Source organism: Marinobacter sp. MIT930201 (genome assembly GCF_047122665.1).
Lineage (GTDB): Bacteria > Pseudomonadota > Gammaproteobacteria > Pseudomonadales > Oleiphilaceae > Marinobacter > Marinobacter salarius.
Map to the genome: position 1 here is coordinate 2586010 of NZ_CP138916.1, position 461373 is coordinate 3047382.

General features: G+C 58.0%; 409 protein-coding genes, 1 tRNA gene and 2 other RNA genes (2 of these 412 cut by a window edge). 209 read left to right on the forward strand and 203 right to left on the reverse strand.

Annotated elements, in window-relative coordinates; all coding sequences use genetic code 11:
- Nucleotides 1-995, reverse strand: the 5' portion of a protein-coding gene (locus SIC19_RS11810) for a hypothetical protein (RefSeq protein WP_036211148.1). The gene continues 460 nt to the left of window position 1, outside the view; only the first 995 of its 1455 coding nucleotides appear in the window; its start codon is at nt 993-995; its stop codon lies beyond the left edge, outside the window.
- A gap of 118 nt (nt 996-1113) precedes the next feature.
- On the opposite strand from SIC19_RS11810, the gene SIC19_RS11815 reads away from it, so the two are divergent.
- On the forward strand, nt 1114-2943 hold the full coding sequence (locus tag SIC19_RS11815; RefSeq protein WP_075195625.1) for an ABC transporter ATP-binding protein: 1830 nt from the start codon (nt 1114-1116) through the stop codon (nt 2941-2943).
- A gap of 201 nt (nt 2944-3144) precedes the next feature.
- The gene (gene acnA / locus SIC19_RS11820; protein WP_075195626.1) at nt 3145-5904 is read left to right on the forward strand and encodes an aconitate hydratase AcnA; all 2760 of its coding nucleotides are present in this window, start codon (nt 3145-3147) and stop codon (nt 5902-5904) included.
- Between the two features lie 63 nt (nt 5905-5967).
- On the opposite strand, the gene SIC19_RS11825 is transcribed toward acnA, so the two are convergent.
- From SIC19_RS11825 to SIC19_RS11835, 3 genes are read right to left on the reverse strand one after another with little or no spacing between them, the layout of a single operon-like run.
- Nucleotides 5968-7887: an ATP-binding protein gene (locus tag SIC19_RS11825; RefSeq protein ID WP_075195627.1), complete on the reverse strand. Its 1920-nt coding sequence runs from the start codon at nt 7885-7887 to the stop codon at nt 5968-5970.
- A gap of 6 nt (nt 7888-7893) precedes the next feature.
- Nucleotides 7894-10356 (reverse strand): PAS domain S-box protein, encoded by a 2463-nt coding sequence (locus tag SIC19_RS11830; RefSeq protein WP_075195628.1) that lies wholly within the window; start codon nt 10354-10356, stop codon nt 7894-7896.
- Complete coding sequence (locus tag SIC19_RS11835; RefSeq protein ID WP_075195629.1) at nt 10353-12167, reverse strand: ATP-binding protein; 1815 nt, start codon at nt 12165-12167, stop codon at nt 10353-10355. The genes SIC19_RS11830 and SIC19_RS11835 overlap by 4 nt, the downstream gene beginning before the upstream one ends.
- A 106-nt stretch (nt 12168-12273) precedes the next feature.
- Here SIC19_RS11835 and SIC19_RS11840 point away from each other — a divergent pair, with 106 nt between their 5' ends.
- The 6 genes from SIC19_RS11840 to SIC19_RS11865 are packed head-to-tail and all read left to right on the forward strand — an operon-like array spanning nt 12274 to nt 17177.
- Nucleotides 12274-13971: a diguanylate cyclase gene (locus tag SIC19_RS11840; RefSeq protein ID WP_075195630.1), complete on the forward strand. Its 1698-nt coding sequence runs from the start codon at nt 12274-12276 to the stop codon at nt 13969-13971.
- A gap of 11 nt (nt 13972-13982) precedes the next feature.
- Nucleotides 13983-15128: a response regulator gene (locus SIC19_RS11845; protein ID WP_075195648.1), complete on the forward strand. Its 1146-nt coding sequence runs from the start codon at nt 13983-13985 to the stop codon at nt 15126-15128.
- Nucleotides 15121-15516: a response regulator gene (locus SIC19_RS11850; RefSeq protein WP_075195631.1), complete on the forward strand. Its 396-nt coding sequence runs from the start codon at nt 15121-15123 to the stop codon at nt 15514-15516. Before SIC19_RS11845 ends, SIC19_RS11850 begins: the two co-directional genes overlap by 8 nt.
- Nucleotides 15517-15518: 2 nt before the next feature.
- Entirely contained in the window at nt 15519-15839 is a 321-nt protein-coding gene (locus tag SIC19_RS11855) for a DUF2288 domain-containing protein (protein ID WP_036211125.1), read from the forward strand.
- 18 nt (nt 15840-15857) lie between these two features.
- Nucleotides 15858-16229, forward strand: coding sequence for a hypothetical protein (locus SIC19_RS11860; protein WP_036211122.1), 372 nt, complete (start codon nt 15858-15860; stop codon nt 16227-16229).
- Between the two features lie 36 nt (nt 16230-16265).
- A complete protein-coding gene (locus tag SIC19_RS11865) occupies nt 16266-17177 on the forward strand; it encodes a lysine exporter LysO family protein (protein ID WP_041332476.1) in 912 nt (303 codons plus the stop codon).
- A 4-nt stretch (nt 17178-17181) separates the two neighbouring features.
- Here SIC19_RS11865 and SIC19_RS11870 read toward each other — a convergent pair whose 3' ends face one another.
- Together SIC19_RS11870 and SIC19_RS11875 are read right to left on the reverse strand one after the other, a co-directional pair.
- Nucleotides 17182-18390, reverse strand: coding sequence for an HD-GYP domain-containing protein (locus SIC19_RS11870; protein ID WP_127401931.1), 1209 nt, complete (start codon nt 18388-18390; stop codon nt 17182-17184).
- Nucleotides 18387-19196 (reverse strand): TatD family hydrolase, encoded by an 810-nt coding sequence (locus SIC19_RS11875; RefSeq protein WP_036211116.1) that lies wholly within the window; start codon nt 19194-19196, stop codon nt 18387-18389. Before SIC19_RS11875 ends, SIC19_RS11870 begins: the two co-directional genes overlap by 4 nt.
- A 118-nt stretch (nt 19197-19314) precedes the next feature.
- Between SIC19_RS11875 and SIC19_RS11880 the strand changes: the two genes are divergently transcribed.
- Both SIC19_RS11880 and SIC19_RS11885 read left to right on the forward strand, forming a co-directional pair.
- Nucleotides 19315-20586 carry a D-amino acid dehydrogenase gene (locus SIC19_RS11880; RefSeq protein ID WP_075195632.1) on the forward strand — a complete coding sequence of 424 codons (1272 nt, stop codon included), beginning with the start codon at nt 19315-19317 and terminating at the stop codon, nt 20584-20586.
- 62 nt (nt 20587-20648) lie between these two features.
- Nucleotides 20649-21830, forward strand: a complete 1182-nt coding sequence (locus tag SIC19_RS11885) for a methyltransferase (protein WP_323808213.1) — start codon at nt 20649-20651, stop codon at nt 21828-21830.
- A gap of 5 nt (nt 21831-21835) precedes the next feature.
- On the opposite strand, the gene SIC19_RS11890 is transcribed toward SIC19_RS11885, so the two are convergent.
- The 3 genes from SIC19_RS11890 to SIC19_RS11900 form a co-directional block, all read right to left on the reverse strand.
- Nucleotides 21836-22312: a DUF4124 domain-containing protein gene (locus tag SIC19_RS11890; RefSeq protein ID WP_075195634.1), complete on the reverse strand. Its 477-nt coding sequence runs from the start codon at nt 22310-22312 to the stop codon at nt 21836-21838.
- Nucleotides 22313-22440: 128 nt separating this feature from the next.
- The gene (locus tag SIC19_RS11895; protein ID WP_041332481.1) at nt 22441-23649 is read right to left on the reverse strand and encodes an OmpA family protein; all 1209 of its coding nucleotides are present in this window, start codon (nt 23647-23649) and stop codon (nt 22441-22443) included.
- 87 nt (nt 23650-23736) lie between these two features.
- Nucleotides 23737-23949, reverse strand: coding sequence for a hypothetical protein (locus SIC19_RS11900; protein WP_185906501.1), 213 nt, complete (start codon nt 23947-23949; stop codon nt 23737-23739).
- Here SIC19_RS11900 and SIC19_RS11905 point away from each other — a divergent pair.
- The gene (locus tag SIC19_RS11905; RefSeq protein ID WP_127400823.1) at nt 23884-25047 is read left to right on the forward strand and encodes an ISL3 family transposase; all 1164 of its coding nucleotides are present in this window, start codon (nt 23884-23886) and stop codon (nt 25045-25047) included. The genes SIC19_RS11900 and SIC19_RS11905 overlap by 66 nt on opposite strands.
- 67 nt (nt 25048-25114) lie before the next feature.
- On the opposite strand, the gene SIC19_RS11910 is transcribed toward SIC19_RS11905, so the two are convergent.
- Complete coding sequence (locus tag SIC19_RS11910; RefSeq protein ID WP_075195635.1) at nt 25115-27445, reverse strand: ATP-dependent helicase; 2331 nt, start codon at nt 27443-27445, stop codon at nt 25115-25117.
- A gap of 185 nt (nt 27446-27630) precedes the next feature.
- Here SIC19_RS11910 and SIC19_RS11915 point away from each other — a divergent pair, with 185 nt between their 5' ends.
- From SIC19_RS11915 to SIC19_RS11925, 3 genes are all read left to right on the forward strand, one after another.
- Nucleotides 27631-28011, forward strand: a complete 381-nt coding sequence (locus SIC19_RS11915) for a DUF2237 family protein (RefSeq protein ID WP_075195649.1) — start codon at nt 27631-27633, stop codon at nt 28009-28011.
- Between the two features lie 4 nt (nt 28012-28015).
- The gene (locus SIC19_RS11920) at nt 28016-30157 is read left to right on the forward strand and encodes a tRNA(Met) cytidine acetyltransferase TmcA (protein WP_075195636.1); all 2142 of its coding nucleotides are present in this window, start codon (nt 28016-28018) and stop codon (nt 30155-30157) included.
- Between the two features lie 73 nt (nt 30158-30230).
- Nucleotides 30231-30926, forward strand: coding sequence for an ankyrin repeat domain-containing protein (locus SIC19_RS11925; RefSeq protein WP_036211096.1), 696 nt, complete (start codon nt 30231-30233; stop codon nt 30924-30926).
- 41 nt (nt 30927-30967) lie between these two features.
- On the opposite strand, the gene SIC19_RS11930 is transcribed toward SIC19_RS11925, so the two are convergent.
- Entirely contained in the window at nt 30968-32071 is a 1104-nt protein-coding gene (locus SIC19_RS11930) for an enoyl-CoA hydratase/isomerase family protein (protein ID WP_075195637.1), read from the reverse strand.
- Nucleotides 32072-32207: 136 nt separating this feature from the next.
- Between SIC19_RS11930 and SIC19_RS11935 the strand changes: the two genes are divergently transcribed.
- Nucleotides 32208-32549, forward strand: a complete 342-nt coding sequence (locus SIC19_RS11935) for a c-type cytochrome (RefSeq protein ID WP_075195638.1) — start codon at nt 32208-32210, stop codon at nt 32547-32549.
- Between the two features lie 12 nt (nt 32550-32561).
- On the opposite strand, the gene ppnN is transcribed toward SIC19_RS11935, so the two are convergent.
- Complete coding sequence (gene ppnN, locus SIC19_RS11940) at nt 32562-33956, reverse strand: nucleotide 5'-monophosphate nucleosidase PpnN (RefSeq protein ID WP_075195639.1); 1395 nt, start codon at nt 33954-33956, stop codon at nt 32562-32564.
- Nucleotides 33957-34118: 162 nt separating this feature from the next.
- On the opposite strand from ppnN, the gene thiI reads away from it, so the two are divergent.
- Nucleotides 34119-35573, forward strand: a complete 1455-nt coding sequence (thiI, locus tag SIC19_RS11945; RefSeq protein WP_075195640.1) for a tRNA uracil 4-sulfurtransferase ThiI — start codon at nt 34119-34121, stop codon at nt 35571-35573.
- 5 nt (nt 35574-35578) lie between these two features.
- Here the strand turns inward: thiI and SIC19_RS11950 are convergent, their stop codons facing one another.
- A complete protein-coding gene (locus SIC19_RS11950) occupies nt 35579-36592 on the reverse strand; it encodes a histone deacetylase family protein (protein ID WP_036211081.1) in 1014 nt (337 codons plus the stop codon).
- A gap of 171 nt (nt 36593-36763) precedes the next feature.
- Here SIC19_RS11950 and SIC19_RS11955 point away from each other — a divergent pair, with 171 nt between their 5' ends.
- A complete protein-coding gene (locus SIC19_RS11955) occupies nt 36764-38218 on the forward strand; it encodes an NAD-dependent succinate-semialdehyde dehydrogenase (RefSeq protein ID WP_036211077.1) in 1455 nt (484 codons plus the stop codon).
- Here the strand turns inward: SIC19_RS11955 and SIC19_RS11960 are convergent.
- Entirely contained in the window at nt 38215-38646 is a 432-nt protein-coding gene (locus SIC19_RS11960; protein ID WP_081899327.1) for a phosphate ABC transporter substrate-binding protein, read from the reverse strand. The genes SIC19_RS11955 and SIC19_RS11960 overlap by 4 nt on opposite strands.
- Before the next feature lie 14 nt (nt 38647-38660).
- On the reverse strand, nt 38661-39857 hold the full coding sequence (locus SIC19_RS11965; RefSeq protein WP_075195641.1) for a hypothetical protein: 1197 nt from the start codon (nt 39855-39857) through the stop codon (nt 38661-38663).
- 313 nt (nt 39858-40170) lie between these two features.
- Between SIC19_RS11965 and uvrD the strand changes: the two genes are divergently transcribed.
- A complete protein-coding gene (uvrD, locus tag SIC19_RS11970; protein WP_075195642.1) occupies nt 40171-42336 on the forward strand; it encodes a DNA helicase II in 2166 nt (721 codons plus the stop codon).
- A 184-nt stretch (nt 42337-42520) separates the two neighbouring features.
- Here uvrD and SIC19_RS11975 read toward each other — a convergent pair whose 3' ends face one another.
- From SIC19_RS11975 to arsH, 8 genes are all read right to left on the reverse strand, one after another.
- Nucleotides 42521-42808 (reverse strand): hypothetical protein, encoded by a 288-nt coding sequence (locus tag SIC19_RS11975; RefSeq protein WP_075195643.1) that lies wholly within the window; start codon nt 42806-42808, stop codon nt 42521-42523.
- The gene (locus SIC19_RS11980; protein ID WP_075195644.1) at nt 42801-43430 is read right to left on the reverse strand and encodes a nucleotidyltransferase domain-containing protein; all 630 of its coding nucleotides are present in this window, start codon (nt 43428-43430) and stop codon (nt 42801-42803) included. The genes SIC19_RS11975 and SIC19_RS11980 overlap by 8 nt, the downstream gene beginning before the upstream one ends.
- Nucleotides 43430-44248, reverse strand: coding sequence for a pentapeptide repeat-containing protein (locus tag SIC19_RS11985; protein WP_075195645.1), 819 nt, complete (start codon nt 44246-44248; stop codon nt 43430-43432). Before SIC19_RS11985 ends, SIC19_RS11980 begins: the two co-directional genes overlap by 1 nt.
- 90 nt (nt 44249-44338) lie before the next feature.
- Nucleotides 44339-45583 (reverse strand): hypothetical protein, encoded by a 1245-nt coding sequence (locus tag SIC19_RS11990; protein ID WP_127401929.1) that lies wholly within the window; start codon nt 45581-45583, stop codon nt 44339-44341.
- Between the two features lie 515 nt (nt 45584-46098).
- A complete protein-coding gene (locus SIC19_RS11995; RefSeq protein WP_127401928.1) occupies nt 46099-46830 on the reverse strand; it encodes a hypothetical protein in 732 nt (243 codons plus the stop codon).
- 436 nt (nt 46831-47266) lie between these two features.
- Nucleotides 47267-48424 carry an EAL domain-containing protein gene (locus SIC19_RS12000; RefSeq protein WP_127401927.1) on the reverse strand — a complete coding sequence of 386 codons (1158 nt, stop codon included), beginning with the start codon at nt 48422-48424 and terminating at the stop codon, nt 47267-47269.
- A 293-nt stretch (nt 48425-48717) separates the two neighbouring features.
- Nucleotides 48718-49785 (reverse strand): ACR3 family arsenite efflux transporter, encoded by a 1068-nt coding sequence (arsB, locus tag SIC19_RS12005; RefSeq protein ID WP_075194174.1) that lies wholly within the window; start codon nt 49783-49785, stop codon nt 48718-48720.
- 10 nt (nt 49786-49795) lie between these two features.
- Nucleotides 49796-50512 carry an arsenical resistance protein ArsH gene (gene arsH / locus SIC19_RS12010; protein WP_075194175.1) on the reverse strand — a complete coding sequence of 239 codons (717 nt, stop codon included), beginning with the start codon at nt 50510-50512 and terminating at the stop codon, nt 49796-49798.
- Between the two features lie 91 nt (nt 50513-50603).
- Between arsH and SIC19_RS12015 the strand changes: the two genes are divergently transcribed.
- From SIC19_RS12015 to arsJ, 3 genes are read left to right on the forward strand one after another with little or no spacing between them, the layout of a single operon-like run.
- On the forward strand, nt 50604-51368 hold the full coding sequence (locus SIC19_RS12015) for a metalloregulator ArsR/SmtB family transcription factor (protein WP_075194176.1): 765 nt from the start codon (nt 50604-50606) through the stop codon (nt 51366-51368).
- 25 nt (nt 51369-51393) lie between these two features.
- Complete coding sequence (locus SIC19_RS12020) at nt 51394-52398, forward strand: ArsJ-associated glyceraldehyde-3-phosphate dehydrogenase (RefSeq protein WP_036210688.1); 1005 nt, start codon at nt 51394-51396, stop codon at nt 52396-52398.
- A 1-nt stretch (nt 52399) separates the two neighbouring features.
- On the forward strand, nt 52400-53596 hold the full coding sequence (gene arsJ, locus SIC19_RS12025; RefSeq protein ID WP_075194177.1) for an organoarsenical effux MFS transporter ArsJ: 1197 nt from the start codon (nt 52400-52402) through the stop codon (nt 53594-53596).
- On the opposite strand, the gene SIC19_RS12030 is transcribed toward arsJ, so the two are convergent.
- Nucleotides 53597-54001, reverse strand: a complete 405-nt coding sequence (locus SIC19_RS12030) for an acyl-CoA thioesterase (RefSeq protein WP_036210694.1) — start codon at nt 53999-54001, stop codon at nt 53597-53599.
- Nucleotides 54002-54196: 195 nt separating this feature from the next.
- Between SIC19_RS12030 and SIC19_RS12035 the strand changes: the two genes are divergently transcribed.
- From SIC19_RS12035 to phoU, 5 genes are all read left to right on the forward strand, one after another.
- A complete protein-coding gene (locus SIC19_RS12035; protein WP_036210697.1) occupies nt 54197-55249 on the forward strand; it encodes a substrate-binding domain-containing protein in 1053 nt (350 codons plus the stop codon).
- A gap of 142 nt (nt 55250-55391) precedes the next feature.
- Entirely contained in the window at nt 55392-56780 is a 1389-nt protein-coding gene (gene pstC / locus SIC19_RS12040) for a phosphate ABC transporter permease subunit PstC (RefSeq protein WP_036210700.1), read from the forward strand.
- Nucleotides 56773-58047: a phosphate ABC transporter permease PstA gene (gene pstA, locus SIC19_RS12045; RefSeq protein ID WP_036210703.1), complete on the forward strand. Its 1275-nt coding sequence runs from the start codon at nt 56773-56775 to the stop codon at nt 58045-58047. The genes pstC and pstA overlap by 8 nt, the downstream gene beginning before the upstream one ends.
- 11 nt (nt 58048-58058) lie before the next feature.
- Nucleotides 58059-58946 carry a phosphate ABC transporter ATP-binding protein PstB gene (pstB, locus tag SIC19_RS12050; RefSeq protein ID WP_036210707.1) on the forward strand — a complete coding sequence of 296 codons (888 nt, stop codon included), beginning with the start codon at nt 58059-58061 and terminating at the stop codon, nt 58944-58946.
- Between the two features lie 33 nt (nt 58947-58979).
- On the forward strand, nt 58980-59702 hold the full coding sequence (gene phoU / locus SIC19_RS12055) for a phosphate signaling complex protein PhoU (RefSeq protein ID WP_075194180.1): 723 nt from the start codon (nt 58980-58982) through the stop codon (nt 59700-59702).
- A gap of 173 nt (nt 59703-59875) precedes the next feature.
- Here the strand turns inward: phoU and SIC19_RS12060 are convergent, their stop codons facing one another.
- From SIC19_RS12060 to mnmH, 5 genes are all read right to left on the reverse strand, one after another.
- Nucleotides 59876-60241: a histidine triad nucleotide-binding protein gene (locus SIC19_RS12060; RefSeq protein ID WP_412535519.1), complete on the reverse strand. Its 366-nt coding sequence runs from the start codon at nt 60239-60241 to the stop codon at nt 59876-59878.
- Nucleotides 60242-60280: 39 nt separating this feature from the next.
- A complete protein-coding gene (locus SIC19_RS12065; protein WP_127401926.1) occupies nt 60281-61567 on the reverse strand; it encodes an FAD-dependent monooxygenase in 1287 nt (428 codons plus the stop codon).
- A gap of 86 nt (nt 61568-61653) precedes the next feature.
- Nucleotides 61654-62211, reverse strand: coding sequence for an aminoacyl-tRNA deacylase (locus SIC19_RS12070; protein WP_075194182.1), 558 nt, complete (start codon nt 62209-62211; stop codon nt 61654-61656).
- A gap of 169 nt (nt 62212-62380) precedes the next feature.
- On the reverse strand, nt 62381-63214 hold the full coding sequence (locus tag SIC19_RS12075; protein WP_036210722.1) for a mechanosensitive ion channel family protein: 834 nt from the start codon (nt 63212-63214) through the stop codon (nt 62381-62383).
- Nucleotides 63215-63373: 159 nt separating this feature from the next.
- Entirely contained in the window at nt 63374-64465 is a 1092-nt protein-coding gene (gene mnmH, locus SIC19_RS12080) for a tRNA 2-selenouridine(34) synthase MnmH (protein ID WP_127402428.1), read from the reverse strand.
- 134 nt (nt 64466-64599) lie between these two features.
- Between mnmH and SIC19_RS12085 the strand changes: the two genes are divergently transcribed.
- Nucleotides 64600-65265, forward strand: coding sequence for a class I SAM-dependent methyltransferase (locus SIC19_RS12085; protein WP_036210725.1), 666 nt, complete (start codon nt 64600-64602; stop codon nt 65263-65265).
- A gap of 464 nt (nt 65266-65729) precedes the next feature.
- On the opposite strand, the gene SIC19_RS12090 is transcribed toward SIC19_RS12085, so the two are convergent.
- The gene (locus SIC19_RS12090) at nt 65730-66143 is read right to left on the reverse strand and encodes a VanZ family protein (RefSeq protein ID WP_036210728.1); all 414 of its coding nucleotides are present in this window, start codon (nt 66141-66143) and stop codon (nt 65730-65732) included.
- Nucleotides 66144-66227: 84 nt separating this feature from the next.
- On the opposite strand from SIC19_RS12090, the gene cysZ reads away from it, so the two are divergent.
- The 6 genes from cysZ to SIC19_RS12120 all read left to right on the forward strand — a co-directional run bounded on the left by cysZ (nt 66228) and on the right by SIC19_RS12120 (nt 74179).
- Nucleotides 66228-66983 (forward strand): sulfate transporter CysZ, encoded by a 756-nt coding sequence (gene cysZ, locus SIC19_RS12095; RefSeq protein ID WP_036211891.1) that lies wholly within the window; start codon nt 66228-66230, stop codon nt 66981-66983.
- Between the two features lie 35 nt (nt 66984-67018).
- Entirely contained in the window at nt 67019-69883 is a 2865-nt protein-coding gene (gene rapA / locus SIC19_RS12100) for an RNA polymerase-associated protein RapA (RefSeq protein WP_127401925.1), read from the forward strand.
- 103 nt (nt 69884-69986) lie between these two features.
- Complete coding sequence (locus SIC19_RS12105; RefSeq protein WP_221886083.1) at nt 69987-72440, forward strand: acyl-CoA dehydrogenase; 2454 nt, start codon at nt 69987-69989, stop codon at nt 72438-72440.
- Between the two features lie 77 nt (nt 72441-72517).
- Complete coding sequence (crcB, locus tag SIC19_RS12110; RefSeq protein ID WP_036210736.1) at nt 72518-72898, forward strand: fluoride efflux transporter CrcB; 381 nt, start codon at nt 72518-72520, stop codon at nt 72896-72898.
- A gap of 239 nt (nt 72899-73137) precedes the next feature.
- Nucleotides 73138-73344, forward strand: a complete 207-nt coding sequence (locus SIC19_RS12115) for a cold-shock protein (RefSeq protein ID WP_007154967.1) — start codon at nt 73138-73140, stop codon at nt 73342-73344.
- Nucleotides 73345-73483: 139 nt separating this feature from the next.
- Nucleotides 73484-74179, forward strand: coding sequence for a lysophospholipid acyltransferase family protein (locus tag SIC19_RS12120; protein WP_127401923.1), 696 nt, complete (start codon nt 73484-73486; stop codon nt 74177-74179).
- A gap of 10 nt (nt 74180-74189) precedes the next feature.
- Here SIC19_RS12120 and SIC19_RS12125 read toward each other — a convergent pair whose 3' ends face one another.
- Nucleotides 74190-75005, reverse strand: a complete 816-nt coding sequence (locus SIC19_RS12125) for a dienelactone hydrolase family protein (protein WP_085678667.1) — start codon at nt 75003-75005, stop codon at nt 74190-74192.
- A gap of 159 nt (nt 75006-75164) precedes the next feature.
- Between SIC19_RS12125 and ald the strand changes: the two genes are divergently transcribed.
- The 4 genes from ald (at nt 75165) to SIC19_RS12145 (ending at nt 79497) form a co-directional block, all read left to right on the forward strand.
- A complete protein-coding gene (gene ald, locus SIC19_RS12130; protein ID WP_041332494.1) occupies nt 75165-76277 on the forward strand; it encodes an alanine dehydrogenase in 1113 nt (370 codons plus the stop codon).
- Nucleotides 76278-76306: 29 nt separating this feature from the next.
- Nucleotides 76307-76879, forward strand: coding sequence for a glutathione S-transferase family protein (locus SIC19_RS12135; protein ID WP_036210748.1), 573 nt, complete (start codon nt 76307-76309; stop codon nt 76877-76879).
- Nucleotides 76880-77032: 153 nt separating this feature from the next.
- Complete coding sequence (locus tag SIC19_RS12140) at nt 77033-77644, forward strand: Yip1 family protein (RefSeq protein WP_036210751.1); 612 nt, start codon at nt 77033-77035, stop codon at nt 77642-77644.
- A gap of 113 nt (nt 77645-77757) precedes the next feature.
- On the forward strand, nt 77758-79497 hold the full coding sequence (locus tag SIC19_RS12145) for an alkaline phosphatase D family protein (RefSeq protein WP_127401922.1): 1740 nt from the start codon (nt 77758-77760) through the stop codon (nt 79495-79497).
- A gap of 29 nt (nt 79498-79526) precedes the next feature.
- On the opposite strand, the gene SIC19_RS12150 is transcribed toward SIC19_RS12145, so the two are convergent.
- Nucleotides 79527-79922, reverse strand: a complete 396-nt coding sequence (locus tag SIC19_RS12150) for a glutaredoxin family protein (protein WP_127401921.1) — start codon at nt 79920-79922, stop codon at nt 79527-79529.
- Nucleotides 79919-80545, reverse strand: a complete 627-nt coding sequence (locus SIC19_RS12155) for an HPP family protein (protein ID WP_007154975.1) — start codon at nt 80543-80545, stop codon at nt 79919-79921. The genes SIC19_RS12150 and SIC19_RS12155 overlap by 4 nt, the downstream gene beginning before the upstream one ends.
- A gap of 246 nt (nt 80546-80791) precedes the next feature.
- On the opposite strand from SIC19_RS12155, the gene ilvD reads away from it, so the two are divergent.
- On the forward strand, nt 80792-82468 hold the full coding sequence (ilvD, locus tag SIC19_RS12160) for a dihydroxy-acid dehydratase (RefSeq protein WP_041332496.1): 1677 nt from the start codon (nt 80792-80794) through the stop codon (nt 82466-82468).
- A gap of 5 nt (nt 82469-82473) precedes the next feature.
- Here the strand turns inward: ilvD and SIC19_RS12165 are convergent, their stop codons facing one another.
- A complete protein-coding gene (locus SIC19_RS12165; RefSeq protein ID WP_085678673.1) occupies nt 82474-84108 on the reverse strand; it encodes an EAL domain-containing protein in 1635 nt (544 codons plus the stop codon).
- Between the two features lie 255 nt (nt 84109-84363).
- Between SIC19_RS12165 and pbpG the strand changes: the two genes are divergently transcribed.
- Both pbpG and SIC19_RS12175 read left to right on the forward strand, forming a co-directional pair.
- On the forward strand, nt 84364-85278 hold the full coding sequence (gene pbpG / locus SIC19_RS12170) for a D-alanyl-D-alanine endopeptidase (protein ID WP_091642531.1): 915 nt from the start codon (nt 84364-84366) through the stop codon (nt 85276-85278).
- A gap of 26 nt (nt 85279-85304) precedes the next feature.
- Nucleotides 85305-85784, forward strand: a complete 480-nt coding sequence (locus tag SIC19_RS12175) for an asparaginase domain-containing protein (protein WP_036210766.1) — start codon at nt 85305-85307, stop codon at nt 85782-85784.
- On the opposite strand, the gene SIC19_RS12180 is transcribed toward SIC19_RS12175, so the two are convergent.
- The 3 genes from SIC19_RS12180 to SIC19_RS12190 form a co-directional block, all read right to left on the reverse strand.
- Complete coding sequence (locus SIC19_RS12180; protein ID WP_127401920.1) at nt 85785-86477, reverse strand: pseudouridine synthase; 693 nt, start codon at nt 86475-86477, stop codon at nt 85785-85787. It lies immediately after the preceding gene.
- A gap of 2 nt (nt 86478-86479) precedes the next feature.
- A complete protein-coding gene (locus tag SIC19_RS12185; protein WP_127401919.1) occupies nt 86480-87511 on the reverse strand; it encodes a metal-dependent hydrolase in 1032 nt (343 codons plus the stop codon).
- Nucleotides 87512-87599: 88 nt separating this feature from the next.
- On the reverse strand, nt 87600-88802 hold the full coding sequence (locus SIC19_RS12190; RefSeq protein WP_406565020.1) for a lytic murein transglycosylase: 1203 nt from the start codon (nt 88800-88802) through the stop codon (nt 87600-87602).
- Nucleotides 88803-89089: 287 nt separating this feature from the next.
- On the opposite strand from SIC19_RS12190, the gene SIC19_RS12195 reads away from it, so the two are divergent.
- Nucleotides 89090-89947: a response regulator gene (locus SIC19_RS12195; RefSeq protein ID WP_036210776.1), complete on the forward strand. Its 858-nt coding sequence runs from the start codon at nt 89090-89092 to the stop codon at nt 89945-89947.
- A gap of 18 nt (nt 89948-89965) precedes the next feature.
- On the opposite strand, the gene phoR is transcribed toward SIC19_RS12195, so the two are convergent.
- The 5 genes from phoR to SIC19_RS12220 all read right to left on the reverse strand — a co-directional run bounded on the left by phoR (nt 89966) and on the right by SIC19_RS12220 (nt 94220).
- Complete coding sequence (phoR, locus tag SIC19_RS12200) at nt 89966-91282, reverse strand: phosphate regulon sensor histidine kinase PhoR (protein WP_041332498.1); 1317 nt, start codon at nt 91280-91282, stop codon at nt 89966-89968.
- Between the two features lie 58 nt (nt 91283-91340).
- Nucleotides 91341-92033: a phosphate regulon transcriptional regulator PhoB gene (gene phoB / locus SIC19_RS12205; RefSeq protein WP_007154985.1), complete on the reverse strand. Its 693-nt coding sequence runs from the start codon at nt 92031-92033 to the stop codon at nt 91341-91343.
- A gap of 101 nt (nt 92034-92134) precedes the next feature.
- Nucleotides 92135-93022, reverse strand: a complete 888-nt coding sequence (gene ubiA / locus SIC19_RS12210; protein ID WP_085678688.1) for a 4-hydroxybenzoate octaprenyltransferase — start codon at nt 93020-93022, stop codon at nt 92135-92137.
- Nucleotides 93023-93106: 84 nt separating this feature from the next.
- Nucleotides 93107-93646, reverse strand: a complete 540-nt coding sequence (locus tag SIC19_RS12215) for a chorismate--pyruvate lyase family protein (RefSeq protein ID WP_036210785.1) — start codon at nt 93644-93646, stop codon at nt 93107-93109.
- Nucleotides 93647-93662: 16 nt separating this feature from the next.
- Nucleotides 93663-94220, reverse strand: a complete 558-nt coding sequence (locus tag SIC19_RS12220) for a hypoxanthine-guanine phosphoribosyltransferase (RefSeq protein ID WP_036210787.1) — start codon at nt 94218-94220, stop codon at nt 93663-93665.
- 264 nt (nt 94221-94484) lie between these two features.
- On the opposite strand from SIC19_RS12220, the gene SIC19_RS12225 reads away from it, so the two are divergent.
- The 3 genes from SIC19_RS12225 to tesB all read left to right on the forward strand — a co-directional run bounded on the left by SIC19_RS12225 (nt 94485) and on the right by tesB (nt 96780).
- Nucleotides 94485-94652 (forward strand): rubredoxin, encoded by a 168-nt coding sequence (locus tag SIC19_RS12225; protein WP_007154989.1) that lies wholly within the window; start codon nt 94485-94487, stop codon nt 94650-94652.
- Nucleotides 94653-94688: 36 nt separating this feature from the next.
- Complete coding sequence (locus SIC19_RS12230; protein WP_085678691.1) at nt 94689-95843, forward strand: NAD(P)/FAD-dependent oxidoreductase; 1155 nt, start codon at nt 94689-94691, stop codon at nt 95841-95843.
- A 79-nt stretch (nt 95844-95922) separates the two neighbouring features.
- Nucleotides 95923-96780: an acyl-CoA thioesterase II gene (gene tesB / locus SIC19_RS12235; RefSeq protein ID WP_085678694.1), complete on the forward strand. Its 858-nt coding sequence runs from the start codon at nt 95923-95925 to the stop codon at nt 96778-96780.
- A gap of 14 nt (nt 96781-96794) precedes the next feature.
- On the opposite strand, the gene SIC19_RS12240 is transcribed toward tesB, so the two are convergent.
- From SIC19_RS12240 to SIC19_RS12250, 3 genes are all read right to left on the reverse strand, one after another.
- Nucleotides 96795-99359: an EAL domain-containing protein gene (locus tag SIC19_RS12240; RefSeq protein ID WP_085678697.1), complete on the reverse strand. Its 2565-nt coding sequence runs from the start codon at nt 99357-99359 to the stop codon at nt 96795-96797.
- Between the two features lie 102 nt (nt 99360-99461).
- Complete coding sequence (locus tag SIC19_RS12245) at nt 99462-99908, reverse strand: flavodoxin (protein ID WP_075194199.1); 447 nt, start codon at nt 99906-99908, stop codon at nt 99462-99464.
- 86 nt (nt 99909-99994) lie between these two features.
- Nucleotides 99995-101101, reverse strand: a complete 1107-nt coding sequence (locus SIC19_RS12250; protein WP_075194200.1) for a GGDEF domain-containing protein — start codon at nt 101099-101101, stop codon at nt 99995-99997.
- Nucleotides 101102-101330: 229 nt separating this feature from the next.
- On the opposite strand from SIC19_RS12250, the gene SIC19_RS12255 reads away from it, so the two are divergent.
- Both SIC19_RS12255 and SIC19_RS12260 read left to right on the forward strand, forming a co-directional pair.
- A complete protein-coding gene (locus SIC19_RS12255) occupies nt 101331-102890 on the forward strand; it encodes an inorganic phosphate transporter (RefSeq protein ID WP_075194201.1) in 1560 nt (519 codons plus the stop codon).
- 105 nt (nt 102891-102995) lie between these two features.
- A complete protein-coding gene (locus SIC19_RS12260; RefSeq protein WP_007154996.1) occupies nt 102996-103262 on the forward strand; it encodes a hypothetical protein in 267 nt (88 codons plus the stop codon).
- Nucleotides 103263-103268: 6 nt separating this feature from the next.
- Here the strand turns inward: SIC19_RS12260 and panP are convergent, their stop codons facing one another.
- The 4 genes from panP to SIC19_RS12280 all read right to left on the reverse strand — a co-directional run bounded on the left by panP (nt 103269) and on the right by SIC19_RS12280 (nt 107951).
- The gene (gene panP / locus SIC19_RS12265; RefSeq protein ID WP_036210812.1) at nt 103269-104945 is read right to left on the reverse strand and encodes a pyridoxal-dependent aspartate 1-decarboxylase PanP; all 1677 of its coding nucleotides are present in this window, start codon (nt 104943-104945) and stop codon (nt 103269-103271) included.
- A gap of 126 nt (nt 104946-105071) precedes the next feature.
- On the reverse strand, nt 105072-105416 hold the full coding sequence (locus SIC19_RS12270) for a DUF503 domain-containing protein (protein WP_040474714.1): 345 nt from the start codon (nt 105414-105416) through the stop codon (nt 105072-105074).
- A 196-nt stretch (nt 105417-105612) separates the two neighbouring features.
- Complete coding sequence (locus SIC19_RS12275) at nt 105613-107316, reverse strand: acyl-CoA dehydrogenase family protein (RefSeq protein ID WP_075194202.1); 1704 nt, start codon at nt 107314-107316, stop codon at nt 105613-105615.
- Between the two features lie 2 nt (nt 107317-107318).
- The gene (locus SIC19_RS12280; protein WP_041332505.1) at nt 107319-107951 is read right to left on the reverse strand and encodes a TetR/AcrR family transcriptional regulator; all 633 of its coding nucleotides are present in this window, start codon (nt 107949-107951) and stop codon (nt 107319-107321) included.
- 270 nt (nt 107952-108221) lie between these two features.
- On the opposite strand from SIC19_RS12280, the gene SIC19_RS12285 reads away from it, so the two are divergent.
- From SIC19_RS12285 to SIC19_RS12305, 5 genes are all read left to right on the forward strand, one after another.
- Nucleotides 108222-108443, forward strand: coding sequence for a hypothetical protein (locus tag SIC19_RS12285; RefSeq protein WP_075194203.1), 222 nt, complete (start codon nt 108222-108224; stop codon nt 108441-108443).
- 179 nt (nt 108444-108622) lie between these two features.
- Nucleotides 108623-109654 (forward strand): lipase secretion chaperone, encoded by a 1032-nt coding sequence (locus SIC19_RS12290; protein ID WP_075194204.1) that lies wholly within the window; start codon nt 108623-108625, stop codon nt 109652-109654.
- Between the two features lie 138 nt (nt 109655-109792).
- Nucleotides 109793-110788 (forward strand): porphobilinogen synthase, encoded by a 996-nt coding sequence (gene hemB / locus SIC19_RS12295; protein ID WP_036211905.1) that lies wholly within the window; start codon nt 109793-109795, stop codon nt 110786-110788.
- Between the two features lie 58 nt (nt 110789-110846).
- Complete coding sequence (ppk1, locus tag SIC19_RS12300; RefSeq protein WP_036210827.1) at nt 110847-112985, forward strand: polyphosphate kinase 1; 2139 nt, start codon at nt 110847-110849, stop codon at nt 112983-112985.
- Nucleotides 112986-113048: 63 nt separating this feature from the next.
- Complete coding sequence (locus SIC19_RS12305) at nt 113049-114341, forward strand: DUF945 family protein (RefSeq protein WP_226909981.1); 1293 nt, start codon at nt 113049-113051, stop codon at nt 114339-114341.
- A 45-nt stretch (nt 114342-114386) separates the two neighbouring features.
- On the opposite strand, the gene coaD is transcribed toward SIC19_RS12305, so the two are convergent.
- The 4 genes from coaD to SIC19_RS12325 form a co-directional block, all read right to left on the reverse strand.
- Nucleotides 114387-114869: a pantetheine-phosphate adenylyltransferase gene (gene coaD / locus SIC19_RS12310; protein ID WP_075194207.1), complete on the reverse strand. Its 483-nt coding sequence runs from the start codon at nt 114867-114869 to the stop codon at nt 114387-114389.
- Nucleotides 114870-115231: 362 nt separating this feature from the next.
- A complete protein-coding gene (locus SIC19_RS12315) occupies nt 115232-116824 on the reverse strand; it encodes a GMC family oxidoreductase N-terminal domain-containing protein (RefSeq protein WP_412535520.1) in 1593 nt (530 codons plus the stop codon).
- An 18-nt stretch (nt 116825-116842) separates the two neighbouring features.
- Nucleotides 116843-117487: a hypothetical protein gene (locus SIC19_RS12320; protein WP_051947069.1), complete on the reverse strand. Its 645-nt coding sequence runs from the start codon at nt 117485-117487 to the stop codon at nt 116843-116845.
- A 52-nt stretch (nt 117488-117539) separates the two neighbouring features.
- The gene (locus tag SIC19_RS12325; protein WP_036210839.1) at nt 117540-118985 is read right to left on the reverse strand and encodes a coniferyl aldehyde dehydrogenase; all 1446 of its coding nucleotides are present in this window, start codon (nt 118983-118985) and stop codon (nt 117540-117542) included.
- A 228-nt stretch (nt 118986-119213) separates the two neighbouring features.
- On the opposite strand from SIC19_RS12325, the gene SIC19_RS12330 reads away from it, so the two are divergent.
- The 6 genes from SIC19_RS12330 (at nt 119214) to SIC19_RS12355 (ending at nt 124643) form a co-directional block, all read left to right on the forward strand.
- Complete coding sequence (locus SIC19_RS12330; protein ID WP_075194209.1) at nt 119214-119912, forward strand: TetR/AcrR family transcriptional regulator; 699 nt, start codon at nt 119214-119216, stop codon at nt 119910-119912.
- A gap of 273 nt (nt 119913-120185) precedes the next feature.
- Complete coding sequence (locus tag SIC19_RS12335; protein ID WP_127401918.1) at nt 120186-121196, forward strand: TRAP transporter substrate-binding protein; 1011 nt, start codon at nt 120186-120188, stop codon at nt 121194-121196.
- Nucleotides 121197-121256: 60 nt separating this feature from the next.
- Nucleotides 121257-121778, forward strand: coding sequence for a TRAP transporter small permease subunit (locus SIC19_RS12340; protein ID WP_127401917.1), 522 nt, complete (start codon nt 121257-121259; stop codon nt 121776-121778).
- Complete coding sequence (locus SIC19_RS12345; RefSeq protein ID WP_228712265.1) at nt 121775-123094, forward strand: TRAP transporter large permease; 1320 nt, start codon at nt 121775-121777, stop codon at nt 123092-123094. The genes SIC19_RS12340 and SIC19_RS12345 overlap by 4 nt, the downstream gene beginning before the upstream one ends.
- Nucleotide 123095: 1 nt before the next feature.
- The gene (locus tag SIC19_RS12350; RefSeq protein ID WP_228712264.1) at nt 123096-123623 is read left to right on the forward strand and encodes a gluconokinase; all 528 of its coding nucleotides are present in this window, start codon (nt 123096-123098) and stop codon (nt 123621-123623) included.
- A gap of 21 nt (nt 123624-123644) precedes the next feature.
- A complete protein-coding gene (locus SIC19_RS12355) occupies nt 123645-124643 on the forward strand; it encodes a substrate-binding domain-containing protein (protein ID WP_127401916.1) in 999 nt (332 codons plus the stop codon).
- Here the strand turns inward: SIC19_RS12355 and yihA are convergent, their stop codons facing one another.
- Nucleotides 124644-125270, reverse strand: a complete 627-nt coding sequence (yihA, locus tag SIC19_RS12360; RefSeq protein ID WP_036210853.1) for a ribosome biogenesis GTP-binding protein YihA/YsxC — start codon at nt 125268-125270, stop codon at nt 124644-124646.
- Nucleotides 125271-125444: 174 nt separating this feature from the next.
- On the opposite strand from yihA, the gene SIC19_RS12365 reads away from it, so the two are divergent.
- The 3 genes from SIC19_RS12365 (at nt 125445) to SIC19_RS12375 (ending at nt 127760) form a co-directional block, all read left to right on the forward strand.
- On the forward strand, nt 125445-126053 hold the full coding sequence (locus SIC19_RS12365) for a c-type cytochrome (RefSeq protein ID WP_036210856.1): 609 nt from the start codon (nt 125445-125447) through the stop codon (nt 126051-126053).
- A 148-nt stretch (nt 126054-126201) separates the two neighbouring features.
- The gene (locus tag SIC19_RS12370; protein WP_036210859.1) at nt 126202-126840 is read left to right on the forward strand and encodes a thiol:disulfide interchange protein DsbA/DsbL; all 639 of its coding nucleotides are present in this window, start codon (nt 126202-126204) and stop codon (nt 126838-126840) included.
- Nucleotides 126841-126899: 59 nt separating this feature from the next.
- Entirely contained in the window at nt 126900-127760 is an 861-nt protein-coding gene (locus tag SIC19_RS12375) for an endonuclease/exonuclease/phosphatase family protein (RefSeq protein ID WP_036210862.1), read from the forward strand.
- Nucleotides 127761-127813: 53 nt separating this feature from the next.
- Here the strand turns inward: SIC19_RS12375 and rpmG are convergent, their stop codons facing one another.
- The 3 genes from rpmG to radC all read right to left on the reverse strand — a co-directional run bounded on the left by rpmG (nt 127814) and on the right by radC (nt 129107).
- The gene (gene rpmG / locus SIC19_RS12380) at nt 127814-127969 is read right to left on the reverse strand and encodes a 50S ribosomal protein L33 (protein WP_008173465.1); all 156 of its coding nucleotides are present in this window, start codon (nt 127967-127969) and stop codon (nt 127814-127816) included.
- Nucleotides 127970-127980: 11 nt separating this feature from the next.
- Nucleotides 127981-128217 (reverse strand): 50S ribosomal protein L28, encoded by a 237-nt coding sequence (rpmB, locus tag SIC19_RS12385; protein WP_027829915.1) that lies wholly within the window; start codon nt 128215-128217, stop codon nt 127981-127983.
- 215 nt (nt 128218-128432) lie between these two features.
- On the reverse strand, nt 128433-129107 hold the full coding sequence (gene radC, locus SIC19_RS12390; protein WP_127401915.1) for a RadC family protein: 675 nt from the start codon (nt 129105-129107) through the stop codon (nt 128433-128435).
- Nucleotides 129108-129272: 165 nt separating this feature from the next.
- Between radC and coaBC the strand changes: the two genes are divergently transcribed.
- The 7 genes from coaBC (at nt 129273) to argA (ending at nt 138602) form a co-directional block, all read left to right on the forward strand.
- Nucleotides 129273-130487, forward strand: a complete 1215-nt coding sequence (coaBC, locus tag SIC19_RS12395) for a bifunctional phosphopantothenoylcysteine decarboxylase/phosphopantothenate--cysteine ligase CoaBC (RefSeq protein ID WP_036210869.1) — start codon at nt 129273-129275, stop codon at nt 130485-130487.
- Between the two features lie 12 nt (nt 130488-130499).
- A complete protein-coding gene (gene dut, locus SIC19_RS12400) occupies nt 130500-130961 on the forward strand; it encodes a dUTP diphosphatase (RefSeq protein ID WP_007153743.1) in 462 nt (153 codons plus the stop codon).
- 84 nt (nt 130962-131045) lie between these two features.
- Nucleotides 131046-133673 (forward strand): phosphomannomutase/phosphoglucomutase, encoded by a 2628-nt coding sequence (locus SIC19_RS12405; RefSeq protein ID WP_127401914.1) that lies wholly within the window; start codon nt 131046-131048, stop codon nt 133671-133673.
- Between the two features lie 48 nt (nt 133674-133721).
- Nucleotides 133722-134618: an acetylglutamate kinase gene (argB, locus tag SIC19_RS12410; protein WP_007153745.1), complete on the forward strand. Its 897-nt coding sequence runs from the start codon at nt 133722-133724 to the stop codon at nt 134616-134618.
- A 67-nt stretch (nt 134619-134685) separates the two neighbouring features.
- Nucleotides 134686-135924: an acetylornithine deacetylase gene (locus SIC19_RS12415; RefSeq protein WP_036210872.1), complete on the forward strand. Its 1239-nt coding sequence runs from the start codon at nt 134686-134688 to the stop codon at nt 135922-135924.
- A 26-nt stretch (nt 135925-135950) separates the two neighbouring features.
- A complete protein-coding gene (argE, locus tag SIC19_RS12420) occupies nt 135951-137111 on the forward strand; it encodes an acetylornithine deacetylase (protein WP_036210875.1) in 1161 nt (386 codons plus the stop codon).
- 180 nt (nt 137112-137291) lie between these two features.
- Nucleotides 137292-138602 carry an amino-acid N-acetyltransferase gene (gene argA, locus SIC19_RS12425; protein ID WP_036210878.1) on the forward strand — a complete coding sequence of 437 codons (1311 nt, stop codon included), beginning with the start codon at nt 137292-137294 and terminating at the stop codon, nt 138600-138602.
- On the opposite strand, the gene SIC19_RS12430 is transcribed toward argA, so the two are convergent.
- Nucleotides 138573-139643, reverse strand: a complete 1071-nt coding sequence (locus tag SIC19_RS12430) for an aminopeptidase (protein WP_036210881.1) — start codon at nt 139641-139643, stop codon at nt 138573-138575. The genes argA and SIC19_RS12430 overlap by 30 nt on opposite strands.
- A 168-nt stretch (nt 139644-139811) precedes the next feature.
- Between SIC19_RS12430 and SIC19_RS12435 the strand changes: the two genes are divergently transcribed.
- Together SIC19_RS12435 and SIC19_RS12440 are read left to right on the forward strand one after the other, a co-directional pair.
- Nucleotides 139812-143561, forward strand: a complete 3750-nt coding sequence (locus tag SIC19_RS12435; RefSeq protein ID WP_036210884.1) for a DUF1631 family protein — start codon at nt 139812-139814, stop codon at nt 143559-143561.
- A 19-nt stretch (nt 143562-143580) separates the two neighbouring features.
- Nucleotides 143581-144447, forward strand: a complete 867-nt coding sequence (locus SIC19_RS12440) for a phosphoribulokinase (RefSeq protein ID WP_075194216.1) — start codon at nt 143581-143583, stop codon at nt 144445-144447.
- Between the two features lie 6 nt (nt 144448-144453).
- Here the strand turns inward: SIC19_RS12440 and SIC19_RS12445 are convergent, their stop codons facing one another.
- The 4 genes from SIC19_RS12445 to SIC19_RS12460 all read right to left on the reverse strand — a co-directional run bounded on the left by SIC19_RS12445 (nt 144454) and on the right by SIC19_RS12460 (nt 147577).
- Entirely contained in the window at nt 144454-145311 is an 858-nt protein-coding gene (locus tag SIC19_RS12445; RefSeq protein ID WP_127401913.1) for a pirin family protein, read from the reverse strand.
- A gap of 35 nt (nt 145312-145346) precedes the next feature.
- The gene (locus tag SIC19_RS12450; protein WP_036210893.1) at nt 145347-145949 is read right to left on the reverse strand and encodes an FMN-dependent NADH-azoreductase; all 603 of its coding nucleotides are present in this window, start codon (nt 145947-145949) and stop codon (nt 145347-145349) included.
- 157 nt (nt 145950-146106) lie between these two features.
- On the reverse strand, nt 146107-146898 hold the full coding sequence (gene speD, locus SIC19_RS12455; protein WP_036210896.1) for an adenosylmethionine decarboxylase: 792 nt from the start codon (nt 146896-146898) through the stop codon (nt 146107-146109).
- A 256-nt stretch (nt 146899-147154) separates the two neighbouring features.
- Entirely contained in the window at nt 147155-147577 is a 423-nt protein-coding gene (locus SIC19_RS12460) for an OsmC family protein (protein WP_036210899.1), read from the reverse strand.
- Nucleotides 147578-147813: 236 nt separating this feature from the next.
- Here SIC19_RS12460 and crp point away from each other — a divergent pair, with 236 nt between their 5' ends.
- From crp to ltrA (SIC19_RS12475), 3 genes are all read left to right on the forward strand, one after another.
- Nucleotides 147814-148455, forward strand: coding sequence for a cAMP-activated global transcriptional regulator CRP (gene crp, locus SIC19_RS12465; RefSeq protein WP_007153756.1), 642 nt, complete (start codon nt 147814-147816; stop codon nt 148453-148455).
- Nucleotides 148456-148974: 519 nt separating this feature from the next.
- Nucleotides 148975-150366, forward strand: coding sequence for a group II intron reverse transcriptase/maturase (ltrA, locus tag SIC19_RS12470; protein ID WP_127401912.1), 1392 nt, complete (start codon nt 148975-148977; stop codon nt 150364-150366).
- A gap of 537 nt (nt 150367-150903) precedes the next feature.
- Nucleotides 150904-152295: a group II intron reverse transcriptase/maturase gene (gene ltrA / locus SIC19_RS12475; RefSeq protein WP_127401912.1), complete on the forward strand. Its 1392-nt coding sequence runs from the start codon at nt 150904-150906 to the stop codon at nt 152293-152295.
- 84 nt (nt 152296-152379) lie between these two features.
- Here ltrA (SIC19_RS12475) and SIC19_RS12480 read toward each other — a convergent pair whose 3' ends face one another.
- The 7 genes from SIC19_RS12480 to SIC19_RS12510 all read right to left on the reverse strand — a co-directional run bounded on the left by SIC19_RS12480 (nt 152380) and on the right by SIC19_RS12510 (nt 158736).
- Nucleotides 152380-153261, reverse strand: a complete 882-nt coding sequence (locus SIC19_RS12480; protein ID WP_075194218.1) for an alpha/beta fold hydrolase — start codon at nt 153259-153261, stop codon at nt 152380-152382.
- Between the two features lie 96 nt (nt 153262-153357).
- Nucleotides 153358-154434 carry a molybdenum ABC transporter ATP-binding protein gene (modC, locus tag SIC19_RS12485; RefSeq protein WP_127401911.1) on the reverse strand — a complete coding sequence of 359 codons (1077 nt, stop codon included), beginning with the start codon at nt 154432-154434 and terminating at the stop codon, nt 153358-153360.
- A complete protein-coding gene (gene modB / locus SIC19_RS12490; protein ID WP_127401910.1) occupies nt 154431-155111 on the reverse strand; it encodes a molybdate ABC transporter permease subunit in 681 nt (226 codons plus the stop codon). Before modB ends, modC begins: the two co-directional genes overlap by 4 nt.
- Entirely contained in the window at nt 155111-155911 is an 801-nt protein-coding gene (gene modA / locus SIC19_RS12495) for a molybdate ABC transporter substrate-binding protein (protein ID WP_127401909.1), read from the reverse strand. The genes modB and modA overlap by 1 nt, the downstream gene beginning before the upstream one ends.
- Before the next feature lie 23 nt (nt 155912-155934).
- On the reverse strand, nt 155935-156732 hold the full coding sequence (locus tag SIC19_RS12500; RefSeq protein WP_127401908.1) for an SDR family oxidoreductase: 798 nt from the start codon (nt 156730-156732) through the stop codon (nt 155935-155937).
- A 64-nt stretch (nt 156733-156796) separates the two neighbouring features.
- Nucleotides 156797-157714, reverse strand: coding sequence for an alpha/beta fold hydrolase (locus SIC19_RS12505; protein WP_127401907.1), 918 nt, complete (start codon nt 157712-157714; stop codon nt 156797-156799).
- Nucleotides 157715-157812: 98 nt separating this feature from the next.
- Nucleotides 157813-158736, reverse strand: a complete 924-nt coding sequence (locus SIC19_RS12510; protein ID WP_127401906.1) for a sterol desaturase family protein — start codon at nt 158734-158736, stop codon at nt 157813-157815.
- Between the two features lie 134 nt (nt 158737-158870).
- Here SIC19_RS12510 and SIC19_RS12515 point away from each other — a divergent pair, with 134 nt between their 5' ends.
- A complete protein-coding gene (locus SIC19_RS12515; RefSeq protein ID WP_127401905.1) occupies nt 158871-159890 on the forward strand; it encodes a helix-turn-helix domain-containing protein in 1020 nt (339 codons plus the stop codon).
- Here the strand turns inward: SIC19_RS12515 and SIC19_RS12520 are convergent.
- On the reverse strand, nt 159880-160617 hold the full coding sequence (locus SIC19_RS12520; protein WP_127401904.1) for a glutathione S-transferase family protein: 738 nt from the start codon (nt 160615-160617) through the stop codon (nt 159880-159882). The two genes, SIC19_RS12515 and SIC19_RS12520, sit on opposite strands and share 11 nt — an antisense overlap.
- Nucleotides 160618-160756: 139 nt before the next feature.
- On the opposite strand from SIC19_RS12520, the gene SIC19_RS12525 reads away from it, so the two are divergent.
- Nucleotides 160757-161719 (forward strand): META domain-containing protein, encoded by a 963-nt coding sequence (locus SIC19_RS12525; protein WP_127401903.1) that lies wholly within the window; start codon nt 160757-160759, stop codon nt 161717-161719.
- On the opposite strand, the gene SIC19_RS12530 is transcribed toward SIC19_RS12525, so the two are convergent.
- The 4 genes from SIC19_RS12530 to SIC19_RS12545 all read right to left on the reverse strand — a co-directional run bounded on the left by SIC19_RS12530 (nt 161694) and on the right by SIC19_RS12545 (nt 165842).
- Entirely contained in the window at nt 161694-162560 is an 867-nt protein-coding gene (locus SIC19_RS12530) for a substrate-binding periplasmic protein (RefSeq protein ID WP_036210927.1), read from the reverse strand. The genes SIC19_RS12525 and SIC19_RS12530 overlap by 26 nt on opposite strands.
- Nucleotides 162561-162664: 104 nt before the next feature.
- Nucleotides 162665-163723 (reverse strand): betaine/proline/choline family ABC transporter ATP-binding protein, encoded by a 1059-nt coding sequence (locus SIC19_RS12535; RefSeq protein ID WP_036210930.1) that lies wholly within the window; start codon nt 163721-163723, stop codon nt 162665-162667.
- A gap of 11 nt (nt 163724-163734) precedes the next feature.
- Nucleotides 163735-164769, reverse strand: a complete 1035-nt coding sequence (locus SIC19_RS12540) for an ABC transporter permease (protein WP_091642485.1) — start codon at nt 164767-164769, stop codon at nt 163735-163737.
- Between the two features lie 104 nt (nt 164770-164873).
- The gene (locus tag SIC19_RS12545; protein ID WP_127401902.1) at nt 164874-165842 is read right to left on the reverse strand and encodes an ABC transporter substrate-binding protein; all 969 of its coding nucleotides are present in this window, start codon (nt 165840-165842) and stop codon (nt 164874-164876) included.
- A gap of 297 nt (nt 165843-166139) precedes the next feature.
- Between SIC19_RS12545 and SIC19_RS12550 the strand changes: the two genes are divergently transcribed.
- The 4 genes from SIC19_RS12550 (at nt 166140) to SIC19_RS12565 (ending at nt 169304) form a co-directional block, all read left to right on the forward strand.
- Nucleotides 166140-167240: a M14 family zinc carboxypeptidase gene (locus SIC19_RS12550; RefSeq protein WP_085678757.1), complete on the forward strand. Its 1101-nt coding sequence runs from the start codon at nt 166140-166142 to the stop codon at nt 167238-167240.
- Between the two features lie 2 nt (nt 167241-167242).
- Nucleotides 167243-167977 (forward strand): alpha/beta fold hydrolase, encoded by a 735-nt coding sequence (locus SIC19_RS12555; protein ID WP_127401901.1) that lies wholly within the window; start codon nt 167243-167245, stop codon nt 167975-167977.
- Nucleotides 167978-168073: 96 nt separating this feature from the next.
- Entirely contained in the window at nt 168074-168691 is a 618-nt protein-coding gene (locus SIC19_RS12560; protein WP_036210943.1) for a glutathione S-transferase family protein, read from the forward strand.
- A 4-nt stretch (nt 168692-168695) separates the two neighbouring features.
- Nucleotides 168696-169304 (forward strand): DUF4202 domain-containing protein, encoded by a 609-nt coding sequence (locus SIC19_RS12565; RefSeq protein ID WP_127401900.1) that lies wholly within the window; start codon nt 168696-168698, stop codon nt 169302-169304.
- A gap of 51 nt (nt 169305-169355) precedes the next feature.
- Here the strand turns inward: SIC19_RS12565 and trpC are convergent, their stop codons facing one another.
- From trpC to rpe, 6 genes are all read right to left on the reverse strand, one after another.
- Nucleotides 169356-170168 (reverse strand): indole-3-glycerol phosphate synthase TrpC, encoded by an 813-nt coding sequence (gene trpC, locus SIC19_RS12570; protein WP_075194227.1) that lies wholly within the window; start codon nt 170166-170168, stop codon nt 169356-169358.
- A 13-nt stretch (nt 170169-170181) separates the two neighbouring features.
- Entirely contained in the window at nt 170182-171210 is a 1029-nt protein-coding gene (trpD, locus tag SIC19_RS12575; RefSeq protein WP_127401899.1) for an anthranilate phosphoribosyltransferase, read from the reverse strand.
- Between the two features lie 11 nt (nt 171211-171221).
- Entirely contained in the window at nt 171222-171803 is a 582-nt protein-coding gene (locus SIC19_RS12580; protein ID WP_036210957.1) for an aminodeoxychorismate/anthranilate synthase component II, read from the reverse strand.
- 16 nt (nt 171804-171819) lie between these two features.
- A complete protein-coding gene (gene trpE / locus SIC19_RS12585) occupies nt 171820-173307 on the reverse strand; it encodes an anthranilate synthase component I (RefSeq protein ID WP_127401898.1) in 1488 nt (495 codons plus the stop codon).
- Nucleotides 173308-173483: 176 nt separating this feature from the next.
- Nucleotides 173484-174173 (reverse strand): phosphoglycolate phosphatase, encoded by a 690-nt coding sequence (locus tag SIC19_RS12590; RefSeq protein ID WP_127401897.1) that lies wholly within the window; start codon nt 174171-174173, stop codon nt 173484-173486.
- Nucleotides 174170-174856: a ribulose-phosphate 3-epimerase gene (rpe, locus tag SIC19_RS12595; RefSeq protein ID WP_127401896.1), complete on the reverse strand. Its 687-nt coding sequence runs from the start codon at nt 174854-174856 to the stop codon at nt 174170-174172. Before rpe ends, SIC19_RS12590 begins: the two co-directional genes overlap by 4 nt.
- A 148-nt stretch (nt 174857-175004) precedes the next feature.
- On the opposite strand from rpe, the gene SIC19_RS12600 reads away from it, so the two are divergent.
- Entirely contained in the window at nt 175005-176030 is a 1026-nt protein-coding gene (locus SIC19_RS12600) for a DUF3530 family protein (protein WP_127401895.1), read from the forward strand.
- A gap of 7 nt (nt 176031-176037) precedes the next feature.
- Here the strand turns inward: SIC19_RS12600 and SIC19_RS12605 are convergent, their stop codons facing one another.
- From SIC19_RS12605 to SIC19_RS12620, 4 genes are all read right to left on the reverse strand, one after another.
- Nucleotides 176038-176325, reverse strand: coding sequence for a type VI secretion system PAAR protein (locus tag SIC19_RS12605; RefSeq protein WP_127401894.1), 288 nt, complete (start codon nt 176323-176325; stop codon nt 176038-176040).
- A gap of 114 nt (nt 176326-176439) precedes the next feature.
- Complete coding sequence (locus SIC19_RS12610) at nt 176440-177195, reverse strand: DnaJ domain-containing protein (RefSeq protein ID WP_127401893.1); 756 nt, start codon at nt 177193-177195, stop codon at nt 176440-176442.
- 3 nt (nt 177196-177198) lie between these two features.
- On the reverse strand, nt 177199-177879 hold the full coding sequence (murU, locus tag SIC19_RS12615) for an N-acetylmuramate alpha-1-phosphate uridylyltransferase MurU (protein WP_127401892.1): 681 nt from the start codon (nt 177877-177879) through the stop codon (nt 177199-177201).
- Nucleotides 177876-178913 (reverse strand): aminoglycoside phosphotransferase family protein, encoded by a 1038-nt coding sequence (locus SIC19_RS12620; protein WP_127401891.1) that lies wholly within the window; start codon nt 178911-178913, stop codon nt 177876-177878. The genes murU and SIC19_RS12620 overlap by 4 nt, the downstream gene beginning before the upstream one ends.
- A 329-nt stretch (nt 178914-179242) precedes the next feature.
- Between SIC19_RS12620 and SIC19_RS12625 the strand changes: the two genes are divergently transcribed.
- From SIC19_RS12625 to slmA, 9 genes are all read left to right on the forward strand, one after another.
- Complete coding sequence (locus tag SIC19_RS12625) at nt 179243-181555, forward strand: LPS-assembly protein LptD (RefSeq protein WP_127402425.1); 2313 nt, start codon at nt 179243-179245, stop codon at nt 181553-181555.
- Nucleotides 181556-181619: 64 nt separating this feature from the next.
- Nucleotides 181620-182942: a peptidylprolyl isomerase gene (locus tag SIC19_RS12630; protein ID WP_036210979.1), complete on the forward strand. Its 1323-nt coding sequence runs from the start codon at nt 181620-181622 to the stop codon at nt 182940-182942.
- On the forward strand, nt 182939-183943 hold the full coding sequence (gene pdxA / locus SIC19_RS12635) for a 4-hydroxythreonine-4-phosphate dehydrogenase PdxA (protein ID WP_075194232.1): 1005 nt from the start codon (nt 182939-182941) through the stop codon (nt 183941-183943). Before SIC19_RS12630 ends, pdxA begins: the two co-directional genes overlap by 4 nt.
- On the forward strand, nt 183936-184766 hold the full coding sequence (rsmA, locus tag SIC19_RS12640; protein ID WP_036210985.1) for a 16S rRNA (adenine(1518)-N(6)/adenine(1519)-N(6))-dimethyltransferase RsmA: 831 nt from the start codon (nt 183936-183938) through the stop codon (nt 184764-184766). The genes pdxA and rsmA overlap by 8 nt, the downstream gene beginning before the upstream one ends.
- A complete protein-coding gene (locus SIC19_RS12645) occupies nt 184759-185559 on the forward strand; it encodes a symmetrical bis(5'-nucleosyl)-tetraphosphatase (protein WP_036210987.1) in 801 nt (266 codons plus the stop codon). The genes rsmA and SIC19_RS12645 overlap by 8 nt, the downstream gene beginning before the upstream one ends.
- A gap of 61 nt (nt 185560-185620) precedes the next feature.
- Nucleotides 185621-185941, forward strand: a complete 321-nt coding sequence (locus tag SIC19_RS12650) for a DUF423 domain-containing protein (protein WP_226910030.1) — start codon at nt 185621-185623, stop codon at nt 185939-185941.
- A gap of 27 nt (nt 185942-185968) precedes the next feature.
- The gene (thiS, locus tag SIC19_RS12655; protein ID WP_075194233.1) at nt 185969-186169 is read left to right on the forward strand and encodes a sulfur carrier protein ThiS; all 201 of its coding nucleotides are present in this window, start codon (nt 185969-185971) and stop codon (nt 186167-186169) included.
- 55 nt (nt 186170-186224) lie between these two features.
- On the forward strand, nt 186225-187034 hold the full coding sequence (locus tag SIC19_RS12660) for a thiazole synthase (RefSeq protein WP_036210990.1): 810 nt from the start codon (nt 186225-186227) through the stop codon (nt 187032-187034).
- A gap of 174 nt (nt 187035-187208) precedes the next feature.
- A complete protein-coding gene (gene slmA, locus SIC19_RS12665; protein ID WP_075194234.1) occupies nt 187209-187805 on the forward strand; it encodes a nucleoid occlusion factor SlmA in 597 nt (198 codons plus the stop codon).
- Here slmA and SIC19_RS12670 read toward each other — a convergent pair.
- The 3 genes from SIC19_RS12670 to SIC19_RS12680 form a co-directional block, all read right to left on the reverse strand.
- Entirely contained in the window at nt 187796-188620 is an 825-nt protein-coding gene (locus SIC19_RS12670) for an inositol monophosphatase family protein (RefSeq protein ID WP_041336399.1), read from the reverse strand. The two genes, slmA and SIC19_RS12670, sit on opposite strands and share 10 nt — an antisense overlap.
- A gap of 49 nt (nt 188621-188669) precedes the next feature.
- Nucleotides 188670-189965, reverse strand: a complete 1296-nt coding sequence (locus tag SIC19_RS12675) for a pyridoxal phosphate-dependent aminotransferase (protein WP_036210999.1) — start codon at nt 189963-189965, stop codon at nt 188670-188672.
- 92 nt (nt 189966-190057) lie between these two features.
- Complete coding sequence (locus SIC19_RS12680) at nt 190058-190798, reverse strand: substrate-binding periplasmic protein (protein ID WP_075194235.1); 741 nt, start codon at nt 190796-190798, stop codon at nt 190058-190060.
- A 186-nt stretch (nt 190799-190984) separates the two neighbouring features.
- Here SIC19_RS12680 and SIC19_RS12685 point away from each other — a divergent pair, with 186 nt between their 5' ends.
- On the forward strand, nt 190985-191647 hold the full coding sequence (locus tag SIC19_RS12685; RefSeq protein ID WP_083637116.1) for a response regulator: 663 nt from the start codon (nt 190985-190987) through the stop codon (nt 191645-191647).
- Between the two features lie 5 nt (nt 191648-191652).
- Here the strand turns inward: SIC19_RS12685 and SIC19_RS12690 are convergent, their stop codons facing one another.
- The 6 genes from SIC19_RS12690 to SIC19_RS12715 all read right to left on the reverse strand — a co-directional run bounded on the left by SIC19_RS12690 (nt 191653) and on the right by SIC19_RS12715 (nt 200237).
- Nucleotides 191653-193395 carry a hybrid sensor histidine kinase/response regulator gene (locus tag SIC19_RS12690; protein ID WP_075194236.1) on the reverse strand — a complete coding sequence of 581 codons (1743 nt, stop codon included), beginning with the start codon at nt 193393-193395 and terminating at the stop codon, nt 191653-191655.
- A gap of 76 nt (nt 193396-193471) precedes the next feature.
- A complete protein-coding gene (locus tag SIC19_RS12695; protein ID WP_075194237.1) occupies nt 193472-194566 on the reverse strand; it encodes a lipase secretion chaperone in 1095 nt (364 codons plus the stop codon).
- Nucleotides 194567-194652: 86 nt separating this feature from the next.
- The gene (locus SIC19_RS12700) at nt 194653-195579 is read right to left on the reverse strand and encodes an esterase/lipase family protein (protein WP_036211008.1); all 927 of its coding nucleotides are present in this window, start codon (nt 195577-195579) and stop codon (nt 194653-194655) included.
- 154 nt (nt 195580-195733) lie between these two features.
- Nucleotides 195734-196057, reverse strand: coding sequence for a DUF3301 domain-containing protein (locus tag SIC19_RS12705; RefSeq protein ID WP_007155520.1), 324 nt, complete (start codon nt 196055-196057; stop codon nt 195734-195736).
- A complete protein-coding gene (locus SIC19_RS12710; protein WP_075194238.1) occupies nt 196054-199137 on the reverse strand; it encodes an efflux RND transporter permease subunit in 3084 nt (1027 codons plus the stop codon). Before SIC19_RS12710 ends, SIC19_RS12705 begins: the two co-directional genes overlap by 4 nt.
- Nucleotides 199137-200237, reverse strand: coding sequence for an efflux RND transporter periplasmic adaptor subunit (locus SIC19_RS12715; RefSeq protein ID WP_036211014.1), 1101 nt, complete (start codon nt 200235-200237; stop codon nt 199137-199139). The genes SIC19_RS12710 and SIC19_RS12715 overlap by 1 nt, the downstream gene beginning before the upstream one ends.
- A gap of 314 nt (nt 200238-200551) precedes the next feature.
- On the opposite strand from SIC19_RS12715, the gene SIC19_RS12720 reads away from it, so the two are divergent.
- On the forward strand, nt 200552-201064 hold the full coding sequence (locus SIC19_RS12720) for a DnaJ domain-containing protein (protein ID WP_075194239.1): 513 nt from the start codon (nt 200552-200554) through the stop codon (nt 201062-201064).
- 6 nt (nt 201065-201070) lie between these two features.
- Here SIC19_RS12720 and SIC19_RS12725 read toward each other — a convergent pair whose 3' ends face one another.
- Nucleotides 201071-201856 carry a secretin N-terminal domain-containing protein gene (locus tag SIC19_RS12725; RefSeq protein WP_036211020.1) on the reverse strand — a complete coding sequence of 262 codons (786 nt, stop codon included), beginning with the start codon at nt 201854-201856 and terminating at the stop codon, nt 201071-201073.
- Nucleotides 201857-202217: 361 nt separating this feature from the next.
- Here SIC19_RS12725 and SIC19_RS12730 point away from each other — a divergent pair, with 361 nt between their 5' ends.
- Entirely contained in the window at nt 202218-203276 is a 1059-nt protein-coding gene (locus SIC19_RS12730) for a 3-deoxy-7-phosphoheptulonate synthase (protein WP_036211023.1), read from the forward strand.
- Between the two features lie 148 nt (nt 203277-203424).
- Here SIC19_RS12730 and SIC19_RS12735 read toward each other — a convergent pair whose 3' ends face one another.
- On the reverse strand, nt 203425-204090 hold the full coding sequence (locus tag SIC19_RS12735) for a LysE family translocator (RefSeq protein ID WP_036211026.1): 666 nt from the start codon (nt 204088-204090) through the stop codon (nt 203425-203427).
- A gap of 174 nt (nt 204091-204264) precedes the next feature.
- On the opposite strand from SIC19_RS12735, the gene SIC19_RS12740 reads away from it, so the two are divergent.
- Entirely contained in the window at nt 204265-205707 is a 1443-nt protein-coding gene (locus SIC19_RS12740; RefSeq protein WP_036211029.1) for a dihydrolipoyl dehydrogenase, read from the forward strand.
- Nucleotides 205708-205727: 20 nt separating this feature from the next.
- On the opposite strand, the gene SIC19_RS12745 is transcribed toward SIC19_RS12740, so the two are convergent.
- Complete coding sequence (locus SIC19_RS12745; protein ID WP_051947074.1) at nt 205728-206003, reverse strand: DUF2061 domain-containing protein; 276 nt, start codon at nt 206001-206003, stop codon at nt 205728-205730.
- Nucleotides 206004-206230: 227 nt separating this feature from the next.
- Between SIC19_RS12745 and SIC19_RS12750 the strand changes: the two genes are divergently transcribed.
- Together SIC19_RS12750 and SIC19_RS12755 are read left to right on the forward strand one after the other, a co-directional pair.
- The gene (locus SIC19_RS12750; RefSeq protein WP_036211032.1) at nt 206231-206704 is read left to right on the forward strand and encodes a Dps family protein; all 474 of its coding nucleotides are present in this window, start codon (nt 206231-206233) and stop codon (nt 206702-206704) included.
- 181 nt (nt 206705-206885) lie between these two features.
- A complete protein-coding gene (locus SIC19_RS12755; RefSeq protein WP_075194240.1) occupies nt 206886-208589 on the forward strand; it encodes a choice-of-anchor I family protein in 1704 nt (567 codons plus the stop codon).
- Nucleotides 208590-208649: 60 nt separating this feature from the next.
- On the opposite strand, the gene SIC19_RS12760 is transcribed toward SIC19_RS12755, so the two are convergent.
- The 7 genes from SIC19_RS12760 to SIC19_RS12790 all read right to left on the reverse strand — a co-directional run bounded on the left by SIC19_RS12760 (nt 208650) and on the right by SIC19_RS12790 (nt 216195).
- On the reverse strand, nt 208650-209780 hold the full coding sequence (locus SIC19_RS12760; RefSeq protein WP_036211038.1) for an NAD(P)/FAD-dependent oxidoreductase: 1131 nt from the start codon (nt 209778-209780) through the stop codon (nt 208650-208652).
- A gap of 2 nt (nt 209781-209782) precedes the next feature.
- Nucleotides 209783-211102, reverse strand: a complete 1320-nt coding sequence (locus SIC19_RS12765; protein WP_075194241.1) for an SAM-dependent methyltransferase — start codon at nt 211100-211102, stop codon at nt 209783-209785.
- 284 nt (nt 211103-211386) lie between these two features.
- Nucleotides 211387-212682, reverse strand: coding sequence for a TRAP transporter large permease (locus tag SIC19_RS12770; RefSeq protein WP_075194242.1), 1296 nt, complete (start codon nt 212680-212682; stop codon nt 211387-211389).
- Nucleotides 212679-213224, reverse strand: coding sequence for a TRAP transporter small permease subunit (locus SIC19_RS12775; RefSeq protein WP_036211047.1), 546 nt, complete (start codon nt 213222-213224; stop codon nt 212679-212681). Before SIC19_RS12775 ends, SIC19_RS12770 begins: the two co-directional genes overlap by 4 nt.
- 100 nt (nt 213225-213324) lie before the next feature.
- Entirely contained in the window at nt 213325-214401 is a 1077-nt protein-coding gene (locus SIC19_RS12780) for a TRAP transporter substrate-binding protein (RefSeq protein ID WP_075194243.1), read from the reverse strand.
- Between the two features lie 182 nt (nt 214402-214583).
- On the reverse strand, nt 214584-215645 hold the full coding sequence (locus SIC19_RS12785; protein WP_075194244.1) for a PA0069 family radical SAM protein: 1062 nt from the start codon (nt 215643-215645) through the stop codon (nt 214584-214586).
- An 85-nt stretch (nt 215646-215730) separates the two neighbouring features.
- Entirely contained in the window at nt 215731-216195 is a 465-nt protein-coding gene (locus SIC19_RS12790; protein WP_075194245.1) for an ATPase, read from the reverse strand.
- Between the two features lie 192 nt (nt 216196-216387).
- Between SIC19_RS12790 and SIC19_RS12795 the strand changes: the two genes are divergently transcribed.
- Nucleotides 216388-217461 (forward strand): beta-N-acetylglucosaminidase domain-containing protein, encoded by a 1074-nt coding sequence (locus tag SIC19_RS12795; RefSeq protein WP_075194246.1) that lies wholly within the window; start codon nt 216388-216390, stop codon nt 217459-217461.
- A gap of 14 nt (nt 217462-217475) precedes the next feature.
- Here the strand turns inward: SIC19_RS12795 and SIC19_RS12800 are convergent, their stop codons facing one another.
- The 4 genes from SIC19_RS12800 to ptsP all read right to left on the reverse strand — a co-directional run bounded on the left by SIC19_RS12800 (nt 217476) and on the right by ptsP (nt 223804).
- Entirely contained in the window at nt 217476-218183 is a 708-nt protein-coding gene (locus SIC19_RS12800; RefSeq protein ID WP_075194247.1) for an SIMPL domain-containing protein, read from the reverse strand.
- Between the two features lie 82 nt (nt 218184-218265).
- Entirely contained in the window at nt 218266-220005 is a 1740-nt protein-coding gene (locus SIC19_RS12805; RefSeq protein ID WP_075194248.1) for a PTS fructose-like transporter subunit IIB, read from the reverse strand.
- Nucleotides 220002-220976, reverse strand: a complete 975-nt coding sequence (gene pfkB / locus SIC19_RS12810; RefSeq protein ID WP_075194249.1) for a 1-phosphofructokinase — start codon at nt 220974-220976, stop codon at nt 220002-220004. The genes SIC19_RS12805 and pfkB overlap by 4 nt, the downstream gene beginning before the upstream one ends.
- A complete protein-coding gene (ptsP, locus tag SIC19_RS12815; protein WP_075194250.1) occupies nt 220976-223804 on the reverse strand; it encodes a phosphoenolpyruvate--protein phosphotransferase in 2829 nt (942 codons plus the stop codon). Before ptsP ends, pfkB begins: the two co-directional genes overlap by 1 nt.
- 134 nt (nt 223805-223938) lie before the next feature.
- Here ptsP and cra point away from each other — a divergent pair, with 134 nt between their 5' ends.
- Together cra and SIC19_RS12825 are read left to right on the forward strand one after the other, a co-directional pair.
- Nucleotides 223939-224922, forward strand: a complete 984-nt coding sequence (cra, locus tag SIC19_RS12820; protein WP_075194251.1) for a catabolite repressor/activator — start codon at nt 223939-223941, stop codon at nt 224920-224922.
- 21 nt (nt 224923-224943) lie between these two features.
- Entirely contained in the window at nt 224944-225495 is a 552-nt protein-coding gene (locus SIC19_RS12825; RefSeq protein ID WP_075194252.1) for a macro domain-containing protein, read from the forward strand.
- On the opposite strand, the gene SIC19_RS12830 is transcribed toward SIC19_RS12825, so the two are convergent.
- Entirely contained in the window at nt 225492-226544 is a 1053-nt protein-coding gene (locus SIC19_RS12830) for a ChaN family lipoprotein (RefSeq protein ID WP_226909979.1), read from the reverse strand. The two genes, SIC19_RS12825 and SIC19_RS12830, sit on opposite strands and share 4 nt — an antisense overlap.
- Nucleotides 226545-226676: 132 nt before the next feature.
- On the opposite strand from SIC19_RS12830, the gene SIC19_RS12835 reads away from it, so the two are divergent.
- Nucleotides 226677-228623 carry a CASTOR/POLLUX-related putative ion channel gene (locus SIC19_RS12835; protein WP_075194253.1) on the forward strand — a complete coding sequence of 649 codons (1947 nt, stop codon included), beginning with the start codon at nt 226677-226679 and terminating at the stop codon, nt 228621-228623.
- 190 nt (nt 228624-228813) lie between these two features.
- Nucleotides 228814-230403: an isocitrate lyase gene (locus tag SIC19_RS12840; RefSeq protein WP_007154178.1), complete on the forward strand. Its 1590-nt coding sequence runs from the start codon at nt 228814-228816 to the stop codon at nt 230401-230403.
- Nucleotides 230404-230528: 125 nt separating this feature from the next.
- On the opposite strand, the gene SIC19_RS12845 is transcribed toward SIC19_RS12840, so the two are convergent.
- Genes SIC19_RS12845 through SIC19_RS12855 form a run of 3 tightly spaced genes read right to left on the reverse strand, consistent with a single transcriptional unit; the run spans nt 230529 to nt 233432 of the window.
- Entirely contained in the window at nt 230529-231023 is a 495-nt protein-coding gene (locus tag SIC19_RS12845) for an acyl-CoA thioesterase (RefSeq protein WP_036210582.1), read from the reverse strand.
- Between the two features lie 41 nt (nt 231024-231064).
- Nucleotides 231065-232135, reverse strand: a complete 1071-nt coding sequence (locus SIC19_RS12850; protein WP_226909978.1) for a M48 family metallopeptidase — start codon at nt 232133-232135, stop codon at nt 231065-231067.
- Nucleotides 232113-233432: a YjgN family protein gene (locus tag SIC19_RS12855; RefSeq protein ID WP_041332546.1), complete on the reverse strand. Its 1320-nt coding sequence runs from the start codon at nt 233430-233432 to the stop codon at nt 232113-232115. Before SIC19_RS12855 ends, SIC19_RS12850 begins: the two co-directional genes overlap by 23 nt.
- A 194-nt stretch (nt 233433-233626) precedes the next feature.
- On the opposite strand from SIC19_RS12855, the gene SIC19_RS12860 reads away from it, so the two are divergent.
- From SIC19_RS12860 to SIC19_RS12870, 3 genes are read left to right on the forward strand one after another with little or no spacing between them, the layout of a single operon-like run.
- Nucleotides 233627-235435: an SLC13 family permease gene (locus SIC19_RS12860; RefSeq protein ID WP_036210577.1), complete on the forward strand. Its 1809-nt coding sequence runs from the start codon at nt 233627-233629 to the stop codon at nt 235433-235435.
- 9 nt (nt 235436-235444) lie between these two features.
- A complete protein-coding gene (senA, locus tag SIC19_RS12865; RefSeq protein WP_226910029.1) occupies nt 235445-236914 on the forward strand; it encodes a selenoneine synthase SenA in 1470 nt (489 codons plus the stop codon).
- A gap of 10 nt (nt 236915-236924) precedes the next feature.
- Complete coding sequence (locus SIC19_RS12870) at nt 236925-237668, forward strand: putative 4-mercaptohistidine N1-methyltransferase (protein ID WP_041332547.1); 744 nt, start codon at nt 236925-236927, stop codon at nt 237666-237668.
- Here SIC19_RS12870 and SIC19_RS12875 read toward each other — a convergent pair whose 3' ends face one another.
- The 13 genes from SIC19_RS12875 to SIC19_RS12935 all read right to left on the reverse strand — a co-directional run bounded on the left by SIC19_RS12875 (nt 237669) and on the right by SIC19_RS12935 (nt 251938).
- A complete protein-coding gene (locus SIC19_RS12875; RefSeq protein WP_075194255.1) occupies nt 237669-238310 on the reverse strand; it encodes a methyltransferase domain-containing protein in 642 nt (213 codons plus the stop codon).
- Nucleotides 238310-239884, reverse strand: a complete 1575-nt coding sequence (locus SIC19_RS12880; protein WP_036210567.1) for a cation:proton antiporter family protein — start codon at nt 239882-239884, stop codon at nt 238310-238312. Before SIC19_RS12880 ends, SIC19_RS12875 begins: the two co-directional genes overlap by 1 nt.
- A gap of 105 nt (nt 239885-239989) precedes the next feature.
- Nucleotides 239990-240937 carry an alpha/beta fold hydrolase gene (locus SIC19_RS12885; RefSeq protein ID WP_127401889.1) on the reverse strand — a complete coding sequence of 316 codons (948 nt, stop codon included), beginning with the start codon at nt 240935-240937 and terminating at the stop codon, nt 239990-239992.
- Between the two features lie 44 nt (nt 240938-240981).
- Nucleotides 240982-242268: a phosphoribosylamine--glycine ligase gene (gene purD / locus SIC19_RS12890; RefSeq protein WP_075194257.1), complete on the reverse strand. Its 1287-nt coding sequence runs from the start codon at nt 242266-242268 to the stop codon at nt 240982-240984.
- Nucleotides 242269-242289: 21 nt separating this feature from the next.
- The gene (purH, locus tag SIC19_RS12895) at nt 242290-243870 is read right to left on the reverse strand and encodes a bifunctional phosphoribosylaminoimidazolecarboxamide formyltransferase/IMP cyclohydrolase (protein ID WP_041332548.1); all 1581 of its coding nucleotides are present in this window, start codon (nt 243868-243870) and stop codon (nt 242290-242292) included.
- Nucleotides 243871-243955: 85 nt separating this feature from the next.
- Complete coding sequence (gene fis, locus SIC19_RS12900; RefSeq protein WP_007154166.1) at nt 243956-244273, reverse strand: DNA-binding transcriptional regulator Fis; 318 nt, start codon at nt 244271-244273, stop codon at nt 243956-243958.
- On the reverse strand, nt 244270-245265 hold the full coding sequence (gene dusB / locus SIC19_RS12905; protein ID WP_174447645.1) for a tRNA dihydrouridine synthase DusB: 996 nt from the start codon (nt 245263-245265) through the stop codon (nt 244270-244272). Before dusB ends, fis begins: the two co-directional genes overlap by 4 nt.
- Before the next feature lie 219 nt (nt 245266-245484).
- A complete protein-coding gene (locus tag SIC19_RS12910) occupies nt 245485-246741 on the reverse strand; it encodes a DUF3426 domain-containing protein (protein WP_075194258.1) in 1257 nt (418 codons plus the stop codon).
- A gap of 62 nt (nt 246742-246803) precedes the next feature.
- Nucleotides 246804-247700 carry a 50S ribosomal protein L11 methyltransferase gene (prmA, locus tag SIC19_RS12915; protein ID WP_075194259.1) on the reverse strand — a complete coding sequence of 299 codons (897 nt, stop codon included), beginning with the start codon at nt 247698-247700 and terminating at the stop codon, nt 246804-246806.
- 38 nt (nt 247701-247738) lie between these two features.
- Entirely contained in the window at nt 247739-249085 is a 1347-nt protein-coding gene (gene accC / locus SIC19_RS12920; RefSeq protein ID WP_036210545.1) for an acetyl-CoA carboxylase biotin carboxylase subunit, read from the reverse strand.
- A 16-nt stretch (nt 249086-249101) separates the two neighbouring features.
- Entirely contained in the window at nt 249102-249560 is a 459-nt protein-coding gene (gene accB, locus SIC19_RS12925; protein ID WP_007154161.1) for an acetyl-CoA carboxylase biotin carboxyl carrier protein, read from the reverse strand.
- A gap of 28 nt (nt 249561-249588) precedes the next feature.
- A complete protein-coding gene (aroQ, locus tag SIC19_RS12930; RefSeq protein ID WP_036210542.1) occupies nt 249589-250029 on the reverse strand; it encodes a type II 3-dehydroquinate dehydratase in 441 nt (146 codons plus the stop codon).
- 295 nt (nt 250030-250324) lie between these two features.
- A complete protein-coding gene (locus SIC19_RS12935) occupies nt 250325-251938 on the reverse strand; it encodes a diguanylate cyclase (protein ID WP_036210539.1) in 1614 nt (537 codons plus the stop codon).
- Between the two features lie 200 nt (nt 251939-252138).
- Here SIC19_RS12935 and SIC19_RS12940 point away from each other — a divergent pair, with 200 nt between their 5' ends.
- On the forward strand, nt 252139-254127 hold the full coding sequence (locus SIC19_RS12940) for an EAL domain-containing protein (RefSeq protein WP_075194260.1): 1989 nt from the start codon (nt 252139-252141) through the stop codon (nt 254125-254127).
- Between the two features lie 129 nt (nt 254128-254256).
- Nucleotides 254257-255306, forward strand: a complete 1050-nt coding sequence (locus SIC19_RS12945; protein ID WP_036210533.1) for a DUF2333 family protein — start codon at nt 254257-254259, stop codon at nt 255304-255306.
- 79 nt (nt 255307-255385) lie between these two features.
- Here the strand turns inward: SIC19_RS12945 and ppa are convergent, their stop codons facing one another.
- From ppa to rpiA, 3 genes are all read right to left on the reverse strand, one after another.
- Entirely contained in the window at nt 255386-255913 is a 528-nt protein-coding gene (ppa, locus tag SIC19_RS12950; protein WP_036210530.1) for an inorganic diphosphatase, read from the reverse strand.
- 102 nt (nt 255914-256015) lie between these two features.
- Complete coding sequence (locus SIC19_RS12955) at nt 256016-257155, reverse strand: acyl-CoA dehydrogenase family protein (RefSeq protein WP_041332550.1); 1140 nt, start codon at nt 257153-257155, stop codon at nt 256016-256018.
- Between the two features lie 217 nt (nt 257156-257372).
- Entirely contained in the window at nt 257373-258053 is a 681-nt protein-coding gene (gene rpiA / locus SIC19_RS12960; RefSeq protein ID WP_075194261.1) for a ribose-5-phosphate isomerase RpiA, read from the reverse strand.
- Nucleotides 258054-258192: 139 nt separating this feature from the next.
- Between rpiA and ilvA the strand changes: the two genes are divergently transcribed.
- Nucleotides 258193-259728, forward strand: a complete 1536-nt coding sequence (gene ilvA / locus SIC19_RS12965) for a threonine ammonia-lyase, biosynthetic (protein ID WP_075194262.1) — start codon at nt 258193-258195, stop codon at nt 259726-259728.
- Nucleotides 259729-260006: 278 nt separating this feature from the next.
- Nucleotides 260007-260156: a hypothetical protein gene (locus SIC19_RS12970; RefSeq protein WP_164732102.1), complete on the forward strand. Its 150-nt coding sequence runs from the start codon at nt 260007-260009 to the stop codon at nt 260154-260156.
- A 3-nt stretch (nt 260157-260159) separates the two neighbouring features.
- Here SIC19_RS12970 and SIC19_RS12975 read toward each other — a convergent pair whose 3' ends face one another.
- Nucleotides 260160-260810, reverse strand: coding sequence for a 5-formyltetrahydrofolate cyclo-ligase (locus SIC19_RS12975; RefSeq protein ID WP_041332551.1), 651 nt, complete (start codon nt 260808-260810; stop codon nt 260160-260162).
- A gap of 137 nt (nt 260811-260947) precedes the next feature.
- On the opposite strand from SIC19_RS12975, the gene SIC19_RS12980 reads away from it, so the two are divergent.
- Complete coding sequence (locus SIC19_RS12980) at nt 260948-261331, forward strand: DUF2750 domain-containing protein (RefSeq protein WP_075194263.1); 384 nt, start codon at nt 260948-260950, stop codon at nt 261329-261331.
- Nucleotides 261332-261349: 18 nt separating this feature from the next.
- Here the strand turns inward: SIC19_RS12980 and ssrS are convergent.
- From ssrS to SIC19_RS13005, 5 genes are all read right to left on the reverse strand, one after another.
- Nucleotides 261350-261529, reverse strand: a non-coding RNA gene (gene ssrS, locus SIC19_RS12985) — 6S RNA.
- Nucleotides 261530-261593: 64 nt separating this feature from the next.
- The gene (locus SIC19_RS12990) at nt 261594-261890 is read right to left on the reverse strand and encodes a cell division protein ZapA (RefSeq protein ID WP_007153201.1); all 297 of its coding nucleotides are present in this window, start codon (nt 261888-261890) and stop codon (nt 261594-261596) included.
- Nucleotides 261890-262096 (reverse strand): TIGR02449 family protein, encoded by a 207-nt coding sequence (locus SIC19_RS12995; RefSeq protein ID WP_007153200.1) that lies wholly within the window; start codon nt 262094-262096, stop codon nt 261890-261892. Before SIC19_RS12995 ends, SIC19_RS12990 begins: the two co-directional genes overlap by 1 nt.
- A 102-nt stretch (nt 262097-262198) precedes the next feature.
- Nucleotides 262199-263473 (reverse strand): ABC transporter permease, encoded by a 1275-nt coding sequence (locus SIC19_RS13000; RefSeq protein WP_075194264.1) that lies wholly within the window; start codon nt 263471-263473, stop codon nt 262199-262201.
- On the reverse strand, nt 263470-264210 hold the full coding sequence (locus tag SIC19_RS13005) for an ABC transporter ATP-binding protein (protein WP_081899319.1): 741 nt from the start codon (nt 264208-264210) through the stop codon (nt 263470-263472). Before SIC19_RS13005 ends, SIC19_RS13000 begins: the two co-directional genes overlap by 4 nt.
- 49 nt (nt 264211-264259) lie before the next feature.
- Between SIC19_RS13005 and SIC19_RS13010 the strand changes: the two genes are divergently transcribed.
- Nucleotides 264260-264802, forward strand: coding sequence for a DUF3299 domain-containing protein (locus SIC19_RS13010; RefSeq protein WP_126811468.1), 543 nt, complete (start codon nt 264260-264262; stop codon nt 264800-264802).
- Nucleotides 264803-264825: 23 nt separating this feature from the next.
- On the opposite strand, the gene SIC19_RS13015 is transcribed toward SIC19_RS13010, so the two are convergent.
- Entirely contained in the window at nt 264826-265464 is a 639-nt protein-coding gene (locus SIC19_RS13015; RefSeq protein ID WP_226909977.1) for a ZrgA family zinc uptake protein, read from the reverse strand.
- Between the two features lie 140 nt (nt 265465-265604).
- Between SIC19_RS13015 and SIC19_RS13020 the strand changes: the two genes are divergently transcribed.
- Genes SIC19_RS13020 through SIC19_RS13040 form a run of 5 tightly spaced genes read left to right on the forward strand, consistent with a single transcriptional unit; the run spans nt 265605 to nt 271017 of the window.
- Nucleotides 265605-266201, forward strand: coding sequence for a UPF0149 family protein (locus SIC19_RS13020; RefSeq protein ID WP_036210508.1), 597 nt, complete (start codon nt 265605-265607; stop codon nt 266199-266201).
- 27 nt (nt 266202-266228) lie between these two features.
- A complete protein-coding gene (pepP, locus tag SIC19_RS13025; RefSeq protein WP_036210505.1) occupies nt 266229-267551 on the forward strand; it encodes a Xaa-Pro aminopeptidase in 1323 nt (440 codons plus the stop codon).
- 2 nt (nt 267552-267553) lie between these two features.
- Nucleotides 267554-268834: a 2-octaprenyl-6-methoxyphenyl hydroxylase gene (gene ubiH / locus SIC19_RS13030; RefSeq protein ID WP_075194266.1), complete on the forward strand. Its 1281-nt coding sequence runs from the start codon at nt 267554-267556 to the stop codon at nt 268832-268834.
- Entirely contained in the window at nt 268827-270050 is a 1224-nt protein-coding gene (locus SIC19_RS13035; RefSeq protein ID WP_075194475.1) for a UbiH/UbiF/VisC/COQ6 family ubiquinone biosynthesis hydroxylase, read from the forward strand. Before ubiH ends, SIC19_RS13035 begins: the two co-directional genes overlap by 8 nt.
- Before the next feature lie 52 nt (nt 270051-270102).
- Complete coding sequence (locus SIC19_RS13040) at nt 270103-271017, forward strand: DUF808 domain-containing protein (protein WP_036210499.1); 915 nt, start codon at nt 270103-270105, stop codon at nt 271015-271017.
- Nucleotide 271018: 1 nt separating this feature from the next.
- Here the strand turns inward: SIC19_RS13040 and SIC19_RS13045 are convergent, their stop codons facing one another.
- The 9 genes from SIC19_RS13045 to ubiE form a co-directional block, all read right to left on the reverse strand.
- On the reverse strand, nt 271019-271738 hold the full coding sequence (locus SIC19_RS13045; RefSeq protein ID WP_036210496.1) for a 16S rRNA (uracil(1498)-N(3))-methyltransferase: 720 nt from the start codon (nt 271736-271738) through the stop codon (nt 271019-271021).
- Nucleotides 271735-272529, reverse strand: coding sequence for a twin-arginine translocase subunit TatC (gene tatC / locus SIC19_RS13050; RefSeq protein ID WP_036210493.1), 795 nt, complete (start codon nt 272527-272529; stop codon nt 271735-271737). Before tatC ends, SIC19_RS13045 begins: the two co-directional genes overlap by 4 nt.
- Nucleotides 272526-273029, reverse strand: coding sequence for a Sec-independent protein translocase protein TatB (gene tatB, locus SIC19_RS13055; RefSeq protein WP_041332557.1), 504 nt, complete (start codon nt 273027-273029; stop codon nt 272526-272528). Before tatB ends, tatC begins: the two co-directional genes overlap by 4 nt.
- Nucleotides 273030-273039: 10 nt before the next feature.
- Complete coding sequence (gene tatA / locus SIC19_RS13060; protein ID WP_007153187.1) at nt 273040-273276, reverse strand: twin-arginine translocase TatA/TatE family subunit; 237 nt, start codon at nt 273274-273276, stop codon at nt 273040-273042.
- Nucleotides 273277-273364: 88 nt separating this feature from the next.
- Complete coding sequence (locus SIC19_RS13065; RefSeq protein ID WP_036210485.1) at nt 273365-273694, reverse strand: phosphoribosyl-ATP diphosphatase; 330 nt, start codon at nt 273692-273694, stop codon at nt 273365-273367.
- The gene (gene hisI / locus SIC19_RS13070; protein WP_041332559.1) at nt 273687-274124 is read right to left on the reverse strand and encodes a phosphoribosyl-AMP cyclohydrolase; all 438 of its coding nucleotides are present in this window, start codon (nt 274122-274124) and stop codon (nt 273687-273689) included. The genes SIC19_RS13065 and hisI overlap by 8 nt, the downstream gene beginning before the upstream one ends.
- A 14-nt stretch (nt 274125-274138) precedes the next feature.
- Nucleotides 274139-275788, reverse strand: coding sequence for a ubiquinone biosynthesis regulatory protein kinase UbiB (gene ubiB, locus SIC19_RS13075; protein WP_075194268.1), 1650 nt, complete (start codon nt 275786-275788; stop codon nt 274139-274141).
- The gene (locus SIC19_RS13080; protein ID WP_041335193.1) at nt 275785-276423 is read right to left on the reverse strand and encodes an SCP2 domain-containing protein; all 639 of its coding nucleotides are present in this window, start codon (nt 276421-276423) and stop codon (nt 275785-275787) included. The genes ubiB and SIC19_RS13080 overlap by 4 nt, the downstream gene beginning before the upstream one ends.
- Nucleotides 276423-277214 carry a bifunctional demethylmenaquinone methyltransferase/2-methoxy-6-polyprenyl-1,4-benzoquinol methylase UbiE gene (ubiE, locus tag SIC19_RS13085; protein WP_041335196.1) on the reverse strand — a complete coding sequence of 264 codons (792 nt, stop codon included), beginning with the start codon at nt 277212-277214 and terminating at the stop codon, nt 276423-276425. Before ubiE ends, SIC19_RS13080 begins: the two co-directional genes overlap by 1 nt.
- Nucleotides 277215-277328: 114 nt before the next feature.
- Between ubiE and SIC19_RS13090 the strand changes: the two genes are divergently transcribed.
- Nucleotides 277329-277607 carry a polyhydroxyalkanoic acid system family protein gene (locus tag SIC19_RS13090; protein WP_075194269.1) on the forward strand — a complete coding sequence of 93 codons (279 nt, stop codon included), beginning with the start codon at nt 277329-277331 and terminating at the stop codon, nt 277605-277607.
- 15 nt (nt 277608-277622) lie between these two features.
- Here the strand turns inward: SIC19_RS13090 and SIC19_RS13095 are convergent, their stop codons facing one another.
- A complete protein-coding gene (locus SIC19_RS13095; RefSeq protein ID WP_075194270.1) occupies nt 277623-278372 on the reverse strand; it encodes an FFLEELY motif protein in 750 nt (249 codons plus the stop codon).
- 73 nt (nt 278373-278445) lie between these two features.
- On the reverse strand, nt 278446-279369 hold the full coding sequence (locus SIC19_RS13100) for an alpha/beta hydrolase (protein ID WP_075194271.1): 924 nt from the start codon (nt 279367-279369) through the stop codon (nt 278446-278448).
- A 343-nt stretch (nt 279370-279712) separates the two neighbouring features.
- Here SIC19_RS13100 and SIC19_RS13105 point away from each other — a divergent pair, with 343 nt between their 5' ends.
- The 4 genes from SIC19_RS13105 to SIC19_RS13120 all read left to right on the forward strand — a co-directional run bounded on the left by SIC19_RS13105 (nt 279713) and on the right by SIC19_RS13120 (nt 286045).
- Nucleotides 279713-281107, forward strand: a complete 1395-nt coding sequence (locus SIC19_RS13105) for a WS/DGAT domain-containing protein (protein ID WP_075194272.1) — start codon at nt 279713-279715, stop codon at nt 281105-281107.
- Nucleotides 281108-281289: 182 nt separating this feature from the next.
- A complete protein-coding gene (locus SIC19_RS13110) occupies nt 281290-282393 on the forward strand; it encodes a porin (RefSeq protein WP_075194273.1) in 1104 nt (367 codons plus the stop codon).
- A 243-nt stretch (nt 282394-282636) separates the two neighbouring features.
- The gene (gene nosP, locus SIC19_RS13115) at nt 282637-283806 is read left to right on the forward strand and encodes a nitric oxide-sensing protein NosP (protein WP_075194476.1); all 1170 of its coding nucleotides are present in this window, start codon (nt 282637-282639) and stop codon (nt 283804-283806) included.
- Nucleotides 283784-286045, forward strand: coding sequence for a NahK/ErcS family hybrid sensor histidine kinase/response regulator (locus SIC19_RS13120; RefSeq protein ID WP_412535521.1), 2262 nt, complete (start codon nt 283784-283786; stop codon nt 286043-286045). Before nosP ends, SIC19_RS13120 begins: the two co-directional genes overlap by 23 nt.
- Nucleotides 286046-286049: 4 nt before the next feature.
- Here the strand turns inward: SIC19_RS13120 and SIC19_RS13125 are convergent, their stop codons facing one another.
- Nucleotides 286050-286727, reverse strand: a complete 678-nt coding sequence (locus SIC19_RS13125) for a response regulator transcription factor (protein ID WP_075194477.1) — start codon at nt 286725-286727, stop codon at nt 286050-286052.
- A 287-nt stretch (nt 286728-287014) separates the two neighbouring features.
- On the opposite strand from SIC19_RS13125, the gene SIC19_RS13130 reads away from it, so the two are divergent.
- The 5 genes from SIC19_RS13130 (at nt 287015) to SIC19_RS13150 (ending at nt 292240) form a co-directional block, all read left to right on the forward strand.
- Nucleotides 287015-288013 carry an ABC transporter substrate-binding protein gene (locus SIC19_RS13130; protein ID WP_075194275.1) on the forward strand — a complete coding sequence of 333 codons (999 nt, stop codon included), beginning with the start codon at nt 287015-287017 and terminating at the stop codon, nt 288011-288013.
- On the forward strand, nt 288010-288786 hold the full coding sequence (locus SIC19_RS13135) for an ABC transporter permease (RefSeq protein WP_075194276.1): 777 nt from the start codon (nt 288010-288012) through the stop codon (nt 288784-288786). Before SIC19_RS13130 ends, SIC19_RS13135 begins: the two co-directional genes overlap by 4 nt.
- On the forward strand, nt 288779-289453 hold the full coding sequence (locus SIC19_RS13140) for an ATP-binding cassette domain-containing protein (protein ID WP_075194277.1): 675 nt from the start codon (nt 288779-288781) through the stop codon (nt 289451-289453). Before SIC19_RS13135 ends, SIC19_RS13140 begins: the two co-directional genes overlap by 8 nt.
- A gap of 91 nt (nt 289454-289544) precedes the next feature.
- Nucleotides 289545-291641 (forward strand): T6SS phospholipase effector Tle1-like catalytic domain-containing protein, encoded by a 2097-nt coding sequence (locus SIC19_RS13145; protein ID WP_075194278.1) that lies wholly within the window; start codon nt 289545-289547, stop codon nt 291639-291641.
- Nucleotides 291641-292240, forward strand: coding sequence for a DUF2931 family protein (locus SIC19_RS13150; protein ID WP_075194279.1), 600 nt, complete (start codon nt 291641-291643; stop codon nt 292238-292240). The genes SIC19_RS13145 and SIC19_RS13150 overlap by 1 nt, the downstream gene beginning before the upstream one ends.
- A gap of 31 nt (nt 292241-292271) precedes the next feature.
- On the opposite strand, the gene SIC19_RS13155 is transcribed toward SIC19_RS13150, so the two are convergent.
- From SIC19_RS13155 to SIC19_RS13170, 4 genes are read right to left on the reverse strand one after another with little or no spacing between them, the layout of a single operon-like run.
- Nucleotides 292272-293075: an ABC transporter permease gene (locus tag SIC19_RS13155; RefSeq protein ID WP_075194280.1), complete on the reverse strand. Its 804-nt coding sequence runs from the start codon at nt 293073-293075 to the stop codon at nt 292272-292274.
- A 2-nt stretch (nt 293076-293077) separates the two neighbouring features.
- A complete protein-coding gene (locus SIC19_RS13160) occupies nt 293078-293800 on the reverse strand; it encodes an ABC transporter ATP-binding protein (RefSeq protein WP_075194281.1) in 723 nt (240 codons plus the stop codon).
- Between the two features lie 7 nt (nt 293801-293807).
- The gene (locus SIC19_RS13165; protein WP_075194282.1) at nt 293808-294782 is read right to left on the reverse strand and encodes a YVTN family beta-propeller repeat protein; all 975 of its coding nucleotides are present in this window, start codon (nt 294780-294782) and stop codon (nt 293808-293810) included.
- 42 nt (nt 294783-294824) lie between these two features.
- A complete protein-coding gene (locus SIC19_RS13170; protein WP_087148963.1) occupies nt 294825-295997 on the reverse strand; it encodes an ABC transporter substrate-binding protein in 1173 nt (390 codons plus the stop codon).
- A 122-nt stretch (nt 295998-296119) separates the two neighbouring features.
- Here SIC19_RS13170 and SIC19_RS13175 point away from each other — a divergent pair, with 122 nt between their 5' ends.
- Both SIC19_RS13175 and SIC19_RS13180 read left to right on the forward strand, forming a co-directional pair.
- Nucleotides 296120-297391 carry a sensor histidine kinase gene (locus SIC19_RS13175; RefSeq protein WP_226909975.1) on the forward strand — a complete coding sequence of 424 codons (1272 nt, stop codon included), beginning with the start codon at nt 296120-296122 and terminating at the stop codon, nt 297389-297391.
- Nucleotides 297388-298044, forward strand: coding sequence for a response regulator transcription factor (locus SIC19_RS13180; RefSeq protein ID WP_036210434.1), 657 nt, complete (start codon nt 297388-297390; stop codon nt 298042-298044). The genes SIC19_RS13175 and SIC19_RS13180 overlap by 4 nt, the downstream gene beginning before the upstream one ends.
- Before the next feature lie 12 nt (nt 298045-298056).
- On the opposite strand, the gene SIC19_RS13185 is transcribed toward SIC19_RS13180, so the two are convergent.
- Together SIC19_RS13185 and SIC19_RS13190 are read right to left on the reverse strand one after the other, a co-directional pair.
- On the reverse strand, nt 298057-298710 hold the full coding sequence (locus tag SIC19_RS13185; RefSeq protein ID WP_075194283.1) for a pentapeptide repeat-containing protein: 654 nt from the start codon (nt 298708-298710) through the stop codon (nt 298057-298059).
- Between the two features lie 66 nt (nt 298711-298776).
- A complete protein-coding gene (locus SIC19_RS13190; RefSeq protein WP_075194284.1) occupies nt 298777-300630 on the reverse strand; it encodes a methanol/ethanol family PQQ-dependent dehydrogenase in 1854 nt (617 codons plus the stop codon).
- A 366-nt stretch (nt 300631-300996) separates the two neighbouring features.
- Here SIC19_RS13190 and pedF point away from each other — a divergent pair, with 366 nt between their 5' ends.
- The 17 genes from pedF to SIC19_RS13275 all read left to right on the forward strand — a co-directional run bounded on the left by pedF (nt 300997) and on the right by SIC19_RS13275 (nt 320944).
- A complete protein-coding gene (gene pedF / locus SIC19_RS13195) occupies nt 300997-301425 on the forward strand; it encodes a cytochrome c-550 PedF (protein WP_036205991.1) in 429 nt (142 codons plus the stop codon).
- A 76-nt stretch (nt 301426-301501) separates the two neighbouring features.
- The gene (locus SIC19_RS13200) at nt 301502-302458 is read left to right on the forward strand and encodes a substrate-binding periplasmic protein (RefSeq protein ID WP_075194285.1); all 957 of its coding nucleotides are present in this window, start codon (nt 301502-301504) and stop codon (nt 302456-302458) included.
- A gap of 221 nt (nt 302459-302679) precedes the next feature.
- Nucleotides 302680-304455, forward strand: coding sequence for a PQQ-dependent methanol/ethanol family dehydrogenase (locus SIC19_RS13205; protein WP_075194286.1), 1776 nt, complete (start codon nt 302680-302682; stop codon nt 304453-304455).
- Between the two features lie 114 nt (nt 304456-304569).
- A complete protein-coding gene (locus tag SIC19_RS13210; RefSeq protein ID WP_075194287.1) occupies nt 304570-305691 on the forward strand; it encodes an efflux RND transporter periplasmic adaptor subunit in 1122 nt (373 codons plus the stop codon).
- Nucleotides 305692-305698: 7 nt separating this feature from the next.
- Nucleotides 305699-308812 carry an efflux RND transporter permease subunit gene (locus SIC19_RS13215; protein WP_185906455.1) on the forward strand — a complete coding sequence of 1038 codons (3114 nt, stop codon included), beginning with the start codon at nt 305699-305701 and terminating at the stop codon, nt 308810-308812.
- Nucleotides 308813-308831: 19 nt separating this feature from the next.
- On the forward strand, nt 308832-309488 hold the full coding sequence (locus tag SIC19_RS13220; protein WP_226909974.1) for a CerR family C-terminal domain-containing protein: 657 nt from the start codon (nt 308832-308834) through the stop codon (nt 309486-309488).
- Nucleotides 309489-309599: 111 nt separating this feature from the next.
- The gene (locus SIC19_RS13225; protein WP_075194290.1) at nt 309600-311120 is read left to right on the forward strand and encodes an aldehyde dehydrogenase family protein; all 1521 of its coding nucleotides are present in this window, start codon (nt 309600-309602) and stop codon (nt 311118-311120) included.
- A gap of 364 nt (nt 311121-311484) precedes the next feature.
- Nucleotides 311485-311556, forward strand: a complete 72-nt coding sequence (gene pqqA, locus SIC19_RS13230; protein WP_007153157.1) for a pyrroloquinoline quinone precursor peptide PqqA — start codon at nt 311485-311487, stop codon at nt 311554-311556.
- Nucleotides 311557-311608: 52 nt separating this feature from the next.
- Nucleotides 311609-312538, forward strand: a complete 930-nt coding sequence (pqqB, locus tag SIC19_RS13235; protein ID WP_075194291.1) for a pyrroloquinoline quinone biosynthesis protein PqqB — start codon at nt 311609-311611, stop codon at nt 312536-312538.
- 20 nt (nt 312539-312558) lie between these two features.
- Nucleotides 312559-313290 (forward strand): pyrroloquinoline-quinone synthase PqqC, encoded by a 732-nt coding sequence (gene pqqC / locus SIC19_RS13240; RefSeq protein ID WP_178380755.1) that lies wholly within the window; start codon nt 312559-312561, stop codon nt 313288-313290.
- A gap of 11 nt (nt 313291-313301) precedes the next feature.
- Complete coding sequence (gene pqqD / locus SIC19_RS13245) at nt 313302-313565, forward strand: pyrroloquinoline quinone biosynthesis peptide chaperone PqqD (RefSeq protein WP_075194481.1); 264 nt, start codon at nt 313302-313304, stop codon at nt 313563-313565.
- Nucleotides 313562-314716 carry a pyrroloquinoline quinone biosynthesis protein PqqE gene (gene pqqE, locus SIC19_RS13250; RefSeq protein WP_178380751.1) on the forward strand — a complete coding sequence of 385 codons (1155 nt, stop codon included), beginning with the start codon at nt 313562-313564 and terminating at the stop codon, nt 314714-314716. Before pqqD ends, pqqE begins: the two co-directional genes overlap by 4 nt.
- A 142-nt stretch (nt 314717-314858) precedes the next feature.
- Nucleotides 314859-316568 carry a prolyl oligopeptidase family serine peptidase gene (locus SIC19_RS13255; protein ID WP_083637119.1) on the forward strand — a complete coding sequence of 570 codons (1710 nt, stop codon included), beginning with the start codon at nt 314859-314861 and terminating at the stop codon, nt 316566-316568.
- Nucleotides 316569-316693: 125 nt separating this feature from the next.
- Nucleotides 316694-318466: a CotH kinase family protein gene (locus SIC19_RS13260; RefSeq protein WP_226909973.1), complete on the forward strand. Its 1773-nt coding sequence runs from the start codon at nt 316694-316696 to the stop codon at nt 318464-318466.
- Nucleotides 318466-319287, forward strand: a complete 822-nt coding sequence (locus SIC19_RS13265) for a polyphosphate polymerase domain-containing protein (protein WP_075194294.1) — start codon at nt 318466-318468, stop codon at nt 319285-319287. Before SIC19_RS13260 ends, SIC19_RS13265 begins: the two co-directional genes overlap by 1 nt.
- Entirely contained in the window at nt 319248-319826 is a 579-nt protein-coding gene (locus SIC19_RS13270; protein ID WP_075194295.1) for a DUF4956 domain-containing protein, read from the forward strand. Before SIC19_RS13265 ends, SIC19_RS13270 begins: the two co-directional genes overlap by 40 nt.
- Entirely contained in the window at nt 319823-320944 is a 1122-nt protein-coding gene (locus tag SIC19_RS13275) for an OprO/OprP family phosphate-selective porin (protein ID WP_075194296.1), read from the forward strand. The genes SIC19_RS13270 and SIC19_RS13275 overlap by 4 nt, the downstream gene beginning before the upstream one ends.
- Here the strand turns inward: SIC19_RS13275 and SIC19_RS13280 are convergent.
- From SIC19_RS13280 to SIC19_RS13290, 3 genes are read right to left on the reverse strand one after another with little or no spacing between them, the layout of a single operon-like run.
- Nucleotides 320934-322310: a sensor histidine kinase gene (locus SIC19_RS13280; RefSeq protein WP_075194297.1), complete on the reverse strand. Its 1377-nt coding sequence runs from the start codon at nt 322308-322310 to the stop codon at nt 320934-320936. The two genes, SIC19_RS13275 and SIC19_RS13280, sit on opposite strands and share 11 nt — an antisense overlap.
- On the reverse strand, nt 322307-322954 hold the full coding sequence (locus SIC19_RS13285; protein WP_041336799.1) for a response regulator transcription factor: 648 nt from the start codon (nt 322952-322954) through the stop codon (nt 322307-322309). Before SIC19_RS13285 ends, SIC19_RS13280 begins: the two co-directional genes overlap by 4 nt.
- Nucleotides 322951-324384 carry a response regulator gene (locus SIC19_RS13290; RefSeq protein ID WP_075194298.1) on the reverse strand — a complete coding sequence of 478 codons (1434 nt, stop codon included), beginning with the start codon at nt 324382-324384 and terminating at the stop codon, nt 322951-322953. Before SIC19_RS13290 ends, SIC19_RS13285 begins: the two co-directional genes overlap by 4 nt.
- Before the next feature lie 200 nt (nt 324385-324584).
- Here SIC19_RS13290 and ercA point away from each other — a divergent pair, with 200 nt between their 5' ends.
- Genes ercA through SIC19_RS13315 form a run of 5 tightly spaced genes read left to right on the forward strand, consistent with a single transcriptional unit; the run spans nt 324585 to nt 329754 of the window.
- Nucleotides 324585-325748, forward strand: a complete 1164-nt coding sequence (gene ercA / locus SIC19_RS13295; protein WP_041335242.1) for an alcohol dehydrogenase-like regulatory protein ErcA — start codon at nt 324585-324587, stop codon at nt 325746-325748.
- Entirely contained in the window at nt 325732-327483 is a 1752-nt protein-coding gene (locus SIC19_RS13300; protein ID WP_075194299.1) for an ATP-binding protein, read from the forward strand. Before ercA ends, SIC19_RS13300 begins: the two co-directional genes overlap by 17 nt.
- Before the next feature lie 49 nt (nt 327484-327532).
- Entirely contained in the window at nt 327533-327817 is a 285-nt protein-coding gene (locus SIC19_RS13305; protein WP_041335245.1) for a hypothetical protein, read from the forward strand.
- Between the two features lie 31 nt (nt 327818-327848).
- Nucleotides 327849-329225: a class II fumarate hydratase gene (locus SIC19_RS13310; RefSeq protein ID WP_075194300.1), complete on the forward strand. Its 1377-nt coding sequence runs from the start codon at nt 327849-327851 to the stop codon at nt 329223-329225.
- 46 nt (nt 329226-329271) lie between these two features.
- Entirely contained in the window at nt 329272-329754 is a 483-nt protein-coding gene (locus SIC19_RS13315; RefSeq protein ID WP_075194301.1) for a CDP-archaeol synthase, read from the forward strand.
- A gap of 9 nt (nt 329755-329763) precedes the next feature.
- Here SIC19_RS13315 and SIC19_RS13320 read toward each other — a convergent pair whose 3' ends face one another.
- Nucleotides 329764-330738 carry a metallophosphoesterase gene (locus SIC19_RS13320; protein ID WP_075194302.1) on the reverse strand — a complete coding sequence of 325 codons (975 nt, stop codon included), beginning with the start codon at nt 330736-330738 and terminating at the stop codon, nt 329764-329766.
- A gap of 145 nt (nt 330739-330883) precedes the next feature.
- On the opposite strand from SIC19_RS13320, the gene chrA reads away from it, so the two are divergent.
- The 3 genes from chrA to msrB all read left to right on the forward strand — a co-directional run bounded on the left by chrA (nt 330884) and on the right by msrB (nt 333262).
- On the forward strand, nt 330884-332077 hold the full coding sequence (chrA, locus tag SIC19_RS13325) for a chromate efflux transporter (RefSeq protein WP_075194303.1): 1194 nt from the start codon (nt 330884-330886) through the stop codon (nt 332075-332077).
- 98 nt (nt 332078-332175) lie between these two features.
- Complete coding sequence (gene msrA, locus SIC19_RS13330) at nt 332176-332823, forward strand: peptide-methionine (S)-S-oxide reductase MsrA (protein WP_075194304.1); 648 nt, start codon at nt 332176-332178, stop codon at nt 332821-332823.
- Between the two features lie 10 nt (nt 332824-332833).
- On the forward strand, nt 332834-333262 hold the full coding sequence (msrB, locus tag SIC19_RS13335) for a peptide-methionine (R)-S-oxide reductase MsrB (RefSeq protein WP_041335269.1): 429 nt from the start codon (nt 332834-332836) through the stop codon (nt 333260-333262).
- A gap of 9 nt (nt 333263-333271) precedes the next feature.
- Here the strand turns inward: msrB and SIC19_RS13340 are convergent, their stop codons facing one another.
- Nucleotides 333272-334243 (reverse strand): calcium/sodium antiporter, encoded by a 972-nt coding sequence (locus tag SIC19_RS13340; RefSeq protein ID WP_177190622.1) that lies wholly within the window; start codon nt 334241-334243, stop codon nt 333272-333274.
- 330 nt (nt 334244-334573) lie between these two features.
- Between SIC19_RS13340 and mqo the strand changes: the two genes are divergently transcribed.
- The 5 genes from mqo to SIC19_RS13365 all read left to right on the forward strand — a co-directional run bounded on the left by mqo (nt 334574) and on the right by SIC19_RS13365 (nt 342138).
- Complete coding sequence (gene mqo, locus SIC19_RS13345) at nt 334574-336055, forward strand: malate dehydrogenase (quinone) (RefSeq protein ID WP_075194305.1); 1482 nt, start codon at nt 334574-334576, stop codon at nt 336053-336055.
- Between the two features lie 153 nt (nt 336056-336208).
- Nucleotides 336209-337441 carry an ATP-grasp domain-containing protein gene (locus tag SIC19_RS13350; protein ID WP_007153140.1) on the forward strand — a complete coding sequence of 411 codons (1233 nt, stop codon included), beginning with the start codon at nt 336209-336211 and terminating at the stop codon, nt 337439-337441.
- Nucleotides 337442-337494: 53 nt separating this feature from the next.
- Complete coding sequence (locus tag SIC19_RS13355) at nt 337495-339519, forward strand: hypothetical protein (RefSeq protein WP_075194306.1); 2025 nt, start codon at nt 337495-337497, stop codon at nt 339517-339519.
- Nucleotides 339520-339547: 28 nt separating this feature from the next.
- Complete coding sequence (locus SIC19_RS13360) at nt 339548-341218, forward strand: acetolactate synthase large subunit (RefSeq protein ID WP_075194484.1); 1671 nt, start codon at nt 339548-339550, stop codon at nt 341216-341218.
- 50 nt (nt 341219-341268) lie between these two features.
- Nucleotides 341269-342138, forward strand: a complete 870-nt coding sequence (locus tag SIC19_RS13365; protein ID WP_075194307.1) for a hypothetical protein — start codon at nt 341269-341271, stop codon at nt 342136-342138.
- Between the two features lie 132 nt (nt 342139-342270).
- Here SIC19_RS13365 and SIC19_RS13370 read toward each other — a convergent pair whose 3' ends face one another.
- Complete coding sequence (locus SIC19_RS13370; RefSeq protein ID WP_075194308.1) at nt 342271-342867, reverse strand: exopolysaccharide biosynthesis protein; 597 nt, start codon at nt 342865-342867, stop codon at nt 342271-342273.
- 181 nt (nt 342868-343048) lie between these two features.
- Between SIC19_RS13370 and SIC19_RS13375 the strand changes: the two genes are divergently transcribed.
- Complete coding sequence (locus SIC19_RS13375) at nt 343049-343558, forward strand: MgtC/SapB family protein (RefSeq protein ID WP_036212145.1); 510 nt, start codon at nt 343049-343051, stop codon at nt 343556-343558.
- 24 nt (nt 343559-343582) lie between these two features.
- Here the strand turns inward: SIC19_RS13375 and ssrA are convergent.
- From ssrA to smpB, 3 genes are all read right to left on the reverse strand, one after another.
- Nucleotides 343583-343947, reverse strand: a transfer-messenger RNA (tmRNA) gene (gene ssrA / locus SIC19_RS13380).
- 85 nt (nt 343948-344032) lie between these two features.
- Nucleotides 344033-345451 carry a wax ester/triacylglycerol synthase family O-acyltransferase gene (locus SIC19_RS13385; protein ID WP_075194309.1) on the reverse strand — a complete coding sequence of 473 codons (1419 nt, stop codon included), beginning with the start codon at nt 345449-345451 and terminating at the stop codon, nt 344033-344035.
- Nucleotides 345452-345614: 163 nt separating this feature from the next.
- Nucleotides 345615-346094: an SsrA-binding protein SmpB gene (gene smpB, locus SIC19_RS13390; protein WP_007153125.1), complete on the reverse strand. Its 480-nt coding sequence runs from the start codon at nt 346092-346094 to the stop codon at nt 345615-345617.
- A 179-nt stretch (nt 346095-346273) separates the two neighbouring features.
- On the opposite strand from smpB, the gene SIC19_RS13395 reads away from it, so the two are divergent.
- From SIC19_RS13395 to SIC19_RS13405, 3 genes are all read left to right on the forward strand, one after another.
- Entirely contained in the window at nt 346274-347890 is a 1617-nt protein-coding gene (locus SIC19_RS13395) for a sodium-dependent transporter (protein WP_075194310.1), read from the forward strand.
- Between the two features lie 81 nt (nt 347891-347971).
- Complete coding sequence (locus SIC19_RS13400) at nt 347972-348412, forward strand: type II toxin-antitoxin system RatA family toxin (protein WP_036212167.1); 441 nt, start codon at nt 347972-347974, stop codon at nt 348410-348412.
- 2 nt (nt 348413-348414) lie between these two features.
- Nucleotides 348415-348696: an RnfH family protein gene (locus SIC19_RS13405; protein WP_036212170.1), complete on the forward strand. Its 282-nt coding sequence runs from the start codon at nt 348415-348417 to the stop codon at nt 348694-348696.
- A 14-nt stretch (nt 348697-348710) separates the two neighbouring features.
- On the opposite strand, the gene SIC19_RS13410 is transcribed toward SIC19_RS13405, so the two are convergent.
- Complete coding sequence (locus tag SIC19_RS13410) at nt 348711-349037, reverse strand: outer membrane protein assembly factor BamE (RefSeq protein ID WP_007153121.1); 327 nt, start codon at nt 349035-349037, stop codon at nt 348711-348713.
- A gap of 122 nt (nt 349038-349159) precedes the next feature.
- On the opposite strand from SIC19_RS13410, the gene fur reads away from it, so the two are divergent.
- Nucleotides 349160-349570, forward strand: coding sequence for a ferric iron uptake transcriptional regulator (gene fur, locus SIC19_RS13415; protein WP_007153120.1), 411 nt, complete (start codon nt 349160-349162; stop codon nt 349568-349570).
- 105 nt (nt 349571-349675) lie between these two features.
- On the opposite strand, the gene recN is transcribed toward fur, so the two are convergent.
- The gene (gene recN, locus SIC19_RS13420; RefSeq protein ID WP_041333796.1) at nt 349676-351355 is read right to left on the reverse strand and encodes a DNA repair protein RecN; all 1680 of its coding nucleotides are present in this window, start codon (nt 351353-351355) and stop codon (nt 349676-349678) included.
- Between the two features lie 246 nt (nt 351356-351601).
- Here recN and grpE point away from each other — a divergent pair, with 246 nt between their 5' ends.
- The 7 genes from grpE (at nt 351602) to greA (ending at nt 361289) form a co-directional block, all read left to right on the forward strand.
- Entirely contained in the window at nt 351602-352207 is a 606-nt protein-coding gene (grpE, locus tag SIC19_RS13425; RefSeq protein WP_036212177.1) for a nucleotide exchange factor GrpE, read from the forward strand.
- Nucleotides 352208-352317: 110 nt separating this feature from the next.
- A complete protein-coding gene (dnaK, locus tag SIC19_RS13430) occupies nt 352318-354243 on the forward strand; it encodes a molecular chaperone DnaK (RefSeq protein WP_036212180.1) in 1926 nt (641 codons plus the stop codon).
- 78 nt (nt 354244-354321) lie between these two features.
- A complete protein-coding gene (gene dnaJ / locus SIC19_RS13435; RefSeq protein ID WP_041333797.1) occupies nt 354322-355452 on the forward strand; it encodes a molecular chaperone DnaJ in 1131 nt (376 codons plus the stop codon).
- 11 nt (nt 355453-355463) lie between these two features.
- Nucleotides 355464-356264 carry a 4-hydroxy-tetrahydrodipicolinate reductase gene (gene dapB, locus SIC19_RS13440; protein WP_075194311.1) on the forward strand — a complete coding sequence of 267 codons (801 nt, stop codon included), beginning with the start codon at nt 355464-355466 and terminating at the stop codon, nt 356262-356264.
- Between the two features lie 201 nt (nt 356265-356465).
- Entirely contained in the window at nt 356466-357590 is a 1125-nt protein-coding gene (carA, locus tag SIC19_RS13445) for a glutamine-hydrolyzing carbamoyl-phosphate synthase small subunit (RefSeq protein ID WP_083637121.1), read from the forward strand.
- Complete coding sequence (carB, locus tag SIC19_RS13450) at nt 357590-360805, forward strand: carbamoyl-phosphate synthase large subunit (protein ID WP_075194313.1); 3216 nt, start codon at nt 357590-357592, stop codon at nt 360803-360805. The genes carA and carB overlap by 1 nt, the downstream gene beginning before the upstream one ends.
- A gap of 22 nt (nt 360806-360827) precedes the next feature.
- Entirely contained in the window at nt 360828-361289 is a 462-nt protein-coding gene (greA, locus tag SIC19_RS13455; protein ID WP_036212229.1) for a transcription elongation factor GreA, read from the forward strand.
- 90 nt (nt 361290-361379) lie between these two features.
- On the opposite strand, the gene yhbY is transcribed toward greA, so the two are convergent.
- Entirely contained in the window at nt 361380-361691 is a 312-nt protein-coding gene (gene yhbY, locus SIC19_RS13460; RefSeq protein WP_007153111.1) for a ribosome assembly RNA-binding protein YhbY, read from the reverse strand.
- A 164-nt stretch (nt 361692-361855) separates the two neighbouring features.
- Between yhbY and rlmE the strand changes: the two genes are divergently transcribed.
- The 14 genes from rlmE (at nt 361856) to pnp (ending at nt 377276) form a co-directional block, all read left to right on the forward strand.
- Nucleotides 361856-362476, forward strand: coding sequence for a 23S rRNA (uridine(2552)-2'-O)-methyltransferase RlmE (gene rlmE / locus SIC19_RS13465; RefSeq protein WP_075194315.1), 621 nt, complete (start codon nt 361856-361858; stop codon nt 362474-362476).
- A gap of 153 nt (nt 362477-362629) precedes the next feature.
- Nucleotides 362630-364573: an ATP-dependent zinc metalloprotease FtsH gene (gene ftsH / locus SIC19_RS13470; RefSeq protein ID WP_218618561.1), complete on the forward strand. Its 1944-nt coding sequence runs from the start codon at nt 362630-362632 to the stop codon at nt 364571-364573.
- 93 nt (nt 364574-364666) lie between these two features.
- Nucleotides 364667-365500: a dihydropteroate synthase gene (gene folP, locus SIC19_RS13475; RefSeq protein WP_036212198.1), complete on the forward strand. Its 834-nt coding sequence runs from the start codon at nt 364667-364669 to the stop codon at nt 365498-365500.
- The gene (gene glmM, locus SIC19_RS13480; RefSeq protein WP_075194316.1) at nt 365497-366840 is read left to right on the forward strand and encodes a phosphoglucosamine mutase; all 1344 of its coding nucleotides are present in this window, start codon (nt 365497-365499) and stop codon (nt 366838-366840) included. Before folP ends, glmM begins: the two co-directional genes overlap by 4 nt.
- Nucleotides 366841-366915: 75 nt before the next feature.
- Nucleotides 366916-367674 (forward strand): triose-phosphate isomerase, encoded by a 759-nt coding sequence (gene tpiA / locus SIC19_RS13485; protein ID WP_075194317.1) that lies wholly within the window; start codon nt 366916-366918, stop codon nt 367672-367674.
- A gap of 49 nt (nt 367675-367723) precedes the next feature.
- On the forward strand, nt 367724-368104 hold the full coding sequence (secG, locus tag SIC19_RS13490; protein WP_036212204.1) for a preprotein translocase subunit SecG: 381 nt from the start codon (nt 367724-367726) through the stop codon (nt 368102-368104).
- A gap of 7 nt (nt 368105-368111) precedes the next feature.
- Nucleotides 368112-368196 (forward strand) — tRNA-Leu (locus tag SIC19_RS13495).
- A gap of 330 nt (nt 368197-368526) precedes the next feature.
- Nucleotides 368527-368988: a ribosome maturation factor RimP gene (rimP, locus tag SIC19_RS13500; protein WP_036212208.1), complete on the forward strand. Its 462-nt coding sequence runs from the start codon at nt 368527-368529 to the stop codon at nt 368986-368988.
- 42 nt (nt 368989-369030) lie between these two features.
- Nucleotides 369031-370524 (forward strand): transcription termination factor NusA, encoded by a 1494-nt coding sequence (gene nusA, locus SIC19_RS13505; protein ID WP_036212210.1) that lies wholly within the window; start codon nt 369031-369033, stop codon nt 370522-370524.
- A 17-nt stretch (nt 370525-370541) separates the two neighbouring features.
- On the forward strand, nt 370542-373103 hold the full coding sequence (infB, locus tag SIC19_RS13510) for a translation initiation factor IF-2 (RefSeq protein ID WP_075194318.1): 2562 nt from the start codon (nt 370542-370544) through the stop codon (nt 373101-373103).
- A 25-nt stretch (nt 373104-373128) separates the two neighbouring features.
- Nucleotides 373129-373566: a 30S ribosome-binding factor RbfA gene (rbfA, locus tag SIC19_RS13515; RefSeq protein WP_036207858.1), complete on the forward strand. Its 438-nt coding sequence runs from the start codon at nt 373129-373131 to the stop codon at nt 373564-373566.
- Complete coding sequence (gene truB / locus SIC19_RS13520) at nt 373563-374483, forward strand: tRNA pseudouridine(55) synthase TruB (RefSeq protein ID WP_075194319.1); 921 nt, start codon at nt 373563-373565, stop codon at nt 374481-374483. Before rbfA ends, truB begins: the two co-directional genes overlap by 4 nt.
- 91 nt (nt 374484-374574) lie before the next feature.
- Nucleotides 374575-374844 (forward strand): 30S ribosomal protein S15, encoded by a 270-nt coding sequence (rpsO, locus tag SIC19_RS13525; RefSeq protein ID WP_007153099.1) that lies wholly within the window; start codon nt 374575-374577, stop codon nt 374842-374844.
- Nucleotides 374845-375152: 308 nt separating this feature from the next.
- Nucleotides 375153-377276 carry a polyribonucleotide nucleotidyltransferase gene (pnp, locus tag SIC19_RS13530; protein WP_075194320.1) on the forward strand — a complete coding sequence of 708 codons (2124 nt, stop codon included), beginning with the start codon at nt 375153-375155 and terminating at the stop codon, nt 377274-377276.
- 199 nt (nt 377277-377475) lie between these two features.
- Here pnp and SIC19_RS13535 read toward each other — a convergent pair whose 3' ends face one another.
- From SIC19_RS13535 to SIC19_RS13545, 3 genes are all read right to left on the reverse strand, one after another.
- Complete coding sequence (locus SIC19_RS13535; protein WP_075194321.1) at nt 377476-378345, reverse strand: alpha/beta hydrolase; 870 nt, start codon at nt 378343-378345, stop codon at nt 377476-377478.
- Nucleotides 378315-380180, reverse strand: a complete 1866-nt coding sequence (locus SIC19_RS13540) for a DUF4105 domain-containing protein (RefSeq protein WP_075194322.1) — start codon at nt 380178-380180, stop codon at nt 378315-378317. The genes SIC19_RS13535 and SIC19_RS13540 overlap by 31 nt, the downstream gene beginning before the upstream one ends.
- 98 nt (nt 380181-380278) lie before the next feature.
- Nucleotides 380279-380743, reverse strand: a complete 465-nt coding sequence (locus tag SIC19_RS13545) for a DUF3015 domain-containing protein (protein WP_007153094.1) — start codon at nt 380741-380743, stop codon at nt 380279-380281.
- Nucleotides 380744-381070: 327 nt separating this feature from the next.
- Here SIC19_RS13545 and SIC19_RS13550 point away from each other — a divergent pair, with 327 nt between their 5' ends.
- Nucleotides 381071-381511 carry a hypothetical protein gene (locus SIC19_RS13550; protein WP_036208584.1) on the forward strand — a complete coding sequence of 147 codons (441 nt, stop codon included), beginning with the start codon at nt 381071-381073 and terminating at the stop codon, nt 381509-381511.
- A gap of 103 nt (nt 381512-381614) precedes the next feature.
- Here the strand turns inward: SIC19_RS13550 and SIC19_RS13555 are convergent, their stop codons facing one another.
- From SIC19_RS13555 to SIC19_RS13580, 6 genes are all read right to left on the reverse strand, one after another.
- Nucleotides 381615-382316: an ABC transporter ATP-binding protein gene (locus SIC19_RS13555; RefSeq protein ID WP_007153092.1), complete on the reverse strand. Its 702-nt coding sequence runs from the start codon at nt 382314-382316 to the stop codon at nt 381615-381617.
- 9 nt (nt 382317-382325) lie between these two features.
- Nucleotides 382326-383081: a high-affinity branched-chain amino acid ABC transporter ATP-binding protein LivG gene (gene livG / locus SIC19_RS13560; RefSeq protein ID WP_036208587.1), complete on the reverse strand. Its 756-nt coding sequence runs from the start codon at nt 383079-383081 to the stop codon at nt 382326-382328.
- A gap of 6 nt (nt 383082-383087) precedes the next feature.
- Complete coding sequence (locus SIC19_RS13565; protein ID WP_036208590.1) at nt 383088-384359, reverse strand: high-affinity branched-chain amino acid ABC transporter permease LivM; 1272 nt, start codon at nt 384357-384359, stop codon at nt 383088-383090.
- Nucleotides 384359-385282, reverse strand: a complete 924-nt coding sequence (livH, locus tag SIC19_RS13570; protein ID WP_127401887.1) for a high-affinity branched-chain amino acid ABC transporter permease LivH — start codon at nt 385280-385282, stop codon at nt 384359-384361. The genes SIC19_RS13565 and livH overlap by 1 nt, the downstream gene beginning before the upstream one ends.
- A 161-nt stretch (nt 385283-385443) precedes the next feature.
- A complete protein-coding gene (locus SIC19_RS13575) occupies nt 385444-386502 on the reverse strand; it encodes a branched-chain amino acid ABC transporter substrate-binding protein (RefSeq protein WP_252971437.1) in 1059 nt (352 codons plus the stop codon).
- Nucleotides 386503-386720: 218 nt separating this feature from the next.
- Nucleotides 386721-387671, reverse strand: coding sequence for a TPR end-of-group domain-containing protein (locus SIC19_RS13580; RefSeq protein WP_091642844.1), 951 nt, complete (start codon nt 387669-387671; stop codon nt 386721-386723).
- Nucleotides 387672-387877: 206 nt separating this feature from the next.
- Between SIC19_RS13580 and SIC19_RS13585 the strand changes: the two genes are divergently transcribed.
- Entirely contained in the window at nt 387878-388378 is a 501-nt protein-coding gene (locus tag SIC19_RS13585) for a MarR family winged helix-turn-helix transcriptional regulator (protein ID WP_036208599.1), read from the forward strand.
- A gap of 23 nt (nt 388379-388401) precedes the next feature.
- On the opposite strand, the gene SIC19_RS13590 is transcribed toward SIC19_RS13585, so the two are convergent.
- From SIC19_RS13590 to lon, 3 genes are all read right to left on the reverse strand, one after another.
- A complete protein-coding gene (locus tag SIC19_RS13590) occupies nt 388402-388683 on the reverse strand; it encodes a c-type cytochrome (RefSeq protein WP_052479669.1) in 282 nt (93 codons plus the stop codon).
- A gap of 104 nt (nt 388684-388787) precedes the next feature.
- Complete coding sequence (locus tag SIC19_RS13595; protein ID WP_036208602.1) at nt 388788-390053, reverse strand: PQQ-dependent sugar dehydrogenase; 1266 nt, start codon at nt 390051-390053, stop codon at nt 388788-388790.
- 142 nt (nt 390054-390195) lie between these two features.
- Complete coding sequence (lon, locus tag SIC19_RS13600; RefSeq protein ID WP_127401886.1) at nt 390196-392646, reverse strand: endopeptidase La; 2451 nt, start codon at nt 392644-392646, stop codon at nt 390196-390198.
- A 212-nt stretch (nt 392647-392858) separates the two neighbouring features.
- Here lon and trxA point away from each other — a divergent pair, with 212 nt between their 5' ends.
- Nucleotides 392859-393728 (forward strand): thioredoxin, encoded by an 870-nt coding sequence (gene trxA, locus SIC19_RS13605; RefSeq protein ID WP_041333808.1) that lies wholly within the window; start codon nt 392859-392861, stop codon nt 393726-393728.
- 65 nt (nt 393729-393793) lie between these two features.
- Here trxA and SIC19_RS13610 read toward each other — a convergent pair whose 3' ends face one another.
- Nucleotides 393794-395158 (reverse strand): KamA family radical SAM protein, encoded by a 1365-nt coding sequence (locus SIC19_RS13610; RefSeq protein ID WP_041333809.1) that lies wholly within the window; start codon nt 395156-395158, stop codon nt 393794-393796.
- Between the two features lie 519 nt (nt 395159-395677).
- Between SIC19_RS13610 and aceE the strand changes: the two genes are divergently transcribed.
- Both aceE and aceF read left to right on the forward strand, forming a co-directional pair.
- Nucleotides 395678-398356, forward strand: a complete 2679-nt coding sequence (aceE, locus tag SIC19_RS13615; protein ID WP_127401885.1) for a pyruvate dehydrogenase (acetyl-transferring), homodimeric type — start codon at nt 395678-395680, stop codon at nt 398354-398356.
- A 10-nt stretch (nt 398357-398366) separates the two neighbouring features.
- Complete coding sequence (aceF, locus tag SIC19_RS13620; RefSeq protein WP_041333811.1) at nt 398367-400052, forward strand: dihydrolipoyllysine-residue acetyltransferase; 1686 nt, start codon at nt 398367-398369, stop codon at nt 400050-400052.
- A gap of 345 nt (nt 400053-400397) precedes the next feature.
- On the opposite strand, the gene SIC19_RS13625 is transcribed toward aceF, so the two are convergent.
- The 12 genes from SIC19_RS13625 to SIC19_RS13680 form a co-directional block, all read right to left on the reverse strand.
- On the reverse strand, nt 400398-401342 hold the full coding sequence (locus tag SIC19_RS13625) for a biotin-dependent carboxyltransferase family protein (RefSeq protein WP_041333813.1): 945 nt from the start codon (nt 401340-401342) through the stop codon (nt 400398-400400).
- Nucleotides 401332-402024: a 5-oxoprolinase subunit PxpB gene (pxpB, locus tag SIC19_RS13630; protein WP_041333816.1), complete on the reverse strand. Its 693-nt coding sequence runs from the start codon at nt 402022-402024 to the stop codon at nt 401332-401334. Before pxpB ends, SIC19_RS13625 begins: the two co-directional genes overlap by 11 nt.
- Entirely contained in the window at nt 402021-402755 is a 735-nt protein-coding gene (locus SIC19_RS13635) for a 5-oxoprolinase subunit PxpA (RefSeq protein WP_269399757.1), read from the reverse strand. The genes pxpB and SIC19_RS13635 overlap by 4 nt, the downstream gene beginning before the upstream one ends.
- A 30-nt stretch (nt 402756-402785) precedes the next feature.
- Nucleotides 402786-404093: a TRAP transporter large permease gene (locus SIC19_RS13640; protein ID WP_127401883.1), complete on the reverse strand. Its 1308-nt coding sequence runs from the start codon at nt 404091-404093 to the stop codon at nt 402786-402788.
- On the reverse strand, nt 404093-404611 hold the full coding sequence (locus tag SIC19_RS13645; RefSeq protein WP_127401882.1) for a TRAP transporter small permease: 519 nt from the start codon (nt 404609-404611) through the stop codon (nt 404093-404095). The genes SIC19_RS13640 and SIC19_RS13645 overlap by 1 nt, the downstream gene beginning before the upstream one ends.
- A gap of 66 nt (nt 404612-404677) precedes the next feature.
- A complete protein-coding gene (locus SIC19_RS13650; RefSeq protein ID WP_127401881.1) occupies nt 404678-405643 on the reverse strand; it encodes a TRAP transporter substrate-binding protein in 966 nt (321 codons plus the stop codon).
- A gap of 50 nt (nt 405644-405693) precedes the next feature.
- Nucleotides 405694-406509, reverse strand: a complete 816-nt coding sequence (locus SIC19_RS13655; RefSeq protein WP_127401880.1) for a putative hydro-lyase — start codon at nt 406507-406509, stop codon at nt 405694-405696.
- 80 nt (nt 406510-406589) lie between these two features.
- The gene (locus SIC19_RS13660) at nt 406590-407507 is read right to left on the reverse strand and encodes a LysR family transcriptional regulator (protein WP_127401879.1); all 918 of its coding nucleotides are present in this window, start codon (nt 407505-407507) and stop codon (nt 406590-406592) included.
- 313 nt (nt 407508-407820) lie between these two features.
- On the reverse strand, nt 407821-409176 hold the full coding sequence (locus tag SIC19_RS13665; protein WP_075194342.1) for a hypothetical protein: 1356 nt from the start codon (nt 409174-409176) through the stop codon (nt 407821-407823).
- A 314-nt stretch (nt 409177-409490) separates the two neighbouring features.
- Entirely contained in the window at nt 409491-410846 is a 1356-nt protein-coding gene (locus SIC19_RS13670) for a hypothetical protein (RefSeq protein WP_075194343.1), read from the reverse strand.
- An 83-nt stretch (nt 410847-410929) separates the two neighbouring features.
- Complete coding sequence (locus tag SIC19_RS13675) at nt 410930-412348, reverse strand: hypothetical protein (RefSeq protein ID WP_075194344.1); 1419 nt, start codon at nt 412346-412348, stop codon at nt 410930-410932.
- Between the two features lie 393 nt (nt 412349-412741).
- A complete protein-coding gene (locus tag SIC19_RS13680; RefSeq protein ID WP_053113984.1) occupies nt 412742-413827 on the reverse strand; it encodes an OprO/OprP family phosphate-selective porin in 1086 nt (361 codons plus the stop codon).
- 280 nt (nt 413828-414107) lie between these two features.
- Between SIC19_RS13680 and SIC19_RS13685 the strand changes: the two genes are divergently transcribed.
- The 5 genes from SIC19_RS13685 to SIC19_RS13705 all read left to right on the forward strand — a co-directional run bounded on the left by SIC19_RS13685 (nt 414108) and on the right by SIC19_RS13705 (nt 421156).
- Nucleotides 414108-414836: a TorF family putative porin gene (locus SIC19_RS13685; protein WP_062363658.1), complete on the forward strand. Its 729-nt coding sequence runs from the start codon at nt 414108-414110 to the stop codon at nt 414834-414836.
- Nucleotides 414837-415122: 286 nt separating this feature from the next.
- Complete coding sequence (locus tag SIC19_RS13690) at nt 415123-416424, forward strand: TolC family protein (RefSeq protein ID WP_036208654.1); 1302 nt, start codon at nt 415123-415125, stop codon at nt 416422-416424.
- Between the two features lie 63 nt (nt 416425-416487).
- The gene (locus tag SIC19_RS13695) at nt 416488-417672 is read left to right on the forward strand and encodes an efflux RND transporter periplasmic adaptor subunit (protein WP_036208657.1); all 1185 of its coding nucleotides are present in this window, start codon (nt 416488-416490) and stop codon (nt 417670-417672) included.
- Between the two features lie 14 nt (nt 417673-417686).
- Nucleotides 417687-420794: an efflux RND transporter permease subunit gene (locus SIC19_RS13700; protein ID WP_127401878.1), complete on the forward strand. Its 3108-nt coding sequence runs from the start codon at nt 417687-417689 to the stop codon at nt 420792-420794.
- Between the two features lie 17 nt (nt 420795-420811).
- Nucleotides 420812-421156 carry a P-II family nitrogen regulator gene (locus SIC19_RS13705; protein ID WP_036208664.1) on the forward strand — a complete coding sequence of 115 codons (345 nt, stop codon included), beginning with the start codon at nt 420812-420814 and terminating at the stop codon, nt 421154-421156.
- A gap of 50 nt (nt 421157-421206) precedes the next feature.
- Here the strand turns inward: SIC19_RS13705 and SIC19_RS13710 are convergent, their stop codons facing one another.
- The gene (locus tag SIC19_RS13710; RefSeq protein ID WP_041333833.1) at nt 421207-421938 is read right to left on the reverse strand and encodes a hypothetical protein; all 732 of its coding nucleotides are present in this window, start codon (nt 421936-421938) and stop codon (nt 421207-421209) included.
- Between the two features lie 356 nt (nt 421939-422294).
- Here SIC19_RS13710 and SIC19_RS13715 point away from each other — a divergent pair, with 356 nt between their 5' ends.
- From SIC19_RS13715 to SIC19_RS13725, 3 genes are read left to right on the forward strand one after another with little or no spacing between them, the layout of a single operon-like run.
- The gene (locus SIC19_RS13715) at nt 422295-423434 is read left to right on the forward strand and encodes a TolC family protein (RefSeq protein WP_412535522.1); all 1140 of its coding nucleotides are present in this window, start codon (nt 422295-422297) and stop codon (nt 423432-423434) included.
- A 21-nt stretch (nt 423435-423455) separates the two neighbouring features.
- Entirely contained in the window at nt 423456-424703 is a 1248-nt protein-coding gene (locus SIC19_RS13720; RefSeq protein WP_075194348.1) for an efflux RND transporter periplasmic adaptor subunit, read from the forward strand.
- 14 nt (nt 424704-424717) lie between these two features.
- Nucleotides 424718-427915: an efflux RND transporter permease subunit gene (locus SIC19_RS13725; protein ID WP_075194349.1), complete on the forward strand. Its 3198-nt coding sequence runs from the start codon at nt 424718-424720 to the stop codon at nt 427913-427915.
- A gap of 128 nt (nt 427916-428043) precedes the next feature.
- Here the strand turns inward: SIC19_RS13725 and SIC19_RS13730 are convergent, their stop codons facing one another.
- From SIC19_RS13730 to SIC19_RS13750, 5 genes are all read right to left on the reverse strand, one after another.
- Nucleotides 428044-429366 (reverse strand): sensor histidine kinase, encoded by a 1323-nt coding sequence (locus SIC19_RS13730; RefSeq protein ID WP_127401876.1) that lies wholly within the window; start codon nt 429364-429366, stop codon nt 428044-428046.
- A 29-nt stretch (nt 429367-429395) separates the two neighbouring features.
- Nucleotides 429396-430067 (reverse strand): response regulator transcription factor, encoded by a 672-nt coding sequence (locus tag SIC19_RS13735; protein WP_036208683.1) that lies wholly within the window; start codon nt 430065-430067, stop codon nt 429396-429398.
- A 268-nt stretch (nt 430068-430335) separates the two neighbouring features.
- On the reverse strand, nt 430336-432477 hold the full coding sequence (locus tag SIC19_RS13740) for a TonB-dependent receptor family protein (protein WP_075194351.1): 2142 nt from the start codon (nt 432475-432477) through the stop codon (nt 430336-430338).
- 243 nt (nt 432478-432720) lie between these two features.
- Nucleotides 432721-433494, reverse strand: a complete 774-nt coding sequence (locus tag SIC19_RS13745; RefSeq protein WP_221886055.1) for a copper resistance protein B — start codon at nt 433492-433494, stop codon at nt 432721-432723.
- A gap of 11 nt (nt 433495-433505) precedes the next feature.
- Complete coding sequence (locus SIC19_RS13750; RefSeq protein ID WP_127401875.1) at nt 433506-435371, reverse strand: copper resistance system multicopper oxidase; 1866 nt, start codon at nt 435369-435371, stop codon at nt 433506-433508.
- Between the two features lie 378 nt (nt 435372-435749).
- Here SIC19_RS13750 and SIC19_RS13755 point away from each other — a divergent pair, with 378 nt between their 5' ends.
- Genes SIC19_RS13755 through astB form a run of 5 tightly spaced genes read left to right on the forward strand, consistent with a single transcriptional unit; the run spans nt 435750 to nt 441953 of the window.
- A complete protein-coding gene (locus SIC19_RS13755; protein ID WP_127401874.1) occupies nt 435750-436967 on the forward strand; it encodes an aspartate aminotransferase family protein in 1218 nt (405 codons plus the stop codon).
- Nucleotides 436968-437017: 50 nt separating this feature from the next.
- Nucleotides 437018-438034, forward strand: a complete 1017-nt coding sequence (locus SIC19_RS13760) for an arginine N-succinyltransferase (RefSeq protein ID WP_127401873.1) — start codon at nt 437018-437020, stop codon at nt 438032-438034.
- Nucleotides 438035-438071: 37 nt separating this feature from the next.
- Nucleotides 438072-439118: an arginine N-succinyltransferase gene (astA, locus tag SIC19_RS13765; protein ID WP_127401872.1), complete on the forward strand. Its 1047-nt coding sequence runs from the start codon at nt 438072-438074 to the stop codon at nt 439116-439118.
- Between the two features lie 5 nt (nt 439119-439123).
- Nucleotides 439124-440599, forward strand: a complete 1476-nt coding sequence (gene astD / locus SIC19_RS13770; RefSeq protein WP_127401871.1) for a succinylglutamate-semialdehyde dehydrogenase — start codon at nt 439124-439126, stop codon at nt 440597-440599.
- 13 nt (nt 440600-440612) lie between these two features.
- Entirely contained in the window at nt 440613-441953 is a 1341-nt protein-coding gene (gene astB / locus SIC19_RS13775) for an N-succinylarginine dihydrolase (RefSeq protein ID WP_127401870.1), read from the forward strand.
- A 21-nt stretch (nt 441954-441974) separates the two neighbouring features.
- On the opposite strand, the gene SIC19_RS13780 is transcribed toward astB, so the two are convergent.
- Nucleotides 441975-442616, reverse strand: a complete 642-nt coding sequence (locus tag SIC19_RS13780) for a TetR/AcrR family transcriptional regulator (protein WP_036208701.1) — start codon at nt 442614-442616, stop codon at nt 441975-441977.
- Nucleotides 442617-442779: 163 nt separating this feature from the next.
- On the opposite strand from SIC19_RS13780, the gene SIC19_RS13785 reads away from it, so the two are divergent.
- The gene (locus SIC19_RS13785; RefSeq protein ID WP_127401869.1) at nt 442780-443859 is read left to right on the forward strand and encodes an efflux RND transporter periplasmic adaptor subunit; all 1080 of its coding nucleotides are present in this window, start codon (nt 442780-442782) and stop codon (nt 443857-443859) included.
- Nucleotides 443859-446888, forward strand: a complete 3030-nt coding sequence (locus SIC19_RS13790) for an efflux RND transporter permease subunit (RefSeq protein WP_127401868.1) — start codon at nt 443859-443861, stop codon at nt 446886-446888. Before SIC19_RS13785 ends, SIC19_RS13790 begins: the two co-directional genes overlap by 1 nt.
- 2 nt (nt 446889-446890) lie before the next feature.
- Here SIC19_RS13790 and astE read toward each other — a convergent pair whose 3' ends face one another.
- The 6 genes from astE to SIC19_RS13820 form a co-directional block, all read right to left on the reverse strand.
- The gene (astE, locus tag SIC19_RS13795; protein ID WP_075194358.1) at nt 446891-447910 is read right to left on the reverse strand and encodes a succinylglutamate desuccinylase; all 1020 of its coding nucleotides are present in this window, start codon (nt 447908-447910) and stop codon (nt 446891-446893) included.
- Nucleotides 447911-447948: 38 nt separating this feature from the next.
- On the reverse strand, nt 447949-448671 hold the full coding sequence (locus SIC19_RS13800) for an ABC transporter permease (RefSeq protein ID WP_075194359.1): 723 nt from the start codon (nt 448669-448671) through the stop codon (nt 447949-447951).
- Between the two features lie 3 nt (nt 448672-448674).
- On the reverse strand, nt 448675-449379 hold the full coding sequence (locus SIC19_RS13805; protein WP_036208713.1) for an ABC transporter permease: 705 nt from the start codon (nt 449377-449379) through the stop codon (nt 448675-448677).
- Between the two features lie 51 nt (nt 449380-449430).
- Nucleotides 449431-450183, reverse strand: coding sequence for a transporter substrate-binding domain-containing protein (locus tag SIC19_RS13810; RefSeq protein ID WP_091644244.1), 753 nt, complete (start codon nt 450181-450183; stop codon nt 449431-449433).
- 135 nt (nt 450184-450318) lie between these two features.
- On the reverse strand, nt 450319-451089 hold the full coding sequence (locus tag SIC19_RS13815; protein ID WP_091644241.1) for an ABC transporter ATP-binding protein: 771 nt from the start codon (nt 451087-451089) through the stop codon (nt 450319-450321).
- Between the two features lie 153 nt (nt 451090-451242).
- Complete coding sequence (locus SIC19_RS13820; protein ID WP_091644238.1) at nt 451243-452001, reverse strand: FCD domain-containing protein; 759 nt, start codon at nt 451999-452001, stop codon at nt 451243-451245.
- Nucleotides 452002-452250: 249 nt separating this feature from the next.
- Between SIC19_RS13820 and dctP the strand changes: the two genes are divergently transcribed.
- The 8 genes from dctP to SIC19_RS13860 all read left to right on the forward strand — a co-directional run bounded on the left by dctP (nt 452251) and on the right by SIC19_RS13860 (nt 460700).
- Nucleotides 452251-453390, forward strand: a complete 1140-nt coding sequence (gene dctP, locus SIC19_RS13825; protein WP_127401867.1) for a TRAP transporter substrate-binding protein DctP — start codon at nt 452251-452253, stop codon at nt 453388-453390.
- A 98-nt stretch (nt 453391-453488) separates the two neighbouring features.
- Nucleotides 453489-454202 carry a TRAP transporter small permease subunit gene (locus tag SIC19_RS13830; protein ID WP_036208727.1) on the forward strand — a complete coding sequence of 238 codons (714 nt, stop codon included), beginning with the start codon at nt 453489-453491 and terminating at the stop codon, nt 454200-454202.
- The gene (locus tag SIC19_RS13835; protein ID WP_075194363.1) at nt 454199-455737 is read left to right on the forward strand and encodes a TRAP transporter large permease; all 1539 of its coding nucleotides are present in this window, start codon (nt 454199-454201) and stop codon (nt 455735-455737) included. The genes SIC19_RS13830 and SIC19_RS13835 overlap by 4 nt, the downstream gene beginning before the upstream one ends.
- A 19-nt stretch (nt 455738-455756) precedes the next feature.
- Nucleotides 455757-456182 carry a GlcG/HbpS family heme-binding protein gene (locus tag SIC19_RS13840; protein ID WP_412535523.1) on the forward strand — a complete coding sequence of 142 codons (426 nt, stop codon included), beginning with the start codon at nt 455757-455759 and terminating at the stop codon, nt 456180-456182.
- 39 nt (nt 456183-456221) lie between these two features.
- Entirely contained in the window at nt 456222-457694 is a 1473-nt protein-coding gene (locus SIC19_RS13845; protein ID WP_075194364.1) for an FAD-linked oxidase C-terminal domain-containing protein, read from the forward strand.
- Nucleotides 457687-458751: a glycolate oxidase subunit GlcE gene (gene glcE, locus SIC19_RS13850; RefSeq protein WP_127401866.1), complete on the forward strand. Its 1065-nt coding sequence runs from the start codon at nt 457687-457689 to the stop codon at nt 458749-458751. Before SIC19_RS13845 ends, glcE begins: the two co-directional genes overlap by 8 nt.
- Nucleotides 458752-458947: 196 nt before the next feature.
- Nucleotides 458948-460156, forward strand: a complete 1209-nt coding sequence (gene glcF, locus SIC19_RS13855) for a glycolate oxidase subunit GlcF (protein WP_127401865.1) — start codon at nt 458948-458950, stop codon at nt 460154-460156.
- 94 nt (nt 460157-460250) lie between these two features.
- The gene (locus SIC19_RS13860) at nt 460251-460700 is read left to right on the forward strand and encodes a DUF4124 domain-containing protein (protein ID WP_127401864.1); all 450 of its coding nucleotides are present in this window, start codon (nt 460251-460253) and stop codon (nt 460698-460700) included.
- A gap of 6 nt (nt 460701-460706) precedes the next feature.
- On the opposite strand, the gene SIC19_RS13865 is transcribed toward SIC19_RS13860, so the two are convergent.
- Nucleotides 460707-461373: the 3' portion of a calcium/sodium antiporter gene (locus tag SIC19_RS13865; RefSeq protein WP_127401863.1), read on the reverse strand. It continues 305 nt past the right edge of the window; only the last 667 of its 972 coding nucleotides appear in the window; its start codon lies beyond the right edge, outside the window — the gene reads right to left on this strand; it ends in the stop codon at nt 460707-460709.

A 461373-nucleotide genomic window follows, 5' to 3' on the forward strand; every position in this document is an offset into this window, starting at 1 on the left:
TGCAACTGCCCTAACCGAAAGGCGTTCTGGGAATCCCGTTTCAGGGCTTCCTTGAGCATCGACTGGACCCGGTCGTAGTTGCCGTCCTTCAGATTCATGTCAATGTCGGCGTCAAACCGATGGGTGCGGTCGCGGTTCTGCATTTCGCCGGCGTTTTCGTCATCCTGCAGATCGCTGGCAAAGCCCAGCTCCTCCTGGTACTGGAACAGCAGGTAACCCAGCATGTGGAACAGGATCAGCGTAAAGGTGCTGTTGAGAAAACCCGCCAGTGTACGGGCAACACCCGGAGCGAAGTGGGTGAGGGCGAAATCCTGGGCTGCCCCGGACGCCAGGGTCAGCAGGATCAGGTAGCCATACAGCAGGAAATAGGGCGTGCCGATGCGCGAGATCAGCACCGCCAGGTTCATGGGGTTCACCGCGGCCATGACCGAGCGCTCCATGGCCAGCACCATGATGCTGGCGGGCAGGGCCAGTATCACGAAGGCCACGGCCAGGAACATCAACAGCGGCCCGCCAACCATGGCAGCGGCCGCTACCATGCCGCCCATAAGCGCAAACACCAGTAGCTGCAGGATCACAATGTCAAACCCGCTGCCGGTAAATGCCACTGCTACCGGAGGCGGTTTCATATGACCCTCGGCGGTGTGGCTGATAACGGCATAGGTATACTTCAGCAGTGCCAGGGCCAGCACCAGCGTGATGATCAGGCCGATGAGATTGCCGCTGACGACCAAGGGCACCAGCGTACAAATGGCAATAACCATCAGCGGATCGGTGTGGAACGGGTAGCGGAAGAAAGCACCGATCCGGTTCCAGAATGGCACGGCCTCCGTGGCGGCACCGAGATAGCGCATGGCACGGCTGCAGTGGGGGCACAAGGCGTGTTGTTTTCGGGTGTCCGCATCCGGCATGCAACGGGTGCAGTAGTGTATCTGGCAGTCACCGCAATGCCATTTTGCGGGTTCGCCGGGGTGGTAATGGCAGTCGTGTTTCACAATGGGCCCGGTTCTGGTACATCGAGGGTTTGAGGGGCAATGATGGCAGAAGGTCGGGTAGACTGTCACCGAATTTGCAGCGTACCAGTGTGGGTGGCATCGCATTAACGGAGGTTTCTTGGAGCAGGCGGCGGATCTGAACGCAGTCGGGCCGGACAGCAGGGGTCGCAACGACAACCGGTACACCTGGCGGGGTATTCTGTCCCTTGCCCTCAAACACAAGCCGCGGCTGGTGAGAGCGAACATGCTCGCCATACTGGCCACGGTGGTCAGCGTGCCTATTCCCCTGCTGTTGCCGGTACTGGTGGACGAAGTGCTGCTTGATGAGGCCGGCCCGGTGCTGCCCGTAATGCAGACGATGCTACCCGAAACATGGCACCTGCCGGTGGTTTACATCGGCCTGATGGTGGTAGCAGCGTTTCTGCTAAGGTCGTTGTCGCTCACCTTCAACGTGCTTCAGTCCCGTGAGTTCTCCAAGATTTCCAAGGATGTGGTGTTCCGTATCCGTTCCCGACTGCTGGGCCGGCTGCAGCGGGTGGCCATGTCGGAGTACGAAACCCGTGGCTCGGGCGGCATCACCAGTCATTTCATCACCGACCTGGACACCATCGATCAGTTCCTGGGTACCACCATCAGCCGTTTCCTGGTGGCGAGCCTGACCGTCACCGGAACCGCCATCGTGCTGATGTGGGTTCACTGGCAACTTGGGCTGCTGATCCTGCTGTTCAATCCTCTGGTGATCTTCGCCACCATGCTCATTGGCAAACGGGTCAAGGAACTCAAACGCCAGGAGAATAGCGCCTACGAGGATTTTCAGGGCGACCTGACGGAAACCCTGGACGCGATCCACCAGCTCAGGGCGGCCAACCGGGAACAGCACTACCTGCGCCAGCTGATCAGCCGCGCCCGCACGGTTCGCGACCACGCCATACAATTTGAATGGCGCAGCGACGCCGCCACCCGCGCCAGCTTTGCGCTGTTCCAGTTTGGTGTCGACACCTTCCGCGCGGCGGCGATGGTGACGGTCCTGTTCAGCGACCTGAGCATCGGCATGATGTTCGCCATCTTTGGCTACCTGTGGTTTATGCTCACGCCGGTACAGGAAATGCTGAATATGCAGTACGCCTGGTTCGCCGCCAATGCGGCGTTGGGGCGAATCAACCGCTTGCTGGAGCTGGAGGAGGAGCCCCGTTACCCGGCGCTGGAAAACCCCTTCAGGGATCGTCACACCGTTGGCCTGACTCTGAAGGACATCCACTTCAGCTACGGTGAGGAATCCGTGCTCAAGGGCATTGACCTCCATCTTGAACCGGGGGAGAAAGTCGCGGTTGTGGGCGCCAGTGGCGGCGGAAAATCCACTCTTGTGCAGGTCATTCTGGGTATGTACACACCGCAGCAGGGGCAGGTGCTGCTGGGTGGTGTGCCGGTCCAGCGCATCGGGCTCCCCTGTCTGCGGGAGAACGTGGCCACCGTGCTGCAGCACCCGGCCCTGTTCAACGACACCGTGCGACAGAACCTCACCCTGGGCCGGGACAAGACCGACGCCGAACTGTGGCAGGCCCTGGCCATCGCGCAACTGGACGGGACCGTGGCGGACATGCCTCAGCAACTGGATACCATGATTGGCCGCCAGGGGGTGCGTTTGTCCGGTGGCCAGCGCCAGCGGCTGGCCATTGCCCGTATGGTGTTGTCGGATCCCTCCGTGGTGATCCTGGATGAGGCCACCTCCGCCCTGGACGCCGAAACCGAGTTTCAGCTGCATCAGGATCTAGAGGCTTTTCTGCGTCAACGCACCACCCTGATCATTGCCCATCGTCTGAGTGCCGTGAAACAGGCCGACCGTGTTTACGTTTTCGAGGACGGCTTCATCACCGAGGAAGGGCATCATGATGAGCTGATCGCCCGCCAGGGGCTCTATGCCCAGCTTTATGGGGATCGACAGGCCTGAGGAGGGTAGGGGTATTCACCGCCGCAATACTGAACATTCACGGAACCGCAGTTGAAGTCTGGTCAATCGGTGCAATAGTTATAGGAGACTTTCAAAATCAGGGTCTTTGCATCAGTCTATTGCCATCCGCGGTCAGTACGCTGATGCAAAGGCTACTGCTAAGCCTTCCGAAATCTTCGGATCATCAAAAGGAGGCACCTCATGTCGAAACAAAGCCTGAGTAAAGACAGTCTCAATACCCTTTCCAGCCTGGAGGCTGGCGGCAAGACCTATCACTATTACAGCCTGCCCAAGGCTGCCGACACCCTTGGCAACATCGACAAGTTGCCGTTTTCCCTGAAGGTGTTGCTGGAAAATCTGCTGCGCAACGAAGATGACGCCACCGTGGACCGGGGCCATATCGATGCGATGATTCAGTGGATGAAAGACCGGAAATCCGATACCGAAATCCAGTTTCGTCCCGCCCGTGTACTGATGCAGGACTTCACCGGTGTGCCCGGTGTGGTGGATCTGGCGGCCATGCGGGAAGCGGTCAAGTCAGCCGGCAAGGACCCGGCAATGATCAATCCGCTGTCGCCGGTGGATCTGGTGATCGACCACTCGGTGATGGTGGACAAGTACGGTGACCCATCAGCCTTCAAGGACAACGTTACCATCGAGATGGAACGCAATCAGGAACGCTATGAATTCCTGCGTTGGGGCCAGCAGGCGTTCGACAATTTCCGCGTGGTGCCGCCTGGGACCGGTATCTGTCACCAGGTGAACCTGGAGTATCTGGGTAAGACCGTGTGGAGCAAGGACCAGGACGGAAAAACCATCGCCTACCCGGACACCCTGGTGGGAACAGACTCACACACCACCATGATCAACGGCCTTGGCATCCTCGGCTGGGGTGTGGGTGGTATCGAAGCGGAAGCGGCCATGCTGGGCCAGCCTGTGTCCATGCTGATTCCGGAAGTGGTCGGCTTCAAGATTACCGGCAAGCTGCGCGAAGGCATTACCGCAACGGATCTGGTACTGACCGTCACCGAAATGCTGCGCAAGAAAGGTGTCGTGGGTAAGTTCGTGGAATTCTACGGTGACGGCCTGAAAGACATGCCCGTCGCGGACCGTGCCACCATTGCCAACATGGCGCCGGAATACGGGGCTACCTGTGGTTTCTTCCCGGTGGACGAGCAAACCATCAAATACATGCAGCTAACCGGCCGCGAAGACGACCAGCTTGAGCTGGTGGAGGCCTATGCGAAGGCCCAGGGCCTCTGGCGCCAGCCCGGCCAGGAGCCGGTGTACACCGACACCCTGGAGCTTGATATGGGTGACGTCGAGGCCAGCCTCGCCGGCCCCAAGCGCCCGCAGGACCGGGTTGCCCTGAAGAACATGAAGGCCTCGTTTGAACTGCTGATGGAAACCGCCGAAGGCCCGTCAGAGTCCCGCGAAGGCAAACTGGAATCGGAAGGCGGGCAGACCGCCGTTGGTGTCCAGGACAGCTACGAACACGCCGCCAGTCAGCCGCTGGAAATGAACGGTGAAAAGACACGGCTGGACCCCGGCGCGGTGGTCATCGCAGCAATCACCTCCTGCACCAATACGTCCAACCCGAGCGTGATGATGGCTGCGGGCCTGATTGCCCAGAAAGCGGTCGCAAGGGGGCTGGATACCAAACCCTGGGTGAAAACCTCCCTGGCACCGGGCTCTAAGGTGGTGACCGATTACCTGAAGGTGGGTGGTTTCCAGGACGACCTCAACAAGCTTGGTTTCAACCTGGTGGGTTATGGTTGCACCACCTGTATCGGTAACTCCGGCCCGTTGCCGGATGCCGTTGAGAAGGCCATTGCCGATGGTGATCTTACCGTGGCCTCGGTGCTCTCCGGTAACCGTAACTTCGAGGGTCGGGTGCACCCACTGGTGAAAACCAACTGGTTGGCCTCACCACCGCTGGTAGTGGCCTATGCCTTGGCGGGCAACGTGCGCCTGGACCTTTCCAAGGATCCTCTGGGCGAAGACAAAAACGGGAAGCCTGTGTACCTGAAGGACCTGTGGCCGAGCCAGCAGGAAATCGCCGAAGCGGTCGAGAAGGTGAAAACCGACATGTTCCATAAGGAGTATGCGGAAGTCTTCGACGGCGATGCCACCTGGAAGGCGATCAAGGTCCCCGAGAGCAAGGTGTACGAGTGGTCCGACAAGTCCACCTACATCCAGCACCCGCCGTTCTTCCAGGGCCTGAAGGAAGAGCCGGACGCCATCGATGATATCAAGGACGCGAACATTCTGGCGCTGTTGGGTGACTCCGTCACCACCGACCATATTTCGCCGGCCGGGTCGTTCAAAGCCGACAGCCCGGCGGGTAAATACCTGCAGGAGCGGGGTGTGGAGCCGAAGGATTTCAACTCTTATGGTTCGCGCCGGGGCAATCACGAGGTGATGATGCGTGGCACCTTCGCCAACGTGCGCATCCGGAACGAGATGCTGGACGGCGTTGAGGGTGGATTCACCAAACACATCCCCACTGGCGAGCAGATGCCGATCTACGATGCGGCCATGAAGTATCAGGAAGAGGACACCCCCCTGGTGGTTATTGCCGGCAAGGAATACGGCACCGGCTCCAGCCGTGACTGGGCTGCGAAAGGTACCCGCTTGCTGGGCGTGAAGGCCGTGGTTGCCGAGTCCTACGAGCGTATCCACCGCTCCAACCTGATCGGTATGGGCGTGATGCCGCTGCAGTTCAAGGACGGGGTCGACCGCAAGAGCCTGAAGCTGACGGGCGAGGAAACCATCAGCATCAAGGGCCTGTCCGGTGACATCAAGCCGGGTCAGACACTCGAAATGACGGTGACCTATCCGGACGGCAAGACCGAGACCTGTGAACTACTGTCCCGGATCGACACCGCCAACGAAGCGGTTTATTACCGCCACGGCGGTATCCTGCACTACGTCGTGCGGGAGATGCTCAAGTCGGCGTGACTGTTTGGTCTGGCGTTGGTCTGGCAGGGCAACCTGCCGGGCCTCTCAATACTCAGTTACCCATTACCCCGCCACTGGCAGTTCCAGCCAGAACGTAGCCCCCTCGCCCGGAACGGATTCATAGTCCACCGTGCCCTTCATGCGCGCCATCAGCTCCCGTGTGATGGCCAGACCGAGCCCGGTTCCGCCACTGGCTCTTCGGTCCGACGAATCAGCTTGTGAGAACTTCTTAAAAATATGCTCCCGAAAATGCGGGGCGACGCCCTCACCATGGTCTCTGATACACAGCCGAACCGACTCTCCGCGCTGGCTGGCGAAAATGTCGACGGAGGACCCTGCCGGAGAAAACTTGATGGCGTTGGACAACAGGTTGGTGATGGCCTGGTTCAGGCGCTGACGATCCACATGAACTGTCACGGCTGGCAGTTCAGCCACCTGAAGATGAATGTCTCGCTGTTGGGCAAAGGTTGCGATGTTTTCAACACTCTCGTGAACAAGATTTTGCAGAACATGGTGTTCGCTACGGAAGGGCATTTTGCCGGCCACAAGCTTTTCTATATCGAGTAAGTCGTTGATCAGGAACGTAAGCTGTTGGCTGTTCCGATAGGCGATGTGCGCCAGTTTCGAGGCCTTCTCCGGCAGCTCGCCGACGGCATTGTTGGCCAGTAGCCCGAGGGAGCCGGAAATCGAGGTCAGTGGGGTGCGAAGCTCGTGGCTGACAGTGGAAATGAACTCGTTCTTCAGGTGGTCGACTTTCTTCCGCTCTGAAATGTCCTCGGTGATCAGCCAGACAACGGGTTCGTTGCCGTAATCGTCCAGTTGCAGCCCGTGGAGCATGACGGGGGCCAGTTCCTGCCCTGGCGTCATGAAGTAGCCTTCGAGGCCGCTGAGTCTGGCATGTTCCCGAAGGGTTTCCTGAACCCCGGGCCTGTTGGCCAGCGGCTCTCCATGGACATCAAGCGGTTGGTCGAAGAAATCCAGTGACTGGACGGATCTGCCAAACTGGTTTTCGAACGTTGGGTTTGCCCGGAGCAGTCGATTGGAGGTGACACTGAACAGCCCGATGCCCATGGGGGCCAGTTCGAAGAGTCCCCAGAGCCGCCGCTGCATTTCGCGATCCCGTGACATCAGGCTGGTGAGCCAGAAAACAGCACCGCTGACAATGACCAGCATCGCGAACAGGCTGCCACGAAATATCCAGGGCTGACTGGGGTGGTTTGGCCAGCCCCCGACTGGTTCGGCAAACACCACCCAGGTAGCGCCTCTCATGCGAATCGTGCTGGTGACTGGATCTTCCCATTGAAAGGGGCGTGTGGAGAAAAAAACCGACTGAGTGTCATTAACGTCGGCCGACGACGAGATCGCTACATTGAAGTCGTCTTGCAACGTATCCAGCCCTATCGACGAGTACAGTTTCTGAAGGTCCAGTATCACTGAAATAACCCCCCAGAAATCGCCCGAGGCCTGTTCGAATATGGGAACACGCCCCGCCAGCCCCTGCCCGCCCTGAACCAGATCAATAGGGCCGGTGAACACCACGCGACGGGTGTTGAGCAGCATCTCGATCTGATCTTGCGACAAGCTCTGTGCGGTCAGGTCGAGACCGATCGCAGCCTCATTGCCGGCCAGTGGGTAGACATGGCGAATCACGAAATCCGGAGCCAGTCCGATGTTTCGGAGTTCCGGTGCCAGGCTGAAGATGACCGAGGCCAGTTCCCGGAAGCGTTGGCCGTCGATATCGGGTTGTATCGCGACGTTGGCGGCCAGTCCCCACACGGTCTGGATGTTCTGCAGTATGGCACTTTGCAGCTTGAGGCTTATCTCATCCGTTTTTTCCTGCCACTGCTGACGGACATCGTTGCGGTGGCTGGAAGAGCTGGATGCATCAAGGGAAACCGCGACTACAATGACCAACAGCAGAACGCCCAGCCTTGAAGCCCAGATCAAACGATGAAACACGTTAGCCCGCGTTTGTGCCGCCACTATCGATTACTCGTCACTCTCATCGGGTTTGTCACTCTCATCGGGTTTGATGTCCAGCCAGAACGTCGAGCCGTATCCCTCGGTGGATTTGAACCCCACGCCGCCGCCCATTTGCGACATGATCTCCCGGGTAATGGCCAGCCCGAGGCCCGTACCGCCACGGCCTCGGGTATCGGAGCTGTCAGCCTGGGCGAACTTTTCGAATATCCTGGCTCGGAAGGCTTCCGGTATGCCTGTGCCATAGTCCGTGACTTCGATGCGAAAAAGGCCGTCATGAAGGTGTGTCAGTATGACAACCTCGGCCTCCGGCGGAGAAAACTTGATGGCGTTGGACAGCAGGTTGTCGAGTGCCTGGCCCAGGCGCCGGGCATCGATAGCGGCTTTGACCCAGGGATGGTGATTTTCGAACCGAAGTGAGATTTGCCGATCAACCGCGTAGGTTGATGTTCGATCCAGGCTGTCCTGAATGATCGCGCTGATGTTCTCGCTGTGCATCCGCAGTTCCATTTTTCCGGAGACCAGCTTTTCCATATCCAGCAGATCATCAATCAGATGCTTTAGTTGGTCGCTGTTGCGGGCTGCGATAGCCACCATGGCTTTGACTTTTTCAGGTAGATGGCCAAAAACCCCGCCCGCGATCAACCCAAGGGAGCCTGATATGGACGTCAGGGGGGTTCGTAGTTCATGGCTCACGGTGGAGATGAACTCGTTTTTCATTCGGTCAACCTTGCGGCGCTCTGATATATCCTCAACCAGCGACCACACCAGTGGTTCGTTGTCGGCACGCTCCACCAGAACGCCCTGGAAGAGCATCGGGAACCGGGTGCCATCCTTGCGGATAAACTCCTGCTCCACGGGGCCGAACCGCCCGTGTTCTTTCAAATCAGTGATGGCCTGCTGCGTTTGCTCGGCGTAGTCCTCGGGAGTGACGTCCCAGTAGTTCAGTGCCAGGAACTCGGCGTGTGAGTAACCGCTGTACTCCAACAGTGCCGCGTTAACATCAAAGTTCTGTCCGCTTCTGAAACTGGTCAGAAGAATGCCAATCGGTGACAGTTCGAATAAGGTACGCAGCAGTTGCTCTCGTTCCGCGAGTGCAAGCTGCGAGCGCTTCTTTTCATCGACGTTGGCGAGAAACCCATGCCAGATGACGCTACCGTCCGGGCGCCGTTCCGGCGTGGCCCGGCCCTCGACCCAAATCCAGTTCCCATCCGGAGCTCTGACCCGAAACTCGGACTCCCAAACCGCCAGTGCCTCCTGGGAACGGTCGATGGAAGCGGCTACATATTCAATGTCGTCGGGGTGTATGGCATCAAAGGCAATGCTGGCATCCTCTATAACAGTCTCCGGAGAAACGCCGTAAATATCACGTATGCCGTCGCTGCTGTAGAGGAACCTCGACTCACCATCCTGGAGTACCTGATACTGATAAAGCATTCCAGGCACGTTTTCGGACAGCTTTCGCAGCGTATCCTCATGGGAATGTTGCTGGAGAAGGGCTGCCATCCACTGTGCCAGCCACACGATAAACAGGCGATCCAGATCCGTGAACGGTCTGGATCTTGGCGATACCGAGGAAAAATTAAGCGTGCCGAAGAGCTTGCCATCAAACTCTATGGGTGCCGCAATATAGCTCTCGAGGCCCATTTGGGCATAGCACGACTGATGGCGATAGCGCGAGTCGCCCATATGGCTGATCGCCAGATGGTCGCCTTTTGCGAGCATCAGTGCACAATAGGTTTGTTCCACCGGTAGTGACAGGCCGGCTTCCAGTGGAGAGTCATCCGGCGCTCTGAACCAGCGAATCGTATAGACATCGGTGGTGATTTCGCTGACGATGCCGGTTTCCAGTTCAAGGTGTTGGCGCCCCAGATCCAGGGCCATGTCTATTTTTTGTTCCAGGGGCGCGGAGGCGTCCACCGTCAGGTTGTTCAGTGCACTCAGAATCCGGGTCTTCTCGAGTTGTTCCTGGCGGGATTTACTCGCTTCGAAGTCATTGATCTCTTCATCGACACATCGGGCCAGCTCTTCCAAAAGCATGCGTTGATCGCCGTCGAGCGATCGTGGCCGGGTGTCTATGATGCAGAGAGTGCCCAGGCGATAACCTTCATGGCTGCGGAGTTGAGCACCGGCGTAGAAGCGAATGTTTGGCGGGCCGGTAACGAGCGGGTTATCGGCAAATCTCGAATCCTCGTGGGTGTCCTCGACAATGAACAGACGATCACTGAGGATGGCGTGGCCGCAGAAAGAGATGTCCCTGGGGGTCTCCCTGGCCTCCAGCCCCTGACAGGATTTGAACCATTGCCGTTTTTCGTCGACCAGTGACACCAGGGCAATGGGGACGTCGAAGGCCAGTTTGGCCATGCGAGTAAAGCGATCAAATCGCTCCTCTGGTGACGTATCGAGCAGGTGAGTTCGCTTCAGCGCGAGAAGCCGTACCGCCTCATTCAATGGGCTTTCGGGTGCTATCACGAGTCTGTTTCCTCATCAGCGACGGTCGACAATGCCTCACCGGATCCGGATGTGGGCATATCGACCCAGAAATGCGCGCCCTGATCATTGTAGTAGCCAACCTCTGCATGCATCAGCGTTGCCAGTTCGGCACAAATGGCAAGCCCCAGCCCCGTACCCTTTACCGAACGGGTGGTGCCGGTTTCGGCCTGTGCGAATCGTTTGAACACGCTGTCGGCAAAAGAATCCGGTACTCCAGAGCCCTGATCACTAACGGTGACTCTCACGTATTCCGGTGAGTGGAGCCGGGCTTTTATCCTGACCACTCCGTTTTTGGGCGAGAACTTGATGGCGTTGCTGACGTAGTTGTCCAGAATCTGCCTCAGCCGGTGCTTGTCACAGAGTATATGTGGTAGCTCACCGCTGTCTGACATCAACCGGACATGATGTTCAGTAGCCATAGTGTTGTTGTCCTCAACGGTGCCGTAAAGTATCGGTTGGATCGCTTCGCTTTGAATTCGCACTTTGAGACTGCCATCGGACAGTTTGTTGAAGTCGAGCAAATCCGACACCAGCAGTTGCAGGCGCTCGCCATTTCTCAGGGCGAGGTTTGCCATGCTCTGGCTTTTTTCGCTGAGTGGTCCGGTGGTGCCGGAAGAGAGCAGCTTCAGAGCGCCAGTCAGTGACGTCAGGGGCGTACGAAGTTCGTGGCTGACCGAGGACATGAAATGATCTTTGAGCCTGTCCAGGCCGTCACGTTCCTCCAGAAGTCGATTGAAGGCCACGGCCAGGTTGCTGACCTCCGGAATGCCGGACTCGCCCAACCGCATGGCAGAATCCGGTTGTTCAGCCATGTGCTTTATACTCGTCGTCATTCGGTCCAGTGGCGACATGGTGCTCTTGACCAGCAGGTAGCTTAACGCGGCGATCACCAGTGTGATCAGCAGGCTGATGCTGAAGAACTGGAGAAAGGATTGTCGGGCGGGTGTTGTTGCCTGATCATAGGGAACAGCACGGACGAAGACCCACCCCAGCCGTTGCAGGTGATTGGTGGCGTATATCAGGGGCTGACCATCCTGGCCGTTGACCTGTCCGAACGTGATGCCGGATAGCGCTGCGTCTGTCAGCGCATCTGCGCCAGGAGGCGGCAGGGGTTCGATGTTCTGGGAGCCCTTGCCGGAATCCACGTACAGAAAGTTTTCCGTGTCGATGATTTTCTCGATACCCTGGGATCCATACAAACCCATGTTGCGTTTTTCGGGTAATAGAGTGGTCTTGCCCAGATCCAGGGTGCCGCCTGCGAATCCAAGCAAGTCCCCTTCATCCGTTTCGATGGGTGCCAGAAAGGAGAGCAGGGGCCTGCCAGTGGTTCGCCCGATAATAGGCTTGCTGACAATAGGCCTTCGTTTCTTCAAGGCTTCCTGGAAGTGAGGGCGATCCAGATAGCAGGTGCCAATACGATTTGGGACGTAGACATTTTCTGCCACGGCACATCCGTTCTCATCGAAAATGAGAAGCGCCGCCGGAAACAGATCCTGGATTGCCGTTTGGCGATTCAGTGCTATCTCCAAGGCAGACTGGTCCGGAAGGTCGTCGTCGGCAAATTGTGAGGCGAACGCTGACAGAGAATTTAGTCGAAGCTGAAGCTTCTGGTCGACCTGCTCCGATGTTCTTGCAGCTTCGAGAATCTGGCGATGGGTGAGCAGGTCTTCAAAGTCCTGTACCAGGGCCTGATAGGCGATCGCAATAATGGCCAGGACGGTTACTAGACTGCCTCCGCCAATAATGATCGCTACGCGACTACTAAGGGAGAGCGATTTGCCTGATCGCAATGAAGTGCCTCTCTGTTGCGTTTTTCCGGATAATGTTCTGTGATGAAAGAAGATTAGCCTAGTTGAACCGGTTATATTAGTAAAAAATCGAGGCCTCAGACCTTTTATGGGAAAAGATCCAAAAGCGGATATCGCGGATAAACTCGCACAATTGCGACTCAGCTTCCGTGGTAAGGCGGAGGGGGAACTCGATCAGTTGAGCGAAGTCGCTGCGAGGGTAACCGGGGGGGCTCAGGGGCAGCGACTGCGGCGTGAAGATGTGATGTCGGCCTACCAACTGCTTCATCGTCTGGCCGGTTCTGCCGGAACCTTCGGGTATGCGGTATTGGGGGCGGAGGCACGAAGGCTGGAACAACGCCTTAAGCCATTGGTGGAAAAATACCCGGTGCAAGCCGACGGTGACCCAGAGGTTCCCGGCGAGGAAACTCCACAGGTTATCGATACCCTGACGCAGGCAGGGCACTTGCGTTCTTTGTTGGATGAAACGTCGGTGTCGACAACCCGCAGTACCAACGATCCTGAGCACTTAAATGATCATTACAGTCTGACGGCCGCAGATATTCAGGTTGTCCTGTGTGGATTATCGGAAGGTTCGCAGGTTTTTCTGGAGTACGCACTCTCAAATTACGGTTTTTCGATATCGCGACAGGCGGTCTCCACCCTCTCCCTTAGCGGAATGTCGGGAGTGACCCTTGTGGTGACCGGTGAGGACGCGCTTTCTGAGGTGTCCGCGGCGCTCGATAAGAAGACAGGGAGCGCCAGCTTACTGAAACCACCGCTCATTTGTATCGGACGCAGGGATGATTTCCGAAACCGGTATGCCCTGGCGGATGCCGGGGCAGATGCACTTATTACGGAACCGGTTGATGCAACCGTACTGACGGAAAGCATCGAGCGTTTGGTCAGTGAGCAGAGCCGGACGGTTTCCGGGAAAATCCTGATTCTGGATGACGATGAAGATCTTGCTGGGCACTACCGGGCGGTGCTGGAAGGAGCGGGCTTTAATGTCCGCGCCATCAGTAATCCCGAGACGGTGTTGTCGGAACTCTCGGAATTCTCACCTGACATAATGCTGCTGGACGTTCGCATGGGAGATTACTCCGGGCCGACGGTGGCAAAGCTGGTTCGTTTTGATCCCGAATGGGTAAGCCTGCCGATCATCTACCTGTCGTCCGAGCAGGATAAGCAGGTTCAGCTCGAAGCCATGGCAAAAGGGGCGGATGAGTTCCTGACCAAGCCCGTGTCCGACAGCTATCTTGTACGCGCCGCCCAGATCCGCTGCTATCGCGCCCGCCAACTGAACGAGCTGCTGATACGGGACAGCCTTACGGGCCTGTTGAAACATTCGTATATAAAGCAGGAAATTGATAAGGAACAGGCCCGCTGCAAGCGACTGTCGCAGTCCTCGGTTGTCGCCATGCTGGACCTGGATCATTTCAAGAAAGTGAATGATCAGTACGGGCACAGAATGGGCGATATTGTCATTAAGGCACTTGCCAGCCTCCTCAGGCAACGATTGCGTTCCACCGACATGATCGGCCGGTATGGCGGGGAGGAGTTTGTGGTGGTTTTGCCGGAGTGCTCGATACAGGAAGGGCGGTCGGTGATGACTCAGATCTGCGAGGCATTCTCTGACCTGTCGTTCAACAATGATGGTGCTAGCCTGTCGGTTACCCTCAGCGTGGGTATTGCCGCGCTGGATGCTTTTGAGTCCGGTAGCGATGCGCTCAACGCAGCGGATCAGGCCCTTTATGAGCGAAAGAAAGGGGGCCGTAACGGCGTGACGATTTTCCATCAGGGATGAAGCATAACGTTATGAAGGCACTTATTCTGGAAGATGACACATTGCTGGCGGATCTGCTGGAAACGGTGGTCGGCGGGCTTTACCCGGGTATTGATATTTTCGTAACGGCGTCGGTCAGGGGGGCTCTGGCACATTGGTCCCAACACGGCTCTGACCTGATGATCATCGACTGGAATCTGCCGGATGGCTCGGGCCTTGAGGTTATTCGCGCTGCCCGTGAGAAGAGCAGCAAGACCGCCATTGTCATGATCTCCGGCCGGGCTGACAGGGATTCGGTTCTGAAAGCCGCACGCTACGGCATCAATGGCTATATCAGCAAACCGTTCAGTGTGGAGATGGTGCACGAAAGGCTGACAGCACTGGTGGACCCGGCAGACTTTGATCGGGAGTCTCAACCTGATCTGGAGCACCTGCTGCAGACGTCGGTGGAGTCCGTTATTCAGCTGCCCTCCGCCATTGATACGGCTCGGGTTCTCGAATTGATGGCGCGAAAACAGGATATCTCCCCATCGCAGCTCGCGGAGCGGTGGCATGGCGAGGTTGCGTTGACAACCCGTCTGCTTGACGTGGCCAACAGCGCCTCGTTCCAGAAAACCGGTGAGCCGGTCCGCAGTCTGCGTGACGGGATTGCCACCATGGGTGTGGATATGGCCTTGCGGCACGCGATGGCCATGTCGCTGGATATATGCGGCCAGTTGCGCGATACCCGTTTGGCGGAAAGAGCGACTGTCTTTCTCGAAACCGCCGAGAAGGTAGCCCAGGAAGCCGTACGAATTGCGTTACGTATCGGAATCGATCAATCCGATGTGCACACGGCGGCCCTGCTCAGCCGGGTCGGCGAACTGGCGGTGCTCAAGGTGATGCAGCAATGCCTGGATCGCAAAGGCCAGGTTTCTGATGAACAGATTGAAAGCGGGTTAACGGCCTGGGCTCAGAGTTATGGGAATCGTCTCAAAGTGCAGTGGCATCTGCCTTTGCAGTTGAGAGAGCTGATTGGCGCAGTTCATTTTCTGCCGCGTGATGCCACGAGCGATTCAAAACTGGTTATGCGTGCCTCCGCCTTGATAGCGGATGGGCAGAATCAGGGCGAGGAATGTTTGCGCTTGCTGCGCAGACTGGGGGTGGATAACCATGAGAGAGGTACAGACGATGGCTAGCCCGGTCGGAGAGCTTCAGCGAATTCTTTATGTGGAGGACGATGCCGACATCAGGGCCGTGGCGGAGCTGGCACTGGAAACCGTTGGGGGGTTTTCAGTAAAGAGCTGCAGCTCCGGTCAGGAGGCGCTTGTTGAGGGTCCGGATTTTGACCCCGAACTGATCCTGCTGGATGTTATGATGCCGGGTATGGATGGCCCGACTACGTTTCAGGCGTTACGGGAAATTCCGGCATTGAGCGCGACACCTGTGGTGTTCATGACCGCTAAGGTGCAAACTGAAGAGGTGGCGTTCTACAGGGAATTGGGAGCGGTTGACGTGATACCCAAACCGTTCGACCCCATGACTCTTGCCGATCAGATACGTGAAATATGGACGTCCAAGGTGTGAACATGGTTGCGAAAGAATCGCCAGAGGAACTGAAACACAAGCTGAATCTGGAAACGTCCCGGATTAATTGGCATGACCTGCAGGTGTATTATGCCCGTGGTCATGTCGTGAAAGTGGTCCCGGAACTGGACCTGCTGGATGTGGCGGCAGAACTGTCAGCGGACAACAAGGCCCAGTTTGAGCGTTGGTTGGCCGATAACAAAGTGGGCGATGTCGCTCCGGATCTTGCCCGCCACTGGTATGACGAGAACACGGAACTCTGGGCAGTGGTGATTGCGCCCTGGGTGCTGGTGCAGGACAGGTCCGGGCATGTACTTCACTGAAACTCCTGGAATAAGGCCGTGAAACTGCATTACTTTCATGGGCGTGGCCCGCTACGGGCATTGGTTATGGTCCGGGAACAGCGCCGGGTTGAATTGTTCATCAAACCCGTCGGTGAGGACATCTGGGCGTTGGTGGCACTCAGTGGTTCGGTGGACGGCCAACCAGAAAAACATCGCTGCCAGGGCCCCTATCGTTCCATTTCCCAGGCGGAAGCGGTGTTGCGCAGTGTTGCGGGCGCGCTGATGGGGCAGGATTACCAGCCCCAACCCAACGACTATGTGGTCTGGTCGGTGATGGCCCAGCGCCTAGCGCGCACCATTCGAACCGATCGCGATGCCAGTGCAGGCAAGTTTCATTTTGATCCCGATCAGTACGAACCTATCGGCTGATCTTCTCCTCCCCAATACACTTTTTTCGAGGACTTCATGCTGACCGGCGCACTGCTGATCCTGGCACCGCTTTTCCTGGGTTTTGCCCTGGCACTTGAGAACCGCCATCTGATGACGGCCATTCACTACGGCGTTGAAGGGCTGGTGTACTTTATCCTGGCACTCTTGGGGCTGAGCCTCGGGCAGATGGAAGGCGTTGGTGGCCAGTTGGCCAATATGGCGTCCCAGGTTGCCGTGCTCGTGGTGGTACTGTTTGTGGCCAACATGGCGGGGCTGTGGCTGTTTCACCGTTGGCAGCCGATGGCAGCGCGGGAGGATCATGTGGACCAGCCTCGTGGCTATCGTCGCCTTTTCCTGGCGGGGTTGAAGCCACTGTTGGCGGTTGTGGTGGGTGGTTTGGCCGGTTTCTACTGGCTGCCGGATATGCCCATGGCCGAAGACGTGGCGACCTGGTCGCTAATGTTGCTGCTGTTTCTGATTGGCCTGCAACTGCGCAATGCCGGCCTGTCCCTTCGTCGGCTGCTGCTCAACCGACAGGGGTTGGGCATTGCGTTAGCGCTGGCCGGGAGCTCTCTGCTCGCTGGTTTCGCAATGGTGCCTTTGCTGGACGCCGCCTGGCATGAGTCGTTGGCACTGGCGTCCGGGTTTGGCTGGTATTCCCTGTCCGGTATTGTGATTGGCGATGCCCTGGGGCCGTCCTGGGGCGGTGTCGCCTTTCTCAATGATGTGATCCGGGAGATTATTGCGCTTGCGATTATTCCGCTGTTAATTGGCCAGCGACCGGCCATGGCCATCGGCTATGGGGGGGCGACTGCCATGGACTTCACCCTGCCTGTGATTCGCAGCAGTGGCGGCCTGGACTGCGTGCCCGTGGCGATTGCGTCGGGGTTTATCCTGTCGTTCCTGTCTCCCATCCTGATGGCCGTGTTCCTGTCCATGGGAGGGTGATGTTTCAGAGCAGGAACTTTCTGACGTCGATCTTGTAGTCTTCCGGGTCCACGGAACGCAGAATCCGGTCCTGGGTACCCGGTTTCGCCAGGTTCAGGGTGTCAACGGTGATGGGCATGCGAAAACGGGTGTCATACATCACGCGCAGCACGGGCAATCGCTGGTCCTCGTCGTTGGTCTCGATGACGACACCGAGCCGGCCGCTTTCCAGAAGCACTAGTGAGCCAATGGGGTAGAGCCTCACACAACGAATAAACTCTTTCACCAGGGCGGCGTCCAGATGGCTGCCGCTCCACTCCAGCAGTTTCTTCAGGCCCTGGGTCGGGGTCATGCCCTTGTGATAGACGCGGTCTGAGGTAATGGCGTCGTACACATCGGTAATGGCCACCATACGACCGTACACGGAGATTTCCTCGCCTTTCAGACCCTCGGGGTAGCCACTGCCGTCCAGGCGCTCATGGTGCTCTGCGGCAGTAACGATGGCCAGTTCGCCAATACCCTCTGTTGCCTTGAGAATATCCCGCGAATGCCTCGCATGGGCTTTCATGACCTCAAACTCTTCTGGCGTTAGCCGTCCCGGCTTGTGGAGAATGTCGTCCGGCGTCAGGATTTTGCCGATGTCATGGAGCAGTGCACCAACAATGGTTTGGTGTAGCGCCTCCGAAGGCAGCTTGCGGTAGTTGCCAAACAGGGACATCAGCACGCTGAGATTGACCGAATGCTCCAGCAGATAGTTATCCTTCTCACGGATACGGCCCAGGCAACTGAGGGCATTGGCGTTGCGCAAGATAGAGCTCTGGAGCTCGTCAGCCAGTTGGTGAATGGGGGCTATGTCGATGGCCCCTTCAAGCTTCACGCTGTTCATCAGGTTGCCGACCAGCCCCTGAGCCTGGTTGTGCACCTGCTGGGCGAACACCATTTCCTCGGCCACTGCTACCCGTTTGAAAACGCCGGGAGTCTGTTCGCCGGCGCGCTGCAGCGCGGACTCGTTGCGGCGATCGACTTCGTGGGCTGGTTCCGAATCCTGGGAATCCAGGCCCTTGGAGACATCGATGTAGACGTAGTCCACCCCCATCCGGCGGATTTTTTCAACGGTGTCCTCTTTTTTGATCACGCCGCGACGGCGCTGGGTGTTGTGAGGAATCCAGTCGTTGTTCAGGTCGGTGATGTACATGCCGACCTTGAGCGCGGAGACGGGGATGCGTTTGATCATCGCGGCTGGAAGAACGTTCTCAGGCTGTTGTCATAGGTTGTAGCCAGTACGTTCTCCAGCGGTAGTTGTTTCACCTCGGCGATTTTCTCGGCAACAAATGGTATGTAGAAAGGTGCATTTTCCTTGCCGCGATAGGGAACCGGGGTCAGGAACGGTGAATCCGTCTCCAGCAGGATCTGCTCGATGGGTGCCATACGCACAATGTCACGCACGTTTTCGGCTTTGTTGAAGGTGGTGATGCCGTTAAAGCCCAGGCACCAGCCTTCGTCCAATGCGTATTGCGCCAGCCCCGGGCCTGACGTGAAACTGTGGATGACGCCGCGGCGCTTAAGAGTACCTTCGAACTCCTTCAGGATGTCGATGGTGTCGTCATCGGCCTCGCGGCTGTGGATGACCACGGGCCGGTCGGTGTCACAGGCGATCTGCAACTGGCGGCGGAACACGTCACGCTGAACGTCCCGGTCTGCGTTGTCGTAAAAGTAGTCCAGGCCAATTTCGCCCACTGCCACGATCTTGTCGTCGCCAGCGTGCGCGCGGATTTCCGCCTCGGCGGCATCGGAATACTGTTCGGCATCGTGGGGGTGTACCCCTTGCGTGCCATACACCCAGGGGGCTGTTTGGCTCAGTTCACGCACGGTAGCCAGATTGTCCGGTGACACAGCGATGGTGATCACACGTTCGATATTGACCCGCTGCGCTTCGGCCAGGGTTTCCGCCAGGGGGCGATCCTTGAGGTAATCCAGATGGCAGTGGGTTTCGATAATCGGTTGATCGAAAACGGGAATGTCGCGACGTTTCTTGCTCATTGGCGGTTACTTCACTCCATCGCAACCAAAGCGTTGGCTGCTATCCTGAGAACTTTGTCACAGTAGTTTATCAGCTTGTTCGATTGTTGACCTACATTGCTGTCATAGGGAGAAGTGCATGCACATCATTGTTGTTGGTGCCGGCGTGGTTGGCGTAACCACGGCGTATGAGCTGCAAAGCCGGGGCCATCAGGTAACCGTGCTGGAACGTCACAGCGCGGCTGGGAATGAAACCAGCAAAGGCAACGCCGCCCAGCGCTCCTACGGGGTGGTCTATCCATGGGCAGACCCATCCATGGTGTTGAAGGCCATCCCCTGGTTATTCAAGAAGGACGGCCCGCTGAAAATGTCGGTGCCGCCATCCATGGAAACCTTGCGGTTTATGTTCGCAACGCTGCGCTACGCCTGGTCGCCTGGCCTGTTTGGCCTGAACAAGCGCGCCATGATACGCCTTGGTATTCATAGCCGTGAACGCTTCCTGGCCCTTGAAAAGGAGCTTGATCTGCCGTTCGACGGCGGCCACCAGGGCCTGCTTCACCTTGCCAGCACCCCGGAAACCCTGGAAAACTACCGCGAAACCCAGCGGTTGCTCGACGAACTGGGTATCCCCTCCCGATTGCTCACTCCTGAACAGGTTCGCGAAGCAGAGCCCGGCATGATCGGGGATGGCCCACTCTACGGCGCCCTGAGCTATGACACGGATGGCACCGGTGATTGTCATCTGTTCTCCCGTGAACTGGCCAAGGCCTGCGAAACGAAGGGGGTGCAGTTCCGCTACAACACGGAAACCGAACATTTGGTGGCTGATGATCGGCGGGTAACGGGGGTGACCATCCGCAAGGACGATGGCACATCGGAAACCCTTGAGGCAGACGCTGTGGTTGTCAGTGCCGGTTGCTGGTCGGGGCATCTTACCCGTCCCCTGGGGCTTGAGTTGCCGATCTACCCGGTGAAGGGCTACAGCTTTACGGTGCCCTTGAAAGACCCTGGCCGCGCGCCGGTGTCGACCATCCACGATGACAACTACAAAGTGGTCTCGACCCGTCTGGGAGAGAGACTACGCGCCTCCGGCTTTGTGGAATTGGACGACTTCAACCGCGACATTCCGGAAGCCCGGCTGGCGACCATTCGAAAGTCCGTGGAATCCCGTTTTCCCGGTTGCGCCGATCTGGAGGCCGCCGAGACCTGGACCGGTTTTCGCCCCATGACTCCGGACGGTCCTGCCATCATCGGTCGAGGCCCCCGGGAGAACCTGTTCCTCAACACCGGGCACGGCACCTTTGGCTGGACCCTGTCGGCGGGCAGCGCTTCGGTGATTTCCCAGTTGATTGATGGGGAGGCGCCGTCGGTGTGCCTGGATGCTTTTCGGCCTGGGCGATTTTCCGAGTGACGTTACCTTCGGCGGCGAGTTCACATCACCGCGCTGACGCTTTTTATCGGCGCTGGCAGCGCTTGAACGATTGGCTGGCGCAGCATCGTGAGTTCTGGCAACCGGCGCCATTCGCTGACCCGAGCCCGGCCTGGACGAAGAACTGGCCGGCATTGGCGGACCGGGTTGCCCGGCTCTCTGACAGCGACTGTGTGCAATGGGACGATGATCCTGTCGCGCTGGCTGAATGGGTGGCCGTGGAGCTGCCTTCTTTCCGGGAGTTCGGTGAGCTGACCGACATTCAGCCACTTGCCATCGAATCCGCCGATCAGAACACCTTGCCTGAGGTCCGGGCAACGGATATGCCCGGGCGTAAGCGGCTTCAGGCCGGTGCCTTTGCAAGCGCTATCCAACCCTTGAAGCACAGCGTACTGGACTGGTGTTGCGGCAAGGGCCACCTGGCCAGAACCCTGGCACCCCTGTGCGGGGGTGACGTAACCGGGTTTGAATGGAACGCGACCCTGGTGGACGATGGCAACCTCCTGGCCGGAAAGTTCGGGGATGCGGTTACCCTGCAGTGCCAGGATGTCATGGCCGAGAACCTGACGATGCCGCCCGACGCTCACGGTGTTGCCCTTCACGCTTGTGGTGACCTTCATCGCAGGCTGATGCGTAAGGTGGCTGGCGAGGGCCTGCCAAGGGTGAGCGTTTCACCTTGCTGCTACCACCTGACGGAAGCGTTGGACTACCAGCCTCTTTCCAGGCGCGTCCGGGCTTCAAAAAATGGCTTGGAGCTGACCCGCAACGAGCTGCGACTGGCCGTCAGGGAAACCGTGACCGCACCGAAGCGTGTGCGTGAGCAAACCCGCAGGATCAGTCGTTGGCGTCTCGGGTTCGATGGTCTTCAACGGCAGCTTCGCGGCGTGGATGCCTACCTGCCGGTGCCGTCGCACCCGACGCGGCTGACGAACGGCGATTTTGCCACCTTCTGTCGCTGGGCAGCCGGCAATAGGGGGCTGGAACTACCCGGGGACACAGACTTTGGTGTCTGGGAACGTTATGGCGAGCGGCGACGGCAGGAAGTGCGCCGCCACGAGCTGGTGCGCCACCTGTTTCGGCGGCCACTGGAGCTTTGGGTGGTGCTGGATTATTCAATGTTTCTTGAGGAACAGGGGTATGACGTTCGGCTGGGGACCTTCTGCGAGCGCCAGCTGACGCCCCGCAATCTGCTGATCGACGCCGAAAAAAGGTCTGTGGACTGCTAAATGGCTCAGGGCTTTCGGTACACTACATCTTCCACGCAGCCGTCCCGAAAATACACGTAGGTCAGTTCATAAAGGGCGCCATAGTATTTCGTCTGGTATACCCAGGTTTCCTGGGGTGTGGGGTAGGTTTCCGGAGGTCGGCCAAAGGCTTCTAGAACATGCTCTTTGGTCATGCCTTTCACCACCTGTTCCCGCACCAGATAGCGCCGCAGGTCGGTGGAGTTAATAAAGCGGCAGGTGTCTTCACTGATCGCCTCCTGTGTGCTTTTTTCCGGTTCTTCCACTGTTTCATCACGCTTGGGTGACGGCGGGAGGTTCTGGCCAAAATTGCCGCCAATCCGGTTGTCACGGATGGTGATTTCCTCGGAGTCTTCCCCGCAGGGCTGGTCCGAAAAGCGAGTATCACCACCGGCATCGCACCGGTAAACCTGGGGCCACGCAGCAGCGGGTATACCCCATGTGAGAATAAAGACGAACAACATTCGCTTCACGGCATTCTCTCGCGAGCATGAAATTAAGGGCGCCTGCCCGCCAATAAAAAAGGCGCCCGAAGGCGCCTTTTCGTTGAGCTGATCTGCACAGGATGTCTGTACAGGATCAACGTCGACGCTTAACGGCGAACCTGAATGCGAGCCTCAACCCGACGGTTCTCCGCGCGGCCAGCAGCGGTCTCGTTACTGGCAACCGGCTCGGACTCACCGTAACCAACGGCATTCACACGGTCCTCACTGATGCCCAGGGCATCGGTCAGCCGGGTGGCAACTGCCTCGGCACGGCGCTGGGACAGGAAGCGGTTGTATTCCGCCTCGCCAATGCTGTCACTGTGACCGGCGATTTCCACGTTGGTTTCCGGATACTCGAGCATGAAATTGGCGACGCGGCGAATTTCATTGTCGAAGGCATTGCCGATCACCGAACTGTTGGTCGGGAACTGTACGTTCAGCTCGATGGTTTCGACGGTTTCTGTCACGCCTTCACAACCCATGGCATCCACGTCTGCGCCTGCAGTCGTGCCGGGGCACTGGTCCGCGCTGTTCACCACGCCATCGTTGTCGCTGTCCAGTTCACAACCACGGCTGTTGACGCTGGCGCCCGCCGGTGTGTTGGGGCACTGGTCCATGCTGTTGGCGACGCCGTCACCGTCGTTGTCACGCTCACAACCATTGCTGTCAACGTTCACACCTGCAGGTGTTCCGGCGCACTGATCGCGGTTATCCGGCACGCCATCGTTGTCGCTGTCTGCGGCTTTGCGTGGTGAGGGCTTTGAGTCCGCGACGGTGCGAGAGAAGGCAAAGCTCAGGCCAAGGGTTGCCTGGGTATCGAAGGTGCTTTCGTCAATGCCATGGAACTCGCGCAGGTCCGCGCGAATGGAAACGCTGTCACTGACGTTGTAACGGAAGCCCGCCCCGACGTTGACGCGGGTTTCGTCATGATTGGAACCGGCTGTCTGGTAGCTCAGCACATCGTCGCCGAAGTCCGCGTGGCCGGCACCAGCCGAGACATACGGATTCCAGGCTTCATCCTGGCCGGCAAAGTAATAGAGGCCGTCCAGTCGATATTCTTCAAAGTCGCTACTGCCATTGACGTACTTACGATCGGCATCCGCCTTGGAATAGACGCCTTCCACGGCCCAGTTGGGGTGGAAGCGAAATTCCGCGCCAATGCCCAGGGTGCCGGTTTCACTGAGGTCGCGCTTGTCGTCAAACAGCTGGAAGCCGGCAAACGGGTTCAGGTAAATGGTTTGCTCGCGTTCGGCGAGTGCGGGGGTCGCAAGGGATGTCGTCAGGGCCGCAATGGCCAGTGGGCGCATGATATTCATGCAGAACCTCCTGTTCAATTATCGTTGTAAAAAGTACTCATGTCGTACTTTCGCATAAAGCATTGCTGCAGCGTACTTACGTGAAATTTAAGGTTCATCGCGGGTTAGCGTGAAAAAGTAGGAGACGGCGGTAAAACCGGTTAGTTTTGAGTTCGCCAAAACAACAAAATTAGCCAATCCACCGCCGCCTCTATGAATGCTAATCTTCTTGATCTGTTCTGGGAAGGATTCACGATGGAATCCTACGTCCAGATTGACGCCCACTCCGTGCTCATCCGACTGCAACCTGCCGCTGATCATCTACCCTGCTGCAGTGGTTGTAACCAGCACACGCTTGCCATCCACGACACTAGTACCCGACGAGTTCGAGAGCGCGACCTGTTTCATTATCGAGTTTGGCTGGATGTGCCTGTCCGTCGAGTTCGCTGTGTATCCTGTGGTCCCAGACTTGAACAGATTCGCTGGTTACCAGGGCGACAGCGCCTGACAGCGGGCATGATCAATTGGATTGAGTCCTTGGTGCGCCTGATGCCAGTTCAGCATGTAGCAACCCTGTTGGGGTTGCACTGGCATACGGTCAAAGCCGTCGACCATCAACGTCTCAAGCGGGAAGTGACTGAGCCTGACAGGCATCGAATTCGCCGATTGATCATGGATGAGTTCGCCTTGTTCAAGGGGCACCGGTACGCCACCGTGGCGATTGATGCAGACACGCAGCAAGTGCTCTGGGTTGGAGAGGGGCGTAGCCGAGCCGCTGTGCGTCCCTTCTTTGAATGGTTAGGAGCTGAGGCGTGCACGCGGATCGAAGCTGTGGCGATGGACATGAATACCGCCATGGATCTGGAAGTTCAGCATCATTGCCCTAACGCTCGCGTGGTTTACGACCTGTTCCATGTTGTCGCCAAGTTCGGACGGGAAGTGATTGATCGGGTTCGGGTCGACCAGGCCAATCAGCTTCGACACGACAAGCCCGCTCGAAAGGTAGTGAAGCGAAGTCGCTGGCTATTGCTCAGAAATCGGACCAACCTCAAAGATGATCAAGCTCTGAAGCTCGAAGAGTTGCTGCAGGCTAACCAGCCTCTGATGACAGTGTATGTGCTGAAAGACCAGCTCAAAGAGCTCTGGTACGCCCCTTCAGAGGACGAAGCCAAGCAACGCTGGCAGGACTGGTTGAATCTGGCAATGAGCAGTGGGCTGGCACCAGTTCAGCAATTTGCCAGACGCCTCAAAGGCTATGTCGAAGGTATTATCGCCAGTGCTGTCTACCGGATGAATACCAGCGTCCTGGAAGGGATGAACAACAAGATTAAGGTCATCAAACGGATGGCCTATGGCTACCGGGACAACGACTACTTCTTCCTTAAGATAAAAGCAGCGTTTCCCGGTAAAGTGCGATGAACCAAATTTAAGTCAGGGGATTCAAAAAAACAAAAAAAGAGGGCCAGTGTTACGTCCGCAATTGTACTCAGGCCCTTGATGACATGGCGGTAAAATACAGGTGGGCACTTTTTTTGCTGAAATTCAGGGTGTCACCGTTGTCGAAAGCGACTTCGAAGGACCGTTCGTCCTCCCCCGTCACTGAGCCCGGCCCGAAGATGGCATGGCTGAGACGGTTTCTTGCCCAGAGCGGTGTCGTCTCCTCGGCCGTTGCTTCCGTACTTGTCTGCAATGTGACGCCTTGAAGGTGCGCATAGCGAAGACCGGTCGACGTCAGTGGTACGGTGGCTGTCAGTGCGTCAGCGCTGTCGCAGGAACGCCCGCCCAGCCACTGGCCAAACTCTTGGGACAGTGGAAAGCACAACTCATCGACAAACCGGCTTGGGCCCTGGTCGCCGTCAAGGTGTCTTTTTTCTCCGAATGGCCGGGTGATCAGGTGTAGCTGCTCCCGGGTTCGGGTCATGGCCACATAGAGCAGGCGGCGTTCACTTTCCAGGAAGGCCTTGGGGTCGTCCTGGGCTCGGGGGCTGTAGGGCAGGTACTTCTCCTGCAGTCCCGGCAGTATAACGGTCGACCATTCCAGGCCCTTGGTTCGGTGGATGGTGGAGAGCAAGGCGCCGCCATGGCGATTTTCACCCGCCTGTTTCTTCAGAGCCTTGAGGTGTTCCAGCGCGCCGTCAATGCTGACATCGAGTCCCGAGAGGTACAGCCGGAAGCCCCGGATGGTCTCGATGCGTTCGTCCGCGGTTTCATGGGTCAGTGCCAGGCTGCGAATGCCCTCGTAGAGTTCGGTTTCCTCCGCATAGCGGGATATCAGATCTGCCACTGAGCCTTTGAAGCGCTCCAGCTGTGCCAGTGTTTCCCCCAGCTTGCGGAGCTTTTTGGCCGCCATGGGGGCCAGTGCGTCAAAGTCCATGGCCAGCAGCCGCTCGTGCCAGCCCTCGCCGAACCCAGCCAGAAAGCGTGCCAGCTGTTCGAGCTCGGGCTCCTTGAGGCCCACATGGGGGAAACGCAGCAATTGCCGGGCAATATCAAGCCGGTCTTCATCAGGCAGATTGCGAATCCGGCCCGACACCACCATCAACAGGCTGGTGATGGCCTGAACCTCGCGACTGAACAGGGCTCCCTTTCCGGCGTCGATACGGTAGGGCACTTGTCGCGCGAGCAATTTCAATTCGATAGGAACACTCTGGCTCCACACCCTGAACAGGATCGCCGTGTTGGCAAGTGCTTCGTCGTCCATGGGTTGCAGTAGTTTCAGGACGAGATCACTGTCGTTTTCCTGCTGGTGCAGGGTGATGCCGGTCTCAGGTGTGGTTGGATGGGAATGGCAGAGCACATCCTTGCGACCGGTGTTGTGACAGATCAGGTGATTGGCCAGCAGAGCCACCTGATGGCCATACCGGAAGGTATAGCTCAGGGTCTGCTCCAGTGGGCTTTCAAACTCTTCGCTGAAACGCCTGAGTATAAAATCGGGTCTGGCGCCCCGGAATTCGTAAATCGTCTGATCCGGATCGCCCACGACAGTCACCCGTGCCCGGTCACCGGCCACGTATCTGAGCAGTAGATGCTGGATTTCGTTGGTGTCCTGATACTCATCCACCAGTACCAGGTCCATTTTGTTGCCGACCAGGCGCTGTAAGGGCGGGTTCTGGTGAATGGCCATCACCGGTTCGTACAGCATGTCGGCGTAGCTGATGCGGCTCTGGGATTTGCGCCACTGTTCAAAGCTGTGGAACAGGTCGATCAGGTAGCGGTGTTTGTCGGAATAGCCGAGTTCCTCAAAGACGATGTCCACCGGGGACAGGGTGGTTTTCACCAGGTCGATGAAGTTAACGGCGGTTTCGACAAAGTCTTTCTTGTTGCGGCGGATCTCGTCGGCCAGGTCTTCTGGCGCCAATCGCCGTGTAAGCTGCCAGGCCTGATAGCTGATTTCCTGGTCGGTGAGGATCTTGTCGGAAAACCCGGGCAGGAAACCCTCCCGCACGAACCGTTTGTAAAGTCGTAACCCCATGGCGTGGTAGGTGCGAATTTCAGGTGTCGCCAGGCCCAAATTACGTGTTACGTCCTGAAGTTTGTGTTCAAAGTCCACCCGCGCAGCGCGGTTGAACATCAACACCAGCATACGGTTCGGATCATGCCCCTGTTCCAGCAGATAGCGGATGCGCCAGGCCAGAGTGGACGTTTTTCCACTGCCCGCCACGGCGGTGATTACCGCATGTTCAAAACCTGCGGTGATGATGGCCCTTTGCTCATCAGTGAGGTAATCGGGCAGATTGGAGGTTTCAGGTATTTGGGGTGGGGGCGACATGCTGTGTATTGTACCCGGCGACTGGTAGTGCTGATACTGGTGCCGCATAATCCTGTTACTTTTGTGCGTGGCATCTGGAGTAAGTCGCTCATTGGGTGCAGGAGGATTTGGATAGCCGCTTCCAAAACACGCTCAAGCACATCCCTGTGGCGCTTGAGCTCCGCCATCCATGGCTCCGCACAGTTTTGGAAGCGGCTATCCAAACCCTCCCCCTAATTTTGGAGAATGATGTTATGGCTGCAACGGCTGAACCGGTGAACGTGCTGGGTGAAAAGTTGGAAGTGTGTGGTACAGATCCGGAAACCGGGTTTTATCGGGATGGGTGTTGCAACACTGGCCCGGATGACCTGGGGGCCCACGTTGTCTGTGCAGTCGTCACAGATGATTTTCTGGAATATTCAAGTGCTCAGGGTAACGATCTGAGTACACCAAGACCTGAATTTGGTTTCCCCGGTTTGAAAGAAGGGGATTCCTGGTGCCTGTGTGCATCCCGCTGGCAGGAGGCGTTTGAGGCCGATAGTGCGCCGCGTGTGAAGTTGCGTGCGACGCATCGTTCAGCGTTGAAGTATTCAAAGCTGGAAGATCTTAAACGTCACTCCGTGGATTTGAGCTGAGTGGATGGCGGATCAAATCGGGCCTGATCTGGCCGGGTGGCAGGAGCTGCAAGCCGGGTTGCGGGCTGCCGGACATCGGCGGTTGGTGGTTCTGGAAGGTGAGCGGGCAGCTGCTCTTACGTGGCTGCGTGAACTTCTTCCAGTATTGTCGATAGCGCCAGGCGTCTGGACCGGGCCGGTTGAGGATCAGCCGGAATCCTCGCTGACCTCGATCAAACCGGTCGAGGGACGTCGCTGGCTGGGACAGGAACTGGCTTGCGTGGTCTGGGATGGCTGGCAGGGGAATCCGCCGGACGGTTTTGCGGCGTTGTCGGGAACCCTCGCGGCCGGTGGTCTGTTTTTCTGGCTGATGCCGAAGCTGGAAAACTGGGACGGTTTCGACGATCCGGATTATCGGCGCACCGGATTGGACGGAGCCGGTCAGCATTCGTTTGCGGCTCGTCTGGCCGGAGTTGTGGCCGGTGATCCCGATAGTATTCGTATCAACCCGTCTGTTGACCCTCAGCCGCCACTGCCAACGGCTGAACCACCCCGCGATGCCTTCCGGGTAGGCGCCACCGATGACCAGCGTGCGCTTGTGGAAGAGGTTGTTCGAACGGGGCTGGGGCGGCGCCGGCGACCGCTGGTGGTGACGGCGGACCGGGGGCGGGGTAAGTCTGCGGCACTGGGCCTGTCGGCGGTTCGTCTTCTGAATGAAGGGCGGCGGCGCGTGGTTGTGACGGCGCCCGGGCCGGATGCGGTGAAAACATTGTTTCACCACGCCCGCCTGGCCAGCGGGCAGGCCTCTGATCCTGACATGGGCACGGGCGATGTTGCGGTGGGCGATCAGGGGCGGCTGGAGTTCTGGCCCCTGGACCGGCTGCTTGCTGAAAAGCCGGAGGCGGAAGTGATCATGGTGGATGAAGCCGCCGCCGTACCGGCAGACCTGCTCAAGCGGATACTGCTGGGTTGGCCCAGGGTGATTTACGCTTCCACGGTGCACGGTTATGAAGGTTCCGGTAGAGGCTTTGCCATCCGTTTTCGCTCGGTGCTGGATGCCGAAACGCCTCACTGGCGCAACACATCGCTTACGGCGCCCATACGATGGTCTGCCTCTGACCCCCTGGAGCCGTTGACGCGTCGGATGTTTTTGCTGGATGCCCAGGCACCACCCGTCAGTGATGACGAAGTGAATATCGCCGTTGAACGCTGGAACCCGGGTACCGCAGAAGACAATGAATTGGAGGAGGCCTTCGGTTTGCTGGTGGATGCCCACTACCGGACCTCACCCGGTGACTTGCGCCAGTGGATGGACGATCCGGCCGCGGTGAGTTGGCGTCTGACCCGGGGTGGTGTTCTGGTCGGCGTGCTATGGGCGACGGTGGAAGGGGGGCTGGACAGCGAGCTTGCAGAGCAGGTCATGTTGGGCAAGCGCCGCTTGCGGGGGCATCTCTTGCCCCAGTCCCTGGCGACCCACAGTGGATTTGCCAAAGCAGCCTGCCAGAGTCTGTTGCGCATCGTGCGGATTGCCGTGAGTGCCGAGGTTCGCGGTGAGGGGCTGGGGCAGACACTGGTGGCGGCTGCAAATGATTATGCGTGCAAGCAGGGGCTGGACGGTATCGGTACCAGTTTCGGCGGTAACGCCGGGTTGTTGTCGTTCTGGCAGCGGTGCGGGTTGGAGCCGGTTCGGCTCGGGCTGAAGCGCGAAGCCAGCAGCGGCGAGTATCCCCTGCAGTTGCTTGCCGGGGTGTCTGCGCAAGGTAAGGCGCTGACAGACCATTTGCGTGGCAGGTTGACGGAGCACTGGCTCACCCTCGTGCCGCGCAACTGGATAGACGCAGAGCCGGAGTTGATTCTGCGGATAACCTGCGGCCTTCCCGCTGACAGACCGCTCAATGAGGATGATTTCAGGGACCTGCACAGTTTTGCCCATGGCTATCGGGGCTTCGATCTGGCCTTGCCGGTACTGAGACGGCTGTCATTGCAAGCAGGCGTCGTCAACGGGATGGCTGACGAACGTTCGCGCTCCCTCTGGGCCAGGGCGGTGCTACAGGGTTGGTCGTGGCTCGAGTTGCAGGCGAACGGTGAATGCGTGGGCCGGGAGGCAGGCGAAGCGGAATTGCGCTCTCTGGTGGGCGATATTTTGCAGAACCGGCCGGACTTGTGAACCGCTCGCTTTCATTGCCGCCGACGACTGACCAGAATATCCGCAAAAATAAATCAACAGAGACTGAATCACCATGGCCCAGGGAACCGGCACCATCCTCGTGAGATTTCTGGCCGTCCTGGTCGCAAGCGCGCTGATGACAGCGTGTGCGACGAGCACAGATCCATCCAACCTTGAGCAGCGTCGTGCGTCGGTGGCGGATACGCCCTTGATGGCGGCGGTCAGCAACGGAAACCTTGAACAAACCAAGTCGCTTGCAGCCTCTGGCATGTCTTTGAACACACTGACTGAGGCCGGCACGCCGCTCTCGGCGGCGGTCAGGGCAGGCGAGGACCGAATTGTCTGGTTCCTGCTCAGCGAAGGTGCAGCGCCGGACCTGGCCACGGCAAGTGGTGTCACGCCACTGATGATCGCCTCAGGGGATGGCCATCGGCGGATCGTGCAACTGTTGTTGTCGGCCGGCGCCAGCGTAAATGCATCTGACGGCGAGGGTACAACGCCGGTGATCCGCGCAGCCCGTAACGGTCATCTTTCCGTGGTGAAAGTACTGTTGGCCGCCGGGGCGAACGTCAATGTGAATCAGGGTGGCCACTCGCTGCTGATGCACATTGTCGAAGGCGGGGATTTACTGACCGCCGAGATGCTGCTGGCGGCGGGTGCAGACGTCAACTATCGCGGTAGCGATGGGCGAACGGCTCTGGATCTGGCGCGTGCCAGCAACAACCGGGATATCGAGATGTTGCTGATCCAGGCCGGCGCCGAGCTATGATCCAGGCCGGCGCCGAGCTATGATGCGGGCTTGCGGCCCGTTCAGCTCAGTGCCATGGGGTCGTTGCTGTCGTCCAGTTCCGGCTCGAAGTGTTCTTCAACCACTGTGTCGGGCACGTCGCTGACGCTCGGGAATGACCAGGTGGGCTTGTGATCCTTGTCGATCAGCCTGGCTCTGATACCCTCCCGCAAATCTGGCCGCTGGGTGCAGCGGGCGGCCATGGTGTATTCCATCCGGAAGACGTCCTTCAGTGACATTTGCTGTGCCTTCTTTAGCTGGGTCCAGACCAGCCAGGCGGTAACCGGGCAGCCGCCGCGCAGGTTTTTCACACAGCCTTGCCACCAGTCGCTGTCGATCTCCGCCGCCAGGAGATTTTCAACAATGGCCGGGAGTTCATCGCCTGCGCTCAGCCTGGCGATGTCCTGTTCATGGCGCGCCAGTTCACTGGTTGGCAGCGCCCTGTAGTCCGGATGCTCAAGTTGCTTGACGAGCCGGAACAGGCGGTTGTCATCAGCCGCTGATTCACCGGTCCAGCGCTCCTCCTTCAACCGCTCTATCAATGATTCCACCTGATCTGGCAGGATGGCCATATCGGCCAGGCCAACCCTCAACGCGTCAGAGACGTTCAGCCGCGCTCCGGTCAGCCCCATGAACAGACCGATGCGGCCTGGCAGCCGATTGAGGAACCAGCTTGCACCAACATCGGGAAACAGGCCGATGGTGATCTCCGGCATGGCCAATGTGACATCGGGCGTTACCAGGCGGTAGCGGCAAGCGGAGAAAATGCCAAGCCCCCCGCCCATCACCACGCCGTGGCCAATGGCGATCACCGGTTTGGGGAAGCAGTGAATGGTATAGTCCAGGCGATACTCGCTGGCAAAGAACTCGGCCGGTGCGTCCGGATCTTCGTCGCCGGACAGGGCGCCATAAAGTTCGCGGATATTACCGCCTGCGCAGAAGGCACGTTCACCGGCGCCGCGGAATATAACCAGGCTGATGTGGTCAGCTTCGGCCCACTGATCCAGTACGGCCTGGGTTTCGTGGATCATCGACGCGGACAGGGCGTTCAGAGTGGCCGGTGAATCCAGGGTGATCAGGCCGATGTTGCCTTCCCTGCACGCGATTTCCTGAACCTGAATGGGCATGTCGACTTCTCCGCATCGAATGGGGTGATTATTGATCCATCACATTTGAGCTTTGTTCTTGCTGTGCTATAAATTCGTGCAACTTGCGCACCGGCAGAATCCTGTCGGGCTATAAAACGATGAGAGGGTAAAACCAATGAGACTGAAATACCACACCCTGGCTGCTGCCGTGTTCGTGTTGGGGGCTGCCGCTCCCGCCGTTACCATAGCCGCTGGTGATGCTGAGGCCGGTAAAGCCAAGGCCGCCGTGTGCGCAGCCTGCCATGGCAAGAATGGCATCGCGGCCATTCCGGGTTACCCCAACCTGGCAGGACAGAACGAACAATACCTCGTGTCTTCGCTCAAGGCGTACAAGAACAAGCAGCGCAACGGTGGCCAGGCCGCCATCATGCAGGGCCAGGCGGCGGGCCTCAGCGATGAGGACATTGCCAACCTGGCCGCTTATTACGCCAGCCTTCCGGCGGATGGTGGGGAATAATCCCCATCATCGTCAGGGTGTGGCGGGCGTTGCTTCGCTGATAATCCGGTAACTGGGTTCGTAAGCACCGGAACCGGGCAGTTTCATCCGGTCCTGGGCGACGAACTCTTTCAGCATCGCTTCCAGGGGTGCCAGTAGCTCCGGATCGCCGGAAATTTCAAATGGCCCCTTGGCTTGCACGTGGCGTATGCCGCTTTCCTTGACGTTGCCGGCAACGATGCCACTGAACGCCTTGCGCAGATTCGCGGCAATCAGGTGAACCGGCTGGTGACGGTGTAGCGCCAGTGCCCGCATGCTTTTATGGGTGGGCTCGAACGGCATCTGGAACACCGGGTCGATCTTCAGCATCCAGTTGAAATAGTAGGCGTCCTGCATGGCCCGGCGGAAGGTTTCCACGTCCTTCATGCCCTGTTTCATCGTGCGGGCGACTTTGTCCGGGTCGTCGATGATGATTTCGTACTTGCTGGCGGCTTCATCGCCCAGCGCGTTGCGAATGAACTGGTCGATCATCTCGAAGTATTCCGCGTTTTCCTGCTGGCCGGTAAAGACGACCGGGAAGGGCAGGTCGGCGTTGTCCGGGTGCAGCAGGATGCCGAGCAGATAGAGTATTTCCTCGGCGGTACCCACACCACCGGGGAACACAATCACGCCGTGGCCCGTCCGAACGAAGGCTTCGAGGCGTTTCTCGATATCCGGCATGATCACCAGCTCGTTGACGATCGGGTTTGGCGCTTCGGCACCGATGATGCCCGGTTCCGTCAGGCCAATGTAACGGCCGTTCTTCACCCGCTGTTTGGCATGGCCAATGGTGGCGCCTTTCATCGGGCCTTTCATGGCGCCGGGGCCGCAACCGGTGCAAATGCTCAATCCTCGCAAACCAAGCTGGTGGCCCACTTCCTTGCTGTACTGATATTCGCGCTCGTTGATGGAGTGGCCACCCCAGCACACCACCAGGTCCGGATGACGCCCTGCCTGTAATACACGGGCGTTACGGAGGATGTGAAAAATCAGGTTGGTGATGCCTTCCGGGTCGTCCCGGCGAAGACCGACCGCGGACTGGGGGATTGAGTAGGAATAGATAATATCCCGCAATACCGAAAACAGGTGTTCGCGGATGGCGCGCAGCATTTGCCCGTCCACGAAGGCGTGGGCGGGTGCATTGACCAGCTCCAGTTTCAGACCCCGTGGCTGTGGCACCAGGCGAACGTCAAAATCCGCATGGGCTTCCATCAGGGTTTTACAGTCGTCGGTTTCAACACCGGTATTGAGCACGGCCAGGGCGCATTGCCGGAAAAGCCGATACAGCCCTCCTTCGCTTCGGTCCTTGAGCCGGTTGACTTCAAAGTTGGAGAGGATTTCCAGGCTGCCTTCTGGAGATACCAGGGCATTGATGGTGGATTCGGTCATGAACGCAAAAGCTCCTGAATGTTCTGCGGGCCCCTGGCGTCAGGGCGATGCCTTTTTATATGAGTATAGCGAGTATCGGGAATGCCTGATTTTGAGGCAAACGGCGAAACCGTTACACTAAGCGCTTTACTGTAATTACGCTACCCGACAGACGTCCGATTTATGAAACTCCTTATACGCCCCGCCGCCGAAGTGGCCATCAAGAGCAAACCCGTTCGCCGGCAACAGATGCGGCACCTGCGGCAGAATATTCGCAAACTGCTGGCACGCCTGGACGACGATATCCACGTTGAGGGTTCCTGGGACAGGGTTGATGTGGCCATCCCGGATGGGCGCGGCCTTGCGGGCCCGGTGATTGATGAGTTGGGCCGTATTCCGGGCATTTCGACCATCCAGGAGATAGGTGTATTTCCCTGGATAAGTATGGACGACGTGGCGGAGCAGGCAGTAGCAGCCTACGCAGACCGTATCCGCGGAAAAACCTTTGCGGTTCGGGTTCGCCGCCACGGTAATCACGGGTTTCGCTCGATTGATTTGGAGCGCTTTGTCGGCTCCGCCCTGTTTGAGGCTTCCGAGCCCGAGGGCGTAAACCTTCGCAACCCGGATATTGAAGTGCGTATTGAGGTCCATGAGGATCACTATCACATTGCGCATCGCAAACATCGTGGTGCCGGCGGCTACCCATTGGGCGCGGTGGAAACGGTGATGACATTGGTGTCCGGTGGTTATGACTCCTCGGTGGCGGCCTACCTGATGATGCGTCGGGGGCTTCGCTCCCACTTCCTGTTTTTCAGCCTGGGCGGTCCCGCCCATGAAATTGGCGTGCGCCAGGTGGTGCATTACCTGTGGGATCGTTACGGCGCTTCCCATGGTGCCAAGTTCATTTCCGTACCCTTTGAAGGCGTGGTCGCTGAAATCATGCGTTCAGTCAACCAGCGACATTGGGGGGTGGTGCTCAAGCGCCAGATGCTGAAAGCTGCCTCAGACATTGCAGCCGCCAATAACGCCGCGGGGCTGGTGACCGGTGATGCCGTGGCGCAGGTGTCCAGCCAGACCCTGTCAAACCTCAACGTGGTGGACCGGGCCAGTAACGAGGTGGTACTGCGGCCGCTGATTTCCATGGACAAGGAAACCATTATCAACATCGCCCGGGACATCGGTACTGAGCCATTTGCTCGTACCATGCCGGAGTACTGCGGTGTGATTTCCCGTAAGCCGGCCACCCGCGCCAAGCTGCATCGGGTGGAGGAAGATGAAGCCGCTATGGACACCCGGGTTTTGGAGCAGGCCATCGCCAGCCGTCAGGACACGCCGGTCAACCGCCTTCTGGAAACCACCCGGACGCCAGAAGAGGTTGAGCTTGTACATACACCGGCTGTGAACGATGTGATTATTGACGTGCGCCACCCGTCAGAAGGGGAGCAGTCACCCCTGCAGCTCACCAGCAATCAGGTGGTGGAGATACCGTTCTACGAACTGAATGAGCGAATCCAATCGATGCCGGACGACAAGCAGTACCTGCTGTACTGTGACCGCGGCACCATGAGCCGCATGCATGCCTGCCACCTGAAAGCCGAGGGCCACACCAATATCAAGGTGTATGCCCCGGCGAACTGAGGTGGTTACCCTTCCAGCCCCTTGAAGAACTGCTGCACGTTGGCACTCAGGGCTTCCAGGTCATAGCCGCCTTCCTGCACAACCAGTGTGGGAAGACCGGTGCGACGGATGTCGGAACCGAGGCGACAGAAGCCTTCCGAAGACACTGATACCTTGGCCTGGGGGTCGTTGTGGTAGATGTCGAATCCCAGGGTAAGTATCAGCACGTCTGGCTGGAACAGTCGAATGGCGGCCAGTGCCTCATCCAGTTTGGCGAAGAAATCTTCCTCCGAGGAGCCGTGGGGCATCGGTAGGTTGATGTTGTAGCCAAGTCCCTCGCCTTCACCGCGCTCGTCCTCATAGCCACTGACCACCGGGTAGAAATTGGTGGGGTCGCCATGAATCGAGACATAGAGAACATCGCTGCGGTCATAGAAGATTTCCTGGATGCCCTGGCCGTGGTGCATGTCGGTGTCCAGTATGGCGATCCTGGGATAACGGGGTTTCAAATGTTCTGCGGCAATCGCGGCATTGTTGAGGTAGCAGAAGCCGCCGGCGGCGTCCTTTCGGGCGTGGTGGCCCGGTGGGCGACACACCGCATAGGCATGGCGCTCGCCGGCAACCAGGGCGTCAGCGGCGCCGAGCGCTGTCTGGGCCGACCAGTAGGCGGCATCCCAGGTGTTGGCTCCGATGGGGCAGCTGCCATCGGCCTGGTAGCGTGCAGCTTCCGCCAGGATGCCTTTGAGGGCGTTTGGTGATCGGACGAAGATGTTGGAAATCACTTCGTCACCCCAGTCTTCCATCTTTGCCCAGCGCCGGTGGGCAGACTCCAAAAAGCGCAGATAGCCCAGATCGTGGACCTTTGAAATTGCACCGGCACCCTGGTCTGCCGGCTGCAACACCGGAATGCCCATGGCCTTCAGGCCTTCCAGCATTTGAGCGGTGCGATCAGGAACTTCCTGGGGCTGACGCATCTGGCCGCGGGTGAAGTAGGTCTTGGGAAGATGTTGGTCCTGCGCGGGATGAAAAAACGCCTTCATGTTCCTGCCTCCTGATAATGACATGGTTCGAGTATAGGCCCCCGCCGGCGCTGGTCAAAACACCATGGTCTGACTTTACAGTGGCGGTTTCTGCATCCACTATGAGAGACATATCACACTGACGCAAACCCCAATTTATACAATCCGAGAACATTGTGAAAAGGAGCCGAGATGATCGAGTCACCACTGCTTCCCAAGCTGACTGGCTACATCGGCGGTCGCTGGTCTGAATCGCCGGACGGTAACACCTTCGATGTCTATAACCCGGCCACGGGTGAGGTGGTTGCCAGTGTGGCATCGATGTCCGAAAGTGAAGTGTACAAGGCCGTTGAAGCGGGCAAGTCTGCGCTTCGTTTAACCAGTCCCTATTCCATCGAAACCCGTCGCAAGTGGCTGGAAGATATTCGTGATGCACTCAGGGCCAATAAAGAGGAAGTGGGCCGCATTCTGTGCATGGAGCACGGCAAGCCGTTGAAGGAAGCTCAGGGTGAGGTCGATTACGCCGCCGGGTTCTTCGATTACTGCTCCAAACACATTCAGGCGCTGGACGCCCATACCATTCCCGAAAAGCCGAAAGACTGTACCTGGACAGTGCACTACCGCCCGGTTGGTGTTACCGGCCTGATCACGCCCTGGAACTTTCCCATTGGCATGATCGCCAAGAAGTTGTCTGCCGCCCTGGCGGCCGGGTGCCCGTCGGTGATCAAGCCGGCCAGTGAGACGCCGCTGACGATGATTGCGCTGTTCGCGCTGATGGACAAACACGTCGACCTGCCAGACGGCATGGTCAACCTGGTTATGGGCAAGGCCAGTGTGATCGGCAAGGTGCTTTGCGAAAGCCCCGACGTGCCCATGCTCAGCTTCACCGGCTCTACCGAAGTGGGCCGCAAGCTGATACTGGATACGGCAGATCAGGTGAAGAAACTGGCCCTGGAATTGGGTGGCAACGCACCGTTTATTGTCTTTGACGATGCGGACCTGGATGCCGCTGCTGATAACCTGATCGCCAACAAGTTCCGGGGCGGCGGCCAGACCTGTGTCTGCGCCAACCGGATTTTCGTTCACGAGAAAGTGGTGGATGAATTCGGTCAGAAACTTGCCGACCGGGTCAATCGCATGACCGTGGGTAATGGTTTGACGGAAGACGTTGACCTCGGCCCGCTGATCAACAAAGCCGGGTTTGATAAGGTGAAGCGCCACGTGGAAGACGCCCTTGAGCGGGGTGGTGAACTGGTGGCAGGCAAAATGCCGGCAGACCTTGGGGATGGCCACCTGTTCTTCCCGCCGACGGTCATTTCCGGGGTGACCCGGGACATGTGCTGCTCCCGCGAGGAAACCTTCGGGCCGCTGGTGCCCATGGCCACTTTCCGCACTGAGGACGAGGTTATCGATGCCGGTAACGACACCGAATTTGGCCTGGCGTCATACGTGTTCACGGCCGACGCGGAGCGCGCCCAGCGGGTGGCCGCCGGGCTGCGTTTTGGTCATTGCGGCTGGAACACCGGTACCGGACCCACGCCGGAAGCGCCGTTCGGGGGCATGAAGGCGTCCGGCACTGGTCGCGAAGGCGGCCTGGAAGGCCTGTTCGAATTCGTCGAGGCCCAGACCGTTCCGCGCGGGTTTTAAGGTTCCGGCGTCAACAGGACCTTAACGGAATCATCCACCAGGGTGGAATCGAGATAACCGATACTGCCCAGGGTGGATGACACCACACTCTTCATGCTGTTCGCCGAGGATACCTCCCTTGGCGGATGGCCCTTTCCGGTCAGAACCTGCCGCGACCAGAACGACTTCAGCCAGGCGTCATTGCGCTCGGTGATCAGGTCATTGAACTCATCCCGCATGCTGTTGCCCGCTGGAAGCTGGAACGCGACCACGCGCTGGCCGTCAGGCATTCGTGAGCTGCGGTTCAGGTAGATGTCCTTCACCTGTTGCACGGTGATGGAATCCGGGCCACCGTGGTGGCCGATGATCACCAATTCCGCCCGCGAGACACTGCTCAACAGGCACAACGCAATGAGCAATGCAGGCACGGATACGCGTCGAATCGCCATGGTGTCCCTCCTGATCAAAATGCGGCATCAAGCCGGACAGTGTATACGTCAGTGCTGTCGAATCGACCGCCGGGATTGCCGGCCAGGGCATCCAGTTGGTTGCCAATCAGGCCCCCAGTGGTTTTGCCAAAGCCCCGGGCGTGGGTCCAGTCCACCTTCATGGCAACCGAGGTGGTCATGTCCCAGCGGAAGCCCAGGCTATAGGCCTGGCGGCGCACGTCCAGTACCTCCAGTGGCGTGCCGTCACGCTCGTAGTTGTCCTGGCTTTCGACCCAGGAAGCCGTTACATAGGGCGTGACTTCCTTTACCCGGTAGCCAAGCGTGATGTAGGCGGAGTCGGTGTCCTGGTAAAATCCGTCCACCTCAACCCGTGTCAGTTCCGACATCAGCAGCCAGCTGCCATCGTCGTAGGACAGGCCCAATCCCATGAACTCGGTTTTTTCTTCGTCACCAAGCGGTGGTGTTCCGCCGATGGTGGCTTCTGCATGGGCGTACACGCCACGGAAGGTCCAGAGGTAATTGGTCCAGTTGGCGGTCAGGCCGGTTATGTTGCGTAGTTCCACATTGACGGTCTGGCCAAGGGAGGCGGCATCATCGTCAAGGTGTCCTGCAAAGGCGCGTGTCTGAATGGATGAGCCAGAGAGGTTGATGGTATAGGCCGCATCGGCGCCCAGATAGCTGCGAACCGGCACCGGGTCGTAGACTGCTTCGGGTGGTCGCGCCCAGGGCTGACCATAGCCAATCTCCAGGGTCTCGGATTCCATAAACAGCGGCAGGCGCATTTTACCGGCCCGCAGTTCAGAGCCATTGCTGAATTGTTGTCGCAGGTAGCCCCATTCCAGTTCCGTGTCCCAGTCTTCGCTACCACGGGACACCAGTTGCAATACCGCGTCGGTGTTGCGGCTCAGTGAAAAGGTGCTCTGCAGGCCGAACAGGCTGAGGGTTTCAAGGTCGGATTGTTCCGTTGCCTCGTCGTAGCCGGCGTCATTATTGGCGCGGGTATAGCCGGTGCTGAAAAAACCGTTAAGGCGAACCTTTTCCAGGCTCGATTCGGTCATCTGCTTCTGCATGGAATCCAGCCGTTGTTCCAGCTGGTCAATTCGCTGGCTGTCATCGGCCATAGTGGGAAACGACAGGGTGGCGGTCAGTGCAAGGGCGGAAAAGGCAAAACGGGGGGTAAAACGGGCAGTGCTTCGGTATACGGAGTACATCGTACATCATCTCCTTTGATGTCTGGTCGCAAGATGCGGGCGCCTTCCTGGCTTCAGGGGACTTATGTCTTGCCCCTGCAATTTGTCTGGTGCGGGAAAACGGTGACCAGCAGAGGAACAGGAAGTTCTTCCGGGCAACCCGCGGTGGCGAGTATACCCAAGTTGACGCCAGTTTCATAAAAAGTGTTCACATTTTCTGTATCGGTACCTTACATGTGTGCGGATAATCCCAGCTCACCCGCATCCGGCAAACCCTCCTTTCTCCTGTTATAATTCCGCACCTGTTCATTTAACCAGTAGCGACCGGATCTCTATGGATGTCTCCCACATTATCGACGCCCTGAACGACGCCCAGCGCGAGGCTGTAACGGCCCAGAATGATCATTTGCTGGTGCTGGCAGGTGCGGGCAGTGGCAAAACCCGGGTGCTCGTGCACCGGATTGCCTGGCTCATGCAGGTGGACAAAGTACCGCCGACGGGCATCCTGGCGGTGACCTTCACCAACAAAGCGGCGAAGGAAATGCGCTACCGCATTGAGCAGATGATGAATATTCCGGCTCGGGGCCTCTGGTTTGGCACCTTTCACGGCATTGCCCACCGGTTGCTCCGGGCCCATTACCAGGACGCCGGCCTGCCAGAGAACTTCCAGGTGCTGGACAGCGACGACCAGCTGCGGCTGATCAAGCGCGTGATGCGTGAGCTGCAGATTGATGAAAGCCGCTGGCCGCCGAAGCAGGCCCAGTGGTTTATCAACGGCCAGAAAGACGAAGGGTTACGGGCGGAACACATCCAGGAAAATCCGGGCGATCATTTCACGGCCACAATGCTGACGGTTTACCGCCAGTACGAAAAGCTCTGCAACCTAAGCGGCTTGGTGGATTTTGGCGAGCTGTTGCTACGCTCCCACGAACTCTGGCTGTACCGTCCGGAACTACTGAGCCATTATCAGAGCCGTTTCCAGCAGATTCTGGTGGACGAATTTCAGGACACCAATACCATCCAGTACGCCTGGCTGCAGATCCTGGCCGGGAACCGGGTGCCGCTAACGGTGGTGGGCGACGACGACCAGTCCATCTACGGCTGGCGAGGCGCGAAAATCGAAAACATCCAGCAGTACCAGCGGGACTTTCCCAACGCCCGGATGGTGCGATTGGAACAGAATTACCGCTCCACTCAACTGATCCTGAAAGCCGCCAACGCGGTGATTGCCAACAACCAGGGCCGGTTGGGCAAGGAACTCTGGACCGACGGCCCGGATGGCGAGCCCATCAGTTTGTATGCGGCCTTCAACGAGCAGGACGAAGCCAACTACATCGCCGACACCATTGGTAGCTGGGTCAACGAGGGCAACCTGCGCAGCGAGTCGGCCATTCTTTACCGATCCAATGCCCAGTCCCGGGTGCTGGAAGAATCCCTGATCCGTCAGGGCATTCCCTACCGGGTCTACGGCGGTCTGCGATTCTACGACCGCCAGGAAATCCGCAACGCCATCGCCTACCTGCGACTGGTGCATTATCGTCGGGATGATGCAGCCTTCGAGCGCGTGGTGAACATTCCCGCTCGCGGTATCGGCGCCAAGAGCCTGGCGGACATGCGCGCGTTCGCCACTGAACGCAGTGTCTCCTTGTGGGAGTCTGCCGAGCGTTTGCTGGAAGCCGGCCAGGTCAAGGGCCGCGCCAAAACCGGTCTGCAATCCTTCATGGGCATCATCGAACGCCTGACGGAGATGGTGGACGATGCATCATTGCATGGTCTGATGAAGACAACCCTGGAGCTAAGTGGTCTCAAGGATTACCACGCCAGCGAAAAGGGTGAGAAGGGGCAGGCGCGGGTGGAGAACCTGGAAGAACTGGTGAATGCCCTGTCGGATTATGAGGTGGAAGAGGGCGTTGATCCGCTGTCGGAATTCATCGCCCAGGCAGCGCTGGACGCCGGCGAGGCTCAGGCGGAAGCGAATGAGGACTGCGTGCAGCTTATGACCCTTCATTCCGCCAAGGGCCTGGAGTTTCCGCTGGTATTCCTGGCCGGTGTGGAGGAAGGCCTGTTTCCCCACAGTATGTCGTTGGAAGAACCGGGGCGGATGGAAGAAGAGCGGCGCCTGGCCTATGTGGGCATTACCCGGGCCATGCAAAAGCTGGTGCTCACTTACGCGGAGTCCCGCCGCTTGTACGGCCAGGAAAAATTCCACGCGTTGTCGCGGTTTGTTCGTGAGATTCCCGGTGACTGCATCCAGGAAGTGCGGCTGCGGAATACGGTCAGCCGCCCGGCCATGATGGCCCGGCCCAATGAGGGCCTGTTCAGCCAGGAACCTGACGTTGGCACGGGTTTCAGCCTGGGCCAGCGGGTACGCCATCCCAAGTTTGGTGAAGGTATCGTGATGAACTCCGAGGGTTCTGGTCACCATACCCGGGTGCAGGTGAACTTTGATGAGGGGGCCAAGTGGTTGGTTTTGGCCTATGCGCCGTTGGAGGCCTGCTGAGATCGGGAGTCGGCGTTGTTTGACAAAGCTGATAGTTCGGGAGTTGGCCCAGGCATGGGGCGGCCTTTTCAGAAAAGCGCTCGAGCCATTTTTGGTCGCAAAGCGAACATTCAGATGATGCGATGACGGCTGGAATTGCGGCTTACCGAAGCGCAACGTAGGTGCGTCCGACAACAGCCACTGGTTATACCGCATCCGCAAGTGCGGCAACGGCTGCAATAATTTTATCCCTTCTCAGCTCGTATTCACTACTCACTGGCTCTTGGCTACGAGTAGCCATAAAAAAAAGCTCCGATGAGATATTCTTCAGTAAGTTAACCACGCTAGAAGATGGCCCAAGTCGGTTATTCACCGCCCAACGGTCAATCGCACTGGAGGACAGTCCGAAGAGCTTTTCATCAAGATCCAGTCTTGAGTTGACCATGTCCAGAACATGTCTTTGAGTCGCCATTCGGCTAACAAACTCATCCATTTAAATTTACCTCATGGCATAGTTCTTCGATCCAAGATCGGCAGCGCTTCAACTCCGGCAATAGAATCGCCAGATCGATATCACCAATACTGTCCCCGGCACCTCTCGTGGAAAGCAGTCGGGCCTGCATTAGCAAAGAGTAAACATTCTCATCAATATCCAGACTTCTTGGGCCAAGCCTTCTCGCCGAATCCCTTCCGAAGGTTGGGCTGTCCGTCCTCGAAAGCGAATAACAGGTTGCGATATTTCGCAAAGCTAGAAAAATCGTTGAAAGTTCAAACACGAGACTCGGCGTGCCTTTCTGGACAGACTGGAATGAGGACTCAAATACATCTCGAAATTTCAAGCAATCGGCTACCGCTCCCGAGTATCTAGACGGCGACCCCAAGCTTCTAAGAAAGTCAGTCCCGTCAGCGGCGTAAATCAGGCGGCTCTCAAGAGACAGATGCCAGGCGAATGCATTACCCGCTTCCCAGAGTTCAAGCATTCTCGCATACGAATAAATCGAAAACTTCTCAGGATCAAGGCGAGAATCCCGGCCTTCCACAAGCGCCAGCAGGTCGACATCTGAGTCAACAGAAATATCACCGCGACAGATTGAGCCAAAAGCGTAGATATGCATTATCGACGACTAAAACGTTTAACTAGAATCGACACCAAGCAGGCAAGCATTACATACCTCAAAGCCGCGATACCTGCTAATAGCAGGCCTGAAAACCCATCTGGCCTAGCGACGCCAAGGAATACTTGCGGAGCATTTTTTACTGCCTCAACGTAACTGTTCAGTGAGGCTGGATCCTTTAAGAAATAAACCTCGCCTAGTGCAATAGCTAATATTACCAAAAGCAATGTTCTAAGCAGCTTTATGAAGCTTTCACCATTCCCCCAAAACGCATCAAGCAATACAAAATCAAACCATTCTAAGAAAGCCTTAATTCGCGTTACACCTGGATAATGCTTTCGGTAATAGGCCTCACGAGACCGCCAAGCTTTATACAAATGAACACGGCCGGCCTCGAGCTCAATTCTAATTGCCTTGTTTGCAGCAACTGAATTTCCAATTTGATGAAAATTCACCCTAAGCATTCTGGCAAATTTCTGCTGAAGGTTTTCCTGTCCGGGGCATCCTGTATCAAGAATCTCGGGCTCTACTTGCGTTTGGGAAAACTCTGCGTAATCAAACACGCAGCCCTCAAATTTGCTACCTCTTAGGTTTGAATTAGTGAACTTGCACCCAACAAATTTGCAAGAATCAAAAATACACTTATGCAAGTATGCTGAGTCAAACTGCGAGTAGCTAAAATCACAATCTGTGAAGCGTTTCTTCTTGGCAACCAAACGTTCAAATTGTTTATTTTTCAGGTTTACGCCTTTAAGGTCATGGGCGATAGCTTGGTCTGAGATAATTTCCCTGCCCGTTGGGCGAAAGTGATCATTCATGCCGTAAGACTCATCCTTCATACGGTGTAACGTTGGAACTGTGCAGCGCAGACGAAGCGCAGCGTAGTTTGCGTCCTAACCAGCGACTTGTTACGCATCGGCTGGCCAGCCTTCATTTAGCTGAAAGGCTTCCCTCATGGAGAGCCCCTCGTACCATTTAATTTGGTCTTCCTCGACGCAGGCATGAGGGAAGCATTTCAAAGAAGCAGGTGCGCAATGAACTGCCCATGGATTGAAATACAATGTACTGCTCCTGTTTGCCAAAGCAGAGGCATGTAAGTCATTGAATATCCAAACCGCGCTTACACGCGTGTAGATGGGACCACTTTTACCCAGCCAGACACCGTTGGGCGCTCTCCTCATCTCAGGCTCTGCTTTTGATCCGGGTTTGACTATGTATTGCTCTTGTCCAAAAAGAGCCTGGAGCTCGTCGATACGGTCCAAGTCAAAAGAATCCAGATTGATTGCAACGACCAATGGCTTTTCTAGCTGACCGTATTTGCTTCCTTTGGCCCTCACGGCATCTCTAATTGGACTCCACGCATCAACCCAACCTCCCCCAATTCCACTACAGCCAACCAAATTACCGCTCATGCCCCGACGCTCAGGAGAGATTGGATTGGGCCGAACTTGTAGGTCCCACCCATCATGACTCCAAGTAAAGGGCTCTAGCGAATCGAATCCGCTCTCTGAAATTTCTTGCGCGACTACATCCGGATCAAGCCTATCGAGCCAGTTGTGAATTGCCTTTACTAGCTTCTTTCCACTAGGTGGACTTTTAGGACTCCCATCGTCAGTAATTACGATCATGAAATTTTGATGAGGACAAGCTGATAACGTGTCTAGGACAGCTCCTCTACGGGCTTCACCACCTCTATCCAGCTCATTATTCTCTGATGCCAATCTGGCCTCTAAGTAAAATTCGCGACCTGTTTTGTCTTTCACCAAAAAATCAGGTCTAAAAGAGCTACCATTCGGTAGTTTAGGGTGGGGAGTAAGCTCAAAGCCCTGACTTATTAGTGCTTCATGCAAAAAAAGCTCAAATGATGCTGATCTAAAGTGAACATCGTCACCTGACCGCAGTCGACTAGCCAAGTCATTCAGTTCTTTAGCAGGATATCTTGAAGCGAAACATTCCAATAAGCCTCTGACTTGTTCCATTGCAGGCCGAGAGGATCGATTGTAAAAAGCAAAATCAGTTTCAAGATTTTTTTTCGGGGAGCTATCAGTTCGCTGAATATTGTCGAAAATCGGAACACGACGACTTCTTCCAATAGCGAGCGCTAGAATTTCCCGCAGCGCTTTTGTCCTTCTTTTCTTTTTTACTATTCCCATATCGACCCGATACAAGTATGTGCGTAACAGCGACTAGGCCAAGTACTTTATCATTGCAGAATTTTGACTACGTCATTATCACTGACTTTGAACCATCAATCGCGCTGAGCACGAATGATAAAACAATAGCTTAGCCGAGCGTGACCATCTTCGCCATGCAATCATTCGGCGTTTGCAATATGCTCCGCCAATCATACTGGATGAAATGGATCAGATTAGCTTCTAGGCTCCGGAGAAGAGCCCTGGCTCGAATGTTCGCTTTTGTTTGGAGCTTGGGAAGCTCGGCTTGGTCCAAAAGCAGACATTCGATAATTGGCCAGAGGCAGTCTCTTTTGATGCATAAGAACTGGTCGTGAAGCCATAAAATTGCAGCCTCATTGGAGCGAACCTTTTTAACGGGCTGAGATGGGTTACTTAGGGTGGCCTCGATAGTGCTGCAAAGATCACAGTGTTCGCTTTACCTGTCGATTAAGCCGCCGCCTGGAAAGGAGCCCATAGGAACACTAACGGTGCGCTCATGGAGTTCGATGGATTTCACGAGTCGATATGTCAAGATGCAACGGTGCTTCTGGGGGATCTAGATCTCTCATTGGTGGTTCTAAGTCTTCGATATCTATAATGTGAGGAAACTCTGGATCGCAACTGCTACCTTTGTTTTCGCATGCCTCGATTCGTGACTTAGCTTCTTCGAGTTGGCTTTTGTACCTGACCAGACGCTCAATGTTCCGCTGAACACGCTCCTGGTCCTGACGTGACAGATCAGTCAGCCTCAGAACCTCATGGCACGTCGGGTTACTGCACCCTGAAAGTCTGCGCAATAAGGATTCACCGCCTTGATCGCTAAAGGCGATGCTTGCAGTTCCAAAGTAGAATGACGCCTGTCGAAAGTGGTTTATTGCGGTGTCGATATAATCAACTGCGATCTTGCATTTTTCGATGGTGCCCTGAATCCTGGCAATCTGGACAAAACACGACAACAAGCCTGAAGAGCACGAAGTGATCAGCCGACTTCCTCTAGCGGCACATGAGCCGCCTTCAACGATCCCTTTTTTACTTGCCTCCCAACCTCGTTCTTCAGCTTGGCTACCATTTTGTCGAGTGCCTCTGATGTCCTGTAAGCTTTGTTGGCATGCTTCGCGGAGTTGTTGAGCTTCATCAGCGGAGCACTCAGCCGCAATTACGTGCGTCGTGGCGACGAGAATCACTAACGCTAGAAGAATTTGCCTAGTGAGGTCCATGTCGTTCACCGATTTCCTAGGAGCTATATTTGAATATATTCAGAGTTGAGATAGTTCAGCTCACCCCGCCTCATAGTGTAAACATCCGTGTTCTAGTTGCACCACTGATTTGATCTTTCTTCCCGTTTGGATTTCGCCGTATTCCCATGGTGTTGGGTTTTCTAGTGAAATTTCGGAGGAGGGTAATGGGCTCACGCGGCCCAGAAAAAGGTCCACTTTTGTTTAGCTGGACCTGGTCGCAAAGCGCACTTTCGGATTATGGTCAATGTCCGAGTAAGCCTTCGCCCAGGCAATACTGAATAGAAGCAAAAGCATTACGGTTTAGGCACACGGTTCACCGCCTTTTTAGATGTTTATTAGATAGTATCGGTCAAGCTCTCAATCCTTAGTTATCCGAACGTGTCTATTTAGGCGAGGGGAATCCAAGGCCGACAACAGTCACTTATTAGCTATCAACTGGCGATGCCATTAGTTGACAGCCAACGCTTTTTAATAGATCAATTTCAGTTTTATGCTCTGCACAATCAATACCCGAAACTATATTTAGACTATCGGTAAGACTGCATATTGCACGCAAGATTGTATATTCGTCGCTTTCATAACCTGCACCTTTCGAAAAAGACCTATCTATGAACAAATAGCTAAAATTTAAACGCTGTATATATGAAAGGCTACTATAGCCAGTGCCAAATTGAGAAACACCTATACTAAACCCTAAATCTCGAAGGGAAGCAGCCGTACGATAAATACCTTCATGATTATATGTGATAACTGTTTCAGGAAGTAAAATAACTAAATTACCGGGTGATATTTCGACATCTCTAGTCAGCGCCGTGAGAAATTGCGGAACAAAGAGCGTCTTGTGATATAAATAAGGTATTTCGATGAATAACTTTTGACCACTATCATTTGGCATTCCTATTTTCTTCCACACTGCTTTGTCTAGGTATTTTACTAGCAGAGTTTCCCCTTTATCATTCTCTATAAGGGAATTTAGAACGGAAGAAAAAGGAATTCCATTCACAGCATTAGGAGTAATGAATAGTCCTTCATCGTTTCCAGACAAGCAGCTTACTTTTTGTACGTTAACGCTTACGTTAGAGCGGCAAAGTACATCTTGATCGCTAAAATTTTTTTGATTGATTTTTTTAGCATCTGTTTCAAAGTTTCTTTTACTTTTTTCTGGAAATATTTTGTATAGCTCTTCTACGATTTCAGTTTGATTGTTTGACCACTTCAAATATCTCTTATCGTTAATTAGTGGATAAGCCTCTATTATTTTTCTCTCTATAACACCATCACCAACGACCAACGGCAGCACTTTGACAACGCCACTTGATGATTCCGTATTAACAACAGAGTTGAACTCTCTGTTAGGCCACCGTTTTTCCAGAAAGCTCTCACTTAAAACAACCACAACGTATTTTGAGTGAATTAGGCCCCAATTCACACGCTCAGTGATGCTATCACCCCATTTAATTTCTGCTTCGTCATACCATATGTTAAAGCCTTCTGACTCCAGCTTCTCGTAGAGAGGTCGGACAACATCGGGCTTGTCTTCACTAGCATGACAAATAAAAATGTCTTTCTGTTGAATACTCACGATATCCTTTCTTTGATAGCTCAATAGCAGTTAGGCCGCGCGCTTTATCATTGCAGAAACTGGACAGCGTCATTATTCCCGACTTTGGACCATCAATCGCGCTGCACAAAGATTGATAAAACAAAAGCTTAGTCGAGCATGGCCACCTTCGCCATAAAATCATTGACCGTCTGCAATGGCTCCGTCAATGATGCTCGATGACATCGCTTTTTCTTAGCTTGGAGCCTCTGGAGGGAAGCCCTGACTCAAATGTTCGCTTTTGTTTAAAAGTGGACCTATTGAGCGGCCCAAAACTAGGCCGGAAACCGCCCCCGGGTTTGATTGGCAATTCGAACGAGAACTAGCATCAACGGAACCTCAACCAGAACGCCAACCACAGTCGCTAGTGCCGCGCCCGATTGCAGGCCGAACAGCGCAATGGCCGCCGCGACTGCCAGCTCAAAGAAATTACTGGCACCAATCATGGCCCCGGGCGCAGCGATGCAGTGACGGACCTTCCATAAGCGGGCCCAGCCGTAGGCCAGGAAGAAAATCAGGAAAGTCTGCACAATCAGCGGCACGGCAATCAGCACGATATGCAGCGGGTTGTTCAGGATAACTTCGCCCTGGAACGCAAACAGCAGTACCAGGGTAACGATCAGCGCTGCCGGGGTGACCGGCCCCAGGCGTTTCATGAACACCTCGTCGTACCAGCCTTGCCCGCGCTTTGCGATCAGGGCGCGGCGAGTAAGGTAGCCGGCGGTCAGGGGAATGACAATGTACAGCACCACGGAGAGGATAACCGTGTTCCAGGGTACCTGAATGTCGGAAATGCCCAGCAGGAACACCACAACGGGCGCGAAGGCGAAGAGCATGATGATGTCGTTCAGGGACACCTGCACCAGGGTATAGGCGGCATCGCCTTTGGTGAGATAACTCCATACAAACACCATGGCGGTGCAGGGCGCCGCCCCCAGCAGGATGGCGCCGGCGAGATATTCGCTGGCCAGCTCTGGCGCAATCAGTGGCTCAAACACCACCATCAGGAAAGACCAGGCGATGGCGAACATGGTGAAGGGCTTGATCAGCCAGTTCACGATGGTGGTGATGGCCAGGCCTTTTGGCTCCTTGCGCACGCCCACCACTGCGCTGAAATCGATCTGGGCCATCATTGGGAAGATCATGGCCCAGATCAGAATGGCAATAGGGATCGACACCTGAGCGTATTCGAATCGGGACAGGGTTTCGGGAACCGTAGGTGCCAGTTGCCCAAGGGTCACGCCAGCGATGATCGCCAGCGCCACCCAGACCGACAGGTACTTCCCGAACAGATCCATGCCTCCGCCGGAGTCTTCGGTTGTGGTTTCTGCGTTGCTACTCATGACTTCTCTCTTACATGGACCGTTGATTGACGCGTTTTGAGACTTCAGCGGCGCTTTCCACCCGTTCGGAATAGCGGTCCGTCAGGTAGTCGCTGCGGTCCCGTATCAGCAGGGTGAATTTCACCAGCTCTTCCATGACATCCACGATGCGGTTGTAAAACGGGGACGGTTTCATCCGGTCATGAGCATCGAACTCCAGGTACGCCTTGGGTACCGACGACTGGTTGGGAATTGTCACCATCCGCATCCAGCGCCCCAACACGCGCAACTGATTCACCGCATTGAACGACTGGGAACCACCACACACCTGCATCACCGCCAGGGTCTTGCCCTGGGTAGGGCGTACGCCGCCGATGGATAGGGGAATCCAGTCGATCTGGGTTTTCATAATGCCAGTCATAGCGCCGTGGCGTTCCGGCGAGCACCACACCATGCCTTCCGACCACTGGGCCAGTTCCCGCAATTCCTGAACTTTTGGGTGCGAGGCGTCTTCAGCATCGGCAAGGGGTAGACCGCGGGGGTCGAATACGCGGGTTTCCGAACCCATGGCCTCCAGCAGCCGGGCAGCTTCCTCAACAGCTAACCGGCTGAATGACCGCTCCCGCAGTGAGCCGTACAGCAACAGTATCCTTGGACGATGTGAAGAAGGCGGAGTTGCAAAAACCTGTTCCTCAGTTGGTTTGCGGAACTGGTCAGGGTCGATATTGGGGAGGTCACGGGTGCTCATTGTAATGAAAGGGTCCTTTACTCGTTAAAATCTTCCGGATATTATGCAATAAAATAGATATGCATGAAAACGAATATATGGGAATTTGCATATGAAGCGCCGCGTTTTGTTCGTCTGTACCGCCAATAGTGCCCGGTCATTGATGGCGGAAGCCTTGCTAAGGGAACTGGCCGGTGACCAGTTTGAAGTGGCGAGTGCCGGAACCGAGCCTGACAAACCCCACCCAATGGCGTTGCAGGTGCTCTCAGAGTCGGGCTTTTCCGTCGATGGTTTGCAGAGTAAATCGCTGGCAGGCGTTGAAAGTGAGCATTGGGATTATGTGATTACCCTTTGTGAAAAAGCTGCCAACGAGTGTGGCAACGTCTGTCAGCCCGCCCAGCAAATCGCCTGGGACTTCCCGGACCCGGTGCCAAGCGGGCGCCATGCCACCTTCGCACTGACCCTCAAGGAAATCCGCGAGCGCATTGGCCTGTTTACTCTGGTGCACAGGAAAGAAACCGGTATGAAGCCGGTGAACTTTGACCCGGTGAAGGTATTCAAAGCGTTGGGTGACGAGCTTCGCCTGGCTGCGCTGATGCTGGTTCGGCAGGAAACGAAACTGTGTGTGTGTGAACTCACCGCCGCCCTTGATATTTCCCAGCCCAAGGCCAGCCGGCACCTGGCCACCCTGCGGGAGGCGGGCCTACTGGATGCAGAGCGTCAGGGGCAATGGATGTACTATTCCCTGAATCCCCGGATGCCCCAGTGGCTGTCGCGGGTTCTGGATGAAACTGCCGATAGCAATCCCGCCCTGATCACTGAGGAACTTGAGCGCCTTTCTGTCATGCCAGACAGGCCGGTTGTGCGGTGTATTTAATGGATAACGCTTTCTGGAGCACATCATGAGCAAGATCAAAGTCGGAATAAATGGATTCGGTCGAATCGGTCGCCTGGCCCTGCGGGCAGCGTGGCAGTGGCCGGAGATGGAATTCGTAGCGATCAACGATCCGGGCGCCGATGCCGAGACGCTGGCACATCTGCTGAACTTCGACAGTATTCATGGCCGCTGGGACCACGAAGTGGGTGTGGACGGCGACAGTATCGTTATCGAGGGTAAATCGGTTCGCGTCACCCGCAATAAAACCATTGGGGAGACCGACTGGTCCGGCTGCGATCTGGTGATTGAAGCCAGCGGCAAAATGAAAAAGGTGGACGTGCTCCAGGCGTATCTCGATCAGGGCGTCAAGCGCGTGGTGGTGACCGCTCCTGTGAAAGAGGCTGGGGCCAAAAACATTGTGGTGGGCGTGAACGACGGCATTTTTGATCCGGCCAATGACCGCATTGTCACTGCTGCTTCCTGCACCACCAACTGCCTGGCGCCGGTGGTGAAGGTCATCCACGAGAAGCTGGGTATCAAGCATGGTTCCATCACGACGATCCATAGCCTGACCAACACTCAAACCATCATCGATGCGCCCCATAAGGACCTGCGGCGGGCCCGCGCCTGCGGCAGTTCACTGATTCCGACCAGCACCGGTTCCGCCACCGCGATTATCGAAATTTTTCCGGAGCTGAAGGGCCGTCTGGATGGCCATGCCGTGCGGGTGCCATTGACGAATGCCTCGCTGACCGACTGCGTATTCGAGGTGGAAACACCCACGGATCGCGATACCGTAAATCAGTTGTTAAAAGAGGCTGCTGAGGGCGATCTGAAAAACATTCTGGGCTACGAAGAGCGCCCGCTGGTGTCCATCGATTACCAAACCGACCCTCGTTCCTCCATTATTGATGCCCTCTCCACCATGGTGGTGAATGGTACCCAGGTGAAAATCTACGCCTGGTACGACAACGAATGGGGCTACGCCAACCGCACCGCAGAACTGGCGCGCCGGGTAGGTTCCGTCTGATATGACTGCTGCCATCCGACAGTACCTGGTCATCACCGGTAATTACTGGGCCTTCACCCTGACGGACGGGGCCTTGCGGATGCTGGTGGTGTTGCATTTCCATCAGCTCGGCTATTCACCGCTGGAAATTGCCCTGCTGTTCATTTTCTATGAGTTCTTCGGGGTGGTGACCAACCTGGTGGGTGGCTATTTGGGCGCTCGCATGGGGCTGAACCGCACCATGAATATCGGGCTGTTCCTTCAGATTGCCGCTCTTGCCATGCTGGCGGTGCCGGCGGCCATGCTGACGGTGCCTTGGGTGATGGCGGCTCAGGCCATCTCCGGTATCGCCAAAGACCTGAATAAGATGTCCGCCAAGAGCGGCATTAAGCTTCTGGTGCCAGATGAGCAGCAGGGCACTCTGTACAAATGGGTGGCCATCCTTACCGGATCGAAGAACACTCTGAAGGGCGTGGGCTTTTTCCTCGGCGGTGTGTTGCTGATGGCTGCTGGGTTCCAGGGCGCGGTCGTTATCATGGCGGTGGTTCTGGGACTGGTCTGGCTGGCCAGCCTGTTTCTGCTGGGACAGGATCTGGGCAAGAGCAAGGCAAAGCCGAAGTTTCGCGAAATTCTGTCCAAGAGCCGGGCCATCAACGTGCTGTCTGCTGCTCGAATGTTTCTGTTTGGCGCCCGGGATGTGTGGTTTGTAGTGGCTCTGCCGGTTTATCTGCACACCGTGTTTGGCTGGGATTTCTGGAAAGTGGGTGGCTTCATGGCCACCTGGGTGATTGGCTACGGCTTTATCCAGACCCTTGCGCCGCGTATTACCGGGAATATGGAAGGCCGGCAGCCCGCCATGATTTGGGCGGCGGCATTAGCGTTAATTCCAGCCGGTATTGCGGTTGGTCTTATGGTGGGCTGGTCGCCCCAGTTCGTGGTGATCGGCGGCCTGCTGCTATTCGGGGTACTGTTTGCCATCAACTCGTCGCTGCACAGTTACCTGATTGTCAGCTATGCGCGAGGGGATGGTGTCTCGCTGGATGTGGGTTTCTATTATATGTCGAATGCCGCCGGCCGCTTGCTGGGAACGATCCTGTCCGGCTGGGTTTATCAGGCCTACGGGCTGCAAGCCTGTTTGTGGATATCCGCGGGTCTGGTGGCAGCAGCGGCGATACTCTCGATGTTCTTACCGGAGAAGCGGCCAGTTCCTGCCACCTGATCAGGTGGCCTGGTCGGGAACTTCCCGGATGCGGCCATGCTCGTCGATGGCCACATAAATGAAGAGACCTTCGGTTACCTTGCGCGGGGCCTTGGCGGTGCGGTCCAGGGTCCAGACTTCAATGTTGATTTTCATGGAGCTGCGCCCCACTTCCACCAACTCACCGTAACAGCCAACCTGGGATCCCACCCGCAACGGCGAAAGAAACTCCATCCTGTCCATGGCCACAGTGGCGTTGCGGCCCTGTGAAATTCGCCCCGCGAGCGTTGCCGCAGCAATATCCATCTGTTTAACCAGCCAGCCGGCGAACACATCGCCGTTGGGGTTGGTGTCTGAGGGAAGAGGGATTACCTGGATTACCAGTTCGCCCCGGGGCGTGGGTTTGTCGTCATCAAGCGCCGTCATGGATTCAACCTTATCAGTTCGGAATTGTTTTAGTACCCCGCATGTTAGCGGCCTGCGCCGCGTCTGCAAGAAAAATTGAACGTCCTGTTCTATATTTCAATGGCTGTAACAAAGTTGTCATAGAGTGCCTTTATTGTTCACACATCGGTGAAGCAAACCCGTAAATAAAGTCAACGTGACAAATGGAGACTCAACGTGATCAAACTTAGAACAGCCCTTTCAACTGTGGCACTGGCCGGTAGCATTGCCGCCGTGTCGACTCCTGCCATGGCGCGCGACACCATCAGCATCGTCGGTTCCTCTACTGTTTATCCGTTCGCGACGGTTGTGGCTGAGCGCTTTGGTTCTTCAACTGACTTCCCGACTCCGAAGCTTGAGTCAACCGGTTCTGGTGGCGGCCTGAAGTTGTTCTGCGCCGGTATCGGCACCCAGCATCCGGACATCACCAATGCGTCACGTCGCATGAAGACGTCTGAGTACGATCTTTGCCAGAAAAACGGTGTAAAAGACATCACCGAATTCCGCATCGGTTCTGACGGCATCGTGATTGCCAGCTCGCAGAAAGCCGATAACCTGGACATCACCCTTGAGCAGCTTTTCCTGGCCCTGGGCAAGCAGGTTCCTTCACCGGACGATGAGACCAAGCTGGTTGATAACCCCTACGAAAAGTGGAGCGACATTGACTCCAGCCTGCCAAACGTTGCCATTCGTGTGATGGGACCGCCTCCCACCTCCGGTACCCGTGATTCTTTCAACGAGCTGGCCCTGCAGGGAGGCTGTGAAGATCTGCCAGCGGTTGCCGACATGAGCGAAGACGACATGGAAGGCGTGTGTCAGAGCGTTCGTGAAGATGGCGCGTTCATCGAAGCCGGCGAGAACGATAACCTGATCGTTCAGAAGTTGATCGACGACAAAGGCCTTTACGGTGTGTTCGGTTACAGCTTCCTGGAAGAGAACGCTGACCGTCTGCAGGCTGCAACGCTGAACGGCAAGGTACCGACGGCTGAAGCCATTGCGGCAGACGAATACCCGGTTGCCCGTTCACTGTTCTTCTACGTCAAGAAAGCCCACGTTGGTGTGGTTCCGGGTATCGCGGAATACGCCGAGTTCTTTGCGAGCCCGAGCGCCATGGGCAAGAATGGCTACCTGAAGGACGTTGGCCTGATCGTTCCTCCGCGCGACGCGCTGATGAAGCTGCAGGACAAGGCATCTGACATGCCTAACCTGGCCAAGGAAGAACTGATGTAAGCCAGTCGACAAGGTGTTGACTGACAAGGGTGCGGGTCTTTGAAAGGCTCGCGCCCTTTTGCACGTCTGGAAAGCGGCATGTGCGTCCTGTTTTCCGAATGATTACACTTGTGGTCCTTTTTAGCTTGTTACGGGAATTTTCATGCAACCGGCCAATCTGCTTTTACTGACCATCGTGCTGTCGATGGTTGCCTACGGCTTGGGCTATGCCCGATCGCGGTCACTGGCGATGCCGATGGGGGGCATTCGTCATCTCAAGTCCCTGCCCTTTTATTACGGGGCACGAGCGGCTTTGTGGTGCGGCATTCCCGCGCTGCTGGTGCTTGGGCTCTGGGCAGCGTTCCAGGGAAAAGTTATCCAGACCCTGGTTATTGGCTCCCTGCCACAGGAAATGTTGCCGGCGTCCGAGGGCGAGGCGAGTCTTCTGTTGAGCAAGATCAGCAACGTGGCCAGTGGTAGCCTGCCTCCGGGGTTTGCGGAAGCACCCATTGTTGAAGCTGCAGAGCGACTGAAGGCGCTGAGGGAACAGAGCCGGATGTTCATGACCACCCTGGTGGTGTCCGTCTCTGTGCTGGCGGGATTTTTGGGCTGGCTCCGGGTTCGCCCGGCACTGAACGCCCGGACACAAGTGGAGTCGATCCTGAAGTGGCTGTTTTTCGCCTGTGCCGCGCTGGCGATTCTGACCACCATCGGAATCATTTTCTCCGTGGCGTTTGAAACCTTCCGGTTCTTTCAGAAGATTCCGTTCACCGAGTTTATCTTCGGCTCCCAGTGGAGCCCGCAAACCGCATTACGAGCAGATCAGGTGGCAGCCCAGGGCGCCTTTGGCATGATCCCGCTGTTCACCGGCACGCTGCTGATTTCGGCGATTGCGATGCTGGTTGCGGTGCCGGTGGGATTGCTGTCGGCAATTTACCTCTCGGAGTACGCCAACAAGAAAGTGCGCGGTGTGGTCAAGCCGTTGCTTGAGATGCTGGCGGGTATCCCGACGGTGGTCTACGGCTTCTTTGCAGCACTTACCGTCGCGCCGTTCATCAGTAACTTCGCGGCCTCTCTGGGTATCGATGCGTCGTCCCAGAGTGCGCTCGCCGCTGGCGGGGTCATGGGCATCATGATCATTCCGTTTGTGTCTTCACTGTCGGACGACGTCATCAACGCGGTACCGCAAACCCTGCGTGACGGCTCCCTGGCTCTGGGCGCTACCCAGTCGGAAACCATGAAGAAGGTGATTTTCCCGGCGGCACTGCCGGGCATTATGGGCGGGGTGCTGCTGGCGGTCTCCCGGGCCATTGGTGAAACCATGATCGTAGTCATGGCCGCGGGCCTCGCGGCGAATCTGACGGCCAATCCACTGGAAACCGTCACCACGGTTACCGTACAGATTGTCACCCTGCTGACCGGCGACCAGGAATTCGACAGCGCCAAGACCCTGGCGGCCTTCGCCCTCGGCGCGATGCTCTTCCTCGCTACCCTGTTGCTGAATGTGGTGGCCCTGAAAATCGTTCGCAAATATCGGGAACAGTATGACTGATCAACGTTCACAGGCGGAGCTCGTCCGCCAGTCACTCAAACGGCGTTACCGCAAGGAGCGCCGGTTCCGGGCCTACGGCATACTGGCGATTGCGATTGCGCTTTCCGCCCTGGTGGTGCTGTTCGTCGACATTATTGGTAAAGGCTACACCGGCTTCACCAAAACCACGATCACCATGGAAGTCGAGCTCGATGGTGAAATGATGTACCTGGACGACGCCACGGACAAAAAGCAGATAAAGATGGCTGATTTTGTGGAGCCATTGGTGCAGGCGATGATCAAACAGGTGCCGGGTGCAACGGAAGAGAACAGGGATGCCGTCCGTGATCTGCTTAACCCCTACGCGTCCAATGAGCTACGTGACATGCTCGAGCAGAACCCCGAGTGGCTTGGAACCACTCAAACACTGACTGTTCTGGCTCATACCGACGTGGATGTCTACGTGAAGCATGCAGGTGACGACGCCTATTCCATCAAGCTCAGTGACCGGCAACAGCGCTGGGTGGATCAGCTGGTGGAAAATGAGGTTGTGCAGACGTCCTTCAACGATGTGTTCTTCAGCAGCGGCGATTCCCGTGATCCGTCCCGCGCCGGTATTCTTGGGGCGATCGTCGGGTCCTTGCTGACCATGCTGGTGACACTGGTGCTCTCGTTCCCCATCGGGGTTGCGGCTGCCATTTACCTGGAAGAGTTTGCACCCCAGAACAGGCTCACGGATTTCATTGAAGTGAACATCAATAACCTGGCTGCGGTGCCGTCGATTATCTTCGGTTTGCTGGGCCTGGCGGTGTTCATCAACCTGTTCGGCATGCCTAGATCGGTGCCGGTGGTGGGCGGTCTCGTACTGACGCTGATGACCCTGCCAACCATCATCATTTCCAGCCGGGCGGCCATTAAAAGCGTACCGCCGTCAATCCGGGAGGCTGCCGAAGGTATTGGTGCCTCCAAAATGCAGGTGGTGTTACACCATGTATTGCCGCTGGCCATGCCGGGAATGCTGACCGGTTCCATTATCGGCATGGCGCAGGCACTGGGCGAGACCGCCCCCCTGTTGCTGATCGGGATGGTGGCGTTCATCGTTGATGTTCCGGACGGCTTTTTCGATTCGGCGACGGTACTCCCGGTCCAGGTCTTCCTGTGGGCGGGCAGCCCGGAGCTCGCCTTTATAGAACGTGCGTCAGCAGCCATCATGGTATTGCTGGCATTCCTGGTTAGCATGAACGCACTGGCCATTTGGCTTCGCAAGCGCCTTGAGCGTCGGTGGTAAGGAGATAAGCGATGAATACGATGAACCCAACGATTACCAAAGAAGCCGATCATCAAGAGGTTGAGGCGGTTGCTCCGGTGCGGGAGCAGCCCGAAGAAACGATCATTGAGGAAGGCAAAACGGTGGGAGAGCCTTTTGCCGACAATGCCAAATTCAAGCTTCGCGATGTCAATGTTTCCTACGGTGATACCCGGGCGATCAAGAACATCAGCCTGGATGTGGCGAAGAACGAGGTCATTGCCTTTATTGGACCTTCAGGGTGCGGCAAGTCCACGTTCCTGAGGTGTCTCAACCGGATGAATGACAGCATCGAAATCTGCAAGGTGACGGGGTCACTTCAGTTGGACGATCAGGACATCTATGACCGTCGCCGCGACGTAGTCGAATTGCGTGCGCGGGTGGGCATGGTTTTCCAGAAGCCAAACCCGTTCCCCAAGTCCATTTATGACAATGTGGCCTATGGCCCCCGGATTCATGGCCTGGCCAATCGAAAATCCGATCTTGATGACATCGTCGAGAACAGCCTGCGCAAGGCGGGGCTGTGGGGCGAGGTCAAGGACCGTCTGGATGCGACAGCCACCGGAATGTCGGGCGGCCAGCAGCAGCGCCTGTGCATTGCGCGCGCTATTGCGGTGAGCCCGGAGGTTATTCTGATGGACGAGCCTTGCTCCGCACTGGACCCCATTGCAACCGCGAGGGTGGAAGAGCTGATGGCGGAAATGTCGGAGAGCTACACCATCGTAATCGTGACCCACTCGATGCAACAGGCAGCCCGTGTATCGAATCGAACGGCGTATTTCCACCTGGGGCATCTGGTGGAAGTAAACGAAACCAACAAGGTGTTTACGTCGCCCGAGCACGAACTCACCGAATCCTATATCACCGGCCGTTTCGGTTAACGCCGGTATTGTTGAACACTGGAGAACACAGTCATGCCAGATAAAAAGGACGATGTTTACGGCGATCACATTTCGCACAAGTTCAATGACGAACTGATGGCCCTGAAGAGCGAGTTTCTTGAGATGGGCGGCCTGGTGGAGTCCCAGGTCGACCGTGCGATTACCTCACTGGTGGAAAATGATGGCCACCTGGCGGACGAGGTCCGTGCCACGGACAAGAAAGTCGATCAGATGGAAATCGACCTCGACGAGGAAGCAACCCTGATTATCGCCCGTCGCCAGCCCACCGCGCGTGATCTGCGGTTGGTGATTTCGGTGATCAAGATGGTGGCGGACCTGGAGCGGGTTGGTGACGAGGCCAAGAAAATCGCCAAGTTTGCCATCAAGCTGTCAGAGGAAGGTCAGGCGCCTCGTGGGTACGTGGAAGTGCGCCACATTGGCAATCATGTTCTTAGTATGTTGCACGATGCCCTGGACGCCTTTGCCCGTCTCGATTCTGAGCAGGCGCTGCGGATCATGAAGGAAGACAAGCGGGTAGACGAGGAATACCAGGCGGCCACGCGGACGTTGCTGACGTTCATGATGGAAGATACCCGTAACATTTCCCGCTGTATGTCGGTGATGTGGATTCTTCGCGCCTTGGAGCGGGTGGGGGATCACGCCTGTAACATTGCCGAGAATGTGATCTTCATGGTCAAGGGTGAGGATGTTCGGCATACGCCGGTGGAAGAGGCTGAGAAGGTCGTCGGGCGCTGAGTTCGTAGCCTTCTGGTTTGGGAGTATCCGCCGGACCGGGGTACTGTTCAGAACACGCCCGTAAATACGTCCTTGTAGGGCTCGGTCGCGCCATCCCTGGCGCTCCACGGTTCTGAACAGTACCCCGGTCCTGCTCGGCAATTCTCACAGATAAAGCCTGGGGGCCAAGGCGGTCAGGCTTGCTTCATCCGATCAGTATAAGGCGGCCAACCGAGCGGTTTGCCGGCCAGCAGGTGCAGGTGGATGTGGAACACCGTCTGCCCTGAGTTTTCGCCGCAGTTCATGACTGCCCGATAGCCATCGTCGGCAAAGCCCATCTCTTTCGCCAGCTTGGCGGCAACCCAGTACAAGTGGCCCACCAACTCCCGGTCTCCTTCCTCGATATCGTTGATCGTTGCGATTTCCTTTTTCGGGATAATCAGCAGGTGCACCGGTGCCTGTGGGTTAATGTCCTTGAACGCCAGGCTGATGTCGTCTTCGTAAACGATGTCCGCCGGGATTTCCCGGTTCATGATCTTGGTGAAAATGGTTTCCGCCATGATGATTCCCTGTTGATGAGTTGAGGCTTGTGAAACGCTTTACAGTTGCTTCATCCCCGGCAGCCGATCCGCCAGTTGTCGGATCAGCGGGGGTAGTTCGTCGTCGATGCCCATAGCGTATTTGGCCACCCGGTTTCTGGCAAATGGCATTGCTTTCGCGGCGCCCAGGCCCAGATTGCGCAACAAATGCAGAGGCGGCGTGCGGTTGCTGAACAGGTGGTAGAACACGTCCATCGCCATCATCATACGGCGGTTGGCCGGGCGGCGTTGTTGCTCGTACTTGGCCAGCCACGCCGGATCGGCCAGGTCGCAGCCTGCGCGTTTGGCCTCGCGGATGACGGTCTGCAGGCAGAGGGCGTCCTGGAAGCCCAGGTTGACGCCCTGGCCTGCCAGTGGGTTGATTGTGTGGGCAGCATCGCCCGCCAGCACGACACGATTGTTCACATAGGTTTTGGCGTGCTGGCGGGCAATCGGGAAGCTGGCTTTGGCTTCAATGTGCGTCAGCAGAGGTAATTCCGGCGGGAAGGCGTTCTGTATTTCTGCCATCAACGCACGGTCGTCCAGCGATTTCAGGCGCGCTAGTTGCTCCGGCGAGTCATACCAAACCAGAGAGGCCCAGCTTTCGCCATTGCCCGCGGAATGCAGCGGCAGGAAAGCTCGTGGGCCGGACGGGTAGAAGCCCTGCCAGGTGATGTCCTCAACCGCGCCCTGGTAGCGAACCGAAATGACCATTGCCTGTTGCTGGTACTGGTCCCGGGTTACGCCGATGCCCGCCAGTTCCCGGACGCCGGATGCCGCGCCATCGGCGCCCACCACCAATTGGCACTCGAGTTCGGTGCCGTCCTCCAGGGTCACAGCAGCGTGGTTGTTGCCGTTTTCGAGGTGACTGACGGCGTTGTCGGGAAACAGGGAAACCGAGTGCAGAGCCGCGGCGCTGTTCCACAACGCCTGCTGGGTAATGCGATTCTCCACGATATGCCCCAGGTGTCGGGCGGACAGATTGCTGGCGTCAAACACCACATCGGCGACCTTGCGGGGCAGCAGGTTGCTGAGTGGGTGGCGGGTCTCGTCCCATACCGCCAGGCGGGCGTAGGGTGTGGCACGCATGGCGAGCATGCTGGGCCAGACGTCAAGATCGTTGAGGTAGCGCTCACTGCCGGCGCTGAGGGCTGACACGCGGATGTCTGGAGGCAGCGAGGGATCGAATTCGGGGGCGGAGCCACGGTCAACCAGGGCCACGCGGAAGCCACTGCGGCCAAGTCCGGTCGCGAGGGCAGCACCGACCATGCCGGCACCGACAATCACAATATCAAAGGCTTGAGTCATAACGGGTTCCTGTCTGGTACGCCCAGTTTACGCGATGGGCGCATCCAGACAAGCCGTCCGGATCAAGCCTGGGCCGGTTTTTGGTGTCAGTAACCGGCCAGGTTGGCGGTGGGGCTGCCGGTCAGGGACTCAGCCCTGCGGGCGCGGCCCTTGAGCCAGGCTGGCTTTTGCGCGCCTGGTTTTACAAATCCCTGCTCCAGCACCATCGGATGCACGAGTTCCAGGAAATCTGACGTTTTCATGTGGATGGATTCGGTGTGGCTGCCAGCGGCAAAGGCGAGTTCCGGTTGCCGGGTCAGAGCCTCTGCGCAATACACGGACATATCAAACAGGTTGCCGAATGGCGGCATGGCGCCCACTTCGCACTCGGGGAAGCGGTCCTGAAATTCCTGTTCGTCCGCAAGATCGACAAAATCGGTATCCAGGATGTGGGTCAGTCGGTCCCAACGGATACGCCAGGTAGCGGGCATGACCAGCATGGCCATTTTGCCATCCAGTTCAATAATGACGGTTTTCACCACCCGGTCGCCGGCGATTTTGACGTGATGGGCGAGTTGCTGGGCGGAAAACGCAGGGGGGTGAGACAGGCACATGTATTCCACGCCTGCCTGATCAAGGTATTCCTTCAACTGCTGTACCGGCATAGTGACAACCTCCTACCAGCAATGACAGCGGTACTGGAACCGGTGATATTCCTGAACCGGTTCCGGTGACTGGCGGTGACGCCGCTAATGCGACTGCACCGCCATTACTGGTCAGCTTAGTTGAGGCTGTACAGAATGCGAGTAACAGTGTGTGTTAATGAGATACCAATCACTCGGATTTGTAGACATGCACATCCCGCTGTGGGAACGGAATGGTAATGCCCTCGGCGTCGAACGCCTTCTTCACTTTCTCGTGCATGTCCCAGTAGTACGGCCAGAGGTCATCGGTGGCGACCCAGGCCCGGAACATCAGGTTAACGGAGTTGTCGCCAAGACTGCCCACGCAGATACGGGGTTCCGGATCCTTCAGTGAACGTTCGTCCTCGTCGAACAGGCGCTTCAGAATGGCCTTGGCCTTGTCGATGTCGTCGTCGTAGTGAATACCGAAAGTCATGTCACAGCGGCGCTTGTCGTAGATGCTGACGTTCACCAGGGTGGCGTTGGACAGGCTGCCGTTGGGAATGACGATGCGGCGGTTATCGAAGGTATTTACCACCGTGTAAAGAATCTGAATCTCCGCGACGGCACCCAGGTAGCCCTGAGCTTCGATGGTGTCACCGACTTTGAATGGCTTGAAGATCAGAATCAGTACGCCGCCGGCAAAGTTGGCCAGGCTACCCTGCAGCGCAAGGCCGATGGCAAGGCCAGCAGCACCAATAACAGCGATAAAGGACGTCGTAGCGATGCCGATCATCGACGCGACGGAGATCAGCAGCATCACCTTGAGGATGGCGCTTATCAGCCCACACAGAAATTTGTTGAGTGTCGGGTCTTTTGCACCCAGCTTTTTATCGAGAACCCCGATGCAACGATTGATCAGCCAGAGGCCGAGTACCAGCGTGATGATGGCCAGGACGACCTTTGGGGCGTAGGTCATGATCAACGAGAGTGCCTGGTCCCATAGCTCCGAGGCATTAATGTCGGTTCCCAGAAGATCTTCCATTCAGTGACTCCTTGTTCGGTAGTAGTGGCTTATTACTTTAAATATGACAGGGACAACGGCTGTTCAATTGATATTTGCCTGCGTTTTGTTATAGCAGAGGTTTGTGGCAAACGTACAACATGCGCGTCCAGTTTGGGTGGGAGCGTTGTACGTTGTAAATCAACGACTGGCCCACCCGATGATGGTTTCCGGCCCGCCCTTCACAATAATGCGGCCTTCCTTCTGGCTGAGCTGGTAGTCATACATGGGGTCGTAGTAGTCCTGCAACAGTGCCTCGATCCATTCATGGTGCGCACCGGTCTCCCCGGTTCGGTGCTGGCGGTCGAGGGCATCCTCCATCATCTGCCGTAGTCGGCTATGGCGCTCACCGCCGAGGCGTTTCCGGATTCTGTCGAGGGCGCTGAGAAGGTAGTCGCGAAAGTTGAGCCAGCCTGCTTCTGTGCCGTCGCGTTCCACGTAGTCGGCCGTCATCTGGTCAACATAGTCTTCGCGGATGATTCGTACTCGCTCCTCGATCGGTTGATCCAGCACCATCAGGGGTGCTGCTGCCATTCGGTTTCTGAGGCTTTCCGGCAGGGCGCATCGGCCCACCAGTCTGCTTTCATCTTCCAAATACACCGTCCCGCCGACGTGATGATGGGCCTTGAGCATGGCCACGGCCAGGCGGTTTTCGAAATCAATCTGTGACGGTTGGGACGTTACCTGACGACCGAAGCTGGAGCCACGATGGTTTGCCAACCTTTCAAGGTCAACAGGATTGGGCAATTGATTCAGCACGCGGGTTTTGCCGGTGCCGGTGCGGCCGCTGAGAATAACGAACTCGGACGATGCCGTGAGGGCTTCCAGGCTGTCGATCAGGAAGCGGCGCATGGCCTTGTAGCCACCCTGGATGAGCGGAAACTCGATGCCAGAGTCTTTGATCCACTGCTGGGTCAGCCGCGAACGCAGGCCGCCGCGGAAGCAGAACAGGTAGCCGTTCGGGTTTGTGGCGGTAAATCGCTTCCAGGCTTCGATGCGTTGCGCCTTGAGATCCCCGGAAACCAGTTGGTGGCCCAGTTCAATGGCCTTGTCCTGACCTTTTTCCTTGTAGCAGATACCGACCCTGTGGCGTTCCTCGTCGTTCATCAGGGGCGCATTGATAGCATTCGGGAAACTGCCCTTGCTGAACTCGATCGGGGCCCTTACGTCCATGAGCGGAACGTCGTTCAGGAACAGGGAGAGATAGTCGCTGGTATCAGGTCTGGACGGCATGGCAGGTTTGGGTTCGTACGGGAAATGAGGCAGCAGTATAACGAACATGCTGGTTTTTTGCTCGCCTGCGGGTGTGCCGCCGCGCCGCTGCCGCTACAATGCGTGCCTTGCCATGCCTGTGTTCCGGAGTAACCATGACCCCCGACATTCTAGATCAGCATCTTGGGAAAACCCTCAGCCGGGGGCAGGTTGCCGTTACAGCCCCGGCGGGTTGCCCCGACATCGTTCTCTACCTGTTCGACCCAGGAGTACTGGAAGGCCCACTAAGCCATGAAGAGGCGCAGGCGGTGGTTGCTGAGCCGGCGTACTGGTCGTTTTGCTGGGCCAGTGGACAGGTATTGGCGGCCTATATCCTCGCACATCCACATCTGGTGAAAGGCAAAAAGGTGTTGGATTTTGGATCCGGTTCCGGGGTGGTGGCTATTGCTGCCGCAATGGCCGGGGCGAGGGAGGCCATCGCCTGTGATATTGACCAGGCTGCACTGGATGCGGCAGCGGCGAACGCCAGGTTAAATGGCGTGTCGGTGACCCTGAGCGCCGATTGGGCAACGCGGCCGAGCGATGTGGACGTTGTGACCGCGGCGGACGTGTTGTATGACCCGGAAAATCGCCCGCTGCTGTCCGAGTTCAGGCGAGCCGCGCCTTTGGTGATACTGGCGGATTCTCGCTTGCGGAATCTGGGTGACGACCACTACCGGCAACAGGACGTAATCGAAGGCCGCACCTGGCCAGACCTGAATGAGTTTGAGGAGTTTAATCGGGTGCGGGTGTACCTGGCAGGCCAGAGCTCGATGACCTGAGAGCGGGCGAAAAAAAAGGGCAACCTTTCGGTTACCCTTTTTCGGAACAGGTGTCGCGTCCCTGCGCTGTTGGCAACTACCTTGTTGCCGATTTCCCTTGCCAGTCCCTGGTGCCGGCGTCCGAGCCGGCGATCCGAAGAGGTCTCCCTTAAGCGAGCCATCCCTGTGTCCCTGCTTCTCCCTGCATCCAATTGCCGGGGTGCATCCAGTGCGTCGTCCATTTCCCTGTCATCCTTGATGTAAACACTATACCAACCGCAGTTTTACAAACATGTGAACTGTGCACGCCAGAGCAGCTGTGCTGGTAGTGGTTTTGTTATAAGTTCTTTAATATCAGTTAATTGAGATATCGGCGGGTATTCCTGTCGGGGAAACCTACGCTATGTCGCAGCAAGATCTTACGAGTTTGTAGGATATATCTCACACAAGTCCGGGTTGATGTCTCAAGTCCGGTGGGTGGTGCTTTATTGACGGCTGTTGGCGTGAACGATGGGCCGGTCGTTTTGCGTGTGTGGCCTTATAAATCCGGGACACGGTAGTAACCCGATAGCAATGCCTGCAGCGTCGGCGAGAATATCGGCAATGGCAAAGGTGCGGTAGGGTAGCTGGGCCTGGACAAGCTCAATGCCCAGCCCGAACGCCAGCAGGCCGATGACAATCCACAGTTTCCCCAAGCCCGGCCAGGCCAGCCGGGTAACCACCGCCAACTGCAAGAATGCCAGCAGGTGATTGACTTTGTCGCTGGCTGCCGAGGGAATCGGGTAGGGTTGGCTGGTGGTTGCAAGGTAAATGATGGCGGCGGCCGAAAGAGCCAGTATTGCCCGCCAAAAAGGCTGATACTCGAGCAGAATCAGAATGCGCTGCCTCAGGAATGCCATGGTCACCGTCGGGCTGTGGTGGAGTTTGCAACATGATATGCTTTGCGCCCCGTCACTGTCATCGAAGCTGAGGTGCTGCGAGGTATGTTGAAAGGTAATTTTTTCCGCGGCCTGGGTTACCTTGGAGAAGGGTTCCGGCTGATACGGCAGCCTGGACTGAGATTGTTCGTTGTTATCCCCCTGGTTATTAATATTCTGTTATTCGGCCTGCTGTTCTACTTTCTGGCTGAACTCTTTGCAGCGATGATTGCCACAGCCATGAGCTGGTTACCGGATTGGGCGTGGCTACAAAGCCTCGACTGGTTGTTCTGGATTCTCTACGGCGCCGTCATCCTGTTGATGTTGGCTTACGGGTTCGTGATCCTGGCGAACCTCATCGGCTCGCCCTTCTACGGTTACCTCGCGGAACTGACGGAAAAGCACCTGACCGGTCAGGAGGTCAGCACCGATGATGGCTGGAGCCAGATCATACGGGATATTCCCCGCTCTCTCTGGCGGGAGGTGCAGAAAATCCTCTACTACCTGCCCAGGGCCATTGGCCTTTTCATTATCGGTGTTATCCCGGTGGTCAATTTGGTGGCGGCCGTGCTGTGGTTCGTCTTCAATTGCTGGATGATGTCGCTGCAGTACGTGGACTACCCGGCGGACAACCATCGGGTCAGTTTCCCGGCCTTGCGGCGGCTACTGGGTGACACTCGCCTGTCGGCTCTCGGGTTTGGCCTGCCGGTGGCATTGGCGGCCATGGTGCCGGTGCTGAACCTGGTGGTGGTGCCTGCCGCGGTTTGTGGTGCCACCGCCTATTGGGTGCGTGAGAACGGTCCCTCGAACACAGACGTATAAAGCAGTTACGGTGATTTAAATCTGTCGGAGGTTTCTTGGATACATCGGAATTTGTAATTGGTCAGCGCTGGGTCAGCCACAGCGATACCGCGCTCGGCCTTGGTATTGTCACGGACATCTCAGGCCGCCGTGTAACGCTGGGTTTCCCGGCGGCGGATGAGGAGCGCACCTACGCCATCGACAATGCTCCGCTGTCGAGGATCATCTACCAGATTGGCGAGGCTATCGAAACCTTCGATGGCGAACGTTACATCGTGAGGGCCGTGGAGGATATCGGCGGTGTGCTGATGTACCACGCCGATGACGGCGGAGAGAACCTGATCCATGTTTCCGAGGTAAAACTCAGCAGTTCCGTGGACTTTTCCGCCCCCCACCAACGGCTGTTTGCCGGCCAGTTTGATCGCAATGGTGCGTTTCGCCTGCGGATGGCCACCGCGCAACACCTTGACCGGTTACGTGCATCCTCGGCTCAGGGCCTGATCGGTGCGCGCACGCAGCACTTGCCACACCAGATTTACATTGCCCACGAAGTGGCAACACGTTACGCCCCCCGGGTTCTGCTGGCGGACGAAGTGGGGTTGGGCAAAACCATTGAGGCCGGCCTGATCCTTCACTATCAGCTGCACACCAGTCGTGCCCGTCGGGTGCTTATCGTGGTGCCGGATTCATTGATGCATCAGTGGTTGGTGGAAATGCTGCGGCGGTTCAACCTGCGATTCTCGATCATTGATCGCAGCCGGTATGAGGCCATGGAGGATCTGGAGGGGTTGTCGGAAGAGGATGACGACCTGACCGATGCCGATGAAAACCCGTTTGAGAGTGAACAGCTTGCACTGTGCAGCCTGGATTTCCTGATGACCAGCGAACAGGCCCAGGCGGATGCCATTGCCGCCGGTTGGGACCTGATGGTGGTGGATGAGGCCCATCACCTGGCCTGGAGCCCGGAGGTGGCGAGCCCTGAATATCGGCTGATTGAGCAGCTTTCAGAAGCCAGCAATGGCTTGTTGCTGTTGACCGCAACCCCGGAGCAGGTGGGGGTGGCCAGCCACTTCGCTCGCTTGCGGTTACTGGACCCGGCACGCTTTCACGATCTGGAGACTTTCCGGGAAGAGGAAAAGCAGTACGAAGTGATCAATGGGGTGGTTTCCCATATCCGAGAGCAAGGCATAACCGCTGTCTCCGACACGGATCGGAAAGCCCTCGAGGGCTGGCTGGGTGATGAGCTGGAAGGTTTGATGGCGTCCCAGGAGCCGGCACAGGCCGTGGTTGATGCATTGCTGGACCGTCACGGTACCGGTCGCGTGCTGTTCCGGAACACCCGCGCCGCCATCAAGGGGTTCCCGGAGCGCCATCCGCTACCGGTTGCGTTACCCTGCCCGGAACTCTACCAGCAGGGAGATGTTTGTCAGGGGGTAGCCGGGTTAACGCCCGAAACGGCCGTGGACGAAGAACAATGGCTGGCGGAAGATCCCCGTGTCGCCTGGCTGGAGAAGACTCTGACCGGCCTGAAGCCGGCCAAGGTGGTGGTGATCTGTGCCCACGCCTCGACCGCCATGGCTCTGGAGCACTACCTGCAACTGCGTGCCGGTATCCGCAGCGCTGCCTTCCATGAACATCTGAGCCTGATCGAGCGGGATCGCGCCGCAGCTTACTTCGCTGATACTGAACAGGGCGCCCAGGCACTGATCTGCTCGGAAATCGGCAGTGAGGGGCGCAATTTCCAGTTCGCCCATCACCTGATCCTGTTCGATCTGCCCGCCAACCCCGACTTGCTGGAACAGCGCATCGGCCGGCTCGACCGGATTGGCCAGACCGACACCATCGACATCCATATCCCCTACCTGCAGGGAACGGCCCAGGAGGTCCAGTACCGTTGGTTTGAGGACGGCGTGAACGCGTTCAATGAAAGTTGCTCTGTGGGTGTCGCTGTCCACGATCATGTGGCCGTGCAGTGGCAGGCCGTCATTGATGGTGCGACGGACGACCTGCCGGCGCTGGTGGATGCTTCGCGGGCCGAGGCCGAGCGCCTGCGTACGTTGCTGCGCAACGGCCGCGACGCGCTCATCGAGCTTAACTCCTGCCGTCCGGACGTGGCGGAGGCGTTGATCAGCCAGATCGAATCCGAGGAAGAATCCGCCCAGGTACGTGACTATATGATCGAGGCCTGCGATATCCTCGGCGTTGATGTCGAGGATCATTCCGAGCATGCCGACGTGCTGAGGCCGGGCGAGCAATACCAGGCCGGACACGTGACCGAGCTGCCGGAAGACGGCCTGACCGTTACCTGGAGTCGTCAGCAGGCTCTTGAGCGCGAAGACATGGCCTTCATGAGTTGGGAGCATCCGCTGGTGACCGGCATCATGGAATCGGTCACCAGTTCCGGGCTGGGTAAGGCGGCTTTGGCCAGTATGACGGTCAAGGCGCTGCCACCCGGCACCCTGTTGCTGGAGGCCCTGTATACCGTGCATTGCCCGGCGCCTGAATCGCTGCAGTTGTCCCGGTACCTGCCGGTCTCGCCGTTGAGGCTGCTGGTGGATGTGAACGGGCGTGACTTGTCGGCAACTCTGCCTCATGACCGGCTCAACGACATGTGCTCGAACATCCGCAGGCGCACCGCTCAGGCCATCGTGCCGCAGATTCGCCCGCAGGTGGAAACCATGGTCGATCATGCCGAACGCCTTTCCGAGCCGCACCTGGAGCCCCTGAGAGCGTCGGCCCTGGCCCAGGTCAGAGACGTGTTCGGCCCGGAAATCCAGCGTCTTGAGGCGATGAAGAAGGTCAATCCGACCATTCGTGACGACGAAATCGATTTCTTCCGTAAACAGTTGCACGCCGCGGAGACGTTACTGGGGCAGGCCAGCCTGTCCCTGGAAGGCATTCGCGTGATTGTAACTGCCTGATGGTGAACCAGTTGCTGGTCAGGATTCATCTGATCAGGTAGGTTGAACGTAACAGAATGTAGTTTTTGACATTCAAAACCACGGACGACAGAGAGTATCCATGATGACTTTCATACTGTTTCTTGCTGCTGTTACCGGCCTTCTTGTTGTGATGCGCAAGGAATCCGGTGCCAAACCCGCTATCGGGGTGATGGTGGTAACAGGCGTGCTTTCGCTTTTCCTGGCGTCAGGATTGCTCGCGCTCATACTGTTTATCGGCGCCGCCGTTACCGCCGCTGCAGGTCTGCCGGGATTTCGCCGGAGCTGGCTGACCCCGCGGGTATTCGCCATGTTCAAGAAAGTGGCTCCCAAGGTGTCCGATACCGAAAAGGTGGCCCTGGAAGCGGGGACCGTCAGTTGGGATGGCGAGCTGTTTACCGGGCGCCCGGACTGGCACAGCCTGCTGATCAACCGCAACACGGGCCTGTCTGAGAAAGAGCAGGCTTTTGTGGACAACCAGTGCACCCAGGCCATTTCCATGTGTAACGCCTGGGACTTGGCCGTTGAATGTGCTGATCTGCCGGCGGATTTGTGGGAGTTCCTCAAGAAAGAGAAATTCTTCGGCATGATCATTCCCGAGGAATACGGCGGCCTGCACTTCTCCGCCAAGGCCCAGACAGCGGTGTTGCAGAAGCTGGCGGCCAACGAAATGCTGATGGTCACCGTGGGCGTGCCCAACTCCCTCGGCCCTGGTGAGCTACTGGTCAAGTACGGCACCGACGAACAGAAGAATCACTATCTGCCCCGGTTGGCGGATGGTCGCGAAATTCCCTGCTTCGGCCTGACTGGCCCCCGCGCCGGTTCCGACGCCACCTCGCTGCCGGACACCGGTGTGGTCTGCAAGGGCGAGTTCGAGGGCAAGGAAGTGCTGGGCCTGCGTCTCAACTTCGAGAAACGCTGGATTACCCTGGCGCCGGTTGCGACTGTGGTTGGTCTCGCCTTCCGCATGTTCGACCCCGACGGGCTGCTCGGTGACACCAAGGACTATGGGATTACCTGTGCGCTGATTCCCCGCAATACCAAGGGCATGGAAATCGGCCGCCGGCATTGTCCCATCGGCACACCATTCATGAACGGCCCCATCAAGGGCACCGACGTGTTCATTCCGCTGGATTACATCATCGGTGGCCAGGAAATGGCCGGGCAGGGCTGGCGCATGCTGGTTGAGTGTCTGTCCGTCGGACGCTGCATCACCTTGCCATCCGGCGCGGCCGGAGCGGCTGCCTACTCAGTGGGCACCGCTGGCGGCTTCACCCGCATCCGTCGCCAGTTCAATACCCCGGTGGCAGACATGGAAGGCGTGCAGGAGCCTCTGGCCCGCATTGCTGCCAAGACCTACATCGCCCAGTCGGCAGTGAACCACACCGCGAACATGATCGACAAAGGCGAAAAACCGGCGGTACCGTCGGCGATTCTCAAGTACCACCTGACCGAATTCCAGCGCGGTGTCCTGACCGACGCTATGGATGTGCATGGTGGTAAGACGGTCACCCTTGGCCCCCGCAACTACCTGGGTATCGGCTTCAGTGGTGCGGCGGTTTCCATCACTGTGGAAGGCGCCAACATCATGACCCGCAGCCTGATGATCTTCGGTCAGGGTGCAATACGCTGTCATCCCTATGTACTGAAGGAACTGGCGGCCAAAGACAACGATGACATCGACGCGTTCGACGATGCCTTTTTCGGCCACGCTGGCCTGATCTTCGGCAACGCTGCTCGTGCGTTCACCCAGGCTCTGGGTATCGGCAAACCCGACGTGCCGTTTGACCACAATGCACGCAAATACGCTCAGGGTGTGGCCCGCTTTAGCGCCGCCTTCGGCCTGTGTGCCGACGCCGCGATGACCACGCTGGGGTCGGAACTGAAAATGCGTGAGCTGATTTCCGCCCGCCTTGGTGATGTGCTGGCCAATCTTTACCTGGCCTCCATGGTGCTCAAGAACTGGCATGAAACCCAGCCGGTTGACGGTGAGCGCGACCTGATGGAGTACAGCATGGCGCTGTTGCTGAACCGAGCGGAAACCGCCATGGAAGAATTCCTCCAGAACCTTCCTAACCGCCCGGTCGCTATGGCCTTGCGTGCCATCACCATGCCCCTCGGCCGTCGTTGGGACCAGCCCCGTGATGATCTGGCCCGCAAACTGGCAAAAGCCATCTCCACCGACAGCCCCGTGCGGGAGAAGCTGTTGGCCGGCGCCTGGACGACGGCTGGCGAAGGCAAGGGTGCGGTTGAGAATCCCATTGCTCAGTACAACTATTTGCTGAAGGATTACGACAAGGCCGAACAGCTGTATCGCAAAGTCACCAAGGCGTATGCCAAGGGCCAGTTGCCGATGGACGCGCTGCATCCGGAAGAACGCTTCGAAGCCGCACTGGAAGCGGACATCTTCACCAAGGAAGAGGCCGAGTTCATGCGCGAGTACGAAGCCGTGGTCCTGGAAATGCTGACCGTCGACGACTTCCCGTTCGACGAGTTTGCCCGTAACAAGGACACGCTGATCGACCACAACCCGGCCTGACAGAGGGTATAGGGGTTTGGATTGAGGATGCCGGATGGCAACATCCGGCAGACACCAAATCATGAGGTAATTTGGGAATGTGGCTATCAATCCTGGCCGTAAGCGCCGGAGCCGTCATCGGTGCTAACCTGAGATGGGCACTGGGCCTTTGGCTCAACAGCAGCTACCACGCCATTCCCTACGGCACCCTCGCCGCCAACCTCTCCGGCGGCTGGCTTGTTGGCCTGCTTATTGGCTATTTCGTTCATGGCACTTCGTTGGCACCGGAGTGGCGCCTGTTTGCCATTACCGGCCTTTGCGGCGCCCTGACCACCTTCTCCACCTTCTCCCTGGAAATGCTTTCCGCTATCCAGGAAGGCAAATGGAGCATGGCCCTGGCTGGAATTCTGGCCCATGTTGTTGGCTCTATCCTCATGACAGCACTGGGAATTTACACCTTCGGGCTGGTCCGGGGATGATGGGTAACACTACGTACGGAATAAATTAAAAATACGCTTGGCAATCCCAAAAACAAAGAGTAGAGTTATTTGCGTAGGAAAGATTCAGTAAAGCTTTCATGAATAAGACGTACCTCCGCAGTTAGTAGTGACCGTCCTGTTTTTGATTCCGCGAATTCTGTATTTCCGTAAACGCTGATCAGGCATCACGACGATGGCCTGGCGGCAAGATAAAATGATTGATTTCAGGAAGTTTAAGTATGTCTACTACTACCGGCACTGTTAAGTTCTTCAACGAAGCAAAAGGCTTTGGCTTTATCACTCGTGAAGGCGGCCCGGACGTATTCGTTCACTACAGCGCAATTCAGGGCAGCGGCTTCAAGACCCTGGCAGAAGGCCAGCAGGTTGAGTTCACCGTTACCCAGGGCCAGAAAGGTCCTCAGGCGGAAAACGTTACTGCTATCTAACGGATAGTAGGGCACCGCCAGAAAGGCAGCCTCGGCTGCCTTTTTTTGTGGGTGGATTTTGTGATTCCCACCCGAATGTGACATCTTTTATCCCCTGCCGTCGGGCGATCGCCCAACCTTAGTTTGCTCAGGGCCTGCTATGTTGAACACCCTCAAAGCTGTCTGGATCCTGTTTTGGGCTGCACTGCTCACGCTGGTCCTGTTCCTGCCTATTGTTATCGCCGCACTTGCCGGCCGCAATGGCAACGCCGCCTTTCACGGCACCCAGGTATACGCCTGGTGCATGCTTAGACTCACCGGAATCCGCCTTGAAGTCAGCGGACGCGAGCACATCGACCCGGCCCAGCGCTACGTTATCCTCAGCAACCATGCGTCCTATTTTGATCCCCCGGCCCTGGTGTTGGCATTGGGGCTGCAATACCGCTGGGTGATCAAGAAAGAGCTGCGTAAGGTGCCACTGTTTGGCCTGGCGCTGGAGACCTCGCGTAACCTTTTCATTGACCGATCAAAAGGCAGTGATGCGCTGGAAAGTATCAAGCGCGGCGTCGCCCAGTTGCCCGAAGGCACCAGCATCCTGATGTTTCCCGAAGGCACCCGATCCTGGGATGGCAAACTGCTGCCCTTCAAGAAAGGCGGGTTCGTCATTGCCCGCGACGGCGAACTACCCGTTCTACCGGTGACGATCCGAGGCTCCCATGACCGACTCCCCAAGGGAACCGCGGTATTCTCGCCAGGTTTGATCGAGATTATTGTTCATCCGCCGGTAGCCACCGCCGGACGTGAGGTGAGGGAAGTTCAGGAAGAAGTGAAGGGCACCATAGAAGGTGCCCTCTGAAGGGCAACGATCAGTCGCCGAAAACGTCTTCGTAGAGCCGCAGGGTGCCCTCCCAGGAACGTTTTGCAGCCTGCTCGTCGTAGGCGATGGGCATATTGAATTCCTCGGCGACCTTATCCGCTCCCGGATTGGTGAACGAGTGCATGACACCGGGAAAACTGACCAGCGTTAGATCGGCCCCGGCATCCTGCATTTCTTTCACCAGACCGGACACCTGATCCGAGGGCACCATCTTGTCCGCACCACCGGTGTAGACGTGAATCCTGGGCTGAACCTTGCCGGCTTCGGCTTTGATGGGGCTGCCCAGCGCGCCGTGATAGCTGACTACGGCATCCAGATCCACACCCAGGCGTGCCATGTTCAGTACCACGGCACCGCCAAAGCAATAACCCTGGGCGGCAATCCTGCTGCCGTCGACACTGTCGTGCTTCGCGAGCAACTCCTTGGCGGCCATGAAGCGAGCCTTGACCTGATCAATATCCTTGGTCGCCTCCTTCATAAAGGCCTGCGCATCTTCGGGATGTTCGGCGAGTTTGCCGGAGCCATACATATCCAGCGCAAACGCCGTGTAGCCGGCGGCTGCCAGCTTTTCCGCCTGCTCACGGGCAAACTCATTGTGCCCCCACCATTCGTGAACCACCAGAACGCCTGGGCGCTTGCCTTCGGCTTCGTCGTCGTAGGCCATGTAGCCGGTAAACGTTTTGCCGTTTACGGTGTACTCCACGGTTTCTGTCTGCATGTCGGCTGTCACCTGTCCACTTGCCAGGGTAAGGGCTACTGCGAGTGAGAGCGGCGCTGCCGCCAGGGCATGCCTGTATCTGTTCATTGGTTCCTGCTCCGTTTGGGTCGATTGCGTGGATTGCTTCGGGTTTTACGCCGAGGCCCATTAAACCGATGCATTCAATTGCTACTGCCGGTGTCAGACCTTTTTACTACACTTTACCCGATGAGACATCGTTTACCCGACGGATTCAAGGGGTCAGGCATGAAGATAGGCGTACCGAAGGAGATCAAGAATCACGAGTACCGGGTGGGAATGACACCGGCGGCGGTCCATGAGCTGTGTGGCCACGGCCACAGTGTTTGCGTTGAGACGAATGCTGGTGCTGCCATCGGCTTCACGGACGATGATTATGTGAAGGCCGGGGCCGAGATTCTGGAAAACGGAACGGCGGTGTTCGAGGCAGCCGACATGGTCGTCAAGGTCAAGGAACCCCAGGCGGAAGAGCGAGCCTTGTTGAAGTCCGGCCAGACCCTCTTTACCTACCTGCACCTTGCGCCGGATCAGGCCCAGACCGATGACCTGGTAGCGTCAGGGGCAACCTGTATTGCCTATGAAACAGTCACCGACAGCCACGGGCGGCTGCCGCTACTGGCCCCTATGTCGGAAGTGGCGGGGCGGATGTCGATTCAGGCTGGTGCCCACTGCCTGGAAAAATCCCTCGGCGGTCGAGGTGTGCTGCTGGGCGGTGTGCCGGGTGTGAGCCCTGCGCGGGTAACTGTGATTGGCGGTGGTGTGGTGGGTCAGAACGCTGTCGCTATGGCCATTGGCCTGGGGGCCCATGTAACGGTCCTCGACCGCAATATGGACGTACTGAGAAATCTTGACCATCTCTATGGCAACCGCATCAGCACGTTGTTCTCAACCGCCGCGACCCTGGAGGAAGCGGTGATCGAGTCGGATCTGGTCATTGGCGGCGTGCTGATTCCCGGAGCGTCCGCACCCAAGCTGGTCACCCGTGATATGGTCAGCCGTATGCCCGAAGGCAGTGTTATCGTGGATGTAGCCATTGATCAGGGCGGTTGTACTGAAACTTCGAAACCCACCACGCACGATGCGCCTACCTACGTTGTGGATGGGGTGGTGCACTACTGTGTCGCCAATATGCCGGGCGCGGTGGCAAGAACCTCCACTCTGGCGCTGAATAATGTAACACTGCCGTTTATCGTCGCCCTGGCCAACAAGGGACCGGAAAGGGCGATGAAGGACGACCCCCATCTGCGCAACGGCCTCAACGTGTTCCAGGGCAAGGTCACTTTCCGCGAGGTGGCGGAATCCACCGGCTATGAATTTGCAGATCCTGACAACCTGCTCTGATAGCAACGTCATTCAAACAAGGAGATTTCATGAAACTGATCGGTTCCACCACTTCCCCCTATGTTCGCCGTATCAGGCTGCTACTGGATGATAGTGACTATGAATTCGTGAACCTCGACATCTATGGTCAGGGCAGGGATGAGCTCCGGCGCAACAACCCGGCGCTGAAGATTCCCATGCTGATCGACGACAATCAGGAGGTGTACGATTCCCGGGTAATTGCCCGCTACCTCAGCGAAAAGCAGGGCATGGTGCCGTTGACCTGGGACCAGGAAAACCAGCTGACGCTGATTGACGCTGCCAACGATTCTGCGGTGATCCTGCTGCTGTCGGCCCGTTCGGGCATCGATACCAACGAAGACCTGATGTTTTTCAACCTCCAGCGTGAACGCATCATGATGACGTTCAGAACCCTGGCGGCCATGGTGGACGATGGCCAATTCGCCCAATGGAACTACCCCGCCATCTGCCTCTATTGTCTGGTGGACTGGATCGAGTTCCGGGACCTGGTGGATTTTGCCGGCATTGAGAGTCTGCTCGGGTTCAGGGATCAGCATCGTGATCAGCCGCTTGTCGCCGCTACTGACCCGAGAAAAGCGTAAGGTTTTGTCGGGAAGTGATTGGCAATAAAAGACAAGGTGGCTTTAACACTTGCGTTTCTAGGCTATAGTTGAGGGTAGCGTGGCCTGATCTTTCCAGGCCCGTGAGGCGTATCCATTCAACCAATAATAAAATTACCTCAAGGGGGTAAAGCCATGCTCCTGAATCACGCATTTGGTCTGTTCACCCATCCCGATGCCGAGTGGGCCGAGATCCGCAAGGAACACGCACCTCCCCGGCGGCTCTATGTTGCCTATGTGCTGTTGCTTGGCGCGATAGCGCCGATCTGTGCCTACATTTCCACGGCTCACATCGGTTGGACGGTGAGCGGTGAGCGCGTCATAAAGCTCACGGAAGTCAGTGCGATACAGCTAAGCGTTCTGACCTATCTGGCCATGCTGGTGGGGGTGTTTGCCCTGGGGTTCGCCATCAACTGGATGGCTCGGACATATGGCGCCCATGAAGAAACCGTTCCTTCCAATGGCATTGCGTTGGCGGCTTATTCCTGTACGCCGCTGTTCCTCGCCGGTTTTGCGTTGCTCTATCCGGTGCCCTGGTTCAATGCCCTGGTCTTCCTGGCGGCGGCCTGTTATGGCGCCTGGCTGATGTACGATGGCCTGCCGATTGTCATGGGCATTCCCAAGGACCAGGCGGTGATGTACGCCGGTGCCCTGTTGACCGTGGCGCTGGTCATTCTGGTGTCAACCCGCGTGGGTTCCGTCATCCTCTGGAACTATGGCCTGGGGCCGGTCTTCGTCGAAGGGTAGCGGCTTTGCCCGGCCTGTCGTGATTTGCTATTCAGGATGTCGCCATCCGTCATCCTGTCGTTACACTTTGGCGCTACCTTTTACCTGACCACTAAACTAGGGCAGGGAAAGGTATGAAACGATTGAGCCGCAGGGACTTCCTGAAAGCATCCGCTATGGGCATGGGCGCTGTTGCCATATCCACAGGGCTGGCCGGATGCATACTCGACAGCAGCGACAAACGTGATATCCGCTTCTCCCAGGGTGTTGCCAGTGGCGACCCCCTGCAGGATGGCGTGATCCTCTGGACTCGTGCCGTACCGGACGACGATTCCGGGCGGGACGTGGACATCGCCTGGGAAGTTTCTACCGACGCTGACTTCCGGAGCATGACTCATTCCGGCCGCTCGCGCGCCTCGGCTCAGCACGATTACACATTCAAGGTGGATGTTCGGGGTCTGATGCCCGGCCAGCGCTATTACTACCGTTTCCGCACCGCCAGAAGCACCTCCCCGACCGGCATGACGCAGACCCTTCCAGAGGGTGCGGTGAGCCAGGTGAGGTTTGCCGTGGTGTCCTGCTCCAATTACCCCGCCGGCTACTTCAACGTGTATCGGGAAATCGCGGGCCTGGATAACCTGGATGCCGTGCTGCATCTGGGGGATTATCTCTATGAGTACGACAGCGACCCGGATAGCTATGGCGCCGCGCAGGCAGAAGCCATGGGCCGTACGTTCCCTGCGTCGAATAACCGTGAGCTCATCACCCTGGAGGATTACCGCCATCGCTACGCGATTTACCGGGGCGATGATCATTTGAGGGAGTTGCACCGCAAGGTGCCGTTCATCACTGTCTGGGATGACCACGAAGTAGCCAACGACACCTGGAGGAACGGTGCTGAGAACCACAACGCCGATGAGGGTGATTTCAGTGACCGTAAACTCGATGCACTGCGTGCCTACTTTGAATGGATGCCGATCCGGCCGGTCACGGACGGAGACCAGGAAACCATCTCCCGCAGCTTCCGCTTTGGCGACCTGGTGGACCTGCACATGCTGGATACACGGATCATCGGCCGCGACGAACAACTGGCCTACGCTGATTACCTGACCCAGGATGGCATTGACGCGGCCCGGTTTGCCGCAGATGTAGGCGACCCGAACCGCACCATGCTGGGTGCGGAACAGCGGCTTTGGCTTGAGAACGCGCTGGCAACCTCGACTGCCACCTGGCAGGTGCTGGGGCAGCAGGTGTTGATGGGACGGATGACGCTGCCTGCGGAGCTGCTGGCGGGCATCATCAATCCTGACCCGTCTGTGTTGTTGCCCCTGTTCGCGGAACTGGCCGGCCTCAAGGGCCGCTACCTGGCTGGAGATCCCTCGTTGACCGCCGAGGAAATCGCCCGGATCGAAACCGTGCTGCCCTACAACCTGGACGCCTGGGACGGCTACTACGTGGAACGGGAAGTGATCCTGGAAACGGCGAGGCAACTACAAAAGAATCTCGTGGTACTGGCCGGGGATACTCACAACGCCTGGGCCAGCAACCTGAAAACCGGCAATGGTGACCAGGTGGGTGTGGAGTTCGCCACGCCGGGGGTTTCTTCCCCCGGTCTTGAAGACTATCTCCAGTTGCCCGAAGCGACCATACCCGATGCCGAGGCGGCTATAGAGCTTCTGGTGGACGATCTCGACTACCTGAACGTGAACCAGCGGGGCTATATGCTGGTGACATTTACGCCCGATGAGGCGAGGGCGGACTGGCGCTTCGTCAGCACCGTCAAAGACCGTAACTACGAGATTGTCAGTGGTCGCAATGCTGCCCGGCAGACCTTGCCGGGGCCGGGCAACCGTTCACTGGTAACGCTTGGTTGACGGGATCTGTAAACCCGCTGCCGAACGATTCAGGCAGCGGGTTCGAATTGCCGCTGCAGCCATAGCTTGATGTCGTCGGATTCGTACAGCCACTGATCCTTGCCGTCATCCTGCCGGATCCGCAGGCAAGGCACCTTGACGTGACCGCCGCCAGCTTCCAGCTCGGAGCGGCGTTCGCTGTCATGCTGTGCGTCACGGGTTTCGATATTGAGGCCCAGGCGCGCAATTTCCTTACGGACCTTGATGCAGAACGGGCAAGCCGTAAACTGGTAAAGCGCGAGGTCTTCGCAGGCACTGTCCACCTTTGCCTGTGCGTCAGGCGTGCGCGTGATGCCCTTGGGTGTGCTCAACTTCTCGCTGATCAGCATGAAGGGGGTCAGGATCAGCCGAAGGGTACGGAAAAAATAGCGGATGATGATTCTCATGGACTCGATACTGCTCCAGTCGATGGGGTGGATTTCGTTGCAGACCAAACCGGATAGGGAATGCCCGACAGCCTGTTCATGCAATAAGCGTGTGCCAGAAGCAGGCAAACGCCAGCCATCAGGACGGGCAGTTGTGCCGGATCAGGCATCAGGCCGAGTGATACGATAAGCGCAGTGGCTCCGGCCGGCGGATGCACGACACGGAATAGTACCATCAGGCAGCCGGTCAGGCCGAGGGATAAAGCCGAAGCGCCGACCCTTGGCAGATCGACTCCGTGTAAAAATGCGGAGGCCTGGTCCTGTAGACCAAAAATATGAAGACTGAACAGCCCCATCAACGCACCGATGAGGTGGCCGCAAAAGGTATTGCGCGGAGAGGCCGGTTCCGCGAGCGGAACGTGGAACAGTATAAACGCCGTGGCGCCCAGCGACGGGAATATGAAGGCTTCCTGAGTAACCAGTGCGATAAAGGAAACAAGCGCGATACTCAGTGTGCCGTTGATCAGGCTAAACCCCGCCATTACAGTTCGGCGGCTGTATCGGTTCGTCAGCTGTTCAAGATGAAACACCTTTAGCAGACCACTGGCTAACTGCCAGCGCAGTCGTTCGTTTCTGCGTCCCATTGCTCTCTCGTTAACCTGAATCATTTGCACCAAAAAGGTGCGTGATAGTAAGCCCTGACCCTGCACAAGGCAAATCGCTATTTCCGATAACCGTGAGCGACTGGCAAAGGTTCACTGATGCTTCTGAGCAGAAGGGCGTAAGGTATTGCCTGGGGCGTTGTATTGCTGTCGCCGGGCGTTTCTGACAGTCTTTTGTTAATGACAGAAACAAGGCCGGGCTAACCGGACATTCAGGAGAGCACAGTAATGACAGAAGACAAACGCCGCCGTTATTCCGCGCCCGTGGTCGACGGCCTGGGCAAGTCGGCAAGCCGCGCCATGTTGCGGGCCGTGGGGTTTACCGATGAAGATTTTCGCAAACCCCAGATCGGTATTGCCTCGACCTGGAGCAACCTGACGCCCTGCAATATGCACATCAACCAACTGGCGGAGGAATCCGCTGCTGGTGCCGACGAGGCCGGGGGCAAGAGCCTGACGTTCAACACCATCACGGTATCGGACGGCATCGCCAACGGCACCGAGGGTATGAAGTACTCTCTGGTGTCGCGGGAAGTCATTGCCGACTCCATTGAAACCGTGGCTGGTTGTGAAGGTTTTGATGGCCTGGTTGCCATCGGCGGCTGCGACAAGAACATGCCCGGCTGCATGATGGGTCTGGCGCGGCTGAACCGGCCGTCGGTATTTGTCTATGGCGGCACCATCATGCCCGGCGAGAATCACACCGACATCATCTCTGTGTTCGAGGCGGTGGGTGCCCATGCCCGAGGTGATCTGGACCTGATTGAGGTCAAACAGATCGAGGAAACCGCGATTCCGGGCCCAGGCTCCTGCGGCGGGATGTACACCGCCAACACCATGGCCTCGGCGATCGAAGCCATGGGCATGAGCCTGCCGGGCAGTTCTGCCCAGAACGCTATTTCCGAGACCAAGGCGGCAGACTGCAGGGCGGCGGGCGCGGCGGTGCTCAACCTGCTGGAGAAAGACCTGAAGCCATCGGACATCATGACCCGTGAGGCGTTCGAGAATGCCATCACCGTGGTGATTGCCCTGGGTGGCTCCACCAACGCGGTGCTGCACCTTATTGCCATGGCCAGTACCGTTGGCGTTGACTTGTCGCTGGATGACTTCGTGGAAATCGGCAAGCGGGTTCCTGTGCTGGCGGACCTGCGCCCCAGCGGTCACTACATGATGTCAGAACTGGTGGCCATTGGCGGTATCCAGCCATTGATGAAGATGTTGCTCGACCGTGGCATGCTCCATGGCGACTGCATGACGGTCACCGGCCAGACACTGGCGGACAACCTGAAAGACGTGGCTCCGTACCCGGCAAGCCAGGACATCATTCATGCCTTTGATGATCCCATCAAGGCGGATAGTCATCTGCGTATCCTTTACGGCAACCTGGCGCCCACTGGTGCGGTGGCCAAGATCACCGGCAAGGAGGGCACTCATTTCACTGGTCGTGCACGGGTGTTCCAGTCTGAGGAAGAGGCCCAGGAGCGGATCATGGACGGCACTGTTGTGGCCGGGGATGTGTTGGTGATCCGGTTTGAGGGGCCCAAAGGCGGCCCGGGCATGCGGGAAATGCTGACGCCTACCTCGGCCATCATGGGCAAGGGCCTGGGCAGCGATGTGGCGTTGATTACCGATGGGCGTTTTTCCGGTGGCAGCCACGGTTTCGTGGTTGGTCATATTACACCGGAAGCCGCCGAAGGGGGCCCGATTGCGCTGGTGGAAAATGGTGACACCATCACCATTGATGCGGTGGCTAACCGTATTGAGCTGGATGTTTCGGAGCAGGAAATGGAACGCCGCCGACAGGCATGGACGGCACCGGCTCCCAGGTTTACCCGCGGGGTGCTGGCCAAGTACGCGCGTACCGTAAGCTCCGCCTCGGAAGGCGCAGTGACGGACAAGCCCTGAGTGCGTCAGGGGCAGGCCGGTTCAGGCTTGCCCCAAAAAAAGCCCTGCCCGTAGAGGTCCGGGAATTGCTGTAACCAGCGCACCACGGCCTCATCTTCAACACCTTCAACCACCACATCCAGGTCCAGTGCTTCACCCAGCTCGAGGGTCGCACGGAAGATTCGCTGGCGCGTAGGGTGGTCGAGAATGTCTTTCAGGAAACTGCGATCTATCTTGAGCTCATCCAGTTCAAAGCTTGCCAGTGTGCCCAGTGATGAATGGCCGGTCCCGAAATCGTCCATGGCAATTCGGAACCCTTTTCGGTTCAGGGTGTGAATCATACGGCGGGAAGCCTCTGGATCGGTCATCATCGCGGTTTCCGTAATCTCCAGTATCAGGTCTTTCGCCTGAATGTTGTGACGGGTGATGATGTTGGTTACCTTCTCCTCGAAGCCAGCATGAGTCAGGTCCGTGGCGGAAATGTTGACGGCGATGGCCAGCTCGTCGCCGTAGCGGGCTGTCAGGTGGGGGTATTCGCTGCAGGCCCGTTCAATGACCCAAAGCGTCACAGGATAGATCACCCCCACCTGTTCGGCCTGGGGAATCCACTGGTCTGGTGGTACATACCCGAACTCCGGGTGATGCCAGCGTATCAGGGCTTCCACCGAACGAACTTTGGCGTCTCGAATGCGCACTTTGGGCTGGTATTCCAGCCACATACTGTTGCGGGCGAGTCCGTTTTCCACCTCCAGCATTAACCGTTGTTGCTGGTCTTGCCGCTCGGTTAGGGCCGGGTCGTACCCAGGGAGTCCCCGGCTGTCGTTCGCTGATGCGGCCCCCGCGGAAGAGAGCAGGCTGGCGGCTCCGGTTGTCAGGATGACCGAGCCTGCGGCAGCGCCAAGGAAGAACGCGGACTCCGCAAAGCTGGTGCTCGGCGCCCAACCCGTTGTATGTAAAAAAGAGATCACGGCCCCGACCAGTATGGCGAGGAAGGCAAGCCCATAATAGCGTGCAAGGACGTGCTGACGAATCTGGCTCAGAACCACCAGCAGGATAAACGCGCCACCAGCGAGGGCCAGGCCGAGGAAAGACGCTTCGCCAACACCCGGAATGTTCACCGGCGTCGCCAGTAGATGCAGGAAAGCCAGCAGACTGATGACGTGAATGATTCGCCGGGAACGACGGCCCAGCGGCAGGAAGTGCGGCGTGAATTCACACAGTGCGATCAGGCACAGCGGCAGACTGATGTGCAGCAATGCGTTGTACTGCGGCTGGTCGGGCCAGATAAACCAAAGGCCAAACTGTTCCAGAACCAATTGGCAGTGCAGGACACCGGCCATGAACACACTGAGCCACGCGAGGCCGGGCCGCTGTAGCATAAACACAACTGCCAGGTTGAACAGCAGTGCAAACGCCAGAATCCCGCCGATAAATACTTGCCGTACCAACGCCATCAGGTCCTGAGGCAAACCCGTTTCCAGGCTCGATAACCAGTGGACGCTGCCCAGTGCCTGGGGAGTCAGCGACGCAAGCAGCCATCCGTAGGCAATGGCAAAGATCAACACGATCAGGGGTAGCCAGCGGTAGAAGCCATTGCTCGCATCAAAGGGCAGGGGCGTACTGGCGATTTTCTGCGTCGTTTCGGGTCCGGTTGAATCCATTCGCTTGGTTGTCCTGCTCGTTTCCCGGAGGGCTTGTTACACTATGGTTACCTTGTGAAATATTGTGTAACAATATGATTTCAATGTAATTTTACGCGATTTTATACGGTTTTGCATTTGATGTTTTAAACGCCTGAATGAATTCTGTGTCCGATCCCGTTAATACTTTTACCCTGGCCTACCCGGAGCCAGCCGCCAATTTGGCTGGTATAGTGAAAGGCTGACACCGTAATGACACATAACAAGGTTTGACCAATGATCCGAACGGCCATTGTCCTGGCGCTGACAGTCCTGTGTTTGCTCAACGTTTCCCGGGCGATGGCGATCGAGAGGTCCGAGTTGCAATTGGCATCCGTTAACGCAGCTGTGGCCTATGCCGACGATGAGGGGCTGGTTTACGGCAAGAATGCGGATCGGCGGGTGCCCATCGCGTCCATCACCAAATTGATGACTGCGCTGGTGGTGATGGAGTCCGGCGAGCCCCTGACCGAATGGCTGGACTTCCGGGAGCGCCATGTTCCCGCTCCGGCGAATGCCTATACCCGTATTCGTGTGAGCTCCGAGCTCAGACGCTCTGACGTACTGCGTATTGCACTGATGTCGTCAGAGAATTTTGCGGCCCATACCCTGGCAAGACACCATCCCGGTGGGTATGACGCCTTTATCGAAGCGATGAATGCCAAGGCCGTTGAGTTGGGAATGCTGAAAACAACCTTCGTGGATCCCACTGGATTGTCGGTTGACAATCGTTCCACCGCGGCGGATCTGGTTCGCCTGGTCAGGGCGGCCAGCCAATACCCACAGATACGGGAGTATTCCACCACCCGCTATTTCACCGCCCAGTTCCGCCAACCCAGATATCGACTGGCGTTCGGGAATACCAATGTCCTGGTTCATCGTGACAGTTGGGGCGTGGGGATCAGTAAAACGGGCTATCTGTCCGAAGCTGGCCGTTGCCTCGTTATGCTGTTTGAACTGGATGGCAAGCCGTTGGTAACGGTGCTGCTTGATTCTCTGGGCACCCGTTCACCGATGGGGGATGCGGGCCGGATCAAACGATGGCTGACCACCGGCGCCGGTGGCAGTGTTGCTGCGGCCGCGCGTGCGTATGAGCGGAAAAAGAACGCAGCTTATGCCGCTTCGGATGGCGCATCCGTGAGCGTGAACTGACCTCTGGCGAATCGGGAACGCAGCGTATGATTGAGATATTCACCACCGGTGGCACCATCGACAAGGTGTATTTCGATGCCAACAGCGAGTTTGAGATTGGCGATAGTCTGATTGCGGAGCTGTTGGCGGAGTCCAACATCCATGACGGCTATACCCTGCACGGGTTACTGCGCAAGGACAGTCTGGAAATCACGGACGGCGACCGGGAGGTCATCAGAACCGCCGTCAGTCAGTGTAACGCCGAGCGCATACTGATCACCCACGGTACCGATACCATGCCGGAAACCGCCAGAGAGCTGCTGTCGGTGAAAGGGAAAACCATTGTGTTGTTTGGCGCCATGCAGCCGGCACGTATGCGCCGGAGTGACGCGGTTTTCAATATCGGCTATGCATGGGCGGCGGTCCAGCTATTGCCTCACGGGGTTTATATCGCCATGAACGGCGAGGTGTTCGAGGCAGGTTCCGTGCGCAAAAACCTGAAGGCCCAGCGCTTCGAACGCACCTGATCAGCCCAGGCTGTTCACTTCCTCCGTGGTTAGTTCCCGGTATTCTCCCGGCGCCAGTGAGTTGTCGAGTACGAGGGGGCCGACACGCCATCGGTGCAATCCCGTCACATGGTTACCCACCGCCGCCAGCATTCGTTTGACCTGGTGGTAACGCCCTTCCGACAACGTCAGGTCAATTTCCCCGGCATTGAGTAAATGGACATCGGCAGGTCTGGTTGGCCGCGACTCACCGTGCAGTAATACACCCTGTTGCAGTTGCGTGATGGCGAGGTCATCAATGGGTTCGGCGAGCGTCACCCGGTAGGTCTTGGGGCATTTCACCCGGGGCGATGTGATGCGGTGTGACCATTGGCCATCGGTGGTCAGCAGCAGGAGCCCGGTGGTGTCGGCGTCCAGCCGCCCGGCGATGTGGAGCCCGTGGCGGACATCTGCGGGCAGCAGGTCCAGCGCCGTGGGCTGCTGACTGTCGGTGGTGGCACTGATGACACCGGCAGGCTTGTGCAGCATCAGGTACCGCTCTCCTGGCAGTGACAGCGGCTGGTCATCGAGGGAAACCCGGGTGTCTGCGGCCACCGGAGAAGAGGATTTGCGACAGATCTGCCCGTCCACCCGGATTCGGCCTGAACTGATGGTTTTTTTCGCATCGCGGCGCGACAGGGTGGTCGCGTTGGCAACGAAATAATCCAGGCGCATGCTCAGGTACACCCTTCTCCTGGCGGCGGCAGCGTTAGGCTGGCAAGGCACAGTACCTCCGCAGAACCCGTCATTCGCGACCAGAGCACGCCGAGGAGCTCCCCGCCAATCGCCGGACGCTCCAGCTGTGAACTGGGCTCTGGCTCAAGACGGTCGCCATGGTACTTGGCGAGTATGAAGGTGAAGGGATGCGCCCCGGGGATGCCCAGGCGGATATCGGTGGCCGTGAGCTGGTCGCCGTCCATGTCGTAGTGCAGGAAACCACGCGTAAACCAGTCCAGTCGCTGGCCTTCTGGTAATGACGTGGCGGCCTTTGCCAGGCTGGGTTCGCGGGGAAAGTGTTCCACCGTAACGGGGCCGTCGCCATCGAAGAATCCGGTCACGATTTCCACTCGTTTTTCCTCACCCACAACGGTCACTCGCCACAGTACGGTATTGAAAGGCATTGGCTGAACCAGCCGTGGGGCCTCTTCCAGGCCTTCCTTGGCCAGCGTGGGGCCAACCCGTTCCTGGATGATTTGTTGCGCCGTTGCGCTCCACCCCAGATAAAGCGTTGAAAGGAGCAGGCCGGCCATGATGGCGCTGGTTTGTGGCCCGCGGATGAGGAACGCCGTGATGCCGATCAGTAACGGCAGGGTATAAAGCGGGTCGATGATGAAAATGCTGCTGATGGCCACCGGTGGGCCGATAGGCCAGAACAACTGGGTTCCGTAGGTGGTAAAGGCATCAAGCAGGGGGTGCGTCATAAGCACAAGCGCGGTGAGGGCAAACCAACGCCCGTAGCCGAGATGGGGGCGCCACCGATGGAGTGCAAAGGCCAGCAATACGGACAGCGGCAGCAGGACAAACAGCGAGTGGCTGAATCCGCGGTGCTGGGTGAAGTTGGCGACCGCCGTGCCGTAATCAATGATGACGTCCAGATCGGGAAGGGTGCCGAGAACGGCACCGACCAGCAGGGCTGAACGGCCAAGGGTTTTTCCGGCAACGGCACCGGCCAGCGAGGCGCCCAGTGCCGCCTGGGTAATCGAATCCATCGGGATAACACCTTGTCATTTAAGTCCGGCAGGTATTATGCGCGGAATCGGTTGTCGGATCACGCCCCAGATGGTCGGCAGATGGCTGTCAGGTATCACTCCCGGACGTTTCAGGCGTCAGGTCTACCCCCAAGGCATTGAGAACCGTGTCGCCGGGATAGCCGTCGGCAACGAGGCCATTTTTTGACTGGTAGCCGCGAATAGCCGACCGCGTGTTGGGGCCAAGGATGCCGTCCGGTTTCCCGGTATCAAATCCCTGCTCGTTCAACGCTTTTTGCAGGGTAAGGATGTTGTTCCGTGACAACGCTGGCATATCCTCCGGTGGCGGGTTCTGCAGTTTACCGGCACCGGCGATGCGGTCCGCCAGATGTCCAACCGCGATAGCGTAGAATTCAGAGCGGTTCCAGCCCATGATCACATTAAAATTCTTGTAGGCCAGGAATGCAGGCCCCCGGTGCCCGGCCGGGACCACCAGCGCGGCTTCGATGGGTTCGTTCGCCAGTTTATTGCCGAAGGCGTCGGTTACGCCCAGGGTGCGCCATTTTTCCAGGGGTAGTCTGCGGCCGTCCGCCAGGCTGTAATCGAACCCCTGGGGCAGAAGAACCTCCCGCCCCCAGCGGTAGTCGCCATCCCAGCCGAGATCCTGCAGAAAGTGGCCGGCTGACATCATCGCGTCCGGCAGGCTGTTCCACAGGTCGCGCTTGCCATCGCCGTCGCCATCCACCGCATGGCGCAGGAAGACGGTTGGCATGAACTGCACATGCCCCATGGCGCCTGCCCAGGAGCCCTCCATCTGCTCGGCGGGTATCGCGCCCTCGTCAATGATTCTCAGGGCTGCAATCAACTGTTCGGTAAAGAATTGGCTGCGCCGTTCGTCGCACGCCAGGGTGGCGAGGGAGCTGGGCACCGACATCTTGCCAAAGTAGGAACCGAAGTTGGTTTCCAGGCCCCAGAACGCCACGAGATAGGGGGCGGGCACGCCGGTTTTCCGGGTGACGCGTTCAAGCAGTGCTTCGTGTTGGTCCAGCAACTCCCGCCCGCGGCTTACCCGGTCGGAGTTGACCCTGCGGTTAAGGTAGTCCGCGAAGGTGGTGGTGAATTCGGGCTGGCGGCGGTCGAGCTCTATCACTCGCTCCAGGTATTCTGCGCCTGCCAGCACTTCGCCCGCCGTTTGTGATGACACACCCGCCTCGATGGCCTGGCTTTCCAGGTGTTCGATGCACTGGGGGAAACGGTTTTCCAGGTCGGCGTCAGCGGCCGCGGACACGGACGCACTGCTCAGGACGAACAATCCGCTGAGTGAAAGGTGTCGAATCGTCCGTTGGCTCTTTGATGTCCCTGTGAATATGCTCGGCACGCTAAACCTCGGTCTGGAGTGGATGTTTCTGGCTCATGGTAGCCTGTTTTTGTGGCCCTGAAACACTGTTGTTACCGGATTCCGGTGACAATTCTTTAACCTGGTGTTCCACACCGCATCGGATGTGTCGTCTTTTTGTAGTCCCGCTATTCCCCGCCATCGGCTTGTTCTATAGTTTGCAGAACGATACGACAACTTTCTGAAAGACAAAAGGTCCGAAAATGGCAACGCTGAAGGCGCTGGTGGTGGATGACGCCAGCTTTGTGAGGGATCTGGTCAAGCGAACGGTGCGTCAGCGTTTTCCAGTGATTGACACCACGGATGCCCAGAACGGCCGCCGGGCGCAATCACTGATGTCGCGCACAACGTTTGATCTCATCCTCTGTGACTGGGAAATGCCGGAGATGTCGGGTCTGGAGCTGTTGCAGTGGATGCGCCAACAGCCGCAGTATGAAAAAACGCCCTTCATCATGATCACCAGCCGTGGTGACAAGGATCATGTGGTTGAAGCCGTCAAGGGGGGAGTCTCTGAGTATCTGGGGAAACCCTTCAGCCCCGAGGGCCTGAGCAATAAGATCATCAAGGTGATGGGGCGCCGCCTCAAGGACGCCATGGATCGCGGCGGGAAGTCCATGGCCGGGCCGGCGGAAGCGTTTCGCGAATCCGCCAGCCTGCTGACCCAGAAGCGGGAAGCTGCTTCTCCGGCACCAGTCCGTGCCAGCAAGTCGTCCACGTCCTCTGCCTCCGGGTCGACAGCCAGGCCGCCAATGAGCGTGGCGTCGGTGCGTTTTTCAGACAGCACTCTGCGCTCAGTCGTCAAGGACATCACCCTCACGGAAGTGCGTGTGATCGCCAAGCGGGACCAGCAGTTTCCGGGCATCCTTGATCAGGCTGTGGTGGATATCGAAGTGGCCGAAGGGCAGGTAGCGCGGCTTAATGGTTACGTCCACCAGTTGCAGGCGGTGGACAAACGCCAGGACACGGATTTTGTGGGCGTGACCATCCGATTTGTGGACGAAGACCCGAAAAAGCTGGAAGACCTGTCCCGTTTTATCGCCCGTTTCCGCAGCGGCGGTTAGCCACGAAAGCTATCCCAATCAGGACGCGGTCTCAGGAAGCCTTTCCGCCAATCGTTCCCGGGGGAAGTGGCAGATGAATTCGCTGCCGTCGCCAATCCGGCTTCGAATTTCCAGGTTACCGTCATGGTTGAGCAATACATGCTTGACGATCGCCAGCCCCAGGCCGGTGCCACCGGTCTCCTTGTGTCGGCTGGGGTCGGCGCGATAGAACCGCTCGGTAAGCCGTGGGATATGAACCGGGTCTATACCGATACCGGTATCTTTCACTGACAGATGCCCGCCGTCGCGGTCTGTTTTCCAGATGATGGTGATGAGTCCACCGGCAGGTGTGTACTTCACGGCGTTGAAAATCAGGTTGGAGAAGGCGCTGCGCAGTTGGCTTTCGTCGCCCCTCAGCAGATGGCGATCGCCAATGCTGACGTTGAATTCGTGGCCCTGGTCGCCGCTGAGGGCCTTGGCGTCGTGGCAGATCTGCTGGATCATCGCCTGTAAATCCGTGACCGCATCGTTGATGGTTTGCTCGCCGGTTTCAATTCTGGACAGCAATATCAGGTCGGTAATCAACGCTTCCATGCGCGAGGACTGCTGCGCCATGGTGTTGATGGCGCGCCGCCATTTGGGCGGCAGGTCGTCGGCGTTGTCCACCAGGGTTTCCAGGTAGCCGCTGATCACCGTCAGGGGTGTTCTCATCTCATGGGAGACGTTGCCAACGAAATCCCGTCGCATCTGTTCAAGCTGGTACAGGCGGGTTACGTCCTTGGCCACAATCAGGCGGTCGTCGTCGCCAAACAGGCTGATCTGGATTTGCAGGTGAATGTGCGGTTTCGCGGGTGAGTTCAGTTCCAATGGTTCCCGGTAGTCGCGGGAGTCGAAGTAGGCCTTGAACGCGGGGTTGCGGATCAGGTTGTGAATAAACTGCCCGCGGTCCGAACTGCGACGAAAGCCCAGAAGATGCTCCGCTGAGCCGTTCCACCACTCCATGGCGCCCCGCGAGTCGGTCATGATCACACCATCGCGCATGGCATTGGTGGACTCCTGGACCCGGTTGATCTGGGCGCGAAGTTTGTCCTGGGTGCGTAGGTGGTTCTGGTGAAGCCTGTGTAGGCCGTCGAAGATGTCGCCCCAGAGACCAACACTCTGAGGGGCTTCGTCACTGCCGCTGGGATTGCCGAGCCAATGGTACAGACGTTTGGCCTGGGCCAGAGTCCACCACAGGTAAGCCAGCAGCCCTGCCGTCAGCCCGTAGAGGGGCTCGCCAAAGAAAAGCCCGACGGCCGTGCAGGCTATCAGGAGCGTGATAATCCATCGCAGGTACTTTGACCAGTTGTGTTGCATTACAGCTGCCCCTGAATCAGTTCCGGGCCCTTTTCGGGGTAAAGGGCGCCGGTTGTGGTTATGCTGCTCTGGTTGAGAACCGGTAGCCGGTGCCACGCACTGTCTGGATCAGGTGATCATATTGGTCGCCAAGGGCTTTGCGCAAACGGCGTATGTGAACGTCGACGGTTCGCTCTTCAACATAGACGTTCCCACCCCACACCTGATCAAGCAGTTGGGAGCGAGTATAAACCCGTTCCTGGTGTGTCATGAAGAACTGCAGTAACCGATATTCCGTGGGGCCGATGTTCAGGGCGCCGGTTTCCGTGGTGACCCGGTGGCCGACCGGGTCCAGGGTCAGGCCATCCACTTCGATCGGAGTTTCCACGCCGGGCGGCGTGGTGCGGCGCAATACGGCTTTCAGCCTGGCCACCAGCTCCCTCGGCGAGAAGGGCTTGGTGATGTAGTCATCCGCACCCACTTCCAGGCCCTGGATCTTATTGTCTTCCTCGACCTTGGCCGTCAGCATGATGATGGGGATTTCCGCCGTTGCCTCTTCTTTTTTCAGGCGCCTGGCCAGTTCCACGCCGCTGGTGCCTGGCAGCATCCAGTCCAGGAGTATCAAGTCGGGCTGTTTGTCAACGATCAGGGCATGCGCTTCGCGGGCATCCGCTGCCTCAAGGTAGTCGTAGTCGGCCATTTCGAGGGCCACAGCGATCATTTCGCGGATGGGTGCCTCGTCATCGACGATCAGGACAGTTTTTCCAGTCATGAGCATTAACCTGTGTCATACCGAGTATTGTTGCTGCCTCATTACAACCGGGTAGTGTTACAAGTATATGACAGTAGCAGGCTGTGACTGGATTTGTTCGACTAACTGATGATCCGGTCAATCAACAGACCGGTGAAAACTGCAAAGCCCGCCCAGTTATTGTTGAGAAAGGCCTTGAAGCATCCGTCGCGTTCGCGGAAGCGGGCCAGGTGCTGCTGGAAGACAAACAGGCACGCCATGGCGACGAGCCCGAGGTAATAGAAAACGCCGAGCTCGGCCTGCTGTCCCACGAGGATGAGAATCAGCACCACCAGGGCCTGCAGGATTGCGATAACCGCCCGGTCGGCGTCTCCGAACAGAATGGCCGTGGATTTGATGCCAATCCGGATGTCGTCATCACGATCCACCATGGCGTACAGGGTGTCGTAGGCAACGGTCCAGAGCACGTTGGCGGTAAACAGCAGCCAGGCCAGTTTTGTGACCTCACCGGCCTCGGCGGCCCAGGCCATGGGAATGGCCCAGGAAAAGGCAGCCCCAAGAAACAGTTGCGGCAGATGGGTGTAACGCTTCATGAACGGGTAGATGAACGCCAGTACTGCACCCCCGAACGACAGATAGAGAGTCAGCGTGTTGGTGAACAGCACCACCATCAGGAAGGCTGTCACGCAGAGGCCTGCGAACAGGGCGACAGCTTCCCAGGCTTCGATGCGACCGGAGGTCAGTGGGCGGTCTTTGGTGCGTTTGACGTGTCGATCCACCTTGCGGTCGGCAAAATCGTTGATGGCGCAACCGGCAGCTCGCATCATGAATACGCCGAGGGTAAAGACGATAAAGTTGCCAACGCTGGGGAAGCCGTCTGCAGCCAGCCAAAGTGCCCAGTAGGTTGGCCATAGGAGGAGCAGGCTGCCGATGGGGCGATCGACTCGCAGCAGTCGGGCGTAGTCTGCAAGGCGGGCCTGGATGTGATCTGGCACAGCATTGGGCAGCATAGGTCTGGTCCGTCCGGGATGATGTTGCTGAGGCTGAGCGGGGATTATAGCCAGCGGTGAGGTTCGGTTAAAAGAGCCGCTGCGTCAGGGGCAGAGCGTGGGCAGGAAATACTCGCCGACCAAGAGGCTATGATGACCGCTGAAAAAACGGGAGCGGCGGGCCGCCATGGGTTGATGGCGGTTAGCCCGATGGCAAAGACCGGTCTCGAACGGCCCCCGTTGCCACTGTGGGTTGCTGAACAGATAGGCGCCGAGAGGGCGGCGTCCCAGGTTGCGCAGGCGGCGTCCACGCCCAGATAGGGTTGCCAATGGAATGATCGTACGGGCGAGCACCCAGGGGGTGTTGTCGCCGTTCAGGCAGACCTCGCGGATCCACGCATTCTGGCGCACCGGAATACCCAGGGTATGGGCCTCCTCCACAGTGGGGCGGGCAAAACCTTCCTGGAGGATATCCACGTGAAAGTGCTCGCGACATCGGAGTTGAAGCGCCCGGGTCAGTGAGCCCTCCAGCGTCAGCCAGTGGCTGAGCGGCCCGTGGATGGCCGGGTTCTTCAGCGCGGCTGCTGAAAAAGAGCGGTACCAGTCCGTAGCGGGGGTGGAGATGGCGTTTTCACCCTCAAACATGCTGGGTGCGTACCGGTCAAAGTCCCTTGACGGCATAAATTCCCGGGGCGTTGCGCCAGTAACCTTTGTAATCCATGCCGTAGCCAAACAGGAAACGGTCCTCAACTTCCAGGCCGGTAAAGTCTGCCTTCAGGTTTGGCTTTGCCTTGCGATCGTGTTGTTTGTCGACCAATACGGCCGTCAGAACCTCGCTGGCGCCATGGGCGAGGCAGTAATCTGCAATGGCGCAGAGTGTCGTACCCTCGTCAAGGATGTCGTCAACGATCAGTACCGTGCGGCCATTCATATTGGCTTCCGGCTGCAGTTTCCACTCCAGGATGCCACCGGTGGTTTCCTGGCGGTAGCGAGTGGCGTGAAGGTATTCCGCCTGCACGGGAAACGTCAGCCTTGGCAGTAGGTGGCCGGTGAGGATAAGGCCGCCATTCATCACACAGAACAACAGCGGGTTGGTGTCCTTGAGGCGCCCGGTGATCTCTTCTGCAAGAGACTGGATGGCAGCCTGTACCTGCTGTTCGCTCACCAGGCAGTCGGCTTCGGCCATTACCTGATTCAGTTCGGCGACGGTGTCGGTCATAGCACTGGGGTCCTATCGTAAAACGGCCGATTATACCGGAGGTGGCACGCTGAAGGGAGGGGCGTTTCCCGGTTCGCCTGATGGAAATTCTGGGGATTGGCAGAAAACCCGTTGAATAGCCGTCGGCGACGGCATTGGTCAATGCCGCAGCGGTGGGTATGATGGTTTCCCAGTGTGAATGGTGCCAACTCGGTGCATGAAAGACTTGCGCGCACAATTGTCTGACAATTATTATCGCGCCCCAACGAGTTTCGGAGGAATGACATGAAGAAGTGGCAGTGCGTTGTCTGTGGATTTATTTACGATGAGGCGGAAGGCTGGCCGGAAGACGGTATTGAGCCCGGAACCGCCTGGGAAGACGTACCGGAAGATTGGGAATGCCCGGACTGCGGCGTGGGTAAGGAAGACTTCGAGATGATTGAAATCGGCTGATACGCCGGTACCGCTGAACAGGTTTGGAGAGCAGTAATGAACGCAGACGCCCCTATCGTGATTGTGGGTACCGGATTGTCAGGCTATTCGCTGGCTAAGGAAATCCGTAAGCAGGACAAGGACACACCAATCGTCATGGTAACGGCGGACGATGGCTATAGTTACTCCAAGCCCATGCTTTCCACTGGCTTTACCAAGGGCAAAGAGGCTGATGAACTGGCGCAGGCGTCGGCGGAGGCAATGGTGGAGCAACTGAACCTTCAGCTGCGTACTTACACCACCGTGACCGGCATTGATCCGGATGCCCACGAACTTGTGCTGGGGGACGAACGGCTAGGATACAGCAAACTGGTGTTGGCCTGGGGTGCCGATGTGATTCGCCTGTCTATTGCCGGTGACGGCCATGAGCGTGTCTTTTCCATCAACGACCTGATGGACTACCGTGCCTTTCGCAAGGCTTTGAAGGGCAAGAAGCGGGTGGCCATCATGGGCGCGGGCCTGATCGGTTGTGAGTTTGCCAACGACCTTCGCAACGGCGATGTCGACGTGGATGTGATTGCTCCTTCTGATGCCCTGATGCCGGGACTTCTACCACCGGCTGCTGCGGCAGCGGTGCGCGATGGACTGGAAGGGTTGGGCGTCCGTTTTCATCTGGAAACGGTTGTGGAGCACATTGCCAATAGCGGGGAAGGTGTCCGCCTGACCCTGGCCAATGGCGAGGAACTGGACTCCGACCTGGTTATTTCCGCGGTCGGGCTGCGACCACGCACGGAGCTGGCTGCAGCAGCGGGCCTGGAGACCCAGCGTGGCATCGTGGTCAACCGCGCCCTGGAGACTTCAATGCCAGATGTTTATGCACTGGGTGACTGCGCTGAAGTCGACGGTCATGTGTTGCTGTATGTGCTGCCGCTGATGGCGTGCGCCCGTGCGTTGGCAAAAACACTGGTGAGTGAGCGCACTGAAGTGAAGTACGGCACCATGCCGGTCATGGTCAAGACCCCCTGTTGTCCAACAGCGGTGTGTCCGCCACCGGCGAATGCGTCGGGCAACTGGGAAGTGGATGCGGACGGCCAGGATGTCCGTGCCCTGTTCAAGAGTGAGTCTGGCGAGGTTCTGGGCTTTGCGGTAACCGGTGGTTATGCGATGGAGAAGCAGGCCCTGTCGAAGGAGGTGCCGCCGATTCATAACTGAGGGTGGTATCAGGATTGCGAAAATCCCCAGCTTGCGGTAGAAACTCATTCGTGAGCTAACGATATTGACAGGAGCTGGCATGCTTGAAGTAACCAGAAAACTGGTGGATCTGCTGGATCTCTCCCCCATCGGTGACGACCATTTCCAGGGGGACAGTGAAGATCTCGGCTTTCCCAACGTGTTTGGCGGCCAGGTTCTGGGGCAGGCGCTGATGGCCGCCAGCCGTACGGTGGAAGGTCGCCTGCCACACTCGCTGCACGCCTACTTCCTGCGCCCCGGCAATCACAGCATGCCCATCGACTACGAGGTCCAGCGGGTTCGGGACGGTGGCAGTTTCTCCGTCCGACGGGTGATTGCACGTCAGGGTGGCAAGGAGATCCTGACCGGCTCCATGTCATTCCAGGTGGCCGAAGAAGGCTTCGAACATCAGCTCGACATGCCCTCGGCACCGGATCCGGAAGGCCTTAAATCCGAGCAGGAGTACGGCGAACTGCTGGCCCCCCATGTTCCCGAACATCTCCGCGACACCCTGACCCGGGATCGTCCCATCGAAATCCGTCCCGTAGACCCGGTCAATCCATTGAAGCCGGAACCGCGGCCGCCCTACAAGCAAAGTTGGTTCCGTACCCAGGGGCACCTGCCAGACGATCCGGTGTTGCACCGTTGCCTGCTGACCTACGCGTCAGACTTTTCTTTCCTGGGGACGTCGCTGAACCCCCATGGCGTGTCATTTATGAACAAGGAGATGCAGGTTGCGAGTCTGGATCATTCCATCTGGTTTCATCGTGAGTTCCGTATGGACGAGTGGTTGCTCTACGACAAGGACAGCCCCAGCGCCTCTGGCGGACGCGGCTTCAATCGCGGCAACTTTTTTGATCGCCAGGGCCGGCTGGTAGCATCGACCACCCAGGAAGCCCTCATCCGTCAACGGGGATAGGTTTGCGGAGATAGTTAGCCAAGCTTGTGGCTTCTCCCATGATGTTTGTAGTCGGCCAGCCAAACGATGATGTCGTCGAACGGCAGTGGCGGCGTCAGGATGTAGCCCTGGATCATGTCACAGCCCATCTTGTCCAGCAGTTCCATTGCCTCTGCGCTCTCCACGCCCTCGGCCACAACGGCATAACCCAGGCTGTGGCACATTTCGATCGTGGTCTGGACGATGACACGGTCTCCAGCCTGGGATGCCAGGTCGGTGACCAGTGAGCGGTCGATCTTGATCTCGCTGGCGGGCAATCGCTTGATATACGACAGCGAAGAGTAGCCGGAACCGAAGTCGTCAATGGACAGCGGGATACCTGTGGTGTGCAGGGAATTGAGGGCGCGCAGTGAGTTGACCGGGTCCTGCATCATTGAGGTCTCAGTAACTTCCAGGATGATCGCTCCGCGATGCGTGTGATGGCTGCTCATCAGGCGCTGGACGTATAACGGGAAGTCCGGTTCCCGCAGGTTGTTGGGGGAGATGTTCACCGAGATATTGAGCGGGTAGCCGTTCTCCAGCAATTGCCCTCTCAGCGCCAGTGACTCTTCCAGTACCCAGCGTGTCAATGGCTTGATCAGCCCGGACTGCTCGGCCAGGGCAATCAGCTCGTCGGCGGGTATTGGCTTTTTCCGGCCGGGCCAGCGAATCAGCGCTTCAAGGCCGACCACCTCCCTGGTTTTCAGTGACAGCTTTGGCTGCAGGTATAGGGCAAGTTCACCGTGTTGAAGGGCACGTTGCAGCTCGGACACCAGGGTAAGGCGGTCCGCGCTGTAGGAGTCCCGCGACGGCTGATAATAGGCCAGCCCACGGTCTCGGGCGTCGTCCGAGCCCTGCGCAATAAAGGCGCGCCGGATCAGGGTATTGGTGTCGGTGGCGTGATCCGGGTAGATCGCCGAGCCAGTGTGGGGGGCCAGCGGCAATTGCATGCCCAGATAGTCCAGCGGTGCACGGATTTCCTCAAGGGCACGAACAATGGCACGGGGTGTTTCCGAAATAACATCTGCTTCCACGATAAACCCGAAGGTGGCCGACTCCAGTGAGGCCAGGTAGAAACTCTTCCGATCATTGGTCTCGACCGCACAGATGCCGGGCAGTTCGCTGACGATGCTGTTGAAACGCCGGGCGGCAAGCTCGAGCAGCCGGTCGGTGTTGCGATGCCCCAGGGTTTTGGTAATAGCTGGAAGGTTGCTTAGGTGGATCACCGCAATGGAGAGGCGCTTTTCCGGCTCTCGGTTGATCAGTTCGTTGATGGTCATTTCCAGGCAGGCGCGATTGGGCAATCCCGTTAGCGGGTTGTGGAGGGCCTGTTCGATCAGTCGCAGCTCTGCCGAGCGCCGTGCCGCCATGGCGGTGATCTCTGCTTCGCGGGCGCGAACCTTGTCTTCTCGTTCCTGGTAGAGCCGGGCGGCCAGGGCGATGGTCAGCAGGACAGCTTCGAGCGCGGAGCCGATTTCGATGCCGTAGGCCGTCACGAAGCTGTTGGGCACGAAGCCGTATTTATTGGCTGCGGTGATGGCGCTGCCCAGGGTGAGCAGGCCCCAGGCTATGGTGTAGTAGCCGGCCTGGGGGTTGCCCCGAATCCATTGTATCGGCCCCATAACGGTCAACAGCAGGCAACTGGGGATTGCCAGGGCAACCGTGAGCCGGCTGGCAACGCTGTAGTCGGTAACGAACGTTGCCACCGCCACCACGATGTTCACCAACACCATATACCACACCAGCTTGTCCATGCGCGGGCTGGTGACGCGCAGGTTGAGGAAGGCACGTGAGAACAACAGGGTGAATATCAATGCCACCGGCACGGTGAGAACCATGGTCTGGTTGTGCAGCCAGGGCGACTGTGGCCAGAGCAATTGGTAAGTGCTGCCATTCAGGCTGCCAATAAACATCAGATAGCTGAGGGTGGAGAGCACGTACAGCAGGTACATGCGCTCTCTCAGTGCCAGGAAGATAAACAGGTTGAAAAAGATCACCATGATCAGGATGCCGTAATAGATCGCGTGCATCTGGTCTTCGATGGACGTGGCTTCGAAGTAGGTTCGAGGGTCCCACAGTCTGATGGGGATCTGCATGGCGCCCTGAGTCCGGACACGCAAAAACACCTGGTAATCGCTTAGCGGATCGGTTTCGAAGGAAAACAGAAAGTTGCGGTGTTGAATCTGGCGCTGCGCAAAGGGAAGGTGGTCGCCCGTTGAGATGCGTTGCCTGACGACGCCATCCTCTATCAGGTAGAAGGTGATATCGTCGAGCTGAGGGTAGCGTATCTCCAGTAGCTTACGGTCACTGGGTATGGCGGATACAGGAACGCGGAGCCACACGGTGTCGCGAATGTAGCCGAAGTTGGGGCTTTCGCCTTCCAGTGACTGCCATCGGTCGGAAGCAAGGGCTTCCCTGAGATCCATCTGTTCCGAAGGTGCCACCCGAATATAGTCCATATCCGGTTCTGCAAAGCCGGGCGAAGCCGCGTTTGCCTGGGTTCCGAAAGCCATCATGATCAATGCGCCCGCCAGGGCGAAAAACTGAGCAATATGGCGCACGTAGTACCGATCTTGTTGTGATTGTCTGGCTCAGTATGGCGTTATCTGCCGGGGGGCTCAAGGCTGATAATGCCGGTTTTCGAACGTCACTTGTGTCAGGTGTTACAGCTGTTCAAGCCACTCCCGTACCCAGGGAACGGCTTCCATCTCCGGCTCGGTGGTTTCCAGGGCATCAATCCTCAAGGTATCCCCCACTTTCCGGGCTGAAGTTTCGTATAAAGCCTCTTCCATCAGCTCACCGGCACCACAAAAGGTGTCACCGTAGGAGCTGTCGCCAAGCACAATTACGCCAAACGGACGCGCGGGTTGTTGGGGCAGTTGCTCGCGCAGCCGCAAATAAAACGGTAGCAGGTTGGGGGGTAGCTCTCCCTGGCCGGTGGTTGATGTACACACCAAAAGCGGTTCGTCGTTCCCGGTGATGTCCTCCAGGTCGGGCTCCTCAAGGATCGTGATCCGATGCCCTTCCGGTTCCAGGGTTTTCTTCAAGGTACGTGCTGTCAGCAGGGCGCCACCATAAACGCTGCCGACCAGAATCCGGATTGAAGCCATGAATGGTCCTGTTGATTCGTAACGACAACCGTCCTTTGACGGCTGTCTGCGTTGGGGCCCGATCATAGCCGGTGATGCGGTAACGCTCAAGATCCGGCTCCGGAAGGGCTGGTTTCCCTGGGGGAGGTTCGTACTCTGGGAGCAACGCGATTGCGCCCGTCTTCCTTGGCGCTGTATAGGTGGACGTCAGCCTGTTTCAGTAATTCATCCACTGAGCCGGTCTTGGCAATGGAGCAGATGCCGGCGCTGATGGTGACGGGCATGCGCTGGCCGGTAAAGGAGAACTCGGCACTGGCGACCTCGGAGCGTAGCCGTTCTGCGAGAGTGAGAGCCTGTAGCAGTGACGTGTCCGGCAACAGGATCAGGAACTCCTCTCCGCCCCAGCGTGCGGCCACATCCGTTTGGCGGATAACGGTTTGCATCAATTCCGAGAAGGCCCGCAGTACGTGGTCACCGGCGTCGTGTCCGTAGTCGTCGTTGATACGCTTGAAGAGATCCAGGTCGATGAGAACGATGGAGAAATGGTGGCCGGAACGCCGGTACCTTGAATACTCCTCGTTCAGCCGATGCTGCATGTCCCTGCGGTTGGACAGGCCCGTCAGTTCGTCAGTACGGGCTGCATGTTGGTGGGTGCGGGCCATATCCATCAACTCATTGCGTGCCTTCAGGCGACTGGCTTCCAGCACGAAACAGAAGATGGATTCGAACGTCAGCGTGGCGAAAAAACGGATCTTGAAGTCTGTGCTGTATTCGGCGGTCACCAACGGTAGTTCAGGGAACTGGAAAACCACAACCGCCAGCAGGCAGCAGAATAACAATACCGCTGTGCCGGTTTTCAGATCGGTCAGGTAAAACAGCAGCGGCGGGAACACGTAGAACCAGAGTGGGCCGGTGTTGCTCTCGCCACCGGTGATGATCAGGTATCCGAACAGCAGGCCGACAATGGAGATCATGCCAGCCTTCTGATGGCGGCGGTTGCGGGAACGGGCAAAGGACAGCATGTTCATTGCCACCAGTCCCGCAAAGAACCAGAGCGAGAAGGCGTGGTGAGTGTGGGTTGCAAACCACGCCTTGGCGCCAATGCCCAGCAGGAAGAGGATGGCCATGGCTGACAGACCGGTCAGCAGGCGGGAGACGCGTTCCTCCTCGCCTTCGTCGGCTACTTGTTGGCTGGTATCGGGGAGTCTGGTCATGACACTTTTTGTTGTTGTCGATTTGTTGTTGGTGCTTTGTCCAGACTGCGTGAGCCGGGATAGTGAATCAGATTAGTCGAAGCGGGAAATCTGTACAGCGACTTTGGTCAAGCAATTACCATTATGACCGTTATGTTTCAATTTCATGGCAAAAAATTTATAGTTGCCGCCGTAAGTACTGTGAAACTGTAGCTTCCCGTATCCTCCCTGTTGCGAGACCTGACGTATTATGGCCGGCAAAAACGGATTCCTCGATACTCTCCTGACCAGCCCATCGACCGAGCGTTATCGCGTTGGCTTCAGCTTCCTGTTCCTGCTCTGCATATTTATAGCCGTGGGACAGATCAGCGACGGCATGCCCAACAACATGCTGCTGATGGCAGCTGCGGTCATCGGTGGCTACATGGCCATCAATATCGGCGCGAATGACGTCGCCAACAACGTCGGCCCGGCGGTGGGGTCCGGGGCGCTGTCGCTGGGTGGCGCGGTTCTGATCGCCGCCGTGTTTGAGGCCGGCGGTGCCATCATCGCCGGTGGTGACGTGGTTTCGACCATTAAAGGGGGCATTATTGCCGCTGAAAGGCTCGATGATGTCAGCGCCTTCGTGTGGCTGATGACAGCCGCACTTCTTGCCGGCGCCCTGTGGCTGAACCTGGCCACCTGGATGGGTGCTCCGGTGTCCACTACCCACTCCATTGTCGGGGGCGTTCTTGGGGCCGGAATTGCCGCCGGCGGCTGGGGCATTGCCGACTGGGCCGTCATGGCCAAAATTGTCGCCAGTTGGGTGATTTCCCCCGTAATGGGTGGCGTGCTGGCGGCGCTGTTCCTGTATGCCATCAAGAAGACCGTGCTGTATCGCAAGAACGTGGTGCCGGCGGCAAGAATCTTCGTGCCCTGGCTGGTGGCGATCATGGCCTGGGCCTTTGGCACCTATTTGATGGTGAAGGGGGTCAAGAAGGTCGTTGAAGTAGACTTCCTGGGGGCCTCTCTGGTTGGTCTGGGGCTCGCCGCAGTCATTTTCTTCCTGATGCGGGTTCTGGTCGGCCGCCGTGCCGCAACCATGGAAAACAGCTCTGCCGGAGTGAATACCCTGTTTACCTGGCCGCTTATATTTGCCGCGGCATTACTCAGTTTCGCCCATGGGGCGAACGATGTGGCCAATGCCATCGGCCCGCTGGCGGCCATTAACGATGCACTGTCGGCTGGTGCAGTGGTCACCGCAGCGTCCATTCCTTTGTGGGTAATGCTGGTTGGTGCCCTTGGTCTGGCCGTTGGTCTGATGCTGTTCGGCCCACGCCTGATCAAGACCGTGGGGACTGAGATCACTGAACTGGATAAAACCCGGGCGTTCTGTATCGCCCTGTCGGCGGCGCTTACCGTCATCATCGCCTCCCAGTTGGGGCTCCCGGTCAGTTCCACCCACATTGCCATCGGTGGTGTGTTTGGTGTTGGTTTCCTGAGGGAGTATCTGAAGTCAAACTACGCCACCCAGCTCCACAACATCATGGACAGCCATGAGGAAGAGGAGCGTGAGCGTCTGCGCCCGTTCCTGGAAGATTTCCGTAACGCCTCGGTTGAGCAGATGGAAAACCTGCTCCAACAGGCCAAGAAAAAGAAACAGGTACCGCTCTCCAAGAAGGAGCGCAAACGCCTTAAAAAGATCTACCGCGAGGAGATGGTCAAGCGTTCGCACCTGACTCGTATCGTTGCTGCCTGGATCATTACGGTGCCCGCGTCGGCCTGCATGGCGGCCGTTCTGTTCTTCACCCTGCGCGGGCTGATGCTGTAAGGGATTGTCGCGCTGGTTGTCAGGTGCCTGTTTGGCCCATACTATTCTTCAATACGGGAGGCGTTTGCCTCCCAATAAGTTGCCACTCTGTCCGGGGATTGATTCATGAGTTCAGCAGAAGAAAGCCGTCAGGCGAAGGTCATTGACGAGCTCAGGGTGTTTATCAAGAAGGTCCTCAGTGATCCGACCATTGCGGTGAAATCGGTGGAAATTGCCCGCAAATATCGCAATCAGCCCAATGCCAATGAGTTGATTGCCCGTGAGATCAGCGCCAACACAACGATCCGTATTCCGGAGAGCTGGAGTCGGGCGGATCACATGTTTCTCGATATCCTGGACGAAGTCCTGGATGACGAAGAGGCGCTTTACTGATCTTTGTCAGGCCTGCCGAACGCCGGGCTGATGCTGCTTCAACACGGCATCGGCCATCTGGTCCAGGATGGTGATTTCGTCCTGGATGCCCTCGTCCGATGACAAATCCCGCTGTTCCTTCAGTATGTCCGCGAGGATTTCTTTCGTGGTCAACGGGTTGGCCAATACCACCCGGAACACGATGCAGGGGAAGTGATAATAACGCGACGGTTCGAGCCGGGTACGGGAAACGAAGGCTTTACCCCGTTCACGTTGGGTTTTCTGAATGAACTTGGTGATGCGGTTCAGGCAGGTGTTGAGTCGTTCGGCCTGTAGCGAGTCCGCGATTGCCAGTGCCTGCTGCACTTTCTCCGGGCAATAGCGATAAGTCAGGATATTGAGCTCTGGTTTGGTGATGAGCTCGAAATCCGTTTCTGCGTTGATCATTTCCGCAAAGGTTTGTGCCTTGTCGATGCCCTGGTCGATGAGGATCTCATAGCCTTCCCGCGCCAGGATTCTCAACCCCGACTGGATCAGCATTGACATGCCCGGCCGCGAACCTTCCAGGGTGGTACTACCCAGATCCCGCGAGCCTTTACGGATAATGTACTGGGCGTGATGCTCGACAGCGCTTGCCAGGCCCGGGTCGCGGAACACCACCAGCCCAGCCCCCATGGGAACATAGAGTTGCTTGTGGGCGTCGAAGGTCACCGAGTCGGCCTTTTCGATGCCCCTGAGCAGGTGCCTGTGGGTGCGGGAAAACAGTGTCGGCCCACCCCAGGCCGCGTCCACATGAAAATGGGCGTTGAACTCCCGGGCGATGTCTGCCATGGCGTCCAGCGGGTCGACGTTGCCGGTCTCGGTGGTGCCGGCAATGCCGCAGATGGCCATGACCCGGATTTTCTGGCGGTGCAACTCCAGGCATTTCTCCCGCAGTGCATCGGTGTTGATGCGGTTGTCGTCATCGGTGTCGACAGGCACCAGGAAGTCCCGGCCCAGACCCAGTACATCGGCGGCTTTGCGCAGTGAGTAGTGGCCGCGGCGGGAGACCAGAATGGCGGCACCCTCGCAGCCGTAATAGCGTAGTGCCCGGAACAGGCCTTCCTGATGGATACCGCGGAAGCTGCCTTCGGCGGGGAACGCGTTGTTGCGTGCCACCCAGAGTGCGGTCAGGTTGGCCACGGTGCCGCCGGAGCACATGGCACCGAGGGCGTAGCGGGGATCGTGCATCCACTTGCGGTAGAAGGCACCGTCCTGCTCATACACCAGCCGGTGGATCATGCCCAGTACCTGGCGTTCCATGGGCGTGAAGGCCTTGGAGGTTTCGGTTTTAACCAGGTTCTGGTTGAGGGCAATCATGATCTTGGACAGCGGCAGCATGAAATAGGGCAGTGCCGAGGTCATGTGGCCGATAAAGCTGGGAGACGCCGTGTGTACCGAGTTGGCCACCAGCTTGTCGAGCAGGAATTGGGCCTGTTCGGAGACGAAGATGGGCTTTTCCGGAATGGCGTAGTCCGAGAAGTCTTTCTCGACTTCGGAAAGATCCCGCTCGACCGCAACGATGTGTTCCTGGAGGAATCCGGCAAGGTTGCGGGATATGTTCTGGTCAATCCTGCTCAAGGTGGATTCAGGCGCCTCGGGCACGGTGAATACACGATACATGGCCTCTACCGAGGCCTGGGCGGATTTTTTCTTTCCGGTCATAGGTGCCACACACTATCAGTGGTCATTCGCAAAGCCTGTCCCGGGCGTTCCGTTCTCCCTGAGGGGGCGTAGTATACGGTGTCGTGAAACCATACGCTACAGCATGGGCCCTGCATGGCGGGAGGGTCAAAGTATCTCTCGGTGTACGTCCAGTATGGCAGCGTCGATGCGTTCCTGTATGGCTTTTTCGATCTGGTCGAGGCGCTGGGCGATCTGTTGCGATGAGCCTCCGAGGGCGGCGATGGTCCAGGTGGCGCAGTCGAGGGCGTCCTGGTCGGCGGTTTCGGCGACGGCCAGGTCGGGTTCTTTGCCCCAGACGGCTTTCAGGGCGGTGAAGACTTTGCGTTTGGCTTTGAGGTCTTCGCAGCCGTAGAGCTGGAAGTGCAGGGTCAGGATGCCCACGTGGGGCGTGATGACTGTTTGCTGGGGCGTATTGCCCTCTTTTAGCAGCCTTCTTAGAGCTTCAGACATAGGTGTTCCGATTTTGGTGCTGGAACTGGAGGCGATGGGCTTTCCAAAACACGCTCCTGCGGCACGTCCATGTGACGCTTGGGCTTCGCCATCCATGGCTCCGCACAGTTTTGGAAAGCCCATCGCCTCCAGTCCGCGAACCTTTCAGGTGGAGTCCGCTTCGCCAGACAGTATGTATTGTCCAGCAGTCTGTTTTCTAGCCTACTACAGGCGTCGCCCGTTTGATAATGGCGGCCGGGTCGGTGCCGGAGGGCAGGTTGCCGTAGTTCAGGCCGCCATTGTGTTCCAGGCGGGAGGCGCAGAAGGCGTCGGCGACCGCAGGGTCGGAGTTTCTCAGCAGCAGTGACGACTGCATCAACAGGGCCAGGCGATCCACCAGGTTGCGGGCGCGGTATTCGAAGTCGCTGATGTCGGCGAAGTCGTTCTGCAACTGGGCGAGGAAGCGGTCGAAGCGGGCGTCGGCGCCGCGGGCTTCGGCGGCTTCGCTGAAGAAGGCGTCGAGGGTGTCTGGTTCTTTCTGCAGTGCGCGCAGGGTGTCCAGGCACTGGACGTTGCCGCTGCCTTCCCAGATGGCGTTGACTGGGGATTCCCGCAGCAGTCGGGGCATGATGCAGTCTTCCATCACGCCGCTGCCGCCGATGCATTCCATGGCTTCGTAGGCGTGGTTGGGGGTGCGTTTGCAGATCCAGTACTTGCCAACCGGAGTGGCCAGTCGTGCCAGCAGGCGCTCGTGCTCCAGATGTTGGCTGTCCAGGGATTTGGCGATTCGCATGGTGTAGGCCAGGGCGGCTTCGCTTTCCAGTGCAAGATCGGCGAGGACGTTCTGCATCAGCGGCTGTTCGCTGAGTCGCCCACCGAAGGCGCTGCGGTGGCGGCAATGGTGGGACGCCTGGGCCAGTGCCTGGCGCATGCCGGCGGAGCTGCCGATCATGCAGTCGAAGCGGGTCATGGCGACCATTTCAATGATCGTCGGTACACCTCTGCCTTCCTCGCCCACCATCCACGCCAGGGCGCCGCGCAGTTCCGCTTCGCTGGAGGCGTTGGCGACATTGCCCATCTTGTTTTTCAGGCGCTGGATTTGCCAGGGGTTTTTGCTGCCGTCCGGGCGCCAGCGTGGCATCAGGAAGCAGGACAGGCCGCTTCTGGTCTGGGCCAGCACCAGGAAGGCGTCGCACATGGGGGCAGATACAAACCATTTGTGGCCGACCAGTTCATAGGCCTGCCCCGGGCCTTCTGCACCGATGGCGTAAGCACGAGTCGTGTTGGCCCGGACGTCGCTGCCACCCTGTTTTTCCGTCATTGCCATGCCGATGGTGACGGATTGTTTTTCGCTGTCCGGCAGGTTTCGGGGGTCGTAGCTATTGGCGAGGATTTTGTTTTCCCAGGCCGCGGCCAGTTCCGGTTGTTTGCGGATTGATGGAACGGCGGCAAAGGTCATGGTAATGGGGCAGCAGTGGGCGGCCTCAATTTGGGAGTGCATGTAGTACTTGGCCGTTCTCGCGACATGGGCGCCTGTGCCGGGATTGGTCCACGGGCTGCTGTGGAGGCCGTTTTCCATCGCTGTGGACATCAGTTGGTGGTAGGCGGGGTGGAAGTCCACCTGATCCGTGCGATGGCCAAAGCGATCATGGGTATTGAACGCCGGTTTGTTCTCGTTGGCATGGAAGCCGAGCGCGATGGTGTCCGCCGCGCCGGCGAAAGCACCAAACTGCTTAAGGTCGCTGGTCGCTGCTGCGGCGCCCTCCCGGGCGACCGCCTCCTGCAGGGCCTTGTCCTGTTCGAAGAGGTTGTAATCCTCCAGAGCAGGTGGCTGATTGAAGACCTCGTGGGTAACCGCCAGGTAGCGGTCGTCACTGGAGGGGGTTGCGGTTTCCTGCTGCAGGGGCTGGCGGGCCTTCATGTTTATCTCCTGGTGCCAGTCAACCCCTGCATGCAAAAGCAAATGATGGAGTTGACCAGCGGATCGTGGTCGTTGGTCTCTGCCTGCTCCGTGGTATCAGCCTGTGCCGGGGACAGAGGCCCCACAAGGCTTTCGGCGATGGCACCTACAAGGCAGGTACTGCTTTGCCTGGCATCCTGATCCGGGAGGCAGCCCTCCTTGATGCCGTCCCGGATGGCCTGCTCGAAAAGTTGAGCGTAGGCGCGGCGGAACTTGAGGCGCTCTTCCTCAACTTTCGGGTCTACCGGCTCTGCGATCAGCGACCAGGCCATCACCGGACCTCTCAGGGCTCTCTCCGCAAACTGGCGAAGGGCCACTTCCAGACGGGAAACGGCGTTATCTTCGGCGGCCAGTGCCTCAGCGACTTTGTCGACTTCCCGTTGTGTCGCAATCCTGAAGATCTCTGCAAACAGGTCTTCTTTGGACTCAAAGTGTCGGTAGATGGTTCCCGTAGCAACGCCGGCGCACGCTGCGATGCGCGTTATCTGGGCGCTGCGGAAGCCGCCGTCGGCAACGCATCCGTATGTGCATTCGATAATGCGCTTACGGGCCTCTGCCTTGCGATTGCGCATCTTTTCCGTTTCCCGATATGCCATGCGGGTTCCTTATAAGTAGTGAATCATTATTCATTCTTTGTGTCAATCAATAGACCAGTATAGCTTGGTTCATATTATTCTTTAAAAACAATATCGTGGAGTTGCTTACAAAAATTTACAAAAAAACCGTTGTCAGTAAATAGCGTTGCAACTGAAAGCGGATTATAAAGACGCCAAGGCAGGTAGTAAGACGCATCCGCCGAGATGGGGCGGCCGTGCCATAACAGGCTTGGCGCGCTCGTTGTACTGTTTTCGTTGATGGAGAAAATCATGAGTGAATTCGACGAAAGCAATCTGGAGCAATCCGGTAGCTGGACACATGACAGCGACGATACACATTCCATTGCCGGCCGTGCGCGAATCCGCGCTCAGCTTCAGCAGGATATTGAATCGTTTCTGAGCCAGGGCGGCAGAATTCAGGAAGTGGATACAGCATTCCGTTCGGACCCTTCCCGCAAGGTGGATGTCGGTTTCAATAATCGCTCCCTCTGAATTCATGAAGCCGCAGCCTCTGAGGCTGCGGCCTGTTTGCGTTCGTGGCTTACGGTTGTTTTGACGCCGGTCTCACCGCTGTATCCCGTATTCCTCTATGCTGCGTTCTGCAGGATAGCGTGTTCCGTGCACCATGACCGTTACTCACCCCACATTCGACCCTTAAACAGGCCGCGTTCATGAGAGGATTCCTTCGTTTTGCAACCACGGCGCTCGTCGTCATGGCGCTGATCGCGGCAGGCATGGTCATTTTCTTTGGTGATACCCCGACCCCCGCCCAGGAGACAGTTGATACAACCGCCGATACAGAAAGCAGCGTTGTGCCAATGTTGGATTCCACGTCAGGACGTGGAGTGCCTTCAACACTGGTCGGCGAAACCGCGGTTGCGGTGCCGGATACAATGCCAGCGTCGTTGGCGGGAACCAGCGTGCCCGGTGGCTGGGCCGAAACCGATGCTAATGGCTCCCTGGTCCCCACGCCGCAGTTGCGCCAGTTGTTTGAATATTACCTGGCGGCTCTGGGCGAGGAGACGTTACCCCAACTGGTTGCCCGGATAGAGCAGGCGTTGGCCCGGCTTGAAGAGCCGGCCCGATCGGAAGCTCTCGACACTTTGGGGGACTATCTGGACTACAAGCTGGCGTTGGGCGACCTGGAAGCCACTTATGGTCATGACGCCACGACGAATGCAGAGGACATGCAACGGCGAATGGCAGAAATACGCGCCCTGCGACGCACCTGGATGGATGCGCAAACCGCCGACGCCTTTTTTGCAACGGACGAGGCCGTAGACCAGTTCCAGGTTGAGCAACTGCGTATCCGAACCGATCCGTCTCTGTCTGAAAAGGAGCGGGAGCAGGCGCTGGCAGAAGCCGAGAAGGCGCTCCCGGAACCGCTTCGTCAGGCACGCCGGGAAACCCGCAAATTCGCCGACTATCAGCGTGCGCAGTCGGAATTCGCGGATGATCCCGACGCCTTGCGCGCCTGGAGGGAGGAACGCTTTGGTGCCGAGGCTGCCCGTGAGCTGGAGAAGGTGGAAGCTGAACAAAAGGTATGGGAAGCCAAGTGGCAGGCCTATAGCCAGGACCTGGCGGAGCTTGACGACATGGGGCTTGCCGGCCCGGAGCGCAAAGCCGCCATTGACGCGCTCAGGGATGATTATTTCGAGGGCGCTGAAAAGCTGCGTGCCGAGGCCCTGGATTCCATCCGGTAACAGTCCTTTCATCTGAACGTAGTAGCCTGATGGTGTGGCTCGGCTGTAGGCCCTGCCACCGCCGCTTATGGGCGTGTATGATGGGGCGGTAGCCCCATTTTCCACAGGAGGTATTCCGTGAGCTTTTCGGCCAATCGCATGTTCCCAGCCACTCGTCTGCGTCGTAACCGGGTTGACGGTTTTTCCCGGCGTCTGGTTCGGGAGAATCAGCTCAGTGCCGACAACCTGATTTTTCCGGTGTTCGTACTGGAAGGCGAGGGTCAGCGGGAGGCGGTACCCTCCATGCCCGGCGTCGAGCGCCTGAGCGTTGATCTTCTGGTGGAACAGGCGGCGGAACTGGTGGCGCTTGGGATTCCGGCCGTGGCGCTGTTTCCCGTGGTGCCTGCGGAGCACAAGAACCTGTCCGGATCTGGCGCGTGGGATTCCGATGGTCTGGCCCAGCGTGCGGTGCGTGCGCTGAAGGACGCCTACCCTGAGTTGGGTGTTATTACCGATGTGGCACTGGACCCATTCACCACCCATGGCCAGGACGGCATTATCGACAACGACGGCTATGTGCTGAACGACGTGACCGTGGAAGCGCTGGTTAATCAGGCGTTGTCCCATGCCGACGCGGGTGCGGATATTGTGGCGCCGTCCGACATGATGGACGGCCGGGTCGCTGCCATCCGCGACGCCCTGGAGTCCGCTGGCTATGTGAACACGCGTATTCTGGCCTACTCTGCCAAGTATGCTTCCAGTTATTACGGGCCGTTCCGCGATGCGGTCGGCTCAGCGGGCAACCTGGGCAAGGGCAACAAGGCCACCTATCAGATGGACCCGGCCAATAGTGATGAGGCGCTCCAGGAAGTGGCGATGGACATCGCCGAGGGGGCCGACATGGTGATGATCAAACCCGGCATGCCGTATCTGGATATCGTTCACCGGGTAAAACAGGAACTGCAGGTGCCAACGTTCGTCTATCAGGTCAGTGGCGAGTACGCCATGCACATGGCCGCTGCCGAGAACGGATGGCTGGATGGCGACGCCGTGATGATGGAGAGTCTGATGGCCATGCGCCGTGCCGGTGCAGACGCCATCCTTACCTATTTTGCCGTCAGGGCTGCACGGCTGATGCGTGATAACCGCACCTGACAGGTTACAGTCAACAGCAGGGTGCCTTAAGGCCTCTGATAAATGGAAGCAGTAAGCAATGACTACTGAATCTGCAAACAAGCTAAAGGCTGTCGATGTTCCGGACGTGCCGGCTCCCGTGGAAGCACCATCCCCCGGCGTGGAAGTTGATGTCGCCGCCCAGGAAAATTATTTCAACCGCGAACTGAGCCAGCTTCAGTTCAACTACCGGGTGCTCAAACAGGCTCTGGATACCACGCATCCGTTGATTAACCGGCTGATGTTCTGCTGCATTTTCAGCAGCAACATGGACGAGTTCTTCGAGATCCGGGTGGCGGGCCTGCGCCAGCAGATCAAGTATGGCCGTGAAACCCTGGGCTCCGACGGCATGATGCCGGAGCAGGTGTTGGGCGAAATCAGCCGGGTGGCCCATGAGTACATCCGGGAACAGTACGACATCCTGAACAACGTGCTGATCCCCGAGATGGAGCAGGAAAACATTCACTTCGTCCGGCGTCGTGAATGGACGGAAGCTCAGGCCGACTGGGTGCGCCGTTACTTCGAAGAGGAAATCCTGCCGGTGGTCAGCCCCATCGGGCTGGACCCTTCCCACCCGTTCCCGCGCCTGGTCAACAAAAGCCTGAACTTCATTGTTGAGCTGGACGGTAAGGATGCCTTCGGTCGCGAAACCGGGATGGCCATCGTGCCTGCGCCACGTTCGCTGCCGCGTCTGGTCCGGCTTCCGGATGACGTTTGTAACGGTGGCGACAACCTGGTGTTCCTGTCCTCCATGATTCACGCCCATGCCGATGAGCTCTTCCCAGGCATGGAGGTGAAAGGCTGCTATCAGTTCCGCCTGACCCGCAACGCCGACCTTGAACTGGAAGACGACCTTGAAGATCTGGCCTCCGCCCTGCGCGGCGAGTTGCTGAGCCGGCGCTTCGGTGACGGCGTGCGGCTGGAAGTGGCGGACAACTGCCCGGAAGAACTGGTGCATTTTCTGCTGCGCGAGTTTGGACTGACGGATCGTGACCTTTATCAGGTTCACGGCCCGGTCAACCTGACACGTTTGATGGCCGTCGGTGGGCTGGTGGATCGCCAGGACCTCACCTATTCGGGTTTTTCGCCGTCGATTCCCAGGCAGATCCGTGCCAAGGAATCCATGTTCGATGCCATCCGCAAGCGCCCGCTGCTGTTGCTGCATCCCTATGAAAACTTCAGTCCCGTGACCGACCTGTTGCGGCAGGCTGCAAAAGACCCACAGGTCCTGGCTATCCGTCAGACCCTGTATCGCACCGGTGCCGACTCGGAAATTGTCGAAGCGCTGATGGATGCAGCCCGGCGTGGCAAGGAGGTGACTGCGATCATCGAACTGCGGGCCCGGTTCAGCGAGGCGGAAAACCTGGAGCTGGCCAGCCGGCTGCAGGAAGCGGGTGTGATCGTGGTCTACGGGGTGGTGGGTTACAAGACCCACGCCAAGATGATCCTGATCGTGCGCCGTGAGGAAGGAAAACTGAGGCGTTACGTACACCTGGGTACCGGGAACTACCATGCCGGTAACGCCCGCCTGTATACCGATTACAGCTACATGACCAGCGACGAATCCATCGGTGATGACGTCAACAAGCTGTTCCAACAGCTGACGGGCATGGGCAAGGCCTTGAAAATAAAGAAACTGTTTCACTCACCCTTCACACTCCATACCCGTCTTCTGGGCCTGGTGGACCGTGAAGCGGAACTGGGGCCCAAAGGCCGGATTATTTTCAAGTTTAACGCCCTCACTGAGCGAGAGTTGATCAAGGCGTTGTATCGTGCGTCCCAGGCAGGCGTGAAAATCGACCTGATCATCCGCGGTATCTGCTGCCTGAGGCCGGAAGTGCCGGGGCTGTCGGACAACATCCGGGTGCGCTCCATCATTGGCCGTTTCCTCGAGCACACCCGGGTTTACTATTTCGGCAACAACGGCCGGCCGGAAGTCTATGGGTCCAGCGCCGACGGCATGGAACGGAACCTGCTTAGCCGCGTGGAAACGGCGTTTCCGATTGAGGATCCGGCGTTGATTGCCCGCGTCCGCGAAGACCTGGACACCTATCTGGCGGACAATTGCCAGTCCTGGGTCTTGCAGCCGGACGGTAGTTACATTCAGAATCAGGCAGCCGAGGGCGAGGATCGCCTGGCGTCGCAACTGGTCCTGCTTGAACGCCTGACCGGGAAATAACGATAACCCGCATGCGCCTGCCCCAGTGGAGGCGATGTGGGCGCTGTAATGGAGTAAAGGCTGTTGAAGAAACAATGGATGGTTGCCGGTGCAGCCGTACTGGCGGTTGGTGTGGCTGCGCCCTGGGCCGTTGGATATGTAACCGAACAGCAGTGGCAGAGGGTCACTGCGGACGTTAATCAGGCGCAGCCCCTGTTCAAGCTGCAAACCCGCGATTATAACAGGGGCTACATGGGAGCCGAGTTCGCCGGCACCATCACGATCCAGGATCCGGACACCGGTGACGAGCACTCATTCGACTATCAGGCCCGGGTAAGCCATGGGGTTACCGGCAGCCTGATTGATTTTACCCCGCCTCCTGAGCTTGGCGCTGAAGTTGAGAAGATCTTCCCCGACGAAAAGCCCCGGTTGACCCTGGAGACCCGCCTGTGGGGAACGGCGATCGCCGAGCTTTCCGTGCCGGCTGTGAGTGTGATCGACGAGGAAACCGGCGAGTCCTTTGATATGTCGGAAAGCTTTAGCCGAGCAGAAATCAGTGGCAACGGTTCACAGGCTGATATCCTCATGCTTTGGCCGGGCGCCGTGATTCGGGGGCCAGACCTGCGCATCAGTATCGAGGATTTTCGCCTTGAACAGACCATGGAACACCTGACAGGCGACGTCTGGCTGGGTGACGGGGACATGTCGCTGGCGCGACTTGAAGTGGCGGCACGGGGCGAGCCGACCCTTCGCTTTGATGACTTTTCGATGAGTGGTGAGACTACCACCGACGATGACGGCAAGAGCATTGATTCCGAGGCTGTCGTTACTTTGGAAAAGGTAACGGCGGACGACGAGAGCTTCGGCCCTCACCGTATGGAAATGGTGTTAAGTGGCCTGGACGTGCAAAGCTGGAGTGACCTGACAACGGCAATGACGGACATGCAGGCGGCTGCCCTGAACACCGCAGGCGGCGATTCGAGTGCCATGATGCAGCAGCAGATGGAATCCATGAATCGCATCAATCAGGCCATGCTGGGCCTTGCGGCCAACGGTTTCTCGTTCGGGTTTCCGGAGCTGTCCTTTGCCACGCCTTATGGCCCGGTCAATGGCGAGATCATGGTGCAGCACCCGTCGCTGTCTGACGACGAGAAAGACCAGATGATGATGGTGATGCAGCAGCTGACCGGCAATCTGGATGTCAGCATGCCGCTGGCTCTGGTGGAGCAGCATCCGGAGCTGGGGATGCAGGTTGCGCCTTTGATCAAGCAGGGCATGGTGGTGCAGGAGGGTGACCGGCTGCGAATCCAGGGCACACTGGAAGATCTGGCCCTGGACATCAATGGCAACGTGATCCCGCTGCCACCGATATTCTGATCCGTTGTTCTGTGCTGCCCGGGATGGGCAGCACTTTCCCGTCTGTCAGTCCTTGATGAATTTCTGTTTGAGTGCAGCTTCCACAGCCGGGTCGACAAATTCGGAGACGTCACCGCCCAGTGAGGCGATTTCGCGGATCAGGGTGGAGGAGATGTACGACAGGTGGTTGGAGGGTGTCAGGAACACGCTTTCCACTTCCGGCGCCAGGCGGCGGTTCATGTCGGCTAGCTGGAATTCGTACTCGAAGTCGGAGACAGCTCGCAGTCCGCGGATGATTACGGTGGCGTTCTGTTCCCGGACGAAATCGGCGAGCAGGTTGCTGAAGCCGGTGACGCTGACGTTGGGCAGGTGGGAGGTGGCTTTTTCCACCAGCACGCAGCGTTCTTCCAATGTCAGTAGCGGGGACTTCTTGGGGTTGTAGGCGATGGCGACGACGACTTCGTCGAAGAGCCGGCCTGCGCGCTCGATGAGGTCGGTATGGCCGTTGGTGATCGGGTCAAACGTACCCGGGTAGATGACTTTTGGCATTCGGAGCTCCTTTTCACCGGAAGCGCACAGGATAGCAGCCTTCGTCTTGAACCAAAATGTTCCCTAATCCCTCACTTCTGCGGGCTGCTGACTTTGGATTGCTCGCTTTGGTGCATGTGCCGCATGAGGATGGCCTTCCAGGATACGCTACGAGCACCCCTTCGGGGTCCGGCCAGCAATCATAGATTGCTGTCGTTCGGCTGTCGCATGAAGCTTTGCTTCATAAACGCTCGGCCTCACCCATGTGCGCTTGAGTAAAGCCGTCCCTGGCTTTACACAATCCTGAGAAGCCCTCCTCACGCGGCACTTCGGACTGCGTACCTGCCTAAGAAGACCTCAAACTCTCTTTGGGACTCCTTTCTTTAACTCCCGAGTTTCTGAGCCAGTCTGGTGCTGTTCCTCGCAGCCAGTGCATAAACCGACAACTGCGGATTCGCGCCGATGCTGGTGGGGAAGATCGAGGCGTCGTGGACGCTGAGGTTGGCGACGTGGTGGTGTTCGCCGAAGCTGTTGACCACGGATTCTTCCGGGTTGCGGCCCATGCCGCAGCCGCCCATCTGGTGGGCGGTGAACAGGCGGACGCGGTGGGGTTCCATGGCCAGGTTGTCGATGCCGGCTTTGGCGTCGGCCCACGAGGTGTACCAGGGGGAATCCAGGTGCATGATGCGGACTTTCTGGGCGCCGGCGGCGAACTGGATCTCGGCCATTTTGTAGAAGGCGTCTTTCAGGCCCTTCCAGAGGTAGTCGCTGACGGGGTAGTCCAGGATCGGGCTGCCGTCGTCGCGGAGGCTGACGGTGCCGCCGACGCTGTCGGGATGGAAGCCGTCGCGCAGCAGGGCGATGACGGAGTTCAGCCGGGGCAGTTTCGACAGGTCGCGGATCTGTTGTTCGCCGTGGCCGGGAACCACGCCGGCGGACATGGCCGGGTGCAGGGGCGGTACTTCCAGTTTGAAGCCGGCGGGGCCGTCGACGCCCTGGGAGAAGTTGAATTCGTCGGAATAGATTGACTGAGGTGCACCGTAATAAGGATCGACGGTGTCAGGCATTTCCGCGATGGTGGCATTGACCGGGTGCAGGAAGGTGCGCTTGCCAATGCGGTCGTAGGGGTCGGGAATGTCTGAGCGCAGCAGCAGGCCAGGTGAGCCGATGGCGCTGGCGGCCACCACGAAATGCCGGGCTCGCAGTTCCACGGTGACGCCAGACGGGGTGACACCGTCCGCCGCCATGGCCGAGGCCTGAAGGTGGCTGATTTTGTTCTGCTCCATCACCAGTTTGTCGGCCCGCAGGCCGTGGAACAGTCGGGCATTGTTGTCCAGGGCGCCGGGAATAGTGGTGGTCAGAGCCCCCTGTTTGGCGTTCGTGGGGCAGCCCACGCCGCAGTAACCCAGGTTCCAGCAGCCTTTGACGTTGCGTGGGATCACCTCCCAGGACCAGCCCAGCGCCTCGCAACCCTGGCGCAGGATGTCGTTGTTCACATTAGGCTCGGCCAGCCAGGGCTCAATGTTATGTCGTTGCTCGCGGCCGTCGAACCAGGGCTTCATGGATGCCGGGGTCAGGTCGTCGAGCCCGAAACGGCTGGCCCAGTGATTCAGCGTCGGTGCCGGTGTACGGAAGCTGGACGTCCAGTTCACTGTGGTAGAGCCGCCCACACACCGGCCCTGAAGAATGGCGATTGCTCCGTCTTTGGTGACCCGGCTCATGCCTTCCTGGTAGAGGGAGGCATAGGCGTCCAGCTCGTTCATTTTGAAGTCTTTCTGGTGATACAGACGGCCTTCTTCCACCAGAATCACCGACAGCCCGGCTTTCGCCAGAATCTCCGCCGTGGTGCCGCCCCCGGCGCCGGTGCCGATGATCACCACATCGGCTTCGTGGGTCTGGTTCTGTGTCAGGGTGGCGCCGTCGGTGACCTTCCAGCCAGCCTCAAGCCCACGGGCGATACGATCCGTTAACGACATAATAATGCTCCGGTTGGCTCAGGCGTTGTCTTTGAACTGGGGCAGGGCGTCCACGGCCCAGGCGGGTGGTCCGGGGTAGCCGGAGAGGTGCCAGTGGTCTTCGTGGCCATAGAACGCCACGTTACTGACCTTGGTCAGGGCGATGTAGCCGTTGTTGAACAGCCCAACACCACTGGTGCGCCAGCGCTCAAGGAAGGCATCCACGGACTGCGTGCTGGCGTTCTCCCAACTCGACCAGATCCGGGCAACCGTCACCCGTGTCAGCCCGAAGTTCAGCAGGTCAAACAGACCCCGCAACTCCTTCTGGTTGGCGGGTCCGAACTGATGAATCCCGGCATCAATGCGCTCAATCGTCGCCTGAATCTGCTGGCGGCGAACCACGGGCTCCTCAGTCAGCCCGGGGCCCACCATGGCTGGTAGCAATGCCTGGAACAACACAATGTCGTCGCGGGTCAGGAACTGGAACTCGTAGCTCTGGTCCATCGCCCCCGGCATCGGATAGTCCCGCCCGGCGGGCGCGGTTGCACAGCCGGACAGGCCAGCGGTCACACTCACCGTGCCGAGGAACATGGCTCCACCAAGCCCGGTCCGGAGAAAACTCCGACGGTCCATGGCGGAATCGGAAAGGTCCGTTTGCACGGATCGAGAAAGGCTTTCAGGCATAACGACTCTCTTGTTCTTATTGTCTTTTTTTGGCCGGCGACCAGCACCCAAGTCACCGAATAAACAACTTATATACCATCTTGTGAGCCGTCGTTCCGTGCGGCGCATACACAAACTTGCCACTGTTGAACTTCTGCTTACTGAAAATCGCCCGTTGATGAGAGAACGTCAGGAAACCTTCCTTGCCGTGGTAATGCCCCATCCCCGAATCACCGATACCACCAAATGGCAGGTCATCCTGGGCAACGTGCATCAGTGCATCGTTGATGCACATGCCACCGGAATGTGTCTGGTTGACCACATGCTCCTGCATCGACTTGTCGTAACCGAAGAAATACAGCGCTAGCGGGCGAGGACGGTCATTAATGTAATGGATCGCCTCATCCAGGTTGCCATAGCTGATGATCGGCAGAATCGGCCCGAAAATCTCATCCTGCATGATCTTCATATCCGGCGTGGTCTTCAGCGCCAGCGTAATCGGCATCTTGCGGGTGCCATCCTTCAGGTTCTCATTGGCCGGATTGATCTCAATCAGCTCGGCCCCTTTTTCCCGCGCATCGTCAAGATAGCCTTGCAGGCGGTCATATTGGCGCTCATTGATAATCGCCGTGTAATCCTCGTTATCCCGCAGGCTCGGATACATCGCCGCAAACTGATGGCGATACTCATCCACAAACGCCTGCACACGGTCTGCCGGGCACAACACATAATCCGGTGCCACACAGGTCTGGCCCGCATTCAGCGCCTTGCCGAAAGCGATACGCTGGGCGGCGTCTTCCATCGGAACATCCGGCGATACGACGGCAGGCGACTTGCCGCCCAGTTCCAGAGTCACCGGCGTGAGATTTTCCGCGGCTGCCCGCATCACCAGCTTGCCCACCGACGTGGAGCCGGTGAACAGAAGGTGATCGAAGGGCCGGCTGGAAAAGTCTGCGGCGACATCCGCTTCACCGTTAATCACACAGACCAGGTCCTCCGGAAACGCAGATTCGACAATCTCCTTGAACAAAGCAGAGGTGTGCGGCGTGAACTCCGACATCTTGATCATCGTACGGTTACCCGCAGCCAGTGAGGCCACCAGCGGCCCAACGGCCAGATACAGAGGGTAGTTCCAGGGCACGATGACGCCCACAACACCCTTAGGCTGGTAGTGAACGCGGTTGCTGGCGGGCTGGAACAACACGGACACATGCCGCTTGGAGGGCTTCATCCAGCCTTCCAGGTTTTTCAGGGTGTAGTTGATGCCCTGAATGGACGGCATCACTTCCGCAATCAGCGATTCGTCCTTCGAACGACAGCTGAAGTCCCGGTCGATGGCGTCCAGTAACCGATCCTGATTGGACAGCAGTACGCGCTTGAGGCGCTTCAGATTCTCCTGACGCTCGGTTAGCGACGGCATCGGGTTGTTGCGAAACGCCTTCTTCTGGTCCTCAAACACACGGTGGGTGTGCTGGATGTGCTTCTTGCTTTCAGTCAGCTGGACAACGGTGGCTACCATATCGCTCTCTCCTCGCGGCCCCGGCCTGCCGGGTCGCCGCCCTTATTGTTCGTGGAGCCTGCGACAGCTCCGGAATGCGGTGGTGAAAAAGTATTCAGTTTGCGCTTGGGGCTATTATTAGAGTATATACTCTAGGTAGTCAAGCTGGCCCTGATGGCTGATCGGGCCATCCACGGATCGCAGCGCCAAAGCACAGGCACCCACACAACAACACGCATTGCTGAGCCTATGAAAACCCGAGACAAGATTCTTCTTTCGAGCCTTGATCTGTTCAACGAAAGGGGAGAGCGCAACGTAACCACCAACCATATCGCCGCCCACCTCGCGATATCGCCGGGCAACCTGTATTACCACTTCCGTAACAAGTCCGACATCATTTACGAGATCTTTCTCGAGTATGAAAAGCTGGTGGATTTTTACCTGGATATCCCGGAGAACCGGCCCATTACTCTGGATGACCTGACCTTTTATCTCGAATCGGTGTTCGATGGCCTTTGGAGCTATCGGTTTTTTCACCGCGACCTGGAATACCTGCTCGACAGTGATCAACGCCTGCGCCAGGACTACCGCGAGTTCACCAACCGCTGTCTGGCGGCGATCAGCCGGATATTCGAGAAGCTGGCGGAGGCGGGAATTATCGAGCCTCAGCCTGAAGAGCTGCGTTCCGCGATGTCCCTGAACGTATGGTTGGTCATTACCAACTGGATGGCTTTCCTGAAAACCGCCCACGCCTCTGAGGCCTCTGCGAGCCTGACTCTGACCGAGCTGAAGCAGGGCATCTATCAGGTGCTGACCCTGGAAATTCCCTATCTGACGGCGGATTACCGGGAGCAGGTGATGACGTTGCGGGAGAAGTATCGTCCGCGTTTGCCGGATGCGGCTGACGCATCGGTTTCAGGGCAGGGCGAACCCATCTGGAATCATTGAGGAACTTTTGATCAATTGGCGTGTCAATAGTTACGACATCGGGGATTCGGACATTCTCGGTGTCTCCTGAGTGAGTTCTCAGGTTTTAGCACGTCGCAAACCCTGACGTTTCACCGGCCTGTCTTCTGGCAGGTCGGCTTTTTATGCCAGCCCTCCCCTCATAACCCCAAACCGACCTTCCATTGCATCCTTGTCAGAGCGTTTTAAATCCAATAGACTCGCAAATGTTACCGGTAACATATGCCGGCACAAAAACAATCAGGAGATACCAATATGTTCCCGACAAGACTCGCAGCTGGCCTTCTGTCAGCCACCCTGGCGTGCAATGCCCTTGCCGCCGATTTCAACTTCAAGTTCCAGTCTTCAGATCCTTCCGGCGTCAAGAACTTCGAGATCCAGCAGGCGTGGGCCGACCGGGTAGAAGCGATGACCGGTGGTCGTATCGAGATTGACCTGCTGCCGGTGGGTAGCGTTGTCAGCCACACCGAAACCCTCGGCGCCATGAAAATGGGCGTGTTGGATGGCCATATTTCCGTGACGGGGTATTTCTCGGGAAAGGATCCTGCATTCGGCCTGATCGGCAACACCGTTGGCGCTTGGTCCAGCCCGGACCAGCTCATTGATTACATCAACCATGGTGGCGGCTATGAGTTGATGAACGAGCTCTACAAGCCCTATGGCGTGAAATTTGTCGGCGGTGGCGGTACCGGCGTGGAGTCGTTTGTGTCGAAGAAACCGCTGGATGGCGTCGAGGATCTCAAGGGGCTGAAGATGCGCGCACCGGAAGGGCTGGTGCAGTCTGTCTTTGCCGCCGCGGGCGCATCCCCCGTGAACCTGCCGGGGTCTGAAGTCTACACGGCGTTGAGCAAGGGTGTGATTGATGCCGCGGACTACACCGTGTTCTCCACCAACCATGAGGCCGGTCTGAACGAGATTGCGCCGCACCCGGTCAACCCTGGTTTCCATTCGCTGCCATTGATTGAAATCGCGATGGACCTCAAGGAGTGGAACGAGCTGCCAGAGGACATTCAGGCCATCATGACGGTATCCGCCCGCGACTTTGCCCAGGATATCAGCACCCAGTTGGCGATGGCCGATCGTGAAGCTGTCAACGAAGCCCGGGCCAACCCGGACATTACCATCCACGACTGGTCCGCTGAGGAGCGTCGGAAGTTCCGCACCATCGCCCGTGACCAGTGGCAGGTCTACGCAGAGCAGTCGCCCAATGCCGAGAAGGTCTACCAGTCGGTGACTGAGTACCTGGAGTCCCAGGGCCTCCTCTAAAACAGGTTCCCTCGATATCAGCCTCCGGGCGCCCTATGGCCCCGGAGCGAGGAGTTCATTATGAAGGATGAAGACGTCGGGTTTACCCGGCTGGACAAGGCCATTGTCTGGCTTGGCAAGAGGCTGAGCCTGGTCTTTGCCGCCATTGTAGTGGTGTCGTTCTACGAGATTGTCCGCCGTTATGTGTTTGATTCCCCCACGCTCTGGGTGCACGAAACCGTGACCTTTGCCGGTGCCACACTGTTTGTTATTGGCGGGCTTTATGCCCTGGCTACCGATCGACACGTGCGTATTGTATTGATCTACGACGCCGTCTCTCACCGTGCCCAGCGTTGGTTGCGGGTTGTCCACCACCTGCTGGGACTTGCCTTCTGCGGCATGCTGCTGTTCGCCAGCTGGTCGATGGCGACCGAAGCCGTACTGGCGCCCTGGGGTGGCTGGCGACTGGAAACCTCCGGCTCCGCCTGGAACCCGCCGTTTCCCGCGCTGCTGAAGGTGGTCATCCTGGTTGCGGTGGCGGTCATGACGCTTCAGTTCCTGTTGCACCTTATGCGTGACCTTCGTGGCAAGGGAGATAAATGATGTTTGAACTGGCCTCCCTTGGTATCGGCTATGGCAGCCTGTTGATGCTTGTCATGCTGATTGTATTGCTCCTGACCGGTATGCAGTTGGCGTTTGCCACCGGTCTGGTCGCTCTTGTGTTCGCGCTCGGTTGGTTTGGCCCGGATGCCCTGCCCATTGTCAGCAGCCGTCTGTACAGCTTTATCGGCAACTATGTGTTCCTGGCGGTGCCGATGTTCGTGTTGATGGCCTCGCTGCTGGATCATTCCGGCATTGCCCGGGACCTGTTCGATGCCATGGCCCGCCTGGGTCGCAAACTCCGAGGTGGTGTGGCCATCCAGACGCTGGTGGTGGCGGTGATCCTCGCCTCCATGTCCGGTGTGATCGGTGGCGAGACGGTGTTGCTGGGCATCCTGGCGCTGCCGCAAATGCTGCGCCTGGGGTACGACCGCAAACTCGCCATTGGCACCACCTGTGCCGGTGGCGCACTCGGCACCATGCTACCTCCCAGTATTGTACTGATTATCTACGGGCTGACCGCCAACGTGTCCATCGGCGATCTGTTCAAAGGGGCTTTCTTGCCCGCATTGATACTGGCGCTGCTCTATATGGGGTATGTGTTGATCCGGGTTTGGCTGAAGCCGGAGATGGCGCCGCTGCCGTCGGACCAGGACACGCCCGAAACGCCGGCGCCGAACTTCTTCAAGGCGCTGCTGTTTCCCCTGCTCACAGTGGTTGTGGTATTGGGCAGCATCTATGGCGGTGTGGCGTCGGTCACGGAAGCCTCGGCCCTGGGCGTGATGGGTATTGCCATCAGCACCTGGATTCGTGGTGAGCTGTCCCTTGCCATGGTGCGCAAGGCCACCATCAGCACGCTGCGGGTGTGCGGCATGATTATCTGGATTGGTATCGGCGCAACCGCTCTGGTGGGCGTCTACAACCTCATGGGCGGTATCGATTTCGTCCGCGACATGGTTTTCGCCGTCAGCGGTGGCCATGGCCTGACGACGATCCTGTTCATGATGCTGATCCTGCTCATCCTGGGTATGTTCCTGGACTGGGTCGGCGTTGCCTTGCTCACCATGCCGATCTTTGTGCCGATTGTGACGGAACTGGGCTATAGCCCGATCTGGTTCGGGGTGGTGTTCTGCATGAACATGCAGGTGTCCTTCCTGTCACCGCCGTTTGGCCCGGCGGCCTTCTATCTCAAGACCGTGACGCCAAAAGACATCTCCCTGGGGGAGATCTTCCGTGCCCTGCTGCCGTTTATCGCGCTTCAGGTGGTCGCCCTTGGTCTGCTGATTGTGTTCCCTCAATTGGCGCTATGGTGGCAGTGACATGAGTGAAAGGATGACACCAAAGACACCAAAAATCGTGGTGATGGGCGTGTCCGGGTGTGGCAAAAGCCTCACCGGGGCCAGGCTTGCACAGGAACTCGGCGTTCCGTTTTTCGACGCGGACGATTACCACAGCCGTGCCAACGTGGAGAAAATGGCAGCCGGTATTCCGCTGACCGATGAGGATCGTCTCGGTTGGCTGGATGACCTTGCCGAGTTGATCCGGCGGGAGGAGGGTGGTCTGGTGCTGGCCTGTTCCGCCTTGAAGCGCGTCTACCGCGAGCGTTTGCAGGGGGGCAGCCCGGAAACCCGGTTCGTTTATCTCAAGGGGGATTTTGAAACCATCTGGGCGCGCCACTCCAGCCGAACCGATCATTACTTCAATGGTCACGCGATGCTGGAGAGCCAGTTCCATTTGCTGGAGGAGCCGGGGCCGGGTGAAAACGCGGTGGCCGTCGATGTCTCCGGTACGCCGGAGCAAGTGATCCGTCACTGCCTTGTCGGGCTCGGGTATGATAGGCCTCTTTGAACGTTCTGGCTGGAGCCGTAAATGGTAAAGAACAAACGTCCCACATTGCAGGACATTGCGGACCGGGTTGGTGCCACCAAGATGACGGTCAGCCGTTGCCTTCGTGGTGCAGACAATGTCTCCAAGCCTATGCGGGAGCGGATCTTTGCCGAAGCCGAAGCACTGGGGTATATCCCCAATCGCGCGCCGGACCTGTTGTCCAAGTCCACCAGCCACGCCATTGGTGTGTTGCTTCCGTCCCTGACCAACCAGGTCTTTGCGGATGTGATCAAGGGTGTGGAAGCGGTTACCGAGCCCGCCGGTTACCACCTGATGCTGTCTCACTACGGCTACAGCCCCGAGATTGAGGAGCGCAGTCTGTCATCGCTGCTGTCCTACAACGTGGACGGCGTGATTCTCTCCGAGAGTCAGCACACGGGCCGCACGCTGAGGATGCTTCAGACCGCTGGGGTGCCCACCGTGGAAATCATGGACACGCATTCGACCCCGTTCGAGCAGGCTGTCGGGTTTGATAACGTCAGCGCGGCTTATGACATGGTGCGGGAGATGATCCGGCTTGGACGCAGGCGCGTGGTCTATCTCGCCGTGCGGCTGGATGCCCGTACCTTGCAACGTCAGGAAGGGTACAGCCGGGCAATGGAAGAGCAGGGGCTGACGCCAGTCACCCTGCGCAGCGAGCAACGCTCGTCTTTTAGTGTGGGTGCCACCCTGATGGTGCGGATACTGGAGGAGAATCCGGACGTTGACGGCATCTTCTGCACCAACGATGACGTTGCGATTGGTGCGTTTTTCGAGTGTCAGCGCCGGGGTATTCCGGTGCCAGAGCGGATTGCGATCGCCGGTTTCCATGGTCACGACGTTGGCCGTGTGATGGTACCTCCCCTGGCGAGTGTGATCACACCACGAGAGGCCGTGGGCCAGAGGGCGGCCCAGGAGCTGCTGACCCGCCTGGGCGGTGCCGGCATCACCGAGCCGCGTATCGATCTGGGCTACCGGATAGAGCGTGGAGGCACGCTCTAGTTAGTCCTCGGTTTCCAGCCAGGCGGTCAGTGCCTCCCGGCACTCTTCGACTCCCCGTTTTGACGTTGCCGAGAACATAATCAGGTGCTCCACGCACTGGAACTCTTCCAACTTTTTGGCAATGCCCATCATGGCCGTTTTGGCCTGGCCAAATTTCAGCTTGTCGGCCTTGGTGGCAAGAATCATCAGTGGAAGGTTGTTATGTTCGCACCATTCCACCATCATTTGGTCGAAGTCCGTTAATGGGTGGCGTATATCCATGACCAGTACCAGCCCCCGCAGGCAGCGGCGATCATTCAGGTAGTGGCCCAGATGTTTCTGCCAGTCGTCTTTCATATCCCGGGACACTTTGGCGTAACCGTACCCGGGCAGATCGACCATCCGGCAGTTTTCCCGGTTGAGTGAGAAGAAATTGATCAGCCGGGTGCGCCCGGGGGTCTTACTGGTACGGGCCAGCTTGCCGTTGGTGGTGATGCAATTGATGGCGCTGGATTTGCCCGCGTTCGAGCGGCCGGCGAAGGCCACCTCGGAACCGTGGTCCGGAGGGCATTCCTCCAGGCGTGAGGCACTGATCAGGAACCGGGCGCTGTTGAACGAGAGGCTTTTTTGAGTCAGGTCTGATGACACGGGTGTTGGTATTCCTATTGGATTTCAGTTATCAGGGATTAATGTATAATGCTACACCAAATCCGGGCAGTACGCTGAGCGTTGCTGCTGAACAGCCCCGGTTTGTGCCTTCTTGGCCAGTGCCTGCCGGCTGCATAACGAAGAATACTTTTGGATGAGAGAAGCGGAGCGAGCATGAAAAAACTGATCGCAGGAGTTGTTCTCGGTGTTGGCCTCACAGCGATGGCTCACGGGGCGGGAGATCCTGAAGCAGGCGAAGCAAATGCAGCGGTGTGCGCCGGGTGTCATGGCCAGGGCGGTGCCAAGCCGGTCATGGCGGTTTACCCGAAACTGGCGGGCATTGGCGAAGAGTATCTGTACCAGCAATTGGTTGCGATCAAGGAAGGCAAGCGTGAAATTGCCGAAATGACGGGCCTTTTGAGTGACATGTCTGACCAGGATCTGCAGGATCTTGCGGCCTATTTCGACAGTCAGGACATTACCGTGGCCCAGGCCAACCCCGATCTGGTTGAAGAGGGTCAGATGCTCTACCGTGGTGGCAACATGGCTTCTGGTGTGCCGGCGTGTGCCGGATGCCACAACCCTCGAGGCATGGGGAATGGGCCTGCCGGCTACCCCAGGCTCAGTGGTCAGAGCGCTGAATACGTCGAAAAGCAGCTCAAGGCGTATCGAGACGGTGAGCGTGATGCTGGCCAGAACGCATCCATCATGATGGATGTCGCCGCCAAGTTGACCGACTCTGAGATCAAGGCCGTTTCGAGCTACGTGTCCGGTCTTCAGTAACCTCTGACACGCGCTACGACTGAAAAAACCCCGCTGATGCGGGGTTTTTTATGGGTTGCTTCTGTTTAATCCATGTCTGGTGGAACTTTTCGTGCCTGCTGGGTCATAATCCTTTCACATCATCCAATCAGATAACCGGAGACCATGAATGATCCGATTAATCCGGAACGCCGCACTATCCATCCTGGCCATGTCGTTTATTGCGCAGGCCAGCGCCGCCAACTGGGAAGAAGGGACGCACTATCAGGTGCTGGATACCCCGGTGAGAACCGCCAGTGAGAGTGGTATCGAGGTGGCTGAGGTCTTCTGGTATGGCTGCCCCCACTGCTACACCTTCAAGCCGCTGGTCGAAAGCTGGGCGGAGGATCTGCCTGAAGACGTCAACTACGTGAAAATTCCTGCGGCCCTCGGCCGCTCCTGGGAACCCCATGCCAAGGCCTTTTACGCGCTGGAAGCCATGGGAGAACTGGACAAGGTTCATGACGCCCTGTTCGATGCGCTTGCGGGAGAACGCCGCCCGCTGAATTCGGGTGAAGCTCTTGCTGATTTCGTGGCCGGGCACGGTGTCGACGGCGAAGAATTCCTCAAGAATTACAACAGCTTTGGTGTTAATGCCAAAATGCAGCAGGCTCAGGCCAAGATTCGGGGTGCGCGTGTTACCGGCACACCGACTATGCTTGTGAATGGCAAGTACAGGGTTACGGCTTCCATGGCGGGTAGCCATGAAGCGGCATTGGAGGTTGTCGATTACCTGATTGAGCAGGAGCGTGCTGGTCAGGCCGAGTAAACGCATGGGCCCGGTCCGCTGGCCGTGACCGGGCCTTGTCAGGAGTCTGAGCTGCCATCATGTACAACCGTATTCGCAAGCAGCTGAATGGTATCCTCAGGTCGACGAACGGCCCGCGCGGGGCTTGTTCTGGCGATGAGCACGTTCCCGAGTTTGAGGCGCATCGTCACATCCGGCTGCTGACCTTCAATATCCAGGTCGGCATCAACACCTCCTCCTACCGCCACTACTTCACCCGGAGTTGGCAGCACTTTCTGCCTCACCGCAACCGCATCCAGAACCTGGACCGTATCGCCACCCTGCTGAGTAACTACGATGTGGTCGCCCTGCAGGAGTGTGATGGTGGCAGTCTGCGCAGTGGTTACATCAATCAGGTTCAGTATCTGGCCGAGGCTTCAGGCATTCCTTACTGGTACCAGCAGCTCAATCGGAACCTTGGGCAGCTGGCTCAGCACAGCAATGGCCTGCTGAGTCGTTATCGTCCGCTGGATGTGAAGGAGCACCGGTTGCCCGGACTGATTCCGGGGCGGGGTGCCATTATCGCCCGTTACGGGGCAGAGGAAGACCCCCTTGTGTTGGTGATGATGCACCTCTCGCTCAGCAAAGCGGCTCAGCAGCGGCAACTGGCGTATATTCAGGAATTGATTTCCGAGTATCAGCATGTGGTTCTCATGGGGGATCTGAATAACCACGCAGAGCAGTTGTTGAGCAATACGCCGCTGAAGCATTCGAACCTGGTCCCGCTGCCCGAGACGGCCCACAGTTTTCCGAGTTGGCGACCGGAGAGGGCGCTGGATCACATACTGGTCAGCCCAAGCCTGGAGATACGACGGTCAGAGGTGGTCAGCTATCCGGTGTCGGATCATTTGCCGATCGCCATGGACATCAAGTTGCCCAAAGGGTATCTGGAAACATTTTAAGGCCAGGCACAAAAAAACCCGGCCATGGCCGGGTTTCTTGGGTAACGAAAATCTTACTTGATCTTCGCTTCCTTGTACGCAACATGCTTGCGGACAACCGGATCGTACTTTTTGATCTCGATTTTTTCCGGGGTGTTACGCTTGTTCTTCTTGGTCGTGTAGAAGTGACCAGTACCTGCTGATGAAACCAGCTTGATTTTCTCGCGCATGATGCGGCTCCTTAAAATTTCTCGCCGCGGGCACGAAGATCGGCCAGCACAGCGTCAATGCCTTTTTTGTCGATAACACGCATACCCTTGGTGGATACGCGCAGCTTTACGAAGCGCTTCTCTGATTCAACCCAGAAGCGATGGTTCTGCAGGTTGGGCAGAAAACGACGACGTGAGTGGTTCATCGCGTGAGAAACGTTGTTACCGGTGACCGGTCGCTTACCGGTAACCTGACAGACTCTGGACATACTTGCCTCCGACCTGAGCTTTGGTCCTGAAAATGCGTATTTAAATCGTTTAATCGGGTCTCTGGTTGCTACCTGCGCCTCAAAAAATGCACGCTGCTCGCCAGACGCCGCCAGAAAGGGACGCTTTTATACCAGAACTGCTTCCCCAACGCAAAAATTTGTTGGGAATTTGGCCAGTTTTCCGATGAAGCGCCAACAGGTTTACATCAGCCCCTTTACATCAGTCCCCGTTCTGCAAGTGATATTACCTCACCATGGCCGACAACCATATGGTCAAGAACCCTGATATCCACCAACCCCAGTGCCTCTTTCAATCTCCGGGTCAGTGAAATGTCCGACTGGCTGGGCTCTGCGACCCCTGACGGGTGGTTATGGGCGAATATAACCGCCGCTGCGTTAAACTCCAGGGCTTGCCGGACCACCTCCCTCGGGTAGACAGCTGCGCCGTCAATGGTCCCCCGGAACAACTCCTGATAGCGGATCACCCGATGCCGGTTATCCAGGAACAGGCCTGAGAAAACCTCGTGGGGGTAGGTGCCAAGGCGGCTGCACAGGAAACGACGGGTATCCTCCGGCGAGCGCAATGGGTCCCCCTGACGAAGTGGCTCGTCCATGACCCGTCGGGCCATTTCCATAGCCGCCTGGACCTGGGCGTACTTTGCAGTACCGAGCCCTTTGACGTCGCAGAATTGCCTGCGCGAAGCGGTCATCAATCCTCGCAGGCCACCGAAGGCTTCGGTGAGATGGCGGGCGAGCGCCATCACGGGCATGCCGGCAGTGCCGGTTCGCAAAAAAATGGCCAGCAGTTCCGCGTCCGACAGGCTGTTGGCGCCGTGGGCCAGCAGGCGTTCCCTCGGGCGTTCGTCGGTGGGCCAGTCTGAATGTGACATGGTGGAGTCCTTTCTACCGTTATTGCGCGCATCCTGCGCCTTGAATACCGGGGTGGTGGTCGCCCGGTGGACGGCTGGAATTCTAGCATGGCTGTGAGGCTGCCGGCAGCGCTCTGGCATGCTATCTTATAAGCCTTTCATTTCGTGATGAATACGGAGCCGTTGATGGCCGCTAAACGAATTCTGCTGGGCGTGACCGGTGGCATCGCTGCCTACAAGAGCGCAGAACTGGTTCGCCTGCTAAAAAAATCCGGTCACGAGGTACGGGTTGTGATGACCCGTGGTGCCGAGGCCTTCGTGACACCACTGACGTTTCAGGCGCTTAGCGGTGAGCCGGTCAGAACCTCTTTGCTGGATCCGGAAGCAGAGTCCGGAATGGGGCATATCGAACTGGCAAAATGGGCCGATCAGGTAGTGATTGCGCCCGCCTCCGCGGATTTCATAGCCCGCCTGGCCCAGGGCATGGCTGACGATCTTCTGACCACGCTTTGTTGTGCCACAGAGGCCCCCATTGCAGTGGCTCCGGCGATGAATCAAGCCATGTGGGGTAATCGCCGAACCCAGAGAAACATTGAGCTGCTGGCGGCGGATGCCCAGGTGACCCTCCTGGGGCCCGACCAGGGCGCGCAGGCCTGCGGTGATGTCGGGCCGGGCCGAATGCTGGAGCCCACTGTGTTGTTTGACCTGATTTCCGGTGCCACCAAAGGCCCGCTGGCGGGCCGGCGTGTGGTTATAACCGCGGGCCCTACGCGGGAGCCGATTGACCCGGTGCGCTATATCAGCAATTACAGCTCTGGCAAAATGGGGTATGCGTTGGCCTCAGCCGCAAGAATGGCCGGTGCGGACGTCGTCCTTGTCAGTGGTCCGGTGTCCATCGAAGCGCCGGCGGGTGTTGAGGTTCGCGGTGTGACAACCGCGCAGGACATGCTGGAGTGTGCCAGTGGCGCTGTGGATGAAGGCTGCGACCTGTTTATTGCGACGGCGGCGGTGGCGGATTATCGCCCCGACAGCTGTGCTGGCGACAAGATCAAGAAAACGGATGAAGGCATGAGCCTGTCGCTGGTGCGTAATCCCGATACCCTTGCTGCCATAGCTGCGCGTGCCGATGCGCCCTTTACCGTGGGTTTCGCGGCAGAAACCCGGGACGTTGAGCGCTATGCCCTCGACAAACTGACACGCAAAAAGCTGAATATGATTGTGGCCAATGACGTGTCTACGCCAGGGCTGGGTTTCAACAGTGACAATAATGCAGTGATTGCTTTCTGGGCCCAGGGCCAGGAGGCGATCGGGCCTGACACCAAGGTGGCCATCGCTCAGCGACTGATGGCACTGATTGGCGAACACCTCAAATCAAAGGCTGGCGCAGCCGGCGCTCTGTAACAAGGAAACTCAATGACCCGCAAAACCTTTCAGGTACGCATTCTGGATGACCGGATCGGTCGTTCAGTCCCTTTTCCCGAGTATGCGACGGATGGCTCTGCAGGGCTGGACCTGCGCGCCTGTCTGGACGCACCGCTCACACTGAAGCCGGGGCAGACCGAACTGATAAAGACCGGACTCTCGATTCACATCGCGGATACTTCGTTGGCAGCGATGATTCTTCCCCGCAGCGGTCTCGGCCACAAACATGGCATTGTGTTGGGCAATCTGGTGGGCCTGATCGATTCCGACTATCAGGGCGAGTTAATGGTTTCCTGCTGGAATCGGGGGCAAAGCGAGTTCACCATCGATGTGGGTGAGCGTATTGCGCAGCTGGTGCTGGTGCCAGTGGTACAGGCAGACTTCGAAGTGGTGTCTTCCTTTGACGCCAGCGTGCGAGGTGACGGCGGCTTTGGTTCCACGGGAACGCGATGAGGCGTCAGGCGCAGATCGCTGCTCAGGGTCTATACTTCCCTGATAATTGAAGAATTCGGGCGAATAACACCTGCAGGATGGACTATGAAGCTTGGTAAAAAGAAGAACTCTGAGGACGCTGCACCCGATGCCAAACCGGACGGGAAGCAGACAAAAAAACAGAGCAAGGAGAAAAAATCAGCCACCGGCCCACGGCATAAACGGCTGACGTCCGTTGCCGTTTCCCAGGCTGTCGTGGTGGTGCTTGCCGGCGTGGCTTCGGCAGCATTGCTGTATTTTCTGTTGGCGGTTCCGGCAGAGTCCCGTCGTTACGACAGTCAGGCTGCCCTGGAGGCAGACGCCGTGGCCGTGCGCGTCAATCAGCAGCTTGCCTTGCTGCAGTCCACGGTTGAGGGTGTCGCCGATCAGGATTATGTGCGCGCCGCCCTGAGAGGGGAGGCTTCTCTGAGTGCCGCCGCAGCAAATCTTGCCAAGGTGTTGCCGGATATTGAGGCCGTCTACCTTTTCCCCTACGGAGACATCCCCCGTACCTCCTCCGAACCCACACTGGGTTTTTCCGGCCTGGACCTTGCTCGTCGCGCCGAGACGGGGCAAAGGCTTTTCCCGGATGCGTTTCCGCGCAACGGCCAGTGGTATCTGCAGATGTCGACCCCGGTTCGCAACCCCCAGAGTCGAGCCGTCACTGGCAGTGTCCTGGTGGTGTTTGATGCTGCACGGCTGCAACCCCTGATGACCGGTGTTAACTCGGCATTGGGCGGAGAGTTTTCCCTGGTACAGTCGGTAAATGGTTCAACCCGCAACATTGTCAGCCGCGGTAGTGGCAATGGCCCGACGTACGAGCGGGATCTTGTCAACCCTGACTGGAAGCTCCGATACAAACCTGCCACTGCCCCCGCGCCGCTTTTCAGTGGCACGATGGCTATTGTGTTTGCGCTGGTTCCGGCCCTGGTCGCCGCAATCATTGTCTGGGTCTTGCTCGGCAATGCCCAGAAAGGGCTGCGACAGGACGTAACGGCTGTTATCCAGTGGGCCCATAAGGTCTTTGGTGGTGAGCGGGTGAAGCCACCGACGTTGAAGTGGGACATGGTGGCGTCGACGGCTGAAGTGCTGCACCGGCTCGCCCAGATGGTGGAAAAACGGGTTGCCAAGGCCGGTGAATCGGCGCGGCCGAAACCGGGCAGTCGGCAGCCATCCCCATCGACCGCCGATGAGCCGTTGTTCCAGGACAAGGATGTACTGGACATTGATATGCTTGATGGCGATGACGATGTGCTGGGCTTCGGCGGGTCCGATGGCCTTGACGATACGCCAGACGTCGAAGAGGTCAGCCTGCCTGAGGCCGAGGTCTCAGACACCATATTCCGGGCCTACGACATTCGTGGCATTGTTGGCGATACCCTGACGGCGGATATTGTCACCGTCATCGGCCGTGCCATCGGCAGTGAGGCTATTGAGCGGGGAGTGGACAGTCTGTGCATCGGGTACGATGGCCGGCATTCCAGCCCCGACCTGGCCGATGCGCTGGCGCGGGGCGTCATGGCCACTGGATGCAATGTCATCCATGTGGGGGCCGTGCCCACCCCGGTACTCTACTTTGCGACCCACGAGCTGGATAACGGTTCCGGTGTTATGGTGACCGGCAGCCACAACCCGGCCAACTATAACGGTCTGAAGATCATGCTGGGTGGCGAAACCCTGTCCGGCGAGGCAATCCAGAAACTGCTGCAGCGAATCCGTACGGGTGACTTTGCCAGTGGCCATGGTGCCCAGTCTTCAGAGGACGTGCGCCGCGCTTATCTGGATCGTATCGTGGGTGACATTGCGGTTGCGGCGCCCTTGAAGGTGGTGCTGGATGCTGGAAATGGCATCGCCGGAGAGCTTGCACCGCTACTGATCGAAGAGTTGGGCTGCGAAGTGATACTGCTCTACTGTGAGGTGGATGGTAATTTCCCCAATCATCACCCCGATCCTGGCAAGCCGGAAAATCTGGCGGACCTTATCGAGCGCGTGAAGGCCGAAGGCGCCGATATCGGCCTGGCTTTCGATGGCGACGGCGACCGCCTGGGCGTTGTGACCAACACCGGGAAGATCATCTGGCCGGACCGCCTGCTGATGCTTTTTGCCCGGGATGTGGTGTCGCGCAACCCCGGTGCCGATGTTCTGTACGACGTAAAGTGCAGCCGTCGCCTTGCGGGTGTGATCTCCGAGGCTGGTGGCCGGCCAATCATGTGGAAAACCGGTCACTCGTTGATGAAGGCCAAGATGAAGGAATCCGGTGCCTTGCTGGCGGGTGAAATGAGCGGGCATATTTTCTTCGGCGAACGCTGGATGGGCTTTGATGACGGCTTGTACTCCGCTGCCAGATTGCTGGAAATCCTTGGCATCGAAGACCGGCACTGCGATGAGGTCTTTGAGGATTTCCCCGAAGATATCAGCACCCCGGAGCTGAACGTGGAGGTCTCCGACGAGACCAAGTTCCCATTGATGGAAAAGCTGGGCCGCGAAGGGGACTTCGGTGACGGAAACATCAGCACCATTGACGGTATCCGCGTTGAATTTACCGATGGCTGGGGCCTGTGCCGTGCTTCCAACACCACACCGGTGTTGGTACTCCGCTTCGAGGCTGAAACCGAAGAGGCGCTCGAGCGTATCAAGGCGGTGTTCCGTGAGCAGCTTCAAAAGGCGGCTCCGGACCTTGTCGCGGATTTCTGACAGCTCTGAAATAATGAACCGACTTTTCTGACTAACAAGGCAAGATGAATGGCTCTGGATCGTGAAACAGCAATGCAGGTGGCGGCCGTACTGAGTAAGGGGCTGCCCTATATCCAGCGGTTTACCGGAAAAACGGTAGTGATCAAGTACGGCGGCAACGCCATGGAAAATGAGGAGCTGAAAAGCAGCTTCGCCCGTGATGTCGTTCTGATGAAGCTGGTGGGTATCAACCCCATTGTGGTCCACGGTGGCGGCCCCCAGATCGGTGAGTTGCTCGAGCGCCTCAACATCAAATCCAATTTTGTGAACGGTATGCGCGTTACCGATAGCCAGACCATGGACGTGGTGGAAATGGTGCTGGGCGGCCAGGTTAACAAGCAGATTGTCTCGCTGATCAACTCCCATGGCGGTACAGCAGTTGGCCTGACCGGAAAGGACGCCAATCTGATCCGCGCCCGCAAGCTGGAAGTCATGAACCGTTCCGCGGAGCTGCAGCGTCCGGAAATCATTGATATCGGTCACGTGGGCGAAGTTGCCAGCGTGAACGTGGAAGTGATCGACATGCTCACCCGTAGCAATGTTATTCCGGTGATCGCTCCGATTGGTGTTGGTCCCGATGGTGCGTCCTACAACATCAACGCCGATCTGGTAGCGGGCAAGGTGGCGGAAGCCATGAAGGCAGAAAAGCTGATCCTGCTAACCAATGTGTCCGGCCTCAAGAGCAAGGAAGACAAAGTGCTGACCGGATTGACCGCAAAACAGGTCAACGAGCTGATAGACGATGGCACCATCCACGGCGGTATGCTGCCCAAGATCCGCTGCGCCCTGAGCGCTGTGGAGAATGGTGTTCGAACCTCCCACATCATTGATGGCCGCGTAGCCCATGCAACGCTGCTGGAAATCTTCACGGATGAAGGTGTCGGCACCCTGATCTCCCGTAACTGACCAATGCCGCCTGTTGCCTCGCAATGCGAGGTAACATCCTGGCGTCACGCCCCAAGAGGACCACATCATGAAGCGCCTGCTGACCTTTCTGGTTATCCTGGCCCTGATAGGCTACCTGTCGTTCAAAGGGGCGGTCTGGTGGCTGGCTGACCAGCGGCTGGCCGATGCCCAGCAGGCGATTGAGGAACTGGGCGTTATTGATCGGGGTAATATTCGCTCGGACCTCGTCGGCCGACTGGTGCTGGGTGATGGCAGCTACCAGGATTTCCGGCTTACCCGCCCGGTGGCGTTCGACCGGTTGATGTTCAATGCAGGCTCTCCGGTCGCCCTCGTGCGTGCGCTCCTGGACCCTGCGGACCTGCCCCCGCATTGGTCATTGGTGGCGGAGAACCTGAGCCTGGGTCTCGACACCAACATGTTCCGTAACTGGGTGACGGCAGCAGGCGACGCAACCCCGGCGTTGTTCTCACCGGTCTGCGGTCCTGATCATCGCCAGCAGTTGGGTAGCGGTGATCTGATGCGTCTTGGTGTCGATGGTGTGTCCGGGGAGGCTATGGTCATTCAGAGTGGCGATGGTCTCTACGCGGAGCTGACGACCGCCAACGCCGGCAGCGTGGAATTGGACTGGCCCGGCGCTCGCCTGAATCCCCTGTCATTGCCGGCCCTGCCGGAATCCACGCAGTCGCCGGTTACTGTGACATTGCGGGATGGTGGCCTGATGCGTCGTGTTGCGGCCTACTGTGCCAGGGAATCGGGTGTGGAAACCGGGGAATGGGCCGGTATCGTCATGGCAGCGTTTCGCGACTCGCTGGCGGCTCGTGGCTTTGGCGCCAGTGACCAGTTGCTGGCCCTCTACCGACAGTGGCTGACAGAAGGCGGAGAACTGACCCTGGAATTGAATCCTTCGGCACCGGTATGGGGCGTGCCTGTTCGCAGCGATGAATCCGCAGACGCCAGCCTGGCCGTCCACTACAACCGTTCGGTGGTGCCCGATGTCTATCTTGAGCGCGTCGAACCCGCGGTGCCGGATGTGCCTCAGGAAGTGCTTGAACCGGTAGTGCCGGGAGAGGGTGCCCCGGTCGTCGATGGCTGGAACCTGGCCGACACGGAGAATGCTGAAACCTGGGTCGGGCGCACGGTGAGAGTTACGCTGGACAATGGTAATGTTGTGGAAGGCCGCCTGGTCAGCGTGGGTGACGAACGACTGGAAGTCGCACGGCTGATCGATGGCGGGGAAGTGGCGTATCCGATCGCCATCAGACTGATTGCAACGTTTGAGGTCTGGCGCCAAGGCCAGGCCCGCTAGCCCCACACCGGGGCGGAGAGTGTTCTATGTCCGGATCCATCCAACACCTGCCTGGCATTCGCGAGATGCTCACCAGGCTGATTTCACAGCCGTCGATCAGCAGTGCGTCTGCCGAGTGGGATCACAGCAACGAACCGGTGGTGCGTACTCTGGCCGAATGGCTGGAGCCCATGGGGTTCAAGGTCGAGATACTGGAAGTGCCCGGATTGCCCGGAAAGTACAACCTGATCGCGACACTGGGCAGCGGCCCTGGCGGTCTGGTGCTCTCGGGCCATACCGATACCGTCCCGTTTGACGACAAGCGCTGGCAAAGCGACCCGTTTACCCTGACCGAACGGGACGACCGCTGGTATGGCCTTGGCACCTGCGACATGAAAGGCTTTTTCCCGCTGGCCATTGAAGCGGCCAAAGCCTTTGTGGACCAGGACCTGAAGCAGCCACTGATCATTCTCGCCACCGCCGACGAGGAAAGCTCCATGGATGGTGCCCGGGCGCTGGCCGAGGCCGGTCGTCCCAAGGCCCGCTATGCGGTCATCGGTGAGCCTACCGGCTTGAAGCCTGTGCGCATGCACAAGGGCATCATGATGGAGCGCCTCGTGTTCGAGGGCCAGTCCGGCCATTCCTCTGACCCGTCCCTTGGCCGCAACGCGATGGAAGGCATGCACGAAGCGCTGGGTGAACTGCTCGCGCTGCGGTCGGGGTGGCAGGCGAAATACAGCAACCCCAATTTCAAGGTTCAGTTACCCACCATGAACCTGGGTTGCATCCACGGCGGTGATAATCCTAATCGCATTTGCGCCCGCTGCGAGTTGCATTTTGATCTGCGCCCCTTGCCCGGCATGGACATGAAGGCACTGCGCCAGGAGATACTCGACACCCTGCAGCCGGTCGCCAAAAGCCGTGAGTTGTCGCTGACATTTGAGCCGTTGTTCGATGGTGTGCCGCCATTTGAAACCCCGGCCGAAGCCGAACTGGTCCGCGCCTGTGAGAAACTGACAGGCCATACTGCGGAAGCGGTAGCCTTTGCCACGGAAGCACCGTGGTTGCAGAAATTGGGTATGGAAACCCTGGTTATGGGCCCCGGCTACATCGACCAGGCACACCAACCCGATGAATTCCTGGAGTTGTCGCAGTTGGACCCGGCGGTAAAAATCCTCAAAGGATTGATCACAAGGTTCTGCCTTTGATCGTTTGGAAGGCAGCTCAGAGGTATAACGAGGGTATTGGCGGGAGACTCTCCCAAAACCGTGGAGCGCCAGGGATGGCGCGACCGAGCCCTACAGGGACGTATTCACGGGCGTGTTTTGGGAGAGTCTCCCGCCAATACCCGGAACGCTCCATAAGCTGAAAACTCGCAGGAGAAGAGTTTGAAATCGAACGAATGGTTGCATGGATTCCGCCACTCATCGCCCTATATCAATGCACACCGTGGTCGCACTGTGGTGTTGACGATTGGGGGGGATGCGATTGCCCATGACAACCTGATCAACATCATTCATGACATTGCTTTGCTAAGCAGTTTGGGTATCCGGCTCGTGGTGGCCTTCGGTGCAAGGCCCCAGATTCAGTCGCGTCTGGACGCGGCAAACGAAGAATCCACTTTCCACCGAGGCTTGCGGGTAACGCCGGAACAACAATTGACGCCGGTGCTGGAAGCCATTGGTGGGCTGCGGGCGTATCTGGAAAGCCAGTTGTCCATGGGACTGGTGAACTCACCCATGCATAACGCACGAATCAGGGTAAGCAGCGGCAACTATGTCACCGCGAGGCCGGTAGGCGTTCTGGACGGCATCGATTTTGGCTATACCGGGCAGGTTCGTCGGGTAGACGTGGCCGGAATCGAGAAATTGCTGGAGTTGGGCCATATCGTACTGCTGCCGCCGCTTGGGTATTCGCCGACCGGAGATGCCTTTAACCTGTCTTATGAAGATGTGGGTAGCCAGGTGGCCGCTGCGCTACAGGCTGAGAAGCTCATCATGTTTGCCGAGAATCAGGGGTTGCTGGATGAAAATGCCGGACTGATCCGTGAACTGTCCGCTCGTCAGGCATCTGATCGTCTGGCGGCAGGTATGGTGCAGGGGCATGATGGCGATCTGCTGCGGGCAGCCTGTGACGCCTGCGTGAAAGGTGTGCGTCGGGCTCATATTATCAGTTACGTCGATGATGGCGCGTTGCTGGAAGAGCTGTTTACCCGTGACGGTGCGGGCACGCTGGTCAGTGGTGACAACTACGAGCAGATCCGCCAGGCCCGGGTGGAGGACATTGGCGGTATTCTCGGCTTGATCCAGCCGCTGGAAGAGCAGGGCATTCTGGTGCGCCGTTCCCGGGAAATGCTGGAAACCGAAATCAGTCGGTTCGTGGTGGCTGAGCGGGACGGCACGATTGTGGGATGCGCTGCGCTTTACCATTACCCCGATGAAGGTGCGGGCGAGCTTTCATGTTTCGCCGTGGACCAGGCCTATCGCCGTGCCGGTCGCGGTGATGACATCCTGGCGATGGTTGAAAAGCTGGCCCGGGGCCAGGGCATCCAACGGTTGTTCGTGCTGACCACCCAGACCGAACACTGGTTCCGGGAACGGGGGTTCCAACCTTCCACGGTGCGTGAATTGCCGGGGCCGAAGCTGGCGTCCTACAACACCCAGCGTAACTCAAAGGTCTTCGTGAAAGCGTTGTCCTAGATCGGATAGCCGGCGCTGTCGAATGTCTTGGGACTGATCTGCCAGGGTCTCCACCGCTTTATAGAAGTCGCTGAAGTCGCCAGCATGGTCCCGGAGTAACTGTCGGAAGGCGGGCACATGCTGGTTGTACTGGCTGAACAGGGCGAGGTTGGCGTTGTTCAGTCCGGTCGGATTTTCTCCAAACGGTCCTGGCTGCTCCCAGGTTGCTGACAGGGCCAGGTAATCGTCCTGGAGGGCCTGGAACAGCTGCGCTTTCTGATGTCGGAGTTCCGTCTTGGGCAGGGTGCCCTGTCGGGCGTAGAGTGCTTCAAGCTGCCGTGATACGTCCTCGACCAGGGCGAGGGTCTGGTTGCGTTGACGTAGACGCGCCAGCGCCCTCTGGAACCCCGAACCATCGCCCTCTGTTTCTAGCCACAGCCGGAGGCCCTCCAACTCCACGGCAGTTGCGAAGCTCTCATTAAAGGCCGTATCGTCGCTTATATAGACCACGCGATGCGCCAGTTCATGGAACATCAGCGCTACCATGCGGTTGTCTGGCAACGACGTGAAGCCGGTGTGTAGAGGGTCGTCGAACCAGCCCAGGGTTGAATAGGCGGTGACACCACCAATGAACGTGTCGTAGTTGTCCGCCATGAATAATTGCTGCTCGTTCCGGGCGTTCTCCAGCTCGTAGTAGCCCCGGTAGGCCTGGCAGCCAACCACTGGATAGCACCACCGATGGGCCTGAAGGGAAAACTCCGGAACGGCCACCAGATTGACAACCACCCAGGGCCGCCCGAGCTCAGCGTACTTTGCAAAGGCGTCTCCCACCGGCAGTGCCAGACGATGCGCGGCAAACTGACGGGCTTCGTTCGCCACCAGGAGTTTCTGCTTCAACGCCGGCGGTGTTGATGGTGTGTCGATCAGTCCGGACACGGATTGCGTGGACATCATCAGTGACAGGTGGCCACTGACCGCCTGGCTGTAATAACCTAAAGTCGTACACCCTGAAAGTGTCGTTATCAGTAGCATAACGAAGTAGATCTGACTAAGCTGTTTCATAGTCCAGGCTGTTATTTTGTGGCTGGCTGGCATAGCTGCCAGACGCTATATTACAGCCATGTTCCCCCAAGTAGCAGGTAGCTACCGCTGCCTTTCAGGGATACCGGCCGGTGACAGAAACAGTTTACCCTATCGGGTCACTCGGCTTTACCAGATATCAGGTAGTTCATGGATCCGAAAGAACGTCGTTCTAGTCCCCGCCAACCGATTAAACTCGCTGCTCAGCTGGATGTTGGCAGTGGTGACAATCTACCGTGCCAGATCGCCGACTTTTGCGCGGAAGGCCTGTTTGTACGTTATTCCGGGGAAACGTCCAGAAAACTGGATCAGGTGCTCTCGCGGGGTGCCGAGGAACTGGTGGTACGCTTTCGCAGCCCTGATGGCCGTAAGCGCCATGAGCTTCATGTAAATATCAGGCGGCGGATAGAGGGCGCCATGGGCGTGAGTTTTACCCGCTCCAACCCGGAAGCCGTCAGCGCCATGCTGGAGCAATGTGGTGCCAACCGTCATCAGGACCGTGCGTCACTACGGGCACCCAGTGACAAGGTCCAGTTTGTTCTGCATCAATCCGCGAAGGCGGTGATTCAGTATATTGAGCCGTTGATGGATGCCTGCCTTGTGCAGATGACAACCGCCTTGCGGGATGCTGCCCAGAAGGCTGGCAATGACCAGCAGGCGAATGAGTACATGGATGCCTCTGGCCAGCTTCAGGCCCGTCAGCGGGTCATCTGGCATCAGATGGCGCGTAGCCTGGAATCGCCACTAAAGCCTGCTCCGAAGGGGTTTCCAGGGTCTGAATTGTCGGTTGTCGACAAGGGCGAGTTCGAAGACTGGCTGACGATTCGGGTGATGGTCACGAAGGCGGATACCCAATATCGGGGTGAATTGCTTCAGCTGAAGTTGCGGCTCGATAAACTGGGCATCGCCAATTCCACGGGGCATCATAATCCGTTAGGGCCTTCGCTGATCTGTGAGTCTTTCCATGTTGGCTTGAGCCAGCTCAAGGCGGATCGCGAGGTAGAAAAAGTCTGCCTGCGTGTCTTCGAAAAATCGGTGCTGATGCACCTTGGGCCGCTGTACCGGGAGTTGAACAGCATCCTGATCCGCCATGGTGTGCTGCCGGACCTGGATCTCAGCAAGTATCTCAGTGAGCAGGCGCCAAAGACATCCGAACAGAGCGAGAAAAAACCAGCTCCGCCGACGGAAGCACGGCAACCGGACGACTCTGGAGCGGCGGTACAGCAGGCCCCGGCGCAAAAGAGCAGCCAGCAGTCATCCCGTAAGTCGGTGACCGAGTTTCGGGGCTATGCCAGCGCCGCCCAGAACGCTTTTGCCACGGTAAAAAACCTCCTCGGTACCCTGTCTGCCAGCCGCCTGGCAAGGGGCGACGTTGCTCCTGCTGATTTTTCCCCCGGTGCGAGGGAGCTGTCTGCCGGAGAGTTACAGAAGCAATTGCAGGAGCTCCAGGTACAGGCTGCGACGGTGGCTCCGGACCAGCCCTCCCTCCGCGAACGTGTCGTGGAAAGAGTGAAGGAAAGCGGTGAACATGCCCTGGGCGAAGAGCAACAGGGCACGCTGGACGTGGTGGACCGCTTCTTCAACAGTGTGGTGGAAAGCCCGAAACTCAGTGAATACGCCCAGTCGCGGATGCGCCAGCTGGAAGTGCCAGTGCTGAAAGTGGTGATGCGCGACCCGGAATTCTTCGACGACCAGGAAAGCCCGGTGCGCGGTGTGATGAATCGCCTGGCCCAGTTGGGTGTGAAAGGCGGCCGCATCAATCCGGTTGTTCAGCGGCGTATTGATGAGCTGATCCAGCGGATAGCCACCGATTTTGAACAGGATACCAGCGTGTTCGAGAACGCGGTGCAGGAGTTGGACTCGCTGATTGATCGCCAGAACCTGGTCTACCGCCGCAACGTGGAAAGGGTAACGGCAGCAGCGGAGGGCGCCCAGAAGGTTTCTGAATCCAAGAAGGCGGTTGCCCGTGTGCTGGAGCTTAAACTGGCCGGGAAAAAAGTGCCGAAAGCCGTGGTCAGTCTGCTGGATGGCGGCTGGCGAGACCTGCTGTCGCTGACCTGGATACGCCAGGGAGAGGACAGCCCACTGTGGCAGGATTACCTGTCGGTGATCGATTCGCTGATGACCTTCGCGGAGGATCCGCAAAGCAATATCAATCTGCCCGAACTGCTGCGGGTGATCCAGGATGGGCTGGCGTCTATCTCCAGCAACCACATGCCGTCCTCCCAGATACGCGACGAGCTCAAGCAGTTCCTGGTGCGCAGCCCTGAAAACCCGCCCGAGATGGTGGAGATTCCACCGTCGAAAAGCGAGGACGACAAGCGTCAGGCAATGTCCGAGCGTGATCAGCGCAGCCTGCAGCGGTGGATCAACCGGGCACAGCAACTGCGTACCGGCGACTGGTTGCGGGATCAGGAAAAACCGGATGAACCCCAGTATATCCGCCTGGTATGGGTAGCCCGAGGCTTCAGTCGATTTGTATTCGTCAATCATCAGGGTATGCGCGTGGTCGAGCTGGCTCTGGAGGCTTTGGCCCAACACATGCGCAAAGGCATTATCGTTCCGGACAACCAGTACGACCGGCCCCTGGTGGATGAGAGCATCGACCGGATGGTGCGTAAGGTCTATGACCAGTTGTCGTGGGCGTCCACCCATGACGAGCTGACCGGCTTGCTGGGGCGCCGCGAATTTGAACGTATGTTGGATCAGCAACTGGCCAGGCGCGAGGACCAGCGGGCTCTTGTGTTGCTGGACCTGCGGCAGTTCCGTCTGCTCAACGATACGGCCGGCTATCAGGCCGGTGATGAAGCATTGCGCAGGGTGGCTGATGTGCTTCGCAGCCATGTTGGTGATGGCATGCCGCTGGCCCGGTTCTCGGGGAACGAGTTCGCGTTTATGTTGCCGGCGGAAAACGCCCTGGACGCGTCCCGTGGGATAGTCTCAGCCATAGAAGCCATGGAATTTGTTTTCGACAGTGGCAGTTACCATCTCTCTGCCAGTGTTGGCCTGGCACCTGAGTTGCCGGCGCTGGCAAATGCCGAACGTTGGCTGAAGGCGGCGGAGGAAGCCATGAAGTCGGCCAAGAAACGCGGCCATGGCAAGGTGATGGAATACACTCTGGATGCGCATGACCATGCCCGTCAGGAGCAGATTGCAGCGAAGGTGGCCAACCTTGGGGATCTCAACGAGGAGCGTATGTTGCTGCGTTGCCAGAAGATCATCCCGCTGCACGCGCGTACGTCCATGGCAGCGCAGTATGAGGTTCTCATCAGTATGTATGGTGATGACGGCAACCTTATCACCGGCAAGGATTTTGTCCGCATGGCGGAGCGTTATGATCGCATGCAGGCGGTGGACCGCTGGGTGGTGGGGCATATGCTGGACTGGCTGCGCGACCACGCACCGGATCCGAAGCACATGGGGGGGATTTGCATCAACCTTTCTGGCCACTCGTTGAATGATCAGCAGTTGATGGAGTTTATTTACGACAAGCTGAGCCAGAAGGACGCACCCATTGAACGACTGTGGTTCGAAATAACCGAGGCCTCCGCGATCAACGACATTCAGGGTATTTCAGAATTCATTGAGGAAATGAAGGAGCTGGGATGCCGTTTCTGCCTGGGGGATTTTGGCAGTGGGCCAACGTCGTTCCAGTTCATGCGCAGCCTGCCGGTGGACATGATCAAGCTGGACAGCGCCTTCACCAGCCAACTGGACACCAGTGAAACCGATCAGGCCATGGTGAAGTCCATGGTGGATATGGCGCACTACATGAAACGGGAAGTGATTGCTTCACGGGTTGAAACCCGCGCGGTTCTCGATATGCTGACCAGTCTGGGTGTGGATTACGCTCAGGGTTTCACCATCGAAAAGCCGCGGCTGCTGACCAGCCTGGACTGACTTTCCGGACCTCCTGCTTATGTCTAAACGCCATCCGATCATCGCGGTTACCGGCTCCTCCGGCGCTGGAACCACCACTACGGGTGAGATATTCAGCCGCCTGTTTGCCAGCGAAGGGCTGCGGGCCGCCATGGTCAGTGGTGACAGCTTCCACCGCTACAACCGTGAGCAGATGGCCCGCCTCGCGGCGAAGGGGCAGTTCGGTGAACGCAATCATTTTGCCCTGGCGGCGAACCATGTCGACAAGCTGGAAGCCCTGTTCTATGACTATGGGCACACCGGCAACGGCCAGTTCCGCCAGTATGTGCATGACGAAGACCGGCGGTTGATTGAGGCCGGCCACAAACCGGGTACCTTCACCCCCTGGGGACCGCTGGCGGCGGAAACCGATCTTCTGTTCTACGAGGGGCTGCATGGGGGCGTGGTCAGCGATGCCTACAACATTGCCCAGTACGTGGATCTGTTGGTGGGAGTGGTACCGATCGTCAACCTGGAATGGATCCAGAAAATTCACCGCGACACCAACAAGCGAGGGTACTCACAGGACGCCGTCGTTCAGACCATCGTCAACCGTATGGACGATTACGTGCACGATATTGTCCCTCAGTTCGCGCACACCCATGTGAACTTCCAACGCATTCCGCTGGTGGATACCTCCAATCCTTTTGTGGTCCGCGATGTGCCGACAGAAGACGAGAGCCTGATCGTCATCCGGTTCCGAGACCCATCGGAGGTGGATTTCCCCTATCTGTTGCAAATGATTGGCGGCAGCAGCCTGTCCCGGTACGACACGCTGGTCATCCCGGGAACCAAGCTATCGCTGGCCATGGATCTGACCATGCGCCCGCTGGTGCAGGAACTGATCGCCCATAAGCCCTTTGCCTGAAGGCCTTCAGGCCGTCAGGCGGCCGTCCCTGTAGTCCCGCAGAGTCTGCTCGATCTCTTCACGACTGTTCATCACAAACGGGCCATACTGCACCACAGGCTCGCCAATCGGTTTGCCGGCAATCAGCAGCACTCGGGCTCCGTTCTTACCGGCGCCAACGCGGACGCTGTCACCTTCGGAAAGAATGCTTGCCGCTGAGCGTTTCAGGGGCTGGGGGCCTGTCGCTGAATGCAGGGACGCTTCTCCGGCGTACAGATAGAGCAGGCCTTCCAGTTCCGGATCGATCGGCAGCAGGGTTTCCTGTCCCGGTTCCAGGTGGATATCCGCATACAAAGGCCGTGTGCTACCGCCGGTGACGGCGCCCTGGTGTATCTGGCCGTCAACGGTCAGCTCTCCAGCCACCAGCTTGATAACTCCACCATCGAAGGTAATGGCTGGTATTTCATCAGGCTGGATATCGCGGTAACCCGCCGGTTTCATTTTCTCCGCAGCCGGCAGATTGAGCCACAGCTGGAAACCGCGCATTTGCCCCGATTCCTGCTGGGGCATTTCAGAGTGGACAATGCCCCGCCCGGCGGTCATCCATTGCACGCCGCCATTCTTCAGGTTGCCCCGGTTACCGAGATGATCCTCGTGCAGCATGTGCCCTTCGATCATGTAGGTCACCGTTTCAAATCCGCGATGCGGATGTGACGGGAAGCCGGCCATGTAATCCTGCGGTTGGTCGGAACCGAATTCGTCCAGCATCAGGAAGGGATCGAGACGGACGTTCTGCTGCTGTCCGAGGGAGCGCTTGATACGAACGCCGGCGCCATCGGACGTTTCGGTACCGGGAATAACCTGTCTGAGGGTTCGTTCTATCATGACGGATCTCCTTCCAATGCCAAAAATCGCCGGGTTCAGGCGGTCAGGGTTTCAATGGCTCGTCCGGCCTCTTGCAGGGAATTCTCTTTTTTATCATCCCCCATATTCAGGCCCTCGGCGTAGACAAAGTGAACGTCCTTGAGGCCGATAAAACCAAGGAAGGATCGAATGAACGGCGTCTGGGAGTCGTTCGGCGTGCCGGCGTATAGGCCGCCGCGCGCCGCCAGGATGTACACCGGCCGATCTTCCAGAAGGCCAACAGGGCCGCTTGCCGTGTATCGGAAAGTGATGCCGGCACGGGCAATGTGGTCGAAATAGGCTTTCAGCACCGACGGTACACCGAAGTTGTACATCGGCACACCCATAACAATGACGTCTGCGTCGACAACTTCACTGATCAGCAAATCTGAATAATCGACGACGCCTTGCTGTGAGCCATCGCGGTCGTCCGCGTTGGTCAGGAAGGCACCGAACCGTTCGGCGTCCAGATGCGGTACCGGCTCTGCGGAGAGATCCCGATAGGTGGCCTGGATGTCGCCGTAGGTCTGCCGGAGCTGGTCCAGTGTCTGACTGACGAGTCTGGATGACTGGCCGTCCTGACCAAAAATGCTTGCGGTAATAATGAGAATATTCTTCATGTTCAGAGCCTCTTGGTTGATTAGAACGCTATGAGGCTATTGAACTGCGTGACGGAAGAAGATGAAATCGGAGAATCTTGGAATGGTTGTTCAGTTAAATTGAACAAGTTGGCCCGCGCCCCGGTAAGGCGCAGGCTCAATCTTTCTGTGCGTGTTACTACTCTACGTTGCGGGAGTAGAAAATCTCCAGCATTTCCCGGCGCAGACGATCCTCGATGGACTGTGCTTCCTGGGGGTCAAGATCGCTGGCATTGACTCCGAACACATAGTTATCCAGATCGAAATTCTTGAGCATCATCTTGGTGTGGAACAGGTTTTCCTGATACACGTTGACGTCAATCATCTGGTAGGCGTTCTGGGTGTCTTCGGTCAGGTAGTTCTGGATCGAGTTGATGTCGTGGTCGATGTAGTGCTTGGTGCCGTCCACGTCGCGGGTAAAGCCGCGCACACGATAGTCCACCGTGACCACATCGGAGTCGAAGCTGTGGATCAGGTAGTTCAGTACTTTCAACGGCGAGATCAAACCGCAGGTCGACACGTCGATATCCGCCCGGAAGGTGCTGATGCCTTCGTAGGGGTGGCTCTCCGGGTAGGTATGTACTGTTACGTGGCTTTTATCCAGGTGGGCCACGATGGCATCCGGCAGGGGGCCGGGTGACTCTTCGTTGTCCGGTTCACCGTTGCTGAGTTCGTGTTCGGCAATCAGCATGGTGACAGAGGCGCCGTGGGGCTCATAGTCCTGACGGGCAATATTGAGCACGTTGGCACCGATGATCTTGACCACGTCGGTGAGGATCTGGGTCAGGCGTTCGGCATTGTACATCTCATCGATGTAGTCAATGTAAGCTTCACGTTGCTCTTCGGTCTGCGCATAACAGATGTCGTAGATGTTGAAGCTCAGTGATTTGGTCAGGTTATTGAAACCATGTAACTGTAGTTTGGTTTCCATGTTCAGCCCCCCCAATTGTCTGGAGATGAATGTCAGTGGTCATGTCTGTCTGATGCATGCCACCAAGGCCGCCACCGATAACTGACCGGATTGTTTACCTTTTGCGCAGACCGGCGGAGAAGGGTGCGTATTATGCACATCGACCTTCAATTTGGGTAGAGTACGGGGCAACATTCTAGCATCCGTAATAACCGCCGGTTTGCCACAGACTGGCAGGCCGCTGTGACCGCGTTGTGGGAACCTGTTGTTTGCCGGTTCAGGCGGTGTCGCGTATCTCATGGCTGTGGGTGATGGCAACGCCCGCCTTTTCCAGCATGATAGACGCAGAGCAGTACTTCTCGGCCGACAGGCTGACGGCCCGCTTCACCAGGTTTTCCTTGAGGTTGTTTCCGGTGACCACGAAATGCAGATGGATGCGGGTGAACACTGCCGGAACGGCGTCGGCCCGCTCCGCTTCGAGTTCGGCATGGCAGGCGGTGACGTCCTGACGGCTTTTCTGCAGAATGCTCATGACGTCGAAGGACGAGCAGCCGCCCAGCCCCATCAGCATCATTTCCATGGGGCGTGGCCCCAGGTCCTTGCCGCCATGGTCGGGTGGCCCGTCCATTTGCACCGAGTGGCCGCTGCCGCTGGTTGCCCGAAAGCTGGCGTCGCCGGTCCAGTCAATGGTTGCTTTCATCTGATTTCGCGCTCCGAGTGGGATATAACGTACGATTGGCAGCGATGCTAGCACATCCCGTCAGCACCAGCAGCCCGCTGAAAAGCAGCCCCGCTGATGTGGTCTATAATGTTTCAGGTTGCCGAAACCGGGCCATCTTGTTATAAGTTGCGCTCATAATGAATAAACCCGCAGGGAAAGCAGGGTGAATAAAAACATTGGGATCCCGCCAGTACAAAGGAGGCATGACTCGCACTATGGCCACTATCGTCAAGCCGGTTGAGCAGAAAACCAAGCATCTGGACTATTTTCTTTCGCAATGCCATCGCCGGCGTTACCCTGCCAAGAGCACCATTATTTATGCAGGGGACAAAAGCGATTCCCTGTTTTACATCGTCAAGGGCTCCGTTACCGTCATTATTGAAGACGACGATGGCCGCGAGATGATCATGGCTTACCTGAACGCTGGGGATTTCTTCGGTGAAATGGGGCTGTTCGACAACATGGATTCGCGCAGCGCCTGGGTAAAGGCGAAGACGGAGTGCGAAGTTGCCGAGATCAGCTATACCAAGTTTCGTGAAATCGCCCAGCAGGACCCCAGGGTTCTGTACTTCATCGGCGAGCAGATGGCCTCACGTCTGCGCCAGACCACCCGCAAGGTGGGTGATTTGGCTTTCCTGGACGTGACTGGACGGGTTGCCCGCACCCTGCTGGACCTGTGCAAGGAACCGGACGCCATGACCCACCCTGATGGCATGCAGATCAAGATCACCCGCCAGGAGATCGGTCGGATCGTGGGTTGCTCCCGGGAGATGGTCGGACGGGTTCTGAAAACCCTTGAAGACCAGGGCCTGGTGCGAGTCAAGGGCAAGACCATGGTGGTGTACGGTACCCGCTAAAACCGATTACCACCCTGTCCCGAAAGGCCGCTGGAACCAGCGGCCTTTTTCGTTGTGCGCCAGGCATGGCGCGTAGCGCCTTGACGGGCGCTGTTCCGGTACAGGTGGTGCTGGCCGGATGACTTGGGGGTGCAAGTCCCCTGTGGACCCGGCAAGGGGAACCACTAGCCGGACGGCAAGGGTGTCCATCGTGAGATGGAATCTGAAGGAAGCCGCAGGCAAAGCACTGGCCTGACGAACAGAAATCGCATATGAGGCGGTCACACCGGGTAAGGCGTCAACTATCGTCAAAGCCCTGTACTTGCACGGAAGGTGTGGACGTAAATGCGGCGGGCATAAGTGTGAAGGTCACGCGTCTTACCCTGGGAAGTCTGGTTCTCTGCCGCTGTGCTACTCACTTCGCGAGAGGTGGGGATGGGGAGCCAGAACTCAGCCGAGGCCATAGTAGGTGCGTCACCGCGTACGGAAGGGCCGAACATGGTTGGCCGTTAGTAGGCGATGAGTTCTCGTAGTGTGCTTATGAAGACAGAAGCGACCCGGATGGGGCAGGGCATTCAGGAAGGCGCTGGACGGTATCCGGCAGAGACTGAAGTCCGTGTCGAGGCAGACGCGGGGGCTCACTCGTGGACGAACGCGGAGCCGAACACGCTGATGGAACAGGTGCTTGAGCGCCCGAACCTGATGCGTGCGTATCAGCGGGTGGTATCCAATAAGGGTGCCGCCGGTGTCGATCAGATGCCGGTGATGGCCCTGAAGGGCCACCTGCAACAGCATTGGCCAACGCTGCGCGAGCGGCTGTTGGCCGGAGACTACCATCCTCAACCGGTCCGCCGGGTCAGTATCCCCAAGCCGCAAGGCGGGGAGCGGACACTGGGTATCCCAACGGTGCAGGACCGCCTGATCCAACAAGCCCTTCACCAGGTGCTGAGCCCGACGCTGGAACCGACCTTCTCGGATCACAGCTATGGGTTCCGCCCCGGTCGAAGTGCCCACCAGGCGGTCAAGGCGATGCAGCAACACATCAACGACGGCCACCGCTGGGTGGTCGATCTGGATCTGGCCCAGTTCTTTGACCGGGTCAACCACGATGTGCTGATGAGCCTGCTGGCTTGTCGCATAGCCGACCGGCGGATACTCACCCTGATCCGGCGTTACCTGCAAGCCGGCATGCTCGAAGGAGGACTGGTCAGCCCGAGACGGGAAGGCACGCCGCAAGGCGGCCCCCTGTCGCCCTTGCTCTCTAACGTGCTCCTGACCGAACTGGATCGGGAGCTGGAGCGGCGGGGACACCGGTTCTGCCGCTATGCGGACGACTGCAACATTTACGTCAGCAGCAAAAGATCCGGCGAACGGGTGATGGCCAGTATTACCCACTTCCTGGAAACGCGCTTGCGCCTGAAGGTGAATACGGTGAAAAGCGCCGTGGACCGCCCCTGGCGTCGGAGCTTTCTGGGTTACAGCGTGAGCTGGCATAAACGTCAGGTCCGGTTGAGAGTCGCGCCCAAAAGCCTGAAGGCCTTCATGGCCAAGCTTCGCCCCCTGCTGAAACGGTCACGGGGACAGTCGTTGACGACCACCATCCGGAACCTGAACCCGGTGCTGAGAGGCTGGGCAAATTACTATCGCCTGACCGCCTCGAAGCGTTCGGTCGAAGCCCTGGATGGCTGGATAAGACGGCGGCTTCGCCTGATCCTGTGGCAGCAGTGGAAGCGGACCCGCACGCGGGCCCGCAACCTGGTACGGCTAGGCTTGACTGAGATAAGGGCTTGGAGGAGCGCGACCAATGGTCGTGGACCCTGGTGGAACAGTGGCGCGACTCATATGAACGCGGCCCTGCCTAAGAGGGTATTCGACCGTCTGTCTCTGGTAAGCTTGCTGGATACGATGACTCGGCTTCAGAGCCGACCATGAACCGCCGTGGTACGGAACCGTATGCCCGGTGGTGTGAGAGGACGGGGGAGGTAACTCCCCCTCCTACTCGATGTGCGCCAGGCATGGCGCGTAGCGCCTTGACGGGCGCTGTTCCGGTACAGGTGGTGCTGGCCGGATGACTTGGGGGTGCAAGTCCCCTGTGGACCCGGCAAGGGGAACCACTAGCCGGACGGCAAGGGTGTCCATCGTGAGATGGAATCTGAAGGAAGCCGCAGGCAAAGCACTGGCCTGACGAACAGAAATCGCATATGAGGCGGTCACACCGGGTAAGGCGTCAACTATCGTCAAAGCCCTGTACTTGCACGGAAGGTGTGGACGTAAATGCGGCGGGCATAAGTGTGAAGGTCACGCGTCTTACCCTGGGAAGTCTGGTTCTCTGCCGCTGTGCTACTCACTTCGCGAGAGGTGGGGATGGGGAGCCAGAACTCAGCCGAGGCCATAGTAGGTGCGTCACCGCGTACGGAAGGGCCGAACATGGTTGGCCGTTAGTAGGCGATGAGTTCTCGTAGTGTGCTTATGAAGACAGAAGCGACCCGGATGGGGCAGGGCATTCAGGAAGGCGCTGGACGGTATCCGGCAGAGACTGAAGTCCGTGTCGAGGCAGACGCGGGGGCTCACTCGTGGACGAACGCGGAGCCGAACACGCTGATGGAACAGGTGCTTGAGCGCCCGAACCTGATGCGTGCGTATCAGCGGGTGGTATCCAATAAGGGTGCCGCCGGTGTCGATCAGATGCCGGTGATGGCCCTGAAGGGCCACCTGCAACAGCATTGGCCAACGCTGCGCGAGCGGCTGTTGGCCGGAGACTACCATCCTCAACCGGTCCGCCGGGTCAGTATCCCCAAGCCGCAAGGCGGGGAGCGGACACTGGGTATCCCAACGGTGCAGGACCGCCTGATCCAACAAGCCCTTCACCAGGTGCTGAGCCCGACGCTGGAACCGACCTTCTCGGATCACAGCTATGGGTTCCGCCCCGGTCGAAGTGCCCACCAGGCGGTCAAGGCGATGCAGCAACACATCAACGACGGCCACCGCTGGGTGGTCGATCTGGATCTGGCCCAGTTCTTTGACCGGGTCAACCACGATGTGCTGATGAGCCTGCTGGCTTGTCGCATAGCCGACCGGCGGATACTCACCCTGATCCGGCGTTACCTGCAAGCCGGCATGCTCGAAGGAGGACTGGTCAGCCCGAGACGGGAAGGCACGCCGCAAGGCGGCCCCCTGTCGCCCTTGCTCTCTAACGTGCTCCTGACCGAACTGGATCGGGAGCTGGAGCGGCGGGGACACCGGTTCTGCCGCTATGCGGACGACTGCAACATTTACGTCAGCAGCAAAAGATCCGGCGAACGGGTGATGGCCAGTATTACCCACTTCCTGGAAACGCGCTTGCGCCTGAAGGTGAATACGGTGAAAAGCGCCGTGGACCGCCCCTGGCGTCGGAGCTTTCTGGGTTACAGCGTGAGCTGGCATAAACGTCAGGTCCGGTTGAGAGTCGCGCCCAAAAGCCTGAAGGCCTTCATGGCCAAGCTTCGCCCCCTGCTGAAACGGTCACGGGGACAGTCGTTGACGACCACCATCCGGAACCTGAACCCGGTGCTGAGAGGCTGGGCAAATTACTATCGCCTGACCGCCTCGAAGCGTTCGGTCGAAGCCCTGGATGGCTGGATAAGACGGCGGCTTCGCCTGATCCTGTGGCAGCAGTGGAAGCGGACCCGCACGCGGGCCCGCAACCTGGTACGGCTAGGCTTGACTGAGATAAGGGCTTGGAGGAGCGCGACCAATGGTCGTGGACCCTGGTGGAACAGTGGCGCGACTCATATGAACGCGGCCCTGCCTAAGAGGGTATTCGACCGTCTGTCTCTGGTAAGCTTGCTGGATACGATGACTCGGCTTCAGAGCCGACCATGAACCGCCGTGGTACGGAACCGTATGCCCGGTGGTGTGAGAGGACGGGGGAGGTAACTCCCCCTCCTACTCGATGTATGGGGCAGCTCAGGGGTGTGCAGCCACGAATGTGCGGACGGCACGAGATACGGCTTCGGGTTCCGTCAGTGGCGCCCAATGGGTTGTATCCAGCGTTTGCAGGGTTAATTTTCCGGTCCAGCGAACCAGATGCTCGTTCAGTTGAGGGCGCACATATGCGTCCCTGGTCGGGATGATTACCTGGACCGGACAGCGCGCCACGCGGGTTCGTGGCCGCAGCAACCGGGTCAGGAAGTTCGCCCGGTAAAGCTTGACCCCATACAGCCCGTCGGACTTCTGGGAGGCGCTGAACCTGGCATCGGCAACCTGCTCATGATGCTTCAGGTACCCTGGCCAGAGCCTGTCGAGGCCGGCTTTCCAGATCATTTCCGGGATCACAGGCACTTGGAACAGGAACACGTACCAGGAGCTTGTGAGTTGCTGGAGTACCTTCGCTGCCCCTGCCAGCCCGGGTGTTTCCAGCTGTTTCCGGAGCCAGAAGCCGATGTGGTCCAGACAGGGGCCGGAAATGGAGGTGTAGGAGCGAATGCGATTCTGCAAGGGCTCTCCGGTGACGGACTCCCAACTCTGGATCGCCCCCCAGTCATGCGCGATCAGGTGGAACTCGCGTCCGGGGATCAGGGTGTCTACCACCGCTTGGAGGTCGTCGGCCAGCAGGGCCAGGCGATAATCCCGGGTTTTTCGGGGCTTGCCGGACTTGCCGGCACCACGGACATCGTAACGGATCACCAGATACTCCTGGCTCAAGGCGGCGCTGACCTTGTCCCAGACCTGAAGATTGTCCGGGTAGCCATGAACCAACACCAGCGGCGTCGAGTCCGGATGGCCTTCGGTAACGGCATGGATAGTGAGCCCGCCGCTGTGCACCCAGTGTGTTTGATGATTGCCCACAATCAATACCTGCCCTGTGTTTGAGAGTCAGGTCAGGGTAACCATCCTGGCGCCGACGCCGGATAGCAGGGCGGGCCAAACACCGGGCCAAAGGTGTCAGTCCACGAGAGCTACGGACTTTATTTGCATCCACACGGTCTTGCCGGGTTCAAGGCCGAGCTGGTCTACGGAGCGGGTGGTCAGCCTTGATAACAGCGGGGTTGGCCCCGCCAGAAGCCGGACAAGGCTAACGCCCGGCGCCACATCCGGATCGACCTGATCGATGATGGCCGGAACCAGGTTCTGGATGCTCTGGTCGGAATGCTCAGCCAGCGCGAGGCTGATATCCCGCGCCAGGACCTGCACACGAACCCTGTCTCCCGGTGTCAGCCGGTCGTCCTGGCGCAACCACAGTTGGCCCCCGTCGAACCTGAACAGGGCCAGATGCCAGCGTGGGTCCAGATGGTCGATCCGTCCTTCCAGCAGAACCCCGGCATCGTCTTCCAGTCGAAAGGGGTTGTTGGTGCGGGCGAGCGTTTCCTGCAGCGGGCCCTGGGCCACCACCCGGCCATCCTCCATCATCACGATGTGGTCGGCCAGGCGGGCGACCTCTGGCGTGGAGTGGGACACGTAGATGATGGGAATCGCGAGGGTGTCCCGGAGCCTCTCGAGGTAGGGCAGGATGTCCTGTTTACTGGCTCGGTCCAGAGCAGACAGCGGCTCATCCATCAGTAACAGCCTTGGACTGGTCAGCAGTGCCCGCGCAATCGCGACCCGCTGGCGCTCACCGCCGGAAAGTCCGGCCGGCATGCGCTCCAGGAGGGATTCCAGGCCAAGCCAGCGAACGGCGTCATCGAATCTGATCTGTCGTTCGCCGGCGGGAATACGGCGGTAACCGAACTCCAGGTTCCTGCGGACGTTCAGGTTGGGAAAAAGCTGGGTTTCCTGGAACACGTACGCCAGGGCGCGCTTGTGTACCGGCCGGACGAGCTCTTCCGTCTGCCAGGGTTCGCCCAGAACGGTCATGGTTCCGGGCGCGTTCTGAAGGCCTGCCATGCACCGAAGCAGCGTGGTCTTGCCGCAACCGGAGTGCCCGAACAGGGCGGTAATGCCGGTACCCGGGAGGGTCAGGTCAACGTCCAGGTCGAACCCCGGAAAGGCACACCGGAAGCGGGCATGGATAGTGGCGGTCATCTGAGAGCTCCCGCGCGGGCTTTGCCGTTAAGCGCGTAGAGGGTCACCAGAACCACAAAGGAGAACACCACCATGCCGGCGGACAGCCAGTGGGCCTGGGCGTACTCAAGGGATTCCACGTGGTCGTAGATGGCCACCGACAACACCTTGGTTTCACCCGGGATGTTGCCACCGATCATCAGGATCACGCCGAACTCACCGATGGTGTGGGCGAAGGTGAGCACGGAGGCGGTCAGGAATCCGTTTCTTGCCAGGGGCACGGCGATAAACAGGAACCGCTCCCACGGGGCGGCACGAAGGGTTGCGGCGGCTTCCATGACCCCCTCGCCTACGGCTTCAAAGGCATTCTGCAGAGGTTGAACGGTGAATGGCAGGGAGTATATGACCGACGCCACCACCAGGCCCTCAAAGGTAAATGGCAACAGGCCGATCCCGAGGGACTGTGTTATCTGGCCAACCCAGCCGTCAGGCCCCATGACCAGCAACAGGTAGAAACCGAGCACTGTGGGTGGCAGCACCAGGGGCAGGGCGACGATCGCTGCAACCGGCTGGCGCAGCCAGCGCCGGGAGCGGGCCAGCCACCAGGCGATGGGCGTGCCAATGAGCAGCAGCAACAATGTGGTGGTCGTGGCCAGCCTGAGTGTCAGCCAGACCGGGTCCCAGTAGGTTTCAAGCATCAGTCAGCCGTGTCGTAAGCGGGGTCATAGCCATAGCCCCGGATCGTGGCGATGGCAGTGTTCGATTTCAGGAAATCCATCCAGGCCAGGGCTGCCTCATTGCTGGTTCCCCGGTTCAAAAGGATAGCCTGTTGGTCAATGGGTTGGTAATAGTCCTGGGGCACGTTCCATAGGGAGCCTTCCTTGTCGTCCCAGGATGTTACCTGAGACAGGGCTACAAAGCCGGCCTGGGCGTTGCGGCTGACCACAAACTGGAAGGTCTGGGCGATGGAATCGCCACGAACCAGCTTCGCCTGCAGTGCCTGCCAATGGCCTAAATGTTCCAGAACCTGTTGTGCTGCAAGGCCGTAGGGCGCGGTCTTCGGGTTTGCCATGGCCAGCCTTGCGAACGTTTGCTGGGCCAGGTAGCTCTCAGCGTCCCCGAAAGCGTCCGGGGTCGGGCTCCAAAGCACCAGCTTGCCCCGGGCATAGGTGAAGCGGGTATTGGGGGCGCCGGCCCGCGCCTTCTCAATAAGCGCCGGCCTGCGTGCATCGGCGGCCATGAACACGTCGAAGGGCGCACCGTTCCGGATCTGGGCGTACAGCTTGCCGGTGGACCCGAAGCTGGCTGAAACCGTGTGGCCGGTCTTGGCTTCAAACTGTTTGGCCAGTTCGCGGGTGGTGTCGGTGAAATTAGCAGCAACGCCGAGGCTGACGTCACCGGCCATGACCGGGGGGCTGGCTATTGAAAAAAACAGCAGCGTGGCAATGCGTAAGAGACAGACTCTTGGTAGATGATCCGCTGACGTGGATTGGTACATAACCGTTTTCAGTGACTCCAGATTCAGTTCTGCTTGCGCGCCAACTTAAACATCATCTCGGGAGCGACACGCTTGACCCAAAGCGCTGCCATTTCCTTGCCCTTGCCGACGGGAATCTCTCGCTTTCCCCTGGCCAGCGCGCTGACGATGACATCCGCGCACTCGCCGACGTCCATGCCACCGGCAATGTTCTCGTCTTCCTCGCCGAAGGCAGAGCCATCGGCCGCCAGGGCATTGCGGGAAATGTCCGTGCGGATGAAACCGGGGGTGATAGTGGAGACCAGAATGCCATCGTCTTCCACCTCGGCCCGCAGGGCGTCGAAGAAGCCCATCACCGCGTGCTTGGCGGCACAGTAGCCGGTGCGCAGGGGGACGCCGACTTTACCGGCCACGCTGGCGGTCACCGCCAGGTGTCCGGATTGGCGCTCCAGCATATGGGGGAGCACGGCCTTGGTCAGCGCAATCTGCCCCATCACATCCACATCCAGTAGCTTCTGGTACACCGACAGATCGGTATCTTTGCACAGAGAGCGTTGGGAAAGGCCGGCGTTGTTGATCAGCAGGTCGATCTGGCCGAAGTGACTGATGACGTGGTCGGCAGCTACCGGAAGTGAGGGCAGGTCGGTAACGTCAAGAGGCAATACCAGCATGTTTTCCGGGGCGGCGCCGGCATCAATGCAGCGCTGGCGGACCCTCTCCAGCTCTGGCTGGCGTCGCGCCGAAAGAACAACTCTTGCATTTTCGCGCGCAAACCTGGCCGCCAAGGCCTCACCAATGCCGGATGACGCGCCGGTGATCCACACGACTCTGTTGGTAAACATGGGCTTACTCCGATTAGTTGGGTGGCATTGATCTTAGCGCCCCGGGCCGGTCGGCGTCATGTTTTTACGCGCCGGAGTCTGCCTCGGTACGCAGGCAGTCGAGGATGTGGTGCCAGACCTCGTCAGCATTGGTTTCATTGACCAGTTCGTGACGGGCGCCGGGAAACAGACGGTCGGAGGCAACGAGCAGGCCGGCGCCACGAAGGTTGGCAACATGCCGGTTGAAACCTTGTCCCATCTCGCCAACTGGGTCGCTGTCACCGGCCAGCAGGTGTATCGGAAGGTCCTTGCGCCATGTTTTTGGATTGATGGTCAGCATGCCACCAATGAAGTCGGACCATAGGCCTGCCGTGCAGGGAAAGCCGCAGAGTGGGTCTCTCTGGTAGCGGTCCACCTGTTGCGGGTCGCGGCTGAGCCAGTCATGGCTGGTGCGATTGGGGGAGAACGCCTTGTTGAAGGCACCGAAGGTCATATTGTCGATCAGGCGGCTGTGGTGCCGTTTCCCGCGCAGTGCCCGGAGAGAGCGGACCAGTGCCAGGGAGGTCAGCAACTTCGGCTTGTCGATACGATTGGTCGCGCAGAGGATCAGTCTGTCGATCTGGTCACCATACTGCTGGCTGAAGGCCTGGGCGATGAACGAACCCATGCTGTGGCCGAACAGCGTTAGCGGGAGGTCGGGGTGTTGCTTTCTGGCATGGACAACGACTTGCTGCAGGTCGTCCACTACTTTCTGCCAGCCCTTGTGGTCGGCGTAATGGCCAAGGTCAGTTTCGGGGCAATGCGGTCCGTGGCCTCGATGCTGGATCGCAATCACCGATACCCCCTGCTGGTTCAGCCAGAGCGCCAGCGGCTGGTAGCGGGCTGCATGCTCCGCCATGCCGTGGGCAATGACCAGCACGGCCGACGGGGCCTCCGCCGCCCACGACAGCAACGGAATTCGATGGTGATCGGGGCTGTTGATGAAACTTTCCTGCAGGTCCATGTTGGTCGATTCCGGGCGGTTTGGTGGCGTAAACGGGAGTCTAGCCGGAAATCGGGCCTTAATGTGAGACGGAGCCGGAAAATCCGGCTTTTGTGGCGCTAGTCCGCGTCCCGATCCCATTCGGGTGGCTTCCACAGGTGCTTCAGGCGGGCTTGCAGGCCGCCTGGTCGGGCCATGGCCCGGAACAGGTCCACGTACTCGTGGGTCCACAGCACCAGCAGGTTCCTGGAGTGTATCGGTCGGGTAATGCCGTAGTCCGGTGGTGCCTGTTCGTCTTCGGCGACAAAGGTGCCGAACAGTCGGTCCCAGACGATCAGGGTGCCACCGTAGTTGCGGTCGATATAGCCGGGGTTGCGGCCATGGTGAACCCGGTGATGGCTGGGGGTGTTGAATACGGTTTCCACCCAGCCTGGCAGTTTGCCAACCAGCGTGGTGTGAATGAAAAACTGGTACACCAGTGAGAGGGCATAAGCCACGCCGATCCACACAGGATTGAAGCCGATCAACGCCAGGGGCACATAGAACAGCCACATGCCGTTAAAGATATTGGTGGCATTCTGGCGCATGGCGGTGGAGAAATTCATACGCTCGGAGGAATGGTGGACCACATGGGCGGCCCAGAACCAGCGTATGCGGTGGCTGGAACGGTGCATCCAGTAAAAACAGAAATCCACTCCAACAAACGTCAGAAGACCCGTTGCCCAGTTCAGTTTCAGATCCAGCAGGCGGTGATGGTAGAGGAATGCGTATACGGGAAAGGCGATCAGGCCCGCGAACAGCAACTCCGTCATTTGGTAGCCGGCACCCAGGGCAAAATTCCGCAGGGCTTCCGGTACGTCCATGCGCGTGGGGTCGTGGCGAATCCGCAGGTACTCCCACAGGGTGACGGCAATAAACACCGGCGTAGCGACAACGAATATCAGTTGGCGTTCGTCCAGTGCCAGCCAGGGGGCGAGGGTGTTCCAGAGGGGCAGCAACCCGCTCTCCTCAAGAACCGCCCTCATCATGTCCAACAATGCCATGGTGAAACCGTATTGTGATTGTAGGTGTGAGTGTATTCTGCGCCGATGGCGACGCCATAAATTGACAATAAACGCCACAAAATTGATGATTAGTGCCAACAATGAATGACGCAGCGCGTGGAGGACGGTGAACCATGGCCAAGGTAATGCGGGTAACCGGCGCCTGGACGGGACTGCTATCGGACTGGCTTGAACAGGAGGGACTGGAGAATGCCCCGGTCAGGATAGCGCTGGCGCGCTGGGCGTCGGAAGACAACGTACCGGTGCCGGTGTGGCGTGACCTGCTGGCGCAGGGACTGGCTCTGGCGCTGGCGCCTCAGTATGCCGCTCCCGAGCTAAAGGTGGGGGCCTGTGTGCGTCCTGCCCATGTGGGTGTGCTCGGCTATCTGGTGCTGGCGTCCGACACCCTCGGCGAGGCCATGTTGGCCTACCAGCGCTACGAAACCCTGTTTTATGGTGCCAGCCTGGCGGAAATCGAGGTCGTCGGCGATCAGGCGGAAATGCGCTGGCCGCCCTCGGAGAATGAGCTTGGCCAGCAGGCGGACGGCGCTGCAATTGCAGCATTGGTGACCTTTATGCGTCGCCAGATTGATCAGCCCCCTCCGCCCTCGCTAGTGAGTTTTCTGGGTGACGTCAGTGCTGAGGCGGCCAGGGAATACGAACGGTTTTTTGGCTGCCCGGTGACCTGGAACGACAGCCATGTGCGAGTCCGGTTTCCGCTGCATTACCTCAGCCTGCCCATGCCCCGGCGAGACCCGACACTTCGCGAGTTGCTGGACCGGCAGGCCCGTGCCCTGCTGCGGGCGTTGCCGGAGGCGTCACAGGCGGGCTCGGGCATTGATCGCCAGCTACAGCAGGTACTGCTGAAACTGTTGTCTGATGGCGAGCCCACCCTTGCGCGTGCAGCCCATGCCATGCACATGTCACCGCGAACGCTGCAGCGACGCCTGGCCCGGTATCAGTTGAGCTGGCAGCAGTGGCTCGATCGGAACCGGGAACAGCTGGCGCGACAGTACCTGGACGACACCTCCCTGACGCTGACTGACATTGCTCTGCTGTTGGGCTTTTCCGAGCAAAGTGCTTTTACCCGGGCCTACCGCCGCTGGACCGGCAATTCACCCGGCCGAGAGCGCCGTCAGTGGCTCAGCGATTAGCAGTGTAGACCTTTTCCAGCGTGTGGATCTGTGGCTGCCATTGATCCAGCCAGGCCTGGATGTCTTTGGGGATTTTCGCCGGTTTGGGCCAGGGCACCGGGTATTGGCCGGGCTGGAACATGGGTGCGAACAAGGAGGCCGCGGCGAGGTCGGCGCGGGAGAAGCTGTCTCCAGCCAGGTAGGGCTTCTCCTGGTAGGCATTCGCCAGTTCGGTCAGGTAGCGCTCCATGGTTTCCCGCGACTGCGCGGCGGTTTTCTCGTTGATCTTCATCCATTTGCGCATGACCTCGTCCACCCGGCTGAAGGCCAGTCTCAGTAGAATCCGATTGTAGAAGGGCGTGCCCGCAGCCAGCATGGGAACGACCACCTTGGGGCGTTGCAGGAAGTGGTGGTAGGAGTAACAGCGCACGCTGGGGCCGGCTTCGTCGTCCAGCCGCTGCTCCCAGGACAGCGCGGCCTCGCGGGCCTGCGGGTCGGTCGGCGTAAGCGGGTTCTCGGGAAACGTGTCGTCCAGATAGTCAATGATGGCTTTCGATCCCTGAACCCGGTGACCGTTATGGTCCAGTACCGGTACCGATGAATCAGCGCCCGTCAGTTTGCGGATGGTGTTGATGTGCTGGCCGGGCAGAAGGCTGATGGCTTCGTAGCTCAGACCTTTGTGATCCAGGGCCCAGCGAGCCTTTTCGCAGTAGTGTGAAATAGCAAACTGGTAGAGTTTTATCGCCATGACGTGGAATACTCCCGGGTGTTTTGATGGCCTAAGCGTAATGCTTTAAGGCAGGAAATGGTAACGGCTCTGCTTTAAAATCGGCAGCCATCATGGATAATCTGCAACTGTTACAACCACAGGGAATGAGGAATAAACAATGAAAGGAATCGCCGCCTCTTTGCCGGCCTTGGTCAGCGTCCTGCTGGTCGCGGGCTGTGCATCCACCGAGGATCAACGCGCCGGTGACGGCCTTGCCGTCAATACCATGGCATGCGGCCAGGCTGATATAGGCCTCGACTACCACGAAGACCGCAGTGGTCTGACGATAACGTTCGGCAGCGACAAAATGGTGTTGAAGCAAAAGGAAAGTGCCTCCGGTGCGCGCTTTGTGGACCCCGACAACGATGGCACCCAGTTCTGGAGCAAGGGTGACACTGCCACATTGACAATAGACGGGCAGGCGTTGCCGCTATGCCTGGTTCCGGGCGCTGTCGAGAAGCCGTTTATCGCCCGGGGGAACGAGCCGTTCTGGCGGGCAGTTCTTGAGCCGGGGCAACTGGTGGTGGAGCAAATGGGCAAGGAGCCGATTGCACTACGCTACGAGGTTGTCGAGAGCGCGACCACGGGACGTACTTTCGAGGCTGAAGGTGATGGCGTTCGGGTATCGCTGAAGACAGCAAGCCAACTGTGTCGCGATTCCATGACCGGCATGCCCTATCCTCGACAGGTGCGGCTGGCCGTAAACGGAGAAGAATCCCAGGGCTGCGGAGGGGATCCTGAGCGGTTGCTTCGGGGAACTGAGTGGGTTGTTGAAGACATTGGTGGCCGCGGGATTATTGACAGTTCCCGGGTGACACTGAACTTCCTGGCGGATCAGCGTGTGGCAGGGCGTGCGTCCTGCAATCAATTCAGCGGTGGATGGAATTTGACGGGTGAAGGGCTCGAGTTCACCCGGATGGCGTCAACCAGAAAAGCCTGTGCGCCGGCATTGATGAACCAGGAAGACCGATTCCTGTCGCTGTTGGGTGAGGTTCGACGCTTCGACATTGGCCGGAACGGTGAGTTGCTGCTGGTGACCGGAGATGGACGTCTGATCAGGGCATTTCAGTCCACAGACTGAGACCGTATTGGTCCAGGATCTGCTGTACCCGGCCGCTGTCCATGAGTTGTCGGGTGCCTTCCGTTAAGAGTTTCGCAAGTTCTTTTGCGTCTTCCCGTACCGGGGAAAACGCGACGAAGGCATCGATTTCGTCGACCAACCCTGCTTGCCGTGGCGCGGGGACAGTGTCGTTGTTGTTCATTTCCCACCAGGCCATCACGTAGATATCTTCCGCAAAAATGTCAGTACGGTGTTGGTCCAGCAGGTAGATGGCCCGATCAAGGGGTGACGGCCCCGCGATCACCCAGATTCGTTCCGGGTTGGCCTGATGCTCCTCAATGTACTGGTCCAGCTCATCGGTATAGGAGTACCCATTGATGACCAGCAGCTTCTGGTTATGGAGCGACGCCAGCCCGTCGTATACCCAGCGGTTGTCAGGGTGGGTAAACAGCGCAATGGCTGAGCGCCCCTGGGGGGTGTCTGGAAACACGAAATCCGGGGCATCGGTTGTGAAGGCACCGACCACTGCGTCCAGTTGACCTTCACGCGTTAATTGCAGCGCCCGTGCCCAGCTAACGTTGACGTACTCCACGGTATAGCCGGCTTCGCCAAGGACCTCGCGGGCAATGTCCACCATGTAGCCCTCGCGATCGCTCCCCGCTTCGCAGTTATGGGGGCACCAGGGATCGGATGCGATAACGATCGTCCGGGGCCGGGGTGTCGTATTGGAAAGGGCAGCGGACAGGGCCTCATTGGTTGGCGTCTGCGTGTCGACGTCTGAAGAAGGGCTCTCTTCGTCAGGAGGAGGTGAGCAGCCGTGCAACAGGAGTACGGTTAGTAGAGCCACTGCCAGTCTGGGCATGATCGTTGTCTGGGGCACCGCGAAGCTACGGCGACCTATTTATAATAGCCCGTCTGTCACGCTGCTGTCATCCAGGAGCCCACCTCCACCGGGATGGCCCCCGATCAGTAACGGCTGCGATTGTCTCCTTCCGATGCATCGACCGGCACCAGTGCCTTGACCAGTTCTTTCATCTCGAGAATGCCTACCTGGTTGCCTTTTTTGACCACCCGATAGACAAGGTCGGTATCGCCGTCGGACCTTGCGATCACCGACTCCAGGTTGTCCCGATCGGAAATGTCGCCGGCACTGTCAGCGGGGGGTTCCGTGGTTTTTGCCATCACGGAACGCACTCTCAGAACCCGTGCACGATTGATGTCGCTGATGAAATCCGTAATGTACGGATCGTTGGGATGCATGAGAATTTCCTGGGGTTCGCCCTGCTGGACGATGTGTCCGTCCTTGAGGATAACCAGGTGGTCAGCCAGCTTTAGCGCCTCGTCCAGATCGTGGGTGATGAACACCACGGTTTTCTTCAGTTCCTCCTGCAACTCCAGCAGCAGGTCCTGCATGTCGGAGCGAATCAGCGGGTCCAGGGCGGAGAAGGCCTCGTCCATCAGCATCACGGGCGAGTTGGATGCGAGTGCCCGGGCAATGCCCACGCGCTGCTGCATACCGCCGGATAGCTGGTGCGGGTATTGGTTTTCGTTGCCTTCCAGCCCCACCCGGGCGAGCCATTTCTTGGCTTCGTCCTCGAAGTCCCGCACCGTATGGCCTCTTACCAGCAGCGCCATGCCGGCGTTCTCCAGCACCGTCTTGTGGGGAAGCAGGGCGAATTTCTGGAAAACCATCGACATTTGTTCACGCCGCAGCTTCCGCAATCCGTCCTCGTCGAAGGCGAGTACGTTTTTGCCATCCACCTTGATCTCACCCGCAGTGGGTTCGATCAGCCGGTTGAGATGGCGTATCAACGTGGACTTGCCTGAGCCCGACAGACCCATGATGACGGTGATCTCGCCTTCTCGCATATCCACGTTGATATCCTGGAGACCCAGTACGTGGTTGTGCTTTTCCAGCAGTTCGGCCTTTCCCATACCCCGGCGCACATACGCCAGGGCGACATCGGGAATGGGGCCGAAAATCTTGTAGAGGTTCCGGATGGAAATCTTGATATCCCGGTCCACGATTCGCTCCCTTACTGTTTCTGTGAGGCGTTGATGCGCGCCAGTGAGGCCTTGGTTACCCGGTCAAGGATCACCGCCAGAATCACGATGCCAAGGCCGGCAACCAGCCCGACACCCAGCTCCAGGTTGCGAATGCCCTGAAGCACCAGCACCCCGAGCCCCGGTGCCGACACCAGGGAAGCGATAACAACCATGGCCAGGCTCATCATAATGGTCTGGTTTACACCCGCCATAATGTTGGGCAGCGCCAGTGGAATCTGGACCTTGAAGAGTTTCTGCTGGCTGGTCATCCCGAAGGCGTCAGCGGCTTCGATTACATCCTTGTCCACCAGGCGGATACCCAGGTTGGTGAGACGGATGACCGGCACAATGGCGTACAGGATGATGGCAATGCCGTAGAGCTTGGACTCGGTCACGCTGAACAGGAAGATCAGCGGAATCAGGTACACAAAGGGCGGCAGTGTCTGCAGCATGTCGAGCACGGGAATGGTCAGGCGCTGCATCATGTCGCTGCGGGACATGGCAATGCCGATGGGCACGCCCAGCAGCACACAGAGGAACGCGCAGACAAAGATGATCGACAGCGTCTCCATCGCATACTGGTAGTAGTCAATAAAGGCCAGCAGAACCAGGCTGCCCGCCACAAATCCCACCAGTTTCCAGGATTTGGTGACGACAAACACCACGGCCAGCAGCGCCGGTATCACGATCCACCAGGGCGTGTTCAGCATGCCGTAGAGTGTCCCGTCCAGAAACCAGCTTAGTGGTTGGGTCAAAGGGTCCAGAACAACACTCAGACTGTCCTTGATGGACAGGAAGCCCTCTTCAAGACCTTTTGTCAGTTCCCTGGATTTGGGGAAGGCCGCACAGGACTCGTTAAGCGCGTCCATGGATGGAAAAGGCAGGTCCCATAGTGACTCTGCTTCGGCGTCCGTTCCTTTGGTTTTTTGCAGCAACGCCGCCATCGACATGGGGGCATCACTTTGGCCGTCAGAGCACCAGTCTTCCAGACCCAGTGATGAAAACACGAAATCGTAGGTCGCCATTTGCGGTCAGTTCCCAGAAGCGTTCAGATGAAAATGGGTAATGTGAGTTCGCCTGTTCGGTTTGACAGGGCCGGGAGACGGCCCTGTCAGGGTAGGTGGAGAGATTACTCTCCCAGCACCGAAGCCAGGCGTTTCTTGGCCGAATCGTTCAGCCAGCTTGACCACTCGTCGCTGTTGTTGCTCAGGAAATACACGGCCGCTTCTTCTGCAGACGCGTTGTTGGAATCCATCCACGCCAACAGGGCGCTCATGGTGTCGGTTTTGAATGTCAGCTTGCTGAGCATTTCCGCGACTTCCGGCTCACGATCCTTGAAGTCCGTGGTCACGGATGTCAGTACGGTGGCGGCAGGAAATTCAGACACGCCAGGGTTGTCCGCTTCCTGGGTCTGATTACGGGTATGAACCTCCGGCTTGTAATCACCCAGTTCGACGCGGGTCATGTCGAACTTGCCGAGCGGGACAGTGGGGCCCCAGTAATAGCCAAACCAGGGCTCTTCAGACTGCACGGCGGAGGCCATGGACGAGGCCAGGGTTTCACCGGAACCGTGGTTGAACACCTCAATGCCAGAGTTTTCCAGGTCGAGCGCCCTAACCAGGTTGTCACTGACCACACGACAACCCCAGCCACTTGGGCAATTGTTGAAGCGGTTGTCCACCAGTTCCGGATTAGCCATGACACCTTCGATGGTGGTCAGTTCCGGGTGCTTCTCGGCCAGGTAAGTTGGAATCCACCAGCCCTCAACGCCACCGGGCTCCAGTACTTTTGTCAGGCGCTCGATCTTGCCCTGTTCTTCCAGTTCCAGGTAGGCCTCACCTGCGGAGTTGAGCCACAGTTCGGTAACGATGTCCGGTTCACCATTTTCGGCGACCGAGGTAACAGCGGGGACGGTGTCGGAGGGAACCACGGTGACATCGCAGCCGTACCCCTGCTCCATGATGAATTTGGCGACGCTGGTGACAACCGTGTTGGATGCCCAGCCCATTTCGGTGATGGAAACTTCACCGCAATCGGCCTGAGCAAGTGCAGGCACGGACATCGCGCAAAGCAGCGCGACTGGCGTTAGCTTTCGCATGATTGGTTCTCCTTATGGATTTTGAAAATACGCGGAAACAGATCCGCTGGAGCGGTTCTGAAGACCGCTCTAGAGGTGAAGACGCCGTATTGATACTGCGTTTTCAGAGGGCAAGACAAATGTTGTGACCTCGGTTACTACGTATCTTTAGAGTAACGCCCTGAGCGTGAGTTACAAGCCATTCATGTAAAATGTCGCCAGAAAATGCACATGCTTTCCGGTGTTTTGAGCCCCAGTGTCAACGAACTGAAGCAATTCAGCAGTAGTTTGAAGGGTTGTCTGAAACGGGAGAGCCCCATGACTGAATTGCGCAAACTGACCCCCCATTCTGCTATTCCTGCCGAACAGGCCCGTCGGGATAGCCGCCAACGCCATCTGCTGAGAACCTTTCTGCCGGAGATGATTCGTCTTGAGCGTGTGCTGGCGGAAGCGCCGGGACAGGTTACTGTGAAGACGCTCTCTCGGGTTGCGCTGAAACACATTGACCTGCCGATCTACCGGGTAGACCTCGGCAGCGAGGCGCCCGATGCGCCAGTGGTGATGCTGGTGGGTGGCGTTCACGGTCTTGAACGCATCGGCAGCGAAGTCGTCATGGCCTGGTTGCGCAATCTGCTGGCAAGGATGTCCTGGGACGGGCATCTCCAGGCCCTGCTGAAAAAAGTGCGGGTTACCCTGCTGCCCATCCTCAACCCTGGCGGCATGTACCTGAATCAGCGCAGCAATCCCAACGGGGTCGACCTGATGCGCAACGCACCGATCACCGCCCAGGACCGCAGTGCGTTCCTGTTGGGCGGGCAGCGCTTCTCTCCGCGCCTGCCGTGGTTCATTGGTGATCCCGAGCAGGGTATGGAAGCGGAGAACCAGGCCCTTGAGTCGGTGATCTCGGAGCTCCTGCCAGGCCGTCCTTTCAGTGTCGCGCTGGACTGTCATTCCGGTTTCGGCTGGCAGGACCAGATCTGGTTCCCCTATGCCTACCGTCGTCGCCCCATGCGACGGATCGAATCGGTGATGGCGTTGAAGCTGATCTGGGAGCAGGCCTGGCCGGAACACAACTATCGCTTCGAGCCCCAGTCCCGTCATTACCTGACCCACGGCGATCTGTGGGACTATTTCTACAAGAAGATCAACCGCAGCGGTGAGGGCGCCTTTATTCCCCTTACCCTGGAACTGGGCTCCTGGCGATGGATCAAGAAGCGCCCACGACAGTTGCTGCGACTGGACGGCTTTTTCAATCCGCTGGTACCCCATCGCCATCGGCGCGTACTGCGAAGTCACCTGACCTTTATCGATTTCCTGGTCAGCGCCGCCGCCCATCACGAAAACTGGTTGCCGCACTCGGATGAGGCGTCCATGCTAAGGGAGGCCGCCATCGCCCACTGGTACAGGGATCATCACTGACAATGCACTGGATTCTGTTGCGCGGACTGACCCGGGAGCAGTCACACTGGGGCTCTTTTCCCCACAGGCTTGAGGAAGCCTTTCCCGGTCATCAGTTTCATCTGGTTGATCTTCCGGGCACGGGCGTGCACTTCAAGGATTCCAGCCCTGACCGTATCGCGGAGATCCGGGAGAAGGTTCGCCGCAGTGTTGGTCACATTCCAGCGCCATACAATCTCATCGCTTTGTCCATGGGCGGGATGGTCGCCCTGGACTGGGCTCAGCATGTCACCGAGGGTGAAATTCAGAACCTGGTGCTGATCAACACGAGTTCCGGATTCAGCCTGCCCTGGCGACGGATGCGTCCGAGGGCCTGGCCTCGTATCGTTCGCCTCCTGACGCGCCGGGAACTGTTCGATCGTGAGGTGGATGTTCTGCGGTTGACGAGCAATCGACCGGTCGACCTCGATGTCATGAAACACTGGTACAGCATCCAGCGCCAGCGGCCAGTCAGCTATGCCAACGCCTATGCCCAGATGAAAGCGGCGATGGCCTACAAACCCCTGCCTCAACGCCCTCTGCCGAACGCACTTGTACTCGCCAGCAAGGGTGACCGTATTGTCCATTGGAGCTGCAGTAAGGTGTTTGAGCAGCGTTGGCAATGGACGCTGAAAGTCCATTCGTCCGCCGGCCATGACCTGCCAATGGACGACCCTGAATGGGTCATCCAGCAGATAAAAAACTGGCTGCCCAAATGATTACGGTTGCTTGACGCAACCGGTGTTCCGCGTCAGTCTTCTACACAATTCCTCAGATTCACCCCGAGTTACTTTTTTGGATTGGAGTCGATAACAATGAAAATTTTTGAGACCAAGACAGCGCCCAACCCACGCCGGGTAAGGATGTTCATGTCTGAAAAGGGCCTGTTGGACAAGGCTGAGTTTGTTGAGATCGATCTGCAGAAGGGTGAGAACCTGACGCCGGAGTACGCGGCCAGGAACCCCATGAAGAAAGTACCCGTGATGGAACTGGACGACGGCACCTGCATCGCCGAAACCATGGCGATTTGCCGCTATTTCGAAGAAAGCTATCCGGATGCGCCAACCCTGCTTGGGGACACAGCATTGGAGAAAGCGCAGGTGGAACAGTGGCTGCGGTGGATCGAGTTCTCCTTTTTCCTTCCCACCGGTATGTGTTTTCAGCATACCAGCGGCTATTTCAAGGACCGCATGAACCCGATCAAGGAATGGGGTGAGGAGTGCCGCACGTCGGTGGAAAAATTCATGCACTTCCTGAACAAGCATCTGGATGGCAGGGAATACATCTGTTGCGACCGGTTCACGGCCGCGGATATTAATGCCTTTACCACGGTGGCCTTCGCCCGTGTGGTGGATATTCGCATCAAGCCGGAGCAGGCCAACCTCCAGGCCTGGTATGATCGCATCAAGCAACGTCCTTCCGCCCAGGTATGACCCGATGACCCAACAGACCCTACTGGCCTGTGTTCTTGATAGAATCGATACCGCCAACCGTGCAGACCCCAACATCGAGCAGGTTGGCGGAATACCCTTGCCCAAGGAATACGCCTACAGCCAGCACATGACCCGCTGGCTGTTTGAGCTTGAGCCGCAGCCCTCCGAACGCATGCAGATTGCCTGCCGCGCCCAGCACATCGAGCGCTGGACCATCCCCCGTAGCGATTTCCCGGAAGGTCGCAAGGCCTATTACGAATGGCGCCAGGCCTGTGGCCGCATGCATGGCCGCCGGGCCGCCGGAATCATGGAGGAATGTGGCTACCCACAGGAAGAATGCCAGAAGGTGGAAACCATCCTGACCAAGCGGGAGTTGCGCAAGGACGCAGACACACAGCTGCTGGAAGACGTTGCCTGCATGGTCTTCCTAGAACGCTATTTCGCGGATTTCTATGAGGAAAAAGCCGATTACGACCGGGAGAAATGGCTGCGCATTGTCCGCCGTACCTGGGGCAAGATGTCTCCGCGTGGGCATGAAGCCGCGCTGAAGCTGGCCGAAGGGATGCCGGCGCATTTGCTGGCGTTGCTGCAGGAGGCGTTGGCTGAGGATTAGTCCGTGCTCAACCCATGCCCGCTGACTTGTTCGAGCTTTGCGTAAGCCCTCCTAAAAAAACAGCTCCTGCAGTTTCTTGCCAGGTTCTTCGGCCCGCATGAAGGACTCGCCCACCAGGAAGCCGTAGATACCCCGGTTGGTCATGGTCTCCACATCGGCCCGGGTCATGATGCCACTTTCGGTGATCGTCAGGCGGTCGGCCGAAATCCGTTCATGCAGGTCGAAGGTGGTATCCAGCGAGACCTCAAAGGTGTGCAGGTTGCGGTTGTTGATGCCCACCAGCGGTGTTTTCAGGGTGAGGGCATCGTCCATTTCCTCGCCGTCGTGAACCTCGACCAGCACGTCCAGGCCAATTTCATGGGCGATGCCTTCCAGCTCCTGCATCTGGTCCCTGGTCAGGCAGGCGGCGATCAGCAGGATGCAGTCGGCGCCAATAGCCCGGCTCTCGTAGACCTGATACGGCGCCACCATGAAGTCCTTGCGGATGACCGGCAGGCTGCAGGCGGCGCGGGCGGCTTGGAGGTAGTCTTCATGACCCTGGAAGAAATCCTTGTCAGTGAGTACTGACAGGCAGGCGGCACCGCCTTTTTCATAGCTTTCGGCGATGGCCTCGGGAACAAACGGATCGCGGAGAATGCCTTTGCTGGGGGAGGCTTTTTTGATCTCGGCAATGACCGCAGGCGTTTGCTGTTCGATGCGTCGGCGAAGGGCGCTCGCAAAGCCCCGCGCTGGCGGTTGATTGCCAGCCATGGCCTTCCGATCGCCAATAGAAACCCTGCGCGTACGCTCATCAATTTCCTCCCACTTCCGATCAACGATCTTTCGCAGGATGGTAGGCGTCTTGTCCAGATGTCTGTCAGTCATTGTCAGGCTCGTATTAGAAACACTGCGAAAAGTCAGCAAGCTCGGACATCTTGCCGGCTGCCAAGCCTGAGCCCATGGCGTCCAGCGCCATCTCCACGCCTTCCGCCGTCGTCTTCGCCAGGCCTGCCACATAAATTGCTGCGCCGGCGTTCAGGGCGATAAGATCCCGCGCTTTCTCAGCCATTTCATCATGACCACGACCGAACGCGGCACGGATCAGTTTCAGGGAGTCCTCGGCGGTATTCACCGTGAGACCAACCAGCGCCTGGCTCTTGATGCCCAGGTCTTCCGGGGTGATGTCGTACTCAGTGACTTCGCCGTTTTTCAGCTCCGCCACATGGGTGGCGCTGGCCAGGCTGATTTCGTCCAGGCCATCCTTCGAGTGCACCACCATAATGTGTTCGGCACCCAGGCGGTGCAGAACCTCCGCCATGGGGCGACACAGCTCTTTCGTGAACACACCGATCAACTGGCGCTTGACGCTGGCCGGGTTGGTCATGGGGCCAAGGATATTGAATAGGGTACGGCAACCCAGTTCCTTGCGAGGGCCAATGGCGTGTTTCATGGCGCCATGATGGGCCGGGGCGAACATGAAGCCAACGCCGATCTCCTCCACGCAGCGTGCAACCTCCTCAGGCGCCATCTGCAGGTTGATACCCAGCTTTTCCAGCAGGTCCGCGCTGCCGCTCTTGGAGGACACGGCACGGTTGCCATGCTTGGCCACAAAGCCACCGGCTGCGGCGACCACAAAAGACGCCGCGGTGGATACGTTGAACAAGTTGGCACCGTCACCGCCGGTGCCCACGATATCCACCAGTGGGTCGGCGTTGACCGTCACGCGGGTGGCCAGTTCCCGCATGACTTCGGTGGCGCCGGTGATTTCGTCGATGGTTTCGCTCTTGATGCGCAGCCCCATGAGAAAGGCCCCAATCTGCGCATCGGTGGCTTCACCCTTCATGACGATGCGCATAACGTCCTTCATCTCCTCCGTGGACAGGTCCAGGTTGGAGGCGATGCGGTTCAGTGCTTCTTTCATGTCCATGTGGTGGCCTCTTATCGTGTCTTCAGAAAGTTGCGCAGCAGCTCATGGCCCTGTTCCGTCATAATAGACTCTGGATGGAACTGTACACCTTCGATGGGCAGTGTTTTGTGCCGAACGCCCATGATTTCTTCCACCGAGCCATCGTCATTGCGAGTCCATGCAGTGACTTCAAGGCAATCCGGAAGGGTGTCTTTGTCGATCACCAGGCTGTGATAGCGGGTCGCCTTCAGCGGGTTGCTCAAGCCACGGAAAATGCCCTGGTCCTTATGGTAGACCGCAGATACCTTGCCGTGCATCACCTGCCCGGCGCGAATAACCTTCCCGCCGTATACCTGCCCGATGGCCTGGTGGCCGAGGCAAACGCCCAGAATCGGCAACTTGCCGGCAAAGTGGCGAATGGTGGCCATGGAAATGCCGGCCTCGTTGGGCGTGCAGGGGCCGGGAGAGACAACGAGGCGCTCCGGTTTCAGGGCTTCGATGCCCTCCACGGTGATCTCGTCGTTGCGGTAGACATGAACATCTTCGCCCAACTCGGCCAGGTACTGCACCACGTTGTAGGTGAAGGAGTCGTAGTTATCGATCATCAGCAACATAATCTTATCCTCCGCCTCAGTGGTCGAAATCGTTGTAGGTCATGGCGACGGCGCGGAAAATCGCGCGGCCCTTGTTCATGGTTTCCTTCCACTCAAGGCGGGGCACCGAGTCGGCCACCACGCCGGCCCCTGCCTGAATATGCAGGGTGTTGTCTTTGATTACCGCCGTGCGGATGGCAATGGCGGTATCCATGTTGCCGTTGAACGACAGGTAACCCACGGCGCCGCCATAGACACCGCGCTTCACCGGCTCCAGTTCGTCGATGATTTCCATGGCGCGAATTTTGGGGGCACCGCTCAGGGTGCCGGCGGGTAAGGTGGCGCGCAACACGTCCAGGCAACTGGTGTTGTCTTTCAGACGACCGGTGACGTTGGAGACGATGTGCATCACATGGGAGTAACGCTCCACAATCATCTTGTCCGTCAGCTTCACCGTGCCGGTTTCAGACACCCGGCCAGCGTCGTTGCGGCCCAGATCGATCAGCATCAGATGCTCGGCGATTTCCTTGGGGTCGGCCAGCAGTTCCGATTCCATGGCCCGGTCCTCGGCATCGGTGGCGCCACGCTTTCGGGTGCCGGCGATGGGGCGCACAGTGACTTCGTCATCTTCCACCCGTGCCAGGATTTCCGGCGAGGAGCCGACAATCTGGAAGTCTCCCAGATCCAGGAAATACATGTAGGGGGACGGGTTCAGCACCCTCAGAGAGCGATACAGGTTCAGCGGTGGCGCCTCGAATGGAATCGACATGCGTTGCGAGATCACCGTCTGCATCACGTCGCCGTCCAGCACGTATTCCTTGATGTGGCCGACGGCCGCTTCGAATTTTTCCTGGTTGAACCCGGAAATAAAGTCGCTCTCATCCACGGTTTTACCGCGCAGATGTTCCGGCGTGCGGGGCGCGTTGGCCGTCTGCCGGTGCAGGCGGGACTCCAGGTCGTCAATTCGCTGGAGTGCCTGTTCGTAGGCGCCCTCCTGATTTGGGTCGGCATGGACAATCAGGTGCAGTTTGCCGCGCAGGTTGTCGAACACCACCACATCGTCGGACACCATCAGCAGGATGTCGGGCGTGCCGATCTTGTCCGGCGGGCAGGTGTTGCGCAGGCGCTTTTCGATGTAACGCACGGTGTCATAACCGAAATAGCCAACCAGGCCGCCATTGAAGCGGGGCAACTCCTCCAGGTCCGGCGCGTTGAAGCGGGCCTGGTAGTCTTCCACAAAGGCCAGTGGGTCGTCGACCGTGGTTTCTTCGATCACCTTGTCCTCGCGGGTAATGGTGACGGTGTGATCATAGACCTTTAGAACTTCCCGGCTTGGCAGGCCGATGATGGAATAGCGGCCCCACTTTTCACCGCCCTGGACGGATTCAAACAGGTAGGAATAGGGGCCGCTGGCCAGCTTGAAATAGGTGCTCAGGGGCGTGTCCAGATCGGCAAGGACTTCGCGGTATACGGGGATACGATTAAAGCCGGCCTTGGCGAGCTCGGCGAATTGCTCGGGTGTCATGATAACGGTTCCTGAATCTGATCTGTATGGAGGACTTTCGGGCGGCATTCAGCCGGTGCGCCATCGCCACCATCGTGTCGCGCGGGTTGTCAGTACGCCACGCGCTGTCATCAGACTCAGTCCCTGCACGGCAGGAATCTCCCGAATTGAAGGTTTCAAATCAATATCCTGTGAGATTACAAAAGCTGGGCCAGGGAATCAACAACGGCATCCGCGCCGAGCGAATCCACGGGCGCCCCGTAATTGTAGCCGTATCGTACCGCCACCGAAGGAATGCCTGCTGCCAGGGCCGCGCTGATGTCGGTGACCGAATCGCCCACCATCACCGTGGTGCCCCGGGTGCCGCCCAATTCGGTCATGGCATGGATCAACGGTTGCGGGTCTGGTTTGCGCACCGGCAGGGTGTCTCCACCGATGCTGATATCGAACCAGTGTTCTATGCCCATCTGCTCGAGCAACGGTGCCACAAACTGTTCCGGCTTGTTGGTGACGATGCCCATGCGGCAGCCGTGGGCGGCAAGACGGGTCAGGCAGTCCTCCACGCCGCCGTAGAGTACGGCATGCCGGCCATTAAGGTTTTCGTAGGCATGGTAGAACATGGTCAGTGCATCGTTGAACAGGGCGTCGTCCTTTGGGCTGACTGGTTCCCAGTCCGCCTGGCCTGCCAGGGCGCGGCGTACCAGCACGCCGGCACCGTTGCCGACCCACTGGCGCACGTTGTCGATGCCGGCCTTGCGGCGACCTAACTGTTCCAGCATGGCATCAATGGCCGCCGCCAGATCGGGGGCACTGTCTACCAGTGTGCCGTCCAGGTCAAACAGGGCAACCCCCGGCCAGCGCTGGTTGAATAGCCCCGCCAGGCTCATTGGTTCAGGCCTTTTTGGGCCAGTTCCAGTTCCGCCCGCATTCCGTCGATGGTGGTCTTGTAGTCGTCGGTGTTGAAGATGGCGGAGCCGGCCACGAAGGTGTCGGCGCCAGCCTCGGCGATCTCGCGGATGTTGTCGGTTTTCACGCCACCGTCGATTTCCAGGCGAATATTGCGGCCGCTGGCATCAATGCGCTTGCGGGCTTCACGCAGTTTGTCGAGAGTGCCTGGAATGAACTTCTGGCCGCCGAAACCGGGGTTTACGGACATCAGCAGGATCATGTCCAGCTTATCCATCACGTGATCAATGTAGTGCAGTGGTGTGGCCGGGTTGAACACCAGGCCCGCCTTGCACCCACCTTCACGAATCAACTGCAGGGAACGGTCGATGTGTTTGGAGGCTTCCGGGTGGAAGGTGATGTAGCTGGCGCCGGCATCAATGAACATCCGGATCAAGTCGTCTACCGGCGATACCATCAGGTGCACGTCAATTGGAGCGGTAACCCCGTGTTTGCGCAATGCTTCGCAGACCATGGGGCCGATGGTGAGGTTGGGTACGTAGTGATTGTCCATGACGTCGAAGTGGACAATGTCGGCGCCGGCGGCCAGTACGTTATCGACTTCCTCGCCCAGTCGGGCAAAATCGGCTGAGAGGATGGACGGGGCAATCTGGAAAGGGTTCATGACGGCTCTCTTGAACGTATTGATAGTGATATCGATGATGGCGCGTACAGCGGTTCTCTCTGCAAAAGGCTGCAAAAAGCTGCTGGGCCGCAAAGCTGCTAGTCTACCAGTTTGATGGTGATTTTTCGCACGGAATGAGTGACAGCCTGTGAGCAGATGGATTGAAAAAACGGTTACGCAGGGTCTGGTCATCCTGGCCTGCCTTATTGCTTTTTGGGCCCCGCCAGCGTTGGCGCAGGCGCAGAAAGACGCGCAGGACCAGAGTGCCAACCCGACCGGCCAGGAAGCTGAAAAACCCGCCGGGGCGGCTGTTGAAAGGCCGTTGATATCGACGGGGCTCGATTCGGATGCAATCGCCAGAATCTGGCCGGACTCGTCAATATGGCTGGAACCGCCGGAAGAAGAGCCTGTGCTGGCCCTGTTTGAGCCAGAATCCGAGACCCCCGCGAAGGGCGCACTGGTGATTCTTGCCGATGAGGGGCAATCACCCGCCTCCGGGTTGGCTGCCGCCCTGCGGCAACCGATGGCACGTGCCGGCTGGGCCGTCATGGTGGTCGGGCTTGAGACACCGCCGTATGAGCTACAGGAAGCGCGTCGACAACGGGACTTCGGGTCACCCGAAGACGCTGGCATGCCGGAAACGGACGCCGCCGATGAAACGAGCGAAAAATCTGTGGACGACGAGTCGGTGATGATTGATGTGATGGCCAGTGAGGATGTCGAGGCATTGGCAAGCCAGTACCGCGCCCGCATCCAGAAGGCCCTGGCTGCGGCGGTTGGCAACCTGGTTGGTCGTGGTTACAGCCGGGTGGCCATGGCTGGCGTCGGCCGGGCGGCTGGTCATGTCACCCACGCGGCCACGGCCAGCGGGGGGCAGGATGTGTCGGCGCTGGTCTGGATTGCGCCGGTGTTTGATCAGAGCGATTCGAAAGCCCTGGCGGAGTCACTTGGTGAGTCTGGCGCGCTGAAAGTGCTGGAGCTTTACAGTGCCCGCAGCTCGTTGGACGCCGGGGGCGCGACTCAAAGGTCGCCAAAGCAACGGGAGGCTGCATTCCGGCGGGCAGGGATTGCAGGCTACTCCCGACAACCTGTCGCAATGGCTGAACAGCCACAGCCCAGGGAGGCGCAAGCGCTTACCAATCGCGTCTCAGCCTGGCTTGCCTCCGAACGCTAGGAAATGATCAGCCACCCACGGCGGTGGATGAGCCGATGACAACTCCACCACAGCTCACAGCATCGCCGGTCAGAGCGGCCGGCTTGCCCTCAATCAGCACGGTTGGGCTTCCAACTGCGATGGTGCGGGGGTGTGGTGGATGCTTGGGCTTGGAGTGCATGGCGAGCTGGTCGCCGAGTCGAGCAACGGGCTTGCCGTCGATCAGCACGGTAGCGCTGCCGGTAATGACGGGGGTTGGAGGGAAGCCTTGGTGATCGGTTCCGATGTCGCCGAGCAGGATGAGTTTCTTACCCATGGGAATGTTCCTTTTCAGTGGGTCTTGCACGCCGCTGGTCCGTGGGCATGCCTTCAATAAGTGATACTGATGCCGAAGTCTAGCAAGCTTGGCGTCGAACTCAAAATGTCGGATTCAAACCGAAAGGCGCTGGCTGATCAGTTCCCAGGCCTGCTGGTAGCGAAGAAGGCGGTCTTTCGCCCTGGTCAGTTCCGCCGGGCTCAGCTTCTGTTGTGCCAGCTTGTCCGGGTGGCATTCAGACACCTTCTTCCGGTAGGCCCGTTTGATAACCTCGCGGCTGTCACGGCGGGTAACGCCGAGGACCTGGCAGGCCTGCTCGAAGCTGGAGGGCCGTGGCTGGCCTTCCGGTTCGGTGATCCAGACCTTGCTGGCGTAACTTTCGAGAATGTCATCGCTGACTCTGATCGGCAGCCCCATCTGGTCAATGGCGTCTTCGCAGCGATAGCGGCGGGGCTTCTCGGGGCGTCCCTGCAGCTGCGCCGCGTGGCAAAGGCAGATGGCAACGCGTAGCGAGGGCGAAGGCCAGATTCTGTGGGTCAGTCGCAGGCGCAGGGCTTTCAGGGTAGGGATGCGCTCAGCGCTCTTGCCCTTGCGGAAATTGTCAATGGCTTTGCGCCGCTGGCGACCGGAGAGTTTCAGGGCCTTCATCAGGGTTTCGGCGAAACCGATGTCTTTCTCCGTAACCCGTCCTTCCGATTTGGCGATGTAGCCCAGGAAAAAGAACAGGCTCCGGCGGCACCAACGCGGCAGTCGGGTTCTGACCAGCAATTCGTTGGCCTGGTGGCCGCAGGCGGTCAGCTCTCCAAGCAGCTCACTGAACTCCGCTTCCATGCGTGCGGGCAGGTTATTGTCTCTGGTCTCAGAGGTCATGGCTCAGCCCCCGCCTTCCTTAAGCATCCGATCCAGCTCGCGTAGCCGTTCCGGTGTACCGATATCCATCCAGTGTCCGGTGTGACGGATGCCTGTGACGCGTCCCCGGGTCATAGCATCTCGCAGGATTGGAGCCAGCTTCCGGGCGCCCGGTTGCAACCCTGAAAACAGGTTTCGGTTTAGCAGGCTGATGCCGGTAAAGGTCAGCGTTTCGGGGCCGTTGTCAATCACCGTACCATCCGCTTGCAGGCAGAAGTCGCCCGCTGGGTTGTGGTCAGGGTTACCCGTCATGACCAGTAACGCGTCTGCATTTTCGGGTGGCGTCAGTTGCGCGAGATCAAAATCGCACCAGATGTCTCCGTTGATCACAACGAACCACTCGTCGCCGCTGCTGGTTAACAGGGGCAATGCGTGGAGAATTCCGCCGGCGGTCTCCAGGGGGTCGCTTTCCCGCGAGTATTCAATGGCCAGCCCGACATTACTACCGTTACCCAGTTCCGTTTCGATCTGTGTGCCCAGCCAGGCATGGTTGATCACAACTTCCCGGAAACCAGCGGCTTTCAACCGTTCCAGGTGGTGCACGATCAGCGGCTTACCGCCGGCAGACAGGAGCGGCTTCGGAGTGGTCAGGGTCAGCGGCCGCATGCGCTCGCCTTTGCCGGCCGCGAGAATCATCGCTTTCACTGGCCGAATGTCTCCACAGGGCCGATCCGTTGCTCAATGGGTGGCACCACGGTTTCCGTGAGCCATTCGTGGAAGTGGCGCAGGGCGGCCTGACGGCTGCTGGCCTCCACCAGATAGCCCACGGTACGGGGAACATCCTTCAGGAAGCCGGTTTTGCCGTCACGTATGGCCAGCCGGGCAAAGATGCCCGCAGCTTTCAGATGGCGCTGCATGCCCATGAGCTCCAGCCATTGGCGGAAGGTGTCCCTGTCAGCCTTGTGAAGGCCGGCCTCGGCGCTGAGTACGCGAAAATGGTCTGTCCACTGGTCGATGCGTTCTTCCGGCCAGCGGATATAGCAGTCTTTCAATAGCGATACCAGATCGTAAGTGACCGGGCCGCGCACCGCGTCCTGAAAGTCGATTACGCCGGGCCTCGTGTTGCCGGGGCGGACCAGTAGGTTGCGGGAATGGTAGTCACGGTGCACTGCCACGTTCGGTTGGGCCAGGGCGCTCTCACGCAGGAAGGCGAAGGTGGTGTCCAGCAGCGCGCGTTCGCCGTTGGAGAGAGTCAGCCCCAATTGTTGTGTCAGCAACCAGTCCGGAAACAAGGCCATTTCCCGATCCAGCAGGGCGATGTCATAAGCGGGAAGTGGGTAGTCGGGTGCGTCGTCGGCCTGCTGTATGCGGACCAGTTCATCCATTGCCGCGCCATAAAGCCGGTCAGTGTTGGTGTGGTTCACGGCGCTGAGCATCAGGGCGTCACCGAAGTCTTCCAGCAGCAGGAACCCCCGGGTCAGGTCTTCGTGGACGATGTCCGGCACAGCGATATCAAGGCTGCGCCAGTGATGGGCAATAGCTACGAAGGGGTGGCAGTCTTCATGCTCGGGCGGCGCATCCATCACGATATAGGGTTGTGGCCCGGTGCCATGAGGGTCGCCGCTGACGCGGAAGTAGCGGCGGAAGCTCGCGTCCCCGGATACTGGCTCGGGTGTCGCCTGGTCAAAACCGGGAAGGTCTCTGACCCACTGGGTGAGCATTGTCAGGCGGGTATCCATGAAATTGGCTGTTTTCCTGGCTCAGAAGTTATCGGTGACCTGGCCGCAACGAACCTGCGGGCCCATGGCCGAAAGTTAGCAGATCAGTATAGAGGCGGTAAAACGGTTTTGCAGCAATGGCTGGTTTCCGTTAACAAAGGCCGGTTTCCGTTAACAAGGCAAAGGGCGCCGTGTAAACTAGGCCGCTGTTAAGTATCTCCGACAGCCGCGAATCCATTCTGGACAGGAACCTGCTCACCGTGCCAGCCCCAACAAGGAAGCTGCGAATGCCAACGCCCCGCATGCGGCACCGTCTCGGGTTGCTGTTTGCGTCCGTTACGGGGTGCACAATGTTGGCACCAGTTTCGGTGGTTTATGCTCAGGAAGCCGCCCCTTCGGCTGCCGAGATTGAGTGGCGGCCCAAGTCTGATTTGCCGGAGGATGTCCGTCGATCCCTGCCGGACTTCTGCGGGGGTGGCTATTTGCCTTCCGCGGTCCCGGGGGTGGGAAAGGGAAACGCAGGTGAGCCGGCAGCGAAAAATGGTCAGGCGCCCCTACAGGCCAGTGGGCTCAATGCGCGGTATGAACTCGACAACGAACTGTTTCTGCGGGGAGATGTTCGTCTGGAGCAGCCGGGGTTCCGGGTGACTGGCTCCGAGGCCCGCTACAACCAGGCAACCGGTGCGGTGGCCATTGAAGGGCCGTTGACCAGCCGCGGTGATGGCTTCCTGCTGACCGGCGAGCGTGCGGACTACGACGTCAACAGCGGCCGGGTTGACATCAATACGGCGACCTTTCTCCTGCACGGCCCGGAAATGCGGGGTTCGGCCACTCAGCTCTCCCGCACGGCGGAAGACCAGGTGCGGATTCGTGGCGGCTCTCTGACCACCTGCGCCCCGGACAACAACGATTGGTCCATCGTGGCGTCCGACATCCACCTGGACCAGGGCGAAGGTGTGGGCACCGCAAAGCACGTACGCCTTGAGATCAGTGATATCCCGGTGTTCTACTGGCCCTATGCCAGTTTCCCCATTGACGATCGCCGCAAGACAGGCTTTCTCTATCCGTCTTTTGGTACCTCCAACGCGGGTAGCGGCGCTTTCCTGTCGGTTCCCTACTACCTCAACCTGGCGCCACACTACGACGCGACGCTGACGCCCCAGTACATACATGGGCGTGGATTGTTTACCGAGGCGGAGGGGCGTTACCTCAGCAGTCTTGGGGAATCGGTGCTTCAGCTAGGCTACGCGGGCAACGACACCGAGTACGAGGAGGAGTTTCCCTCGCAAGGGGGTGAACGCTGGGGGCTTGATTTCAGTACCCAGGCGAGATTCGGATACGGCTGGACCGGCTACGGGGATTATTCCGTGGTTAGCGACGACGACTACCTCAGTGATCTCAACCGCAACCTGGAGATCAATCGCGCAACCCATCTGCGTCGCCGGGGTGGTATCCGCTATCGGGATTCCTCCCAGTATTTCGAAACCTATCTCAACGGCTACCAGACCCTCAGCGATTTCATTGCCGACGAGAACATTCCCTACTCGCAGTTACCAGAAGTATTGTACGGCGCCACCGTGGATGCGGGGCCGGCGGAACTGAATCTGGAAAGCCAGTACACGTATTTCTACCGCGATAATGATGACCTGACGGGGCTCGACCGGGCCAACGGCCAGCGCTTTCGCGCCATACCCGAGCTGGCATTGCCCATGCGGGCGCTCTGGGGCTATGCCAGACCTTCCGTCAGTGTCGATTACACACGCTATGAGCTGGAGGACTACACCACACGGGACCCTGGCTTTGATCGTACCGTTCCGGTCGCGGAGTGGGATTCCGGCCTGTATTTTGATCGCCAGTCCAGCCTGTTCGATATTCCCTATAACCAGAGCCTGGAGCCCCGGCTTTACTACGCCTGGGCTGATGCCGATGCTGACCAATCGTTCATTCCGGATTTCGACACCGCCATTCGCTCGTTCAGCTTCGACCAGTTGTTCCAACGCAATCGTTTCAGCGGCGGTGATCGGGTAGGTGATAGCAATCAATTGACCGTGGCACTAACCAGCCGCTTCAATGATCTGCTCACTGGCGCTGAACGTGCCCGCTTCAGCATTGGCCAGGTTCACTATTACGATGACCGGGAAGTGACGCTCGATGGGGAGGGGGCCTCTGACGCCAGTGACTCCCCGCTGGCCGGTGAAATGGTTTTGCGACCGGTGGACGGCCTGGAAATTCGAACCTCCGGCCTGTGGGAGCCAGACACCAGTAAGACGCAGGAAGGTCGCAGTCAGCTGATTTTCCACTCCGATGATTACCGTTATCTGGCCAGCCTGGGGCACAGTTACCGGCGAGACGAATTCGAGCAGTCGGATATCGGGGGCGTTTTTCCTGTCACAGACCGTGTTAGTCTGATCGGCCGCTGGGTCTACGATTCCGAGCTTGATCGTACGGTCGGTTCACTGGCCGGGCTGGAATACAATAACTGTTGCTGGAGTGTGCAGCTGGTGCACCAGAATTACCTGACGGACGATGAACAGCTTGAGAGTCGCATGCTGTTTCAGATCCAGCTCAAGGGACTGGGCGGGAGCGGCGGATCGTCCAGCCAGATTTCCGAAGCCATCTATGGCTTTGACGAAAGGGAACGTCGCCGTTTCGGTGATCGCTGATGCCTGACAGTCAGGCTCGGGATGCCGGGGTGACAGGCAGTATTCTTCCATACTAGAGGTGACTATGAAGGCGAACCTTCGCCATTGCGCACAAATGATGCTGGCACTGATGGTTGTGATGGTATCCGCAACCGTACAGGCGGACCGTAAACTGCTTGATCAGGTGGTGGCAGTCGTCAACGACGACGTTATTCTTCAGTCCGAGCTCGAGGCACGGATCAACACCATCACCGGGCGGCTGCGCGCTCAGGGCACCGGATTGCCCCCAAGGGATATTCTGGAAGAACGGGTTCTGGAGCAGTTGATCAGCGAGTCCATCCAGTTACAGATGGCGGACAGGGCCGGAATGCGCATCAGCGACAACGAGCTCAATGAAACCCTGGCATCCATCGCCCAGCGCAACAATATGACGCTGGCCCAGTTCGAGCAACAACTGGTCCAGGAAGGCGTCACCTATCGCGAGGCCCGTGAGCAGATTCGCAACGAGATGATTACCAGCCGGGTACAGCAGCGCCAGGTTGGCAATCGCGTGCGGGTTACGGATCGGGAAGTTGAGAACTACCTTGCGGCAATGGAGGGTCAGGGCCGTAGCAATGCAGAGTATGAGCTTGCCCATATTCTCATTGAGGTGAACGATTTCAATGACGAGGACGAGGTCAGCGCTGCCCGCGAAAAGGTGGAGCAACTGCGTGAAGAAATTGCCGAGGGGCGGGACTTCCGCTCTGTTGCCGTTGCTGAATCCGATGCCAGCAATGCCCTCGACGGTGGCAACATGGGATGGCGTGCCGAGAACCAACTGCCGTCACTGGTGGCCGATGTGGTCCCGGATCTTGAAACCGGAACCGTCTCCCCGGTACTCAGGAACAGCAGTGGCTTCCACCTGGTGATGGTGATGGATCGCCGCGGCGGTGATAAAGCACAGTTCATCGAGCAGTCGAAAGTCCGTCACATCCTGGTACGCACCTCGGAAACCGTGTCGGAAGCCCAGGCGGAAGCAACCATTCGCGATCTCTATCAGCAAATCGATAATGGCGCCGATTTCGCCGTCATCGCCCGGGAGCACTCTGATGACCCGGTTTCCGGCTCTGACGGTGGTAACCTCGGATGGGTCAGCCCCGGACAGATGGTGCCGGAGTTCGAGCAGGCGATGATGGAAGCGGATGTGGGCGAGCTCAAGGGTCCGTTCCGCTCCCAGTTTGGCTGGCACATTCTGCAGGTGCAGGACCGTCGTCAGCAGGACATCAGCAGTGATGTACGGGAATCCGAGGCGCGGCAGGCCATCTACCGCCGCAAGTTTGATACCGAACTGCAGAACTGGCTGCGGGAGATCCGCGACGAGGCGTTTATTGAGTTCAAGAGCGGCTACGGAGCTGACAGCGAATCATGACACAGCCGGTCATCCTCGCACTGACAGCGGGCGAACCTGCGGGCATTGGCCCGGAGCTTTGCTTGCAACTGGCCCTGAAAAAACGCGGGCCCGGCATTGTGGTGGTGGCCAGCAAACCTCTGCTGGAGGCGAGGGCCCGACTGCTTGGGTTGAATGTAGAGCTGGAAGACTGGGCGCCGGGAGCACCAGCCACTGCTGAACCGGGCCGGCTCTCCGTGCTTTCCGTTGATGGATTGGCGTCCACTACGGCCGGCCAGCTGGATCCGGCGAATAGCGCCTATGTTCTGGAAACCCTGCGAGTAGCCGCCCAGGGCTGCCTTGATGGTACGTTCGATGGGATGGTGACGGCACCGGTTCACAAGGGCGTTATCAACAACGCCGGCATCGCCTTTAGTGGCCACACGGAGTTCCTGCAGGAGCTCTGTGGTGTTGAGCGTGTGGTGATGATGCTGGCCACGGACGAGTTAAGAGTGGCACTGGTGACCACCCATTTGCCCCTGAAGGACGTCTCTGCGGCGATTACGGCCGAGCGCCTGGCCCAGGTCACCCGTATTCTGGACAATGACCTGCGCAAGTTCTTCGGCCTTCAGCATCCCAGAATCCTGGTTGCAGGGCTTAACCCCCACGCTGGTGAAGGCGGACATCTGGGGCGGGAAGAAATCGACGTCATCGAGCCGACCCTGGACAAGCTGCGCCGGGAAGGCATCGACCTGACTGGCCCATTGCCGGCGGACACCCTGTTTACCCCTCATTGGCTCGATAACGCCGACGCGGTACTGGCCATGTACCATGACCAGGGCTTGCCGGTTCTCAAATTCCAGGGCTTCGGCCGGGCGGTCAATATCACCCTGGGCCTGCCCATTGTGCGGACCTCCGTCGACCACGGCACCGCCCTTGATCTGGCCGGCACGGGCAGGGCAGATGCCGGCAGCCTGGAAACGGCAATCCGGGTGGGTGAACGAATGGCAACTTCAGCGAAAGAGATCCTATCGAGTGAGTAGCAAACACGGCCATCAGGCCCGGAAACGCTTCGGTCAGAACTTTCTTCACGACCCCGGCGTGATTGAACGCATTATTCGCGCTATCCATCCCAAGCCGGACGATGCCCTTGTGGAAATCGGGCCTGGCCTGGGCGCTCTCACCGAGGAAATGCTTGCCGTTAACTCGAACCTCCAGGTGGTGGAGTTGGATCGGGACCTGATTCCGGTGCTCAGGACCAAATTCTTCAATTACCCCAACTTCCGCATTCATGAAGCGGATGCGTTGAAGTTTGATTTCGGCGAACTGGTTGCCGACAAGCCCCTGAGGATCATCGGCAACCTGCCGTACAATATTTCCACGCCATTGATTTTCCACTTGCTGGGGCATTCCGGCGTGGTGCAGGACATGCATTTCATGCTGCAGAAGGAAGTGGTTCAACGAATGGCGGCGGTGCCCGGAGACAACAACTACGGCCGGTTGGGGATCATGACCCAGTATTTCTGCCGGGTGCAGCCGTTGTTTGAAGTCGGCCCAGGCGCTTTCCGGCCAGCGCCGAAAGTGGATTCCGCCATCGTTCGGCTGGTGCCCCATAAGACGCTGCCGCATCCGGCAAAGGATTATAAGCTGCTGCAGGCGGTGGTGCGCACCGCCTTCAGTGCCCGGCGAAAAACCCTCCGAAAGGCGCTGGCCGGCATGGTTTCCGTGGATCAACTCAACAGCGTTGGCATCAACGATGGCCTGCGCCCGGAAAACCTTGGCCTGGCAGAGTATGTTGCGATTGCCGATTTGTTGGCCGACAGTAAACCTGAAAATTTCGGTGCTGATGAGGTAAGTCATGACTGATTACGCCATTGGCGATATCCAGGGCTGCTATGAACGTCTCCTGGATGTGCTCGCCAAGGTGGATTTCTCACCGTCGCGGGATCGGCTCTGGGTGGCCGGCGACCTGATCAACCGCGGCCCGTCTTCGCTGGAAACCCTGCGCTACGTTGAAAGCCTGGGTAGCTCTGCAGTGGTGGTGCTGGGCAATCACGACCTGCACCTGCTGGCGGTGGCCATGGGTGGCCATGCTCTGAGGAACAAGGACACGCTCGCCGATATACTCGAAGCGCCGGATCACCAACGGCTTTTCGATTGGCTCCGGCAGCAGAATCTCTGTGTTCATGATGAAGACCGCAATCTGGTGATGGTCCATGCCGGGCTGCCACACATCTGGTCTGTGGAAGAAGCGGTCGGCTACAGCCGGGAAGTGGAAGCGGTGATTCGCGGGCCCGAGGCCGAAAGCTACTTTGCAGATATGTACGGGAACTGGCCTGAACGCTGGCACCCGGACCTCAGTGGTATGGATCGGTGGCGGGTCATTACCAACTATTTCACCCGTATGCGGTTTATTGCCGAGGATGGCACCCTGGAACTCGCCGCCAAAGAGTCGGCCGCGTCGGCGCCGGATGGCTATGCACCCTGGTTTCGCTTCCCTCGCCAGGATGATGTGCGTGTGGTGTTCGGACATTGGGCAGCACTGGAAGGCCAGACTGAAAGCACCCGTTATTTCGGGCTGGATACCGGTTGTGTCTGGGGTGGAAAGCTTACCCTGATGAATCTTGATACCGGGGAAAAGATCCATTGTGACTGCTAGACAGATAGAACCCCTGCGCCCGGCACTGGTGTTGGGCGCGCTGTTTGCCCTGTTAGCGGTGATGGCAGGAGCCTTTGGTGCACACGGGTTGCGTGGTGTAATTGACGAGCGGGGGCTTGAAGTTTTCCAGACTGCCGTCACATATCAGATATACCACTCATTGGCGTTAATTCTTGTCGCGATACTCCCGGTTGCGGGTCTGTCGCGGCGTTTGCTCGGCGTTGCGGCCGGCTTTTTTGTTGCTGGAATCCTGTTGTTCAGTGGCAGCCTGTACCTCCTGGTGCTAACGGACCTTCGCTGGATGGGGCCGGTTACGCCGGTTGGAGGAATCGGCTTTATGGTGGGCTGGATATTGGTTCTGATGGCGGGATTCAGGCGTTAGAGACAGATGTTTAAGGCAGGTAACGTTATGCAGGTACAGGTCAACGGTGACGCCATGGAGCTTCCCGAAGAAGTCACTGTCGCGGTATTGATAGAGCGGATGGCATTGGTTGGCAAGCGATTCGCTGTGGAAGTCAACGAAGATATTGTTCCCCGCAGCCAGCACGCCACCTTCAGCCTCAGCGATGGCGACAGGGTAGAGGTGGTTCACGCTATTGGCGGCGGTTAATAACCGCCTTGCCATTCCTTTTCCACGATTCTTTTAATGAGTTCAGGTGTAAAGCATGAGTGACAGTTCTGAAAGACCGCTTCCCGAAGACAAGCCGCTTGAAATCGCCGGTCGGGTATACCAGTCCCGGTTGCTGGTAGGCACAGGTAAGTATCGGGACATGGCTGAAACCGGCCATGCGATTGAAGCCAGCGGTGCGGAGATTGTCACCTTTGCCGTGCGCCGTACCAATCTGGGCCAGAACCCGGATGAACCGAGTTTGTTGGACGTGGTATCCCCTGAGCGCTACACCATGCTGCCTAACACCGCTGGCTGTTACACCGCAAAAGATGCCGTGCGTACCTGCAAGCTCGCACGGGAGCTGCTGGATGGCCATGACCTGGTCAAGCTGGAAGTGCTGGGTGAGGAAAAAACCCTGTACCCGAACATGACCGAAACCCTGGTGGCCGCAGAGGAACTGATCCGCGATGGCTTCAAGGTGATGGTGTATTGCTCGGACGACCCGTTGCTGGCCAAGCGTCTTGAGGAAATGGGCTGTATCGCCATCATGCCGCTGGGCGCACCAATTGGTTCCGGCCTGGGTATCCAGAACCGCTACAACATCCGCCTGATCGTCGAGAACGCCAATGTACCGGTGTTGGTGGATGCCGGTGTAGGTACTGCTTCTGATGCAACCCTGGCAATGGAGTTGGGTTGCGATGGCGTGCTGATGAACACCGCCATCGCCCAGGCCCAGGACCCGATCCGCATGGCCAAGGCAATGCGCCTGGCTATTGAATCTGGCCGCGATGCCTATCTGGCGGGGCGTATGCCGAAGAAGCTTTATGCCAGCGCATCGTCGCCCCTTGATGGTACTTTCTTCTGATCAGGTCCAGAATTTCAACTGATGGTGCCAGTACAGGCGGGCGCATCCATTCGGGACACGCCGTGAATACGTCCCTGTAGGCTCGTAAAAAACATCCCTGTTTTTTACGGTCCCGAATGGATGCGCCCGCCTGCACCCAAATTCCGTAGATAAACAGAGCGCTGTAGTCCTGTTATGACAGAACAAAAAATCAGTCGCCGTGAAGCGATTCTTCATGCCCTCGTGGAGCTTCTGGAGAAAGATCCGGGAGCACGAATTACCACTGCTGGCCTGGCCAAGTCGGTGGGTGTCACCGAGGCGGCCTTGTATCGCCATTTCCCCAGTAAACGGAAAATGTTCGAGGCGCTGATCGAGTTTGCCGAGGAGGCGGTGTTTTCCCGTTGCCAGGTCATCCTGCAGGAACAGGAGGATGTTCGGGTTCGGCTACAGCAACTCGTGCATCTGGTGCTGGTGTTTGCCGAGCGCAATCCGGGGCTTTGCACGGTGCTGACCGGTGATGCCCTGATGGGGGAGAACGAAGCCCTGCGCAAGCGAGCGTCGCAGTTCTTCGAGCGCCTGGAAACCCAGGTACGCCAGGCACTCAAAGAAGGCGAGATTCGCCAGGGTTTGCGCCCGAGAACCAGTTCAGCTCGAGGCGCGGACTTTGTACTGGTGTTTATGGAGGGCCGGGTTCAGCGCTATGTCCGTTCCTCCTTTTCCCGATTACCCTCCAACGACTTTGAAGAGGCCTGGGGCCTGGTTTCAGAAGCGGTCTGGGGCGTTCAATCGTAGCCCGACGCCTTGCGCAGGATGTCACGAACCGACTCCCAGACCGCCGGGGCTGATATCAGGATATCCCGCCCCCACAGGTCCGCCGGATAACCCTCCGGCACCTCACTGAAATGTCCCGCCGTCGCACCCGCCTCCAGCGCAATCAACCGTGCAGCGGCAAAGTCCCATGGGCTGACGTTCTCGTAGTAGATGTCCAACCGCCCGCAGGCCACCCAGCAGATGTCCAGCGCCGCAGAACCGATACGGCGCAGATCCCGGCATTGATGAATCATCGCTTCCAACCGACTTATCAGGGGTTCAAGGCTGTCCTTGGTGTAGGGGAAGCCGGTCGCGAACAATGATTCCCTTGGCCGTGTCGCCCCACTGTGTTTGATGGGGTTGCCATTCAGGGTGGCACCGATGCCCCGCTTGGCACGGAAGGTTTCACCAGAAAACGGAGCGTGTACCACGCCTGCCTGCACCCGCCCCTTTTCCGCATAGGCGATGGAGACTGCCACCTGGGGGTGGCCGTAGGCGTAATTCACAGTGCCGTCGATGGGGTCGATGATCCACAGCGGAGTGTCCAGGTGTTCGGCCTGGCTCAAGTCCGGCATGGTTTCTTCGGAGAGGATGCGATGGTCGGGGAAGCGCTCGCGAATGGCGCCGGTGATCATCTCGTCGGCCATTACGTCGGCGTGGGTGACCAGCTCCGACTGCTGTTTGTAATCGGTACGAAGGGTGTTCTGTTCTCGTTCGTGCTTGATCAACTCACCGGCCTTCAGGGCCAGCTCTTCGGCGAATTCCGCAATGGCGGTAATGGCTTCCGGGTTAGACATGATGGCGCCCTCCGATCTGAAATGAGGGCGCCAGTCTATCATGACCCTGTTACAGGCCGGTGAGCCACTGCTCCATCTTGTCCATGGCTGTCACCAGTCGCGGACAGGCCTGTTTGACGAAATCGTCACTCAGTTCCTGTTCACCGTACTCTTTTCCGGCCAGCGCCAGAGCCTCAGCACCGTCAAAGTCCACAAACGCGAGACGTGCGGCAAGGTGGTCCGGGACAAAGCCGAAATCACTGGCCGGCAGGATGGCCACACCGGTATTTTCCAGTAGCGACTGACACAGAGCCTGACTGGTTTTGATGTCGCGACGGGCCAGTGCTTCGCGGAAGTTGGAAAAGTCCGGGAACAGGTAGAACGCACCCTCGGGCTTTTGCACCACGGCCCCCATATCCGTCAGGCGGCGATGGAGGTATTCGCCTACTACCTTGAGCACCCGGCGTGACTGCTTCAGGTACTCATCCAGGTCTTCGCCACCATTAAACGCAGCAATGGCCGCATGTTGGATCGGAGCGCTGGTTGCGGTGTAGGTTTCGCTGGCGATGATCGCCATGGCGTCCTGCAAAGGGCGCAGCTCGGGCGGAAAAATAAACGTGCCGAGGCGCCAGCCACCCGCGCCAGCCCACTTGCTCAGGCCAGTGCTGATAATGGTGCCTTCCGGGTAATAGCGGGCGATGGACTTGTGCCGTCCCTCAAAGTGCACTTCGCCGTATATTTCGTCCGACAGCAGGATCAGTTTGTACTTGCGAGCGACGTTGGCGATAGCCAGCAACTGGTCGTCTGTGTAGGTACAGCCCGTTGGGTTGGACGGATAGTTCATGATCAGGATACGTGGTCGTGACGGGTCGTCGCGGCAGATGATGTCCAACTCTTCCGCGGTCAGCTGCCAGTTGTTTTCCGCGTGTGTTGGCAACCAGTGTACTGAGCGGCCGATAATGCGTGCCTGCGGCGCGTAGGATACCCAGCTTGGGCGCGGGATCAGCAAGTCGCCATAGTAGGCGAGCTGCAGCATGAACAGCAGCTCCTTGGAGCCGGGGCCAATCAGTACGTCTTCCCAGGTGCAGCGCATGCGCTCACTGCGGTTGATGTAGCCCGAAATCGATTCCCGCAGGGCCTTAAGGCCCTTCACCGGAAGGTAGTCCTTTTCATGGGCATGCTCGCGCAGGGCATCGACCACACGGTCGGGCACCGGAAATGGCGACTGGCCGAGCCCCAGCTTGATAATGTCCCGGCCTTCGGCGCGAAGCTGATTACTGAGTTCGTTGATTCGGAGGGTGGCGGAGGGCTGGATGCCTCTGACGTTCAGGTTGATGGCGTAGCGGTGATCAGTCTGGATGTCCATGGTCCCGGTCTGTTGGTTGAGGGGTACAGCCCGCAGTATAGGAAACCTTTATGCGCCTGTGTGGTTTCGCAGATAGGTGATTGCCGCAGACGCTAGTCGGAATTGCGGGTTTTCAGCTCGGCCAGCACCTTGTTGAATTCGTCGCGGAGCGCCTCCCCCTTCGGATGCTGGCGGGAGAATGCCGCCCGAAACCCCCGCACTTCGCCAACGGTTTGTGGCATTGCGGATACATTTGCCAGCTCCGGACGGTCGGCGATGTGTTTGTCGATCAGATACCGGCAGACGGTTTCCTCGCAGATGAACAGGTCGATACGGCCAAAGGCAATCATTTTCAGCCCCGTGAGTTCCGGGGATTCCTGGCTGATCTGAACAACCCGGGCGTTGCCGGCGACCAGCCATTCCATGAACTCGGGGGCATAACTGTAGGACGCGGATAGCCCAATCCTCAGGCCGGCGAGATCATCCAGCTCCTGCCACTGAAGGCCCCGGTCGGAAAGGCTGAAAAATACATCCCGGGCCTCGCTGATGGGGTTGGTGAAGTAGTAGTGGCGGGCGCGGCTTGGCGAGTATGTCAGGGAGTAGATCAGGTCGGCGGTTCCAGCACGAGCGCTCGCTTCCGCCCGGGCCCAGGGTACAAGCCGGAAAACGGGGTCATAGCCCATCCTCGTCAGGACCTGGCGAAGGGTTTCCGTGTGGGTACCCTTCACCTCACCGTTATCCAGGTATTGGTAAGGCGGATAGATCGACGTGACAACCGTCATTGTGGGGCGGTCGGCATGGGCAATAACGGGAATGAGCACAGCGAGTAGAAGTGCCAGAAAACGTCCAGACATCAGTGCCTTGATCCAAGCAGATGAGAAAGTGTCGTGGCGCCAGTATAGCGATTACACCCTGCACCTGCACAGGTGGTGGAAGGGGCATGCATCAAAACTGTTAAACAGCGAACGGTCGATTCCGGTTTTCATCCGTATAGTATTCCGCACCGCAGTAACAATAACAGCCATTTTGCGGAGAAACCCATGGACACCAGAACGGCTGAAAACGCCGACTGTGCGCTACTGTCATCCGGAGACTGCCTTCCCCTGGCCCGCGTGCTGATCGTGGATGATCATCCATTTTTCCTGTTTGGAATTACGGCGATTCTTGAGCAGGAGCAGCTCGCCCGGGAGGTTGCAACGGTAGCCTCGGTCGCGGACGCGGTGGACGATCTCCGTTCGCGGCCGGAAACCTCTCTTGTCCTGCTGGACCTGACATTGCAAGGGGAGGCGGGCCTGTCGTTGTTTTCCGAGCTTGAACAGATCGGGCTGCCGATTGCCGTGGTGGTCATCTCCAGCCGCGAGGACGAGGCCTCAGTACGAGCGGCACGCTCTGCGGGCGCCGTGGGGTTTCTGCCCAAGTCTGCTGGCCGCCGCTCGCTGCTTCGAATGGTCCAGCGGGTCAGCATCGGCCAGTTGTTCTATCCGTCGTTGCCGTTTCCTTCCCTGAGCCCGGAGCACCTGACCCCGCGCCAACTGGAGGTTCTTACACTCTTGGCGGATGGGCTTCCCAACAAGCGGATTTGCCAGGCCCTCGACCTCACCGAGCACACGGTGAAGACTCACCTGAAAGCGATTTTCACCCATTTAGGTGTTCACAACCGGACCGAATGTGTCGCCGAGGCAAGAGCGCTGGGACTGCTCTGACGCGATCAGTCAGCAAGACGATCCAGTTGGGTAATCGCGGCTCGCAGTCTCATGGGTATCAGCGGTTTGTGCAGTACCCAGAGTCGGCGTTCAGAGTCGTAGCCCTGGGGAATCGTTGTATCAGCCGTCATCAGGATGCCACCGCGGACCGACTTGCGAGCGAAAAGCCGATCGTAGAGGGCATCGCCAGACATTTCCGGGAGGTGGACGTCACTGACCAGAATAGCGTTGGACGATGCGCCCCAACGGGTGATTGCCTGTTCCGCGCTGGCAACGCCTCTCACGCTGTAGCCCCAGGACGCCAGGGTTTCGCAGGTCCAGTGACGAGCCTCATCGTGATCCTCCACAACCACCAGTGAGGGTGAGTGAGCGGAAGGTGGAACAGCCGCTCCGGAAACGGACTCTGTTGTCTGTGGTGCGGGCGTTGCCGGCAGGAAAACCCGGAAACAGGCGCCTTGCCCTGGCGATGAACTGACGTTGCAATGTCCCTCCATCATGCCCGTCAGCTCATGGACAATGGCCAGCCCGAGCCCCAGGCCGGGGCAACTACGCTGGCGCTGACTGTTGCGAAAAAAGGGAGTGAAGATCTGCTTGAGGCTGCCGTCATCGATGCCCCGGCCATCATCCTGTACCTCGAAGCACAGCTTTCCGTTGTCCTGATGGGCTCGAAGATCAATGCGGGTGGCGTCGCTATGTTCCAGGGCATTCGTTACCAGGTTCTGGAGCACGCGGTGCAGCAACTGCGGGTCGGCAAACACCCCACTGCCGGTGGCGGGTTTATGGATGACTAGCTGCGCGCCCGGGCGTTGTACCTGCTCGCTAAACGTTTCAGATACCTGCCGTATGACCTGCCACGTACAAAGCCTGGTGGGCTCAGGGGAGATCATGCCCTCCTGGATGCGGGAGATATCCAGAACCGAGGCCAGCAGGTTGTTGAAATGGGTGACCGAGGATTTCAGTCGCGACACCAGCGACTGCTGTTCACCTGGCAGACCGTCAGCGGTGAGGTTTTCCAGAATCAGGCTGATGACATTCAGGGGTTGACGAAGGTCGTGGCTGGCGACAGTAATAAGTCGGGTCTTGCGGTGATTCTCCTGTTCGGCCTGTTGTTTGGAGGCGTTGAGCATCTGGCGATCCAAAAAGTGGGCTCTCTGACGGTGTTCACTGAGCCAGGACCCTACCATCCCGATGATGTTGGCAGTGCCTATGAAAAACCCGTTAATCATGAGTTGGTGAGCCTCTGAACCGGTGGCGTACTCCACCCAAAGATAGGCAATGATGACCAGCAGGGAGGCGCCGGAAACCGTGCGAAACGGGATGCCCATCACGAAGTAGCCAAACATCAGCATCAGCAGGATGCCTTCATAGGGCAGTGGGTGGTTCTCCAGGCGTGCAAGCCCAATAATGCCCACCACACTGAGGCCGCCAACCAGATAGGCGAGCGCATAGATCTTAACGAAATGATCGTCGCGAATGTCTCGATAGGACAGCCACCACACGCCGATGATGACCGGGCAGGTGACCATAAGCCGAACTGCGATGGTATCCCGTGCGATGGCCGCGGGCAGCATCAGGGAATCCAACAGGGTATATACCAGGAACAGCGTCAGCGCACTGGCGGAGACCAGCCGTGCGCGTGACCGTATGCCTTCGTCCCTGGCTTTGCGATAGTGGGCTTCCAGCGCAGGCTCAAACCGCAGCCGTCGAAACCCGTTGGCCCGTTGATCCCGAAGCTGGGAAAAATTCATCGAGGACTGTCCGGTTGTCGTTGTCGTTACCTCCAGTTTACGCCGGCCAGATAGTCAGGAATGGCATTGGAGCACACTATGGTGATTGTGACTCCAATACCCGCAGTCGGGCCCAGGTGCGGGTCTGTTCGGTATCAAAGTGCTGTTTCAGTAACCGGTTCTCCTGGGTCGTCCTGTCCTCTTCCGCCAACCCTGAGTTGTCCAGACTCGCCAGTGCCTGCTGGAACTGCTGGTATTGGCTGTCGAACTGCTCCCGTTCCTCCATGTAGGCGACCACTTCTCTGGCCTGGGCATCATCAACGCCCAGTTCCCGGAGTCTGCGTCCGGCCTCGGACGGTGAGTCGGCGTCGGATAACGCCTGTTGTCTTGCCCGGTGGTCCCCGCTTTCCTCAATCATGCGGGTTTCGGTGCGGCGGATGACCTCAGGAAGCTGCTGTCGATGCCATTCAGCCAGTGTGTTTTTTGCTTCGGCGGACAGGTCGGTGCGCTGCTGGATATCAAGGGTGGCGAGCGTATAGTCGCCGTAGGCCTCCTCCAGCCCGAAAAAGGCCTCGTGAGTGTCGGCGGAGAACATGCGCCGGCGCAGCTGTTTCATGTCGGCCAATGCACCCTTGAGCATTTCCAACTGGTAGGCGGGGTCGTGCTGCCGGGCGGGGTCAAGGCCCTGGTTCCCAAGTGCCAGTGAGGCATCCTTGTACGCCAGGTACCGGTTGAGCAGGGCCATGGCTTCGCGGGCGGCGCTTTCCGGCAGGCTCTGTTGGGCCAGGGTTCTGATCTGGTCCAGTGCCTGCTCGGCTGATACCTCACCAATGGTGTTCAGGAAGTAGTCGAAGAAGTCGCGGGTTTCCAGATCAACGATCAATTCGCCGTTGGCGTCGGCCCGTAAGTTGCCGTCGATATTGGTACCCGCGAGGGAGCTGGCAAACGGTTGGTCTCCCAGGCTATCGGGTGTCTGGTAGGGGATGGGCGTATCCTCGCCAACGGCAAGTGGCGCCTCGGTAATACCGGGTTCTGGTTGTTCTGAGGTCGTGGCGGGAGTGCTCGCCGCCTTTGTTATTGCTTCACCGCGTGGCTCGTCCGCCAACAGGAACCACACACAGGCAAACACCACCGGAACGGTCATGATCAGGGGAAGTAAAGCCTTCTTGTTCAGTCTGTCGCTATTGTTCATACCCATTATCCTGCCTTGGCAACTGTCGTCGCCGGGCACGCATCAGCGGGGCGCCCGGCGACGGTTCAGACTCGAAAGCGCGAGGGTTACAGCCCGCGATTTTTCAGGCGGTTGGCATGGCTGCGATAGAGCGAGACCGGATTGGTCCGCCACGAACGAGCGCCGAACAGGTGATTGATGGCGTCTACGTGGTTCATGTCGTAGTGGGTGCCGATGACGTTGCCCATCTTGGTGGAACATTCGCCGACCAAGCCATCATTGGGCTCGTTGCCGAAAGCCAGCGAGGTAACACCCAGGAACGGGTCGGTGATGTCGGTCCAGTTGGTCCAGACCGATGTGCCGGTCCAGGAGAAGAACTTGATCCGGTTGCCGTTGATCCACACGTCTTCATTGGTGCCCGCGCATGACCACCGGTTCACCCCTTTCCAGCCGAGGGCGTTGTTCAACTGCGTGGTGCCCGGTGTGGTCAGGGTTTCCAGAGCGGCAATACCATCCTGTGGGTTGTTGGAGCCAGACAGTGCGTTGACCAGATCGCCAAGCGCGTTGGCAATGGCGCCGGCTCCACCTTCGACATAGCTGCCGGGTGGAATGATTCCCCGCGCGACGTCCGCGACTTTTGAGCCTTTGTTGACGCCATTGATAGATGTTACCGAGGCAACTTTGTGGGGAATAAGCGAGGCGGTCACGCGGGAGGTGGGCGCGCCCTGGCTGTGGGCCATGATGTTGACCTTCGAATGCCCAAGCCCGTTGATGTAATTGGCGAGTTGCTGGCCACGCTGCTCGCTGCTGTTCACAAAGGACACACTGGCGGAATATACCCGGGCGCCGCTGCGCTCAAGGTTCCAGGGAACGTTGTGGAAGTAATTGATCAAGCCACCGATGGTGTTGAAACCGGTCACACCGTGGACCAGAACGATGGGATGCTTTGTTTTGGTATAGCTGGCATGGCTGAGTGTGGGTGCTGCAAGCACGGCACAGCTCATGATCACCGCGAAAGTGATGAGTTTACGCATGGTTGACTCCTGTTGTTTTTGTGAGAAAGCACACCCTGTGAGGGCCGCTTATTGTCGCCAATGCGTGGAGGATTATTTGCGATTGGGGCGGGAGTAAGAATCGCCCATTTGGGGGAGGTGATCTGTCGCGTCGACGGGGGGATGTGCCCGGAGGTTAGAGGTCCGGGCCGAAACGGTGGGGGTCCAGCTCCATATGGATGATGCGAGGGCCGAGCATGATGATTCTGCCGAGGTAGCGTTCCTCTCCGGTTGATGTGAATTCAAACAGGAAGCGGCGCCACACCCGGGTACGGCCGTTGTCGTCACGCTTGAACCATACGCCACGCAGGTACACGGCGTCGTCCAGCAGCATCACATCCATTTTCTTACAGTAGTTCCTGGCTGCCTGAAGCACAAAGTCCTTGATGGCCTTGGCCCGCCACCAGTACCAGGTGGCGAAGCCGGCTACAAACAGCCAGAAGAGCGTTCCGAGGGTCACTGGGCGTGAGCCGTATTCCCAGTGCTGCCATTTGCGTCGTCATCCGCCGTGGAGCCGTGGTGGTCACGGCCCAGGAGGATGTAGAACGCGGGCAACACGAAAATGGTGAACAGCGTACCGATGCCCAGGCCTGCACTGATGGTCAGGCCGATGGCGAACCGGCTTTCCGCGCCCGGGCCTACTGCAATCAACAGTGGAACCATGGCGAAGATCAGCGCCAGGGAGGTCATGACGATCGGGCGCAGACGGATGGCCGCCGCTTCCACGACTGCCTCGCGCTTGTTCAGGCCCTTGTCCACCTGCAGCTGGTTGGCAAACTCCACGATCAGTATCCCGTTCTTGGACACAACACCGATGAGGGTGATCAGGCCCACCTGCGTGTAGATGTTCATGGTGGCAAAGCCGAGCACAATGAAGGCCATGGCCCCAGCCACCGACATCGGTACTGATACAAGGATGATGAACGGGTCGCGCCAGCTTTCGAACTGGGCTGCCAGCACCAGGTAGATCACCAGCAATGACAGGAAGAAGGTAACCACCAATGCGCTACCCTGATTCGCGAACTGACGCGACTCCCCGGTGTAGTCGAACGAGAAACCCTGCGGGAAACTGTCTGCGGCGGCATTCTCCATGAAGGCCATGGCATCGCCCACTGTCACTCCCGGCGTCACAACGCCCTGCAGGGTCAATGAGTTCAACTGGTTGAACTGGGTGCGTTGTGACGGCTCCACGTCTTTCTGGAAGCTGATGACGCTTGATAGCGGAACCAGGCTGCCGCTGTCGGCACGAATGTAATAGTCATTGAGCGCCTGCTCGTCCAGGCGGAAATCCTGGTCGACCTGGGGAATGACCTGATAGGAGCGGCCCTGCATGTTGAAGCGGTTGATGTAGCCACCGCCCAGCATGCTGGACATGGCACGGCCAACGTCCTGCATCGACAGCCCAAGATCCGCCACCCGGTCACGGTCGACGTTGATGCGGGTAACCGGGCGGTCAAAGTCGATGGATTTCTGCAGGAACATGAAGTTACCGCTTTGCATGGCCTGTCCGAGCAGGTCATTGGCAACGTCATTCAGGCGCTCGTAGTCCTCGCCCGTGGTGATCACAAACTGGAATGGCAGGCCGCCACCGGAACCCGGAAGGGAAGGTCTGGGGAAAACGGCGGTCTGCAGGCCGGTGACGTTTTTCAGTTCCTGGTCAAGCTGTGGCTGAACCTCGAACTGGCTGATGTCACGCTCGGACCAGGGCTTCATCTTGAAGCCGCCGAACACGGCGTTGGGCCCGGTAATGCCGAGAATCATGAAATCCTCATGGTAGCCGGGTACCGTCGACATACGCTCCTGCACCTCATCTCCGTGTTCCTGGAGATAGTCGAGGGTGGACGTCTGGGGACCAAGCCCCTGATAGAACAGGATGCCCTGGTCTTCAGTGGGTGCCAGCTCGTTCTGGCTCATGGCCACCATGAAATAAATCGATCCCAGCACCACGATGGCGAAGAAAATCACCACGGACTTGGTGTCCATCAACGACGCAAGAGCACGTTTGTACCCATTGGCCAGGCCGCCGAAGGAGCGCTCCACGACCTGCTCGAACCGCCCTGGATTGCCGTGGGGCTTGAGGATCTTGCCGGACAGCATTGGCGACAGGGTCAGTGCCACGATGCCGGAAATAACGACGGTGCCGGCCAGGGTAAATGCGAACTCGGTGAACAGTGAGCCAACCAGTCCGCCCATGAAGCCGATTGGGGCATAGACCGCCACCAGGGTTGTGGTCATGGCGATGATCGGCGTTGCCATTTCGCGGGCACCGTTCAGGGCCGCGTTGAAGCGGGACTCGCCCTCTTCAATGTGGCGGTGGACGTTTTCCACCATGATGATCGCGTCGTCCACGACAAGACCGATGGCGAGTACCATCGACAGCAGTGTCAGCAGGTTCAGTGAGAAGCCCATCATCAGCATGAAAAAGGCGCCGCCAACCAGAGACAGAGGCACCGCCACGGACGGAACCACGGCTGCCCTGACTGAGCCCAGGCAGATGAAGACCACCACCAGAACGATAACCAGCGCCTCCAGCAGTGTCTGGATAACCTCTTTAATCGAACTGTCGATAAAGTCGGACGCATCGTAGGCCAGGCGGACATTCATGCCGGAAGGCAGTTGGCTTTCAATCCCCGGAAGTTCATCTTTGACCAGCTTTGCAACCGTCAACGGGTTAGCGCCGGGTGACAGTTCAATGGCTACGTAGGTTGCTGGCTGGCCCTTGTACAGGGCCAACTGATCGTAGGTCTCGGAGCCCAGTTCAACGCGGGCAATGTCCCGCAGGCGGATCAGTGAGCCGTCGGATTCCTTGACCACCAGATCCTTGAACTGCTCCGGATCACCGACGTCGGTGTCGCTGGTCATGCTGATCTTGGTGTATTTGCCCTTGGTGTTGCCTACCGCCGCCTGATAGTTGTTGCGCAGCAGTACATCCACCACTTCCTGAGGAGTCATATCGACAGCGGACAGACGCTCTGGGTCCAGCCAGACCCGTAAGGCGAACTGGCGACCCAACAGGTCGGCCTTGCCCACGCCGGACAACGCCTGCAGCTTGGGCTGCACCACCCGCGTCAGGTAGTCCGTGATCTGGGGTACCTCCAGCTCATCGCTGTAAAAGGCGATGTACATCAGCGCGGTGGAATCGCCGGTTGTGGAGGTTATTACCGGGTCCTGCGCATCGGCGGGCAGCACGTTGCGCTGACTGGCCACTTTTGCCTGAATCTCGGCCAGCGCTGCGTTGGCGTCGTAGTTCAGCACCATCTTGGCTTCAATGGTGGATTGCCCCTGGGAACTTGTGGACGTGAGGTAGTCGATGCCACTGGCTTCAGCGATGGCCTGCTGCAATGGTGTGGTGATGAACCCTTTTACCAGCTCAGAGCCAGCGCCGGGGTAGGCGGTTGTCACCGTGACGGTGGTGCTTTCAAGTTCCGGGTACTGACGGATTTCCATCTCCATCGCTGCCCGGGCCCCGAGCAGCAGGATCAGCAGGCTGACCACCGTCGCCAGGACGGGGCGCTGTATGAATATGTCGGTGAAACGCATTACTTGGACGCCTCCGCCGGCTGCTCATCTTCCTGGACTTCAACGCGCTGGCCAGCCCTCAATCTCAGCAGGCCCTTGGCGACGACCTGCTCACCTTCTTTCAGGCCTTCGAGCACCGCAACGCGACTGTTCCGGGTGTTGCCGGTCTGGACGGTGCGACGATTGACGACCAATTCACCGTCATCATTCTCTTCGACAACAAACACGAAATCGCCGTAGGTATTGTAGGAAATGGCGGTTCTCGGCACGGTGACAACCTCCTGATCCTGGGGTTGCCTGGTTGCGACCGTGGCGAACATGCCCGGGCGAAGCTGGTTCTCCTCGTTGCCAAGCGTGGCACGAATCCGGACGGTACGGGTTTGCGGATTAACCGACGTGTTGATGGCGCTGACCTGGCCGGCAAAATCACTGTCGGGGATGGCCGCAACGGTCGCCACTACGTCGTAGCCCTGTTGCACCATGGGCAGGTCTTTTTCCGAGAGGGTGTAATCCACGTAGATCGGATCGAGCATGTTGATTTCGACGATCGGCGTACCGGTACCAATGTATTCGCCCTGATCCACCAGACGGAGGCCAAGCTTGCCGTCAAAAGGCGCGCGGATGATTTTCTTGCTCAACTGGGCTTCGGCTTCATTGACCCTTGCCCGTGCTGCGTCGAAATTGGCCTTGGCTTCATCGTACTGGGATTGCGACACGGCGCGCTTGGGAAGCAGGTCGGACACCCGCTTGAACTCCTGCTCCGCGAGCTGTGCCTCGGCACGGCGTGTGCGCAATGCGGCTTCATCAATGGCGGCGTCCAGGCGGATCAGGATGTCGCCTTTTTTCACCGTATCACCTGACTCGAACGCGATGTTCTCAACCACACCGGGAACTTCGTTCGCCACTTCAATACCATTGATGGCTTCAACGCTGCCAACGGCTTTGATCTCAGGTGTCCACATCTCGGTGCTGGCCATGGTCGCGGAAATTTTCGCCGGCGGCTGTGGCTGGGAAAATTGTTCCTGCATCTGGCCGAACTGGTAGAACTTGTAACCAAAAATGCCGCCGAGCACGACACCGAGAAAGATGAGTACAATCAGGAAGCGGGAGGCAGTGCGCATAATTCAGGTCCTGGGTCGTATGTCCGTTACAGGTAATCGTGTTAGCTTTGCAGGCTCCTGATCCCGTAGGGATGGAGTTGCCCGGCTCGTCGGGGGCTGTGTTGGCAAGGACTCGTCAACAAACCGTAAAGAATAGCATCCTATACAAGCGAGAGGGTTGCTGTCACTGATTTGTCAGTGAAAATGCGTACAATTACTGCGCTCCAGGCGCCTTCGCCTGCCTTGTCCAGGCGGGTCCGGGAGCTCGTCCCGTTCACTAGGTTGCCAAACAAGAATGACAGATTTACGACTCGGTCATCTATAAGGATTGGCGAATGCAATGGATTCTTGGTATTGCACTGGCGGCAGCCGTATTTATTGTGCTGAAACAGTGGGGCGCGTTATCGCCGGAGAAGAAAAAGGCCGCCACCTGGAAAGTCGTGTTGGTGGCTGGCGCCGCGGTGCTTCTATTCATGGTGTTGACGGGGCGGGTGCATGTGCTGACCGCCGCAGTGGCCGCCCTATTACCACTACTGAGAAAACTGCCAGCCTTATTGAAGTTTGCCCCAACGGTCAGCCGCCTGTTCGGGCAGAACCGTCAGAGTGGGTTTGGTAATGACGACACCGCCACCCAGCATCAGCGCAGGCAACAGAGTGCCAGTTCCGGAAATATGTCTGTCAGCGAAGCCTGTGAGGTTCTGGGGGTTGCGCCAGACTGCACAGACGACGAGATTGTGCAGGCGCATCGACGTTTGATCCAGAAGCTCCATCCCGATCGAGGCGGCAACGATTACCTGGCCGCAAAGATCAACGAAGCCAAGAGTGTCTTGCTGAAACGCCGTGCCTGACCGGCCTTAAAGAACCTCAACCTTTACCTCGAAGGTCTGATTCTGACGGCGACTGTTCCCGGTTTGGTAGGTGATGCCGGACTGCTCACCTACTCGTTGTTGGCGCGTGCTGCCGAGTTCCACCCATTCACCGGGTTCTACCCGGCGTATGGTCATCACCGCCTCGGTGTCGTAGCCGGGCGGATTGCCCTTCGGGTCTTCCTCAAAAGAAACGATGTTCAATTCGACCGCCTGATCTGAAATCACTTGCGGGCTGACCAGGAAGCCGCTTCGGGTTTCGACCTGTCCCAGAAACGCCGCTGGATTACGGCCCCCGCGGATGGCGATCGGTACGGTGCGGACCTGGCCAGAGGCAATATGAGCGGATTGCCCATCCTGAACGATCAGCGTGCGTTCCTGATTCCGCCGTGTCGTGGTGACCTTGCGTTCTGCCTGTACGCTGACCTGGTTGTTGTTGACGGAAAACCCGCCGCCACCGGTTTTGGCATCCACGTTGTGTCGGGAACGAACCGTAATGCGCATCTGTGAGGGGGCGACGTCCATGGTCTCCACCAGCCTGCCGATTTCATCCAGCACCTCTGGTTCACCACGAACCACCATTTGCTGTCCGCGAGCGGTGATCGACACCTGGCCATCCGGATAAAGTTCGCGGATCTGTTGTGCCACACCCGCTGCGGAGCGCTGTGCCATCTGGTAAGTACGGGCCTCAGGCGCCGCTGCTATAGCGCCTGAAAAAAGCAGCAGGATCAGCAACAAAGAAAGCGTGGGCCGACAATTCATCGCTGTGTTCATGAGTGACTCCGGGACTGGTAGGGCCGCAATACCTGCAAAAAACCGAATTTACGGGTTGCAAAGCCGGAAACCGGGGATATATATTGGAAAGCATGAAGACGACACACGCGACCTGTCAATTGAATGTTCTGCAAGCTTTCGGTGAAAAATCGATCGCTGCGGTCGCTGCTGTGTTTTTTTGGTGGTTTGGTTATGGCTATTTTAGCCAGAGCCCGGGCCGCCCATAAGATCTTCATCGACCGAATAACGAGGAAGGCAGCCCGGCAGAAACCCAGGCTGCCACCGGACTCAAAAAGCCCCGACTGGTAGCCACCAGCCGGGGCTTTTTTGATTCTGACACAGGGAAACGGGAACACTGACCATGAACATGTCGCTGAACATCGAGACACTGAACGAGACCCAGCAGCCATCAGAGGCTGAGCCGGGAACCCGGGAAGTGCCGCTGCCGACACCTGCCGAACTGCGAGCCAGCCTGCCGGTTCCTGCTCACATTCAGGCGCGGATTCGCCAGCACCGGGATGCTGTTCGCCGGATACTCAACGGCGAGGACCCGAGAACGCTGGTGGTCGTTGGCCCCTGCTCCATCCACGACGAAGTGGCGGCACTGGAGTATGGCGAGAAGCTCAAAGCGCTGGCGGATGATGTCAGCGACCGTTTCCTGATTGTGATGCGTACCTACCTCGAAAAACCCCGAACCACCGTTGGCTGGAAAGGCCTGCTCTATGACCCGGAGCGCACTGGCAGCGGAAATCTCAACGAAGGCTTGCTGCGTTCCCGGCGCCTGCTGTTGAACCTGTCAGACATGGGCCTGCCATTGGCCACGGAAGCCCTGAGCCCGTTCGCCATGGATTACCTTGGTGACCTCGTTAGTTGGACCGCCATCGGTGCCCGCACCACTGAGTCCCAGGTTCACCGTGAAATGGTCAGCGGTCTGCCGATGCCGACCGGTTTCAAGAACGGCACCGACGGCAGCATTGGCGTTGCCATCAACGCCATGAAATCAGCGGCCCATCCCCATCACCGGTTCGGCATAGGCAGTCATGGCGCACCCGCGATGATTACCACCGAGGGCAACCCCGATACACACCTGGTATTACGGGGCGGGCGAGGTATTACAAACTACGATGCGGAGAGTGTCCGCGAGGCCGTGGATGCCTTGTCCAGCGCAGGTGTTTCTGCTTCGGTGATGGTCGATTGCAGTCATGATAACGCTCAAAAGCAATCATCGCGGCAACTGGAGATAGCGAAGGAAGTCATGTTCCAGAAGCGGTCGGGTAACCGAAATATTGTTGGATTGATGCTGGAAAGTTTTCTTGAAGAAGGGCGTCAAAATGACAGCGACGATTTAATTTACGGATGTTCCCTAACGGATCCCTGCATTGGCTGGAAGCAAACGGAAGAATTGCTCAGATCGATTTAACGGGAGATATCACCCAGTTCCGATGTGCCGGGCGGGTAGCCTTGGTCAGGACCGTGGAGCGCCAGGGATGGCGCGACCGAGCCCCACATGGACGTGCTTGTGGGCGTGTCCTGGCCAAGGCTACCCGCCTGGCTCAGGCAATCGGCTCTCAGTCCTGGCCGGGGTTAAGGGCCTCGCCCCCGTCCCCAGACACTGTTGAAAACAGCAACTGCCCCGCCAGTAACAACAGAACGCCCCCCATCAGCCGGTCAAGCCAATAGCCGAAACGGTTAAACCCCCTGCGGATCTGCGGCAGGGTGAAGAATACCGCCACGGCCATGAACCACAGGCCGGTGGCCACTGCCATATAGACGCCATAAGCCGTTTGAATCGCAATCGGCGTACCCGGGCTGATGATCACGGAAAAGAGTGATACGAAGAACAGCGTGGCTTTCGGGTTCAGGGTATTGGTCAGAAAACCCAGCCGATAGGCCGCGAAACCGCTTTGCCGACCACCGTTTGCCGTTTCGACATGAATGCCGCCGGCTTTCGAGCGCAGACACTGTATCGCGATCCAGGTGAGATAGAGGGCGCCAACCACTTTGAGAATGCTGAACAGCACCAGCGACTGCTGGATGATCAGGCCAATGCCCAGCAGGGAATACCCCACGTGAATCAGAATTCCCGTGCCAATGCCGAAGGCCGTCAGCAGGGCGTTGCGACGGCTTTGGCACAGCGCCTGGCGAAGCATCACGGCAAAGTCTGGCCCTGGGCTGGCTACGGCCAGGAAATGAACGAGGGCGACGGTGATGAATTCCGGCCAGTAGTTGTGCATACCTTTTATCTCCAGGAAAGCTCCGTTACAGGGCGCCAGTCTAGAAGGCGCGGTTGAAAAAGTCCCGCATCGAATGCTGCGACGTCTTTGGTTGGCAACTGAACGGTTTCCCGTATTCACTCCTATACTGAGGCAGAACCATGAAATTTGTAGGCGGTGAGGGGAGTTGTAGACGTGGAAAAACGCAAAGTGGATGTCGCTGTTATTGGCGCGGGTACCGCTGGCATGAGCGCCTATCGCGCTGCCCGAAAGCATACGGATAATATCGTTTTGATTGAAGGGGGTGCCTACGGTACCACCTGTGCCAGTGTCGGCTGTATGCCCAGCAAGCTGTTGATTGCGGCGGCCGACAGTGCCCATCAATTGCACAAGGCACCTACGTTTGGTGTTCATCCCGGTGACATCCGAATTGATGGCAAGGAGGTGATGGCGCGTGTCCGCAGGGAGCGGGACCGGTTCGTCAGCTTTGTGGTGGAGGCTGTAGAGGGGTTTCCCGAGGCTCACCGGCTTCGCGGCCAGGCCCGGTTCCTGTCGCCTCACCGAATTGTTGTCGGCGAGAAAGTGGAGGTGGAAGCCGCCCGTGTGGTCATTGCCACCGGTTCCCGGCCGAACATCCCCGGCTTTCTCAAGGACGCCAAGGACCGACTGGTGGTGAATGATGACATTTTCGAGTGGGACGACCTGCCTGGGTCCGTTGCCGTGTTCGGTCCCGGCATAATCGGCCTGGAACTGGGGCAGGCGCTCAGTCGGCTGGGGGTTCGGGTGCGGATGTTTGGTGTCAGCGGAAGTCTTGGGCCGCTTCAGGAGGAAGCGATTCGCAACTACGCGCTGAAAACATTCAATGAAGAATTTCCGTTGGATACCAGCGCCAAGGTCCGGTCGGTTGAGCGAACGGACGACGGCGTGCGTATTCGCTTTTCGGGAGCGGATCGCAGTGAAACCACGGAAACTTTCGACTATCTATTGGCAGCCACCGGGCGTCGCCCCAATGTCGACAGTCTGGATATACAGAACGCGGATATTGCCGAGGATGATCATGGCTCACCGCTGTTCGATCATTACACGCTTCAGTGCGGTGACAGTCATATCTTTATCGCTGGAGATGCCAACAATGAAGTGCCACTGCTCCATGAGGCGGCTGATGAGGGGCGAATAGCCGGCGATAACGCGGCTCGATACCCGGATGTGCGGGCGGGGCTGCGCCGGGTGCCATTGGGCATCGTGTTCACCGATCCACAGATCGCCACGGTGGGGATGACCCTCAACGAAGTCGATGAGCGTTGTAAGGGTGGTTATGCCGTTGGTGAGGTTTCTTTCGAAGGGCAGGGGCGCAGTCGCGTTATTGGCGCTAATAAGGGCTTGCTGCATGTCTACGGTGAGCGGGGCAGTGGGTTATTTCTGGGCGCGGAGATGTTTGGCCCCGCAGCCGAACACATCGGACACTTGCTGGCCTGGGCTCTGCAGAAGCGCATGACGGTGAGCGAGATGCTGACCATGCCGTTCTACCACCCGGTAATTGAGGAAGGAGTTCGTACGGCATTGCGTGACCTCAACCGCAAGCTGGATATTGGGCCACAACCGATTGAGCATTGCCTGGATTGCGGCCCGGGTGGTTAGAGTCTGGGAAATGGCCCTGATCAGAAACTCCGGGCAACCGGGATTGCCTCCGCACCAGAGACGCCCCTTGCAATCTGCTGCTTCCGCGCCCATATCTTTTCATGAAAGAAATAGGCCACCGTGTTAATCGCTGGTTCTACCATGGCAATCAGGCTGCCAATCAGTATGTCGCCGGTCAGCAGGTAAGCAACGGTAAAGGCCACGGTGAAGTGGGTAATGGCGAATGTGATGGTTTTCAGCAACGAGTTGTCACCCTTTGAACCATGGTCATGGAAAAACATCTTCAGGGCACTCATAGTCAGTCAGCTCCGCAAGTGCGATGGATATGGGTCCATTCAACAGCAATTGAGAATCGTTGTTAAATAAATAATATGCAGATTTTTGATAGCCCTTAGCTATTACTTGGTCTTGCCAAAGATTAGTAAGAGCTATCAAGAAGATTGGATAACTAAACTTTATCTATTCACGATTCCTGGTTAGATTAGCCACCAGTACATTCCGGTAACTGTCAAGGAGACACGTTATGAGCAAGAACTTTATTGGTCTGGACACTGAAAAGACCCAGAGCCTGGCGAACGCACTGAACGATCTGCTGTCCAACTACCAGATCTTCTACATGAACGTTCGTGGCTATCACTGGAACATCAAAGGTGACAACTTTTTCGAACTGCATGCCAAGTTTGAAGAGCTTTATGACGACCTGCTGTTGAAGATTGACGAGATAGCCGAGCGGGTGCTGACCCTCGGGCACAGGCCTGCACACGCCTACAGCACCTACATCGAAAAATCCGAGGTGCCTGAGCGAAAGGATGTGGCCGATGGTAAGGATGCTGTTGAAAACATCGTGGAGAGCTTCGCCAAGCTGATTGGTAAGCAGCGGGAGTTGCTTCACCTAGCTGGCGATGCGGACGACGAGGGCACCGTTGCGTTGATGAGCGACTACATCTCTCAGCAGGAAAAGACGGTATGGATGTACCGTAGCTACCTCGGCCAATAAAGCCCTTGAAGCTCTCAATCACTTGAGCAAGTGTTGATAATGGCGACCGCACGGTCGCCATTTTTTTGCTGATACCACCTTCCCTGAGCAGTTCTGACTTAAAAGTGACGCATTTCTGTCACCTCTTCTCCATAAAGTGTCGTGTACAACCACACGTGTAACGACAGAAGAAGAGGCAAACATGACATTCCAGAACTCACTCCTTACGGCAGCCATCCTCGCATCCACCCTGGGCCTGGCGGCCTGCGACGGTGATGACGGCGACGATGGCAGTACCGGTTCGCCCGGCACCAGCCAGACCCTGATTGAGCTGAATACCCTCGGCACCTATGCAAGTGGTGCTTTCGATGAAGGCGCAGCGGAAATCGTGGCTCACGATCCCGCCAACCAGCGTCTGTTTGTCATCAATGCCAACGATTCGACCGTGGACGTGCTGGACATCCAGGACCCGGAGATGCCGGTCAAGCTCAGCACCATTGATGCCACCGCCGAAGGTGCTTCTGCGAACAGCGTGGCGGTATACGGCGATCTCGTGGCCGTCGCCATTGAAGCCAACGTCAAGCAGGACAACGGCAAGGTGGTGTTCTATAACAGCACTGACCTGAACAAGGTGGGTGAAGTAGAGGCGGGCGCCCTGCCGGATATGCTGACGTTTACCCGCGATGGCCACAAGCTCCTGGTGGCCAACGAGGGCGAACCCAGTGATGACTACAGTGTTGACCCGGAGGGTTCCGTTAGCATTGTTGACCTGTCCAACGGCGTGGCTGCGGCGACGGTCACCACGGCCGGGTTCGCCAGCTTCAACGGTCAGCTGGCCGAACTTATGGAACAGGGCCTGAGAGTGTTCGGGCCGGGCGCCACTCTGGCACAGGATCTGGAGCCGGAATACATAGCGATCTCTATCGACGGTGAAAAAGCCTGGGTCGCGATGCAGGAGGCAAATGCCGTTGCCGAACTGGACATCGCGGCCGGGGAGATTACCGCCATTATTCCGTTGGGTTTCAAGGATCACAGCATCATCGGCAACGAATTGGATGCCAGCAACGACGACAGCGGCATCAACATTCGCAACTGGCCGGTGAAAGGCATTTACCATCCGGATGCCATGACCAGCTACGGTTTTAACGGAAAAACCTATTACATCACCGCCAACGAGGGTGATTCCCGGGATTACGACGGCTTCAGTGAGGAATTCCGCGTCGCCGACCTGACGCTGGATGCCATGGCCTTCCCGAACGCTGCCGAGTTGCAGGAAGACGCTAACCTGGGACGCCTGAACGTCACATCCACCCTGGGTTTTGGCAATTCCTGCGCGCCCAGCGATCCTGCCAACGTCATTCTCGTGGGCGGTGAGTATGACCGGAGCTATGTGGAGAATAACTGTGTCTACAGTGAGCTCTACGCCTACGGTGCGCGTTCGTTTTCAATCTGGTCGGAAACCGGCGAGCGGGTCTTCGACAGCGGCAGTGAATTCGAGCGCATTACCGCGAGCCTGATCCCGGACAATTTCAACAGCAATAATGACGAAAATGCGTTCGACAACCGCTCCGACGATAAGGGACCAGAGCCTGAGGCGGTCACCGTGGGTACCATTAATGGCCAGACCTTTGCCTTTATCGGCCTTGAACGGGTTGGGGGCATCATGGTCTATAACGTGACCAATCCGCAGAACCCGGAATTCGTCCAGTACCTCAATAACCGCGACTTCTCTGCCTCCCAGACCGATCTTGAGAGTGGAATGGCGGGTGATCTTGGGCCCGAGGGGCTTGCCTTTATCGCTGCTGGGGACAGCCCCAATGGCAAGCCAATGTTAGCGGTAGGCAACGAGGTGAGTGGCACGACCACTCTGTATGGTATCGATGTGATTGAACTGGCCGCTGACTGACCGTCGGCGTGATAAGGAGAACCGGACCGGGTACTGCCCGATCCGGTTCTATACGTTCTCTCAACCCTGGGAGACCGTCGCCAGTGGTGGCACCTGCTGATGCAGGAACCATTTTTCGGTGACCACCTTGCGGGTAAACCAGTGAGACCGCATCAGGGTACTGGCCAATGGCATTTTGACCCAGTCCGGCACTTGCCAGCCCTCATCCTGAGGCATGGCGCGATTACCAAAACGGCTGGCAATAGCTTCGCCGTAGGCCTGCAGTGCCTGGGCGGAATAATCCTCCTGGTCGCGAATAATGTCCGCCGCCATCAACGCAGACTCGATGGCAGGGCGAATACCTTCGCCGCTCTGGGTGTAGGCCAAGCCGGCGGAATCCCCGATCAACAGCAGGCCGTCATCGGCCAGTTGTCTTTCCGCGTGGGCGTATAGCAGGTAGGCATGACCTTTGAACTTGCCCGGTAAATCGGCCGGTATGCGTCCTTCGGATTTCATTTCCTCCACGAAGGCGTTGAGGTGCTCGGTCAGTTTGTGATTGTCTTCCCGGCCAAGGCCGATATTGAGGAAATTACCTTTTCGGAACACCCAGGCATAGCCCTTCAGGTCGCGGCAGAACCAGAGCTCGGGGGTGTCGCCACGAGCTTCGCACACCTCGGCCTGTTGAGGCGTCATCTCGAATTCCACCTCTTTGGCCGCCACTACGACTTCGTGGCTGCCGGGGCCGTCTCCCATCAGCTTCGCCACCGGGCAGAAATGGCCCCCGGCACCTACGATCAGGGGCGCCTCCCAGGTATCGTTGATCACCCAGTTGCCATCGCGACGAACAATGGACTTGACCGGTGTGTTCAGTTGCTTCGGCACGGCTGTCCTGTCCAGAAGAAACGCATCGAACTCGCAGCGTCGTATGCCGTAGCTGACAATCTCACCGTGGTCATTTTCCACCGCCGATTGCCCCATCATGCCTATACGGAACCGCCGGATGGGCTGAAGGGTTCGTCCGGTGCCGTAGTGGTTGATGTCGATATCGAGACTGTCCATCACCGCAGGAGTAACCCAGCCGGCGCAGGTCTTGTCCCGAGGAAAGTCCTGCTTATCGATTACCAGAATGCGTTTGCCGCTGTCCTGCAGTGCGTGGGCGAGGGTGGAGCCGGCAGGCCCGGCACCTACGATAATCAGGTCGTAGTAGTCCATGATTATGCCTCCGGAGCTGCGGGGGACGAATAGATGTCCTGGCGGTTTTGTGGCAGCTGGTTGTTCCCGCCATGGGTGAAGACCACCTGGAACAGTTGCAGTGACCCGGCGCGGAAGGCGGCTATGGAGCCGGCGAGGTACATTTCCCAGGCCCGGGCAAAGTGCCCGTCGTACATTTCTGTGACCTTGTCCATGTTGCTTCTGAACCGTTCCATCCAGTGGGTCAGCGTCTGTGCGTAGTGCAGTCTGAGATTTTCGACATCCAGCACCGAAAAGTCGCTGTGTTCGCAGATACCCATGAACTCAGAGATACTCGGTGGGTAAGCACCCGGAAAGATGCGTTTCTCGATCCAGGCGTTCATCAGCATGGGCCGGTTGCGGCCGATGCTGTGCAGTAACGCCAGGCCGTCCGGCTTCAGGGAACGACTGATAAGCTCCGACAGCGCCAGGTAATTGTCCTTGCCGACATGCTCCAGCATGCCGATGGACACAAAGGCGTCATATTGGCCGCTGATGTTGCGATAGTCGTCTTCAACGTACTCAATCAGGTGGTCCAGCTGCTGACGCCTGGCTTCTTCCCGAGCGTACGTCAGCTGTTCTTTCGAGATGTTGTAGGAATGTACCTTCACGCCGTAATTCCGGGCCATATAGCGCGCTAGACCACCCCAGCCACAGCCGGCTTCCACAACCGTCATGCCGGGTTTTAGTCGTAACTTGCGGCAAACGTGCTCCAGCTTGGCCAGTTGGGCCTGTTCCAGGGTCAAATCCGGCGTTTCGTAATAGGCGCAGGTGTACTGCATTTCGGCATGATCCAGCCAGAGCCGGTAAAACTCGTTGCCCAGATCGTAGTGGTGGTGAATGTTCTCCCGGGCTTCAGAAACGCCAGTAGAGCGGGGGTTGTGGTTGCGCCACAGGGCTTCCAGCCATTTGGGCCATTTCTGCCTGGCGTTGTGAATTGAGCGGTAAAGTGTCTCCATCAGCTCCGAAAGATCGCCATCTACCTGCAGCCTGCCCGCACTGTATAGATCCCCAAACGCCAGGTTGGGGTTGGTGACCAGCGTAAACAGCGCCTTGGGGTCTGTCAGTTTGAGCGTAAAACGGGCATGGCCTTCTTCGGGGTCAATGAATTCATTGTTCCACAGCTGGAACCGTAGCGGTGGTGACCCGGCCATGCGCATCAGCTTGGCGATCAGCCAGCGTTCATAACTGTGAGGCTCACGGTCCGCCTGCTGCTCTTCCAGGGGCAACGTCAGGACGTGAGGCCTGTCCTCCGGTCGGTCGTTGGTGGGCGCTGGGGGCTTCCGGGCGGTGCTTTGGCTCATGGATACATATCTCCCTTTTTCAGCTGGTTAATCACGGACTGAAGTCGGCGGGCTTGGCCGACAGTGATTCAGCATCAGGGCGTGTCCCGATATCACAACTGAGAATCGCCTGCTTCGTCTTTAGTATAGAAAACAAGCGTGTTTTGTCATATCCCCCCACACACCAAAGAATGGAGGGTTGCTATTGGGGCAATAGGTAAAAGGGGTAAAAGCGGGAATGGCGGGCGAAAAAACCGGGGCTGCACGGCCCCGGCTTGTTGGTGTGCTGTCGACTGGCGCCGACGTCAGTAGGTCGAACTCATGCCAAACCATTCCGGGAAAATCACGATCATCACCAGCACCAGTACCTGCATCAGGATAAACGGTAGTACCCCTTTGTAGATATCGATGGTCTGTACACCGGGTGGTGATACGCCTTTGAGATAGAACAGACTGAACCCGAATGGGGGCGTCAGGAAACTGGTTTGCAGGTTCATGGCAATCAGAATCGCGAACCACAGCATGTTGATGCCCATGGCTTCCGCCACTGGTGCCAGGATCGGAACGATGATGAACGAAATTTCCACGAAGTCGATGAAGAAGCCCAGCACCAGGATGACCAGCATGGCCAGGATGATGAAACCCCATTTTTCGCCGGGAAGCTGCAGTAGCCATTCTTCCAGCAGGTAATCGCCACCGGTGTAGCTGAACACCATCGAGAATGCGGTTGCACCGACGAGGATGGCGAACACCATGGCAGTGACCTTCACCGTGTCCTTTGAGGCATCCCACACCATCTTGAAGGAGAACTGGCGGTAAATGATGGCCAGCACCACGGCGCCGACACCACCGAGCGCCGAAGATTCCGTGGGGGTGGCAATACCGGCAAAGATGGAGCCCAGTACGACGATGATCAACGCCAGCGGCGGGATAATCGCCAGCAGCGCTGCACGGATTTCCTTGCCCCGTGACAGTCCGCTGTCATCCGGCATGGCGGGGCCGGTTTCAGGCTTGAAGCGGGTGAGAACAAGGATGTAGATGATGTACAGACCGACCAGCACCACACCTGGGATAACGGCTGCCCTGAAGAGGTCGCCAACCGGGAGCCCGAGCACGTCGCCAAGGATAATCAGGATAATCGAAGGCGGTACGATCTGGCCCAGTGTGCCGGACGCACAGATAGTGCCCGTTGCAAGCCGCTTGTCGTAGTTATGGGCCAGCATCACGGGGAGAGAGATCAGACCCATGGCTACCACACTGGCACCGACGACGCCCGTTGATGCGGCGAGCAGGGCACCTACCAGGATGGTGGAAATGGCCAGGCCCCCTGGCAATCCACCGAACAGGCGGCCCATGGAGGTCAGCAATTGCTCGGCCAGCCGCGTGCGTTGCAGGACCACACCCATGAAGATGAACAATGGCACCGCCATCAGCACCGTGTTCTGCATGACGCTCATAATGCGATAAGGCATGAAAGCAAACAGATCCATGCCTTCGGCATAGATCCCGAAAAACAGGGCAACGCCGCCAAAGGTAAAGGCAACCGGGAAGCCCAGCATCAGCAGGAGGAGGGCGGCTCCGAACATAATCATACCGATCATGCGAGACCCTCCGCGCCGTGCTTGGGCTCATAGGTCTTGTCGCCGGAGATAACCCGTATTGCGAAGGTCACCATGTTGAACCCGGCGATACCGGTAAACACCGCGGAAATCGGGATCACGCTCTTGATCACCCAGCGATGGGGTAGCCCACCCGGGTCGCCGCTGCCTTCGCCCATGCTGTAGGACTCAACGGCAAAATCGTAACCGTAGTTCCAGATCAGGTAGGCAAAGGGGATGACAAAGATAACAGCACCAACGATGTTGACCCAGGCCTTGGTCTTGTCACGCCAGCGGGTGTAGAAAACGTCTACGCGAACATGGCCGTCCGTGCGCAATGCGTAGGGGATGCCCAGCAGGAACACCACGGAATAGAGATGCCACTCCATTTCCTGCATACCGATCGAAACTTCATTGAAAGCGTAGCGGGCTACTACGTCGTAGAAGACGTTACCGGCCATCAGAATCATTGCGGCACAGGCCACCCAGCCGCAAAAAATGGACAGGGTGGCCAGGCCCTCGTCCAGCTTGATAATCCAACGCATTGATTGTCCTCCGCCAGCGAGCCGGCGATTTTTCAATTGCTATAAACGACAAAACCGGGATCACTGCTAGAGCGATCCCGGCTCAGTTACTGCCGATATGTTACTCGACTTCTGCCATCGTGTTTAGGTAGGCCCGCTCGGAAATGTCCGTGTAGGCCCGGCTCTTCTCAAGATATTCCTGTTGGGATTTTACAATCTTTGCGGCTTGCTCATTGTTCGCTGCCGCTTCTTTCAGGAGTTTCTCGTTGGCCTCGTGCATGGCCTGGAAGATTTCCTCAGGGAATTTCTTGATCTGTACGTTCGGGTACTCTTCCTTGATGTTGGCCCAGGCTTCTGCGTTTGCGTGCTGAGAGTGAACCAGCATGTCGTAGGAGGCTGTGCGCATAGCGACGCGCATGATTTCACGAAGGTCGGCTGGCAGTTTTTCCCATACCTTCTTGTTCACCAGGAACTGCAGCTCCGTGGCGGGCTCGTGCCAGCCAGTGTAGTAATAGTCTGCAATTTGCTGGAAACCGAGACGCAGATCCAGGGAAGGACCAACCCACTCAACCGCGTCAATGGTGTTGCGTTCCAGGGCTGTGTAAAGCTCGCCCGGTGGGATGTTGGTCGGATTAACGCCTACTTCTGCAAACACCTCACCGGCGAAGCCAGGAATACGCATCTTCAGGCCCTGCAGGTCTTCGAGAGTGTTGATTTCCTTGCGAAACCAGCCGCCCATTTGAACGCCGGTGTTGCCACCCGGGAACGACAGCATGTTGTGGGGTTCGTAAACCTCCTGCATCAGTTCCATACCACCGCCGTGGTAGAACCAGGCGTATTGTTCCATCGCGTTCATGCCGAAAGGCATGCTTGTGAAGAACAGGGTGTTGGGTACTTTGCCTTTCCAGTAGTAGGACGCGGAATGACCCATGTCGTACTGGCCGGCCTTGACCATATCAAAGACACCGAAGGGCGCTTTGTGCTTGTTTGACGAGTCGATGCGGACCTTCAGGCGGCCGTCGGACATCTTTTCGACAGTTTCAGCGAACCGTTTGGTGGTGTCACCGAAAATCGGGAAGTTGGGCCCCCAGGTCTCGGCCAGGCGCAGGGTAAACGTGTCTTGAGCGAGGGCTTGTGTGGAAGCAAAGGTAGTTGCTACAGCCAGCACAGCCGCGGATAGAACAGAACGGATCTTCATTGCTCTTCTAGCCTCTTTTGTCGTTATTGTGTTGAGAGCCTCTCCCTCTGTCTGGGAAAGTAACTCCTAATTCTAGTTCAAGTTATCAACAAACGTTAAGAAACGGAACGAAAAACCCGCCTCTGTACGACCTAGGTCTTACGACTTTCTCCCGCTGGTCAGCATGAGGTAATGTTTCCGGTCTAGAACAATCCGATCTGCTCACCCGCAGGACGCCTGAAGAGGTCGCTTCTAAGGGGCTCTGCCTGATGAAGGTTCAGGCCCAGTTGCCTTGCGCGCTTTGCGAAGCGCTGGCGGACAAGATCTGCGTAGGGGCCCGTTCCTGTCATTCTGCGCCCGAACTGGGCATCGTAACTTTTGCCACCCCGCAAATCGCGCATGCGATTCATCACATGACTGGCCCGGTCTGGAAAGTGCCGCTGCAACCAGTCCTGGAACAGCTCATCCAGTTCCAGCGGCAGGCGAAGCATGATCCAGCTTGCCCGTTCCGCACCTGCCTCTGCTGCGACCCCCAGAATGCTCTCAATTTCATGATCGTTGATGAACGGGATAACCGGCCCCAGGATGATGCCCGTTGGTACGCCGGCAGCGGCCAGCTCACGGATGACTTTCAGGCGTGTCGCCGGCGCTGCAGTGCGAGGTTCCATCTGGCGCTTCAGGGTATTGTCCAGGGTGGTTAAGCTGACCCGAACGGAACACAGGCCCTGATGTGCCAGTTCTGACAGCAGGTCCAGGTCCCTCAGAATCAGTGCCCCCTTGGTGATAATGGACACCGGATGGCGATACTCGACCAACACCTTGAGGACGTCGCGGGTAATTTCCCGGTGCTTCTCAACCGGCTGATAGGCATCGGTGTTCACGCCAAGGGCAATTGGCGACACACGGTAGCCGGGTTTATCGAGCTCCCTTCGAAGCTGTTCCGCAGCATTGGGTTTGGCGATCAGCCGGGTTTCGAAGTCCAGCCCCGGCGACATGTCCCAGTACGCATGGGTAGGCCGGGCAAAGCAGTATATGCACGCATGCTCGCAACCTCGGTACGGATTTATGGACTGGTCGAACGGCACATCCGGCGACTGGTTCCGGCTGATAATCGTACGCACCTGTTCATCCACCACTTCGGTTGCCAGTGAGTCCGGGCAGGTATCGTCAGCGGGGTCCTGATACCAGCCATCATCGTATTGGCGGTCCGTCACTATGGGCTGGAAGCGGTTCTGTGGGTTGAGGGGTGTCGCGCGAGTCTTCATGGGGGAAACTCCCGATACTGTTTATATATACAGTACTATCGGTGACTCGCGATTTCCAGTTTTCATGTACAGAGAGTGGAAGAATTCAGACATCATCCATCATGCCAATCTGCCTCGCGAGCCTCATGGCTTCGTTCTCCTCCATGGCGCGTAGGGATTCAGCGAGTTCTTTCGCTTCCGGAATCTCTGCCTTGCCGGCCAGGCTGTCATACAGGTCGATCAGTTGGTCATGGAAGTCGAACACCTCGCGGACAATGCTGTCGAAGTCGAGACTGGCGTAATGATCATCGCAGGTGCGGTGGGTTTTGATGGCCTTGTGTTCGTCGTTCAGGTAGTCGTAGAGTCTTGTTTTCAGGGCTCGTGAATCGGCCTGTTTCTCGAACTCCGCCGTGATGCGCTCCAGTTCGGCCTCATGGTCCGACAGATACGTCAGCAGTGCCCGGGCTCGCTCCTCCTTGTTTTTTGTTGAGCACTCCGACAAACATCGGGACAGGTGGGCGTGGAGCTCGCGAGCCCACTCAATCAGGTCTTCAAAGCTTTTAATGTCCATTTGCCAGGCTCCTTATCCACATGGGTAATCGGAGAGCGGATGTGAATCGCCACTGCTCATTACTACTCATCACTACATCATCAGTACGAGAAGTCTAGCCGACATTGCTAAACTTGTCCGGTGACCCCCACGGCCTGATGAGATACCCTCTGGACGGTAAACCATCTGTGTACTCGCGAAATGGAAACGCCAATGGCAGAGCAACCCCCACTGGGAATCATCGAAGGCTTCTATGGCCCGTTGTGGAGCTGGGAAGAGCGTCGGCAGCTGGTTGCGGCACTGGCTCCCCATGGTTATCGGAACTATTGGTACGCACCCAAGGCGGATGCTTTTCTCAGGCGCCGGTGGAACGAGCCGCATCCGCAAGCGGAGGCCGATGAGCTGGCTGATTTCGCCCGGTTTTGTGGCAGTCACGGAGTCCGGTTCGGCATTGGCCTGAGCCCGTTCGAGGTGTTCAACAATTTCGATGGCTCGGCGAAAACCGCGCTGACGCAAAAACTGGCAGCGTTTGATCAGTTGGGTATCACCGATCTGGCGATCCTGTTTGATGACATGAAAAGCGATACACCGGAACTGGCGGCCAGACAGGCGGACATCATTCACTGGGTGGCAGAACGCAGTACAGCGGACCAACTGACCGTCTGCCCCAGCTACTACTCCGATGATCCGGTGCTGGACCGGGTGTTTGGTCCTCGTCCCGAGCATTACCTGGAAGATCTAGGCAAGGCACTGGACCCGTCCGTGCAGGTGTTCTGGACGGGCGAGGAGGTGTGTTCGCGGGAGATATCGCCGGGCCACCTGCAGCGTGTTTCAGAAGCGCTGGGGCGCAAGCCGGTGCTGTGGGATAACTACCCGGTGAACGACGGTGACCGTATGTCCCGGCATCTGCACCTGCGGGCATTTACCGGCCGGCCGGCGGCCAACGGCCCGTATCTCTCGGGCCACGCCATTAATCCCGCGTTACAGCCAACGCTCACTACGATTCCGGCCATCACTCTGGCCCGTAGCTACGAACAGGGGCCCGGCTACCAGTATGGCAAGGCCTTCCAACTGGCCGCCGAGGAAGTGTTGGGCAAAGAGTTGGCGCAGCAGGTACAGGCCGATCTGCTCCTGTTGCAGGATGCCGGCTTGCATAGGCTCAGTACCGAACGCCATCAGGCGCTGACGGAATGTTATGGCCGCTTTGATCACCCGGCCGCCAGCGAGATCCTGCATTGGCTGGCCGGCCGCTATCAGGTTACCGATGAAATGGTGCAGACCCAGTAGCCGGTGGCGACTGTCTATTTAAGATAGTACTCCACGGTGGTCACCACCCGGACGGTTTTAATCGGCTGTTGGCCTTCGCTGACGCCTGGTGCCTGGTCTCGGGCCAGGATCTGGAACACGCCCTGATTGGCGCGGCGCAGGTTCCCCAATTCAGTTTTTGCATCCCTGGCAAACTGTGCGGCGGCCTCGCGGGCGGCGGCGGTGGCCTCGGCAATCATCTCGGGTTTGATGTCGTTCAACCGGTTAAACAGGTAAGTCGGCCCGCCTGGGCCATAATCGGATGACAGAATGACGCCGGAATCCACCAGTTCACTGACAGACTGCGCGGCCTGGCGAATGCGATCGATGTCGTCGCTGCGAACCATCAGGGTCTGGTTGATGATGAACTTCTGGCCGTTGCTTTCCTGGTAGGGATTGGCGCGGGTGTCCGTAACGTCCAGGCGTTGCAGTTCCACTGCGTCTGTGTCGATGGCTTGCAGCTTGAGGAAGGCCATAATGGCTTCGCGGCTGCTGCGGGCCTTCTCGCGGGCTTCGTCCAGGCTGTTGCCGGTAGCGACGAAACGCAGGGGCCAGAGTGCGAGGTCCGCCTGCACCTCCCGTTCCGCAACGCCCTTGACGGTGACGAAACGGTCTCCGGTGCGTAGCCCGGTCAGGCCGTTGGCGATGAGTGACGCGGAAACAACGGCGGCAATCGCCAGGATCAGGGTAGACAGAATTTTCATCACGGCGTCCTTGTGCGTGGATCTGGCGGATACCATCGCCGCAAATACCGGGGGCGTCAAGCGCCCCCGGAGGGGAGGTCTGCTAAGAGGAGGCGGTTGCCACCTCGGCCTTGCCGGTCTTGATCATGGCGTAGCCAAACCCGATTATCAGCGAACCGATGGCAATGGCGGCCACATAGGGCAGTACTGTGCTTACCGCGTTGGGAATGGCGAGCACGAACAGACCGCCATGGGGTGCCATGAGCTTGACAGTGAACAGCATGGACAGGGCGCCCGTGATGGCGCCCCCTACCATGCACACCGGAATCACGCGCAGTGGGTCTTTGGCCATGAAGGGGATCGCACCTTCGGAGATAAAGCACAGCCCCAGTACGAAGGAGGCCCGCCCGGCCTGCCGTTCGGCCTCTGCAAACTTGGCGCGGGCAATAAAGCTCGCCACACCCATGCCGATGGCGGGCACCATGCCCGCGGCCATGATCGCCGCCATGGGGGCCGAACCACCACTGCCTTCCGAGAGTAAACCGACACCGAAGGTATAGGCGGCCTTGTTCACCGGACCGCCCAGGTCAAAGCACATCATGGCTCCGAGAATACCGCCCAGCAGGATGGCGTTGGTGGTGCCCATCCCTTCCAGGAAGTTGGTCAGCCCATCCATCAGGGCGGCGGCGGGTTCGCCGATCACGTAGATCATGGCCAGGCCGGTGACCAGGCTGGCCAGCAACGGAATGATAAGGATGGGTTTGAGGGATTCGATGCTCTCGGGCATTGGCAGCTTCTGGCTGATGAAACGGGCGACGTAGCCCGCCAGGAAGCCCGCGATGATGCCGCCCAGGAAGCCTGCGCCAAGGGTGCTGGCCAGGTAGCCGCCAATCATTCCCGGCGCCAGGCCCGGCCGGTCGGCGATGGACCAGGCGATATAGCCGGCCAACAGGGGAATCATCAACTGGAAGGCGGTGCCGCCGCCGATCTGCATCAACGCGGCTGCCAGGGTGCCCTCCTCTTCAAACGCGTCAATGCCGAACACGAATGACAGGGCGATCAGCAGGCCGCCGGCTACCACCATGGGCAGCATGAAGGATACGCCCGTCAGCAAATGCTTGTAGGGGCCGCGTTTCTCGCCACCACCTCCTGAGGTCGCTTTTTTCTGGCCTTCCTCGACAGAGGCATTGGTCATGGCGTCATCAATGGTGGGCCCCGGTTTTTTCAGGGCGCTGCCGGTGGACGTGCGCCAAAGCCGCTTGCCGGCAAAACGGCTGGGGTCGACTTCGATATCACAGGCCAGGATCACCAGATCCGCCGCCTCGATTTCCTCGGCGGTCAGCGGATCCTGGGCACCCACGGAGCCCTGGGTTTCCACGCGGATCTGATGGCCAGCCGCGGTCGCGGCGGCGGTCAGGGCTTCTGCCGCCATAAAAGTGTGGGCGACACCGGTGGGGCAGGCGGTGACGGCGACAATGCGTTTGCCTGCGTTACCTGAGGTGGCAGGCTCGGGCTGTGAAGCCTCTGTTGGTTGATAGGGCTCGGCCTGCTTTTCGGCCTGGTCCAGAATCGACGCGGGATCGGGCAGGGCGGCCGTTACCGGGACCTGATAGAGGCGTTTGCCGGCGTAGGCGTTCAGGTCCGTTGGTGTTCCTGTTGCGGCAACGACCAGGTCCGCCGAGGCGATGACATCCTCGGGCAGGGACGACAGTGGTTGCTGCGGGCTGCGAATGTCTGTTCTGGCTTCCCAGCCCTTTTGCTGCGCGGCCCTTTCCAGGGCCCGGGCCGCCAGGAAGCTGGTGGCCACGCCCTGAGGGCAGGCGGTTACAATGATCAGTTTCATGATGGCATCTCCCCATTGTTGTTGTGCCCGGGCCAGGGGGTAAAGAGAGTGACGCGGGTTTGCTGAATCAGTTGGATAAAGTCGTCGGCCATTGGATCGCCAACGCCAATGTGTCGAACGCACTCGGCCGACAGCGCGGTGGCGGTTGACAGCACCTGTTCCGGGTGATGACGTTCGAGCAAGCCGTGAATCATTCCGGCCAGCAAAGTGTCGCCGGCGCAGACCGTGCTCGTGGCGGTCACGGGCGGTGGCAACGCTTGCCAGTTGCCCTTCGGCGACAGCCAGAGCACGCCTTTCTCGCCCATGGAAATCACCACATTGGCGATGCCGGTGGCCTGAAGTGAGCGGCCTGCCTCGGCGATGGCGTCCAGGCTCTCCAAAGGGTGCCCGGCCCATTCGGCCAGCTCTTCCGTATTGGGCTTGATGCCGTCTGGCAGCGCCTTAAGCCCGGCTGTGAGGCCTGCGCCGCTGGTATCCAGCCACACCGGGATGTCTGCTTCGCGAGCCAGGGTGACCAGTTCCGCCAGTGCCTCGGGCGGAAAGCCGCCGGGCAGGCTGCCAGCAATGGCAACGGCATCGAACCTGTTCTTCAAGTTACCCAGGCGTGCCTTTAATCGGTCCAGGGCATCCGCGGGTACGTCAAATCCGGGCCCGTTCAGATCGGTCACACGACCATCGCCCTCGGCAATTTTCACGTTGATGCGATTCTGCCCGGGGATGCGGACAAAGTGGTCTGCCAGGATGTCAGACGAGAACAGGCGGTCGAAGGGCGCGGCGTTGATGTCTCCCAGCAGTCCGGACACGGTCACGGTATGGCCGAGGCGTGACAGCACACGGCCCAGGTTAATGCCTTTGCCGGCAGCCTCCAGACGTGTGGACCGAGAGCGGTTCACGTTACCCAGCCGGATTGAGTCGGTCTCGGCATTTAGGTCCAGCGCCGGGTTCAGGGTGATGGTGAGTACCCGGGCCATTACAGTGTCTCCAGGGCGTCGCGCACTTCGGCTGCGGTGGCCTTGCCCAGCGCCAGTTTCGCCTGTTCACGGGCGTGTTCGCGGCTAAGCCCGCGGATACAGGCTTTGACCAGTGGCACTCGCCGGCTGGTCACCGACAGCTCGTCCACATCCAGGCCCAGCAGTACCGGAATAGCCTGTGGGTCGGAGGCCAGCTCGCCACAGATACCCACCCAGCGTTGGTGAGCATGGGCGGCTTCGACGGTCATGCGGATCAGTTGCAGTACCGAGGGGTGCAACCCGTCGGACTCGGCCGAAAGCTGGCCGTGGCCACGGTCGATAGCCAGGGTGTACTGGGTGAGGTCATTGGTGCCTACCGAGAAGAAATCCACTTCCGGTGCCAGGGTGTGGGCCAACAGGGCACAGGAGGGCACTTCAATCATCACGCCCACCTGCAGGCCCTGGCAGGGAATCTCGGCGCGGACCCGTTCGACGATGGCCTTGGCCGCGCGAAACTCTTCCAGGTCCTTGACCATGGGAAACATGATTCGCAGTGGGCGGTTGTCGGCAGCCGTCAGCAGCGCGCGCACCTGGGTTTCGAGGATTTCCGGTCGGGTCAGCGACAGGCGAATACCGCGCAGCCCAAGGAAGGGGTTGTCCTCGTGGGGAAGGGGCCAGTAATCCAGGGGCTTGTCACCACCCACATCGAGGGTGCGTGCGACCAGTGGCAGGCCGTTGAGGGCGTCGAAGGCATGGCGATATTCCTTCACCTGGGTGTCCAGGTCAGGCGCGTCCGGATGCTCCATGAAAATGAATTCGGTACGCAGCAGGCCAATGCCATCGGCGCCCCGGTCGACAGCATCCGGGGTGTGGGCGGTGTTGCCAAGGTTGGCGCATACGTCGATGGTGTGGCCATCGGTGGTGGTGGCTGGCTCGTTCCGGCACTCGTGGGCGTCCGCCTGCAGGCGGGTGAGTTGGTCCAGGCGACGGTCAATGCGGTCGCGGCGCTCGGCGCTGGGATTGGGCACCAGGCAGCCGCGTTCGCCGTCGACCACCAGGTTCGTTCCGTTGCTGATGGTCAGGATACGGTCACCAGCCCCGACCACGGCTGGGAGCCCCAGCGCCCGAGCCAAGATGGCGCTGTGGGATGTGGCGCCACCACGGGCCGTGATCAGGCCGCGAACGCGTTGGGTGTCCAGCCTTGCCACATCGGAAGGGCCCAGGTCGTCCGCCACCAGTACATAGGGTTCGTCCGGCGGTGTCGGCATGGCCACCCCGCAGAGGTTGGCCAGCACGCGCCGGCCAACATCCCGCAAATCTGCCGCCCGTTCGGCCAGAAGCCGGTCTGCCAGTGCTTCCTGGGCACGCGCGGCGGTATCAATGGCGAGCCACCAGCCGGCTTCGGCAGACGCGCCTTCGTTGATGGCTTCCAGGGCGGCCTGGTAGAGATCGTCATCCTGGAGCATTTCCACATGCACCGACAGAATCGGTGCTGCCTCACCGCCTTCGGCCTGGCGAATCAGCGTGCGCAGTTGTCCGTCGGCCTCGTCGATGGCCCGGCCCAGTCGGCTGGTCTGTTCACCGGCATCGCTGGCGGTGGCGGGGTAGTCCAATGTCGGCTGGCGCATGACGAAGGCGGGTGCCAGAGCCAGGCCCGGTGAGGCGGCGACCGCTTTCAGCGGTTCGTCATCGGCCAGAGGTTCGGGTTCCGGCTCGGCAGGCGCCGGCTGGCTCTGTTGTTGTCGAAGCGGGGAGATGGTTTCTCCGAGCCCGTCATTGATGGCCTGGCAAACGGCTTCTACCGCCTGTTCCGCATCGTTGCCGGTTGCGGATATGATCAGGGTTTGCCCCCTGCGGGCACCGAGGCCGATGATCCGGGTGAGACTGGTCGCCGATACCGAATTGCCATCGCCGTCCTCCAGGCGGATGCGAATGTCTGCCTTGTGCTGACGGGCTTCCTGTACCAGTTGTTTGGCGGGCCGGGCGTGTAGGCCATGGGTATTCAGCAGGCGCACCCGGTCGCTGACCGCATTGGCCTGCTCACCGGAAAGCCGGGAAAGTACAGCATCCACGGACTGGCTTTCCAGGGGGATGTTCTGGGCCAGGAAATTATCGATACGTTCCAGCAATTCGCGGCAGTCGTCGCCAGGGCCCGCCAGGCAGAAAACGCCGGCGAGGTCGTCACGGGGTTCTTTGGGGGTTGCCAGTGCCAGCGCAGGTCGGATACTGCCAACGCTGTGGTGAACCAGCCAAAACCCCTGGCCCAGCCCCACGGGTGGCTGGCTGACAATTTCTTTCATAAAGCTGGCGTCGACACAGCTCAACCCCTGTAGTCGGGCAGCAGCGCTGATGGCCAGTTCGCTGGTGGTCCGGGTGTTAACACCCAGGCAAAGGGTCTGAGCGTCGCATTTTGGCATCACTGGCTCCTTCGACAATAGGGATACCAGCGCCTCGGTGTCATCGGCCTCGGCCAGTTTCTGCGACAGGCCGGGTTTGTCCAGTACGCGGGTCAGGTGGCGCAGGATATCCAGATGCTCATCCGACTGGGCCGCAATGGCGACCAACACATGCACAGTGGCGTTGTCATGCCAGGTAACGCCGCCGGGAAACTGCAGCACGCGGATGCCGGTGCTGGTGACCGCCTCGCGGCTTTCCGGTGTGCCGTGGGGGATGGCAATGCCGTTGCCAAGGACGGTGGAGGACTGTTGCTCCCTGGCCAGCATGCCCGCGTGGTAGTCGGGAGTGGTCCGGCCTGCATCCTGCAGTTCCTGGCTGGCCTGGTTCAGGGCATCCCGCCAGTCGGTTGCAGTGCAGCCCAGGCGGATATCATTGGCTGTTAGCGTCAGCATGTGGGGAGCCTCGCCTTGTTGTTGTGAATACCAGTAAAATCTAGGTTGCTGAATCGTGTCAGCAAACATAGAATGAATCATGAAACAGATATGATCAGAAATCAAGCAATCTGTGCCCAGGAGGACTCGGCCCCATGACCCTTGCAGAACTTGCCCGCCTGGCGGGGGTGTCCCGCACCACCGCCAGCTACGTGATCAATGGCCAGGGGCCGGCCCGCCGGATCAAGCCGGCGACTATCGAAAAGGTGATGGCGGTTGCGCGGGACAACCACTTCCAGATAGACCCGCAAGCCGCGTCGCTGCGTGGTGGGGCCAGCCGCACCCTGGGGTTTATCCTGCCGGACCTGGAGAACGCCAGTTACGCCCGCCTGGCCAAATTGCTGGAGCAGGGTGCCCGTGCCCGGGGCTATCAATTGCTGATTGCCGGCTCCGGAGATGACCCGGATACCGAGCGCGAGCTGGCACGTTCTCTCAAGGCAAGGCGATGCGATGCCCTGATCGTTGCGAGTGCCCTGCCACCGAATGACCCCTTCTACCAAGAGTTGCAGGAGGAAGACCTGCCGGTGATCGCGGTGGACCGATCGCAATCACCGGGTGTGATCAGTTGCGTGGTCAGCGACAATCGCAAGGGCGCAGCCACACTGGCCCGTTCAGTGCTGGAGCCGGGCACCGGGTCGGTGGTCTGGCTTGATGCGGTGCCGGCGCTGGCAATGACACGGGAGCGCCGCGAGGGCTTTGAGGCGGTGGCTCGGAGTCGCAGTGGACAATGGGCGGTCTACAGTGGTGAACACTATGACCGAGCCTCCGGCGCCCGACTGATGCAGCTGGTGCTGGCGGATCAGGGGCTTCCGGATGCGTTGATTACCGCCTCGTACACCCTCTTGCAAGGGGTGCTCGACGTGCTGCTGGAGCAGCCGGGAGGCTTGCCGCAGTCCCTCAGAATGGCTACCTTCGGAGATGACCGGCTGCTGGATTTCCTGCCGGTCAAGGTTCACTCGTTACCCCAAAAACACGAAGCCATTGCCGAGGCAACGCTGGACCGGGCGCTGGCTGCCATCGCAGGTCACGGCGAGCCGGAAACCGTTATTATCAACCGCTCGCTGAAGCGGCGACGCTGAGGCAATGGCCGGGAGGTTTCCATGGCACAGGTTGAACTGAACGGAAAAACTGTGGAATGCGTTCGTGGCGACATCACCCGCCAGGATGATCTGGAAGCAGTCGTTAATGCCGCCAATGCCCAATTGATGTCCGGGGGCGGTGTCGCAGGCGCGCTCCATGCGGCGGCAGGGCCAGGGCTGGCTGAAGAGTGCCGGCCCATGGCGCCGATCCGCCCGGGTGAGGCGGTGATTTCAGGGGCGCATAACCTGCCAAACCAGTACGTCGTCCACTGCCTGGGGCCCGTTTACGGTGTGGATGAACCTTCCGATCACTGGCTGGCGGAATGCTATCGCAATGCCCTTGAGTTGGCAGACAGTAAAGCAATTGAATCCATAGCGTTTCCCGCCATTTCGGCAGGGGCTTTCGGTTACCCGGTGGAAGGGGCTGCAGAGGTTGCCATGGCGACGGTCAGGCAGGTATTGCCGCGTCTGGGAAGGGTTAGGTATGTGCGCTTCGTGCTTTTCAGCGCAGCGGACGAGGCGGTTTTTTCCCGCGCCATGGGGGCGGCTTTCGCCAAGGCTGGTGAGGCTTAGTCGCAGGTTGTTTCTGGCACCTTCCGGAATGCATCCATCATCGATTCGTGTCCCCGTGCTTCGTCCCGGTACTCCGGGGGCAGCGGTAGCAGGAAGTAGAGATAGTCGCCCTTGTTTTGGTTACCGGTGAGCGGTAGTTCGTCGCCGTCGGGCTGTGCTTCCATAAAAACCGGGCTTATAACCGCTACAGACAGCTCGGGGTTTCGCTGCAAAAGGGCCTCTACCGTGCCCAGGCGCTCCTCGCTGTGAAAGGTGCCCGTCAGGTGAATGACCTGGTGCTCGGGGTGGCGTTCCCTTGCGGCCAGTATCCGGCTTGCCATGGTGTTGTCCCGCAGCAACTGGGCGTGATAAGTGTTCTGCAGTCGCTCATTGTCGGCGGTGCCATGCCGGCCGCCCATGGTGCCAAAGAATTTTTCCCGGTAGGCTGCGCTGCCTGCGAAGGGCGCGTCTGGGATGTGGCGTTTCCGAGCTGCGTTCAGGTCCGCCAGATACTCGGGCCCCTCGCGTCCCACGCAGCGAACGATATCACCCGGAGCGTTTGCGGCGATGACCGGCAGGCCCTGGCGACGAGCAAATTCCACCAGCGGTCTGTAGGCGTATTGGTAGATAGGCCAGGCGCCGGCATCCTCGACCAGTTCCATTTCGCCAATGTCGCCGGCCAGGTAGCGGTCCAGCACCGGCTGCCGGTCCACCTCGAACTGTTCCATGGATAACAACTGTTCAGGGCGATGCTGGTACAGATGAGCCTGCAGGCGGGATTGGAGCAGGTGAGCGCCCTGGTGGCCGTGATATTCGCCAATCATGACCACATCCTGTTCCGCAAGTCGCTCGGCCAGTTGCGGTATGGAAACCGCCGTGCCGGATACGGCCTCGACCACGGGGGCATGATAGTGGGTTTGTGGTGGCGCCGGTTCCGGTGTTGGTGCCAGCAGGGAGCAGCCCGTCATCAGCGGGATGACAGCAAGTGACAATGTGATCGGCGCATGGGACATGAAAAACCGGCCAGTCTTGCAGCCGCTCAGGGCCGCGTTGGAGAACTTGATAGACATCTATACGATGCTGCGGATTGCGTAGCCAGTCAATTGTTCGTGAACGAGCGTGCTATAAGGCACCGCTCCGGTTTTATTCCATACGTTCTGCGCTATGCTACCGACATTCCCCATCTTGCCAGAAGGACGATCATGATCCCCTTTCGTTTTGTTGACCGCGTGAAGTTCATCGTTGAGCGCCAACTCGTAAAAGGTGCGGGCTTTCAGTTGTTAGTGGTGGGTGTCTTTATAGGCATCATTTCGCTTGTTGGCGGGCTGCTGGTGATCCCCCTTGGAACGCCTTTTGAAGATGTCGGCGATGCCATCTGGTGGGCTTTTTTGCGGCTGACGGACCCGGGCTATCTCGGAGACGATGTGGGTAACTGGCAGCGGTTTGTGTCCACCATTCTCACCGTCAGCGGTTATGTGGTTTTCATGGGCACGCTGGTGGCGATCCTGACGCGCTGGTTGATCGCCAAGATGACCGACCTGGAGCGGGGGCTGACCCCGGTTACCCTGCGAAACCACATCGTAGTTCTGGGCTGGACCAGCCAGACCTTACCGCTGCTGGGCGAGTTGTTGGGGTCATCAGGGCGCATGCGCCGTTTCCTGGAAAAACGTGAAACCAACCGCTTACGCCTGGTGGTGCTTTCCGAGCATGCCTCGGCGGCCCAGGTGCATGAGTTGCGCGACGAGCCCGGTATCGGGCGCAAGTCTCGCCAGATCATCCTCCGTGCCGGCGCTGCCATTCAGCCGGATGCCTTGCAGAGGGTAGCCTGCCTGGATGCCGCGGCTGTCATAGTGCCCAGTGCCTCCCATCAGGCGGGCAGCCTGGTGACATCGGACGTGGAGACCGTGAAGGCGTTGCTGTCCATTGCTGCTCAGGCACGACACCTGGGGGCATCACTGCCCTTTGTCATTGCCGAGATACAGGATGTGCGCAAGCTCCCGGTGATTGAGCGCGCCTATCCCGGAGAGGTGGAGGTGGTTGCCGGCGATGCCACCATAAGCCGGCTAATGGTGCAGAACATCCTCCATCCGGGGTTGTCGGAAATTTACAACGAACTTCTGACCGCCGGTGAGGGTTGCGAAATCTACATCCGGGGTGGCGATGCCCTGGCGGGACTGTCCCTCGGAGAATTGGCCTCTCTGCGGCCCCAGGCAATTGTGCTGGGTATTCTGAAGCGGTCGGGCAAGGCCTGGATGGTGAGGATGCCGGCGTCGTCAGACACGGTGATTGAGGCCGGGGACCGGGTTGTCATGATGGCCAGGGACTACACCGAAACCGAGTCGGATTCGAAGGTGCCGCCGCTGCCGGTTATCACTCGAGGTGAACCCGCAAGCCGGGCTGTCTCGCTTTCAGGCGGGGTTCACCGGATTCTTGTGCTGGGATGGAATCGCCGGGTGCCAAGCCTGATCGATGAGTTTTCCAGCTACAGCCAATGGCGGTTCGAGGTGGATCTCGTTTCGGTAGTGCCTGCCAAGGAGCGGGAACAGGAAATTGACCGTTACCTGGGGGGGCAGCGGGACGTGATCTGCCGCCATATCGAAGCGGATTACATGGTGGAAGGCGAGTTGAGGCGGGTTGGGCCGCTCAACTATGACTCCATTATGTTGTTGAGCAGTGATCGTCTGGCGTCCGGCGAGGAAGCTGACGCCCGTGCCATGGTGGGTTACCTGCAACTGGAAGACCTGTTGAGTGAGGGTGATAGGCGCCCGCAACTGATCATGGAACTGAGCGACCCGGACAATCGAAATCTGTTAATGGGCCACCAGAGTGAAATGCTGATCAGCCCAATGATCATCAGTCACGTGCTTGCTCAGGTCGCCCTGCGGCGGGAGCTGAGGGTGGTGCTGGATGAGCTGTTTACGGTGGGCGGTGCTGAGGTGCAGTTCCGGGATCCCCAGAACTATCCTTTGCCTGCCAGCGCGGATTTTCAGGTACTGGAGAAAACGGTCGCTGCGGAAGGAGAAGTGGCGCTGGGCATATGGCGCGCGCAGCCCGACTCGTTGGGGCGGCATCTGGCGCTGAGCCCGCCACGGGACGAGTATCTTGACCTGAATAGCGCTGATCGGCTCGTTGTTCTTTGCAATGCGTGAGGGAAGATGTCTTCATTCATACAAAAAATGCCGAATATAGATAATATAAATTTCAATTATAAAATCAAAGCCACTAAAGTAACCCTCAATGTCAGCGGTCTGGTTATTTTTTGAACGGACGCTGGCTCGCTGAAGTCGCTTTTATGCTTCATAAAAGAGCACCTCAAACCTTAGAAACAGGACTGAGACCATGCCATACGCAAAAGACGTTGACGCCATCGCTTCCCTGCTGAAGCAAAACCCGACCTGGAACGCCATCAAGCCCGAGCACGCGGCCCGCATGCGCGCCCAGAACAAATTCAAGACTGGTCTGGACATCGCCAAGTTCACCGCGAAAATCATGCGCGAAGACATGGCGAACTACGACAAGGACACGGCTCAGTACACCCAGTCCCTGGGTTGCTGGCATGGCTTCATCGGTCAGCAGAAGCTGCTGTCCATCAAGAAGCACTTCGGTACCACCAAGCGTCGTTACCTGTACCTGTCTGGCTGGATGGTTGCGGCCCTGCGCTCCGAGTTTGGCCCGCTGCCTGACCAGTCCATGCACGAGAAGACCGCTGTATCTGGTCTGATCGAAGAACTGTACACCTTCCTGCGTCAGGCGGATGCCTGGGAACTGAACCACCTGTTCCGCGCCCTGGAAGAAGCTCAGAACGCTGGCGACAACGCCAAGGCTGACGAGCTGATCAAGCAGATCGACAATCACGAAACTCACGTTGTGCCGATCATCGCCGACATCGACGCTGGTTTCGGTAACGCCGAAGCAACGTACCTGCTGGCCAAGCAGATGATCGAAGCAGGCGCTTGCTGTATCCAGATCGAGAACCAGGTGTCCGACGAGAAGCAGTGTGGCCACCAGGACGGCAAAGTGACCGTTCCTCACGCCGACTTCCTGTCCAAGATCAACGCTGTACGTCTGGCTTTCCTTGAACTGGGTGTGGACGACGGTGTGATCGTTGCCCGTACTGACTCCCTGGGCGCTGGCCTGACCCAGAAGATCGCTGTGACTGAAGAGCCGGGCGACCTGGGCGACCAGTACAACAGCTTCATCGACGGTGAAGTAATCGAGAAGGCTGAAGACATCAACAACGGCGACGTTGTGATCAAGCAGAAAGGTCAGCTGGTTCGTCCCAAGCGTCTGGCATCTGGCCTGTTCCAGTTCAAGCCTGGCACTGGCGAAGACCGTGTGGTTCTGGACTGTATCACCAGCCTGCAGAACGGTGCTGACCTGCTGTGGATCGAAACCGAGAAGCCCCACGTTGGCCAGATCGCTGCCATGGTTAACCGCATCAAAGAAGTGGTTCCCGATGCCAAGCTGGTTTACAACAACAGCCCGTCCTTCAACTGGACTCTGAACTTCCGTCAGCAGGTATTCGACGCGTGGAAAGAAGAAGGCAAGGACGTATCTGCCTACGAGCGCGCCGACCTGATGAATGCCAAGTACGACGAAACCGACCTTGGCAAGCTGGCCGACGAGTGGACTGCCAACTTCCAGCGTGACGGGTCACGTGAAGCCGGCATCTTCCACCACCTGATCACTCTGCCGACTTACCACACGGCTGCTCTGTCTACCGACAACCTGGCCAAGGGCTACTTCGGTGACGAAGGCATGCTGGCCTACGTTGCAGGCGTTCAGCGTAAGGAAATCCGTCAGGGTATCGCGACTGTGAAGCACCAGGACATGGCCGGTTCCAACATCGGTGATGACCACAAAGAGTTCTTCGCGGGTGACGCAGCTCTGAAGGCTGGCGGTAAAGACAACACCATGAACCAGTTCTAAATAACGGTTCGGGTGTTGTTCCCGGGCTTGCCCGGGACCTGCCACAAAAAAAGCCCTGCCGGGATTCCGGCAGGGCTTTTGTCGTTTAAGGGGGTAAGGGCCATGGGGATAGGGAGTGGAATTCCTTAGTGGCGTTCACTCAGCTTCTTGCGGGTTTCCAGGCGACCTTCCCGACGGATTTCGGCGTTGTTGAAGCGGCGTTTCTCGTCGTCGGTTTCCGGCTCTACCGCAGGCACGTCCACGGGATTGTCGTTCTCGTCCAGCGCCACGAAAGTGAAAAATGCGGAAAGGATATGTCGGGACTCTCCGGTGTAGCTGTTTTCCGCTTCCACCCGAGCTCCGATTTCCATGGATGACCCCCAGCTGCGGTTCAGGGCAAGGCTGAACAGCAGGGTATCGTTGCCCTTGGCGGGCGCGCGGAAGTGAATGGAGTCCACCGCTGCCGTGACGCAGACATGGCCGGAGTGTCGTTCCGCCACCACCAGGGCCAGACGGTCGCACTTGGCCATAATCATGCCCCCGAACACCGTCTGATGTGCGTTCATGTCATTGGGAAAAACCTTGTAGACATGTTTGTCGATGGCAGAGGCCGCAACCGGCCTGGTGGGTCTGGATGGCATCGTGTGTGCTCCCTGTGATGAACGTATCGCTACTATACCGATCAGGGCGTCTGTTTAAAGCGTTCGATGCGCTCGCCCGTTTCCGGGTGGCTCGACAGCATGTCGCGAAGGCTGTCCCACCGGCTAGTGCCTTCCTCGGCCTCTGAGGAACGGTCCTCGCCATGAGCAGCCATCAGGCGCTCCATGATGGTAACGAAGTGGGTCGGGTCCAGGTCGTGGTCCGTCATTGCTTTCAGGGCATAGGCGTCGGCCTCCCGTTCCATGTCACGGGAGTAGGACAGGCTCATCATGACCGCCGGAACCACTACGGTTGCGTCGGAAAACGCAGACAGGTCACCGGTCATCATCACGATCAGCCAGAAAGTCAGTGACGATTGCACCATGCCTTTCATGCCATGGTTATGGGCGACATGGCCGATTTCATGGGCGAGGATAGCGGTCAGTTCGTTATCATCTTCGGCGAGGTTCACCAGATCGTCCGTGAAGATCATCGTGCCGTCCGGCAATGCCATGGCGTTGGTGCCGATGGCGGGAGACGAGCGGAAAATCACTCTCAGGTCTTTGCCCGCCACTGGCATCAGGAAAGGCTCGAAATGGGCCTGCAACGCCTGTTGGCGTTCCTCTGAAAGCGAAGAAGGTTCAAGCCAAGTGCTGTCCAGCGTGGTGAGTGTGGAGTCGCCAACCTGCTCCGCTATACTGTTCGGGAGTGCATTGGCCACGGCCTGGGCCGCCCAGGGCACGCCCCAGACAAACGCAGCGCCGGTGGTCGCAATCGTGACGACGACCGCAACCAGAATCAGCCCCAGGTGATTCTCCAGCGCGTGCAGCAGCCGATTGCCACGCCCCCGCCGGGATTGCCGGCTAAGCTGATCCACCGCGGCGTTGTCTTCGGTTTCAAAGACCCCATCGTCAGGCAGGTGGAGGTAGCGGGGGGCGTTGCCAATCCGTGGTGATATGGTCACATCGTCGTGCGCGAGGCGCAGTCGGGTGTCTCCCGCATCAACGATGATCACGCCAGCGGCGGAGCGCAATACTGCGCCCCGCCGGCTGGAGTCATTACCTGAATAGAACTGGCCTTCGATCGTGACTTCAGATGGCGGCGAAGTCGACATCGAAGGCATCTCCCAGTTCCTGTCCCAACGCGCTGGTGCGGTTCTGCTCGGCTGCAACGAAGTGGTTCAGGTCACCGCTGACCATCATGGCCGTGCAGGAAGCCCGATACCTTGCCATGCGCACCTTGGCCCAGGGGGTGAAAAGGCCAAGGGTGAGGACTACGAAGAAACTGTTGGACAGGTAAATCCACACCATTTGCAGCGGTTGCAGGCGGGATTCAAAGCCGTGACGGTCGAGGTGGACGGCATTGAGGAAGAGGTTTGAAATGCCCGCCATGAAATAGCCGAACAGTGTCAGGTAGCCAGCACCGGCAATGATCGACCCGACGGTAAAGCCGACATAGCGCATGGCGAGGAACGCCGCAACACCGAAGGCAATGGCGATCAGCAGGCCTTTTCCGAAGAAACGGTAGTAGGATCCGGTATCGGCTTTGAGCGCGAACTCGGTGGTGCCGTATCGGCTGCCGTTAGCGATGAATTCGTGGGTTTTCTTCATCACCAGTGGGGTAAGCAGCAACAGGGTCAGCATGTTCAGCAATGGCCACACAAACGCCACCATGAAAGCCTGGCCATAGCGGCCCTGAAAGTCGAAGCGGATGTTGCGGTAGGCACTGTTGACGGCATTGAACCGCAGCGAGCGCACCATGATCCAGGGTACGAGGGGGATAAATGCGATGGCAAAGACCACGGCAGCTTCAACATACATCTCGGAAAGCACCACGTAGACAACCAGGACAGCCAGGGCAATCAATCGACCTTTGAGGATAGTGATCGGGCTGGCCAGGTACTGGAAACTGGCTCCATCGAGTTTGGTGTTGCCGTAGAAGTATTGATTGTTACGCACCGTGGCCCAGGCCGAATAAATGCCAAGGGTGACAATGGTCAGCAGGATGTTGACGATCCAGATTCCGAAATACTCGCGGCCGTTGCCGGTGAACTCCAGCGGTGTCTCCCGTTGTGGACCGGTCGGGGTGGCCGTTGCTGGCTCGTCGTCTGACGACGCTGGCGGTTGGGCGCCGGCGGTTTCCAATTTGGGGTTTACTGCAGCGGCGGGCTGTTTCGCAATTTGCACTTCGGCACCAGCTTTTGTCAGTCGCTCCTGGTAAACCAGGGCGTCCGCGTGACTGAGACCGGACTTGAGTGTCTTGGTGGCACCGCTGAAAAGGCTTGCAGTACGTTCGTCGGAGATCCGAAACAGGGCTTGTACATTTTCCCTGACTTCTGCGTCGTCGAATCCTTCGAGAATCCGCCCGGCAAACGTTATCTGATAGAGTTCGTTGTGGAGTTCCTTGGTCATGACGTCCCTTGTACCTGTTGTTCCCTGATGGGGTGTTCATGTCACCCGTTGTAATCGAAAGATGGTGCTGCGCTCGTAAAAGACCGCTACGGGAAGAAAGTTACCAGAAATTCATGCGGCATGCGCGATATCAGGCACAAATAATCCATGTTAAACCGACGATAAACCGTCGGATGTAAAATTAAGGGGTAGGCGTGACCACAGAGCAGGGAATTGTCTTCGCAGTGTTGGGGGCCACGCTGGCTCTGTTCATCTGGAACCGGCTGCGGTTCGATGTGGTGGCGATGCTGGCGTTGTTGGCGATTGCCATTGCCGGGCTGGTGCCCACTGACGAACTGTTTGCCGGCTTTGGTCACCCTGCCGTGGTGACCGTTGCGGCGGTTCTGGTGATCAGTCAGGGCCTGGTGAATGGCGGTGTGGTGGATAACATAGCCCGGTTCCTGGGGAAGGTAGGGCACCGACCCACCATACAGGTGCTTACCCTGACGGCGGTCGTTGCGCTCTGTTCCGGTTTTATCAACAACGTGGGTGCGTTGGCGCTGTTGATGCCGGTAGCGGTGTGGATGTCCAGGGAGGCAGGGCGCTCGCCCTCATTGCTGCTGATGCCACTGGCGTTTGGTTCGCTGCTTGGAGGCACCATGACCCTGATCGGGACGCCTCCGAATATTATCATTGCCAGCTATCGGGAAGGCAGCGAAGCGTTCGGTCTGTTCGATTTTGCGCCGGTGGGCGCTGCGATCACCTTTGCCGGTGTCGCTTTCATCGCCCTGGTGGGGTGGCGATTGACGCCCAGAAGGGGCGACGAAAGTGGGGATGACGACAAGCTTTTCAGCGTTGGCGACTACCTGACCGAACTGAAGATCCCCGAAGGTTCTCCCCATGCCGGCGCGACACTCCACAACCTGCTGGCGGAAAGCGGGGAAGACCGGGACGTGGTGGTGCTGGCGCTGATTCGCGACGACAAACGCCAGCTTGCGCCATCAACCTACAAGGTACTGCAAGAGAACGACCTGCTTCTGGTGGAATCGGACACCGAGAGCCTACAGGCGTTCCTTGACAACACCGGCCTGGAACTCGGTAGCCAGGATGACTCCGAATCCGAAGAGGACAAAACGGCACGGAAAAGCCGTAAAAAGGAACTGAATGAAGGTGAGGTGCAGCTGACCGAAGCGGTGATCACCCCTGAATCTTCCCTGGTGGGGCAGACGGCCAATCGCCTCAATTTGCGCGAGCGCAACGGCCTCAATATTGTTGCCGTTGCCCGGCAGGGGCATCGGCTGAAGCGCCGGCTGGGGGATATTCGCTTCAATGCCGGTGATATTCTGCTGGTGCAGGGCTTCGAAGACACCCTGACCGGTACGCTGTCCAACCTCGGTTGTCTGCCGCTGGCCGAACGCGGGTTGCGCCTGGGCTCTTCCCGCAAGACCCTGCTGGCATCCGGCATCTTTATCATCAGTATCGTTGCCATTGTCAGCGGTTGGCTGTCAGCCCCGGTGGCGTTGGTGTCCGGCGCTGTGGCCATGGTTTTGACCAAGCTGATTGACGCCCCCGGTGCCTACCGGGCCATCGACTGGTCTGTGATTGTGCTGCTGGCGGCGATGATCCCGGTGGGACAGGCGCTGGAAACCACGGGTGGCGCAGAGTTGATCGCCGGCCAGATGCTGGCAATTGGTGACGGACTGGCCCCGTCGGCCGTGCTGGTCATGGTTCTGGTGGGAACCATGCTGTTATCGAACGTGGTCAATAACGCGGCGGCGGCCATTCTGGTGGCGCCTATTGCACTGAGCCTGTCCGCTGAACTTGGCATGGCCTCCGATGCGGTGCTGATGGCGGTTGCGGTCGGCGCGTCCTGCGCCTTCCTGACGCCCATCGGTCACCAGTCGAATGCGCTGGTGATGGAGCCCGGAGGCTATCAGTTTGGCGACTACTGGCGTTTGGGCTTGCCGCTGTCGATCCTGGTCACCGCTGTTGCCGTACCGATGATCCTGCTGGTTTGGGGGTGACGAAGAGTGATGAAGGGTGATGAGCGCGAGCATCGAGAGCGTTCCCTGTACCAGGCTCTCTGTTATGCTGAAGGCGAGAAACGGGTAATCGACGGAGCCGACATGACGCAGAGCGAACAGGCGCAGAAAACAGAACTGCTGGCCGAGTTGGAGGCGACCCGCCAACGGACCTTTGAACTGGTGGACTCCCTCAGTGATGAGCAGCTTGAGGTGCCCTACCACCCGGGCGTGAACCCGCCACTTTGGGAAATGGGGCACGCGAGCTTTTTCTACGAAGTGTTCGTTTTTAACCTTCTGGATGGAACCCCGAGCTACGATCCGTCCATGGATGACCTCTGGGATTCGTTTCACATTGATCATGGAGACCGTTGGAGTCGCAAACTCTTCCCCGGCCGTGAGCAAACCCTTCAGTATTTCAACACCATCTACGATCGTGTTGCGTCGCGCATCGCACAGCAACCACTGACCGACGAGGCCCTGTACCTCTATCGCTACGCCATTTATCACCAGCACATGCACATTGAGTCGATGACGTGGTGTCGGCAGACGGTTGCCCTGCCTGCTCCCCCCGGCATTGTTGGCGCCTTGCCAGAACGTGTGGAGCCTCTGCCCGGCGATGCACTCATCCCCGGCGGTCGCTACCAGATTGGAATGCCGGGCGAGTCTGACTGCTACGCCACCACCGACTTTGCCTTTGATGGGGAAAAGCCGCGTTTCGAAACCACGGTGGAGCCGTTTGCAATTTCCCGCACCCTTGTTTCCAACCGCGATTTCCTGGCGTTCGTTGAGGATGATGGCTACCGGCGACCTGAACTCTGGTCTTTCGGAGGACGCAAGTGGTTGAGTACCGAGACCGATACTGCCCTGGTGCATGGCAGCTCCCAGCCAATGTTGCGGGAGCCCAGGCATCCACTTTACTGGCGCTGGCACGAGGGCGAATGGCAGGAGCGAGTGTTTGACCGCTGGCAGGCCCTGAATCTGGATGCGCCTGTCGTCCACGTCAGCTATTGGGAGGCCGAGGCCTATTGCCAGTGGGCCTGCCGCCGCTTGCCAACAGAAGTGGAGTGGGAGGCTGCGGCACTGGGTAACCGGATTGGCGAGGATTTTCGTCGTTTTCCCTGGGGGAATGAACGCCCAACACCCGACCATGCGGATCTCGACGCCACCCACATGGCGCAGCAGCCGGTGTGGGATTATCCGGCGGGTGATAGCCGCTCCGGCTGTCGCCAGATGATCGGCAGTGTCTGGGAATGGACCAGCAGTCAGTTTCTTCCCTATGACGGATTCAGGGTCGATATGTACCCCTTTATGTCTACCTTGCAGTTCGGTGATCACAAGGTGACCCGGGGTGGTGGGTGTGCGACATCTTCATGCCTGATCCGGGGCACTTACAGGCAAGCCTATCTGCCCCTTCGCAACGACGTGTACACCGGGTTTCGCACCTGTGCGCTGTCGGATTCGGCTTCTGGTACACGCTGAGGATCTTGATATGAATGTCTATGAAACCGACGAACTACTCGGGCAGTACCTGGGGTTCCATTTTGGTGAAAGCCATTTCGGAGTGGGGAATTATCCCGCCCGCTGCGCCGGTATCTGCCAGGAGTTGATGGCAGGCCGGGATAAACGACGAGCGCTTGATCTTGGGTGCGCGGTGGGCCGAACCGCCTTTGAGCTTGGCCGGGTCTTTGACCATGTGGTGGGAGTGGACCTTTCCCGCCGGTTTATCGATGCGGCGACTACCCTGCAGAAGACCGGAGAGATCGATTACTTCCGCCGCGACGAAGGGGAACTTGGCGAACGCGTAACGGTGAGCCTGAATGCCCTGGGGCTCGACCGGGCGACTGAAAAAGTATCGTTTGCCACCGGCGACGCCAGCAACCTGGGGCCGGAACATGTGGATTATGACCTGGTCTTCGCGGGCAACCTGATTGACCGTCTTCAGGATCCGGGCGCCTTCCTGGAAAGCATCCATAGACGCCTGGCTCTGGGCGGCACCCTGGTGATCAGCTCGCCCTATACCTTGATGGATGAATTCACCCCGATTGCCAACTGGATTGGCGGATACGAACGCAATGGCCAACCCTATACGGTCTATCAGGGTATGAAAGAGATACTCTCGCACCATTTTGAAGAGATACAGCCGCCCAGGGATGTGCCGTTTGTCATCCGGGAAACCCGCCGTAAGTTTCAGCACACCATTGCGGAGCTCAGTGCCTGGCGTCGAACCCGGTGATCAGTCCCGGCGGGTAAAAAATGCTGTCTGGGTAGGGTGCCCAACGTCGGGTACGTAGTCTCCAATGCCTCCAAATCGCACGTCATAGCCGTTGCGCTCGGCCACACCACGGGCCCAGCGCTGGAACTTGGGCCTGTCCCATTCGAATTTGTGGTCTTCCTCGCGGAATTCACCCGGCGCCAGGTCGAACAGGGGGTTGTACTCCCGATTTGGCGTGGTCATGAACAGATACCCTGGCCGGTATTCCCCGAACACCGCGCGTTCCACCCTCGACAGCTGCTCTGGCCGGACATGTTCAATGGTTTCCACCATGGCGGCCGCATCGTAGCCGGTCAGGGTAGGATTGCTCTCGGCGTAGGAACCGCGGACCAGCCGGATCCTCGGAGTTTCTTCGCACAGGTATTCAGCGAGCACGGCGCGGGCCTGCTGAAGAGACACGCCGGAATCCTCAAGGCCGGTTATGCTCTCGAACTGTGGGTCGGCAAGCATGCGGTAGAGCAGGGAGCCGGAACCGCAACCCAGGTCGAGTACACGCCTTGCCCCGGTCGACTTCAGGGTACGCAATACGAAATCCAGACGCTCCTCGTGGAGGGAGGTCATCTGGGTCATCATGCTGTTATCCGGAGCCTTGAGTTCGTGCATCAGGCTTTTGCGTTCTCCGTTGGTGATGGTGCCTGGCCGTCGCGATGCAACACCTGGCTTGCCAGGGCGACGCCGGTTTCACTCATGGTCAGGTAAGCCTCGTCCGCACCCGCTTCGCGAATTCGCTCTGCTTCGTCGGCGTACAGGGTATGCGCCACAATATAGCCGGTGAAGCCCTTTTTCCGAAGGTTTCTGGCGGCGATCAGTTTGCCTTCGATGTCACCCATGGCAAGGATGACGGCTTCAACCGCGGGCATGTGCAGCCCCTGCCAGAAAGAGATGTCCTCCGCGTCACCAAAGACCACGTTGCGTCCTTCCTTCTGGTGTTTTTCCACCTTTGCCGGGTCGGAGTCAAGCGCCTTGATCAGTGGCTCCTCACGAGCAAGCTGGTCATAGGCGGCTGAGCCGGTACGGCCCATACCCATCACCAGTAATCTGGTGTTGCCCAGGGAGATCGGTTGTTCGTCGGGGTGGCGCCGCTGGCTCTCAAAGGGAGCCAGACGGGCACTGAAGCGCTCATAGACCGTGTGGGAAAGCCGGTTCACGGGGGCAGACACCACGAAGGACAGTGCCACGGTGATGGCCAGGGGGACCAGCCACTCCGGCAGGGCGACACTGGCCACGATAAGGCCAAATTCACTATAGTTGGTCAGTGACAGGGCGCTCAGGAAACTGCTGCGAGAGCGCAGGCGGAAGGCCAGCAACAGGAAGAAAAACAGCACCCCTTTCAGGGGTACTACCAGCAGCGCTACGGCTGCAAACAGCAATGCCTCACCATCCGGCAGGCCGCCGATGCCAATCTGCAGGAAAAAGCCCACCAGGAACATTTCCTTTACGCTCCATAGCGACTTGGCCAGTTCCTGGGCACGTGGGTGGTTGGCCAGCATGGCGCCAAGCACCAGGGCGCCAAGCTCCGAGCTCAGCCCCACTGCTTCAAAACCGAGCCCGCCAAGAACCAGAGCCAGCAGGAGCCCGAGCAGAACCAGCAACTCATCGTGACCACTGGCATCCAGCAGTTTGAACAGCAGCGGTCTGAGCAGGGGCAGGCCAAAGATGATCAGCGCCCACTGGGAGGGCGTCTGGCCGGCGGCCAGACTCATCACCACGAGGGCAATCAGATCCTGCATGATCAGGATTCCGATGGCGACACGCCCATGGAAGGCTCTCAGTTCACGCTTTGTTTCCAGCACCTTGGCGGCCAGCACGGTACTGGAAAAGGAGAGTGCGATGGCGAGCAGAAATGCAGTCTGCCACGTGAGTTCCATCAGCAGGTAGAGGCCGGGGGTAAACACCGCACAGGTGATGCCAAAGTGAAGCAGGCTGCCGCCGATGACTTCAGGGCTGATGATGGAACGTAGCTTCAGCTTCAGGCCAACGGTAAACAGCAGCAACAGGACGCCCAGGTGGGCGATGTGTTCAAGAACATCGGTAGCTTCAATGGCCAGGTCAGTGGCGGCGGAGAGACCGCTCAGCACAAACCCTGCTGCCAGGTATCCCACCAGGGGCGGCAGGCCAATGGCTTTGACCGTCAGGCCGAGGACAAAGGCAAAGGATATCCATAGTGCTTCGGGCATGGGTCACTTCACGGTTTAGAAACAAGGCTCTGGCAAGGCTACCGTGTTTCCGTCGGGCCGTGTAGTCAAAACTGACTTGTCGTGCCAGTTATCACGCGTTGGCGATCACTTTCCCTGGCCGGTGGCGGTTGCGACGAACTCGCGGAACAAGCGTGCGGATTCTTCTGGCACCTCGACCATGGGGGCGTGGCCGACGCCTTCCAGAAGCACTTTACGGGCATCTGGGATTCGCTCGACGAACACATCAGCGTTGCGATAATTGATCACCCGGTCTTCCATACCCCAGACCACCAGAACCGGTGCCTGGATGCGGGTGATGGCATTGCGGAAGTCATCCTCGTAACCGGTATCCCGGATGGCATCGAAAATCACTTCGTTGACGTCGCGGTTGGCAATGGCCTTCTCTTCCATGACGTCGTAAATGGGCCAGGGCACGAAGGGTTTCTTCTCCAGCGCAAAATCAACCAGGCGTTCAAAGTCGCCCTCCTGGGAGGGGATCAGCGGATTGTCACCGCCCATGACCAGGCTGACCAACTCGCTGTCGTACTCAAAAATTCCCGCCGGATCAAAGAGGGTGGCGGTGAGGATCTGGTCCGGGTAGGTCGCTGCATAGAGAGCGGTGATGGCGCCGCCCATGGAGTTGCCCATCATGTGCGCTCTCTGGACGCCCAGAGCATCGAGAATCCTCGACAGGTGCCTGACCTGATCCTCGAATCGATATCCCAGGTCCAGCTCCTTGCTGCTGTCACCATGGCCGGGCAGGTCGATGGCGTAAACGTTGAACTCATCCGTCAACTGCCGCGCCAGTCGGGTCCAGTTGTCCTTGTTGGCGCCAAAGCCATGGACGAGCACGATGGTGTCGCCGTCCACCGGCTCTGCATTGCTCAGGTAGGCAATGGTCATCTCACCAACGGTGATACTGGATTCCTCCAGCCCGGCACTGGAGCGTTCCCAGCCAATGGCGTTGTCATACAGAGCCTGGCGGGAACAGGCACTGATCATCAAGGTGATGATCAGTATTGAGAGGGTCGACAGGACAGATCGTTGAGCCATCAGAGCGTTCCTTGCGAAGAGTGGGCAGATTCGGGCCTGCGCTATCAGGTGTTTTCCCTGGCAATCGCGCGATAGGCAATGTCCTTGCGATAGAAGGCACCGTCCCATGAAATGCGCGCAGCTACCTCGTAGGCGCGCTTCTGTGCCTCCGTGACGGTATTGCCCAGGGCCGTGGCGCACAGCACTCGTCCACCGTTGGTAGCCACCTGTTCCCCGTTCAAACGGGTACCGGCGTGGAAGACCTTCTCGCCCTCGGTTTCCGATTCTGGCAGCCCGGATATGACGTCGCCCTTGTTGTAGCTGCCAGGATAGCCGCCCGCAGCCAGCACGATGCCCACGGAAGCGCGCTCGTCCCAGTCTGAACGGCACTGGTCAAGCTTGCCGTCAATGGCAGCCCCGCAGAGTTCCACCAGATCCGATTTCATCCGCAGCATGATGGGCTGGGTTTCCGGATCGCCAAAGCGGCAGTTGAATTCAATGACCTTGGGGGTACCTTCGCCATCGATCATCAGGCCGGCGTACAGGAAACCTTTGTAGGGGTGGCCTTCCGCGGCCATGCCGCGCACGGTGGGATAGATTACTTCGTCCATGATTCGCTTATGGACATCCTGAGTGACCACAGGAGCCGGGGAGTAGGCCCCCATGCCACCGGTATTCGGACCAGTGTCACCGTCGCCCACACGCTTATGGTCCTGGGAGGTCGCCATGGGTAATACGTGCTCGCCATCTACCATGACGATAAAGCTGGCTTCTTCGCCATCCAGGAATTCCTCAACCACGACGCGGTTGCCTGCATCACCAAAGGCGTTACCGGCCAGCATGTCGCGGATGGCGTCTTCCGCCTCCTTCAGCGTCATGGCAACAATCACGCCTTTGCCCGCAGCCAGGCCATCGGCTTTCACCACGATGGGTGCGCCCTGCTTGCGTACATAATCCAGTGCCTGGTCCACGTCGGTGAAATTGGCGTAGGCGGCGGTGGGAATGTTCTGGCGATCCAGAAAGTCCTTGGTGAAGGCCTTGGAGCCTTCCAGCTGTGCGGCACCGGCACTGGGGCCGAACACCCGCAAACCACGCTCTTCGAACAGGTCTACAATGCCATCAACCAGCGGCGCCTCGGGGCCGACAATGGTCAGTCCCACGTTATTGGCCGCGGCAAAGTCCGCCAGGCCGTTGAGATCCATCACGTCAATGTTGATGTTTTCCAGGCCTGGCTCGCGGGCGGTGCCGGCGTTGCCGGGGGCAACAAACACCCGGTCAGCGTCCGGTGATTGAGCGGCTTTCCAGGCCAGTGCGTGTTCGCGTCCGCCGGAGCCTATAACAAGAATATTCATGATCGGTTCCTGTGTGTCGGATTAGTGCCGGAAGTGGCGCATGCCGGTAAACACCATGGCAATGCCGTGCTGGTTGGCTGCGTCGATCACTTCCTGGTCACGCATGGAGCCGCCGGGCTGGATCACGGCGGTAATGCCGGCTTCTGCGGCGGCGTCGATACCATCCCGGAAGGGGAAGAACGCATCGGACGCCATCACCGAGCCTTTTACCTCAAGGCCTTCATCGGCGGCTTTGATGCCGGCAATCCTGGCGCTGTAGACGCGGCTCATCTGGCCGGCTCCCACGCCGATGGTGCGGCCCGCCTTGGCGTAGACAATGGCGTTGGACTTGACGTACTTGGCCACTTCCCAGGCGAAAAGCAGGTCGTTCAGCTCCTGTTCGGATGGTTCACGCTCGCTGACCACCTTGACGTCTTCCATCGCTACCATGCCCAGGTCACGATCCTGAACCAGCAGGCCACCGGTGACGCGTTTGTAGTCCATGGATTTGGCGCGTTCGCCATCGAACTCGCCACAGGCAAGCAGGCGTACGTTCTTCTTGGCGGCGACCAGCTCCACTGCTTCTCGTGCGATGGTCGGGGCAATGATCACTTCCACGAACTGACGGTCGATGATGGCCTTGGCAGTTTCCGCGTCCAGTTCGCGGTTAAAGGCAATGATGCCGCCAAACGCAGAGGTGGGGTCGGTGGCGAAGGCCAGGTCATAGGCCTGGAGGATGTCGGCGCCGATGGCCACACCACAGGGATTGGCGTGCTTGACGATCACGCAGGCGGGATCGGCAAAGGGCTTGACGCATTCCAGCGCGGCATCGGTGTCGGCGACATTGTTGTAGGACAGTTCCTTACCCTGAAGCTGTTTGGCGGTGGCAATGCAGGCTTCCCTGGGGTTGCGCTCGGTGTAGAAGGCAGCCCGCTGGTGGGGATTTTCTCCGTAGCGCATGTCCTGAACCTTCAGGAACTGAGTGTTGAAGGTGCGAGGGAAATCGGCGTTGTCGTTGTCGGAGGTGCGGCCGCCGAGATAGTTGGCGATAGCACCGTCATAGCCGGCGGTGTGCTCGAAGGCCTTCACGGCCAGGTCAAAGCGCGTGGTGTAGCTCAGCTCGCCGTCGTTGGCTTCCAGCTCTTTCAGAACACGGCTGTAATCAGAGGCGTTCACCACAATGGCCACGTCGTTGTGGTTCTTGGCAGCCGCGCGAACCATGGTAGGGCCGCCAATGTCGATGTTCTCAATGGCGGTGGCAAGGTCGCAGTCCGGTTTGGCGATGGCATTCTCAAATGGGTAGAGGTTTACAATCACCATGTCGATGGGGTTGATGCTGTGCTCTGCCATCACCGCGTCGTCGACGCTGCGACGACCAAGGATACCGCCGTGGATTTTCGGGTGCAGGGTTTTGACCCGGCCATCCATCATTTCCGGAAAGCCGGTGTAGTCACTGACTTCGGTGACGGGTACCTGGTTTTCCTGCAGGAGGCGAAAGGTGCCACCGGTAGAAAGCAGTTCGATGCCGCGATCGGTCAGTGCACGGCCGAATTCAACGATACCGGTTTTATCGGACACGCTGATCAGCGCACGACGGACGGGGGTATTAGCCTGATTTGCCATGAGTCACTTATTTCTGCTGGGTATGAACGAATGAAGGCCTCGCGAATGGTGTCCGGGAGGCCCTCGTTTCAATCGGGTAGCTGGATTATAGCAGACCGTACTGTTTGAGCTTCTTGCGCAGGGTGCCGCGGTTCAGGCCAAGCATGGTCGATGCCTTGGTCTGGTTATTGCGGGTGTACTTCATCACCTGCTCGAGCAGCGGGGCCTCTACTTCCGATAACACCAGTTGGTAGACCTCGGTCACCGGGGCGCCATCGAGTTGGGCAAAATAGTTTTTAAGGGCAACTTCCACGCTGTCGCGCAGGGTAACCGTGTTGCCGCTGCTGTTCACCGTTTGCAACTGATGAATATCATCGTTGGCAGGTGGGGTCAGGTTGTCTTTAGCCAAAGTCTCAGCGGTCATGCTGCGAATACCTCTCCATTTCGTAAGCCTGCAAAGTACTGTTGAATACTGTCTTTCTGCGCCATCGCGTCGTCAATGGCGTTGAAGCGTTTTCTGAACTGTTTGTCTTCGTCGTGGGACTGGAGGTACCAGCCCACGTGTTTCCTGGCAATTCGTACGCCCATGGTCTCGCCGTAAAAGCGGTGCAGGGCGTCCAGGTGTTCGCTTAATACCTGTTCCACCTCATCCACAGGCGGCTCCGCAAGGTGTTTTCCGGTTTCCAGGAAATGCAGGATTTCCCGGAAAATCCAGGGTCGTCCCTGTGCTCCACGGCCAATAAGCAGCCCGTCAGCACCGGTGAACTTCAGTACATGCTGTGCCTGTTCCGGCGAGTTTATGTCGCCGTTGGCAAATACTGGAATGCTCACCCGGGACTTTACGTCGGCGATCGTGTCGTACTCGGCCTCGCCTTTATAGGCATCGGCGCGGGTACGACCATGAATGGCCAGGGCCTGGATGCCAGCGTCTTCTGCCATGCGGGCGATCAGTGGCGCATTCCGATGTTCCCTGTCCCAGCCTGTGCGCATCTTCAGTGTCACCGGGATGTCCACGGCAGCCACGACCGCTTCCAGGATATCCCGCACCAGCGCCTCATCTTTCATCAGTGCTGAGCCGGCGGCCTTGTTACACACCTTCTTGGCCGGGCATCCCATGTTGATGTCGATGATCTGGGCACCGAACTCGGCATTCAGCCTGGCGGCGTTGGCCAGCATTTCAGGGTCGCCGCCGGCGATCTGCACAGAGCGGGGCTCGGGTTCACCTTCATGGTTCATGCGCGTTTGTGACTTGCGCGTATGCCACAGTTTGCTGTCCGCAATGACCATCTCGGATACAGCCAGCCCAGCGCCCATTCGCCGGCAGAGCAGGCGAAAAGGCCGGTCTGTTACACCGGCCATAGGTGCAACAATCAACGGATTGGGCAGGGTGTACGGCCCGATTTTTGCCGTTGGCAGCATGATCTGAATCCGTGTAACAGCGGGTTAAGCGAACGTCGGATGTGATCGGCTGCTCAATAAGTAACCGATCCTGATCCGAAGGGCGGTAATGATACCGCTGGCAGAGATCCTATTGAAGGGGCGAAGCCATGAAAAAATTGATTATTTTTCGTCCTTTCTGGTTGACTTTCAGTCTATTCGGTGGCCGCCCCCGCTTTCTGTCGAGTGAGGACTTGCTTACTCCTGATAGGCGCGGAAGGCGATATTGTAGTTCACGGCGTCCTTTCCAGGGTCGCGGATGTTGATGACGATCCTGACCGGGGTATCGGTCGGCATCGCCTCAAGATCACGGCCGTCTCCCGCCAGGTACTCGTCCGGTGTGAACACACTCTGGGCGACCACATCACCATTCAGGTTGGAGAACGTCAGGGCGATGGCGGGGAATGGCTGTTCAAAAGCGGCCCGGTTGATGATGACGGCATCAACCACCAGTTGGCTGCGGTTTTCCGGATTGGTTCGGACCACCAGTTTGCGGCTCTGGATGGCATCCACATTGATCAGCGGTTTCAGTTCGCACCCGGCAATTTCGCAGCCCTGTTCATAGAACGGGCGCAGTTCCGGTATGGAAGACAGGCGGTCGAACTGGAACCAGGTGACTTGCGCCACCAGGACGCCGATCAGTGCCAGGATAATCAGGGTCCATAGGACCGTTCTCACGCGGCCCCTGCCATTGCCTGCCACAGAGACCGGCTCCCTGCGCAGGTTGCTGTAGGGGGAGCCGGCGATAAGAGGTTCGTTGTCGGTTACCGGCCCGGCATCATAGTCGAAGGACGACGATTGGGGTTCATCGACGTAGAAGCCATCGGCGTTGTCCACCGGTTCCAGGCTCAGGTCTTCGGGTTCCCGTGGTGTTGCTTCGGGCTCACCCCAGACCTGTTCATCAAATGGCTCGTTCTCGAGTGGTTCTGATTCCGGTTGCTCGAATTTCGCAGGTTCTTCTTCTGGCGGCTCGGGTTCAACAGGGGCAGGCTTGGTCTTGCGCCTGGTGTCGTCTTCTTCGGACAACATCGCCTCGGCCCAGCTTTCATCGATTTTTTCGTGGGTTACGTCGTCGCTGTCGGTCTCGAACGTGCCACCGCTGCGCTCGTCGACAGTGCGAAAGCTGTCGCTCAACTCGTCGTCGGAGAAGGTCAGCCGGGTACCAGCGTATGGGCCCTCGGCAGCATCTTCCTCAGGGTTGTCCGCAAAAATCAGGTCATCATCCGAGGTGAACCCTGGATCTGCCGGAGCATCCTGCTGTTCCGGTGCGGGCGGGCCGCTCTTTGGGCTGGATATGCCTGAAGCTCCCTCGTTTATCCGGTGTTCGACGGCATTGAACACCGCCATGCAGTTGCCGCAACGCACTTTTCCGCTGGCTACGCTCAGCTGTGCGTCGGTGACCCGGAACCGGGTTTCACATTTTGGGCATCGTGTCTGCAGGCTGCTCTGGGTCATGCTTCTTTCCTGTAGGCGGCATCGCTACGAGTCACGGAGTTTAGTTGGTTCGGCAGAATTCGTCACCTGTCGTTGCGCCGTCCTGTGAGCCGTATCCACTCCTCGCGTTGTTCCGGCTCGTCCATGATGAACCAGGGCTCGTAGGCCTCCATGACCTCCCGGGCCTGGTTGGACAGTATGCCGGACAACACAATATCACCGCCCGGTTTTACCTTTGCTGCCAACCTGGGTGCCAGGCCAATCAGTGGCTGGGCCAGTATGTTGGCCAGCATGATGTCCGCCATGGTATCGGGTTCATCCCCGGGCAGGAACAGGTCCAGCCGTTCTTCTTCGACCTTGTTGCGGCGAGCATTTTCCCGGCTGGCTTCCAGTGCCTGGGGGTCTGTGTCGACTCCGATAACGTGGTCAGCGCCCAGTAATAGGGCTGCAAGACCCAGTATGCCGGAGCCGCAACCATAGTCGATCACTTGCCGTGAGGTCACGTCCTGACCATCAAGCCATTCCAGGCATAGAGCCGTGGTGGGGTGGGTTCCAGTGCCAAAGGCCAGGCCGGGATCCAGCAGCAGGTTGGCGGCGTGGGGATCTGGAGCGTCGTGCCAGCTGGGCACGATCCATAGCCGGTCACCGAAGCGCAGTGGCTTGAAGTCATCCATCCATTCGCGTTCCCAGTCCTTGTCTTCCACCAGGGTAACGTCGATGTCGGGTAATGATTGTTGTGTCTGCTGGTGCCAGGCATCCTTAACGGCGGCGCAGAGCTCTTCAATATCGCGATCGGACCCGAACAGGCCGGTGACACTGGTCTGGTGCCAGAGCGGCGTTGTACCCGGGTCGGGCTCGTACAGGGGCTGGTCTGCGGCATCTTCCATGGAGACGGCTTCTGCGCCCATCTCCATGAGCAGATCCTCAAGCTGGTCCGCGTTATCCGGATCAGCTGGGATCTGTAGTTGTATCCAGGGCATGTGGGTGTCCTGTTTGGTAGACGAATCGACTGATCGGGTCAGTCCCGAATCAGTTTTTCCAGATAATGGATGGTGAAGTCTACCTGTTTAAAGCCGCCATCGCGTACCAGTTTTCTGTGCAGCGCCTGGTTCGTCTTGATGCCCTCGACCACCAGTTCATCCAGCGCATTCTTCATGCGGCGGCGGGCAATTTCCCGATCGTCTCCCCAGGTGATCAGCTTGGCGACCATGGAGTCGTAGAATGGAGGTACGGTGTAGCCGCTGTACAGGTGAGAGTCTACCCGTACACCGTTACCGCCAGGCGCATGGAAGTGCTTGACCTTGCCCGGGCTGGGTACAAAGGTTTGCGGGTCTTCGGCGTTGATACGGCATTCCAGCGCGTGGCCGGAAATCTTGATCTCGTCCTGGGTGTATTGCAGGGGCAGGCCACTGGCAATGCGCAGCTGCTCGCGAACGATATCGACACCGGTCACCATCTCTGACACCGGATGCTCCACCTGCACCCGCGTGTTCATCTCGATAAAGTAGAAGGCGCCGTCCTGGTACAGGAACTCGAACGTACCTGCACCCACGTAGCCAATCTCCTTGCAGGCGTCGACACAGGCTTTCAGGGTCTTCTCACGCGCTTCCGGATCGATATTCGGCGCCGGGGCTTCTTCGATGACTTTCTGGTGCCTGCGTTGCATGGAGCAGTCACGGTCGCCAAGGTGGATGACGTTGCCGTGGGTGTCCGCCAGTACCTGCACTTCGACGTGGCGGGGGCGTTCCAGATATTTTTCGAGATAAACCGTAGCATCCCCGAAAGAGTTCTTGGCTTCCGACTGTGTGACCTGCACGCTCTTCAGCAGGGCCGCTTCGGAATGCACCACCTGCATGCCGCGGCCACCACCGCCAGAGGCGGCCTTGATAATGACCGGATAGCCAATTCTACGGGCGACTTCCAGGGTGCGGTTGTCGTCGTCCGTCAACGGGCCATCGGAGCCAGGCACGGTAGGGACGCCCGCTGCAATCATTGAGTTGATGGCGGAGACTTTGTTGCCCATCAGGCGAATGGTGTCGGCTCTGGGGCCGATAAAGCGAAAGCCGCTTTTTTCAACCTGTTCAGCGAAATCCGCGTTTTCGGCGAGGAAGCCATAACCGGGATGGATGCCGACGGAATCTGTCACTTCAGCCGCACTGATAATAGTCGGGATGTTCAGGTAACTGTCTGCGGCACTGTTGGGGCCGATACAGACCGACTCGTCCGCCAGGCGAACATGCATGAGGTCGCGGTCGATCTGTGAGTGGACAGCCACGGTTTTAATGCCCAGCTCCTTGCAGGCGCGCAGGATACGCAGGGCAATTTCGCCGCGATTTGCGATCAGGACTTTTTCTAACATAGCCATGAGAGTATCACCGGGTTCAGGAAATGATGATCATCGGCTGGTCGAACTCGACCGGCTGACCGTTCTCCACCAGGATCTCGGCGATGGTGCCGCTCTTGTCTGCCTCGATCTGGTTCATCATCTTCATGGCTTCGACGATGCACACCACGTCGCCGGCTTTCACTGATTGCCCGACTTCCACAAACGCTTTCGCGGTGGGTGAGGGCGAGCGGTAGAAGGTGCCGACCATTGGCGACTTCACCGCATGGCCGGAAGGCTCTGCCGGCTTTGCGGGCTCGTCGGCGGCTGGCGCGGACGGCTGCGGTGAGGCGGGCTGGGGTGCTGGTGACGGATACTGTGCCATATACTGTGGCGCAGCCAGTTGTTCACGACGCCGGGAGATGCGAACAGAATCATCACCCTCGTGAATCTCCAGCTCCTCGACGTCGGATTCCTCCAGCAGTTCGATAAGTTTCTTGATCTTGCGAATGTCCATAGTCAGTCCGATCCCGTTTTAATCAGTTCTATCGATGAATTCGTTGCAGGGCGGCTTCGAGTGCAAGGTCGTACCCCAGGCTGCCCAGCCCGCAGATAACGCCATCGGCGATATCAGAAAAGTATGAGTGATGACGGAATGCTTCCCGCGCATGCACGTTGGAAAGATGGACCTCAATAAACGGTATGCCCGAGGCCAACATGGCGTCCCGCAGTGCAACACTGGTGTGGGTGAACGCCGCCGGGTTGAAGATGATGAAATCAACCCCTTCTGATCTGGCTTCATGTATCCGCTCAATCAGTTCATATTCCGCGTTTGACTGTAAATGTAGCAGGTGATGGCCATCTTCGGCGGCTTTCCGGTGCAAACGGTCGTCAATGTCCGCCAACGACTCGTGGCCGTACACCTCCGGCTCGCGGGTTCCCAGCATGTTCAGGTTGGGGCCATGAAGTACGAGTATGGTCGACATGATTTCGTCTGCCTTGCTGACTTTTTTACAGGATCGCCGAATTTAGCGACATTTTCCCACAATGGTGCGTTCTTGAAGTCTTCAGATCAACACTTTTTGACAATCGGGTGTGTGTCGAAAAGTATCTTATCTCTGTGTCGAAAAGAATCTTACCCGCGCACAAGCAATCTTTGTCGTTTGCACGGTCATTGTCGTGAAGGGGGATCAGGAGTTCTATAAGACGTTGGTTTCATAGAACGGCCCCGAGAGCGGGGCGGGGCCGTTGCTGGGGAGAGCCCGCCAGTGGCGTTTGGGCTCAGTCGCCGGCGGCGGTCACGCAGTTGCGGCCCTGGGCCTTGGACCGGTAAAGAGCCTTGTCCGCCCGTTCGCAGAGAGCCTGGGAGGTATCACCCTTCCAGGCGGCAACGCCGCAACTGAAGGTGACATTAAACTCCCGGTCGCCAGCCGGTTGCAGCAGCTCCGAGAAACGCTCGCGGATTTCGTTCAGCACATTGCGGGCATCGCTCTCGCGGGTGTCCGGCAGAATAATGGCAAATTCCTCGCCACCGTATCGGCCAATGTGGTCGGTCTTGCGCAAGCGCTGTTTCAGGAACATGGACAAACTTCGCAGCACGCGGTCGCCAATGGGATGGCCAAACGTGTCATTCACCTTCTTGAAGTAGTCGATGTCGATCATTGCAAAGCACAGTTGCTGGTCTTTCTGCCGCGCCCGCACGATCTCCTGATCGAGCAGGTGCAGGGTATGAGTGTGATTGAATAGGCCGGTGAGGCTGTCGCGGATCATCAGCGCCAGCAGTGACCGGGCGCGGCGGCCCCGATTGTGTATGGTGGAGATCAGGTGTTTCGGGTCAATCGGCTTGGTCAGGAAGTCATCGCCCCCCAGGCTCATGGCATGCAGCTGTTTGGAAACGTCTTCTTCGGCGGATAGGTAGATGATAGGCACGCTATGAAAACGGTCCTGCTGGCGGATTACTCGCGCGATTTCCATGCCGGTGCAGCCAGGCATGTACATGTCCAGAATGATGATCTCCGGCGAGAACGACTCCAGCGCATGAATGATTTCCATCGGATCGGTGATGATGTGGGCATTCATGCCCGCTTTTTTCAGAACCGTTTCCATGAACTTGGCCTGAGCGCGGGAGTCATCCAGCACCAGCACTTTGTAGGGCTCAACGGTATTGCCGTGGGTGTAGGTCTCGATCTTCTCGATCAGCTGGCCGGGATCAACCGCCGGGTAGAAGAATTCCTCGCCACCGCAGCGGGACGCCCGCAGGCGGGTTTGGATGGTGCCATCTTCGTCGCTCATGAAGATGATGGGGATGGGTGTGTCGTGTCGCTCCTGAAGCCGCTCGATGGTGGCAATTCCGCTCAGCGGCTCGCCGCCGTAGTTAACGTCCATCAGGATGGTTTCGGGTTTGTGAAGTGCGCAGGCTTCGATCAGCTTGTCGGCGGTGTTGAACGCTGACGCACGGAAGCCGAAGAACTCAAGCTGGCGGATCAGGCGGCTGGCCATCTCTTCACTGGCCAGAGCAATATAGACGGGCGTGCGTCGATACTGTTGGGGAGCCTCGCTGGCTTCCTGGTCGGTCCGTCTCAACGTGCATTGGGACAGCTGCTCTATGGCGTCCTGGAGCTTGCGATCCAGGCTTTCGGGAAGCGCGGTGCCTTCCGGCCACTCGCCGATCAGGTCAAAAACCTGGCGCCCGGAATCGGCATGGCTTTCCATGTCGAAGCGCTTTGCGTAGCGAACCAGCTTGTCGGCTGCCCTGGCAAAATCGCCCCTGAAGGCGGCAGACTGGCCGGTGTCTTCGTGGATCTTTTGCCATGTATCCAGGACGACGCGCGCCTGGGTGGTGACACGGCGAGCGAAGTGCTGCCTGAGTTTGTCTTTCTGGCTATCGTCGTTCATTGTGCTCCGGCCTGTGTTTTTCTCGTTCTGAGCCGCCCGTTTCCGGTACAAGCGGATATTTTCAACATTAGTCTTTTTGCAGAGTCTATAGTGTTTAATGTTGTCGGCGTAGGTGACGCTGTGTAAATGTTTGTCAACTCTGCGGGGCAGGTCACACCAGATAGCCGACAATCGTTGTTTCAGACTAGGGGCTGCCAGTGATGGCACGGACGCAAAACGACCGACAGATCTCTCGCCAGCAAGGTGTTATTACCTTGCGCAGTCTGCTGTTGCTGTTTACCGGTGGCATGTTGCTGCTTGTGCTGGTGGCGGCGGCCAGCGTCAGTTTTGACCGGTTCCGGGACTACATGTCGGGTCAGCTCCAGGGCCATGCCCGGGATGGTGCCACGGCCATTGGCCTGTCCCTGTCCAATGCCATTGACGGTCGCGATCCAGTGGCCTCGTCTTCATTGATCGATGCCGTTTTCGACAGTGGTCGTTATCTCTCGGTGGTCTACGTCAATAATCAGGGTGAGGAGGTGGCCGGGCGGGAAACCTCCCTGCGTGAGGTGGATGTGCCGGGCTGGTTTGTGGCGCTGGCGGATCTGCCACTGCCGGTGGGTGAAGCGGAAGTGGTGCGCGGCTGGAGTCGACTGGGTAAGGTGCGGGTCGTAAGCCACCCTGGCCGGGCCTACGAAGACCTGTGGGTGGTGACGGTTAGAATCGTGGCCGGCTCTGCCCTGATTGGTGGCCTTGGGTTGATCGGCCTGTTTTGGATGATGACACGCCTGATGCGTCCGCTCAGGGCTGTTGAGAAACAGGCCAGGGCCTTGGGTAAACGGGACTTCAGGCGTCGGGTCGACATTACCTCCACGCGGGAATTGAACCAGGTCACCCACGCGATGAACCAGATGGCGGATGACCTCGGGCGACTTTTTGAAGGGCAGGCCAAACTGATCCAGCACCTGCGCAAGGTGAACAACGAAGACAGCCTGACCGGGCTTGCGAGCCGGCAGGCGTTCGAGCAACGCTTGAAGGTTGAAGTGGAATCGGAAGAGCGGTCCGCCCCCGGGGTGCTGTTCCTGATCCAGTTGGAAGAGTTCGCCCAGTATAACCAGAGTTATGGCCGCGACGAGGCCGACCGCTTGCTGGTTCGCATTGCGGGGGCGCTGAATACGTTTGTCCATGCGCACAGCGATTCGTTCGCCGGCCGCATGACGGGTGCCGGGTTTGCTGTCTTCCTGCCTGGTGTTTCACGTGCCGATGGGGTGATCTGGTGTCGCCAACTGGTCGAAGAGCTGGATGGCATCTATTCCGACCTCTCCGCTCCCATGGATGTGTCTGTTCATGCAGGCATTGCCCAGGCTGCTGAAACCCGCAAAGCGGGCGAGCTTATGTCAGCGGCCGACGAAGCGCTTCGGCAGGCACAGATGGAGGAGGGATCTGCCTGTCATGCCGCTGATCGCGACCGGCCTGAGCACCATGACAGTGAAAAGTGGCGGATCATGATTGGCGAAGCGATCACCCAGGGACAGATGTCGCTGTGGATGCAGCCCATGATCAGCAATGGCGATAACGGGGTGCTGTTCCATCAGGTCTTTTCCCGGATGAGAACGGAGGAAGGCTGGATCAAGGCTGGTATTTTCGTGCCCATGGCGGAACGCTTTGGCATGATCCCCGACATTGATCGCTGGGTCCTTGAGCGTTCCCTGGCGCTTCTGCATACGGAACCAGACACTCGCCTGGCGTTAAGCCTGGGCATGGTTTCGGTGGCCAGTGAGGCATTCCGCAAAGAACTTCTGGAGCAGCTGTCCGCTGCCGGCAAGGAGCGCTGGCGATTGCAGATTGGTATTTCCGAGCAGGCTGTTCACCACCACCGGACGGCGGTAGGACTCCTGGTGCGTGGGCTGAACCGGCTCAAGGTGCCGGTGATTGTCGACCGCTTCGGTGTAGGCGGGGTGCCCTTCAGCTACCTGAGGAATCTGAGGTTCCAGGCACTGCGTATTGATAACAGCTTCGTTCATGATATCGACAGCCACGACGACAACCGCTTCTACCTCGAATCCGTGACGACCATCGCCCACAGCCGCGGCGTGCGGGTCTACGTCACAGGTGTTGAAACAGCCGGTGAATATGCGGCACTGCAGGGTGTCGGTATCGATGGCGCAATGGGGTACCATTTGGGCCGGCCATTTGAGGTGGGACATTAGTGTGTGATCGCGGTTACAGTGCCGAAAAACGCCGCAAATTGCATAAACGTTGCCGTTGCTTCATGGTATTCGCAGTGCGCGAACGGATAGCGTCCGGGATAAAACGACAAACAGGGGAACTGAAAACCGATGCCAGGAAAAATCAGACAGTATTTCAGTGATCGCAAAGACGACGTTCAGGACTACACCGGCGGAGGGGTTGTCGGCAAATTTATACTGGCCGTTGTGGTTGTGTACCTGCTTGTTGCCCTGGTGCTAGGCATGATCTGGAGCAGCGAGCCAGACGTTTTCTCGGTACGCGAACACACACGCGCCGTGGCCAATGAGATGCAGCGTGAACCGGTGGCCGGTTTCGCAACAACGGCAACCATGATCCGGGTGGCGGAGACTCTTCTCGATAAGCCTGGCGGTTACGTTTCGAACGACATATTCCCCCCGGGGCTTTGGCTCGACAACATGCCTAACTGGGAATACGGGGTGCTCGTTCAGCTTCGCGACCTGTCCCGTGCCATGCGCAAGGACATCAGTCGTTCCCAGAGTCAGTCCGCTGAGGACCCTGACCTGACAATTGCTGAGCCTCAGTTCCACTTCGACAGCGGTAGCTGGGCCATTCCCTCCACCGAGGCGGAGTATCGTCGTGGCATCCAGGCCCTGTATAGCTACCTGGACCGCTTATCACGCCCCGATCAACCCAACGCCCAGTTTTTCGCCAGGGCTGACAACCTGGCCAACTGGCTGGCGGACCTGGAAACCCGCCTGGGCAGTCTATCCCGAACGCTTGGTGAGAGTGTTGGCAAAGCGTCGGTGTCCGACGCCGTGTCCAACGTCAATCCCGGCGACCCGCTGTCGGAAGATGTCATGGGCGAGGAGGTCAAGACCTCCTGGACGAAGATAGACGACGTGTTCTATGAGGCGCGCGGCAGTGCCTGGGCTCTGTTGCATATCTTCCGCGCCATTGAAGTGGACTTCCGCAAGGTGCTTAACGACAAGAACGCCCTGGCCAGCGCCAAACAGATCATTATCGAACTGGAAGGTGCGCAGGGTGAAATGTGGAGCCCCGTGATTCTGAACGGCAGCGGCTTCGGTGTGCTGGCCAATCACTCATTGACCATGGCGGCGTACCTGTCCCGCGCCAGCGCTGCGATCAGTGACATGCGTGACCTGCTGACCCGAGGCTGATGCCGGTACAGCATCGCCGCATAAAAAAAACCGGGCCACGCAGCCCGGTTTTTTTGTCATCGACTGAAAGCGTCGCCGATCAGCCTTTGTAGGCCTTCACGGACGCTTCGATGGCCTTCTTGGCTTCGGCGGCGTTGGCCCAGCCCTGAACCTTAACCCACTTGCCCGGCTCCAGCGTCTTGTAGTTCTCGAAGAAGTGCTGGATCTGGTCGCGGAGCAGTTGCGGAAGATCTTCCACATCTTTCACGTCGGTGTAGCTCTTGGTGAGCTTGTCGTGGGGTACGGCAACCAGTTTGGCGTCGCCACCGGCTTCGTCTTCCATGTTCAGCACGCCAACCGGGCGGCAGCGAATCACGGAACCGGCCTGAACCGGATACGGGGTCACCACCAGCACGTCAATCGGGTCACCGTCGTCAGCCAGGGTGTGGGGAATGAAGCCGTAGTTGGCCGGGTAGAACATTGGCGTAGCCATGAAGCGGTCTACCAGCAGGGCGCCCATGTCCTTATCCAGCTCATACTTCACCGGGGAGCTGTTGGACGGGATTTCGATGGCCACGTAGATGTCTTCCGGCGGGTTCTTGCCAGCAGGGATATGGTCGAAGTTCATGGTCGATCCTTTCTGAAGTGCGTTTAACTGCGTTTAAAAAGTGGGCGCAATTATACGGGACAATGGTGTGGATCGAAACTAAACGTTGGTATCGCCTTACCGCTACAACCGCATCTGCTTGGCGATCAGTTCCTTCATGATCTCATCGGTACCGCCGCCAATCGACAGGATCTTGCCATCCCGGTAAAGCCGCTCTACGACGGATTCACGCATGTACCCCATGCCGCCGTGAATCTGAACGGCCTCGCGGGTGACTTTCTCGCACACCTCCACCGCAAAGTTCTTCGCCATGGCAACCTGCTTAATCGGGTTCTTGCCCGCCTGCATCAGCGCGGCACAGCGATAGGTATACTCCCGCGCCACGTCCACTTGGGTGGCCATGTCGACCAGCTTGTGACGGGTGACCTGGAATTTGTTCACCGGCCGGCCAAAAGCCTCCCGTTGGCCGGCCCAGGCTATCGAGGCTTCAAGGGCGATTTCGGCTGTCATGTAGGCCATGATGGATAAGCTGAGGCGTTCAAACAGAAAATTGCTCATGATCGCGATAAAGCCCGCATTCTCGGCACCGATCAGGCGGTTGGCAGGCACCCGGCAGTCCTCGAAAAACAGCTCCGCCGTATCGCTGGCCCACCAGCCCATTTTCTTGAGCTTCTTGCCGGTGGAAAAGCCGGGCATATCGCGGTCAATCAACAACAGACTGATGCCACCATGGCCCTCGCCACCGGTGCGTACCGCAACGGTGTAATGATCGGCACGCATGCCGCTGGTGATAAAGGTTTTGCTGCCGTTGACGATGTAGTCATCGCCGTCCCTGACGGCCCGGGTTTTGATATTGGCAACGTCGGACCCGCCGCCGGGCTCGGTAACTGCCAGCGCGGCAATCTTCTCGCCTCGCAGCACCGGGGGCACAATCGCTGCTTTTACGTCCTGCTGCGCCCACTTCGCCACCGGAGGCAGGCCGATATCCAGCGACCCCAGCCCAGCCACCAGGCCGCCGGAGGTGGATCGCATCAGCTCTTCGGAGACGGCGACTTTCATGAAAATATCGCCTTCACCAATGCCGCCAAGACTTTCCGGAAAACCGACCCCAAGCAGCCCGGCCTCCCCAGCGGTCTTATAGAGCTCCCTGGGGAACTCGCCAGCTTCCTCCCAGTCGTCTATATAGGGCAATACATGAGTGGCAACGAACTTGCGGGCACTCTGGCGAACCTGTTCATGGGTATCGTTGAAATAATCAGACACGGAAAGCCTCCCTGTGATCAAAAATCATGGAAGCAGTCTCACTCAATTTCAGCAACCAAGCAAGCGCTTGGTTTTCAGAAGGCCCGAAAAGAGTCCAGGCCGTGGAGAGGCAGGGACATCAGGGGACGTCAAAAACAAGGATGTTTTTGTCGAGCGTACACGGACGTATTAACAGCGTGCCCCTGATGTCCCTGTCTCTTCACGGTCTCCTCCGTAGTCAGTCGTCCTGTCGAGAGAAACTCTTTACCCCGTCTTCGGTACCCAGCAACAACAAGTCCGCAGGACGCCGAGCAAACAGGCCATTGGTCACAATGCCCACAATGTTGTTCAACTGCTCTTCCACCTGAAGCGGGCGGGAAATATCCAGATTGTGGATGTCCAGGATGATATTGCCGTTGTCGGTGGTGAAACCCTCGCGATAAACCGGGTCGCCGCCGAGCTTGACGATTTCGCGGCCAACGTGGCTGCGAGCCATGGGTACCACTTCCACCGGAAGCGGAAACGCGCCCAGAATATCCACCTTCTTGGACCCATCGGCAATGCAGATAAACGTCTTGGCCACCGCCGCTACGATCTTCTCTCGGGTCAGGGCGCCGCCGCCCCCCTTGATCAACTCCAGGCGTTCATTGGTCTCATCGGCACCATCGATATAGAACTCCAGGGGGCCGGCACTGTTGAGGTCGTAAACCGGAATACCATGGCTCTTCAGGCGCTCAGCCGTGGCGTCGGAACTGGCGACGGCGCCATCGAAATCGGTGCGGATATCCGCCAGCAGATCGATGAAACAGTTGGCCGTACTGCCGGTACCCACGCCGATAACGCTCTCCTGATCCAGGTGCGGCCTGATATGGTCCAGTGCGGCCTTGGCGACGGCTTTCTTCAGTTCGTCCTGATTCATCGATCGACTCCGGTTTTGCAGGAAAGTGTGGTTAAAGCCGCCATTATAGCTCTTCTGTGGGGCGAGCTTATAGACGGAACCCCGGCAAAGTTTCTACACTGTCCGTTTTCCCAACGACAATCCAACTCCGGACGGACCCATGCCGCAACGCTACATAAAGAAAATCCTCGATGCTCGTGTTTACGACGTGGCCATCGAGACTCCGCTGACCGAGGCCCGTAGCCTCTCAAAGCGCTTTGGCAACAACATTCTGCTCAAGCGCGAAGACCTTCAGCCGGTGTTTTCTTTCAAGATTCGTGGCGCCTACAACCGGATTGCGCAGCTCTCTGAAGAGCAAAAAGCCAAGGGCGTGATTTGTGCCTCTGCTGGCAACCATGCCCAGGGCGTGGCCCTGGCTTCCAAGAACCTGGGTATCAAGGCGGTCATCGTCATGCCTCAGACCACGCCAGAGATCAAAGTGCGATCTGTGCGTGATCACGGCGCCAAAGTGGTTCTCAAGGGCGACGCTTTTGACGAGGCCGCAGCTCATGCTCAGGAGCTGATCGCGAAGCACGGCTACACCTACATCCCGCCCTATGACGACCCGGACGTCATCGCCGGGCAGGGCACTGTGGCCATGGAAATCATGTGGCAGTTCAGCAAACCCATTCATGCCATCTTTATCTGTGTTGGCGGCGGCGGACTGATTGCTGGCATGGCGGCCTACATCAAATACCTGCGCCCGGAAATCAAGGTGATCGGCGTTGAACCCGAGGACTCCAACTGCCTGCAGGCGGCCATGAAGGCTGGCAAGCGGGTGGTACTGGACGAAGTGGGCATCTTCGCGGATGGCGTGGCCGTCAAGCAGATCGGCAAGTATCCCTGGGAGATCTGCAAGGACTATGTGGATGAGGTGATCACCGTCTCCACCGACGAAATCTGCGCCGCCATCAAGGATGTCTTTGAAGACACCCGCTCCATCGCCGAACCGGCCGGTGCGCTCGGCGTGGCTGGTATCAAGAAGTACATCGAGCGCGAACAGATCGAGAATGAAAACCTGGTGGCCACCCTCAGTGGGGCCAACATGAACTTCGATCGCCTGCGCTATATCTCGGAGCGCACGGAAATCGGTGAAAAGCGCGAGGCCATCCTGGCGGTGACCATCCCGGAGAAACCGGGGGCCTTCAAGACGTTCATCAACGCTCTGCACAAGCGTAGCATCACCGAGTTCAATTACCGCTACGCCGATGCCACCAATGCGACCATCTTCGTGGGCATCCAGATTGCGGCGGGCGGCCATGGCCGTGAAGATCTTATCCAGGACCTGCGGGAAACCGGGTACTCAGTGATTGACCTGACCGAGAGCGATCTGGCGAAGCAGCACATTCGCCATATGGTGGGTGGTCATGCGCCAACCATCACCAACGAGAAGGTTTTCCAGTTCGAGTTCCCGGAGCGCCCGGGTGCCTTGCTGAAGTTCCTGATGTCCTTGGGCACGCGCTGGAACATCTCCATGTTCCATTACCGCAACCACGGTGCGGCCTACAGCCGTGTTCTGCTGGGCGCCCAGGTGGAAGACGACGAAGTGAAAGACTTCGAGAAGATGCTCGACAAGGTTGGCTTCCGCTACGAAAACATGACTGACAATGAGGCTTATCAGCTGTTTTTGGGAGCCGGGAACAATAAGTCTGGGTAACGCGGATTAGGATTGGGTACGGCTGGCCTTCCAAAACTGTGCGGAGCCATGGATGGCGGAGCTCAAGCGCCACATGGATGTGCTTGAGCGTGTTTTGGAAGGCCAGCCGTACCCAATCCGGACGGTGAACTCCTGCTCTAGAAAGTCTTACAAAACTTTAATCTGTGAAAAATTGTAAAACACGGGATAGGTGTTAGTCTTTCGTCTAATTCTTGAAAACAAGAATAGTCAACTGATTTAGATCGATTTTACTATTCAAAATACCGGAGAATCCCCTCATGGGCCGCAAGCCTGACATTATCCGGACGGTCGTGCTGATTTTCGCCGTTGGCCTTGTTATTACTGGCTTCACATCACTTCAGGCCTCTGATGATGAGCCTACGGCCTCCGATAGCGAAGCCTTTACAGTGTCCGCCGTTCGAGACTAAACCTTACCGAAAGCTCTTTGATCTCATTCGGTAACGCTCTCTGTCAGTCACCACGCTGTGCAGAGGGATATCCCAGGGTTCCAGCGGTAACTCCGATACTTTTTGACAGTCATGGGCCAGCCCGATCAGCTTGGGGGCCAGTCGTGGCCGGATTCGCGTGAACGCAAAGGTGCGATCATAGAAACCGCCACCCATGCCCAGCCGGCCACCGAAACCATCAAATCCCACCAGCGGAAACAGTACGGCATCCAGCGCCCATGGTGGCCGCTCCAGCCCCTTGTGGAAGGGTGGTTCCGGAATGCCAAAGCGGTTGGCTGTCAGCTCGGTGCCATCGGTAAAAGGGCTGAAAACCAGCCTGCCACGGTGCACCGGATGCAGCACCGGCAAATAGAAGTGAATGCCTCGCCTGCGGGCAACATGAACGTACACCTGGGGATCTATTTCACCGTCGTTGGGCAGGTATACGGCAACGTGGCGGGCCCTGAAAAGGTCAGGATGTTTCAACAGGTTCAGCGCAAGCTGGTCAGCGGCAATCTGTTGTTCTTCCACAGACAGCGAGCGGCGCTTCTTCCGAAGGGCCTTGCGAAGATTGCTTCGGGATTGCGAGTCAGGGTGTTCTTCAAAGGGCTGGGGTGAGACAACGTTGGTCAACATAGAGCTTTTTCTACCATCGGGCTGCCCCTGTTGTACAGAAAAATGTCGCCTGTCACCGGTCTCTGGTTATGTCGGTGTGGCGAGCCGATAGGCTATCATTGGCCCTTCAAACTTTTCGTTCAACAGCAGGTCAATCCATGAACCATGATGCATTAATGAGTGTCCTCGAATCAGACGGCGAAGAACGATACGACTATTTCCTGAGCCAGGTCGGGGAGGAACGTGAAATCTGGATTCTGGTGAATGCGGAGAATCGCTTCCTCAAGATCGTGTCTGAAGATGGCGATGTGGAGTACCTGCCGGTATGGCCCAGTGAGGCATTCGCGGTGGAATATGGTAAGGGTTCCGACGATCTCACGCCTAAGCGTATTCCGTTGCCGGATTTTTTCAGGAAATGGGTGCCGGGTCTGACGAAAGACGGTCTGGACGTCGGGGTGCTGCCTGGCCTGGATGAAACCCTGTGGATAACCGAGCCAGAAGAGCTGAAACGCGACCTGCAGGATGAATTGTCGAGTTTCTGAGGATCCTGGTTGAAAGTAAAGCTTCCCGGGCTGCCGTTATCGGATGTGGCCCTTGAACCCAAAGTTCAAGGTCGGTGGCCGCTGTGACATATTAGGCTTTCCCCGTATGGGGACGTGCTCACAATGCCCTGAAGTAGCCACCTGGGTAGTGCGCATCGGCTCGAGGACGAATCCGACCAGCGAACAGCCCAGGAAGTTAAATTCATTATACGGGCATTGCCGGGGCTGATTGCAACACCTGAATCGGATTCCTGTGTAAGGACTAGTTACCGGTGCCTTCACCCAGTGCGGTATCGAGCTTTTCGTCCATGGCGTTGAGAATTGAACTGGCGGTGTCCGACATGGTGTCCCGCTCAAGCATCTCATTGGTGATGTTGAGTGCCGCCATCACGGCGATACGTTCGGTACCGAATACCTTGCCGCTGGCACGTATTTCCCGCATTTTGGTGTCCAGGTGCCTGGCGGAGCGGAGAAGGGCTTCCTGCTCTTCCTGGGGGCAGGCGACCAGGTATTCCTTGTCGAGAATCTTGACTTCGACGGTTGTCGGCTGCTGTGGCATCAGTGGTGCTCCAGGGCCCGGAGGCGGCCTATCATGGCTTCAATCTTGTTTTTGGCAAGATCATTCTTGTGCATGAGCTGCGCTCGCTCACGGTTCCAGTCGTCCTGCAGCTCGCGCAGCATCGCGTTGTCACGTTCCAGTTTGCGACAGTGTTCGATCAATCTGTCGAGTTTGTCCGCCAATGCCTGTAGTTCGGACTGTTCCATGAGTCGTCCAACGCCTGTATCAAAGAAGTGAACTAACTATAAGTGTGGACTGCAAGCTGGTCAATTTACAGGGATGTCATGGCCCGCGTTGCGTGATGTCCGTCACTCTGGGGCTACGTGTCCCAGCCCCTGTTTTCGGCTGCCCCGCCAGGCCTGGAGTGCCGGAATCAGTCCCACGAGCAACGCTGCCAGAGGGACGCTGGCGATGATCGACCATTCCGTTGCATTCAGCGGCCGCAAGCCTACCTGAACGCCCCATGTATCCAGTAGCCAGGGGCTAAGAGCCGCGATGCCGGCCGCTCCGGCCAGGATCGCGAGCCCGCAGGCCGCGATGGCCAGCAGAATGCATTCGATCACGTGCAATGCCGCGATGAGGGCCGGCGAAGCCCCGGTAGCCCTGAGAATCGCCACTTCCTGCCGCCGCTGCGCTTGCAGAGTCAGCAACACGGCCACGAGCCCGACCAGGCTGGTGACCACGACAAAGCCGGTGATGCCCAGCAAGGCTTTTTCGAACTGACCCATGATTCGCCAGAGTTCGCTGAGCGCCACCCCCGGGAGAATCGCCGACAACGGTTCGAGCTGCGATTCGTTGATCTGGCGCTGAACCTGAAAAGTCAGCACCTTGCGGTCGATGCCCACGAATGCGGCGGTAATCGCGTCCGGTGTGAGGTCCCTCTGCCTGGCCTGTTCGGGCGTGACGGTTCGCCCGGGGATGGCAACACCGGATTCCCAGCCAATATGGATGGCTTCGAGGCCCTCCAGGCTGACGTAAACTGCCTGGTCCACCGGTGTGCCAGTGGGAGCGAGGATGCCAGTGACCGTAAACGGAGTGTCCTTGTGGTTGGAGAAGCTGGTCTTGCCGCCACCATGGGACAGGACAACCCTGTCGCCAGTCTGGTGAGCGTGCTTGCGGGCTACTTCGGCCCCCAACACCACGTCGAAGACATCGGCGAACCATTCTCCCTCGGCCAATGCGGGTTTCTGGTCCCGACCGTAGCGGAAATGTTCCGGGAACTGCTCGCTGGTGCCGACAACCCGGTGCCCGCGATAACTGTCACCCAGGGATATGGGCACCAGCCAGCCGATGCGCTCATCCTCCTGCAGTTTCTCGTAGGTACTCCAGCGGATGTTATTGGTGGCGTCACCGATGTGAAAGACCGTGTACAGCAGCAGGTTCAGCTGACCGCTGCGAGCGCCCACGATCAGGTCGGTGCCGGAGATGGTGCTGGTAAAGGACTGCTTCACTTCGGTGCGAAGGTACTGAATGCCCAGAAGCAGGGTGATGCTGAGCGTCAGGGTCAGGGTTACCAGCGCCAGTACCCTGCGCCGATACCAGAGGCTTGCCATGGCCAGAGACAGTGCCAGCCGCAGGTTCATGGGGTCACCTCCAGGGCCAGTTGGTGGTTAAAGCGTTGGGCCAGGCTCTTGTCGTGACTGACAAAGACAACGGATGAGTGTTTTTCCGCCGCCAGCCCCAGCAACAACTCGATAAAGCGGTCCCGGTTGTCGCTGTCCAGGGCCGAGGTGGGCTCGTCGGCGAGGATCAGTTCCGGGGCGCCGGTCAGTGCCCGGGCGGCGGCTACTCGCTGTTGTTGCCCGACGCTGAGGGTGGTAACACGCCGGTGCCAATGGCTCTGGGGGATGCCCAGGGCAGTCAGCAGGGATTTCGCTTCTGCCTCCGGCGAAGACAAGGCCCGCGCTCGGCGTTTCCGTGAAAGCTTGCAGGGCAGTGTGACGTTGTCCAGCGTGCTCAGGTAGGGCACCAGGTTGAACTGCTGGAAGATAACGCCCATGTGGTCGGCCCTGAATCGGTCGCGTTGGCCGCTGGTCAGGCCTGCCAGGTCTGTGCCCAGTAATTCCAGGCGACCGGTGTCCGGCACGATCAGGCCTCCCATCAGGCTCAGGAGTGTGCTCTTACCGCTACCGCTGGGGCCTCGCAGGAAAAGGTGTTCACCGCTGTTCAGTGTTACGTCAGGATAGCGGATGCCCGGCTGGGTCCGGTCCCAGCGAAAAGTGAGTTCGCTGATGCGGAGGGTTTGCCGTGGGGTTACGGAACTCTCTGAGGTTACGGAACTATCTTTGTGCAAGTCTGTCTTGCCGGTCATGTCAGGCATTGGTCATCCGGTGTATGATCCCTGAATCGTTACAGGAGACGTCAGTTTTATGTCAGAACCTCTGGAATCCCGCTCGCGGCAACGCTCTCTGTTCGCCACCCTGTGTATGGTGGCGCTGGTCGCGGCCTTCAGTCTTTCAACCGCCGTTAGCGCAAAAGACGCCTCGCAAGAGATCGACTGGCTGGAATTGATGCCAGAGGAGGATCTCAACCTACTCGAGAATATGCCAGAAGTCTCCCACGAGGGTGACGGCCCTGCCACATTGCCGGACGAGATCATGACAGGCCGCGTGGTGCCTGAAATGGATGGCCGGTCGGGCCGGATTCCGGGTTTCGTCGTGCCGCTGAAAACCACACAGGATATGCGCATTCTGGAGTTTTTCCTGGTGCCATACTATGGCGCCTGCATACACGTGCCGCCACCTCCTCCAAACCAGATCATCCATGTGAAGTACAAGAAGGGCTTCAAGCTGGAAGCACTCTACGATCCGGTGTGGATTGAGGGCACCCTGAAGATCGAGAAGACCGAGAACGACATTGCTTCGTCCTCCTACTCCATCGTGGCGGAGAACGTCTCACCCTACGAGGAGTAATGTCTCTGCAGGGCGTTCATAGGTCAGTTGTTGGCAGTAAATGCCCGGTTTGAGGGTGTCAGCCGGGCACTACCCTGGCCAGAGGGGCTGACCCATTCGACGGTGAGCTCCTCCATGCCCTCGAACCTCTCCATCAGTGCCGATGTAAATTCCTGATCGGCGTCGATGCGGTTGCATTCCAGTTGCTGGGATACGTCGTATTCCCGATGAGTGGCTTCCCCATGATGTTCTTCGTCATGATGTCCTTCGTCGTGATGTTCGGCCTCGTGATGATCGTGCTCGTCGTGGCCGTGATGAGTCTCCCCACCATGGTTTTCGTCTTCCCCGCCGAGTTCCACGGCTGCGGCCGTCACGCGGCAGTCGGCCGCTGCGGTGTTGACCAGCGGCGTGGTTTCCAGCCAGCGGGTAATGTCCGCCAACCGGCTTTTTTCCGCCTCTGTGCGGGCGCCATGCTCGAACCCGGCGAGGTTGTAGGCCGGGGAATTGAGCATCAGGTCAATACGGTTTTCTTCCACCGCCATCTGCAATCGGGCATGGCCGTGCTCGTGGGCGCCGGGATTGTCGGCGGCCAGCGCCATCGGTGCCAGGCTGCAGGCGGCGACCATACATCCAAGTGTATGCAGCGAGCGTGGACGGTTGGGGGGTAAGCGTTTAGCGGACATGGCAGGCGGCTCTCCTTGAAATTGATATGTTATAACATAATTTACTCTTTCCCGGTCCGGAATCAAGAGGGCAAGTGTCTTAAATGCGCCTGAATGCTAGGATAGGGCCTTCACTCATTCATACAGGACCGTCCCGTTTCATGTCCGAAACCGACACCTCCAACGCCCGCGCCGTCGCCTTTGAGCGCTGGGCGAATATGTTCACCGCTCACAAGGCTTTCAGTCATCCATCAGAGCTCCATGGCGTGCTTTGTGGCCGGCTCGCTGCCGGCGCTCGTATCAATGAAGAAGAATGGCTGGCCATGGTGTGTGAGCACATGGGCCTGCCCCAGGCTGCGACCGACGAATCGGACGAACTGCGGGAATTTATGGCCTCGGCCTATAGCCAGACGCTTGAGCTGTTGAAGGCTACCGATATGAGTTTTCAGCCCTTGCTGCCGGACGATGATTACGCCATCGAACAGCGACTGGAAGCGCTCACCTCCTGGGTGCGTGGTTTCCTGGAGGGCATGGCGCTGTCCGCTGGTCAGGCACTGGGTGAGGCGCCGGATGAGATTCGCGAACTCATTGAAGATCTGGTGGCGATCAGTCAGGTGGCCGATGATGACGAGCCGGACGATGAAAGCGAACAACAATTGATGGAAATCGTCGAATATGTACGGCTGGGGGCGCTAGCGGTGTTTACTGAGTTCAATCCGCCGGAAAAGCCGTCACCCAATACCCCGACTTTGCACTGAACAACGCTGATACCCTTGGGAGACTTCATGGCTTCACTGATACCCGTCAAGGAATTCAACGATCGCCGGCACCGGCTGATGGAAAGAATGGCGCCGGATAGCATTGCCATACTGCCAGCCGCCCCTGAACGGGTGCGCAACCGGGATGTCCTGCATCCGTTTCGCCAGGACAGTGACTTCCATTACCTGACGGGGTTTGGTGAGCCGGAAGCGGTCCTGGTTCTGATTCCCGGCCGGGAGCATGGAGAGTCCGTACTTTTCTGTAAGGAACGAAACCCGGAAAAGGAGCTTTGGGATGGCTTCCTGGCAGGCCCCGAGGGTGCCATCGAGACCTTCGGCCTGGACGATGCCTTTCCCATTGCCGATATTGACGACATCCTGCCCGGCATGATCGAAGGTCGCAGCCGGGTGTATTACCCACTGGGCAAAGATCATAATTTTGATGCCAAGGTGATGGACTGGGTCAAACTGATCCGCAGCAAGGTGCGTTCGGGGGCCCATCCGCCCGGCGAGTTCGTAGCCTTGGAACACTTGCTCCACGACCTGCGCCTGTACAAGAGCGCGGCGGAAATCAAGGTGATGGCAAGGGCCGGCGAGATCAGTTGTGAGGCCCACAAGCGGGCGATGAAGAGGGCCGGCAAAGGGGTCTTTGAATATGCCCTGGAAGCCGAACTGATCCACACGTTTATGGAAAACGGTGCCCGCTCCACGGCCTATCCGTCGATTGTGGGGGGCGGCCAGAACGCCTGTATCCTCCACTACATTGAAAACAGCGCCCCGTTGAACGATGGCGACCTGGTGCTTATCGATGCAGGCTGTGAACTGGAATGCTATGCCTCCGATATTACCCGTACCTTCCCGGTCAGCGGAAGGTTCAGCGATGAGCAGCGGGCCCTGTATGAAGTGGTGCTGGCGGCCCAGTACGCGGCCATTGAGGAAGTTCGTCCCGGGAATCACTGGGACCATCCCCACCAGGCCGCACTGAAAGTACTTACCCAGGGCTTGATCGATCTTGGCCTGCTCAAGGATACGACGGTAGAGCAGGCCATCGAGGAACAGGCGTTCAAGCCGTTCTTCATGCACCGTACCGGCCATTGGCTTGGCCTGGATGTGCATGATGTCGGGGACTACAAGGTGGGCGATGCGTGGCGCGAACTGGAGCCGGGCATGGCACTGACCGTGGAGCCCGGGCTATATGTGGCGCCGGACAACACCAGCGTGGATGCGAAATGGCGTGGTATCGGCATTCGCATCGAGGATGACGTGGTGGTGACGAAAGAGGGCTGTCGGGTACTCACCGAGGCGGTCCCCAAGACCATTCCCGAGATTGAAGCGCTGATGGCCGACTGACCGTGAACCAGCACGATACCGATATCATCATCGCCGGTGGTGGGCTGGCAGGAGCCACCCTGGCATTGGCGCTGGCGAGAACCTTGCCGCAATTGCGGGTGACCGTGGTAGAGGCGTTTCCGTTGTCTCCGGAGGCCCTGCCTGACAGTTACCAGCCCAGCTACGATGCCCGCTCCACAGCGCTGGCCTGGGGCTCAAGATTGATCTTTGAAGAACTGGGCCTGTGGCAACAGCTTTCCGAGCATGCCACGCCCATTCGCCATATTCATGTATCGGATCGTGGGCATTTCGGGGCCACGCGCCTGAACGCCGCCGAGCACCAACAGGAGGCTCTGGGCTATGTCGCGGACAACCGCTGGATGGGGCTGTGCCTGATGCGGGAACTGCTGCAGACGCATGTGGTCTGGGAAGCACCGGCGGAAGTGACAGCCATGCAGCCGCTATCGGAGGGTGTTCGCGTTACCCTGGGCGCCGACACGGGAAATCGGGAACTGACCGCGCAGTGTCTGTTGGTGGCTGACGGCGGCCGTTCCGGCCTGCGTGAAACACTGGGCTTCCGGGTCAATGAACAGGCGTATGATCAGCATGCCCTGATCGCCAATGTCTCCACCTCCCATAGTCATGAGTTTACCGCGTTTGAACGTTTCACCGATGCTGGCCCCATGGCGTTGTTGCCTCACGGCTCGCCAGCGCGCGCCGGCACAAACGCCGCCCTGGTATGGACGTTGAGTAGTAAGGCTCTTGATGAACTGCTGTCATTGGGCGATGACGATAAGTGCCAGCGACTGCAGCATCGTTTTGGCTGGCGCCTGGGGCGTTTTACCCGCATCGGTGAATGCAGCCACTACCCGCTGACCCTGAAAACCGTGGATGAGGCGGTTCGGCCTGGTGTGGTGTTGGTAGGCAATGCGGCGCACACCCTTCATCCGGTTGCCGGTCAGGGCTTCAACCTGGCGTTGAGAGGCCTGATGGCGCTGGTGGAACAGTTCCGTGTGGCCGTCGAGCAGCAGCAACCCCTGGGCAGCCTGGGCGTGCTTAACGCTTATCAGGCTCGTCATCGCCGGGACTGGCAACAAACCGTACGGTTTTCCGACTCACTGATCCAGCTTTTCGGTAATCATCTACCCCTGGTGGCCACCGCCCGCGACGCCGGCCTGATGGGGCTGGATCTGCTACCCGGCGCCAAGCGCTGGTTTGCCCGCCAGGCTATGGGCCTGGGTGGGCGCCGGGCCGAGCTTCGTACTCCTGACAACGTTTTCTCGGAACGCAATGACCATGAGTGAGCAACCGCAATTCGATATCCTGGTGGTTGGCGGCGGCATGGTGGGCTCGGCCCTGGCGCTGGGTTTGTCTCGGCAGGGCTGGAATGTCGGGCTGGTGGAAGGTGCCGACCGAAAGGCCTTGATGCAGGGCCTCGAAGAAGCGCTATCTGTGGAAGATTTCGACCCCCGCGTGAGCGCCATTTCGGTCGCCAGCCAGCGGCTGCTGGAACAGTTGGGGGTATGGCCGGACATAACCGCTGGTCGCCACTGTTCCTACCAGACAATGACGGTGTGGGACGGCGATGGCACCGGCCGCATCCAGTTCGAGGCGGCAGAGCTCCGCGCCCCGGCGCTGGGTACGATCATTGAGAACCGTCGAATTGTGCAGGCACTGTTTGATGCCCTGGCTGACAGCGCTGTGACCCTGATTGACGGGGTCAGGGTGAGTGGCTGGTGGCAGGACGGGCACACGCGAGGCATCCGCCTGGAAGACGGCCAGACCTTCGGCGCCAGGCTTGTAGTGGCGGCGGACGGTGCCCACTCCCGATTGCGCCAGTGGGTGGGGCTACCGACCCGCGAGTGGGATTACGGCCAGCAGGCCATCGTATGCACCGTTCGAACGGCCCAGAGCCACCGCTATACCGCCTGGCAACGGTTCTCGCCCACAGGACCTCTGGCGTTCCTGCCATTGTTGTCAGAGTCCGGCGATGAGCATTTTTGTTCTATTGTATGGTCACAGGATACTGAAGAGGCACGGCGTCTGATGGGGCTGGATGACCACGCCTTCAAAGCGGAACTGGAACGGGCGATAGAGCGTGAACTGGGCGCAGTGGATCTGGTCTCGCGTCGCTACGCGTTTCCTTTGCGTCAACGCCATGCCAAGGAATACATCGCCCCTGGCTTTGCGCTGGTGGGAGATGCTGCCCATACCATTCATCCCCTGGCCGGCCAGGGGGCGAATCTGGGTTATGGGGATGTTCGTGCGTTGCTGGATGAACTTGCCAGTGCCCGGAGCAAAGGCATTGATCCAGACAACGAGCTTGTTCTGGCTCGCTACCAGCGCCGTCGCAAGGGTGAGAACCTCGCGATGATGGCGGCCATGGAAGGTTTCAAGCAACTGTTTGGCCGAGATGAGTTGACCCTGCGTTGGCTGCGCAACACCGGCATGCGCTGGCTGAACCAGCTTGGGCCGATCAAGAATCGTATTGCCGCCGAGGCTATGGGGCTGGATGCCTGAGTATGGTTTGCAGGGCGCACTATAAACATCGTTGAACCAAAAGGAATTCGTTATGGCTGCCAGCAGTCTCCTCGTATTGATTGATGACATCGCCACGGTTCTGGACGATGTGGCGTTGATGACCAAGGCGGCCACCAAGAAAACCGCCGGCGTGCTGGGGGATGACCTTGCGCTTAATGCCCAACAGGTGACCGGTGTGAAACCTGCGCGGGAACTGCCGGTGGTCTGGGCGGTGGCGAAGGGCTCGATGCTCAACAAGGCCATCCTGGTTCCGGGCGCTCTCGCCATCAGCTTCTTCGTGCCCTGGTTGGTGATTCCCCTGCTGATGCTGGGTGGCGCCTTTCTCTGCTTTGAGGGGTTTGAAAAAATCGCTCACCGGTTCCTTCACAAGCAGGAAGATGAACAGCACAAGGAAGAACTCCGCAACGCCCTGAAAAATCCCGACGCCGATCTGAAAGCGGTTGAGCAAGACAAGATCAAAGGGGCGATCCGCACGGACTTTATCCTGTCGGCTGAAATCATAGCGATCACCCTGGGAACGGTCAGTAGTCAGGGCATTGGAATGCAGTTCATGGTGCTGACGGTCGTCGCCATAATGATCACTATCGGTGTCTATGGCCTGGTGGCCGGCATTGTGAAACTGGACGATGGCGGTTTGTACCTCAGCCAGAAAGAAAGCCCATTCGCCAAGCGGGTTGGGGAAGGCATCCTCTGGTTTGCTCCCTGGATGATGAAAGCCTTGTCAGTGCTGGGCACCATTGCCATGTTCCTGGTGGGTGGCGGCATTCTCACCCATGGGCTGCCACCGGTGTATGAGGCCATTCATCACTTTGTCGAAGGTTTTGGTGGTGTCGCCCAGGCCGTTATTCCGGTGCTTGCGGACGGCCTTTTCGGCGTTGTAGCGGGGGCTTTGCTGGTAGCGGTGATCACACCACTGACAAAACTCTGGAAGGCGCGTTCGGCCTGAGCTAAACGCAGGCGTCGAACAGGCGGCTGACCAGCACAGGTACGGCGGTCTCCACCCGGAGGATACGGTTGCCAAGGTGTACCGCTTCGCAGCCCGCCTCGGTCAGCTTGTCGACTTCATACGGTATGAACCCGCCTTCCGGGCCAACGCACAGGGTGGCGGGTTCGTTGATGTGTGCCGGGCAGGGCGTGCTGGTGCCGGGGTGGGCCACCAGAGCACGGGTATTTCTCAGCAGGGCCGGCAATTCATCTTCCACGAACGGCTTGAACAGCTTGCGGACGTGCAGCCGGGGCAGGTGGGTGTCCCGCGCCTGCTCCAGGCCGAGTACCATGTTTTCCCGCAGATTGTCGTCCGACAGCCACGGCGTTTGCCAGAAGCTTTTCTCCACCTTGTAGGCATTGATCAGCCAGATATCCTTGACGCCAAGGGTTGCGCAGGTCTGCAGTACACGGCGGAACATCTTTGGCCGTGGCATGGCCAGGATCAGCGTCAAGGGCAGTGGGGCTGGCGGTGGTGTGGTTAATTCCACCTGGAGTACGGCCTCGGTATCGTTAAGCCTGACCACGCGACCCGTGCCAATATCGCCGTCCACCAGACCCACAGGTACCAGGTCGCCTTCCGCAACCTTCAGCACTGAATGCAGGTGTGCCAGCCGGCGGCCCGTGAGCACGGCTGTGTCCGTTGCCACGAAATCATCCTGAAACAGTAGCGCCAGGTTCATTCGTTGGAGGCGTCCGTTGCATCAGGGGCTTCCACCTCGCGCCTGGCGAGCCGACCAAACAGAATGCCGAGTTCAAACAACAGCCACATGGGCACCGCCAGCAGGGTCTGGGAGATGATGTCCGGTGGGGTCAGCAACATGCCGATTACGAAGCAGCCCACCACGATGTACGGGCGCTTCGCAGCGAGGTCTTCGGGCGTGGTGGCGCCAGTGAGAATCAGCAGTATGGTGGCGATGGGAATTTCGAAGGCAACCCCGAAAGCGAAGAACATCTTCAGTACGAAATTGAGGTAGCTGCTGATATCCGGCAACTCAACAATGCCTTCCGGGCCGATGGCGGTGAAGAATCCGAACACCAGCGGGAACACCACGTAATAGGCAAAGGCCGCCCCCAGATAAAACAGGACGACCGACGTAAACAGTAAGGGGAACGCCAGTTTCTTCTCATGGGCATACAGGCCCGGCGCAATAAAACTCCAGAGCTGGTAGAGGATCACCGGAATGGCCACGAACACGGCTAGCACCAGGGCCAGTTTCAATGGCGCGAAGAACGGCGAGGTGATGTCCGTTGCGATCATGGTCTGGCCGACTGGCAGCAGGTCCCGCAAGGGTTGCGATATCAGCAGGTAGAGTTCATTGGCAAACGGGTAGATGGCGGCAAAACAGATGATCACCGCCAACACCATTTTCAGCAGGCGGTTGCGCAGCTCCAGCAAATGCTCGATCAGTGGCATTTCCGGCTGTGCATCTTCGGGACGTTGGGCGTTTTTGCCGTCGGGCTGGGTGGTCATGAACGGTTATCCGGCGTGCTTTCCTGTTGTTTCGGGGTGCCATCGGCCGAATGGTCGTGCGTGCTGTCATCCTCTCGTGGCGGATCATCAGGGGCCAGAGAGGCATGTCCGGAACCGTTGGCTGAGGTAGGGTCTTCCTCAGGGTCCATTACGGGCTCTTCGGGTTCGGCAATCCGACGGGTCGCAGGTGCGGGCCGGTGTTTGGGCTTATCGTCGTCGGACAGAACCATGTGTTCGTATTTCTTGGCCTCGTCCAGGGCGCCGCGCACCGACTTCTGGACATCTTCCAGGCCGACGTCGCCGGCTTTGCGCAGTTCTTCGCGAAGCTCTTCCGCCTTGAGCTGACGGTCGAGTTCCGAGGAGAACTGGCTCACCATGCGGCGGGCACCACCAATCCAGCGCCCGGCTGCCCGGGCCGCTGTAGGCAGCCGTTCGGGGCCGAGAACCAGTAACGCAATGACGCCGCAGATCAGCAGCTCGACAAAGCCGATATCAAACATTCAGCCCGTCTCAGCTGTGGGACTTGTCCCGTGGCTTTTCTTCGGCGCGGGCTTCATGAGCTTTCGCGTCGGCATCGTCTGCAATGGCGTCCGGGTCATCGTCCTTCTTGTCGTCTTCGTTCATGGATTTTTTGAACCCACGAATGGCACCGCCGAGATCCCCGCCGATGTTGCGGAGCTTTTTGGTTCCGAACAACAGGATAACAATGCCAAGTACGATTAGGAGTTGCCAGATACTGATGCCCATGCCGGGACCCTCGTCTTAAGGTTTCTGTTACGGTTGATTGTACGCCACTTCGGGGGGCTTCCGGAAACCCTCTTCAGGGTTGCCCGGATCACTGATCCCGGGAGGCTTTTTCTTCAAGGCCAGACAGGTCAAATCGGCTGGCGAGCTCGTCGATGACGTCCTTGGGGCCAAGGCCAAGCCGGGACAGCATCACCATGCTGTGAAACCAGAGGTCGGCGGTTTCATAAACCACGTCCCGGGTTTCACCGGAGTGCTCCGCGTCCTTGGCGGCCAACAACGTCTCGGTGCACTCTTCCCCTACCTTTTCCAGGATCTTGTTGAGCCCCTTCTGGTGCAGACTGGCGACATAGGAGGTTTCCGGATCGGCCTCCTTGCGGGCTTCCAGCACCTGGGCCAATTGCTCAAGAATGTCACTCATGGTTGCTACCTCCCTGTTTGTCACCGTAAATAGCGCCGGGATCCCGCAGAACCGGATCCACGCTCGTCCATTGCCCGCCTTCCAGTTTGCGATAGAAGCAGCTTCGTCGCCCGGTGTGGCAGGCGATTCCGCCTTTCTGTTCAACCTTCAGAAGAATCACGTCTTCATCGCAGTCCAGCCGGATTTCCGAGATCACCTGTTGGTGCCCGGAGGTTTCCCCTTTGCGCCACAATTTGCCGCGGGAACGGGACCAATATACGGCCTGGCCTTCTTCAGCGGTCAGCCGGAGCGACTCTGCGTTCATCCAGGCCATCATCAGGATGTCGCCGGTAGCGGCGTCCTGGGCAATGGCAGGTACCAGCCCATCCGCATTCCAGCGGATTTCCTCTAACCAGTCAGGCGTCCCGACTCTAGCGTTTGAATCTTGCATTTAGATGACTTCCGTCAGTTTTTCCGTTCATGGCCTACAACCAGCCAGGCCGCCACGGCCAGTAAAGCCCAACCATGAACGGGCATGGTCTGTGCGAGGGTGGCAAGGTCGTGGTCGAGGCTCAGCCAGGCCACCCCCGCCAGGGCTGCAGCGGCCAGCCCCCGTCGCCAGCGCCGGTCGGCCCGGGCCCGGTTTTCACGAATAAGTTCCAGTGTAGCGCGACTGGGGTGGTCGTTGGAGCCCGTGTTGCGTAACTGCACCAGCGCGTCGTGTACCAGCTGTGGCATTTCCGGCGACTGCTCCAGCCAGGCGGGCAAATGGGACTGCAGGGATTTGATCAGGCCGGACGGGCCGATGCGTTTGCGCATCCAGGCTTCCAGGAAGGGTTGGGCGGTGCTCCACAGGTCCAGATCCGGGTAAAGCTGGCGCCCCAGACCTTCCACATTCAGCAGGGTTTTCTGCAGCAGTACCAGTTGCGGTTGCACTTCCATGTTGAAGCGCCGCGCCGTCTGGAACAGCCGTAGCAGGAAGTGGCCAAAGGAGATGTCTTTCAGTGGCTTCTCGAAAATCGGCTCGCAAACGGTGCGGATAGCGGCCTCGAATTCGTTGACCCGGGTGTCCGGTGGCACCCAGCCGGACTGGATATGCAACTCGGCGACCTGGCGGTAATCGCGGCGAAAAAACGCCAGCAAATTGCGGGCAAGATAGCTTTGGTCATCCGGTGCAAGAGTGCCAACGATGCCGAAATCGATGGCAATGTACTTGGGGTCGGCCGGGTTGCTGACATCCACGAAAATATTGCCGGGGTGCATGTCGGCGTGAAAGAAGCTGTCCCGGAAGACCTGGGTGAAGAAGATCTCCACCCCTTTCTCTGCCAGTACTTTCAGATTGACACCGGCTTCACGAAGCGCCGGAACGTCGGCAATGGGGATGCCGTGGATGCGCTCCATGACCAGAACGGACTTGCGTGTGTAGTCCCAGTCGATGGAGGGGATATAAATCAGCGATGAGTTCTCGAAATTACGGCGCAGCTGACTGGCGTTGGCGGCTTCGCGTTGCTGGTCGAGTTCGTCATGGATGGTGGAATCGTAGTCCGCCACCACTTCCACCGGGTGCAGCCGACGGCCTTCGGACCAGTAGCGTTCCAGCAGACCGGCCATCATGTACATCAGAGCCAGATCCTGGCGGATGACCCGTTCAATGTCGGGGCGGATGACCTTGACCACGACTTCCCGGCCGTCGAGAAGCCTGGCGGCATGCACCTGGGCGACGGAGGCAGAGGCCATGGGCTCGCGGGAAAACTCCGCAAACAGTTCCGACACCGGCGCACCGAGGGATTTTTCGATAATGCCCTGGGCGACGTCGCCGGGAAAAGGCGGTACCCGGTCCTGCAGGTTTTTGAGGGAAAGCGCCATGTCGTCGGGTAGCAAGTCCCGTCGCGTCGACAGGATCTGGCCGAATTTGACGAATACCGGCCCCAGCTCTTCAAACGCGAGGCGTAGGCGGTCCCCCCGGTCCAGCTTGGGTTTCGGAAACAGGTGCCAGGGGGCCAGCAGGAAGAACACTTTCAGGGGGACAGGCAGTTCCGCCAGCGGTAGAAAGGTGTCCAGCCGGTAGCGGCAGAAGACCCAGGCAATGCGGAACAGGCGTTGCAGGCGCGTCACGGCGTCTCCGTTTGGTCTTGTTGTCTGGGATGCTCCAGCCGCGTGACCCTGGCTTCCAGGCGTTCGGTCTGCAGGTTCAGCCGGTCGATATCGGTAAACGTGGCTTCCAGCTCCCGGCGCCCGGGCAGGCTTCGGCTTTCTTCATGAATATATTCTTCAACATTGGCGTTCAGGGACGCAAACGCCTGTCGGCTCCAGCGAACAGCCCCGCGAACGCGCTGGCCGATAAAATGCGCCGGCACATCACCAATATACCCGGCCATGGCAGCTTCCCAGTCGGGGTCGAGTTGGTCGATGGCGCGCTGGAACTGATGCGCCAGGGCGGTATCGCCAGTCACGTGAATGCGGCCTTCGCTGAAAACTCCGTCATCGCCGGTGGCCAGGGCGGCGAACGCCATGGGGCGGCCGGACAGGATCAAAGCGGGAGCTTCCGAGGGCTGGCTGGCAACCTGAATGCGATCTCCCGCCTGTTGCAGCGTCAGCGTGAGGCCGAGCCCATCCAGCGAAAACTGTACCGGCCCCGTGAGCGCTGACATCAGCGCCTGCTTGCCAGCGGGGTCCAGCGCCAGCGCTCGGTTGAGCGCGCTCTCAATGATAGAGGTGGCGGCAGACAGCAGGGTTGGGCCGGGAAACATCAGGGCTTGATTCCCACATGCAGGGCGACCACGCCACCGGTCATGTTGTAGTACTTGCAATTCACCAGGCCGGCCTCTTCCATCATCGCCTTGAGCGTATCCTGGTCCGGATGCATGCGGATGGACTCGGCCAGGTATTGATAGCTGTTGGAATCGCCGGCAATCAACTGGCCCATCAGCGGCAGCGCGTTGAATGAATACACGTCATAGGCTTTGCTGAGCAGCGGATTCTTGGGTTTGGAAAACTCCAGTACCATTACCTTGCCACCAGGTTTCAGCACCCGGGTCATGTCCCGCAGGGCCTGGTCCTTGTCGGTAACGTTGCGCAGGCCAAAGGCAATGCTCACAGCGTTGAAGCTGTTGTCCGGGAAGGGGAGGTGTTCGGCATCCGCCTGCACGTATTCGATGTTGCCGGCGTAGCCTCGGTCCATCAGCCGGCCCCGGCCAACCTGAAGCATGGACGCATTGATGTCGGCCAGCACAACCTTGCCGGTTGGGCCGACCAGGTCCGAGAACTTCATGGTCAGGTCGCCGGTACCCCCGGCAATATCCAACACCTGGTGCCCCTTGCGGACGCCGGAAAGCTCAATGGTAAAACGCTTCCAGAGGCGGTGGATTCCCATGGACATGAGGTCGTTCATCAGGTCGTACTTGCCGGCCACGGAATGGAACACGTCAGCGACCTGACCCGCTTTCTGGCTTTTCGGCACGTTGCGAAAGCCAAAATGGGTAACGTCGTCTTTCGGTGTTTCCGCCTGCGGCTGGTCGGTAGACGGTTGTTGCTCGCTCATGGGCATGTCCTGTCAGAATCTGAACCCCGTATTCTAACGCTTGCGGGGGTGGCTACAAGTTTAATGCCGCCTTACACTATAAATAGCGCCCGAAATCCTGGAGATATCCGTTTCATGTCAACAATTGATGTACGCCGCACTCATTCCCTCGACAAAGAGCACGCCCGCCAGGCGGCGGAAACCCTGGCTGAGGATCTGTCAAAGCAGTTTGATGTGAACTATCAGTGGGAAGGGGATCATCTCAAGTTCAAACGCAGCGGCGTGAAAGGCCAGTTGGAAATCACCGATAGCAATTTCCATGTTCACCTGGAACTGGGCATGATGCTGCGGCCGTTCAAATCGCGTATTGAGCAGGAAATCCACTCCCAGCTTGATCAGATTCTGAAGGCCTGAGTTCCCCCTATTTCGTTAAAGGTCACTCGGTAGCTCAAATGGTTTCGGGTGGCCGTCCAGGATGTTCTTCATGACCCGCTTCTCTCGCGTGACCAGCCGGTCAATCAGTAGTTCTACATTGTCCATTTTACGGAACGCGGAATAGCCCCGGTGCAGGAAACTGTGCAGATCGCTGAGGCCCGCCATCTCGGCCGGTGCCCGGCTCATTGAAAGCAGCCAGCCAAGGGTGCGGTTGCGGACATAGCGGTCGAGCTGGTGCCCCACCTCAGCCACCAGGGTAATCTGCCGTTCCCGTTGTTCCAGTTGCTGGCTGCTGCGAAAGATCTGGCAGTAGGCGTCGCTGGAAAGTTCGCTGGGAGAAAGGCCGCTTGAATGGCAGAGTTCGGCCAGCTCCAGGTCCAGCCGTTGGGTAATCAGGTTCAGCTCCACCAGCCCGGCGAAGGTGTCCAGCAGGTTGTCCGGGAGCCACTTCACCATCTTCGGGAATACGCGGTCGATGTTGTCGTCGCGTTGGGTCATGCCGGCGGGGGCGTAGAGGTCCGTCAGCAGGAATTCCAGGCCGGTGTGGTAGCCGGGGTGTTGGTAGAGGTCCGCGTGGGTGGCCTTCAGGCGCTCCGCCTGCCAGTCCGCTATCCGGAAGGTGTGTTCCAGCAGGGAGTGGGTGGCTTTGTACTGGCGGAAGTCGTGGTAGTCCAGTAGCAGTAGCTGCAACCGGCGGGCGCTGTCGGAATGGGTTGGGGTAGCGACTAGGCGCTCACGATACATGGGTGTGTGGCTCCACTGGACCTGCAACAGAAACGCGCCAGTTTAGCGGAGCCGGGGCTCGAGTGCAGCTGTGCTAACCCTGGGCCGTCGCCGGCAGGCTCTCAAATCCCGGCACCCATTCCTTGCTGTCGAGTGTAATAAAGTGGCTGGGAGCCTCGGTTTCGACAATCCGCATGGTGGTCGGGCTTTGGCGTGCACTGGCCAACATGGCCTGTCGGTCCAGTATTCGGTCCACAGCCGGTATCAGGAAGGTGCCGTAACGAACCTTGTTGTACACGCTGGTGTCTGTCCTCTCCATCCAGGCCATCAGGTTCTCTATGTTGCGAACAATGGTCAGGTGGTCCTTGGTGGCGGAAAACAGTTTGCCCAGCAGCTGCTTCTTGCGTGGGTTCATTTTGCCGAAGAAGGTTTGACCATAGGCGGATGAGGGAGCGCTGTTTATCAGGCGAATCAGCCAGGGCCACATGCCATGGCTCACCGGCTCCAGTACCGCCGTTACCAGGGCAGAAAGACGTCCCTGGGGCAGAACGGGTGCTTCCAGCACCAATTCCACGTTTTCATACAGTTCCGGCCATTGATTGATGGCCTCAAGGATGACGGCGCCGCCGCGAGAATGGCCATGTACGCGGATGTTGTCGGTGCTGGGCAGGTTCGCCAGGGCCTGGTTGAGAATACAGGCGTCGTACTCGATAGTGCCGTCGAGGTGTTTGATAGGCACTTCCCAGTCCGGTGCTTCGGGCGTTACGCCGTTTACGGGAATGTGATAGTTGCTGCAGGTCAGCAGGATCAGTTCGGTGGTTGGTGCTTCGTAGGCCTGGGTGAAGTAGCAGTGATTTTCCAGAAAACCGTGGACGCCAATAACGGTCTGTTCGGCCTTGCCGCTGTGATTGCGGACGGAAACGGCGCCTGTGCCGACGCGGAAGACTCGCCCTGAGAACATCTCCGAGTAAGCGCTATCGATCGGTTTTATCAGTTTTCGTACATGGCTCGCTTTCATGACTGCTCTCCTTCAGCACCTGATGCCTGCCTTTTATTGGTCTTTATGGGCGCTGGTACATTCAGTTGTACCGATTTCTGCCACCGCAGGTATTGGCACTGATTACTGTTTTTACGCTCAGCCAGGGCCAATAGACGTTTGGCGAACAGTGCGTAAAGGCACGTGTAGTGCCTAATAGCCATTTCATCAAGCCTTATTCCCAGTATAGGGGTGAAAGGTTACTTCCGTGTAACTTTTTGTAACTACGTGACGCCGACAGCCTTATGGAGCCTTCAGGGCTTGTCTGGCACAATGCGGGGTCAACTTTCCATTTCTTGCAGCATTTATCCGGGGACAGACAGGTTTGAGTCAAAAGGAATCGCATCTGCTGTTGCCTGTGGACTCGGCCTGGCTGGCTCTTGAGCGGCCCGAAAACCCCATGACGATTACCGTTATGTTGCGGGTGGAAGGGCTCACGGAAGCCCGGTTGCTGGAATTCCTGCGTATTTACTGGCTTGCCTGGGAGCGTTTTCGCTATATGCCGGTTCGCCGCGCCCCTGGCTGGTGGTGGGAAAAGGACCCGGTATTTTCGCTCCATCATCACCTGCAGGTGGTCGGCGGCGAGCTGGACCGGCAGGCCTTGCAGGACTGGGTGTCAGCCCGGTTGAACCAGCCATTGCCCACGTACCGTCCGCTCTGGAAATTCTGGCTGCTTCCCGATGCCGAGGGCGGCGCCGTACTCCTTTTGCGCATGCACCACTGCTACGCCGACGGGCTCTCCCTGCAGGGCATATTTGACCGGTTGTGCCCGCCGTCACCGCAACAGGCGCCGGTGCTTTACGGCGCGGCGGAACAGGCGGACATGGGGCGTTGGGGAAGAGCCGCCAATGCCTGGCTGCGTGAGCTGACGGCTAGTGAGTGGCCGCGGGAAGAGGCGGGTCCGGGGGGCGATATTCCCCGCAACGGTGGCACCGCCGGTCGCAATGCCCTGGAGCGGGCGACCTGGAAAAGTGTCAAGCTGGTCAATGAGCTCAGCCAGTTCCTGGTAGAGCCGGAAGATACGGACTCCTCCCTTAAGCGGTCGCTATTGGGACGTCGCCAGTGCCGCTGGTCGCAGCCCGTGGCGCTTGAACGTTTTCGCCGGATTGCCACGCTTACCAGCGTTACCATCAACGATGTGTTACTCAGTTGCGTGGCGTCTGCAGTCCGCAATCGGCTTGTCGCCGACGATACCGATATGGATGAGGCGGTGCTTCACGCGGCGGTGCCAGTGGATATCCGCAACCGCCTGCCGGAAGGGGTAAAGCCGGAGCCCGGTACTCTGGGTAACTATTTCGGGACCGTGTTCGTGCCGTTGCCGGTGGACGGTGAAAGTTCCCTGGAGCGGCTGTTCCGCATCAAGCATGAAACCCGCAAGCTCAAGAAAAGTTGGCAGCCCGGCCTGTCCTGGGCGCTGACAGGCAGCGCACCGCTGATTCCCGAAGCCTGGCGTCAACCTGTGGCGGATCTGTTCTACCGCAAGGCCAGTGCGGTGGTGTCCAATGTTCCCGGTACTCGTGAGCAACGCTACCTGGCCGGCTGCCGTATTCTAGAACAGATGTTCTGGGTACCCCAGGCCGGGGATATCGGGCTTGGCGTCAGCATTGTCAGCTACGCCGGTCAGGTCCAGTTTGGCGTGGTGGCTGATGAGGCTGTTATGGCCGATCCGGAGTCCTTTCTCGATGATTGCCTGCAGGAGTTGGAGTGCTTCCCAATCTGACGGGTAGTAGTTCCAAAGTTCTGTTTTCATAGCCTCCTAAAAGATCAGAAAACCTGCCCCCTTGGCGCATTTTCCACCCCCGCTGCTTCGCCGACCATTGAATTCAGGCGAAAGAATGCGCCTGAGACACGGGTAACCACCCGCTGCTCAACACCCAGATTCAATAAAAACCGGGGGAGTTTATGAACAACAACAATTTCCGAAAGTCAGGGCTGGCCATCGCGATGGTTGGTGCGATGTCGGTCAGTGCCGGCGCAAACGCGGCAATCGAAGTGTACAACGAAGACGGAACCAGCTTTTCCGTGGACGGCTATTTCAACGCCTTCTACGTTAACCGTGACGACAAGCTGAACGACACTCGCAATTCCGACGTGAAAATGGGGTTCCTGCCCAATACGATCGGTTTCAACTTCAGTAAGGAAATGGGCGACCTGACTCTGGGTGGCCGGTCTTCGTTCTGGTCCACCATCAACGACAGCCTGCAGTCACCGACAGATACCGCCATCGATGTGCGTCAGTTGTACGCCACGGTAGATGGTTCTTTCGGTCAGGTTCTGATTGGTAAGGACTTTGGTCTTTACGCCCGCTCCAACATCTTCCTGGACGAAATCCTGATGGGCTTCGGTTCTCCGGGGGCAGCCACCGGCGTTTCCTTTGGTAATATCCGCACTGGCTACCCTTATCCCAATCCCTCTGCCCAGATTACCTATCGGACCCCGGATATGGGCGGCTTGAAGGTGGCTGCTGGTATTTTTGAGCCTGCCAATACCACACCGGGTGCGGAGTCAGAACAGTCCGCGCCGCGTTTCGAAGCAGAGGTTACCTACAGTGCGGACCTGAACGGCCTGGCGTTGACAGGCTGGGTTAATGGTCGCCATCAGAGTTCCGAGAACGCAACCACGGAAGTGGACAGCCAGGGCCTTGGTTACGGCCTTAAGGCGTCGGTTGCAGGGCTGTCGCTGACGGCCTCCGGCTTCACTTCTGAGGGAGACGTGCCTGTATTGCTGACAGATGCGGCCCTGGCTTCCGAAGAGGACGCCGACGGCTATTTGCTTCAGGGATCCTATACCCTTGGCGCCAATCGGCTGGTGCTGTCCTACGGCGAAACGGACTCTGACCAGGGGGATTTTGAAACAGAGAACACCTCGGTCGCGGTCTTCCATGATGTAAACAGCAACTTCAAGCTGGTTGCCGAATACAACATGTTTGAGCAGACCACGAAGTCCACCGGCGCGGATGCAGCAGAGTTCGACACCCTGGCGCTGGGTGCTGTGATCACGTTCTGAGTGTTTGAAGAGAGCCCCAGCACCGGCAAGGATTCCCGGCGCCGGGGCCTCGAACTTAAGACTAAAGTGCCGGTTTGCTTTCCCGCAAATCGGCAGCGCCAGCAGGCATTGATTCAGGAGGGTTTTTAATCAATGGCTTACGATCATTTTGGCGCGCCAATTAAAAGCACTGAAGTCGCATTGGCTCCGTTTGCGGATTCCGTAGAATCGAGTGAAAGCCACTCGGTTTCGGAGCGCGTATCCATGAAACCCGTTACCACGCTGCCTGCCGTTCGGGTAGCCAGCTCGCATGTTCGTGATCCGATGCTGGCCGCTACCAACCTTGCCAGCGAGCTCAGTCATGAACACCTCGGCTGTGTCCTGTTTTTCTGTTCCGCTGAATACGATCTCGGCCGTCTGGGCATTGCCCTTGAACATGTCTTTGATGGCGTGCGGGTCAGTGGTTGTACGTCTGCGGGGGAAATTACACCGGAAGGTTACGGCCGGGGCTGTATCACCGCTATTGGTTTCGACCGGCGTTACTTTTCTATTGAATGCGCCCTGATCAGTGAGCTTGAGCATTTCACCCTTCACGACGCCCAGGGGGTCATTGATGGTCTGTTGTCCACCTGTCGTGATGCCGGCCTGGCATCGGTCAAGGGCAACACCTTTGCCATCACTTTGCTGGATGGGCTGTCGAGCCGGGAAGAGCTTGTGCTGGCGACACTGAATGCCGCGCTCGGCACTATCCCACAGTTTGGCGGATCCGCGGGCGACGACGAGCGCCTGGCCAATACCCACGTGTTTTTTGAGGGCCGGTTTCACACCGGGGCCGCCACTGTGATGCTGGTTAATACGCCGTTGGACTTCCGTGTGTTTTCCACGCACCACATGCAAGCCCGCGAAGAAAAACTGGTGGTTACTCACGCAGATGCTAAGAGCCGGACCGTCTATGAGTTGAACGCGGAACCGGCAGCGGAAGCCTACGCCCGCGCAGTGGGCGTAGCGGTGGAAGAGCTTGACCGCAAGGTGTTTGCGCTGCGACCGATGGGCGTGCGGATCGGGGGGCACTATTTCGTGCGCTCGGTACAACGGGTGAACGCCGACGGGAGCCTGACGTTCTACTGCGCGGTGGAAACCGGCATCGTGATGACCGCCATGGAGCCTGGCTCACTTCTTGAGAGCGTGCGCACGCAAATTGAGGCCTCCGAGCGGGTCGTGGGCCCGCCACTGGTAACCATCGGCTGCGACTGCTTTCTTCGTCGTCTGGAGGCGGAGTTCACCGGCGTGGTGGATGAAGTGTCAGATTTCCTTCGCCATCACAAGGTTATTGGCTTCAATACCTATGGTGAGCAGTTCGACGGTATGCATATCAATCAGACGTTTACGGGGGTGGTGATTGGTCAGCCCGATGCCGGTTACGGTCACAACTGAGGCTGATCCCGACAACCGCAGGGATCAGCGGATTGCCGAGCTGGAGGCGGAGAACGAACGCCTCCGAAAGATAAGGGACGCTCTTATTGTTCGGGTGGAATCCGGCTCGGCTCACAAACCCGAACCCTATGCGGCGTTTGAACACTCGGTGGTTCTGGCGGAGCAGGTGCGGGAACGTACGGAAGCGCTCAACCAAACCATGGATGAGCTCAAGCACAGCAACAAGGCCCTGAACAGGGCCCGCGAAGAGGCTGAAACCACGCGCCAGCGTCTGGCAGACGCTATCGAAAGCATTGCTGATGGCTTTGTGCTTTTTGATCACCAGCACCGCCTTATTCAATGTAACAGCCGGTTCCGCAGTTACTGGGCCGATGCCCGGTTGGATGTTCCTCCCCCCGGCACTTCTATCGCCGATCTGAAGGCCATGGCGATCAATTCCGGGCTGGTGGTCGAAGAGCATGTGAATGAGTCCTCAGAAGGGGCGGTGTTCCTGCTGTCCAATAGCCGTTGGGTGCAGATGACGGAAAGGAGCACCCGTGAGGGTGGGCTGGTTGTTCTTTACTCGGACATTACTGACGTCAAGAACAGTGAAATGGCTCGCCGAATCAAGGCGCTTGAAGAGAGCGAGCGCTGGATCCGCGTGGTGACGGACCATGTGCCCGCACTGATCGCCTACGTGGGCGCGAACATGACCGTGCAGTTCTGCAACAAGGTTTATGAAGCCTGGTATGGCCGCAATGGTGAGTCTCCACTTGGTAAACACCTGGAGAACATTCACCAGCCTGAGCTTTACCAGCGGCTCATGCCTCATATGCAGGCGGTGCTCAGGGGTAATAGCGTTAACTTCGAATTCGAGGAAACCAACGACACCGGAGAGACCCGCTACATGCTCCGCGCCTACGTACCAAACGTGGACGACCACGAGGAGGTTATCGGGTTCTTCGTGCTGATCCGGGACATTACCGACCGCCGCAAGACCGCGCTGGCACTGGAGCAGGCGTACGATAATCTGGAACGGCGGGTGAAAGAACGTACCGCAGCTCTTACCGGCCTCAACAGTCAGTTGCGACAGGAAATCAGTGAGCGGGCGGCGGTGGAAGCGCGACTGCGTGACGCCAAGATGGACGCCGAGCGCGCCAACTTGTCGAAAACCAAATTTCTGGCGGCGGTCAGCCATGATCTGCTGCAGCCACTGAATGCAGCTCGCCTGTTCACCAGTTCTTTGTTGGAGCACTCCTTCGGGCCCAAGGCCGAGGGACTGGTGCGATCGGTAAGCACCTCCTTGGACGATGTGGAAAACCTTCTGGGCACCCTGGTGGACATTTCCAAGCTGGATGCCGGCGTGATCAAGCCGGACATCATGGCCTTCGACTTGCGGGACCTGCTCAACAACATCGCCCGTGAGTTTCGTCAGATGGCACTGGCGGAGGGGCTGACGCTGGACTTCGTGCCATCCTCGGCAATCGTGGAGTCCGACTCCCAGCTACTGGCGAGGATTCTTCGCAACTTCCTCACCAATGCCATTCGTTATACCGGTACTGGGCGCATTCTGCTGGGGTGCCGCCGGCATCGGGAGCATGTATTGCTGCAGGTGTGGGACACCGGCCCTGGTATTCCGGAGGACAAGCTGACCGAGATTTTCCAGGAGTTCAAGCGCATTCGCCCCGCTGGCTCGCAGCCGGACAAGGGCCTTGGGCTGGGGTTGGCGATCGTCGACAAGATTTCCCGCATGCTGGGCCACGAGGTGACGGTATCCTCGATAGAGGGCAAAGGCTCGGTGTTCAGTGTAAAAGTGCCGGTCGGGCGGTTGTTGCCCAAACAGCCGACAGCGGATGACGACCGCGCAGTGTCAAACCACGGCGGCCTGGGTGGCGCCAGGATCTGGGTGATCGACGACGACCATGCCATCTGCCAGGGCATGCAGACGTTGCTGGAAGGCTGGGACTGCCAGGTGGTTTCAGCGGTTTCCCTTGGAGATCTTGAGCGACAGCTGGACCCGGCCAAGAGTCCCGTGGACCTTATCCTGGCGGATTATCACCTGGACAACGACGAAAACGGGGTAGATGTGGTAGCCGAGATCAATGGCCGCCGCCATTGCCCGGCGCCGGTGGTCATGATTACCGCCAACTACACCAACGAGTTGAAGCAGCACATCCGCGAGTTGGGGCATGTGTTGATGAACAAGCCTGTGAAGCCGTTGAAGTTGCGCAGTGCGCTGAATCACCTTTTGAGAGGGTGATCTCCTACCGCTTCAGATACTGACTGAAATCCACGTCGCTGGCCGACAGAATCGCCTGCACCCGGTTGTGAACCCCCAGCTTACGAAGAATCGCCGAGACGTGGGCTTTTACCGTGGTCTCTGCAATGTTCAGGTTGTACGCAATCTGTTTATTGGATTCCCCTTTGGACATACGCTCCAGTACCAACAACTGGCGGCGGGTCAGGGAGTTCAGCAGCTCTGGTGAAATCGGGTTGTCCTCATGACGGCTACGGCGATGGGTGCTTTCCTTGCCGGTACGGATAATGTCGGAAGGCAGATAAACATTGCCGTTGAGGATCTGCTGAATGGCTTCCGTCATCTGGGCGCGGGGAGAAGATTTGGTAATGAAACCGCAGGCGCCGTAGGTAATGGCCTGCAACACCACCTGCTTGTCTTCCTCCGCCGATACAATGACCACCGGGATGGTTGGCGCTTCGTTTCGCAAGGTAATCAGACCGTTCAAACCGTGCATTCCCGGCATGTTCAGATCCAGCAGGATCAGATCCAGATCATCGTTTTCGCGGGTAATGTCCAGGGCGCTATCGAGGTCGGCAGTTTCAATGATCGTACTGCCGTCAAAACCGGTCGATATCACGCTGCTGATGGCCTCACGAAACAGCGGGTGGTCGTCGGCGATCAATATTTTGTAGGTTGGCTCCATCACTGGTTCCACCGGTTTGTTGTCGTTATCAGGGACGGTTTTCGGGACATCATAGCGCTTTTCGGGAGAGAGTGTGGCATCGGGCTCATTCAGCATGGCGGCCTCCTGGGACAGGGGATCTCCCAAGTGGGGTGTGATCCTCTGGTTATTATTGTGATGATTGCATTACACGCTATCCTCGTCTTGGGTTGAATGCGACCATCGCACCAAAAAACAGGCACCAAAGTACTATTCTTGCCGGCTGGCGGGCTTCGTATCGTGGAGGGATGAGCCAACAAACCATAACAATGCCTGATCCCGTATTTCCCGTTGCCGCTGTCCGCGCTGCCTGGATGGCTATGGCCATCGTGTGGTTGGTTTTTGCGCAACCCGGGTCAGCTATTGCCAGCGATAACCAACCCTTGCCTGTGTTGTCCGTCAGTGTGTTGCAGTTCGGCACTGCTCACTGGGAGTTGGACCATATACTTCACCGGAGGCTGGACCGGAAGAACGGCTTCCAGTTGGAGCTCACGCCGGTGGCTAACCTGCCCGCGTCCCGCCTGGCGGTAACCAGTGGCTCCGTCAACGGGGCCGTAGCCGACCTGCTTTGGGCTCAGGCCCGTTTTGAGGACGGAGCGCCTCACCTTTACGTACCGTTTTCATCCCAGATTGGCGATATCGTGGTGGCTGAAGACTCCGATATACACGCCGTGGCCGATCTGGCCGGCACGCGTATCGGCGTTGCAGGCGGGCCGGACAGCAAGGGCTGGATACTGTTGCAAAAGGTTGCCGAGCAGCAAGGGATCAAGCTTGCCGAATCTGCCGAGGTGCAGTTTGCCGCTCCACCGCTGCTGAGCCAGGCCCTGAGGCGGAGCCAAGTGGATGTCATCATTACCTACTGGCATTTTGCGGCACGCCTGACAGGTGAGGGTGGCTGGCGCTCGGCGTTCAGAATGTCGGACCTTCTGGCCGCTATCAAACTGGACCGAAATTTGCCGGTTCTGGGGTATGTTTTCCCGGCTGATTGGGCGGACGACCATCGCGGATTGATGGACCGATTTGCCAGATCTTTGCAGCAGGCCAAGAAAGAGCTCTCGGATAGCGAAAGGTTCTGGCAACGCTTGCGGCCACTGATGGGTGAGCCTGACGACGCTGTGTTTCAATCGCTGCGGAAAGGATTTGTGGCAGGCGTACCATTACCGCTAACGGACCAGCGCATTGCGGACCTGCATCGTCTGCTGGCGCTCACCGGTGCCAATCCTGACAATCGTATGCCCGCCGACCTGTTCCACCGGGGCCAACCGTGAGCGCCTTCTCCGGCCGCCCTCCGGCCTGGAGTTACTGGGTGGTGTTGCCGTCTCTCGTCTTTTTCTGGGCGGCGGTTGCCTGGGTGATCAAGTCCCCCTTGCTGCCGACTCCCCTCGACGTTTTAGATTCCCTGATGCAGGAATCCGAATCCGGAGCCCTATGGCACCACCTTGGTGCCACACTAGCGCGTGTGGTGGTGGCCTTTGCATTGGCCATGCTGCTCGGTACCGGGATCGGCATTGCTATGGGGCGCTCCCAAACTACCAATGCGCTGTTCGATCCTTTGCTGGTCCTGCTTCTCAACCTGCCCGCGCTGGTAACCATCATCTTGATGTATGTCTGGTTTGGCCTGGTCGAAGTGGCAGCGGTGATGGCGGTGGTGATCAATAAGGTCCCCAATGTGGCGGTGACGGTTCGGGAAGGGGCCCGCAGCCTCGACTACCGGCTGGAGGAAATGGCCACCGTCTACGAGTTCACCCGCTGGCAACGGTTTCGTGAGGTCTGGGTACCACAACTGTTTCCCTATCTGATGGCGGCTACGCGTGGTGGCTTGGCTCTAATCTGGAAAATCGTGCTGGTGGTCGAACTGCTGGGTCGTTCCAGTGGTGTCGGTTTCCAGTTACACATGGCCTTTCAGGTGTTCGATGTGGCTTCCATCCTCGCCTACAGTCTGGCCTTTATCGCCGTGGTGCAACTCATCGAGTTGGCCATCCTGCAGCCCCTTGAACGCCGCTCCAGTCGCTGGCGTCAGCCGGAGGCCGCCCATGCTTGAGCTACAAATCGCCGGGCGCAGTTTTGGCAAACCCGTATTGGGTGAGGTCTTCGCCACCATTGAGCGGGGCGATCGCATCTGCCTGTTAGGGCCGTCCGGTATTGGCAAAACCACCCTGTTGAACGCCATCGCCGGGCTCGACAAAGCACTCCCGCAGGGTGCCATTATTGGCCGCGAGACACTGCGGGTTGGCTACCTGTTCCAGGAACACCGATTGCTGCCCTGGCGAACCCTGAATGCCAACCTCCAGCTTGTAGGGGCGAGTGATGAGGAGGCTGAAATCGTTCTGGGCCAGGTGGGCCTTGCCGGATACGGTCACTACCTGCCGGACCAGCTTTCCATCGGCATGGCTCGACGAGCCGCACTCGCACGTTGCCTGGCGGTTAAACCGGATTTGTTGTTGCTTGATGAGCCCTTCGCGTCGCTTGATCCGGTAAAGGCGGGAGAACTAAAAACACTGATTGCTGGCATCATGGACGCCAATGCCAGCATGGCCATGATTTGCGTAACCCATGATGGGCGCGATGCCGAGACTCTGGCGAACCGTCTATGGTATCTGGATGGTAGTCCAGCGCAGTTGCAGTGGGACGATGCCATTGGTGAGCCCCGCTTGATCAGCAATCTTCTTGATAAGTTGCGAGATGCGGAGGACGTGGACCTGGTTTAGTGACATAAACGTGACACTCGAATTGTTGCCTTCGTGAAACTTCGGCTAACATGGTCAGCCTGTCTTTTACCGTCAACAAGGAGTGCTGACGATGGGCTTTATGGACCTGGTCCCGGTTTGGGACCTGAAGGCCTACCACCTTCCCCGCATTGAATCCCCCTTTATCGCCACCAGTATGGCTAGGCGCGTTATCCAGGACGATGGCAGTGTCCGCGCGCGCATGGAATCGGCGTTCGGGCCCCAAACCCGCAGCGGCCATCATCTGACCGAAACCGTCTGCCGGGCAGTCAGCGATAACAGGCTGATGCTTGTCTATACCGGGTCCGGCCGGCCCCTTTCTCCCGTCGTGAGCTGGCTGCCAGACGATAGCCTGCCCGCGGGAGGACGCTGGAGGTTACGCAGTGGCGGAATGAACTCACCTTATGCCATCCAAAAAGGCGTAGCAGAGCTGAATGCCTGCGACATTACCCCTGAACAACTGCGCCAGTATCATCCCCAAGGCATTGGTGGGTTGGGTGTAGGGTTGTTCTCGGCGAATTATCGTCAATGGCGGAGATCTGAGCGTGAGTCGCAAGACGGGGCGGAAGATCATCGATTGAGCCTGCCGCTGGGAGCCTCTGCTTCAGTGGCATCGCTGAGTGCTGCGGCAGCACTGGCCGCCGAGAAAACAGATTCCTCCAAGGCTGTTCCTCCCAAAGTACATCTGGAAGTCGGGATATTTACCGACGGCACCATGAACAACGCTGCCAATGCACGCTCGTTTGCCGAGCAGCTGGAGCGGGATTGTCTGATTCCCTATGAAAACGATGAGATAAGTCGGGAGGAGTGTGAGTGGCGAATTCGCCTGATGATGGGGGATAGTTACGCCAATGGCCTTAGCAACGTGGCTAAATTGTGGGACTTGTATGTAGAAGGCCGTAACGAACTGGATGATGCCGTTAGGTATAGGCGTAAATTGTATGCTCCTGGAGTAGGCACCAAGACCGGAGGTGACGATGTTTTATATGGGGCGATAACTGGTATGGGAGAGTCTGGTGTCGTCCAGCAGGTGAAGGGCGTGTTTGTGGATCTAGCACGAGAGGCGAAGGAAATTCTGCAAACATTATCTGTTGAACAGCGAAATAGACCTTTTGAGAGATTAACACTCGACCTGTTCGGCTTCAGTCGGGGTGCGTCCGCTGCCCGCCATGCTGTCCATGAAATCAGCAAGGGGGAGAGCGGCCTTTTGGCCAAGACTCTGTTCGAAAACGGTATATCTTGGCCGAAGCACATAGAAATTCGTTTCGTGGGTCTGTTCGACTCCGTGGCAGCCATTGTGAACCCTGCGGCCGGTGACCTTTCGGCTCACAATGATCGCAACCATCCTGTAAGGCTTTATCTGGACTCGGACAAGGTAGATCGTGCGGTACATCTGACCGCTGCTCACGAACACCGTAAGAATTTCGCCCTGAACAGTCTAAGAAGTCGCGACGGCAGCTTGCCTGCCAACTTCCGAGAGATAAACCTGCCGGGTGTCCACTCTGATATAGGTGGTGGCTATAGCGACAACCAGAGAGAAGAAGTGTTACTGAGCCCAATTCTACACGTGCCCCGAAACCGGCTGCGCTGGCCAAAGAAAACCATGCAATGGGATGATTTGGAGTTTCAAAGAAAACAAATTGTGGCGGAAGGGTGGGTCGGTCCCCATAGCTTGCCAGTGCAGCGATCAGACCACGCGCAGAATGGGCCAAGCGATCCAGGTTCTGGAGAGCCCGCGCGACTCGAGATCGTTAGCCGACGATATGACCATCCGGCCCCAGATGGCCGAGTCGATCTAGTGTTGCGGATGCAGCGCCAGGTGCGCGGCGAGTATTCGAGAGTTGCTATGCGGTTGATGCACCATTTTGCGAGAGAGGCCAAGGTGCCGTTCAACGCCGTTGAAGCGAAAAAGAGCGACAACGCGCTACCCGAAGAACTTGAACCCATTTTCTCAGAACTTATCGATCAGGTTTGCGTGGGTAATGACTCGCCTTCACTTGCACAAAAAGACTTGAACTTGTTGCTTCAGCGATATATCCATCATTCATCGCACTATAACAGTGTCACGACTCAGATTGCGGGTGAATCAGTGACAATTGAGGGCGTTTACCCCAACTCGCCAGCGCCCTCCGGGGAACGTTTGGTTTATCCACAGATGGAAGGCGAATAATGATTAGGAAGATCTCGGTCGCTTGGGTGTTAGTGCTGGCTGTATTGGCCAGTGGCTGCGCATCTCCGCAAGATAATGACTCCATTTGGTATATCGATGTGGCTGCTCCCGAACACTATGATGTTTGGGGGGTAGAAATGTTCTTAGAGAAGACTGGCGAGCGGAGTTGGCGTCAGCCCGTCGGCTACGTAGGTTGCTGCTGGGAGGGGCCTAACGGCCCAACTGGGTCTGGTTCCAGGGTTGATCCGTTTCCAGAACTGATATGGATACGTTGGTTCTCATTTGCCGAGCAAAAGTATTACGTCAAGCTGATCGAAGTGCCGCCGAATCTGTTAGAACGCATGCGGAAGCCTGCACCCTACGCAACGCAGGTTGATATGCGTTCTGGGCCAAGAGATACCATGGTTATTGGTTTGGCTCCTGGTGGTACTGTCGTGGTTTGGATCTTGAACCAGATAGGCAACGAGATAGAAGTAATGCGCATGAAGGCGACCGAGGTGCCAGGTGATCCGGACGATTTTGAAGTGGGAACCCGAAACTACCTAGAAAAGCACGGCGACTACCTCCAAGAACACGGCGTACCAAAGGAAGGTTGGTAAGCGGGTACCCTGCCTGCCGAATGCCTCTCGGTCAGGCAGGCTTTGTCCCCAGTATCTTGGTCCTCTGCGGCCGAAACCCCGCCGTTGCCAAAAGTGCCAGCACGACCGTTACACTGGCGGTAATGCCGAAGGCGGTGGGATTCCACTCCAGATACAGCGAAAACCGGATCGCTTCCACTGCGTGGGTGAACGGATTGAACTGGCAGACCCAGTACAGCCAGGGGCTGGCTTCGTTCATTTTCCACAGGGGGTACAGCGCCGAAGACATGAAGAACATCGGGAAAATGACAAAGTTCATGACCCCCGCAAAGTTTTCGAGTTGCTTGATCCAGGTGGCAATCAGCAGGCCCAGCGCACCCAGCATCAGGCTGGTTAATACCAGGGCCGGAAAGACGGCCAGGTAGCCCCACAACGGTGGCTCCACATCCACCAGCAATGCCAGCATCAAGAACACATACACCTGCCCGACCGACACCACCCCCATCGCCAGCAACTTGGTCACCAGCAGGAACGGCCGGGGCAAAGGGCTCATCAATAAAACCCGCATACTGCCCAGTTCCCGGTCATACACCATGGAAAGCGCCCCCTGCATGCTGTTGAACAGGATGATCATCCCGCACAGCCCGGGGGCGATGTAGGTCTCGTAAGTGATGTAGGTCTGGTAGGGCGGAATAATGGAAATACCCAGCACCGCCCGGAAGCCGGCGGCAAACACCACCAGCCACAGAAGCGGCCGAACCAGGGCGCTGGCGAAGCGAGTGCGTTGTTGCCAGAAGCGCAACCACTCCCGCGTCTGGATGCCGACAAAACAGTGCCAGTAATGGGCCGCTTTCATGATTATCCTGCCCCCGTCAGCGAGTGAAACGTTTCCGCCAGGTTCCGGGTGCCCTCGGCTTCGCAAATGTCCTGGCCGGAGCCATCGGCCAGCAGTTTCCCCTGGTGCAGGATCAACACCCGGTCATCCTGTTGCACCTCCTCGATCATGTGCGTCGCCCACAGCGCGGTCAGGCCGGCCTCGTCGCACAGAATGCGAACATGTTCGTTGAGCGCTCTGCGACTTGCCACATCCAGGCCGACAGTGGGCTCATCAAGCAGCAACAGAGAGGGCTCATGAAGCAAGGCCCGGGCAATTTCCACACGCCGTCGGTGGCCGCCATTGAGCTTGCGCACGGGTTCGTTGGCGCGCTCCAGCAGTTCAAAACGAGCCAGCTCGCGATCACCCCTCGTTCGGGCGTCTTTGCGAGATAATCCGTGCAGCGCGGCGTGATACTGCAGGTTCTGGCGCACGGTCAAATCAAGATCCAGAGCGTTCTGCTGGAACACCACACCAATCTGGCGCATGGCCTCGGATGGCTGTTTTTTCAACGATTGACCGGCCAGCAGTAGTTCGCCTTGTTGGAGCGCCAGAAGCCGGGTTAACAAACCGAACAGTGTGGACTTGCCGGCGCCGTTGGGGCCCAGAAGAGCGTGGAAACGGCCAGAGGTCAGCGCGAAGCTGACCTCTTTGAGCACGGGCTTGTCGCCGTAGCGAAAGCTGATATGGCTGGCTTCAATGGTCATGCTGGTGTTATGAGGACGGATCAATGACCACACCCCAGGGGTAGCGGCCGACCTTGATGGATTTGATCACCTTCAGGTCTTCGACATCGATCACCGAAACGTCTCCTGAAACGCCGTTGGTGGTATAGAGATGTTTCTCATCCTTATCGAGATCCAGTTGCCATACCCGACTGCCCACCAGTAGATAATCCAACACTTCATAAGTCTGGGCATCGACGACTGCAACATGATTTGATGGGCCGAGCGCTACGAAGGCGTATTTTCCATCGGAGGTCAGCTCGATACCGACGGGCTGAACGCGGTCCTGATTCACGCCAGGAACCTTGAACGACATCTCATGGATCTGCTCCAGATTGTCCACATCGATGATGTGCACGGTGCCGCCGATTTCCGCCGAAGCCCAGGCAATCTTGCTGTCTTTGCTGAATTCCACGTGGCGGGGGCGTTGCCCGACAACGATGTTCTTTTCAATCTCAAAGGTCTCGGTGTTGATCCAGTGCAGCATGCTGGTGGTTTCACTGGTGTTGACCGCCCATTTTCCGTTCGGGCTTACAGCCATGCCTTCCGGCTCTATACCGACGTCAATCTGGGCCAGGACGTCTTTTGTGTCCACATCCACCACTGTGACGATGGCGTCGTCCTCGTTGGCGATGTACAGATGCTTGTTGTTCGGGTGAAGTGAGAACTGTTCGGGATCTTCACCGGAGGGCAGGGTGTCGACGATCTTGCGGGTCGCCAGATCCAGCACCTGCACAGTATCGTCGTCACTGGCGCAGATATAAAGCTTGGTGTGGTCCTTGGACAACAGGATGCCCCGTGGCCGCTGGCCCACATCAATGGTCTCAACAACTTCCTGAGTCTCGGTGTCGATGATGGAAAGGGTGTTGTCTTTTTCGTTGGACACGTAGGCAAGGCTGGCCATGGCCGGTGTCGACAGGCCGACGATGGCGACCAGGGCGGCGTGCTTGAGCAGAGACTTCATGGTGTAACTCCTTCTTGTTATAGAAAGCTTCCGCCAGAGCGGTCAGCCGTTGATGCGACATTCGCTCTCTGGTTTGTCGAAACCGAGCGTGTCCATGTCCGTGTTGGGATGCAGAAACCCCTCGAACGGTGCCCTGGCAACCAGTCCCCGTGGATGAACCAGGGGAATTGGCTGTCGAAGTTGGCCGTTCCAATCGCGATAAGTCAGCTTGCGGCCCTTGAAAGCGGCAAGCTGGAATTTGTCGCTGAAAAGAAAACTTCGGATTGCGTTGGGGCTTGCGTCACCCAAGTCAGTGACGGCTGTGCCGATGGAACGAATGGCTGCCCAGGTGGCATAGTCCTCGCCGTTCATGTCGCGGCCAGCCAGATCACGGAAGCGGCTTTGCAGTTGAGCGGCGCCCCAGCTTTCCACTACCCGGTGCCAGGTAACGGGGGACATCCCCTGAGTGCCGACGACAGGTCGCGGCAGCCATGTATTAAAAGGCACGTACTCGCCAAAATCGCCTCGAACATCCGCCACCACAACGGCATCGTAGTCGCTGGCCTGGGTAAACAACGGCAGTTCCCTGGAGGCGGTGCGGCGAAGGTCGGCGTCAAAGGTCCATGGTTTGTCTTCAATAACTTCCAAACCGAAGCGCTTGGCAGATCTGCGAAAGGCATTGGCCCAGACTTTGTCGTCGTCAGTGGGCCCGGTAATCAAGAAAATCTCGTTCCAGCGCCGTTGGTTCAGCCACTGTGCCAGTGCGTCCGTCAGCATGGCGTAGCTGGGCATGGTATGGAGCAGGTTGGCGTTGCATTCGATGGTTCGAAGCTCGTCCGCTTTTGAACCGGCATTGAACAGAAGTGTGTCTGCGTCCGTCTTTGCGATCATTCTCTTCAATGTCTGTGCCGGAGTATTCACCACGAACAGTTCGATACCGGACGCGCGCAGTTGGTCGAAAGCGGCCATCGCCTCGGCTTCCGAGTCGGCAACCCTGCTTTCCAGGGTGTAGGTCTGCCCGAGAAACTTCCCGGTGGTGCTGTTGTCCTGCATGCCCAGTTCTGCGCCTTTCAGGCCGGCGTCTTCCGGTTCGGGAAGGACATTGGACAAGACCGGGCCCTGGTCCGGATGCCATTGCACATACCCTACACGTACCTCAAGAGAATCTGCTTTCAGCGGGGCGGTGCTGAGGATGGCTGCCAGTATTGCGGTTGCAGTCCTGAACAAAAGAGACATGAAGTTCTCCGGTTTATTGTTGTGCTTCCAGCTTAGAGAAGGGAAAAAGTCCCGGAAATATTCAGAAAGTAGGAAAGTGCCGGTACTAAAGAACTATTCCGGTCAGAAATAGGGCGTTTAGCATGATTGGTATAGGTGCCAAAGCCTTTGACTGGACCAAAATAATGACGGCTTACCGGAAAATTTCCCTGACCATGCTGGCGGTATTTGTTGTCGTGTATCTGCTGGGTGCTGCGTTGTACATTGGGCAGGCGCAGCACGATGTTCAGCGTGAGCTCACCGGCGTGTCAGGTCTGGCGAAAAGTCTGGGCGATCCTCAAGGTCTGCCGGCTAATGTGGTTGCGAATATGCGGCACATAAAGCCAGTGGCCGACAAGGCAGACGACAATGGGCATGTGCCTTCCTGGTTTTCGTCCATGGTGTCGGGACAGGTGTCTTTTCCCTCGGTCAATGGCTGGCGGATTGATCCCGCTGATGAGGTCGAGGAAATCTGGGAAGGGTTCCTGCTGGTTTCCTTTTCCTACGCAGTGGGTATGGTTTTGTGCTTCATGGCACTCTACGGAATGGTCAGGCAGGGGCTTCGGCCCCTGGTTTCATTGGCAAGCGCTCTGGAGGCTGTGGCCGGGGGGGAGCTGACGTCCAGGCTGCCAAGGCAGAGTATCCGAGAACTGGATACTCTGGCCGGTCGGTTCAATGCAATGGCCACCGCGCTGGAAAAGGAACAGAAAACCGTCAGCCACCTGCTGAACGAACTGCTGCAGTTACAGGACCGGGAGCGATCACATATTGCCCGTGTCTTGCACGATGATCTTGGCCAGTATCTCACCGGTATTCGTGCGCAGGCGCGAAGCTGGGTGTACGACCCCGAATTGAACGAACGACAGAAGCAACAGGCAAAAGATCTAGCGGGACACTGTGAAACCGTGCAACAGCATTTCCGCCATTTGTTGCAGGATCTGCACCCATTGGTGATGGAGCAACTTGGCCTGGACAGCGCCATTCGACACCTGGCGGAACAGTGGCAGCAGTTGAGCGGGCTGGACTGTCGGCTTGATATGGATACGCAACTGCCGCAACTCACCGATGAGCAGCAGACACATCTCTATCGTTTCCTTCAGGAGGCGCTGAACAACATATCCCGACACGCCAGAGCCCGCTGCGCAATACTGGCGGTTGCTCAACATTCCGATGGACTGCGGATTGACATTCGGGACGACGGAGCCGGTGCAGAGAACTTTCCCGCGAAGGCGGGCCTGGGCATTCGCTCCATGCGTGAGCGGGCGCGATGCCTCGGCGGAAAGGTGCAATTTTCCAGCAAGGTGGGTGAAGGCACACGAATACGCCTTGCGGTGCCTTTGTCTGAATCCATTACAGCGCCAGGAGGTGCCGTGTGAAACTGATGATCGTTGATGACCATCAGGTTGTGCGTCAGGGGATTGCCAACCTGCTGAGGTCGATGATACCCGCCGTCGCCATTGTCGAAGTGGAAACAGGACAGGATGCGGTTGCCCGTTACGCGGACCACCAGCCGAATGTCGTGCTGCTGGATATGGGGTTGCCGGATATCTCTGGCCTGGAAGTGGGGCGCCGACTTCGTCAGCGCTGGCGCAGCGCCGCCATTCTGTTCTTTACCATGCACGATGAACTACCAATGGTGCGCCAGGCCCTGGATGTTGGTGGGCTGGGATTTGTATCCAAGAGTTGCGCCCCCGAAGAATTGGCGGAAGCGGTCAAACGGGTAGCGGCGGGCCAACCCTACATCGAGCACCCGATTGCGACCCGGCTGGCTATGAATCAGGAAAGACCGGTGGATCACCGTCTGCGCGATATCACACAGCGGGAGATGGAAGTTTTGCTGATGTATGCCCGGGGGGAGAGTGTTCCGGGGATTGCCGGGCGCCTGTGTGTTAGCAATAAAACGGTTTCCAACCATCTGGCGGTATTGAAAAGCAAACTGCAGGTGGCCTCGTCAGTGGAGTTGATTCACCTGGCTGTGGATGCTGGTCTGATTCGGTACGGGCAATTGGGAGAAGGCCAGCGGGTGTGAGCCCGCCCACCATTACCAATCGAAAGGGCAGGCCGTGCAGCCTTCCATGTAGGTACCCTCGAACGTTGCGTAATGTATCCGGGTTCCGGTGAGATTGGCGTTAGACAGATTGGCCAGTCCGAGCTTGGCCTCCTGAAGGTTGGCTCCCCGCAGATTGGCACCCTTCAGGTCGGCTTTTGGCAGCCAGGAGATTTCAAAACTGCTGAAGGCGAGATTGGCGTTCTGCAATGAAGCGCCTGAGAATCTCGAAAAATCGAAATTGGCCCCCGTTAGATTCGAGCCGCTAAAGTCAGCCCCCTGGGCAAAAAGGTATTGCCCCTGCATGCCCTGAAGATCTGCATTTTTCAGCGATGCTCCCCGCATGCTTGCTCGGTAGGCCTGCAAACGGTAGCCAACGACGTTGTCCAGACTTGCTCCATCCAGATTGGCACCTCTGAGGCTTGTATGGCTCAGGTTGGCGCCTGAAAGGTTAGCGCCTTTGAAATCAGCGGAACGCAAGTCCATGTTGGACAGATCGGCGCCCCGAAGATCCGCTCCGGGGCACTGGGCCCGGCGCTCAAGAACACAGCCGTTGAATGAGGGCGCATGATCCTGGCCGGCCATGTAATCGCCGGCGAACGACTGTGAGCACAAAGCCATCATGGAAGCAGTAATAACGAATTTCATGGTAGTCACTCCCGAACAGATACAAAAAAGGGCCTGGCGTTAAGCCAGACCCAGGTCGGAAATTGGTTAGCGTGAAGCCTGCGCCCAGGAGGGCATCTTGAACACCCAGAATGACCCGCCTTGAGAAATGGGCTTGGTCAGCTCAGCCATATCGCCGCCCCACAGTGGCACTGCACCGCCGTAGCCAGAGGCAACGCCGATATACTGCTCACCGTCCATCTCCCAGGTGATCGGAGACGAAATGATCCCGGAGCCGGTCTGGAACTTCCAGAGTTCTTCGCCGGTTTCGGCGTCAAAGGCCTTGAGGAACCCGTCTCCCGTGCCTGTGAATACCAGGCCGCCCTTGGTGGCAAGAACACCTGCCCACAGGGGCATATTTTCCTTGTGCTCCCATTCAATGTCGCCGGTGATGGGGTTCATGGCACGGAGGATACCCACATGGTCGTCATACATGCGCTTGATGCGGAACCCCTGACCCAGGTAGGCCGCGCCTTTTTTGTAAGTGACCTCCTCGGTCCAGTAATCCTCTTTCCAGTGGTTGGCTGGCACGTAGAACAGACCGGTATCCTGGCTGTAGGCCATAGGGTTCCAGTTTTTGCCACCGAGGAAGGGCGGAGAAACTTCGATGGATTTGCCGCGGGTTTCGCCTTCAGCTACGGGTGGTGGGCGCTGGCCTTCGGCTTCGATTGGACGACCGTCCTCGCCAATCCCTTTGGCCCAGGTAATATTGTCTACGAACGGGAAACCTTTTTTGAAATCGCCGTTGGTACGGTCAACAACGTAGAAGAACCCATTGCGATCGGCGTGCGCTGTCGCTTTTACGGTCTCCCCGTCCTCATCGTATTCAAAAAGCACCAGTTCGTTGTTGCCCGAGAAGTCCCAGGCATCGTTGGGTGTGTGCTGGTAGAACCATTTCACTTCGCCAGTGGACGGGTCTACGCCGACCTGCCCGGACGTGTACAGGTTGTCGTAGTCGGCGGGGTCGCCACCGGGTGATGTGCGCTTCCAGGTGTTCCATGGGGCAGGGTTGCCAGCGCCGATGATGATGGTATTGGTGTCGGCATCGAAGCTCGCGCTCTGCCAGGGGGCACCGCCACCGTGGCTCCAGGCCTCGACCTTTCCAGTTTCAGTGTTGGGATCGTCAGGCCAGCTCGGTGCACGAGGATCGCCGGTCGGTGTGCTTTTCTCGCCATTCAGGCGACCATAATGCCCCTCCACGAATGGACGCATCCAGATTTCTTCGCCGGTATCAGGGTCACGCGCAAACAGTTTGCCCACAACGCCGAACTCATCCCCGGACGACCCGTGAATCAGTAGTACCTTGCCGGACTTCTGGTCTTTCACCAGGGTTGGAGCCCCGGTCATGGTGTAGCCTGCTTCGTGGTCGGCGAACTTTTCCCGCCAGGCTACCTTGCCAGTGTCCTTGTTTAGGGCAACGATGCCGGCGTCAAGGGTGCCAAAGAAGACCTTGTCACCGAAGATGGCTGCGCCCCGGTTCACAACGTCGCAGCACGGGCGGATGCCCTCGGGCAGGCGGTGATTGTATTCCCAGAGTTTGTCTCCGGTTTTGGCGTCCAGGGCGTAGATTCTGGAATAGGAACCGGTGATATAGATAACGCCGTCGTGAATCAGCGCCTGCGATTCCTGCCCCCGCTGCTTCTCGTCGCCGAATGAGAAAGACCAGGCCGGAACCAGGCGCTCAACGTTCTCGCGATTAACAGTGGTCATCGGGCTGTAACGTTGTGCCTTGGGGCCGATGCCGTAGCCAAGTACGTTTTCCGTGGTTTGTGCATCGTTGGCGATGTCGTCCCACGTCACGTCTTTGGCGTGCACCTGAAGTGACAGAGCGACTGATGAACCCAGCATCAGTGCCAGGCTGATCCCGCGTATAAGCGGATGCTTTTCTTTGGTGGTTTTCATACATGTTCCCCTTGGTTTTTGTTGTGACTAACGCCCTGCTTAGACGTCGACGCACTGAGTATTAGCTGCGTAGCCAACGCCAGGCGACGGAAATACCCATGCTGGATCCGGGAAAAAACCAGAAAAACCCGGGAAAATATCCCGATAAGCGTGCTTGTAGCTGAGAAACGGGCAGTTTTCAGACATTGCCTTTCGATCTCATGCTTTGGCCTTCGCTCTCTGCGTCTACTACCAAGGAACTACACCAAAACCTCCAAAGTGGCATTCGGATTGAGCGGTGCGATTCCTAGACTGGGAGCAAGCACATTGGCGTCTGACAAAACCAACAGCCAATGGATGAGGAATCAAATAGCAGAGGTAGCAACAATGACCACGCCCTTTTCACTTCACACGCTGCTGGCAGCCGCTCTTTTGGGAGTTGCTGGTCTGGTAATGGCTCACGGCAACGTGACTCCACAGGAGGTGGACACTGGTGACCTGCCTGAACTCGGTGACGAAGTGCGATCGCAGAACCCGTTTCGGGAAGGCAATGAGTATGGCAAGCACAATGCCCAGGCCGTGACAGTGGGAGAGAGTGCGTACGCCGGCAACTGCGCAGGCTGCCACGGTATCCGCGCTATGTCCGGCGGCCTGACGCCCGACTTGCGTGAGCTGACCGAGTGGGATGACGAGTATTACGTTACCCGAGTGCTCAACGGCACTGACAGGGGCATGCCCGCTTGGAAGAAAACACTGGACCAGAACGCCATATGGGCCATTCGGACTTATGTGGAGTCTCTGCCGAAGCCGGAATGATCGCTTCTCGGATCTTCATACCAAGCCTGTACTCAGGCCGGCCCTGTGCCGGCCTGGCGTCGTTGGGGAGAAAACAATGAAAACACTGTCCCGTATTGTTGTACTGATGCTGTTTTTCCAGGTGGTCCCGGCGCAGGAAGTGGATGACGGCGATCCGTTACTGAACAGGCCTGCGGAGCGAACCTACGACATCATTCTCGAATCCGGTTATCTGAAAGTTGGTGTTTATGAAAACTTCCCGCCGTACTCCTACGAGGTGAACGGAGAACCCCGTGGCATTGACGTGGAAGTGGGCAAACAGATTGCCGAAGCCATGGGCGTTGAATTCCGGGTGCACTGGATCGTGCCCGACGAAAACCTCGGAGATGACCTCAGAAACAACGTCTGGAAAGGGCACTACCTCGCCAAGCGCCGGCTGGCAGACGTGATGATGCGGGTGCCTTATGACAAGCAATATGCCTACATGCAGGATTCCACCGGGGAATACATCAACGAACAGGTGGTGCTGTTCGGCCCCTACCAGCAGGAAACCTGGCAGATTGCCTTCAATCCGGAGAAGATTGACGGTGTCGATACCGTCGCCAAGTTCCAGTACCACCCCATTGGCGTGGAGATCGATACCCTGCCGGACTTCTACCTGAGTTCCGGTTTGCAGGGCCGTATGCGGGATCAGGTCAGGCATTACCCGAACGTTCGCAAGGCATTCGATGCCATGCGCGAGGGCACGGTCAGTGCCGTTATGGGTATGCGCGCCGAGATCGATCATGAGCTTGGGCGCCCTGGAAATACCGAATTTCAGCTGGCAGGGAACGGCTTCCCGGGTATCGGCAAGCAGGTCTGGGACGTGGGCATGGCCATCAAGCATACCCATCGCCAGCTCGGTTATGCGATCGAAGCCATTATCGGTGACCTGGTGAAATCCGGCGACATGCAAGCACTGTTTGCGGAGCTCGGGCTGCGATATAGCGTTCCCCAATATTATCGGGAATTTCTCAGCGAGGAAGCGTTGACTAAGGCCGAAGGTCAGCGTTGATGACTCCCCGCTTTATTTCGAGCGATACATCAAGCCCGCGAAGCCCTCGCGGGCTTTGTTTTTGGAGGTAGTAATACCAAGTGATGAGAAAACCAGTGCCGGGGGGTAATTGTTGGTTTTCGTCCCAAAGCGAAGAATCACTTCAGAGGCGGGAAAAGTTCCCGGTTCATCCTGAAACAAAAACGATAGCACCGAAAACAAGAGACTTGGAGAGCGCAACCATGACATCGAACAAGTTCGGGATTCGCATTGCGGCCAGTGCCCTGGCGCTGGCGGTATCGTATGGGGCCCAAGCGGTCACCGACGAAGACATCATGAACGATCATAAAACGCCGGGCGATATTGTCAGTTACGGCATGGGTACCCAGGGTCAGCGCTTCAGTATCCTGGAAGACCTTAACACCAGCAACATTCAATACCTCCAGCCAGCCTGGGCGTTCTCGTTTGGCAGCGAGAAAATGCGCGGCCAGGAGTCGCAGCCATTGATCAAGGATGGCGTGATGTATGTGACCGCCTCCTATTCCCGTGTTTACGCTATTGATGCCAGAACCGGCGAGGAGATCTGGCAGTACGACGCGCGTTTGCCCGACGGCATCATGCCCTGTTGTGATGTGGTTAACCGTGGCGTTGCCCTATACGACGACAAGGTTATCTTCGGTACTCTCGATGCCAAACTCGTCGCTTTGAACAAAGATACCGGCAAGCCCATGTGGATCAAGAAGGTTGCCGACTACCAGGCGGGTTATGCCATTACCGCCGCACCTATCGTTGTCAAAGGCAAAGTGATTACCGGCGTTTCCGGTGGTGAGTTCGGTATTGTCGGCAAGGTGGAAGCCTACGACGCCAATACCGGTGAGCTGGTGTGGATGCGCCCGACTGTTGAAGGCCATATGGGCTATGTCTACAAAGATGGCAAGGCGGTTGAAAACGGCATTTCCGGCGGCAAAGCCGGACAGACCTGGCCGGGTGATATGTGGAAGAACGGCGGTGCTGCGACCTGGTTGGGTGGCACCTATGATCAGGACACCGACTCCCTGTTCTTCGGAACCGGTAACCCGGCACCCTGGAACTCACACCTGCGCCCTGGCGATAACCTGTTCTCATCCTCGCGGGTGGCAATCGATCCGGACGATGGCAGTATCAAATGGCACTTCCAGACCACGCCTCATGATGGCTGGGACTACGATGGTGTCAACGAGCTGATTTCGTTCGATTACAAAGAAAAGGGCAAAACCGTGAAAGCGGCGGCAACCGCTGACCGTAACGGCTTCTTCTACGTTCTGAACCGTGAGAACGGCGACTTTATTCGCGGCTTCCCATTCGTGGACAAGATCACCTGGGCTGAAGGCCTTGATCCGAAGACCGGTCGTCCGATCTTCAAGGACGGTGGCCGCCCGGGCGATCCTTCCGCAATGGAGGGAAGTAAAGGTGAGGTGGTTGTTGCCCAGCCGGCGTTCCTTGGCGGCAAGAACTGGATGCCCATGGCGTATAGCCAGGACACCGGGCTTTTTTATGTGCCGTCCAATGAATGGTCCATGGATATCTGGAACGAGCCAGTTTCCTACAAGAAAGGCGCGGCTTTCCTGGGTGCGGGCTTTACCATCAAGCCAGCTAATGACGATTACATCGGCGTGCTCCGTGCCATGGACCCAAAGACCGGCAAGGAAGTCTGGCGTTATGAAAACACCGCTCCACTGTGGGGTGGTGTGATGACAACCGCGGGCAACCTTGTCTTCACTGGTACGCCCGAAGGCTATCTGAAGGCTTTTGACGCCAAGACCGGCGAAGAGCTGTATAAGTTCAACACCGGTTCCGGCGTTGTGGGTACGCCTGTCACCTGGACCATGGACGGCGAGCAGTATGTCTCTGTGGCCTCTGGCTGGGGTGGGGCGGTTCCGCTCTGGGGCGGTGAAGTGGCCAAGGTGGTAAAGGACTTCAACCAGGGCGGTATGGTCTGGACGTTCAAACTGCCGAAGGATCGTGTTGCGAGCAACTGATCCCTGGAGTTTACCGACTCGGTATCGGGTCTAGAAGGGGCTGCCGAAAGGCAGCCCTTTTTTTTGGTACATCCTTTCAGTTTTAATCAAATGATTATATGATGCCTTAATCAGATGATTAAACAGGGGTGGCTTGTGGTGCTGGTAATCATTCTTGCGGTGCTGATACTGGCCGGCTGCTCGCCGGCTTCTGAACCACTGGATACCTCGTCTTCGCCACGGCTAGTGGACGTGGCAAATGTTGAGCCGGCTGAATCGATGTCCTGGATGACCTTGCCGGGCCGGGTGGAATCAAGCCGAAGAACCACGCTGAGCTTTGAAGTAACTGGCCAGGTGGAGTATCTGACCCTGGATGTTGGCGATGCCTTTCAGCGTGGCGATATCCTCGCAAGGTTGAATGGCGAGCGCTACCAACTGACGTATGAACGCAGTAAGGCGGCAGAGGTGGAGGCCAGGACAGGCCTTGCTGACGTTCAGCGCGAGCTACGGCGGCTGACAAGGCTGCGCCAGGGCGGGCATACCAGTGAAGCTACCCTGGAAAACGCAGAGGCAGCCGTGGCTGGTGCCAGGGCCAGGGTGGACTCCGCCGTCGCGTCCCGGAAACTGGCAGCGCGGGATCTGGAACAGACAAGCCTGCGGGCACCGTTCGATGGCACTGTGGCACGCAGGCACGCTGAACCCGGGCAACGAGTGGCGGCCAACGAGGTCATCTTCAACCTTGTTTCAAGTGGCGACGGTTTTGACGTGTTGACCCGGGTGCCGGAGAACGTCATCGGGCAGGTTCAGGCAGAAAGCCTCCAGTCAGTGTCAGTGCCCGCACTGGACGGCGCACAGACGACCGCGCGGGTAACACACATTGGCAGTCACGCCGCTGACGGGAATGATTACCCGGTTATCCTCCGTATGACTGGGTCCATGGCGGGGCTTCGCTCTGGTATGACCGCTGAAGTTTCTTTCAAGATAGCGACCGATAGCATGACCACGTCGGTTGACTCCTTTCGTGTGCCACTGACTTCCCTGTTATACCCAGTCCTGGGTGAGCCTCGGGTTCTGCTGCTTGATGACGCTAACCAACTGGTCTCCGTGCCGGTGAAAGTACTCTCGGTAGCAGACGGCGAGGCGGTGGTCACCGGGGGCCTGCAAGTGGGGCAGAAAGTTGTCGCGCGCGGTGTCGAGTTTGTCTCGATAGGTGACCGCGTCAGCATTCTGGGCCAGGGCCCACAACAGTTCCATTGAGGTGGTCATGAACCTCTCCCAGCTCGCGTTCCGTTTCCGTCCGGTTGTCCTGTTGGCCACCGTGGCCGCCATGTTCTTTGGCGCGTTCAGCTACCTCTCGCTTCCCACCAGGGAGGATCCCAGTATTACCGTCCGCGAGGCGGTGGTCAGTACCCGTTTTGCTGGCTTACCCGCCGAGCAGGTCGAGGAATGGATCACCAAGCCGCTGGAAACCCGGATTCGACAGGTTGCCGAGGTGGAGCATATCCGGTCCACCTCGATGCGGGGGCAGTCACTGATTCATGTTGAGATTCAGGATCGCTACTTCGATCTGGCTCAGATCTGGGATGACGTGCGCCAGAAGGTGGAGAGTGCCCGCAGTCAATTACCGGAGGGGACTGAGGCGCCAGTCGTCAATGACGATTTCGGTAATGTGGCCGTGGTCACTGCTGCGCTCACCTCAGATCAGTTCAGCCAGGCTGAACAACTGCAGATTGCCGAACATGTGCGCGCCCGTCTGTATGGTGTGGAGGGAACCCGTAAGGTGGAGTTGCACGGTGTGCAGCCGGAACGCATCTACATCGATGTCAGTGAATCCCGCCTTGCCAATCTTGGGCTGACGCCGGTTCAGTTGGCCTCACAGCTTAGTGATCGAAACGTTATCTCACCGGCGGGCGTTATGGAATCCGGAGAGCAGCGGCTGGCACTGCAGGTGTCGGGTGCGTTTCCGGACTTGGAAGCCCTGCGGGCATCGGACATTCGGTTGCCCGATGGTGGCTCCCTTCGCCTGGCGGACCTTGGAGCGGTCAATCGGGGATACCTGGATCCTCCGGCTAACACCGCTTACCACAATGGCAAGCGTGCAATTGTATTTGCCATCTCCATGACTGATGGCTATAGCGTCCTTGATTATGGCGAAGCCGTAAGGGCTCGCCTGGACAACATCGGGGCCAGCCTGCCGGCGGGCTATAACCTGGACATCATGACGTTCCAGGCGGACCAAGTGGCCAATGCGGTCTATGGCGTCAGCCTCAGTGTGATACAGACCCTGGCTATTGTTCTGGCGGTTGTGGTTCTGTTTCTGGGCATTCGCACCGGCCTGATAGTCGGCTCAACGGTACCGGCAGTCATGCTCGTAACCCTGGCATTGATGGGGCTCTTCGACATGACGTTGCAGCGCATGAGCCTCGCAACCCTCGTCATTGCCCTGGGGCTGTTGGTGGACAACGCGATCGTCGTTGCGGAGGACTTCAAAGTTCGCCTGGCGGAGGGTACGTCTCGTGACTTGGCGCTGAAACAGACCGGGGGTGAACTGTCTATGCCCCTTCTGTCGTCCACGCTGACCACCATTCTGGTCTTCCTGCCACTGATGTTGGCGGAACATGTCTCGGGCGAATATACCCGGTCGATATCAATAGTGATTGCCCTGTCGTTGCTGACGTCCTGGCTGCTGTCGATGACAGTGGTGCCGATATGGTGTCATCGCTTCATGCAACGCCCCGCTGATGATTCCGATCGCAGTGCACCTCAGCAACAAACCGGGCCGGCGGCATTATCCGAGCGCCTGTTCCGGGCTATGTCCAGTGGGTATGAGGTGGTGCTCAGACGCTGCCTGCGGCATCGGCCGTTATTCCTGATAGCGGTGGTGGCTTTGCTGTTGCTGGGTATTGGATTGATGCAGGTGGTGCCCAAGAAGTTCTTTCCCGATTCAGACCGGCATCAGGTATTGGTCTACCTGGATCTGCCATCTGACAGTGCGCCCTCTGCAACGGACCAGCAGGTTCAGGCGGTCAGCCGGTCGCTCACCGAATCTCTGGGTGACAAACTGACGGGTGTGGCGGCCTACGCCGGATTTGGTGGTCCCAGGTTCGTGTTGTCACTCACCCCCATCGATCCGGCGCCGAATAGAGGCTTCCTGGTGTTGAACGTGGCAAAGAGGGACCAGATGGCATCGGTGATGACAGCGGCGCGGCAACTGCTGGCTAAGGAGTTTCCGCAACTGTCCTCCCAGGTCACCCGGATGTTCCTCGGGCCTTCAGATTCCAACCTGCTGGAGATTCTGGTCAAGGGGCCAGACCGAGAGGTGCTCTACGATACTGCGGCAAAGGTGGAGGCAGAACTCCGCGCTATGCCGGGGGGCAGGGACGTGCGTCAGAGCTGGGAAGCACGCATACCGTCATTGCGCATCGAGGTTAACCAGGCACAGGCGGATCGCGCCGGTGTCACCTCTGCCGATATTGCCTGCTCGCTGAAAGGAGCCATTGATGGTTATCAACTGAGCCAGTTACGCCAGGGCGACACCCTGGTGCCCATTGTGTTGCGTTACCCGCCTGAAGTGAGGTCCCGATTGGAGCGCCTGAAATCGCTAGTGGTCTACCCGCTGAACGATCCTGGTGAGGGTGTTCCCCTGAACCAGGTGGCGACAATCGGGCTGGACGATGGCTACTACCGGATCGACCGGCACAATCTGGTTCGCGCCATTACCATCGAAGGACGAAACGATGCTTTGACTGCCGAGGACATGATGCCTCGCATTACCCCAACACTGAGATCCCTGGAGGCCTCTTTGCCGCCGGGCCATTGGGTTGAGTTTGACGGCGTGGTGGTGCAGTCCGCCGAAGGGCAGGCCTCGATGCAAGCCAACCTGCCATTGTGCCTGGGGTTGATCCTGATCCTGCTGGTAGCCCAGTTCAATTCCTACAAGCGCCCGCTGTTGATCGTGGTCACCATTCCCCTGGTGATACTGGGCGTATCAATAGGCCTATTGGCATTGCGGGCGGATTTCGGGTTCATGGTACTTTTGGGGATCTACAGCCTGGCCGGCATTATCATCAATAATGCCATCGTGCTGATCGAACGAATCGACCGGGAACGTCGTGACGAGGGGCATTCGCTGCAGGAGGCCGTTGTCCGCGCCTCCGTTCGACGGCTCAGGCCCATTGTCATGTCGGCTGCCACGACCATCCTCGGACTGTTGCCGCTGATTGTGGGTAAAGATCCGCTATTCTATGCCATGGCCAGCGCCATGGCCTTTGGTTTGGGCCTGGGAACCCTGATGAGTCTGGGCGTGGTGCCGGTGCTGTACACCTACTTTTTTGCCCGCGAATCAGGGAAGATGCCTCATGCAACCGAGACAACATAGTGCATTTGGAGAGAAAGCAGTGGCAAACGAGCCGGGCAAAGCCGAAGACGAAACCGCCCAAAAACTGATCCTGGCGGGCATGGAGTTGTTTGGTCAATATGGTTTCAAAGGCACCACGACCCGCATGATTGCCGAAGCCGCCGATTCCAATATCGGCTCCATTGCCTATTACTTCGATAATAAGACTGGCTTGTACCACGCCATTGCCCGGCATATTGCCCGGCGCATGAGAGAAGTTTTCGGTTTTACTGGCGAGCAATCGGCTGCAAGCGCCAGTGATTGCGATCAGGCCCTGGCCCAACTCGAACTCATCGTGAAACGCATGGTTCGCCAGTTCGCCCAGGCCCCGGAGGCTCGCCGCTGGCTCATGTTGGTGATGCGCGAACAGGCCAGTCCCACTGAGGCGTTTGATATCCTCTACGAGGAAACCTTCGAACGTGTCCATGTGCACCTGACCCGCCTGATTGCGGTCGTGATGGACCGGTCACCCGACGAGCGCCGGGTCATCATCGAGGCCCATACCGTCATGGGTCAGATTGTCTTTTTCCTTGTAGGCCGCTTCCCATTACTACGCAGGCTTGGGATAGAGGGCGAATTCCCTCCTGACGTCGTGGACACTGCCGAACAGGTGGTAATTTCCCACCTCCATGCCCTGGCGTTTACTACCAAGGGATGAGTTTTTCACCTCCATCGAATCATTCAACTATCCAGTGCCGGGGTCTACATTGAATAGGTAAACGCGCAAGGCCGCGTTGTCCTGCGACAAACACAACAAGAGGTCGAGACCATGATCTACGCACAACCTGGTAAGGAAGGCTCCGTCGTCTCCTTCAAACCCCGTTACGAGAACTACATCGGCGGCGAGTGGGTCGCCCCGGTCAAGGGTCAGTACTTTGAAAACATCACGCCGGTGACCGGCGATGTCATCTGTGAGATCCCCCGCTCCTCGGCCGAAGATATTGACCTGGCTCTGGATGCCGCCCACAAGGCCGCGCCAGCGTGGGGAAAAACTTCGACCACTGAGCGTTCCAATATCCTGCTGAGAATTGCCGACCGTATCGAGCAGAATGTTGAAATGCTGTCGGTCGCCGAAACCTGGGATAACGGCAAAGCCGTTCGCGAGACACTGAACGCCGACATTCCTTTGGCGGTTGACCACTTCCGTTACTTTGCCGGTTGTATCCGCGCCCAGGAAGACACGTCCAGCGCCATCGACAACAACACTGTGGCCTATCATTACCATGAGCCACTGGGTGTGGTTGGCCAGATCATTCCCTGGAACTTCCCACTGCTGATGGCTGTGTGGAAACTGGCGCCTTGTCTGGCAGCCGGCAACTGTACGGTGATGAAGCCTGCCGAGCAGACGCCAGCCAGCATCCTGATCCTGATGGACCTGATTGGCGATCTGTTACCCCCGGGCGTGGTTAACATCGTCAACGGCTACGGCATTGAAGCGGGCCAGGCCCTGGCCACCAGCAAGCGTATTGCCAAGATTGCCTTCACCGGCTCCACACCGGTGGGCTCCCACATTCTCAAATGCGCGGCCGAGAACATCATCCCCTCTACTGTAGAGTTGGGCGGCAAGTCTCCGAACATCTACTTCTCAGACGTAATGCAGGCTGAGCCGGAGTTTATCGACAAGTGTGTGGAAGGCCTGGTGCTGGCGTTCTTCAACCAGGGTGAGGTCTGTACCTGTCCGTCCCGTGCGCTGGTACAGGAAGACATGTACGAGGAGTTCATGGCCAAGGTTGTTGAACGCACGAAGTCCATCAAGCGTGGCAACCCGCTCGATACCGATGTGCAGGTCGGCGCTCAGGCCAGCAAGGAGCAGTTCGACAAGATCATGTCCTACCTCGACATCGGCAAGCAGGAAGGCGCGGAAGTGCTGACCGGCGGTGGCCGTGAGGAAATGGACGATGCCTATAACAATGGCTTCTACGTTCAGCCCACGCTGTTCAAAGGCAAGAACAACATGCGTGTGTTCCAGGAGGAAATCTTTGGTCCGGTGGTGGGTGTAACCACCTTCAAGGACGAAGAAGAAGCCCTGGCCATCGCCAACGATACCGAGTTCGGTCTGGGTGCCGGTCTCTGGACCCGCGACATCAACCGTGCCTATCGCATGGGCCGCGCCATCCAGGCGGGCCGCGTATGGACCAATTGTTACCACCAGTACCCGGCGCACGCTGCCTTCGGTGGTTACAAGAAGTCCGGCGTTGGCCGCGAGAACCACAAGATGGCGCTGGACCATTACCAGCAGACCAAGAACCTGCTGGTCAGTTACGACATCAACCCGCTGGGCTTCTTCTAAGTCCGCCAATGACTGTTGTGCCCGGGCCCTCCCACACAGGCCCGGTGGCGAGTCAGCACATGGATGTGCACATTCCTCCCCGGTGTCTGGCCGGGGTGCATCTCTACCGGGTTGTAGTTGACTGGTGGGGGTGGATGGGTCTTCCTGCCATTTTTAGGTCCTTCCCAGGGCCTTTTTTTGTGTCTGCGCCGGCGTTCACCGGAATGGGTCGAAAGGATGAATTTCAGGGCCCGGATCGGCTGGAAATCAGTGCCAAAGTACCATATTTGCCTTTTCGTGGACTGGGTAGGATTGAAGGTGAGTTGCCGGATGACCGGTTAACGGATCCTCAATGCCACAACAATCATCACAAGAGGTAAGCGTTATGTGGACCAAACCAGCCTATGAAGACCTGCGGATCGGCTTCGAAGTCACCATGTACTTCGCCAACCGCTGAGAAGTGATGGCCAGCCTAGTGCGCTGGCCATTTTGCTTCTGGAGATTTCGTTATGCAGATTCGTATCCTCGGTTCCGCCGCCGGCGGAGGGTTTCCCCAGTGGAACTGCAATTGCGCCAACTGTGATGGCTTCCGCAAAGGGACCCTGAACGCCAGCGCACGTACCCAGTCATCCATCGCCATAAGCGAAGACGGCGTGCACTGGATTCTCTGTAACGCCTCTCCTGACATTCGTGCTCAACTGGCAAGCTTTGATGCCATGCAGCCGGCGCGTGCGCTTCGGGATACCGGAATTAACGCGGTGTTGCTGTGCGACAGCCAGGTGGATCACACCACCGGTTTGCTGATGTTGCGCGAGGGGTTGCCCCTGGACGTGTGGTGTACCGCCCAGGTGCATGAAGATCTGAGCAGCGGCTTTCCACTGTTTCGCATGCTCACCCACTGGAGCGGTGGCCCCCAGTGGCATGAAGTACCCTGTACCGATCAACAGTCTTTTTCCATTCCCTGCGCCCCGGCGTTGCGGTTGACGGCCATTCCGTTACTCAGTAATGCGCCGCCGTATTCGCCGCGCAGGAATAATCCCCACCCGGGAGACAACATTGGGCTTTTCATAGAAGACACCCGCAGTGGTGAAACCGTCATGTACGCCCCGGGGCTCGGGCAGCCCGATGAGCAGATTCTGCAGTGGATGCGCAAAGCCGACACGCTGCTGGTGGATGGTACCGTTTGGCACGACGATGAAATGTTGCGCTGCGAGGTGGGTACCCGTACCGGTCAGGAAATGGGGCATCTTGCCCAGAGCGGCCCCGGGGGCATGATCGATGTGCTGGATACCATGCCAGCACGCCGGAAAATCCTTATCCATATCAATAACACCAACCCCATTCTCAACGAAGACTCCCCGGAACGGGCCGTGCTGGCCAGGCACGGCATTGAGGTGTCGTTTGACGGCATGCATCTGGATATGAAGGTGCCCTCGTGAACGCACTCGCTACACCTGTCATGAATCGCGGGGATTTCGAGCAGGCCCTGCGGGCAAAGGGCCAGTACTACCACATCCACCATCCGTACCATAAAGCCATGTATGGCGGTGATTGTACTCCTGAGCAGATTCGTGGCTGGGTCGCTAACCGGTACTACTATCAGATCAACATTCCCCGCAAGGACGCGGCGATCATGGCCAACTGCCCGGATGCCTCGGTGCGCCGGTTGTGGCTCCAGAGAGTACTGGATCACGATGGCCACAGTGACGACGAAGGCGGTATCGAGGCCTGGCTGAGCCTGGCGGAAGCAGTAGGGTTAACTCGGGACGAGGTCATCGACCAGCGCCACGTGCTGCCGGGTGTGCGGTTTGCGGTTGATGCGTACCTGAACTTTGCCCGACGGGCGACCTGGCAGGAAGCGGCCTGTTCCTCCCTGACGGAACTGTTTGCGCCGGAGATTCACCAGTCCCGGCTCGATAGCTGGCCTCAGCATTATCCCTGGATCCAGACCGATGGTTATGGCTATTTCCGCAAGCGGTTGTCGGAAGCGCGCCGTGACGTGGAACATGGCCTCACCATCACCCTCGATCACTTCACCACCGCGGCACAGCAGGCCCGTGCCCTGGAAATCCTTCAATTCAAACTGGATATCTTATGGTCTATGTTGGATGCCCTGACTATGGCTTATCAGCACCGCACGCCGCCGTACCACACCGTAACCAGCCAGCCAGTCTGGCACCGGGGGGTGTAGTGGCCACGCCCATGGAGCGCACACCGCGACTTCGCCCGGGTTTCCGCTTCCAGTGGGAGCCGGCCCAGAACGCCCATGTGCTGTTGTATCCCGAAGGTATGGTGCGGTTGAACGACAGCGCCGGGGCGGTGCTGAAGGAAGTGGATGGCCAGCGCACGGTGGCCGATATTGTCGCTATCCTGGAACAGCAGTTCCCCGATGCGGGATCCCTGGCAAACGATGTCAGTGATTTCCTCAAGGACGCCGAACAGCAGCATTGGATACTGTTTCCATGAGTCAGCACGACACCATGCCGACGGGCGATCGCCCTGGTATTGGTCCGCCCCTATGGCTGCTGGCGGAATTGACCTACCGCTGTCCACTGCAGTGCCCTTACTGTTCCAATCCACTGGATTTCGCGCAGACCCAGCAGGAATTAAGCACCGAAGAGTGGGTCAGGGTGCTGCGCCAGGGCCGTGAGATGGGAGCAGCCCAACTGGGCTTTTCCGGCGGCGAACCGCTGGTGCGTCAGGACCTTCCGGAGCTGATTGCAGAAGCCAGGCAGCTGGGCTATTACACCAATTTGATAACCTCCGGCCTGGGGCTCACCGAGGCCAAGGTGAACGCCTTCCGCGACGCCGGGCTGGACCATATCCAGGTCAGTTTCCAGGCCTCAGACCCGGAACTGAACAACGCCGTGGCCGGCTCACGCAAGGCTTTCGAGCAGAAGCTGGCGATGGCCCGTGCGGTAAAAGAAGCGGGTTACCCCATGGTGCTCAACTTTGTGATCCATCGGCACAATATCCACCAGATGAACGATATCATCAGTTTGTGTGAGCGATTGGGTGCGGATTACGTGGAGTTGGCCACCTGCCAATACTACGGCTGGGCGTTCGAAAACCGTGAGGGGTTGATGCCCTCCAAGGCACAGCTGGAAAAGGCTGAGGCCGAAGTAAACATCTATCGCAAACGTCTGGCAGATGACGGCTCGGCGATGAGGTTGATCTTTGTCACCCCGGACTATTACGAGGAGCGGCCAAAGGCCTGCATGAACGGGTGGGGCAGCCTGTTCCTCACCGTGGCGCCGGACGGCACCGCCTTGCCCTGCCACAGCGCCCGCCTGTTACCCATTGAGTTTCCCAATGTACGGGATTCCTCGCTACACTCCATCTGGTATGACAGCCCGGGTTTCAACCATTACCGGGGTGACAGCTGGATGCCGGAGCCGTGCCGGTCCTGCGACGAAAAAGGAAAGGATTTCGGCGGCTGCCGATGCCAGGCCTACCTGCTGACCGGTAATGCCGACAACGCCGACCCGGTTTGCAGTAAATCACCCCATCATGACCGCATCCTCGCCGCCCGCCAAGCGGCGGACCATGCCACCGCCGGGTTGGAGGAGCTGACCTATCGCAACGCCAACAACTCCCGGTTGTTCTTCAGGGGCTGATGCGCCCCGTGAGCCAGATGCAACGACAAAGCTGACGTCAGAACAGGCCTCGTCGGCGCTTTTACAGCGTACAGAGCTAGCGGCATCTGCGACCGGTGAATTCTGGCTGGAGTCCGACCCGGTCAGTGGTGGCAATGTGATAATGACCTTGGAGGCGGGTGTCGGGATTCCTTTGCTCTCTCGCAGCTTCAGCGCTCGCAGCCAGGTTAACGGTTATGGAGGTGGTGCGCTGTGTGCCGGGCCCGAAAGCGTATTCGCCGTCGAGGCGTCCGGGCAGCAGGTTTATCACATTGATACGGCCACAGGGGCGTGCTCTCCACTCACTGACGACGATGCCTGCTATGGCGGACTCTCCTGGGACGCGGCGCATCACCGGGTGTTGGCAGTGCGTGAGGCGAACGGCCGCCAGCAACTGATGGGTATTGCCCTAACGGACAGTGAATCAGCGAACTGCATACTCCACGAGTCGGAAGACTTTTACAGCGCCCCGACGGTATCGGCCGACGGGCGGCACCTGGCCTGGGTGAGCTGGTCACTACCGGACATGCCCTGGGTTGCCTCCGTACTCTGGACAGCATCGATTCAGCGGGACGGCTCACTGACCCAGGCGCGACGCTGGCCTTCGCCCTCAGAAGGCAGTGTTCAGCAGCCGATATTTGATGGCGACGACGTGATTGTGTTGTCGGATCATGAGGGGTGGTGGCAACCTTGGCGGCTGACGTCCGGCGGGCAATGGCACTTGCTGGATGACAGCCGGGAGGATCATGCCAGCGCCCCCTGGCAACTGGGTGAGCGTCACCACCAATGCCTTCCCGACGGTGGTTGGGTACGTATGCGGTACCAGGCTGGAGTAGGGCAGTTGTGGTTGTTTTCAGGGCATGAAGAAACAGGCGTGCGGATCGCCAGGGAGTATGTCGACTTTCGATGCCTGGTTGTGCAGGGCCAGAGGGTGTTGTGTATTGCCCGCTCGTCCACCCGGCTCGACACGGTGTTGTCGGTCGATTGGGGCACCGGACATGCCGAGCCACTCTCCGGTGGCGAAGAGCCTTTCCCTGGAATGACATTGTCTCAGCCGGAACTCTTCAGCGTTCCGCCATCAGCCGGTGGTGTCGATGCCATCAGCGGTTTTTTCTACCCGCCAGTGCCATCCGCGTCTGATGGTAAGTCGGTACCAATCATCCTGATTGCCCATGGCGGCCCGACCTCCACGACCTATCCGGTACTCAACCTCCAGACCCAGTTCTGGTGCCGTCAGGGGTTTGCCGTGGCTGAAGTGAACTACCGCGGCAGTTCTGGCTTCGGCCGGGCCTTTCGCATGGCGTTGGCGGGGAACTGGGGACGTGTGGACGTGGCGGATATGGAACGTGCTGCTCGCTGGCTGGTCGCCAACAAAGCCGTTGATCCCGCCAGGCTTTTCATCCAGGGCCGCAGTTCGGGCGGTTATACCGCATTGCTGGCCATGGTCCAAACCGACGTGTTTGCGGCGGGCGCCAGCCAGTTCGGTGTCAGTGATCCCCGGCGGCTGAGAGCGATGACGCATCGATTTGAATCCGGTTATCTGGACTGGTTGTTGGGATCTCCCGACGACTGTCCCGACAACTGGCAGCAGAGGTCGCCACTGGCTCAGGCAGATCGCCTCTGTCGACCGATGATCTTTTTCCAGGGTGCGCAGGATCGGGTGGTGGTCCCGCAGCAGACCACTGCCATCGTCAATGCGCTGCGTCGCAATGGTGGCTCTCCGGAGGTGTATGTGTACCCTGACGAGGGTCACGGATTTCGCAAGCAGAGCAACGTTGCCGATATGCTGGAACGATTGCTTCGGTTCTATCGCAGGCAGTCGACCGATCAGTAATGTGACGCCTGTCCGCTTTCCCGTTTCGCTGTAAGACAGTCTTACATACAGTTTTCAGTCCCCCCGACAATACTCTTCCATCAGACAAGAAACCGGCCAATTCGGCCTGATGTGGGGACAAAACAATGAAAATAGGGACTGATGGATTTCCGGGAAAGGCAGTCGTTCTGCTGGGCGCTCTGGCGGTATTGACCGGCTGCGGTGGCGGCGGGAGCAGCAGCGAATCCAGCCCTTCGGATTTTGACGCACCGGTAGAGCCGGTCAACATTGGCGGTGATGGCGATATTTTTGACCCGGAGCGCCTGCTCGACGTGGAAATCACCATGTCCGCCAGCAACTGGCGAACATTGAAAGCCGAGGCGCGAACGTTGGCTGACACCTCCCGCGAATGCCTGCCCGAGTTCGAGTACACCGAGTTGCCCGCCACCGTCACCATCGACGGCGATACCATGGGCAACGTGAACGTGCGAAAAAAAGGCTTTATCGGGTCCCTCAGCCCGGATCTGCCTTCCCTAAAACTGGATTTTAACGACCTGCAGGAAGGGCGCACTTACCAGAACGTGTCCCGTATGACCCTGAACAACAATCGTCAGGATCCCTCCAATGTTCGTCAATGCCTGGCTTACGACCGGTTCCGGGATATCGGTATCGCAGCGCCGTTATGCAACTACGCCCAGGTGACCGTCAATGGCGAGGATTTGGGGGTTTTTGCCCATGTTGAACCTATACGGAAGCCCTTTTTGCGGCGCACGTTTGGCGATGACTCGGGCAATCTGTATGAGGCGCAGCAGGCCGATTTCGGCAACTATCTGATCCGCCGGTTCGAGACCAAGACCAACGAAGACGCCAACAACCGCTCTGATCTGCAAGCCGTTGCGGACGCCATGGCGCTGGATGATGAGGCGATGATGGACGTGTTGCCCCAATTGCTGGATGTGGATGAGTTCATCCGTTTCTGGGCCATGGAAACCTTGCTGGGAGCGTGGGATTCGGCGAGCGGCAACGCCAATAACTTTTACCTCTACCATTCTCCGGACGATGGGCTGTTCCACTTCATCCCCTGGGGTGCCGATACCGCCTTTCGTGGAACCCATCCCCTGAAGCCTGGCTCCGCGCCTCTGTACCGTAACTTCCGTCTGGCGGAGCGGCTTTATGGGATGCCGGAATACCGCCAGCAATACCTGGACGCGCTGGAAGACCTGTTGGCCAACCACTGGGACGAAGAAGCGATGCAGCTGGAGATCGAGCGGGTGATGGCGTTGACCGGGACCACGAAGGCCGACGTTGAAAGTGTTGAAAGCTTCCTGCTTGGCACCGGCATGCCCGGAGACGACGGGTATGAGCGATCGCAACGGGAGGTGTTGCTCAGCGCCATCGCCGGAAACGAGCCGGAAGAGGCGGTGACCTTGCTGGAGGATACCCAGCCGGACTGCTCCGAGCCGGCCAAGACCAACCTGACCGCCAGTGTTTCAGCGGTATCCGGTACAGACTCCGGGGTATTCAGTTTCACCTTGCCGGATGGTCGACAGGTCAGCGCGAGCCTGACGTTCGCTGCCTTTGAAGTAGACAGCCTGGTGTACTCCGTTGACACCGAGCAGGCTCCCGCCGTGCACAGTTTATTGCTGATTGGTGTCGACGCCGCCCAGGGCTTCAAGCCTTATGTGTTGCAGGTATTTATCGAAGACACCGATTACAGACCCGGAACCCATAAACTCCATGGCTTTGCCACCAATGCGCTGCTCTTTGAAGTGGATGAATCCGTACCTGGCGACGTGGTGTCACTGGCGCTGGGGGCGACCGGCACCATCACCCTCAGCAGCGTAGGCAGCGGCGCAAACGCCGGCGATGTGGATATGGACATCGACATGACCATGGAATACCTGCCGGGTACTGAATAATGGTCAGTTGTTTCAGCCTGAACGCATTTGAATCCCACTCACTGGCGGATCAGAGCTCGTCAGCGTTGATGGATCGGGTGGATACCAAGTATCTGATCGACGCTGCCGAACTGAACCAGTGTCTGGCAGAGCTGACGGCAGAGTACACGGTGCTGGAGATGAACGGGTGTCGGGGAATGGCATACGACACGCTCTATTTCGATACGCCCGGCCGGCAGCTCTACCTCGATCACCACAATGGCAAACTGAACCGCGTAAAGGTCCGCACTCGCCACTACCGGGCCACCGGTGAGCGTTTTCTGGAGGTCAAGGTCAAGACCAACAAACTGCGCACCTCCAAACAGAGAATGGTATTGACCGGGGCGGAGCCAGACGCACGAATTCTGCGTCACTTCCTTCAAGAGCAATTGGGCCTGCCGGCGACACGGATGCTGCCGGCTCTTTTTGTTCACTACCATCGCATCACGCTGCTCAGCAGAACCGGTCACGAGCGGGTTACCGTGGATACGGATATCTGCTTCGAGCATAGCGGGGAACACCAGCGGATCGGGTTGCCGGGCGTTGTGTTGGTGGAGGTCAAATCGTTGCGCCATCAGCGGCGTTCACCCGTTCTGGACATCCTGAAAAGGATGGGCCACAGGCCCGTCAGCTTCAGCAAATACTGCATCGGCACGGCGCTGCTGTGCCGGGGCCGGATCAAGGCCAACCGCTTCAAGCCAGTGTTGTCGAAGCTTGATGCGCTCAGGGCCCCGAGAGAATACCGCTACTTCAAGGAGTCATCATGGAATCTGCAGTTGATGTCCATTTCTTTATCCGCCTGATCATTAACCTGATCTCGGTTTTCATCCTGATCCGTTGTTACTACGCATTTTCCCACCATCGTGAAAACGCCGCCTCGTTCATCCTGTTTGGCGTGGGTGTGTTCCTGGTCACGGCGTTACTGAATTCGGTGACCGTGTCCATGGGTTTCGCCTTTGGGTTGTTCGCGGTGTTCTCGATGTTGCGATACCGCACCGAAGCATTGGGCATCAAGGAAATGACCTATCTGTTTTTGGTGATCGCCATGGCGCTGTTGGCGGCCGTCGGGAACGTGGAGCATTGGGTGTTGGCGTGCCTGAATGGCCTGGTGATCGCCATCGCCTTGTTGCTGGAAACCCGGATGATGTTGCCATTGTGCGGCGAGAAGGACATCGAGTACGAAAAAATTGACCTGATTCACACCGACCGTCAGGACGAACTGATTGCCGACCTGCGATCTCGGACTGGCCTGGATGTGAATCGGGTGGATGTGGTTTCCGTGAGCTTTCTGCGGGATACAGCGCAGCTAAGGATGCATTACCGCATGGAGCAGGGATCATGATGGACGATCTGCGCTGGGCAATGCTGGTGATGTGGCTGATGGCCTGCTTTTCCCTGCAGGTGCGTGCAGACACCACTGATTTTGAGGCCGACATCGGCGGCTACGTGGTGGGCGGTGTGGACCATTATGGCGCTTTCCATGACGAAGATGGCGTTGACTCGACCACGAACACGGTACTGCGGAAATTCAGGCTTGGACTTGAACTTGCCTATGGCAAACACTGGTCCTTCGAGCTTGATGGTGACTATCAGTACGACGGTGATGAGCAGGTACTGGAATTCGATGACGTCTGGTTGCGATACGATGGCTTTGGCTGGGGTGGCGTCCAGGTGGGTCGGATGAAAGAGCCTTTTGGTTTTGAACGTACCAGTGGCTATTCCAGCCTGATGACCAACGAACGCTCCCTGGCGACCAGTGCCTTTGCGCCGGGGCGCTCCGAAGGCGTGATGGTAAACCGGGCCGGTAAAAAGGCCACCTGGGCACTGGGCGTATTTCGGGAAAGTGGCGATTCCCAGGCTCCCAGGGCGGTAACGGGCCGCGTGACCTTTGCCCCGCTTCACACTGAACATCAGACAATCCATCTGGGCCTGGCCGGATCCTGGCGTGACATGCGCGGCGAACGGTTCCAGATACGCGATCATGGGGAGGTCTACAGCGCCGACAATGTGATCCGAAGCCCGCGTTTTGACGCGGATGACCTGGCACTGTTGGGTGGCGAGTTTGCCTGGAGTCGCGATTCAGTCACCGTCACATCGGAGGCGATGACCCAGCGTGTCAGGCAGGTCGGGGGCGATGAGTGGCAATTCAGTGGCGGCTATGCCCAACTGGGTTATCTGCTCACGGGCGAACACCGGGGGTATAGCCGGGGCGAGTTCGACCGCATTGACCCACTCAGCCATCTGGGGGCCGTCGAGCTGGTGGCGCGCTGGAGTGGGGTGGATCTCCGGCAGCGGGATGTGGGCGCCGAAGCCTCCATAGCGATGCTGGGGATCAACTATTATTGGCGTAAATCGGTTCTGCTGAGGGTGAATTACCTGATTCCGACCATCAGCGGCAATGCTTTGATGGCAAACCCCGATGGGGATGCGGTCACCGTGCGTGCCCAGCTCAGGTTCTGACGCGATCGGCCTCCAGGGGCAGCGCCAGTGTCACCCGCGTCCATTGCCCCAGCGCACTGCTAATCGACAGTGTCCCACCGTGGTGGCGCAGGATGGTCTGGCAAATGCTAAGGCCCAGCCCGAGGTTTTCCGGTGTGTCACTGGTCGAATAGAAAGGATCCGTCAGGCGACGTATCTCCTCCTCGGGAATGCCGCAGCCATTATCGGCCAGTGTGATATCAAGGGTCCGGGCATCGCGAGTCGTCGACACATGAATGATGGCGGGCTGACGATCCAGTTGGCTCTGAAGCGCCGAGGCAGCATTGAGAAACAGATTCACGAACACCTGAGTCAGCGCCGAAGGGTAGCAAGGTACTGTTAGGGTTTCCGGTACGTCGATCTCCAGGTCAATGCCGCGCAGTTTGTGTTTGGTGAAGCGCGTGGCGGCATTGATAAGCCCCGTGAGGTTTGCCAGTTCTTTGGCGTGCTCCGGATGAGGGACAGAGAAATCGATAAGGTCCGAGACGATGTCGGCAATGCGTTTCTGATGCGCCGCGGCATCGTCGATCGCTTCGCCCAGTTCGGGGTCTTCGTTGATATCCTTTGCGTACTGCAGCGCCTGCACGGAGCAGTTGACCGGATTCATGATTTCATGGAGCAGGCCCTTGGCCATGTGACTGAGGGCCTGATGCTTCTGTTGCTGGATCAGGTTTTCCTCAGTCACCTGAAGCGTTCGCAGAGTGCGGCTCAACATCCGGTTTCTGTCGCGCAACAGGAACTGCAGCGCCAGGATGTTTCGCACGAAGCGACGAAAAAAAACGGCTAACAACGGTGAAATGACCAGGCACATCAGAACCAGCCAGTTCAACAACACTTCCTGTAGCTTGGTTGCCACATCCGCTGCGGGTACCGCGGCCCAGATAGCGGCGTAGAGAAACGCCAGATTGATGGCGATCATGATCAGGGTATGCCGTGGCGACAGCGTCACGATGCCGAGGAAGCTGATGAAGAAGTAGAGCCCGATCGTCGGTGTGAGATCTCCACCGGTTTTGATAAAGGCAAGATAGCTGAACAGGGCCATGTTCAGGAAAACCAGATACATGATCAGTGGCGTGCGAAAACGCACGGCCTTGAATCGGTGGGCCACAATGAGACAGGAGAGAATCGTGGTGTAGACAAACAGTCCGCTCGGAACGTTGGCAGGGCCAAGCTGTGTGGCCAGCGTCATCATGTGCGCAAGGGTTCCGATCAGTGTGATTAGCAGCGAGACGTCCGCAAAGACCGGCAGGAAACGGAACCGGGATTGGGCGCTATAGAAACGCTCGAACTGTCGTTGCTTGCGTGGAGTAAGTTGCTGAACCTGTTGCAGGCCGTCGAGTATTTTCATGAGTCGAGATTGTTCCTGAAGCGTTTCATGAACAGCATCAGATCCGGTTGCCGTTCAAAGCCCATCTTGATGAATATTCGGTCCTTGTAGGAGTGCACTGTTTTATAGGAAACCCCGAGTCGATCCGCAATGGTCTTGAACGCGACCCGATCCGCCATGAGGCGTGCCACTTCCCGTTCACGGGCAGATAGCGCGTGAAACGCCTCCAGATCTGGTGATGTTGTGGTAGCGGGTGCCTGGCACGAGTCCGCGTCCACATACACTTGCCCGTTGCGAATGTAGTGCAGGGATCGAATGAGTTCCTGTACTGACTGAGTCTTGGCCACAACCGTTTTGATGCCTGACTCCAGATAGATCGCCAGGCGGGCTGGAGAGACCGGTCGCTCGACCAGCAGTAGCACAGACAGCGCGGGGTGATTGGAAAGGGCCACTTCGGCGATGGTCAGGCCATCGTTGTCCTGCAGGGCTTCCTCAATGATCAGCACGGTAGGCCTGACGGTCGGCAACTGCTCCAATGTATCGACACCGGTTGCGGACTCGCCCACCAGATCAATGTTCTCTTCAAGAAGCAGCTGATAGAGGATGGCGTCCCGGTACAGGCGCTTGTCGATGGTGACGTACAGCCGGATATCATCTTTTGTCACGGCTGCCGGCTCCCGCCCGAGGGCGCGCGCAGAGGCAACGACAGCTCAAGGGTGAAGCGTTGTTGGCCTCCCTGAAGGAGAACTTGGCCGCCCTGTTGTTGGGCCATGATGTAGAGCGCAAGCAAGGCGCCCTGTTGCTTCAGTAATTGGCTGGAAACACGCGCCATTGGCGAAAGGACATGACTGTATAGGTGGAGGTTCTTGCCGGCTTCCAGCCGAAGGGTCGTGACGTCCTCATCCTGCTCTCTTATGAGGTGGTCACGGCTCATTCCGGACGCGCTCAACAGCACATCCAGCGCTGACTGAATGGCGTCGGGCAGGGTACCGTTGTTGGGAACGGCGTCGGTTAACGGTATCTCCAAATACCGAGTCAGTTCGGCGCGTAGCCCGCGGACCAGAGCGTTATCCAGAGCCTCAGGGCTATGGTCACGAAAGTGGGAGGCGCCGGGAGGCAAGGTGCTGATGGCGTCCATATCCCTCAGGAAATTCTGTATCACGTCCCGTGACGCCAAGGGAACTGATGGCGATTCGGTCAGAGCCCTGAGAAGAGCGGCTTTTCGCCGTTCGCGAACGCCCTCGAAACGCTCAGCAAGTGCAAATTGCCACTGCTCCGATTTCTGGCGCGATGCGTGGTGCTGAGCAATAGCGTCGTCCAGCACCGGGAGCAGGGATGCGGCATGCCACGGCTTCTTCTGATAACGGAAGATTCGCCCCTGATTAACCGCGCCCAGCGCAACGTCCAGTTCCCCGTAGGCCGATGTGAGGATGCGAGTAATATGGGGATAGGACTGTCGCATCTCGTTGATCAACTGCAGTCCTTTCATGCCTGGCATGCGCTGATCTGTCATCAGGACTGCAGTCCGGTGACCTTCCTGATGGAGAGTCTCCAAAGCCTGCTGAGCGCTGGCGGCGCAGCGGATTTCGAAGCGGTCCTGCATCCGCATCAGCTGTTTGCTCAGGTACTTGGTCGCCGATTGTTCGTCGTCAACGATCAGTACCAGCGGCTTGGGGTGTTCGCTCTCGACGGGAGTGGGCCCGGCGTTATCCTGTACCGACATGGTGGCTGCAAACAGGTCGGTGCGTACGAGGTTGATGTCCCAAGGCTTGGCGTAGCAGCGGTCGACAACCCTATTCTCCAGCAAGTGAATGATCTGATCGAGGGAAAACTGGCCGCCAATGACGATTCGCAAGCAGCAGCCACCATCGCTGACCTGCTGAAGTAGAGAAGACGCCAGCAACTGATCGGTGTCGGTGGTGATGAATACGAGCGCGTCGGGCAGGGATCGGCCCCGTGCAATGGCGGCCAGGGCCTCTTGGTCAGAGGAGTAGCTGTCAATTGAAAATGCCCCGGCAAAATCCTGGAGAAAAGCATCCCGATCGTCTTCCCGGTCGTACCTGAGAAGTACCCGATGTGGTTGATCAGCGGACATGTGAGCTGGATCCTTGGAGACAGGTTGGCCGAGCGATAATACCAATCGGGTATCGACCCGAATGTAGGAACATCCTACGCTGTTTGGGTGCCGAAAATCCCGGCACAGGTCTCAGGATGAGGAACCAGATGAGAAGGCACCCGGGTTGGGTTAAACTCCGGGTGAGACATAATAACAACGACATAATGGCGAGACCTTACATGAGCTACGACATTTCCTCCCTGCGCAAGTTTGTGTCCCCCGAGATCATCTTTGGTGCCGGCTCACGCAAGGCAGTAGCCAACTTCGCCAGTAACTTTGGTGCTCGACATGTGTTCCTGGTATCTGACCCTGGCGTGGAGAAAGCCGGCTGGGTTGCGGAAATCATGGATATCCTGGTGGCGGCGGGTCTCCGTGTCACGGTATTTACCGGCGTCTCAGCCAATCCGAAAGTGGACGAAGTCATGGCCGGGGCTGAATTGTATAAGTCCAGCCAATGTGACGTGATTGTCGCCATCGGCGGCGGCAGCCCCATGGACTGCGCCAAGGGTATCGGCATTGTCAGTGCCCATGGCCGGAATATTCTTGATTTTGAGGGTGTGGACACCATTACTTCGCCCTCGCCCCCGATGATCCTGATTCCCACCACGGCGGGGACATCCGCCGATGTCTCCCAGTTCGCGATCATTTCCGACCCCAGCCGGCGCTTCAAGTTCTCCATCATTAGCAAGGCGGTGGTGCCGGATGTGTCGCTGATCGACCCGGAAGTGACGGAAACCATGGACGCCTACCTGACGGCCTGTACCGGGGTGGACGCCATGGTGCACGCCATTGAAGCCTATGTCTCCACTGGTAGCGGGCCGCTGACGGACACCAACGCCCTGGAAGCCATCCGGCTGATCAACCGCCATCTGGAGCCGCTGGTGCTGAACACCGCCAATGTGCACCTTCGAGAGCAGATCATGCTGGCGTCCATGCAGGCCGGCCTGGCGTTTTCCAATGCCATCCTGGGGGCGGTGCATGCCATGTCCCATAGTCTCGGTGGCTACCTTGATTTGCCCCATGGCCTTTGCAACGCCCTGCTGCTGGAGCACGTTGTAGCGTACAACTACACCTCGGCAGAGGACCGGTTCCGGCGCGTGGCGGAGGCCATGGATATCGACACCCGCGGTATGTCAAAACCGGTCATCAAACAGCGCCTGATGGCGCGAATTATCACGTTGAAACAAGCTGTAGGGTTGGAGGCCAAGCTTGGCAAACTGGGCGTGACCACGTCTGACATACCCTACCTGTCCGGCTTTGCATTACAGGATCCATGCATCCTGACCAATCCTCGCAAGTCTTCCCGACGTGACGTCGAAGTGGTTTATGAAGAAGCCCTCTGATTCCAGCAACGCCGACTACGACATCGGTGACCTGCTTGGCCTTGGCAGCCAGTCGGTAAGAAAGAACTACTACCCGGCGCTGCAGGAGCGGATCGACGAACTGGAGAAGGAGCGTAATCGCTACAAGTGGCTGTTCGAGAATGCCCTTCACGGCATCTTTCAGGGTAACCTCCGGGGCGGCTTTGTGGCCGCCAACCCGGCCATGGCCCGGATCTGCGGCTATGAAAGCTCTGAAGCCCTGATCACGGGGGTTATCCGCCTTCGTGAGCAGCTGTTTTGCAGTTCTGGTGAGTTTGACGCCATCCGCCAGGAGTTACTGGATAACGGCAGTCTCAGTGCAAGGGAAACCCGGCTCAGACGCGCGGACAATACGCCAGTGCAAGTGGCAATCACGTTGTTGCGGCGGCCAGACCTCGGCCCGGAAGTGGTTGAAGCTTTTGTCGCCGATATCACCGAGCGCCACCAGGCGCGAGAAAAGTTGCGCCAGCTCAACGCGGATCTGGAACGCCGTGTGGAGGAGCGCACCGAAGAGCTGCAGAACGCCAACGTGGTGCTACGTTACCAGATCGAGCAGCGCGAACGGGTGGAGCGGGAGTTGGTGGTGGCTGTAGAGGCCGCCAAGGAGGCCAATGAGAGTAAGGACAAATACCTTGCGGCGGCCAGTCATGATTTGCTGCAACCCCTGAATGCGGCCAGGTTACTGGTGTCCGCCCTGATAGACAGTGATCTGCCAGCGGATGAAAACCGACTTGTCCAGCGTGTGTGGAGGTCCCTGGAGAGCGCTGAGGACCTGTTGGCGGATCTCCTGGATATATCCAGGCTGGATCAGAAAGCCATGCGGCCAGATATCGTCAATACCGATGTTGGCGAACTGATGAGAGGGCTGGCGCAGGAATTTGAACCGGTGGCTGAGAACGCAGAGCTGCACTTTCGGGTGCGCTTGGGGACAGGCTACGTAAGCACTGACCCGCGAATGCTAACCCGGATACTCCGCAACCTGTTGAGCAACGCGTTTCGCTATACCCGTGAAGGCGGTGTGCTGTTTGCGGCCCGCAAGCGTGGTCCCAATCTGGAAATTGGGGTGTGGGACACCGGTGTGGGCATTGAGCAGGAAAAGCTCGAGGACATCTTCCGGGAATTTCACCAGATACTGCCCAAGGGTGGCGGTCGCCAGGGTGTGGGCCTGGGGCTGGCAATTGTCGAACGCATGGCAAGGATACTGGCCTGCGAAATCCACGTGGGTTCACATCACGGCAAAGGCTCCTGTTTCAGTATTCTTGTTCCTCTGGCCCGGTTCACTGAGGCGACTGTCAGTAGTCAAAATGCGGAGCCGCCACCAATTGCACCTGTGTCCTTCGATGGGCTTCGTGTTCTGGTGATCGACAATGAAGAGCCGGTACAGGAAAGCATGCAGGCCCTGCTAGAGCGTTGGGGTTGCATGGTCACCACGGCGGGTAGTGCGGTTGAGGCTGTGGCGCATTGCGGCGGCGCAGACATCATCCTCGCGGACTTTCACCTGGATGAGAACCTGACCGGCTGTCAGGCGGTGTATGCCGTACGCAGACACTTCGGTCGTGACATCCCGGCGGCCATCATTACTGCGGACCGCAGCGATGAAACGCGAAGGCTAATCAGTACCCAGTATCTGCCCATTCTGAACAAGCCAGTAAAGCCTAACCGTCTTCGGGCGCTTGTCTCCAGTCTTGCCGCATCCCTGAACTCAGAGTCGCAATGACGGTCTACACTTTATTCTGTCAATCATTGTTTTGTCAGGAGAGTGTGACATGTCCGTTCCCGAGAACGCCCTCACGAACCACGAAGTAACTGTATGCCTGTCTGGCGGTGCCGTCCTGGGACCCTTCAACGCCACCTGGTCGAAGGACGAAGGCGGTGACGTAAGGGAACTGGTGCGGGAGTATGATGGTTTTCTGCAAGGGGAGAAGCAGCGCCGCTTCAAGTTTCACCTTCACGACACCTACACCAACACGGTTCATACCCTGATCCTGAATTTTGATCAGGTTACCGGCATTTGCGACCATGTCAGACTGAAGTCACCGCCAAACGGGTGAGCCCCAATGCCTGTGAACAGAGGAGGATGTCATGACGAATTTCAGGACTGAAAAAGACAGCCTGGGCGAAGTACGCGTTCCTGAAGACGCTCTTTGGGGCGCACAGACCCAGAGGGCTATCGAAAATTTTCCGGTAAGCGGCCAGCCAATGCCACCGGCGTTCATTGCGGCAGTGGTAAGAGTGAAGCAGGCCGCCGCCGATGCCAACGCCAGCCTCGGTTTACTGGATAACGATCTGCGGGACGCGATTGTTGCGGCCGGTGACCGCCTGGTAAACGGTGAATTCGCTGACCAGTTCCCCATTGATCGTTATCAGACCGGGTCTGGCACCAGCACTAACATGAATGTGAACGAGGTCATCGCCGCCCTGGCGGCGCAGGAGGATGTTGAGATTCACCCCAACGATCACGTCAACATGAGCCAGAGCTCCAACGACGTGATCCCGACCGCCATCCATGTCAGTGCCGTGGCTGGTATATACGAGCGTCTGATTCCCGCGTTGACCCACCTGTGTGGGGTGATCTATGAGCGTGAGGCGTTGTTCGCGAATCAGGTCAAGACCGGCCGTACTCACCTGATGGATGCCATGCCGGTCACCTTGGGCCAGGAGCTGAGAACCTGGCGGGAGCAATTGCTCGCCGCGGAAAGACGGCTTGAGGCGGCCGCCGATGATCTTCTGGCGGTGCCCCAGGGTGGCACGGCCGTGGGAACCGGGGTGAATGCGCTGGAAGAGTTTCCTGGGCAGTTCGTTAAGTTCCTCACCTCCAATACGGGTTACCATTTCCGCTCCCTGGAGCATAAATTCGTGGGGCAGAGTGCTATCGATGCGCCCGTAGCTCTGTCGTCCCAGTTGCGGGGGCTGGCCATCGTACTGACCAAGATCGCCAACGACCTGCGCTGGATGAACAGTGGGCCGATTCACGGTCTGGCGGAAATCAGCCTGCCGGCGTTGCAGCCGGGCAGCAGCATCATGCCAGGTAAGGTCAACCCGGTGATTCCCGAGTCGGTGGCCATGGTCGGGGCCCAGGTCATGGGGCTGGACAGCACCGTTGCCATGGCAGGGCAGTCGGGTAACTTCCAGTTGAATGTGATGTTACCGCTGGTTGGTGCCAATCTATTGGACATGATCGAACTGCTGACCAACGCCTCAACCATGCTCGGAGATAAGGCGATTCGGGATTTCACGGTGAATACCGATCATCTGGACGCCGCAGTCGGCAAGAACCCGGTACTGGTTACCGCACTCAACCCCGAAATTGGTTATAGCCTGGCGTCTGATATTGCCAAGGAAGCCTACCAGACCGGACGACCGGTGATTGACGTGGCGGAAGAGCGCAGTGGCCTGGATCGCAACCGGCTGGAGGAACTGATGGACCCGCTGAAGCTGACCAAAGGCGGGCTTGCCTGATAGTAAGTAACCGCCGAAAGGGCGGCCCTGACGGAGACTGAGCCGATTGCTGATTTCTATCGAGCTCTTCGTGATGCTGGTGCTCGCAAATGGCGTACCGGTTCTGGCCGCCCGGCTGTTTGGCCGGCGCTGGTCGGCCCCTGTAGATGGTGACAGGCTATGGCGGGACGGGCGGCCGGTGTTGGGGCGCAGCAAAACCTGGCGCGGTATCGTATCCGGTGCGCTGGCGTGTTGCCTGTTTGCGTGGATCACCGGGATAGGCGTCATATTCGGCCTGGCGTTCGGGTTACTGGGGTTGGCTGGCGATATCATCAGCAGTTTCATCAAGCGTCGTGCCGGGCTCGCCTCCAGTGCCCGGGCCTCAGGGCTCGACCAGATCCCCGAAGCCTTGCTGCCGATGCTTCTGGCATGGCTTTGGCTGGACCTGGGCTGGTTTATTGTGGCGGTTGTCGTGGTGCTGTTTACGCTGTCGAATATCCTGCTGTCGCCCGTACTGTACCGCCTGGGTATACGCCATCAGCCGCACTGAGCTCAAGCTTTAGCCGGGGCCCCTTGTCAGGGTGTGTATTGTTACCTCTGGTGGGCAATTCAGCCGTACGTTGACCACCGATGTGCCCGCGCCTGGTGAGGTATACCCCTGCATGCCGTTGCGGCGCCAGTAGCCGCGGCCGAGTTCTCTGGGGCAATCGGAATCCAGGGTCACGGGGATGCCACCGGGCAGGCAGATCTGGCCACCGTGGGTATGGCCGCACAGGAAGATGTCGTAGCCCGCATGGGCAGCCTCGCGCCAGATCTCCGGCGTGTGGCTCAGTAATACGCTGATGCCACCCGGGGGGATCTCGTCTCCTGCTCGGTGTAGGTTGTGTACCTTGTAGAAATGGGCATCGTCCACACCTGCCAGATAGAGTTTGTCCTCGCCACGCTGCAGTACGGCATGTTCATTCATCAGCAGGTGATAGCCCATGTCCTCAAGTCCAGGAACCATGCGTACGCTGTCGTGATTGCCCAGTACAGCGTAGGCTTTGCCGCGAATAGCGTCCCGCAGCCTGGCCATGCCATCCATGGCACCATCAATCGAGCCCCAGGTGAGGCGCCGGTAGTCCCCGGTGAGCACACACACATCGTACTCGAGGGGCTCGATTTGACGGATGACGGCCTGCAGGTTGGCTTCATCCATATCCACGTGAAGGTCGGTAAGGTGCAGTATGCGGAAGCCTTCGAAGGCCTGAGGCAGGCCAGGGATGTGGAACTGGTTGTGGGCGGTGTCCAGCCGGCGGCTGTTGTGCTGTCCCCGCCGGAACAAACCGGCCAGTTTCAGGCAAACACTGATGAAGCGTGGAGCGGAGGTGATGTTTTCCAGGTGGAACGAATGGCGGTCCGGGCCGAATACACGAGCTTCCGCTTCCCGCTCAATGCCCAGGCGCTGGCGCGCGTGTACCGGGCCAAGGCGGAGGCTCAGGCGATACTCCAGGAGGTCATCCTGATTGTCTGGTGTATGGGCCCGGGCGGTCATTGCTGGTCCTGTTGGTTGTTGGAAACGTTACCTGTCACGATCCGGTCAACCCGTCCCTTCATTATGGTCTGGACTGGGAGTGATGCAACCGAAGCGTCATAATGTTCATCTTTCTTAACACACGTTGCCACGATCAGAGTGTTCCATGACCAAGGATAGCTTCACCAGGGAGACGTATGCCGGGGCCCTGCCAGCCTGGCACATTTTTCTATTATTTCTGCGTTTGGGCCTGACGTCTTTCGGTGGTCCGGCGGCCCATCTGGGATTCTTCCATGACGAATTCGTAAAGCGCAGGCGTTGGTTGTCGGACGCGGCCTATGGCGAGGTGGTGGCACTGTGCCAGCTGTTACCCGGCCCTGCTTCCAGCCAGGTGGGATTGACCCTGGGGTTCCTTCAGCGCGGCTATCGAGGCGCAGCAGCGGCCTGGCTTGGCTTTACCCTGCCGTCGGCATTGTTGATGACGCTGTTTGCACTCGGCCTTGGCCTCTGGCCGGATGCCGGGCAGGGTGGCTGGATAACCGGCCTTAAGTTATTTGTGGTCGCCGTGGTTGCCCAGGCGGTCTGGCAGATGGGCAAAACCCTGTGCCCGGATGCTCCGCGCCTGTCGATTGCCGTGGTGGTCGCGGTTGTTCTGCTGATGGCGGGCGAAGCCTGGATGCAGATACTTGTCCTGCTTGCAGCCGGCGCGGCCGGTGCTGCGATGCACCTGCCGCAAAAGCGCGTGGAGGAGGCATTAACCATACCGGTTCAGCCCCGTCGCCCGATGGTGTTTCTGGTGGTATTTTCCGCGTTACTGCTGTTGGCTTTTTTACCGTTGGCCGAAGGCTCCCTGGGCTGGATCGGGTCTGAACTCTATCGCGCGGGGGCGTTGGTGTTCGGAGGTGGGCATGTGGTGCTGCCCTGGCTTCAGGGGAGCTTTGTGGTGCCAGGGCACCTGTCGGCGGATACGTTTCTGGCCGGTTATGGCCTGGCTCAGGCCATGCCAGGCCCGCTGTTTACCTTCTCAGCGTTTCTGGGAGCCATTGAGGGCGGCTGGACCGGTGCTGCCGTGGCTGTGGTCGCTGTTTTTCTGCCGGGAACCCTGCTGGTATTTGCCGGTCTACCCCTGTGGTCATACATTCGCAGCCATTCGGTTGCACGGGCGGCCCTGGCTGGGGTGAATGCCGGCGTTGTCGGGCTTCTGCTGGCGGCGCTGTATGATCCGGTGTGGACCTCTGCCGTACACAATGCAGGGAGCGTTGCGTTTGTCCTGTTGGCCTGGGTTTCCCTGTCGATATGGAAAGTACCGGTCTGGATACTGGCACCCGGCAGCGCGCTGGTGGGCTTGCTGGTTTTCTGATGCCCCCAAAGTGGGGGTAGCTAAAACCAACCAGGGAGGCCACACTTGGACATTGGGGAACTAAATGAACGGTAATAATCCAGAAGCAGAGGCTGATTATGTCCACATCCTGCACGATTCCGGGCTTGAACGTACCGAAAAGCCGCTTTCCGGAGCCTGAAAGCGATTTGCCAACCGGCGATAACCGCGAGCAAAGGGTTGTGCTTGGCGGTGGCTGTTTCTGGTGTGTGGAAGCCGTTTTTCTGGCGGTGAACGGTGTCAGCCGGGTGGAATCCGGCTATGCCGGGGGCACAGCGGAAACCGCCAACTATGAGGCGGTGTGCGGCGGCCAGACCGGCCACGCCGAAGTGGTCGACGTTCATTACGACCCGCAGACCGTCAGCTTCGGGGATATCCTGAAGGTGTTTTTCTCGGTGGCCCACGACCCAACCCAGCTTAACCGGCAGGGAAACGACCGTGGTACCCAGTACCGTTCCGCCGTTTTTTACGAGAATGACGAACAGAAACAGGTGGCGGAAGCCTACATTCGCCAACTGAACTCGGCGGGCGTTTATGATAATCCTCTGGTGACAACCCTGGAGCCGTTGGAGGCTTTTTATCCGGCGGAAGACTATCACCAGAATTTTGCCGCACGGAATCCATACCAGCCCTACATCACGGCTGTTGCGGCACCAAAGATTGAAAAGCTTGTGGACACGTTCGGTGACCAGCTCAAGCCCGGTTACACCGACAACAACATTGCCTGAGGAGGCTGCTATGAGCGTTTCTGCTGCAGGTTATGACCTGACCCCGCTGACACCACAACAAGTGGACGAAAAGGCCGCGGGCCTGACGGACGAGGAGCGCCGCGTGTTGCTGGATCATGGCACCGAGCGGCCATTTTGCGGCACCTTGCTGGACAACAAGAACGCAGGTGCCTATTACTGCCGGTTGTGCGAGTTGCCGCTGTTCAGTTCCGATTCCAAGTTCGATTCCGGTACCGGTTGGCCGAGCTTTTTCCAGCCTTTTGACACCGACCACATCCGTTACATTGAAGACAACAGCATGGGCATGGCTCGCACGGAGATCCGTTGCCCGCGTTGTGACAGCCACCTTGGGCACGTGTTTCCGGATGGCCCGCCGCCAACCGGCCAGCGTTACTGCCTGAATTCAGTGGCGATGGTGTTCAGGGAGAACCAGGCCTGACCGGCCTGGTTAGCGGATGACTGTCGACACCAGATAGCTGGTGTAGCAAACGTACACCAGCAATAACAGCACGCCGTCCGGTCGCCCGATGGTCCGGGACTTACCCGTCAGCCCAAAGCTCATCAGCAGAAGCCCGATGGTGAGGGCTGTCATCAGGGTCCAGTCGCGGTAAAGCACTTCCATATCCACGGCCAGGGGCTCAATGGTCGCAGCCAGGCCAACCACGGCCAGAGTGTTGAAAATACCAGACCCCACAATGTTGCCGAGTATCAGGTCGTGTTCGTTTTTCTTGACGGCCGCCAACGCAGAAGCCAGTTCCGGCAGAGAGGTGCCGATGGCAACGATTGTCAGCCCGATGATCAGGTCACTGACGCCGAGGCTCTGGGCAATAAACACCGCGCCCCAGACCAGCATGCGCGAGCTCACCAGCAAAAGCACCAAGCCTACAACCAGCCACATCACGGCTATTTTCAGCGGCATCGGGTGGGCAACCAGCTCGGAGTCGGTCTCGCCGATCAGTGAGTCCCCCTTGCCCTGGATGCCTTGATAGATGGACCAGCCCATGACGGCTGCGAACACACCAAGCAGTACCCAGCCATCGAGCCGGGTCAGGTTGCCATCAATCAACTGGTAACCGGCGATGGCCGTCAGTACCAGTAGTAGCGGGAGTTCCTTGCGTATTACCTGGGAGTGCACGGCAATTGGTGCAATCACCGCAGTCACACCAACGATCACGGCGATGTTGGTGATGTTCGAACCGTAAGCGTTGCCCAGGGCCAACCCGGGATTGCCATCGAGTGCGGCCATGGCTGACACTGCCAGTTCAGGCGCAGAGGTGCCGAATCCGATAATCACCATACCAATCAGCAGCGATGGCATACCGAGGTGTTTGGCGGTGGCTGCTGCGCCTTCAATGAAGCGGTCTGCGCTCCAGACCAGTAAAACCAGGCCAGCGATGATTGCTGCGATTGCCAATAGCATAAAGGATGCCCTGTTGGTGTAAGCCGCACGGTATGAGACTAAAGTGGCGGTGATATCGTTGAGCACAGACGCGAGAATGTAACAAAGAGCGCCCGGCGAGCGCATTTTAAACGTTTGACCTACACACGGCCACCGTTGGTAAATAAATCAGGACGTTGGCCCTTGTCAGATATGTTGGCGCAACCAGCCCCAGGCGGGCCCGACCACGAGTCAGTTGATATTCGCAATTTATTATCCGATCAAAAAACGGGATAATCGCGCCACAATTTCCAAGCCCCTCTGCTGATCGTGGGCGGGCAACAGGCTTTAAACTAGCTAGGGTGATAACCAATGGCCGTTAGACAGGCAGATGTGGTGCTGGTCGGCGGGGGCGTCATGAGCGCCACCCTCGGCATGATGCTCAGGCAGCTTGATCCTTCCCTGGACATCGTCATGGTTGAACGTCTTGATCACGTCGCCCATGAAAGCACCGATGGATGGAACAATGCAGGGACCGGGCATGCCGGCTACTGCGAACTCAATTACACCCCCGAAACCGACGATGGCGATGTTGCTATCGAGCGGGCGTTGAAGATCAATGCCTCGTTCGAAGTATCGTTGCAGTTCTGGTCTCATCTGGTTGAGCAGGGGATGCTGCCGGAACCCAAAAGCTTCATCAACCGAACTCCTCACCAGAGCTTTGTATGGGGCGAGGATGGTGTGAAGTTCCTCAAGCGTCGCCACGAAAAGCTCAGCGCCCACCATTTGTTCCGGGAAATGGAGTACACCGAATCCCCGCGGGATCTGGAAGAGTGGATGCCGCTGGTGGTGAACAACCGCGACCCGATGCAGAGAGTGGCCGCCACGCGTATCAAGCACGGTTCAGACGTGGACTTTGGCTCTCTCACCCGCAGCATGGTGGAGTTCCTGGAAACCACGCCGAACTTTGAACTGATGTTAAGCAGCCCCGTGCATTACCTGGCCAAGCGCGACAATGGCCGCTGGAAGGTACGGGTGAAGAACCAGAAAACCGGAGAGCTGACGAAGCTTGAGGCTGGGTTTGTCTTCCTGGGCGCCGGTGGCGGCGCCTTGCCGATGTTGCAGAAGTCCAACATCGACGAATCCAAAGGCTACGGTGGTTTCCCGGTCAGCGGTCAGTGGCTGGTTTGCCAGAAGCCGGAAATCGTCCAGCAACATCACTCCAAGGTCTACGGAAAGGCGCCAATCGGCGCACCGCCGATGTCGGTTCCGCATCTGGATACCCGTATTATCAACGGTGAACCCGCGCTTCTATTCGGCCCGTTTGCTGGCTTCACCACACGGTTCCTCAAGCAGGGTTCGGTATTCGATCTGTTCGGATCGGTCCGCTCAGCGAATCTTCGTCCCATGTTGTCGGTGAGCCGCACCAACATGGACCTGACCCGCTACCTGATTGGTGAGGTATTCCAGTCTCACAGCGACCGTGTGGCTTCCCTGCGCAATTACTTCCCGGATGCCCGCGAAGAGGACTGGCGCCTGCAGGACGCCGGCCAGCGCGTGCAGATCATCAAGAAGTCGCCGGAAGGTGGCGGTAAGCTGGAATTCGGTACCGAAATTGTGGCGGCGAAGGACGGCACCCTGGCCGCTTTGCTGGGTGCATCGCCGGGGGCTTCGACGGCTGTCCAGGCCATGATCGATGTGATCCAACGTTGTTTCCCGGAACGTATGGAGTCTTCGGAATGGCAGGAACGCATGAAAGTGATGGTGCCTTCCTACGGTCAGTCGCTGGTAGACGATGAGCAATTACTCAATAGAGTGCGGGAACGAACGCTCTCAACCCTGAAATTGAGCTGATATTCCCAAACGATCTAACACTGGCGGAAGCGCTGGTAGTCCTGGCTTAAAAGCTGGGGCTGCCGGCGCTTTTTGTTTTCTGGGCGCCGGGCCCGGTTGCGATTTGCGCCTGAAACGTTAGGTTATAAGGAAACACCACCAAGGAGAACGAACATGAGCGAGCAAGAATTCGATCCGAATAAAGGCTATATCGCACTCCTGGGATGGAGCCTGAACGCGGTGGAAGCTGCCGATAAATTTGATCGACGATATGTGGTGGTTGCGCCGGATTGGGCGGAGGCTTACTGCAAGGAACATGATATTCCCTATGTACCTTGGAACTTCGAGCGCCTGAACGACCGGTCAGTTGAGATTGCTCAGACACTCAAAGAGATGGGCGTTAATGTGGCTATCCCATTGTTTGAGGAAACCGTGGAATGGGCCGGCGCTATCAACTCGGTTCTGATGGATCAGCCAAAGCTGTTCGGCCAGTCCATGTTGTTACGGGACAAGGCCCTGATGAAGCGCCGCGCGCAGCTGGGCGGCATTCGCGTTGGGATCTTCGAGGAAGCCCATGACCGAGACGACGTTATCCGTTTCCTCAAGCGCGTCAACCAGACCCTCTTGAAGTTGGACGGTGACCCCAACGATCCGATTCACCTCAAAGCATTCGACAAAGCCGGTTGTCTGGGCCACCGGGTGATTCGTACCCCGGACGAAGTGGACACCATTCCCGAGGAAGAATTCCCGGTGCTGATGGAATCCCATCTGGACGGTTGGGAATTTGCCGTCGAAGCCTGGATTCACAACGGCAAAATCGCATTCCTGAACATCTCGGAGTATGTGACCCTGGGTTACTCGGTGTTTGTGCCGGCCACGCCGGACCTGGAGAAGTACCGGGAACAGATCACCCGCGAGATCGAAAAGCTGATCAAAACGTTCGATATCGAGTTCGGGTTTATTCACCCAGAGTACTTCGTGACCAGCGACAGTACCATGTACTTCGGAGAGGTGGCGTATCGGCCGCCAGGCTTCAAGGTGTTCGAGCTGCTTGAGCGTGCCTACGGCTTTAACGCCTATCAGGCACTGATCATGACCTTTGACCCGAAAACCACGGCAGAAGAGGTAAAGGCGTTCTTCCCCAAAGAGGTGGTGGATGCCAAGGGCTATGCCGGCTGTTTCGGCGTTTATCCGCGCCGCCGGGTGGTCAGCCAATTGGAAATGCCGGAAGAGACCGAGAACCACGATTACTTCGAGTCCCACGAGCTCACGCCGCCGTTGGAAGAAACAGTTACCAAGCGTACTGCCTTTGGCACACATTGGGGCCTGGTTTACTTCTTCGGTGAAGACCCTTATGTAATGCGGGATTTACTGAAACATCAGGAAGAACTGGATTTCTATGTATAATTCCGTAAGGAATTAACAACAATGGGTCTGATTCAGACTCTGAGGAACACAGTTTGAGCAACTCCGACGCTGGAAACCCGGCACCTGTCGTCAATTTCGATAAGCTGGTTCAGCGACTGGACGATGCCATCGCGGCTCTCGATGAGAGCCGCGATTTTGCCAAACTTGGCAAGTTACCCCGGTTGTTCGACATCGTGCGACGGGTGCTTCTGCAGCCGGAGGGCTGCCTTGCAATTGAACAGCGAGCCGAACGGCTTGAGAAAGCCGGCGTGTTCCTGGGAACAGACTGGGCAGACCCCTCCATTCTATTGCCATCGTTGACCACCTTTTCCTTGCAAAGCCCACAGGCCGATACGGTCATCATCGAAGGGCTCAGCGAACTGCGTTTGCTGGCGGTCGCGCGCGGTGAATACCTGCATGAGTCGATGTCGGCGGAACAGGCGCATCACTACCTGACCCAGGTATTGGCCATCAACCTGAACATGCTGTTTGGTGAAGCAGGCGAAGCCGAGCGGGAGCAGGGCAAGCTGGCACTGGTCAGCCGCGCGGTGGTACAGCATGTTGCCACCCAGATCGGCTATGAGCATGTCATCGATCAACTGATTGAAGAGATCTGGCGCATATTGCAGCAACGACCGATCCAGGTCAGCAGCGTACGGCAGATGATTACCCAGATTGCACTGTGCCGCATTGATCCCAATGTGGATCTCGGTGGTGCGGGTCAGGGTGCGGAGCGTCTGATTTCGAGCCTTTACGGGCCAACACAGGCGTGCCGCGAAGATCCTGGCATTCCTGTTTACCAGGAACGGCTGCAGTCCATGGACGCCGTGGCCCTGCAAAGTGAGGCGACCGGTTTTGCCCGTTCCATGCACGACACCGGATTGGTGTCGCCGTATCACGCCACGTTTGTCCGCCACATCCTGGAGAGTCAGGATGCGCTATTGACTGAAGCCCTGGGCCTGTCCAGTACCGGCCGCGATTGCCTGCTCTGCTACAAGGATCTGGTGCATGAGTTGATCAATGAAGGCGTCTATCCGGAAACAGCCCAAGGTCTTTATGGCCTTGCGTTGATGCTGGAGCGAGGCATTCTCTATCAACCGCCACTTGCACCCGCGCTGTGGCGCCAGGCCAGGCTCTCCATCTGCCCGCACGCCCGGGAGCGTATCCGATTGGCATATGGTTACCAGCCACAGCCGAAGGCATGGCTGTTGCAGGGTGTGCTCAACATGCTGGGCCAGCCCCTTGGCGTGGGGCAGGGAAACAACCCTACCTGCCAATCTGCACGGGCGCTGTCCATGTGGGCCTACAACGATCCGGACTATCTGTTGCAGATGGTGGCCTGGGCCGCCCGCGACAACGAAATCATCATGCATTTCGAGGGTCGCCCGGTATCTTCCTCCGGCAGCCAGGGTGGCGTGGCCTCCGAAGTAACGCTCGACCTGGATCCGGTTTCGCTGGTGGTAGTACCGCACCTTGACCGGATTTATGCGGAAATGGGGCGCCTGTGTACGGACCGCCAGGGCGACCCCCACCAGTGGGTTAACCCCGAGTTCCATGGTTGGTCCGCCGGCCGTGGATTCCGCATAAACGTGGATGTTGCAACCGGTCACCTGGAAGACCTGGACACCTTCCTGCGACATTTCTATGCCAGCTACCACCCTTACTATAATGGCAACCAGCCGCTGATCCATCCGCAACCGGCTGGCGTAGCGGTTACCGACAGTGCCGCAAGATTCATCGGCTGGCACGCGATTACCATCCTCCGTGTGACTCTGGACCCGGAAGAGGTCATGCGGGTGTATTTCTTCAACCCCAACAACGACAGTGGTCAGAATTGGGGCGACGATGTGGTGGTCAGTACCTCCAGGAAAGGGGAGCGGTTCGGTGAGGCATCCTTGCCCTTTGAACAGTTCGCCTCGCGGCTGTACATTTTTCACTTCGACCCCCTTGAACGCGGTGAACCCGCAGACGTGGGCGAGGAGGAATTGGAGCGGGTGATCAGCCGCGTTCACCGCAGTTGGGGCCGAGACCGGTTGCCGGCTGAGGCATTGCAGGCCGAACCTCCGCAGGAAAAGTAGACCCAACCAAGCCAGAACGGGAGAGATGATGACCGCTGAGGCCACTACCCGCCGCAACGGCGCCGAGCTGTTTGTTCGTGCCCTGGAAAACGAAGGTGTTCGGTACATCTTCGCGGTACCGGGTGAAGAAAACCTGGATCTCCTTGAGGCCCTGCGCGAATCCAGCATTGAGCTGGTGCTCAATCGTCACGAGCAGGCAGCCGGCTTTATGGCCGCGACCTACGGGCGCCTGACAGGCCGTGTGGGCGTTTGCCTGTCGACCCTCGGCCCTGGGGCCACCAACCTGGTAACCGCCGCTGCCTATGCCCAGCTCGGCGGCATGCCAATGATGATGATTTCCGGGCAGAAGCCCATTAAATCGTCCAAACAGGGGCTGTTCCAGATCCTGGATGTGGTGGACCTGATGCGGCCACTTACCAAGTACACCCGCCAGATCAGCAACGCCAACACCATCCCCGCCAAGGTGAGAGAAGCCTTCCGGTTGGCTTCGGAAGAGCGCCCCGGTGCGGTTCATCTCGAATTACCGGAAGACATCGCCTCCGAGGTGGCAGAGAGCGATACCCATATCTTCCAGCCCAGTGATGCCCGTCGGCCCACTGCCAGTACCAAGAGCCTGGACACTGCCTGTGACATGATCAGCAAAGCCAGGTATCCGCTGATCATGATTGGCGCCGGTGCTAATCGCAAACGGGTTTCCCAGGCCCTGATCCACCTGGTGAACGTGACTGGCATTCCCTTCTTCACCACCCAGATGGGCAAGGGCGTGGTGGATGAGCGCCACCCCCGTTACCTGGGTAATGCGGCGCTCTCGGCCGGCGATTTTGTGCACTGCGCCATTGATCACGCTGACCTGGTGATCAACGTCGGGCACGATGTGGTTGAGAAACCGCCGTTTTTCATGCATCCCGGCGGCAAACAGGTTATCCATGTGAACTTCAGCGCTGCTGACGTGGACCCGGTTTACTTCCCCCAGCACGAGGTGGTGGGCGACATTGCCAACAGCGTGGAGTACCTGGCCGAGAAATGCGGCCAGTGCTCTTCACACGACTTCAGCCGGTTTATGGAAGTGAAAGCTTCCGTGGACAGCCATATGGCCGACAAGGCGGACGATGGCCGTTTCCCGGTTATTCCCCAGCGAATCGTCAACGACGTACGCCAGGTCATGCCCGACGACGGCATCATCGCGCTGGACAATGGCATGTACAAACTCTGGTTTGCCCGCAATTATCCGGCCTACGATAACAACACTGTGCTGCTCGACAATGCCCTGGCTTCCATGGGCGCCGGCCTGCCCAGTGCCATGATGGCGGCCATGCTCTATCCACACCTCAAGGTGATGGCGGTGTGCGGCGACGGTGGCTTCATGATGAATAGCCAGGAGCTGGAAACCGCTGTGCGGCTGAAGCTGAACCTGGTGATACTGATCATCAACGACAATGCCTACGGCATGATCAAATGGAAGCAGGCCCAGGAAGGCTTTCAGAACTTCGGGCTGGATTACAACAACCCGGACTTCGTCAAATACGCCGATGCCTATGGTGCCACTGGCCATAGAATCACCCGTACCGAAGACCTGCGGCCGACGCTGAAAAACGCACTGACCTCGGGGGGTGTGCACCTGATCGATGTGCCCGTGGACTACAGCGAAAACCGCCGTGTGTTTGATGAAGAATTGGTAAATCTGACCTGTAACCTCTAATGCCTGTAGTATTATTCGCCCAGTATTGAACATTGATTGAGGATGGGCGAATGAGTTACTCGTGGTTCAGAGTGGTGGCACTAGCGCTGGCGGCCGTGGTGGTCGCTGGATGCAGCAAGCCGGAAACGCCCCAGGAAGTGGCCGCTGAATTCTGGCAGGCCCTGTCCGAGAAAGACGCGGATACCGTTGCCGATCTATCGACGCTTGCCGCCCCCTCTGCCTTCGATGGCTACGCCCGGGACTGGTCTGGCACCGTGCCTGATTTCGGTCGGGTGGTCATCGACGATCGCGAAGCTACGATCGTAACCCGCCTGCCCGCTGAGAACGGCGTCCCCGGCGAGCGCCGGGAAGTGAATACCTACCTTGTGGAACAGAGTGGCGACTGGCTGGTGGATTACGACCGCACCGGCGAGGCGATCATGAATCCGTCTCCGTTTGCAGGTTTGATCGGAGAAATGAACCGGCTGGGCGAGCGCTTGACGGCCAGTTTCGGACAGTCCTCCGACGATCTCTCTCGCCAGATGGACGCCATTGCCCGCGAATTCGAGGCGTATTCCGATCAGGCCCAGCGCCGGGCAGAGCAGGCCATGGAAGAGTACGGCCAAGCCCTGCATGGGCTGATGGAAGAGTTGGAGGAATCCATCGAAGAGGCGTTGGAAGACAACCAGCGGGCGCCTGAGAGAGATCGAAGTGTCTTACAGCGAACCGCGGCGGACCTCAATCGAAGCAGCGACAGGCTGGATGAGCCGGATTTCGACGCCTTTGCCGACAGTTCTCGTGCGTTAGCTGAGGCGGGAGCGCGTATCTCGCGCCTGAGTGACGATACCTTCAAAAGCTACAAGCGCACGTGGGACGCCAAACTGGACGAAATCACTGAGCGTACCCGCGTATTTTTTGAAGAGCTTCATGGGCGTGGGTGATAACCCGGCGTCATAGAACTGTCATATTGATCTGGTGTACTGAAGATGTGTTAGTCCCTGAAAGCGACTAAAGGAGCTCCTGCTCCACTGCATCTTTGGGCCAACGGACGGCTCCTTTTTACGCCTCTAGTATTACCCCGCCAGCCCGGTAACCACAAACCAGCCGGTCACCAGCGTGAGCGACGTTGCTACAATTGCCAACAACCCGTCCCTCGCTACGATTGCCAGCCCGAAGGCCGTCAACGCAGCGCCGCCACCATTGGCGCTGAAGGGTACCACCTCCATCGCCGGCATGGCCAGAGCCACCAGCATGCAGATAATGGCCATCACATAGAGCCCTGGCCCGTCCGCCAGAAACACCAGGCGCGGCCCTGTCCAACGATCCAGAAAACGAGCCGGTTTTTGCAGCCAGTCCAGTCCCTTCAAGAGCTTGTCCTGGGGCACGGAACGCTGGGAAATCCAGGACGGCATCCAGATGGTGCGTCTGTGGAACAACAGTTGCCCCAGCGTCAGCAGAACCACCAGCCCCAGAATGGTTGGAACGCCGGGAATGTCACCGATCAACGGCGCCAGGGTGATCAGCCCTGCTACGAGCACCACGGGCCCGAACGAACGTTCCCCCACGCCATTCATGATATCGTTCACCGACACTCGCCCGGCTCCGGCCGCCGACTCGCGAATCTGCTCCAGCAGTTGTTGCATGTTGGTAGGATCGCCATTATTGCGCATAGATAGGGCTCTTCCTCGAATCAGGGTAACGTCTGCCAAATCCGGCCTTTAAAACCTACCATTCTCGATAATCGGAAAACAGCGATTGCGACCGAACCGCAGCGGAAATGATTGAAGCCTTTGCAGACCAGGACTAATCTCGATCCAGCGATAACAAAAACTTCAGAACCCGGAAATCCCCATGGCAGACTTGCTCAACGTTGACTGGATGCTCACCCTCAACCACCTGCTGTTGATGGCCATTGCCTACCTGCTGGCGTTCCCCATCGGTTTCGACCGGGAAGAGCAGGGGCCCAGGATCGGCCTGAGAACCTTCCCGCTGGTGGCCGTGGTTTCATGTGGCTTCATGCTTGTTGGTCGAGCCGTCATCGACTCCCCGGGCGAACAGGGCCGCGTACTGCAAGGCATTGTCACCGGCATCGGTTTCATTGGCGGCGGCGCCATCCTCAAGGACGACAGCCGCGTAATCGGCACCGCCACCGCCGCGAGTATCTGGAACTGTGGCGCGATCGGTGTGGCTGTTGCGTACCACCACCTTGAGATTGCCATAGCCCTGAGTGCCCTGAACTTCTTCACGCTGCGCTACATGGGAAGGCTGGTGCGGTCGGTGACCGGTGAGCCTGTGGTTGAAGATGGGCAGACAACCAAGCCTGTGGAAGTTCGGGAGTCTGATAACGAAAAAAGCCCCTGAAATCAGGGGCTTTTTTCGGTTGGTTGGTGGAGACGGCGGGAATTGAACCCGCGTCCGCCAGTACTCAGCCTTGAGGTCTACATGTTTAGCGTCTCTCTATTGATTTAAGTTCAAGCGACCCGAGAGCCAGGGTGCAAGAACCGAGTTCTTTAGATCTTAGCCGTTAGCCAGTGAACTCTGGAAAACGGAGCATCCCGTAAGCGATGACGTCCTGAGATGTTGCTTCCGGGCTACGGGCGACCCGGTCAGGACGACTAGCAGCTTACGCTGCTAGTGCGTAGTTTTCGTCGTTTGCGACTATTGCGTTGCAGCTTTGGATTAACGAGATTGGCTGCCATCTCGACATGCACCCAAGGGTTCGCCACCGGCGTCGAAGCCATGTCGTCCCCTTACCGACAGTATATGTGGCTGCTTCCGCCAACTTCAAGGTTTTCCTGGTTTTGTTTTGTGGTGTCGGGTGGTCAGTTGTACCTATCAACTGGCGGCCCGGGCGGTGTTCTGTTCGCTGTTGTGCAGCGCGGCGTCCAGGAGTTCGGCAAAGCTGTCGCGGAAATGCCCCATCACACTGGCCGGGTCGGCCTTGATGTTCTTGTCGATGGTGATGCCGAATTGCACCGTGCCGGCGTAGCTGAATATGCTCAAACCGATGCCGATATTGCCGCTTTGGGGCACCCAGAACATGGGCTGGGTGAGCTTTGCTCCCGCCAAATATACAGGTTCTTTTGGGCCCGGCACGTTAGTGAGTACCGCAGAGGCCTTATTGCTGAGCATGGAGAGCGCCCGCCGCTCAAGGACATCCGGGCCGCGCCCGAACAGGTCCAGCAGGCTGTAGGTTACCTGAGCCTGATAGGAGCGTTTGAGGCGGTTCATGTTTTCCTGAACCTGGCGGAACCGCATGATCGGATCGGTCTCCTCCACGGGCAGGGTGACCAGCACTAGCCCGAACTGGTTGCCCAGGGTTTCGATCGGCTGTCGCATCGGGCGCAGGTTAAACGGTACGGCAACGCGAACACCGCATTCCGGCGTGGCCTCGCCGGTGGCTAAAAAATGCCGTTGCAACGCGCCGGCGGCGGCACACAGCAGCACATCGTTGGCGGTGCCGCGCAGGGCTCTGGCGCACACCTTCACTTCGGCGAGACTCAGCGGGTCGGCCCAGGCGACATGCTTGCGACCGCTCAGGGGTATTTTCAGGCAGGTGTCTGGTTCCGCCGGGGAGAGGCCCAGCTTGAGCAGGTCGACGGCGATGTTGCCCGCGGTAGTGGCCAGTTTGAACGGGTAGCCCGGCTCGTTGCGGATGGACTTCAGAAACAGGCCTGCCTGGTCGATGGCGGTTTGTCCATTATGCAAAGCCCGGCTGGCGAGCTGTCGTAGACCTTGAGGTGCATGGGTCTTGGATTGGCTGGATGTCGATACCCGGCTGAGTCTCGGTTCCGGCGAGTTGTCGGTCAGCGAAAGCAGCACACGCACCAGTGAAATGCCGTCAGCAATGCAGTGATGGATGCGAACCAGCAGGGCACAGCCACCCTGATAGTTCTCGATATAGTGGATTTGCCAGAGCGGGCGCCGGAAATCCAGCGAGGTGCTGGTCAGGTCGCTGGTCAGTGTTTGCAGCTCCTGTTTGCCTCCATCGCCGGGAAGGGCAAGAACGTGAATATGGTTGTCGATATGAAAGAGTGGGTCGTCCTGCCAGTACGTGCGGTCGCCTTCGGTGACGACGCGCTGTCGAAAGCGCCGGAAGGTGAGAAAGCGTTCGTCGAGCGTTCGCTTGAGGCGCTTGAGGGCAATGGGCTGATCAAACACCAGCACCGCTGAAATCATCATGGGGTTCTCGGGGCATTCCATGCGTAGCCACGAGCGATCTACTGCAGACATGGGTGTTTGTCGGCGTGTCATCACTTGCTCCCTTTGGTTCCCGTCTGTCCCTGGGTGGCCGCTGTCCGTATGCGGATTGGGGTAAGGGATCGAGTATAGGCTGATCAGAGAGGGGCTAAAAGAGGATGCAGATGCGACATAAAATGCGGGGAGAAGTCGCCGGGCCTGGGGCCCGGCCAGCGGATCAGACGTTGGTTTCGCGGAGGATGCGTTGTTTCTGGCGGTTCCAGTCCCGTTCTTTCTCGGTGGCACGCTTGTCGAAGAGCTTCTTGCCTTTCACCAGGGCAATTTCGCATTTCACCTTGTTCTTCTTCCAGTACATGGCCAGCGGAATGCAGGTATGGCCTGCCTGGTTAACCTTGCCGACGATCTTGGCAATTTCCTTGGCGTGCAGCAGCAGTTTGCGGGTCCGGGTCGGGTCCGCGATAACGTGGGTTGAGGCGGCGGTGAGCGGGATGATGTGGGATCCCAGCAGCCAGGCCTCTCCGTCCTTAAGCAGCACGTAGGCATCGGTGAGCTGCGCCTTGCCGGCACGGATGGATTTTACTTCCCATCCGAGCAGGGCCAGGCCCGCCTCAAAGCGTTCCTCGATGTGGTACTCGTGTTTTGCCTTTTTGTTCAAGGCAATGGTGGCGCTCGGTGCGCCGGGTTTCTTCTTGCTCATGAATCGTTGATCCGGAGTCGGACAGAAAATTTACCGTGCGTAATCGTGCCGGAAAAGCGCGCATTGTAGCCCAGTAGTACCAGACTGGTCACGAAATCGGCGCGATTGACTGAGTCGATGGTCGTATGGGTTGTGATTCCTCCGCTACAATGTGCGCTGAGATGTCGTCAGGGAATGGAATGCCTACTCCATACGAAACACCAATCGGGTCGTGGACCCGGCCAACCACTTTTTTCTGGGCCGCGACCGGGGCAACCTTTGGCCTCGCGAACGTGTGGCAGTTTCCCTACCTGGCCGGCCAGCATGGCGGCGGGTTGTTCATATTGCTGTACCTGGCGTGCCTGTTGCTGGTCACGCTGCCGTTGATGGTCACCGAATCCGCGATGGGAAGATACGCCCGCCATGGATTGGTGCTGGCGATGGATGGTTTCGTTCGCAGCGCGCGACGGTCCCGGGCGTGGATGTGGGCTGGTCGTCTGGGGGTGTTGGCGGCTTTTCTGGTGCTTTCCTTTACGGCTGTTTTCGGTGCCATCGCTCTGGCCTACGTATTCTACGGAGCCATGGGCCGGTTTATTGGCGCCGGCGAGGCTGAAGCCGCAGGTATCCTCTCCGCGTTGGTGTCGGACTCGCGGGACTATCGCGTGTTCATGGGCTGGCACGGATTCTTCCTGTTGCTGGTGGTGTGGGTGTCGATGCAGGGCGTGGTGGACGGTGTCGAGCGTGCAGTACGGGTGGTGGCACCGGCGATGATGCTGATTCTGCTGGCGCTCTGCGGTTTGGCCGCCTGGAGTGGGGATTTCCGCAGTGCGTCGGACTTCATGCTGGATTTCCGCCCCGCCGACGTGACCCTGGACAGTTTGCGGGCGGCGTTGTTTCACGCGTTTTTCACTCTTGGGCTCGGAATGGGCGTGTGGACCCTGTTCGGTGCCTATACACCCGCGGACACTCGCCTTAAGCGTTCCGTGCTGGCTGTGGTGTTGATGGACACCCTGATCGCCATCGGGGCCGGGTTGGCGATTTATTCGTTGGCGCCCGATGGCCATTCCATGGAAGGTGAGCGCGGGTTCGGGCTGCTTTTCCTGTCGCTGCCGGTGGCCCTGGCGGATCTGCCGGGCAGTCAGTTTCTGGTGGCGGCCGTGTTCCTGGTCATCGTGATGATTGTGTGGACGACGTCTCTTTCATTGCTTGAGCCGGTGGTCGGTTGGTTTCAGGAGTGGACAGGCGCACCAAGGGGCTTGTCCGCCTTTCTGATGGGCAGCTCAGTCTGGCTGGCGGGGCTTGGGTCGTTGCTGTCCTTCAATCTATGGTCCGACGAGCGTTTCGCCGGGGGCACCTTGTTCCGCTGGCTTGAGCTGATCACGGGTGGCCTGCTGATTCCGCTGGTGAGTATCCTGATATCTGTCTTCGCGGGCTGGTACCTGACCCGAAATCTGACCTTCACCATACTGGGAAAGGCACCACGCCTGATTGGCCGTATATGGTTCTGGGTGATGCGCTTGATCTTGCCGCTGGTGGTGGCGTATATCGGCCTGCAGTACACCGCCACGTCGCTGGTGGCGTTGTGCGACAGCGGTAGCAACGGATTGTGGTGCGAACCTACCGTAGAGTTGGCGCCAAGCTCAATGACGCCAACTGCCCCCGATGCGAATGATCCCAACAATGAAGCGGGTGATGCCGGTGGGGGTGGCGAGCCAGAGACCAATCCGGGCGAGCCAGGCGAGAAGAGCGGTAAGAACGGCCCGGCTGGGCAGGAAAGTGACCCCAACAACGGTGATATCCTTTATCATAGCGTCTGATATTGGCGTCCCGATTAAAGGGGCTCCCCCTTTGCAGGGTCTTCAACTCAAGAGTATTCGCAAGCAGGACGTCCGGTTCCAATGCCCCATCAGATCGACAAGACCGCGCTGGTTATGCACTCGGCGGAACGCATGTTCCACCTGGTCAACGATGTTGCCAGCTACCCCGACTTTCTTCCCTGGTGTTCAGCCAGCCAGGTGCACGAGCAGACAGACCACGAAATCATGGCATCTATGGATATCGCCAAAGGTGGTATCCGTCACCGGCTGACCACGCGCAACCAGCTGTACCTGCCGCATACCATTGAAATGAGCCTGGTGGATGGTCCTTTCCGTAACCTTAGCGGTCGTTGGCAGTTCAAGCCCCTGCAGAATAACGCCTGCAAGGTGATTCTCACGCTGGAATTTGAGTTTTCCGGATCCTTGTCGAGGATGACGTTCGGGCCGGTCTTCAATCAGGCTGCGAATACCATGGTGGACGCGTTCTGCCGTCGCGCAGACCAGGTGTATCTCGGGGGATAACAATGATTCGAGTTGAGGTGGCCTTTGCCAGGCCAGACAGGCAGGAAATCATCAGCTTGAGTGTCGAAGAGGGCACCACGGCTGTGGAGGCTGTGAAGCGTTCCGGCATTGTTGCCATATTTCCTGAGGTCGATCCGGAAAATGGCGATATGGGAATCTTCGGTAAGGTGATCAAGAATCCGTCCGCCCACGAGTTGCGGGACGGCGACCGGGTTGAAGTTTACCGGCCGCTGCAGATCGACCCCAAGCAGGCCCGGCTTAACCGGGCAAAGAAGAAGGGTTAAGGCTTGAGGCTGGCTCAGTAGGCGGGCGTTTCTTCCAGCAGCTGGGCTTCGTAATGGGAATACTGGTCGTTATCGTAGTAGACGATGACCCGTTGTTCCTTGATATCGCCACCACTGCGCTGGAAGGTATACACATAGTACTCCCGGGACGGATCGGCGGGGTTGGTCATCAGCGGGGTGCCCAGCAAGGAGTGGACCTGGCTGCGGGACATGCCCTCGGCCAGTGATGTCAGCTCTTCGTCGGTCAGTATGTTCCCCTGTTGTACATTGATCTTGTATACGCCTGGGAAAACACAGCCAGCCATGATGAGAGTTAGAATGAGAGCTGTGAGCTTTTGCATCGCCGGGGGAAATCCTCTATCTTGAAATCGCCTGCCAGGGGCAGGTGTGACACGGTCTGACCGTTAACATGCGGCTTCATCATACCGGAAGCCGTGAGGCACACCAAAGAGTGAATCGTAACATGTCATCCGAAAACACCGAATTACGAAAAGTCGGTCTTAAAGTCACTCTGCCAAGAGTGAAGATCTTCAATATTCTGGAGAACTCCGAGGAGCATCACCTCAGCGCCGAGGATGTGTACAAAAAGCTCCTCGAACAGGGTGATGACGTGGGCCTGGCAACCGTCTACCGGGTGCTGACTCAGTTTGAGGCAGCTGGCCTGGTTCTGCGCCACAACTTTGAAGGTGGGCACGCCGTTTTTGAGATGGCCGGCGACGATCATCATGATCACATGGTCTGCACTCAGACCGGTGAGGTCATTGAGTTCGTCGATGAGGTAATCGAAGAGCGGCAGCAAAAAATTGCCAAAGAACGAGGCTATGAGATTGTCGATCACAGCCTGATTCTTTACGTCAAACCCCTCAAATCCTGATAACTCAGGATTTGTTCCGGAAAAAAGAAAAAAAGGGGGCGGGGTTTTAGCCCGCCCCAACAACTCTCAGGATCGAGAGGGGAATACGCTTACCTTTCAAACTGTTCAGTGATGCGTAGCCTGGCCTTTCGTGAACATTTCGTGGGCATGGGCAATGGTGTGTTCGGTCATATCCACACCACCGAGCATTCTTGCCACTTCGCTGACCCTGCCATTGTCGTCCAATGACTCGATCTTCGAGTAAGTGGCGTCTGATTCCGTAAACTTGCTGACGAACAGGTGCTGATGGCACTGGGCCGCTACCTGGGCAAGATGGGTGACGCACAACACCTGTCCATTACTGCCCAGGCTGCGAAGCAAGCGACCAACCACTTCGGCGGTGCCGCCACCAATGCCTACATCCACCTCGTCAAAGACCAGTGTTGGTGTGGTGGAAGTTTGCGCAACCACCACCTGAATGGCCAGGCTGATGCGTGAGAGTTCGCCACCCGAGGCTACCTTGGCTAGCGGACGTGCGGGTTGGCCCGGGTTCGCGCTGACCAGGAATTCAATGTCTTCCAGGCCGTGGGGCGCAGGCTCGTCGCCTTTGTTGCGGCTCAGGTGGGTTACGAACTGGACCGCTGGCATGCTCAGTTGGGCGAGCTCCTCCGCGATGCGCTGATCAAGGTTGGCAGCAGCCTGTTGGCGTGCGTTCGACAACTCGGTGGCCAGGGTATTGAAGTGGCTTCGCTGTTCTTCCAGTTCCGCCTCCAGCTTCTCAACGCTGCCCTCGCCGTCGTCCAGCGATGCCAGTTCGGCACTCAGGCTCTGGTGGAATTCCGGGAGAGTCTCCGGTGTGATGCGGTGCTTGCGGGCCATCTGGTAAATGGCACTCAGGCGCTCTTCCACTTCGGCCAGTCGGGCTGGGTCGGCGTCGTAATCTTCCACAAAGTGGCGCAGGTTGTCGCCAGCCTCGGTGATCTGAATCTGGGCTTCATTCAGCATCTGGATGGTTTCCGTCAGTGCCGGTACCTCCACCGGCAACTGCTCCAGTTGCTGTAAAGCCTGGCGCACCAGATCCGCTGCGCTATTCTCATCTTCCGTGCATAGCAGGGTAGCCTGATGGCTGTTGTGTAGCACCGTGTCGGCATGGCTGAGCCGTTCCTGTTCTTTCTCCAGCTCTGCCTGCTCTCCGTCTTCCAGCGCCAGGCGATCCAGTTCTTCCACCTGGTAGCGCAGTAGCTGCAGGCGGGCTTCTGTCTCATCGGCATTCTGCTGGCGTTCGGTCAGCCGCTGGCGGGTTTTGTGCCAGGCTTTCCATGCATCCCTGGTTTGCTCTCCCAACGCTTCTGCGCCAGCGAACTCGTCCAGCAGTTTGCGGTGAGTCTCCTTGCGCAGCAGGGACTGGTGCTGGTGCTGGCTGTGGATGTCCATCAGGGCGCTGCCCAGATCTTTCAGGTGGGCAAGGGGGCAGGGCTGGCCGTTGATGTAGGCGCGAGAGCGGCCATCCTTGCTGATCACTCGGCGCAGGATGCATTCGTTGTCATCGTCGAGCTCATGGTTTTCCAGCCATTGCCGGGCTTCGGCAATGCGGGACACGTCGAAAGTAGCGGTAATATCGGCGCGTTTGGCGCCATGGCGTACGGCGCCAGCGTCGGCGCGCCCGCCCATGGCAAGGCCAAGGGCGTCCAGGACAATGGATTTGCCGGCACCGGTCTCTCCGGTCAGCGCCGTCATACCCTTTCCAAACTGAAGTTCGACCCGCTCGGCAATGGCGTAATTGGAAACAGTGAGCTGTGTGAGCATGCAGAGGTCCTCCGCTCAATTCCTGAATACTGTGATTACATACAGTGACTGTGAATATATACAGGGTTTTTCCTGTTTGCAAACATCGGCTGGCGAATTTGTGAATGAATGAGGTGCGCAACGGTTGAAACATCCGATACGGGCCCCATATCCGTTCGCAAACATGTTTTTTTCGGCCCATGGCGGTCGGAAACCAAACGTTAACCGGCCGGTCGTCTGGCCGCCGACGATCAAGCAGGAGTAGTCATGAGCGCTGACGAGAATCGTAACGAACAGGTGGAAGAAGAGTTGAAAGACACTGCGGAAGCCGCTCCCGAGGAAGAAACGGCGACGGAAGACAGTGCCGAAGCCGCTCCGGAAAGCGAAGTTGAGGCCCTGAAGGCCCAGGCGCAGGAGTTTCAGGAGCAGATGTTGCGTTCCCAGGCGGAGATGCAGAATGTTCGCCGTCGCGCTGAGATCGATGTGGAGAAAGCCCACAAATTCGCGCTGGAGAAGTTTGTGAAGGAGCTTCTGCCGGTCGCTGACAGCTTGGAAAAGGCGGTTGAAAGCACTGAGGGGCATGAAAGTGCCGGCGAACTGGTGGCCTCTATTCGTGAAGGGGTCGAGATGACTCTTAATCTGTTCATGGGGAGTCTCGGCAAGTTCAATGTGGTTCAGCTTAACCCCGTGGGTGAGCCGTTTGATCCCCAGCAGCACGAGGCCATGTCCATGGTGCCGGCACCTGATGCCGAGCCCAACAGTGTGGTGGCTGTGGTCCAGAAGGGCTACACCCTGAACGATCGCCTTGTTCGTCCCGCGATGGTGGTGGTCGCCAAGGCCGAAGACGCGCCAAAAATCGACGAGCAGGCTTGAAAAGCAGATTAAAGCGCCAATATAGCCAGTAAACAGGCGGCGCACCGGGACTCCGGGGCAACTTTCAAGGCAGCCGGAACTGAATTGAACAACCGAATTGGAGTAATTGCATGAGTAAGATCATTGGTATCGACCTGGGAACCACAAACTCCTGTGTAGCCATTATGGATGGCGACAAGGTCAAGGTTATCGAAAACGCCGAGGGTGATCGCACTACCCCGTCCATCGTGGCGTATACCGAAGACGGTGAAACGCTGGTAGGTCAATCTGCCAAGCGCCAGGCGGTCACCAACCCGAACAACACCCTCTACGCCATCAAGCGTCTGATCGGTCGTCGCTTTGAAGACGACGTGGTCCAGAAAGACATCAAGATGGTGCCGTACAAGATCGCCAAGGCAGACAACGGTGATGCCTGGGTCGAAGTGAAAGGCGAGAAGATGGCGCCGCCGCAGGTGTCTGCGGAAATCATCAAGAAGATGAAGAAAACCGCAGAAGACTATCTGGGCGAGAAAGTGACCGAAGCGGTTATCACCGTGCCGGCCTACTTCAACGACAGCCAGCGTCAGGCCACCAAAGACGCCGGCAAGATCGCTGGTCTGGACGTGAAGCGGATTATCAACGAGCCAACTGCTGCTGCGTTGGCCTATGGTCTCGACAAGAAGAGCGGTGACCGTACTGTTGCTGTTTATGACCTGGGTGGTGGCACCTTCGACATCTCCATCATCGAGATCGCCGATGTGGACGGTGAGCACCAGTTCGAAGTGTTGGCCACCAACGGCGACACCTTCCTGGGTGGTGAAGACTTTGACATGAAGCTGATCGAGTATCTTGCCGATCAGTTCAAGAAAGACAGTGGCATTGACCTGCGTGGCGACTCGTTGGCGATGCAGCGACTGAAGGAAGCGGCTGAGAAGGCGAAGATTGAGCTTTCCAGCAGCCAGCAGACCGATGTGAACCTGCCTTACGTGACGGCAGACGCCAGTGGTCCCAAGCACATGAACGTGAAAGTGACTCGTGCCAAGCTGGAGTCACTGGTTGAAGAGCTGGTCGAGCGCAGTCTCGCGCCGTGCCGCACCGCGCTGGAAGATTCCGGTGCCAAGATCGGTGAAATCGACGAAGTCATCCTGGTCGGCGGTCAGACCCGCATGCCGATGGTTCAGGAAAAAGTGAAGAACTTCTTCGGTAAGGAAGCGCGTAAGGACGTGAACCCGGATGAAGCTGTAGCCATGGGTGCTGCCATCCAGGCGGCCGTGCTCTCCGGTGATGTGAAAGACGTTCTGCTGCTGGACGTTACCCCGCTGACCCTGGGTATCGAAACCATGGGTGGCGTGGCGACACCGCTGATCGACAAGAACACCACGATCCCGACCAAGAAGTCGCAGACTTTCTCCACTGCGGATGACAACCAGACTGCAGTGACCATTCACGTGGTCCAGGGTGAGCGGAAGCAGGCGACACAGAACAAGTCACTGGGTCGCTTCGACCTGGCGGACATTCCGCCGGCGCCCCGTGGTACGCCGCAGATCGAAGTCACCTTCGATATCGATGCCAACGGTATCCTGAACGTGTCGGCCAAAGACAAGGCGACCGGTAAAGAGCAGTCCATCGTCATCAAGGCGTCTTCAGGTCTGAACGACGACGAAATCGAGAAGATGGTTCAGGACGCGGAAGCCAACGCCGACGAGGATCGCAAGTTCGAAGAGCTGGTCCAGGCCCGCAACCAGGGTGACGCGATGGTCCATACCGTGCGCAAGACCCTGGCCGATGCTGGTGACAAGGTGTCCGACAGCGAGAAAGAGTCTATCGAGGCTGCGATCAAGGAGCTGGAAGAAGCCCTGGCTGGTTCTGACAAGGACGACATCGAGGCCAAGACTCAGAAGCTGACGGAAGCGTCTTCTGAAATGGCCCAGAAGATGTACGCGGATCAGGCAGAGCAGGCGCAGCAGGCCGGGGGCGAAGAGTCTGCCCAGTCCGGTTCCAGCGACGACGCCGTTGATGCCGAGTTTGAAGAAGTCAAAGACGACGACAAGCGATAAAACTTAAGATCATCAGGCAGTTGGAAAACGCGGGAGCTCTTCCGCGTTTTCCTCGTTTTACCAACAGGGTTTTAGAGCATGGCCAAGCGCGACTATTACGAGATTCTCGGGGTGTCCCGGGAAGCGGATGAAAAAGAGATCAAGCGAGCCTACCGCAAGCTTGCGATGAAGTATCATCCTGACCGGAATCCGGATGATGAGGACGCCGATCATAAGTTCAAGGAAGCCAGTGAAGCTTATGAAATACTCTCCGATTCCTCCAAGCGCGCAGCCTACGACCAGTTTGGCCACGCCGGTGTTGATGGCTCTGCCGGCGGCGGATTCGGAGGAGGCGGCGGTGGTGCCAGCTTCTCCGACATTTTTGGCGATGTGTTTGGTGATATCTTTGGTGGCGGCCGCGGTGGCCGCAATACGCGCGGGGCTGACCTGCGTTACACCCTGGAGCTGGACCTGGAAGAGGCGGTAAAAGGCAAAACCGTCCAGATCCGGATTCCTGGCCACACCGAGTGCAACACCTGTGACGGTTCCGGGGCCGAGAAGGGCTCACGGCCGGAGGCTTGTGGTACTTGTAATGGCATGGGCCAGGTGCGGATGCAGCAGGGCTTCTTCACTGTGCAGCAGGCGTGTCCTACCTGTCGTGGTTCCGGCAAGATCATCAAGAACCCGTGTAAGAAGTGTCACGGTGCCGGTCGCATCCAGGAAGAGAAAACGCTGTCCGTCAAGGTGCCGCCGGGCGTGGATACCGGTGATCGTATTCGTCTCTCCGGTGAAGGCGAGATGGGTGTTGAAGGTGGGCCTTCCGGTGACCTCTATGTGCAGGTCGCGGTTCGAGAGCATTCCATCTTTACCCGTGATGGTCGCAACCTCTATTGCGAAGTGCCTATCAGCATCGTGGATGCCAGTCTCGGTGGCGAACTTGAAGTGCCGACGCTCGATGGTCGCGTTAAGCTGAAGATTCCACCGGAGACTCAGACCGGCAAGCTGTTCCGTTTGCGGAACAAGGGCGTTAGCCCGGTTCGTGGTGGTCCGTCCGGTGATTTGCTGTGTCGCGTGGTTGTGGAAACTCCGGTTAACCTCACCAAGCGTCAGAAAGAGTTGCTGGAAGAATTCCAGAAGACCCTGGACGGTGGCGATGGCAACCAGCACGGTCCGCGAAAAACCTCCTGGTTTGAAGGTGTGAAAAGCTTCTTCGACGAAATGAAATTCTGAGGGCAGACGTGATGAGGGTAGCAGTCATCGGCGCCGCAGGGCGCATGGGCAAAGTGTTGATCGAAGCCGTTGACGGAACTGAAGGCCTGGAACTTGGCGCGGCAGTCGTCGAGCCTGGCAGCAGTCTTATCGGCGCCGACGCCGGTGAAATGACCAGCATTGGTAAGACTGGCGTCAAGATGGCTGGCAGCCTCGCCGAAGTGAAGGAGGATTTCGACGTACTCATCGACTTCACCTTCCCGGATCTGACCCTGGAAAATGCGGAATTCTGTAAAACCAACGGCAAAATGATTGTGATCGGTACCACCGGCCTGACCGACGCCGAGAAAGAACAGCTCGCCGTTGCCGCGGAAAAGGCCCCGGTAGTGTTTGCCCCCAACATGAGTGTGGGCGTCAACGTCACCCTCAACCTGCTGCGCACCGCCGCTGCAGCCCTGGGTGACGACTATGATGTGGAAATCATCGAAGCCCACCACCGCCACAAGAAAGACGCGCCGTCGGGCACGGCATTGCGAATGGGCGAAGTTGTCGCCGATGCCCTCGGTCGAGACCTTAAGGAATGTGCTGTCTACGGCCGTGAAGGCTTTACCGGGGAGCGTACCCGCAAGGAGATCGGCTTCGAAACCATTCGGGCCGGCGATGTGGTTGGTGATCATACCGTTCTGTTCGCCACTGAAGGCGAGCGCATCGAAATTACCCACAAAGCCAGCAGCCGGATGACGTTTGCCAAAGGTGCGATGCGTGCGGCATTGTGGTTGGAAGGTAAGCCGGCCGGGTTGTACGACATGCAGGATGTGTTGGGGCTGAAGTAGCGACGAGTAAGATTTCGCGTGGACACAAACTGCCATATTTCGTACAATAAGGCGGTTTAACTGCACCAAGCGTAGCTTTGACAACGCTCAACAGAAAAAGCGGGACGGAGTTCAACTCCCTCTCGCTTTTTTGCGACCTGAATTTGCGCTTGCGTTCCTGTTCGTGACGAACCTGTACGCCACTCGATGAGGATACAAGCCTTGAGTACACCTGCCATCCTTGCACTCGCAGACGGAAGCCTGTTTTACGGCACCGCCATTGGCGCTGAAGGGGAAACCAGCGGAGAGGTGGTGTTCAACACCGCCATGACCGGTTATCAGGAGATCCTGACCGACCCGTCCTACTCCCGCCAGATTGTCACCCTCACATACCCTCACATCGGCAGCACCGGTGTGAATGAAGAAGACATCGAATCTGATCGCGTCCAGGCCGCCGGCCTGATAATCCGTGATCTGCCCCTGCTGGTGAGCAACTGGCGCAGCACCGGCTCGCTACAGGACTACCTGCGCGACAACAATATCGTCGGCATTGCCGATATCGATACCCGTCGCCTGACCCGAATCCTGCGGGATAAAGGGTCCCAGAATGGCGCCGTGGTCGCCGGCGCAGACGCCACGGCCGAGCGTGCTCTGGAGCTGGCCAACGCTTTTCCGGGCCTGAAAGGCATGGATCTGGCGAAGGAAGTCACCTCGGAAAAAACCTGGACCTGGAGCCAGAGTGAGTGGGATATCGAAAGTGGCTATGGCGAGCGCACCGAATCAAAATTCAAGGTCGTCGCCTGGGACTACGGTGTGAAGCTCAACATCCTGCGCATGTTGGCCAGTCGCGGCTGTGATATCACTGTTGTGCCAGCCCAGACCCCCGCTGCCGATGTGCTGGCGATGAATCCCGATGGTATTTTCCTGTCCAACGGCCCCGGCGACCCCGAGCCATGTGACTACGCCATCAGCGCCATTCGCGATGTGTTGGAGACCGACATTCCGGTTTTCGGCATCTGTCTTGGCCACCAGTTGCTGGCCCTGGCCAGCGGGGCCAAGTCCATCAAGATGGGGCATGGCCACCATGGCGCCAACCATCCGGTACAGAACATCGCCGATGGTACCGTGATGATTACCAGTCAGAACCACGGATTTGCGGTGGACGAAACCAGCCTGCCGGACAATCTGGAGGCGACCCATAAATCCCTGTTCGACGGTTCTCTGCAGGGAATCCGCCGTACCGACAAGCCAGCCTACAGTTTTCAGGGTCACCCGGAGGCGAGCCCCGGCCCGCACGACGTAGCGCCGTTGTTTGATGAATTTATCCGCCTGATGGAGGCACGTTGATGCCAAAGCGTACCGACATTAAAAGCATTCTGATCCTGGGCGCGGGCCCCATCGTGATCGGGCAGGCGTGCGAGTTTGACTACTCTGGAGCCCAGGCCTGTAAAGCCCTGCGTGAAGAGGGGTACCGGGTTATCCTGGTGAACTCCAACCCGGCCACGATCATGACCGACCCGGTAATGGCCGATGCCACCTACATCGAGCCTATCACCTGGAAGACCGTTGCCAAGATCATCGAGAAAGAACAGCCGGATGCATTGCTGCCTACCATGGGTGGTCAGACAGCCCTGAACTGCGCTTTGGACCTCGAAAAGCACGGCGTTCTGGCTGAGCATGGTGTGGAAATGATCGGCGCCAACGCCGACACCATCGACAAAGCTGAAGACCGTGATCGTTTTGACAAGGCCATGAAGAAAATTGGCCTGGAGTGCCCTCGCGCCACGATCGCCCATTCCATGGCGGAAGCCTGGGAAGTGGCCAACGACATCGGATTTCCCTGCATCATCCGCCCGTCCTTCACCATGGGTGGTTCCGGCGGCGGTATTGCCTACAACCGCGACGAATTCGAGGAAATCTGCACCCGTGGTCTGGACCTGTCGCCGACCAACGAGTTGCTGATCGATGAGTCCCTGATCGGCTGGAAAGAGTACGAGATGGAAGTTGTCCGCGACAAAAACGACAACTGCATCATCGTCTGCGCCATTGAAAACTTTGACGCGATGGGCGTGCACACCGGTGACTCCATCACCGTCGCGCCGGCCCAGACGCTCACCGACAAGGAATACCAGATCATGCGGAACGCCTCTCTGGCGGTACTGCGTGAGATCGGTGTGGAAACTGGCGGTTCCAACGTGCAGTTCGGCGTAAACCCGGACAACGGCCGTGTCGTCGTCATCGAAATGAATCCCCGGGTGTCGCGTTCTTCGGCGCTGGCGTCCAAGGCAACGGGTTTTCCGATCGCCAAGGTGGCGGCCAAGCTGGCGGTGGGTTACACCCTTGATGAACTGCGCAATGAAATCACCGGTGGTGTTACTCCGGCCTCGTTCGAGCCCAGCATCGACTATGTGGTCACCAAGATTCCGCGCTTCACCTTCGAGAAGTTCCCCCAGGCTGATGCGCGCCTGACCACCCAGATGAAATCCGTGGGTGAGGTGATGGCCATCGGTCGTACCTTCCAGGAGTCGCTGCAGAAGGCCATGCGTGGTCTGGAAGTGGGCTCCGACGGTTTTGAAGAGAAGGTCGACCTGAGCACCACCGACGGCCAGGAAACCCTCACCCAGGAACTGAATGTGCCTGGAGCCGAGCGCCTTTGGTACATCGGCGATGCCTTCCGAGCCGGGATGACCGTGGAAGAAGTGTTCAACAACACGCATGTAGATCCATGGTATCTGGTACAGATCGAAGACCTGATCAAAGAAGAGACTGCCCTCAAATCCGCCGGCAAGGCGGATATTGATCGCGATACGCTGTTCCGCCTCAAGCGCAAAGGGTTCTCCGATGCGCGCTTGGCCAAGCTGCTCAGCATTTCTGAAGTCAGCTTGCGCAAGCTGCGCCATGACCTGGACATTCGCCCGGTCTACAAGCGGGTGGATACCTGCGCGGCTGAATTTGCCTCATCAACCGCCTACATGTATTCGTCCTATGAGGAAGAGTGTGAGGCGGGTGCCTCTGATCGCGAGAAAATCGTGGTCATTGGCGGTGGTCCCAACCGCATCGGTCAGGGTATTGAGTTTGATTATTGCTGCGTTCACGCCGCCCTCGCTATGCGCGACGATGGTTATGAAACCATCATGATCAACTGCAACCCGGAAACCGTTTCCACCGACTACGACACCTCGGATCGGCTCTACTTCGAGCCCATCACCCTGGAAGATGTGCTGGAAATCATCCACGTCGAAAAACCCAAGGGTGTGATTGTCCAGTACGGCGGCCAAACCCCGCTGAAGCTGGCCCGTGGCCTGGAAGCGGCGGGTGTGCCGATTATCGGTACCAGCCCGGATGCCATCGACCGCGCCGAAGACCGGGAGCGTTTCCAGCAGATGATCGGCCGCCTCGGCCTGATTCAGCCGGAAAATGCCACCGTGCGCAGCCACGAAGAAGGCATCCTGGCGGCTCGCGAGATTGGTTATCCGCTGGTGGTACGCCCCTCCTACGTGCTGGGTGGTCGGGCCATGGAAATCGTCTATGACGAGGATGAGCTGGTTCGCTACATGCGCAATGCCGTGCTGGTCTCCAACGACAGCCCGGTGCTGCTGGATCACTTCCTCAACGCCGCCATCGAGGTGGACATTGACGCCATCAGCGACGGCAAGGACGTGGTCATCGGTGGCATCATGCAGCACATTGAGCAAGCGGGCGTGCACTCTGGTGATTCCGCCTGTTCCCTGCCGCCCTACACCCTGCCGAAAGACGTGCAGGATGAAATGCGCGAAGCGGTACGGAAGATGGCCATTGAGCTGGATGTTATCGGCCTGATGAACGTGCAGCTGGCCTGGCAGGGTGGCGAGATCTACGTGATCGAGGTGAACCCGCGGGCGTCCCGTACCGTGCCGTTTGTGTCCAAGGCCATCGGTGTGTCACTGGCCAAGGTGGCGGCCCGTTGCATGGCTGGCAAGTCACTGGCAGAGCAGGGCTTCACTCAGGAAATTGTGCCGACTTACTATTCCGTCAAGGAATCGGTGTTCCCGTTCAACAAATTCCCGGCAGTGGATCCCATCCTGGGGCCGGAAATGAAGTCCACCGGTGAGGTGATGGGTATTGGTGACAGCTTTGACGAAGCCTTCGCCAAGGCGGCCCTGGCCTCCGGTGAGCGCCTGCCGGCCAAGGGTACGGCCTTCATGTCCGTACGGGACGTCGACAAGCCCGGTGCCGCGAAAGTGGCACAGGATCTGATTGACGCCGGTTTCAAGGTGATTGCCACCACTGGTACCGCCAAGGCTCTGAAGCAGGCCGGGCTCACCGTTGATCGGGTGAACAAGGTTCGTGAAGGGCGTCCGCACATCGTGGACGCTATTAAAAATGGTCAGGTACAGCTGATTATTAACACCACCGAAGGTCGCAAGGCGATTTCCGACTCGGCACAGATTCGCCAGTCGGCCCTGCAGACCAAGGTAACCTATACAACGACACTGGCGGGCGGCGAAGCCTTCTGCAGGGCCATCAAGTTCGGGCCCGAGCGCACTGTGCGCCGCCTCCAGGATCTACACGCAGGAAAGTAAGACTATGGCTGACAGAGTACCCATGACAAAGGCGGGCGAAATCCGCCTACGTGAGGAACTTCAGAAACTGAAGTCCGAAGATCGTCCCCGGGTGATCGCGGCTATTTCCGATGCCCGCGAACACGGCGACCTGAAAGAGAACGCGGAATACCACGCCGCTCGGGAGCAGCAGAGCTTTATCGAAGGGCGTATCCAGGAAATCGAGGGCAAGCTGTCCGCAGCCCAGGTAATCGACGTCAACAGCATCGAAAACACCGGCAAGGTGATCTTCGGCACCACCGTGCGAATGCTTAATGTCGATACCGACGAGCAGGTCAGCTACCAGATCGTTGGTGAGGATGAGGCAGATATCAAGGCCGGAAAGCTGTCCATTTCCTCGCCGATCGCGCGGGCGCTGGTGGGTAAAAGCGAGGGTGACGTGGTTGCCGTGCGTGTGCCTTCGGGAACCGTTGAGTATGAAATCGAGCAGGTAGAGCACATCTGACGTTCGTCGGGTGCTGATTCTGCAAACAAAAAGCCGGCTGCGAACAACAGCCGGCTTTTTACATTGTGCGGCCCTGGCGTGCTGACAGCGTCAGTGTTTCTGGCGCAGCAGGTTGGACAGCTTGGGGTTGGGCTTTTTCGCCCGGCGCAGGATCACGGCGATCTTGCCGATGGTCTGCACCAGCTCCGCGCCGGAGGCTTCGCACAGGGCGGCAACGGCTTCCTGGCGGGTTTCGCGGTCCTGGCTGGCAACCTTGATCTTGATCAGCTCGTGGTCGTTCAGGGCCCGCTCGAGTTCCTCCTGAAGCCCTTCGGTCAGGCCCTTGTCGCCGACAATGATAACGGGCTTCAGATTGTGGGCGATGCCCCGGTATTCCCGGCGCTGTTCCGGCGAAAGACTCATTATGTGATCTCTTTATGGGTGCGATTAATAAAACGTCAGCGGCGAAATGCTCGCCAATTCCGTATAATCGCGGGATTGTATCAGATCAATCGGCCGGTGAAATCGCCGTTACCACGTACCCATATGATTGGAGGTCCAATTGGAGCGCTTTATGGAGGTAGGTTTTGGCTCGCTCGAAAACCAGTGACCGCTGGCTGAAGGAACATTTTGATGATGTCTGGGTCAAAAAGTCTCGGGAAGACGGCTATCGTTCGCGGGCCAGTTACAAGCTGATTGAGCTCGATAACAAAGACCGCCTGTTCCGGCCCGGGCAGACAGTTGTGGATTTGGGTGCTGCGCCTGGCGGCTGGTCCCAGGTTGCGGTTGAGCGGGTTGGTGACGATGGCACGGTGGTCGCCAGCGATATTCTCGAGATGAGCCCGATTGCAGGTGTGGCGTTTGTTCAGGGCGATTTTACCGAGCAGTCAGTGCTGGACGAATTGCTGGATTTACTGGGTGAACGCCGCGCTGACGTTGTAATTTCGGATATGGCACCCAATATGAGTGGTATGGCGGCAGTGGATATTCCTAACGCCATGGGTTTGGTGGAGCTGGCGCTGGATATGGCGCAGCAAGTCCTGAAGCCCGGTGGCGTGTTTGTCGCCAAGGTATTTCAGGGAGAGGGATTTGATGCCCTGCTGGCTGAAATGCGTAAAAGTTTTGGCACCGTTGTCAGCAGGAAGCCTGACTCCTCCCGCGCAAGATCGAGGGAGATTTATCAGGTGTGCAAGGGATTTAAGGGCTGACCCCGCCCCGGAACGGAATGACCGTGGGATTGACACCCCCGCAGTGGTCGATACGGATAGGCCGATTCTGGTGGACGGGCGTACAATTGGTGTAAGGTGTCAGAAAAGGCTTTCTCCTGACGGGGCGATCCTTCAATTCACAGGTGACGATCCTTGAACGATATGGCAAAAAATCTGGTTCTCTGGCTGATTATAGCCGCCGTACTGCTGATGGTGTTTCAGAATTTCACACCCACCACCAGCGGGCAACAGGTCAATTATTCGCAGTTTGTGGAAATGGTGCAGGACGGACAGGTCCGTCAGGTCACCATTGATGGTCTGCAGGTTCAGGGTACCCGTGGTGACGGCTCCCAGTTCCAGACTGTCCGCCCACAGGTGTCCGACAATAAGCTGATGGATGATCTGCTGGCCAACAACGTGGAAGTCATCGGCAAGGAACCGGAGCGTCAAAGCCTCTGGACCCAGCTGTTGGTGGCTGCCTTCCCAATTCTTATTATCATCGCGCTGTTCGTGTTCTTTATGCGGCAGATGCAAGGCGGTGGCGGTGGCAAAGGCCCCATGTCCTTTGGCAAGAGTAAAGCCCGCCTGATGAGTGAGGATCAGATCAAAACCACCTTTGGTGACGTTGCCGGTGTCGACGAGGCCAAGGAAGACGTCAAGGAGTTGGTGGATTTCCTGCGGGACCCCAGCAAGTTCCAGCGTCTTGGTGGCAGTATCCCCAAGGGTGTACTGATGGTGGGTCAGCCGGGTACCGGTAAGACCCTGCTCGCCAAGGCGATTGCCGGTGAGGCCAAGGTGCCATTCTTCTCAATCTCCGGTTCGGACTTCGTGGAAATGTTCGTGGGCGTGGGTGCCTCCCGTGTCCGTGATATGTTCGAGCAGGCCAAGAAACAGAGCCCCTGTATCATCTTCATCGACGAGATCGATGCCGTTGGCCGCCATCGTGGCGCTGGCATGGGCGGCGGTCACGACGAGCGTGAGCAGACACTGAACCAGTTGCTGGTAGAGATGGACGGCTTCGAGGGTAACGAAGGCGTTATCGTGATTGCCGCCACCAACCGTCCGGACGTACTGGACCCGGCGTTGCTCCGCCCAGGTCGCTTTGACCGCCAGGTCGTTGTCGGGCTGCCGGACATCATCGGTCGTGAGCAGATCCTCAAGGTGCACATGAAGAAAGTGCCTCTGGCCGATGGAGTAGAGCCTGTGTTGATTGCCCGTGGCACGCCCGGCTTCTCGGGTGCTGACCTGGCGAACCTGGTGAACGAAGCTGCGTTGTTTGCGGCCCGTCGTAACCAGCGTCTGGTCTCCATGGAAGAGTTTGAGCTCGCGAAAGACAAGATCATGATGGGCGCCGAGCGCAAATCCATGGTCATGAGCGAGAAAGAGAAGCGTAATACGGCTTACCACGAGTCCGGTCATGCCATTGTCGGGCGTCTGATGCCTGAGCATGATCCGGTCTACAAAGTCAGTATTATTCCTCGCGGCCGCGCATTGGGTGTCACAATGTTCCTGCCGGAGGAAGACAAGTACAGCCACAGCAAGCGCTTCCTGATCAGTTCCATCTGCAGTCTGTTTGGTGGCCGTATTGCCGAAGAACTGACCCTTGGTTTCGATGGAGTCACCACCGGTGCTTCCAACGATATCGAGCGGGCAACCAGCCTGGCGCGTAATATGGTCACGCGTTGGGGGCTGTCTGAGAAGCTTGGCCCGCTGCAGTACGATACAGACAGCGAAGAGCCTTTCCTCGGTCGCTCTGCCGGTCAGGCGCAAACGGTCTATTCTCCGGAAACGGCGCAGCGTATCGATGAGGAAGTTCGCAACATCATCGACAGCTGTTATGAAAAGGCGAAGCAGTTGCTCGTCGATAACCGTGACAAGCTCGACCTGATGGCCGATGCCCTGATGAAGTACGAGACCATTGATCGTTACCAGATCGATGACATCATGGAAGGCCGTGATCCCCGCCCGCCGAAAGGCTGGGGTGATAGCGGCCCCTCCGGTGGTGTTCCGGCTGATGAGCCTGAGCAGGCGCCTGCTCCGAAGGGTTCCGACGATGGTCGCCAACCGGGTGTTGGTCGACCGGCCGGTGAGCACTGAGCCAGGCTGGATACTGGTCAGATATAGTTGAAGACTGAACGCCGCCCCTGACGGGGCGGCGTTTGTTTTTGCGGGTTGCAGAAAAGGTTACTTATGCAGATAAACTTTGCGGGCAGGATTCTGGATATGTCCGGCTGCCACGTCATGGGGATCCTGAATGTGACGCCGGACTCCTTTTCGGATGGAGGTCGGTACACTACCGCTGAGATTGCCCTGGCAAGGGCCCGTGAGATGGTGGCGGACGGTGCGGCTTTTATTGATGTGGGTGGTGAGTCCACACGGCCAGGCGCTACGCCGGTGTCTGTCGAGGAAGAGCTTGAGCGAGTGTGTCCGGTGGTAGAGGCGATTGCCCGTGATTTGGACGTTGTCGTTTCGGTCGATACCAGTTCGCCCGAGGTTATGGCGGAGGTGGTGAAGCTCGGTGCCGGGATGATTAACGACGTCAGGGCGCTGCAACGGGATGGCGCGCCCGAGGTGGTGGCAAGCGCTGGAGTGCCGGTGTGTGTCATGCACATTCAGGGCGAACCGGATACCATGCAGGATGATCCTCGCTACCGGAATGTGCGGCGGGAGGTCAGTTCGTTTCTTACCGAGCGAATGCGGGTGATAGAGAAAGCCGGTGTGCGGCCAGATAACATCATCCTTGATCCTGGTTTCGGTTTTGGCAAGTCTCCGCAGCACAACCTTCAGTTACTGGCCTCGCTGGAACAGCTGCAGTTGCTAGGGCACCCGATTCTGGTGGGCATGTCCCGCAAGAGCATGCTGGGCCATATCACCGGTCGTGATGTCAGTGAACGCTTGCCCGCAAGCCTCGCTGCCGCGACAATATCCGCCATGAAGGGCGCATCCATCATTCGCGTCCACGATGTCAGGGAAACAGTCGATGCCGTTAAAGTGGTGACGGCAATGGAGGAAGCTGGACGATGAGCGACAGAAAATATTTCGGCACGGACGGTATCCGGGGCCGGGTGGGCGAATTTCCAATAACCCCCGAATTTATGCTGCGCCTGGGTTGGGCTGCGGGGCAGGCCTTCAAACGGGATGGGCAGCGTAACAGTGTGCTGATTGGTAAAGACACCCGTCTTTCGGGCTATATGTTCGAATCCGCCCTTGAGGCAGGTTTGTCCGCGGCCGGAGTGGACGTGAAACTGCTTGGGCCCATGCCCACCCCTGCGATCGCCTATTTGACCCGAACCTTTCGCGCCTCCGCGGGGATTGTCATCAGTGCGTCCCACAATCCGCACCATGACAACGGTATCAAGTTTTTCTCCCCCGCTGGGACCAAGCTGGATGATGCTTTGGAAGCAGAGATCGAGAAGTGGCTGGATAAGCCCATTGAGGTCTGCGGCTCGAAAGAGTTAGGCAAGGCGTTCCGGGTTGATGACGCACCAGGCCGATACGTTGAGTTCTGTAAGAGTACGGTACCCAACGAGTTTTCACTCGAAGGACTTCATATTGTCCTGGATTGCGCTCACGGTGCTACCTACCACGTCGCCCCGAAAGTGTTCCGCGAGTTGGGGGCGAAGATTTCCGTGGTAGGGGGCGAGCCTGATGGTCTGAATATCAACCTTAATGTCGGTTCCACTCACATGGGATCATTGAGCAAGGCCGTTCTGGAGAAGCAGGCTGATCTCGGGATCGCCTTTGATGGCGACGGTGACCGGGTGCTCATGGTGGATCGTGACGGCTCGGAAGTCGATGGCGACGAGTTGCTCTACGTGATCGCCGCGCAACGTCATGCCGCCGGAACCTTGAAAGGGGGCGTTGTGGGCACCCTGATGACCAATCTGGGCGTTGAGTTGGCGCTCAGGGAGCAGGGTATTGATTTCGAGCGTGCCAAAGTCGGCGACCGGTATGTCATGGAGCGACTCATCGACCGGGGCTGGCTGCTTGGCGGTGAAGGTTCCGGCCATATGGTCATCCGCGATTGCACCAGCACTGGTGACGGTATTGTGTCTGCGCTCCAGGTATTGTTGGCCATTCGTCGCGCAGGTAGCTCCCTGGCAGACCTTCGCCAGGGTATGAGCAAGTTGCCTCAGAAGATGATCAATGTGCGGGTCGACCAGCGTTTTGATCCTCTCGGGCGTGACGATATTGTCAGGGCCGTGGAGTCGGCGGAGGCCAGGCTGGGTGGCGGTGGTCGCGTGTTGCTGAGGGCGTCGGGCACAGAGCCTCTGATCCGGGTAATGACGGAAGGGCAGGATGAGGCACAAATCGTGAAAATTGCCGAGGAACTGGCTGTTGTGGTTGAGAATTCCCGGGCATGATTTTGTGCTTAGGGGCAGTTGTCTGCTGTAAAAGACTGCTGTATAGTTCGCCCTCCCTTGAATCAGGGATTTTTTATGCGCCGTAAGATTGTCGCCGGCAACTGGAAAATGAACGGGTCGAAAGACTTGGTAAGCAATCTGGTTGGTCAAGTCCGGTCCGAATTAGCATCGTTTGATAATGGTGTGGAGGCTGTTATTATTCCTCCCGCCCTGTATGTTGGCGATGTTGCTGAGCAGGCTGGCGATAAGCTGGCTGTTGGTGTTCAGAATGTAGCGTGCTGGGATTCAGGCGCCTACACCGGGGAAATCTCCGCGGCGATGGCAAAAGATTGCGGCTGTGGTTTTACCTTGGTCGGGCATTCGGAGCGCAGGCAGCTCTTCGGCGAAACCGATGAGCAGGTTGCCACCAAGGTCGGGCAGGCCCTGACGTCAGGGTTGGTCGCTGTTGTTTGCGTTGGCGAGACCCTCGAAGAACGTGATGCGGGCAAGGCTGAAAGTGTCGTGTCGCGACAGGTTCGCAAAGCCCTCGTCGACGTTGGCAGTGAGTCATGGCAGCAGGTTGTGATTGCCTATGAGCCAGTTTGGGCCATAGGAACGGGTAAAACCGCAACCGCTGATGATGCTCAGACCATGCATGCCGCTATCCGCGATGTGTTGAAGTCCCTTGGGGCTCCGGCGGATGAGATATCGCTGCTTTACGGCGGCAGTGTAAAAGCGGATAATGCCGCGGCGCTTTTTGCTCAGCCGGACATCGATGGCGGGTTGATTGGTGGCGCGTCATTGGATGCAAACGATTTTGTAAGTATTTGCCGGGCGGTGCCAGGCAAGTCTTGAGCGTTAAAGGTTCGCGAAAGCCATTAGCAAGAGTCATTAGAGAGTCATTATGGATTGGGTCGAAACACTGGTTGTCGTTCTGCACGTGCTCATTGCGGTGGCGCTGGTGACGCTGGTCCTGCTCCAGCAGGGTAAGGGTGCCAATGCCGGTGCTGCATTTGGTGGTGGCGCCTCCCAGACCGTGTTTGGCAGCGAGGGCAGCAGTAGCTTTCTGACCCGTGCCACAACTTTGCTGGCTATCGTATTTTTTGTAACGAGTTTTTCGCTGGCTGTATTTGCCAAGCAGCGTGCCGAAGTGGCAGGTGAGGCGGGTATTCCTGTAGTCCAGGAGTCACCGGCCGAATCGGATGCCGGGCAGGCTGAGGGTGAATCAGCGACAGAAGGCGAAGACGGGCGCGGGGATGAAAATAAACTCCCCGAGCTCGAGTAAAGGTGCTGCCCAGGTGGTGGAACTGGTAGACACGCTATCTTGAGGGGGTAGTGGCGAAAGCCGTGCCGGTTCGAGTCCGGCCCTGGGCACCATATAAGAAGAAAAACGGCTTGGATTTACCAGGCCGTTTTTTTTGGTCAGTCCTTGACCAGTAAGGCCGGCGTCTCTATACTCCGGCGGATATTGGAGCGGGCTCCGGGCACAGTTTGCCCTGCCGGTTCCAGGCAGGCCAGGTGTCTGTCAGCAGGGGGTGTTTAGATTGCTTTTCCCCTGTGAGTTCTTGCAACAAAGGGCCCCACTTTTTAGGGGCTTTTTGATTAAGGGGCCTGGCGCATCAGGCCCTGGTGCATAAAAAGGGCTGATCAACAGCCCTTTTTTTGTTTTTGGGGTCGGAAAAATCGAGTAACGGAGACGGGATAACCTTGTCAGCCAAGTTGAAGCAGCTGGAAGAATTGCTCAGGCCCATTGTGGAAGGCCTGGGTTACGAGTTTTGGGGCATTGAATTTCGCTCCCAGGGACACCATTCCCTGTTGAGAATTTTTATTGACGATGCTGAAAACGGCATCGGCATTGAAGACTGTGAGAAAGTCAGTCGCCAGGCCAGCGGCGTAATGGATGTGGAAGACCCCATTCAGACGGAGTATACCCTGGAGGTATCTTCTCCGGGCATGGACCGGCCGTTGTTCCGTCTGGAGCAATATGAGGCATTCGCAGGCCACCAGGTCCAGATCAAATTACGAATGGCATTTGAGGGGCGTCGCAAGTTTCAGGGCCTGATTAAAGGCATTGAAGGTGAAGACGTTGTCGTGGTTGTTGATGATCACGAATACCTGTTGCCATTCGATAGCATCGAGAAAGCCAACATCGTTCCGGTATTTGAGTAAGTCAGTGGACGCAAAGTTTATTTTTAAGGGCAGGGCAATCCAATGAGTAAAGAGATCTTGCTGGTGGTTGAATCCGTCTCGAACGAGAAAGGTGTCGAGAAGGACGTGATCTTCGAAGCAATCGAGCTGGCACTCGCCACCGCTGCCAAAAAACGCTACGACGACGAGGAAGCGGACATCCGCGTTTCCATCGATCGCCGCACCGGCGAATATGAAACGTTCCGTCGCTGGCTGGTGGTTGATAACGATGCGGTTCCTGCTTTGGGCACCGAGCTGACCATGCAGGAAGCGGAAGAAATCGACAAGAGTCTGCAGCCCGGCGATATCCATGAAGAGAAAGTGGAATCCGTTGCCTTCGGCCGTATTGGTGCCCAGGCAGCGAAACAGATCATATTCCAGAAAGTGCGGGAAGCCGAGCGCACCAAGATTGTCGATAGCTACCGGGATCGCGTGGGTGAGCTCGTCTCTGGCACCGTAAAGAAAGTGACACGTGACAACGTCATCGTGGATCTGGGGGCCAACGCCGAAGCCTTGCTGCCCCGTGAACACCTGATTCCCCGTGAAACGTTCCGTATGGGCGATCGTGTGCGCTCTCTGCTGCAGGAAATCCGTACCGATCATCGCGGCCCGCAGCTGATTCTGAGCCGTACCGATCCGCAGATGCTGATCGAACTGTTCCGCATTGAGGTGCCGGAAATCGCGGAGGAGCTGATTGAGATTCGTGGCGCAGCCCGGGACCCAGGCTCCCGCGCCAAGATTGCGGTCAAGACCAACGACCGCCGGATTGATCCGGTGGGTGCCTGCGTGGGCATGCGTGGTTCACGAGTACAGGCAGTTTCCAACGAGTTGGGTGGCGAGCGTGTGGATATCGTGCTGTGGGACGACAACCCCGCGCAACTGGTCATCAATGCCATGGCACCGGCGGAAGTGGCGTCCATCGTCATGGACGAGGACCGCCATACCATGGAAGTGGCAGTAGCTGAGGACAATCTGGCCCAGGCGATTGGCCGGAATGGTCAGAATGTTCGGTTGGCGACGGACCTTACCAGCTGGACGCTGAACGTCATGACAGAAGAGGAAGCAGGTGAGCGTCAGGAGCAGGAGTATAATTCTCTGCTCGAGCACTTCACCGGCAATCTGGATGTGGACGAAGAATTTGCAGGTGTCCTCATTGAGGAAGGGTTTACCTCCATTGAGGAGGTAGCGTACATCCCCATGGAAGAGATGCTTGCCATTGACGGTTTTGATGAAGAAACCGTGACCGAATTGCGTCGCCGTGCCAAGGATGCCCTGTTGAATCAGGCCCTGGCCAGTGAAGAGGCGCTAGAGGGCGCTGAGCCCGCAGAAGATCTTCTCGCAATGGACGGTATGGATCGTGGCCTGGCTTTCAAGCTGGCCGGTATGGGGATTCGTACCATGGAAGATCTTGCAGAGCAGTCGGTTGACGACTTGCTCGACATTGAAGGAATGGAAGAAGAGCGTGCCGGCCAGTTGATTATGGCAGCACGCGCCCCCTGGTTTGAAGACCAGGCTTAATCGGGAGGAGGACCAGTATGGCTGATGTAACGGTAAAACAACTGGCCGCAGATGTAGGCGCTCCCGTGGATCGTTTGCTGCGACAGATCGTGGAGGCTGGCCTGAAAGCCCGCTCCGAAGGGGATTCTGTTACCAGTGATGAGAAGCAGCAGTTGCTGACCTATCTGAAAAAGAATCACGGTGAGAGTGAGGCTGAGCCCAAGAAAATCACTCTTAAGCGCAAGACAACAACCACGCTGAAAGCGGGCCGTACCAAAACGGTCAATGTTGAGGTTCGCAAGCGCCGTACGTATATCAAACGCGCCGAGCTCGAGCCGGAAGCGGCGAAGCAGGAAGAAGCTGCCGAGCAGGCGGCTGCGGCCCCGGAAGAGGCCCCAGCGACAGTCGCGGCTGAGCAGGCACAGCCTGCGGATGCGCCGAAGCCGGAAGCGCCGGTGTCAGATTCTCCGGCTGAAGAGCCGGCTACTGACGAAAAACCGGCTGAAAAAGCTCAGCCGGAAGTGGCTGCCGAGCCGGAACCGTCACCGGTTCCCGCGCCGGAAGACATGCCGATACCGCCGCCTGAAGAAGGCGAAGGCAAGGATCGAAAGCCGAAGAAGAAGAAGGAAAAGGCCCGCGAGCGCGGTGATGAGCCCGAAGAGGGTAAGCCCAAGAAGAAGTCCGCAGGGCATCGTGGGCCGCGCAGCCGTCCGGTGGAAGAGCCTCTGATTATCAATGAAGAGGAAGAAGACACCACGCTGCGCAAGCCGCTCCGTGCGAAAAAGAAACCCAAAGAAAAGCGTCATGCTTTCGAGAGGCCGACCAAGCCAATGGTACGAGAAGTCGATATTCCCGAGACGATCACAGTGGGTGATCTTGCCCAGCGGATGGCGGTCAAGTCAGCGGACGTCATCAAGAAACTGATGGGCATGGGGGTAATGGCGACAATCAACCAGGCTCTCGATCAGGAAACCGCTGTTCTGGTGACTGAGGAACTCGGTCACAAAGCCAACACGGTGAGTGAAGATGCGTTCGAGGAAGAGGTTCTGAGTGAATTCTCCTTTGAAGGCAAGGAAAAGACCAAGCGTGCGCCGGTTGTCAGTGTGATGGGTCACGTTGACCACGGTAAGACCTCGCTGCTGGATTACATTCGCCGCACCAAGGTGGCGTCCGGCGAGTCCGGGGGTATCACCCAGCACATCGGTGCGTACCACGTTGAAACCGACCATGGCATGGTGTCCTTCCTGGATACTCCGGGCCACGCCGCCTTCACGGCGATGCGTGCGCGGGGTGCCCAGTGCACCGACATCGTTATCCTGGTGGTGGCCGCCGATGACGGCGTTATGCCGCAAACCAAGGAAGCCGTGGATCACGCACGTTCCGCCGGCGTTCCCATCGTCGTTGCCATCAACAAGATGGACAAGGAAGAGGCCGACCCGGATCGTATCAAGACCGAATTGGCGGGTATGGAAGTTATTCCGGAAGACTGGGGCGGTGACGTTCAGTTTATCCCTGTATCCGCCCATACCGGTGACGGCATTGAAGATCTGCTTGAGGCACTGCTGCTGCAGGCTGAAATCCTTGAGCTCGAGGCCTCTCCGGATGCACCTGCGAAGGGTGTGGTGGTCGAATCCAGCCTTGAGCGTGGTCGCGGTTCCGTGGCTACCGTACTGGTGCAGAACGGCACGCTCCGTCAGGGCGAGATGGTGGTGGCTGGTTCCTTCTTCGGTAAGGTTCGCGCCATGACCGACGAGGCCGGCAAGCAGGTCAAAGAAGCCGGGCCTTCCATTCCGGTGGAAATCCTGGGCCTGAATGGCACGCCGAACGCTGGTGATGAGTTCTTTGCTGTGGCTGACGAGAAGAAGGCCAAGGAACTGGCGGAATTCCGTCAGTCCCGCGAGCGGGAGCAGCGTCTGCACAGGCAGCAGGCTGCGAAGCTTGAGAACCTGTTCGAGAATATGGGCAAGGACGAGGTCAAAACCCTCAACGTGGTGCTCAAGACCGACGTTCGTGGTTCCCTGGAAGCCATCACCAAGTCGCTGCAGGATCTTGGTAACGACGAAGTACAGGTCAAGATCGTGTCGTCGGGCGTTGGTGGTATCGCAGAGACGGACATCAGTCTGGCCATGGCGACCAACGCGGTTATCTTCGGCTTCAACGTGCGTGCGGACACCGCGTCCAAGCGTCTGGTGGAGCAGGAAGGTCTGGATCTGCGCTACTACAGCATCATCTACAACCTGATTGATGATGTGAAAGCAGCTCTGACCGGCATGCTGGCGCCGGAATTCCGCGAGGATATCGTGGGCATTGCCGATGTGCGTGATGTGTTCCGTTCGCCGAAGTTTGGCCAGGTGGCTGGCTGTATGGTCACCGAGGGTAACGTTTACCGCAACAAGCCGATCCGTGTCCTGCGTGACAACGTGGTTATCTTTGAAGGCGAGCTGGAATCGCTGCGCCGCTTCAAGGATGACGTGCCGGAAGTCCGCAACGGTATGGAGTGTGGTATCGGCGTTAAGGGCTACGACGTGAAAGTCGGCGACCAGATCGAGGTATTCGATCGCGTTCGGGTTGAGCGTAAGCTTGAGTCCACCGGCGCGTGATGCGCCTGAGATTAAAGGAAACCTGATGCCAAGAGAGTTCAGCCGGATTGATCGCATCGGCGATCAGATGCAGCGGGAGCTGGCCCAGCTCATCCAGCGGGAGGTCAAAGACCCGCGGGTGGGCATGGTCACGGTGAATGCCGTCAAGGTGAGCCGTGACCTGGGTTATGCAGACGTTTACGTATCGCTGCTGACCACCGAAGAGCTGACCGAGGAGTCGCCGCAGGTGCGGGATTCCCTGACAGTGCTGAATAAAGCGGCTGGCTTCCTGAAAGGGCAGGTCGGCCGTGCCATGAAATTGCGGGTGACGCCCCAGTTGCGTTTTCATTTCGATACGTTGCTTGGGCACAGCCGTCACATGGACAATCTGATTCGGGAAGCGGTTGGCGACAAGCCAGTGGTTGACCGTGACGACGACGCCCGCAACGACGGGGCGTCTGATGATCCGGAGCAAAAGGCTTGAGTCGACGTCGTAAAGGTCGCGATGTAAACGGCATACTGGTGATCGACAAGCCGATGGACATTACGTCCAACGGCATCCTGCAGCAGGTAAAACGCCTGTTCGGGGCGGCCAAGGCCGGTCACACCGGTGCGTTGGACCCGCTGGCCACCGGCGTGTTGCCGTTGTGCTTTGGTGAAGCCACCAAGTTTTCCCAGATGATGCTGGACAGCGACAAAGCCTACATCGCCACCGCTCGCCTGGGTGTCCGCACCGAAACCGGGGACAGCGAAGGTGCCGTGGTTGCTGAGAGACCTGTGCCCCCTGGGCTCGATGCCGATGCACTGGAACCGGTGTTGGAGCGCTTTCGTGGCGATATCCAGCAGGTTCCCTCCATGTACTCCGCGCTAAAGCACAAGGGCAAACCGCTCTATGAATACGCGCGCGAAGGTATTGAGGTGGAGCGTCCGTCGCGCCCGGTGACCATATACGAGCTGACGCTGCTGGAGGTGCGCGAGACCGAGATTGATATCGCGGTAAGTTGCACGAAAGGCACCTATATTCGCTCGCTGGTGGAGGACATTGGCGAGGCATTGGGCTGCGGTGCCCATGTCACGGCACTGCGCCGCACCATGGCCTCCGGTTTCACGCTGGCGGATGCCCGTGAGGTTTCAATGCTGGAGTCCATGCGCGAAGAAGGTGAAAGTCTGGATGGCCTGCTGGTGGCCCCGGATGCTGCTCTGTCCATGTTCCCGGAGCGGGATCTGGAAGGCAGTTCGCTGGTGTCGATATTGAACGGACAACCAGTTAGAATATCGGGTCAGCCCGCGGAAGGGTTCGTTCGCCTTTATGGCAACGGGCGTTTTGTCGGGCTGGCGGAAGGATTCCCGGAGGGGGAGGCGACCAAACTGGTGCCTCGTCGTCTGGTGAAGAGTGGCTGATAGCCCTTTGAGGGTTATTGCCAGTTAGCCGGGCTGTAGAGATGCGTGGTTCGGCCGAATTCGATAGCATCGCGACAATGAGGTGAGTTTTATGGCACTTTCTGCCGACGAGAAAGCACAGATCGTTAAGGATTTTCAGCAGGGTGATGGCGATACCGGTTCTCCTGAAGTTCAGGTTGCACTGTTGAGCCACAACATCAACAAGCTGCAGGATCACTTCAAGACCAACAAGCAGGATCACCATTCCCGCCGTGGTCTGATCCGGATGGTTAACCAGCGTCGTAAACTGCTGGATTACCTGAAGCGTAAGAACGCAGACCGCTACCTGGACCTGATCCAGCGTCTGAGCCTGCGTCGCTAATCCGGTTGTACTTAACGGCCGGCGGGGCTTTGATAGTCCCGCTGGTTGTGCCTCTCTCCTGCATCGTGTCTGTCTGTGAACCCTGAAGGAACTCCCTGTCGTAACGGAAAGCTGAAATTGATAGCAGGTTGTTGAAAAGCCCGGTTTAGCCAGGTGGCTTACGCCCCGGGGTTTTGCAACAGCCTGTTAGCTTTCAGACGGGCTACCCTTCAGTTCATCACTTCAGGCGATGTTGCAGTTATAGCGGATAATTCGCAGGGGCGAGTTATCCGGGTCAACCAATTGAAATGATGAATTCAGGAGTTACCGTGGATCTTAATCCCGTTAAAAAATCGTTCGAACTCGGCGGCAAGACCGTCACCATCGAAACCGGTCGCATCGCCCGCCAGGCCACCGGCTCTGTGCTGGTCACCGTAGACGACATTTCGGTACTGGGTACCGTGGTTGCGGCCAAGGAAGCCAAGCCGGGCCAGCCGTTTTTCCCGCTGACCGTTAACTACTTCGAGAAAACCTACGCTGTGGGCAAAATCCCGGGTGGTTTCTTCAAGCGTGAAGGCCGTCCGTCCGAGAAAGAAACCCTGACGTCTCGCCTGATTGACCGTCCGATTCGTCCGCTGTTTCCCAAGGGATTCATGAACGAAACCCAGGTCATCACGACGGTCATGTCCTCCAGCAAGAACCAGGATCCGGATATTGCCGCCATGCTGGCCGCTTCCGCCGCCCTGTCCATCTCTGGTATCCCGTTCGATGGTCCTATCGGTGCATCCCGCGTCGCATACACCAATGAGCGTGGCTACTTCCTGAACCCGACCTTTGAAGAACTGGAAACCTCCCTGCTGGACATGGTGGTTGCCGGTACTGAAGACGCGGTTCTGATGGTTGAATCCGAAGCCAAGGGCCTGACAGAAGACCAGATGCTGGGCGCCGTGCTCTTCGGGCACCAGGAAATGCAGACAGCGGTTACCGCGATCAAGGAATTTGCCGCTGAAGTTGGCAAGCCTCGTTGGGAGTGGCAGCCAGAAGCAGAGAACACTGAGCTTCTGAACGCTGTAAAGGCTGACTTTTCGGCCGATATCGAGCAGGCCTATGGCATCCGTGACAAGATGGAGCGCTATGCCCGCTTGAGCGAGATCAAGTCCGCTGCCGTTGAAAAACTGGCCGGAGAAGAAGAAGGTCAGCCGGCGGAAGACGAAGTGAAGAAGTATTTCGCCAAGGTTGAGAAGACCATCGTTCGCCAGCAGGTTATCGACGGCAAGCCTCGTATCGACGGCCGCGACAACAAGACCGTTCGCCCGATCGAAGTGGAAGTTGGCGTTCTGCCCAGCACCCACGGCTCCGCCCTGTTTACCCGTGGCGAGACTCAGGCCATCGTGACCACCACGCTGGGCACCGCCCGCGACATGCAGATCATCGATGCCCTGGAAGGCGAGCGTAAAGATCCGTTCCTGTTCCATTACAACTTCCCTCCGTATTCCGTTGGCGAAGCGGGCCGTGTGGGTACACCGGGTCGTCGTGAAGTGGGCCACGGTCGTTTGGCCAAGCGTGGTGTCGCCGCGGTTATGCCGACCATGGAAGAATTCCCGTACACCATCCGTGCGGTATCCGAAATCACTGAATCCAACGGTTCCAGCTCCATGGCCTCGGTCTGTGGTTCCAGTCTGGCACTGATGGATGCAGGTGTTCCCATCAAGGCGCCGGTTGCCGGCATCGCCATGGGTCTGGTCAAGGAAGGCGACCAGTTCGCGGTTCTGACCGATATCCTGGGTGATGAGGATCACCTCGGCGATATGGACTTTAAAGTTGCGGGTACCTCTGAGGGTATCACTGCTCTGCAGATGGACATCAAGATTCAGGGCATCACCGACGAGATCATGGAAATTGCGCTGGATCAGGCCAATGCAGCACGTCTGCACATCCTGGGTGAGATGGCCAAGGTTATCTCTGCGCCGCGCAAAGAGCTTTCCAGCCGCGCGCCGAGCATCACGACCATCAAGATCAACCCGGAAAAGATCCGCGACGTTATCGGCAAGGGCGGTTCCACTATCCGCTCCATCTGTGACGAGACCGGTGCTTCCATCGATCTGGATGACGATGGCAACGTGAAGATCTATGCCGACAATCAGGATGCGGCCAATGCTGCGATGAAGCGGGTGATGGAAATCACTGCGGAAATCGAAGTAGGCGCTATCTACAGCGGTCGCGTTGAGCGCATCGTGGACTTCGGTGCCTTTGTTAACATCCTGCCTGGCAAGGATGGTCTGGTGCACATTTCCCAGATCTCCGAGCGTCGCATCGAGAACGTGACTGACGAGCTGAGCGAAGGTCAGGAAGTTCTGGTGAAAGTTCTGGATGTGGACAACCGTGGCCGCGTGAAGCTGTCCATGAAGGAAGTGAAGGAAGGTGAGCAGCCGACGGATCTGTCCGCGCTGTAAGCTCTGCTTCTAATAAAAAGCCCGCCACTCCCTGGAGTCTGGCGGGCTTTTTCATTTTCAGGCCTTCAATTTTGTGAAGCGCCCGTCGCAGACAGGCTTTCAAAACACGCCACGTAAATACGTCCCTGTGGGGCTCGGTCGCGCCATCCCTGGCGCTCCACGGTTTTGCAAGCCTGTCTGCGACGGACGCCCAGGCTTTTTACTCGCCCTCCATAAATTTCAGAACTTCATCCTGATACCCCGGAATCACAAATGTCGAGGCGTGGGGAGTATCCGTCTGCAAGAACGTTTTGGGTTCTTCTGCTTCCTCGTACAAACGCTCCCCGTGGTGAAATGGGATAATCCCGTCCCGAACACTGTGAATCACCATCACTGGAACCGGGCTGATATCACCAATGCTTTCGTAAGCCTCGTATTCGTCAGTGATCGTCCAACTCAATGGAACCTGCAGTGGCCAGGTGAGCCAGAAGTCGCCGAGTTTTTCACGGGCAATGGCGCGGAAGCCGGAGAAGGTGCCGTCTAGAATCACGCCGTCCAGGGGTGGTTGCTCGTCCCGCTTTACCCATTCACTGGCCAGGGCGGTTCCCAGTGCGCCACCCAGGCTCTGACCTAGAAGGAACAGGGGCTGGCTCTGTACGTCCGGCTGGTCGACCAGCCATCGCAGGCCGGTCTCTGCGTCGTGCAGGGTGCCTTCTATGTCCGGTGCGCCAGTGGAGCGCCCATATCCCCGGTAGTCGATCAGGAAGACGTTGTAGCGTCTCTCAGGCAGCCAGGCGACGTTCATGATGTGGCTGCTGATGTTCTGGGCGTTGCCGTGGAGGAAGTAGACCGTACCCTTGGGCTCGGACTTTGCGGGGAGCCACCAGCCGTGGAGGGTTTCGCCGTCGGGGGTTTCCACGAACACATCTTCGAATTCCAGGTTCAGGCGGTCGGGAGTGATGTAGGTGACCTGGTCCGGATAGAAGAACACGCTGCTGCAGCCGGTCTGCAGCAGCAAGGTAAACGCGGCGGCGAGGCCGGCCAGTGTTCTCAGAATTGTCAGAAGTAGGCGTGGAGTCCGAGTTGCCATGTGCTGCGGTACCTGTCGTAGTGGTCTTCACGGCTGAATTTTCCGAACAGGCTGAAGTCCCGTTCGAGGTGCCAGTTGCCTTCCAGGTAGGCCTGATCCTGTCGGTGTTGGCTGCTGACGATCCAGGCTTTGGTTTTTACGCCGCCCAGAAGGCTGAACTGGTTGTTCTGATGCAGTATACCCAGGTCGGCGCCGGGGGCGGCGTCGTAGCCGCGTCGCAGGTCGTCGTCGATTTCCAGGTCGGCAGTGGCCATGGCGAAGGCTTGGGTGCCGGGTGCCAGCTGCCAGCTGCCACCGGCGCCGCCCTCCAGATAGGGGGTGAATACGCGGTTGGTTTCGGTGTCAGTGCGGCGGCCGCCGAAGCCGACTTGCCAGGATAGTGGCGAGAAGAACTGGTTGCGCGGCGAGAGTGAGCGGATTTCCACGCCGGTCAGCTGTTCAATCTGTACTTCGTTGTTGTCCGTGTACAGGCGGGCATCCAGTCGTAGGAACTGGAGCTGTGCTCCGCCACGGTAGCCTGCGGGTGGATCAAGTATGTCGTGATAGGCGGGGCGTAACGTGAGTTCGCTGAAGTTGCGGTCACCCATGCGCCCGCCGCTGACGCTGGCGCGAAAGGTGTCATGGCCCTGGTCGTCCCGGATGGCAGGCTCAGGGGGGCTGTCCTTTATCGCGACTCCGCGGATCTTGCTGCGTTCCCTTAGCAGGTCATGGGAGAGTGGGGCTGCATGTTCCCTGGGCCAGCCCTCGGCTTCGCTTTGGTAACGAACATAGTCGTAGGTGGCGTCCAGCACCCGCGCACGCGGTTCATCACTCAATGCCTGTACCTCGGGTGCATCGGCATCCACATAGCCGTTGGCGATGGCGGCGGCGAGTGTCTGATGGTCGTCGGGCAGAGCGTCGATGCGGTGGCTGACGTTGGTCGCCGCAGAAGGTCGGTAGTAGACGGAGTCGACGAGTCCCTTGTCGACAACCCATCGCACCGTGTCCGAGGGAATGGCATGGGTGCCGACTTCCCCCAGCAGATCGGTACCGGGCCGGGCGACGTCGATCAGGGCCAGCAGGCGGTAGGCGCAGTTCTCGTCAAAAAAGTAGTAATCGAAATTGCGCTCGCGTATCTCCCAGGTATGGGCGAGCATCATGTCCACTTCCGACTGGGTGAGGTTGAGTGTGTACTCCCACAGGTCCCGGTGCTCAATGTCGGAATAGAGGCGAATTTTTTCGTAGTAGGGCTGGATGGAGGTAATGCCCGGGTAGCCACCAAAAATGCCCTTATAGGCGAACAGAATTTCGCTATCGTGGGCGGCCGCATCGGCGGCGTAAGAGATGGTGTTGGCCAGGATCAGGTTCGTTTCCTCGTCTTCCCTGGGCGGGTCCAGTCGCAGGAACGTATGGCCAAACATGGACGACGGGCTGTTCAGGTAGGACGCGGCAAATACCAGTGTCACGGTTTCGGTATTCAACTCGTCGGTCCACTCCTCGAAAGCGGGGCAATTTACGGGTTGCCCGGGCAGGTCCAGTTGCGCCCTTAGCCAGCGGTCCCGTGCCGGGAAGCGGCAGCGCGCGTGCTCATTCCCGCCTCCGGGCTGGGTGATGGCCGCGAGTGTGGCTTCCAGTTCCGCCTTTGGTGAGGTTTTGCCGTTATCGCTGAGGTAGAAGGCATCGTCGTCCGCCTGACCGGTGTAGCCGTCGCCGAAGCGGTCGGGTTGGTAATGGAGCAGGGTCAACCACGCAGGATTCTGATGTAGGTTTCCGGTGTCGGGGAGCGATGTTGCAAATGCATTGAAACAGGATGCCAGCCATATAGGGGCCAGCGCGAACTGAAGCAAAGTGCGCATGGATGGTCAGTCAATTCCGGGTTAGGCGACGGGTGGATGGTGAGACATTCGTTGCGCCGTCCATGGCGCGCAAACTCCTTTTTCTTCGCGCCCGAAGATCAGGCGGCTACGTACTTGCTCAGCGTATCGTTCTGCTCCAGCAGGGCTACGATGGCATCGACAGCCTCGCCAGAGGTGGTGTCGGACGATGGGAAGATGGTTGCGAAATTATCCTGCAGAACTTTGCGGAAAGAGTCGCGATCCGCTTCGTCCACACCCAGCAGTACGGCCAGGGTGTCCAGGTTTTCGCCGGAGCCACGGGACATGTCGCGGGCAACTTTATCGATGTTGCTGTCCATGTACATGGCCATGGATTGCACGGACTGGTTGGTCTGACAACCCAGGGTACCGGTGGTCATGCCAAACGTCTGGTTACCGAAAGTACCGTTGGTGGTTGCCGCCAGAACGTGGGGGGCGATGCCTGACTGTCCTTTCCAGATCATTGCACCAACGCCGCAACCAGGCTGAGCGAAGGCTAGGGTAGAAGCACCCATGAGCAGTGCACCTGCGATGAGTTTTTTCATTATCCACTCCTTGTTTGATTTAGCTGTCGTCGCAAACGCGCCATGCCCACCTGAAAGGGTCCCGGAGCCGGCGCGCTAACGGCCCTGACTGATTTCCCGTGGAGACAGGTCGACCGTTGACTCTGAGTATAGTTGAAATATCAGGAAGGCAAATTACAAAGGCGCTGAGTGATTGATTTGGCCCGCAAAGTCAAAAATGTGATCATGTGTTCATATTTCTAAATCGGCTAAAAAATGTTCTTTTGTAATGATCTTGTTATATAGAACTTGTTTGGGTATAGTGCGCGCGGCCATGAAGGCTTGTACACAACACATGGAGATTGAGTTTTGAAAAAAGTTCTTGTCGCATCATCACTGATTCTTGCTGGCGCACTGACTGGCTGTTCCTCACTGAACACCAGCGCTCCCTCCCTGCCGCTGTCTGGCTCCGTTGCTACCGACGTTAAGGCTGACATCGAAGTAGGCGAGAAGATCACCGGTCAATCCTCTGCAACCAAGGTTCTGTTCTTTACCCTGGGCGCTGAAACTGAATACGCTGATGGCGTTGCCTACTCTGCCGGTGGTAACGGTGGAAGTGCACTGCCTTTCGCTCTGCCGAACCCGGTTGAAGCTGTTAAGGCGGCTGCTGCCTACAACGCCATTCAGGAATCCGGTGCTGACGTGATTGTCGCTCCGCGTTACACCGTCAAGAAAGACGATTACGTGGTATTTGGAACCATCAACGTATCCGTTGAAGGTTACAAGGGCACCATCAAGAGCGTTAAGTAAGCGATTGCTTGATGCCAGGTGTTACAAAAAAGCCGGAACATGACACCATGTTCCGGCTTTTTTGCGTTTAGGTACGCCGTTCTAGCGGTGGGTGGCTATCTCATCAACCACCGAGGTAGGCATTCTGAACGTCCGGGTTGGCCAGCAGGTTTTTCCCGGTATCGTGCAGGCGGATACGTCCGGTTTCCAGCACGTAGCCTCGGTCCGCCAGGTTCAGGGCCTGATGCGCATTCTGTTCCACCAGGAACACGGTAATCCCTTCCTCGCGCAGCTTTCCGATGATCTCGAAGATCTGTTTGATCACCAGTGGAGCCAGCCCGAGGGAGGGCTCGTCCAGGATGATCATGTTCGGTTTGCTCATCAGCGCCCGCCCGATGGCCAGCATCTGCTGCTCGCCGCCCGACATGGTGCCGGCACGCTGATGTTCCCGCTCCTTCAGGCGCGGGAACAGTTCGTAGACGTGGTCCTGGCTTTTGCGGATTTCCGACTTGGTGTTGAAAAAACCGCCCATGTGGAGGTTCTCTTCAACGGTCAGGCCGGAAAACACGCGCCGGCCTTCGGGCACGATAGCAATGCCCGAGCGCATGATGTTCGATGTGAGATCACGGGTGATGTCCCGACCCTGGAGAATCACCCGGCCAGAGGTGGCCTGGGGATTCCCGCAGACGGTCATCAGCAGCGTGGTCTTGCCGGCGCCATTGGCACCGATCAGCGACACGATCTCACCTTTTTTCACTTCGACAGAGACACCGTGAAGTGCCTCGATCTTGCCGTAATGGGTATGGACGTCTTCTAGTACAAGCATGGTTATTCCTCAGGCCTCACCCAGATAGGCTTTGATGACATCATCGTTGCGGCGAATCTCATCCGGTGTGCCGCTGGCCAGGGGGCGCCCCTGGTTGATCACATTGATGCGGTCAGAGATATCCATCACCAGGCTCATGTCGTGCTCAATCAGCACCACAGACACGTTGTAGTCTTCCTTCAGACTGATAATCAGCTGGTTCAGGTCTTTGGTTTCGGCCGGGTTCAGGCCTGCAGCGGGTTCATCCAGCATCAGTAGCTTGGGCTCGGTCACCATGCAGCGGGCGATCTCAAGACGGCGCTGCTGGCCGTAGGCCAGGTTGCCGGCTTCCCGGTTCGCCATATCCGTCAGTCCCACCCGGTCCAGCCAATAGGCGGCGCGGTCCAGCGACTTTTGCTCTTTCTCCCGATAGTTCGGGGTATTCAGTATGCCGGAGAGCAGATTGGTGTTGAGGTGGCGATGTTGCGCCACCAGCAGGTTCTCCACCACCGTCATACGGCTGAACAGACGCACGTGCTGAAAGGTTCTGACCAGGCCAAGGCGGGAAATCTTGAAGTCCGGCTTACCCTGGATTTCACCTCCCTGGAACAGGATCTTGCCACCAGTGGGCTTGTAGAAACCGCTCATGCAGTTAAACACGGTGGTTTTGCCGGCTCCGTTGGGGCCGATGATAGCGACAATCTCATGTTCCTGTACGTCCAGCGACACCTGATCCACCGCCAGGAGCCCGCCAAAGCGCATCGACAGATTCTGTACTTCAAGCATTATCCGTCACTCCTGCTTTTTCAGTTCAATGTGGATGCGTCGCATGGGCAGCAAGCCCTGCGGGCGCCAGACCATCATCAACACCATGGCCGCGCCGAAGATCAACATCCGGTACTCGGAGAACTCCCGTGCCAGTTCCGGCAGTATGGTGACCGCGATCGCAGCGAGGATGACTCCCATCTGGGAGCCCATGCCGCCCAGTACCACAATCGCCAGAATGATGGCCGATTCCAGGAACACAAAGGATTCCGGGCTGATAAAGCCCTGCTTGGAGGCGAACACCGTACCGGCAAAACCGGCGAAGAAAGCACCGATGGTAAAGGCGGAAAGCTTCACCGCAGTTCGGTTCAATCCCAGGGATTTTGCCGCAATCTCGTCTTCGCGGAGGGCTTCCCAGGCACGGCCTACCGGCATCCGCATCAAGCGGCGAATAGCGATAGCGGTAATGACGGCCAGTACCAAAGCGATCAGGTACAGGAAAATCACCTTGTGCTCACCGCTGTAGGCAATGCCGAAGGTTTCATGGAACGACGTATTGCCTTCCTCCTTCACCCGGCGGCCGAATTCCATGCCAAACAGAGTAGGGTCGGGAATGCCGCCGATGCCATTGGGGCCGCCCGTCAGGTTGGTCATGTTGTTAAGCAGGATGCGGATGATTTCCCCAAAACCGAGTGTGACGATGGCCAGGTAATCCCCTCGCAGTCGCAACACCGGAAAGCCGAGAACCAACCCGAACAGGGCCGCAAGCAGGGCACCGATCGGCAGGGCAAACCAGAATGAAACGCCGTAATACTGAGACAGCAGGGCAAAGGTGTATGCACCGACGGCGTAGAAAGCGACGTAGCCCAGGTCCAGCAGGCCGGCGAGGCCGACAACCACATTCAGGCCCAGGGCCAGCATGACGTAGATGAGCACCAGGGTAGCCAGATCCACCGCGCCACGGGAGGCGATAAAGGGCCAGATAAGGGCGCCTATGATCATCAGCGTGAGCAGGGCCGATTCCAGTTTCAGCCGCTTGCTCTGCTCCATGGGCTTGCGGTTGGCCAGCGGGTTTGCTGCGGGCAGCTGCCGCAGTGAGCCCATCAGATTGTCCCGGAACAGCTGGAACAGGAAGACAATAACCGCTGCCAGCAGTACGCCGATGACGGTAGACGTCTCGGCGCCTTCAAGGGTAACCGTGGTGCCTTCGCTGGCCAGGTTGAATCCCAGAATGGGGTACGAAATGATCAGGGTGACAATGGCGCAAAACAGCGCGTGTTTCAGGTTATGAGCAGCCATCAGATCTTTTCAACCTCCGGTTTGCCAAGCAGGCCGGTGGGTTTGAACAGCAGGATCAGGATCAGCAGTCCGAAGGAGACAACGTCCTTGTATTCGCCGCTGAGGTAACCGGAGGTCATGCTCTCGGCAACCCCGAGAATCAGCCCCCCAAGCATGGCGCCCGGAATGCTTCCGATGCCCCCCAAAACGGCGGCCGTAAACGCCTTCAGTCCCGCAATGAAGCCAAACAGCGGATCGATGGAGCCGTAGTACATTCCCAGCAGAAGGCCTGCGACCGCGGCCAATGCAGCACCAATGACGAATGTGGCTGAAATGATGCGGTTGGTGTCTATGCCCAGCAGGTTGGCCATTCCAAGGTCTTGGGAAACGGCCCGGCAGGCGCGGCCGATGCGGGAGCGGGATATGAACAGGGAGAGTATTGTCATGCAGATCAGTGTGGTGATGAAGATGGTGACTTGCATGTAGGAAATCGAGGTCTGGAACGAATCTTCGGCACCGAACCGGAATCCGCCTTCAATCAGCGCAGGAAAACCGATGTTGCGTGATCCCTGGGCCAGGTGAACGTAGTTCTGGAGGAAGATTGACATGCCGATTGCCGAGATCAGCGGAATCAGGCGGTGCTTTCCCCGAACCGGTCGATATGCCACCCGCTCCACGGCCCAGCCCATGGTGCTGGAAACGATCATCGCGCAGACCAGCGCCACGATCAGTATCAACGGAAGCCAGGCGACACCCAGTGCGGCAAGGCCGGTAATGGCGATAAGGGCGGTATAGGCCCCGATCATGTAAATCTCACCATGGGCAAAGTTGATCATGCCAATGATGCCGTAAACCATCGTGTAACCGATGGCGATCAGGGCGTAGGTGCTCCCGATCGTCAGCCCGTTTATGAGCTGCTGGATAAAGTACAGGAGGTCTTGCATCTGTGTGGGACTCCGATAGCCTGCCCCTTCCTCTGCACACAGGCACAGCCCGGGGTACCGGGGGGACTGAATACAGGATCAACAGGGGCCTAGAAAAACACCTTCTCCCGGATCGCGGTGAGAAGGTGCTCTCATAATTACCGTTTGTTAACGATTGCGGCTTAGTTTACCGGAGTTTTGCTGCCATCTGAATGCCATTCGTAAACAACAAACTCAAACGATTCCATATCGCCTTTGTTGTCGTACTCAACGGTACCGATTGGCGTCTGGAATGTGCCTGCGCGCAGCGCTTCGGCCACATCGAATGGGTCAGTTGATTCGGCGGCTTCAATGCCATCGGCAATCAGCTGTACAGCGGTGTAGGAGGTCAGTACGAAAGGACCGGAGGGATCTTCGCCTTTCTCTTCAAAGGCCTGAACCAGTTCCTGGTTTTCGTCTTTTTCATCGAAGCTCGGCGGCAGTGTAACCAGCAGCCCTTCGGCTGCCTCGCCGGCGATGGTGTTGATGTCTTTGTTGCCCACGCCTTCCGGGCCCATGAACGTGGCGTCCAGGTCAGCCTGTTGCGCCTGACGCAGGATCAAACCGAGTTCCGGATGGTAGCCGCCATAATAGACGTAGTCCACATCAGCCTGCCTGAGCTTGGTCACCAGCGATGAAAAGTCCTTGGCACCAGCGGTAATGCCCTCAAACATGGCCACTTCAACACCGGCTTCTTCGAGGGTGTCACGAACGGCGGTCGCAATGCCTTCACCGTACTGTTGCTTGTCGTGAACAACGGCAACACGCTCGGGCTTCTGGCTGATCAGGTAATTGGCGGCAACCGGGCCCTGCATGCTGTCCAGACCGATAGTACGGAAGACCAGTTCGTAGCCACGCTCGGTAATGTCCGGGCTGGTTGAAGCTGGCGTCACCATCAGGATGCCTTCGTCCTCGTAGATGTCGGAAGCGGGCTGGGTGGAGCTGGAGCAGAGGTGCCCGACCACGAAGCGCACGCCTTCGTTGACCATGTTGTTGGCAACTGAGACGGCCTGCTTGGGATCACACACGTCGTCCTGTTCGACGGCTACAAGTTTCTCTCCCATAACACCGCCATTGGCATTGATCTGTTCGATCGCCATGCGGGCGCCAGAGAACTGCATATCACCGTACTGGGCGACAGGGCCGGTCATCGGCCCTGCGATGCCGATTTTGATTTCGGCAGCGGCTTGGCCGGCGCCCATCACGGCAATGGATGTTGCAACAGCGGATACGAGTTTCTTGACTGGTGTTCTCATTGGGTCTGTCCTGTTTTGTGTCAGGGTTTTTCTTATGTTCTCAGCGATGTAAACAAACACCACACCTGCCACCTTGTCAAGCAGGCAATGCCAGTGAATGTGACGGAACGCTGACGGTTGTTTTTCCAATCATAGGCGAGCAAGGAGCGTGCCGGCCTGTCGTGTCAGGCGTCAGACTGCTCCCCGTCGTCCGTGAAAATCAGTTTCCGGAAACTGTCGTGATCCCTTAACTGTTCAAAGCTGGGGTCAACGGAGGCGTCGTCCTTGTATGCTTCAGAGATATTAATCGCCTTTTGCAGCGTCGTCACGGCATCGTCCCAACGACCGATCTCGGCGTAGGCGCAGGCCAGCTGATAGTGCGCATGGCCGTTTTCAGGGGCCAGTTTCAGGGCGCGCTGGCAAAGACTGATCGCCCACAGTGGCTCCTGCATTTCCAGCACCGCATCGGCCTTGTAACTCAGTGCCTCCACGTCGTCAGGCCGAAGATCCAGGATCGTATCGTAGGCAGAAATCTTATTCTGCTGGGAGGTTTCCTGGCTGGCTTTCAGCCAAAGGGAGTGCACTTCGTTGGTGCGTTCGATCTCGGCCTGGTTCTGATGAATGATGTCGGATTTCTGCCTTAACTGGTCCTCGATGAATTCCAGGCGCTTTTCATATTCAACGACCAGTTCATTGACCCGCTTCTCGGCAAGGCTGGTGAGCTGGTTGCGCATGTCGCGAATCGAATTCCAGCCAATGACCACGAGAATGGAGGTGGCGCCAGCGATCAGGTAGAAGAAGTAGGTAACGGTGTCGGTGGCGTACGACATGGTTTTGTCGGCCACCGAGAGTTCCTTGTCGACAACCTTCTCGATCAGCTCGGCGCGGGTGTTCATCATTTCCTTGCGCAGTGCTTTGGTTTCCTCCAATAGATACAGCTCAACAAACGGCGTGTACATGGGTTCTTCCGCGGTATCGATTCGCTGCTGGACATCCTCGGCGGTCAGGTTCTCGCCGGGCTCCTGAGCCGTGGTGGCAGAACTGAATAGCAGTGCGATCAGGCATGAAGCGAGGGCGGTTGTCAGGCGCTTCCCGGAAGAGCTTTGCAGGATAAGATTATGTACTCGGGTGTTCATTGGGCCGTGTCCGTTGTGCGGAAATTCAACAAGGGGGTGACCTTAGCATAGTGGTTGGCGGAAGAATGCGAAAATTCGTAAAAGGACTGGCAGGTCAGTGGAATACACCGCGGTGGGTGTGGTGACTACTGCTTGCAATCTTGGGAACAAAGACCTCTAATGCTTAGTGTTATAAACAATTCGGCAAATCGAAGCGGAGTGTTGCGTTGAACAATTACGAAGAGGTTTTGGTGGCGTTGCGTCGGGTGATTCGAGCGACTGACCTGCATTCCAAACGCCTTAGCAAGCACGCGGGGCTGACCGGCCCGCAATTGCTGATTATGCGCAGCATCCGTGACCTGGGCGAGGTCACCATCGGAACCATCGCCGATAAGGTGAGCCTGAGCCAGGCAACCGTGACCACGATTCTTGATCGGCTGGAGCATCGTAAACTGGTTTACCGTGTTCGCAGCACCCAGGACAAACGCAAGGTTCATGCGCATCTGACGAGTGAGGGCGCGGAAATCCTATCGCGGGCGCCGAACCCGCTTCAGGAAGACTTCACACGGAAGTTCCAGAGCCTGGCAGAATGGGAGCAGACCATGATTCTGGCTTCATTGCAGCGGGTGGCCAATATGATGGACGCGGATAATATCGATGCAGCCCCGATGCTCACCGTAGGGTCGGTGCTGAAGGATGATGGCTGGAAGGCCGATGACAAGTCCTGAGACGATGGCACCGGCTTCAAGGATCATTCCGGCATTTTTGCATTAATCTCAATGGATTGGTACCAGGCTGCCAGATCAGAAATCTGTTGATCAGTCAGGTTCCTGGCGACCAAAGACATCATCTCGTGTTCCCGTTTGCCACTGCGAAACGCTTTCAGCTGTTTCTCAATATACATCTGGCTTTCGCCCGCCAGGTTTGGTGCTATCGGGATCTTGGCTATTCCGTCCAGACCATGGCAGGTCTTGCACTGGGCAGCGAGTTTCCGCCCCTCTGCGGGGTCCGCGCCTTGGGCCGCGGGGCTCATTGCGAGAAAAGATGTCAGAACCGCTATTGTTGAAAACGTTGCTCTGACTTTTCTTGTCGCATGATGTCTCCAGGGAGCTGGGGGCTCCCTCCCCGTTGTTGGCATCATGAGCCGGAACCTGTGTAGGCGATTCTGTATACTGCCCCGGCCAAATCATCCGAAACCAGTAATGAGCCATCCTTCAGCTGTGCCACATCCACCGGCCGGCCCAGGTACTCACCATTTTCATCCAGCCACCCCTCGGCGAAAGGCACGGTTTCTCCATTAACATTTCCTTCGGCGTCCACCGGCGTGAACATGACCCTTGCTCCGACTGGAACGGTCCTGTTCCAGGAGCCATGTTGCGCGGAGAAAATCCCACCCCGATATTGCTTCGGAAACATTTTTCCGGTGTAAAACATCATGCCCAGGTTGGCCGCATGTGCGGTAGTTTCGGAGACTGGGAACACTACCTCTACCGGCACTTCCTCGCCCTTGTATTCGTTGGTGCGAACATCACCGCCTCCGTACCAGGGATGGCCAAAATGCTGGCCCATGGCGGTCTGGCGATTGATTTCTCCAGGTGGGATGTCGTCGCCCATGCCGTCGACCTGATTGTCCGTAAACCACAGATCGCCGGTGGTGGGGTTAAAGTCCTGCCCTACAGAGTTGCGGACACCACGTGTGTAGATTTCACGATCGCTGCCATCCTGATTTACCCGGATGATCCCGCCAATGCCCCATTCACTGAACGTCTCCAGGTGCTCCTTGGGTGCAACATTGTAGGGTTGGCCCAGCGAGATGTAGAGCTTCCCGTCCGGGCCAACGTCGCAGACCCGGGCAGTGTGGTTGTAACTGACGAACTGTTCAGGGATTAATTCGCCCCCCGGGATTACCTCTGAAGCGACAACATCGCCGCCTTCAAAGAAGAATTCCGCTGCCGGATACGCCAGTACCCGGTTCTGCTCCGCAATGTAGAGTACGCCCGTAGGCGAAAAACAGGGGCCGTTGGGTACGGATTTGGCCAGCGACGGTGCGAAGTTCTTTACCTCATCGGCCACTCGGTCTTTGTCCCGGTCAGTCATTGCCCAGACTTCGGTTTTACGGGTTCCAACAAAGGTGACGACACCCTGGGGGCCAACCGCCATGTGCCGCGCATCGGGCACCAGAGCGTAAAGGCTGATTTCAAAGCCCTCAGGGAGTTTTATTTTCTGCAGAGTCTTGCGAATAGCATCGGCGCTGTCGCTTTTCTGGTCGATCACAGTGAACTCGGCTTTCCCGGTAGTCTGGAAATTGCCAAGCTTCTTGAGACTATCGTCAGATTGGCTGTAGGCGAAGGGGATGAAAGCAAGGCCCGCGGCCACGCACAGGATCGAGTTTTTCTTGTTCATTGTTTTACCACTCTCTTTAACTCAGGAGTCGGAAACCGGTGACCTGGCGCCACCGGAGATTGCTTTTCGTCCATATCAAAGCGAGTAAAGTCAAGGGCTGAACAAGCGTCAAGGCAGTCTTGCAGTGGTCAGACCAGTAATATCAATGGACGCTCGATCCCTTGCGGGGTTTGTTCCCGAAACATACCTGAAACACGTCGTTGTATTGCTTGGCGAAATTCACCGTCAGCCCTTCCTTCAGGTAGTCGGGCAGCTCCTCATAATCCCCCCGGTTCGCCTCCGGTAAAATCAGGTTGCTGATTTTCTGGCGTCTGGCGGCGATGACTTTCTCGCGGATACCGCCAACCGGGAGCACCTGGCCGGTGAGGGTCAGTTCGCCAGTCATGGCGAGGTTCTGCTGTGGTGACTCGCGACGGGCGATGGAAAGCAGCGCGGTGGCCATGGTGACGCCGGCGCTGGGGCCGTCCTTGGGGGTGGCGCCTTCGGGGACGTGCAGGTGCACGAAGGATTTGTCGAAGAAGGTGGGGTCACCTTTGAATCGCTTGAGGTTTGAAGAGACAAAACTGTAGGCGATTTCGGCGGACTCTTTCATCACGTCACCCAGTTGCCCGGTGAGTTTGAAGCCACGCTGACTGCTGTGTATGCGTGAGGCTTCGATGCTCAGGGTGGCGCCGCCCATGGCGGTCCAGGCCAGGCCGGTGACCACACCGGTGCCTTTCAGGGATTTCTCTTTGCGGAAGGCTGGCTGTCCCAGGTAGGTTTGCAGGTCGGAGACGCCAACCTTTACGGGCTCGTCCGGCTTTTCCAGCAACCTCACAATGCCCTTGCGGATGACTTTGTGCAGCAATTTCTCCAGGCTGCGGACGCCCGCTTCACGGGCGTAGCCTTCGATGATCTGCTTGATGGCGGCGTCGGTGATGTTCATCTGCTTTTTCAGCAGGCCGGCTCGTTTCAGTAACCGGGGCATCAGATGATGCTTGGCGATGGCAAGCTTTTCTTCGGTGATGTAGCCGGACAGCCGGATGACGTCCATGCGGTCGAGCAGGGGGCGGGGAATGGTGTCGAGCTGGTTGGCGGTGCAAATGAACAGGACCTTGGACAGGTCCATGCGCACGTCCAGGTAATGATCCAGGAATTCCCGGTTCTGTTCCGGGTCCAGTGTTTCCAGCAGGGCAGAGGCTGGGTCGCCCTGGAAGGAGGCACCGATCTTGTCAATCTCGTCCAGCATGATCACCGGGTTGGACACCTTCGAGTCTTTCAATGCCTGCACGAATTTGCCAGGCATGGCGCCGATATAGGTGCGGCGGTGGCCCTTGATTTCAGCTTCGTCACGCATGCCGCCCACGCTGAATCGATAGAACTCACGGCCGAGGGCGTCGGCGACGGAATGGCCGATGGAGGTTTTACCCACGCCAGGCGGGCCCACCAACAGGAGGATGGAACCGCTGACTTCGCCCTTGAAGGTGCCTTCGGCAAGGAACTCGACGATACGGTCTTTCACGTCGTCCAGCCCATCGTGGTCACGGTCCAGGATGCGGCGGGCTTCGGTCAGATCGAAATGATCCTCCGAGGTCAGGCCCCAGGGCACCTGGGTCAGCCAGTCCAGGTAATTGCGGGTGACACCGTACTCCGGTGAACCCTGCTCCAGAACCTGCAGTTTCTGAAGCTCGTCGTCAAAGCGTTCCTGAACCTGTTCCGGTGGGTTAAGGCTTTCCATGCGCTCGCGGAAACGCTCGGCGTCGGCGGTTTTGTCGTCCTTGGCCATGCCCAGTTCGCGCTGGATGACCTTGAGCTGTTCTTTCAGGAAGAACTCACGCTGGTGCTTTTGCACCTTCTCGTTCACTTCTTCGCTGATTTCGCTCTGCAGGCGGGCGACTTCCTGTTCTTTCGCCATCAGCAGAAGTACTTTCTCCATGCGCCTGAGCAGAGGCACGGTGTTGAGTACCTCCTGCAGTTCCTGGCCCGGGGCGCTGGTCATCGAGGCACCAAAGTCCGCCAGGGGAGAGCTGTCATCCGGCCCGAATCGGGACAGGTATTGCTTCACTTCCTCGCCGTAAAGCGGGTTGGTGCGCAGCAGCTCCTTGATGGAGCTGATGATCGCGAGGGTATAGGCTTTCAACTCGTCGGCGGCTTCTTCCGGCTCGTCCGGGTATTCCACTTCCACCAGGTAGGGCGGCCGGCGCCGAAGCCATTGGGTGATGCGAAAACGCTGCAGGCCCTGGGCAATGAACTGGACTTTGCCGCTTTCGCCCTGGGCGTGATGGACGCGCACGGCGCAGCCTACGGTTTCCAGCTCCTCGCTGCCGGGAATACCCTGTTCAGGATCGCTGTCTTCCACAAAGCATATACCCAGTACCTTGTGGTCGGTTTCGCCTACACGCTTGAGGGTTTCCTGCCAGGGGTTCTGGTTAACCACAATCGGCTGCACCTGGGCGGGGAAGAACGGCCTGTTCGACACCGGTAACACGTACATGCGGCGAGGCATCTGCTGTTTCGGCAGCACCAGGCTTTTGCTGTTCTCGTCCTTGCCGATGTACTCGGTCAGATCTTCTTCGGCAGCATCAAAAGAGTCGTTGCGGTTGTCGTCGTTCATGCCGTACACGCATCCTCCAGGAAATTTGATCCGGGCTGTCGCCCCGGCCCTATTGCCTATGTAACGGCAAAGGGGATTATTTCAAGGCAGGTGGCGGTAATTGCCGTTATCGTGCAGAGCCTGCGGCAAAACCTTGAATTTCGACTCTCAGCCCCCAATACCAACAACAATCCGTTAATGACATTTCAGGAAATCACTTTCAGGTGCCATCCATGAGCAACTCGCCGTACGTTTTCGAAGCCACCATGGACAACTTCCAGCAGGATGTGATGGAAGCGTCCTCCAAAACGCCCATATTGATTGATGTCTGGGCGGAGTGGTGCGCCCCCTGTAAGCAGTTGATGCCGTTGCTGGAAAAGCTGGCGGAAGAGTATAAGGGCGGCTTCATGCTGGCCAAGGTGAACGCCGACGAGCAGCAGCAACTGACCGGCAGCCTGGGTGTGCGCAGCCTACCCACCGTGATCCTTGTGAAGGATGGCCAGGCAGTGGACGGCTTTAATGGTGCCTTGCAGGAGAGCGAGATCCGCAAGGTCCTCGACAAGCACATTGACATGCCGGAAGACGAAGAGGCTCCTTACGATAAGGCTCACCGACTTTGGGAAGAAGGTGATGTGGAAGCTGCGTTGGCCGTGTTAACCGAGATGAACCGTAACAACCCGGATGATCTGAAGGTACTGATCGACCTCGCGCAACTGAAGGCGGAGCTGGGTGATCTGGAAACCGCCGAGCAGGTGCTGGAAAGCCTGCCGCCGGAAGAAAAGATGCAGCACCAGGCCAAGCAGTTGGCGGCACGTATAAAGTTCCTCAAAGCGTCCGCTGAACTACCTCCGGTCCATGAGCTGGAAGATGCGCTGGATAAGGATCCGAAAGACCCGAATGCCCTGCACCTGCTGGCGTTGCATCATATTCTGCAGGAAAACAACGCCGAAGCGATGGAATTGCTGATTCGCCTGATGCGGGTGGACAGTAAGTACAAGGATGAAGTGGCGAAAACCACGCTGATTGAGCTGTTCGATAAACTGGGTAACAACAATGCAGATGTGCGTACCTATCGGCGCAAACTGTATACGCTGATGCATTGATGTGCAGTGAAAGGCATTTCTGGAAGGAGGGGCCCACCTAGGGCCCCTTTTTTTGTGGGGCCGGGTTAACCGTTGCCCTTCTTCATCTGCTCATACTCATCCTCAAAGAAGAACTTCTCTTCCCCAAGGGCCGGTTCCAGCTCATGCAGCCAGGTGGCTGTTTCGCTGTACTTGGCAAAGAACGGGCGCTGCACCCAGTCCGGGTTGCGGGCCTGGATGAACCGGAGCACGAACACTTTCTCGCCGTTGATCTCGGTGATGCCCTGTACCTCAACCTTGCCGGGGCCAGCGCTCATTGACGGGCCGCGGGCGGTGCGAGCCAGGCCTGAAACCTGCTTGATGGCTTCGCGGTAGATATTGAACGCTTCTACCAAAGGCACTTCGAAGTAGTTCTTGGCTCCGGTGTCCCGCTCCACAAACATGTAGTAAGGGATGATGCCCAGCTGTACTTCCTTGTCCCACAGTTTTGCCCAGTCGTCGGCATTGTCGTTCACATGCTTGATCAGTGGGCCCTGGGCGCGGATTTCAGCGCCGGTGGCACGCAGGCGGCGGATGGCTTCTTCCGCGATATCGGTGGTGATTTCCTGCCAATGGTTGTAGTGCGCCATGATGGCCACGTGCTTGCCGGCATCCACAAGGCGGGCAAACAGATCAATCAGTTCGTCTGCATCCTTGTCGGTCACAAAACGGTATGGCCAGAAGGTCAGGGCCTTGGTGCCGATGCGAATGGTCTGGATGTGATCAAACTCCGGCTGCAGAAGAGGCTCCAGGTACTGGACCAAATTCTTGGTTTTCATCACCATGGGGTCGCCACCGGTGACCAGCAGGTCACTGACTTCGGTATGCTCCTGCAAGTAGCCGTGAAGCTTTTCTGCTTCGGTGCTGGCCATCTTCAGGTCCTTGTCGCCCACGAACTGAGCCCAGCGGAAGCAGAAGGTACAGTAGGAGTGGCAGGTCTGGCCCTGGGCCGGGAAGAACAGAACGGTTTCACGGTATTTGTGCTGAACGCCGTCCAGGACTTCGCCGTTCAGTTCCGGCATGTTCATTTCCATCTGGCCGGCCGGGTGCGGGTTCAGCTCGTCGCGAATTTCTTTCGCCACTGCCTGGATTTCTTTCTTCTCCGCGCCCTCACGATGCATCTTTGCCATGCGCTCGTAATGCTCGTCCTTCAGCATGCCCTTCTGGGGAAACACCAACTGGTAAAGTGGGTCGTTCGGCACCTTGTTCCAGTCAATCAGCTCATTGATCACGTATTCGTTAACGCGGAAGGGGAGTACGCTGGCTACCACCTTCATTTCAAACAGGGTCTCTTCAGGGAGATTCTGGATAACGTCAATCTTATCGAGCTGGCGGTCTGTGTAGACCTTGAAGCGCCGCTCTTCGAACTCGGCGGTTGGAATCCGGTTCGGGAACGTGACGATGGAGTTCATAGATCGCCCTCTTTGGTTGTGAGCCATATTCTGGAGGGGTGGAGATTGCCACCACTCCGCTGGTCAAAAAACGGGCAGGCGAGTATACATAAATCTAAAAGTATTTTCAGGTCTAATCAAATTGGTAGGAAACCTACGACCTTGGTCTGAATATGCTTGTTTGGGAGAGAAAAAGGCGCCATTCTTACGTAAGTAACCGAAATAGTCCGACAGGCAATGGTGAATTTTCCTCAAAAATTGAATTTTTATACCGAAATGTAGTAAAAATACTACTTAATCGTCGGTGTGGTTTGTGCCGGTGTGTGAGTGATACCTGAATTCGCTGACCAAAAGCCAAGTGACTCAAGGGCGCTTCACGCAGTAAAACTGGCGATCGTGTTCTATGCTTGTTCAAAGTAACGGGCAGGCAGATACCCATAATAAAACGCTCTGCATTCCATCGCAGCTTATCGATATTGCAAGGCGCTCAGCCGCTGATCGTGGCGCGCTCTGCACTTTTTAATGCCAAGGGGAGGTTTGATGTACCAGGACGATGATCCCATAGAGACCAGTGAATGGCTGGATGCGCTGGAGTCTCTGATCGAACAGGAGGGCGTTGATCGCGCCAAGTACATTCTCGAAAGGCTCTCCGAACGAGCCAGCCGCGACGGCACTGAGTTGCCTTATTCCATCACGACGCCCTTCCGCAATTCCATTCCGGTGACCCAGGAAGCCCGGATGCCGGGCGACCTGTTCATGGAGCGCCGTATTCGTTCGTTGATCCGCTGGAACGCCATGGCCATGGTACTGCGGGCCAATCAGCGCCCGGGTGATCTGGGCGGGCACGTGTCATCCTTCTCCTCGGCGGCGACATTGTATGATGTTGGCTTCAACTACTTCTTCCACGGCGGGGATGAGAAGCGCGAATCGGATCTGGTGTATTTCCAGGGTCACTCCTCACCAGGTATTTACGCCCGCTCCTACCTGGAAGGGCGTTTTAACGAAGATCAGTTGGACAAATACCGGGAAGAGGTGGACGGTGAAGGCCTGTCTTCCTACCCCCACCCCTGGCTGATGCCGGATTACTGGCAGTTCCCAACGGTGTCCATGGGCCTTGGGCCGATCCAGGCCATCTATCAGGCTCACGTGATGAAGTATCTGCACAGTCGTGAGCTGATCGACATGGGCGACCGCAAGGTCTGGTGCTTTGTCGGGGATGGCGAGTGCGACGAGCCCGAAACCCTGGGTTCCATCTCTGTGGCTGGCCGCGAAAACCTGAGCAACCTGATCTTTGTCGTTAACTGTAACCTGCAGCGCCTCGACGGCCCTGTGCGTGGTAACGGCAAGATTATCCAGGAACTGGAAGGCGTATTCCGGGGAGCTGGCTGGAACGTACTGAAAGTGGTCTGGGGCCGCATGTGGGATCCGCTGTTCGAGAAGGATCAGGACGGCCTGATGCAGCGCGTCATGGACGAAGCCGTTGACGGCGACCTGCAGAACTTCAAGAGCAACGGCCCGGCCTATACCCGTAAGCACTTCTTCGGCAAATACCCGGAGTTGTCCAAGATGGTGGATAACCTCACCGACGAGGACATCAACAAGCTTAACCGCGGCGGCCATGATCCTTACAAGGTCTATGCGGCCTATCATCACGCTATCCATAACAACGGTGGACGGCCGACGGTGATTCTGGCCCATACCATCAAAGGTTATGGCTTTGGTAACGCCGGCGAAGCGCAGAACACAGCGCACTCGCTCAAAAAACTCGATATCGAGCAACTGAAAGCCTTCCGTGACCGCTTTGCGGTGCCGCTGAAGGACGAAGAGCTCAAGGACGTGCCCTATTACCGGCCGGCGCCGGACAGCCCGGAAATCGTTTACATGAACAAGCGCCGGCAGGAACTGGGCGGTTTCTATCCCAAGCGCCGTAAGGACTGTCAGCCACTGCAGACGCCGCCGCTGGGCACCTTCAAGAACTTGCTGGAAGGCTCCAATGGTCGTGAAATCTCTACGACCATGGCATTCGTGCGACTGCTGACGGCTCTGACCAAGGATAAGCGCATCGGTAAACGGGTGGTTCCGATCGTACCGGACGAGGCCCGTACCTTTGGTATGGAGGGTATGTTCCGTCAGTTGGGTATCTACACCTCTGAAGGCCAGAAGTATGTGCCGGAAGACCGTGACCAGATCATGTACTACAAGGAAGACAAGAAAGGTCAGGTGCTTGAGGAAGGGATCAACGAAGACGGTTCCATGGCGGCCTGGATGGCAGCAGCGACCTCCTACAGCACCAACAACTTCCCGCTGATACCGTTCTACATCTTCTACTCCATGTTCGGTTTCCAGCGCGTGGGCGACCTGGCCTGGGCGTCGGGTGACATTCAGGCCCGCGGTTTCCTGGTGGGTGGCACCGCCGGGCGAACAACGCTGAACGGTGAAGGCCTGCAGCACCAGGACGGCCACAGCCACATCCTGGCCCAGACCATTCCCAGCTGTAAGGCCTATGACCCGGCTTACGGTTACGAAATGGCCGTGGTGGTCCAGCATGGCATCAAGGAGATGTTTGAAGACAATCAGAACGTCTTCTACTACCTGACCATTGAAAACGAAAACTACGAGCAGCCCGCCATGCCGGAAGGCAAGGACGGCAAGAAAGTGGAAGAGGGCATCATCAAGGGTATGTACCTGCTGGATTCCGTCGAAACCAAGGGCCGCAAGAAAACCCCCAGGGTTCAATTGCTGGGCTCCGGCGCCATCCTCAACGAGGTGCGTGCGGCTGCTGAGCTGCTGAAAGAGGACTTTGGTGTTGCCAGTGATATCTGGAGCGTGACCAGCTTCAACGAACTGGCCCGGGACGGCCTGCACATCGAACGCTGGAATCGCCTGCACCCGGACGATACGCCCAAGAAGTCGTACATCACCCAATGCCTGGAGAAGCAGCAGGGGCCGGTGGTGTCGTCCACCGACTACATCAAGCTGTTGTCTGAACAGGTGCGGGCGTACATTCCGAAAACCTACCTGACCCTGGGCACCGATGGTTTCGGCCGCAGTGATACCCGCGAGAAATTGCGGAGTCACTTCGAGGTGGATCGTTACTATGTGGCGGTGACCGCGCTGGCAGCCCTGGCAAGGGATGGCGAAGTCAAAAACGACGTGGTTCTCGAGGCTATGCGCAAGTACGGAATCGATCGCAACAAAACGAACCCGGTGCTGAGCTAAGGAGACCGCCATGAGTGAACAGGAAATCAAGGTTCCGGATCTCGGCGGTGCAGACGAGGTCGAGGTTATCGAAGTGCTCGTCAGTAAGGGAGATTCGGTTGAGGAAGAAGATCCGATACTGACGGTGGAGTCCGATAAAGCATCGGTAGAACTGCCGTCACCGGGTGCCGGAAAAATTACCAAGATCACCGTCAAAGTGGGTGACAAGGTCAAGGAAGGCGATGTCGTTGGCATGATGGAAGTCAGTGGCGACACTGGTGGCTCGGATGACGACAAGGATTCTGGCGAAGACGCCAAGTCCGATGAGAAAGACGAGGCGGAAGCCAAGTCGGACGACAAAGAAGCCAAGTCTGAAGAGAAAAAGCCGGCACCGAAGAAATCCGGCGGTTCCCGAAAGGAAACCGTGAAGGTGCCCGCGCTGGACGGCTTCGACAATGTGCCGGTGATCGAGATCAACGTCAGCGAAGGTGATGAGGTTGAGGCGGACGATGCACTGGTGACCGTGGAGTCCGACAAGGCCACCATGGAGATTCCGTCTCCCTATGCCGGCAAGATCGGCAAGATTCTGGTGTCCGAGGGCGACAAGATCTCCGAAGGTCTCGATCTGGTTGAAATGACCATCGTGGAAGAGGGTGGCGACGAAGGCGAAGAGGACGCGTCGTCCGAGGCGTCTGAGTCTTCCAGCAAGGAAAAGCAGGAAGGTGAGCCTGAATCGAAAAGCAAGCCTTCCGATCCCAAGCCGGAGCAGCCCTCGGCAACCTACGAGCCACCGGCGCCGGGTGCCAAGGTTCATGCTGGACCGGCGGTGCGCAAGCTGGCCCGTGAATTCGGCGCGGATCTGACTCGCATCAAGGGTTCCGGCCCGAAGAGTCGCATCCTGAAAGACGATGTCCAGGCCTACGTGAAAAGCCAATTGCAGCAGACGCAGCAAGGCAGCACCGTGGCTGGCGGCGGTGGCGCCGGCATTCCTGGCGTGAAACTGCCGGACTTCAGTCAGTTTGGTGAGATTGAGCGCGAATCCATGTCACGCATGATGTTTGCTACGGCGAACAATATGCAGCGTAGCTGGCTGAACGTGCCCCACGTCACCCAGTTCGAGGACGCGGATATCACCGACATGGAAGACTTCCGCAAGGCCCAGAAGGCGGCCGGCGAGAAGAAAGGTGTGAAGATGACACCGCTTCCGTTCCTGCTAAAAGCCTGCGCCACGGCGCTGGCGGAGTTGCCGCAGTTCAATGTGTCGCTGGATATGGACCGCAAGGAAGTGATCCGCAAGCAGTACATTCACATTGGGATTGCGGTGGACACGCCTCACGGGCTGATGGTGCCGGTGATCAAGGATGTCGACAAGAAGGGGCTCTGGGAGCTCGCGGAGGAAAGCGCGGACCTGGCCCAGAAGGCGCGGGACAAGCAGCTTAAGCCGACCGAGATGCAGGGTGCCTGCTTTACCATCACCAGCCTGGGTGGTATCGGTGGCACGGCGTTCACGCCGATCGTGAATACGCCGGAGGTGGCGATTCTTGGTGTCTCAAAGGCGGCGATGAAGCCGGTCTGGGATGGCAAAGATTTCCAGCCGCGGCTGATGCTGCCATTGTCGCTGTCCTACGACCACCGCGCGGTGAACGGGGCTGATGCGGCCCGGTTTACCTCGGTGTTGAGTCAGTTGTTGGGGGATATTCGGTCCCTGCTTCTTTAAGGCTGGCAGTTCTGTTCCGTAGCCTTCGGGCTGCGGAGCGGTCGCGAGGCCGGTCAGGTTATTCAGAACACGCCCGTGGATACGTCCCTGTAGGGCTCGGTCGCGCCATCCCTGGCGCTCCACGGTTCTGAATAACCTGACCGGCCTCGCTTGTTTTGGCTTTGTGGATATCTCCTGTTTTCCTACTGACTTGTTTGTCACCTCAACTTTGCGAATGGCGCGACGGCCAGCACCGTTGCCCGGGAGGCCTATTTCCTGGAGTTTGCGGAGAAGATGTGCAAGCGGGTGGATGTGCCGTTGAGGGAGGTGCTGGCGGTGATGACGTCGCGGGGGGTGCGTACCCGGCTACGGGCCGGCGAGTGATGGTTTGAAGGTTTCCAGCTTGTGGTTGAAAATCGCGCGTTGGGCTTCGGCCTCTGCGACGTCCGCAAGGTAAAAACGGATCCGTGTCCCGGGCCCACGTTGCGCCAGTTGGCCAGCATCCAGGGCGCTCAGGCAGCCTATTTTTGGGTAGCCACCGATGGTTTGCCGGTCTTTCATCAGGACGATCGGCTGGCCGTCACTGGGCACCTGAATGGCACCATAGGCGATGCCTTCGGAGATGATGCCGTCCAGCTCAGAGTGTATAGGGTCGCCGGTTAACCTATAGCCCATGCGATCGATTCGCTGGCTGACCTCGTAACAGCCCGTGAAGAATTTCATACGCTCACCAGCAGAGAAGTGCGCGTATTGGTAGCTGGGGATCACACCGATGTGGAGGTCCTGGTTATAGTCCGGAATTTCCCCGGCTGGCAGGCTTGCCATGGTCTTTGGATGGCTGCGGTCAAACCCGATGCAGTCGCCTTTGGCCAGCTTTTGCCCGCGTCCATCCAGCCCCCCAAGGCCTTCGCGCACGACGGTGGCGCAACTACCCAGTTTTACGGTGGGCTTCAGTCCCCCGGCGACGGCAAGGTATGCCCTTAGTCCGGCCACCGGCATGCCGAATTCGATACGGTCTCCCCGGTGGATTTGATAGGTATGCCAGGGTGCTGCCGCCTCTCCATTGATCTGCGCTCCGAGGTCCGCACCCGTGAGCGCGATGCAGGTATCCTCATGGGCCAGCAGGCTCAGTTTTCCAATATTGATCTCGATCTGCGCTGCCTCCGGTGGATTGGCGAGCAGGCGATTGGCCCAACGAAAGGCATGCTCGTCCATGGGGCCGCCGGTGGTCACGCCAATGTGCTGATAGCCGTACCGGCCAGGGTCCTGCAATAAGGCCAGCATACCGCCATCCAGAACTTCAAAACTCATCGAGGCTGCCTCCCAGGTCCAGATACTCCTGGCGGTCAATCGACCGGAACCGCACCCTATCCCCTACTGATACCAGCGCCAGGGAATCGCTGTCCCAATCGATCATTCTTTGAGGTGTGCGACCGACTATCTGCCACCCGCCCGGCGTGGCGCTGGGATAGATGGCGGTCTGCGAGCCGGCAATGCCAACGCTCCCGGTGGGTATTTTCTGTCGGGGCGTGGCTTTGCGGGGCAGGGCAATGCGTTGGTCGGTAATGCCAAGGTAAGCGAACCCCGGGCTGAATCCGATGGCGTAGACGCGGTAGGTCTGCTCACTGTGGATGCGCACCACTTCGTCCCGGCTCAGGCCGGAATAGTCACACACCTCGTCCAGGTCCAGGCCTACTTCGTCGCCGTAGTAGACCGGCAACTCAATGGTGCTGGAAGCGCTTTCATCCGGCGCCTCCTGTTCGCCCTCGCTCAGTGCCTTGCGCAGCCGGGACGCGATGCCGAAGCGGTCGGTCCTGTTGGCGTCATAGCAAACCAGCACGGAGGTATACGAAGGCACCAGGTCAATCACCAGGTCCGACAGGTTCTGGCGAATGGCCTCCGTGGCCCGCTTGACCTGGCCGGCGATGTCATCGCTGATACGGTCACCAAAATAGACGATGTACGTACTTTCGTTGACGGCTTCAATGATCATAGTGACTCAACGACCTGCCGCATGTGCCTGGCCGCCTCTACAGCATGCTGGCTGTCGCCATGAATGCAGAGAGTGTCGGCCTTTATCGGGATACGTTTGCCGGAAATCGACGTGACGCTGCCTTCGGTGATGATCTGTGTTACCTGCCTTTCTATGGCTTCCGGCGTGTCATGAACCGCGTTCTTCACCGAGCGTTTAACCAGACGGCCTTCGTCGCTGTAGGCACGGTCGGAAAACGCCTCGAACCACACGTTGATGCCAGCGTCGGCGGCCAGCGCCAGAACTTCGTCGGCATCAGGTGTTGCCATGACCACCAGGGGGCAGTGGGCTGCATAGTTGCGTACCGCAGCCATCACCGCTGCCAGGGTTGTGCGGTCTACTGCCATTTTGTTGTAGAGCGCGCCGTGGGGTTTGATGTATTCGATGGCTGTGCCGTGGGTGCGGCAGATGCCGTCCAGCGCAGCGATCTGATACACCAGCAGGGCCTGGAGTTCCTCGGGTGCAAACTCCATGTCACGCCGGCCGAAGCCCAACAGATCCGGATAGCCGGGGTGCGCGCCGATGGCGACCTTCTCGACAATCGCGGTTCTGACGGTGCGGTCCATGGTCAGCGGGTCTGAGGCATGGAAGCCGCAGGCAATATTGGCCATATCAATGTAGGGCATGACCTCGGCATCCATGCCCTTGGTCCAGCTACCGAAGCTCTCGCCCATATCGCAGTTGAGTTTCATTGGTTGTCTCCAGAAACAAGTGAATGTGCGCTAGCCTCGGCTCATGGTTTGAGGGAGGTAGGTGACAATTTCCGGGAACCAGCCGATCAGAAACAGCGCCGCCATGATCAGCAGGAAAAAGGGGAGCGCAGCTCGGGCAACGTAGAGGATGTCTTTCCCGGTCAATGCCTGGATCACGAACAGGTTAAAACCCACCGGCGGTGTGATTTGTGCCATCTCAACCACCAGAACAATAAAAATGCCAAACCAGAGCATGTCGATGCCGGCCTGCTGGACCATGGGCATGACCACGGCGACGGTAAGAACCACCACGGAAATGCCATCCAGGAAACAGCCCAGTAGAACGAAGAGGGCAGTCAGGCAGACAAGCAGTTCGAAAGAAGAGAGCGACATGCTGCCAATCCATTCCGCCAACTCTCTTGGAATGCCGAGAAAGCCCATGGACAAGGTGAGAAAATGCGCGCCCACCAGAATCAGGCCAATCATGCAGGAGCTCTTGACCGCGCCCAGCAGGCTTGCCTTGAAACTGTCGGCGTTCAGGGATCCGGTGACAGCCGCCAGCAACAGGGCGCCAAAAACTCCGAGTGCGGCAGCCTCGGTGGGTGTGGTAAAGCCGGCATAAATCGAACCAAGCACAAATACAATCAGGCCCACAATCGGCAGCAGCATTCGCAGCGCCTTGATCTTGGCTGAGAACGAGATGTGCTCTTTCTTATGCTTGGGCATCTCATCCTTGTTCAATGTCGCCCACACCATGGTGTACCCCATAAACATGACCACCAGCATGAGGCCAGGAAGAGCGCCGGCGATAAACAGGCGGCCGATGGACACTTCGGCCGCCACGCCGTAAACGATCAGAATAATAGACGGTGGTATCAGCAGCCCAAGGGTGCCGGAACCGGCAAGGGTACCGACAGCCATGCGATCGCTGTAACCCTGAGCCTTGAGCTCGGGCAGGGTCATGCGGCCAATGGTGGCCACCGTGGCGGCCGACGAGCCGGACACCGCGGCGAATATACCGCAGCTGAGAATGTTTACGTGCAGCAGCTTGCCCGGTAAACCACCCATCCAGGGTGACAGTCCCTTAAACAGGTCCTCGGACAAGCGAGTACGGAACAGCACCTCGCCCATCCAGATGAACATCGGCAGTGCGGTCAGAGACCAGCCGGTGCTTGCGCCCCAACTGGAGGTTGCGAACAGAAGGCCGATCTGGTCGTTGCCGGACAACAATAGCCCGAGGACGCCAATGCCAACCAAGGTCAGTGATACCCAAACGCCAAGCGCGAGCATCAATATCATGGAGGCAGCGAGGGCGATGGAAAGCAGCGTGGTATCCATCAGATTTCCTCCAGATTGACGTCACTTTCGTGTTGTTGGTAAGAAGGCACACGTTTTCGCAGTACCGCGATCAGGTCGTCCAGGATCGCGATAGTAAGCGCTAACGTGCCCAGCCCTACCGGGATCTGAGGAATCCAGATCGGAATGGGGATGTAGCCGTGTGAGACCTCCTCGAAAACGTAGGACTCCCACACCATGTGCCAGCAGTAGAAGGTCATGAAGCACGCAAGGCCGAGGCCAAGGATGAGTACCGCCAGTTCCTGAACGAACCGCGCCCGGGCCGACCATTTCTGGATAACCAGGGTTACCCTGATATGGCCACCTTCATGGAAGGTGTAGGCAAGCCCGAAAAACGTAGAAGCCGCGAGAGCATACCCGGACACGTTTTCAGCGGAAGGGATGATGAAGCCGAACAGGCGGCCGACAATCTGCACCAGGATCACGACCATGATCAGTGCAATGCAGAACCCCGCTGCGTAACCAGATGCCAGGTAAAACTTGTCTCGAAGGGTACTCATGGAAGATGCCTCCCAAGGCGGCTTTCCCGCTGGAATACCAGGGGAAAGCGTCTTGTGAATGGACCATTAACGGTAGTTTTGCAGAATAGCGCCGACTTCCTTCGGAGCTTCTTCTTCCCATTCCTGGATCATGATGTCGCCGATCTTCTGGAATTCCTGCATCAACTGTTCGGATGGCTCGGACACTTCAATACCGTTCTCTGCCAGCGTCGCCGTGTCTTCGGCGGCGGTTACACGAACGCCCTCCCAGCCCTTCGTTTCGGCTGCCGCGGCGGCGTCAAGAATGACCTGTTGTTGTTCCTCGCTCAGGCGGCGAAAGGCGCGCTTGTTGACGACGACAACGTTCTTGGGAATCCAGGCTTTGATGTCAGTGTAGTGAGAGAGGTAATCCCAGGCCTGGCCGTTGGCGCCGGTGGATGGGGAGGTGATCATCGCGTCAATGATGCCAGTACTGAAAGCCTGGGGGATTTCAGGTACCTGAACGGTGGTTGGGGTGGTGTTCATGAGATCAGCCAGTCGTGAAGTGGACGGGCTGTAGGCACGCATCTTCAGGCCTTCCAGGTCGCTCATGGTGTTGACCGGAGCCTTTGTATAGAGGCTCTGGGCGGGCCACGGTACCGTGTAAAGCAGCTTCATGCCCTCTTTGTCGAGTTGTTTTTCCACCTCGGGTTTTGCCGCTTCCCACAGCCGTTTTGCATCCTCAAAGCTGGTTGCCAGAAACGGAATGTTGTCGTGTTTGAACACCGGATGGGTGTTACCCATGATGCCGATGAAGATTTCCCCCAGCTGAACCTGCCCTGTGCGGACGGCCCTCGGGATTTCCGGATGTTTGACCAGTGAGGCGCCGGAGTGGACGGTGACGGCTATGTCGCCATTGGTGCCTGCCTTGATGTCTTCAGCGAACTCATAGGCGATTTTGGTTGGCAGGTTCGCATCGCCGTAGGGCGTTGGCATGTGCCATTGGGCTGCGTTGACTGCGGTGGTGAAGAAAAACCCTGCCATCAGGGTGGCTGTCGCAAGTTGTTTGAACATATCGATTCTCCCGTTCTTTTGTTGTTGCTTTGGTCATCAATTGGCAGTTACTACAGCACCGCCAGTTCTTCGTTGAGCCGCTCGGTGAGCAGCATTTTTCCCGGTACGTGAGTGATCGCGATCGGGGGGCGTGCATTCTCCAGGGCGACCTGCGGTGTCACGCCACAGGCCCAGAAGACGGGTATCTCGTCACGGCCGATGGTGACGGCGTCGCCAAAATCCGGAGCGTGGATATCGTTGATTCCGATCAGGGCCGGATCCCCGATGTGCACCGGCGCCCCGTGCGCTTTGGGTAGCCGGGTGGTGATCTGAATCGCCCGGATGGCATCGGCAGCTTTGAACGGCCTCATGGAGACCACCATGTTGCCGTGGAACCGGCCGGCCGATTGGGTGGCAATGTTCGAGCGATACATGGATACGTTCTGTCCCTGCTCGACGTTCCTGATGGACAGGCCGGCGCGGACCAGCGCATCTTCGAACGAGAAGGAGCAGCCGAGTACAAACGTCACAAAATCGTTGCGCCACACATCGCGAATGTCAGTGGCAGACTCAGCCCGTTCACCATTGCGGAAGATCTGGTACTCGGGGATGTCGGTTCGGATGTCAAGATCACGCCCAAGGCCCGGCAGCATGGGGTCGCCGGTCTGGGAGACGCCAATCAGGGGGCAGGCGACAGGATTGTTCTGGCAAAACAGAAGAAAATCGTTCGCCCAGTCGGCCGGCAGGATGACGACATTGCCCTGAACCAGGCTCTGTGCCTTGCCGCTGGTGGTTCCGGTATGGGTGCCGGAGCGTATGTGCGCGCGTAGCTCAGATACCTGGTCAAGCAGGCCTGTTTTGAAGTCTGAATAATCGCCGGTCTGCATCTCGGCTACCCCTGATTGAATTTGTTATGTGGTTATGGATCAGGTTATTCCTATTGGCGAAAAAGTCTAATTATGGTTTTTTACGTTTGGTGATAAGTTCTCGTGATGTCCGGTTCCGCGTACTGTTTCGAAACGTTGACCGCCAGGTTGGCGGCCAGTTCGGCTATCGGGTTAAACGGCACGCTGGGGTACGAGGCTGTGAACGCCAGTTGTGATGGTGTCCAGGCGGCATCCAGAGTGATCAGGCGTCCGCTTTTCAGGCCGTCAGATATCACGCTCATTGGTAGTGCCGACACACCAATGCCATCCAGCGTCAGCCGGCGACATGCTGCCAGTGAACTGGATGAATAGAAGCGTGCTGGCAGTTCGTCCAGTTCGCTGAATTTCTGGCTGATTTCGGCAAACGGCTTGGTGTTTCTGGCGTAGGTAATGATGGGCCACTGGGCCAGTTCCTCGAGCTCCAGTTTTCGGTCTGGCAGTTTCAGCGAGGGACTTGCGACCCAGATCAGGGGGAAGCTGCACAGGTCCAGGTTTTCAATCTTGGGTTCGGAAACCGGACCCATCAGGAAAGCGAGATCGAAGGTCCGGTCCATCAGGCCGGTGCGGAGGTTCCCGGTGACGTCGACCGTGATCTCCACGTCCAGGTTTGGTGTGTTTTCATTCAGCTTGCGGAAAAAGTATGGCAGCCAGGAGTGGACGATGGTCTCGGAAACGCCAAGTCTCAAGATGCCGGACAGCAGCGCGACCCTGTCGGCGCGTTTGCGCAGCTGCTGCGACATGGAGACGATTTTTTCGGCATAGGGCAACAGCTCCTGCCCCCTGGTCGTCAACATGGTGCGGCCGGAATCCCGCTCAAAAAGCTGAACGCCCAGTTCTTCTTCAAGCGCTGCTATTCGGTTGGATATTGCGGGTTGCGTGGTGTTTTGCCGCTCCGCCGCCTTGCGAAAGCTCCCGAGGGTAGCAACCCAGATAAAAGTTTCCAGACGTTTAAAGTTCATGGGCGTTCTTTGTGGGGTAAAGGATGCAGTGTCAACCAGTTCTGAATGAGGAGTGTGAATACATACTGGAAGCTTAGCTCAGGCTAGCTAAAGATATAGAAAAGATTGTGGGTCGCCTGAAAGTGACCTTCGAAGGCCTGCCCGGCAATACAAGGTCTCGCCGGACGTATTACGACCGCTTGGGGATGTGGGGTAAGTCAATTACGTAGTGGGAGGGGCGCTTATGCTGGATATCAATCCCTGGCGCACCAGAGAAATAACGGCCGGGCTATTGCCCGGCCGTTATCGTAAGGATCATGAGATTACACGATCATCAGTAGCTAATGTTGACCATAGCGACAACCTTGTAGGTGTCCTCAGGGTTGTCTCCGTAAAAGTCTCCCATGAAGCCATAGGATCCACGAAGGCTGAGGTCATACACGCCGGCGAATTTTTTGCCGAACTGGGCAGCGACTTCAGTGCCGAGGCTCGAGCCGTTAGCCTGAGTGGCGCTGTCGGGCGCGTCGTCGGCAACCCGGAAGTAACCGGTGCCGTACTTCAGGTAGTAGTCGTTAGAAAGCTTCTGATCACCCGAGACCATTAGCCCCATCAGACCGTATCCCTGGTAAGCTGCATCGTAAACTGACTTAGCCCCCTGAGAACCATTGTTGTAGTAGTAGTCTGTTCCGAAGATTTGCAGATTACTGCTATTCAGCTCCCAGCCTGACTGGTTTGCAGCGAAGCGATCTGCACCATTGCTGCTGTCGTCAGCCGGAATGTAGATGCCGTGAATCTTGAGGCTCGCGTTGCCCCAGTGTCTCTGGGCGTACAGGTTCAACATGTAGGTGTCGCCATCTGTTGCGTCAGAGTCGAGCCCGGACGACTTTTTGTAAAGTACCGAGCCGCTATAGGCCATTTGGTCATAGGTATAGTCGGCGTAGGCACCGAGATAGTTGTCATCCGTTCGAGCCGCCGTACCATTCAGAGCAACCTGACTGCTGTTGCTGATCTGGGCTCCGGTGAGGCCGTAGTGGAAAACCTCGCTGGGGTGAAGCTCGGCGCTCACCGTGTAGAAGTCCACGTCGTCTGCGGAATCTCTATCGTTTTCTTCCCACTTGAACCAGCCACCTGTCAGCGTGGCCATGCCAACATTGCCCGCAAAGGAAATGCCATTCATGTCGTCGTTGGTGACGAAACTCTCGTACTTGCCGAAGCCATAGCCCTGGATGCCCGCCCGTACCTTCCAGTCGCTGTTTGGCACCTTCAGTTCAGCGTAAGCATTTTTGGTTTCAACGCCAACGCCATCGGCGCTGAGCTTGCCGCAATTGTCACCCTGGCAGCTTCCCGTCTCACCCCACGGAGAATCGAACTCACCGTACCAGACTACAGTCACGTTATCGTTGAGGTCGCCGCTGATCTTTGCGCGCAGGCGCTGATCTACAAAGGCACTGCTGTTGTCGTTGGTCTCGTCCAGGCTCTGCGACGTGGCCTGAAGGCGGTAATAACCGTTCACTGTGAAGGGCGAATCGCCATTCTTAAGTTTCTCCATTTCTGCTGTCAGTTGATTTATTTCAACCTTCAGGTCTTCTACAGTCGGTGACGCACGTCCGACCGGCTCTGCGGCCAAAGCCGGCGTTGTTGCTACAGCCATTGCCAGCGGAGCGGCGAGTGTTCTCAGCTTATTGCGCATGTGCACATTCCCTTTTAGTCTTTTTGTCAAGTCATTTATTTTTTTCGAGCCACAACATAGTTGTTTTTCTTACAAAAAAGACATTAGATTACTGTCCGTCGAATTGCAACATTTTGTCTGTTAGACTTTTGGTTACCAGTCGCCGTGTGCGGAAACCATGCAGGTGCGGCGGCTCTCCGGGCATTTGTGCCCCAGCAAAGCCCGGTGAAGATAGGAAAGCGCGCGTTTTTTGGCCCCATCTGTGTCAGTGCGAGCCGTGTGTTGAGGGTGTCTTCAGGGTAGGCAATGGATGGCATCGCCGGGCTCTGAGCCTGTCAATATATGTATATTTTTCTTGCGCCCTGGTTATCACTTTCTTCATTAGTTAATACGAGTAATCGAAACGCTCCCCTATTTTTCACATATGAAAAATCAATAATAAAAGAGCTTATTTCATGCATGGGTGAAATCGAAAACCCGGATTCGGGCGTATCACTGTCCCAGCTTGCTTTGATTAACGAATCTGGTCCTGAAGCGGATGTTAAGCCAGAAAGCCCCGGCCTTCTTTTTCTGAGATAGGTTACAACCGATCCATTGTTCACAACCGCTTTCCTGGGAATGGACAGATGTTCTTCGTTAACGGAAAAGGCGTAATCGGGTGATGTAATGATTTTCCTGTCCTTCAGGCGTTTCGTTAGTCTTGGCGAGGATACCTTGCCGAGCCCGAGTTGTGGCGAAGACTTCCAGCTTGAGTTCCGCAATTCAAGATTGGCTTCATTTACTATGATTGAGGTAGCGTTGTCGATAGGGAAGTAGGAAAAAATCATGTTTCCAGCATCGGCCGGGACAACGGAGTCATTTCGAGCATTGGTCTGTTTCCCGGAAGTAACTGCTATTTTTCCAATGTCACCTTGCAGCAACTCGTATCGTTGGGTGTGCAGCTGATTATTGATAAACCGTAACGCCACATTCTCGGCTTTTTCGGATTCTTCCTGCAGCGTTTGCCCCGAGATTTCAAAAAGCTGAGAGAAGATCTTTGTGTATTGTCCCTTGCCTGAAATATCCCGGTCCTGACCCCATACTACGGCAACCTCCGGGTTCGGATCTGAGTCTGACTGGCCAACTGACAAGAAAATGGCTTTCGAATTTTTGATGCCTGATGTCAGTTCATCAATTCTTTTAACCCTGCCGCCATCGAAGAGTCCCAGTACCAATGCCGAATCTGACAGGAAAACCAGTTGACTGTCTTTCTGGCTGGGCCGAGGCAGCGCCTCAACCATTTTAGGGCTGAAATCTTCCGGCAGTGGGAGAATGCTCGGAGTGTAGGCTTCGGCTCGTATTTCACCCCCGTCCTGATTGGCTTTGTCAATCAGGACGGAAAGAAAGTATTTTTGAGAATCGGTGGACTTTATAGAGAGTGCCGTCTTATCTCTGACCTGGAGAACCTCAAGAGTCAGGCCTTCATCGATGGGTCCGGAACTGCCAAACTTTACATCGAATCCCTTGACGGTGAGGCGCCCCAGCAGTGCGAGAAACTCTTTATCGGTGTTCAGGTCCTCAATATTCGATACCACCCTGATGCTCTTCTTTCCTGTCCACTCCGACAGCGAATCCAATGGTACATCGTAGCCTTGGGCCTGAGCATTGGATGCGGCAGAAAAAATCAGGAAGATCACGAAAAACGGCTTCATAAATCTATGCCTCTTAAAAAAGTTGAGGCCCCGTTACCGGCGCCTCAACTTGATTGCTTCCAGTCGTTATTAATCAGCCGGGCTCAGTAATTCCAGTTCAGCTCGAGCATTGCAACATAGGCCGCATCGTCTGCGCCGGTGGCATCCTCAACGCCCTTGCCGGGCAGGAAACTGGAGAGTACCAGCCTTGGAGCAAAGTACTGGTTAGCCTGGTACTTTACAGCCACATCAAGTTCGGTGCCGGCATAACTGTCCACCGATCCGCTGGCGGTGCTGAGCGTTTCAAGGCCGCCCGTTTGCTGGAACCACATGGGAAAAACCTGTGCCTGATATGACAGCTTGGGCGAGATCGACGCTAAATTTCCCGAACTGCCAACAGAGAGCATGATCTGGCCTGGGTTGTTACCGGTGCCGGCATTGGAAATGCCGCCGTACCCAGCACCACCAGGGCCAGCCTGGTCAAGGGCGAGACCGAAAAGGCCCGATGCTATCGCCTGGTTAGAGTTTGGCTGCCATCCCATAAACTGGCCGTCAATACCGATCAGGGGCGAATATCTGCCGATGTCGGTGATGCCCAGCCAGCCCTCTACATCATTGTCGGTAGGGTCGTCATCCCCACTTGCTACGCGTAGTGCTACAAAGGGGTTGAAGGATTCACTAACCGGGTACTCAAGGCCCGCGTAACCGGCATAGGCACTGATGTCATCGCCATTGTCGAAACTACCGGTCACGCCCAGCACCTCGGCCCGTACCTTTATGGCGCCAATATTTCCGATGTATTCGACACCGTAATAGGTTGCCTTTGCACCTTGCTGCTGGTTGTCGCTGTATGTCAGGATCGGGGAGATACGACTACCTTTTCCCAGATCAAAATCAAACTTTGAAGCAAACACGTCCCAGTCCAGTTCACCGTTAGCAGGGTTTGCTCCAGGAGCCTGGATGTTGGAAATCAGCCCATCTGTAATCGGCATCCAGAAAACATCGTAGCTACCGAACGAGGTCTTGCCGGTGGCGCCGAACAAGGGGTGGTCGTCGCCATATAGAAGGCCGCCTGAGGCGAGGTCCAGATTCTTGAAGGTCCAGCCGCCCTGCAGGGTAAATGCGGGATCAAAGGTATAAGTGAAGAAGGCCTGCTCCAGGCCAAATCTCTCGCCTCGGAATGCGCGATCAACAGAATTGGCATCAAGGGAAAAGTCATTCTCAAGAAGTATTTTGCCTGTCCAGTTATCGCCAGTCGCCACCACTCCAAGCCTGACCTCAGCCCTGACGTGCTCATCTCCAACCTGAACAGCGCCAGCAGAAGTGCCAGTGGCGCCATCGTCGACGCTGCTGTCCAGATCGAAATTAGAAAAATAGGTTGGTTGAAACTTGCCTTGGGTAAGTATATCCAGCTTGATTCCTGAAGCTGTCGGGACCTCCACCGCTAAGGCAGCAGGTATGCCGTTTGCGGCTATCAGCGCCCCCAAAAATCCCTGACTGATTCGCTTTTGTATTGTTTTCATCGATCCTCCAGCGTCTCTAGAACGAGATTGTCGTTATTGCAGCCCAAAAACAATAAGGCTGTGTTCTATCTAGCAGAAAAGCCTGAAATCGGCAAGTCTACGGCACGGCAAAATGTGTCTGGCAGTGTTGCACTAAAACAAATTTACAGATGCTGGCAGTCGGCGCCCGAAAGCCGGCTGGCAGGGGTGCGGGGCAGGCACTAAAAAAAACAGGGCAGGCCAGTGCCTGCCCTGAAAATCAGAGCACGTCATTAATGATCGACTTGACTCGACTCGGGTAAAGCGTATCAAGCTAAACTTAACCAGAGCTGAATTTTCCGATTATATTTTGATGGTGATGTTTTCTGTATCGGTTTTCAGCCAGATATAAGTTTGATCGGGGATTCCGTGCGGTCAAAATGCATATTGCAACCTTGCACGCACTTCATCTCCGCTAGCGCCATTGGCTTCTTCGCCATCCATGTAGCTCATTCCAAGTCGAACATTCTTGTTGGCGTAATAGTTAACGCCCAGTGTTGTTTGCTCACCGTCGGTCGTGGCCAGCCCCACATCACTGTATTTTCCGTCACCATCCTCAAAGCGGGCAACAACTTCCCAGGCCCCTTTGGGTGATGCCGGTTTTACCCGCTTGAATGCTCCGGCTTTGTAAGGACGGCTTTCGCCGGTGATGATCCAGCCAAGCTGTACGTAATAACCATCAACATCCACCTGGCCTTCCTCGGAATCGAAATATTCGGCCTGGGCATGGAAGGGCCCGGAAGCGCCGGCGAGCTCCAGATTAAACGTATCGACCTCATCGGCCTGAGTGTCGGCATCACGCGTGGTATAACCCGCACCAAGATGAACAACCATATTGTTCGTTTGAATCGGTGCAACCGTGCCCCGTGCGGTTACTGCCGTGTTATTGAAATCGTCGCTGCCATTGCCGCCTGCCTCGAAGTAGCCGATACCGTAGGTCCAGTTGCTGCCTTTGCCGCTGAGCTGGATGCCGCCGCTGCGACCGGGGGCATAACGCTCGGTCATGGCAGATCGCTCAAGCGCTGAGATGTCTTTTGAGCTCGTTAATTCTTCCAGGCCGAATGGCTCTTTCTGTTTACCGATAGTCACGGTTGCAGCTGAGCCAAATCCCATGTAACGAATGTACAGGTCTTCAGCAGTACCGCCGTCGGCGCCATCACTTTCAGCGACGTTGAACTGGGTCTTGTACGCCCAGTCGCCAAAGTGGCCCTTGGCGTAGAGGCGTGCCCGGCGCACATCGAAATCGGTAGTGTCAACACCGTTGTCGTCAGACTGCGTGGCGTCGTAATCCCACTGAATGCGCCCGCCGAGCTGAAAAGACGCAGAGTTATCCGACACTTTCACTTTGATACCGCTGTCGGTATCGATCACAAGGTCTTCGCCGCTGGTCGTAACGTTTCCGGCCTGTGCAGCAGAAGCGGCAGAAATCGCCAAAGCCAAGCCCAAATATTTCTTGCTCATGATCTGTCTCACCTTTTTCGGTTTGCTTGTGTGTGTTGAAGCGCTATTAAAGTCTATTTGGCAAAGATTACAGAATGGTTACAGAGAATGCATCAAAACAGGGCGCTGGTCCGGGCCGGTGACAGGTTCTGGGGCGCTAGGTGTTGGGTCGTTTTTCGGGGGCAAGCTCAGAATGTGCCGATTTGTCTCTATAATAATGATAAACAAGAATAAATAAGATGTGGCAAGACTTTTGCTAAATCATATTTGGAGCAATGAAACCCAACCGAAGGTATCCATTATGAAGAAGCAGTTTTTCACCAAATCCGGATTTATCAGTATCACTTTGCTTGCAGCACTTCAGGCTGCGCCCGCCATTGTTAGCGCTGACGTCAGCTCAAATGTGAGCGCCAGCAGCAACTATCTGTTCCGGGGCGTCACCCAGACAGACGGGGCTGCGGCTGTCCAGGGAGGGTTGGATTATGAGCATGCGTCGGGCTTCTACGCCGGTGGTTGGGGTTCCAATGTCGATTTTGGTGACGGCACCAGCTATGAGCTTGATCTTTATGCCGGATTCTCCGGCTCTGTGGAAGAACTGGGTTATGACGTTGGGTACATTTATTATGCGTATCCTGACGCGCCGGACTCCATCGACTTCGGCGAACTGTACGGCGAGATCAGTTATGGCATTGCGGCCATCGGCCTGGCCTACACGATCAACAGCGACACCAGTGGTGATGGGGTGTTCGTGCAGGGGGATGCCTATTACTACGCCTCTGTTGGGGTGCCTCTGGAGGACAGCTACAGTGCCGGTGTGACGCTTGGCTATTACGACTTCGCTGATGACGGCAAGGCTTCTGTCGGCGAGGCAAGTTATTCACACGTCGCCGCCAACGTTACAAAGGATGCGGGAAACTTCGGTTCTTTCAGTGTTAACGTGGAGTACGCGGACATTGAGTCAACCGACGCGCTTGGCTCTGTCAACTCGGATGATCCGAAGTTCTGGCTGGGTTGGAGCAGGAGTTTCTGATCGGCCAAGTGATCACAAGCAATTCAGATCCAGAATAAAAAGCCGGCCCAAATGACGGGCCGGTTTTTATTTATCATGCAAGAACCCACCATCGTGCGCCTGCCTTGACGCCCGGTGACTCGACATCCTCGCCCTTACCTCTGCCCCCCCCCTGCCGCCAAAGCTCATTTCTTATCCGGTGCCTGAATTTCAAACTGTATTAAAGGTTTGTCTGTAAGGTCGTTCCAGATTCCCACGCAAAAATGCTGACTCACTGACCTCAGTCAAACAGCCAGGATGATACTGAATGAACAAACGATTGTTGTTGTGCGCGATGATAGTTCCGGGAGCCTTGGCCGTCTCTCCTATGGTGTCGGCCCAGGCAAAAGAGAGTGTGTCGCTGAAAGAATATCAGCAGGCCAAAGCCAGCCAGGCTGTTTCCCTGAACCAGGCCATGGTGATGGCTTTCGAGAATAGCCCGGTATTGGCTTTGAGGCGGGCCGCGGTCTCGATACAGCAGGGACAGCTTGATCATGCCAGCCGCTGGGCGCCGAGCAATCCAGAGTTTGAGTTGGGGGCCCGTCAGGCCCCGGATCAGGCCGACGAGTCCCTGGAATATGGGGTGAGGGTTACTCAGGAGATCTGGATGGGTAATCGCGGCGACCTTGGGCAGTCGCGTGCCCGGAGTAATCTCACGTCCCGGCAACAGGAGCTTGAATACCTGAAGGTAGCCACCAAGGCGCGGGTGCGGGCCGCCTATTTCCGGATACTGCTGGCTCAGAAAGAGTTGGAAACCGCAACCCGTGCCGTTGAACTTATGCAACGCACCAAAGACCTGGTTGAAATGTCCGTAAAACAGGGTAAACAAACCCGGATTGATCTCAATACCGCAGTCATTGGGCTTGCCAGGGCCCGGAATCAAAAAGCCTCGGCGGAACAAAAGCTCGAGCAATCAAAAATTGACCTTACCGAAGTGCTCGGGGTGTCCCCCTCCGATGCCGTTGGGGTGACCGGCGAGCTTGATGTGACGCTCGAAGACCTGCCTCCGACCAGCCAGCTTGTCGAGATGGCACAGAGTCAGAGAGCGGACCTGAAAGCGGCGGCCGCCAGAATTGCAGCGGATGAATCTGGCCTTGAAGTTGCGAAAAGCCTGACGATTCCAAATCTGAAAGTCTTCGGATTTTATGATCGTGAGGAAGGCTCCAACCTTTTCGGTGCAGGGGTGTCGATGCCTTTGACCGTTTTTCATGATTATTCCGGTGAGCAGAGACAAGCTGCTGCGCGGCTGAAAACCTCCGAGCTTGAGGCAGAGGCCTTGCGCCTGGCTACAGAGCGTCAGGTTGTGTCAGCTGTGGCCCGGTACGAATCCACCGCCGTTCGGCTGCGCCAGATGAACGAGTCGATCCTGGAGCGTTCAGAGGAAACATTACAGTTGATGCAGAAAGCACTTCGGGCGGGCAAGGTCGGTGCCTCGGATGTTCTGGCGGCACAGGACAATCTCCTGTCGGTAAGGCAGGAATACGTTCAGGCGCAGAATGATTATATCGATGCCGTCCGGGCGCTGGAGATAAGCACAGGAGGTGCTCTGTCGATGTCAGCCGGTTCCTGAGGGTATGAAACTCAAAATTGACCGTTCTCTTAGTACCGTTCTCTAAATATTGAGGGTGAATGAATGATTCGCAATCTGAAGATACTGTTAATAGTTGTCGGCGCTCTGAGCTTGCAGCAGGCATACGCTGCCGGAGAAGCCGAGGGTGACCAGCACGAAAATGAAGAAGCCGAGCATGCCGGAGAGGAAAACCAGTCCCGCCAGATCCATCTGACGCCGGAGCAGACAGAGTTACTGTCGATTCAGACTGTGGCGGCTGCCAAGGGGCGCGCTGGCGCAATTGTTACGGCACCTGCCGAGATTCAGTATGTGCCGGACCGCGTGGCCGAGGTTGGTCCGCTGCTGGAGGGAAAACTGACAGGGTTGGCGGTTGATCTGGGGGATCGTGTCAATAAGGGGCAGTTACTGGCAACCCTGAACAGTGTGGAGCTGGCCCGGATTCGCTCCCGGTTAATCTCGCTGGAGGCCCGCAAAGAAGCGGCCGAGTCTGACTACAATCGTGAAAGGGAGTTGCAGGGACAGGGTATTTCCAGTGAAGAAGAGTTCCTGGATGCCAAGGCTGCCTTTCTTGAAACAAAAGCGGAGTACGATTCCGTGCGGGAACAACTGGCGGTTTACGGCAGCGAGTCGTCAGGTGACAGTGGGGGGCTGGCGCAATACGCGCTCCGCTCACCCATTGAGGGGCGTGTCGAGCAGATGCATGTTCGTCTGGGGCAAACGCTGAGTCCGTCGGATACGCCTTTCATCGTGGCGGATGCCTCGGTGTTGTGGGCCATTCTTCAGGTGTCCGAATCCGATATTGACCAGATTTCAACGGGAGACGAGGTTCAGATTTCCTCCAGGGATTCAAGTTCTGACCGGTTTCACAGTGGGCAGGTATCCTGGGTGTCGAGCATGCTCGATGAAAAGACCCGCACCATCCCGGTTCGCGTTGTGCTGGAGTCTCCCAGAGGCGACCTTCGCCCGAATACCTATGCCACGGCCAGAATCATGACGGAATCGGAGGCCTCACTGCCGCTGGTTCCGGATGATGCGGTTCAAACCATTGGCGATGACTCCGTTGTGTTTGTTCCGGGCGATGAGAAAGGGGCTTACAAGGCGGTTCCCGTCACGCTTGGCAAGGAGGCAAACGACTGGATCGAGATCAAGTCCGGCATTAGCGCAAACACGGAAGTGGTTTCAGTAGGCGCTTTTGATCTGATGTCGGCCATTACCGCCAGTGGCCGCAGCGCCGCTCACGGACACTAAACCCCGGGGGGAGCATGATCAACGCAATTGTGAATTATGCGCTGAACAATCGTCTGATGACGCTTGTTTTTGCTATCGCCGTGATCGTTGCCGGCGTATTTTCATTTCAAAAACTGCCGGTGGATGCGTTTCCGGACGCGACGCCGACCATGGTTCAGGTGTTTACCACCAGTCCTGGTCTGTCGCCGGTTGATATCGAAACGCTGATTTCCTATCCCGTTGAGATCAGCATGTATGGAATTCCCAAGCTGGAAAAAGTGCAGAGCACGTCGATTTTCGGGTTGTCGCGGGTGACCATCTATTTCGAAGATGGCACCGATATCTACTTCGCCAGGCGGCTGGTAAACGAACGGCTTTCCGAGGCCAAGCGCCAGATTCCCGAAGGGATGGGGCAGCCGGAACTCGGGCCCATAGCGAGCGGTCTTGGGCGCATCCTGATGTATTCCCTGGAAGCTGAGGATAAGGATCAATACAGCCTGCAGGAAATCCGCACGATCCAGGACTGGATTGTCAAGCCCCAGCTCAGAACCGTTCCGGGTGTAACCGGTGTGCTGTCCATCGGCGGCGAGGTAAAACAGTATCAGGTCAATATCGATGCGCAGAAGCTTCAGGCAAGGAACCTGACAGTGTCTGACGTTCGCGGCGCCCTCACCCAGAATAATCGGAACGTCGGCGCCTCTTTCATTACGCGAGGAGGTGAAGAGTATATAGTTCGCGGCTACGGTTGGGTTAATTCAGGTACCGAGGGCATCGAGGACATCCAGAACATCATTGTGTCCAAGAGTGAGGGAGAGTCTCCTATTTATGTCAGGGATGTGGCAGAGGTTAGCCTTGGACCGGCAATTCGCCGCGGCGCGGAGGTGTCCTCGGGCGAGGAGTCCGTGGGCGGCTACGTGATGAAGCTGATCGGAACCAACACCAGTCAGGTACTCGAGGACGTCAACGCAAAAATCGATGATCTGAACAAGTCACTTCCCGAAGGGCTGAAAATAGAGGCTTATTACTCCCAGGCGGAGTTGGTGGGCAAGGCCATAGGCACTGTCGAGAAAGCATTACTTGAGGGCTCGGTTCTGGTGCTGGTGTTCCTCTATCTGTTCCTCGGAAATATACGTTCCACACTGATCGTGGTGGCGACCTTGCCGTTGTCTGTGCTTTTCGCATTCATTGCGATGCGGATTTCGGGCCTGTCCGCCAATCTGATGAGTCTGGGGGGGCTGGCTATCGGCATCGGTATGATGGTGGACGGCGCCGTTGTGATGATAGAGAACATCTTCCGACATCTGGAAGAACGATCAGAGGAAAAGGTCAGTGTTCTGAGGCTTGTAGGTGAATCTGCCCGGGAAGTGGCTCGTCCGATTGTGTTTGCCATTGGCATCATTATTATCGTTTTTCTGCCGCTGTTTACGCTGCAGGGCGTTGAGGGCAAGCTGTTTTCGCCCATGGCCTACACCATCAGTTTTGCGTTGATCGGTGCGCTGTTACTCGCGTTGACGTTGGTGCCGGTTCTGGCCTCGCTGTCATTCAAGATGGGCGGGCATCACAAGGAGCCGAAACTGGTTCTGTTCCTGAACCGGCTATACAAGCCGGTGGTGAATACTGTCGTCAAAGCCCCTAAAATTGTAATGGGCGTGGCCGTCATTGCCTTTGCCGGCAGTCTCCTGCTGTTTCCCTATCTCGGGAGCGAGTTCGTGCCCACGCTCAGGGAAGGCACGTTCCAGATTCGCTCGACACTGCCTCCTGGAGCCAGTCTTGAATCCGCCATCAAGTATGGCAAACGGATTCAGTCCGTTGTCGATGAATTTCCAGAGGTCACCGGCACCTATGCCAGGATCGGTCGTGCCGAGGTGGGCGGTGATCCTGAACCCGTGAACGTTGTCGCGACGCTCGTCAATCTGAAGCCTCTGGATCAGTGGCGAGAAGATGTGAGCTATGAGGACCTTCAGAGCCGGATTGCGGAGTCTTTGGATGAGCGGGTTCCCGGGCTTGCCAACAATCTGTCACAACCGATTCAGCTCAGAACCGACGAACTCCTCTCAGGCGTTCAGGCGCAACTGGTTGCCAGCATTTTCGGCGACGACCTCGACGAGTTGGGCCGGATCGGCAAGGAAGTGGCGGCCCTGGCGAATGATGTGCCGGGGGCAACGGATGTGCGCGCTCAGCAGAGCGCAGGTAAAAAACAGATCGTTATTCGCCCCGACCGTGAAGTGCTGGCGCAGTTTGGCATCAGCATTGATAACCTGATGAGTACGGTCGAAACCGGGATTGGCGGTAAAGGCGCGGGGCTGGTCTTCGACGGTGTCCGGCGATTTGAGATCTTCGCCCGGCTGCAAGAGTCCTATCGCGGGTCCATCGATGAAATCAGAAAGCTTCCCCTCCGGGGTAATAGTGGCGAGCTCATCCCGCTTTCACGGGTGGCCGATGTTGAAATGTACGCTGGCCCCAAGAAAATTTCGCGCTCCAATGCCAGTCGGCGACAGTACGTGCAGATGAACGTACGTGGTCGCGATATGGGCGGTGTTGTTCAGGATTTGCGCAAGCGGATCGAGGAGCAAGTGGACATGCCGCCGGGGTATTTCGTGGAGTTCGGCGGTCAGTTTGAGAACCAGGAAAGGGCCATGGCGCGGCTGGCGATCGTTGTGCCCATTACCCTGGCGCTTATTTTCCTGCTTCTCTTTTCGGCATTCAGTAGTCTTCGCTATGCGGCGCTGATCTTCATGAATGTGCCCTTTGCGGTTACTGGTGGCATTGTCGCGCTGTTTGTGACGGGGCTTTACCTCTCTGTGCCCGCTGCCGTGGGATTCATCGCGGTGTTCGGCGTAGCCGTACTGAACGGTGTGGTGATGGTGAGCTACATCAATCAGTTGCGGGACGAAGGCTACGAAGTCATTGAAGCAGTCAAGTTGGGTGCTCAACGCCGTTTGCGGCCGGTTCTGATGACCGCCTCTGTGGCTATTCTGGGGCTGATTCCCCTGCTGCTGGCCGATGGCATTGGCTCTAATGTCCAACGGCCACTGGCAACGGTTGTGGTTGGCGGTCTGATCACGTCAACGTTGCTGACGTTGGTAGTGTTGCCCAGCGTGTATCAGTGGTTTGCATCCGAACGTCGTGACGTTGAAGTCTGATAGGCAGGAGAAGGCTTATGTATGAAATAAAGGCTTATGTCAGAGAGGTTATGGCAGAGCATGTGGTTGATGCTCTGGCCAGAGTCAAGGGCGTGACAAGCATTGCTGTCGTGCCTCTCAGCGAATTTGGTCATCTGGTCGGCGATGAGTCGCCTCTGGAGAAAGTGAAGATGGTCAAGCTGGAAGTAGACGTAGCGACCGATGATGTCGCTGGTGAAGTTGTGGAACTCATTGTCAGAACGGGCAGAACCCAGGATGGGCACCCGGGTGACGGCAAGGTACTTGTATCCCGCCTGGTTCGGGCTGTTCGTATCGAGGACGGCGAAACCGGTGAGAGTGCACTGGAGCCTGCTTCAAGCTAGTGCTCTGGAAACTGGATGGCGGTTCTGCGGCTTTTGGTTGCGGGCCGCCATCACAGTTCTATCTCCAGTTCCCAGCGATAGATCATATCGTCTGAGTCCGTAGTGAGGCCAAATGCAACGCCCGCCTGGAGTTCCAGAATACTGGAACCCATTCTGAACTCAGCCAGGATGGCAGGTCCCATCAAATGGTTGTTTTCGGCCCCGTAATACTCCAGCCCTGGCTGAAACGTGTCAGACTTCGTGTAGGCGAACTGTAATGAGCCAGTGGGCTCAAGCTGCTCGTCGTCTTCGCCAAATGAGCGGCTAACCAGAAGGTTCGTCAGGATGCTGTAATGCGCGTATAGCTGTCTCTCGTAAAGTGACCCAAGGGTCACTCCACCGGCTTTTTGGCCATGTTCTTTTGACAGTTCAATGAACAAGCCCGCAGCGCTCTCAGTGTCTTGAAAAAAGTTTCCAATCAGTTCGATTTCGTATTCCTCAAGTGAATACGCTCGCCCCGGTCTCTTGATTGCGTTGAAGTTAAGTTCGGCGCTCAGGCGTTCAGATAGCCCGTAACCCACCTCCCACTGATCGGCACGAAGGTTGTCAATTTCGCTCCCCTCACTGTCCAGAAACGCCCCAACCACTCCGATTTCGAGATCCCCCGCAGTTACCCGGGGGGAGTAAATTTCATCGACTGCGAGCTCTGATTTGACCGTGAGGGGCCATAACAGAACCAGGAAAGCCAGTTTGAGTTTGAATCCGTGGCGCGGTGCGCCTGCGTTATTCGTTGCTCGAGACATAGATCACCTTGAAGAAGTGACGGAAAGTAAGGGGCATCGAATGACAGGCTATTGATCTGAGCGCTACAGAAACATAAGTCTTTGGTACTCATTTTGTCCGTCAAAAGGACAGTCCGGGAATGCTGGTGGAGTTGGAGGGCGGTTTCTTTTGTGGATGACGCTTCGAATTCAAGTTCATTTCAACCTTTTCACTTACTATCCTGGCCTGTTCCTACCTTGTCATGGACGCCTCGCGCCCATGAATTGTGGCTATTTACCCCTTCGGGAGAAAGTCGATGAAGGCAAGCAAGCACTCGCCCAGGGCGTTGCTGTGTTCAGTACTATTGTCCATTCCTCTGTTCGGTCAAGCGGAGACTGTGAATTGGACAAACTGGCTCACTGGCCAGATAAGCAAGCATCCGGATGTCATGGCGTCGACAGAGCAGGCGGCAGCCCGGAATCAGGATGCTGAGGCAAGCGAACAACCGCGGTATAACCCGGAGCTGTCTGTTGGAGCAGACAGAACGGGCAGTGAAAACAACTTTGAGGCAGGGCTGTCACAAACGATCGATTGGTCTGATCAACAGGGTGCGCTAAAGGACAAGGCAAAGCTGATCAGGCTTTCCGCTGAAGCTGATTTGAACGAGGCGGTTTTGGCACAAACGTCCGAGTCGCTGTTTGCGCTTGTCGAGTGGCGCGCGGCGACGCGTGCCGAAGAAATTGCGGAATCCCAGCAACACCGTCTGGATGCCTTGCTGGAGCAGGTTGAGCAACGCCAGCAGGCGGGCGACCTGGGTCGTACCGATGCAGAGTTGCTTTTTTTAAGCCTTTCTCAGCAGCTCAGTGAGCTCGCCCAGGCAAAGGCTGCGGTTGATCAGGCGCAAGCCCGGGTCAGAGAGCTTCTGCCGGATTGGCGGCCTCAGGATGGGGGGATCCCCGGGCACATTTGGCCGGCTCTTGCTTCCAGGGTCGATAACGACAATTTGCTGGCTCATCCGTCAATTGTTGCCGCCCGCGCGAGGTGGCAGGTGCTGCGGAGCGAAGCCGAGGTGGTCAGTCGCAGAGCGGCGGCATCTCCCACGGTCGGGCTGAGCGGAGGGCGTGATGGCGGTGAGAACCTGGTTGGCCTGACGTTCTCGATCCCTCTGAATGTCCGTAATAACTACGGTGCCGAAATCCAGGCTGCCAACCGACGATCATTAGAGGCCGAAGCTCGGTTTCAGGCACTTTATCGGAAGCAGCAGTATGGTCTGGCGGGCGCCCGAGCTGCCTGGAAGCGATACGACACCCAACTCAGCCGATGGACAGAACTCTCCCAGGGGCGTGTACAGCGAAGTGCTGATTTGCTTGAGAAGCAGTGGCAGGTCGGCGACCTCTCCACCTCTGAGTATCTCCAGGCGCTGGGCCAGCGCGCGGAGAGCCTGAAAACCGGTATTGAACTGGAAAAGCAGGCGCAGCTGGGTCTGATTGAGCTCTTGAGTCAGTCTGGCGAACTGATCACCCCCTTCCAAAAATAGTCTGGAAACTGGATATTCATTATGAAAAAAACTCTGATTTCTGTATTCGCATTGACGTTGCTTACAGCCCCACTTTCTTTTGTACAGGCAGAGGAAGATGCTCATCAGGAAGCCGGCCATGATCATGCTGCCAGTGGCGACGATCGTCAGGAAGTCACCGGTGAGGAGGGCGAGCATAAGGAAGATCATGGTGAAGAAGGTGAGCATGAAGAGGAAGGGGGGCACGGCCACGAAGACGAGAACGGTGGCCATGAAGAAGCGGCCACCGCAAGCATCAACGCCAAACAGAAAGATCTGGCCGGCATTGAAGTGGCAACGCTCGAAAGCCGGCTCGTTGACTATGAAATTTACGCGCCCGGTGAGCTGCTAACCAACGGTTATACCAGCTATCACGTGTCCCCCCGGGTTGCCTCAGTGGTGCTGCGGCGTCACGTGGAACTGGGTGAGCACGTAACCAAAGGCCAGCTGCTGGTAACCCTGTTCAGTGAGACAGTGGCACAGGCGCAGGCGGATTACAGGAAAGCTTTTCCTGAATGGAAGCGAATCAGCGGGCTGGGTCGTTCCGTGGTGGGTGATCAGCGGTTCAATACCGCGAAAGCCAATATTGAGGCGGCAAGCGCGACTCTGCTTGCTTACGGGCTAAACGATGATGACATTGGTGCACTGAAGGCCAGTGGCGTGGGTAGCCTCGGTGAATACATGCTAAGGGCTCGCGTGGATGGCGCAGTGCTGACCGATGACTTTGAGCAAGGACAAAGAGTTGAGGCTGGCCAGCCGCTGGTGACTCTTGCTGACGAGAGTGAACTTTGGGTAGAAGCCCATCTGCCAGCAAGCTCCGACATTGTTCTTGAGAAGGGCGCGGAAGCCGAAGTCAGGGCAGCTGGTCGTGTGGCCCTGGCAACGGTGTCCCAGGAAGCCCACACCATTGATCCTGTGACCCGCACCCGGATTGTCAGGCTGGAGCTGGACAATCCTGAAGATCGTTTTCATCCAGGAATGTTCGCAGATGTGTATTTTCGTTTTAAGACCAGCGAGCCGGTGCTTGCCGTGCCGGAGACTGCATTGATGCGTGGCGCGGACGGTGACTGGACGGTCTATGTGGAAGAGGCCGAAGGCGAGTATGAACCCGTGGAAGTGGAGCTGGGTCGCTCAATTGGTGGGCTCCGTGAGGTTTCCGGCCTGGCTGCGGGCCAACGAGTCGTTTTGCGGGGCGCATTTTTTGTGGCCTCTGAGATTGCCAAAGGCGGCTTTGATCCGCACAACCACTGATTCCGGGAGCCATTATGTTCAACCGAGTAGTCGACTGGGCGGTTCAGAACCGCCTATTGGTTCTTATTGCACTCGCTGTGCTTATCGCCACGGCCGCATTTCAGATCCCAAAACTGAATCTTGATGCTTTCCCTGACGTTACAAACGTCCAGGTCGCTGTTAATACTGAGGCGCCCGGACTAGCGGCTGAGGAAGTCGAACAACTGATCACCTATCCAATCGAAGCGGTAATGTATGCCTTGCCCGATGTCGAGGAGGTTCGGTCCATCTCCAAAACCGGGTTGTCCGGTGTCACCGTGGTCTTTAAAGAGGGCACGGATATCTATTTCGCGCGCCAGTTGGTGTTCGAACGGTTACAGGCCGCGCGGGAGCTGATTCCGGATGGCGTCGGGGTGCCTGGAATGGGCCCGAATACGTCCGGTCTCGGCCAGGTCTACCAGTACTTGCTGATAGCGGACCCGGATTCGGGGTACGACGCAATGGAATTGCGCAGCTTGCACGACTGGCTGGTCAAGCTGTTGCTGATACCGGCTGAAGGGGTTACGGAAATCCTGTCGTTTGGCGGAGAGGTTCGCCAGTACCAGGTGAATCTGAATCCGGCTCGGATGCTGTCCTATGACCTATCACAGAATGACGTCATGGAAGCCCTGGAGAACAACAACTCCAATGTCGGTGGTTGGTACATGGGCCGCGGGCAGGAGCAACTGGTTATCCGTGGTATGGGCTGGTTGGGCAGTGGCGAGGAGGGCCTGGAGCAGATCCGACAAGTACCCGTGAAAACCAGTGATGGCATCACGGTGACCGTGAGCGACGTCGCTCAGGTGGCGTTGGGCACTGAGATCCGCCAGGGTGCGGTGACCATGACCCGGAAGGATGAAGCCGGTCAGGTTGAACAACTGGGTGAAGTGGTTTCTGGCATTGTACTCAAACGAATGGGGGCCAACACAAAAGCCACCATCGACGGCATCGAGGCCCGCATTGATCGCATAAATCAGGCGCTTCCGAGTGGGGTTCGTTTTGAGCCCTATTACAACCAGGCGGATCTGGTGACCAAGGCCGTAGAGACGGTGACCAATGCGCTTTTGTTGGCTTTTGTGTTTATTGCGATTGTGCTTGCCCTGTTCCTGATGAATCTGCGGGCAACAACGCTGGTGCTGCTTTCAATACCGATTTCCATCGGTATTGCACTGATGATCATGGCCTGGTTCGGTCTCTCGGCCAACCTGATGTCTCTGGGCGGTATTGCTGTGGCAATTGGCATGCTGGTGGATGGCTCTGTTGTCATGGTTGAGAACATGTTCAAGCATCTGACCCATCCCGATGCTGAGCATGACGCCCACCGGAATGAGTTGGCTGAAGGCGACCCCGATCCACTGGATGCATCGCACGATGATCGTGGCATTGCACTTCGACTGCAGGAAGCGGGCCGGGAAGTGGCGCGGCCGATCTTTTTCGCGACGGCGATTATCCTGGTCGTTTTCATGCCTCTGTTCAGCTTTGAAGGTGTGGAAGCCAAGCTTTTCCAGCCAATGGCGATCAGCATCATGCTGGCCATTGTGTCCGCTGTGATCGTCGCTCTGGTGGTTGTACCCGCGCTGGCGTCATACATGTTCCGTAAGGGTATCCGGGAGCGGGAAAGCTTCATTCTAAAACCCCTGGAAAAGCTCTATCGCATGGGGCTTGCCTGGTCACTGAAGCATAGCCGCGTGGTTGTTGGCGCGTCGGCTGTTCTTGTTGTGCTGGCGGCGCTGATTGTGCCACGACTCGGTACTGAGTTCGTGCCTGAACTGGAAGAGGGCACGATCAACCTCCGGGTGACTCTGGCTCCCTCATCAAGCCTCGATACGGCGCTTGAAGTGGCGCCAAAACTGGAGGCCATGCTGATGGAGTTTCCAGAGGTGACTTACGCTCTGTCCCGGGCGGGGCGGGCGGAAATAGGCGGCGATCCGGAGCCCGTGAACAACATCGAGATCTATATCGGCCTTAAGCCAACAGCCGAGTGGACCAGCGCCAGTAATCGCTATGCATTGCAGGCCCTGTTTGAGGAGAAGCTCGAACAGCACCCGGGGCTACTGTTTAACTTTTCTCAGCCTATCGCGACCCGGGTTGATGAATTGTTGTCAGGTGTTCGTGCGCAGTTGGCCATCAAACTTTTTGGCCCGGATCTCGACGTACTGGCGGAGAAAGGTCAGCAGATTGAAGCGGCGGTCCGAACAGTTCAGGGAACACGGGATGTGGCCATGGAGCAGATTGCCGGTGAAGCGCAGTTGGCGGTTCAGCCTGATCGTCAGGCACTCTCCCGGTACGGACTCGCCGTGTCTGATGTGATGAGCGTCGTCCGGGACGGACTGGGTGGTGCCGCTGCGGGCCAGATCATCAGCGGCAACGAGCGGTATGATATCTATGTGCGTTTGGCCAAACGTTTCCGGGAAGACCGGGATGCTATTGCCGATCTCAGGTTACAGGCGCCGTCCGGAGCCTGGGTGAGACTTGGTGATGTGGCCGATGTGTCTATTGAGTCTGGCCCGCCCCAGGTGCGCCGCGACGACGTTCAGCGCCGTGTGGTCATTCAGTCCAATGTGCAGGGTCGTGACATGGGCAGTGTGGTTGCCGATATTCAGGATACCATCGCGTCAGACGTGAACCTTCCCCCCGGATATTCGGTGGATATTGGTGGTCAGTTCGAAAACCAGCAGCGAGCTCAGAAGCGATTGACCATTGTGGTTCCTGTATCTCTGGGCCTGATCGCGCTGTTGCTGTACTTTGCTTTCAGTTCGGTCGGTCAAGCATTGTTGATTCTGGTCAACGTGCCGCTTGCCGTTATTGGTGGCGTCTTTTCACTCTGGATCTCCGGTCAGTATCTTTCAGTGCCCAGTTCCGTTGGATTTATCACACTGTTTGGTGTGGCTGTGCTGAACGGGGTCGTTATGGTCGAAAGCATCAATCAGCGAATACAGGATGGGTTGAACGTGGATACCGCGGTGTTTGAAGGTGCCGTCTCCCGTTTGCGTCCTGTCTTGATGACAGCAATAACCTCGGCGCTTGGTTTGATACCGATGCTGTTGTCGACGGGCGTGGGTGCGGAAATCCAGAAGCCACTGGCCAGCGTGATTGTTGGTGGCCTTATCACCGCAACTTTCCTGACACTCTTTGTTTTGCCGGTTCTGTTCGGTCGCTTTTCGAGAGCCAAGGTGGGTGATATTCAGCGGTAGAACATAGGGAAGGCCGCAGGGAGTCTGTAAGTGGATGAGTTCATGTTGTCCGGTGAGCTCGTTCACGGGCAACCTCCGGAGCAGAGCCGAGAGCCTGAAGGCCGGATGTGTCATGATGAGTGGTCTCGCTAGTCCGGAAACGGCAGTAAAATCATAATCCTGGCTCCTCCGTTTTTCGAGGATCCGATTTCCAGGTGTCCGAGGTTGTCTTCGACAATCTCGGACACGATGGACAATCCGAGCCCAAATCCGGCGACCGTTTCATCCAGCCTGGTGCCCCTGTCCATGACAGTGGCTGCCGCCTCGGGAGAAATTCCGGGGCCATCGTCCGTTACTTCTATGGAGAGTCCTGATGACGTGCGGACGATTGTAACGTCGACGGTTGTCTGGCACCACTTTCCACCATTTTCGAGTAAATTGCCAAGCAGCTCTGAAAGATCCTGCCGCTCCATTGGCCAACTGAAGTTTTCGGGTAAGGTGGTGTGGAGGCGGAAAACCGTATCAGGGAATATTTTTTCCATGACGGTGATGACACTTGCCGTGATTTCAACCGGCATGCACGTTCGTCCCATCTGTCTGCCTGATATGTCTGCCTTGCTCATCCGGTAGTTCAGGGATTTGTCAAGCTCCCGCAAGTTAGAGGTCATAAACACAATATCCTCCCGGGACGGAGGCAAGGTGTCGATGTCCGACAAAATGGCAAGATTGGCAGAGATAGAGGTTTTGACCAGGTGAGAGAGATCAGAATTCAGGCGGCGGTGGCGGTCCAGACGCCGGTTTGACAGCTCAAGCAAATCATTGAGCTGGCGGATCAGCGGACGAAACTCTTCCGGTACGTGAGGGTTCAGACGACTTTGTTTCCCGGATTGGAGCCGTCTCAGATCCTCTTTTATCTTACTGATGGGCTTTAACGTCAGATGTGTGGTGGTTCCAATCAGAGCCAGCAGTATCGCGAGAAGAACGGCCGAGGCGCCGAGCAATGTCAGGTGGGCCTTCAGCGGTCGTTCAGAGAGCGCCCCCTCGGTTTCAAGAACGCTGATTGAGGCCAGTTTTTCACTGGCGGAGAAAATGCGTTTGAGCCCGAAAAGCGTGTTCGCACCCTGCGCTATGTGGATGAAACCCTCGGGCTTCTCTGCAGCGCCCTGCAGTTGGCTCTGGTCAAAGTTCGGGCTCGCCAGGACGCTTCCGCTAGCCGTTTCGATGACGATGGCATGCCCCAGAAGCATTTCAAACTGATTGATCATGTTGCTGAGGTCGTCGGTTGTGGGGGATTCAGCCTCAATGATTGCCTGAAAGTTTTCCAGCTCTTTGTTCAGGTGTTGCTTCCTGGACTCGTCCGATAGTTGCTTTATCACGTAGGTGTGTGAAAAGAATATCAGAGTAAAATATACGAGGCTGAAAACAGCACCATACTGAATGGCTGTTCTGCGGATACTTTTCGGAGCAGACATATTTTAACCTGGTTGGTTCACTCGGGCGTTCAGCGGTTAGGATCTTTTTCGAAGTAGTAGCCCTGGCCACGCAATGTTTTTATTTTATTGACCCCTATTATTTTTCTAAGCCGGGTTATGTAAACCTGAACGACATTTCTGGTGGGGCATCTTTCTATGTTGTAGAGGGATTCAACCAGTTCGTCCTGGGAAAACACTCGGTCCGGTGAACGGAGGAAACACTGTAAAAGGCGGAATTCCGTAGCTGTCAGTCTGAACTCTTTCTGGTCGGGCGTGGTAAACGTTCGGTAGGTGGCGTTGAGACTGAATCCGTCAACACTGATCTGGTCTGTCGTTCTGCCGTCCTTTCTTCGGATAATCGCACTGAGCCGGGCTTTCAGTTCATCAAACTCAAACGGTTTGGGAAGGTAATCATCAGCTCCCGCATTCAACCCTTCTACTCTCTCAGTCCAGTTGGAGCGTGCGGTCAGAATAAGGATGGCCTCTTTTTTCCCGTTTTTTCTCCATCTTTGCATTAAAGAAAGTCCATTTTCATCGGGCAGTCCGATATCGAGAATAACGGCCTGGTAGGAGCTTGTTTCAATCAACGAGTCCGCTTCTTTGCCGGTTTTGGCGATATCTACTGTGTAGTGCGCCTGCGCAAGCCAGTCCGATATTTTTTTGGCAAGTACAGCATTGTCTTCAACAATCAGAATTTTCATTTGTAAGCGCCGTTTTTCGTGGTGGGAAAGTTTCGCTCGTCCGCTATGGATTGTAACAGTAACGAAGGAATCAGGATCTGAAAAGCCGGTTATTAGCGTTGTCCAGGTTGGCTCTTCCGAGGTTGGCGACGCTGCGGTCCAGATCATCAATGGCGCGAAGTTCTCAGGCGAAGTGGCGCCTGAGTGTGAAAAAGGGATTATCGGAGTGCCCCAAAAATCCGGCTCCCGAGGAGTGGAAGCCGGATTTTCAGCAACCTCCGTTCACTCATCAGAAATTGACACTTACCCCCAGTGAGGCAGTGCGAGGCAGGTTTGCCATGGCACCATCAGGCAAGCGTGAAACAATTTGCTGCTCATCGAACAGATTGTCCACTTTCAGGAAGACATCGGCACTGGCGGTCAGTGCGTAGCGGCTGATGAAATCGACCAGGACCAGGGACTCGGTCTCGTCCAGTTTCGTCGCGGTGTTGTTGCATCCCGCGCTGACGCACATCTCATCGACGTAGGTGGCCACAAGGTAGTTGTCCCAGCCACTCGGGTGCTCCATGCCTGTGCGGAAGCTCATCTGGTTTTCAGGTACGTCCTTGAGCTGCTCACCTTTTCTCAGGCCAGAGGCGGCATTGTCCTTGCTGATCTCCGCCTGGGTAAAGGTGTAGGTAAGGCTGACCGGAAGGTAGAAATCGCCCGCCCGGGTGCCGGTCTGGAGCTGGAATTCCGCACCGGCAATTTCAGCCTCGCCGGTTATAAAGCTGCCAGAGGTGGCGCCATTGCTGCACGGCGAGCCCACGGAGCAGTTTTCGGCCTTGTTGGAAAAGTCGCTGTAGAAGCCGATCACTTCCGCGAAGAACGCATTGCCAAAGTAGCGGACGCCAGCTTCCCAGTTCTTGCTGGTTTCCGGTTCTTCGTTTGCCCTGGCACCACCCCCGAGAGGGGAGAAACCTCGGTGCACGCCGCCCAGAACCTGCCAGCTTTGGGTCAGGTCGTAGGTAAAGGAAGCGCCGGGCAGGAGTTCAGCGCTGTCATTGGCGCGGGTGCTGTCGATGGTTGTGCGGCCGGGATCCGCGTATTGGGTGCGACTGGTCTGCACATCCTCGTAGCGCAGGGCCAGATTAATGCTGAGCTTGTCCGTCGCCTGCCATTTGTCGAGTGCCCAGAAGCTCAGGGCTTCGCCGGTCTCGAAGCGGTTGTTGCTGCCCGTTGGGGCCACGCTGTTCTGGAACACCAGGGAGCCATTGACCTGGTCGTACACATCCACCGGCTGGAAGCGATCCATTTCATCTTCGTGGGCGCGGGCGCCGAAGTCGAATTCGTGGTTGCCAATGGTTACATCGAAGTTTGTCTGCACGCCCTGGGAGACGTACTCCCTGGCGTTGTTCTTGTAATTCAGGCCGCTGGTGTCAACGGTACCGTCGAGAATACCCTGGGCATTGGCGTCTCCGGCGTTTGCCGCGTCGATGATGTTTCCGCCGCCACTGAGCTTGTACCAGTTGCGCTTAAAATCGTTGCGGTAGAGAGTCGTGGTGCTGCTGACATTGTCGCTCCACTCAAACTGATGAGTCAGGCTGACACCGGAGTGGGTGTTATCCATCTGGTCGGGACTGGACAGCCCGTAGCGCCGGTTGGGATCCTGGCTGAAGTCCGCATCGGTCAGGCCGAGGTAACTGGAGTTGGAGGTTTCTTCGGAGTATTGCAGCTTGGCGGTCACGCTCTGGCGATCTCCCTGCCAGCGTAGCTTGCCGACATAATCACTGATGTCGAAGCCACTGTTGCGGTTACTTCGGTCAATGTCCTTGAAGCCTTGCGCTGAGCGCTGGACCGTTTCAAACAGGTAACCCCAGTCACCGTTCGTGTCGCCATAGGTTGCATGAACGTCGGTGGAGCCGCGCTCGTTGGTGACGGCTTCGACGTAGCCCTTCTGCTCGTCGGGAATGGGTGTGGAGATCAGGTTGATCACACCGCCGGTGGTTTGCGGGCCATAGCGCAGCAGCGGCGCACCCTTGAGTACTTCCAGCGAGGACATGCGCTTCAGCGTCGGGAAATAATAGGCGGCCGGATTGGAGTAGGGTGCCGGCGCGGTCAGTACGCCATCTTCCATCAGTGTGACATTGCTGCTGCGCTCGGCGGTGGCACCGCGAATGCCAATGTTAGGGCGCAGGCCCTGACCTTCCTCTTCCCGTACATACACGCCCGGGACGGTTTTCAATACCTGGCTGATGTCGGCCTCAACCTCGGTTTTCAACTGCTGATCGCCAACTACATAGCCTGACCCCGGCAGAGTTTGGGCTGCAGACGCATCGCCAATGATTTCCATAGGTTCAAGCATCTGGGGCTGGTCATCGCCGGCGGCCCAGCTCATGCCCGGGGCAAGGCTGATCGCCATAGCCAGTGATAGTTGGGAAGGTTTAAACATGTGTTTCTCCGCAATCATTCGTATTTGAAGATATAAATAGCAATGATTTACAATTGCAAATGAGAATTTACGGATTGTTCATGATTAAGTCAATAATTAGTGTTAATGACCGGGAAAAGTGTCAACAGGCTAAAAAGGTTGAATTTCTGTTAAACGGGCGATCCGAAGGTCAGTTCGGGTTGGGAGGAGGGTATCAGCTGGCCCGCACCCCGGGGCCAGCTTTTTCTATAGGGCTTTATGGTGTTAAAACCACCACCGGACGCCTGCCACGAAGCTGGAGGATTCGACGTCTTCTCCCTCGCGCTCACGAAGGTCCTTTGTATTGCCGAGAAAGCGGGTGTAAGAAACACCCACGTAGGGTGCAAACTCCCTCGAAAAGTGGTATCTCAGGCGGAGCCCCAGGCCCACATTGTTGATGCCACTACCGACGCCCCATTCCTCGACATCGCTGAAGGCGACGAGCGTTTCGCCGCGGCCCTGCAAAATGAGCCTTTGGGTCAGCAGCCAGTCGTACTCGGCTTCAAGATCGTATGACACGTCACCGTCGTCGGTCACTCTGAAGTTGGTGTCTACCTCAAACCAGTACGGGGCAAGTCCCTGCAATCCAACGATGGCAGAATAGCGTTCCTTATTAGGGCTGGGGCCAAACGTTGTCTGGGCACCCAATCCTGTCTGTAAATCCCAGAAGCGATCAAAGCGATAGCTGTACTGCACATCAAAATTTTCGATGTCGCCGCTGTCGCTGGATAGATCGGTCTCACCTTCCGTTTCGACCCATAGCCGATTGCGATCTTTGCCAATCCATCCCTGGGCATCCCACAGGGCCATTTCGTTGTTGCCGTCACGCTGGTATTCCAGCCGGTCAAACAGAACCTGGCCAAACACCTGGTTGTCGTGTATTGGCAGTGTCCAGTCCGGTTCGGCCTGAACGCCAGTACCGGCGGCGCCGGCTCCTGAGGCAATCGTGAGGGCTGAGGCGCCCACAATCCACTTGATGCGATTCATCATAATGCTCATCCCCTATCCCGTTAAACGACCGACACGACACGAAACATGCCTGCGTCCATGTGGTACAGCAGGTGGCAATGGAAAGCCCAGTCACCCGGTGCATCCGCCGTAATCAGCGCGGATACACGCTCGCCGGGTTTGACGGAAATCGTGTGTTTGCGTGGACGATACTCACCCGCACCGGTTTCCAGTTCCATCCACATGCCATGCAGGTGAATGGGGTGATCCATCATTGAGTCGTTGACGAGGATCAATCGCAGGCGCTCGCCATGGTAGAACTTGACCGGGCCATCGACTTCAGAGAACTTTTTGCCGTCGAACGACCACATGTAACGTTCCATATTGCCGGTAAGGTGCAGTTCCACTTCGCGTTCGGCCGGGCGCTTGTCGGGCCAGCCATCAATGCTCTGCAGCTGGGAATAAGTCAGCACCCGATGATTGGCTGTTTCAAAACCTACACCAGGGTCATCCAGGCGTGACTGCGGGCTGGAAGCCACCATGGCCGCCCCGGGACCGTGATTGTCAGGGCCATGGGATATCGGCCGACCCGCCGTCGGGACCTCATTCATCGTTGCTTTGTCCGAGCTCATCTTGTTCATTCCCGAGTCGGCGCCATCCATCATCATTTTGCCATGGGCTTTGTCGTTGCTGCCCGACATCATCGCCATCTTGCCACCCATGTCCATGCCGCTGTCCATGTTCATATCGCCGTCCTTGCCCATGGCGCCCATGCTCATCGCGCCCATGCCCATGGCGGCCATACCGCGCTCGGTTCGCGGATACATGGGCGGCACTGGCGCCTCTATTCCCTTGCGGGTGGCCAACGTTCCGCGCACATACCCCGACCTATCCTGTGACTGGGCAAACACGGTATGGGCCGTGTCGGTTGGCTGTACGATCACGTCGTAGGTTTCCGCCACGCCAATGCGAAATTCATCCGTTTCTACGGGCTGCACTGGCTGGCCGTCAGCGGAAATAACAGTCATCGGGAGTCCCGGGATACGGACATCGAAGAAGGTCATCGCCGAGGCGTTGATGAATCTCAGGCGAATTTTCTCGCCGGGACGGAACAGCCCGGTCCAGTTGCTGGCGGAAGGCGACCCGTTCATCAGGTAGGTATATTCAGAACCGGTTACATCCAGGATATCCCGGGGACTCATTCGCATTCTGCCCCACATGCCGGCTTTGCTCCACGCGGCATCCCAGCCCATGGTTTCGACATCTTTGAAGAAGTCGCCAACGGTGCGCTGGTTGTAGTTGTAGTAGCCCTCCGCCACTTTCAGATTGCGGAATACGTCGTCGGGAGAATCAAAGGTCCAGTCGGAGAGGACCACAACGTATTCGCGATCGTAGGCCACCGATTCCGGCTCGGCAGGATCAATGATAATCGGCCCATAATGGCCCAGCTGTTCCTGAAGGCCAGAGTGGCTGTGGTACCAGTAGGTGCCGTGCTGTTCGACCGGAAAACGGTACTCAAACGTTTCGCCGGGCATGATGCCGGGAAAGCTGACGCCAGGAACGCCATCCATCTGGTACGGCAGAATCAGACCATGCCAGTGAATGGATGTTGCCTCCGGTAGCGTATTGGTGACACGCAAGATTGCCTCGCGCCCCTGCTTGAGGCGCACCAGAGGCGCCGGCAGAGTGCCGTTGATGGTGATGGGCTGTTCCGAGACTCTGCCCCCTATCTTGAGAGGTGTTCTCGCGACGGTCAGGTCGTAGATGTCAGCGCCATTACGCACGGTGTGGTGTGCGTTAGAGTTATCGAGTTTGCCTCTTGCAAACGCAGGCAAAAGGCTGTCGTAGCCGGCAAGAAAACCCATTGCAGCCGCGCTTTGGATAAGTCGCCTTCTGGACAGCCGCGTACCCTGATTTTTCAAGCTCATGCTTTGCTCCTGTCTTTGCTGGCTTAACTGAAAAACGGAGAGCTCAAATCACTAGGTTAACAGTTCGTTCATTGGATCATATGCAAGCTCTTGCGTTTCACGCCTTGGGGTATGTTAAATGACGCTACTGAAACGAAACTGAATACGCTTTCAGCATTGATGCCGTCATTTGTAGTCTTGAATGAAAGCCAGCGTCTGTTTAGCGTAGCCCGATTGTTTAGCGACGATAGCACTTGCGTTCCGGTGGCCCCCTAAGTGTCAGTGAGTCTTGTATGCAGTAAACCGGCCGGGAAGGAATGGTGAGTGCAACGGATGTGCTCATGCCCTGAGTGGCGTATGATTAACTGTATCTTTTCACGTTTTGTTTGAGAGACACCGATGAACAGAGAACCTGTCAGCCGTGAGTTATTCGATGAGGTAATGGTCCCCAACTACGCACCCGGGTCTGTGATTCCCGTCAAGGGTGAAGGCTCCCACGTTTGGGATCAGGAGGGTAAGGAGTACATCGACCTGGCGGGTGGCATTGCGGTGACCTGCCTCGGTCATAATCATCCCGGCCTTGTGGGCGCGCTGATGGAGCAAGCCGAGAAAATCTGGCACCTGTCCAATGTCATGACCAACGAGCCCGCCCTGCGGTTGGCCAAGACCCTGTGTGATCTGACCTTTGCCGAGCGTGTGTTCTTTGCCAATTCCGGTGGCGAGGCCAATGAGGCCGCGTTCAAGCTGGCCCGTCGCTATGCCTGGGAACATTTCGGCGCGGAAAAGAATGAAATCATCTCCTTCAAGAGCTCGTTCCACGGCCGCACCCTGTTTACGGTCAGCGTGGGTGGCCAGCCCAAGTACCTTGAAGGTTTTGAGCCTGCGCCAGGAGGCATTCATCACGCCGATTTCAACGATCTTGAGTCGGTCCGGAAGCTGATCTCCAGGGAAAAGACCTGTGCGGTGGTGGTAGAGCCTATTCAGGGCGAAGGTGGCGTCATGCCCGGCGATCCGGAATTCCTCAAGGGCCTGCGCCAGCTCTGTGACGAAAACGATGCCTTGTTGGTGTTCGATGAAGTTCAGTCCGGCGTGGGCCGCACCGGGCACCTCTATGCCTACCAGATGTATGGCGTAACTCCGGATATCCTGTCCACGGCCAAGGGGCTTGGCGGTGGCTTCCCGGTGGCGGCCATGCTGACCACGGAGAAGGTAGCGAAAAGCCTGGGTATCGGTACCCATGGCAGTACTTATGGCGGCAACGCCCTGGCGTGTGCTGTTGCCCAGCGGGTAATTGATACGGTGAGCCAGCCGGATATCCTCAAGGGCGTTGCGGCGCGTTCGGAGCGCCTGCGGAAGGGGATGATGGACATTGGTGAGCGCTACGGCATCTTCAGCGAGGTTCGTGGCTCCGGCTTGCTGCTCGGCTGTGTACTGACGGAGGAGTGGAAAGGCAAGGCGAAGGAGTTTCTCAATGCCGGCCTGAACGAAGGCGTGATGGTGTTGATTGCCGGCCCGAATGTCGTGCGGCTGGCGCCATCACTGATTATTCCAGAGCCTGATATTGATGAAGCGCTGGCGCGGTTTGAAGCTGGTGTGAAAAAGGTTTGTGGTCAGTAGCAGACGTTAATCCGCGACAGTAACCACAAGCATGATGACAGGAGCCGCCTATGTGGCTGGTACGTCCGGCTCAGCCGGGTGACCTGAACGACATACTCGACATCGCCGGGGGCCAGGGCCCCCGGATGTCATCCACCCTGCCCAAAAAACAGGACGCACTGTCCACCAAGATTGATCAATCCACCCGCTCCTTTGCCGGCACAAACAAACCCGACGAACCCAAGCGGTTCCTGTTCGTACTGGAAGACACCCGTACAGGCAAGGTGCAGGGCGTATCGGGTATCGATGCCCGGGCGGGTAATGGGCAGCCGTTCTACAATTACCGTCAGGACGCACTTATCCATGCCTCCCATGAGCTGGGCGTTTCGCGCCGGGTGGAGGTTCTGTACCCATCCCATGCGCTGACCGACCACACGTTGTTGTGCTCCTTCGCCATCAGGCCGGAGCTGCGTGGTACTGACGCCTTCGAGCTGCTGTCCCGTGCCAGGATGCTGTTTATCGCCAGCCATCGCTCGCTGTTCACGAATAAGGTGGTTGTGGAGATCCAGGGTGTGCAGACTGAAGACGGGGAGGTGCCGTTCTGGGACAGTCTGGGGCGGCATTTCTTTAATATGGATTTTGAAACCGCGGACCAATATTCCGGGTTGTTGAGCAAAACCTTTATTGCAGAACTGATGCCGCCCAACCCGATCTACGTCACGCTGCTCAGCCAAGCCGCTCAGGATGCGCTTGGGCAACCTCACTCACAAACCCAGGCGACGTACGAGTTACTTCAGTGTGAAGGGTTCCGGGCTGGATGCTATCTCGATATCTTCGATGCCGGGCCGGTACTGGAAGCTCGCACCGATGCGCTCAGGTCTGTTGTGACCAGTCATCCGAAAACCCTGCATGCCGCCCATACTGACGATGGCGAAACATGCCTGATTTGTGGTGGTGAGGGCGGGGATTTTCGCAGCACGCTGACCCCGCTCTCGGAGAGCCTGCAGGACCAAGTGAAAGTGCCGCCGAAAACCTGGGAATACCTGGGCCTGAGCTCCGGTGACACGGTACGGGTGACACCATTATGAACAGGGCAAGCACAGCAAGCACAGACAGGAGGCCGGAATGCTGGTAATCCGACCCTTGCAGGAGAACGACCTCGACGCCCTGTACGCCATGGCACAGGGCGCCGGAAAGGGATTGACGACATTGCCCGCGGATAGGGCACTGCTGGCAAGGAAGATCCAGCATGCGCAGGAAACCTTCAACCAGCGCTGCGCACCTGAGGCTGGCTTGTACCTGTTTGCTCTCGAGGATACCGAGCTCAAACGGTGTGTGGGCATCAGCGGCATACAGGCGCGAGTGGGCCTGGATGAAGTGTTCTATAATTATCGGCTGAGTGTGACGGTGAATGCCTCCCGCGAGCTCGACGTGCATGTGCGCACCCCGACGCTGCATCTGTCCAATGACATGACCGGTACCACCGAGGTCTGCTCACTGCTGCTTTCGAGTTCCCATCGGGGTGGTGGCACCGGTCTGCTGTTGTCCCGTTGCCGGTTCATGTTCCTGGACGACTTCCGTTCGCACTTCTCCGAGAAAGTCTTCGCCGAGATGCGGGGGGTGTCCGACAGCAACGGCCAGAGCCCACTGTGGGATGCCCTTGGAAGCAAGTTCTTCGATATGGAGTTCAGTGAGGCGGATATGCTGTCAGGCCTTGGCAATAAATCGTTCATTGCCGAGCTGATGCCCAAGTACCCCATTTATCTGCCCATGCTGCCGGACGCTGCACGGGCGGTTATTGGCCGTGTGCATGAAAACACCGAGCCTGCGCTGAAAATGCTGCAGGCGGAAGGCTTTAACTTCAATGGCATGGTGGACATCTTCGATGGCGGCCCGGCGGTTGAGGCCTTCATTCACAGTATCCGTACCGTGCGCGAGGGAATCAACCGCCACGTTATGATCCGCAAGAAGCCGCTGGTGATGGATGTCCCGGCGGAGCAACAGGTAATGATATCCAACCGCTCGTTCCGAGACTTTCGGGTAACGACCATACCGGCTGAGTGCATAGGGCTCGATACTGTCAGCATTCCGGCCGATGTGGCCGAAGCGCTGGAAGTTGAATCCGGAGACCTCGTGCGGCTGGCCCCTTTGAAAGATACCGGAAGGAGGTAATGACAATGGCAAACCTGACAGGTCAACTCTTTATTGATGGACTCTGGCTGGAAGGCCATGGCGACTTTTTCGAATCCCTCCAGCCGGTCACCGGAGAGACGGTCTGGGATGGCGTCAGCGCCAGCATCGAAGACGTGGACGCCGCCGTGCGCGAAGCCCGCTCAGCGTTTGTCCACTGGCGCAAGCGCCCGTTCAGTGAGCGCCAGGCCCTGGTGGAAAAATTTGGCACTCTGCTGGAGGAACACAAGGAAGAACTGGCGCACCAGATCGGCTCGGAAACCGGAAAGCCCCTGTGGGAATCCCGCACCGAAGTGGCAGCGATGATAGGCAAGATCGGAATCTCCGTTGCCGCCTATCACGACCGCACCGGTCACTCCGAATCCGACGTTGCTGGCGGCCATGCTGTATTACGGCATCGCCCCCATGGCGTGGTGGCGGTGTTCGGCCCCTATAATTTTCCCGGGCATCTGCCCAACGGGCATATCGTGCCGGCGTTGCTGGCGGGCAACACCGTGGTGTTCAAACCCAGTGAACTGACCCCCGGTGTCGCCGAGCTGACCGTGAAACTTTGGGAAAAGGCCGGCCTTCCTTCCGGCGTCATCAATCTTGTGCAGGGGGCAATGCCGACCGGTAAATCCCTGTCGTCGCATCCGGGCGTTGATGGGTTGTTCTTCACCGGCAGTTCCACGGTAGGGCACCTGCTGCACAAGCAGTTTGGTGGTCAGCCCGAGAAGATCCTGGCGCTGGAGATGGGCGGCAACAATCCGCTGATCGTCCAGAACGTGCATGACCTGGATGGCGCGGTGCATCACGCCCTCCAGTCCGCCTTCCTGTCGGCGGGTCAGCGTTGCACCTGCGCACGTCGTTTACTGGTACCAAAGGGTACCAAGGGCGACCAGTTCCTGGAGCGCTTTGTTGAAGTGGTCAGCCGCATCACCGTGGGCGATTTCGATGCGGAGCCGCAACCGTTCATGGGGTCGGTAATTTCAAAAGAAGCGGCCGACAAGCTGTTGGCGGCCCAGAACAGCCTGGTGACGAAGGGTGGGCAACTGCTACTGGAGATGCAGAGTCTGCGGGAAGGCACCGGCCTGTTGTCACCGGGCATTGTGGACGCAACCGGCCTGGACCTGGTGGATGAGGAATTCTTCGGCCCGTTGCTGACGGTATACCGCTACAAGAGCTTTGATGAGGCCCTGGAGCTTGCGAACAACACCCGCTATGGACTCTCGGCGGGCATCCTGACCGATGACCACAAACTCTACGAGCGACTGACGGACGAAGTGCGCGCGGGCATCGTCAACTGGAACCGGCCGTTGACGGGCGCCAGCAGTGCCGCGCCGTTCGGTGGTGTCGGGGCCAGTGGCAACCATCGCCCCAGTGCCTACTACGCTGCCGATTACTGTGCCTGGCCGATGGCCTCGCTGGAGGCGAAGAAGAGCGAAGTGCCGGACAGCCTGGCACCCGGGTTAAATTTCGACTGACGGAAGACGAGTCATGGCCAAGCACGCAGTAGAAGCCAATTTCGATGGCCTGGTAGGGCCTACCCATAACTATGCCGGGCTGTCATGGGGCAATGTGGCGTCCAAGTCCAACGTTCGCTCGATGTCCAATCCGAAGGAGGCCGCCCTGCAGGGGCTGGCGAAAATGAAGCGTCTGGCGGATCGCGGTTTTGTCCAGGGTGTTCTGCCACCCCATGAACGCCCGCATATTCCGACCTTGCGGGCATTGGGGTTTACCGGTTCGGACCGCGACGTTCTCAGCGCGGCCGCCAAACAGAGCCCGTCCATCCTGGCTGCTGCCTCGTCGGCGTCTACCATGTGGACGGCCAACGCCGCTACGGTGTCGCCGAGTGCGGATACCTCCGATCACCGCGTGCATTTTACGCCGGCAAACCTGAGCGCCAAGTTCCATCGCTCTATTGAGCATGTGGTCACCGGCCGGGCACTGAAATCCATCTTCGCGGACGACGCCTGGTTTGCCCACCATCCGGCGCTGCCGTCGGTCAGCCAGTTTGGTGATGAAGGCGCCGCCAACCACACCCGTCTGTGCGGCGGGTATGGTGAGCCGGGCGTTGAACTGTTCGTATACGGCCAGATCGCCTTCAACGAACAGGCTCCGGCCCCGAAACTGTATCCCGCACGCCAGACACTGGAGGCCTCCCAGGCCATCGCCCGCCTGCATGGCCTGAAAGACAGCCACGTGGTGTTCGCCCAGCAGAACCCCGCTGCGATTGATGCCGGGGTGTTCCACAACGACGTTATCGCCGTCGGTAATGGCAACGCTCTGTTCTACCATGAGCTGGCGTTTCTGGATGAAGAAACCGTGCTGGCTGATATCCGCTCGCGCCTGACAGGTGCAGAACTGGAAGCCGTGCGTGTCACCAGTGAGCAGGTGCCGCTGGAGGACGCTGTGGCCTCCTACCTGTTCAACAGTCAGTTGCTGAATACGCCCGATGGCATGATGCTGGCGGTGCCGGGTGAATGCCGTGAAATTGCGTCGGTCAGCCGCTATCTGGACGAGTTGGTGAACGACTCGGGGCCGATTACGTCGGTGGAGGTTTTCGACGTCAAACAGTCCATGCGCAACGGTGGCGGCCCGGCATGTTTGCGTTTGCGGGTGGTGCTGAACGACGACGAACTCAAGGCCATGCACCACGGCGTATTGCTAACCGACTCCCTGTATGAACGCCTGACTACCTGGGTCGAGGCGCATTACCGGGAGGAGTTGTCGCAGGAGGATCTGGGCGACCCGATGCTGCTTGACGAAGTCCGTAAGGCTCTGGATGAGTTGACCGGGATTCTTGGGCTTGGGTCTATCTACGATTTTCAGCTCTAATCCGGTTATCGTCCTCCTTTCTCAGGACGAGATAGAGGACGTCAGCATCTCCATGGTATGACGGATCAGTGATTCCGCAGAAACGTTGTCTTCCAGGCCGCTCTCAGTCATTTCGCTCTGACATAGCATGATGACGCCGTGGAGGGCGCCACGGAGGTAGAGCGCGGTTTCAACCGGATTGTGGATGCGCTCGCGGTTCATGGTGCCGTCTTCCAGCCCCAGGTGTATCGCGCCGACCATCAGCTCCATGGTTTCTGCCTTGCAGCCAAACATCTCGCCTGCCAGCTCGTCATCTGCGTCGACCATCGCCGTGGAGGCTGTTGTCAGTGCGGAGAAGTAATCCGGCTGCTCGCGGTAGAAGTTGTAATAGGCCACTCCCATGGCGGATATCTGAGCCAGCCCGGTGTCCGCCGTCTGGCGAGCCTCCTCGAAGCGGCGGCAAAGGCTGTGGCCGGCACGAAGCATGATGCCGCGCTGGATCGCCGCCTTGTCCTTGAAGTACACGTACAGCAATGCACGGCTGAGCGCGGCCGTGCGCGCGATGTCGTCCATGGATGTGCGCTCGTAGCCCTTCTCCGAAAACACCAGTTCCGCAGCATCCAGAATGCTGTCGTACCTGGCCTGCTTCTCTTTCTCTCTACGGGTTTTTAACGGCTCACTCATAGGGGGTTCCGGGTAATGGAGACTGCCATCTCATGATACATGGTTAGGGATGAAATCCGATTATTGACAAATTGTCAAAGAATGACATTATGTCTGATAATGAACTTTTGTCCACCGGATGGATGATGAAAAACACCGTGACCATGGAAGAGAGGACTTCTCAATGAACATCGCCCGGCGCTCCGCCATCGTTTCCCTCTTGGCCGCTGCAAGCCTCCTTGTCAGCGCCTGTAAATCCAGTGAACCGGCGCCTGAACAGGGTGCTGCCCCGGTAACAGTGCGTGCTGCCGAGGTGACGGGCGGCCAGACGGAGGGCGTTTCGCTGCGCTTTTCCGGTATCGTCCGGGCGGCCCAGCGGGCAACGCTGACGTTCCAGGTGAGCGGCACCCTTCGAGAACGCGCGGTTGAACTGGGGCAGACCGTCAAGACCGGTGACCTGCTGGCGCGGGTATATAACCCTGCACTGGAACCGGCGCGGGATTCCGCAGCCGCCCGGCTGGACGAACTGAGAACCCAATATGATCAGGCCAAACGGGAATGGGAACGCTCCCGTCAACTGCACGAGCGCGGGGTCGTTTCGGAGCAGGGACTTGAGCAACTGGCTTCCCGGCGGGACAGCCTGAAAGCCAGTATGGCAACGGCCGAAGCATCTCTTGCCGAGGCCACACGCTTACTGCGAGAGAGTGAACTGAGGGCGCCGTTCGACGGCCGGGTTGAAGCCTTGCTGGTGGAGCGGGATGAGTTTGTGGCCTCCGGCCAGCCGGTGATGCGTCTGTCGTCCCCGGAGGGACGCGAAGTGGAAGTGCGGGTACCGGCGTACATGCTCAACCATGTGTCGCTGTCGCAACTGCTGCCGGTCTGGTCGGTGCAGGATCGTAACCGTGCGTCGGTCACTGGCTCTATCGTGGAAATTGCCCAGCCCGGCGGTGTTCGCGGCGAGCTCCATCCGGTATTGGTCAGCCTGCCGGCAGATACCCTCGAACCCGGGGAGCCGGTGGAAGTGGGTATTACGCCCCGTGAAACCGTGGCCACGACGGTGCCGTTGTTGTCGGTGATGAAATCCAACGGAGGCGCCAGCGTGTTCCGCATTTCCGATGGCGTTGCCCGCCGTGTGCCGGTGACGGTGCAGCGGATTATCGGTGAGCGTGTAGTGGTGGATGCCTCCGATCTTAGCGCTGGTGATCAGGTGGTCTTTGCCGGCATGACCCGTATTTCCGACGGTGATTCCGTGGAGGTGCGCTGATGTCACTGCGCCTGCTGAACTTTCAACGCTTGCTGGGCATGGTGGTGACCATGCTGTGCCTCCTGGGGATTGCGGCCTACAGCACCATGCCGCGCCAGGAAGATCCTTCATTTCCCTATCGCGCCGGTCTGATTAGCATCAACTACCCAGGCGCCAGCGCCGAAGCCGTTGAGCGGTTGGTACTGCAGCCATTGTCGGACGAGTTGCGCCAGGTGGAGGAGGTTGATTACACCCAGGCCACTGCCCGCACCGGTGTGGCGATTTTCAACGTGCGCCTGAACGACACCATCTACGATACCGATTCCGCCTGGGACCGTGTCCGCCAGGCCATGGACCGGGCGCGCCTGGATTTCCCGGATGACGTTGGCCAGATGGTTCTGGACGACCGCCTGATTGATATTCCTGCCATTATTCTTGCGGTCAGCGGTTCTGGTTCGGTTACCGAACTGAGCGACGTGGCGGAGCGCCTGAAACAGAATCTGGCGGACATTTCCGGCGTGTCCCGTATTGAACTGGAGGGTGACGCGGACGAACAGATCACCCTGGCGCTGGACGACGCAGCCATGTACCGGCTGGGCATTTCCCCCGCACGCGTGCTGGACACGTTGGCGCGCCGCAACCAGACCACGCCGGGCGGTTTTGTTATCGCCGACGGTCGTCGTCTGTCGGTGTTGCCAAACAGCGAATTCACCAGTGTGGATGCCATTCGCGCGACGCCCATTGAACTGCCGGACGGCTCCCAGGTGCCCCTCGCCGCGGCTGCTGAAGTCTGGCGTGGCCCAGCGGAGCCCCGGCAACCGGAAGCCTGGTACGACGGTGAACGGGTAGTGCTGGTTTCCATGATCATGGAGGAGGGCAGTACCGACGCCATTCGGTTTGGCGAACGTGTGCGGGAACGGCTATCGACGATCCGTGACGAGTTCGCTCCCTATGAAATCCGCGAGATGTTCTTCCAGCCCGATAAGGTGGAAGAGCGGCTCGACAACCTGGCCTGGAGCCTGGTGATGTCCGTTATCATCATTGTGGCCGTGGTGTTCACCGGTATGGGCATCCGCATGGGGCTGCTGGTGGCGTCGATCCTGCCGATGGTGGCGCTGATCAGTATCGGACTTTATGACCTGGGTGGAGGTGTACTGCACCAGATTGCTGTCATCGGCATGGTGATTTCCCTCGGTATCCTGATCGACAATGCCATTGTGATTGTCGAGAGCATTCAGGGATACCTGGATGACGGCATGCGACGGTTGGACGCCCTGAAGCAATCTGTGAAAGAGCTGGCGGGGCCGTTGGGAGCCTCCACGGGTACTACCATTGCGGCGTTCATGCCGTTGTTGCTGTCCAAGGGTGGGACGGCGGATTTCACCCGTGGTGTGCCGGTGATGATCATGCTCACCCTCTCCGTCAGTTACCTGCTGGCTGTGTCCGCCGTACCACTGCTGGCGGCCCGCTTCCTGAAACCCCGCAAGGCAGACACGCGCGAAGACAAGCTGGTTGGGCTTTCCCGTTTTCTCGGCGCCCTGGTGGCGAGGCGTCCGGGCACTTTGATCCTTGCGGGTACGGCGCTGGTGGTGTTCAGCCTGTCACTCACGCCATTCATGAAACAGCAGTTTTTCCCCAACGCGGATCGTCCCCAGGTGGTGGTTGAGCTTTACATGCCCGAAGGCACGGATCAGGAGCGCACGTCCAGTGTGGCGGCCGACCTTGAGCGTGCGATCCGCTCCCGACCAGAGGCCCTGGAGGTGCATCGGTTTGTTGGCTTTACCGGCCCCAGCTTCTATTACAATCTGCAGCGTGAGCCCCAGGCGCCGAACCGCGGGCGAATCGTGGTATCAACGCCCACCCTGGAAGATACCACCGGCCTGGTACAGTGGATTCGCGACTACGCCGGGCACGAAATGCCGGAGTTGCAGCTAACGGCGGGAATACTGGGGCAGGGGCCGCCACGGGCAGCGCCGGTGGAAGTGCGGGTTTATCATGCCAGCGACGACACCCGCGCCCGTGCCGTGGAACAGGTGTTCTCGGCGTTACGCAGCGTTAAGGGCACGGTGGATGTGCGTCACAACCTGGATATCGGCGTACCGAGCATTGCCATCAATGTGGACGATGCCAGCGCGGCCCGCTACGGCCTGAACCGTGCCGATGTGGCCCAGAGCCTCTATGGTCAGAGCTTTGGTGTGGTGGCTGAACAGTATCGCCAGGAAGAAGATCCGATTCCCCTGGTGTTGCGCTCCCGGGAAGGCACCAGCCTGTCATTGCCACGCTTGTTGTCGGTGAATATCTACAACGATCAGGGTGACGCGGTGCCTCTCTCCGCTATTGCCTCGGTGGAAACGTCCTGGCAATCGGCGGCCCTGTTCCAACGCAATGGCACCCGGATGAATACCGTCTGGTCCAATCTGATAGCAGATTACAGCTTCAGTCAGGCTCTGGAAGGGCTGGAAGCAAGGCTTGCAGAAAATCCTTTGCCCCCGGGTACCCGGCTGGACATGGGTGGTGATGCCGAGGGCTCCGGCGATGCCAACAACGCCTTGCTGACCACGGCGCCCATTGGTGTGTTGCTGTTGCTGTTCTTCCTGTTGATACAGTTCAATTCCTTCCGACGTGTCGGCATCATCCTGCTGACAGTGCCACTGGCCACCGTGGGTATCTTCCCGGGGTTGGTGTTCTCCGGCTCGCCGTTTGGTTTCCAGTCGCTGCTGGGCGTCATCGCCCTGGTGGGAATAGTGGTGAACAATGCGATCGTACTGCTGGATGTGATGGATCGACAGTTGGAGAAGGGGGATGACATTCGGGATGCGGTTCGTAAGGCGGTGGAGCAGCGCACACGGCCCATCCTGCTGACCACTGCGACCACCGTTGCGGGTTTGTTGCCGTTGGCGTTCTCCAGCTCCACCTTGTGGCCGCCAATGGCCTGGGCCATTATCTCGGGCCTGCTGGCCTCTACGGTACTGACGTTGCTGGTGGTACCGTCGGTCTGTACCCACGTGATCAGCTGCAAGGTGGCAGAGCCAGAGAACGCTCCGGCCTGACGCTAGCGGGTGGGTCTGATCATCAGGCCTACCCGCTGGCCAACGGGTACGTCGCGGTTCGGGAACACAATGCCTTCGGGTGTGTCGCCTACCGTGTAGCGGGTGTTACTGTCTTCCCAGATGACCGTGCCCGGGTCGTACATGGTGAAGTTGGCGACGTCGTCTGGCACGTGGAATTGGAAGCTGTCGCCGGTGTTCAGAATTTCATGCACCACTTCAAACACTGTTATCGGTGCTGCCCCCTTGTCCCTTTTCGGCGGCTCCTCGCCTTTCAGTCGTCGTCGCAAGGCATTGGCAATGCCCGTGAAGCGGCCGAGATCGTTCTGCCCGAAAGGCCGTACCTTGCCAAGTTCCACAGTGAAGCTTTCTGCTCCCAGTTCGGACGAGGAAAACGAGGCAAAGGTGGTGCCTTCACGGTGCTGCAATAGCAGGGTTTCCACCTCCGCCTCCAGCAGGAAATCAATCTGCCCATCCGGAATGTCCCGTCCCTCCACAAACGGATAGAGGGCGAACTTCTCCCGCAGTGACGGGCGAATGGCGGTGTGCAGGTCGTAGTGGCACACATTGGCAGAGTGTTTGGTGGCGAAGGCCCTGCAGGCGTCCTCCAGCAACCGGGCTCGTTCCGCCTCGGGAAAGTTCCGGTATTCCGGTTTACGGTGGGCGCCACCGAACAGGCGGTTGAGGTTCACGTCAATAAAGCGCTGGCCAGCATCCATCGCCATTGGGTTGCCAAGTATCAACAGCGCCGGGCAGGCCAGTTGCCATTGACCGTCGATCAGCTCATTCAACAGATGGTTCAGAACCTCAATGGGCGCGGTTTCATTCCCATGGATGCCAGCGGAAACAATCAGCGACTCATTGTTGGGGTTGGGGCGCCCAGTAGGGGGTTCCAGATAGAGGAGCCCGGAGTCCTGCAACTGCAACCCCGTGCCGTCGTCCAGAACAACAATCTTTTCCGATGTTGCGTGCTCTGTTCGTGTGAGCGTGTGAGAAAGCCAATCAAGGCCAGGACCAAAAATCATTTCAGCTGCGCTCCGGACGTCCCTGCACTGTGGATTTGTCAGCCACTCACCGGCCGTTGATGTTGCAACAGATAGTTTTCCAGCTTGCGGAAAGCAAACACCAACATAAACGTCAAAACCATGTAGAGCAGCGCCACAAAGATAAACGCATCAAAGGGGGCGTAGAATCGGGAATAAATGTTCCGCGCCGCCCCGGTCAGGTCCACCAGGGTCACCACGCTGGCAATGGCACTGGCGTGAAGCATGAAAATGACTTCGTTGGAGTATGCCTGCACACCCCGCCTCGCCGCGCTCGGCAGGATAATCCGGCGCATCCGCAGTGCCCAGCTCATGCCATAGGCCTTTGCCGCCTCAATCTCCCCACTGGGTGTGGCTACAATGGCACCCCGGATAATCTCCGTGGTGTAGGCGGCGGTATTCAGTGTGAACGCCAGCAGGGCCGGGTAGAAAGCTTCACGGAAGATGTCCCACCAGAAGGTTTGCTGGATACCCTCTATCTGGGCCAGGCCGTAGTAAATGATGTACAGCTGGATCAACAACGGTGTGCCCCGGAAAATATAGGTATAGAACCAGACCGGGCCGTTGATCAGTGGGTTCTTCGAGGTGCGCATGATCGCCAGGGGAACGGCAACCAGCAGGCCCAGGATCAGTGACAGAAATACCAGTTGAACGGTAGTGACCAGCCCGCCCCAGTATTCCATGATGGTGGGGGCCGTGAAGATATCGTTCTGGTTCAGCAGTTCAGCAAGAAATTCAGGCATGGTTCAGCTCCCCTGTACCACGCCAATATTGGCGCGCTTGTTGAGCCACTTGATAAACAGCTCGGAACCGGCTGTCAGGCTGAGGTAAACAAACGCCACCGGAATAAAGAAATGGAATGGCATGCGCTCGGCCTTGGCGGCTTCTTCGGCGACCCGCACCATATCGGTCAGGCCGATGATGGAGACCAGTGCGGTGGTTTTGAGCAGTACCTGCCAGTTATTGCCGATGCCAGGAAGGGCATGGCGTAGCATCTGCGGTAATATGATTCGGTGAAACGTGCGCCAGCGGCTGAAACCGTAGGCACGGGCCGCTTCAATCTGACCGCTCTCCACGGCGAGAAAGGCACCACGGAACGTCTCCGCCATGTAGGCACCGAAGATCAGGCCAATGGTGATGACACCGGAGATAAAAGGGTCAAACTGGAAGAAGAAGTCTATGTCGTAGGCGTCGTAGAGGTAATCCGACAGGTTATTAACCGCGACCTGGCCGCCATAGTAAAACAGCAACATCATGACCAGATCCGGTACGCCACGGATCAGGGTGGTATACGTGGTCGCAATCCCAATGGCTACCCGGCTTTTGGACAGCTTGGCGGAAGCGCCAATCAGCCCCAGAACCAGCGCGAGAGCAAGGGAAAAGAAGGCCAGTTCAATGGTGACCACAGCCCCTTCCAGCAGGGCCGGGCCGTAGCCTTTCAAGTCAATCATGGGTACATCCGGTAAGCGGGGGCAGCAAAAAACGCTGCCCCCGGGCCAGTTTTACATCTTGATGTCGTAAGCGAAGTACTTTTCCATGATGGTGTCGTAGGTACCATCTTCCTTCAGGGTGGCAAGCGCCTCGTTGACTTCCTGCGCCAGATCCTCGTCACGCTTGCGCATGGCGACGCCCACGCCCTGGCCGAGTTTGACCGGCTCGCCAACTTCCTTGAAGCCATCCTTGCTCAGGACGGTCTGCTCACCAACCGGGTAGTCCACAAAGACCACGTCCAGGCGCTGGCCTTCCAGGTCAAGGACCATGTCGTCAGCGGTGGTGTAGCGCTTGATGGTCACAACGCCACCCATTTTTTCGGTCACAAAGGTGTCCATGGTGGTGCCGCGCTGTACGCCAACGGTCATCCCTTCCATGGCGGCCATGTCGGTGACGTCGGTGTTGAAGCTTTCGGGGCCGAACCAGCCACCCGGAGTGTTGTAGTACGGCTCGGAGAACAGCACACGCTCAGCACGTTCGGGCGTAATGGACATGGAGGACATGATCAGGTCGAACTTGCGCGCCAGCAGGCCCGGAATCATACCGTCCCATGCCTGGATAACGAATTCGCAGTTGGCGTTCATCTCTTCACACATGGCTTCGGCCAGTTCCACTTCGAAACCGGTCAGTTCGCCGTTTTCATCCTTGTATTCGAACGGCTCGTAGGGCACGTCGAAGGCGATGCGAAGGTTACGTTCCTGGGCGTGGGCGACACCGGCCATCATGGCCAGGGCGACGCTTGCTGCAACAATCAGTTTTCTCATGAGTCACTTCTCCAGTAGTCAGCCTTGTGGGCTTTATTATCGGCAGTGGTCTGCCTTATTTTGCTGGTTTTGGCATTTACTTCCGGGGCGGATCTGCCCCGACAAGGAAACATGGTTTCAAGATAGCACTGCACGTCAGAACTTTGGAGCCAGAAACTGCTTCATTCTTTCTGAATCCGGATTGTCGAAGACTTTGTCCGGTGTACCTTGCTCCTCGATCACGCCCTGATGCAAAAACAGGACCTGGGATGACACATCCCGCGCAAACGACATTTCGTGGGTTACCACGATCATGGTTCTGCCTTCTTCCGCGAGGTTCTGCATGACTTTCAAAACCTCACCAACGAGCTCTGGGTCGAGCGCGGACGTGGGTTCGTCAAACAGCATCACTTCCGGCTCCATGGCCAGGGCACGGGCAATGGCGGCCCGCTGTTGCTGCCCGCCTGACATCTGGGCCGGGTAGTAGTCCTTGCGCTCGTAGATGCCGACCTTTTCAAGATAGGCTTCGGCCCTTTCGATGGCTTCTTTTCTGGGCACTTTGAGCACGTGAATAGGGGCTTCAATGATGTTTTCCAGCACGGTCATGTGAGACCAGAGGTTGAAGCTCTGGAAGACCATGGAAAGCCGGGCGCGAATCAGTTCAACTTGCCTGTTGTCCGCCGGAATCCGCTCGCCCTTGCGGTTGGTGGTGAACCGAATCGGGTCGCCGTGCACGATAATGTCGCCGGAGGTGGGTGTCTCGAGCATGTTGATACAGCGCAGAAACGTACTCTTACCGGAGCCGGAGCTGCCGATCAGGGAAACGACATCCCCCTTCTTTGTTTCCAGTGAAATGCCCTTGAGGACTTCCAGTTGATCAAAGGTCTTGTGGATGTCCTTGCAGATCAGAGGCGCTGAATCCGCCATAGGTGGCTCCCGAGGCTATATAACAAAGGCGCAAGTTTTACGGGCTGTGGATGCGGAAATCAATCCCCCTAAAGCGGGGTTTTTCTGTTTTTCATTACATATACCGCGTGTTAATTGTGGATTATTGAACGTTTGATGCAAGCTTTTTGCAGTTTATGCCCGTTGTGGTGGCTTTTCCGATGTTGCCGATGCGTGCAGGGAGACCCGGATAATGGCCGTTCCCTGTTGCTCGATCGTACGCATGGCGTCACTGACAAAACGCACATGGGCCATGGCGATGCGTTTTGCCGCCTCAGGCTTTCCTGCCATCACCGCCTGGTAGATTCGCTTGTGTTGCCGGGAGATCTTGTTGCGCATTTCCTCACGCGGATTCAGGTTGGCCACGGAGGCTTCCACCGTCAACAGCATGAGGTTCTTCAAGCCATTCAGAACATGCACCAGGACCGGATTGTGGGACGCTTCCACGATGGCCTGATGGAAACTGTGATCCGGCCGGGCGTTGGTGAGTGGGTCGGTCTGTTCGAGTGCGGAGTAGGCCTTGGTGATGCGATGAAGGTCCAATGCAGTGGCACGTTGTGCCGCCAGATAGGCGGCCTGGCCCTCCAGCTGTTCTCTTACTTCCAGCAGGTCATACAGGGTTCGCGGGTGGCCGGTAAACATCTGCAGCAGCGGGCTGTCCTCGCCGTCCTCTTCACCGCCGGGCACAATTCGGGCTACGAAAGAGCCCTTGCCATGCCGGGTCTCAATCACGCCCCGCCCCTGTAACTCGTGCAGGGCTTCGCGGATGATGGCGCGGGACACGCCAAGCCGGGTAGCCAGTTGTCGTTCCGACGGCATTTTCTGTTCCGGCGCCAGCCCGCCGTCGAGAATGAGCCGTTCGAGTCGATAGGAAATTTCCTGTGCGATTGCCATGATGTTTCCTGCCAGGAGTCACTGGTCGGACCAGTTGTTTTTATCGTGCCTTGAATTAAAGAAACCCTTTCGGGACCAGTAAATATGGCTCATTACAGCGTTTTCGTCTATCGGGCATTTACAAAACTGGTCTGACCAGTTGGCAATTTTCTGGACTAAACCCGGCAGGACTACGAATATCGATCTAATGCCAGCTGTTGCTGGTGTTGACGTGACCCCGATAAAAACAATGTCAACGGAGATGTGGCGATGAATACCAACAAGAACAGCGAGCAATTAAGCGCTCCGGATACGCAGTCTGGAAACGTTGCCCCGCGGCGAGGTTTCCTGAAGTCATTCGCACTTGCCGCTGCCTTCTGCGGTGTGGCCATTGCAGGCGCTGGCCAGGCCCAGGCTGCAACCACCTGGAAGATTCAATCAGTATGGGACGCTGGCACCGTAGGCTATGACCTGTTCGAGGAATGGGCCAACAGCATGGAGGAGAAATCCGGTGGCGAGCTGATCATCAAGCCGTACCCGGCCAAATCGGTTGCCGCGGATAACAACGCCCTTTTCGAGGCGGTGCGCAACGGCGTTCTGCAGGGTATGAATCCCTTTACCCTGTACTGGTCCGGAAAGATTCCGGCCTCCGTTTTCCTGTCGTCCTACCCGGCCGGTCCCGATCAGCCGCACCAGTGGGACATCATGTTCTATTCCATGGGCATGCTGGAAAAGACCCGTGAGATCTACAAGAAATTCGGTCTGTTTTACGTGGGCCCGATTCAACACGACGCCAACATCATTCACTCCAAGAAGCCGGTGAACAGCCTGGCGGATATGGAAGGCCTGAAGATGCGTGTGCCCGGTGGCATGGTCGCTGAGGTTTTCCAGCAGTTTGGTGTGTCCACGGTGAGCCTCCCGGGGTCGGATATCTTCCCGGCTTTGGAGAAAGGCACCATCGACGCAGCTGACTACGTCGGCCCTGCCGTGAACTACGAGCTGGGTTTCTCCCAGGTGACCGACTACATCATGTTCGGGCCTCCTGGTGTTATGTCCATCTACCAGCCGGTGGACCTGATGGACCTGACCGTCAACCTGCGTGCGTGGAATGCGCTGGACCCAGAGCTTCAGCAATTGGTTGAGGACGAGGTTCGTATCTACTCACAGAAGCACTACCTGACCATTCAGAAGCGCAACATTGAAGCGATGGAGAAGTTCAAAGAGGATGGCTCGAAGGTGACACGTCTGAGCCAGGAAGACCTGGAAAAGTTCCGGAAGGCTGCGATCCCGATCTGGTTCAACTGGGCCGGAAAGAACGAGGATGCCAGGGCGATTCTGGATATCCAGCTTGAGTACATGATGAACGAGACCGTTGGCTACCTCAACGAGGAAGACATCAAAGGCATGTAAGCCGGCATAACCATAATAAACCGATCACGGGGAAGGCAGGGAGTGCGCCGATGGCACGCTCGCTGCCTTCCCCGCTCTGTGATTAAAGGTGATAAAACATGTCTGACCTGAGTGCGTTCGGCTTTGTATTGCCTCACTGGTTCTACTGGGGCTGGCTGGCGGTCATGCCGCTGATCATGATGGCGCTGGACCGTTGGTTGTCCCAACGGGGTGTGAAAGCCATCGACAAAAATGCCGAGGCCAACCAGAAGCTTCAACAGATTGAAGCGGAACTGAAAAAAAGCGTTGATTACAGTGATGCGAGTAACTGGTTCACCAAGGCGGTGGACTGGATCAGCGAGAAATCCGGTGTCTTTATTTCCTTCTGGACCGTGAACGCGGTGGTGTTCTATTTCTTCGAAGTGGTGATGCGCTATCTGTTCAACCAGCCCACCATCTGGGTACACGAGGCCAGTTTTCTACTGTTCGGCATGCAGTATCTGATGGCGGGTGCGTTTGCATTGCTTCACGGTGCCCATGTGCGGGTTGACGTGGTTTACAACTTCCTGCCACTTCGGGGCCGCGTGGGCATGGATATTTTCACGTCCATGTTCTTCTTCATGTTCGCGATTGCGTTGATGATTACCTCCTGGACCTTCCTTGAGAACTCTTATTCCATGGACGAACGAACCGTTGAGACATGGGGCATTCAGTACTGGCCGGTGAAGGGCGTTATGCTCCTCGGGTCGACGCTGCTGTTCCTGGCGGGCCTGTCCAAACTGCTCAAGGACATCACTATCTTCATTAAACTCGGCCGGGAGCAACACGCATGAGCACAGAAACCATGACCAACCAGGGCACGGGTTCGCTGATCGGCAAGCTCGGCACCTGGCTGATGATCATCGCCACGATTGCCCTTGCTTTTGTCGTGTTGGTGGAAGTCATCAATATCCTGTTTTATGACCCCTGGAGCGACGAAAAATTCCTGTTCAAGCTCTCCGGCCTGCTGTCGGATGTGAAGATTGGTCCGCTGACCTACATCATGTTTGGCTCCCTGGCGGTGCTGTTGATGATGGGGCTGCCGCTGGCCTTTGTGACCGGTGGCCTGGGCGTGGCGTTTATCTATCTGGTGGGCGACTCGATGATGCTGAACATCATCCCCAGTCGAATCTTCCCGATGATGACCAACTCGGACCTTGCAGCGATCCCCCTGTTCATCTTCATGGCCTCCATGCTGGAACGGGCCGGCCTGATCGAAGAGATGTTCAACGTGGTCTACAAGTGGATGGGCGGCCTGGGTGGCGGCCTGGCCATTGCCACCATACTGGCCTCCACGATTCTGGCCGCCATGGTCGGGGTTATTGGTGCGGCCGTGGTGACCATGGGCATTATTGCGCTACCGGCGATGCTCAAACGCGGGTACGACCAGAAGATCGCGTTGGGCTCGATCATGGCCGGGGGCACACTGGGCATCCTGATCCCGCCTTCCATCCTGGCGATCCTTTATGCGGTTGTGGCGCAGCAGTCAGTAGGTGAGTTGTACCTGGGCTCAGTGATTCCGGGGCTGATTCTGGCTGGCCTGTACGTGATTTATGTGGGTACCCGCGCGTGGCTCAATCCGGAACTCGGGCCGCCAGTGCCGGAGGAAGAGCGGATTGGCCTCAAGGAAAAACTCCTGCTGCTGAAAGACCTGATCGCCCCACTGGTACTGGTATTCCTGGTGCTGGGCTTGCTGTTTGGCGGTGTTGCGACTCCCGTTGAGGCGGCCGGTATCGGTTCTTTCGGGGCGATCCTGGTGGCCATGAAACACAAGGTATTCTCTGTCGCCACACTGCGTGATGCGTCGGTCACCACCGCCAAGGCTTCGGCGATGGTGCTGTGGATCATGTTTGGTGCATCGGTGTTTGTCGGGTTCTACATCCTGCAGGGTGGTCAGGACTTCATTACCGAAACCATCCTCGGTATTGGTCTGTCGCCCTACGCCGTTCTGCTGTTGTTGATGGTGTTGCTGGTGGTGCTGGGCATGTTCCTCGACTGGGTGGGTATTCTGCTGCTGGCTGTGCCCATTTTCATTCCGATTGTCGAGGCGCTGGAATTCCCTGGCCTGCTGGGTTTCCCGGCCGTGCCCGGTGAAGACGTGGTGCTGTGGTTTGGTGTGCTCTATCTGGTGAACATGCAGATGTCGTTCCTGAGCCCGCCGTTCGGCTACGCACTCTTCTACATTCGGGGCGTGTGTCCGCCGGACATCACCATGGGCACAATCTTCAAGTCGTCACTGGTATTTCTTGCTATTCAGGCATTCGGTTTGTTTATCTGTGTGCTCATTCCGGGCGTCGTTACCTGGCTGCCCAATCTGGTTTATGGCTAATAAAGAGGAGTAATTGCTCATGTTGACGGTTAAACGACTTGATCTGGCGGATGCCAGAATACTCATCGAAGGCGCGGCGGAGAAGGCGCGCGAGATTGGCGTACCTATGTGCATCGCCATCACCGACGAGTCCGGCAATTTGATCGCGTTCGAACGCATGGACGGCGGCAAGATCACCAGCGTGACCATTGCCCAGGACAAGTCCTTCACCGCATCAGCGGCGAAAAAGGCGACACACGATTACAACGCCGTGAACGTACCCTGCAAGCTGGCTTTCGGCATTCATACCGAAGTGGGTGGGCGTATCAGTTCTGTCGGTGGTGGCCTGCCGGTGATGGTCGATGGCGAGGTTGTTGGCGGTATCGGTATCAGCTCTGGCACCCCCCAACAGGATATGGACTGTGCCCAGGCAGGGATTGATCACTTTGAAACCAAACGCGGTTGATGGCTGTCTCACTGAAAGCCATGACTCCCAGAGAATGATATGAACAGCAAACCGAAAATCAGCGCAGCGGAGCTGGCAGAACAGTTCCGTGCGTTCATAGACCCGGACTTCGTCATTACCGATGACGAAACCATGAAGCCCTATGAATGCGACGGTATGTCGATGTACTGCGAGATGCCGATGCTCGTGGTGCTACCGGAGACCGCCGAACAGGTGCAACGGGTGATGCGCATCTGCAACGAGCACGAAGTGCCCGTTGTGGCCCGTGGTGCCGGAACCGGCCTGAGTGCCGGTGCCATGCCGCACAAGGAAGGCGTGGTGTTGTCGCTGGCCAAGTTCAACCGCATCCTGGACATCGATCCGTTGGCGCGAACGGCCTTACTGCAACCGGGTGTGCGTAACCTGGCGATCAGCGAGGAGGTTGCCCAGTACGGTCTCTATTACGGGCCGGATCCTTCCTCCCAGATTGCCTGTACCATTGGCGGCAACGTGGCGGAAAACTCCGGCGGCGTGCATTGCCTGAAATACGGTTTGACCGTTCACAACATTCTCAGCGTGGAAATGATCACCGCCGAGGGAGACCGGGTGACCGTCGGCAACGACGCTCTGGACGCCTGTGGAATGGATCTGCTGGCGTTGATGACCGGCTCTGAAGGGTTGCTGGGCATCGTCACCAAAGTGAAAGTAAAACTGCTGCCGAAACCGGAGATAGCCCAGGTGGTGATGGCCGGCTTCGACAGTGTGCAGAAAGCCGGCGATGCCGTCGGCGGAATTATCTCCCATGGCATCATCCCCGGCGGCCTGGAAATGATGGATGGTCATGCGATTATCGCGGCTGACGATTTTGCCCAGGCAGGTTACCCGCGCGAGGCGAAAGCATTGCTTCTGTGCGAGGTGGACGGCACCGAGGAAGAAGTCCATGAACACATCGAACAGGCGGAGAATGTGTTCCGAAAACTGGGCGCTACCTCGGTCAAAACCTCCCAGAGCGAAGAGGAGAGGGCGCTGCTCTGGAAAGGCCGTAAATCGGCCTTCCCGGCAGTGGGTCGTATCTCGCCGGATTACTACTGCATGGACGGCACCATTCCGCGTCGGCATCTGGCGCACGTGTTGCTGGAAATGGAGAGAATGTCCGAAGAATTCGGCCTGCGGGTAGCCAACGTATTCCACGCCGGCGACGGCAACCTGCACCCGCTGATCCTGTTTGATGCCAACGTGCCCGGCGAATTTGAGCGCACTGAGGCCTTTGGCAGCAGCATTCTCAACCTTTGCGTGGAAGTGGGGGGCTGCATCACCGGTGAACACGGCGTGGGTGTGGAAAAAATCCGCCAGATGGCCGTGCAGTTCAACGACGAGGAACTGCAGCAGTTCCACGACGTCAAAGCGGCGTTCGACCCGGCTGGTATTCTCAACCCTGGCAAGGGCGTTCCCGCCCTGCGTTTCTGTCAGGAATACCGCTCGCTCGAGCACAAACAACACAAGCACGACACGGTGGACGCGGCGCATGGCTGATCTGTCTCAAAAGCTGCAGGAGCAGGTTCTCCAGGCCCGCAAGACGGGCCAGAAACTGAATATCGAAGGCGGTGGCACCAAGGCCTTCATGGGGCGGGCCGCCGACGCCGATGCCGGCTCTCTGAACATGGGCGAGCACACAGGCATCGTTGAATACCATCCTGTGGAACTGATATTGACCGCACGTGCCGGCACCACCCTTGCGGAAATCGAAGCCACCCTGGCCGAAGAAGGCCAGTGCTTGCACTTCGAACCGCCCAGGTTTGGTGATGGTTCCACGCTCGGTGGCACGCTCGCGTGCAACCTCTCCGGCCCCGCACGGCCCTGGTCCGGCTCGGTACGGGACCAGGTGCTGGGCATCCGCCTGCTCAACGGCAAAGGTGAACACCTGCGCTTTGGCGGCCAGGTAATGAAAAACGTGGCCGGCTACGACACCTCCCGGCTACAGGCCGGTGCCATGGGCACATTGGGTGCGATCACCGAGATCAGCCTCAAAGTCATGCCCAAACCGGCGATGTCTCTCACCCTGGTGCAGGACGTGGCGATGGACGAAGTCATCCACTACATGAACAGCCGCGCCAAAGAGCCCAAGCCCATCACCGGTGCTGCCTGGGTGGACGGCAAAGTCTATCTGCGCCTCGCTGGCGCCAAATCCGCCGTGGAGGCCACCGCCGAAAAGTGGTCCGGTGAAGTCATGGAGCAGGGTGACCAGTTCTGGCAACAGCTACAACACATGCAGCACGAATTCTTTGCCGGTGATGAACCGCTTTGGCGCTTCTCCGTCGGCTCCACCGCCAAAAACCCGGACCTTGATGGCCCCTGGCTGATCGACTGGGCCGGCTCCCAACGCTGGTACCGTGGTGAAGCGGACATAGCCCAACTGGAAACCATGGCCCAGCGCGCCGGCGGCCAGGTGAGCCTGTTCCGGGGTGGTGACCGCACGGATGAAGTGATGCACCACCAGCCGAGGGCGCTAAAAGAAATCCAGCAACGGCTGAAAAAGTCGTTCGATCCCGACGGTATTTTTAACCCGGGCCGACTTTATAGCTGGTTGTAACAATCAGCTCCGGTATCTCACAGGAAACTGAGCGGGCCTTCTGAGATGCCGGGGAAGTGAGTGGTGGCCCCTTTTCTGAAACTGTACGGAGCCATGGATGGCGGAGTCCAAGCGTCACATGGATGTGCCGAAGGAGCGTGTTTCAGAAAAGGGGTTACCGCTCACTTGTGCTCCAAATCAAAAAAGCAGGTAAACAATGCAAACCAATTTAGTCCAACAATTCGCCAACACCCCAGAAGGCCAGGAAGCCGAATCCATCCTGCGTGCCTGCGTACATTGCGGCTTCTGCACCGCCACCTGCCCAACGTACCAGGAACTGAACGACGAACGCGACGGCCCCCGCGGCCGCATCTACCTGATGAAAATGTTCCTGGAAGGCGAAGAGGTCACCGAAAAATCCCGTGAACACCTCGACCGCTGCCTCACCTGCCGCAGCTGTGAAACCACCTGTCCTTCCGGTGTGAAATACGGCCGCCTGGTCGATATCAGCCGAGGCCTGATGGAACAGGAAATGCCGCGGCCACCCAAAGAGCGCTGGATACGCTGGTCGCTGGCTCGGGTACTTCCCAACCGTCGACTGTTCGGCTTCCTGCTGCGCATGGGCCAACTGTTCCGCCCGGTACTGCCATCCGTATTGCGCACCAAAGTGCCGCCCAGGAAAAAGGCCAGCCCCTGGCCGGCTGCCAGCCACGACCGCATCGTGCTGACCCTTGCCGGTTGTGTTCAGCCCTCCGCCACGCCGAATACCAACGCCGCTGCCGCCCGGGTGCTCTACAAACTGGGTGTCACCATGGTGGAAGCACCGGAAGCCGGATGCTGTGGTGCAGTGAACCATCACCTCTCGGAACATGATCAGGCCCTCAACGCCATGCGCCGCAACATCGACGCCTGGTGGCCCGCCATCGAAGCCGGAGCCGAGGCCATCATCATGACCGCTTCCGGTTGCGGGGCGATGGTTCAGGAGTATGGCCACCTGTTAAAGGATGACCCGACGTACGCCGCCAAGGCGCAGAAAGTCAGCGACATGACCGTCGACCTGGGCGCTTTCCTGCTCAAACAGGATCTGGAAAAACTGAAGGTGCCCCAGGGCGCAGGCAAGGTCGCTTTCCATTGCCCCTGCACCCTGCAACACGCCATGCAGCAGAACGGCGTGGTGGACCAGGTATTGCGCAGGGCCGGCATTGATCTGGCTGAAACCAAGGAGAAACATCTGTGCTGCGGCTCCGCCGGCACCTACTCCATTCTCCAGCCCAAGCTCAGCCAGCGCTTGCTGAACAACAAGCTCAAGGCGCTGACTGTAGACAATCCTGACCGCATCGTCACCGCCAACATTGGTTGTCAGATGCATCTGGAAACCAAGGCCCAGGTGCCGGTCCAGCACTGGATCGAGCTACTGGATGCGTGATCTGTGGGCCAGCCGTCATACTGGCCCTCTCACTCGCACGCGGTTTTGTTTATAATGCCCGCGCCGACACACGAACCACAGGGAGTGGAAACCAATGCCATGGAGGCAGGCCGCAGTCTTTGTATTGCTCGTTATCCCCGCCATCTCATCAGCCCAAAAAATGTACACCTGGGTTGATGACCAGGGGGTTGCTCACTTTACCGACATAAAGCCCGGTATACGCGAACACAAACGCGTTGAGCTGAGGACGCCCTCGCTGATTCCCATGCGGGAGAACATCACCCGGGGCAAGCGGGTGAGCACCATCAACCAGCAGGTGAATCGTAGCCTGGAAGCGGGCAGCGGTGGCGGGCGAACGTTATCCGACAAACAGGAAGCCCGCGAGCGTGAGCGTAAGAACGCCCGCTGTAAGGAGTATCGGGAAAAGCTGGACCGCATCCAGAAGCAACTGCGGGCCGGGTACTCCAACGACCAGGGCAACCGCCTGCGGCGACAGCGCCGGGAAGTCAGCCAGAAGCTCTCGCGGGAGTGCCTGCTTGGCTAGGCCCGGTCAGGACGTGAACGTGGTTGAGATCAGGTAGACGGTGTAGCCTACGAAACAGGCGAGTAAAAGCCCGCCCTCCAACCGGTTAATCCGTCCCGGCCCGCGAAAGCCATAGCCCAGTATAAACAGCGACAGAGTCAGCGCTGACATCACCGCGATATCCCGGTAGAACACCTCTGGTGCCACCGCCATCGGGCTGATGGTGCCGGCAATGCCCACAACCGCCAGGGTGTTGAACAGGTTTGAGCCGAGAATGTTGCCAAGGGCAATGTCATGCTCACCCTTGCGCGCCGCGATAACCGACGACGCCAGTTCAGGCAGGGAAGTTCCCACCGCCACAATGGTCAGCCCGATGATCAGGTCGCTCACGCCAAAGCCAAGCGCCAACTCAACCGCGCCCCAGACCAGAATCCGCGAGCTCACGATCAGCAGCAACAGGCCCGCAATCAGCCACAGCACCGCGTTGCGAAGCGGCATGGAGCGGTGGCTCATTTCTTCCGCAACCTCCGTGCCCAGGGAATCGTTTTTCTGCGTCATACCCTGGCGGATGGACCAGGCCAGCAACAGGAAAAACACGCCCAGTAGTACCAGCGCATCCACAAACGTCAGCTCACCGTCCCACACCTGCCAGGCTGCCAGTGCCGTCACAGCGGTGAGTATAGGCAGCTCCTTG

Excerpts from the sequence above, each read along its gene's own strand:
- acnA (WP_075195626.1), top strand. The coding sequence starts at position 3,145 with ATGTCGAAACAAAGCCTGAGTAAAGACAGTCTCAATACCCTTTCCAGC.
- SIC19_RS11840 (WP_075195630.1), top strand. The coding sequence starts at position 12,274 with ATGGGAAAAGATCCAAAAGCGGATATCGCGGATAAACTCGCACAATTG.
- SIC19_RS11845 (WP_075195648.1), top strand. The coding sequence starts at position 13,983 with ATGAAGGCACTTATTCTGGAAGATGACACATTGCTGGCGGATCTGCTG.
- SIC19_RS11850 (WP_075195631.1), top strand. The coding sequence starts at position 15,121 with ATGGCTAGCCCGGTCGGAGAGCTTCAGCGAATTCTTTATGTGGAGGAC.
- SIC19_RS11855 (WP_036211125.1), top strand. The coding sequence starts at position 15,519 with ATGGTTGCGAAAGAATCGCCAGAGGAACTGAAACACAAGCTGAATCTG.
- SIC19_RS11865 (WP_041332476.1), top strand. The coding sequence starts at position 16,266 with ATGCTGACCGGCGCACTGCTGATCCTGGCACCGCTTTTCCTGGGTTTT.
- SIC19_RS11870 (WP_127401931.1), bottom strand. The coding sequence starts at position 18,390 with ATGATCAAACGCATCCCCGTCTCCGCGCTCAAGGTCGGCATGTACATC.
- SIC19_RS11875 (WP_036211116.1), bottom strand. The coding sequence starts at position 19,196 with ATGAGCAAGAAACGTCGCGACATTCCCGTTTTCGATCAACCGATTATC.
- SIC19_RS11880 (WP_075195632.1), top strand. The coding sequence starts at position 19,315 with ATGCACATCATTGTTGTTGGTGCCGGCGTGGTTGGCGTAACCACGGCG.
- SIC19_RS11890 (WP_075195634.1), bottom strand. The coding sequence starts at position 22,312 with ATGTTGTTCGTCTTTATTCTCACATGGGGTATACCCGCTGCTGCGTGG.
- SIC19_RS11895 (WP_041332481.1), bottom strand. The coding sequence starts at position 23,649 with ATGAATATCATGCGCCCACTGGCCATTGCGGCCCTGACGACATCCCTT.
- SIC19_RS11905 (WP_127400823.1), top strand. The coding sequence starts at position 23,884 with ATGGAATCCTACGTCCAGATTGACGCCCACTCCGTGCTCATCCGACTG.
- SIC19_RS11900 (WP_185906501.1), bottom strand. The coding sequence starts at position 23,949 with ATGATCAGCGGCAGGTTGCAGTCGGATGAGCACGGAGTGGGCGTCAAT.
- SIC19_RS11910 (WP_075195635.1), bottom strand. The coding sequence starts at position 27,445 with ATGCGGCACCAGTATCAGCACTACCAGTCGCCGGGTACAATACACAGC.
- SIC19_RS11915 (WP_075195649.1), top strand. The coding sequence starts at position 27,631 with ATGGCTGCAACGGCTGAACCGGTGAACGTGCTGGGTGAAAAGTTGGAA.
- SIC19_RS11920 (WP_075195636.1), top strand. The coding sequence starts at position 28,016 with ATGGCGGATCAAATCGGGCCTGATCTGGCCGGGTGGCAGGAGCTGCAA.
- SIC19_RS11925 (WP_036211096.1), top strand. The coding sequence starts at position 30,231 with ATGGCCCAGGGAACCGGCACCATCCTCGTGAGATTTCTGGCCGTCCTG.
- SIC19_RS11930 (WP_075195637.1), bottom strand. The coding sequence starts at position 32,071 with ATGCCCATTCAGGTTCAGGAAATCGCGTGCAGGGAAGGCAACATCGGC.
- SIC19_RS11935 (WP_075195638.1), top strand. The coding sequence starts at position 32,208 with ATGAGACTGAAATACCACACCCTGGCTGCTGCCGTGTTCGTGTTGGGG.
- ppnN (WP_075195639.1), bottom strand. The coding sequence starts at position 33,956 with ATGACCGAATCCACCATCAATGCCCTGGTATCTCCAGAAGGCAGCCTG.
- thiI (WP_075195640.1), top strand. The coding sequence starts at position 34,119 with ATGAAACTCCTTATACGCCCCGCCGCCGAAGTGGCCATCAAGAGCAAA.
- SIC19_RS11950 (WP_036211081.1), bottom strand. The coding sequence starts at position 36,592 with ATGAAGGCGTTTTTTCATCCCGCGCAGGACCAACATCTTCCCAAGACC.
- SIC19_RS11955 (WP_036211077.1), top strand. The coding sequence starts at position 36,764 with ATGATCGAGTCACCACTGCTTCCCAAGCTGACTGGCTACATCGGCGGT.
- SIC19_RS11960 (WP_081899327.1), bottom strand. The coding sequence starts at position 38,646 with ATGGCGATTCGACGCGTATCCGTGCCTGCATTGCTCATTGCGTTGTGC.
- SIC19_RS11965 (WP_075195641.1), bottom strand. The coding sequence starts at position 39,857 with ATGTACTCCGTATACCGAAGCACTGCCCGTTTTACCCCCCGTTTTGCC.
- uvrD (WP_075195642.1), top strand. The coding sequence starts at position 40,171 with ATGGATGTCTCCCACATTATCGACGCCCTGAACGACGCCCAGCGCGAG.
- SIC19_RS11975 (WP_075195643.1), bottom strand. The coding sequence starts at position 42,808 with ATGGATGAGTTTGTTAGCCGAATGGCGACTCAAAGACATGTTCTGGAC.
- SIC19_RS11980 (WP_075195644.1), bottom strand. The coding sequence starts at position 43,430 with ATGCATATCTACGCTTTTGGCTCAATCTGTCGCGGTGATATTTCTGTT.
- SIC19_RS11985 (WP_075195645.1), bottom strand. The coding sequence starts at position 44,248 with ATGAATGATCACTTTCGCCCAACGGGCAGGGAAATTATCTCAGACCAA.
- SIC19_RS11990 (WP_127401929.1), bottom strand. The coding sequence starts at position 45,583 with ATGGGAATAGTAAAAAAGAAAAGAAGGACAAAAGCGCTGCGGGAAATT.
- arsB (WP_075194174.1), bottom strand. The coding sequence starts at position 49,785 with ATGAGTAGCAACGCAGAAACCACAACCGAAGACTCCGGCGGAGGCATG.
- arsH (WP_075194175.1), bottom strand. The coding sequence starts at position 50,512 with ATGAGCACCCGTGACCTCCCCAATATCGACCCTGACCAGTTCCGCAAA.
- SIC19_RS12015 (WP_075194176.1), top strand. The coding sequence starts at position 50,604 with ATGAAGCGCCGCGTTTTGTTCGTCTGTACCGCCAATAGTGCCCGGTCA.
- SIC19_RS12020 (WP_036210688.1), top strand. The coding sequence starts at position 51,394 with ATGAGCAAGATCAAAGTCGGAATAAATGGATTCGGTCGAATCGGTCGC.
- arsJ (WP_075194177.1), top strand. The coding sequence starts at position 52,400 with ATGACTGCTGCCATCCGACAGTACCTGGTCATCACCGGTAATTACTGG.
- SIC19_RS12030 (WP_036210694.1), bottom strand. The coding sequence starts at position 54,001 with ATGACGGCGCTTGATGACGACAAACCCACGCCCCGGGGCGAACTGGTA.
- pstC (WP_036210700.1), top strand. The coding sequence starts at position 55,392 with ATGCAACCGGCCAATCTGCTTTTACTGACCATCGTGCTGTCGATGGTT.
- pstA (WP_036210703.1), top strand. The coding sequence starts at position 56,773 with ATGACTGATCAACGTTCACAGGCGGAGCTCGTCCGCCAGTCACTCAAA.
- pstB (WP_036210707.1), top strand. The coding sequence starts at position 58,059 with ATGAATACGATGAACCCAACGATTACCAAAGAAGCCGATCATCAAGAG.
- phoU (WP_075194180.1), top strand. The coding sequence starts at position 58,980 with ATGCCAGATAAAAAGGACGATGTTTACGGCGATCACATTTCGCACAAG.
- SIC19_RS12060 (WP_412535519.1), bottom strand. The coding sequence starts at position 60,241 with ATGGCGGAAACCATTTTCACCAAGATCATGAACCGGGAAATCCCGGCG.
- SIC19_RS12065 (WP_127401926.1), bottom strand. The coding sequence starts at position 61,567 with ATGACTCAAGCCTTTGATATTGTGATTGTCGGTGCCGGCATGGTCGGT.
- SIC19_RS12070 (WP_075194182.1), bottom strand. The coding sequence starts at position 62,211 with ATGCCGGTACAGCAGTTGAAGGAATACCTTGATCAGGCAGGCGTGGAA.
- SIC19_RS12075 (WP_036210722.1), bottom strand. The coding sequence starts at position 63,214 with ATGGAAGATCTTCTGGGAACCGACATTAATGCCTCGGAGCTATGGGAC.
- mnmH (WP_127402428.1), bottom strand. The coding sequence starts at position 64,465 with ATGCCGTCCAGACCTGATACCAGCGACTATCTCTCCCTGTTCCTGAAC.
- SIC19_RS12085 (WP_036210725.1), top strand. The coding sequence starts at position 64,600 with ATGACCCCCGACATTCTAGATCAGCATCTTGGGAAAACCCTCAGCCGG.
- SIC19_RS12090 (WP_036210728.1), bottom strand. The coding sequence starts at position 66,143 with ATGGCATTCCTGAGGCAGCGCATTCTGATTCTGCTCGAGTATCAGCCT.
- cysZ (WP_036211891.1), top strand. The coding sequence starts at position 66,228 with ATGTTGAAAGGTAATTTTTTCCGCGGCCTGGGTTACCTTGGAGAAGGG.
- SIC19_RS12105 (WP_221886083.1), top strand. The coding sequence starts at position 69,987 with ATGACTTTCATACTGTTTCTTGCTGCTGTTACCGGCCTTCTTGTTGTG.
- crcB (WP_036210736.1), top strand. The coding sequence starts at position 72,518 with ATGTGGCTATCAATCCTGGCCGTAAGCGCCGGAGCCGTCATCGGTGCT.
- SIC19_RS12115 (WP_007154967.1), top strand. The coding sequence starts at position 73,138 with ATGTCTACTACTACCGGCACTGTTAAGTTCTTCAACGAAGCAAAAGGC.
- SIC19_RS12120 (WP_127401923.1), top strand. The coding sequence starts at position 73,484 with ATGTTGAACACCCTCAAAGCTGTCTGGATCCTGTTTTGGGCTGCACTG.
- SIC19_RS12125 (WP_085678667.1), bottom strand. The coding sequence starts at position 75,005 with ATGAACAGATACAGGCATGCCCTGGCGGCAGCGCCGCTCTCACTCGCA.
- ald (WP_041332494.1), top strand. The coding sequence starts at position 75,165 with ATGAAGATAGGCGTACCGAAGGAGATCAAGAATCACGAGTACCGGGTG.
- SIC19_RS12135 (WP_036210748.1), top strand. The coding sequence starts at position 76,307 with ATGAAACTGATCGGTTCCACCACTTCCCCCTATGTTCGCCGTATCAGG.
- SIC19_RS12140 (WP_036210751.1), top strand. The coding sequence starts at position 77,033 with ATGCTCCTGAATCACGCATTTGGTCTGTTCACCCATCCCGATGCCGAG.
- SIC19_RS12145 (WP_127401922.1), top strand. The coding sequence starts at position 77,758 with ATGAAACGATTGAGCCGCAGGGACTTCCTGAAAGCATCCGCTATGGGC.
- SIC19_RS12150 (WP_127401921.1), bottom strand. The coding sequence starts at position 79,922 with ATGAGAATCATCATCCGCTATTTTTTCCGTACCCTTCGGCTGATCCTG.
- SIC19_RS12155 (WP_007154975.1), bottom strand. The coding sequence starts at position 80,545 with ATGGGACGCAGAAACGAACGACTGCGCTGGCAGTTAGCCAGTGGTCTG.
- ilvD (WP_041332496.1), top strand. The coding sequence starts at position 80,792 with ATGACAGAAGACAAACGCCGCCGTTATTCCGCGCCCGTGGTCGACGGC.
- SIC19_RS12165 (WP_085678673.1), bottom strand. The coding sequence starts at position 84,108 with ATGGATTCAACCGGACCCGAAACGACGCAGAAAATCGCCAGTACGCCC.
- pbpG (WP_091642531.1), top strand. The coding sequence starts at position 84,364 with ATGATCCGAACGGCCATTGTCCTGGCGCTGACAGTCCTGTGTTTGCTC.
- SIC19_RS12175 (WP_036210766.1), top strand. The coding sequence starts at position 85,305 with ATGATTGAGATATTCACCACCGGTGGCACCATCGACAAGGTGTATTTC.
- SIC19_RS12180 (WP_127401920.1), bottom strand. The coding sequence starts at position 86,477 with ATGCGCCTGGATTATTTCGTTGCCAACGCGACCACCCTGTCGCGCCGC.
- SIC19_RS12185 (WP_127401919.1), bottom strand. The coding sequence starts at position 87,511 with ATGGATTCGATTACCCAGGCGGCACTGGGCGCCTCGCTGGCCGGTGCC.
- SIC19_RS12195 (WP_036210776.1), top strand. The coding sequence starts at position 89,090 with ATGGCAACGCTGAAGGCGCTGGTGGTGGATGACGCCAGCTTTGTGAGG.
- phoR (WP_041332498.1), bottom strand. The coding sequence starts at position 91,282 with ATGCAACACAACTGGTCAAAGTACCTGCGATGGATTATCACGCTCCTG.
- phoB (WP_007154985.1), bottom strand. The coding sequence starts at position 92,033 with ATGACTGGAAAAACTGTCCTGATCGTCGATGACGAGGCACCCATCCGC.
- ubiA (WP_085678688.1), bottom strand. The coding sequence starts at position 93,022 with ATGCTGCCCAATGCTGTGCCAGATCACATCCAGGCCCGCCTTGCAGAC.
- SIC19_RS12215 (WP_036210785.1), bottom strand. The coding sequence starts at position 93,646 with ATGTTTGAGGGTGAAAACGCCATCTCCACCCCCGCTACGGACTGGTAC.
- SIC19_RS12220 (WP_036210787.1), bottom strand. The coding sequence starts at position 94,220 with ATGACCGACACCGTCGCCGAACTGAATCAGGTAATGGCCGAAGCCGAC.
- SIC19_RS12225 (WP_007154989.1), top strand. The coding sequence starts at position 94,485 with ATGAAGAAGTGGCAGTGCGTTGTCTGTGGATTTATTTACGATGAGGCG.
- SIC19_RS12230 (WP_085678691.1), top strand. The coding sequence starts at position 94,689 with ATGAACGCAGACGCCCCTATCGTGATTGTGGGTACCGGATTGTCAGGC.
- tesB (WP_085678694.1), top strand. The coding sequence starts at position 95,923 with ATGCTTGAAGTAACCAGAAAACTGGTGGATCTGCTGGATCTCTCCCCC.
- SIC19_RS12245 (WP_075194199.1), bottom strand. The coding sequence starts at position 99,908 with ATGGCTTCAATCCGGATTCTGGTCGGCAGCGTTTATGGTGGCGCCCTG.
- SIC19_RS12250 (WP_075194200.1), bottom strand. The coding sequence starts at position 101,101 with ATGACCAGACTCCCCGATACCAGCCAACAAGTAGCCGACGAAGGCGAG.
- SIC19_RS12255 (WP_075194201.1), top strand. The coding sequence starts at position 101,331 with ATGGCCGGCAAAAACGGATTCCTCGATACTCTCCTGACCAGCCCATCG.
- SIC19_RS12260 (WP_007154996.1), top strand. The coding sequence starts at position 102,996 with ATGAGTTCAGCAGAAGAAAGCCGTCAGGCGAAGGTCATTGACGAGCTC.
- panP (WP_036210812.1), bottom strand. The coding sequence starts at position 104,945 with ATGACCGGAAAGAAAAAATCCGCCCAGGCCTCGGTAGAGGCCATGTAT.
- SIC19_RS12270 (WP_040474714.1), bottom strand. The coding sequence starts at position 105,416 with ATGTCTGAAGCTCTAAGAAGGCTGCTAAAAGAGGGCAATACGCCCCAG.
- SIC19_RS12275 (WP_075194202.1), bottom strand. The coding sequence starts at position 107,316 with ATGAAGGCCCGCCAGCCCCTGCAGCAGGAAACCGCAACCCCCTCCAGT.
- SIC19_RS12280 (WP_041332505.1), bottom strand. The coding sequence starts at position 107,951 with ATGGCATATCGGGAAACGGAAAAGATGCGCAATCGCAAGGCAGAGGCC.
- SIC19_RS12285 (WP_075194203.1), top strand. The coding sequence starts at position 108,222 with ATGAGTGAATTCGACGAAAGCAATCTGGAGCAATCCGGTAGCTGGACA.
- SIC19_RS12290 (WP_075194204.1), top strand. The coding sequence starts at position 108,623 with ATGAGAGGATTCCTTCGTTTTGCAACCACGGCGCTCGTCGTCATGGCG.
- hemB (WP_036211905.1), top strand. The coding sequence starts at position 109,793 with ATGTTCCCAGCCACTCGTCTGCGTCGTAACCGGGTTGACGGTTTTTCC.
- ppk1 (WP_036210827.1), top strand. The coding sequence starts at position 110,847 with ATGACTACTGAATCTGCAAACAAGCTAAAGGCTGTCGATGTTCCGGAC.
- coaD (WP_075194207.1), bottom strand. The coding sequence starts at position 114,869 with ATGCCAAAAGTCATCTACCCGGGTACGTTTGACCCGATCACCAACGGC.
- SIC19_RS12315 (WP_412535520.1), bottom strand. The coding sequence starts at position 116,824 with ATGTCGTTAACGGATCGTATCGCCCGTGGGCTTGAGGCTGGCTGGAAG.
- SIC19_RS12320 (WP_051947069.1), bottom strand. The coding sequence starts at position 117,487 with ATGCCTGAAAGCCTTTCTCGATCCGTGCAAACGGACCTTTCCGATTCC.
- SIC19_RS12325 (WP_036210839.1), bottom strand. The coding sequence starts at position 118,985 with ATGGTAGCCACCGTTGTCCAGCTGACTGAAAGCAAGAAGCACATCCAG.
- SIC19_RS12330 (WP_075194209.1), top strand. The coding sequence starts at position 119,214 with ATGAAAACCCGAGACAAGATTCTTCTTTCGAGCCTTGATCTGTTCAAC.
- SIC19_RS12335 (WP_127401918.1), top strand. The coding sequence starts at position 120,186 with ATGTTCCCGACAAGACTCGCAGCTGGCCTTCTGTCAGCCACCCTGGCG.
- SIC19_RS12340 (WP_127401917.1), top strand. The coding sequence starts at position 121,257 with ATGAAGGATGAAGACGTCGGGTTTACCCGGCTGGACAAGGCCATTGTC.
- SIC19_RS12345 (WP_228712265.1), top strand. The coding sequence starts at position 121,775 with ATGATGTTTGAACTGGCCTCCCTTGGTATCGGCTATGGCAGCCTGTTG.
- SIC19_RS12350 (WP_228712264.1), top strand. The coding sequence starts at position 123,096 with ATGAGTGAAAGGATGACACCAAAGACACCAAAAATCGTGGTGATGGGC.
- SIC19_RS12355 (WP_127401916.1), top strand. The coding sequence starts at position 123,645 with ATGGTAAAGAACAAACGTCCCACATTGCAGGACATTGCGGACCGGGTT.
- SIC19_RS12365 (WP_036210856.1), top strand. The coding sequence starts at position 125,445 with ATGAAAAAACTGATCGCAGGAGTTGTTCTCGGTGTTGGCCTCACAGCG.
- SIC19_RS12370 (WP_036210859.1), top strand. The coding sequence starts at position 126,202 with ATGATCCGATTAATCCGGAACGCCGCACTATCCATCCTGGCCATGTCG.
- SIC19_RS12375 (WP_036210862.1), top strand. The coding sequence starts at position 126,900 with ATGTACAACCGTATTCGCAAGCAGCTGAATGGTATCCTCAGGTCGACG.
- rpmG (WP_008173465.1), bottom strand. The coding sequence starts at position 127,969 with ATGCGCGAGAAAATCAAGCTGGTTTCATCAGCAGGTACTGGTCACTTC.
- rpmB (WP_027829915.1), bottom strand. The coding sequence starts at position 128,217 with ATGTCCAGAGTCTGTCAGGTTACCGGTAAGCGACCGGTCACCGGTAAC.
- radC (WP_127401915.1), bottom strand. The coding sequence starts at position 129,107 with ATGTCACATTCAGACTGGCCCACCGACGAACGCCCGAGGGAACGCCTG.
- coaBC (WP_036210869.1), top strand. The coding sequence starts at position 129,273 with ATGGCCGCTAAACGAATTCTGCTGGGCGTGACCGGTGGCATCGCTGCC.
- dut (WP_007153743.1), top strand. The coding sequence starts at position 130,500 with ATGACCCGCAAAACCTTTCAGGTACGCATTCTGGATGACCGGATCGGT.
- SIC19_RS12405 (WP_127401914.1), top strand. The coding sequence starts at position 131,046 with ATGAAGCTTGGTAAAAAGAAGAACTCTGAGGACGCTGCACCCGATGCC.
- argB (WP_007153745.1), top strand. The coding sequence starts at position 133,722 with ATGGCTCTGGATCGTGAAACAGCAATGCAGGTGGCGGCCGTACTGAGT.
- SIC19_RS12415 (WP_036210872.1), top strand. The coding sequence starts at position 134,686 with ATGAAGCGCCTGCTGACCTTTCTGGTTATCCTGGCCCTGATAGGCTAC.
- argE (WP_036210875.1), top strand. The coding sequence starts at position 135,951 with ATGTCCGGATCCATCCAACACCTGCCTGGCATTCGCGAGATGCTCACC.
- SIC19_RS12430 (WP_036210881.1), bottom strand. The coding sequence starts at position 139,643 with ATGAAACAGCTTAGTCAGATCTACTTCGTTATGCTACTGATAACGACA.
- SIC19_RS12435 (WP_036210884.1), top strand. The coding sequence starts at position 139,812 with ATGGATCCGAAAGAACGTCGTTCTAGTCCCCGCCAACCGATTAAACTC.
- SIC19_RS12440 (WP_075194216.1), top strand. The coding sequence starts at position 143,581 with ATGTCTAAACGCCATCCGATCATCGCGGTTACCGGCTCCTCCGGCGCT.
- SIC19_RS12445 (WP_127401913.1), bottom strand. The coding sequence starts at position 145,311 with ATGATAGAACGAACCCTCAGACAGGTTATTCCCGGTACCGAAACGTCC.
- SIC19_RS12450 (WP_036210893.1), bottom strand. The coding sequence starts at position 145,949 with ATGAAGAATATTCTCATTATTACCGCAAGCATTTTTGGTCAGGACGGC.
- speD (WP_036210896.1), bottom strand. The coding sequence starts at position 146,898 with ATGGAAACCAAACTACAGTTACATGGTTTCAATAACCTGACCAAATCA.
- SIC19_RS12460 (WP_036210899.1), bottom strand. The coding sequence starts at position 147,577 with ATGAAAGCAACCATTGACTGGACCGGCGACGCCAGCTTTCGGGCAACC.
- crp (WP_007153756.1), top strand. The coding sequence starts at position 147,814 with ATGGCCACTATCGTCAAGCCGGTTGAGCAGAAAACCAAGCATCTGGAC.
- ltrA (WP_127401912.1), top strand. The coding sequence starts at position 148,975 with ATGAAGACAGAAGCGACCCGGATGGGGCAGGGCATTCAGGAAGGCGCT.
- ltrA (WP_127401912.1), top strand. The coding sequence starts at position 150,904 with ATGAAGACAGAAGCGACCCGGATGGGGCAGGGCATTCAGGAAGGCGCT.
- modC (WP_127401911.1), bottom strand. The coding sequence starts at position 154,434 with ATGACCGCCACTATCCATGCCCGCTTCCGGTGTGCCTTTCCGGGGTTC.
- modB (WP_127401910.1), bottom strand. The coding sequence starts at position 155,111 with ATGCTTGAAACCTACTGGGACCCGGTCTGGCTGACACTCAGGCTGGCC.
- modA (WP_127401909.1), bottom strand. The coding sequence starts at position 155,911 with ATGTACCAATCCACGTCAGCGGATCATCTACCAAGAGTCTGTCTCTTA.
- SIC19_RS12500 (WP_127401908.1), bottom strand. The coding sequence starts at position 156,732 with ATGTTTACCAACAGAGTCGTGTGGATCACCGGCGCGTCATCCGGCATT.
- SIC19_RS12505 (WP_127401907.1), bottom strand. The coding sequence starts at position 157,714 with ATGGACCTGCAGGAAAGTTTCATCAACAGCCCCGATCACCATCGAATT.
- SIC19_RS12510 (WP_127401906.1), bottom strand. The coding sequence starts at position 158,736 with ATGGCATTGTTGGACATGATGAGGGCGGTTCTTGAGGAGAGCGGGTTG.
- SIC19_RS12515 (WP_127401905.1), top strand. The coding sequence starts at position 158,871 with ATGGCCAAGGTAATGCGGGTAACCGGCGCCTGGACGGGACTGCTATCG.
- SIC19_RS12520 (WP_127401904.1), bottom strand. The coding sequence starts at position 160,617 with ATGGCGATAAAACTCTACCAGTTTGCTATTTCACACTACTGCGAAAAG.
- SIC19_RS12525 (WP_127401903.1), top strand. The coding sequence starts at position 160,757 with ATGAAAGGAATCGCCGCCTCTTTGCCGGCCTTGGTCAGCGTCCTGCTG.
- SIC19_RS12530 (WP_036210927.1), bottom strand. The coding sequence starts at position 162,560 with ATGCCCAGACTGGCAGTGGCTCTACTAACCGTACTCCTGTTGCACGGC.
- SIC19_RS12540 (WP_091642485.1), bottom strand. The coding sequence starts at position 164,769 with ATGGCGACCTACGATTTCGTGTTTTCATCACTGGGTCTGGAAGACTGG.
- SIC19_RS12545 (WP_127401902.1), bottom strand. The coding sequence starts at position 165,842 with ATGCGAAAGCTAACGCCAGTCGCGCTGCTTTGCGCGATGTCCGTGCCT.
- SIC19_RS12550 (WP_085678757.1), top strand. The coding sequence starts at position 166,140 with ATGACTGAATTGCGCAAACTGACCCCCCATTCTGCTATTCCTGCCGAA.
- SIC19_RS12555 (WP_127401901.1), top strand. The coding sequence starts at position 167,243 with ATGCACTGGATTCTGTTGCGCGGACTGACCCGGGAGCAGTCACACTGG.
- SIC19_RS12560 (WP_036210943.1), top strand. The coding sequence starts at position 168,074 with ATGAAAATTTTTGAGACCAAGACAGCGCCCAACCCACGCCGGGTAAGG.
- SIC19_RS12565 (WP_127401900.1), top strand. The coding sequence starts at position 168,696 with ATGACCCAACAGACCCTACTGGCCTGTGTTCTTGATAGAATCGATACC.
- trpC (WP_075194227.1), bottom strand. The coding sequence starts at position 170,168 with ATGACTGACAGACATCTGGACAAGACGCCTACCATCCTGCGAAAGATC.
- trpD (WP_127401899.1), bottom strand. The coding sequence starts at position 171,210 with ATGGACATGAAAGAAGCACTGAACCGCATCGCCTCCAACCTGGACCTG.
- SIC19_RS12580 (WP_036210957.1), bottom strand. The coding sequence starts at position 171,803 with ATGTTGCTGATGATCGATAACTACGACTCCTTCACCTACAACGTGGTG.
- trpE (WP_127401898.1), bottom strand. The coding sequence starts at position 173,307 with ATGACACCCGAGCAATTCGCCGAGCTCGCCAAGGCCGGCTTTAATCGT.
- SIC19_RS12590 (WP_127401897.1), bottom strand. The coding sequence starts at position 174,173 with ATGAGCCTGGCGGGGCTATTCAACCAGCGCTGGCCGGGGGTTGCCCTG.
- rpe (WP_127401896.1), bottom strand. The coding sequence starts at position 174,856 with ATGAACCCTTTCCAGATTGCCCCGTCCATCCTCTCAGCCGATTTTGCC.
- SIC19_RS12605 (WP_127401894.1), bottom strand. The coding sequence starts at position 176,325 with ATGGGTAAGAAACTCATCCTGCTCGGCGACATCGGAACCGATCACCAA.
- SIC19_RS12610 (WP_127401893.1), bottom strand. The coding sequence starts at position 177,195 with ATGACCTCTGAGACCAGAGACAATAACCTGCCCGCACGCATGGAAGCG.
- SIC19_RS12620 (WP_127401891.1), bottom strand. The coding sequence starts at position 178,913 with ATGGATACCCGCCTGACAATGCTCACCCAGTGGGTCAGAGACCTTCCC.
- SIC19_RS12625 (WP_127402425.1), top strand. The coding sequence starts at position 179,243 with ATGTTGGCACCAGTTTCGGTGGTTTATGCTCAGGAAGCCGCCCCTTCG.
- SIC19_RS12630 (WP_036210979.1), top strand. The coding sequence starts at position 181,620 with ATGAAGGCGAACCTTCGCCATTGCGCACAAATGATGCTGGCACTGATG.
- pdxA (WP_075194232.1), top strand. The coding sequence starts at position 182,939 with ATGACACAGCCGGTCATCCTCGCACTGACAGCGGGCGAACCTGCGGGC.
- SIC19_RS12645 (WP_036210987.1), top strand. The coding sequence starts at position 184,759 with ATGACTGATTACGCCATTGGCGATATCCAGGGCTGCTATGAACGTCTC.
- SIC19_RS12650 (WP_226910030.1), top strand. The coding sequence starts at position 185,621 with ATGGCAGGAGCCTTTGGTGCACACGGGTTGCGTGGTGTAATTGACGAG.
- thiS (WP_075194233.1), top strand. The coding sequence starts at position 185,969 with ATGCAGGTACAGGTCAACGGTGACGCCATGGAGCTTCCCGAAGAAGTC.
- SIC19_RS12660 (WP_036210990.1), top strand. The coding sequence starts at position 186,225 with ATGAGTGACAGTTCTGAAAGACCGCTTCCCGAAGACAAGCCGCTTGAA.
- slmA (WP_075194234.1), top strand. The coding sequence starts at position 187,209 with ATGACAGAACAAAAAATCAGTCGCCGTGAAGCGATTCTTCATGCCCTC.
- SIC19_RS12670 (WP_041336399.1), bottom strand. The coding sequence starts at position 188,620 with ATGTCTAACCCGGAAGCCATTACCGCCATTGCGGAATTCGCCGAAGAG.
- SIC19_RS12675 (WP_036210999.1), bottom strand. The coding sequence starts at position 189,965 with ATGGACATCCAGACTGATCACCGCTACGCCATCAACCTGAACGTCAGA.
- SIC19_RS12680 (WP_075194235.1), bottom strand. The coding sequence starts at position 190,798 with ATGTCTGGACGTTTTCTGGCACTTCTACTCGCTGTGCTCATTCCCGTT.
- SIC19_RS12685 (WP_083637116.1), top strand. The coding sequence starts at position 190,985 with ATGGACACCAGAACGGCTGAAAACGCCGACTGTGCGCTACTGTCATCC.
- SIC19_RS12690 (WP_075194236.1), bottom strand. The coding sequence starts at position 193,395 with ATGAATTTTTCCCAGCTTCGGGATCAACGGGCCAACGGGTTTCGACGG.
- SIC19_RS12695 (WP_075194237.1), bottom strand. The coding sequence starts at position 194,566 with ATGAACAATAGCGACAGACTGAACAAGAAGGCTTTACTTCCCCTGATC.
- SIC19_RS12700 (WP_036211008.1), bottom strand. The coding sequence starts at position 195,579 with ATGCGTAAACTCATCACTTTCGCGGTGATCATGAGCTGTGCCGTGCTT.
- SIC19_RS12710 (WP_075194238.1), bottom strand. The coding sequence starts at position 199,137 with ATGCGTTTCACCGACATATTCATACAGCGCCCCGTCCTGGCGACGGTG.
- SIC19_RS12715 (WP_036211014.1), bottom strand. The coding sequence starts at position 200,237 with ATGCGCACTGCCTCCCGCTTCCTGATTGTACTCATCTTTCTCGGTGTC.
- SIC19_RS12720 (WP_075194239.1), top strand. The coding sequence starts at position 200,552 with ATGCAATGGATTCTTGGTATTGCACTGGCGGCAGCCGTATTTATTGTG.
- SIC19_RS12725 (WP_036211020.1), bottom strand. The coding sequence starts at position 201,856 with ATGAACACAGCGATGAATTGTCGGCCCACGCTTTCTTTGTTGCTGATC.
- SIC19_RS12730 (WP_036211023.1), top strand. The coding sequence starts at position 202,218 with ATGAACATGTCGCTGAACATCGAGACACTGAACGAGACCCAGCAGCCA.
- SIC19_RS12735 (WP_036211026.1), bottom strand. The coding sequence starts at position 204,090 with ATGCACAACTACTGGCCGGAATTCATCACCGTCGCCCTCGTTCATTTC.
- SIC19_RS12745 (WP_051947074.1), bottom strand. The coding sequence starts at position 206,003 with ATGAGTGCCCTGAAGATGTTTTTCCATGACCATGGTTCAAAGGGTGAC.
- SIC19_RS12750 (WP_036211032.1), top strand. The coding sequence starts at position 206,231 with ATGAGCAAGAACTTTATTGGTCTGGACACTGAAAAGACCCAGAGCCTG.
- SIC19_RS12755 (WP_075194240.1), top strand. The coding sequence starts at position 206,886 with ATGACATTCCAGAACTCACTCCTTACGGCAGCCATCCTCGCATCCACC.
- SIC19_RS12760 (WP_036211038.1), bottom strand. The coding sequence starts at position 209,780 with ATGGACTACTACGACCTGATTATCGTAGGTGCCGGGCCTGCCGGCTCC.
- SIC19_RS12765 (WP_075194241.1), bottom strand. The coding sequence starts at position 211,102 with ATGAGCCAAAGCACCGCCCGGAAGCCCCCAGCGCCCACCAACGACCGA.
- SIC19_RS12770 (WP_075194242.1), bottom strand. The coding sequence starts at position 212,682 with ATGATCGGTATGATTATGTTCGGAGCCGCCCTCCTCCTGCTGATGCTG.
- SIC19_RS12775 (WP_036211047.1), bottom strand. The coding sequence starts at position 213,224 with ATGCGTTGGATTATCAAGCTGGACGAGGGCCTGGCCACCCTGTCCATT.
- SIC19_RS12780 (WP_075194243.1), bottom strand. The coding sequence starts at position 214,401 with ATGAAGATCCGTTCTGTTCTATCCGCGGCTGTGCTGGCTGTAGCAACT.
- SIC19_RS12785 (WP_075194244.1), bottom strand. The coding sequence starts at position 215,645 with ATGAAGACTCGCGCGACACCCCTCAACCCACAGAACCGCTTCCAGCCC.
- SIC19_RS12790 (WP_075194245.1), bottom strand. The coding sequence starts at position 216,195 with ATGGACATTAAAAGCTTTGAAGACCTGATTGAGTGGGCTCGCGAGCTC.
- SIC19_RS12795 (WP_075194246.1), top strand. The coding sequence starts at position 216,388 with ATGGCAGAGCAACCCCCACTGGGAATCATCGAAGGCTTCTATGGCCCG.
- SIC19_RS12800 (WP_075194247.1), bottom strand. The coding sequence starts at position 218,183 with ATGAAAATTCTGTCTACCCTGATCCTGGCGATTGCCGCCGTTGTTTCC.
- SIC19_RS12805 (WP_075194248.1), bottom strand. The coding sequence starts at position 220,005 with ATGAAACTGATCATTGTAACCGCCTGCCCTCAGGGCGTGGCCACCAGC.
- pfkB (WP_075194249.1), bottom strand. The coding sequence starts at position 220,976 with ATGGCCCGGGTACTCACCATCACCCTGAACCCGGCGCTGGACCTAAAT.
- ptsP (WP_075194250.1), bottom strand. The coding sequence starts at position 223,804 with ATGCTGACGCTAACAGCCAATGATATCCGCCTGGGCTGCACTGCAACC.
- cra (WP_075194251.1), top strand. The coding sequence starts at position 223,939 with ATGACCCTTGCAGAACTTGCCCGCCTGGCGGGGGTGTCCCGCACCACC.
- SIC19_RS12825 (WP_075194252.1), top strand. The coding sequence starts at position 224,944 with ATGGCACAGGTTGAACTGAACGGAAAAACTGTGGAATGCGTTCGTGGC.
- SIC19_RS12830 (WP_226909979.1), bottom strand. The coding sequence starts at position 226,544 with ATGTCTATCAAGTTCTCCAACGCGGCCCTGAGCGGCTGCAAGACTGGC.
- SIC19_RS12835 (WP_075194253.1), top strand. The coding sequence starts at position 226,677 with ATGATCCCCTTTCGTTTTGTTGACCGCGTGAAGTTCATCGTTGAGCGC.
- SIC19_RS12840 (WP_007154178.1), top strand. The coding sequence starts at position 228,814 with ATGCCATACGCAAAAGACGTTGACGCCATCGCTTCCCTGCTGAAGCAA.
- SIC19_RS12845 (WP_036210582.1), bottom strand. The coding sequence starts at position 231,023 with ATGCCATCCAGACCCACCAGGCCGGTTGCGGCCTCTGCCATCGACAAA.
- SIC19_RS12850 (WP_226909978.1), bottom strand. The coding sequence starts at position 232,135 with ATGTCGACTTCGCCGCCATCTGAAGTCACGATCGAAGGCCAGTTCTAT.
- SIC19_RS12855 (WP_041332546.1), bottom strand. The coding sequence starts at position 233,432 with ATGACCAAGGAACTCCACAACGAACTCTATCAGATAACGTTTGCCGGG.
- senA (WP_226910029.1), top strand. The coding sequence starts at position 235,445 with ATGAAGGGTGATGAGCGCGAGCATCGAGAGCGTTCCCTGTACCAGGCT.
- SIC19_RS12870 (WP_041332547.1), top strand. The coding sequence starts at position 236,925 with ATGAATGTCTATGAAACCGACGAACTACTCGGGCAGTACCTGGGGTTC.
- SIC19_RS12875 (WP_075194255.1), bottom strand. The coding sequence starts at position 238,310 with ATGCACGAACTCAAGGCTCCGGATAACAGCATGATGACCCAGATGACC.
- SIC19_RS12880 (WP_036210567.1), bottom strand. The coding sequence starts at position 239,884 with ATGCCCGAAGCACTATGGATATCCTTTGCCTTTGTCCTCGGCCTGACG.
- SIC19_RS12885 (WP_127401889.1), bottom strand. The coding sequence starts at position 240,937 with ATGGCTCAACGATCTGTCCTGTCGACCCTCTCAATACTGATCATCACC.
- purD (WP_075194257.1), bottom strand. The coding sequence starts at position 242,268 with ATGAATATTCTTGTTATAGGCTCCGGCGGACGCGAACACGCACTGGCC.
- purH (WP_041332548.1), bottom strand. The coding sequence starts at position 243,870 with ATGGCAAATCAGGCTAATACCCCCGTCCGTCGTGCGCTGATCAGCGTG.
- fis (WP_007154166.1), bottom strand. The coding sequence starts at position 244,273 with ATGACCGCTGAGACTTTGGCTAAAGACAACCTGACCCCACCTGCCAAC.
- SIC19_RS12910 (WP_075194258.1), bottom strand. The coding sequence starts at position 246,741 with ATGACCCAGAGCAGCCTGCAGACACGATGCCCAAAATGTGAAACCCGG.
- prmA (WP_075194259.1), bottom strand. The coding sequence starts at position 247,700 with ATGCCCTGGATACAACTACAGATCCCAGCTGATCCGGATAACGCGGAC.
- accC (WP_036210545.1), bottom strand. The coding sequence starts at position 249,085 with ATGGCTATGTTAGAAAAAGTCCTGATCGCAAATCGCGGCGAAATTGCC.
- accB (WP_007154161.1), bottom strand. The coding sequence starts at position 249,560 with ATGGACATTCGCAAGATCAAGAAACTTATCGAACTGCTGGAGGAATCC.
- aroQ (WP_036210542.1), bottom strand. The coding sequence starts at position 250,029 with ATGTCGACCATACTCGTACTTCATGGCCCCAACCTGAACATGCTGGGA.
- SIC19_RS12935 (WP_036210539.1), bottom strand. The coding sequence starts at position 251,938 with ATGAACGACGATAGCCAGAAAGACAAACTCAGGCAGCACTTCGCTCGC.
- SIC19_RS12940 (WP_075194260.1), top strand. The coding sequence starts at position 252,139 with ATGGCACGGACGCAAAACGACCGACAGATCTCTCGCCAGCAAGGTGTT.
- SIC19_RS12945 (WP_036210533.1), top strand. The coding sequence starts at position 254,257 with ATGCCAGGAAAAATCAGACAGTATTTCAGTGATCGCAAAGACGACGTT.
- ppa (WP_036210530.1), bottom strand. The coding sequence starts at position 255,913 with ATGAACTTCGACCATATCCCTGCTGGCAAGAACCCGCCGGAAGACATC.
- rpiA (WP_075194261.1), bottom strand. The coding sequence starts at position 258,053 with ATGAATCAGGACGAACTGAAGAAAGCCGTCGCCAAGGCCGCACTGGAC.
- ilvA (WP_075194262.1), top strand. The coding sequence starts at position 258,193 with ATGCCGCAACGCTACATAAAGAAAATCCTCGATGCTCGTGTTTACGAC.
- SIC19_RS12970 (WP_164732102.1), top strand. The coding sequence starts at position 260,007 with ATGGGCCGCAAGCCTGACATTATCCGGACGGTCGTGCTGATTTTCGCC.
- SIC19_RS12975 (WP_041332551.1), bottom strand. The coding sequence starts at position 260,810 with ATGTTGACCAACGTTGTCTCACCCCAGCCCTTTGAAGAACACCCTGAC.
- SIC19_RS12980 (WP_075194263.1), top strand. The coding sequence starts at position 260,948 with ATGAACCATGATGCATTAATGAGTGTCCTCGAATCAGACGGCGAAGAA.
- SIC19_RS12990 (WP_007153201.1), bottom strand. The coding sequence starts at position 261,890 with ATGCCACAGCAGCCGACAACCGTCGAAGTCAAGATTCTCGACAAGGAA.
- SIC19_RS12995 (WP_007153200.1), bottom strand. The coding sequence starts at position 262,096 with ATGGAACAGTCCGAACTACAGGCATTGGCGGACAAACTCGACAGATTG.
- SIC19_RS13000 (WP_075194264.1), bottom strand. The coding sequence starts at position 263,473 with ATGAACCTGCGGCTGGCACTGTCTCTGGCCATGGCAAGCCTCTGGTAT.
- SIC19_RS13005 (WP_081899319.1), bottom strand. The coding sequence starts at position 264,210 with ATGCCTGACATGACCGGCAAGACAGACTTGCACAAAGATAGTTCCGTA.
- SIC19_RS13010 (WP_126811468.1), top strand. The coding sequence starts at position 264,260 with ATGTCAGAACCTCTGGAATCCCGCTCGCGGCAACGCTCTCTGTTCGCC.
- SIC19_RS13015 (WP_226909977.1), bottom strand. The coding sequence starts at position 265,464 with ATGTCCGCTAAACGCTTACCCCCCAACCGTCCACGCTCGCTGCATACA.
- SIC19_RS13020 (WP_036210508.1), top strand. The coding sequence starts at position 265,605 with ATGTCCGAAACCGACACCTCCAACGCCCGCGCCGTCGCCTTTGAGCGC.
- pepP (WP_036210505.1), top strand. The coding sequence starts at position 266,229 with ATGGCTTCACTGATACCCGTCAAGGAATTCAACGATCGCCGGCACCGG.
- SIC19_RS13035 (WP_075194475.1), top strand. The coding sequence starts at position 268,827 with ATGAGTGAGCAACCGCAATTCGATATCCTGGTGGTTGGCGGCGGCATG.
- SIC19_RS13040 (WP_036210499.1), top strand. The coding sequence starts at position 270,103 with ATGGCTGCCAGCAGTCTCCTCGTATTGATTGATGACATCGCCACGGTT.
- SIC19_RS13045 (WP_036210496.1), bottom strand. The coding sequence starts at position 271,738 with ATGAACCTGGCGCTACTGTTTCAGGATGATTTCGTGGCAACGGACACA.
- tatC (WP_036210493.1), bottom strand. The coding sequence starts at position 272,529 with ATGACCACCCAGCCCGACGGCAAAAACGCCCAACGTCCCGAAGATGCA.
- tatB (WP_041332557.1), bottom strand. The coding sequence starts at position 273,029 with ATGTTTGATATCGGCTTTGTCGAGCTGCTGATCTGCGGCGTCATTGCG.
- tatA (WP_007153187.1), bottom strand. The coding sequence starts at position 273,276 with ATGGGCATCAGTATCTGGCAACTCCTAATCGTACTTGGCATTGTTATC.
- SIC19_RS13065 (WP_036210485.1), bottom strand. The coding sequence starts at position 273,694 with ATGAGTGACATTCTTGAGCAATTGGCCCAGGTGCTGGAAGCCCGCAAG.
- hisI (WP_041332559.1), bottom strand. The coding sequence starts at position 274,124 with ATGCAAGATTCAAACGCTAGAGTCGGGACGCCTGACTGGTTAGAGGAA.
- SIC19_RS13080 (WP_041335193.1), bottom strand. The coding sequence starts at position 276,423 with ATGTTTCCCGGCCCAACCCTGCTGTCTGCCGCCACCTCTATCATTGAG.
- ubiE (WP_041335196.1), bottom strand. The coding sequence starts at position 277,214 with ATGAGCGAGCAACAACCGTCTACCGACCAGCCGCAGGCGGAAACACCG.
- SIC19_RS13090 (WP_075194269.1), top strand. The coding sequence starts at position 277,329 with ATGTCAACAATTGATGTACGCCGCACTCATTCCCTCGACAAAGAGCAC.
- SIC19_RS13095 (WP_075194270.1), bottom strand. The coding sequence starts at position 278,372 with ATGTATCGTGAGCGCCTAGTCGCTACCCCAACCCATTCCGACAGCGCC.
- SIC19_RS13100 (WP_075194271.1), bottom strand. The coding sequence starts at position 279,369 with ATGAAAGCGAGCCATGTACGAAAACTGATAAAACCGATCGATAGCGCT.
- SIC19_RS13110 (WP_075194273.1), top strand. The coding sequence starts at position 281,290 with ATGAACAACAACAATTTCCGAAAGTCAGGGCTGGCCATCGCGATGGTT.
- nosP (WP_075194476.1), top strand. The coding sequence starts at position 282,637 with ATGAAACCCGTTACCACGCTGCCTGCCGTTCGGGTAGCCAGCTCGCAT.
- SIC19_RS13120 (WP_412535521.1), top strand. The coding sequence starts at position 283,784 with ATGCCGGTTACGGTCACAACTGAGGCTGATCCCGACAACCGCAGGGAT.
- SIC19_RS13125 (WP_075194477.1), bottom strand. The coding sequence starts at position 286,727 with ATGGAGCCAACCTACAAAATATTGATCGCCGACGACCACCCGCTGTTT.
- SIC19_RS13130 (WP_075194275.1), top strand. The coding sequence starts at position 287,015 with ATGCCTGATCCCGTATTTCCCGTTGCCGCTGTCCGCGCTGCCTGGATG.
- SIC19_RS13140 (WP_075194277.1), top strand. The coding sequence starts at position 288,779 with ATGCTTGAGCTACAAATCGCCGGGCGCAGTTTTGGCAAACCCGTATTG.
- SIC19_RS13145 (WP_075194278.1), top strand. The coding sequence starts at position 289,545 with ATGGGCTTTATGGACCTGGTCCCGGTTTGGGACCTGAAGGCCTACCAC.
- SIC19_RS13150 (WP_075194279.1), top strand. The coding sequence starts at position 291,641 with ATGATTAGGAAGATCTCGGTCGCTTGGGTGTTAGTGCTGGCTGTATTG.
- SIC19_RS13155 (WP_075194280.1), bottom strand. The coding sequence starts at position 293,075 with ATGAAAGCGGCCCATTACTGGCACTGTTTTGTCGGCATCCAGACGCGG.
- SIC19_RS13160 (WP_075194281.1), bottom strand. The coding sequence starts at position 293,800 with ATGACCATTGAAGCCAGCCATATCAGCTTTCGCTACGGCGACAAGCCC.
- SIC19_RS13165 (WP_075194282.1), bottom strand. The coding sequence starts at position 294,782 with ATGAAGTCTCTGCTCAAGCACGCCGCCCTGGTCGCCATCGTCGGCCTG.
- SIC19_RS13170 (WP_087148963.1), bottom strand. The coding sequence starts at position 295,997 with ATGTCTCTTTTGTTCAGGACTGCAACCGCAATACTGGCAGCCATCCTC.
- SIC19_RS13175 (WP_226909975.1), top strand. The coding sequence starts at position 296,120 with ATGATTGGTATAGGTGCCAAAGCCTTTGACTGGACCAAAATAATGACG.
- SIC19_RS13185 (WP_075194283.1), bottom strand. The coding sequence starts at position 298,710 with ATGAAATTCGTTATTACTGCTTCCATGATGGCTTTGTGCTCACAGTCG.
- SIC19_RS13190 (WP_075194284.1), bottom strand. The coding sequence starts at position 300,630 with ATGAAAACCACCAAAGAAAAGCATCCGCTTATACGCGGGATCAGCCTG.
- pedF (WP_036205991.1), top strand. The coding sequence starts at position 300,997 with ATGACCACGCCCTTTTCACTTCACACGCTGCTGGCAGCCGCTCTTTTG.
- SIC19_RS13200 (WP_075194285.1), top strand. The coding sequence starts at position 301,502 with ATGAAAACACTGTCCCGTATTGTTGTACTGATGCTGTTTTTCCAGGTG.
- SIC19_RS13205 (WP_075194286.1), top strand. The coding sequence starts at position 302,680 with ATGACATCGAACAAGTTCGGGATTCGCATTGCGGCCAGTGCCCTGGCG.
- SIC19_RS13210 (WP_075194287.1), top strand. The coding sequence starts at position 304,570 with ATGATTAAACAGGGGTGGCTTGTGGTGCTGGTAATCATTCTTGCGGTG.
- SIC19_RS13215 (WP_185906455.1), top strand. The coding sequence starts at position 305,699 with ATGAACCTCTCCCAGCTCGCGTTCCGTTTCCGTCCGGTTGTCCTGTTG.
- SIC19_RS13225 (WP_075194290.1), top strand. The coding sequence starts at position 309,600 with ATGATCTACGCACAACCTGGTAAGGAAGGCTCCGTCGTCTCCTTCAAA.
- pqqB (WP_075194291.1), top strand. The coding sequence starts at position 311,609 with ATGCAGATTCGTATCCTCGGTTCCGCCGCCGGCGGAGGGTTTCCCCAG.
- pqqC (WP_178380755.1), top strand. The coding sequence starts at position 312,559 with ATGAATCGCGGGGATTTCGAGCAGGCCCTGCGGGCAAAGGGCCAGTAC.
- pqqD (WP_075194481.1), top strand. The coding sequence starts at position 313,302 with ATGGAGCGCACACCGCGACTTCGCCCGGGTTTCCGCTTCCAGTGGGAG.
- pqqE (WP_178380751.1), top strand. The coding sequence starts at position 313,562 with ATGAGTCAGCACGACACCATGCCGACGGGCGATCGCCCTGGTATTGGT.
- SIC19_RS13255 (WP_083637119.1), top strand. The coding sequence starts at position 314,859 with ATGACCTTGGAGGCGGGTGTCGGGATTCCTTTGCTCTCTCGCAGCTTC.
- SIC19_RS13260 (WP_226909973.1), top strand. The coding sequence starts at position 316,694 with ATGAAAATAGGGACTGATGGATTTCCGGGAAAGGCAGTCGTTCTGCTG.
- SIC19_RS13265 (WP_075194294.1), top strand. The coding sequence starts at position 318,466 with ATGGTCAGTTGTTTCAGCCTGAACGCATTTGAATCCCACTCACTGGCG.
- SIC19_RS13270 (WP_075194295.1), top strand. The coding sequence starts at position 319,248 with ATGGAATCTGCAGTTGATGTCCATTTCTTTATCCGCCTGATCATTAAC.
- SIC19_RS13275 (WP_075194296.1), top strand. The coding sequence starts at position 319,823 with ATGATGGACGATCTGCGCTGGGCAATGCTGGTGATGTGGCTGATGGCC.
- SIC19_RS13280 (WP_075194297.1), bottom strand. The coding sequence starts at position 322,310 with ATGAAAATACTCGACGGCCTGCAACAGGTTCAGCAACTTACTCCACGC.
- SIC19_RS13290 (WP_075194298.1), bottom strand. The coding sequence starts at position 324,384 with ATGTCCGCTGATCAACCACATCGGGTACTTCTCAGGTACGACCGGGAA.
- ercA (WP_041335242.1), top strand. The coding sequence starts at position 324,585 with ATGAGCTACGACATTTCCTCCCTGCGCAAGTTTGTGTCCCCCGAGATC.
- SIC19_RS13300 (WP_075194299.1), top strand. The coding sequence starts at position 325,732 with ATGAAGAAGCCCTCTGATTCCAGCAACGCCGACTACGACATCGGTGAC.
- SIC19_RS13305 (WP_041335245.1), top strand. The coding sequence starts at position 327,533 with ATGTCCGTTCCCGAGAACGCCCTCACGAACCACGAAGTAACTGTATGC.
- SIC19_RS13310 (WP_075194300.1), top strand. The coding sequence starts at position 327,849 with ATGACGAATTTCAGGACTGAAAAAGACAGCCTGGGCGAAGTACGCGTT.
- SIC19_RS13320 (WP_075194302.1), bottom strand. The coding sequence starts at position 330,738 with ATGACCGCCCGGGCCCATACACCAGACAATCAGGATGACCTCCTGGAG.
- chrA (WP_075194303.1), top strand. The coding sequence starts at position 330,884 with ATGACCAAGGATAGCTTCACCAGGGAGACGTATGCCGGGGCCCTGCCA.
- msrA (WP_075194304.1), top strand. The coding sequence starts at position 332,176 with ATGTCCACATCCTGCACGATTCCGGGCTTGAACGTACCGAAAAGCCGC.
- msrB (WP_041335269.1), top strand. The coding sequence starts at position 332,834 with ATGAGCGTTTCTGCTGCAGGTTATGACCTGACCCCGCTGACACCACAA.
- SIC19_RS13340 (WP_177190622.1), bottom strand. The coding sequence starts at position 334,243 with ATGCTATTGGCAATCGCAGCAATCATCGCTGGCCTGGTTTTACTGGTC.
- mqo (WP_075194305.1), top strand. The coding sequence starts at position 334,574 with ATGGCCGTTAGACAGGCAGATGTGGTGCTGGTCGGCGGGGGCGTCATG.
- SIC19_RS13350 (WP_007153140.1), top strand. The coding sequence starts at position 336,209 with ATGAGCGAGCAAGAATTCGATCCGAATAAAGGCTATATCGCACTCCTG.
- SIC19_RS13360 (WP_075194484.1), top strand. The coding sequence starts at position 339,548 with ATGACCGCTGAGGCCACTACCCGCCGCAACGGCGCCGAGCTGTTTGTT.
- SIC19_RS13365 (WP_075194307.1), top strand. The coding sequence starts at position 341,269 with ATGAGTTACTCGTGGTTCAGAGTGGTGGCACTAGCGCTGGCGGCCGTG.
- SIC19_RS13370 (WP_075194308.1), bottom strand. The coding sequence starts at position 342,867 with ATGCGCAATAATGGCGATCCTACCAACATGCAACAACTGCTGGAGCAG.
- SIC19_RS13375 (WP_036212145.1), top strand. The coding sequence starts at position 343,049 with ATGGCAGACTTGCTCAACGTTGACTGGATGCTCACCCTCAACCACCTG.
- SIC19_RS13385 (WP_075194309.1), bottom strand. The coding sequence starts at position 345,451 with ATGACACGCCGACAAACACCCATGTCTGCAGTAGATCGCTCGTGGCTA.
- smpB (WP_007153125.1), bottom strand. The coding sequence starts at position 346,094 with ATGAGCAAGAAGAAACCCGGCGCACCGAGCGCCACCATTGCCTTGAAC.
- SIC19_RS13395 (WP_075194310.1), top strand. The coding sequence starts at position 346,274 with ATGCCTACTCCATACGAAACACCAATCGGGTCGTGGACCCGGCCAACC.
- SIC19_RS13400 (WP_036212167.1), top strand. The coding sequence starts at position 347,972 with ATGCCCCATCAGATCGACAAGACCGCGCTGGTTATGCACTCGGCGGAA.
- SIC19_RS13405 (WP_036212170.1), top strand. The coding sequence starts at position 348,415 with ATGATTCGAGTTGAGGTGGCCTTTGCCAGGCCAGACAGGCAGGAAATC.
- SIC19_RS13410 (WP_007153121.1), bottom strand. The coding sequence starts at position 349,037 with ATGCAAAAGCTCACAGCTCTCATTCTAACTCTCATCATGGCTGGCTGT.
- fur (WP_007153120.1), top strand. The coding sequence starts at position 349,160 with ATGTCATCCGAAAACACCGAATTACGAAAAGTCGGTCTTAAAGTCACT.
- recN (WP_041333796.1), bottom strand. The coding sequence starts at position 351,355 with ATGCTCACACAGCTCACTGTTTCCAATTACGCCATTGCCGAGCGGGTC.
- grpE (WP_036212177.1), top strand. The coding sequence starts at position 351,602 with ATGAGCGCTGACGAGAATCGTAACGAACAGGTGGAAGAAGAGTTGAAA.
- dnaK (WP_036212180.1), top strand. The coding sequence starts at position 352,318 with ATGAGTAAGATCATTGGTATCGACCTGGGAACCACAAACTCCTGTGTA.
- dnaJ (WP_041333797.1), top strand. The coding sequence starts at position 354,322 with ATGGCCAAGCGCGACTATTACGAGATTCTCGGGGTGTCCCGGGAAGCG.
- dapB (WP_075194311.1), top strand. The coding sequence starts at position 355,464 with ATGAGGGTAGCAGTCATCGGCGCCGCAGGGCGCATGGGCAAAGTGTTG.
- carB (WP_075194313.1), top strand. The coding sequence starts at position 357,590 with ATGCCAAAGCGTACCGACATTAAAAGCATTCTGATCCTGGGCGCGGGC.
- greA (WP_036212229.1), top strand. The coding sequence starts at position 360,828 with ATGACAAAGGCGGGCGAAATCCGCCTACGTGAGGAACTTCAGAAACTG.
- yhbY (WP_007153111.1), bottom strand. The coding sequence starts at position 361,691 with ATGAGTCTTTCGCCGGAACAGCGCCGGGAATACCGGGGCATCGCCCAC.
- folP (WP_036212198.1), top strand. The coding sequence starts at position 364,667 with ATGCAGATAAACTTTGCGGGCAGGATTCTGGATATGTCCGGCTGCCAC.
- glmM (WP_075194316.1), top strand. The coding sequence starts at position 365,497 with ATGAGCGACAGAAAATATTTCGGCACGGACGGTATCCGGGGCCGGGTG.
- tpiA (WP_075194317.1), top strand. The coding sequence starts at position 366,916 with ATGCGCCGTAAGATTGTCGCCGGCAACTGGAAAATGAACGGGTCGAAA.
- secG (WP_036212204.1), top strand. The coding sequence starts at position 367,724 with ATGGATTGGGTCGAAACACTGGTTGTCGTTCTGCACGTGCTCATTGCG.
- nusA (WP_036212210.1), top strand. The coding sequence starts at position 369,031 with ATGAGTAAAGAGATCTTGCTGGTGGTTGAATCCGTCTCGAACGAGAAA.
- infB (WP_075194318.1), top strand. The coding sequence starts at position 370,542 with ATGGCTGATGTAACGGTAAAACAACTGGCCGCAGATGTAGGCGCTCCC.
- rbfA (WP_036207858.1), top strand. The coding sequence starts at position 373,129 with ATGCCAAGAGAGTTCAGCCGGATTGATCGCATCGGCGATCAGATGCAG.
- rpsO (WP_007153099.1), top strand. The coding sequence starts at position 374,575 with ATGGCACTTTCTGCCGACGAGAAAGCACAGATCGTTAAGGATTTTCAG.
- SIC19_RS13535 (WP_075194321.1), bottom strand. The coding sequence starts at position 378,345 with ATGGCAACTCGGACTCCACGCCTACTTCTGACAATTCTGAGAACACTG.
- SIC19_RS13540 (WP_075194322.1), bottom strand. The coding sequence starts at position 380,180 with ATGCGCACTTTGCTTCAGTTCGCGCTGGCCCCTATATGGCTGGCATCC.
- SIC19_RS13545 (WP_007153094.1), bottom strand. The coding sequence starts at position 380,743 with ATGAAAAAACTCATCGCAGGTGCACTGCTCATGGGTGCTTCTACCCTA.
- SIC19_RS13555 (WP_007153092.1), bottom strand. The coding sequence starts at position 382,316 with ATGCTTGTACTAGAAGACGTCCATACCCATTACGGCAAGATCGAGGCA.
- livG (WP_036208587.1), bottom strand. The coding sequence starts at position 383,081 with ATGCTTGAAGTACAGAATCTGTCGATGCGCTTTGGCGGGCTCCTGGCG.
- SIC19_RS13565 (WP_036208590.1), bottom strand. The coding sequence starts at position 384,359 with ATGGCTGCTCATAACCTGAAACACGCGCTGTTTTGCGCCATTGTCACC.
- livH (WP_127401887.1), bottom strand. The coding sequence starts at position 385,282 with ATGCAAGACCTCCTGTACTTTATCCAGCAGCTCATAAACGGGCTGACG.
- SIC19_RS13575 (WP_252971437.1), bottom strand. The coding sequence starts at position 386,502 with ATGGGCGCCGGCCAAGCCGCTGCCGAAATCAAAATCGGCATCGCAGGG.
- SIC19_RS13580 (WP_091642844.1), bottom strand. The coding sequence starts at position 387,671 with ATGAACACCCGAGTACATAATCTTATCCTGCAAAGCTCTTCCGGGAAG.
- SIC19_RS13590 (WP_052479669.1), bottom strand. The coding sequence starts at position 388,683 with ATGAGCCCCGCGGCCCAAGGCGCGGACCCCGCAGAGGGGCGGAAACTC.
- SIC19_RS13595 (WP_036208602.1), bottom strand. The coding sequence starts at position 390,053 with ATGAACAAGAAAAACTCGATCCTGTGCGTGGCCGCGGGCCTTGCTTTC.
- lon (WP_127401886.1), bottom strand. The coding sequence starts at position 392,646 with ATGAACGACGACAACCGCAACGACTCTTTTGATGCTGCCGAAGAAGAT.
- trxA (WP_041333808.1), top strand. The coding sequence starts at position 392,859 with ATGAGCAACTCGCCGTACGTTTTCGAAGCCACCATGGACAACTTCCAG.
- SIC19_RS13610 (WP_041333809.1), bottom strand. The coding sequence starts at position 395,158 with ATGAACTCCATCGTCACGTTCCCGAACCGGATTCCAACCGCCGAGTTC.
- aceE (WP_127401885.1), top strand. The coding sequence starts at position 395,678 with ATGTACCAGGACGATGATCCCATAGAGACCAGTGAATGGCTGGATGCG.
- aceF (WP_041333811.1), top strand. The coding sequence starts at position 398,367 with ATGAGTGAACAGGAAATCAAGGTTCCGGATCTCGGCGGTGCAGACGAG.
- SIC19_RS13625 (WP_041333813.1), bottom strand. The coding sequence starts at position 401,342 with ATGAGTTTTGAAGTTCTGGATGGCGGTATGCTGGCCTTATTGCAGGAC.
- pxpB (WP_041333816.1), bottom strand. The coding sequence starts at position 402,024 with ATGATCATTGAAGCCGTCAACGAAAGTACGTACATCGTCTATTTTGGT.
- SIC19_RS13635 (WP_269399757.1), bottom strand. The coding sequence starts at position 402,755 with ATGAAACTCAACTGCGATATGGGCGAGAGCTTCGGTAGCTGGACCAAG.
- SIC19_RS13640 (WP_127401883.1), bottom strand. The coding sequence starts at position 404,093 with ATGGATACCACGCTGCTTTCCATCGCCCTCGCTGCCTCCATGATATTG.
- SIC19_RS13645 (WP_127401882.1), bottom strand. The coding sequence starts at position 404,611 with ATGAGTACCCTTCGAGACAAGTTTTACCTGGCATCTGGTTACGCAGCG.
- SIC19_RS13650 (WP_127401881.1), bottom strand. The coding sequence starts at position 405,643 with ATGTTCAAACAACTTGCGACAGCCACCCTGATGGCAGGGTTTTTCTTC.
- SIC19_RS13655 (WP_127401880.1), bottom strand. The coding sequence starts at position 406,509 with ATGCAGACCGGCGATTATTCAGACTTCAAAACAGGCCTGCTTGACCAG.
- SIC19_RS13660 (WP_127401879.1), bottom strand. The coding sequence starts at position 407,507 with ATGAACTTTAAACGTCTGGAAACTTTTATCTGGGTTGCTACCCTCGGG.
- SIC19_RS13665 (WP_075194342.1), bottom strand. The coding sequence starts at position 409,176 with ATGCGCAATAAGCTGAGAACACTCGCCGCTCCGCTGGCAATGGCTGTA.
- SIC19_RS13670 (WP_075194343.1), bottom strand. The coding sequence starts at position 410,846 with ATGAAGCCGTTTTTCGTGATCTTCCTGATTTTTTCTGCCGCATCCAAT.
- SIC19_RS13675 (WP_075194344.1), bottom strand. The coding sequence starts at position 412,348 with ATGAAAACAATACAAAAGCGAATCAGTCAGGGATTTTTGGGGGCGCTG.
- SIC19_RS13680 (WP_053113984.1), bottom strand. The coding sequence starts at position 413,827 with ATGAGCAAGAAATATTTGGGCTTGGCTTTGGCGATTTCTGCCGCTTCT.
- SIC19_RS13685 (WP_062363658.1), top strand. The coding sequence starts at position 414,108 with ATGAAGAAGCAGTTTTTCACCAAATCCGGATTTATCAGTATCACTTTG.
- SIC19_RS13690 (WP_036208654.1), top strand. The coding sequence starts at position 415,123 with ATGAACAAACGATTGTTGTTGTGCGCGATGATAGTTCCGGGAGCCTTG.
- SIC19_RS13695 (WP_036208657.1), top strand. The coding sequence starts at position 416,488 with ATGATTCGCAATCTGAAGATACTGTTAATAGTTGTCGGCGCTCTGAGC.
- SIC19_RS13700 (WP_127401878.1), top strand. The coding sequence starts at position 417,687 with ATGATCAACGCAATTGTGAATTATGCGCTGAACAATCGTCTGATGACG.
- SIC19_RS13705 (WP_036208664.1), top strand. The coding sequence starts at position 420,812 with ATGTATGAAATAAAGGCTTATGTCAGAGAGGTTATGGCAGAGCATGTG.
- SIC19_RS13710 (WP_041333833.1), bottom strand. The coding sequence starts at position 421,938 with ATGTCTCGAGCAACGAATAACGCAGGCGCACCGCGCCACGGATTCAAA.
- SIC19_RS13720 (WP_075194348.1), top strand. The coding sequence starts at position 423,456 with ATGAAAAAAACTCTGATTTCTGTATTCGCATTGACGTTGCTTACAGCC.
- SIC19_RS13725 (WP_075194349.1), top strand. The coding sequence starts at position 424,718 with ATGTTCAACCGAGTAGTCGACTGGGCGGTTCAGAACCGCCTATTGGTT.
- SIC19_RS13730 (WP_127401876.1), bottom strand. The coding sequence starts at position 429,366 with ATGTCTGCTCCGAAAAGTATCCGCAGAACAGCCATTCAGTATGGTGCT.
- SIC19_RS13735 (WP_036208683.1), bottom strand. The coding sequence starts at position 430,067 with ATGAAAATTCTGATTGTTGAAGACAATGCTGTACTTGCCAAAAAAATA.
- SIC19_RS13740 (WP_075194351.1), bottom strand. The coding sequence starts at position 432,477 with ATGTTTAAACCTTCCCAACTATCACTGGCTATGGCGATCAGCCTTGCC.
- SIC19_RS13745 (WP_221886055.1), bottom strand. The coding sequence starts at position 433,494 with ATGAGCATTATGATGAATCGCATCAAGTGGATTGTGGGCGCCTCAGCC.
- SIC19_RS13750 (WP_127401875.1), bottom strand. The coding sequence starts at position 435,371 with ATGAGCTTGAAAAATCAGGGTACGCGGCTGTCCAGAAGGCGACTTATC.
- SIC19_RS13755 (WP_127401874.1), top strand. The coding sequence starts at position 435,750 with ATGAACAGAGAACCTGTCAGCCGTGAGTTATTCGATGAGGTAATGGTC.
- SIC19_RS13760 (WP_127401873.1), top strand. The coding sequence starts at position 437,018 with ATGTGGCTGGTACGTCCGGCTCAGCCGGGTGACCTGAACGACATACTC.
- astA (WP_127401872.1), top strand. The coding sequence starts at position 438,072 with ATGCTGGTAATCCGACCCTTGCAGGAGAACGACCTCGACGCCCTGTAC.
- astD (WP_127401871.1), top strand. The coding sequence starts at position 439,124 with ATGGCAAACCTGACAGGTCAACTCTTTATTGATGGACTCTGGCTGGAA.
- astB (WP_127401870.1), top strand. The coding sequence starts at position 440,613 with ATGGCCAAGCACGCAGTAGAAGCCAATTTCGATGGCCTGGTAGGGCCT.
- SIC19_RS13780 (WP_036208701.1), bottom strand. The coding sequence starts at position 442,616 with ATGAGTGAGCCGTTAAAAACCCGTAGAGAGAAAGAGAAGCAGGCCAGG.
- SIC19_RS13785 (WP_127401869.1), top strand. The coding sequence starts at position 442,780 with ATGAACATCGCCCGGCGCTCCGCCATCGTTTCCCTCTTGGCCGCTGCA.
- SIC19_RS13790 (WP_127401868.1), top strand. The coding sequence starts at position 443,859 with ATGTCACTGCGCCTGCTGAACTTTCAACGCTTGCTGGGCATGGTGGTG.
- astE (WP_075194358.1), bottom strand. The coding sequence starts at position 447,910 with ATGATTTTTGGTCCTGGCCTTGATTGGCTTTCTCACACGCTCACACGA.
- SIC19_RS13800 (WP_075194359.1), bottom strand. The coding sequence starts at position 448,671 with ATGCCTGAATTTCTTGCTGAACTGCTGAACCAGAACGATATCTTCACG.
- SIC19_RS13805 (WP_036208713.1), bottom strand. The coding sequence starts at position 449,379 with ATGATTGACTTGAAAGGCTACGGCCCGGCCCTGCTGGAAGGGGCTGTG.
- SIC19_RS13810 (WP_091644244.1), bottom strand. The coding sequence starts at position 450,183 with ATGAGAAAACTGATTGTTGCAGCAAGCGTCGCCCTGGCCATGATGGCC.
- SIC19_RS13815 (WP_091644241.1), bottom strand. The coding sequence starts at position 451,089 with ATGGCGGATTCAGCGCCTCTGATCTGCAAGGACATCCACAAGACCTTT.
- SIC19_RS13820 (WP_091644238.1), bottom strand. The coding sequence starts at position 452,001 with ATGGCAATCGCACAGGAAATTTCCTATCGACTCGAACGGCTCATTCTC.
- dctP (WP_127401867.1), top strand. The coding sequence starts at position 452,251 with ATGAATACCAACAAGAACAGCGAGCAATTAAGCGCTCCGGATACGCAG.
- SIC19_RS13830 (WP_036208727.1), top strand. The coding sequence starts at position 453,489 with ATGTCTGACCTGAGTGCGTTCGGCTTTGTATTGCCTCACTGGTTCTAC.
- SIC19_RS13835 (WP_075194363.1), top strand. The coding sequence starts at position 454,199 with ATGAGCACAGAAACCATGACCAACCAGGGCACGGGTTCGCTGATCGGC.
- SIC19_RS13840 (WP_412535523.1), top strand. The coding sequence starts at position 455,757 with ATGTTGACGGTTAAACGACTTGATCTGGCGGATGCCAGAATACTCATC.
- SIC19_RS13845 (WP_075194364.1), top strand. The coding sequence starts at position 456,222 with ATGAACAGCAAACCGAAAATCAGCGCAGCGGAGCTGGCAGAACAGTTC.
- glcE (WP_127401866.1), top strand. The coding sequence starts at position 457,687 with ATGGCTGATCTGTCTCAAAAGCTGCAGGAGCAGGTTCTCCAGGCCCGC.
- glcF (WP_127401865.1), top strand. The coding sequence starts at position 458,948 with ATGCAAACCAATTTAGTCCAACAATTCGCCAACACCCCAGAAGGCCAG.
- SIC19_RS13860 (WP_127401864.1), top strand. The coding sequence starts at position 460,251 with ATGCCATGGAGGCAGGCCGCAGTCTTTGTATTGCTCGTTATCCCCGCC.